The following is a 440,780-nucleotide window of genomic DNA, read 5'->3' on the forward strand; positions in this document are numbered from 1 at the left end:
CTGCGACCGGTTCGAGCAGACCCTCGACGAACTCGCGAAGTCGTTGCCCGGTCAGGAGAACCGCGGTGTGCGCATGCCGCACTGGGGCCCGTGGTCGGTGTCGCTGGAGGAGTACCTCGTCAGCAGGCTGATGGAGTTCGTCGTGCACTCCGACGACCTCGCGGTGAGCGTCGGGCTCGACACACCCGAGTTCCCGCGCCAGGTCAACGAAACGGTCATCGACCTGCTGACCCGGATGGCGCTCAACAAGCACCGTGCGATCGACGTGGTGCGCGCGCTCAGCCGCAAGGAACGCGCACCGCAGGACATCACCGCGTTCTAGCGCTTGCAGACCATCAGCAGTGCGAGCTTGCCGGGCAGCATGATCTCGTCCGCGGCCACGAACCCGCCGGCCTCGAACGACCTGATGGCCCGCGTGTTGCGCACGTCCGGCTCGAGCACGATGCGCGTGCAGTGCGGGTCAGCCTCGAACAGCGCGTCGGTGAGCCGGGGGAGCAGCGACCGCACGAGACCGAGGTCGGTCATCGCCAGCTCGCCGACGGCGAGGTTCAGCCCGAGGTCGTGCGGCCTCGCCTGGTAGCAGCGGGCGACGGCCTGCCGGGCCGCGCGGTAGATCTCGGTGTAGATCACCGGACGGCCGTGCCAGCCGATCAGCACCGGCCGGACGTCGTCCCCCGCGAGCAGCTCCGCGAGCCGGCGTTCCCACTGAGGCAACGTCCATGCCTGCCGCCGGAACGCCGCCACGTGCGGCGCCTGGTTCCAGCGGTGCACCAGGTGCAGGTCGTATCCGTCCGCGCGCGCCACGCGGGCGTCCCACGGCATCGGCAGGTCAGGGACCGGCGGGGCGTCCGCCATGAGCTGCAGCCGATAGGAGTCCAGGTGCGACACCGGCTTCACGAGGCCTCCTGAGCGGATCAACTTAGGGTTGCCTAACTTCCACTGGCAAGGCCGCCGCTGTCAAGCCCTGGGTGACCGGTATTTCACAGGCTGTGACGGCCGTGCGTCAATGAGCGGTCCCGTATGTTCTCGTCATGCTGGAGACCCAGCGCGAGCCGGTGCCCCGTGTCGACACCGGTGAACTGGACATGTTCCAGCGCCGGAGCCGAGCGCTGCTGGTTCACCCGCACCCTCGCCGGTGACGAGGACTACCGCGCCGCCATCGCGGACAGCACAGGGCGATCCGAGCCGCCGACGGCGGTCCCGGTCGACGGAGCGCCGAAGTCGCTGAGGTGGGGCCACAGGTCGTTGAAGATCAACGAATGGTGCCGCCCAGCCGGGTGTCGGACCCACCCGGTAATCTCACCCGCAACCAAGCCCGAACGCCTGTTCACCAGGAGGATCCGTGTCGCCAGGGTGGCTCGCCGCCGGTGCTTTCGTGCTGCTCGTGCTCATCGTCGGGGTCGTGGCGATCAAGGCCGCGCGCTTCTTCGACGAGGCCACGATCGCGATGCGCAAGGCGCATGAGAACACGGACCCGTTGTTCACCGAGGCCAACACGACGCTCACACACGTGAACACGCAGCTCGAACGCGTCGACGGCATCACGGCCAACGCGCGCGCCGTCACGGGCAACGTCTCGGCGCTCACCAGCCTGTTCACCGCCACTCTCGGCGGTCCGCTGGTCAAGGCCGCCGCGCTGTCCTACGGCGTGAGCAAGGCCGTCAAGGCCCGCCGCAAGGCCGCCGAACAGCCGAACAAGCACTCCAAGCGCCGTCCCAGGCGAGGTGCGAAGTGAGCCGTCTCTTCTGGTTCGGACTGGGTGCCGCGGCCGGGCTGTTCGCCGCGAAGAAGGCCTCCGAGGTCACCAAACAGGCGACTCCTGCCGGCATCGGCGCTAACGTGGGTGAAGGCCTGCGCGAACTCGCCGGCGCCATCGGTTCCTTCGGGGCCGAGGTGCGCGCGGGAATGGCCGAACGGGAACAGGAGTTGCAGGACACCGTGGAACGTCAGACGGGATTCACGCCGGGGCGCCGAGCGCCCAGGGCGAACGGGAAGCACTAGCACCGTTCGCCTCGTGACCATGCCCTGACTCTTCCCCAGCAACACACAAGGAACTTCCCGTGCAGACCCACGAGATCATCAAGCGCTTCCGCGAGCACTTCGAGAACGCCGGGCACAAGTACATCCCCAGCGCCTCGCTCCTGCTCGACGACCCGAACCTGCTGTTCGTCAACGCCGGCATGGTGCCCTTCAAGCCGTACTTCCTCGGTGAGGCCCCGCCGCCCGCCCCGCGGATGACGAGCATCCAGAAGTGCGTGCGCACGCCCGACATCGACGAGGTCGGCAAGACCACGCGCCACCTCACGTTCTTCCAGATGGCCGGCAACTTCTCGCTCGGCGACTACTTCAAGGAAGACGCCATCCGGCTGGCCTGGGAGCTGATCACCAAGTCCCAGGACGAGGGCGGCTACGGCTTCGACCCCGAGCGCATCTGGGTGACCGTCTACGAGACCGACGACGAGGCCATCGAGCTGTGGCAGAAGGTCGCCGGCATGCCGCTGGAGCGCATCCAGCGCCGCGGCGTCGAGGACAACTTCTGGTCGATGGGCGTCCCCGGCCCGTGCGGCCCGTGCTCGGAGATCTACTACGACCGCGGCCCGGAGTACGGCAAGGAGGGCGGCCCGGTAGTCGACGAGGACAGGTACCTGGAGATCTGGAACCTCGTCTTCATGCAGAACATCCGCGGCGAGGGTGGTGCCAAGAAGGACTACCCGGTGCTCGGTGAGCTGCCGTCGAAGAACATCGACACCGGCATGGGCGTCGAGCGCGTCGCCTACCTGCTGCAGGGTGTCGACAACGTCTACGAGACCGACCTGGTCCGCGCCGTCATCAACAAGGCCGAGGAGCTCTCCGGCCGCAAGTACGGCACCAGCGAGGTCGACGACGTCCGCTTCCGCGTCATCGCCGACCACGCCCGCAGCGGCGTGCTCCTGGTCGGCGACGGCGTCACGCCCGGCAACGAGGCCCGCGGCTACGTGCTGCGCCGCCTGCTGCGCCGCATCGTGCGCAGCAGCCGCCTGCTGGGCGTGAACGAGCCGGTGCTGCAGCAGTTCGCCGAAGTCGTCCGCGACTCGATGGGCGAGGCCTACCCCGAGCTGGTCAGCGGCTTCGCCCGCATCCAGCAGGTGCTCAAGGCCGAGGAGGACACGTTCCTGCGCACCCTCGACGCCGGTTCCCGGATCTTCGAGGGCGCCGCCGCCGAGGTGAAGGCCGACGGCCGCGCCACGCTGCCCGGTGACAAGGCCTTCCAGCTGCACGACACGTACGGCTTCCCGATCGACCTCACGCTGGAGATGGCCTCCGAGGCCGGCCTGTCCGTGGACGAGGACGGGTTCCGCAAGCTGATGGCCGAGCAGCGCGCCCGCGCCAAGGCCGACGCCGCCGGCAAGAAGACCGGCCACGGCGACCAGTCGGTGTACCGCGAGCTGCTGGAACAGGGCCCGACCGAGTTCACCGGTTACACCGAGCTCGCCTCCGAGGCCACGCTGCGCGGCATCGTGCTGAACGGCGCTCGGGTGAAGTCGGCTCGCGAGGGCGACATCGTCGAGGTCGTCCTCGACCGCACGCCGCTCTACGCCGAGTCCGGTGGCCAGGAGTCCGACGCCGGCACCATCGTCACGGCCAACGCCGAGCTCGAGGTGCTCGACGTGCAGAAGGTCGCCCGCAAGCTGTGGGTGCACCAGGTGCGCGTCCGGTCCGGCGAGGTCAGCGAAGGCGAGCACGTCGAGGCCCGCGTCGACCCGGAGTGGCGCGTCGGTGCCCGCCAGGGCCACTCGGGCACGCACGTCGTGCACGCCGCCCTGCGGCACGTGCTCGGCCCGTCGGCCCTGCAGAGCGGTTCGTACAACAAGCCCGGCTACCTGCGTCTCGACTTCGCCTGGACCGGTGGACTGTCGGCCGAGGCCCGCAGCGAGATCGAGGAGGTCTCGAACCTCGCCGTGCGCAAGGACCTGCCGGTCAGCGTCGTCTACACCGACATGGCCGGTGCCCAGGACATGGGTGCCGTCGCCCTGTTCGGCGAGACGTACGACGAAACTGTGCGCGTCGTCGAGATCGGTGGCGAGTGGTCGCGCGAGCTGTGCGGTGGCACCCACGTCGAGCACTCGTCGCAGATCGGCCCGATCACCCTGCTGGGTGAGTCCTCGGTCGGTTCCGGCGTGCGCCGCCTGGAGGCCTACGTCGGCATCGAGGCCATGCGGTTCCTGGCCAAGGAACGCGCCATCGTGCAGAACCTCTCCGACATGCTCAAGGTCACCTCCGAGGGCCTGCCCGAGCGGATCGAGTCGCTGGTCGAGCGCCTGAAGTCCGCCGAGAAGGAGCTGGAGAAGGTCCGCGCCGCCGAGCTGCTGGGCAACGCCGGCGCCCTCGCCGACAAGGCCCTCGACATCCGCGGACTGTCGCTCGTGGCCCTGGGCCTGGAGGGCGTGCCGGGCAACGACCTGCGCACCCTCGGTGGCGAGGTCCGCAACCGCCTGGGCAGCAAGCCCGGTGTGGTGGCCCTGTTCTCGGTCGACGGCGACAAGGTCAGCTTCGTGGTGGCCACCACGGCCGCCGCTCGCGACCTGGGGCTGGCCGCCGGCAAGCTCGTCCCGGTGTTCGGCCCGGCCATCGCCGCCCGAGGTGGCGGCAAGCCGGACCTCGCCCAGGGCGGCGGCACGAACCCGGCCGGCGTCACCGACGCCATCACGGCCCTGACCAACGAACTGGACAAGGTGCTTGAACAGCGCTGATGTTCCTGGTGTCGACGATCCGGGCCTCGGACGGAGGCTCGGCGTCGACGTCGGATCGGTTCGCGTGGGGGTCTCCCTCAGCGATCCGGCACCGTTCCTGGCGACGCCGCTGGTCACCCTGCAACGCGACCAGAAGAACGGCTCGGACCTCACGGAACTCGTACGTCTCGTGGCCGAGCATGACGTCGTAGAAGTCGTGGTCGGCCTGCCGAAGACACTGGCCGGCAGGCACGGCCCCGCGGCGGAGGCAGCGACCGCGTACGCTGCGGCCTTGGCCGGACGCATCGCCCCGGTACCGGTGCGGCTCAGCGACGAACGCCTGACGACGGTCGTGGTGAGCCGGGTGCTGGCACAGCGCGGTGTGAAGGGCAAGAAGCAGCGGGCCGTGGTCGACCAGGCTGCTGCTGTCGAGATCCTGCAATCTTGGCTGGACGCACGGGCACGGTCGGTGCCCGCCCGAAAGGACGAGGCGTGAGCGGCGACGATCTCGGGTTGTTCACAGACCCCGAAGCAGACGAGCGCAAGCCGGTCAGGAAGCGCGACCGCGAGCGTGACAACGCCCGCGCCAAGGCGAAGAAGCGCAAGAAGACGGCCTTGTGGCTCGTCGTCGCGCTGATCCTCACCGTGGGCATGGGCGGTGCCTACTACGGCTACCGCGAGCTGCGCGACATCGGCTCGTTCGAGGACTTCGCGGGCGGCGGCGAGGTCGACGCCATCGTCGAGGTCCAGGACGGCGACCCGGTCAGCAAGATCGCGTCGACCCTGTACGACAACGGTGTCGTCGCCTCCGCGCGCGCCTTCGTCGAGGCCAGCAAGACCGACACCCGCGTGACGTCGATCCAGCCCGGCTTCTACCTGATGAAGACGAAGATGTCGGGCCAGAACGCGGTGGCCCGCATGATCGACCCGAAGACCAGGGTCCCGGCCGTCCAGATCGTCGGTGGCCTGAAGCTCACCGACATCCAGGCCGACGGCAAGGCCGTCCCGGGCATCTACTCCAAGCTCGCCGCCGCGAGCTGCACGGAGAAGGACGGCGCGAAGGTCTGCCTGACCGCCGACGAGATCAAGGCCGCCGCCGAGCAGACCGACCCGGTCGCCCTCGGTGTGCCGGACTGGGCGCTGGCCGATGTGAAGCGCGCCGATCCCCAGTTCCGCCTCGAAGGCCTGATCATGCGCGGCGTCTACCAGGTCAAGCCCGGTGTCACCGCGGTCGAGCTGATCCGCAGCGTCATCGTGTCCTCGGCCCAGAAGATGCAGGGCGCGGGCATCCCGGGCGGCACCATGAACACCGGCTTCCGCCCCTACGAGGTCCTCGTCATCGCCTCGTTGATCGAGAAGGAAGCCATCGAGAAGGACTTCGGCAAGGTCTCGCAGGTCATCTACAACCGGATCGCGAAGCCGATGCCCCTGCAGTTCGACTCGACCATCAACTACAAGAACAACCAGCCCCACATCCGCACGTCCGACGCGGACCGCAACGCGCAGCAGCCGTACAACACCTACATCAACCCCGGTCTGACGCCGACCCCGATCGGCTCACCGTCGCAGCAGGCGATCGCCGCGGCGATCAAGCCGGAGGGCGGCGACATCCTGTACTTCGTGAAGTGCCAGAAGGACGGCACGTCGTGCTTCGCGAACACGTTCGAGGAGCACAACGCGAACGACCAGAAGGCTCAGAAGGACGGCGTCTACTAGTGGTGCGCAAGGCCGCTGTGATCGGTTCGCCGATCGAGCACTCGTTGTCCCCCGTGCTGCACAACGCCGGGTACGCGGAGCTGGGTCTCGACTGGGAGTACACCCGCCTGGAGTGCTCCGAGGCCCACGTGCCCGCTCTGGTCTCGTCGCTGGGGCCGGAGTGGGCGGGCCTGTCGTGCACGATGCCGACCAAACGCGCCGCGCTGGCGTTCGCGTCGGTCGTGACCCCGCGGGCGGCGGCCGTCGGAGCGGCGAACACGTTGGTGCGCCACGGTTCCGAGTGGCACGCCGACTGCACCGATGTGGACGGTGTCGTGGGAGCGTTGCGGGAGAAGGGTTTCTCCGGCGGCTCGCACGGCGTCGTGCTGGGCGCGGGCGGCACGGCCACGGCCGCGCTGGCCGGGTTCGCCGAGCTCGGGATCTCCTCGGCCTCCCTGGTGGTGCGCGATCCCGCGCGTGCGGCGGAGGCCCTGGAGACGGCGTCACGGGTCGGTGTCCCCGTCGAGGTGCTGGAACTGTCCTCTGTGGACCTCGCGGTGCTCGCCGGTGCCGCGGACGTGGTCGTGTCGACGGTGCCGGCCGAGGCCACCGTGCCGCTGGCGGACTCGCTGGCGCGGGCGCCCTACGTGCTGGACGTCATCTACCACCCGTGGCCGACGCCGGTCGCGAAGGCCGTCGAGGCCTCCGGGGGCCGCCTGGCCACCGGGCTGGACATGTTGCTGCACCAGGCTTTCGGGCAGTTCGAGCAGTTCACCGGCAAGCCCGCGCCGCAGGAGGCCATGCGTGCCGCGCTGGCCGGGGCACTCGCCGCGCGGTCGTAACTTTCGGCTTGATCTTGGTCTGTCCGGTACCGGCGTGGGTCGGTCGTGTGGTTGCCTGCACACGACTCGTTTGACTCCGGACGATGTGCCACTCGGCCGGAGTCGCCACATGCCGGTGTTCCTCGCCTTGGGAGGGCCGGCGGGCGGGACGCACGGGTGTGTCCGCCGGGGGCTCCGCTTGGGCGTGGGCCGACCGGTTCCGGCACCACGGCCGCCGGTGCGTCCTGCCCCACACTCATCGGCCTAGGGGCAGTACTCGTCGGGAACCGGGGCCACCCCGGCCACCTTCGCGCGGCTGGCCAGAGCTGTGCAGTGCACCTGCAAGGCTCCCCACTTCGTGGTCGGCGGCGCGATGTCCTCCGGCATCACGATCACGTCCAGCACGGGGATCGCCTTGGACGACGTCGCGGGCACCTCGGTCACCAGCCCGAGCTTCTTCTCCTCGTCGTTCGGGCCGGCCAGCAGCAGGTTCATCGCGGTCGTGATGTCGACGGTGCCGGTGTGGTCACGGGTGCGGCGCACCAGGCCGTCGCGTGCGGCCGTCACGAGGTAGATGGTCAGCGTGTGCGACGAGACGGTCGGCGCCTCGGCTCCGGTGAGGATCGGTGTCGGGCGGATGCCGCAGGCCGTGAGGGTCAGGAGGGCAAGCGCAAGGTGAAGACCGCGCCGCCCGAGGGCGCGTTGGCCGCTTCGATGGTGCCGCCGTGGAGGCGTGCGTTCTCCCATGCGATCGCCAATCCCAGTCCGCTGCCCTCGGAACGGGAGCGGGCCGTGTCTGCCTTGTAGAAGCGGTCGAAGATGTGGGGGAGGGCGTCCTCGGGGATGCCGGGGCCGTGGTCGGCCACCTCGACGACACCCGGTCGCACGGACACCCGCACCGGCACGCCGCCGTGCTTCAGCGCGTTGCCCACGAGGTTGGCGACGATGACGTCCAGGCGGCGGCGGTCGACCCTGGCCACCACGCCCTCGGGCAGGGACGCCTCGACGGACGTGGCCCAGCCGCGGGCGGCCAGGGTGTCGCGGACCGCGGTGCCGATGTCCCAGTCGTCCAGTTCGAGGAGGTTGCGGCCCTCGTCGAAGCGGGAGATCTCCATCAGGTCGTTGACCAGGCGGGTCAGCTTGCGGGTCTCGGCGGAGACCAGGCGGGCCGCGACGGCCGTGTCGGGCGGCAGCGCGTCCGCGTCCTCGTCCAGCACGGCGGTCACGGCGTTCATCGCCGTCAGGGGCGTGCGGAGCTCGTGCGACACGTCGGCCACGAAGCGGCGGGAGGCGGCCTGGGAGGCTTCCAGCTGTTCGGCGGCCTGGTTGAACGTGCGGGCCAGGTCCGCGAGCTCGTCGGAGCCGCGCACGTCGACGCGGGTGTCCAGCCGTCCGGACCCCAGCGCGCGGGCGGCGGCGCCGAGACGGCGGACGGGGCGCAGGAGCCCTCGCGCGGTGAACAGCGCGACGCCCAGGGCCAGGGGGAGCACGAGGCTGACGCCCACCCAGGCGGCCGTCGAGAAGCTGTCGATGGCGGTCTGCGGGCCCCTCAGGTACAGCAGCGCCCACACCTCCACGCCCGTGGGCGTGCCGTCCGCGCGGACCAGCGGGATGCCCACGACGACGTACGGGTCGGTCAGGTCCGTGCGCCGCTGCCAGAGGGTCGTCCTGCTCGTCTTGAGCCTCTCGCGCATCTCGGCGGGGACGAACGACGGATCGGGGCCGCTGGTGGAGCGCAGGCCCTCGTAGACCACGACCGCCGAGCCGCGCAGGAAGGAGCCGAAGCCGTCCAGGTCCTCCTGCGCCGGAGGCACGGTCAGGCGGGGCGCGTAGTCGCGGACGTCCTGCACGAGCGGGTTCATGAAGCCGTCCTGCGCGTCCTCCAGCAGCAACGTGCGGGCGGTCGCGTAGGAGGCACCCGCGGCTCCCACCGCGCCGAGCACCGTCAGCAGCAGGAACGCGGCCATCAGCCTGGGACGCAGGCCGCGCACCAGCGACCTCATCGGGGGCCGAAGCGGTAACCGAAGCCGCGCACCGTGTGGACGAGACCGGGGTCGGAGGGCACGTCCTCGATCTTCGCGCGCAACCGCTGCACGCAGGCGTCGACCAGCCGCGAGTCGCCGAGGTAGTCGTGCTCCCAGACGGCCTCGAGGATCTGCTGGCGGGTCAGCACGCGGCCGGGGGTGCGGGACAGTTCGAGCAGCAGCTTCAGCTCGGTCGGGGTCAGCGCGACCTTCACGTCGTTCTTGAGCACCTGCAAACCTGCCCGATCGATCACCAGCGAGCCGTGCCGTTCGACCGACGACGGCTCGGCGACGGTCCGCCGCAGCACGGCGCGGATCCGGGCCTCCAGCACGCGCGGTTCCACGGGCTTGACCACGTAGTCGTCCGCGCCCGCCTCCAGGCCCGCCACCACGTCGAAGTCGTCGCCGCGCGCGGTGAGCATGATGATCGGCACCTCGGCGTGCGCGCGCATCCGCCGGCACGTCTCGAAGCCGTCGATGCCCGGCAGCATGATGTCGAGGACCACGATGTCGGGACGGGACTCGCGCAGCTTCTCGACGCCTTCCTCACCCGTTCCCGCTGCTCGGACGTCGTGTCCCTGACGGCGCAACGCCAGCCCGAGTCCTTCACGCACCGAGGGGTCGTCCTCGACCAGCAACACCATCGCCACGAGATCCATTATCTGCGGGAGACCGCACCGGCGCCGGATCTGTAGCGGAACCATGACATGGCGTGGACGTTCCCGTGGACCGGCTCGCGGAGTGTCGAAGCCATGGCCGGAAGCTTGCTGGGATTCCTCTTCACGTACTTCGCGCTGGTGTGGACGTCGTTCGGGCAGAAGGCGGAGAACGCCGCGTTGCCCGAGCTGTCACTCCAACGCTCGTGGGCGTCCAACATGGACATAGCGATCATCGCCGCCGCCATCCTCGTGGTTCTCTTCGCACGCAAGAAGTCGCTCACGCCGTTGCTGCTGCTCGGCGGTTCGGTGCTGGGAGCGCAGGTCCTGAAGCTCCACGTGCTGGTGCGGCCGCCGCTCGACGACGACGCGGTCCTGGTGCACAACAGCTTCCCGAGTGGACACACGACGGCCGCGGTGGCGTCGGTGATCGCGGTGGCGATGGCGGTGCCCAGGCGGTTCGCGCTGGTCGTGGCGGTGCCCGGGGCGCTCGGCGCGGGGGCGGTCGCGGCGGAGACGGTGTCGCTCGGCTGGCACCGGTTCAGCGACACGCTCGGCGCGGCGCTGCTGGTCTCGACGCTCGCGTTCCTGGTGCTGCGCAGGTGGACCGCGGGGCTGGTCGTGCCGCCCGCGCTGGCCGTGGGAGGCGTCTGGCTGGTCGTGAGCTACCCGCAGGCCACGCCGCCGGCTCTCGCCGGCGTCGTGACCGCGGGTGTGGTGCTGCACTTCGGGTGGGTCGTGAGCGGTCTCGGCCGTCGGGGCGATCAAGACCGCTCACGACCGGGATCACTCGTCGTGATCGGTGGCGATCAGCTCCGCGATGGCGTCCAGAGCGGCGTCCGCTCCGTCCCCCTCGGCGCTGAGCACCACCTCGTCACCGTGCATGGCGCCCAGGGTCATCAGACCCAGAACACTCGCCGCGTCAACGGCTTCGCCGCCGTCCTTGGCGATGCTGACCGTCACCGGCTGGTCGGCGGCGGCCTTCGCCAGCAGTGCGGCAGGCCGGGCGTGCAGTCCGACCTTGCTGGCCACGGTGACCCGTCGCTCGGCCATGATGGTTCCTCCCGGTAGAGCTGGTTTCGCTTACTGCTGGTCGTTCGTGGTGCGCTTCGGCTTCTCGCGCACCGCCGTGTCACCACTGCTGCCGACGATGCTCTCGTCGGCCTCCGGGGACTCGTCGTCCTCGCGGCCCGGCGTCTTCAGGTTCCACTTGCTGATGACGAAGCGGAACAGGAAGTAGTAGATCGCACCGTAGATCAGGCCCAGGATGATCAGCATCCACGGCTTCTGGGAGATGTTCCAGTTCAGGATGAAGTCGATCGCACCGGCCGAGAACGAGAAGCCCGAGTGGACGTCGAGCGCGTTCGAGATCGCGAGCGACGTACCGGTCAGGAACGCGTGGATCAGGTACAGCGGCCACGCCACGAACATGAACGCGAACTCCAGCGGCTCCGTCACACCGGTGATGAACGCGGTGAGAGCGGCGGAGCCCATGATGCCGCCGATGAGCTTGCGCTGGCTGGGACGTGCGGTGTGCACGATCGCGAGCGCGGCTGCCGGGAGGGCGAACATGAGGATCGGGAAGAAGCCGGTCTGGAACGTGCCGGCCGTCGGGTCGCCCGCCAGGAAGCGCGGGATGTCGCCGGTCTTCTCGTTGTACTCGCCGAACTGGAACCACACGACGTTGTTGACGATGTGGTGCAGGCCCAGCGGGATCAGCAGGCGGTTCACGACACCGTAGATGAAGGCACCGATGATCGTGCTGCCCGTGACCCACTCGCCGATGGCGGTCAGGCCCGCGTCGAACCACGGGTAGACCAGGCCGAGCAGGACGCCGACGATCGTCATGACACCGGCGACGATGATCGGGACGAACCGGCGGCCACCGAAGAACGCGAGGTACGGAGGCAGCTTGATGCGGTGGTACTTCTGCCACAGCAGGGCGGTCAACAGGCCGACGACGATACCGCCGAGGACACCGTAGTTGATCACCTCGGGCTTGGCGGCCGGGTCGGTCGGCTGGTCGAGGACCAGCGGCGACATCGCCTTGAAGACGCTCGTCAGCACGACGTAGCCGACGACGCCGGCGAGCGCCGTGGAGCCGTCACCGCGCCGTGCGAAACCGACGGCGATGCCGACGGCGAACAGCAGCGCGAGGTTGCTGAACAGCGCGTCGCCCGCCGCACCGATCACGGAGGCGACGGCGTTCCAGCCCAGGCCGTCCTTGCCCAGCATGTCGGGTTGACCGAAGCGGAGCAGCAGGCCTGCCGCGGGCAGCACGGCGATCGGCAGCATGAGGCTGCGACCGAAGCGTTGCAACGTGGCGAGGCCCTTGATCTCACGACCACCGGTTGCGGCGTCCGTGCTCATCGGGTTCCTCCCTTGGCGGAGTTGGGTCCGGTACCCGGGACGGTCCGGTCCAGTTGCATGGTCACCTGGTAGAGATCGCCCCGGTACCAGGAGGTCACGTCTTCGCAGGGCCGCCCGTCGGAGCTGGCGACCCTCCTGAACACGAGAAGCGGGCTGCCCTTGCGGACGTCGAGCGCCTTCGCGGTCTCCGCGTCGGCGGTCTCGGCCCACACGGTCTGCCGCGCGTGGTCGAGCTGAATTCCGTACCGGGTCGCGATGATCTCGTAGATCGATCCGGTCAGGTCGCAGCGGTCGAGCTCGGGAAGCATGTGCGGGCTGTACCAGCCGGCTTCGAGCGCCAACGGTGCCCCGTCGGCCTTGCGCAGCCGCACGACGCGGTACGCGTACTCGTCGGACTCGAGGCCCAGCGAGGCCTTCGAGCCGGGTGCCGCCTGGCCGCAGCTGATCACCTCGGTGCTGGGTTCGACCCCGCGCGCCTTCATGTCCGAGGTGAACGAGGCGAGGAAGAGCTGCAGGTCGTAGCGCCGCTTGGCGGTGAACGTCCCACGTCCCTTGGCCCGCGTGAGCAGGCCGTCGGCGACCAGCTGGCCGACCGCGGCCCGCACGGTGATGCGGGAGACCCCGTACCGCTCGGCGAGATCGCGCTCGGACGGGATCGGCGAGCCGGGAGCGAGCTCCTGCTCTGCCAGCCGCCGCAGGATCTCGCGCAGCTGCGCGTGCTTCGGCTTGGGGCCGTCCACGATCTCGTTCACTCGCTCACCTCCTCGCTAGTGGTACTTTCCGGTCTAGACCAGTTGGTGCGGGAGAATGCTCCGCGCACCGAGCGGGTGTCAACCGCTGTTACGGGAACGAGAGGTACGAACGTGGCTGACGAGAAGGCTCAGAAGATCCTCGAGGCGCTGGGCGGGCGCGACAACATCATCGAGATCGAGCCCTGCATCACCCGCCTGCGGTGCGAGCTCGAAGACGGTTCCGTCGTGGACGAGAAGGCCCTGAAGGCGTTGGGAGCGCACGGAGTCATGCGTTCCGGCAACGTCGTCCAGGTCGTCGTCGGACCTGAGGCGGACACCATCGCGTCGGACATCGAGGACCTGCTGTGAGCCTCCGCGTGGGCAGCCCGGTGGCCGGCCGGGTGGTCGCGCTCTCCGCGGTCCCGGACCAGGTCTTCGCCGAGGCGATGGTCGGCCCCGGCGTGGCCGTCGAGCCCGTCCGGTCGAAGGCCGACGTCGTGTCGCCGCTCGACGGCACCGTCGTCACGCTGCACCCGCACGCGTTCGTGGTCGCCAACGGTGACGGGGCGGCCGTCCTCGTCCACCTCGGCATCGACACCGTGAAGCGCAAGGGCGAGGGCTTCGAGCTCCACGTCGTCAAGGGCGAGCAGGTCCAGGCCGGTCAGAAGATCGTGACGTGGGACCCGGCCGAGGTCGAGGCGGCCGGGTTCGCGCCGATCTGCCCGGTGGTCGCGCTGGACGCGTCCGCGGAGGTCCTCGCCGACCTGGCTCTCGACGCGGACGTGGTGGCGGGCGACGCCCTGTTCGACTGGTCCCGCTGAACCGCTTCCCGGGTGTTCTCCCAGCCCTGACCGGGGCAGCCTGAAGGCGCTGTCGTGAACGGACCGTTCACGACGGCCCGGAACTTGTACCCGGTCGTCCCGAGCAGGACCGTGGTGTCATGACCACGGTCCTGCTCGCGTTCGCTCTGGGTTCGTTGTGGACGGTCGCCGCCGTCCTGGACGCTCCACCCTCGTCGTACCTGCTGGCCTGGTTCGGCATCGTGCTCTCGATGATCGACCTGCGACACCACCGGTTGCCGGACGCGCTGACCCTCCCGTTGGGCGCGGCGCTGCTGCTCCTGCAGTTCCGCGGCCTGGGAGCCGCGGCGCTGTCGGCACTCGTCTTCGGTGGCGCGCATCTCGCCGTCCGGCGGCTGCGGCCCGCGCTGATGGGCGGCGGCGACGTCAAGCTCGCTTTCGGACTCGGCGCGGTTCTGCCGTTGCCAGGACTCCTGCCGGCCGCGATCCTGTCCAGCGCGGTCACCCTGGCCGTCGCCGCGCTCCGGCGCAGGCGCGCGGTGCCGCACGGACCTGGCCTGCTGGCCGCCACCTGGGCGTTGACGACGCTGTGAAAGGATTGTGACCGTGCTGCGCTGGATCACCGCTGGAGAGTCACACGGCCCCGCCCTCGTCGCCGTCCTGGAGGGCATGCCCGCCGGGGTGGAGGTGACCACCGAGGACCTAGTCGCCCAGCTCGGGCGCCGCAGGCTCGGGTTCGGTCGCTCGCCGCGCATGGGCTTCGAGCAGGACGAGGTCGAGATCCTCGGCGGCGTCCGCCACGGCAAGACCCAGGGCGGTCCGGTCGCGGTCACGATCGGCAACTCCGAGTGGCCCAAGTGGCAGACGGTCATGTCGCCGGACCCGGTCGACCCGAGCCTGCTCAAGCCGACCGGCCGCAACGAGGCCCTCACCCGGCCGCGTCCCGGCCACGCCGACCTGCCGGGCATGCAGAAGTTCGGCTTCGACGAGGCCCGTCCGGTGCTGGAGCGCGCCTCCGCCCGCGAGACCGCGGCCCGCACCGCGCTGGGCACGGTCGCCCGGCAGTTCCTGCAGCAGCTGCTCGGCGTGCGGATCCTGAGCCACGTGGTGTCCATCGGCCAGGCCGAGACGCCCGAGGACGCCGCGCTGCCCACGCCCGACGACCTGACCGCGATCGACGAGTCGCCCGTGCGGTGCTTCGACCAGCGCGGCACCGACGCGATGGTCGCCGAGGTCGAGGCCGTCAAGGAGGCCGGTGACACGGTCGGCGGCGTCATCGAGGTGCTCGCGTACGGGTTGCCGCCGGGCCTGGGTTCGCACGTGCACTGGGACCGCCGCCTCGACGCGCGCCTGGCCGCCGCCCTCATGGGTGTGCAGGCGATGAAGGGCGTGGAGGTCGGCGACGGCTTCACCTCGGCGAAGCGCTGGGGTTCGCAGGCGCACGACGAGATCGACCGCGGCAGCGGCCCGGTCGGCGTGACGCGCCGCTCGAACCGCGCCGGTGGTCTCGAAGGTGGCATCACCAACGGCGAGATCCTGCGCGTGCGCGTGGCGATGAAGCCCATCTCGACCGTGCCGCGCGCGCTGTCCACCATCGACGTCCGCACCGGTGAGCCCGCGGTCGCGATCCACCAGCGTTCGGACGTCTGCGCCGTGCCGCGCGCCGGTGTGGTGCTGGAGTCCGTGGTGGCGCTGGTGCTGGCCGAGGCCGCGCTGGAGAAGTTCGGCGGCGACTCGCTCGACGAGACGCGCCGCAACGCCCACGCGTACCTCAAGGCGCTGGAAGCCCGCTGGGAGGGCATGTGAGCCCGCGGTACGTGGTGGTCGGTCCTCCCGGTGCCGGGAAGACCACCGTCAGCGAACTGCTGGCCAGCCGGCTCGGTGTGCCGTTCCGCGACGTCGACGCGGACATCGTCGAGCTCGCCGGCAAGCCCATCTCGGACATCTTCACCGACGACGGTGAGCCCGCTTTCCGCGCCATCGAAGAAGAAGCGGTCGCCAAGGCGCTCGTCGAGCACGAGGGCGTGCTGGCACTGGGCGGGGGAGCGATCCTATCCGCGACGACCCGCGAGCGCCTGCGCGAGCACACCGTCGTCTTCCTGAACGTGGGCATGGCGGAGGGCGTGCGCCGCACCGGGCTGTCGTCCTCGCGGCCGCTGCTGTCCGGCGTGAACCCGCGCGCCACGTTCAAGGCGCTGCTCGACGCGCGCCTGCCGCTGTACCGCGAGGTCGCGACGATCGAGGTCCTGACGGATTCGCTGGACCCGGAGCAGGTCACCGACGCGGTGATCGGGGGAGCTGAAGCATGACCGAGCCCGTGCGCATCCGGGTCGCCGCGGAGAAGCCCTACGACGTGGTGGTGGGCCGCGGCCTGCTCGGCGACATCGTCGAGTTCCTCGGCGGCACCGCCAAGATCGCGATCGTGCACCAGCCGACCCTGGCCGAGACGGCCAAGGTGCTGGTCGACGAGCTCAAGGCCGTGGGCGCCGACGCGCACCGCGTCGAGGTCCCGGACGCCGAGGACGGCAAGGACCTCGCCGTCGCCGGCTTCTGCTGGGACGTGCTCGGCAAGATCGGCCTGTCGCGCTCGGACGTCGTCGTCGGCCTCGGCGGCGGCGCGGTGACGGACCTCGCGGGCTTCGTCGCGTCCACGTGGATGCGCGGCGTGCGGCTGGTCAACATCCCGACGACGCTGCTCGGCATGGTCGACGCGGCGGTCGGCGGCAAGACCGGCATCAACACCGACGCGGGCAAGAACCTCGTCGGCACGTTCTACGAGCCGGACGCGATCTTCGTCGACCTCGCGACGCTGGAAACGTTGCCGCGCAACGAACTCATCGCCGGCATGGCCGAGATCGTGAAGGGCGGCTTCATCGCCGACCCGGTCATCCTCGACCTCATCGAGGCCGACCCGGCCCTGGCCCTCGACCCGACCGGCGAGGTGCTGGCCGAGCTGGTCCGCCGCAAGATCCAGATCAAGGCCGACGTCGTGACCTCGGACCTGCGCGAGTCGTCGCTGCGCGAGATCCTCAACTACGGCCACACCCTCGGCCACGCCATCGAACGCCGCGAGCGCTACCGCTGGCGCCACGGCGCCGCGATCAGCGTGGGCCTGGTCTTCGCCGCCGAGCTGGCCCGCCTCGCCGGCCGCCTCGACGACGAGACGGCGGACCGCCACAAGCGCGTCCTGCAGCTGCTCGGCCTGCCGACGACGTACGACCCGGACGCCCTCCCGCAGCTCATGGAGGGCATGAAGGTCGACAAGAAGAACAAGGCGGGCGTGCTCCGCTTCGTCGTCCTCGACGGCCTCGCCAAGCCCGGCCGCCTCGAAGGCCCGGACCCGGCCCTGATCGCCGCCGCGTACTCGGCCGTCGCCGCCGAGCCGACCACCGGCTCGGGAAAGGTGCTGCTGTGAAGGTCCTCGTCCTGAACGGCCCGAACCTCGACCGCCTCGGCAGCCGCGAGCCGCTCATCTACGGCAGCACCACGCACGCCGACCTCGTCGAGATGTGCGTCGCCGAGGGCAAAGAACTCGGCTTCGACGTCGAGGTCCGCCAGACCGCCTACGAGGGCGAGATGGTCAAGTGGCTGCACGAGGCCGCCGACGCGTCGATCCCGGTCGTCCTCAACGGCGCCGCCTGGACGCACTACTCGATCGCGGTGCGCGACGCGTGCTCGCAGCTGACCGCGCCACTGGTCGAGGTGCACATCTCGAACATCCACCAGCGCGAGGAGTTCCGGCACCACAGCGTCATCTCGGCGGTCGCGAGCGGCGTGATCGTCGGGCTGGGCGTCGAGGGCTACCTGCTGGCCCTGCGCTGGCTGTCGCTCAAGAAGTAGCGCCAGCTCAGCAGAGCCACGGCGGCGAGTGCTGTCGCACTGATGAAGAGCGTCTCCACAGTGGTTGCGGCGAGTCGCGGGTGCACCGCGGCCGCCGGCCGCTCGGGACTCGTCGCGAACTGCAGATCGCCCACCAGGTTGTGCACCTGCACGACCGCGCTTCCTGTCCGGACATCGCCCGAGATCTTGTTGCGGGTGCGGGGGTTGTCGGTCATGGCCGCCCTTGGTCCGGGATTCGAAGTGGGATGTGCAGGACGCTAGCGGCGATTCCGGCTCCAGATGCACCCAGTTGATCGTCAATCAAGGACCAATAAACGGACATTCCGCATTCCGATGTGCCAGATGTGGGCCATAGTGGCGCATCCAGAGGATCGTCTCCTCGTAGACGCCCTGGTCGCGCTCCCGGTCCACCGCTCCCACTCGGCGACGCTCCCGGTCACCACCATCGACCGGGACGCAGGCCCGAGGATCGTGGCGCCGAGCCGCTGGTGCGTGCGGATCCACGGGTCGAGGTGCAGACCGTCCGCACGGGTCCACCGCTGGAAGTCCTCCATCGGCGTCAGCGGGTAGGTCGCCTTGAGCGTCGGCCGCACCGGCACGATCACGCGGGCGAGCCCGTCCTCCGCGGCCCGCTCACGCAGGGCGGTGAGCACCTCGCCCGCCAGCCCGCCTCCGGTGCGATCGGCCCGCACTGTCGCCGCCACGACGCACAACGTGTCGGGCACGACGCTGTTCTCGTGCTCGGTGACCGCCGCGACCAGCGCACCGTCGTACCCGCCGTCCGGCAGCGTCGCCGTCTCACCGTCCCACCTCAGCGCCACCGCCGTCGCTCGTGCCAGCACCGCGTCGTCGTCATCGAGCAGCAGCACGTCGTAGCGCGGGAAGTGCTCCGCCACGGCGTCGCGGTGGGCGGCGGGGATCTGGCCGCGCAGCACGAACGCGGGCCAGCCGTCCCGCAGCGAGGCCTGGGCAGGGCCTTGCAGATCGGGTCGCGAGGCGTTCGAAACGATCTTCACCGGGTCGGTCCTCGCTCATCGGACGTGCTTGATGGCGAGGAGCCGCGGGGTCTTGTTGACCGTGCGGATGATCGTGGCCTCGTAGGTCCCGGACTGCGTGCGCGAGGACTCGTACGTCGCGAAGAACGTGGTGGTCCACCGCGCGACGAGCGAGTAGTTGGCGGTCACCCGGAGCAGACCGAACTCCGCGTCCTTCGTGCTCGTCCAGTTGCCGGCCGGATCGCCTTCGACCGTCCACGTCGAGTCCTTCGCCCTCGGCGTGGACGCGTTGCGCGGGCACATCGGAGGCATGGCCGCGGCCGCGCAGGCCGTGAACCCGTCGCGCACCGTCCGGACGAGGTCGCCGTCGGGCAGGTCGTACCGCTCCTTGCGGATCGTCCCCGCCGGGAGTGCGGGACTCGGCCGGTGGATCGAGTCGATCCTGGTCTGGTCGCCCCGCCAGGGCACCTCGGTCTGGAAGTGGAACCCCTTCACCTCCAGGGCGCGGCCGTGTTCCGCCTCGTAGCTGACCGTCATCACCGCCGCGCCGCGGGCCAGGAACCTGTCGCCGGCCCACCTGACCTGCATGCCGTCCCGGGGATCGCCGACGAGTTCCCAGCGCACGTTGCGCGGCGAGGACGCGGAGTGGGTCTGCGGGCAGTTCACGGGTTCCAGGACGACCTCGGTCGCGCATTGCACGAGCTTGTCCGCGACCTTCTGCGCGACCGCGTCGTCACTGACCCAGGCGGGCCGGGTGCCCTGGTCGGCGGCCGGGAACACGGGGTCCTCCGGACTCCCCTCGCACGAGTTGACGATCGCGCCGACCAGGAAGAGCGCCACGACGACGGCCACGACATGGGCCGGCTTCGGCTTGTCGTCCGGAGGTGTCGGGCTGCTCTTCTTCTCGGCGGAGCCGCCGTCCACGTTGAGCGTGTGCACCTTCCCGATCTGGAAGCTGTTGCCGGTCACCCGACCCTTGAACTCGTTGGGCATGGCGGGATGCTAAGCACGCAAGCGTCCGGACGGTCGCTTCCAGCGATGGTCAATTTGTTGACACACAAGGGAAACCGATGCTCCACCACGTGGAATTGTGGGTCCCGGACCTCGCCCGGGCCGAGGCCGCGTTCGGGTGGGTCCTCACCGAACTCGGCTGGGCCGAGCACCAGCGCTGGCACGCCGGGGTCAGCTGGAAGCTCGGCGGCACCTACGTCGTGGTCGAGCAGTCCCCGGCCATGACCGGCCCGCACGACCGGACGAGAGCGGGCCTGAACCACCTCGCCCTGCACGCGGGAACCCGCGAGGACGTCGACCGCCTGACCCGCGAATCCGAGGCGAACGGCTGGAGGCTCATGTTCGCCGACCGGCATCCTCACGCGGGAGGACCGGATCACTACGCGGCGTTCCTGGAGAACGACGACGGCTTCGAAATCGAGCTGGTAGCCACCTGAACGTGTGAAGATGCCGCACGTGCCGAGACTGCTGATCGCCGCGTTCGCCCTGCTCCTGGCGGGATGTGCCACCGCGCCGGAGCCCACACCCGTCAGCAGCGAGGCGAGCACGCGGACGAGCGAACAGCTCTCCGACCAGGAACTCCAGTCGAAGTGGTGGACGTGGGCCGCGTCGAGCCCGGAGAACCGCAACCCGGTGGTCGACGACACCGGGCAGTGGTGTGGCGAGAACCAGCCGCAGGACGTGTGGTTCTTCGCGGGCACGTTCGGCGGCGCCGTGAACCGCCGGTGCGCCGTGCCCGCCGGGCGCCCGCTCGCCGGTCCCGCGCTCAACCTCGCCTCCACGGACGCGAACTGCGCGGCGTTCATGGAGGCCGCCAAGGGCTCGGTCACGCTCGACGGACAGCTCGTGGAACTGCGGCGGATCGCGCCGGTCGCGATCACCTACCAGGCCGCGAAGGACAACGTGGTGGGGCAGCGCGAGGGACGGGTGGCGGCGCAGGGGTGCGGGCTGTGGGCGTGGATCCCGCCGCTCAAGCCCGGCGAGCACGAACTGGTGGTCAAGGGGGCGTCGGGCGACTTCAGCACCTCCGCGCGCTACCTGCTGACCGTCAGTTCCGCGGACTAGCCGGGTCCTTCTTCACGAGGAACCCGCCGAGCAGCATCCCGAGTCCCGCCGGAGCCAGCACGAGCAACGCCGTGAACGCGGCCCCGCCCGTCAGCGCCACCCACAGCGCCTCCTGCCCGGTCTGGTCGACCAGCAACGCGGATCCGATCACGCCCAGCGCCCCCGCGAACGGGCCCGCGATCAGCGACGCGATGAACCACTGCATGCCACGCCCCTCCAGATCGCGCAGCGTGTCGACGGCGCCCCAGAGGACCGCGGCGACGATCAGCAGGCCGAGAGCGATCGGCCGGATCGAGGAGGCCTCGGGGCTGCGCACGCCCACGGCCGCCACGCCGGTCTGCACGGCTCCGTGCAGGAGCCCCATCCACAACGCACGGACGAACCAAGGACGCATGCGGACAGCTTAGGACTGGCCGTACGCTGCGAGACATGTCGTCGTACGCCGCACGCCGCACCGCACTGCGCCAAGCGCTCCAGGCCGCGGACCTGGACGCACTACTGGTGACGAACCTGCTGAACGTCCGGTACCTCACCGGGTTCACCGGGTCGAACGCCGCCGTGCTGGTCGACGCGAGCGGCGACGACGCCTCGGTGTTCTGCACCGACGGCCGCTACCTCACCCAGTCGGCGAAGCAGGTGCCGGACCTGGAACGGCTGATCGACCGGCCGTGCGACACCGCGCTCGCGAGCAGGGCGAAGGGCAGGCTCGGGTTCGAGAGCCACCACGTCACGGTCGACGGCCTGGACGAGCTGACGGCGGCCGCCGGCAAGGTGGAGCTGCACAAGGCCGGTGGCCTGATCGAGAAGCTGCGGCTGGTCAAGGACGAGGTCGAGATCGAGGCGCTGCGGATGGCGTGCGCGGCGGCGGACCGCGCGCTCGCGGCGTTGATCGGGCACGGTGGCCTGCGGGCGGGCCGCACCGAACGCGAGGTCGCGCGCGAGCTGGAGAGCCGCATGCTCGACCACGGCGCCGAGGGGCCGTCGTTCTCCTCGATCGTGGCGTTCGGCGCGAACTCGGCCGTACCCCACCACTCGCCGACGGACGCGACGCTGCACACAGGCGACCTCATCAAGCTCGACTTCGGCGCGCTGGTCGACGGCTACCACTCCGACATGACCCGCACGCTCGTGCTCGGCAAGCCCGCGGACTGGCAGCGCGACCTGTACGACCTGGTCGCGCGCTCGCAGGCGGCGGGCCGCGACGCGCTCGAGCCGGGCGTGAAGGTGAGCGACGTCGACCACGCGTCGCGCGAGGTGATCGAGAAGGCCGGGCACGGGGGTGACTTCCTGCACGGCCTCGGTCACGGGGTCGGGCTGGAGATCCACGAGGCACCGGCGTTGTCGAAGGCGGGTGCCGGTACACTTTCGGCCGGTATGGCGGTCACCGTCGAGCCCGGCGTCTACTTGCCGGGGCGGGGCGGGGTCCGCATCGAGGACACGCTCGTGGTCCGCGAAAGCGGCCCGGAGCTCCTCACCCTGACCACGAAGGAACTCGTGGTCGTCTGACACCCCCGTCCTACACAGGAGAAATCCCACCGTGGCCACCACGAACGACCTGAAGAACGGCCTGGTGCTGAACCTCGACGGCCAGCTCTGGACCGTCACCGCGTTCCAGCACGTCAAGCCCGGCAAGGGTGGCGCCTTCGTGCGCACGACCCTCAAGCACGTGCTGACCGGGAAGGTCGTCGACAAGACCTTCAACGCGGGCACCAAGGTCGAGACCGCCACCGTGGACAAGCGCGGCATGACCTACCTGTACAAGGAAGGCACCGACTTCATCTTCATGGACGGTGACACCTACGACCAGATCCCGGTTCCGTCCGAGACCGTCGGTGACGCCGCGAACTACATGCTGGAGAACCAGGAAGCGATGGTCGCCACGCACGAGGGCGTCCCGCTGTTCGTCGAGCTCCCGACGTCGGTCGAGCTCGTGATCGAGCACACCGACCCCGGCCTGCAGGGCGACCGCTCCACCGGTGGCACCAAGCCCGCCCGCCTCGAGACCGGCGCCGAGATCCAGGTCCCGCTGTTCGTCACGACCGGCGAGAAGATCAAGGTCGACACCCGCGACGGCCGCTACCTCGGCCGCATCAGCGACAAGTCCTGATGGGTGCTCGGAGCAAGGCCCGCAAGCGTGCGGTCGACTTCCTCTACGAAGCCGACCTGCTGGGCAGCGACGCAGTGACGCTGCTGGCTTCGCGCGTCGGGTCCCCCGACGTCCCGCCGGTGAACGACTACACCGTCGCGCTGGTCGAGGGCGTCACCGCGAACCGCTCGCGCATCGACGACCTCATCTCGGAGCACGCCGAGGGCTGGACCCTGCAGCGCATGCCCGCGGTCGACCGCGCGATCCTGCGCCTCGGCCTGTACGAGCTGCTGTGGGCGTCCGACGTGCCGGACGCGGTGGCCATCGACGAGGCCGTGGAGCTCGCCAAGGGCCTGTCCACGGACGACTCGCCGCGGTTCGTGAACGGTGTGCTCGGCCGGATCGCGGTCATCGCGGACCAGCTGCGCGCCGTTCTGTAGTTCTGCTGCCGAGGGGGCCACGTCAACGGCGACGTGGCCCCCTCGGTGTCAGTTCCGGGCCCAGCCGCGCCGCTCGCCCTCGTCGATCAGCTGCAGCGCCGCCTGCCACAACGTCGTCGAACCCTCGCCGATCACGGCCTTGCGGGCGCGCACGTCCTGAGCCGTCACGCCCGGCGTCCGCCAGGTCCCGCCCTTCGCCATCCAGTTGAGCAGCAACGGTTGCAGGCGGTCCATGGCCTTCGCGAACCGCGCCTCCGGCGTCTCACGTGCCTCGAACTCGTCCCACAGCGCCCGCAGCGCACGGCCCGCGTCGTCGGGCAGGATGCCGAACAGGCGATCGGCGGCGGCCTCCTCGCGTTCCTGCTGGCTCTCCCCGAGCGCGGTGTCGTAGATCGGCGTGTCGCCCGCGTAGATCTCGACGAGGTCGTGCACCACCACGAGCTTCACCGTGTGGCCGACGTCGATCGGTTCGTCGGCGTACTCGGCGAGCGTCATGACCATCAGCGCGAGGTGCCACGAGTGCTCCGCGTCGTTCTCGCGCCTGTCCGCCGCCGCGAGAGGGGACGCGCGCAGCACGGTCTTGAGCCGGTCGACCTCGATGAGGAACGTGAGGTGCTCGCGCAGCCGGGAGTCCACACCGGACGGCAGCGGGTTCTGATCAGCGAGAAGTCCTGTCACGTTGCCAGGACACTACCGATCGGCCAGGAACTCCTCCCACGTGCGGGTGCCGCGCTCGCCGTCGGGCGTCAGGTCCAGGTTGTCGCGCACGACGTGCCTGCCGTGCGTGCCGGTGCCCCCGGTCACGAGGATCTTCACGGTTACCCTCCCGAGTGAGTCGTCGCACCGCCGACCCGGTGGCACCGGGGAACGTGACGGGGTGTGCGCCAGGCCACAGGGGGAAGCTGTGATCGCGGAGTTCGAGCAGGAGCGCACACGCTTGCGCGCCATCGCCCACCGCATGCTCGGGTCGTTCGCCGAGGCCGACGACGCGCTGCAGGACGCCTGGCTGCGCGTCGAACGCGCCGACACCTCGCAGATCGAGAACCCGGCCGCGTGGCTCACGACCGTCGTCGGGCGGGTGTGCCTGAACATGCTGCGCGACCGGCGGGAGCACGCGTTCGAGATGCCCGACCCCGTGGTCGAGACGGGGGAGGAGCCCGAGCACCAGGCCGTCGCGAAGGACCAGGTCGGCCTCGCGATGCTGATCGTGCTCGACTCGCTCAAGCCCGACGAGCGGCTGGCGTTCGTGCTGCACGACATGTTCGCCGTGCCGTTCGACGACATCGCGCCCCTGATCGGCAAGACCCCGGCGGCGGCCCGGCAGCTGGCGTCGCGCGCCCGCAAGCGCGTGCAGGACCGGCCACGCCCGAACGTGGACCTGCCGGCACAGCGCGAAGTGGTGCGGGCGTTCCTCAAGGCGTCGCGGGAGGGCGACCTCGAAGGCCTGGTCGCGGTGCTGCACCCGGACGCCGTGCTGCGCGCGGGCGCCCTGGAGGTCATCGGCGGACGCACCGTCGCCGGCCGGGCCGCCCTGTTCAGCAGGTACGCGACCACGGCGGTCGCCGAGTTCGCGGTCATCGGCGGCGAGGCCGGCTTCATCGCGCGGGTGGACGGCGTGCCGTTCTCGCTCATGGCCTTCACCGTGCGCGACGGGCAGATCGTCGCGATCCACGTGATCCAGGACAAGGAGCAGCTCGCCGCCCTCGTTCCGTGAGGCCCGGTTCACCGACGCCTCGGTCACGGACCGGGAGAACGTCCGTCGGCTCGTGGCACCAGCGCCCACACCGCCACCGCGCTGAGCACCGCCGCGACCGCCGCCGTCGCGAACGCCGGCGTGGCTGACCCTTCGAGCAGGAAGCCCCCGACAGCCGAACCGATCGGCATGCCCAGCACGTTGAGGCTGATCGACACCGCCAGCACCCGCCCGAGCCTGTCCGGGTCCGTGCGACGCTGACGCAGCGTCAGCAGACCCACGTTGACCAGCCCGGACACGAGGCCGACCACGACCAGCCCGACGGCCAGCCCGATCGTGCCAGCACTCGCGACCAGCACCGCGACCGCCGTGGCAGCGGTACCGATGATCATCGCCGCGCGTTCGCGGCCCTCGCGCAGGACGTGCCCCGCGAGCAGCGCGCCGACGAGTCCCGCGAGCCCGGCCGCACCCCACAACGCACCTGCCCGCGCCTCACCGGCCACCGTCGGCACCGCCACCACCAGCACACCCCAGGCGACCTGGTAGAGGCCGTAGGACACGACCAGTGCCCGCAACACCGGGTGCGTCAGGACGTGGCGCACGCCGTCAAGGGTGGAACGCAGCAGCGGCGGGTGCACCGCGCGTGAGGGACGGTCGGGCGGCAGCAGGAGCATGAGCGGGCAGGCCACGAGGTAGAGCGCGGCGACGACGAGCAGGGCCGTCCGGCCACCGGTCAGCACGAACACCGTGCCCGCGAGCACCGGTCCCAGCACCTCGACCAGGTTGAACAGGCCGGAGTCCAGCGCGTTCGCTCGTTCGGCGGCGGGACGGGGCACCAGTCTCGGCAGCAGCACGCGCACCCCGGCGATGTTCAGCGGGCTGGTCAGCGAGTACAGCGCCGCCAGCACCAGGATCAGTGCGACGGAGGCCGGCACGAACGCGAGCGCGGCCACCAGCACCGCGCTCGCCACGAGGTCGGCCACGACCGACCGCACCACCCCGGCGCGGTCGAGGAGGGCGCCCGCCAGCGGGCTGATGATCAGGCCGGGCGCGATCGCGGCGAACACCACGACACCCGCGAGTGCCGCGGACCCGAACACGTCGAGGACGTGGAAGACCAGCACGAGCGTGAACATCTGCTCGGCGAGCCGGGAGCACAGCGCGGCGCCGAGCAGGGGCGCGACCCGCGGAGTCAGCAGGACCTGGCGGTACGTCGTCACGCTGGGTACCTCACCCGAAAAGCAGCAGTGGCTCCCCCGACGTCCTCAGGGCGACTTGCAGGACGTCAGGGGAGCCACTGCTCCGGAAAGCGGAGAGCTCAGTCTTCCTTGGCGGGACGGGCCTCGGGAGGCAGCACACCCCAGTCGATCAGCTGCTCGGTGAGCTCGCCCGGCGTCATGTCGTAGATGATCGCGAGCGAACGCAGGTCCTCGGTGCGGATGGAGAGGACCTTGCCGTTGTAGTCACCGCGCTGCGACTGGATCGTCGCGGCGTAGCGAGCCAGCGGACCGACCTTCTCGACCGGCAGCTGCTGCAGCCGTTCGAGGTTGATCACGATCTTGGTGGCCGGCTCGGCACCGGAGGGCACCCGGCCCTCGGGCAGCAGCTCGGCGACGGGAACCCCGTAGAAGTCGGCCAGCTCGGCCAGCTTCTGCACGGTCACCGCGCGGTCACCACGCTCGTAGGAGCCGACGACCACGGCCTTCCAGCGACCGCCGGACTTCTGCTCGACGCCGTGCAGGGACAGTCCCTGCTGCTGGCGGATAGCGCGGAGCTTGGCCCCCAGCGCCTTGGCGTAGTCGCCCATGTGGCGGTTCTCCGTTCATTCGCCCCGTCAGCAGTACGTGCGTGCTGCGGGGAGGCTTAGATCGATACGCAGAGTAATGATTACTCGCCGTGGTCGGCAGGTCAAGCTGATCTCGCGGAGAGACGCGCGCCACGCCTGCCCTACCACTCGGATGGTTGACCGCCCGTAGGTGATACGGTGCAGGTCAGCCTAGTTGTCACTAGGTGTCCGACGTCCTTTAAGGACCCGTCCAGTGAGGCGGGGAAGGAGGTCCAGCCGTGGCGTCACGTCAACGTGGCGCGACGGATCCGGCCGGGGATCGCGAGATTCTCTCGGCCGGTGACGTCGCACGCACTGTCGCCCGAATGGCCCATCAGATCATCGAGAAGACCGCTCTCGATGCACCCAGCGCACCCGACGTCGTCTTGATGGGTATTCCCAGCCGGGGAGCCCCCCTCGCACGACGTCTAGCCGCTAAGATCGCCGAATTTTCCGGCCGGACGGTGCACGAGGGCACGCTCGACATCACCCTCTACCGCGACGACCTGCGCCGAGGCCCCACCCGGCCGCTGGAGGCGACGAAGCTGCCCGAGGGCGGCGTCGACGACAAGCTGGTCGTGCTCGTGGACGACGTGTTGTTCTCCGGCCGCACCATCCGCGCCGCCCTCGACGCCCTGCGCGACCACGGCCGGCCCCGCGCCGTCCAGCTCGCCGTGCTGGTCGACCGGGGTCACCGCGAGCTGCCGATCCGCGCGGACTACGTGGGCAAGAACCTGCCGACGTCCAAGACCGAGGACGTCGTCGTGATGCTCGAGGAGTTCGACGGCCGCGACGGAGTGGTGCTGAAGTGAAGCACCTGCTCTCCACCGACGGCCTCGACCGCGACCAGGCGATCGCGATCCTCGACACCGCGGACCGGCTGAAGCAGGCGCTGCTCGGCCGCGAGGTCCGCAAGCTGCCGACGCTGCGCGGCCGCACGGTGATCACGATGTTCTACGAGAACAGCACCCGCACCCGCGTCAGCTTCGAGATCGCCGGCAAGTGGATGTCCGCCGACGTGATCAACGTCAGCAGCTCCGGTTCCAGCGTCAGCAAGGGCGAGTCGCTGCGCGACACCGCGCTGACCCTGCAGGCCGCGGGCGCCGACTGCGTGATCGTGCGGCACCCGGCGTCCGGTGCGGCCCACCGGCTCGCGGGGTGGCTCAAGCACACCAGCACGTCCGTGGTGAACGCGGGCGACGGCATGCACGAGCACCCCACGCAGGCGTTGCTCGACGCCGCCACGCTGCGCGACCGGCTCGGCAGCCTCGACGGCCGCCGCGTCGCGATCGTCGGCGACGTCCTGCACAGCCGGGTCGCCCGGTCGAACGTGCACCTGCTGACCACGCTCGGTGCCGAGGTCACGCTGGTCGCCCCGCCGACCCTGCTGCCCACCGGCGTCGAGAACTGGCCGGTCGCGGTCTCGCACGAGATCGACGCCGAGCTCGCCTCGCAGGACGCGGTGATGCTGCTGCGCGTGCAGGCCGAGCGGATGACCGGCGGGTTCTTCCCGAGCTCGCGCGAGTACTCGATCGCGTACGGCCTCAACGAGCGCCGCCTGAAGCTGCTGCCCGAGCACGCCGTCGTGCTGCACCCCGGCCCGATGCTGCGCGGCATGGAGATCGCCTCCGTCGTCGCCGACAGCCCGCAGGCCGCCATCACCGAGCAGGTCCGCAACGGTGTCCACGTGCGCATGGCCGTGCTGTACCACCTGCTTGCCCACGAGGAGGAAAACGCGTGAAACCCTTGCTTCTCAAGGGAGTCAGGCCCTACGGCGAGGGTGAACCGATCGACCTGCTGATCCGCGACGGCGTGATCGCGGAAGGTGCGGACGAGAACGCCGAGATCATCGAAGGCAACGGAGCGGTTCTGCTGCCGGGCTTCGTCGACCTGCACACCCACCTGCGCGAGCCGGGCCGCGAGGACACCGAGACCATCGAGACCGGCTCCAGGGCCGCCGCCCTCGGTGGCTACACGGCGGTCTTCGCCATGGCCAACACCGATCCGGTCGCCGACAACGCCGTCATCGTCGAGCACGTCGCCCGCCGCGGCCAGGAGGTCGGCCTCGTCGACGTCCACCCGGTCGGCGCCGTCACCGTCGGCCTCAAGGGTGAGAAGCTCGCCGAGCTCGGCACGATGGCGAAGTCCAAGGCCAACGTCCGCGTCTTCTCCGACGACGGCCACTGCGTGCACGACCCGCTGATCATGCGCCGCGCGCTGGAGTACTCGAAGTCCCTGGGCGCCGTCATCGCCCAGCACGCCGAGGAACCGCGCCTCACGGTCGGTGCCCAGGCGCACGAGGGCGAGAACGCGTCCAGGCTCGGCCTGCAGGGCTGGCCGGCCGCGGCCGAGGAGTCCATCGTCGCGCGCGACTGCATCCTCGCGAAGCAGGTCGGCGCGCGGCTGCACGTCTGCCACGTCAGCACCACCGGCACGGCGGACGTCCTGAAGTGGGCGAAGGCCCGCGGCACCGAGGTGTCCGCCGAGGTCACCCCGCACCACCTGATCCTGACCGACGACCGGCTCTCCACCTACGACCCGGTCAACAAGGTCAACCCGCCGCTGCGCACGCAGGCTGACGTCGACGCGCTGCGGCAGGCCCTGGCGGACGGCACGATCGACTGCGTCGCCACGGACCACGCCCCGCACGCGGTGCAGGACAAGGACTGCGAGTGGTCGGCGGCCCGTCCGGGCATGCTCGGCCTGCAGACCGCGCTCGGCATCGTCGTCGAGACGATGGTGAAGACCGGCCTGCTGGACTGGCGCGGCGTCGCGCGGGTGATGAGCGAGAAGCCCGCCGAGATCGCCGGCCTGACCGACCAGGGCCGTCCGATCGCCGTCGGCGAGCCCGCGAACCTCGTGCTGGTCGACCCGGACGCGTCGTGGACGGTGCAGGGGGCGCAGCTCGCGAGCATCGCGGGCAACACCCCCTTCGAGGGCATGGAGCTGCCCGCGGCCGTGACGGCCACCATCTTGCGTGGCCGGGTGACCGCGGTGGCGGGGAGGATTGCGGAATGACCCGCGTACTGCTCGTCCTGCTGTGTGTGGCGTTCTTCGCGCTCTGCGCCTACGGCATGTGGCACGGCTGGAAGCGGCGCCAGCGCAAGCAGGCCGACCTGCCGGCGTTCCCCTCGACGCCGGCCGCGCTGGGCGCGCCGAAGCTCACGACCACGGGTGTCTACATCGGAACGACGAACGCGGGCAACTGGCAGGACCGCATCCAGGTGGGCGACATCGGCCACCGCGCCGAGGCCACGCTGAACCTGGTTCCGGAGGGCGTCGCCATCGACCGCGTCGGCGCGTCACCGATCTTCATCCCGGCCGGGTCCGTCCGGGACGCCCGCACGGACCGGGGACTGGCCGGGAAGGTCATGTTCAGCGAGGAAGGCCTGTTGGTGGTCCAGTGGGAAAACGATGGCCACCTGTTCGACACTGGTTTCCGCGGTGACGACAAGGACGTTTACGACGAATGGGTCGCGGCGCTGAGCCACAACCCGATCAACACGGAGGGCAAGGCGTGACGAACGCGGCATTGGTGCTGGAAGACGGACGTGTCTTCCGCGGTGAGGCGTACGGAGCGACCGGCGTCTCGCTCGGCGAGGTCGTGTTCTCCACGGCCATGACCGGGTACCAGGAAACCCTGACCGACCCCTCCTACCACCGCCAGATCGTGGTGCAGACCGCGCCGCAGATCGGCAACACCGGCTGGAACGACGAGGACGACGAGTCCTCGAAGATCTGGGTCGCCGGCTACGTGGTCCGCGACCCCGCGCGCACGCCGTCGAACTGGCGGTCCAAGCGCGGTCTCGACGAGGAACTGGCCAACCAGGGCGTCGTCGGCATCGCGGGCCTCGACACCCGCACCCTGACCCGCCACATCCGCGAGCAGGGCGCCATGCGGGCCGGGGTGTTCTCCGGCTCCGAGCTCACCGACGACGCGTCGATGGTCGAGCAGGTCAAGGCCTCCGCGCAGATGGTCGGCGCGAACCTCGCGGTCGACGTCACCACGGACAAGCCGTACGTCGTCGAGGCCATCGGCGAGAAGAAGTTCACCGTCGCCGCGCTCGACCTGGGCATCAAGTCGAACACCCCGCGGATGATGGCGGCACGCGGCATCGAGGTGCACGTCCTGCCGCTGACCAGCACGTTCGACGACATCCTGAAGGTCAGCCCCGACGGGGTGTTCCTCAGCAACGGCCCGGGCGACCCGGCCACGCAGGACCACGCCATCGCGCTGACGAAGGAGGCCCTGGGCCGCAAGCTGCCGCTGTTCGGCATCTGCTTCGGCAACCAGATCCTCGGCCGCGCGGTCGGCCGCGGGACGTACAAGATGCGCTACGGCCACCGCGGCATCAACATCCCGGTCATCGACGTGACCACGGGCAAGGTCGCCATCACCTCGCAGAACCACGGGTTCGCGCTGGAAGGCACGCCGGGCGAGGAGTTCTCCTCCGAGTTCGGCCGCGCCGTGCTGTCGCACTACTGCCCGAACGACGGCACCGTCGAGGGCGTCCGGCTGCTCGACGCGCCGGCGTTCTCCGTGCAGTACCACCCCGAGGCCGCGGCCGGTCCCCACGACGCCGCGCCCCTGTTCGACGAGTTCGTGACGCTGATGAATGAGGCCCGCTGATGCCGAAGAGGACTGATCTCAAGCACATCCTGGTGATCGGCTCCGGTCCGATCGTCATCGGACAGGCGTGCGAGTTCGACTACTCCGGTACCCAGGCGTGCCGCGTGCTGCGCGAAGAGGGCATCCGGGTCAGCCTGGTGAACTCCAACCCGGCGACGATCATGACGGACCCGGAGTTCGCGGACGCCACCTACATCGAGCCGATCACGGCCGAGTTCGTGGAGAAGGTCATCGCGCAGGAACGCCCGGACGCGATCCTGGCGACGCTGGGCGGCCAGACGGCGCTCAACACGGCCATCGCGCTGCACGAGCGCGGTGTGCTGGAGAAGTACGACGTCGAGCTGATCGGTGCCGACATCGACGCCATCCAGCGCGGCGAGGACCGGCAGATCTTCAAGGACCTGGTGCGCAAGATCGGCTCCGACGTCCCGCGCTCCGCCGTCTGCAAGACGATGGACGAGGTCCGCGAGACGGTCGCCGAGCTCGGCCTGCCGGTCGTCATCCGGCCGTCGTTCACCATGGGCGGCCTCGGTTCCGGCATGGCGTACACCCCCGACGAGCTGGAGCGCCTCGCGGCGATCGGCCTGGAGGAGTCCCCGGTCACCGAGGTGCTGATCGAGGAGAGCGTGCTCGGGTGGAAGGAGTACGAGCTCGAGCTGATGCGCGACCGCAACGACAACGTCGTCGTCATCTGCTCGATCGAGAACATCGACCCGATGGGCGTGCACACCGGTGACTCGGTGACGGTCGCGCCCGCGATGACGCTGACCGACCGCGAGTACCAGCACATGCGCGACGTCGGCATCCAGGTCATCCGCGAGGTCGGCGTCGACACCGGTGGCTGCAACATCCAGTTCGCGATCCACCCCGAGAACGGCCGCATGGTCGTCATCGAGATGAACCCGCGGGTGTCGCGGTCCTCGGCGCTGGCGTCCAAGGCGACGGGCTTCCCGATCGCCAAGATCGCCGCCAAGCTCGCGATCGGCTACACGCTCGACGAGATCACCAACGACATCACGGGGGAGACCCCGGCGTCGTTCGAGCCGTCGCTCGACTACGTGGTCGTGAAGGCGCCGCGGTTCGCCTTCGAGAAGTTCCCCGGCGCGGACCCGACGCTGACGACCACGATGAAGTCGGTCGGCGAGGCCATGTCGATCGGCCGGAACTTCGTGGAGGCGCTGGGCAAGGCGCTGCGTTCGCTGGAAACGAAATCGGTCGGTTTCTGGACCGAGCCGGACCCGGAGGGCTCTACCCTGGAGTCCACTCTGAAGCAGCTGGAGCGCGGCCACGACGGGCGCCTCTACACGGTCGAGCGTGCTCTTCGGCTCGGTGCGTCCATTGAGGACGTGCACAACGCGTCGAAGATCGACCCGTGGTTCATCGAGCAGATCGCCTGGCTCGGCACGCTGCGGCAGGAGCTGCTCGACGCGCCGGTGCTCGACGAGCCGTTGCTGCGCAAGGCGAAGCGGGCGGGTCTCTCCGACCGCCAGATCGCCGTGCTGCGCTCGGAGCTGGCCGGTGAGGACGGTGTGCGCAGGCTGCGGCACCGCCTGGGCGTGCGCCCGGTCTACAAGACGGTCGACACGTGCGCGGCGGAGTTCAAGTCCGAGACGCCGTACCACTACTCCGCGTACGAGCTCGACCCGAACGCCGAGTCCGAGGTGGCGGAGCAGCGGGAGAAGCCCAAGGTCCTGATCCTGGGCTCCGGGCCGAACCGCATCGGCCAGGGCATCGAGTTCGACTACTCGTGCGTGCACGCGGCCATGGCGTTGCGGGCGGCCGGGTACGAGACCGTGATGGTCAACTGCAACCCGGAGACGGTGTCGACGGACTACGACACCTCCGACCGCCTGTACTTCGAGCCGCTGACGTTCGAGGACGTGCTGGAGGTCGTGCACTCCGAGCAGCGCTCCGGCACCGTCGCGGGCGTGATCGTCCAGCTCGGCGGCCAGACGCCGCTGGGCCTGGCGCAGCGCCTGGCCGACGCGGGCGTGCCCGTCGTGGGCACGACGCCCGAGGCGATCCACCTCGCCGAGGACCGCGGCCAGTTCGGCAAGGTGCTGGGCGAGGCCGGCCTGCCCGCGCCCAAGTTCGGCACCGCCACGTCGTTCGACGAGGCCAAGGAGATCGCGGACGAGATCGGCTACCCGGTCCTCGTGCGACCGTCCTACGTGCTCGGTGGGCGCGGCATGGAGATCGTGTACGACGAGGAGTCGCTGTCGGGCTACATCGCCCGCGCGACCGAGGTGACGCCCGAGCACCCGGTGCTGGTCGACCGGTTCCTCGACGACGCCATCGAGATCGACGTCGACGCGCTGTGCGACGGCGAGGAGGTGTTCATCGGCGGCGTGATGGAGCACATCGAGGAAGCCGGTGTGCACTCCGGCGACTCGTCGTGCGCGCTGCCGCCCATCACCCTGGGCGCCTCCGACATCGAGAACGTCCGCCGCTCCACCGAGGCCATCGCGAAGGGCATCGGAGTGAAGGGGCTCCTGAACGTCCAGTACGCGCTCAAGGACGACGTGCTGTACGTCCTGGAGGCGAACCCGCGTGCGTCGCGCACGGTGCCGTTCGTGTCCAAGGCGACGGCGGTGTCGATGGCGAAGGCCGCGTCCCGCGTGATGCTCGGCGCCACGATCGCGGAACTGCGCGCGGAGGGCATCCTGCCCGCCACCGGTGACGGTGCCCGGCTGCCCGAGCACGCGCCCGTCGCGGTCAAGGAGGCGGTCATGCAGTTCCACCGCTTCCGCACGCCCGAAGGCCACGGCGTCGACTCGTTGCTGGGCCCGGAGATGAAGTCCACCGGCGAGGTCATGGGCATCGACTCGTCGTTCGGCAAGGCGTTCGCGAAGTCGCAGACGGCCTCGTACGGCTCGCTTCCGACCTCCGGCAAGGTGTTCGTGTCGTTCGCGAACCGCGACAAGCGCGCGATGATCTTCCCGGTCAAGCGCCTGGCCGACCTCGGGTTCCAGATCCTCGCGACCTCGGGCACCGCGGAGGTGCTGAAGCGCAACGGGATCCCGTGCACCGAGGTGCGCAAGCACTTCGAGGGCGAGGGCAACGTCGTCGACATGATCCTGGCCGGCGAGATCGACATGATCTTCAACACGCCCTACGGCAACAGCGGCCCGCGCATCGACGGCTACGAGATCCGGACCGCCGCCGTGGCGAAGGACATCCCGTGCGTGACCACGATCCAGGGCGCCGCCGCGGCCGTGCACGGCATCGAGGCGCTCATCCGGGGTGACATCGGGGTGCAGCCGCTGCAGGCCCTCCAGGCCGCGCTGCGGGGTGACGCGTGACCTTCGGCGAGAAGCTGGCGAAAGCCGTTGCGGCGCACGGACCTCTGTGCGTCGGGATCGACCCGCACCCGAGCCTGCTGGACGCCTGGGGCCTCTCCGGGACCGCCGAGGGCCTCGAGCGGTTCGCGCTGACCGCCGTGGAGGCGTTCGGCGGCAGGGTGGCGATGGTGAAGCCGCAGGCGGCGTTCTTCGAGGCCTACGGGTCGCGGGGCGTCGCCGTGCTGGAGCGGGTGATCGCGGAGCTGCGCGACTCGGGCACGCTGGTGCTCGTGGACGCCAAGCGCGGCGACATCGGCTCCACCATGGCCGCCTACGCCCAGGCGTACCTGGGCGACGGCTCGCCGCTGGCCGGTGACGCGGTCACGCTCTCACCGTTCCTCGGGATCGGCTCGCTGCAGCCCGCCCTCGACACGGCGCGGGCGACGGGCCGGGGCGTGTTCGTGCTCGCCCTCACGTCCAACCCGGAGGGCGCCCAGGTTCAGCGGTCGGTTGCTCCGGACGGGCGAACCGTGGCGCAGACGATCATCGATTTCGCCGCGGCTCGAAATTCAGGCATTTCCCCGTGCGGCGATGTCGGTCTCGTCGTGGGTGCCACGATCGGGGAAACGGATGTAGACCTCAGCCGGTTCAACGGACCGATCCTGGCCCCCGGTTTCGGCGCTCAGGGTGGCTCCGCGGCTGATCTAAAACGGCTCTTCGGACCCGACATGCGCAACGTCTTTCCGACTTCTTCACGAGATGTTCTCAAGCATGGCCCCGACGTATCGTCGCTGGTCAGCGCGGTGCAGCGGGTCCAGCAGAGCCTCTGAGGAGGGGCGCGCCGCGTCTTTTGGGGTGTGGCGCGCTCACCTGGGCAAACATGTGTTGGTAGGGTCCACGCCACCGGCTGCCCCGCTGGTCACCGGCCTCATAGCACACCTAGAGTGGGCGACGAGTTGCCGGAGGCAGTGATCAGGCAGCCGGAGGGTGTTGGTACTACTACCACCCGCCGCATCACTCATGACCGCTGAAGATTTACCTGACTGGGTCACGTTGTACTCAGGCAATTGCGGTCGGTACGGTCGCGGCACCGATCCGAAAAGAATCCACACCACGGAGGAAATCGTGGCTCTTCCCCAGCTTACCGAGGAGCAGCGAGCCGCAGCGCTGGAGAAGGCTGCTGCCGCTCGTCGCGCTCGGGCTGAGCTCAAGGAGCGCCTCAAGCGCGGCGGCACGACCCTGACGGACGTGCTCAAGGCCGCCGAGAGCGACGAGGTCCTGGGCAAGATGAAGGTGTCCGCGCTGCTCGAGGCCCTCCCGGGCGTCGGCAAGGTTCGCGCGCAGCAGATCATGGAGCGCCTCGAGATCGCTCCCAGCCGTCGCCTGCGCGGTCTCGGTGACCGCCAGCGCAAGGCCCTGCTCTCCGAGTTCAGCGGAGAGTGATTGGCACCGAGGCGGGAACGGGCTCTGTCCGTTCCCGCCTCACCGTCTTGTCCGGGCCGTCCGGCGTTGGCAAGTCCAGCGTTCTGGCGGAGCTGCGCAGGCAGCAGCCCGATGTCTACTTTTCCGTCTCGGCGACCACCAGGAAGCCGAGGCCGGGCGAGGTTGACGGAGTGCACTACCACTTCGTGGACCACGAGAAGTTCCAGCAGATGGTCGAGGCAGGCGAGTTCCTCGAACACGCCGAGTTCGCCGGAAACCACTACGGAACCCCTCGCAGGCCCGTCGAAGAAGCTTTGGCCGCGGGCCGTCCCGCGCTCCTGGAGATCGAACTGCAGGGCGCGCGGCAGGTCCGCGTGGCCATGCCGGACGCCCGGCTGGTCATGCTGGCGCCCCCGTCCTGGGAGCACCTGGTCGACCGGCTGACGGGCAGAGGTACCGAACATCCGGACGTCGTCGAACGCCGGCTCGCCATCGCCCGTGAGGAGCTGGCGGCCGAAAAGGAGTTCGACGAGGTCGTCGTGAACGCCGACGTGCAGTCGGCCGCGGCCGACTTGCTATCCTTGATGGTCGGACCACGAAATTCAGGAGATTGACGAGTGATCACCCACACCGAGCTCGGTCACCTGACCGGTTCTCCGGAGGGCATCACCAACCCGCCGATCGACGACCTGCTTGAGCAGGTGAGCTCGAAGTACGCGTTGGTGATCTACGCCGCGAAGCGTGCCCGCCAGATCAACGACTACTACGCGCAGCTCGGCGAGGGCCTGCTCGAGTACGTCGGCCCGCTCGTCGAGCCGGGCCCGCGTGAGAAGCCCCTCTCGATCGCTCTTCGCGAGATCCACGCGGGTCTCCTCGAGCACACCGAGGGAAGCGAAGGGTAGAAGGCTCTGGGAGAGGTCTGTCTGCGGAAAGCGCAGACCAAGACCGCCTTCCGGTGTCTTGTGGGGGCCGAGCCCCCACACCCCAGCCGAGGGCTTCGCCCCCGGACCCCCGAAGCCCGGGGCTCCGCCCCGGGGCTTCAGAGCCCGGGACTTCGCCCCGGACCCAGCGGGTCTTCTTCTTGGACTCGGCGGGAGTGCTTCTCGCGAGGGTGACCTCGCGGTCTGTCCTTCACAGGAGAGCTGTTGACTTCCGCTGCATCTGACGTTGATGCCCCCGTCACACCCCGGATCGTTCTCGGGGTTGGTGGGGGCATCGCCGCGTACAAGGCCTGCGAGGTTCTGCGACGGCTGACCGAGTCCGGTCACTCGGTGCGGGTCGTTCCCACCGAGGGCGCGTTGAAGTTCGTGGGAGCCGCCACGTTCGAGGCGCTGTCCGGTCAGGTCGTGTCCGCCGACCCGTTCGACGACGTGCACGAGGTGCCGCACGTCAAGCTCGGGCAGAACGCCGACCTCGTCGTGGTCGCCCCGGCGACGGCGAACCTGATCGCGAAGGCCGCGCACGGCCTCGCGGACGACCTCCTGACGAACACCCTGCTGACCGCGCGCTGCCCGGTCCTGCTGGTGCCGGCCATGCACACCGAGATGTGGGAGCACCCCGCCACCCAGCACAACGTGCAGCTGCTGCGCAGCCGCGGCGTGACCGTCGCCGAACCGGCCTCGGGCCGGTTGACGGGCAAGGACACGGGCAAGGGCCGCCTGCCCGACCCCGCCGAGATCGTCGAGCTCGCCCGGCTGCTGCTGGTGCGGCCCGACGCCCTGCGGCGGACACTCGAAGGCGTGCACGTCGCGATCTCCGCCGGTGGCACGCGGGAGCCACTCGATCCGGTGCGGTTCATCGGCAACCGCTCGTCCGGCAAGCAGGGCTACGCACTCGCGCGAGTGGCGGCGCAACGCGGTGCCCGAGTGACTTTGGTCGCTGGCAACACCGCGGACCTGGCCACGCCGTCGGGTGTCGACCTCGTCCGCGTGGGCTCCGCGGTGGAGCTGCGCGACGTCATGCACAAGGTGTCGGCGGACGCGGACGTGGTCGTGATGGCCGCCGCGGTGGCCGACTTCCGGCCGTCTTCGCTCACCGGACACAAGATCAAGAAGACCGACGGCGACCCCGACCCGATCACGCTGACGAAGAACCCCGACATCCTCGTGGAGCTCGTTTCCGCACGTAGGACGGGTCAGCTGATCGTCGGGTTCGCCGCGGAGACCGGCGACGAGACGACGTCGGTGCTCGACTACGGCCGCGCGAAGCTGCGGCGCAAGGGCTGCGACCTCCTGGTGCTGAACGCGGTCGGCGACGGCAAGGCGTTCGAGCAGGACGACAACGCGGGCTGGCTGCTGTCGCCGGACGGCGACGAGACCCCTATACCCCACGGGCCCAAGACGCAAGTGGCGTCCGCGGTGTGGGACGCGGTTAGCTCTCGTTTGACTGACTCTCAGTAGAATTTTTCCTCAGACCAACCCCGCACCTAAGGAGTGTCCGTGAGCCAGCACAGCAGCAGGCTGTTCACCAGTGAGTCGGTGACCGAGGGACACCCGGACAAGATCTGCGACGCGATCAGCGACTCGATCCTGGACGCGTTGCTGGCCAAGGACCCGCGTTCCCGCGTCGCCGTGGAGACGCTGGTCACCACGGGGCAGGTCCACGTCGCGGGTGAGGTCACCACCGAGGCGTACGCGGACATCCCCACGATCGTCCGCGAGAAGATCCTCGAGATCGGCTACGACTCGTCCGCGAAGGGCTTCGACGGCCACTCGTGCGGCGTGAACGTCGCCATCGGCGCGCAGTCCCCGGACATCGCGCAGGGCGTCGACACCGCCTTCGAGAACCGCGTCGAGGGCGCCGACGACGAGATCGACAAGCAGGGCGCGGGCGACCAGGGCCTGATGTTCGGCTACGCGTGCACCGACACGCCCGAGCTCATGCCGCTGCCGATCGCGCTGGCCCACCGCCTGTCCCGCCGCCTCACCGCGGTCCGCAAGGACGGCACCGTCCCGTACCTGCGCCCGGACGGCAAGACCCAGGTCACCATCGAGTACGCGGGCGACCAGCCCGTGCGCCTCGACACCGTCGTCATCTCCACCCAGCACGCCGACGGCATCGACCTGGAGAAGCTCCTCGGCGTCGACCTGCGCGAGCACGTCGTCCAGCCCGAGATCGACGCGCTGTCGCTGGACACGTCGGGTGTCCGCCTGCTGACCAACCCGACCGGCCGCTTCGTCATCGGCGGCCCGATGGGCGACGCGGGCCTCACCGGCCGCAAGATCATCGTCGACACCTACGGCGGCATGGCCCGCCACGGCGGCGGCGCCTTCTCCGGCAAGGACCCGTCGAAGGTCGACCGCTCCGCCGCCTACGCCATGCGCTGGGTCGCGAAGAACACCGTCGCGGCGGGCCTCGCCAGCCGCGTCGAGGTCCAGGTCGCCTACGCCATCGGCAAGGCCGCCCCGGTCGGCCTGTTCGTCGAGACCTTCGGCACCGAGACCGTCGACCCGCAGAAGATCCAGCAGGCCATCACCGAGGTCTTCGACCTCAGGCCCGCCGCGATCATCCGCGACCTCGACCTGCTCCGCCCGATCTACGCCCCGACCGCCGCGTACGGCCACTTCGGCCGCACCGACGTCGACCTCCCCTGGGAGTCGACGGACCGCGCCGAGGCCCTGCGCAACGCCGCCGGCGCCTGATCGTCGTTCATCGAAACGGCCCGCTTCCCTTCCAGGAGGCGGGCCGTCGCGCTGTCAGAAACCGATGACGAAGCGCTGGGCGGGTGTGTTGTTGCAGTCCCAGGTCTGCACAGCCAGCCCGACGGTGGTCTGGGCACCGGGTACGTCGAGGCACAGGTTGTGGTCGCCGCCCGCCATCGACTCGATCTCGGCGATGCTCGGCGGAGCCGGAACGGTCTTCCACACGTGGTTGCTGACCCGCGGCAGGCACGCCACCTGGGCGACGGGCGACCCGCGGCGGACCGGGCCGTTCATGTAGAAGCAGCGGCCGCTGGCCTCGTTGATGATCTGGTGGTGGTTGCCGGAGATCTTGTCGAAGTGCCAGTTCTGGATGGCGCTGCCGGGAACGCAGGGCATCTGCACGATCCGCGCGTCGAACGTGCTGCCGCCCTCAGGCTGCAGGCACAGGCCGCTCCACGTGTTCTTGATGGGTTTGAAGACACCGGCGGCGTTCGCGACGCCGCCGCTCGCCGTGAGCGCCAGTCCGAGCGCTGCCAGCACGACGAGCACCTTTCTTCGAATTCTCATGGCCGAACCATGGCCGTCGGGCCTGGCATGGACCTGAAACCTGACGGAAACGGCGTTCCAGGCTGACATCACCGGGTCGCCGGACGACTACCTGGTGTGCAGGTGCGGATTCTGGGACCGGTCGACGTCACGGTGGACGGCGCGCCGAGGGAGGTGCGAGGCCGGCGCCGCAAGGCGGTGCTCGCCGTGCTGGCGCTGCGGGCGGGCGAGATCGTGAGCACCGATCGGCTGACCGAGGTGGTGTGGGGCGACCACGCGCCCCGCACGGCCGCGAACACGCTCCAGCACCACGTGTCGTATCTGCGCCGCGTGCTCGGCGACCGTGCGGCGATCTCGGTGCGTGCGCCGGGATATGTGCTCGACGCCGACACGGACCTCCTTGCGGTCCAACGCTTGCTGGACCAGAGCAAGAGCGAGGCCGATCCGGCCGGTCGGGCGGCGCACCTGCGGGCGGCGCTCGCGTGCTGGCGGGACCGGCCCCTGGTGGACGTGACCGGGCACGCGTGGCTGGACGAACAGGCCGAGCGCATCGCCGCGCTGAGGACCGAGGCCGAGGACGCACTCACCGAGGTGCGGCTGGCGCTCGGCGAGCACGCGATGCTGGTGCCGGAGCTGGAGTGGCGCTGCCGGGAGCAGCCGTTCCGCGAGCACCTGCACGGACAGCTGATGGTCGCGCTGTACCGCTGCGGACGTCAGGCGGATGCGCTCACGGCGTATCAGCGGCTTCGGCACGTGCTCGGCGAGGAACTGGGAATCGACCCGACCCCGGCCCTCCGGGAGCTGGAGGCGGCGATCCTGCGTCAGGACGCCGCACTCGATCTTCCGGGAGTCGGGCCCGCGTCGCGGGCCGGCGTGCTGCTCGAGCGCGAGCACGAGCTCTCCGAGCTGACCGTCGCCGCACGGGAGGCGGTCGCGGGGAACGGTTCGGTGGTGCTGGTGTCCGGCGAGCCCGGCGTCGGCAAGTCGGCACTGGTGGACGCGGTGCGGGGGAGGGCGCCGCGACAGGCCCGGCTGCTCGTCGGGTGCTGCGACGACCTGGCCACGCCACGCGCGCTCGGCCCGTTCCGCGACCTGTTCGGTCCACGACTGCGTGCCGCGGGGGACCGGGACGAGGTGTTCGAGGTGCTGCTCGGCGAGCTGACGCGGCCGACGGTTCTCGTCGTCGAGGACGTGCACTGGGCGGACGAGGCCACCGTGGACGCACTGTCCTTTTTGGTCAGACGGGTGGCGTCGCTGCCCGTGCTGCTGATGCTGACCTATCGCACCGCGGGGCCGTTGCTGCAGCGCCTGCTCGGGCAGGTCGCCGCGGCGCCGCGGGTGCGGAGGTTCGAGCCGGCCCCATTGTCGGCCGCGGCGGTCGGACGGCTGCTCACGGCGAGCGGGCTCGACCCGCGCGAGGTGTACGCGGTGACAGGGGGAAACCCGTTCTTCGTCACCGAGATCCTCGCGGCGGGACACCTCGACCGCGTCCCACCGACGGTCGTCGACGCGGTGCTCGCGCGGCTGGATCGGCTGGACGGCGGTGGTCAGGAGGCGCTGGCGCAGCTCGCCGTCGTTCCGTCCACTGTGGAGCCCTGGTTGCGGGACGCGCTGCTGCCGGACGGGGTCGCCGCCGTGGTGGCCGCGGAACGGCACGGGCTGCTCACCGTGACACCGGCCCGCACCGGGTTCCGGCACGAGCTCATCCGGCGCGCCGTCGCGGACGCGTTGCCGGTGGCCCGGCGGGTCGAGCTGAACCGCCACGTCCTCGCCGCACTCGTGGCACGAGGCGGGGTGGACCTGGCGCGCGTCGTGCACCACGCCGCCGAGGCCGGTGACACCGGTGCGGTCGTGCGCTACGGCCCCATGGCGGCCGAGGCGGCGAGCCGGGCCGGCTCGCACCTGGAGGCGGCGGCTCACCTGCGTCTCGTGCTGCGGCAACGAGAACTGCTCGATCAGGAGCGCCGGGCCGACCTGCTGAACCGCTACGCGGTCGAGAGCAGCGTCATCGGGGACATGGGCTCTGCCGTGCAGGCCCAGCGGGAGGTCGTCGCACTGCGGCGCGGCCTCGATGACGTCCGTGCGCTCGGTCGCGACCTGGTGTGGTTGTCGCTGATCTGCTGGCGGGCCGGCATGCCGGAGCTCGTCTGCGGCAGCAGTGCGGAGGAGGCCGTCGCACTGCTGGAAAGCGCGGGCGACGACAGGGCGCTCGCCCGCGCCCTGACCCACCGGAGCGGCCTGCTGTCGATCCTCTACCGCACCGAGGAGAGCCTGGCGCTGGGCGAGCGCGCCGTCGCACTCGCCCGCGCGGCCGGCGACCAGGAGGTCCTCGCCCACGCGTTGGCGAGCGTCGGCACCGCGCAGGCCGACCTGGGCCTGGCGGAGGCGTGGACCACGCTGGCGGAGGCCAGGCAGGTGACGCTGGCGTCCGGCTCGGTCAGCGACTTCTGCAGGTTCACCGTGAACGTCGTCGAGATCCTGCTCTGGGAGTCACGCCTGGACGAGGCGATGAGCTGTGTCGCGACGGCGCTCGAGATGGCGGACGGCGCGGGGGAGCTTCGGTACCTGAACCGCATGTACACGTGCCGGGCGACGATCGCGGTCGAGGCGGGTGACTGGGACCAGGCGACGGCGGACGCGGAACTGGTGGCCGGAGCGCGGCCGCCGGCCAACCCGCCGACGCGGTGCCACGCGCTCATCGCCCTGGGCAGGGTGCGGGCGCGCCGGGGTCTGCCCGGCGCACAGGACGCTCTCGCGCAGGCCTGGGATCTCGCGCGGGCGACCGGGGAGCTGCAGAACATCGGCCCGGCCGCCGTGGCGAGGGCCGAGGCGGCGTGGCTGCGCGGAGACGAGGTCGTGGCCGCGGAGCTCGAACCCCTGCACGGACAAGCGCGCCGGCTCGGCGTGCGGGCGCTGGTCGCGGAACTGGCCTACTGGCTGGGCATCGCGGGCCGTCCCGTGCCCGCGGAAGACTCCTGCCATCCCCACGCGCTGCTGGCGGCGGGCCGGTGGCGCGAAGCCGCCAAGCGGTGGCAGCAGGCCGGATGCGACCACTGGTACGCCGTGGCCCTCGCCGAGAGCGACGACCCCGGCGACCTGGCCGAGGCACTCGCGATCTTCGAGGGTCTCGGCGCGCACCCTCTCGTGGCCCGTGTGCGCGCTCGCGGTATCTCCTAGGTGCCGGGCGACTCCGTAGTGCGTGGGGGACAACACGATCCTGCCGTTGCACGGGGTGCCGCGGCCGCTGGACGTCGAGCTGCCGCGGTTGCGGCTGGTCGACCGCCTGCGCCGGCGCTGGACCAGCTCGGTCACGCTGGTCGTCGCGGGTCCCGGCTTCGGCAAGACCACCGCGCTGGCCCAGGCCGTCCGCGCGAACCTCCTCGAACCCCGCGGCATCGACGCCTGGGTCACCTGCGGCCCCGGCCACGAGGACGCCGGCCGTCTGGCCCGCACGATCCTGGCCGCCCTCGACGTGGTCCCCGGCCCCGAACCCGGCGCGCCGGACGTGGTCGAGGCCTTCCGGCGCCGGGCCCCGCTGGACGTCTGCCTCCTGCTGGACGACGTCCACGAGATCCCCGGCGACTCACCGGGCGCGGTCCTGCTCGCTGCCATCGTGCGCGCCCTGCCCGGCACCGCACACCTGGTGCTGTCCGGGCGCCGCACGCCGGACCTCCCGCTGGCGCGCAGGGAGGCCGCGGGCGAGCTGGCCGCGCTCCGCACCGAGGACCTGGCCTTCACCGACGCCGAGACCGCCGCCCTGGCCACGAGGTTCGGCCGCGAGCCCACCCACGACCTGCACGGCTGGCCCGCGCTCATCAGGTTGTCGCTGTGCGCCGGCCCCGCCGCGTCCTGGCGCTACGCCGCGGAGGAGGTGCTCCACCTGCTCGCCGAACCGGTGCGCAGAGCGCTGGCCGCGTTGGTGATTCTCGGGTGTGCGACCGAGGAAGAGGTCAGCACGGTCGCCGGCGCGCCCGCCGACCTCGACCGGCTCGCTCGCGAAGTTCCGCTGGTCGTCCGGCTCGACGACGGCCGGTACCGGGCACACGACCTGTGGGCCGGCATCGTGCCCGCCGATCACCTGCGCGCCAGGGCGGTCGAGGTGCTGGTCGCCCGCGGTGAGCTGGCCGGGGCCGGACGGATCGCCTGCCGGGGACACGACTGGCCGCTGCTCGCGCGTCTCGCGGTCGAGCTCGTGCGGTCCACCCTGTCGGTGTTGCCGGCCGCGACGGCCCAGCGGTGGCTGAACGCGGTGCCGGTCCACCACCGGGAAGAGCCGGCGTTCCTGTTGCTCCAGGCCGCGGTGGCGCACGCACGCGACTTCACCGACCCGTCCATCGATCAGCTGGTCGATCGCGCGTGTGCAGGAATGCTGGAGAAGGGCGACCAGGATTCGGCCGCGGTGGCGCTGGGGCAGGCCGTGATCACCGCGCACTCCAGGGGAGACCTGGTCAGGCTGGCCGGGATCGCGCAGCGAGCACAGCACCTCGACGCGTCCACACCCGTGCTCAGGTTGTTGAGGCACAGCGCGAACGCGGTGCTCGCCGAACTCGCGGGCGACCCGGAGCAGGCACTCGTCCACCTCGCGCAAGCGCCGACCAGCGAAGTGCCCAGAGCGCTTTCCGTGTCCACCACTCGGTTCCACGTGCATTGCCTGGCCATGTGCGGACGCGGACACGAGGCCGCCGAACTCGCCGGACGGATGCTGGACGACGACCTCGCCCGCCGGCACGCCGCTGTGGCGCGGTGGTTCGACGGCGAACCCGTGACGACACCGGACAGCGTGGACGGCACGGCCCGTGACGAGTTCGTGGCGCGTGCCTTTCACACGGTCATCGCCGCGTCGTTCGGGGACACCACGACCGAACTGCCGTGCGGTGATCCCGCCGAGAAGGACAACCCGCGTGATGCGGTCCTGGCGTGCGCGGCTCAGGCGGCGGTGGCCGTCGTGCGCGGAGACGAGGACCTGGCCCGTGACGCCTACAAGCGGCATCTGGCGAAGTGGCCCGCGGACATCAAGGTCGCCGAGCGGCACCTGCGCCGGTTCCTGACTTTGGGCTATGTGCTGAGTGACGAGCTGAGAGAGCGTTGGGACAACACAGACCTGGGACCGTCACACCAGAAAGCACGAGCAGCGGGGCGTGTGTTCGTGCGAGCCCGGAAAGGCGATCTCTCGTCGGATCTGCCGGCAGCGCACGCGTTGTGCTTCCTGCCGTTGCCGTGGTCGGTCGAACTGGCCGCGCGCCTGGCTGCCACGGGCAAGACGGAGCTGGGAGCCTGGCTGTCCGATCGCGCCGCGGTGCACCGCAAGATCCGCGATCTGGCCCGCGATCCGGAACTCGCCGCCGGTGCCGCCAGACTGCTCGCCACCGTGCCCGCGCCACCGGACCACCCGATCGGCATCGAGGTGATCGGGCCTATGAGGGTCACGCGGAACGGCGTGGCGACGGACGCGCCCGAATTGCGGAGGGCACGCGTCCGCCAGCTCCTCGGCCTTCTCGTGCTGCGTGCCGTGGTGTCCCGCGAGCAGGCGATGGACCTGCTGTGGCCCGGGCTCGACCCCGCGAGCGCCGCGCGGAACCTGCGCGTGACGACGACCCACCTGAGGCGGTTGCTGGAGCCGGGCCGTGCGGGCGGCGAGGCCAGCTACTTCCTGCGCAGCGACAGCGAGACGATCCGGCTCGTCCGCGGCGACCAGCTGACCGTGGACCTGTGGTCGTTCCAGGAGCTCGGCCCCGGTGAGGCCGTGGCGCTGTGGCGGGGTGAGCCGCTCACGGACCTCGCCGGCCTGTGCGAGGCCGAGATCGCCCAGATCCGGGCGCGCCACGTGCAGAACCTGCTCGAGCTGGGCGAGCTGGGGCTCGTCACGGGTGATGCGGCCGAGGCCCACCACTTGGCGGAACGGGCGCTGGCGCTGGAGCCGTTCGACCCGCGCGGACACCGGCTCGCGCTCGCCGCCGCACTGCGCGCACGCGATCCACGAAGGATGGTGAAGACGCGTGCGCGCGTGCTGGACTCGTTGCGGGAGCTCGGAATCGGACCCGACCCCGCCACGGCGATCCTGTTGAGGCAGGCGGTCACTAGCAGCTGACGGTGGTCTCCGTGGACGCGGTGCAGAAGTCGAACCCGGCCTCGCCGTCGCCCGCGTCGTCGTTCAGGTCGCCCGACAGCAGGTCCATCCCGTCGCCGCCGCGCAGCCTGTCGTTGCCGGCCTCGCCGTAGGCGGTGTCGTGGTGCGGGCCGCCCTGGACCTTGTCGTCGCCCCAGCCGGCGCAGACGAGGTCGTTGCCCTCTCCGCCGAAGATCACGTCGTCGGCGCCGAGACCGAGGATGATGTCGTTGCCCTCCAGCCCGACGATGGTGTCCGGGCCGTTGCTGCCGACGATGACGTCCGCTCCGGGGCCACCGGAGATGAAGCCCGCGCCGACGATCGTGGGCACGGCGTTGTAGCAGGCCGCCGGGGTGGGTCTGTTCTGGAACTCCGGCGGGACGTCGTCCGCCTGGGCGACACCGGCGGTGCACAGTCCGATGGCGAGCGCGGCGGCGGCGATGCGCAGTCTCATGGTCGTTTCCCCTCTTCGGTTTCTTGCCTGAGGAGAGAGTCGCTACCGGGCGTTGCCCGAACGCTAACCAGAGCGCGCCATCACCGCCGCCCGGTGTGATCTGTGAACAAGGCCCTGGTCATCCGGGGCCTTTGTTCATACGAGGGTTGGTTCCGCGCCATGTACCGAGACTACAAACTCAGTTCATGTCGCTCTCTCGTCGTGGGTTCATGGCTGCCGTCGCTGCTGCTGGTGCGGGCACGCTGCTGCCGCCGTCGGTGTACGCCGCGTTGGCACGTGAGCCCCGTGCGGGAGGCTTGCGCGCGATCAAGCACGTCGTGCTGTTGATGCAGGAGAACCGGTCGTTCGACCACTACTACGGCACGCTGCGTGGCGTGCGCGGGTTCTCCGACCGCAACGCGCTGAGGGGTGTGTTCAACCAGTCGGGCGTGCTGCCGTTCCCGCTGCGTGAGGCGGCGTCGGGACGGGACATCCAGTACATCGGCGACCTGGACCACAGCTGGAACGGCGGGCACTCGGCCCTGCGCGGCGGCTGGAACGACAACTGGGTGCCCGCGAAGACCGCGGCGACGATGGCGTTCTACACGCGCCAGGACATCCCGTTCCACTACGAGCTCGCGGACACCTTCACGCTGTGCGACGCCTACCACTGCTCGGTACCGTCCTCGACCTCGCCGAACCGGAACTACTGGGTGTCCGGGTACACCGGTTTCGAGCCCTCCGGTGGCCGTGCCACAGGCAACGCGGCCTACAGCGAGGACACGCACACGGGGTACACGTGGAAGACGTACCCGGAACGCCTGGAGGCCGCCGGGAAGTCGTGGCGGGTCTACCAGGAGTGGGACAACTTCCAGGACAACAACCTGGAGTTCTACACGCGGTTCAAGGAGATCGCGCGCAAGGTGCTGCCCGCCGGGTTCAAGTCGCTGGACAAGCTGTACGGCACCGGTGACCCCGCCCTGATCGGCTCGCTGGACCTCTCGAAGCTCTCCGCGGCGGAGAAGTCGCTGTACGACAGGGGACTGCACCGCGTGAAGCCCGGAGGGCTGGGGGAGACGTTCCGCGCGGACGTCGCCGCGAACCGGCTGCCCGCCGTGTCGTACCTGGTTCCGTCCTCTGTGGACTCCGAGCACCCCGGCGCGTCGTCGCCCGCCGCGTCCGCGTCGATCACCTACCAGGTGCTGGACGCGCTGGCGTCCAACCAGGAGGTGTGGGAGTCCACGGTCCTGTTCATCACCTACGACGAGAACGACGGCTTCTACGACCACGTGCCGCCGCCGCGCCCGCCGTTGTCCGTCACCGACGAGTACGTGGGTGATCGGCCGTTGGGCCTGGGAGCGCGTGTGCCGATGACCGTCGTCTCGCCGTGGTCCGTGGGCGGTTACGTGAACTCGCAGGTGTTCGACCACACGTCGATGACGCAGTTCCTGGAGAAGTGGACCGGAGTGCGGTCGGAGGAGATCTCCGCGTGGCGCAGGACCGTCGCCGGTGACCTGACCTCGACGTTCGACTTCGACCGGCGCCGGACGTGGCCCGAGGTCGGTGAGCCCGCGCCGGTGCCGCCCGCGACGCCGCGGTGGCGTCCCGCGCCCCCTTCCGAGCAGAAGATGCCGGAGCAGGAACCCGGACGGCGACGTGCGCGCGCTCTGCCGTACCAGCCCGACGCGTCGTTGCGCGGGGCCTCGCTGGAGATGTCGAACTCCGGAGCGGCCTCCGTGCACTTCGCCCTGTACCCGTACTCCGGGCAGTTCGCGCTGCCGCAACACTTCGACGTCGCGTCGTCGGCCTCGCTGGAGGTCGCCGGTGAGCACGACCTCGTGCTGCTGGGGCCCAACGGTTTTCGCCGTGAATTCGCCGGGTCGTCCTCCGACCGTGCACGCGTCTCGTCGTCAGTGCGCGGATACAGCCGTGTGCTGACGTTGACGTTCGAGAACAGCGGAACGACGCGGTTGACGTTCGTGCTGGGGCGGCGTCGTTACGTCGTGAGGCCGGGACATCGGCACGTCATCCCGTGGCTGACCGTCATGAACTCGGGCTGGTACGACCTGACTGTGACGGTGGAGGAGGAGCCGAAGTTCCGCCGGCGTCTGTGCGGTCACATCGAGAACGGCCAGGAGTCGATCTCCGGCTAACGTGGCCCCGTGGAGATCACGGGGGACGAGATCCGGAAGCGGATGATCGAGCACGAGGCGCTGGACCCCGGGGGCCTGAAGATCGTCGGCGCGACGATCACCGGTCAGCTCGACCTGACCGACGTCGTCGCCAAGAAGCCCCTGGTGCTGCGCGACTGCACGACGGAGCGGCCGGTGCTGCTCAGCCGGGCGCAGTTCTCCCTGCTGGACCTGCGAGGGCTGGTCGCGCCGTCCGTCGAGGCGCGCGGTCTGACCGTCGACCACCACCTGCAGCTCAGCGGTGCCCGGCTGAACGCCGAGGAGTCGGTCGACGCGATGCACATGCGCATCGGCGGCAGCGTCTACCTGGACGAGAGGTTCCGCGCGGCGGGGTCCGTGACGCTGAGCGGGTCGCGCGTGGCCGGCGTGCTGACGTTCGGCGGCGGGCACTTCGAGGCGGGGCTGAACCTGGTGGACCTCCAGATCGGCGACGCGATCTTCCTGAACGCGGGGTGTGAGGTCGTGGGCGGCGACAAGCACGCCGCCGTGCGCATGCGCGGCACCCGCGTGGACGGGCAGATCGTCTTCCGCGAGGGGCGCTTCCGCTCGTCCGGCGTCGCGCTCGACCTGCGTCACGTGCGGGTCGGCAAGGACCTGCTGATGCCGTTCGACGGGATCGAAGGCCAGGTGCAGCTCGAAGGGCTCACCTACGAAGGGCTGCCGCGGGACACCACAGTGGACGAATGGCTGTCGTTCCTGCCGGAGCGCACTCTTCGCTACTCGGCGCAGCCGTGGACCCAGCTGGCCTCGGCGCACCAGGCCGCCGGGCATGAACGCGACGTGCGGCGGATCCGCGTTGCGCAACAACGTGATCTGCGCCGGCGCGGCCTGCTCTCGCGGTGGGGCCGGATCTGGCACCTGGTCCGCGGGGCGACCGTAGGGCACGGCTACCGCCCCGGCCTCGCCCTGGTCTGGCTCGCCGGCGTCCTCGCCGTGTCGGTGGGCGTGGTGCTGGTCTCCGGTGCCGTGCGGTGCTCGACGATCGAGCAGGTCGGTTACGCCCTGAACGTGGCGACACCGCTGGTCAAGGTGGACGCGGCGCGCTGCACGGTCGACGGGGCCTCGGGCGCCGGCGGGTTCGTGCTGGCGTCGACGTGGCTGCTGCAGGTCCTGGCGTGGGCGTTCGCCACCCTGTTCGTGGCGGGCTTCACCGGATTGGTGAGGCGCAACGCGTGACTGTCGGGGGTGTCTGATACACCAGGAGGCATGAACGCGAAGACCGGAGCGAGAAAAGGGGAGCGGGTCCCCGCGGAGTCGCTGCCGGTCGCCCGGATCGTGGTGGACGTGCCGCTGGCCCACCTGGACCGGCCTTTCGACTACTCGGTTCCGTCCGAACTCGACGATGCCGCGGTGCCCGGCTGCCGGGTCAGGGTGCGGTTCGCGGGTCAGCTGGTCGACGGCTACCTGCTCGAGCGCGTGGAGACCTCGGAGTACGGCAAGAAGCTCACCTTCATCGAGAAGGTCGTGTCGCCCGAACCGGTGCTCGCGCCCGAGATCGCGGCGCTGGCGCGCGCCATCGCGGACAGGTACGCGGGCGGCATGATCGACGTGCTGCGCCTGGCCGTCCCGCCCCGGCACGCCCGTGCGGAGGCCGCGGCGCCGGGGGAACCGCCGCCGCTGCCGCAACCGCCCGCGTGGGTGGACCAGCCGCCCGCCGAAGCCGGCGCTGATCGGCCCGAGCGATCGCGGCTGCCGCCCGTTCCCGCCGACGCCTGGTCGCGGTATCCCCGCGGCCCCAAGTACCTGGAGGCCCTGCACGAGGGCCGTCCCGCCCACGCCGTCTGGCAGGCGCTGCCCGCCGAGGACTGGCCGGCCCGGCTCGCGGAGGCAGCAGCCGCGGTCGCGTCGTCCGGGCGCGGGGTGATCATCGTGGTGCCGGACCACCGCGATCTGACCCGCGTCGCCGAGGCCTGCGACGCTCTGATCGAGGGCGTGGTGACGCTGTCGGCCGATCTCGGGCCGTCGGAGCGCTACAAGCGCTGGCTGTCCGTGCGCCGCGGCCTGGCGCGGGTGGTGGTCGGCACGCGGGCGACGGCGTTCGCGCCGGTGCGGGACCCCGGTCTGCTCGTGGTCTGGGACGACGGCGACGACCTGCACGTCGAGCAGCGCTCGCCGTATCCGAACGTGCGTGACGTGCTGGTGCAGCGCGCGCACATGACGGGTGCCGCGTTGCTCATCGGCGGGTTCGCCCGCACGGCCGAAGCGCAGCTGCTGGTCGAGACGGGCTGGGCGCACGAGATCGTGGCGTCGCGCGAGACGCTGAGGTCCGTCGCCCCGAGGGTGATCTCCGTGGGCGACAACGAGTGGCAGGACGTCAAGGACCCGGCCGCCCGCACGGCCCGGCTGCCGTCCATCGCGTTCGACGCCGCCAGGTTCGCCCTGGCCGACTCGCCGGTGCTGATCCAGGTGCCGCGCCGGGGCTACGTGCCGTCGCTCGCCTGCGGCCAGTGCCGGGGTCCCGCGCGGTGCCGCCGGTGCGCCGGTCCGCTGGCGTTGCCCGGCGGCACCGAGAACGGGCTGCCGAAGCCCGCGTACTGCCGGTGGTGCGCGGCGACGGAGGCCGGTTTCCGCTGCCCCACGTGCGGGTCGCGCAAGCTGCGCGGGCAGGTCATCGGCGCCAAGCGCACCGCCGAGGAGCTCGGCCGGGCGTTCCCGGGGCATCCGGTGCGGACGAGCGGCGCCGCCGAGGTGCTGACGAAGGTGCCGGGCAAACCGGCGCTGGTGGTCGCGACACCGGGCGCCGAACCGGTGGCCGAGGGCGGCTACGGCGCGGTGCTCCTGCTCGACGGGTGGGCGTTGCTCGGCAGGGCCGACCTCAGGGCCTCGGAGGAGGCGCTGCGGAGGTGGATGACGGCCGCGGGCCTGGTGCGGCCGGGCAACGGGCGGGTGGTCGTGATCGCCGACTCGTCCCTGACCCCGGTGCAGGCGCTGGTCCGCTGGGACCCGGTGTGGCACGCCGCCACCGAACTCGCCGCGCGCACCGAGCTCGGCTTCCCGCCGGCGGTCCGGATGGCGACCGTCGACGGCACCCCGGACGCGGTGAACGCCATGCTCGACGAGCTCCGCCTGCCGCCCACCGGCGAGATCCTCGGCCCGGTACCGCTGGGCGACGACGAGACGAAGGAACGCGCGCTGGTCCGGGTCTCCCGGGCGGAGGGCCGTCAGCTGGCCGCCGTGCTGGCCGAGGCGCAGGCCGTGCGGACGGCCCGCAAGGAACAGGACCTGGTGCGCATCAAGCTCGACCCGCTGGAGGTCCTGTAGGGCGCAACTCGCTGGAGCCGGGCCGTCTCCAGGCTTCGTGCATGGGGTCCTACGCCTGGCTGGAGCTGCACGACTTCGAGTGCCGAGCGTGCGGCCGGCTGTCCTGCTTCGAGTTTCAGCACAAGTGGGGGTCCCTCGACTGCGTCACCTGGTACGCCCTGGGAGACAAGCTCAACTGGGACGGACTGACCTACGGCGAGGAGGGCCACCGCCTCGTCGTGGCGAACGGCATCGCGGCGAGCAGCTGCACGCACTGCGGTGGCCCGGAAGACGGCCAGGACCACCTCGACATCTTCGTGGAGAACGACGTCATCACCGCCGTGCAGTGGAGTGACCGGGAGTACGAGGGGCCGTTCGCCGTCATCGAGGACTACCCGCCGGGGTTGCCGCGCATCAGTCCTCGTAGTGGGAGCGCAGGCCCGCCATGTGCTCGCGGATGTCCTCGTCGGTGAGCTTCTCGTACTCGAGGTACTCGCTCAGGTACGTCATGAGGTCGCCGCGTTCGGGGTGGTCCTCGCCCGCGATCACGTGCGCCGTCGTGCCCGCGATGCCCGCCGGGAACAGCAGGAAGCCGTCGAGGCCCGCCATGGTGTCGAAGGACGCGTTCTTGGCCTCCCACAGGGCCCAGACGTCCTCCTCGCGGCCGCACTCGGCGAGCAGGAGGGCGGCGAGTCCCAGTGCCTCGCTCACGCCCCAGCCCTCCTGGTGGGCGGCGGTCTCCTGGGCGAGCAGGTGCCGCAGCAGATCGGCGTCGCCGTCGCGGCGTTCGCGCAGCAGGAGGTGCAGCGCCTCCTCGCGGTCGGCCTCGTCGAGCGGGGTGTTCGTGAAACTGGTTCGCAACTGGTCAAGATCGATCGACACGCCCGCACCTTAGGCCTTCCTCAAGGAGTGTTGCCATCCGGTCGCAACGGAGTAGAAGTTTCCGCATGTTGCGAACGGTTGCCGCACTGACGCTCTCCGTCGTACTGGTCGCTCCTGCTCCGGCAGGGGCGGCGGAGTCATCGCCACGCGTGCCCGAGCAGGTGGGCTGGGGAGGCGCTGTCTCCAGCGTCGACCCCGACGCGTCCCAGATCGGCATCGACGTGCTCCGCCGCGGTGGCAACGCCGTCGACGCCGCCGTCGCCACCGCCGCCGCGCTCGGCGTGACCGACCCGTTCAGCGCGGGCATCGGTGGCGGCGGGTTCTTCGTCCACTACGACGCCCGCACCGGCCGCGTGTCCACTTTGGACGGCCGCGAGACCGCGCCGCGGTCCGCCACCGACCAGCTCTTCGTGGAGGACGGCAAGCCCCTGCCGTTCGCCGAGGCGATGACCAGCGGCAAGTCCGTCGGCGTCCCCGGAACGCCCAAGACGTGGCAGCAGGCGCTGCGCAGGTGGGGCACGCTGAACCTGCGCGAGGCCATGGCGCCTGCGGAAGCGCTGGCACGGCGCGGTTTCACCGTCGACCAGACGTTCAACTCGCAGATCGCGAACAACGCCGCCCGCTTCGCCGACTTCACCTCGACCCGCGACCTCTACCTGCCCGGCGGGCAGCCGCCCGCGGTCGGCAGCACGTTCCGCAACCCGCAGCTCGCCGACACCTACCGCGAGCTCGCGCGCACCGAGCTCGCGTCGCTGTACGGCGGTGCGGTCGGCCGCGACCTGGTGCAGGCCGTGCGGAAGCCGCCGGTCGTGCCCGGCTCCACCCGCAACGTCCGCGCCGGCGACATGCAGCTCTCGGACCTGACCCGCTACCAGGTCGAGCGCCGCGACCCGACGCACACGCGCTACCGCAGCCTCGACGTCTACGGCATGGCCGCGCCGTCGTCCGGTGGCACCACCGTCGGCGAGGCGCTCAACATCCTCGAGTCGACCGACCTCTCGAAGGTCTCCGACGTCGAGTACCTGCACCGCTTCATCGAGTCGACCAAGCTCTCCTTCGCCGACCGCCTGCGCTGGGTCGGTGACCCGGCCTTCTCCCGCGTGCCGACCGAGGGCCTGCTGTCGCAGAGGTTCGCGGACAGCCGCGCGTGCCTGATCAAGCCCGACGCCGTGCTGCCCGCCCCGCAGCCCGCCGCCGACCCGCGCAACCCGCGGCCCTGCGAGGCCACCGCCGGTCTCGTGGCACAGCGCGAGGACGCCGAACGCACCACGCACCTCACGACGGCCGACCGCTGGGGCAACGTCGTCGCCTACACCCTGACGATCGAGGCGGAGGGCGGCAGCGGCATCGTCGTGCCGAACCGCGGCTTCCTGCTCAACAACGAGCTCACCGACTTCGAGTTCGTCGCCCCCACCCCCGGCGTCCCGCACCCGAACCTCCCCGGCCCCGGCAAGCGCCCGCGCTCGTCCATGGCCCCGACGATCGTCCTCGACCACGGCAAGCCCCTGCTCGCCGTCGGCTCGCCGGGCGGCTCCACCATCATCACCACGGTCACCCAGATCCTGACCGCCCGACTGGACCGCAAGATGTCCCTGCTCGACGCGGTGGCGGCCCCGCGCGCCTCCCAGCGCAACGCGGCCACCACCCCGGCCGAGGCGGCGTTCATCGCCGCCTCGACCGCCGCGGGGCTGCAGGCCATCGGGCACAGGTTCAGCCAGAACGCCGAGATCGGCGCCGCCACGGCCGTCGAACGAGCCGGTGACGGCCGCTGGCGTGCCGTCGCCGAGCCAACCCGGCGCGGCGGAGGTGCCGCCCACGTGGTGAAGGTGGGCTGAGCACGAACCGGCCCGGCCGGAGTGCGGAAGCCCCGCACTCCGGCCGGTCACGCTCGCTCGGCAGCGGACGACCGCTACTCGTTGGTGCGTCCGTCGATGCGTTCGCGGATGAGGTCGGCGTGACCGTTGTGCTGCGCGTACTCCTCGATGAGGTGGATGAAGAGCCAGCGCACCGAGATCTCGCCCACGCGCTCGTGCACGAAGGTGTCGTCGAGGTCCCGGCCCGCCACCGCCGCGCGGGACTCGGCCATCTCGGCGAGGAGGCCCGCGTACTCCTCCTCGGCGCGGGCGGGGTCCAGGTGCTCGAAGACGGCGTCCCGGTTGCCCGGCACGCCGTAGCGGGCCTGGACGTCCTCGCCCGCCAGGCGGCGGCGGAACCAGACGCGCTCGACGTCCGTCAGGTGGCGGATCAGGCCCAGCAGGGTCAGGTTCGACGGCGGCGTGGACGCCGTGGCGAGCTGCGCGCCGGAGAGACCCGCGCAGTTGGCCAGGAAGGTGGCGCGGTGGCGGTCCAGCCACGCTTCGAGCATCGGGCGTTCCGCGCCGAGCAGCGGTTCGTCGGCCGGGGTGACTTCGGGTGCCGTCCAGGTCATGGAGTCATGCCTAGCCGACACCGCCCGGCCTCGTCGCATCAGCCTCGTGACCTGGGTGGATCCACCTTCCGGCCGAGGGCGGCGAGCGATCTTCCTACCATGGGCTGACGCGGGTTCGATACCGCGAGCCGATGTGGGCTGACCTGCGCGAACGGCACAGTTGACAACATGACGACGACCACTGCTTCCCACGCCCCGGCAATCCACCTCGACCTCCGCGCGCTGCTGCGGCCCGTGCTGACGGCTCTGCGGTTCACCGGCCACTTCGTCGTGGCGCTGGTGGGCGTGATCTTCCTCGGCAGCGCGTCCGAGCACTGACCGCGCTCCTCGTAGACTGGCCTCCAGTCCACACGAGGAGCACTGCGTGACCGTCCAACCCATCCGCCTGTTCGGCGACCCCGTGCTGCGCACCGCGGCCACCGAGGTCACCGACTTCGACAAGGAACTGCGCACCCTGGTCAAGGACCTGTGGGACACGATGCAGAACGCGGGCGGGGCAGGCCTCGCCGCGCCTCAGCTCGGTGTTGGACTGCGTGTGTTCACGTACCACTGCGACGGTTTCGCCGGCCATCTCGTCAACCCGACGTGGGACGTGGTGGGCGAGGAGATGCAGGACGGCTCCGAGGGCTGCCTGTCGATCCCCGGCATGTCGTGGGACTGCAGGCGCCACCTGCACGTCGTGGCCAAGGGCTGGAACATGCACGGTGAGCCCGTCGAGGTCGAAGGCACCGAGACGCTGGCCCGCTGCATCCAGCACGAGACGGACCACCTCGACGGCGTGATGTTCCTCGACCGCCTCGACGCCGACACCCGCAAGCGGGCCATGCGGGAAATCCGGCAGGCCGAGTGGTTCGACGGTACGGTCCCCACCTTGAAGCAGAGCCCGCACCCACTCTTCGGCAGGTCCAGCTGACCATGCGACTCGTGTTCGCCGGTACGCCCGAGGTCGCACTGCCCTCGCTGCGCGCCCTCATCGACTCCCCCCGCCACGACGTCGTCGCCGTGGTCACCCGTCCCGACGCGCCCTCCGGCCGCGGCCGCCGGCTCGAGCGCTCCCCGGTGGGCGCGCTCGCCGACGAGCACGGCATCGAGGTCCTCACGCCCGCCAAGGCGGGAGAACCCGAGTTCCTGGACCGCCTGCGCGCGCTGGAACCCGACCTCTGCCCGGTCGTCGCCTACGGCAACCTGCTCCCGCAGCGCACGCTCGACGTGCCGAGGTTCGGCTGGGTCAACCTCCACTTCTCCGTGCTGCCCGCGTGGCGCGGCGCCGCGCCGGTGCAGGCCTCCGTGCGCAACGGCGACGACATCACGGGCGCCTCGACGTTCCGCATCGTGAAGGAGCTCGACGCGGGCCCCGTGTTCGGCGTGGTCACCGAGAAGGTGCGCGACCGCGACACCTCCGGCGACCTGCTGACCCGGCTGTCCGTCTCGGGAGCCGACCTCCTGCTGTCCACTGTGGACGGCATCGAGGACGGCAGCCTGGTCGCCGTAGACCAGCCCACCGACGGCGTCACCTACGCCGCGAAGATCACCGTCGAGGACGCGCGCCTCGACTTCACCGCACCCGCCGTGGCCGTGGACCGCCTGGCGCGCGCCGTGACGCCGGAGCCCGGCGCGTGGGCCGAGTTCCGCGGAGAGCGGCTCAAGCTCGGCCCCGTGACGCCGGTGGCCGACGTGTCGCTGCCGGCGGGCGAGGTGCTCGTCGAGCGCAAGCGCGTGCTCGTGGGCACCGCGACCACCGCCGTGGCCCTCGGTGAGGTCCAGGCACAGGGCAAGAAGCGCATGGCCGCCACCGACTGGGCACGCGGCGTGCGGATCGAAACAGGGGAGCGCATCGCATGACCAACCACTCGCGAGGCGCCTCCAAGCCTTCCCGCCCGAGCAGGCCGCACCCGCCGCGCCGGCGCACCGGACCCACCAGGCCGCCCGTGGAGGATCCGGCACGCCTCGCCGCGCTGGAGACCCTGCGCGCCGTGCGGCAGCGGGACGCGTACGCGAACCTGGTGCTGCCGCAGATGCTCCGCGACCGGCGCATCACCGGCCGCGACGCCGCGCTGGCCACCGAACTGACCTACGGCGCGGCGCGCGCACAGGGACTGCTCGACGCCGTCATCGAGGCCTGCTCGGACCGACCGCTGTCCGAAGTGGACGGCTCGGCGCTCGACGCGCTGCGGCTGGGCACGTACCAGCTGCTGCGCACCCGGATTCCGTCGCACGCCGCGGTCGCCTCGACCGTCGACCTCGTGCGGGCCGAGCTCGGGTCCGGCATCGCGGGCTTCGTCAACGCCGTCCTGCGCCGCGTGGCGGAGCAGGACGAGGCGGCGTGGGTCGACGAGCTCGCACCCGACCCGGACACCGACCCGATCGGCAACCTGGCCTTCACCCACGCCCACCCGCGCTGGATCGCGCAGGCGTTCGCGGAGGCCCTCGGCAGCCGCGAGGAACCGCTGAAGCGGGCCCTCGAGGCCGACGACGCGCGCCCGGCCGTGCACCTGGTGGCACGGCCCGGCGAGGTCAGCGCCGACGAACTCGCCGCGATCGTCGGCGGGGACGTGGCGCCGTACTCGCCGTACGGCGTGCACCTGGAGACCGGTGCGGGCGACCCGGGCGATCTCGAGCCCGTCCGGGAACGCCTCGCCAACGTCCAGGACGAGGGCAGCCAGCTCTGTGCCCTGGCCCTCACGCGCGCACCGCTCGAAGGCGGCGACGACGGGGGCACGGACGACCGCTGGCTCGACCTCTGCGCGGGCCCCGGCGGCAAGGCCGCCCTGCTGGCCGCGCTGGTCGGCCTCGAAGGCGGCGAACTGATCGCCGTCGAGAAGGCACCCCACCGCGCCGAGCTCGTGCGCAAGATCACCTCAGGCCTGCCGATCACCGTGGAGGTGGCCGACGGGCGCGAGACCGACTTCCTGGAAGGGGCGTTCGACCGCGTGCTGGTCGACGCGCCCTGCACCGGTCTCGGTGCCCTGCGCAGGCGCCCGGAAGCGCGGTGGAGGCGCCAGCCCGCCGACGTCGGCACGCTCACGAAGCTGCAACGCGAGCTGCTGACCGAGGCGCTGCGACTGGTGCGCCCTGGCGGCGTGGTGGCTTATGTCGTGTGCTCACCTCATCTCTCGGAGACCGTGGGGGTGGTGACGGACGTCGCGCGGCGGACCGGGGCCGAAGTGCTGGACACGCGGGAGTTCTTCCCGGGAGTTCCGGACCTCGGGGAAGGACCGCACGTTCAGCTCTGGCCCCATCTGCACGGCACCGACGCGATGTTCTGCGTGGTGCTGCGACGCCCTCTTCGAGCGCTCGGGAACGACGCTAGCGACGAGGTCTGACAGAGCCGGGCCTCTTCGCCCCTCCACAGACCCCGCGGCATCCGAGTTCACCGGTTCGAGTGATTGCCGGGCCGGGCGAGCAACGGCTCGCCCGGCCACTCGCGTCAGGCCTTCAGCACGTGCAGCTGTGCCGGCTGGCCGAACCGGTTGCCCACCGCGTAGACCCAGCGGCCGCCGGGACCCCACGCCAGACTCGCCTGGTACAGGTACGGAGCCTCGTACGAACGGGACTCGTCGAGCGAGCCCGCCGGGTACAGGCGCACGGACGTGTCGCTGTTGACGCCCGCTGCGAGAGCACCGGAGTCGGCGCTCACCGCCACCGCCACCGGGTAGGGCCCGGTGTTGTAGGTGCCGCGCACCGCGAGGGTGTCGCTCGTGTACGACTGGATCTGGTACGGCGCCCCGCTCGCCACGTGCACCTGGCTGCCGTCCTGCGAGAACTCGACGTCGGCCAGGTTGCTGCCCGCCTCGCGGGACGCCTGGACGGCGAGCCCGTCGCCCTGCTCGCGCAGGACGACGAGGTCCGAGGGCGAGAGGCTCGGCTGGCCCGCCGCCAGCAGACCGGGCCTCGCGGGCGACGTCGCGAGCTGCTGCGGGCTGTAGTGCCCGGTCACGAGGCCCGTGCGGGCGTCCGCGCCGTTGAACGAGACACGGCCGATGCCGCCGCCCCACGTGTCACAGCCGTAGCTGAAGTACAGGCGGTTGTTGGTGATCGCGAGGTCGGACGGGCACACCTCACCGACCGGGTAACGAGCCCGCTCGGTCAGCGTGAGCGTGTCCAGCGCGGCGATCGCGCCGTACTGCGACAGGGCGACGAAGACCGTCTCGCCGTCCGGGCTCAGCGCCAGACCCGTGGCGCCGGGCAGGTTCGACAGCTTGGTGACCGCGTTGCCCGACAGGTCCGTGACGGCGACGGCGTTGTCGGTCTTGCTGCTCACGAACACGTGGCCCAGCGTCGGGTCGACCACGATGTCCGAGAAGGACTTGAGCGCCAGCGGCACGGTGCGCTGCGGCGGTTCCGCGGTCGCGGGAAGGGCTGTGGCCGCCAGTAAGGCGGCCGTCATCGCGGTGGCGCTGAGCCACCGGTTCCTCTTGCGCATCTTGCTCCCCTCAGTGTGCGGGTGATCACCCGCGGTAGGGGACGTTATCGGCGGCCCCCGACAAAAAAGACCGCCTAACATCGCAGCGGTGACTACGCGTGGATTGCTCGGATTGGTCGCTTCCGGATGCGGCGGTGTCGAGTCGTGGTTCCGCACCGAGCTCGCCGAGCCGGCCGTGCAACTGGGGTGGCGGTTGGCCATCACGTTCACGCCCACCGTCGTCCCGTGGTTCGAGGAGGCCGGAGAGCTGGGCAAGCTGCAGGCGCTCACCGACCTCCCCGTCCGCTGGGAGCCGCGGATGCCGAGCCAGCCCAAGCCCTACCCGACGCCGGACGCGTTCGTCTTCGCCCCCGCCAGCGCGAACTCCGTGGCCAAGCTGGCCCTGGGCATCGGTGACAACCAGGCGCTGACCGCGCTGAACGAAGCCATGGGCGTCGAGAACTGCAAGGTCGTCGTCATGCCCCAGGCCAACGCGGACAAGCGCCGTCACCCCATGTGGGAGACGCACGTCACGACACTCACCAATGCGGGTGTCGTAGTGGTCTCAGACGTGGCTCCCCGCAGGCTGCTCGACCTGCTGGACACCTAGACTTCACCCTCGTGGTCCACACGCCGATGATCGCCCCCAGCATCCTGTCCGCCGACTTCGCGCGCCTCGCCGACGAGCTCGCCGCGGTACCCACGTCGGACTGGATCCACGTCGACGTCATGGACAACCACTTCGTGCCGAACCTGACGCTCGGCCTGCCCGTGGTGAAGTCGCTGCTCCAGGTCACCGACATCCCGATCGACTGCCACCTGATGATCGAGGACCCGGACCGCTGGGCCATCGGCTACGCGGAAGCGGGCGCGTACAACGTGACCGTGCACGTCGAGGCCGCGAACGACCCGATCGCGCTGGCCAAGAACCTGAAGGCCGCGGGCAGCAAGGCCGGTCTGAGCATCAAGCCCGGCACCCCGCTGGAACCGTACGTCGAGGTGCTGAAGCACTACGACACGCTGCTGGTCATGTCGGTCGAGCCCGGTTTCGGCGGCCAGAGCTTCATGGCCGACGTGCTGGACAAGGTCCGCCAGGCCCGCCACCTCGTCGACACCGGGCACCTCACGCTGCTGGTGGAGATCGACGGCGGCATCAACGCCGACACGATCGAACAGGCCGCGCAGGCCGGTGTGGACTGCTTCGTCGCCGGGTCCGCCGTGTACGACGCCGCGGACCCCGGCAAGGCCGTCGAGGCCCTGCGAGCCCAGGCAGCCGGTGCGAGGTGACGCCCGAGGACGCGATGAGGATCGCCATCGCGGAGAGCGAGCGGGTGCGGGGCACCACCAGCCCCAACCCACCGGTCGGATGCGTCATCCTCGACGAGAACGGCCACGCCGTCGGGTTCGGTGGCACGCAGCCGGTCGGCGGGCCTCACGCGGAGGTGATGGCGCTGCGGGAGGCGGGCTCGAAAGCTCGCGGCGGTACGGCGGTGGTCACCCTCGAACCGTGCTCGCACTACGGCCGCACGCCGCCGTGTGCCGAAACCCTCGTCGAAGCCGGCATCAAGCACGTCGTCCACGCCACGAGTGACCCGAACCCGAAGGCAGCAGGCGGGGTCGAGGTCCTCAAGAAGGCCGGAGTCACCGTCGAGAGCGGCCTGCTGGAGCAGGAAGTCAGCCGAGGCCCCCTCAGGGCGTGGCTGCATTACGCGCGCACGGGCCGTCCGCACGTCACGTGGAAGTACGCGGCCTCGCTCGACGGCCGGATCGCGGCCCAGGACGGCACGAGCCGGTGGATCAGCTCGGAGACCTCCCGCGAGGAGGTCCACGCCATGAGAGCCAAGCTCGACGCGATCGTCGTCGGCACGAACACGGTGAGGCTCGACGACCCCGCGCTGACGGCCAGGGACGCCGGCGGAATGCCGCTGCCCCGCCAGCCGTTGCCGGTGGTGGTGGGCACGAGCGACCTGCCGGAGGGTGCGAAGCTCCAGGCCACCGCACTGCACCTGCGCACGCACGAGCCGGACGACGTCCTGGCGGCGCTCGCCGAGCGTGGCGTGGTCGACGTGCTGCTGGAGGGCGGCCCGACGCTCGCCGGTGCGTTCTGGCGCGCCGGCAGGGTCGACCGGGTCCTCGCCTACATCGCGCCCGCGCTGCTCGGGAACGGTCCCGCGGCGGTGCTGGACGCGGGCGTGTCAACCATCACGGACGCTGTGAGGCTGACCGTGGAAGACGTCACCATGAGCGGACCGGACTTGCGGATCAGCGCGGTTCCGCGAACTTAGGAGGAGCGGTGTTCACCGGGATCGTCGAGGAACTCGGCCACGTCGAGGCGATTGAGGACCTGCCCGACGCGGCACGGATCCGCATCACCGGGCCGATCGTGACCAGCGACGCGAAGCACGGCGACTCCATCGCGGTGAGCGGCGTCTGCCTCACCGTCGTGGAAGTCGAGAACGACAGCTTCACCGCGGACGTGATGCGCGAGACCCTCACGCGCAGCAGCCTCGCCAAGGTCGCCGCGGGCGACCGGGTCAACCTGGAGCGCGCGGCCGCGGTCGGCCAGCGCCTCGGTGGCCACATCGTGCAGGGCCACGTCGACGGCACGGGCACGATTCTCGCGCGGGAGAAGGCCGAGCACTGGGAGATCGTCCACATCGGACTCCCGCCGAGCCTCGCCCGGTACGTCGTGGAGAAGGGCTCCATCACGGTCGACGGGGTCTCGCTGACGGTCGTGACCGTCTCCGAGGACGAGTTCACCGTGAGCCTGATCCCGACGACCCTCGAACTCACCACGCTCGGGCGGCGCATTCCGGGCGACCTGGTGAACCTGGAGGTCGACGTGCTGGCTAAGTACGTCGAACGACTGGCGATCCCGCACCTGCGGGCCATCGCGGGCGAGGAGGCCCAGTGAGCACCGACTTCGCTGACATCGAGCGTGCGATCGCGGACATCGCCGCCGGTCGTCCCGTGGTCGTCGTGGACGACGAGGACCGCGAGAACGAGGGCGACCTGATCTTCGCCGCCGAGAAGGCGACGCCGGAGCTGCTCGCGTTCATGGTCCGCTACACGTCCGGCTACATCTGCGTGCCGCTGACCGAGGCCGACTGCGACCGCCTCGACCTGCCGCCGATGTTCCACACGAACCAGGACGTGCGCGGCACCGCCTACACCGTCACGGTCGACGCGCGCGAGGGCGTCAGCACCGGCATCTCGGCCGCGGACCGCGCCCGCACGATCCGGCTGCTCGCCGACCCGACCGCGAAGGCGAGCGACTTCAACCGCCCGGGTCACGTCGTGCCGTTGCGGGCCAAGGCCGGTGGCGTGCTGCGCCGTCCAGGGCACACCGAGGCCGCCGTCGACCTGGCGCGGATGGCCGGGTTGTCGCCCGCGGGCGTGCTCTGCGAGATCGTGTCGCAGAAGGACGAGGGCGACATGGCCCGCCGCGACGAGCTCGAGGTCTTCGCCGCGGACCACGACCTCGCGATCATCACGATCGCCGACCTCATCGCGTACCGCCGCCGCGTCGAGACCCAGGTCGTGCGTGCCGCCGAGGCCCGCATCCCGACCGCGCACGGCGTGTTCACGGCGTACGGCTACGACAGCCTGCTCGACGGCATCGAGCACGTCGCCCTGGTGTACGGCGAGATCGGCGACGGTGAGGACGTGCTGGTGCGCGTGCACTCCGAGTGCCTCACCGGCGACGTGCTGGGCTCGCTGCGCTGCGACTGCGGCCCGCAGCTCGACGCGGCGATGGAAGCCGTTGCGGCACAAGGCCGTGGTGTCGTGCTGTACATGCGCGGCCACGAGGGCCGCGGCATCGGCTTGATGCACAAGCTGCAGGCGTACCAGCTGCAGGACGAGGGCGCCGACACCGTGGACGCGAACCTCGTGCAGGGCCTGCCCGCCGACGCGCGCGACTACGGCACCGGCGCGCAGATCCTCGTGGAGCTCGGCATCAAGTCCATGCGGCTGCTGACGAACAACCCGGCCAAGCGCGTCGGGCTGGAGGCCGGATACGGTCTCAGGGTGCTCGACCGGGTGCCGCTGCCGGTCTCCCCGAACCCGGAGAACCTGCGGTACCTGCGCACCAAGCGCGACCGGATGGGTCACGAACTGCACCAGCTCGAGCAGTACGAGACCGTTGTTTCCGCTACGGAGGACCAGGAATGAGCGGCGAGGGCCGTCCAGAGCAGACGAAGCTCGACGGCAAGGGCCTGAGCGTCGCGATCGCGGCGACGCGCTGGCACACCAAGATCACCGACCAGCTCGTCGAGCGCGCCCTGCAGGCAGCGCAGGACGCCGGCTGCGTCGACACCACGGTCGTGCGCGTGGCGGGGGCCATCGAGCTCCCCGTCGTGGTGCAGGAACTGGCGCGCCACCACGACGCGGTGGTCGCGCTGGGCGTGGTCATCCGCGGCGGCACGCCGCACTTCGAGTACGTGTGCGACTCGGTGACGGACGGGCTCACGCGCGTCGCGCTCGACGAGTCCACGCCCGTCGGGAACGGCGTGCTGACGACCAACACCGAGGAGCAGGCCCTGGCCCGCGCCGGCCTGCCGGACTCGGTGGAGGACAAGGGGTACGAGGCGACCGTCGCGGCGATCGACACGGCGCTGGTGCTGCGCGGCCTGCGCCAGCCCTGGACCGAGCGGGGCTTCGAATGATGACGGCGGAAGTGCTCGTCCTGCGCCCCAAGAAGATCCGCCGCGTCGCGTGGGCGTGTGCGGTCGGCCTGGTCGTGGTGTTCACGGTGGTGGGGCTGCTGCTGGGCAACACGCCGACCGGCGTGATCTTCCGGACCTCCGACCAGGTCGCCATGATCCTGCTGGGCTTCCTGCTCGCGGGCGGTGTGCTGCTGCTGACCCGGCCGCGCGTCACCGCCGACGCGTCGGGTGTCGACGTGCGCAACGTCGTGACGTCGCACCACTTCGACTGGAACGACGTGCTGTCGGTCAGCTTCCCGGACGGCGCCGCGTGGGCCCGGCTGGAGCTGCCGGACGACGAGTACATCTCGGTGATGGCCGTGCAGGCCGTGGACCGCGAGTACGCCGTTTCGTCCGTGCGCGCGTTGCGGGAGCTGCACAAGGCGGCGCGCGCCTAGACCCACTGACCGAGGATCGCGCCCGCGAGCGTGAGTCCGACGATGTGATAGCCCGCTCCGATGGCCGCGAAGGTGATCGGGGCGGGCTTCGTCATGTCGTAGGCGCCGGTCACGAACCTGACCGGCAGCGCGACGCCGAGGCCGACGACGAGTCCCAGCAGGACGCCTTCCATGATGTTGTCGGTCTTCGACGCGTTGCCGATCATCGCGGTGGCCAGGGTGATGACGAAGCACGTGAGCAACGGGATGGCGTAGACGGCCGCGCTGGTGTTCTCCGGCGGGCTGAGGTCCTGGCCGGACGCTCGTTGCCACGCCCTGCCGAAGGCGTAGTCCGCGTACCACACCATGCCCAGCGCGAAGTACGCGATCGTGGCGACGACGACGGCCAACCAGTTGAGGTCGCCGAGCACGGTCAAGCTCATGAGGGGTCTCCCGCGGTGATCAGGGTGACTTGGCATCGCGGGGTGCACGTCGACCGTTACGAGTGCATTGACGGCGAAAGGGCCGCCCACCGGGTGGTGAGCGGCCCTTCCGGTACTACGAGGACTAGCTGCGGACCATCTTGCGCAGCACGTACTGCATGATGCCGCCGTTGCGGTAGTAGTCGGCCTCACCGGGCGTGTCGATGCGGACGACCGCGTCGAACTCGACCTTCGAGCCGTCCGCCTTGGTGGCGACGACGTGCACCGTCGACGGCGTGGTGCCGTTGTTCAGCTCCGTGACGCCGGTGAAGTCGAACGTCTCGGTGCCGTCGAGGCCCAGCGACGACGCGTTGTCGCCCGCCGGGAACTGCAGCGGCAGCACGCCCATGCCGATCAGGTTCGAGCGGTGGATGCGCTCGTAGGACTCGGCGATGACGGCGCGGACGCCGAGCAGCGAGGTGCCCTTGGCCGCCCAGTCGCGCGACGAACCGGAGCCGTACTCCTTGCCCGCCAGCACGACCAGCGGAACGCCGGCCTCCGCGTACGCGACCGACGCGTCGTAGATCGTCGTCTGCGGGGCGTCGGCCTCCAGGAAGTTGCGGGTGAACCCGCCCTGGACGTCGTCGAGCAGCAGGTTGCGCAGGCGGATGTTCGCGAACGTGCCGCGGATCATCACCTCGTGGTTGCCGCGGCGGGAGCCGTAGGAGTTGAAGTCCTTGCGCTCCACGCCGTGCTCGGTCAGGTACTTGCCCGCGGGCGAGTCGGCCTTGATCGAACCGGCGGGGGAGATGTGGTCCGTGGTGACCGAGTCGCCCAGCAGCGCGAGGACGCGAGCGCCCGCGATGTCGGTGACCGGCTTCGGCTCCATCTCCATGCCCTCGAAGTACGGGGGCTTGCGCACGTAGGTGGACTCGCTGTCCCACTCGAACGTGTTGCCGGTCGGCGTGGGCAGCGACTGCCAGCGCTCGTCACCGGAGAACACGTTCTTGTAGCCCTTGGTGAAGCCCTCCGCGGAGATCGAGGTCGAGATGACCTCGGCGATCTCGGCCGGGGTCGGCCAGATCTCCGACAGGTACACCGGCTTGCCCTCGGGGTCGTACGCGAGCGGCTCGGTGGTGATGTCCTTGTCCATCGAACCGGCCAGCGCGTACGCCACGACCAGCGGCGGCGACGCGAGGTAGTTCATCTTGATGTCCGGGTTGATCCGGCCCTCGAAGTTGCGGTTGCCGGACAGCACCGAGACGACCGCGAGGTCGCCTTCCTGCACGCCCGCCGAGATCTCGTCCTGCAGCGGGCCCGAGTTGCCGATGCAGGTGGTGCAGCCGTAGCCGACCAGGTGGAAGCCGAGCTTCTCCAGGTACGGCATGAGGCCCGCGCGCTCGTAGTAGTCCATGACGACCTTCGAGCCCGGTGCCAGGGTCGTCTTGACCCACGGCTTGCGCTCGAGACCGCGCTCGACGGCCTTCTTCGCGAGAAGCGCCGCACCGAGCATCACGGACGGGTTCGAGGTGTTGGTGCACGACGTGATCGCGGCGATCGCGACGGCGCCGTGGTCCAGCTCGAACTCGGCACCGTCGAGGGTGACCTTGACCGGGTTCGACACGCGGCCGGTGGCGCCCTCGGCGGCGGACTGGAACACCTTCGGCGCACCGGAGCCGTTCTCACCCTCGTGGATGGCGACCGGGTCGCTGGCCGGGAACGTCTCGTCGACGGCCTCGTCCACGCCGGAGAGCTCCGGGGACTCGGTGTGCGCGACGTAGGCGCCCAGGGCCTGGCGGAACGACTCCTTGGCGTTGGTCAGCTCGATGCGGTCCTGCGGGCGCTTCGGGCCGGCGATGGACGGGACGACCGTCGCCAGGTCGAGCTCCAGCGTCTCGGAGAACACCGGCTCGCGGGACGGGTCGTGCCAGAGGCCCTGCTCCTTGGCGTAGGCCTCGACGAGCGCGATCTGCTCCTCGGTGCGGCCGGTCAGGCGCAGGTAGTCGATGGTCTCGCCGTCGATCGGGAAGATGCCGACCGTGGAGCCGAACTCCGGCGACATGTTGCCGATCGTGGCGCGGTTCGCCAGCGGCACGGCGCTGACGCCCTCACCGTAGAACTCGACGAACTTGCCGACGACGCCCTGCTTGCGCAGCATCTCGGTGATCGTGAGCACGAGGTCGGTCGCGGTGGCGCCGGGGGGCAGCTCACCGGAGAGCTTGAAGCCGACGACGCGCGGGATCAGCATGGAGACCGGCTGGCCGAGCATCGCGGCCTCGGCCTCGATGCCGCCGACGCCCCAGCCCAGCACGCCGATGCCGTTGACCATGGTGGTGTGCGAGTCGGTGCCGACGAGGGTGTCGGGGTACGCCTGGCCGTTGCGGACCATGACGACGCGGGCCAGGTGCTCGATGTTGACCTGGTGCACGATGCCGGTGCCGGGCGGGACGACCTTGAACTCGTCGAACGCGGTCTGGCCCCAGCGCAGGAACTGGTAGCGCTCGCGGTTGCGCTCGTACTCCAGGTCGACGTTCTGCTCGAACGCGTCCGGGCGGCCGAAGATGTCGGCGATGACCGAGTGGTCGATCACGAGCTCGGCGGGCGCGAGCGGGTTCACCTTCTCGGCGTCGCCGCCGAGCTGGGTGACGGCCTCGCGCATGGTGGCGAGGTCGACGACGCAGGGCACACCGGTGAAGTCCTGCATCACGACGCGGGCGGGCGTGAACTGGATCTCGGTGTTCGGCTCGGCGGCCGGGTCCCAGTTGGCGAGAGCGCGCACGTGGTCGGCGGTGATGTTCGCGCCGTCCTCGGTCCGCAGCAGGTTCTCCAGCAGGATCTTCAGGCTGAACGGCAGACGCTCGGCGCCCTCCACGGCGCTCAGCCGGAACACCTCGTACGAGGCGTCGCCGACGTTGAGCGTGCCGCGGGCGCCGAAGCTGTCCTTGCTAGCTGGTGCAGTCACGTGCAACTCCATAACTGGTGACAGCGCGGTGGTCAGTTCGGGATGGGGGAGAGTCTTCCTCACCGGGTCGACCGCTGCCCCTCGACCCCAAACAGTACGCTTGTCCTGTAAGCCGGTTCAAGCCAGGTTGCCCTAAGTCACGATCCGGGTGCGGTACTCGCCGGGAGATCGTCCGGCGAACCTCCTGAAGGCGGCGCCGAACGCGCTTTCGGTCCGGTAGCCGCTGGCCGCGGCGATCGAGGCGACGGTGCCGGTGGTGTCCCGCAGCAGACGGGCCGCGTGCCGCATGCGCATCCGGTACAGGAAGTCGAGCGGCGTCAGGCCGGTGTTCTCCCTGAACCGCACGAAGAACGTCGACCGCGACATCGCCGCGATCCCCGCCAGCTCCGCGACCGTCCACGGGTGCCGCAGGTCGGCCCGCATCGCCTCGAACGCCGGTCCCAGCCCGGGGTCGTCCGTCACGTGGTCGCGCAGGACCTGCAGCAGCAGGACCTGGCAGAGGCGGTCGAGGATCATCCCGCCTCCGCCGATCTCACTCCTGATGAGGTCGATGGTCGCCGCCGCCGCACCGGCGCGGACGTGGATCACCGGCGGCAGGACGCCGAGCAGCCGTGCGTCTTCCGGTTCGCAGGTGAAGCCCGCGCCGACCAGCGTCGTGTCGTGGCCCTCGCCGACCTGTGCCCGGTCGCGCGGCTTTCCGTGCTCGTCCTCGTAGCAGGGAGCGGCGAACACCGAAGGCGTGTCCGGGTCCGCGGCGATGCGGTAGGGCCGCCGCCCGGCGATGACGTAGCAGTCGCCCTGCTCCGCCCAGAAGCTCTCACCGGCCACCGTCACGTGCGCGCGGCCCCGCACGACGACCTCGACCCGCAGGTCCAGCCGTCCGACGAAGTGCAGCGCCCACCGCCCGCCGGCGTGCAGGGGCGTCGTGACGACCCAGTTCACGCTCAGCTCCGACAGGACCTGCTCGAGCGGGCTCACGGACTCTCCCGACAGAAGGGCGGACTCTGACGACGGTCGTCGCTGATCTTGCCCGGCTAGCGTAGGTCCACACGGACGAAGGAGATCTTGATGGACCGCGGGAACCTGCTGCTCGTGCACGGTGCCTGGCACGGGTCGTGGTGCTGGGACCTGCTGGTTCCCGAACTGCGCGCCCGAGGTTGGACGACCTCGGTGGCCGACCTGCCGAGCGCCTCGGGCGACCCGGCCGCGGGCGTGCGCGAGGACGCGGAGGTCGTGCGGGCAGCGCTCGCGGAACTGGACGGACCGGTGACCGTGCTGGCCCACTCCTACGCGGGTGTGCCCGTCGCGGAGGCCGCGGGGACGGCCGACCGGCTCGTCTACCTGGCGGCGCACGTGCTCGAACCGGGCGAGGCTGTCGTGACGCCGCTCGGAGGGCCCTGGTACGAGGCCGGGACCGAACTGGTCGAGGTGCCGCAGCCGGCGCGCGACCTGCTGTTCGCCGACGTACCGGACGATGTCGCGCGGTGGGCGGCCGAGAGGCTGCGACCGCAGAGCGTGAAGGCGTTCGAGGAGCCGCAGACGACGGCGGCGTGGCAGACGGTGCCGACCGCGTCGATCCTCTGCACCGAGGACGCGATCTTCCCGCCGCTGTTCGCGGAACGGGCGGCGAAGGCCGGAGTCGTGCGGTACCTGCCGGGATCGCACTCGCCGTTCCTGTCGAGGCCCGCGGATCTCGCCGAGGTGATCTGCGGGGTCACCGACGAGTTGCGCGCCCAGGGGTAGCCCGGCCGGGACGGGGGGAAGTGAGCCGGGCTACCCGGGCAGGGCGGCGTGGTTACGCGCCGCCGTGTTCCTTGACGACCCGGCGGGCCGAGGCGAAGAGCATGCCGATGTTGACCGACTTGGGGCACACGACGACGGCGACGACGTCCTCGTCGTGGTTGTTGCGGACGAACAGGTGGGTCAGGTTGCTGCTGTTGACGAGGACTTCCTGGAAGTAGTGCTCGGCGCTCGAGATGCCTCGCCGCTCCTTGAAGACGTCCTCGATCATGGTCACCGTGCGGCCCTGGAAGAGGTCGAGCGTCGCACCGGCGAGCAGGTCGAGCACCTCGGACGGATGGCTGTCGGTCATCTCGAACGAGAGCAGCATGCCGGTGGCCATGTCGACGACGCCGGCGGCCAGGCAGCCCGGCACCTCCTGCCGCAGTTGCCGGACCATCGCGGTCATCTGGTCGGACATGATTCTGGGGCTCGTGTTGGGTTGCGTCATTTCACATTTCTGTTCAGGCGGCGGAGGGGGCGGAGTTGATGCGGTCGATCGCGGGCTGCGACTCCTGCGCGAACGACGGTGTGCTGGAAAGAACCCGCCCGGCCCCCTCGCTGGTTCTTCGGGCGATTCCGAGACCGGTGATGAACAACTCCGGGATGACTTCCGCGTCGAGGTCCTCGGAAGCGTTCGCGAGAATGACGATGCCGTCGCTCGCGGCTATCAGGGTGTCCGTTGTCCCGGTGACCCGTTCGCGCAGACCGTGCGGTTCGGCGGCCGGCACGTCGTGTTTCACGGCTTTTTCCTCTCGGGTTGTTTGAACAGTTTCGGCAACAGCTGGCGCCGCAACGACCGGGGCAGCGGCACCTCCTCGCCGGCCATCGAGTCGTGGGGTGGGGGAGGGGGCTGCCGGGGGTGCAGCGGGGCTGTGTGGCGCGGCGGCGCGCCGACGATCGCGGTGCCGGGCACGACGGTCAGCAGTCCGTCGGCCACCATCCGGCAGGCCTCGATCGTCACCGGGTAGACGCTGCGGCCCGACGCGAACGCGATGTCGCGCGCGGTGCGCCGGCCGTTGGCGTGCATGAGGATCTCCCCGCGCACCGGGCGGTGCCGGAGCAGGCGGGCTCCCGTGGTCGGGGCGAGGCGATCGCGGTGCGGACCGAGCGGGCGCTTCAGCGCGAGCAGCGAGGAGAGCCGGCGCGAGGTCTCCTGGAGCAGGCGGACCGGTTCGATCGCCGTCCTCATCGCGACGGCGACGTCGAGCGTCTGCGGGGTGAACACGCAGTCCTCGACGTCGCCCGCCACGATGGTGAACGCCGCGTCCTGCGTGGACATCATGGCGACGACGTGCAGTTCGGTGTCGCCGACGTTGCCGCGGGTGCCGGAGGTGAGGGCGGCGGTCCACTCGGACTCGCTGATGCGCCCGGTGCGCAACAACAACGCGTCCGGCCCGGGCGATCCCGGGCTTTCCGCGCAGATGATGCCGCCATTGCGCAGGTGAATTCGTCCACCCGGGTTTCCCAGGACGTGCACCGTGCCGGTGGCTTTTGCCGCGGCTCGCCCGGTCAATGCACCCGCGAACAGGTCGAAGGGGATTTGCGTGCCGCTGGTCAGGGGAGTCACCCGCATTCCGTACTGGATGAGCCGTGCGGTTTCCGTCCGCCGCGCTTGCGTGAACTCATCTTTGTTGCTCGGGTGACGTTTTGTCGCTGCTGTTCACTCGATCGTGTGAAAAGCAACGCGGTTGCATTTATAGGACATCTATGTGCGTGACGCAGAGTTTCGTCAGGCGAACATGAGAATGATTCCGAAGGTGACCAGCATCAGCAGTTTCGCGCATTCGAGCGCGATGTAGGCGAGATGTGCGCGGGAACGGGGAGGGGTACCTCCGTCGATGATGACCGCGGCCCTGGCTTCCAGCCTGGGCCGCAGCAGCGTCACCTGAACTGCCAGTGTCACGGCCAGCGCCACCAGCAGCACGGTCGCGGCCACCGGGCGCGGGGCGAGCGCGAACGTGATCGCCGTGGCGGCCGCGAGCACGATCTCCGCCGAGTTCAGGGCGCGGAACACGAGCCGGCCGATGCCGAGTCCCAGCGGCAGCGTGATGCCGGGCGCCCGGAACTTCAGCGGCGCCTCGATCGAGATCGCCAGCACCATGCCGAGCCAGATGCACGCCAAAGCGAGCGGAAGCGGTGTCATGGGTGGTTATCTTGGCGTGGTGCTCCTGGATCAGGTTTCGAAGCGGTACGGGCGCGGGCCCTGGGTGCTGCGCGACCTCACGCTGGAGGTCTCCGGCCTGACCGTGCTGAGCGGTGCGAACGGCACCGGCAAGTCGACGTTGCTCAAGATCGCCGCGGGCGTGCTGAGGCCGACGTCCGGCCGTGTCGAGCGGCCCGCCTCGGTCGGTTACGTGCCCGAGCGGTTCCCTTCGGACGTCAAGATGTCTGCTTCGTCCTACCTCGCGCACATGGGGCGCGTCCGCGGCACCGAGGTCGGTGATGTGCTGGAACGACTGGGATTCGTCGGCTCGATGACGGCGCCGATGTCCGAGCTGTCCAAGGGCAACACGCAGAAGGTGGCGCTGGCGCAGGCTTTGGCGGCCTCCGACGTGCTGGTGCTCGACGAGCCGTGGACCGGTCTCGACCCCTCGGCGGCCGCCGAACTGGTGTCGTTGCTGGAGGGACGGACGGCGCTGGTGTCCGACCACGAGGGACACCTCGCGTCGGCGACGCGCGTGGACCTCGCCGGCGGGCACGTGACGATCGAGCTCAGCCGGGTCTCCGCGCCCGATGCGCTGGAGGTGCTGGAAGGCGTGCGGTCGGTGCAGGCGCGCGGGTCGTCGGTGCGGGTGGTCGTGGCGCCGGAACGAAGCGATCAGGTGCTGGCGGAGGCGCTGCGGCTCGGCTGCTCGGTGCGGAGCGTGCGGTGATCGCCCTCGTTCGGTACCTCGCGGTCGACGTCCTTCGCGGGCAACGGTATCTGGCGCCGCTGCTGGTGTTCCTCGGCGTGATGGGGATGCTGTTCGCCAGCGACGCCGGGCAGCCTCTTGAGGCGTATTCGGGTTCGTCGGCGCTGCTCTACCCGATCGCGGCGTGGATGGCCGTCGTGGTGGCGACGTCCGAGGACGTGGTGCGGCGCGAGATCACCGTGGTGAACGCGGGCGGCTGGCCGCGGGTGCTGACGGCGGCGGCGCTGGTCGCGGTGATGTTCGCGATGGCCATGGCGGTGCTGGCGGCGGTGTGGCCGGTGGTGACGAACCCCCACCCGTACACGGCGGGCGAATTTTTTGTCGGACTCGCCGCGCATACTGGATGTGCGTTGCTCGGCGTCGGGGTGGGCCTGCTGTTCGCCCGTCCCGTCCTCGACTCCATCGGGCGCACCGTGCTGGCGGTGTTCTCGGTGGTGGTGCTGACGTACCCGCTGGGGCGGGCCACCCCGCTCGGGTGGGTGCTGGACGCGCTGGGCCACAACAGGGTGTCGCTGTCCCTGCTGGGGACGGCGGCGGTCGGTGTCGCGCTCGTGGCGGCCGCGGTGGTGGCCGGGGTGCGGCGGGCCTGATGCGGGTCAACGTGCTCGGGCCGCTGCAGGTCCTGGCCGAGGACGGCGCACCGGTCGAGGTGCGCGGAAAACGGCTGCGGTGGCTGCTGATGCGGCTGGCGGTGGAACCTGGCACCGTCGTCGCGCCGGACCGGCTGATCGCCGACCTGTGGCCGGACGAGCCGCCGGTCGACGGTGCCGCGGCGTTGCAGTCGCTCGTCTCGCGGTTGCGGCGGGTGCTCGGCGCGGCCGCGATCTCGTCGCACGCCACGGGATACCGGCTGGAGGCGGAGACCGACGCCGAGGTCTTCGCGCGCACGCGTGACGCCGCATTGTGGCGTGGCGCGGCGTTCGAGGAGGCGCCGTTCGCGGCGGACGAGGCCGTGCGGCTGGCGTTGCTGCGCGACGACCTCGCGGGCCTGGAGGCGCTGGCGGCCGCGCATCCGCTGCGCGAGGACGTGCAGGCCCGGTTGATGCTGGCGCTGAACGCCGCCGGACGGCGGTCGGACGCGCTGGCGGTGTTCGCGCGCGTTCGCACGGCCCTGGCCGACGAACTGGGCGTGGACCCCGGTGAGGCGCTGGCGGCCGCCCACCTGACGGTGCTGCGCGAGCGCGTCGCGCGCGGCAACCTGCCGGCGCCGGTCGGGTCGTTCGTGGGGCGTGGCGCGGACCTGGCCGCGCTGGGCTCGTTGTTGCGCGACAACCGGTTGGTGACGCTGACCGGGTTCGGCGGCGTGGGCAAGACGCGCCTCGCGCTGACGCACGCCGCGTCGGAACCGCAGGCGTGGTTCGTCGAGCTGGACTCGGCGGCCGATCCGCTGGCGGCGCTGGACGCCGCCCTGGGCCCGAACCCGTTGGCGGCGCCGGTGTTCTCGCGGCTCGGGTCGTCGCTGGTGGTGCTCGACAACTGCGAGCACGTCGTGGACGCCGCCGCGGCGCTGTGCGTCCGGCTGCTCGCCGAGGCGCCGGACGCGCGCGTGCTGGCGACGTCGCGCGAGCCGCTGGGGATCCCGGGCGAGGTCGTGTGCCCCGTGGCGCCACTCGACCTCGATCACGCCGTGCGGTTGTTCTCGGCGCGGGTCGGTACCGCGCTGGATGCGGACGTCGTGCGGCGAGTTTGTGCTGCGCTGGAGGGGATTCCGCTCGCCCTGGAGCTGGCGGCGGCCCGAGCCCGGTCGTTGTCGGCGGCACAGCTGGAGTCTCGTGTGGACAGTCGGCTGCGGTTGCTCGACCGCGGCGCGCGGACCGGACCGGCGCGCCACCGGACGCTGAGGGCCGTGATCGACTGGAGCTGGGATCTGCTGGACGAGGCGGAGCGCGCGTTGCTGGCACGGCTGGCCGTGTTCGTGGGGGGCGCTACCGCCGCGGCGGTGCACGAGGTGTGCGGGGCTGACTTGGACGCGGACGCCGCTGGCGGGGTGGCTGCCGCCTCGGTGGGTGCGGCTCGTGCGGATGCGGCTCGTGTGGATGCGGCCGGCTTGGAAGCGGCCGGCTTGGGTGGAGTGGCTGCCGGGGTGGCGGACGAGGTGGGTGGTGCCAGTTCGGGCAGGGCGGTTGCTGGTTCCGGGCACGAGGTGCGCGGGACCGGCGTTGGTGAGGCCAGCGCGGGTGGAGTGGCTGCGTCGGTGGTGGGCGAAGCCGGTGGGCCCGTTTCGGGCGGTGCTGGCTTGGGTGGGGCGGCTGCTCCGGTGATGAGCGAGGCTCGCAGGGCTGACTCCGGCGGAGCGGCCAGCGCGGTGGCGGACGAGGTGTGCGGGGCTTACTCGGAGGCGGCCGCCGTGAGCGGGGTGGCCGCCGCTGTGGTGGCCGCGGCTCGTGTGGACGCCGCGAGCTTGAACGCCGGGGGCTCAAGTGGCGCGAGCTTGGATTCCGCGGGTTCAGGTGGTGCGAGCTTGGACTCCGCGGGTTCAGGTGGTGCGGGCTTGGGCGCGAGGGGTTCTGGTGGCGAGGGTTTGGACTCCGCGGGTTCAGGTGGTGCGGGCTTGGGCGCCAGGGGTTCTGGTGGCGAGGGTTTGGACTTCGCGAGTTCAGGTGCCGAGAGCTTGAACGCCGCGGGTTCAGGTGTCGCGAGCTTGGGCGCCGACGGCTCAAGTGGCCCGGGCTTGGACTCAGCGGCCCTGGGTGGCGCAGCCGCCGAGACGGCGTACGAAGCGCGCGGGGCAGGCTCTCGCAGGGGTACCCCCTCTCCGGGAACCCCTACATCTCAACGTACTCACGAGGTCCGACAAGATCGGGACCTCTGGGACACCGAGGACCTGCTGGCCGCTCTCGTCGAGAAGTCGCTCGTCGTTCGCTCAGGTGAGCGCTATCGGCTGTTGGAGACCGTGCGCGAGTACGCGTCGGAGCAAGGGCAATCGGACCACAAGAGACACGCGGCCTACTACGTGGCGCTGGCCGAGCGGTACGAGCCGTTGCTGCGCGGGCCGAGGCAGCTGGAGGCGTTGCAGGTCTTCGACGCGGAGCGGGCCAACATGGACGCGGCCATGGCGTGGGCTGTGGGCAACGACGTCGGGGTCGCGCGGCGGATGATGGCCGCTCGTACGTGGCACTGGCTGGTGATGACCAAGAGGTTCGAGGAGATCCGCCGCTGGGCTCCGCAGGTTCCCGGGGACGCGCTGTCGGAGGTGCTGGCCGCGCTCGGCACGCCTCAGGCGGTGGTCGCGGCCGAGAGGTTGTGGCAGGAGGAAGTGCCCACGGCGTTGTGCGCGCTGATGCTGACCAGCGGGCAGATCTGGGGTGTGCGGGAGCTGGGGGACCGGTTCGCGTTGCTCGCCGAGCGGCTGGAGCGGTCGCCGGACGAGTGGATGCGGGCGTTCTCGGCGCTGGTGCGCGGGGTGGTGGCCGGGGAGTTCAGCGAGGGGGCGTTGCCGGAGGCCGAGGCGCAGTACCGGCGGGCGCTGGAGCGGTTCCGGGCCGTCGGTGACCGGTGGGCCGTGGTGTTCGGGTTGTCGTGCCTGGTCATGTTGCTGATCAACCGGGGCGCGTTCGCCGAGGGGTTCGCGGCGGTGGCCGAGGCGCGGGAGGTCGCGGAGGAGCTCGGCGAGCCGGAGAGCGTGCTGGTGCCCATGTCGGTGCTGGTGCAGACGGCTCGGCTGAAGATCAGGATCGGAGATCTCGCCGGGGCCGGTGAGGATCTCGCGACGGTGCCCGCGCCGGCGTTCGCGCTGGACCGGGGGCGGATCGAGCAGGCGCACGCGGAGATCGCGTTCTTCAGCGGCGACTTCGAGGAGGCCGTCGCGCTGTACCGCAGGGCGTTGGACGCCACGGCGGGCTCGCGGGCGAGCCAGTTCCGGGCGACGGTCCACGCCGGACTCGGGCTGGCGCTGACCCGGCTCGGCCGCCTGCGTGAGGCGGGGGAGGAGCACCGCAGGGCGCTCGGCACCGTCGAGGAGAGCGCGGACGGGCCCGCTCGCGCGTCGGTGCTGGAGGCGTACGCGGACTGGCTGCTCGCCCAGGGCGATCCCGCCGGCGCGGGGAACGCCCTGGACGAGGCCGGACGGCTACGCGGCGGACCGAGCAGCGACCCTGCGGTGGTGCAGCTGCGTGACCGGGTTCGCGCCGAAGTACGCGTCGATCGCTGACCGGCCGATCGCGGCGACGTAGCCGTCCGGGCGGACAAGCACGGGGCCGTCGGGGAAGTCGAGCGTCACGAAGTCGGGGCCGCGCAGCAGGTCGAAGATCCGGCCCTGCTCGGTGATCCCGTCGGGCATGCGGTCGCCCGCGCGCAGACCGGGCCCGTCGTCGGTCCGGTACGACAGCGAGAGCTGCAGCGTCTCGTCACCGCGGCGCTCGAACGGGTTGCCGGACATCATGATCGCGGTGGTCATGCCGAGCAGCCACTCGGCGACGGGCTTGCGCTCGGTCTCGTAGGTGTCGAGCAGCGTCTCCATCCCGAGCTTCCAGCCGAGGTTGTAGGCGTCCTGGATGCCGGTGTTCATGCCCTGCGCTCCTGCGGGCGAGTGCACGTGGGCGGCGTCGCCCGCGAGGAACACCCGGCCGGTGCGGAACCTGTCCACCATGCGGATGTTGGTGCGGTGCAGGGACATCCACGTCGCGTCGTGCAGGACCACGTCGTCCAGGCCGGTGCACTCGCGGACGATCCGCTGGTACAGCGCCAACGACGGTTCGCCGTCGTCTTCGGCGGTCGCCTGGAACTGGAAGAGGTCCGTGCCGGGCAGCGGGCACAGCGCGAGCCACCGGTCGGCGCGGTTGCCCCAGCTGTGCCAGTGGTCGCGGCCGAGACCGGAGACCCGGACGTCGCCGATGTACATCCGCAGGTCCTCGCGGGTCTCGCCGACGAACGAGACGCCGAGCTCCCTGCGCACGAACGACTTGCCGCCGTCGCAACCGACGAGGTACTTCGCGCGCACGGTCTCCGGGCCGATCACCGCGGTCACGCCGGAGTCGTCCTGGGCGAACGACGTCAGCGGCATCCCGTACTCGACGGGCCGGGGGAGCGCCTCCCGCAGGATCTGCTCGACCCGGAACTGCGGGATGAGCATCGTGCGGGCGTACGGGCGTTCGACCGTGGGGTGGCGGCCCTCGTGCACGTCCCACTCGCGCAGCACCTGACGGCCCCGGTAGGCGCGCATGGTCATGTCGAACCGGCCGGACGCCAGCACGGGCTCGATCACGCCCAGGTCGTGGAAGACCTCCATGCTGCGCGGCTGAAGGCCCTTGCCCCGGGAACCGGCGAAGGGCGCGGCCGCCGCGTCGACGATGCGGAACGGCACACCGCGGCGGGCGAGGTCGAGGGCCAGGGTGAGGCCGGTCGGGCCGGCGCCGATGATCAGAACCTGAGTGTCCATGGGCCCAGGTTCGGGCCCGGAACTGCCAAGGCCCTGTCACCGCGCTGTTGCGGGTGACAGGGCCTCGGTGGACCTGCGAGGACTTACTTCTTGAGCAGCTCGATCAGCGCGTCGACGTCCTTGGGCTCGAAGCCGCGGAACAGCGACAGGGCCAGCTCGTAGTAGGAGCGGACCGGGCTGACGTACCACTTGCCGTCGACCTCGGTGGCGACGACGCCGACGCCGGTCTTCATGACCGACCCGGCCACCCGGCCGATGATCTCGACGGCCTCGGCGGGGACCTTCTTGCCGCCCTGCTGCTGCAGCAGCTGCGTGATCTCGTCCGCGCACAGCTTCTGCGAGCCCTGGCCAGGCACGTCGGCCGCGTAGCAGTCACCCTCGCGCGTGATCGTCACCGTCTCGCCCTCGGCGGTGACCGACAGCTTCTTGACCGTGACCTGCTTGCCGCCGGCGACGTCCTTGACGTCGGTCTCCAGCGCGTTCAGCTTGGCGCCGGTCGGCTTCTGCTTGCCGGCTTCGGCCAGCAGCAGCGGGCCGAGGTCCTGCAGCACACCGGCCTCGTCGGGCGGAAGCAGCGCGATGACCTTCGACAGGTCGGCGTCGAGGGCGGCGTTCACCATCTGCTTCGCGGCGTCCTCGGCCGAGCTGGCGCCCTGCGGCGCGATGCCCTGAGCCGGCCACTTCTTCTTGTCCTCCTCCAGGACCGCGTTGGCGATCGTGTAGAAGGCGCTCGGGTACCACTTGTCGCCGACCTTGATCGACGCGATGCCGATCGGCGTGCCGCGCTTCTGGACCTCGGCGGTGATGTCGAAGGTCTCGGACTTCGACGAGGTGAGGTTCAGGTCGTCACCGAGCGCGTCGACGAGCTTGTCGGTGAGCGGGATCTTCGACGCGTCCGAGGTGATCGTGATCTTGCCCTCGACCAGCTTGTTGATGGTGAGGTGGTCGTTGATCTTCTCGGCCTTGGCCTCGTCGAACTTGATGTTCTCGCTCTTGAACTCGACGCCGCTCAGCTTGTTCGGGTCGGCTTCGGGCTTGAGGATCTCGAGACGCTTCATCTCCTTCGTCATCGAGTCCATGTAGTCCTTCGACAGCGCGGCCTCGGCCGGCGCGAGCGACGCCATGATGCCGACGACGTCACCGCTGCCCAGCTGCTCGACGAGGTTCTTCGCCGCGATGGCCGGGGTGTCCTGGCCCGAACCGGGGGCGGCCTTCTGCAGCGCGAAGAACGTGACACCGCCGCCGATCAGCAGCAACACGGCGACGACGGCCGTGACGACCAGGCCGGTGCGCTTCTTCTTCGGCGGCTCGCCGCCCATCGGCGCGTAGCCGTAGGGCTGCTGGGGGAAACCCTGCTGGGGAAAGCCCTGCGGGCCCGTCTGCGGGAAGCCCTGCTGCGGGAAGCCCTGCGGTCCGGTCTGGGGGTATCCGCCCTGCTGGGGCTGCTGCGGGTAGCCCTGCTGCGGGTAGCCACCCGGCTGCTGGGGCTGCTGCGGGTAGCCGCCCTGCTGGGGCTGCTGCCCGTACGGGTTGTTCTGCGGCTGCCACTGGTCGCCGCCACCACCTGGGTAGCTCACGGGTTCCCTCCTGAGGTTCTCACTGCGCTGCGCCTGGTCGAGGTGAGCACCGTGATCGCCCCCACGATCGTCAGTACGGCACCGGCAAGGGACGTGACTGGTCCGGAGGTGCTGATTCCGACCAACGCACCCTTGCTATCCCCTTGGACTGTGGCAACCAGGGCCACGGTTCCCCCGATCGTGCCAAAGAGAATGGCGACGCACCCGGCAAACCGAGGAAATCGGACCACGTACAGCGCGATCGTGATCATCGCCAGCGGCGTCAGTCCCACCCAGACCGACGTGACGACGGTGCCCGCCACCCCGTCCAACCCGGCGAGATCACGCAGCGAGAGCACTTCGTAACTGTCTCTCGTGGTCGATCCGGATTTCAGCCACGGCAGGAAAGTCCCGACGATGGTGGTGACCAAGCCCACTGCCGCGATCGCGGCTCCCACAGCGCTGCGCACGCGACTAGTGTGAACCGATGCCTTCCCAGGCGTGCGCAGAGGCACGCGCTCTGGTCGCGTCGGCGCACCGGATCACGGTGCTGACGGGGGCGGGCGTCTCCACCGATTCGGGCATCCCGGACTTCCGCGGACCAGCCGGGCTGTGGACCCGAGACGCCGACGCCGGGCGCGGGTCGTCGCTGCAGGCCTACCTCGCCGACGCCGAGCTGCGCAGGCTCGCCTGGCGGGCGAAGCTCGACAGTCCCGTGTGGACCGCCCGGCCGAACGCCGCGCACAAGGCGCTGGTGGAACTGGAACGGTCCGGCCGGTTGCGCACCGTGGTCACCCAGAACATCGACGGCCTGCACCAGAAGGCGGGCTCCGATCCCCATCGCGTGCTGGAGCTGCACGGCACGCTGCACGCCACCGTGTGCCTGGGGTGTGGTGCCACGGGCCCGATGCGCGACGCGTTGAAGCGCGTGGCCGAGGGCGAGGAGGAGCCGGACTGCCGTCGGTGCCGGGGCATCCTCAAGTCCGCCACCATCTCGTTCGGGCAGGAGCTCGACGGCGAGGTGCTGCGCCGCGCCCGCCTCGCCGCCCTCGACTGCGACGTGCTGCTGGTGGCCGGAACGTCGCTGTCGGTGCAGCCCGCCGCGGGCCTCGTGCCGCTGGCGGCCAAGGCCGGCGCCCAGGTCATCATCTGCAACGCCGAACCGACGCCGTACGACGCCGTGGCGGCCGTTGTGCTGCACGAACCCGTCGGGGAGGTGCTGCCGGACCTGAGCTCCGTTCCTCCATCCGGGGGAGGCCGATTCTCGTCCTGGGGAGATCCGAGCACCTGGTCGTAGGGTCGGGTCCATGCGCGTACCGCTGATCACCACCGACTTCCTGGACCGGGCGTCGTTCGCGTTCGCGGCGACGACGGCGACCATCGACGAACCGGACCAGCCCGCGAAGCCGGTCGCGACGACGACGTACGCGGAGATGGCGACCCGCGTGCGCGCGTGGCAGGCCGGGTTCGACGCTCTGGGCGTCGGCGAGGGCGAACGGGTCGCCGTCGTCAGCCACAACTCCGCGCGGATGCTCGAACTGCTGCACGCGCTGCCCGGCAGCGGGCGGATCTGCGTGCCGGTCAACTTCCGCCTGCGGCCCGACGAGGTGAAGTACATCGTCGAGCACAGCGGCGCCTCGGCGTTGTTCGTCGACCCGGAACTGGAACTGGACGACGTCGTGGCGCGTCACCGGTTCACGCTCGGCGAGGAGTCGGAGTCGTTGCTTCGGTTCGATGTGGAGCCACGGCCGTGGAGCGCGCCCTCGGAGGACGCGACGGCGACCATCAACTACACGTCCGGCACGACCGCGCGCCCCAAGGGCGTGCAGCTGACGCACCGCAACATCTGGCTCAACGCGGTCACGTTCGCCATGCACACCCGTGCGTGGGAGGGCGACGTGTACATGCACGTGCTGCCGATGTTCCACTGCAACGGCTGGGGAATGCCGTTCGGGCTCGCCGGCCTCGGTGTGCCGCAAGTGGTGCTGCGCAAGGTCGACGGTGCCGAGATCCTGCGCCGTGTGCGCGACCACGGCGTCACGCTCATGTGCGGCGCACCGGCCGTGTGGAACGCAGTGCTGGACGCCGCCGCCTCGTGGGACGGCGAGATCCCCGGCCGTGACACCGTGCGGATCGTGTGCGCCGGTGCGCCGCCACCCTCGCGCACGATCCAGCGCGTGACCGAGGAGCTCGGCTGGGAGTTCCTGCAGATCTACGGCCTGACCGAGACGGCGCCGCTACTGACCTTCAACCGCGCCCAGCCGGGGCCCCAGGGCGAGGAGAAGGCGAAGAAGCAGTCGCGGGCGGGCGCGCCGGCTCTGGGAGCGCAGCTGCGGATCTCGGAGAACGGCGAGGTGATGGCGCGCTCGAACGTCGTCATGGAGGGCTACTGGGAGAACCCGGAGTCGACCGCGGACGCGATCGAGGACGGCTGGTTCCACACCGGCGACGGCGGCTTCTTCGACGAGGACGGCTACCTGACGATCTCGGACCGGAAGAAGGACGTGATCATCACCGGCGGCGAGAACGTCTCGTCCATCGAGGTCGAGGACTGCCTGTTCTCGCACCCGGCCGTCGCCGAGGTCGCGGTGATCGGCGTGCCGCATGAGAAGTGGGGTGAAACGATCAAGGCGCTGGTCGTGCTCTCCGGCGAGGTCACCGAGGCCGAGCTGATCAAGCACTGCAAGGAGCGGCTCGCCGGGTACAAGGCGCCGACGTCGATCGAGTTCCGCGACACCATCCCGCGCACGGCGACCGGCAAGATCCAGAAGTTCAAGCTCCGCGAGCCGTACTGGGCGGGCCGGGACCGGGGCGTGAACTAGTCCACACCGGCGACACGCCGGACTCCGATCGTCCCAAAAGGACCACCGACCGTGTTCCACTGTGACACGAGTGGTTGACGGTGCGTTAGTTCCAGATGCGCCGGATGCGTCTGATTGGTCTAATGCGGTTGGAGGTGATGTCCGGTGTTGACACGACTCTCCGCCGTGGTCGCGGTGTTGATGACGGCCGTCCTCACGGGGACCGCGGCCGCCGTGCCGCCCCCGCCGCCGAACCCGAGCGACGCGGAGATCTCGGCGACGCGGGCGGAAGCGGACGCGAAGGCGGCCCGCGTGGGCGAGCTGACCGGGCGGCTCACGCAGGCCGAGTCACGCCTGCAGGAGCTGTTCGACGACGTCTCGTACAAGCGCGAGCTCGCCAACAAGGCGCGTGTCGACCTGGAGACGGCGATCTCCGAGGCCGAGGCGGCCCGGCGTGAGGCCGCCGCCGCCCGCGTCGAGGCCGACGCGGCCTCCGCCGCCGTGGAGAAGAGCCGCCTCGAACTGGACGAGTTCGCCGCGGCCTCCTACGCGCAGGGCACCACCGTCGGGTCCTTCTCCGCCTACATCGGCGCCAAGTCGCCGGAGGACCTGCTGGCCCGCGCCCAGATGCTGGAGGCGGTGTCGGCGTCCAGCCTGAACCGGCTCGACCAGGTCACGCGTGACCAGGGCACCGCCGCGAACCTCGACGCCGCCGCCCGCGCCGCGCTCACCAAGGCCGAGACGAAGCAGGCCGCCGCGGACGAGGCGAAGAAGGTCGCCGAGCAGGCCCAGCAGGTGGCGGTGGACGCGCACTCGGCGCAGGCCGCGGCGACCGAGGAGCTGCAGGCGAACAAGGACGCCGTCGAACGTGAGCTGGCCGCGGCGCGAGGCGCGGTCAACGGGCTGGAAGCGCAGCGCCAGCAGTACGACCAGTGGACCGAGGCCAAGCGGCGCGAGGACGAGGAGAACGCCCGCCGCGCCGCGGCGGCGGCTGCCGCGGCGGCCGCGCCCAAACCCCAGCCCCAGGCACCCCGCCCGATCGCGGCGGCGCCCGCGCCGTCCGGCAACCGCGTGCAGACCGTGATCAACCGGGCGCTGGCCCAGCGCGGTGTCATCTACGCGTGGGGCGGCGGCAACTACAACGGCCCGACGTACGGCGTGCGCGACGGCGGTGTCGCCGACTCGTACGGCGACTTCCGCAAGATCGGCTTCGACTGCTCCGGCCTGATGATGTACGCCTTCGCGGGCGTCGGCGTGTACCTGCCGCACTACAGCGGCTACCAGTACAACTCCGGCCGCAAGGTGCCGCTGTCGCAGATGGCCCCCGGCGACATGATCTTCTGGGGACCGGGCGGTGGCACGCACGTGGCGTTGTACCTGGGCGGCGGGATGATGGTGGAGGCGCCGCATTCCGGTGCCGTGGTGCGGATCTCGCCCGTGCGGTACGGCGGCATCATGCCGTACGTGACCCGGATGCTGTGACCCGTTCGCACGGCGGCGTTCCGAATCCCCGATATCGCTGGTGCGTGGTGATCTCGTCATGCATGATGTCGCTCCGCGATCAGCGGGACCATTTGGACCTGGGGGATTCATCATGCGCGTGGCCGCGTTGTGCGCTGCCGTCATCACCGTCCTGACGGCCGCCGTGCCGGCTCAGGCACAGTCCGGTTGTGTCTGGAGACCGACCGATCTGCCGCTCCCGGCGTCCGCGCCCAGCGGCACGCTGAGCGCCGCCAGCCCGGACGGCAGGTACTTCGCCGGGCAGGTCGAGGAGGGCGTGCTGCTGCTCTGGCACGACCGGGAGCTGATCGAGCTGCCGGGCACGGAGAGCGCCTGGAGGGTGGCCGGCGTGAACGGGAGCGGGCACGTCGCGGCCATGGACGACATCGGGGCCTTCGTGTACCGCGACGGCGGCAAGCAGCACCTGCCGGTGCCCGCCGGGCGCAAGGGCTACGCCAAGGACATCAACGAGCTCGGCGACGTCGTCGGGTACCTCGACGGCGGGAACACGACGATCGTGTGGAAGGCCACGAACCCCGGCGCGTACGAGCTGATCGAGACCGCGAACGCCGTCGCGATCGACGACGAGGGCCGCATCGCGTTCCGCAGCGGGGTGATCCGGTCGGCCGACGGCACCTCGGTGCGGATCGCGGGCTATCCCGCCGTGCAGATCGAGAAGTTCCAGGGCGGCAGGGTGATCGGCCGCGTGGACCGCGCGTTCACCAAGTTGCGGGAGTGGACCCCGGCCGGCGCGGTCGTGCGCGACTACGTGATCAACCCGAGCAGCCCGATCGGCATCAACCGCGACGGCCTGCTCGCCAGCGGCTACTTCAGCTCCGGCAACAGGTACGGCGCGTGGCAGGGCAGCACGCTCGTGGGCGATGTCGGATCCAGCTCCGACCTGCACGTCGTGGGCGTGACGGACACCGGCCTGCTGGCGGGCTTCCGCCGGTGGCGCGCCGAGGACAACTTCTGGGGACCGTCCACCTGGGCCTGTTCCTAGCCGATGCCGGTCGGTGGCCTGCTCGCGCGAGCAGGCCACCGGAGTTCGTCAGGCGGCGCCGAGGCACAGCGGGTGCGCCTTCGTGGCGGCGGGACTGTTCGGTGATCATGAAATCCGCAGGTCGCGTGCCCAGAGCTGGCCTGTCACGGCGTGGCCGAAGCTGTGCTGCGGGGTCTCTTCCCGGAGCTCGAACCCGTGTGCCTCGTAGATCTTCCGCGCGGACTTCAATCCGTCGACGGTCCACAACACCATGCGCGCGTAGCCGGCCTTCTGCGCAAACTCGACGCACGTGCTGACGAGTTTGTTGCCCGCTCCGTGTCCACGCGCGTCCGGATGCACGAGCAGCACACGCAACTTCGCCGTCGTGTCGTCCTCACGGACGCAGAACACGCATCCGACGCGCTGGCCGTCGAGCTCGGCGATCCACGCACCCTCTCCCGCGGGATCGTGGTCCACCGCGTAGTCGCCGACGATCTTGGCCACCATCGCCTCGAACGACGTGTCCCAGTCGTGCTCCTGCGCGTAGAGCTCGCCGTGCGCCTGCACCACCCAGCCGAGGTCGCCGGGGTGGCCGAGCGGGCGGATCAGCATGGTTCGCCTCCACTGACACGAGTGTTTCAGTAATGCGAGAATAGCGCCATGCCGTCCGCCCGCGAGACCGAACTGCTCGAAGCCGCCTACCGGTACGTCCTGACCCACGGCCTGGCCGACGTGTCGCTGCGGCCGTTGGCGGCGGCCATCGGGTCCAGCACGCGCGTACTGCTCTACCTGTTCGGCAGCAAGGAAGGCCTGGTCAAGGCACTGCTGGCGCGAGCGCGTGCCGACGAGCTGGCGCTGCTCGGCGACATCGGCACCGGGCCCGGCGTGGTCGCGCGGTTGTGGGAGTGGCTGTCCGCGCCCGCGCATCGGCCGTTGCTGACCTTGTGGCTGGAGGCGTACGCACGCTCTCTCGTGGAGCCTGACGGGCCGTGGGCCGGCTTCGCGCGTGCGACCGTGGAGGACTGGTTGGAGGTGTTGCGGGCCGCTCAGCCTCGGGACGTGCGCGACACTGACGCGGGGCTGGCGGCGCGCACTCGTGAGCTCGCGTTGTTGCGGGGTGCGTTGCTCGACCTGCTGGCGACGGGGGAGGCGGAGCGCGTCCTCAGCGCAGTTCGAGGATGACGTTGTCCGCGGACTCGCCGCCGCCCGGTCCGTGGTGCCCGATGATCTCGACGATCCGGTCGAACAGCGTGGGGCCCTCGCCGCGGCGCGCCGCCTCGATCCTCGCCCGGAGGCGGTCGCGGTGGGTGGGGTGGCAGCCCCGCAGCGTGTCTTCGAGCCACTCGACCGTCGCGGGGTGCCCGAGCGCGACCCGTGACCGCGCCGAGTTGCGCCACTCGAAGACCCAGCCGAGATCGGGCGTGCCGAAGCCGCCGCGCAGGATGTCGTTGAAGGCGTCGAGGTTGCCTTCCCACGTGTAGTCGTCGAGCAGTTTGGTGAACTCCCGGGCGAAGCCGTCGAAGTCGGTGAACAGGGCGCCGTCCACGACCAGCACGGGCAGCTCGCCCGGTTCGGCCGTGAAACCGAGCCGGGCCAGCATCTCCGCGCTGTCGGTGTCGCCCCTGTCGACCTGGACGAGCACGCCGGAACCCGTCGCGCGCAACGAGGCCGCGACGGCCGCGGCGACGAGCGGACCGGGTGCGGCCGAGGCGTGGGAGAGCCAGGTCCTGCCCATGTGGGCGGTGACGAGTGACGCGGCCACGACGCCCTCGGCCTCCGCCACGAAGCTGGACGACGGCCAGCCGAAGAGCCGCCACCAGCCGACCTGCGACTCACCCAGCAGGCCGATGAGGGCCTCGTGGTCCTCGTCGCGGACCGGTCGCACGCCGTTCATCGGCAGATCCGGCACCGGACCCGGCGCGCGGCGGTGGATCGTTGCGTTCACCCGACTAGTTTGACGGGGTGAAGGTAGTGATTTTCGGTGCGTCCGGAATGGTGGGTCAGGGCGCGCTGCGCGAGAGCCTGCTCGACCCCGCCGTGGAATCCGTTGTGACCGTGGGACGCTCGCCGTCGAGCACGAGCGATCCCAAGCTGCGGCACGTCGTGCACGCCGACTTCGGCGACCTGACGCCGATCGCCTCGGAACTGGCCGGCGCGGACGCGTGCTTCTACTGCATGGGCGTGACGTCCGCCGGTCTGACCGAGGCCGAGTACACGCCCGTGACGCACGACTACGCGCTGGAGGCCGCACGGGTCGTTGGCGGCACCTTCGTGTACGTGTCCGGTGAGGGCGCTGACGCCGGAAGCAAGACGATGTGGGCGCGGGTGAAGGGGCGGACGGAGAACGAGCTGCTGGCGCTGGACCGGCCGGTGTTCGTGCTGCGGCCGGGCTTCATCCAGCCACTGCACGGGATCAAGTCGCGCACCCGCATCTACCGCTACATCTACTCGTGGTCCTCGTGGCTGTTCCCCGTGCTGCGCAAGGTGGCGCCGAAGTACGTCACGACCACCGAGCTCGTGGGACGCGCGATGGTGGCGCTGGCCAAGGGCGCACCCGCGGACCGCGTGCTGCGCAGCGACGGGATCAACGGGGTGGCGGCATGACGCTCGACGAGGCGATCCGCGAGTACCAGGAAGACGGTCACGAGGTCACCCACGTCGTCGAGTCCGTGTGCGGCGGATGTGGCGGCACGTCGTTCACGGTGCAGCTGACCGAGGACCAGGCGATGCGCCGGACCTGCCTCGGCTGCGGGCTCGCGGAGTTCATCGGCGACTCCGACGAGCACTGGGACCCCGACGACGCGGAGGAGTGCGAGTGCACGTGCGGCGGCGAGGAGTTCGCCGCCGCGCTCGGGTCGTCGTGCGGCCCGGACGGCGAGGTGCGCTGGCTGACCGTCGGGCTGCGGTGCCTGAAGTGCGGGCTGTGCGGCGTCTACGAGGACTGGAAGATCGACTACCTGCCGAGCGGGCACCTGGTCACGCGGGCTTGAACGCGTCCTCGGTCTTGACGACGCCCGCGCTGCGGCCGGGCGCGGTGTGGTTCTCCCAGTAGAGGTTGGTGTGGGAGATGACCTTGTCCGGGGTGGGAGCGCCGTACTCCGACAGGTCCTCGGTCGTGTGCGCGTCGCTGACCAGAAGGGCGTCGTAGCCGCGCACGAGGGCGCCGTGCAGCGTCGAGCGGATGCACTCGTCGGTCTGCGCACCGGACACCACGAGGCTGCCGATTCCCCTGCCCGCCAGCACTTCTTCCAGGTCGGTCGCCTCGAACGAGTCGGCGTAGGTCTTGTGCACCACCGGTTCGCCCTCGGCCGGCTTCAGCTCGGACACGAACTGCCAGCCGTCGGACCCCTTGGGCATGTGCTCGGCGTTGCTGTGCTGCACCCACACGACGTCGACGCCGGCCGCGCGCGCCTTGTCGACGAGGGTGGCCACGTTGGCGACGACCTCGTCGCGGTTGTGGGCGTCGTTCACCACGTCGTTCTGCACGTCGATCACGAGCAACGCGGTGCTGGGGCGGTTCGCCAGAGTCGTCACCCGGCCAGCCTAGGCCGGTTCCGAAGGCGTGCAAGGGTGTTCCGTCGACTGTGGACGGCCGCACGCGTGCGGCTCAGCGGGAACGCAGTCTGCGCAGCATCCGCGCGTCTTCGAAACCGACGTTGCGCGCTGCCGTCTCCACCGTGGCGCCTTGACCGATCAGGTGCTCGGCTCGTTCGACGCGCAACGCCTGCTGGTACTTCAACGGCGTCATGCCCGTCGCACGGCCGAACAACCGTGTCACGGTCCGTTCGCTGCACCCGGCGTGGACGGCGAGCTCCGAGAGGGAAAGGCGCTCGGCGAGCCGTGACTCGATGACGTCCTGAATGCGGTGCACCGTCTCGTTGATGTGCGACCGATGCCGCATCAGCACGCTGGCCTGCTGGTCGTCGCCGTTCCTGCGCGCGTAGATGACCATCGTCCGTGCGATCGCGGCGGCCACGGCGGGCCCATGACGAACGGCGACGAGATGCAACGCGAGGTCGATACCGCTCGCGATGCCCGCGGACGTCACGACCCTGTTGTCCTCCACGAACAAGACGTCACGCACGACCTGCGCGGCCGGATAACGCCGTGCGAGCTCTTCTTGCAGCTCGTGATGGGTGGTGCAACGCCTGCCGTCGAGCAAACCGGCGCGTCCCAACGCATCTGCACCGGCACACACACTCGCCACCGTGCCGCCGCCGTCGTGGTGCGCGCGCAGCCACGCCAACGCGCGTTCGCTCAAGTGACCGGTCCCCGCGATCTTCGGCGACCGCCACCCCGGCACGAACACGAGGTCGTCCACCGCGAGAGAGGGCAACTCACGCGACGCTCCGAGCGGCACGCCCTGATGGCTGAGCACGGTGTCCGCGTCGCCCACGTAGGACAACGCATACCCGTTCACGAGATCGGCAGCGCTGGAGAACACCTGCGCCGGCCCCGCGAGGTCGAGCAGGTGCACACCAGGTATGAGCAGGAAGACGACTCTGGTCACGATCCGGTCAGCGTAGCGACATCCGAGATCCGCGCGAACCGGCCGGCCAGCACGTACTCGGTGCGCTCGATGATCTCCCCGACCCCGAGCACCTTCCCGGTGCGCCAGTGCGGCAGCGGCATGGTCGCCGTCGCGTCCGTCACGAACGTCATGTCGAACCCGAGGTCCGACCCGACCCGCGTCGTGGTCTCACAGCACTGCTCGGTCCGGATGCCGCTGATCAGCAACTCCCGCACACCCCGCGTCGTCAGCGTCTGCTGCAGGTTCGTCGTGGTGAACGCGTTGTGCGCGGTCTTGGTGAGAACCGGCTCGTCGTCGAGCGGCTTGAGCCCGTCGATCAGCCGCACGTGCCCGAGCGCGGGGTCGAACACGTCGCCGGAACCGGGCTCGGAGTGCAGCACCCACACGACGAGGTCACCGGCGTCGCGGCTCATGTCGACCAGCTGGTTCACCTTGCCGGCGATGTCGGGCTCGGACACCTCGGCCCAGTTGGCCCGCTGGCGGAACGACTCCTGCACGTCGATGACGATCAATGCTCGCTTCATGTCCTCAGCCTCGCGGGCTCGCGGGGGTGGGGACAGGCACGACCCGGCCGGGGAGCGGACGGATCCGGTCACCGTGCCATGATCGGGTCATGGCCTTACGCGTGCTGGCGGGCGACCCCGAGGACCCCAACTACGGTGCGGAAGTCACCTTGACGGTGGAGACCGGCGGAGGGCGGTGGGACGGGCGTGGTGCGCCGTTCGTGCGGCTCGTCGGCACCGAAGGCGATCGGAAGATCCTGATCGGCCAGGCACGTGTCGAGGACACGAGGTTGAGCGTGATCATCAGCGCGGTCTGGAGCGAGGAAGGCCGCTGGCACGAGGTGCCGTGGCAGAACGACTACCTGGGGGACACCCTCAAACACCCCAGGCACCGTGTGCCGGCTGACGAGCACGCCGCCGAGGTCGTCGCGAAGGCCATCGCGGAGGGTTCCCGAAGCGTTGTCGGCCAGTTGCGCGATCTGCGCTACGCAATGGAACGCCAGGTCGCCGAGCTCCTCGCGCCACGCAGCGGTGGGCAACCGCGCAGCGCGACCGCGTTGCGGATGGTGATGGTCCAGCTCGTCGAGCTGTCGACGGCGTTCAGCCGCGCTCGCGACCGCGCCCTCGAGTGCCTGCGCGAGTACACGTGGCAGCCGAACGACCGTGCGAAGCGGCACGTCGAGGCGATGGACGTGGAGCTCTCGGACGAGGTGACGCGCCTGCAGTCGTTGCTGGGCAGCGTGTCGACGTTCGCCGTGGCACAGGAGGGCGAGGCCCAGCAACGCTTCAACATGCTCGCCGCGGTGGCGGCAGCCGGGCTCGGTCTGCCCGCCCTGATCCTTTCGCTGTACGGCGCGGACGACTACCTGCCGTTCACGTGGGACACGGCGTGGCGGGGTCTGGTGCCGATCGCGATCGCGCTGAGCGTTGCCGCGGCGGTCATCCTGCGCCGCATGCCCGTCCAGGCCACGGCGAAGCACTACAAAGCGGCGTTCGGCCTCATCGCGGGCTTGATCGGCATACTGCTCCTGGCGGGCCTCGTGGCTCCCCCTAAAGCGGACGGCGGCCGGCGAACCCCAGATCAGCCCGGTGGTACCAGCTCAACGACCGGTCGCCCTCCAGCCAGCACAACAGGACTGGAACCCCCTCCCTCTCGCTAGGGAAGTCCACGAGCAACGGCGCGAGGCCCTTCAGCTCCGCCCCGGTCTTCTGCACGGTCTCCATCAGCTCGTCCAGCCGGGCCTGCGCGGCCTTGAACTCGGGCAGGCCGCCCAGCGGGGAGCCCCCGACGGCCAGCTCGGCGGCGTCGGCGCGCAGGCGCACGATCTCGTCGAGCACGGGCAGCAGCCGTGCGAGCTCGGTCTGCGCCTCGGAGAGCGTGAACAGTCCCACGCCGCCAAGGCTGGCACAGTGGGAGGAATGACGTGGCGACTGGGTGACCTCACCGTGAACCGGGTCGGGTTCGGCGCGATGCGACTGCCGCAGCGGGGGACGGCGTTCGACCGCCGGGCCGAGCCGCGTGACCGCGGGCAGGCCGTCGAGGTGCTCCGCAGGGCCGTCGAGCTCGGGGTGAACCACATCGACACGGCCGCCTTCTACTTCTCCGCCACGCGGTCGGCGAACGAGCTGATCAACAGTGCGCTGTCGCCGTACCCGGAGGACCTGGTGATCGCCACCAAGGTCGGGCCCGGCCGCACGCCGCAGGGACAGTGGCTGCCGCTCGCGACCCCGGAGCAGCTCAAGGGCCAGGTCGAGGAGAACCTGCGGCAGCTCGGCCGCGACCACCTCGACGTGGTCAACCTGCGGATCAGCGGCCTGGACGACCTCAGCGCGCACTTCGAGCGGCTCGCGGAGCTGCAGCGGGACGGGCTGGTCCGGCACCTCGGGCTGTCCAACGTGAAGCCGCACCACCTCGACCAGGCGCAGAGGATCGCGACCGTGGTGTGCGTGCAGAACTCCTACGGGCTCGGGCACCACCCCGAGCAGGACGACTTCGTCGGCGTGTGCGGGGAGCGGGGCATCGCGTACGTGCCGTTCTTCGCGCTCGCCGGTGCCAACCAGGAGGCCGGGACGTCGGCCGAGGACGACGTCGTCACGGAGATCGCGCATGCCCGCGGTGCCTCGCCCGCGCAGGTCCGGCTGGCGTGGACGCTGGCGCGCGGGCCGCACGTGCTGGTCATCCCCGGCACGGGCGACCCGGCGCACCTGCGGGAGAACGTCGAGGCGGGTGAGCTGGACCTCGGCCCGGAGGAGCTGACCCGCCTCGACGCCGCGCACCTCAGCGGCGGTTGATCCGGCCGAACAACCAGGTCGCCCAGCCGAACGCCACGGCCAGCAGCCCGCCGGACCACGCCAGCGCGAGCCAGCCCGAGGTGACCGGCTGGTCGTTCAGCAACGTCCGGACCGTCTCGATGACCGGCGTGATCGGCTGGTGCTCGCTGACGGCGCGCAGCCAGGTCGGCATCGTCTCCACCGGCACGAACGCGCTGCTCAGGTACGGGATGAACAGCATGAAGAACCCGAGCAGGCTCGCCGACTCGACGGTCCGCGCGATCACGCCGAAGCCCGCCGCGAGCCACGACAGCGCCAGCACGTAGAGCAGCAGCACGCCCATCGCCAGCACCCATCCGGTGACCGAGGCGGCGGGCCGGAAGCCCATCAGCAGGGCGACCAGCACCACGGCGGACGTCGCGAGGGCGTTGCGGGCGACCGAGGCGACGACGTGGCCGGTCAGCACGGAGAACCCGCTGACCGGCATCGAGCGGAACCGGTCGACCACGCCCTTCTTCATGTCGTCGGCCACGGACATCGCGGTGGACGTGGCGCCGTAACCGGTGCACAGCACGAGGATGCCGGGCACCACGTAGTCCACATAGGACTGGACGGAACCGATCGCGCCGCCGAACACGTACACGAACAGCGCCATCATCAGCACCGGCAGCACGATCGACATGATCACGAGGTCGAGGTTGCGGCGGCTCAGCCGGATGCTGCGGCCGATCATCGTCAGCGACGCGGTCATGCCGCCACCGCCGTCAGCGACGTGAAGACGTCGTCCAGGGTCGGGCGGTGCGCGGACACCCGCAGCACGCCGGCCTGGGCGGTCAGCAGGTCGTCGAGCACGCGGTGCAGGTGCACCGCGCTGCCGTCGGACGGCACGCTCAAGGTCACGCCGTCGGCCACCCCGCCGGTCACCGCCTGGGCTCGCAGCGCGTCCTGCGCGCTCGGGAAGGTCAGGTCCAGGCGGGTGCCGCCGACCGAGCTCTTCAACGCGTCCGCGGTGCCGTCCGCGACGACGCCCCCGTTGTTCAGCACCACGATCCGGTCGGCGAGGCGGTCGGCCTCCTCCAGGTACTGGGTGGTGAGGAAGATCGTCACGCCGTCGCGCACCAGGTCCCCGATCGCGTCCCACATCGTCGTGCGGCTGACCGGGTCCAGGCCTGTGGTCGGCTCGTCCAGGAACAGCAGCCGCGGCCGCGCCACCAGGCTCATCGCCAGGTCCAGGCGCCGGCGCATGCCGCCCGAGTAGGTGCGCACCCGCCGGTCCGCCGCCTCGGTCAGGTCGAACCGCTCCAGCAGCCCGAGAGCCCGTGCGCGCGCCTTCGGCCTCGCGAAACCGCGCAGGCGGGCGATCATGACCAGGTTCTCGCGCCCGGTCTGCTCCTCGTCCACCGCCGCGTACTGCCCGGTCAGGCTGATCGCGCCGCGCACGGCGGCGGCCTCGCGCACCACGTCGGACCCGCACACCCGTGCCGTGCCGCCATCGGGCCTGGTCAGCGTGCTCAGGATGCGGATCGTGGTCGTCTTGCCGGCGCCGTTCGGCCCGAGCAGTGCGAGCACGGACCCCTCCGCGATCTTCAGGTCCAGGCCGCTGAGCACGGTCGTGGAGCCATATCTCTTCGTCAGACCCTCTGTCTCGACGATCATCGAACCCCCTTTATGCGTACCTCATACGCAAAACCTGAATTAGCGTATGGCATACGCATCTGTTTGACTAGTGGCATGAGATCGGGAGGGGCATGAAGAGGGGGCGCAAGCCGACCATCGACGCCGCCGACATCACGCGGGCCGCCATCGCGGTCGCCGATGCCGAAGGGCTCGCCGCCGTGTCGATGGCACGCGTCGCGCAGGAGATGGGCAACGCCACGATGGCCCTTTATCGGCACGTGAAGAGCAAGGACGAGCTGCTCACGCTGATGGCCGACGCCGCGTTCGACGAACCGCCCGCGCTGCCGGACGGCGAGTGGCGCGACAAGCTCGGGGCCTGGGCGAGGGCGATGCTCGGCGGCATCCGCAGGCGCCCGTGGTTCCTGCAGATCCCGATGAGCGGCCCGCCGACCGGCCCCAAGAGCCTCGCCTGGTTCGACAGCGCGCTCGGTGCGCTCGAAGGCACCCCGCTGGAAGCGGGGGAGAAGGTCGGCGTGGTGATGGGCCTGATGACGTTCGTGCACGGCGAGGCGTGGCTGAGCGTCGCGCTGACGAAGGGCTTCGAGAACGACCCGGCCCAGTTCAGCCGCGAGTACGGGCAGCGGCTGCGCGAGATCGTCGACCCGCGCCGGATGCCCGCGCTCGCGAAGATCGTCGCGGCCGGCGTCTTCGACGTGGACGACCTCTTCGACGCCGACGACGTCGCCGCCGACTTCGACTTCGGCCTGCACCTGTTCCTGGAGGGCGTCGCCACGCACATCGGAGGCAGGGCATGACCTACGCGGTGATCATCCTCACCGGCGGCAAGGGCGAACGGCTCGGCGGCGTGGACAAGGCGGCGCTGTCCTATCGGGACGCGACGCTGCTCGACCACGTGCTGTCCGTTGTGGACGACGCGGCGCAGAAGGTCGTCGTGGGGCCGGAGAAGGACGTCCCCGGCGTCGTCTGGGCACGGGAGGACCCGCCCGGCGGAGGACCGCTCGCCGGTCTGGCCGCCGGTCTGGCGAAGATCACCGAGGACCAGGTCGTGGTGCTCGCCGTGGACCAGCCCGGCCTCACGCCCGGCACCATCGCGAGGCTGCGCGCCGCGGGCCGCAACGCCGTGCTCAAGGACGACAGGGTGCAGTGGCTGATCGGCTGCTGGAACACGGCCGACCTGCGCGAGGCCCTACCCGGAGATCCGCGGAACCTGCCGCTGCGCAAGACTCTTCTGCGGCTCGACCCCGTCGAGGTGTCCGCTTTGCCCGGTGAGGCGAGGGACGTCGACACGCCCGCCGACCTGGACACCCTTCACAGCGGTTGAACAGGCGGCGGGTAAGACTGTTCAACGATCGGTAAACCCTGTTCCGCATGGAGGCCCGCACGTGACCGAGCCCGCCGCCGAGGCAACGCCGAACGCATCGGCGCCCGTCACCCCGGCTCGTGACGCCCAGCTGCTCGAACGCACCGTGTTCGAGGTGAAGCGGGTCATCGTCGGCCAGGACCGGCTCGTCGAGCGGATGCTCGTGGGTCTGCTGGCCAAGGGCCACCTGCTGCTCGAAGGTGTGCCGGGCGTCGCCAAGACGCTCGCCGTCGAGACGTTCGCCCGCGTGGTCGGCGGCTCGTTCTCCCGCGTGCAGTTCACGCCCGACCTGGTGCCCGCCGACATCCTCGGCACCCGCATCTACCGCCAGTCCACCGAGACGTTCGACGTCGAGCTCGGACCCGTCGTCGCGAACTTCGTGCTCGCCGACGAGATCAACCGCGCGCCCGCCAAGGTGCAGTCGGCGATGCTCGAGGTCATGGCCGAGCGGCACGTGTCCATCGGTGGCCGCACGTTCCCGATGCCGAACCCGTTCCTGGTGCTGGCGACGCAGAACCCGATCGAGAACGAGGGCGTGTACCCGCTGCCGGAGGCGCAGCGCGACAGGTTCCTGTTCAAGATCCAGGTCGAATACCCGACCGCCGAGGAAGAGCGCGAGATCGTCTACCGCATGGGTGTCGAGGCGCCCACGCCGAACCAGGTCCTCTCGCCCGAGGAGCTGGTGCGCCTGCAGGGCGTCGCCTCGCGCGTCTTCGTCCACCACGCACTCGTCGACTACGTGGTCCGCCTGGTGATCGCGACCCGCGCGCCCGCCGAGCACGGCCTCACCGACGTCGCCGGCTGGGTCGCCTACGGTGCCTCGCCGCGTGCGTCGCTCGGCATCATCGCCGCCGCGCGCGGCCTTGCGCTCGTGCGCGGCCGCGACTACGTGCTGCCGCAGGACGTCGTGGACGTCGTGCCGGACGTGCTGCGCCACCGCCTGGTGCTCTCCTACGACGCGCTGGCCGACGGCGTGCCGATCGACCACATCATCACCCGCGTGCTGCAGATCGTGCCGTTGCCGCAGGTGTCGGCCCGTCCGCAGCAGCCGGTTCCGGCTGGTAGGCCGTGAGCAGGGACAAGGCCGAGGAGGAGCGCCCGTCCTGGGCGCCGCCCGTCCTGCGCGGTGTCAAGATGGAAGCCGCGCTGCGCATGCTCGAGCTCGAGGTCCGGCGCCGTCTCGACGGCCTGCTGCAGGGCAACCACCTCGGCCTCGTGCCGGGGCCGGGCTCCGAACCGGGCGAGGCCCGCACCTACCAGCCCGGCGACGACGTGCGCCGGATGGACTGGGCGGTCACGGCCCGCACGACGGTCCCGCACATCCGCGAGACGGTCGCCGACCGCGAGCTGGAGACGTGGCTGGCGATCGACCTGTCGCCGTCGCTCGACTTCGGCACCGCCGCGTGCGAGAAGCGCGATCTCGCGATCGCCGCGACGGCCGCGGTCGCGCACCTGACGCGGGGCGGCGGCAACCGGATCGGCGCCGCGGTCTCGACGGGCGCCGAGAACGTCCGCATCCCGGCGCGCGGCGGCCTGGCCCACGCGCGCGGCATGATCCGCAAGATCGCCGAGATCGAGCGGGCGCCCGAGGGCACCCGCGGTGACCTGGCCGCGCTGCTGGAACAACTGCGCCGCCCGCCGCGCCGGCGCGGCCTGATCGTCGTGATCTCCGACTTCCTCGGCGAGATGGAGTGGCAACGTCCGTTGCGCGCCCTGTCCGCGCGCCACGACATCGTGGCCATCGAGGTCGTCGACCCGCGTGACGTCGACCTGCCCGAGGTCGGCACCGTCGTGCTGTCCGACCCGGAGAGCGGGCGGCAGCGCGAGGTGACCGCGTCCGCGTTGCTGCGCAAGGAGTTCAACGCCGCGGCCGCGGAACACCGGGGCGAGGTGGCGGCGGGCCTGCGGCGCGCGGGCGCCGGGCACCTGGTGCTGCGGACCGACTCGGACTGGATCGCGGACACGGTTCGTTTCGTGGTGGCGCGCAAGCGCCGCTGGTCTGGGGGTGTCGCATGAGCTTCTCGAACTTCGTCGCCCCGTGGTGGTTCCTGCTGCTGCTCGCCGTGGCGCTGCTCGCCGCCGGGTACGTGGTGGCGCAGCGGATGCGGCGCAAGCGGGTGCTGCGGTTCACGAACCTGGAACTGCTGGAGAAGGTCGCGCCCAAGCGGGAACGCTGGTCGCGCCACGTCCCGGCGGCGTTCCTGCTGGCCGCGCTGGCGCTGCTGACGGTCGCGCTGGCCGGCCCGACGTCCGAGCAGCGGGTCCCGCGCAACCGGGCGACCGTGATGCTCGTGGTCGACGTGTCGCTGTCGATGAAGGCCACCGACGTGAAGCCGTCGAGGCTGGAGGCCGCGCAGGTCGCCGCCAAGTCGTTCGCCGAGGGTCTCACGCCGGGCATCAACCTCGGCCTGATCTCGTTCGCCGGCTCGGCCACCGTGCTGGTCGCGCCGACCACGGACCGTCCCGCCGTCACGCAGTCCATCGACGGGCTCAAGCTCGCCCAGTCGACCGCGACCGGTGACGCGCTGGTGGCCGCGATGGCGTCGATCGACTCGTTCGGCAAGGTCGTCGGAGGCGCCGAAGGTCCTCCGCCCGCCCGCATCGTGCTGATGACGGACGGCAAGGAGACCGTGGGCACCCGCAAGGCGTTCGACGCGGCCGAGGACGCGAAGAAGGCCGGCATCCCGATCTCCACGATCTCGTTCGGCACCGAGGAGGGCGTCGTCGACATCGAGGGCCGGCAGCAGTCGGTGCCCGTCGACGACGACTCGATGAAGGAGATCGCGAAGATCTCCGGCGGCGAGTTCTTCAAGGCCGCCTCCGCCGAGGAGCTGCGGCGCGTCTACGACACGCTCGGCGAGCAGATCGGCTACGAGAAGAAGCAGGCGGACGCGTCGAAGCCGTGGCTGTTGCTCGGCACGATGACGGCGATGTTCGCGGCCGCCGCGGCCTTGCTGCTGGGTCAGCGCCTGCCGTAGACCAGCTCGACCACACCTGTTCCGAACGCCCTGGTGCTCTTGAGTGCCAGGGCGATCGGCTTTTTGAAGAACGGTGTGCCCTCGCCGATCGCAACCGGGTTGAGGTAGAGCCGGACCTCGTCGATCAGGTCGTGCTCGAAGAACGAGCCCACGAGCTGCGCGCCGCCGACCATGCTGTCGCCGGGCAGCGCCCTGATCTCGTCCGGAACGACCTCGCGCTTGACCGTGGTGTTCCAGTCGGTGGTCTCGAGCTTCCTCGAGTAGACGATCTTGGGCATCTCCCGCCAGATCCGGCCGAAGTCGTGCATCGGCCGCGGCCACTCGGGGTGGTCCTCGGTGTGCGGCCACGCTTCGAGCATGGTCTCGTGGTTGCGGCGGCCGTCGATGAACCTGTCCATCCGCGCTAGCTCGGTGTTGAAGTGCTCGTGCATCTCGTCGTCGACGACGTGCCAGCCGATGTCGTGACCGGGACCCTCCATGAACCCGTCCAGCGAGATCGACGCCATCGTGATGATCATCCGTGGAGCCTCCGGTATTCCGCCGCCGCGCCGGGGTGCAGGGGCACCTTGCCCGTGTCGATGAGACTGCGCACGTCGAGGTACTGGGTGCCGAGCGCCTGCTCCGGCACGAGTTCCGCCGCCCTGCCCACGAGCAGCCGCACGACGGCGCCCGCGAACTCGGTGCTCAGATCGGGACGGCACACCAGCAGGTTCGGGGTGCCGATCGTGGGGACGTCGACAGGGGAGCCGTAGACGCCCGTGCGGACGTCCACGCGCTCGTAGACCTTGCCGAAGTCCTGGCGCAGCCTGGGCAGGAAGCCGTCGAGCGGCAGCAGCCTGATGCCGCCGGCCCTGTCGAGCTCCGGGGTCGGGACGCCGCCGGACCACAGCAGGGCGGCGATCTCGCCCGCCTTCAGGGCGTCGACCGCGTTGCGCAACGGGTAGTGCTCCTCCCGCACGCCCAGTGCGAGCCTGGAGCCCTGCAGCGCGGCGCCGGAGCCGTCCGCACCCAGCGACACCGGCTTGCCGACCAGGTCGGCCGCTGTCGTGTACGGCGAGGACTGCAGGACCACGAGCTGCAGGTAGTTCTCGTACACGCGGCCCAGGGCGACCAGGCCGGGTTCCATGTGGGCGCTGTCGCTCAGGGAGAGGCCGATGTCGGCACCGCCCTCGCGGAGGTGCCGGAGGTTGTCGGCGCTGCCGCCGGTCTCGACCGGGGTGATGGTCAGCGGGCTGGGCGCCAGCCGGGAGATCAGCGCGGCGAAGTCGTTGTAGAAACCGCCCGGCTCGCCTCCGGCGATCCTGATCGTGCCCGTGGGTTCGCTCGTTCCGCACGCGGTCAGGGCGAGTGCTCCGAGCAGGAACGTCCGGCGCCTCACAGCAGTGGCTCTTTCGGCAGCTCCACCGTCACGACGAGCCCGTTGTCGGTGCGCAGCCGCAGCTTCCCGTCGTGCGCGGTGACGATGCGTTCCGCGATGGCCAGGCCCAGGCCCGTGCCGCGGCGGGAGTCGTCGCCGCGCCAGAACCGTTCGGTGGCGCGCTCGATGTCCTTCTTGGACAGACCGGGTCCGTTGTCGCGCACCGTCAGCGTGGCGCGGTCGCAGATCACGGCGACCTCGGTCCCGCCGTACTTGATGGCGTTGTCCAGCAACACGTCCAGCACCTGGGCGAGATCCGACACCGCGCACCGCACGAGTCCGGGCGCGTGGTCGTCCACGGTGATCGTGACGCCCTCCGCCTGGGCCGCCGCGCGCCAGGCGTCGACGCGGTCGTGCGCCACGACCTGGAGGTCGGCGAGCTCGGGTTCGACGCCTCCCGCGGCGCGTTCGGTGGCGGTGCTCTCGGCTGAGGCCAGCGCCAGGAGCCCGTCCAGCAACGACTCCAGGCGTTCGACCTCGGTCAGCAGCGAGCCGTTGGACGGCAGCATGTCGACGCGCAACCGCAGTGCGGCCATGGGGTTGCGCAGCTGGTGCGAGGCGTCGGCGATCAGTCTTCGTTGCTGGTCCGCGGCTTCGGCGACGGCGTCGGACATGCGGTTGAACGACTCCGACAGCGCCCGCAGCTCGGCCGGACCGGCGGTGTCGGCGACATGGGTGCGCCGCTGCCCTTCCGCGACCGCCCGGACGCCCCGGTCCAGCTCCTTGAGCGGCCGCAGCAGCCAGCGGGACACGACGAGCGCCAGCAGCACGCACGCGCACGCCGCCAGCAACGCCCCGGCCAGCACCAGTGCCCACCGCCGTGCCACGTCCAGGGCGGCCACGCGCGTCGAGGCCCGCAGCACCACGGCGCCCGCGACCTTCGTGCCGATGCCGACGGGCCGGGCGAACAGCACGTCGCCGCCGCTCCACGGCAGCACGGTCGGCACGGGTGCGGCGGGCTGGTTGCGCAGCGCCGCGTCGATCTGCGCGGACACGTCCCCGGCCGTCATGCCCGACTCGACGACAGGCGTGCCGGACGCGTCGACGACCACGATCTCCTCGCCGTACACCTCGGCGTAGCGCTCCGCCTCGGACACCACGACGTCGACCGGCAGCGTGGCGAAGCGGTCCAGGTCGGCGGTGCGGCTGATCACGAACTGCTGGGTGCGCTCCGAGGCCGTGCTCATCAGCAACGGGAACGCGAACGCGGTGACGGCCGAGAGCGAGAACAGCAGCAGCACCAACAGAAGCCGTTGCCGCATCTATTCACCGAGCCGGTAGCCGAAACCGCGGATCGTGTGCAGCAGCCCCGGCCGGTCGAGCTTGGCGCGCAACTGGGTGAGGTGGACGTCGAGCGTCCGCGACACCGCCACGAACGCGTTGCCCCACACCTCGTCCATCAGCTGCTGCCGGCTCACCGCCGTGCCCGGCCGGCGCGCCAGCACCGCGAGGACGTCGAACTCCTTGGTGGTCAACGAGATCTCGCGCCCGCCGACCACGACCTGACGGCTCTGCAGGTCGATCTCCACATCGGACACCCGCACGAGCTCGCCCGGTTCCTGCGACCGGGCCGCGCTGCGCCGCGCCACCGCGTCGATGCGCGCCAGCAGCTCGGCCAGCCGCACCGGCTTCACCAGGTAGTCGTCCGCGCCCAGCCGCAGCCCGCGCACCACCGTGCGCTCGTCACCGCGCGCCGTGAGCACGAGCACCGGCACCGGGTCGATCTTGCGGAGCTTGCGCAGCACCTCCAGGCCGTCCTGGTCGGGCAGTCCGAGGTCGAGCAGCACGACGTCCGCGTCGCGGTGGGCGATCAGCGCGTCGGCACCCCTGCGCACGCGGGCAGGCCGGTGGCCGTTCGCCCGCAGCGCTTCCACCAGGGCGTCGGCGACACCGTCGTCGTCTTCGACCAACAGCACCCGCATGGGAGCAGTATCGCCCCAGAAAGTCGTTTCTGTGGTGTGCCGACGCGCTTAAGTGACTGTAAAGAAGCCTTAGCCCTGGTTGTGAGTGGTGTGGCGCCGTCGGAATGGTGTCCGGCATGACAGTCGTTCAGGAGAAGAGCAGCGAGCGCCGGGTCGTGGCGAACGTGCTGCGCGGGTCGGTCGGGAACTTGATCGAGTGGTACGACTGGTACGCCTACACCGCGTTCAGCATCTACTTCGCGGCCGCGTTCTTCCCCAAGGGCGACCAGACCGCGCAGCTGCTCAACACCGCCGCCGTGTTCGCCGTCGGCTTCCTCATGCGGCCGCTGGGCGGCTGGTTGCTCGGCCGGTACGCCGACCGGCGCGGACGCCGTGCGGCGCTGACGTTGTCGGTCACGCTGATGGCCGCGGGTTCACTGATCATCGCGCTGACGCCGTCGTACGCGTCGATCGGTGTCGCCGCACCGGTGCTGCTGGTGCTCGCCCGGTTGCTGCAGGGCCTGTCGGTCGGCGGTGAGTACGCGACCTCGGCGACCTATCTGTCCGAAGTGGCCTCTCCCGCCCGGCGCGGCTTCTACTCCAGCTTCCAGTACGTGACCCTGACGGCCGGTCAGCTCGTGGCGCTGGGCGTGCAGATCGTGTTGCAGCAGTTCCTCTCCAGGACCGAGATGATGGAGTGGGGCTGGCGGATCGCGTTCGTCATCGGCGCGACCGGGGCTGTCGTCGTGATGTGGCTTCGGCGTGGCATGGACGAGTCGGCGAACTTCGAGAAGCAGAAGGAGAGCGCCGACGAGAAGGGCACCTTCAGGGCGTTGCTCAAGCACCCCAAGGAATGCCTGCTCGTCGTGGGCCTGACGCTCGGCGGCACGGTCGCGTTCTACACGTTCACGACCTACCTGCAGAAGTTCATGGTGAACACGAGCAAGATCGACGCCGCGACGGTCAGCTGGATCAACTTCGCCGCGCTGCTGGTGTTCGTGGTGCTGCAGCCGGTCGCGGGCGCGTTGTCGGACCGGATCGGGCGCCGCCCGCTGCTGCTCGGGTTCGGCGTGCTGGGCACGCTGGCGACCGTGCCGCTGCTGTCGACGCTCGCGAAGACCTCCGAGGCGTTCCCGGCGTTCCTGCTGATGCTCGGCGGCCTGGTGATCGTCACCGGGTACACGTCGATCAACGCGATCGTGAAGGCCGAGCTGTTCCCGACCAACATCCGCGCGCTCGGTGTGGGCCTGCCGTACGCGCTGACCGTGGCGATCTTCGGCGGCACGGCCGAGTACGTGGCGCTGTGGTTCAAGCAGGCCGGCATGGAGTCGGTGTTCTTCTACTACGTCGCCGGGTGCGTGCTGATCTCCTTGCTGGTCTACGGGTTCATGCGCGAGACGTCGAAGGACTCCGTGCTGGACCGCGACTAGCCGACTACACCCAGGCGGGCCGCCAGCGCGGTCGCCAGGTGGACCGGTTCGCGTTCGGTCGTGTGGCGGATCTGCGTGCGGCAGCTGAAGCCGTCCGCGATCACGAGCGCGTCCTCGTTGTCCCGCAACGCGGGCAGCAGGTCCTGCTCGGCGCACGCGATCGACACGTCGTAGTGGCCCTTCTCGAAACCGAAGTTGCCCGCGAGTCCGCAGCAGCCCTCGACCACCGTCGGCTGCAGACCTGTCCTGGCCATGGCCTCGCGGTCCGGGTCGAAGCCCAGTTCCGCGTACTGGTGGCAGTGCGTCTGCACGACGGCCTCGCGCGTGCCCTCCACCTCGGGCAGCCTCGGCGCGACGTGCTCGGCGAACGTCCGCGTGGCGCGCGCCAGCGCCTGGACGGCGGGGTCGGCGGACAGCTTCAGCGCCTCCACGCGGAGGAACGCCGTGCAGCTCGGTTCCAGGCCGATCACCGGAACGCCCCGGCTCGTCCACGGGAGCAGCGCCCGCGCGGTGCGTTCGACCACGCGGCGAGCCCTGGCGAGCTGGCCGGTCGAGTGCCAGGTCAGTCCACAGCAGACGTTCGCGGACGGCACCTCGACGTGGTTTCCCAGGTGTGCCAGCACGTTCGCGGCGTCGAGACCGATGCCCGGCTCGAAGAAGTTCGTGAACGTGTCGGGGAACAGCAGCACCGGATCACCCTCGCCGAGAGGGTGCAGCTGACGGACCAGGGGAGTGGTCCGGCGCGGCAGCTCGCGTTCCGGTGTGATGCCCGCGAACCGGCCGAGACGGGCCGTGAACCTGTTGACCAGACCGTACTTCAGCCACGTCGGCAGCCAGCCCATGGCGTAGTGCGAACGCGGCCTGATCCGGCCCTTGTAGTGCTCGTGCAGGAACTCGGCCTTGTAGCTCGCCATGTCGACGTCGACCGGGCAGTCGCGCTTGCAGCCCTTGCACCCCAGGCAGAGGTCGAGGGCCTCCGCGACCTCCGGCGACCGCCAGCCGCCCTGGACCACCTCACCGTTGAGCATCTCGAACAGCAGGTGCGCGCGGCCTCGCGTGGAATGCTTCTCCTCCTTGGTCACGCGGTAGCTCGGGCACATCACGCCGCCCTTGGTGTTCAGGCACTTGCCGACGCCGACGCACCTGCGCGTGTCGCTCGCGAACTCCGCGCGGGTCGGGATCCTCGGTGGCGCGACGAGGACCCGCAAGTCGTCGTCGAGCTTCAGCGGCTCCACGATCCGGCCGGGGTTGAGCAGGTTCCGCGGATCGAACGCGCGCTTGAACTCGCCGAACGCCCTGATCGCCGCGGGCGGGTACATCCGGCCGAGCAGCTCGGACCGCGCCTGGCCGTCGCCGTGCTCGCCCGAGAGGCTGCCGCCGTGGCTGACGACCAGGTCGGCGGCGTCCTGCAGGAACTCGCGGTACCCGCGGGCCAGGTCGAAGTCGATGCGGACGTGCAGGCACCCCTCGCCGTAGTGGCCGTAGGTGATGCCACGCCGCCCGTACCTGGTCAGCAGCTGGTCGAACTCGCGCAGGTAGGTGCCGAGCCGCTCCGGCGGGACGGCCGCGTCCTCCCAGCCCGACCACGCCTCGCTGCCGTCGGCCATGCGCGTGGCGAGCCCGGCGCCGTCCTCGCGGATCCGCCACAGGGCGCGCTGGTGGACCGGGTCGTGGATGATCATCGAGTTCCTGCTGATCCTGGCGACCCGCTCGGGGTTGTCCTCGACCTCGACGAACAGCCAGCTGCGACCTTCCGGCAGGTCGGGGCGGGTCCGCACGCTGTGCACCAGCGCCTCGTTCAGGCCCTCGATCGCGAGTGCGTCCTCGATCTGGGTGACCTGGTCGGCGGCTTCGTAGGTGTCCGCGAACCCGAGCACGACCAGGACGCGGCGTTCCGGCCTGCGCACCAGTTTCAGCTCGGCGCCCAGCAGCACGACACAGGTGCCCTCGGTGCCGACCAGCTGCTGCGTCAGCGTGGGGGCGTCCAGCGCGTACCCGCTGACGCGGCGGCTGAGCTGGGGAAACCACGCCGGGTCGTGCGCGGGCAGGGCCAGTTCCGGCGGGTTCGTGGTGTCGAACGTGCGGCCGTCGACGGTGAGGACGCTCAGGTTCGTGACGTTCTCGCTGGTCTTGCCCCACCTCACCGAGTGCGCGCCGCACGCGTTGTTGCCGATCATCCCGCCGATCGTGCAGCGCGAGTGCGTCGACGGGTCCGGGCCGAACAGGTGGTCGCCGGCCTGGGCGTTGATCTTGTCGAGCACCGCTCCCGGCTGGACCAGCGCCCGGTCGCCGGAGATCTCGAACGCGGTCAGGTACCGGCTGAAGTCGATCACCATGCCGGTGCCGCACGCGTTGCCCGCGATGGACGTCCCGGCGCCCCGGCTGGTGATCGGCACGCCCTGCCCGGCGGCGATCGCGACCGCCGTCACCACGGCCTCCGTCGTGCGCGGGCGGACGACCACCCGCGGCACGTGCCGGTAGTTCGACGCGTCCGCCGAGTACAGGGCCCGGCTCGCCGGGTCGTCCAGGACGTCACCGTCCACCTGGCGCCGGAGCTGATCGAGAAAGGCCCGCATCACCCGATCATGCCCGGCTGGATGTGACATGGCTCCGCCGATGCCGGACTACCTGCCGGTAGCCGATAGCCTCACCCGGTCAACCAGCAGCGATTCTCAGGAGAGCTAGTGAGTCGGTCCGTTCTGGTCACCGGAGGCAACCGCGGCATCGGCCTCGCGATCGCGCAGGCGTTCGCGGCGCAGGGCGACAAGGTCGCGGTGACGCACCGCGGGTCCGGCGCTCCCGAAGGTCTGCTCGGCGTGAAGTGCGACGTGACGAACTCCGAGGAGATCGACGCCGCCTTCACCGAGGTCGAGGCCGCCCACGGTCCCGTCGAGGTGCTCGTCTGCAACGCGGGCATGACGCAGGACACGCTGCTGCTGCGCATGAGCGAGGAGCAGTTCACCCAGGTCGTCGACGCGAACCTGACCGGCGCGTTCCGCTTCGCCCAGCGCGCCTCGCGCGGCATGCTGCGCAAGAAGTTCGGCCGCATCGTCTTCATCTCGTCCGTCGTGGGCCTGACCGGTGGCGCCGGCCAGGTGAACTACGCCGCCTCCAAGGCCGGCATGGTCGGCATGGCGCGCTCGATCGCGCTGGAGCTCGGCTCGCGCAACATCACCGCGAACGTCATCGCGCCCGGCTTCATCACCACGGACATGACCGCGGAGCTGCCCGAGGCCGTCCGCGAGGCGGCGCTCAAGCAGATCCCGGCCGGCCGATACGGTGCGGCCGAAGAGATCGCGCGCGCCGTCACGTTCCTCGCGGCGAACGAGGCGGGCTACATCAACGGTGCCGTGCTGCCGGTCGACGGCGGCCTCGGCATGGGCCACTGACTTTCACGAACCACGGCTGGTTTCCCGTACTGCGAAAGGGTTGGATCAAGTGACCGGACTGCTCGAAGGCAAGCGACTGCTGATCACCGGTGTGATCACCGACGCGTCGATCGCCTTCCACGTCGCACGCGTCGCCCAGGAGCAGGGCGCCGAGGTCGTGCTGACCGGGTTCGGCCGGATGAGCCTCGTGCAGCGCATCGCCCAGCGCCTGCCCAAGCCCGCCCCCGTCGTCGAGCTCGACGTGCAGAACCAGGAGCACCTCGACACGCTCGCCGACCGGGTGCGCGAACACGTCGACGGTCTCGACGGCGTCGTGCACGCCATCGGATTCGCCCCGCAGAGCTGCCTCGGCGCCCCGTTCATGGACGCGCCGTGGGAGGACGTCTCCGTGGCGATGCACGTCTCCGCGTACTCGTACAAGGCGCTCGTGCAGGCCGTCCGCCCGTTGCTGTCGCACGGTTCCTCGGTCGTCGGCCTCGACTTCGACGCCCGCCAGGCGTGGCCCGCCTACAACTGGATGGGCGCGGCGAAGGCGGCGTTCGAGTCGATCAACCGCTACATGGCGCGCGACCTCGGCCCGGACGGCATCCGCGTGAACCTGATCTCCGCCGGCCCGGTGCGCACCATGGCCGCGAAGTCCATCCCGGGCTTCGGCGAGCTGGAGAAGATGTGGGGCGAGAAGGCTCCGCTGAGCTGGGACGTCGACGACCCCACGCCGGTCGCGAAGTCGGTCTGCGGCCTGCTCTCCGACTGGTTCCCGGCCACCACGGGCTCGATGGTGTTCGTCGACGGCGGCGTGCACTTCCTCGGTCTCTGACGTCACATCTGTTCGTCATGTGAGGCGTTCGGGCGTCTGATTGGATGGAGCGGTGAGTTTCGATGCGCTGCTCTGGCTGTCGTTCGGCGGCCCAGAAGGTCCTGAGGACGTCCGTCCCTTCCTGGAGAACGTGGTACGCGGACGTGGCGTGCCGCCGGAGCGGCTGGACGAGGTCGAGGCCCACTACCAGCACTTCGGCGGCGTGTCGCCGATCAACCGCCTGAACCTCGAAGCCATCGACGCCGTGCGGGCCCGCGGCTTCGAGCTGCCGATCTACTTCGGCAACCGCAACTGGCACCCGATGGCCGAGGACGTAGTCGCGCAGATGAAGGCCGACGGCGTGAAGCGCGCATTGGTGTTCCCCACGAGCGCGTACGGCGGCTACTCCGCGTGCCGGCAGTACGACGAGGACATCGTGCGTGCGCTGCAGGCCGTGCCGGACGGCCCGGAACTCGTGAAGCTGCGCCAGTTCTTCGACCACCCGCTCTTCATCTCCTCCTTCGCCGACGGGGTGCGCGCCGCGGCCGCGTCGTTGTCCGGCCCGTACCGCCTGGTGTTCACCGCGCACTCGGTGCCGGTGTCCGCCGACAAGGCCGCCGGGCCGCCCTCGGAAGGCGGGTACCGCTACTCGCGCCAGGTCGTCGAGGCCTCCCGGCTCGTGGCCGCGGAGCTGGGCGTCACCGAGTACGACGTCGTGTGGCAGTCGCGCTCGGGCCCGCCGCAGATCCCGTGGCTGGAGCCGGACGTCGTCGACCACATCGACGCCCTGCACGCCAAGGGCGTCACCGGGGTCGTGGTGTGCCCGATCGGTTTCGTGTCCGACCACCTCGAAGTGGTGTGGGACCTCGACACCGAGGCGCGGGACCGCGCTCTGGAGCTCGGCATGGAGTTCGCCCGCGCCGCCACGCCGAACGGGGATCCCCGCTTCGCCGAGCTCGTGACCGAGCTGGTCGCGGAGCACACGTCCGGTGCGCCCGTGCGGAAGCTGTCCTCGTTCGTGGTCGCGGGGTGCACGGTGAACGGTGCGCCGTGCGCGCCGTTGTGTTGCGAACCGGCCAAGAGGCCCGCCCGCACCTAGACAGTGCTTTTTCAACGGGTGCAGAATTGGTCTCATGACCAGTTCCGCGGCCGTCGAGGTCACCGGGCTCCGGGTGAGCCGGGGCAAGCGTCTGGTCCTGCGGGACGTGAGCTGCACGATCCTGCGGGGCAGTGTCACCGGGCTGCTCGGCCCGTCCGGCTGCGGCAAGACGACGCTGATGCGCTCGGTCGTCGGTGTGCAGATCGTGGAGTCCGGCGAGGTGACGGTGCTCGGTGCGCCCGCCGGCAGTCCCGGGCTGCGGAACCGGATCGGGTACGCGACCCAGAACCCCGCTGTCTACGCCGACCTCAGCGTGGCCGAGAACATCCGCTACTTCTGCGCCGTGCTGGGAGCGCCCAGGTCCGAAGTGCCGCGCGTGATCGACGAGGTCGGGCTCGGTGGGCACGAGTCCCAGCTCGTGTCGTCGTTGTCGGGCGGTGAGCTGTCGCGGACGAGCCTCGCGGTCGCGTTGCTCGGCAAGCCCGAGTTGCTGGTGCTGGACGAACCGACCGTCGGCCTCGACCCGTTGCTGCGCGACGAGCTGTGGACGTTGTTCCGGGAGCTCGCCGATCGTGGCGTCACGCTGCTCGTCTCCAGCCACGTCATGGACGAGGCCGCGCGCTGCGAGCGGTTGCTGCTGATGCGCGACGGCGCCCTGCTGGCCGACGACACCCCGGCCGCTCTCCTGTCGCGGACCGGCGCCGGCGACCTGGAGCAGGCGTTCCTGTGGCTGGTCCGGGCGAGGGAGGCAGCGTGAACACCTCGGTCCTGCTGGCCACGACCGCGCGGATCCTCACCCAGTTCCGCCACGACCGCCGCACCGTGGCGCTGATGGTGCTCATGCCGTCGCTGCTGCTGGTCCTGCTGCGGTTCGTCTTCAACTCGGACCAGGCCTTCAGCCGCGCCGCACCGGCCCTGCTGGCGGTCTTCCCGTTCGCGATCATGTTCATCGTCACGTCGATCACGACCCTGCGCGAGCGCACCACGGGCACGCTCGAACGACTCATGACGATGCCGATGGGCAAGCTGGACCTGTTGTTCGGCTACGCGCTGGCGTTCGGGATCGTGGCTCTCGTCCAGGTGCTGGTCGCGGTCGGCATCTCGCTGACGTGGCTCGGCCTGGAGATCGGTGGCTCGGTGTGGCTGCTCGTGGCCATCGCGGGACTGGACGCGTTGCTGGGAACGGCGCTGGGCCTGTTCGCGAGCGCCTTCGCGCGCACCGAGTTCCAGGCCGTGCAGTTCATGCCGTTGTTCGTGATGCCGCAGGTGTTGCTGTGCGGGTTGTTCGCGCCCCGGGAGGCGATGACGCCCGTGCTGGAGTGGCTGTCGAACGTCATGCCGCTCTCGTACGCGGTTGACGCGCTCACGGCCGTGACGACGTCGTCCGACATCACGGGTGAACTGGTGCGCAACCTCGCGGTCGTGGCGGCGTGCGGACTCCTGGCGCTGGTGCTGGGCGCGGTGACGTTGCGCAGGCGTACGCCCTGATCACCGGCCCTGCAGGGCCGCGGTCAGCGACTCCTCGGCGTTGGCGGGCAGGGCGCCGTCGTGGTCGAGGGCGTAGCGGACGATGGCGCGGAACTCGTCGCTGAAGCGCGAGTAGTACGGCGTGACCGGGCGCAACCGGGCGTCCTCGATCGCTTTCAGCAGTGTGCGGGCGTAGGGGTACTCCCTGGCGATCCGGCTGTCCTGGTAGACGATGCCGCGGGTGGCGGCGAGGCCTCCCCGTTCGAAGAGGAGCTGCTGGCTGCGGGGGCCGGTGAGGAACTCGATGAGTGCCTGGGCGGCGCGCGGTTTCGTGGACTTCGCGGAGATGGCGAGGTTCTGGCCGCCCAGCACGCTCGGGCCGGGCAGCTGCGCTACCTCGAAGTCGATGCCGGGACGGCCTGCGGACTCGGTGCGGTTGCCCTCCAGGACGCGGTGGGCCACGGGCCAGTTGCGCATGAAGGCGATCTTGCCGTCGCGGAACGCCTGGGTGGTGAGCTCCTCGCTCTGCGAGCGGGATTCGGGCAGCACCACGGGCTTCTCGCCCTTGAGGCCGTCGGCGAGCCAGCGCAGGGCGCGGCGGGTGCGGTCGGAGTCGATCACGACCTTGCCGGTGTCGTCGACCACGTCGCCCTTCTCCGCCCAGATCAGTTCCAGGGCGTTCACGGTGAGGCCCTCGTAGTCGAGCAGCTGACCGGCGTAGCCCGCGGTGAGGCGGGCGTCCTGCGCCGCCCGCAGCGCGCGGGTGGAGGTGTCGGCGATGTCGTCGAGGCCGAGAGGTTCGTCCTGGACGAGGTCCTTGCGGTAGAAGAGCAGTCCCGCGTCCGTGTTGAACGGCAGTGCCCACAGGACACCCTGGTAGCGGCAGCTCTCCAGCGGCCGGCGCAGGAAGCCGCTGGTGTCCACAGCGGACAGCGGGCGCAGGTAGCCGGACTGGGCGAACTCCGCGGTCCAGGTGACGTCGAGGTTGTAGACGTCCGCGTTCTCCGCCTTCTCCCTCGCCCGTGCGACCATCTCGCTGCGCTGGCCGTCCGCCTCCGTCGGCAGCTCGACGATTTCCGCGGGCTGTTCGGGGTGTTCGGAGTTCCACTGGTTGATCAACGCGCGCCGCTGGCCGCCGTCGCTCTGGTCGCGGCCGCTGAGCACGACGAGCTTGCCCTTCTCCCACTCGGTCGACTCGCGGAAGAGCGGCTGGATGCCGCTGGTGAACAGGATCGTCAGCACGACGCCGACGGCCACGCCCATCGCGAGCCACGACCGGTTCGCCCACACCACGCCGGGCGGGCCCAGCCTCGGCAGAGCCGCCCACGTGCGCCGCAACCACCTCATCCGGTGCCTCCCCACACCCGGCGGAACAACGCCGCCAGGTCGTCGCCGAGCGTGTCCGTGGTCGAGTCGCGGCACTCGCCGCCGGACGCGTCCGTGATCGAGGTCAGCGCGTGCGCCGCACAGCTGGCCTCGCCGACGGCGATCACGAACACCCGGATCCCCTTCTGCCGCACCGCGTTCACCACGTCCTGCCGGGTCTGCGCGCTCGTCGTGTCCTCGCCGTCGGTCAGGGCGATCACCGCGCTCACGTGGTCGGCGTCGTCGGCGCCGACCCGGTCGAGGCTGTCGAGGATCGCCTGGTGCAGCGGCGTGCCGCCGGAGGGCCGCACCGCGGTCAGCGCGGCGGACGTGGCCTCCTTGTCCCGCCTGCCGAGCGGGATGAGCGGCCGGACCGCGGTGTCGCTGAACACCGACAGGCCGTACGTGTCCCTGGCGCCCATCTGCGTGAGCGCCTTGCGGACACCCTCGACCGCCACGGCGAACCGCTGCTCACCGGTGGCCGTCGGCTCGGCCATCGACCCGGACGCGTCGAGCGTCAGCCAGACCCGGCCGTCCCTTTTCGCCTGTTCGTACTTCTTGAGGAACGCGGCCTGGGCCTCCTCGTCCGGTGCCGCCTCGGCCCGGTCGAGCGCCAGACCCGCCCGCACCCCCAGCTCCTCGCGGAACTCGGCCCCCGCGGCCTGCCCTGCGGGACGCAAGCCGGCGGCGTTGAGCGCCGTCATGCCCTCCTGCGTGCCGAGCCACGCCTGGAACGCCGACGCGGGCCCTCGGGCGGCGAGGTTCGACACGCCCTGCGCGTCCCACTCGACGAGGTTCAGCGGGTAGTCGGCGCGGTAGGTGTCCGACGGGTACAGCGCGGTGAGGCACGGCTTCTCCGCGCAGCTGGTCTTGTTGTGCCGCAACAGGACCTGCTCGGTCGTGATCATCGCGGAGCCCGGCTGCGGCCGGTCGGCCTCCGTGACCCTGCGCTCGACGACGGCCGGTTCGAGCGAGTCGTACAGCGCCGCCGAGGCGAGCCTGCCGTCGATCGCCGTCAGCGGGTTCGGCCTGCCGATCGCGATCCCGGTCCTGCCGACCTTGGTCAGCAGGTCGCCCCAGTTCTCGGGGGAGCTGGAGACGACGTCCTGCGCGATCTGAGCGGGCACGGCGAGCACGACGGGCGAGAACGCGACCGACTCGCCCGGCTTGACGCGCACCGCCGACCCGATGCCGCCGGTGCGGCGCACCACCTCGTTCGTCTCCGCGGTCGAGTCCGGCAGCCACACGTCCGGGTGCGGCCCGATCTCCCGCAGGTCCTGCGACGACCACGAGGCCCGCAGCGCGAGCGCGCCCTTGTTGCCCGGTGCGGAGAACACGTAGAGCCGCGCCGTGCGGCACCCGTGGTTCGCCGCCGCCGTGTGCTGTTCGAACCTCCGCGCCACCTCACCGATCGCGGGCGCCGCGTCCCGCGACGTCAGGACCCGCACCTCGGTCGGTTGTGGACAGCCGAGCAGCAGCACCCGCCCGTACGCGATCACCGGCGGCGCCGCGACCGCGAGGAGCCCTGCCGCGACCACCAGCACGGCCGTGAACACCACCCAGCGCAACCGGATGCGTTTGAGCAGCTGGTTCAACCGGTCGATCGCGGACGCGGACAGCACCAGGAGAGTCGCGCCGATGCCGTAGAGCACCCACGACTGCCAGGTCGAGAGCGCACCGGTGGCCGTCTCGGAGAGCAGGTGCCCGGCGACCGCCGTCAGCATGAGGGCGCCCGCGTACCTGGGCGCTGTGCTCGACCGGCGCTGGTCGACGTCCTCCATTCCGCGTCCTCCCCGATCGGCACCCTATGCGGGGGCACCGACAGTTCTGGGGGAGTTGCCTTCTCAGGCGGGGGTCGCGGGCGGAGAACCACTCGTTTGGGCCAGTGGTCGTCCAGTGATCACGACGAGGTCTTCTCCGCGCTGGTGGGCGGCGTGGCCGCGTCAGTGCCTGCCCGCGCCGCTGTCCGCCAGGACGCGCACCGCCTCGTCGACCGCCGCGCACCGTGCGCGGCGCACGGCTTCGGAGACCGGGCGCAGTGCCTCGGTGCGGGCGGTGATGGCCGACGCCGACAGCGCGCCGCCGGGGGAGTCGGCGCTGGCCACGGACACGATCGCGGCCACCTCCGCGGCCCGTTGCAGCACCCGGAGCGCCCGCGGTGGCATCGCGTCCGGCCACGGCAGCGTGGAGTTCTCGGCCGCGAGGTCGGCGATCTCCTTGCGGACGTTCGGGCGGTGCTTGGCCACGTCCAGCGTCGCCAGCGCCGCCGTCGCCTCGCGCAGTGCCGCGCCCAGGCCGTGCTCGGCCTCGCCGATCGGGATGTGTTCGAGGCCGTTGGACGACGGCAGGTCGAACACCGTCCAGCGCATCACGCCGTCGGCCACGATCTTCGGCACGAGCCCGATGTGCACGGACGGGACGACGAGCGCCTCACCGGAGCGCAACGCGCACGTCGAGAGGGGGCCCTTGCCGCCAAGACCTCGTACGTCGCCCGGTACCGGCAGCACCAGCCGGGCGGAGGTGGCTCCCGCGCGCCGCAGGGCGGCCAGCAGCAGGGCGGGGCCCACGGGGGCCTCGTCGGGACCGGGGAGGTCGAGCGCCGTGGCGGTGCCGTCGTCGTCGGCCACCACCTCGTGCTGCTCGGCCCACGTGTGCAGGGCGTCGAGGACGTCGTCGGCGGCGGCTAGACCGTGCAGCCAGCCCGACGTCCACACGACCAGCGTGGCACTTGCACAGGACACCCGACGAGATTACGTTGCCGGACCCCGGGAGCCCCACCCGGTGTGCCCGATCCGAGACAGCTACTTCGCCGGACCGATGTGCTCCTCGAGCAGCGACCGGAACGACGTCAGGTCCTCATCGGACGCGAAGGCCCGGTGTGGCACGGACAGCGACGCCGCGCCCTCGTCCAGCGTCTCCAGGACGAAGCCCTGCCGCGTCTCGGTCCAGCCCGGCAGCTCCTCCCAGGCGATGTCCTCGCGCACCGCGTTGCCCACGGCCATCCGGAACGAACGGGCGTCGGCGCTGCCGACGACGGTGCGGCTGATCATCTCGTCGGACGTGAAGCGCCACCACACCGCGACCGGCTCCATGAAGCCGATGACCAGCGCGCACACCAAGCCGAAGAGCGCCACGAACAGCGTGTCCTCGAAGCCCAGCAGCAGCACGAGCGAGAACGCCGCGAGCACGAGCGCGAACCACGGCGCCCACCTGAACATCGGCACCATCGCGCGCAGGCTGGCCCGCCAGTCGGCGGGTGACGGGGCCCATCTGAAATCGACACAGTTGCTCATAACGCCTCGCATTGTGCTGCACGGTGCCCGCCCGCATCCGGGGGATGACGAAAGCACCCGGGCCGCCCGGCATCCAGTTCGCTCAAGGAGAACAGGCGCACGGCGCCGCGACGTGCCTGCTGTCCACGCCGAACGTTGGACCGGTGTTCGGCGGGAGTTCCCCGTGTTTCCACGGTGTCCTCGCGCACGACCCGAAGATGTTGTGGATTCTGCTCGGCGCGGTGAACGCCGCTCGGCTTCCCCAGCTGGAGTCGCTCCACGTCGACGGGTCAGGTTCGGGTGCGTAGCGTCGTCTGCGTGACCCAGAACCTGGCCCGCACGGCGGGCGAACTGCGCGCCGCCGGGCACCTGCCGCGCGGCGTCAAGACCGAGATCAGGGAGAACCTCCTCGCGGCCCTGCGCGAAGGACGCAACCCGTGGCCCGGCATCGTCGGTTTCGACCGCACGGTGCTCCCGCAGCTCGAACGCGCGCTGCTCGCCGGCCACGACGTCGTCCTGCTCGGGGAGCGCGGGCAGGGCAAGACCCGCCTGCTGCGCAGCCTGATCTCGTTGCTCGACGAGTGGACGCCCGTCATCGAGGGCTCCGAGCTGGGTGAACACCCGCTCGACCCGATCACGCCGGAGTCGAAGCGCCGTGCCGCCGAGCTCGGCGACGACCTGCCGGTGGTGTGGCGGCACCGCGACGAGCGCTACGCGGAGAAGCTCGCCACGCCCGACACGTCCGTGGGTGACCTCGTCGGCGACGTCGACCCGGTGAAGGTCGCCGAAGGGCGTTCGCTCGGCGACCCGGAGACCATCCACTACGGCATGCTCCCGCGCGCCCACCGCGGCATCATCGCCATCAACGAGCTGCCCGACCTGGCCGAACGCATCCAGGTGTCGTTGCTCAACGTCATGGAGGAGCGCGACATCCAGGTCCGCGGCTACACGCTGCGGCTGCCGCTGGACGTGCTGCTCGTGGCGACCGCGAACCCCGAGGACTACACGAACCGCGGCCGCATCATCACGCCGCTGAAGGACCGCTTCGGCGCCGAGGTGCGCACGCACTACCCGCTGGAGATCGAGGCCGAGGTCGACCTGGTGCGCCAGGAGGCCGCCCTGGTCGCCGAGGTGGGCGACCACCTGCTGGAGATCATCGCCCGGTTCGTCCGGCACCTGCGCGAGTCGTCGTCGATCGACCAGCGCTCCGGTGTCTCGGCCCGGTTCGCGGTCGCGGCGGCGGAGACCGTCGCTGCGTCGGCGTTGCGCCGGTCCGCGCTGATCGGGGAGACCCCGGCCATCGCCCGTCCGGTCGACCTGGAGTCGGTGCCGGACGTGCTGCGCGGCAAGCTCGAGTTCGAGGCGGGGGAGGAGGGGCGCGAGGAGGAGGTCCTGGTCCACCTGCTGCGCCGCTCGATCGCCGACACCGCGCGGGCGCGCCTGGCCGGGCTGAACCTGCGTGCGCTGGCCGAGGTCGTCTCGGACGGCCACCCCGTCGCCACGGGCGACCGCGTGCACGCCGGCGACCTGCTGGCCGCGTTGCCGGAGCTCCCGATCCTGCACGAGGTCGCGGCACGGCTGGGCGCGGGCCCGAAGGACCCCGTCGGCCGCATCGCCTCCGCCGTGGAACTGGCCCTGGAGTCGCTGTACCTGACGCGCAACCTGTCGAAGGACAACTCCTCCGACGACGACCGATCGGTGTACGGATGAGATATCGCTACGGGCGCTGGGGCGGCGGCGCCGATCCGCTGGCGCCCCCGGTCGACCTCCGCGCGGCCGTGGACGAGCTCGGCCGCGAGATCATGGAGGGCGCCTCACCGGCGTCCGCCCTGCGCGAGCTGCTGCGGCGCGGCGTCGACGGCACCCGCGGCCTCGACGACCTGACCTCGCGCCTGTGGCAGCGCCGTGCGTCGATCCAGCGCCGGCACCGCCTGGACGGCACGCTGACCGAGGTCAAGCGGTTGCTCGACCAGGCCGTCGAAGCCGAGCGCCGCACGCTGTTCCCGGACCCGTCCGACGACGCGCGCTTCCGCGAGGCCCAGCTCGACGCCCTGCCGCCGGGCACCGCCGCGGCCGTCCAGGAGCTCTCCTCCTACGACTGGCGTTCCGCCGAGGCGCGCGAGGCGTTCGAGCAGATCCGCGACCTGCTCGGCCGCGAGCTGCTGGACCAGCGCTTCCAGGGCATGAAGGAAGCACTGTCCAACGTGGACTCCGACGACGTGCGCCGGATCCAGCGCATGTTGCGGGACCTCAACTCGCTGCTGGAGGCGCACGCGTCGGGCTCACCGGACACGCCGCGCCTGTTCGACGAGTTCATGCGCAAGCACGGCGAGTTCTTCCCCGAGAAGCCCCGCAACGTCGACGAGCTCATCGACGCCCTGGCCGCCCGCTCGGCCGCCGCGCAACGCATGATGAACTCGATGACCGACGCCCAGCGCGCCGAGCTGTCCGCGTTGTCCCAGCAGGCTTTCGGCGGCATCGGGTCCCAGCTGTCCACCCTGGACTCCCTCTTGCAGCAGCTGCGGCCGGGGGAGGACTGGACGTCGTCCGCCCGCTTCCGCGGCCAGGACCCGCTGGGCCTGGGCGAGGGCGCGCAGGCGATGGCGGACCTCGCCGAGCTCGACGCGCTGGCCGAGCAGCTCTCCCAGTCGTATCCGGGCGCCCGCCTGGAGGACATCGACCTGGAGGCGCTGGAACGCCAGCTGGGCGAGTCGGCCTCCGTCGACGCCCGCCGCCTCGCGGAGCTGGAAAAGGCGCTGCGCTCCCAGAACATCGTGGAACGCGCCCCCGACGGCTCCCTGAAGCTGACGCCCAAGGCGTTGCGGCGCCTAGGCGAGACGGCTCTGCGCGGCGTGGTCGACCAGCTGCGCTCGTCGCAGGGCTCACGCGAGACCACCTCGGCCGGCGCGGCGGGCGAGCTGATCGGCTCGACGCGCCCGTGGCAGTTCGGCGACACCGAGCCCTGGGACGTGCCGCGAACCCTGCGCAACTCCGTGCTGCGCTCCGGCAGGATGTCCCTGGACGTCGTGGACCTCGAGGTCTCCGAGACCGAGCACCGCACCCGTGCGGCTGTCGCGTTGTGCGTGGACACCTCCTGGTCGATGGTGCAGGACGGCCGCTGGGTGCCGATGAAACGCACGGCTCTCGCCCTGCATCACCTCGTGCGCACCCGTTTCCGCACCGATGCCCTGCAACTGGTGACCTTCGGGCGTTATGCCGAGGCCGTGGACATCGGACAGCTGACGGCGCTGGAGGGCGTGTGGGAGCAGGGCACGAACCTGCACCACGCCCTGTTGCTGGCCGGGCGCCACGTCCGCCGCCACCCCGACGCGCAACCCGTGGTGCTGGTCGTGACCGACGGCGAACCCACCGCCCACCTCGAACCCGAGGGCGACGCGGAGTTCAACTACCCGCCGCTGCCGCGGACGCTCGCCAAGACGTTGAACGAGGTCGACGCGCTGGCCCGGCTCGGGGCGACGATCTCGGTGTTCAAGCTCGGCGACGATCCGCGACTGGCCGCCTTCGTCGACATCGTGGCCCGGCGGGGTGGTGGCCGGGTGGTGTCGGCCGACGAGGAAGGCCTCGGGGCCGCGGTGGTCAGCGACTACCTGAGGTCGCGGCGACGGCGGCGGTGATGCGCAAGTACCTCCTCGCGGTCGTGCTGAGCGGCGTGCCGTCCACCGTGCACGCTCTGATGGTGGGCGACGACGTGTTGCGCGCCACCAGGGCTGCAGGATCGTTGGTCGGCGGCGGGGTGCGTGAGGGCGTGGTCGTGCACCTCGCCGTGTCGGCGTTCTGGACGGTCGCGCTGACGCGGCTTCGAGTGCGGGGTGCCGTGGCGGGAGCCGTCGCAGGGCTGCTGATCGCCGCAGGCCGTGTCCCGGAAGTCCCGTCGGGCGGCAGTGGCGGCCGAGGGCCCCGGAGACGACACCGCCGCCCGGTATGAGGGCATCGCGGCGGCGCCGTCTCCGGGTCTCTCGCCCGCGCCTGCCACCGGACGAACTTCCTGGACACGACCTGGACCTGGAGGTCGTCGGGCGCTGCAACGCGCAGATCCGCGCTCTGCCACGTGGTCCGCAGTGGCTGGACCACGTGGCGTTCGGCGTCCTCGTCGCTCAGAGGTCGTAGAGCGCGGCCAGGCGGGGGAGACGGGCGGCCATCTCCGCGCTGTCGTCGAAGTCGAAGTCCCAGTCCGGGTCGAGCTCGGGGTAGCGGATCCTGAAGGCGTCCTGCGGCAGCTGCATGCCCGTGGCCTTCAGGTGGGCGTTCCACGCGATCGACAGGGCCTCCTGGCAGTCGAACTCCATGCCGGACTCGGCGGCGGCCACGACCGCGGGTAAGGCCGCCAGCGAGTCCGGGTCGGCGAGGGCGGTCGTGTAGACCTCCTCGCCCTGGGTCACCAGCCAGCCGCGGAAGTAGTCGAAGCCGTCGTCCGAGCAGCCGCCGTTGATCACGTAGGCCGCCGCCCACAGCGGGTTCTGGTACGAGACGGTCAGCAGTTCCCACAGGACCTGCTGGGTCGCGACGATCTCGGCGGGCGGCCTGTCGGCGAGCAGGGTGGTGGCCGCGGCCGCCACGGCGTCGCCGTCGGACGGGTCGGTGACGTTCGCCCTGGCATCGGCGATGAGCTTCCAGAAGGTCTTCGGATCCACGTCCTGGAGCTTGACAGAGGGGTCTGACAATTTTTGGCGCCTGACTTACGAGCCGGGACGTTCTAGGTTGGAGACATGATCAGGACTCTGTTTCGCTCGCTCGAGGCCGTGCACGGCATGATCTACTTCGCGCCCGAGGCGGACTCGCGGTACGCGAGCGCCGGGCTCGACCGGCCCGGCGGGTACTTCGCGTCGCGGGCGGCGGCGCTGGGGGCGGTCGGGGCCGAGGTCGTGATCGCGACGTTCTACAACTTCAACCCCGCGATCGTGCGGGCGCGCATCCCCCAGGCCTGGGAGAAGGTCACGCCCCAGCGCATGCTCGAACTGCGGTGGGAGGCGGCGGACGAGGCGCTGGCCAAGGTGCTGCCGGACGACCTCAAGGAGATCACCGAGCTGGCCAGGCGGGCCGCCGAGCGGTCCAAGGAGATGCCGCACGGCCGCACGTTGTTCGCCGCGCACGCCGCCCTGCCGTGGCCGGACGAGCCCCGCCTGCAGCTGTTCCACGCCCAGACGCTGCTGCGCGAGTTCCGTGGTGACGGGCACCTCGCGGCCCTGCTCAGGCACAACGTCACCGGCATCGAGGCGCTCGTGCTGCACGTCGCGACGGGGGAAATTCCGGCCGAGGTGCTGCGCAAGACGCGTGCGTGGTCCGAGGAGCAGTGGGCGGCGACGGTGGAGGACCTCCGCGAGCGCGGGCTCGTCGGCGAGGACCAGCTGCTCACGGAGAAGGGGCGCGAGCTGCGGCAGGCCATCGAGGACGACACGGACCACATGGCCGCGCCGGCCTACGACGTCCTGTCGGACCAGGAGAAGCAGCGGTTCGTCGAGCTGGCCTCGCCGCTGAGCAAGGCCGTCCTCGAAGCGGGAATGGTCCCCGGCCGCCGCTAGTCGGCGTCGGTGCCGTCCCGATCCGTCGACGCGAGCGCCTTCTCGGTGACCTCGTCCTTGCCCGCCCTGTGCTTGCCGGGATGGGTCAGCGAGAAGTGCGCCTCGTCGCGCATCCGCTCCACCATGTGCGGGTAGTGCAGCTCGAACGCCGGACGCTCCGAGCGGATCCGCGGCAGCTCCGTGAAGTTGTGCCGCGGCGGGGGCGAGGTCGTGGCCCACTCCAGCGAGTTGCCGAAGCCCCACGGGTCGTCCTGCGGGGCCGGATCGCCGTAGCGGTAGGAGCGGAAGACGTTCCACACGAACGGGAGCACGGACGCGCCGAGCAGGAACGCGCCGATGGTGGAGAGCGTGTTGAGGAACGTGAAGCCGTCGGAGGGCAGGTAGTCGGCGTAGCGGCGCGGCATGCCCTCGTTGCCCAGCCAGTGCTGCACGAGGAACGTGCCGTGGAAGCCGAAGAACGTCGTCCAGAAGTGCAGCTTGCCCAGCGGCTCGTCGAGCATCCGGCCGGTCATCTTCGGGAACCAGAAGTAGATGCCCGCGTACGTGGCGAACACGATCGTGCCGAACAGCACGTAGTGGAAGTGCGCCACCACGAAGTACGTGTCGGACACGTGGAAGTCGAGGGCCGGCGAGGCCAGCAGGATGCCCGTCAGGCCGCCGAAGAGGAACGTCACGAGGAAGCCGATCGAGAACAGCATCGGCGTCTCGAACGTCACCTGCCCCTTCCACATCGTGCCGATCCAGTTGAAGAACTTGATGCCCGTCGGCACGGCGATCAGGAACGTCATCAGCGCGAAGAACGGCAGCAGCACCGCACCCGTCGCGTACATGTGGTGCGCCCACACGGCCACGGACAGCATCGCGATCGCGAGGGTCGCGAACACCAGGCCCTTGTAGCCGAACAACGGTTTGCGGCTGAACACCGGGAAGATCTCCGTCACGATCCCGAAGAACGGCAGCGCGACGATGTACACCTCGGGATGGCCGAAGAACCAGAACAGGTGCTGCCACAGGATCACGCCGCCGTTGGCCGGGTCGAACACGTGCGCCCCGAGGTGCCGGTCCGCCGCCAGGCCCATCAGGGCCGCGGTCAGGATCGGGAACGCCAGCAGGATCAGCACGGACGTCACCAGGATGTTCCAGGTGAAGACCGGCATCCGGAACATCGTCATGCCCGGCGCGCGCAGGCACACCACCGTCGTCGTCATGTTGACCGCGCCGAGGATCGTGCCCAGACCGGACACCGCGAGACCCATGATCCACAGGTCCGCGCCGACGCCGGGGGAGTGCACGGCCGACGACAGCGGGGTGTAGGCGAACCAGCCGAAGTCCGCCGCGCCGCCCGGCGTCACGAAGCCCGCGACCACGATGATGCCGCCGAACAGGTACAGCCAGTACGAGAAGGCGTTCAGGCGCGGGAACGCGACGTCCGGCGAGCCGATCTGCAGCGGCAGGATGAAGTTCGCGAACCCGAACAGGATCGGCGTCGCGTACAGCAGCAGCATGATCGTGCCGTGCATGGTGAACAGCTGGTTGTACTGCTCGTTGGACAGGAACTGCAGCCCCGGCCGCGCCAGCTCGCCGCGCATCAGCAGCGCCATCACGCCGCCGATCATGAAAAACGCGAACGACGTGGTGAGGTACATGATCCCGATCTGCTTGGGATCCGTGGTCTTGAACAGCTGGAGGAAGTACGAGCCTTTCGGCCGTGCGCGCGCCGCCCCGGGATGGGGGACTACGGGCGTGGGCTTGATCGTGGTCATCGCGCCTCCTCCGTGCCAGACGTGAATCGTCCTCCCGCTCAGACCGAGGGGCAATCCACGACGAGCACCGCACTGGTCACCGGGACCACCGGAGCGCCCACTGAAATGCCGCTGACCTGCACGTAGTAGGCGCCGGGGGCCATTTCACCGAATCTGATCGACATCCTCTCGGAGATCGCCGGACTGCGCGATTCGACCTGTTTGCCGTTCTCGTCGAGCAACGCCACCTTCAGCGCCCGAGCCGGTGTGTCCTTCAGCTCGACGGTGACCTCCAGGTCCTCCCCGGCCAGCGCCAGGTCCGGCACGCTGACCTGCGGCTCGGTCGAGGTCACGTTGCGCGGGACGACGGGCTTCGCGGTCAGGAACGACTCCACGGCGTCCAGCACGGCGGCGTTGTCCTGCAACGACGTGTGCTGCTCCGTCACGCGGTGCAGCGTGTTCGAGTCCAACGCCAGGCCACGGCGTGCGGCACCGAGCATCGGCACGGTCGCGTCCCCGTACAACTCGTCGCCCTCGTAGGTGCGGTAGCAGGTGACCTTGCCGTCGGCGATGCGAGCAGTGGTGGCCGTCGGCTGCTTACCGCCGAGGATCGCGTACGTCCGGTCGGCGAACGAGTCGGTCAACGAGCCGTGGAACGCCATCGCGTCCGCGACCATCTTCGTGTCGAGCTCGGGCAATGACACCTCCGTGGTCTTGAGCAGGCCGCCGGCGGACTCGATGCACGCGTACTCGGGCAGCAGCTGGTGCAGCGACGGCATCGACCGCGCGAACTCCGTCAGGTCGACCGCCAGCGGCCCGAGCTCCTTGCGCACGCCGTTGACCAGCTGGTCCAGCGCGGCGGCCGCCCCGCGGTACGGGGTGCCCATCGTGATCAGCTTCGCGGTCCGCTCGGCCATCCCGCACTGCTCGATGCACCACCGCGCGACCAGCCCGCCCATCGAGTGGCACACGAAGCTGACCTTGGCGTCGGGCCCGATCCTGTCCAGCGCCTCGTCCACCCGCCTGGCCAGCAACGCGCCGTTGTAGCGGTTCGACAGCCGCCAGTCGTAGGCGAAGAGCATCAAGTTGCCCTTCTCGACGGTGTACCCGAGCGAGTTCATCCGCCTGGTCACCCGGTCGTAGCCCTTCAGCGGCGTCCAGATGCCCGGGATGACGTGCAGGTCCGCCATCAGCCCCACCGGCTCGACTCCGTCGCCGGGGTGCTCGTCACCGACGCCGGCCGGGAGCTTGAGCTTCTTCAGGCTGCCGCCGAGCGTCAGCACCGCGCGCAACGCGGCCTTGCCCGACACCTCCCAGACCATGCCGTCCTCGTTGCGCAGCGTGCTGCCGAGAATTCCGGGCAGGACCACCACCAGATCGGTCATCAGGACTCCTCGGCGAGCGTGCGGATGAGCGAGAGCAACGCGAAGTTCGCGGGCACCAGATAGGTCAGCTCGTGGATCCACGCCAGGCGCTGGCCATGCGCGGGCAACGCCAGCCGCGAGTCACCTGCCCGAGCGCGCGCGACCACCTTGTACAGCGCTGCCAGCGCGTGCGGTTCCAACGCCGTCACGGCCTGGGTGAGCGCTTGAGGCGACGCATGAGCCGCGAGGCCGCGCAGGACGTCGGTCACGCGCGCAGGGTCTTCCACGGCGTCCAGCACGAGGTCGAGCACATCGGCGTCCTCGGCCGCCAGCAGCAGCAACGCGTGCACGGGCCGGTTGTCGCGGACGTTCTTCAGCACTTCCTTGTCCAGCAGCTCCTCCCGGCGCGTGGCGAGCAGTTCGCGCCGGCGTGCGGGCGTGGCGTCCACGAACTCGTCCGCGAGACTCGCGAGCAGCCACGGCCGGTAGGCGAGCAAGACGCCCTGCTGCTGTGCGGTCACCCGGCGCGCCTGGATGACCTGCGCCTCGATCAGGCTCGTCCCGTACAACGCCTCCGTGACGGCGACGTCCGCGTCCGCGGACAGCAGCTCGGGGTGCCGCAGCAGGATGTCGCGCTCCTCCAGGTACGACCGCGCGAACACCCACGACCGGGCGGTCCGCAGCAGCGTCCGGTCGACCGACAGCCAGTCCGGCGTGGTGTCCCACGGCCACGGGCCGGAGTCGTAATGGCGGCGGGCGATGTCGTGCACGTCGTGGATCGCCTGCCGCGACTGGCCGACGTGCGCGAGCGCCTGGCACAGCCACTTCGCCGCCGCCGGGTCGCCGGCCTTCGTGGCCGCAGCCCGCAGCATCAGCAGCGTGGCGAGGTGAGGGCCGGTGAACCGCGCGGTCACCCGTTCCCAGGTCTCGTCGACGATCTCGGGCTGCTTCAGCCCCGAGCAGAGCGTGTCGAGCGTGAACAACGCCGCCGCCAGCGTCGACAGCCGGTCGGTGTTCTCCGGCAGCAGGCACACCTCGACCGTCCGCAGGCCGGTGACCAGCGCGTCGCGCGGCTTGTCCGCGTCGCGCTGGCGGCGCATCAGGTTGTGCAGCGCCTGGCCGTGCACGGGCAGTCCGTCGGCGAGGTCGGCGGCCTGGCGGGCGGCGTCCAGTGCCGCGTCCGCGCGGTCGACCATGCTGTACGCGACGCTCAGGCTCAGCGCGGCGTCGGCGAGCTGGGGGCGGAACGCGGCGTGCCGGCCGAGCGTGCCGCTGATGTCCGCGGCCTGCTGCGTCATGCTCGCGGCGTCGGACAGCCTGCCCAGCGCCAGGTGGTCGCGGCTCAGTTCCACCAGCGCGCTCACCAGGTCCGCGAGGAACACCGGGTTCGTCTGCGCGAGCGAGTAGTACAGCTCGACGGCCTGCTTCGACCGTTGCATCGCCTCGTAGCGCAGGCCTGAGTCGCTGCACCGCGCGGCGAGGCACTTGATCGCGCGCGCAAGCGGTGCGTCGGTCTCCACGGCCGCGACAGCGTCACGAGCCGTGGACAGAGCCTCCCTCCTGCGTCCCAGCATCGCGTAGACCTCGCTCAGGTCCACCAGCGCGCCGCTGAGGTGCGCCGCGTACGTCGGGTTGTCGCCGCCGTGCGTCGTCGTCTTCGCGATGCGTTGCGCAAGGCGTTTGTGCGTAAGGCTTTCCGCCGTCGTCGGAGTCGACGCCACCAGCTCGCGGTACCGCACGACGGCCTCTTCGGCGGGCGCCACGGCCTGCTGGAGACGGCCGGCCTCGCGGAACCGGCGGCCCAGCTTGTTCAGCACGAAAGCCAGGTCCGCCAGGTACATCCGCAGCGTCGGCACCAACGCGCGGAAGTGCTCGGCCGCTTCTTCGAGAGGCGGGATGGCCTCGTCGCCGCGGCCCCAGTGCATCAGCTCGTTCGCCGCCGTCGTGGCCGCGAGGGCGATGTCCGGCAACAACATCCGGTTGATCACCGCGAGCGCGCGCAACCCGTCCAAGGCCCGGGTGCCCGCGTGCCCGCAGTGCCGCCACGCGTACTTCCACAGGTAGCCGGGCACGTTCGGCGGCACCCCGGCTTCCATGCGCTGCCGGTACAGCTCGATCAGCGCGCAGGCCACCTTCTCCGCGTCCGGCGCGAACACCTCGTCCCGGCTCGGCGCGAACGGCGGCCGCAGGTGGTCGGCGAACGTCTGGTGCGTCAGCTTGAAGACCGCCGTGCCCTCCTCGCCGTCCTGCACGACGTGACGGCCCAGTTCGGTGAGCACGGCGGTGATGTCGTCACGGGTGAACTCCTCGCCGGACAACGCCTGCGCGACCGCTCGCCACTCGGCTTCGGGGAATCCCGCGCCGTAGCTCCACGTGAGCGCCGTGAGCAGCGCACGGGCCGAGGGCACCTTGGCCAGCTCGCGGTCGAAGGCCGCGTCCAGCGAGAGCTTCAGGTCGGCGCCGCCGTCGGCCAGCACCTGGTCCGTGATCATCCACGCGGTCAGGAACGGCAGCTTCGCCAGCTCGTCCACAGTGGACTGCGCCGCGCCGGGGCCCAGCCGCGCCACGACGTACTCGCGGACGTCGGCCTCGCTGTCGGTGTCGTCGAGGTCCAGCACCTCGACCGGTGACAGCTCGGTCAGCAGCGGGGCACCTCCCGCGACCCGCTGCGCCTGCCGCGTCGAGACGATCACGACCGCGCAGCTCGCGAGCTTGGTCAGCAGCGAGGTGGCGATCGAGAACGACTCGCCGCGCGCCTCGTCCAGGCCGTCCACCACCAGCACCGGCGGCGAGGTCAGCGCGCTGACCACACCCACCAGTTCGGCGGCGCCCCGGCGCGGGCCCTCGGGCGCGGGGACCAGACCGGCGGCGACGAGCTGGCGGCTGAGCAGGTCGGCCACGCGGTCGGCGTCCATCGCACGGGCGTGCACGGCCGCGTCGACCGAGCAGGGTCCGGGGTCGGCGTGCCGGAACGGCGGCCCGCCGGTCAGCAGCAGGTCGCGCTCGGCCGGGTTGGACAGGCTGACGACCCGGCCGACGACCGCGGACTTGCCGGTGCCCGGCGACCCGGTGACCACCCGCAGGCCGGCCACCCCGGACTTCACCCAGCTCACGACCTTGTCGACCTGGGCGGTACGGCCGGTGAACCACGAACGGCCGGACGCGGAGTCACCGCCACGTGCCGCGAGCAGGAGGTGCTTGACGACCGTGTTCTCGGCGTAGAGGGGGTTGGGCAGCATCGGCTGTGCGGACCCGTACTGCATGAAGCGCGGCCGTTGGACGTCGCTGTCCCACGCGTTCAGCAACGCCGTGCCGACCGCGCCACCGTCGATCAACGCGATGCGGTCGCTCCACCGCCGTGCGTCCTCATCGGCCGTGGGACCGGCACGCAGCAGCTTGCGGAGCTTCCCGCCGAACAGGCCGTCACGGGCCGTTTCGACGCTTGAACACGACACCAGCACGCCCGCCCAGTGCGCCTGCCCCGCCAGCAGCTCTTCCTGGACGGCGGCGATTGTGCGGACGGCCTCGTCGAGCTGGGCACCCGAGTAGCAGGCGTCGACGATGATGAGCACCTGGTGGGCGCCCGACGCGGCGCACCACAGCGCGAACTCGTGCAGCATGACGCCGTCGACCACGCCGTCGTTGTCCCTGGCCAGGAGCCTGAGGTTGCCCGCGACGGGGATCGCGTGCCCGCTCCACAGCGCCACCAGCGCGCCGCCGTCCTGGGGCTGCTGGCGCAGGGCCTTCATGTGCGCGCGGATCTCGGCCTCGGTCGGATCGGCCAGCGGCTCGCCCTCGTAGCCCTTGAGCAGGGCGTGCAGCTCCCGCACGTCGCTCACGGCGTGCTGCAGCGGCTGCACCAGCTCGTAGGAGCCGACGCCGATGCCGACGAACCTGCCTCTGACCCTCTCCTGCATGCGTCACTACCCCCTGCCCGGACGTCGTTCTGCGGCAGACGGCGTTACTCGGGGTAACTCACATGGACTACTCCTTGGGCAGTTCGACGTTCGTGTTCTTCTCCAGGAACCTCAGGAGCTCCACCGGGAACGGCAGCACCAGCGTCGAGTTCTTCTCCGCCGCCACCTCCACGATGGTCTGCAGCAGCCGCAGCTGGAGCGCGCCGGGCGTGGCCTCCATGGTCCCGGCGGCCTCGGAGAGCTTCTTGGACGCCTGCAGCTCGCCGTCCGCGGTGATGATGCGGGCGCGCCGCTCCCGTTCGGCCTCGGCCTGCCGCGACATCGAGCGCTTCATGCTCTCCGGCAGGGCCACGTCCTTGATCTCGACGCGGTCGATGTCGATGCCCCACTGCAGCGCGGGCGTGTCGATCATCAGCTCCAGGCCCTGGTTGAGGCGCTCGCGGTTGGACAACAGGTCGTCGAGCTCGCTCTTGCCGATGATCGACCGCAACGACGTCTGCGCCACCTGCAGCATCGCGAACCGGTAGTCCTCGACGTTGATGACGGCTTTCGCCGGGTCCTGGACCTTGAAGTACACGACGGCGTCCACGCGCACGGTGACGTTGTCGCGCGTGATGCCGTCCTGCGCCGGCACGGGCAGGGTGACGATCTGCAGGTTGACCTTCCGGAGCTGGTCCACGCCCGGGACCAGCATCGTCAGCCCCGGCCCGCGCACGCCCTGCCGGAGCTTGCCGAACCGGAACACCAGGCCCTGTTCGTACTGTTTGATCACTTTGGCGCTCATGGCGAGGCCGAGGCCGCCGAGCGCGACCAGCCCGCCGAGGACTTCGAAGAAGATCATGAGACCCCGCCCTTCACCGGCGAATGCCTTTGAGCTGCAACGGTACGCCTGGGGTCCGACAATTTTCAGGTGCTCAGACGGGCGTTGACGCCGTGGGGATCGACGGCCCGTTCGAGGGACCCCGACCGTGTGCCGCCATCGGGCGTGGTCGTCCCAACACCCGGAAATCACGCTGCACCCGGTGGCACGCGTTAGTGTCGGAACCATGCAGACCTGGTCATCGATTCCTGTGCCACGGGTTCCGGGGGACCCCCGCCCGCTCCGGCTGTTCGACACGGCTACGGGCGAAGTGCGTCCGACGGCTCCAGGAGACACCGCCAGGTTGTACGTCTGCGGGATCACGCCGTACGACGCGACTCACCTAGGCCACGCCGCCACCTATCTGGCGTTCGACCTCGTGCACCGCGTGTGGCTCGACAACGGCCACAACGTGCACTACGTCCAGAACGTCACCGACGTCGACGACCCGTTGCTGGAGCGGGCGCTGCGCGACAAGGACGACTGGGAGGTGCTCGCCATGCGCGAGACCGCCCTGTTCCGCGAGGACATGGAGGCGCTGCGCGTCCTGCCGCCGCAGGACTACGTCGGCGTCGTCGAGGCCGTCCCCGAGATCGTGGAGGTGGTCGCGAAGCTGCTCGCCGACGGCCACGCCTACCGCGCGGACGACTCCGAGTACCCGGACATCTACTTCTCGCACAACGCCACGGGCCGTTTCGGCTACGAGTCGAACTACTCCTCCGAGGAGATGCTCCGGCTCTTCGCCGAACGAGGAGGCGACCCGGACCGCCCCGGCAAGCGCCACCCGCTCGACGCCCTGCTGTGGCGCATGAAGCGCCCCGGCGAGCCCGCGTGGCCGTCCGAACTGGGCGAGGGCCGCCCCGGCTGGCACATCGAGTGCAGCGCCATCGCCCACAACCGCCTCGGCGCCGGCTTCGACGTCCAGGGCGGCGGCTCCGACCTGATCTTCCCGCACCACGAGTACTCCGCGGCGCACGCCGAGGCCCAGACCGGCCAGCACCCGTTCGCCCGCCACTACGTGCACGCGGGCATGATCGGCCTCGACGGCGAGAAGATGTCGAAGTCGCGCGGCAACCTGGTCTTCGTCTCGAAGCTGCGTTCGCAGAAGGTCGACCCGAACGCCGTCCGCCTCGCGCTGCTGGCGGGCCACTACCGCGCCGACCGCCCGTGGACCCAGTCGCTGCTGGACGAGGCACTGGCCAGGGTGGACAAGTGGCGCCGCGCCACGGACCTCGACACGGGACCGTCCGCTGTGGACACCGTCACGCGGCTGCGCGACCACCTGGGCAACGACCTCGACACGCCCCGCGCGCTGGCCGCGATCGACGCGTGGGCCGACGAGGCGCTGGCGCATGGCGGGTCGGACAGGCACGGGCCGTCGCAGATCCGTGACGCCGTGGACGCGCTTCTGGGCGTGGACCTCTAACCGAGAGGCCATCCGGTGGCGGCCCTCGGTTCGAGGGCTGCCACCAGTGCGTGCTGCACATCGCTGTACACCGTGGCGTTGGCCGTGGTCGCCGAGTCCACGTCAGGTGCAGCCCTCGCAACTGCGCGAAGGTGGTGAGCCAGTCGTCGACCTCGCCATCTATCCCCAGAAGTCACCGGCAGAGCATGCGGCACACCACAATGGACCGATGACGACGGCGTGGCGGCACCTGCGGTACGAGCGCGGCCCGGACGGCGAGGACGTGAACGAGGCGGCGCGCGGCGAGGTGCTGCTCCTCGAGTCCACACGCGAAGACCTGCCGCTGCTGCGGTTCCTGGTCGAGCAGGAGGCGTTGTGCCGCGGCAACTCCCAGGGGCTGGGGGAGCAGGCGGCGCTGGCGGGGTTCCTGCTGGCGGAGCACCGGCGGCCCGAGGACGTCTGGCGGCACTTCGCGCTCAAGCGCGCCAACTTCGACGCCGGGTGCGCCTACGACGTGGAGCACCTGCTGGCGGCCGGGGTGGAGGCCACCGTCAGTCACGTGCGGGCGAGTGACCACCCGGACCGTGACGCGGTGCTGGAGCTGCTGGACCTGAACATCGACGAGGACGACCTGCTGGAGTGGTTCGAGCACCGGCGCGCGTGGTTCGAGGTCTGAACGTGGAACCGCCCCCGGGGCGGAAGCACCGGGGGCGGTTCGTTCAGCGAGTAGAGGCTCAGACGTCGAGCGTCCAGTTGTTCAACGTGCCGCTGTCCAGGAACGCCGCGTCGCGCACGCGCAGCGTCCAGGTGCCGTTGGCCGCCTCACCGGAGAGGTTCCTGGTGTAGGTCTCGTTGATGTTGTCGGCCGAGCCGCCGGACCGGTTGTGCAGGTTGACGACGGTGCCGTCGGGCGCGACCAGGTCCACCACGAGGTCGCCCTTGTAGGTGTGCGTGATCGAGACCTTGATCGACGCGGTGGCCGACGCGTTGCCCGCGCAGCCGGAGACGACGATCGTGCTGGTCACCGTGGACTGGTCCGGAATCGCGACCGGGGTGGAGTTCGTGCGGGCGTCACAGCTGCCGCCGACCGCGCTGACGACCCAGGAGAACGTGGCCGAGCCGGTCTTGTTCGCCGCGTCGGTCACCGTCGCGGTCACCGTGTAGGTGCCCGCCGTGGTCGGGGTGCCGGAGATCGCGCCGGAGGCGTTCGCCGACAGACCGGCCGGGAGGCCGGAGACGGACCACGTGTACGGCGCGGTGCCGCCCGAGGCCGCGAGCTGCAGCGAGGCCGGCGTGCCGACGGTGGAGTTCTGCGTGCCGGGGTTCGTCACGGACGGGTCGCCCGGCTGGCCGCCACCGAAGAGCGAGTACAGCAGCTTGTTCGGCGTGTTGGCGCCGACGTTGGTGATCTTGTTGGGCGTGGAGGCGGCGTTGATGCCGTTCCACACGGCGGCGGGGGAGTCGGTGGGGTGCGTGGCGAGCCACAGGGCTGCCGCGCCGGCGACGTGCGGGGTCGCCATCGACGTGCCGGAGATGTTGTTCGTGGAGGTGTCGTTGGTGTTCCACGCCGACACGATGTTCGAGCCCGGAGCGTAGATGTCCGTGCAGGAACCGTAGTTCGAGAACGACGAACGCGCGTCGGTGTTCGTCGAGGAGTTGACCGTGATCGCCTCGGCGACGCGTGCCGGCGAGGTGCTGCAGGCGTCGGTGTTCGAGTTGCCGGACGCGATCGCGTAGGTGATGCCGGCCGCGATGGAACGGCGCACGGCCGCGTCCAGCGTGGCGTCGGCGCCGCCACCGAGCGACATGTTGGCGACAGCGGGCTTGACCGCGTTCGCCGTCACCCAGTCGATACCGCCGACGACACCGGCGGTCGTGCCGGAGCCGGAGCAGTTCAGCACCTTGACGGCGACGACCTTGGCGGCCTTCGCGAGGCCGTACTGCGAGCCCGCGATGGTGCCGGCGACGTGCGTGCCGTGGCCGTTGCAGTCGGTGTTGTTGCCGTCACCGGAGGTGTTGGTGCCCCACGTCGCACGGCCACCGAACGTGGAGTGCGTCGTGCGCACACCGGTGTCGATGACGTACGCCGTCACGTTGGACGCCGTGGTGTCGTACTGGTAGCTGTTGCTCAGCGGCAGGTCTCGCTGGTCGACGCGGTCCAGGCCCCACGACGGGGGGTTCTGCTGGACGTCGAGCGCGTGCACCTCGGCGTCCTGCTGGACGAACGCGACCTTCGGGTCCGCGGCGAGGCGGGCGGCCTGCTGGGCCGTCATCTTCACCGAGAAGCCGTTGAGCGCGTGCTGCCAGATCTGACCGACCTGGCCGCCGTACTTGCTCGCCAAGCCCGGTGCGGCGGCCCTCGACGCCGAATCGGCCTTCAGCGAGACGATGTAGCTGTCCTTCACGACATCGGCGCGGTCGGCGCCGAGAATCGTCCCCACGTTTTCTTGAGCTGACGCGGCCGGAACCACAGCGGCGGCCAAACACATGGCGGCAGCGGCTGTGAGTCCCGCACTCAAGACTCTTCGCATGGCAGGGTTCTCCCTCGTGCAGGGAACAGGGTGTCCAGCACGCTAGCCCTAAACCGCAGGTCAGAGGGATACGCCAGCGGTTGCGAACTGTTGACAGATTTGCCTTTGCGTGTCAAGGCGAATGGTTGCTCTGCGTCACGGGAATAGGCTGAGAGAACGCATTTGGATTCCCTATACCAACCCGAACGCCGCGAGGTCCACCCCTCGATCGACCCTACCGGCCGGTAGACATGCCGAAGTAGCGTCGCCCAGACGGAGGAACGAACTGATCGGGCAGTTCGCCGCCTGGGGACGCCATTCATCCGGTGTCGTGCGCGCTGTGTTGCAGCACAGCTGATCTCCTCATCGCGGTTGCCCGGTCCGGCGTTACACCGGCCCTGCACAAAACCGAAGATCAAGGAGAACTGCCTATGAAGCGCATGGCTGTCGCGGCTGTGGCCGTGCTGGCGGGTGCACTCGCGACGACGGTCTCCCCTGTCGCCGTCGCCGCAGCGCAACCGTCGGCTGACCTGCTCGCCGCGATGCAGCGCGACCTCGGGCTGGACGCCACGCAGGCGGCGGAGAGGCTGCGCCAGGAGAGCGCGGCCGCGGTCCTGCAGCGGGTCGCGGAGGGCTTCGCCGGCGAGAGCTACGGCGGCGCGTGGTTCGACGCGGCCACCGGCAAGCTCGTCGTGGGCGTGACCGACGCGGCCAAGACCGACCGGCTCCGCCAGCTCGGCGCGGAGCCCCGCACGGTCGCGCACAAGGCCAGCGACCTCGACGCGGCCAAGGCGAAGCTGGACGCGTCGAAGGCTCCGGCCGAGGTCACCGGCTGGTACGTCGACACGAGGGCGAACGCGGTCACGATCACCGTCAAGCGTGGTCAGACGCAGGCGGCGCAGGCACTGGTGGAGAAGGCGGGCGCGGTCGCGAAGGTCGTCGAGACCGACGAGGCGCCGCGGCTGTTCAAGGACGTCCGCGGTGGCGACGCCTACTACATCAACAACGCCGGACGCTGCTCCGTCGGCTTCGCGGTCGCGGGCGGCTTCGTCACCGCCGGGCACTGCGGTTCGCCCGGTGACGCGGTGACCGGTGTCGACAAGACGGCGATGGGCGAGTTCGAGAAGTCTTCCTTCCCGGGCAACGACTACGCGTTCGTCAGGACCAACTCGTCGTGGACGTCCACCGCCAAGGTGAACCACTACGGCGGCGCGGACGTGATCGTCTCCGGCAACACCGAGTCCGCGGTCGGCGCCTCGATCTGCCGTTCCGGCTCGACCACGGGCTGGCACTGCGGCGAGGTCCAGGCCAAGAGCCAGACCGTGAACTACCAGGAGGGCTCGGTCAGCGGCCTCACGCGCACGAACGTGTGCGCGGAGCCCGGTGACTCGGGTGGCTCGTGGGTCAGCGGCACGCAGGCGCAGGGCGTCACCTCGGGTGGCTCCGGCAACTGCACCAGCGGCGGCACGACCTACTACCAGCCGGTCAACGAGATCCTCCAGGCCTACGGCCTGACGCTCACCACGGGCTGATCACTCTCGGTGACAAGAAAAGAGGCGGCCTCGCCCGAAAGGGTGAGGCCGCCTCTTGTCGTCCGACCGTCAGAGCTCCGCGCGAGGCGGGAAGTCCGCACAGGCTTCGGCCATCGTGGTGGCCAGCCGGTCGTGGAACTTCGCGTTGATCGCCCCGTTGGACATGTACTGACCGTCGATCTGGCTCACGTCGGAGGGCGAGCGCACCGCCGCGTCGAAGTCGACGACGTCGTCCGCGCCGAAGTCCGCCCAGCTCGACAGGATCTTGCTGTTGAGGTCCCGGCGCTGCTGCTCACGCGGGTCGGACGGGCTGAGGTTCAGCGGCGGCACAGTCGTCAGGATCACGTGCAACGGCGTGCCGTCCGGCCGGAACGAGCGCTTCGCCCCCACCGGGCTGTTCGCCTTCAACGCGGCCGTGAGGTTCGAGGCGACGACGCTCGCGGGGACACCGGCCAGCAGGTCGGGGGCACCGGTCGCGACGATCACCGTACGCAGGCCGGGCGCGCTCATCGTCGAACGTTCCATGGCCACCCCGAGATTGCTCGCGCTCACACCGCTGACGTTGGCGTAGGCGCCGTAAGGGCGGTTGTGCGGTTCGGCGTGCACGAGTGCGGCATCCCGCTCTGACAGCGCGTGCTGGTGCAGCCGGACGTCGGACACCGCGCCGTCGAAGTAGTCGCCGACGGCACCGCCGGTGCGCTTCGCTCCACCGATGGTGATCGGGCCCGTGCCGTTCCACGGCGTGAGGTTCACCGCGGCACCGGCGTACTGGCCGTTGACGTACAGCCGCATCGCGCCCGTGGCCGAGTCGAAGGTGCCCAGAAGGTGCGTCCACGTGTTCACCGGGGACGCGCTGCCGCTCCACGCCGCGGGCACAGCCGCTGCGGGAGCTTTGTCCTCGGAGGACGTGATGAACGCGAAGCTCTTGACGTCCTCCAGGTACGCCAGCGCGAAGCTGACATTGGCGGCGCCGCTCTGCGACACGATCACCTGCGTGCGGCCGGTGTTCCTGAGCTTCACCCAGGCCGACACGCTGTAGCTGCGGCTGCTGTTGAGCACCGGACCGCTGCCGGCGAGCAGGCCGTTGGTGAACGCCGCCGCGCCGTTCTGCTCGGAGTTCCACACCACACCGCCGCTCGCGGTCAGCGGCATGCGTCCCGAGGCGTCCCGCGCCGTGGTGCCGGAGCCGTCGTTCAACCTCCAGCGCGAACGGTCCGCGATGCCCTGACGGCTGTCGTTCACCAGGCCTCCGGGCAACGCCACACCGGCGGCGGAGAGCTTGGACGGCATGAGGTCGGTCCAGGTGGAGACCCCGGGCGCGCTCGCGCTGAGCTGGTCGCCCACCACGGCCACGGTGCCCTTCGTGGTGTCAACGGTCTGCACGTCCACTCGGGACAGGTAGTACGTGCCGGGCAACGTCGTGGTGAACGGCGTTCCCGACGAGTCGGCCGTCTGGTTGCCGGACGCCACGTACGACTTGATGCCCTCGTGCGCCGGCACGTGCTCTGGTGCGACCGGCAGGTGCAGGCTCACGACGTACGTACCACCGGCCGGTGACGGCACCGGGTCGGAGAGCACCTCACCGTCGGCGGGCAGCGTGACGGACGTGCTGCCGCCGAACTTCAGCGCGGTCGGCGCACCGGTCGAGGCGTCGGTGCCGAAACCGGCGGCGATGCTCACCGCACCGATTGTCACCGGCTTGGTGACGCCGGCGTTGGAGAGCTTCACCCGAATGGAGGTGCCCGTCACCGACGGGGTCACGATTGTGCGCAACGTCTTGTCCTGCAACGAGACCGTGCCGATCGGGGCGTCGGCGGGCGCCGACCACGCGCCCACCCAGCCCGGCTCGGTCACCCGCGGCGCCATCGACAGCACGTGCAACGCCTGCTGGCAGGCACGAGGCAGTGGGTTCGTGCCGTAGTTGGGCAGGGTGATGCTCTTCAGCGTCTTGTTCGGGTCGACCGGGAGGAAGACCGGGTAGAGCGTCGGGCGCCACACGTGGTCCTTGGTCGCCCCGAGCAGTCGGTACGGCAGCGTGATGCCCGAACGCTCCGGGTGCGGGACCGCCCAGTCGATCACCTTGGGCACCGTCGGCGTCGAGACCGTGCCGTCGGCGTAGGTGACCGTGCCGGGGATCGCCGGGATCTCACCGCACGTCGACGCCACGAGCAGGCCGACGGCGTTCGCCTTCACCCGCTGTTCCGGCGCGAACGGGATGGTCTGGCCGATCGCGATCACGTTGTCGTAGCCCGCGGCGTTGCGCGCGGGCATGGTGAACTTCGCGCCACCGATGACCGCGCTCTGGCCGGGCGCGAGGCCGGCTGCGGCCAGCGTCTGCGCGGACAGGCCGCCGTTGGAGAGGTCGAACTCCGCACCCGCGACGCCGTCGTCTGCGATGCCCCGGTTGTTCATCGCGTCGCCGAAGCTCGCCGTGGTGACGTTGTTGATCGGTTGCACGGTCAAGTAGTCGACGCCGAGCCGGTAGCGCAGGTCGGTCGACGCGTCGTTCGTGCCGACAGCCCTGAACGTGATCTTGTGGGTGCCCTTGGAGAGGTGCACGCCGCCGAGCGGCTGGCGCACCTGCAGGACGTTGGGGTCGTAGGCGTCGATCGGCCTGGTGTCGGTCTGGCCGAGCGGCGCGCCGTCCACACTGACCGTGTATTTGCCGTAGTGGAACGCCTTGGTCAGCCCGGCGGAGATCGCGTAGTCGGCCTCGATCGGCGTGGTGATCTGCAGGCTGAAGTACTGGCCGCTGGAGTCGCCCTCGAACCGGAGCTGGCCGCCGCCGTGCCACTTCGCGGAGCAGCAGTCGGGCATGACGCCGAGCGCGCGCGTTGCCTCCAGCTGGGGCATCAGCTCGGCGTCGAGCTTCACCGTCGGTGTGAGCTCCAGGTAGTCGAACCCGGTCTTCGCCCGCGAGTCCGTCGACGCGGGGTTCTTCTCCGCCTTCAGCGTCAGCGTGTGGTCACCGGCGGTGAGGTGGACGCCACCGAGCGCCTGCCGGGTCACGGTGGTGGTGGCGGACGCAGGCGTCCAGCTCTCGGACACCCGGCCGGCCTGCCTGCCATCGACCAGGTACGTGATCCTGCCGTGCTGGGCCGTCCCGCCGAGCAGGCCGAGCGTCAGCTCGTAGTCGCCTTCGGCCCGCACCCGGAACGTGGTGGTGACGGTCAGTTTCGTGCCGTCGCGCGGCTGCATGTGCAGAGCCGTCCCGCCGCTGTACTCGGCACCGCTGACCCGCTGGAAGTCGACGATGTCGGCGGTCTCGGTGAAGAGCAGGTCGTCCTCGATGCGTTCCTTCTGCGCGGCCGGCACGTAGGTTGGCGCCACGTAGAAGGTGTAGGCCTGCGACTCCGGCGAGAGCTTGTGCGCGTCGTCGAAGCTGCGCACGTGCACCGTGTGGAAGCCGGGGGACAGGGTGTTCGGCACGGTGATGGTCGCGCTGCCGTTGTCGTTCGCGACCCAGCCGCCGTCGTTGCCGAAGACCTTGTTGTAGTCGCACTCGTTCGTGGTGGGTGTGCGCTCGGTGCCCGAACCGTTGAACGTGTACGAGAAGCCGACGATGTTCTGTGCGTTGCCCGCGTTGAAGGTGAAGGTGCCCGGCATGTCCTGCGGACGGCCCCAGTCGTCCTTCGGGTAGTCCTCACTGGAGATCACGGGCACTGTCGTGATCGGCACGCCCCTGGTGGTGAACCAGGTCCAGTCCGACCAGCCGCCGTTCCAGATGTTGCGGCCGGGATCGCCGGGATAGCGGTTCTCCGTGGAGACCCGGTAGGCCCAGTCGCCGTTCGCGAGGTTCGTGTCGACGGGCCAGGCACCGGTGCTGCCGGACGCGATCACCGTGCCGGTCGTGGACTTCGCGTGCAGCTTGGTGCCGGTGGAGTTCCAGACCTCGTACCACAGGGCGACGTTCAGCGGTGGGTTGTTGTTGTCGTACGACGTGGCGTACAGGGTCGGGTGCGCGTCCGGCGTGACGAGCTTTCCGTTGCACGTCACGGCGTTCGAGACGCCGGTGTTGGTGGCGCGGCCGGGTGGGAACGAGAACGTCACGTCCAGGTGCGGGTTGTTCGCGAACTTCTTCCACTGGTAGGCGTTGTTCTCGTCCGGCGAGATCAGTCCGAAGTGGAACGTGTCGCTGTTCCACTCGACCATGTTCCGCGCGCTTTCAATGATGTTGAACCGCACGTCGCGCGCGCCGCCGCACTGGTCGCCGGCGTCGGAGGACTCCCTGGCGCGTTCGAAGCCCCACGGACCCGGCCAGCGGGTGCCCGAGTCGAACGAGTTGACCTGGTACAGCGCGACCGGGTGCGCCGTGCCGCACTGCGTGCCGTGCACCTGGTTGGCGTAGAAGTAGGCGTCGAACAACGCGGCTGAGCGACCGCCACGTGACTTCAACGCGTCGACGTTGAACTTGAAGAACGACCGTGCCCGCCACGAGCCTCCGCACCCGGTCCAGCCACTGCAGTAGCCGACCTGCGCGAACATGTTGGCGTTCCAGTAGTACCAGCCGTTGTCGGTCACCTCGGCCCACGCCTCGGAGTAGCGCGACATCACCGGGTCGATGTAGACGGGGTACTTCACGCCCGGTGCGACCAGGTCCTCGACGTCGGTCTTGATCTCGACGTCCACTGTGGTCGAGGCGGCCGCCGACCTCGCCCCGAGACCTGCGCCCTTCTTCTTGGTCGCGACCTCGAGCTTCGTCAGCTTGCCGCTGCCGGGGTCGACGGCGTTCGGCTTGGAGCCCACCTTCGGGTCCACGGTGGAGTCCCACATCACTGGTGTCGAGCCGTGGAACACCGTCTTGCCGTCCGCGCTCTTGGCGCTCAGAACGCCGTCGGCGTTGGTCTCCAGGGTCACGCCGGTCGCGGTCGCCTGCAACGTCACCGCGGCGAGCGCCGGGTTCTTCGCGGCCTCGGCGGTTTTCACGACCAGCACCTCGGAATACCCGACCACACCGGCGGTGACCTGCAGGTCCACCTCCGGGAAGACGTTCGGGTAGGTCGCCGTCGCACCCTCGACGACGGGGGAGGGCAACGGGGTGGGCCAGCTCAGCGACACCTGTTTGCCGCCTTCGGCCAGCGTCACCAGCGGTGTGGTGCCGCCGCCGGAGAACTTCATCCCGGTGGCCGCGGCGATCGGCACGAGACTGCCGTCGGGAGTGCGCTTCAGCTTGGGGTCGACGCCCTTCCAGGCGCCGTCCTGCTTCACCCGTACCGGCTGGGCATGGGTGCGCAACGTGGTGGTGCCGTTGGGGTTCACCAGCGTCGTGGTGTTCTCCGTGAGCTGTTCGGGCACCTCGGTCGCCTGTCCGGTCCGCTGGGCCTCGGCCAGCGCCTTGGACTCCGCAGGAGTCTGCACCGGCTTCTCGGCGGGTGACGTGACGGACGTGGTGGGAGCAGCCACCGCGACTGATGGCACAGCCAGGCTGAGGCCCGTCAGCAACGCCGTCGCGGCGGCCACACGAATTCCAGTTCTTTTATGCCGAACCGCCCTGAAAAAGGCAGCACAAAATGATCCACCACGCACAACTTCCCCCAGGCAACCCCGTACGGCCCACCAGATTGAGCCCGGCGCACCCTAACTCGGCGCTCTCGCCTGCACAAAGCGAAGTTCGATGTGATGCACGCCATGTTCGGGAATGTAACGCGGGCCGCTGCCCGGAACTGGATTTTCCGACTACCCCGAAGTGATCCCACTGGCTATTGTCAGCGCGTCGAGGCCAAGGAGGCCTCGTTGCCTGGGGGTAGTTCGAACATGCATGGTGGGGCTTCTTCGCGTGCGCCTTTCTCCAGACGTGGCACGTCGGTGGGTGTCGCGCTTCTGGTGGTCGCCGGTCTGCTGACGGGCGTCGTCGCCGACGGTGCGAACTCCGGTCCCGGACCGGTCCTGGGGCACGACGAGCGCGTGCCGTTCACCGACCTGGTGGTCGGCGCGCAGCAGAAACAGCCGGAGCCTCCCGGCCCGCTCGACCTGACCAACACCACCTGGCCGAGCGCCGGCAGGGCGGGCGCCCGCACCAGCGGCGACGCCTCCGCCGTGAAGGCCGGTGACCTGCCGATCACAGTGTCCGGCAAGGAGAAGCGCACCTTCGAGGTCGCGGTCGCCGGGCAGGACCTGTCCCAGCGCGCCGGCATCACCGGCGTGATCGTGGCGGTGGAGCCCGAGGACGAGCATCAGGGCGAGGTCGAGATCGGCCTCGACTACACCGGCTTTCGCAACGCGGTCGGCGGTGACTTCGGCTCCCGCCTCCAGCTCACCGAGCTGCCCGCGTGCGTGCTGAGCACGCCGGAGAAGCCGGAGTGCCGGGTCACCAAGCCGGTCAGGTCCAAGAACGACCCCCAGACCAGAACCGTGAGCACCTTTACGGCCGCGGCGCAGCCGATGGTGTTCGCCGCCACTGCCGAGACCTCGGGGTCCACCGGCACGTTCGAGGCGAGCTCGCTGACACCGTCCGGCGCATGGGCGGTCTCCGGCAGCTCCGGCGCTTTCACCTGGGCCTACCCGGTCGTGATCCCTCCCGCCTCGGCGGGTGCGTCCGTCGCCCCTCAGGTGACGCTGGCCTACAACTCCGCCTCGGTCGACGGCCGGACGCTCGCGACGAGCAGCCAGTCGTCCTGGCTCGGCCAGGGCTGGGACTACTCACCCGGTGCCATCGAACGCAGCTACCGCACCTGCGCGCAGGACAAGCAGCTGCCGGAGGAGAAGCGCACTGGTGACCTGTGCTGGGCCGGCCAGATCGTCACGATGAACCTCAACGGCCAGGCCACCGAGCTCGTGCTCGACGACGCCACCAAGACGTGGAAGGCCGCGACCGACGGCGGTGCGCGCATCGAGCTCCTCACCGGTGCGGTCAACGGCGTGCGCGACGGCGAGCACTGGAAGGTCACCAGCACCGACGGTGTGAGCTACTACTTCGGCCGCAACCGGGGTCCTGGGTACACCGACCAGCAGGAGACGAAGTCGGCGTGGACCGTGCCGGTGTACGGCCCGCGCGCCGGCGATCCCTGCTACAGCACCGCGGGTTTCGCTCAGTCCAAGTGCGACCAGGCGTGGCGCTGGAACCTCGACTTCGTGGAGGACCCGCACGGCAACGTCACGGCGTACTACTACAACCAGGAGAAGAACTTCTACGGCGCCAACAACAAAACGGTCGGCGTCGAGTACGTCCGGGGCGGCACGCTCGACCGGATCGAGTACGGCCTGCGCAAGATCGGCGGATCGATCTACGGCCGCACCACGCCGAACAAGGTCACCTTCGACGTCGCCGAACGCTGCCTGCCGGAGGCCGGTTTCGACTGCGACCCGGCGAAGTTCACCTCGGCCAACGCCAAGTACTGGCCGGACACCCCGCAGGACCAGGAGTGCAAGCAGGGCGCGACCTGCAACAACCGCGGCCCGTCGTTCTGGTCCCGCAAGCGCCTGACCGCGATCAACACCTTCTACGACCAGGGCTCCGGCCCGGTCAAGGCCGACCGGTACCAGTTCGGCCAGGAGTTCAAGTCCGTGGCGGACAAGGAACTCTGGCTGCAGACGATCACCCGCACCGGGTACGCGAAGGACGGCACGTCACTGCCGGTCAACCCGATCACGTTCACCGGACAGCCGCTGGAGAACCGCGTACCGCACCAGCAGGCGTCGACGCTGCCGCACTGGCGGGTGACCAACATCGCCACCGAGACCGGCACGTCGATCAACGTCACCTACAGCAAGCCGGACTGCACCGCGGAGTCTGTGCCGACCGACCACGCCAACAACAAGCGGCGTTGTTACCCGGTGTACTGGACGTTGCCCTACAACGAGAACCCGAAGCTGGAGTACTTCCACAAGTACGTCGTCGACCGGGTCGACGTGCAGGACACCACCGCGTCGTCACCGACGCAGACCACCGAGTACGCCTACCTGGGCGACCCTGCGTGGCACTTCGACGACTTCGAGCTGGTGAAGCCGGAACACCGCACGTACGGCCAGTTCCGCGGCTACGGCAAGGTGGAACAGCGCACCGGCGACAAGCAGTTCAGCTTCGACGGGGTCAACGACAAGCAGACGCTGCGGCGCACCACCTACTTCCGCGGCATGGACGGTGACACCATGCCCGGCGGCGCCAAGCGCTCCGCCTCGGTGACGAACTCTCTCGGCGAGTCGACGGTGGACAACCGGCTGTTCGCTGACGTTCCGTACGAGGAAGAGGTCTTCAACGGTGACGGAGGTGAGCGGATCTCATCCGCGATCACCGATCCCGCCGTGATCGTCTCCGCCTCCGCGACGCGGGCCCGCACCGGCCTGTCCGCGCTGACCGCGAACAAGGTCGCGCCCACCAAGATCCGCCAGATCGAGACCGTCACGGGCGGCACGCGCACGACGTCGACGGTCACGCGCTTCGACTCCGCCGGACGGCCGGAGGCGAAGACGGAGTCCGCCGACGGGCAGCCGGACCAGTGCACCACCACGAAGTACGCGGACAACACCGACCTGTGGATCCGCAACCGCGTGTCGGAGACGATCACGTCGGCGCAGGTGTGCCCGGCGAAGGACGTGGCGCAGACCTCGATCCTCGCAGGCTTGCGCACGTTCTACGACGGTCAGTCCGAGCTCGGCAAGATCACCTCCGCCGGCGACGCGACGCGGGTGGACACCGCGACCGTGAACGTCAATGACGCTCTGACGTTCACGACGACCGGCACGTCCACCTACGACCCGTCCGGCCGCATCGCCTCGAAGACCGACGCGCTGAACCGCACGGCCAAGACCGAGTACACGCCCGCGGACGGCGGTGTGCTGACCAAGACCGTCAGCACCAACGCGAAGAACCAGACGTCGTCGATCGAGATCGACCCGGCGACCGGCAAGACCACCGGGCAGGTCGACGTCGGCGGGCGCCGCACGGACGCCGCCTACGACGCGCTCGGCAGGCTCGCCTCGGTGTGGCAGCCCGGCCGGACCAAGGGCATCGACGAGGCGTCGGCCACCTACGAGTACCTGGTGCGCACCAACGGCCCGCTGGCCGTGACGAGCAAGCAGCTGGTCGACTACGGCGACGGCAAGAACTACCTGACCACGGTCGAGCTGTACGACTCCTTCGGCCACATCAGACAGTCCCAGGTGGACTCGCTGGACGGCGGGCGTGCGGTCAAGGACACGTTCTACGACTCGCACGGCCAGGTCATCAGCGCCAACAACGGTTACGTGGTGAGCGGCGCGCCGGCCACCACGATGATCTCCGTCGACCCGAAGTCGGTCAACGACCGCACGGTCAACACCTACGACGGTGCGGGCCGCCAGACGCTCACGATCGCCTACAGGGGCGTGACGGAGACATGGCGCACGCGGACCGTCCACGGTGGCGACCGGGTCACCGTCGTGCCGCCGCAGGGCGCCCCGGTGACGACCAAGATCGTGGACGCCCGCGGCCGTGACGCCGAGGTGCGTCGCTACAGCACGCCACCGCAGATCGACGGGAACACGGTGACCGGCGGTGTGTTCGAAGCGCTGACCTACACCTACACCGCGCTCGGCCAGCAAAAGACGATCAAGGACCACGTCGCCAACGTGTGGTCGTTCGACTACGACTTCCTGGGCAACCAGGTTCGCCAGTCCGACCCCGACTCCGGCGTTTCGACCTCGACGTACGACCTGGCCGGACAGGCGCTGACCACCACCGACGCCCGCGGCAGGACGATCGCCTACGAGTACGACGTGCTCGGCCGCAAGATCACCGAGCGGGACGGCTCGCAGACCGGCGTGAAGCTCGCGTCGTGGACCTTCGACACCGCGCAGAACGGTGTCGGCCTGCCGGGCCACTCGATCCGGCACACCGCGAACGGCAACTACGTCACCGGTGTCGGCGCGTACAACGGCCAGGGCCTGCCCGCGAAGTCGCTGACGCAGATCCCGGCGTCGGAGACCGGGCTCGCCGGCCTGTACACGACCACGTACGGCTACACGACGACAGGCCTGCTGAACTCCGTGCAGCAGCCGACCGTCGGCGGACTGCCCGGTGAGGCGATCGGCATCACCTACAACAAGTACGGCAAGCCGAACAGCACGAGCAGTTCCAGCTTCACCTACGTGCTGCAGTCGCAGTACACCCAGTTCGGCGACTCGCGGCAGTTCACCCTCGGCCCGTCCAACAACAGTGCGTGGCTGACGTACGACTACGACCCGCAGACCCGCCGGCTGACCCGCACTAACTTCTCGGCGCAGCAGGCGGACGCTCAAATCGACGACACGAAGTACTCGTACGACCCGGCCGGCAACCTGACGAAGATGGTGAACACGCAGGGCCGTGAAGGCCAGGCGCCGGTGCGCACCCAGTGCTTCACCTACGACACCCTGCGCCGTCTCAACCAGGCGTGGACGGCGAACGACGACTGCGCCGCGCCCGCGTCGGCGGAGACCGTCGGCGGCCGGGCGGCGTACTGGACCTCGTGGACGTTCAAGCCGAACGGCACGCGGGCGAGCCAGACGCAGCACGCGTTCACCGGCGCGGCGAAGCCGGAGACCACGACCACGTACGACTACCCGGCGGACGGTGGCACCCAGCCGCACGCCCTGACGGGTACCACGACGACGTCGTCGCACGGCACCATCTCGGCGAGCTACGGCTACGACGCCACCGGCAACACCGTGCGCCGCACCCTGCCGAACGGTCAGCAGACCCTCACGTGGGACGAGCACAGCAGGCTGGAGACCGTCACGTCACCGCGGGGCACGACCCGCTACACCTACAGCGCCGACGGCGGACAGCTCGTGCGCCGCGACCCAGGGCGCACGACCGTGTACCTGCCGGGCCAGGAACTGAGCCGGGACAACAGCACCGGCCAGCTCACCGGTACGCGGTACTACTCGCACAACGGTGTGACCGTGGCGGTGCGCGTCGGCGGCGCCAACCCGAAGTACCTCGTCTCCGACCACCACGGCACCGCGATGGTCGCCGTCGACTCAGTGGACTTCTCCGTTGTCCGCAGGGCGATGGACCCGTACGGCAACGAGATCGGTGACGTCCTCGGCGGCTACTGGCCGGACGACAAGGGTTTCCTCGGCAAACCGGTGGACAGCTCGACCGGCCTGGCCGACGTGGGCGCCCGCAAGTACGACGCGTCCACCGGCCGGTTCATCAGCGTCGACCCGATCCTGGAGACCGACAACGCCCAGCAGATGACCGGGTACGTCTACGCGGACAACAACCCGACGACGCTGAGCGACCCGACCGGCCTGCTGTCCGCCGGCACCTACACGATCGTGGGCTACGGCCTCCAGGGCATCCTCCGCGCGATCACCGCCCTGAGCGACCTCGCCATCGCGAACCGCAACAGCATGCAGATGAGCGTCAGCCGCTACGTCGGCTGGATGGCCATCAACGACGGCTTCATCGGCCCGCGCCTGTACCAGCCCGGTATCTACTTCATCGTCATCTCGGTGACGCTGACGCCCTGGGTCGCGTACTGCCCACCACCAGCCAAACAGGGCACCAAGGAGAAGCCCGCGTTCAACCTGCCGTCGATGAAGAGCGCCGAGCGGGCCGAGTGGAACCGGAAACACCCGGTGAAGCCGCAGCAGATGACGACCGACGAGTTCATGATGATGATGCTCGGCATCGACGCGGTCATCGACTGCGTGCGTGACCCGTCCGTCAAGGGGTGCGGTGAGGCACTCGCCCCGTACGCGCTGGGCGGTCTGGGGCGGATCGGCGCGGCGGCGTTGAAGGCGGAACGCGCGGCACCGCTCATCAACCTGACGCGCAAGGAAGAACGCAACGCCGTCGACTGCCTGAACAGCTTCGTCGCCGAGACGAAGGTCGTCATGGCCGACGGCACGCGCAAGCCGATCTCCGAGGTGGCCATCGGGGACACGGTCAAGGCCACCGACCCCGAGACCGGCGAGACCACCGACCGCGTCGTGGAGAACCGCTTCGTCCACACGAACGAGGGCGACATGACCGAACTGGTCGTGCGCGCGGCCGACGGTTCCACCGGCTCGGTCGACGGCACCTCGTGGCACGAGGTGTGGGCGGACTCCGCCGGCGTCTTCACCAAGATGGGCGAGCTCGAGCCGGGGCAGGCACTGTTGTCGCCGGACGGGTCCCGGCCGGTGGTGTCCGAGGTTCGGCGCTATGTTCACTTCGAGCCGGTGTACGACCTGACGGTGCAGGGCGTGCACACGTTCTACGTGGCGGCCGGTGACACGCCTGTCCTGGTGCACAACTGCGCCAAGAAGAAGGGCAAGAACAACGGCGGCGGCGAGCGGAAAGGCGGCGTCAACAACGAGAACGAGACGCCGCAGTGGGTGGCGGACGAGGTCGCGAAGCGCCTCGGCTACGTGAAGGTGCCTGGTGGCAACCGGTCCAAGAACGGTACCGCGGCCTGGCGGCACCCCAAGCCGAAGAGCTACCGGCCGGAGTACATCAGCTATGACCGCAACGGACACTCGGGCGCCTACTACAAGGCCGCAGACAGGCTCGAGGACCTCCACAGCAAGGAGACGAGGCTGGGCGGCTACGGCCCGGTCAACGGGACGAATGACTTGGAAGGTCTCGAATGGTTGTACCCGTGACGCTGGAGATCGTCCTGGTTCCTCGCGACGAGGTCGTCGGCTCGAAGCTCGACGGTGCTCCAGGTTGGCTCGAGTACGCCGCGGAACTCCGCGGCGTACTCGCCGCCGCCGTAGCTGCGAGTGGCGTCAGCTTCCTGGAGATCGACGTGTTGAACGTGTGGGAGCCGCTGCCCGAGGAACTCGCGTGGTTGCGCAACGGCGTCGGCGTTTCGCCGGAGCAGGCCGTTGATCTGTTCGTGGAGATGCTGGGCCGTGGCGACAGCCCGTCGTTCCGCCTGCGCGGTGGAAACGTCCTGAGGATCGAGCAGAGCTGGGACGGTTGGGTTTTTCTGCCCGCGACGCGGGAGATCTACGACGCGCTGGAGGGTTTGCCGGAGGAACACCTGGAGATCGGGTGGCGGTCGAGTCAGCCGGACGTGATGAAGGCGGACATCCCGGTCAGGGCGGTGGCGGATGACGCGTTCTGGGCCACCGTGCGTGTGGCGGCCCAGGAGAAGACGACGCTGCTGAGCGAACGGTGGGCTTTCGGCAAATGCGGCAGCAGGTGGTTCCTGCTGACGAAGGACAACGTCGACCAGGTGATCGCGGAGATCCGCCCGCGCTCGCTCGTCAGCGTCGTGGTGAATCCTGATCTGCGGACTCGCTCGCTGAACGAGGACTTCACGGCGTTCAGCGCGCCGTTGGAGCCGGGAGAACTGGCACACCGTCAGCTTCCGGTCGGTGTGAACGGCGAGGACGAGCTGGCTGAGGTGACCGGTGCCGGGTTCGACCTCTTCCTCGCAGGCGCCGCGCTGGCCGAGCTGTACGCGGTGGTGCCGGACACCGACGGTGTCGTGCGGATGGAGTGGGACGACCCGAAGCAGTTCCTGTGAGCGCTGCGGCTGACGCGAAGACAGCCGCAGCAACCCCGGCTGCCGAGCGCGACGTACCGCTCCGGCGCCAGGTGCAGGCGTTCCTCGTTCTCGGGATCGACGGCGACCGAGGCCAGCGGCTCGGCCGGGTGCCACCGCACCGGCCGCGCCACGACCAGGCGGTCGCCGGGCGAAGCACCTGGTGGAACTCGGCGGGGTTGCGCGGTGCGAACAGTGTGTGGAAGCGGCACGGGCGTTCCCCAGGCCGGGCGGGAGGGGGAACGCCGGATCGGCATCGCCCTCAGGCCCTGTCAACACGCGGAACGGCCGTGCGGAACCCCAGAGAACGTCATCGGGGCGAGATGGTGGTGACTAGCCCTGGTGCTCTTTCAGCCACTTCTCGCGGTGCGCGCGCCAGCGGTCCAGCATCGAGCCGAGTTCGCCGTGCACGAAGCGGAAGAACTCGCGCGTCTCGTCCAGCCGCGCCCCCGCGTCGGAGCCGGCACCGAGCGCCTCGACGCCCTCGGCGAGCACCTCGTCGATCATGCCCAGCATCTGGTCCTTGCGGAACGTCGCCTCGTACCAGACGTTGTCGCGCATCCGGTAGACGTCGCGGCGTGATCCCGGCTCGCGCTCGCGGCTGACGATCTGGACGGTGGTCAGGTAGCGCACCGCGCCCGAGACCGCCGCCGGGGAGATCTGCAGCAGTTCGGCGATCTCGGCCGCGGTGAGCCGACCGGAGTCCGTCGTCAGCAGGGCCGCGAGGATGCGAGCCGGCATGCGGGGCACGCCGGTGTCCGCCAGGATGCCGCCGAACCGTTCGACGAACTGGCTCACCGCCTGCGTGTCACGCTCCGTAGTACTCGTCACGGCGGCATCATCCTTTTCGTCAGCCGATCGGGCAAAATTTACATGCTTCACGAAGTTGTGAAAGAAGTGTAGCTTACCCGCCATGACATCTGCGATATCCGTGTCGGGCCTGGTGAAGACCTTCGGCCCGACGCGCGCGCTGGACGATCTGAACCTGGACGTCCGCACTGGTGAGGTGCACGGTTTCCTGGGCCCGAACGGCGCCGGCAAGTCGACGGCGATCCGGGTCCTGCTCGGCCTGCTGCGTGCCGACTCCGGCACCGCGCGGCTGCTCGGCGGCGACCCGTGGAAGGACACCGCGGCCCTGCACCGCCGTCTCGCCTACGTCCCCGGCGACGTCAACCTCTGGCCCAACCTGACCGGTGGCGAGGTCATCGACCTGCTCGGACGGCTCCGCGGAGGCCTGAACAAGGCCCGTCGCGCCGAGCTCCTGGAGCGCTTCGAACTGGACCCGCGCAAGAAGGGCCGCACCTACTCCAAGGGCAACCGGCAGAAGGTCGCGCTGGTCGCCGCCCTGTCGAGCGACGTCGAACTGCTGATCCTCGACGAGCCGACCTCGGGCCTCGACCCGTTGATGGAGGCCGTCTTCCAGGACTGCATCAACGACGAGCGCCGGCGTGGCCGCACCGTGCTGCTGTCCAGCCACATCCTCGCCGAGGTCGAGGCCCTGTGCGACCGGGTGAGCATCATCCGCAACGGCCACATCGTCGAGACCGGCACGCTCGCCGAGCTGCGGCACCTCACCCGCACGTCGATCTCCGCCGAGCTTGCGGGCCCGCCGGACGGCCTCGTGGACCTCGCCGGTGTGCACGACCTGGTCGCCGAGGGCAACCGGGTCAGGTTCGAGGTCGACTCCGACGAGCTCGACCCCGTCCTCAGGCACCTGGTGTCGACGGGCGTGCGCACGCTGACCTCCCAGCCGCCGACGCTGGAGGAGCTGTTCCTGCGGCACTACGAGGACGCGAAATGATCGGCACCGGGCACCTCGTCCGCCTGGCGTTGCGCCGCGACCGGATCCTGCTGCCGGTCTGGGTGCTCTTCCTCGTCGGCGTCACCTACTCGACGACGACCGCGCTCGAGGAGCTGTACGCCACGCAGCAGTCCCGCGACCTGCTCGGCGTCACCGCGAACGCGAACTCCGCCTTCCTGGCGATGCTCGGGCCGCTGCACGACTGGTCGTCGCTGGGCGGCCTGGTGGTGTGGCGCTGGGGCGTCTTCTCCGGACTGTTCATCGCGATCATGGCCATGCTGGTCGTCACCCGGCACACGCGCGCGGAGGAAGAGGCGGGCCGCACCGAGCTCATCGCCGCCACGGTCGTCGGGCGGCATGCTCCGCTGGCCGCCGCGGTGGTCGTCGCGGGCGGCACGAGCCTGCTGATCGGGCTGCTGCAGGCGCTCGCGCTGGTCGGCAAGGACCTGGACCCGGCGGGCGCGTTCGCGTTCGGCCTCTCCACGGCGAGCGTGGGGCTGGTGTTCACGGCCGTCAGCGCGTTCACCGCGCAGCTCTCGGAGAACTCGCGCGTGTCCAACGCCATCGCGGGAGGGTTCCTCGGCGTCGTCTACCTGCTGCGCGCGGCGGGCGACGCGGCGGGGGAGTCGGGGCCGCAGTGGCTGACCTGGCTCTCGCCGATCGGCTGGACCGAGCACGTGCGGTCCTTCGGGGACAACAGGTTCTGGGTGCTGCTGCTCCCGCTGGCGGCGTTCGTGCTGCTGACGGGCGTGTCCGCGTACGTCGTGACCCGCCGCGACGTGGGACTCGGCCTGCTGCCCGCCCGGCTGGGCCCGCCGCAGGGCACGATCGGCGGCCCGTTCGGGCTGGCGTGGCGGCTGCAGAAGGGCTCGCTGATCGGCTGGTCCCTCGCGTTGTTCGCGGTGGGCGTGATCTACGGCAGCGTCGCGCAGGCCGTCGGGCAGATGGTGGACGACAACCCGGCGCTCGGGCAGATCGTCAGCAAGATCGGCGGGGCCGACGCGATGGTCGACGCGTTCTTCGCGACCATCACCCAGCTGCTCGGGCTGATCTCGTCGATCTACCTGGTGCAGGCGGTCCTGCGGCTGCGATCGGAGGAGACGTCGTTCCGCGCGGAGCCGATCCTCGCCACGCCGGTCTCGCGCTGGGGCTGGGTGGCCTCGCACGCGGTGTTCGCCCTGGTGGGCGGCGCGGTCGTGCTGGCGGCGTCCGGTCTGGGCCTGGGCCTCGTCTACGGGGCGCAGACGAACGACGTGGGCACCGTCCTGCCGCAGATGCTCGGCGCGGCTCTGGCCCAGCTCCCGGCCGCCTGGGTGATCGCGGGCGTGGCGCTCGTCCTGTTCGGGTTGTTCCCGCAGTTCACGGGCGTGAGCTGGGCGGCGGTGTCGGCGGCGCTGGTGCTCACGCTGCTCGGCCCCGCGCTGCAGCTCGACCAGTGGATGATCAACATCTCGCCGTTCACGCACGTCCCCAAGTACCCGGACATCACCTTCGGGCCGCTCGCGTGGCTCACAGCGGTGGCGGTGGCGCTGGTGGCGGCGGGGTTCGCCGGGTTCCGCCGGCGCGACCTGACCACGTGACGACCGCGGGCACGGTCACGAGCAGCGCCGCCGGGACGAGGAAGCCCAGCAGCGGATGCGACTGGTAGAGCGGGACGAACGCCAGCGGGGCCGCGGCGGCACCCATGAAGCGCAGTGACTGCACGACGCTGACGCTGCCGCCCCTGTTGGCGCTGCCGTTCTGCAGCACCAGCGCGTTGAGGCTCACCAGCACGCCCTGCGCGGCGGCCCCGGTCAGCGCCCACGCGATGACCGCGACCGCCGCGAACGGCGTCGTGCCCACCGCGGCGACGAGCCCCGCGCCCAGCGTCGCGCCGACGACGACCGTGGTGGCGGCGCCGAACCTGTCGATGGCCTTGCCGATCTGCCGCGCGGTCAGGAACCCGACGACGCCGAAGCCGGTGAGCAGCAGGCCGCGCTCACCCGCGCCGAGCCCGAACACGTCGTCCAGCCGGAACGCCACGAGGAACGACAGCCCGCCCAGGCACCCCCAGCAGACGAAGGCGATGAGCGCGGGCCGCAGTGTGCTCGGCACGAACGCGCTGCGCAGACTCGCGTCGCGCTCCGGCTCGGCCTCCGTCTGCGGCACGCCCAGGACCGCGAGCGCGACGGCGACCACCGCGATGACCACGAACGCGAGCCGCCAGTCGACCTCGGCGGTGAGCCCGCCGACGAGCGGGGCGGACGTCTGCCCGGCCGCCTGCATCGACCCGAAGAGCCCCAGCGCCCGGCCGAGCTTCTCCCTCGGCGTCGAGGCGGCGATCACCGCCAGCAGCACCGGTGTCGTGAACGAGTTCGCCGCGCCCTGCAACGCGCGGGAGGCGAGCAGCACCTCGAAGGTCCACGAGCAGGCGGCCAGCACGGACGTCAGGGCGTAGGCGACGTAGGCGATCCGGATGGTCCGTTGTGGACCCCAGCGCTGCGCGAGCGTGCCGGAGGCCAGCATCAGCACCGCGAACGGCACGAGGTAGTAGGTGAGAGTCGAGGCGGCGCTGCCCGCCGACCGCCCGAAGCCGGCGCCGATCTCGGGCAGGATCGAGGTCGTCACGGCGCCGCCGAACGGCCCGATCAAGGCGCCCGCGTACAGCCCGGCGCGTGCCAACCGTCCCACGGACACCTCCGCCGCTCACCCTGTTGCGGGCAGCGGCGGGAAGCACCGAAAAGTGGTTGTTGTCGCTAAGTTTCTGGCCGCGCGGCCCGGTGGTGGAGTTCCGCGACGGCCCGACCACTCGGAAGTGTGAAAAGAAGCCGCCCCGGTCCACCTGACCCGGGACGGCCCTGACCTGCGTGAAGCAGTTCTAGCGCGGACCGGGCGACGGCCAGCCGGGACCACGGCCCCGGCGGCGGAGATAGCGCTCGAACTCCGCGGCGATGTCGTCACCCGACGCCTCGGTGATCTGCAGCTCCGCGTCGCCGCGCTCCTCCAGGGCACGCACGTAGTTGCGCACGTCCTCGTCCTCGTCGGCCATCTCGGAGACCGTGCGCTCCCACTCCTCGGCCTGCTCCGGCAGCGCGCCGAGCGGGACCTCGATGTCGAGCACCTCCTCGACCCGGTGCAGCAGGGCCAGGGTGGCCTTGGGGGAGGGCGGCTGCGAGACGTAGTGCGGCACGGCGGCCCAGAAGGAGATCGCCGGGATGCCCGCCTGCACGCACGCGTCCTGGAACACGCCGACGATGCCGGTCGGGCCCTCGTACTTCGAGTGCTCCAGGCCGAACTTCTCGGCGGCGTCCGCGTCGTAGGCCGTTCCGGTGACCGGGACCGGACGCGTGTGGGGCGTGTCCATGAGCAGCGCGCCCAGCGTCACCACGGTCGTCACCCCGAGGGCGTCGATGTGGCCCAGCAGCTCGGCGGCGAACTTGCGCCACCGCATGTTCGGCTCGATGCCGTGCACGAGGATCACGTCCACGTCCGAGCCGGGGGGCCTGCACACCGACAGCCGCGTCGTCGGCCAGTCGACCCTGCGGGTGACGCCGTCCACCATGCGGACGCTGGGGCGCGTCACCTGGAAGTCGTAGTAGTCGTCCGGGTCGATCTCGGCGAGCGGGGTGGCGTCCCAGGTGAGTTGGAGGTGTTCGATCGCGGTGCTCGCGGCGTCGCCGGCGTCGTTCCACCCTTCGAACGCACAGACCATGATCGGAGCCGTGAGCGGGATGCGCGGGTTCGAGGGGGTCGGGGATTCCTGGGACGGATCGTTCACGGCGCCAGACTACGGGTTCGGTCAGTCAACTCATCGTAGGCTTGGCCCATGCGTGATCGCGGAGAGTCGCCGTTGCTGGAAGCGCTGGTGAACCGTGTTGTCGTCGCTGACGGGGCCATGGGCACGATGCTTCAGTCCGTTGACCTCTCCCTCGACGACTTCAACGGTCTCGAGGGCTGCAACGAGATCCTGAACGTCACCCGCCCGGACGTCGTGAAGGCGGTGCACCGCGGTTATCTCGAAGTCGGCTGCGACGCCGTGGAGACGAACACCTTCGGTGCGAATCTCGCGAACCTGGCCGAGTACGACATTCCGGACCAGATCTTCCACCTGTCCGAGCGCGGTGCCGCTCTGGCGAGAGAGGTGGCGGACGAGTTCGGCACGTCCGCAAACCCCCGGTTCGTGCTCGGCTCCGTCGGTCCCGGCACGAAGCTGCCGACGCTCGGCCACGCTCCTTATGCGACGTTGCGCGACGCCTACCAGGAGCAGTGCAAGGGCCTGCTCGTCGGCGGCGTGGACGCGATCATCGTCGAGACCTCGCAGGACCTGCTGCAGACCAAGGCGTCCATCGTCGGTGCCAAGCGCGCGATGACGGCCGAGGGCCGGTTCGTCCCCATCATCGCCCAGGTGACCGTCGAGACGACCGGCACGATGCTGCTCGGCTCGGAGATCGGCGCCGCGCTGACCGCGCTGGAGCCGCTGGGCATCGACCTGATCGGGCTGAACTGCGCCACCGGTCCCGCCGAGATGAGCGAGCACCTGCGGACGCTCTCGAAGCACGCGCGCGTCCCGTTGTCGGTGATGCCGAACGCCGGACTTCCCGAACTGGGCCCGCACGGCGCGGTCTACCCGTTGTCGCCGGAGGAACTGGCCCAGGCGCTGGCGGGGTTCGTCACCGAGTTCGGCGCGCGGCTCGTGGGCGGCTGCTGCGGCACGACGTCCGAGCACCTGCGCCAGGTGGCCGACGCGGTGCGCGACCTCGGTCCGTCGTCGCGCCGGCCGCGACCGGAGCCGGGTGTGTCCTCTCTGTACCAGGCCGTGCCGTTCACACAGGACGCCTCGGTGCTGATGATCGGCGAGCGCACGAACGCCAACGGTTCCAAGGCGTTCCGCGAGGCGATGCTCGCCGGGAAGTGGGAGGACTGCATCGAGATCGCGCGCGACCAGACGCGCGAGGGCGCCCACCTGATCGACCTCTGCGTCGACTACGTGGGCCGCGACGGCGAGGCGGACATGCGCGCGCTGGCCTCGCGGCTGGCCACCGCGTCGACGTTGCCGGTGATGCTCGACTCCACCGAACCGGCGGTGCTGCAGGCCGGTCTGGAGTGCCTCGGCGGACGCAGCGCCGTCAACTCGGTGAACTACGAGGACGGCGACGGCCCGGACTCCCGCTTCCAGAAGATCATGCGGCTCGTCTCCGAGCACGGCGCGGCGGTCGTGGCGCTGTGCATCGACGAGGAGGGCCAGGCCCGCACGGCCGAGTGGAAGGTCCGCGTCGCTACCCGGCTGATCGAGGACCTGACGACGAACTGGGGCATGCGGGTCGACGACATCATCGTCGACTGCCTGACGTTCCCGATCTCCACCGGCCAGGAGGAGGTGCGCCGCGACGCCGTCGAGACGATCGAGGCGATCCGCGAGCTCAAGCGCCGTTATCCGGACGTGCAGACGACTCTGGGCCTGTCGAACGTCTCCTTCGGACTCAACCCGGCCGCGCGTCAGGTGCTGAACTCCGTGTTCCTGCACGAATGCGTGCAGGCGGGCCTCGACACCGCGATCGTGCACGCCTCCAAGATCGTGCCGATGGCGCGCATCCCCGACGAGCAGCGCGCGGTGGCGCTGGACCTGGTCTACGACCGCCGCCGCGAGGGCTACGACCCGCTGCAGAAGCTCATGGAGCTGTTCGAGGGCGTCACCACGAAGTCGAACTCCGCTTCGCGCGCCGAGGAACTGGCCGCGCTGCCGCTGTTCGAACGGCTGCAGCGCCGGATCGTCGACGGCGAGCGCAACGGCCTGGAAGCCGACCTGGACGCCGCGCTGGACGAGCGGCCCGCGTTGCAGATCATCAACGACACGTTGCTCGCCGGCATGAAGACCGTGGGCGAACTGTTCGGCTCCGGCCAGATGCAGCTGCCGTTCGTGCTGCAGTCCGCCGAGGTCATGAAGGCCGCCGTCGCCCACCTCGAACCGCACATGGAGCGGTCCGAGGACGACGCTGCCGGGGGCAAGGGCCGGATCGTGCTCGCCACCGTGAAGGGCGACGTCCACGACATCGGCAAGAACCTCGTCGACATCATCCTGTCCAACAACGGCTACGAGGTCGTGAACATCGGCATCAAACAGCCGATCAACACGATCCTGGAGGCCGCGGAGGAGCACCGCGCGGACGCGATCGGCATGTCCGGCCTGCTGGTCAAGTCGACCGTGATCATGAAGGAGAACCTCGAGGAGATGAACTCCCGGGGTGTCGCCGCGCGGTGGCCGGTGTTGCTGGGCGGCGCGGCGCTGACGCGCGCGTACGTCGAGAACGACCTGACGGAGATGTACTTCGGCGACGTCCGCTACGCCCGCGACGCGTTCGAGGGGCTCCGGCTGATGGACGCGATCATGGCGGCCAAGCGCGGCGAGGCTCCTCTCGTGGACGAGGAGGCGCGAGCCAAGGCGGCGGAGCGCAAGGCCCGTCGCGAACGGTCGCTGCGCATCGCGGCGGCCCGCAAAGCCGTTGCGGCGGAAGAGGAAGTGGTGTCCGGCCGCTCCGACGTGGCGGCGGACAACCCGATCCCGGTGCCGCCGTTCTGGGGCAGCCGCGTCGTGAAGGGCATCCCGGTCGCGGACTACTCGGCGTTGCTGGACGAGCGTGCGACGTTCATGGGCCAGTGGGGCCTGAAGGGCGCGCGCGGCGGCGGCCCGACCTACGAGGAGCTGGTCGAGACCGAGGGCCGCCCGCGCCTGCGGTACTGGATGGAACGCCTTGCCACGGAAGGTGTTCTTGCCCACGCCGCCGTCGTCTACGGCTACTTCCCGTGCGTGTCGGAGGGCGAGGACCTGGTGATCCTGGAAGAGCCGTCGGCGGACTCCGCCGAGCGCTTCAGGTTCACCTTTCCGCGCCAGAAGAGGAATCGCCGTCTCTGCCTGTCCGACTTCTGGCGGGCGCGGGAGGCGGGCGAGGTCGACGTGATCGCGTTCCACCTCGTGACGATGGGGCAGCCGATCGCCGACTACGCGGCCGAGCTGTTCGCCAAGAACGCGTATCGTGAGTACCTGGAAGTCCACGGACTGGGGGTCCAGCTCACCGAGGCGCTGGCCGAGTACTGGCACAAGCGGGTCCGCGAGGAGCTCGTGTGGCCCGCGGGCGGCACCGTCGCCGCCGAGGACCCGGCCGACGTCGAGCAGTACTTCAAACTCGGCTACCGGGGTGCGCGTTACTCGTTCGGCTACGGCGCCTGCCCCGACATGGAGGACCGCAGGCGCGTCGTCGAGCTGCTCGAGCCGTCGCGCATCGGGGTCTCGCTGTCCGAGGAACTCCAGCTCCACCCGGAACAGTCCACCGACGCCTTCGTGGCGCACCATCCGGAGGCGAAGTACTTCAATGTCTGACCTGGCTGTGCCTGAACTTCACGGGGTCCTGTGGGACATGGACGGCACGCTGCTGGACTCCGAGAAGCTGTGGGACATCCCGCTCTACGAGTACGCGGAGAAGCTCGGCGGTGTGTTGTCGCTGGAGACCCGCGAGCGCATGGTCGGCAGCAACGTGCCCACCACGATGCAGCTGCTGTTCGCCGACGTCGGCATCGAGCCCACCGAGGCGGACATGGCCGACGGCGCCGCGTGGATCTCGCGCCGCACCGAGGAGGTGTTCCGCGCCGGTCTGCCGTGGCGTCCGGGCGCGCAGGAGGCGTTGAAGGCGGTCCGTGCGTCGGGCGTGCCGATGGCTCTCGTGACTTCGACCGAGCGCTCGCTGACCGAAGTGGCACTGGACACGATCGGGCGTGACCTGTTCGACGTGACCGTGTGCGGCGACGAGGTGGACGGCCTGAACAAGCCGCTGCCCGAGCCCTATCTGAAGGCGGCGCGACTGCTGGGCGTGGACGCGGCGCGTTGCGTGGCGATCGAGGACTCTCCGACCGGTGTCGCGGCCGCTGTGGCCGCCGGGTGCACTGTGCTGGTCGTGCCGTGTGACGTGGAAGTGCCGACGGGGGAGCGGCGGGTGTTCCGCGACTCCCTCGTCGGCGTCGACCTGGACGTGCTGAAGGCGCTCTAGACAGAGGCCTCGGTCACGCGTGCTTTCGCCTTGCGCGTGGCCGGGTCGATCAGCAGGCCGAACACCACGCCGATGCCGACGTAGAGCGTGGCGAGCTGGGCGAGCGAGCTGAGGCGGAACTGCCACAGCACGTTCACCGGCATGTCCGCGGGGATCGTGTCCGGCGGCGCGGGGAACGCCAGCAGCACCACCGCGGTGGCCGCGGCCACCGCGAGGAGCACGGCTGTCGTGCGCACCGGCTGCGACTGTGCGCGCAGCTGCTCGGCGAGCCAGCTCGCGGCCCACACGATCACGAGACCGGCCACCACCACGCCGAGGTAGAGCGCGGTCCGGTAGTTCACCGTCTCCGGGTCGCCCACGGCGGGCGGGTTGGCGGGGTACTTGAGCCACGGCAGCAGCGCCACGGCGCCGAACACCGCGGCACCGAACGCGAAGCTGCGGCTGAACGGCGTGCTGCCGGTGAACCAGCGCTTCGACAGCGCGTAGGCCGTGGCGAACACCAGGCCGACCGCGATGCCGACGATCACCACGCCGAGCATGCCGCCCACGACCTGGGCGCCACGGCCGACCAGCTCTTCCCCGCCACCGTGCGAGTGGCCGGCTTCCTCACCGGCGGGTGCCCGTGCCTCCTCGACCGCGAGCGCGGCACGAATCGGGATCTCGGTCACCAGGAGCTGCACCAGCGCGGAGGCGACACCGGCGACACCGCCGGCCGCGACTCCGCGCAGCGCCAGAGACTTGTACGTCGTCATGTGCCTGATCCGGGGAATCGGATCAGTGGCACGGAACGCCGAGCGCGTGGCGCCCGTCGTGGAAGAACTCGTGCAGCAACTCGGAACCCGCGCCGAGCGCGAGGCCGTTCTCCTGCAGGACCAGGTAGGTGACGATCAGGCCGAGCACTGAGACGGCGAAGGCCCATTTGGGCACGCGGACGGCGGACAGGCTTGCTGCGGGGCTCGTCATGACGGGCTCCTCCATACCTCGTGGAAGGTCAACTCTCCTTGCGGCGCCGCAGCCGGTCTCCTGACTCCCGGATCAACGCTGCCCCCGCGTCTTCCCAGTCCCGGCGGGGACCAGTGACGTGCTCGGCGGGGATCGCTTCCCGGTCACAGTGGCGAGGACCGCGCCGGATTCTCACCGGCTTCCCGTCACTGCGGCGCGTGCACCGTAAGTTGATCCGCCCGTTAAGCACAACCGGCCATAAGAGTTGTTGCGTTCCTCACTTCACGAGTGGACAGTCACCGCACTTCCCACCTGCGGCGACGCGGTAGTAGAGACAACAGCTCCTGCGCCGGAACGCGACCTCGCCGGGAAACGTGATGAATTCTCCGGCGTGTTCGAACGGCGGCGCGCTCATGAGCCGTTCGCCGCGTTCTTCCGCTTCCTCCTCCGTGAGCATGCGTGCGCGCACAACCATTTTCAGCGCGCCCGCGATGTTCGACATCGCATTGCCCCACAGCAGCCCGCGCGCCACCGGGGTGACCTGCTGGATCGCTTCCACCACCGGTTCGAGCGCCTCGGCGGCGCCCGGACCCAGCCGGGGCTGGTCGATCCGGACGCTCAGGCCGTTCACCGGGTGGTGGTGCCACCAGAGGTTCTCCGGGCGCACGTCGATCGGGACGTTCGCGGCCGTGAGCGGGCTGAGCAGCCGTGCGGTGTAGCTGAGGAAGAACAGGCTGGCCGCGACGCGTGGTTCGCCGGCTTCGTACCGGGTCGCGACGGCGTCGATCGTGGTCTTGAGCGCCGGGCCCTCCAGCAGCGCCGTTCCCGGCAGCCACGACTCGTCCGGACGGCCCACGTCGAGGGCGAAGAACGGGTTGATCCCGCGCACCCGGCGCAGCGCTTCGAGAACCTCGGCGAACTCAGACACGAAGTTCACGCTACCGAGTGTCCGTGCAGGACAGATCACGTCCATGGCCTGGGACAGATGCGACCGCGGTGTGGACGGGGGTCGCCGGGATGGGAGGATGTCGTGCCGTGAAGACCTTCGACTCCCTGTTCGCAGAACTGACCGAACGAGCCGCCACCAAGCCGGAGGGTTCCGGCACCGTCGCCGCGCTCGAGGCCGGGGTCCATGCGCAGGGGAAGAAGGTCCTGGAGGAGGCGGGCGAGGTCTGGATCGCCGCCGAGTACGAGTCCGACGAGAAGCTCTCCGAAGAGATCTCGCAGCTGCTCTACCGCCTCCAGGTGCTCATGCTCGGCCGTGGCCTCACCCTCGAAGACGTCTACAAGTACCTCTGACGGAAGACTTCCACATGCTGCGCGTTGCAGTCCCGAACAAGGGCGCGCTCGCTGAACGCGCCTCCGCCATGCTCACCGAGGCCGGGTACCGGCAGCGGCACGAGCCGCGCGACCTGACCGTGCTCGACAACAACAACGAGGTCGAGTTCTTCTTCCTGCGTCCCAAGGACATCGCGATCTACGTGGCGTCCGGCGACCTCGACCTCGGCATCACCGGCCGCGACCTGGCCGCCGACTCGGGCGCCGACGACAACGGCTCGTCCGTCGAGGAGCTGCTCGCGCTGGGCTTCGGCTCGTCGACCTTCCGCTACGCCGGGCCTCGCGGCACGGACTGGAAGGTCTCCGACCTCGAAGGCAAGCGCCTCGCCACGGCGTACCCGAAGCTCGTGGGCCGCGACCTCAAGGCCCGCGGCATCACCGCCAAGGTGATCCGTCTCGACGGCGCCGTGGAGATCTCGATCCAGCTGGGCGTGGCCGACCTGATCGCCGACGTGGTGGGCTCCGGCCGCACCCTGCGCCAGCACGACCTGGTGGCGTTCGGCGAGCCGATCTGCGAGTCGGAGGCGGTCCTCATCCACCGCAACGGCTCGGAGCTCACGGCAGCCAAGAAGCAGCTGACGGCCCGTCTGCAGGGCGTCGTGTTCGCGCAGCAGTACCTGATGCTCGACTACGACTGCCCGCGTTCGCTCCTCGACGCCGCGATCGCGCTGACCCCGGGCCTGGAGTCGCCGACGGTCGCGCCGCTGGCCAACCCGGACTGGGCGGCCGTGCGGGCGATGGTGTCGCGCAAGGAGGCGAACAAGGTGATGGACGAGCTGGCCGCGATCGGCGCCAAGGCCGTGCTGGCCTCGGACATCAGGTTCTGCCGGCTGTGATCACCGAGCACGCCCTGCTGGACGTGCTGCCGGGGTGTGCCGAGGAGTTCGAGTGGGCGTTCGGCGAGGCGCGGGAGCTGATCTCCGCCTCGCCGGGCTTCCGCGGCCTCGAACTGCTGCGCTGCCTGGAGACGCCGTCGCGCTACCTGCTGCTCGTGCGCTGGGACACGGTCGAGTCGCACACGGTGGGCTTCCGGCAGGGGCCCTCGTACGAGCGGTGGTCGGCCCTGCTGCACCGCTTCTACTCGCCGTTCCCGGTCGTGTCCCACTTCGAGAGCGCACTGAGCACCTCTTCGTCCGTGGTCTGATCGAAGCTCTCGTACCAGCGGCTCACGGCCTGGAAGCGCTTCGGCGTGAGGACCGCGACCACCCTGGTCCTGAAGGTGTCGAGGGACTCCCTCGCGGCCACCGGGACGGCCAGCGTGACACTCCTCGGTGCGCGCTGGGCGATCCAGTGGAGCGCCGCTCTGGCGGTGACGCCGGTGGCCAGGCCGTCGTCCACGAGGATCACGTCGCGGTCCCTGACGACGAGCGGTCTGTCGCCGCGGTAGAGGGTCGTGCGCCTCCGGGCTTCGGCGCGTTCCTCGTCGCAGGTGCGGCCCAGCTGCTCCTCGGTGAGGTTCAGGGCCCTGAGCACCCTCGGGTCGTAGATGGGCTCGCTGTCCGCGGTGACGGCGCCGACGCCGTACTCCGGGTGGCCCGGGGCGCCGATCTTGCGCGCCACGACGACGTCCAGTTCGGCGTTGAGGTGTTCCGCGATCTCCTTGGCCACCGGGACGCCGCCACGCGGGAGGCCGAGGACCAGCGGGTCGTGCCACGGGAGGTCCGCGAGTCGCGCTGCGAGGGCGCGGCCCGCTTCCTGCCGGTTCGTGAACCTCTTCACAGTCCCGCTGACGCTACGCGCCTGCGGGCTCACCCGGCCAGGCCGATGACGTCGGTGATCGCGACGCGTTCGTGCCGGCCGAAGTGCGCGCGGAACTCGATCCACGTGTGGCCGGCCTGGCTGCAACCGAACAGGACGCCGTTCGCCGCGTTCCGGCAGGGCAGGCCCTGCCTCGTTGCCACCGAGCACCTGACAGGGAAGAGCAGGGCGCCCACCAGGCACGCCGTCACCACGGCTGCCCGCACGGGTGCGGCGGTAGAGCCCGGCAGAGGGACGAGGGATCGCGGGGCGTTGCGATCACCGGAGTTGCTGGTGCGGCTGCGACTCCTGTCGTGCCCTGTGGGACATCAGCGTTCGCGGACGAACAGCGCCTGCGCCGTCGCGCCCACCGGCCCGGCCACGTCGTGCACCACGCTGGTCGCGAGCCCGACGCCGTCCGGCCCGATGGTCGTCCGCGCGTCCATCCCGACCCACTCGCCGACGGGGCGGCGGTGCAGGTGCACGGTCAGGTCGGTGTTGATGGCGTACCACTTGCGAATGTCCACACGGGACGAGACGCCGCTCGCCGAGTCGACCACGGAGAACAGCAGCTCCTCCGGTGACGGCTCGGATCCCTCGACCACGGCCACGCGCGGGCGGGCCCACACCTGTGCGTCGCCCGGTGTGAAGATGCCGCCCGACACGGAAAGCCACTCGACGGCGGCCAGGTAACCGCCACCCCAGTGCTCGGGGACCTCCATCGGCACGGCGGACTCCGGCGGTGCCAGCGCGGGGACCTCGCCGCCCGCCACCGAAGTCGTGTCCGAGCCGACGATGCGCCACGCGCGCGCCGTGAGCACGGTGCGGCCTTCGTGGGACAGCGACGCCGCCAGCAGCTCGACCGAGCGGCCGGGGCGTTCGACGGAGGTGGACACCGTCAGGTCGGCCACCGGGACGGGCCCGAGCACCTCGAACGTGACGCGCGCCAGCGCCGACGACGAGTTGCCCAGCGCCAGCAACGACCGCACCAGCAACGCCGAGGGCGGGCCGAGGTGCTGGCTGTCCGGGCCCCACGGGCCGACGGTGTGCTCGGTGGAGCGGAACGTGGCCTCGTCCAGCGGCAGGTAGAAGGCCGGCATCAGTCGCGGTCCTGCAGCGGCTCGGTGTCGTCCGGCTCCGGCCAGCCCGGGTAGGGCGGCGGAGTGCCGTCGAACGCCGGGCAGAAGGCCTTGTGGTCGCAGTAGTCGCACAGGCGGCTGGGGTTGGGGCGGAAGTCGCCCGTCGGCGCGGCCCGCATGATCGCCTGCCAGATCGCGTCGAGGGTGCGCTCGAAGCGGGCCAGTTCGGACTCGTCCGGCGTGTAGGCGAGGGCCTGGCGGTCGGCGAGGTACATCAGGCGCAGCTGGCGGGGGACGACGCCGCGCAGCTTCCACAGCACCAGGGCGTAGAACTTCATCTGGAACAACGCCTTCGCCTCGCCCACCTGACGGGGCGCCGCGCCGGTCTTGTAGTCCACGACGCGGATCTCCCCCGTCGGGGCCACGTCCACCCGGTCGATGTAGCCGCGCAGCAGCACACCGGACGGCAGCTCGGACTCCACCAGCAGCTCGCGCGACTCCGGCTCCAGGCGACGCGGGTCCTCCAGGCCGAAGTAGCCGTCGAGCAGCTTCGTGGCGGACTCCAGCCACTCCGCCTCCTCCTCGCTGCCCTCGACCTCGAACAACGTCGCGAACTCGGGGCGCTCGGCCTTCACGCGCTCCCAGGCCGGCGCGATCATCGACCGCGCGCGGTCGGGCACCCGCTCGGCCGCGGGCAGTGCGAACAGGTCTTCCAGCACCGCGTGCACCACCGTGCCGCGCACCTGCGCCTTCGTCGGCCTCTCCGGCAGCCGGTCGACCGCGCGGAACCGGTAGAGCAGCGGGCACTGCTTGAAGTCCCCTGCCCGGGAAGGCGAGAGCGCGGGCCTGCGCAACGTGGTGCTCATGGTTCGCACCCTAGGACAGGGGTCTGACAATCCCGGGAGCGCCACCTGGGTACCGCCGCCCTGCGCCGCGTCGGTGCCGGTCTCGGTCCGGATGAGACGCACGTGACAGGACGGACCGCCTCACCGGCCGCGATCTCCGAAGGCGGGCGCGCGAAACAGCGCCCGCCTCGGGCGATTCGCACCGAACCGCGAGATCACACCACCCCCTCTAGAGTGCTTCCGTGGCCGCGCGGATCAGTGATCGAGTGGGCGGCCTGCTGCTGTTCCGGGTGGCGGGCATCCCGGTGTTGCTCGCGCCGTCGTGGTGGATCGGCTCGGCGATCGTGGTGGCGTTCTACGCCCCGTTCGTCGACGACCTCGCTCCCGGCACGGCGCCGGGCGTCGGCCTGCTGATGGCCGTGCTGCTCGCGCTCTTCCTGGGGCTGTCGGTGCTCGCGCACGAGCTCGGTCACTGCGTCGTGGCGCTGCGGCTCGGCCTGCCGGTCAGGAGACTGCACCTGTTCCTGCTGGGCGGGTCCACCGAGATCATGCGCACACCCGGCAAACCCGGCCACGAGGGTGCTGTCGCGGGCGCCGGTCCTGCCGTGTCCGTGGTGCTGGCGATCCTGTTCGGCCTCGGCGCGATGGTCATGAACCAGGACGGCGTCGTGTGGGTGCTGGTCTTCCAGCTCGCCGCCGCGAACGCCGCCGTCGCCGTCTTCAACCTCCTGCCCGGCCTGCCGCTGGACGGCGGGCGCATCGTCAGGGCCGGCGTGTGGGCCATGACCGGGCAACGGGCGACGGGGACGCGTGTCGCCGTGGTCGGTGGTATCGCCGTGGCCATCGCACTGGTGGCGTGGGCGCTGTACGGCGTCGCGGAGGGTGCACAGGACCGTTGGTTGCGCTTCGGCGTGTGCGTGCTGACGGCGTGGGGCGTCGTCGTCGGCGCTAGGAGCGAGCTCGCCAGCGAACGTCGCCGCACCTGGCCGCCCGGCCTGTCCCTCGCCGACCTGATCCGCCCGGTGCTGCAGCTGCCGGCGGAGAGTCCCGTCGCGGACGCCCTGAGCACCTCCGCCGGACGGGGTGTGGTCCTGGTGCGGGCGGACGGCGTCGCGGCCGGCCTGCTCGACGCCGCGGCGGCCGAGAAGCTCGCCGCGGCAAGCCCTTTCGCGCCCGCGGAGCAGGCGGCGGAGCCGATCCTGCCCGAGACCGTGCTGCTCGCCGACGAGCCCGGCGAGGAGATCGTCGAACGGGTCCAGGGCACCGCCGCGTGGCAGTTCCTCGTCGTCGACCTGGAGGGCCGTCCGGCGGGTGTGCTGCACAGGGAGGACCTGCGTGCGGCCATTGAGAAGGGCGTTTGACACCATTGCGCGGTGATTAGCGCAAGTGGACCGTTCCGACCGGGCGACCGGGTTCAGCTGACCGACCCCAAGGGGCGGCACTACACCGTTGTCCTCGAACCCGGCAAGGAGTACCACACCCACCGCGGCGCCATCCCGCACGACCTGCTCCTCGGGCAGCCGGAGGGCTCCGTGGTGCAGTCGGTGGGCGGCACGAACTTCCTGGCGCTGCGCCCGCTGCTGCCGGACTACGTGCTGTCGATGCCGCGCGGCGCGCAGGTGATCTACCCGAAGGACGCCGCGCAGATCTGCATGTACGGCGACATCTTCCCGGGCGCGCGCGTGCTGGAGGCGGGGGCGGGCTCCGGCGCGTTGTCGTGCTCGCTGCTGCGCGCGGTGGGGGAGAAGGGCAGCGTCCAGTCCTACGAGGTGCGCGAGGACCACGCGGTCCACGCCGTCCGCAACGTCGAGACGTTCTTCGGCGAGCGCCCCGGCAACTGGTCGATCACCGTCGACGACGTGAAGAACCACGAGGGCGAGGTCGACCGGGTCATCCTCGACATGCTCTCGCCGTGGGAGGTGCTGCCCACGATCGCGAAGAACCTCATCCCCGGCGGCGTCCTGGTCGTCTACGTGGCCACGACCACGCAGCTCTCGGTCGTCACCGAGGCGCTGCGGGAGATGACGTGCTTCACCGAGCCCCACGCCTGGGAGACGCTCGTCCGCCCGTGGCACGTCGTCGGCCTCGCCGTGCGGCCGGAGCACCGGATGATCGGGCACACCGCGTTCCTGCTGACCACGCGCAGGCTCGCGGAGGGCGTCACGGCGCCCAGGCCGCAGCGCCGCCCCAGCAAGGGCTGACCCGGGAACACCGAGGGCCCCGCACTTCACCGAAGTGCGGGGCCCTCGCGCGTCAGGTCAGTTGCCCTCGAGCTTGTCGATGCCGCAGACCTTCCAGTCGCCGCCCTCTTTGGTCAGCTTGTAGATGATGGCGCCCGACTGCACCTTGCCCGGGTTGCTCGGGTCTTGGAGCCCGGTGATGCTCTGCCTGAACGTGCCGGTGCTGCCCGACGTCCTGACCTCCGACACGGTGGCCTTGACGCTCGGATTCGGTGCGGCCGTCTGGGGCTTCAGCTTGGGGAACTCCGCCGTGCACACGAGGTCCTTGACGTCGTTCGGGGTGCTGTTGCCCGCGTGCACGCCCTTGATGATCCTGGCGGTGAACTCCTTCGCGACGTCCTCGGCGTCGCTGTCACCGCCGCTCGACGAGCTCTTCGACGACGAGGTGGCCGGCTTCGTGGAGCTGCCGGCCGTCGGCTCCGCGTTCGTGTTCGTGTTCGTCGACGCGGTGTTGTCGCCGCCGCCCGAGTCGCCGGAGAGCAGAAGCACGGCCGTGACACCGCCACCGACGAGCACCAGCACGCCGACGACCACACCGATGATCAGGCCGGTCTTGCTCTTCTTGGGCGGGGGACCGCCGAACCCGCCGGGCTGGCCGTACTGCTGCTGACCGTAGGGCTGCTGGCCGTACTGGCCCTGCTGCGGACCGTACTGGCCCTGCTGCGGGAAGCCACCGCTCTGCGGTCCCTGCTGGCCGAACGGGTTCTGCTGCGGCTGGCCGTAGCCGGGCTGCGGTGGCTGGCCGGGCTGCTGCCCGTACCCAGGTTGCTGGCCGTACCCGGGCTGCTGAGGCGGCTGCTGCCCGTACGGCCCAGGCGGCGGTGGCGGGTAGGTCATGGGAGTTCCCCCGAAGATGAGTCGCGGATCTGGCGAAAGGTCACTTGGGCGGCTGGATCTGCGCGTCCTTGGTGAGCGTGCAGTACTTCCAGTCGCCCGAGATCTTCTTGAACTTGACCTCGGTGTCCGTGACCGTGCTCTTGCCCTGGAAGGTCATCTCGACCTTGACCTTCACGGTCGCCTGGTCGCCGGACACGGCCACGTCGCCCACCGTCACCTTGGGCTTGAGCGTCTTGGCCAGCTCCTCGGCGGCCTTCTGCTGCTCAGGAGGGAGATCCTTGAACTTCTCCTGCAGCTCCTTGGCCTCGTCGACGACCTCCTTGCAGGCGAGCTTCGAGGCCTTCTCGATGTCGTTGTTGATCGCGAAGTACTCCTTCGCGACGTTCTTGATCTCGGCGGCGTCACCACCGCCGGCACTGGAGTCCGGCGACGAGGTGCTGGAGTCGCTGGAGCCGTTGCCGGTGAGCATGACGGCCGCGGTGATGCCACCTCCGAGGAGCACCAGCACGCCGACCAGGACGCCGACGATCAGGCCGGTGTTGCTCTTCTTGGGAGGCGGACCGCCGAACCCGCCGGGCTGGCCGTACGGCTGCTGGCCGTAGGGCTGCTGGCCGTACGGGCCCGGCTGACCGGGCTGCTGGCCGTACTGGCCCTGCTGCGGACCGTACTGGCCCTGCTGCGGACCGTGCTGGCCCTGCTGCGGGAAGCCGCCGGACTGCGGTCCCTGCTGGCCGAACGGGTCCTGCTGCGGCTGGCCGTACTGGCCGGGCGGCTGGCCGTACCCCGGTGGCGGCTGCTGGCCGTATCCGGGCTGCTGCGGCTGGCCGTGACCCGGCTGCTGCGGCGGCTGCTGCCCGTACGGCCCACCGGGCTGCGGCTGCTGCCCGTAGGGACCGGGCTGCTGCGGCGGGTAGGTCATCGAAACTCCCCCGATGTGGATGAGGCGATCTATCTCTGGACATTGTGGTGCTTCGCCCGGTAACTCGCGGGCGAATGGGGCCTATCGGCATCCGCGAGTGGCCGTGCACACGCTCTCGAGCCGCGATCTGGTCACGCGAAGGCCGTGTCTGATAACGATTGTGGCAACTCCACCGGGAATCGAGTGCGATGCACTGCGCTGTCGGGGTGGTGCGCCGGTCGCGCCGGTGGAACCACCCGGTTGGCGGCACGCCCTCCGGTCGCAACGGAGCCCCGCTCGCGCGGGTCCTCCGACGGACACGAACGGGGTGGGTTGCGGTGCGTGACCACCGAACGGACCAGTCGCTGGTCCACCTGGTGGGACGGCGGCGGATTGCCGCCCGTCACCGGGCCGCGAGCCGCACCAGGCGTGTCGATGATCGTCCGAGGGTGGTCGCGGACCGTGGGGACCGGGCCGCCGCCCTGGTGCTCCCATGACCCTCTCCTCGGACTTCTCGCAGGTCGTCTGGCGTGTCGAGACGCGAAACGCCGGTCGTGGTTTCTGGAACGCACCGTAGCGGGTGGGCGGTCGAACCGGACACCGAGATGGAGCAGTTGACCTCTGTTGGAGGCCTCCCCGTTGCACCACACGAGCGAAGATGATGTTGTGAGTACCCCATTTTGTCGGTGATCGCCGGTACCGTAATCGGTACGAACACGGGAGGAGGGTGCCGACATGCAGCACGGTCATCCCGGCAGCCAACCCGATGAGGGTGGCGAGCTGAACCAAGGCAACAATTCTGCTGAGCTGACTGCGCAGATCAGGTTCCTAGAGGACGAGATCGCGTCGTTGCGTCGCAAGCTGACCGAGTCCCCGCGCCACACGCGGTTGCTCGAGCAGCGCTTGGCTGAGGCGACAGAGCGCGTCAGCCAGCTGACCGAGCGAAACACGAAGCTCATAGACACCCTCCGCGAAGCACGAAGCCAGCTGCTCGCGCTGCGTGAGGAAGTCGACCGGCTGGCGCAACCGCCCAGCGGGTACGGCGTCTTCATGGCGCGTTTCGACGACGGGACCGTGGACGTCTTCACGTCCGGCCGCAGGATGCGGGTAGCCGTGTCCCCCGCGGTCGAGCCGGAGAAGATCGCCTACGGCCAGTCCGTGCGTCTCAACGAGGCGCTGACGGTCGTCGAGGCCGGCGGGTTCGAGCGTTCAGGCGAGGTCTGCTCTCTGCGGGAGGTGCTGACCGACGACGACGGTCTGGACACCATCTCCCGCGCGCTGGTCGTCGGCCACGCGGACGAGGAGAGGGTGGTCTGGCTCGCCCAGCCGCTGCTCGACTCGCCGCTGAAGCCCGGCGACTCGCTGCTGGTCGACTCGAAGGCGGGTTTCGCCTACGAACGGGTCCCCAAGGCCGAGGTCGAGGACCTCGTGCTCGAGGAGGTCCCGGACATCGACTACAGCGACATCGGTGGCCTCTCCAGGCAGATCGAGCAGATCCGCGACGCCGTGGAGCTGCCGTTCCTGCACGCCGACCTGTTCCGCGAGTACGAGCTGCGCCCGCCCAAGGGCGTGCTGCTCTACGGCCCTCCCGGTTGCGGCAAGACGCTCATCGCCAAGGCGGTGGCGAACTCCCTGGCCAAGAAGGTGCGGGAGATCCGCGGCGAGACCGACAAGCAGGCCAAGTCGTACTTCCTCAACATCAAGGGCCCCGAGCTCCTCAACAAGTTCGTCGGTGAGACCGAGCGGCACATCCGCCTGATCTTCCAGCGGGCTCGTGAGAAGGCGTCCGACGGCACCCCCGTGATCGTGTTCTTCGACGAGATGGACTCGATCTTCCGCACCCGTGGTTCGGGTGTGTCGTCCGACGTCGAGACGACGATCGTGCCCCAGCTCCTCGCCGAGATCGACGGCGTCGAGGGCCTGGAGAACGTCATCGTCATCGGCGCCTCCAACCGCGAGGACATGATCGACCCGGCGATCCTCCGCCCCGGCCGACTCGACGTGAAGATCAAGATCGAGCGACCGGACGCCGAGGGCGCGAAGGACATCTTCAACAAGTACCTGACGCCCAACCTCCCGCTGCACGCCGACGACCTCGCCGAGTTCGGCGGGGACCCGAAGGCCTGCATCGAGGGCATGGTGCAGCACACCGTGGAGCGCATGTACGAGGAGTCCGAGGACAACCGGTTCCTGGAGGTCACCTACGCCAACGGTGACAAGGAGGTCCTGTACTTCCGGGACTTCAACTCCGGCGCCATGATCCAGAACATCGTCGACAGGGCGAAGAAGGCAGCGATCAAGTCGCTGCTGGACACCAAGCAGCCCGGACTCTCCGTCCGGCACCTGCAGGCCGCCATCCTCGACGAGTTCGCCGAGAACGAGGACCTGCCGAACACGACGAACCCGGACGACTGGGCTCGCATCTCGGGCAAGAAGGGCGAGCGGATCGTCTACATCCGCACGCTCGTCACCGGGAAGAACCAGGACGCCGGCCGCGCGATCGACACGGCCACGAACACCGGCACCTACCTGTAACCAGCTCGGTCCGGAAACACGGAACCGCCCCGGTCGCTGCACACGGCCGGGGCGGTTCCGCGTTCGCGGGAGCAACTTCGGCGCGGGGATCGCGGCGGCCCTGCGCCACTGGGCGTCGGTGCGCTCGCCGGTGGGAGCGCGTTGCCTGTGGTCGCGCCGGACGAGCCGGCGGCGCGCGACCCGTGTCGTTGTTCAGACCAGGCCCGACTCGTAGGCCGCGATCACGAGCTGGGCGCGGTCGCGGGCGTGCAGCTTCGCCAGCAGGTTCCCGACGTGCGTCTTCACGGTGCCGGTGCTGACGTGCAGCTCGGCCATGATCTCCGCGTTGGACCGCCCGCGGGCGATCAGCAGCAGCACCTCCCTCTCCCGCTCGGTCAGGCGCTCCAGCCCGCGCACGGCGGGCGCGGCGGGGTGCCGGACGAACTCCGCGATCAGCCGGCGCGTCACCGTCGGCGACAGCAGCGACTCGCCGGAGGCGACCACGCGAATCGCGGCCAGCAGCTCGGCCGGTGGGGTGTCCTTGAGCAGGAAACCTGAGGCGCCGGCCCTCAAGGCCCCGAAGACGTACTCGTCGAGGTCGAACGTCGTCAGCACGAGCACGCGGGGCCCGTCCAGCAGCCGGGTGGCTTCGATGCCGTCCATCTCGGGCATGCGGATGTCCATCAGCACGACGTCCGGCCGCAGTGCGGACGCCAGTGCGACGGCCTCGGCGCCGGTACCGGCCTCGCCCACCACGGCGAGGTCCGGTTCGTGGTCGACCAGCATCCGGAAGCTGGCGCGCAGCAACGCCTGGTCGTCGGCCACCAGCACGCGGATCATCGCTGGGGCAGTTCCGCGACGACCCGGAAACCGCCCTCGGCACCGGGGCCCGCGCTGAACGTGCCGCCGTAGACGGCCACGCGTTCGCGCATGCCGATCAGTCCGTGTCCCACTCCGAGCTCCTTCACACCGGGACCGTCGTCGGTCACCTCGACGCGGACGGCTTCCGGTGTCACGTCTACCAGCACCGTGCACGCCGCGGGCGCCGCGTGCTTCACGACGTTCGTCAGCGCCTCCTGCACGATCCGGTACGCCGAGAGCCCGATGCCCTCCGGCACGGCGGTGTCGCCGCGCACGTCCAGCGTGACGCGCACACCCGCGAGTGACGCGCGGTCGGCGAGGTCCGCGAGCCCGCCGAGGCCGGGGGAGGGCGCCAGGTCGGCGTCGGATCGCAGCACGCCCAGCAGCCCCCGCATCTCGGTCAGCGCGGCCCGGCTCGTCTCCGAGATCACCCGCAGCGCCTCGTACGCGTGCTCGGGTGACCGCACGTGTGCGGCGTTCGCGGCCTGGACGGTGATGAGGGAAAGGTTGTGCGCCACCACGTCGTGCAGTTCGCGGGCGATGCGCATGCGTTCGTCGGAGAGGGCCTGCTCGGCCTGCTGAGCGGTTGCACGGGCGAAGTACGACCGCCGCATCCGGGTCGTGTAGCCGATGACCCAGACGGCGCTCGTCGCCGCGAGGACGACCAGCACGTTCTCCGGTTCGCCGCCGGAGACGCCGGCGATCGCCACCACGGCGCCCGCGAGTCCCGCGAGCGACCAGGTCAGGGGACGGTCGACGGCCACGGTGTAGAGCGCGAAGCACACGGCTCCGACCGGGGCGCCGAGCGCCTCCGTAGGCAGCACCTGGCCGATCACCACCGCCGCCGTGGCGGCCGTGGTGACCACCAGGGCGGTCACGGGCCAGATCCGGCGGACCGCGACGGGCAGCGCGACGAGCAGGGTGCCGGGGACGACGAGCCACCACGGCTTCTCCTGGTGCTCCAGCATCGCGTAGCCGACGAGAACGCCGATCACCAGCGCCGCGGTCGCGTCGACCAGGTAGAGGTGCAGTCTCGCGATCACGACGACGACGGTAACGAGCGTGCGCCCGGACCGCCTCGGACCACGGTCCGATTCCCGGGATCGGAGCGCGGGCCGATCCCTTCCCGCGGGATCCGGCCGACTCTGGTCCGCATGATCGAGGTGCGAAACCTGACGAAGAGATACGGGGACACGACAGCGGTCGAGGGTCTGTCGTTCACCGTCCACCCCGGACTGGTGACGGGCTTCCTCGGCCCGAACGGCTCCGGCAAGTCCACGACGATGAGGATGATCCTCGGCCTGGACCGGCCCACGGGTGGAGAGGCCCTCATCGGCGGCCGGCGCTACCAGGACCTGGACCGGCCGTTGCGGCACGTCGGCGCGTTGCTCGACCCCGCCGCCGTGCACCACGGCCGCAGGGCGCTCGACCACCTGCGGTGGCTCGCCGCGAGCAACGGCATCGGCGGCGAGCGCGCGGCCGAACTGCTGGAACAGGTCGGCCTGGGAGGTGTGCGGCACAAGCGGATCAGGGCGTTGTCGCTCGGCATGAAGCAACGGCTGGGGGTCGCGGCGGCCCTGCTCGGCGATCCGCAGGTGCTGATGTTCGACGAGCCGGTGAACGGACTCGACCCCGAGGGTGTGCGGTGGATCCGCGACCTGATGCGCGGACTCGCGGAGGAGGGCCGCACGGTCTTCGTCTCCAGCCACCTGATGAGCGAGATGGCGCTGACCGCGGACCACGTCGTGATCGTCGCAAGAGGACGGCTGGTCAAGGAGACGCCGATGGAGGCGTTGACCCGCAACGGTTCGCTGGAGGACGCCTACCTCGAACTCACCTCCGGGAGGGGACTGTGAAGAACGCGCTCGCCGCGGAGTGGCTGAAGCTCCGGACCGTCCGCGCGCCGTACGGGCTGGTCGGCGCCGTCGCCCTGATGGTGGTCGCGGGCGCGCTGCTGTCGTGGCTGATCGTGCAGGACTACGACACGTCCCCGGCCGCCGAACAGGCGCGGTTCGCGTCCGCCGACAACAGCGTGGTGATCACACCGGTCGTCCAGTTCCTCGTCGCCGCGCTCGGTGCCCTGGTCGCCACCTCCGACCCGGGGCTGACCGCGCTGACCGCTGTGCCGGACCGGAAACGCCTGCTGGCCGCCAAGGCCGCGCTCGTCGCCGACGCGGCCGCGGTGATCGGCGTCGTCACGCTCGCCCTGAGCACCGGCGGCAGCTGGCTGATCATGGGGGACCGGCCGCCGCCGATCGCTCCCTGGGACGACCTGGGCGACGTGCTGCCGTGGGCCGGGGCCGCCGCGCTGTCGATCCTGGTGACGGGCCTGGCCGGACTCGGGATCGGCCTCGCGGTGAGGTCGACGGCCGTCACGGTCGTCGTGGTGGGCGTGCTGCTGTGGGGCCTGCCCGCGATCACGCCGATGCTGCCGGAACCGTGGAACGTGGACGCGTCCGCGGTGATGGTGCCGTACCTGGTGTGGGAGGTCGCGGGTGTCGTCGACGACGCGCCGCTGGGGCAGCTCGCCGCCGTCGCAGTTTTGATCTTTTACGCACTGGTGACTCTGGGTGCCGGAACTGTGACTCTTCTGCGACGAGATGCTTGACTCGCCCAGGGGCCGGCCCTATGGTCATCTATACCTTTAACGGTAAGGAAACTTACCTAACTAATCCGCCGCCAGCAGTTCCGAGAGGAGACTCTGTATGTCCTGGCAGAAGTCTGTGGTGGCGCTCGCCGCGGCGGTCGTGCTCCCGCTGACCGGTGCGATGGCGGGCAGCTCCGTGGCCGCCGCTCCCGAGGGGGACTTCGCCGCCGCCGCGCTGCCGCCGGGGTCGCCCGCGGCGGTCAACGGCCAGCTCAAGGTCTGCGGCGTCAAGCTGTGCAACAAGAACGGCAAGCAGATCCAGTTGCGCGGCATGAGCACGCACGGCATCCAGTGGTACTCCCAGTGCGTGAAGACCGCGTCCCTGGACGCGCTCGCCAACGACTGGAAGGCGGACGTCCTCCGCATCTCGATGTACATCCAGGAAGGTGGCTACGAGAGCAACCCTCGCAAGTTCACCGACATGGTGCACGGCTACATCGAGGAGGCCACGAAGCGCGGCATGTACGCGCTCGTCGACTGGCACCAGCTCTCGCCGGGCGACCCGAACCACAACACCACGCGCGCCAAGACCTTCTTCAAGGAGATCGCGCAGCGGCACAAGGACAAGACGAACATCATCTACGACATCGCCAACGAGCCGAACGGCGTGACGTGGGCGCGGGTCAAGAGCTACGCGGAGGCCGTCATCCCGACGATCCGCGCGGAGGACCCGGACAGCCTCGTGCTCGTCGGCACGCACGGCTGGTCGACGTTCGGCCTGTCCGACGGCAAGAACATCAACGAGGTCAGCCAGAACAAGGTCAACGCCTCGAACCTGATGTACACGTTCCACTTCTACGCGAAGGACCACCGCGACTCGTACCTCAACGCGTTGCGCACGGTCTCGAGCCAGGTGCCGGTCTTCGTCACCGAGTTCGGTTCGCAGGAGGCCTCCGGTGACGGTCCCAACGACTTCACCATGGCGAACAAGTTCATCACGTTCATGAAGGAGGCGAAGATCTCCTGGACCAACTGGAACTTCTCCGACGACCACCGCACGGGTGCGGTGTTCAAGAGCGGCACGTGCTCCGGGAGCAGCTTCTCCGGTGAGGGTCCCCTGAAGGACGCCGGCAAGTGGGTGCGCAACCACATCCGCACGGCCGACGACTTCTGATCCTCTCCTGCGACGACCGGCCCCGGCGGGTCACGTGAGCGGCGGTCCTCCGGGGCCGCCGTTTACCGTTGTCGGCATGGCTCAACTCGCACTCGGTCTCGCCTCGCTCGGTCGTCCCGCCTACATCAACCTCGGGCGTGAGGACGCGCTGCCCGCCGTGCGCGACGTCGAGTCCATGCGGGCGCAATGCCATCTCGTCCTCGACACGGCCTACGAGCTGGGCATCCGCTGGGTCGACGCGGCTCGGTCCTACGGGCTGTCCGAGGAGTTCCTGTCGTCGTGGCTGCCCGGCCACGACGACGTGACGGTGTCCAGCAAGTGGGGCTACGCCTACACCGCGGACTGGCGGCCGGACGCCGAGGTGCACGAGGTCAAGGAGCACTCGCTCGCGCGGTTCGCCCAGCAGTGGCGGGAGACGTCGGCTCTCCTGCCGCGGGTCGCGCTTTACCAGGTGCACTCGCTGACGGCCGACAGCCCGCTGTTCGCCGATCGCGCGCTGCGGGACGCGATGGTGTCGACCGGTGTGCCGCTGGGCTTCTCGACGTCGGGGCCGCGGCAGGCCGACACGATCCGCAAGGCCCTGGAGCTCGGCATCTTCGGGTCCGTGCAGTCCACTTGGAACCTGCTGGAGACCTCGGCGGGGGAGGCGTTGCGGGAGGCGCACGACGCCGGGCTGCGGGTGATCGTCAAGGAGGGCGTGGCCAACGGACGGCTCGTCGTGGAACCTCCGCAAGCGGTTGCGGCACAGGCGAAGGAGCTGGGAGTCGGTCCGGACGCCGTTGCCCTGGCGGCGATCGTGCGGCAGCCGTGGGCGGACGTGGTGCTGTCCGGCGCGGCGAGCCCGGCGCAGCTGCGGTCCAATGTGGATGCCTTGAGCGTCGACGTGGACCTGCCCGACCTGGCCGAGCCCGCCGAGCAGTACTGGAAAACCCGTTCCGGGCTCACCTGGAACTAGTTACGGTGACGCCGTGAGCGATGCGCCCGTCGAGGCTTTCGAACCCCCGTACTACGCGGTTGTCTTCACCACCGTGCGGACCGACGACCAGACCGGCTACCGCGAGACCAACGCGCGCATGGAGGAACTGGTGCGGGAGGTCCCCGGCTACCTGGGGATGGACCACGCCCAGAACCCCGGCGGGCTCGGCATCACCGTCGCCTACTTCCGCGACGAGGACGCCCTCACGCGGTGGCGGACCGACCTTGAGCACCGGGCGGCGCAGCAGCGCGGCCGCGACAGCTGGTACCAGAGCTACACGCTGCACGTGGCGAAGGTCGAGCGCAGCCACACGTTCAAGCGCCCTTAGAGAGTTCCAGCCACTCGCGGCCGATCGCGCGGCCGTCCGGCACGAGCGGCCAGCCCGGGTCCTCGATCTTGCCGCGCAGTTCCGCCACGTCCATCCACCCGCCCCAGGCCACCTCCTCGGGCTGGTGGGTGAACGGGCCGTCGCTGCGCGTCTCGTAGACCCACGCGTGGTAGCGCGTCAGCTCGTCGACGTAGGTGGTCCGGAAGAGCGGCGTCAGCGGGGTCTCGACGCCGAGCTCCTCGCGCAGCTCGCGGACCGCCGCCTCGTCCGGGGTCTCGCCCGCGTCGATCACGCCGCCCGCCGAGAAGTCGTACAGGCCGGGGAAGATGTCCTTGGTGTCCGTGCGGCGGTGCACGTAGACCCGTTGGCCGTCACCGGAGAACACCACGGTCAGGACGCAGCCGTGCCAGAGGTTCTCCGCGCGCATCCGCTCGCGGGTCACCTCGCCGACCACGTTCGCGGCCTCGTCGTAGAGGTTGATCATCCCCGTGTCCTCCTGTGGTCGTACGCGAGCCTGCTACCCCAGTCCGACGCCCGCTGATCGCCTTCCTTCCTACCTTCGTGAACGTCAGACGTCACCGAGGAGGATCCGTGTCCACTTCCCTGCGGCTCGGCATCGCCGAGTTCCGCGCCCGGCCGGGCCGCGCGCTGCTGCCCGGCGTCGCGCTCGTCGTCGGCGTGGCCTGCCTGCTGGCCGCACTGGTGCTGAGCGACGCGCTCACCCGGTCGGTCGACGAGGGCGCGCCCCTCACCCCGTCGTCGGTGAGTCACGTGGTGGACACCAAACCCGCCGAGTACGGCACCGCCGAGGAGAACCGGCCGAAGCTGGACGACGCGGTGCTGGCCAAGCTGTCCGCCGTCGGCCGGGCGGTGCCGGTGCAGGTGGCGCAGGCCGACCTGCTGGACGCGGCCGGCCGCGCGGGACAGCACCGCGCCGAGGTGCACGTCCAGCAGCCCGACCTGGTGCGCTGGCCGCTGTCCGAGGGCAAGGCCCCCGCGGCGAACGGCGAGGTCGCCGTCGACAAGATCACCGCCTACGAGCGGGGCCTGAAGCCCGGCGACCGGATCAAGCTCGCCGCCGCGGACGGCAAGGCGGTCGAGGTGACCGTCAGCGGGATCATGAAGAAGGGCGGGATCGACGCACGGCCGATCCTGGTCGCCGGCCCGGACCTGGCGCGGTCTCTCGACCCGGCGCCGTTCGTCAAGGAGATCTGGGTGCTCGGCGGTGCGCGGGACGCCGTCAAGGCCGCGGCGGGCGCCTCGTACGTCGTGTGGGACCCGGTGCCCGACGCCGACAGCGTCGGCAACGACCTGATGTTCATCCTGCTGCCGTTCAGCGTGCTCGCACTGGCCACGGCGGTCTTCGTCGCGGCGGCCACGTTCCGCGCGGTCTACGCGCAACGGCAGCGGCAGACGGCGTTGCTGCGCTGCATCGGTGCCCAGCGCGGGCCGTTGGTGCGCAGGAGCCTGTTCGAGGCGTTCGTGACGGGTGCGGCGGCGGGCGTCGGTGGTGCGCTGCTCGGCGGGCCGATGGCGTGGCTGCTGGCGCGGACGTTCGACGCCACCGGCATCTCGGTGCTGTTCGGCGCGGTGGAGCTCAGCCCCGAGCTGCTGCCGTCGCTCGGTTACGTGATCCTCGGGGTCGTCGTCGCCGCCCTGCTGAGCGTGACGGCGGCGGTTCGTCCCGCGATCAACGCCGCGCGTGTGTCGCCGTTGGCCGCTCTGCGTGACGCGGACAACGAGGTGCCGCCTCGCTCCGTTCGCCGCCTTCGGCTCGTGTTCGGTGTTCTGTTCACCGGTGGTGCCGCGCTGCTCGCGATGCTGGCCATCGCAGCCAAGGGCACGGTCGCCGCGCCTCTTTCCGTGACGTTCTCCGCGATCGCCGCGGTGACCGGCCTGTTCTGGATCCTCGGCCCCGTCACCGTGCCGTTCATCGCGCGGCTGTTCGGCAGGATCGGCGGCACGCAGTGGAAGCTCGCCGGCGCCGAGGTGCGCCGGATGCCGCAGCGGTCGGCGTCGGTCGCGCTGCCGTTGCTGCTGGCCAGCTCGATGGTGACGTTCTTCCTGGTCGTGCTGGGTGGTGCGCAGGAGATGACCTACCAGTACGCCAACGAGGAACGCCCGGACGCGACCGTGGTGGACGCGGGCGAGAGGCCGTTGCCGGAGATCCCCGCGCAGCCGGACGTGGCCGCGAGCGTCGTCCTGCACAAGACCCCGGACAGCGCCGCGAGCGTCGACCCCGAGGAGTTCAAGGCCTGGCTCAAGGCGCAGAACGTGTCCGGTGCCGAGCAGCTCACCGCCGGGACCGCGATCGTGCCGCCGCACTGGGAGGACCGGCCGTTCGTCGAGGCCGGCGGCACGCGGTACGAGGTCGTGGGCACGATCCCCGGCAGCATCACCGGGTACGTGCCGATCGTCGCCGGCCCCACCTCGGGACCCGCCGAGAAGGTGCTCGTCGCGCTGAAGCCCGGTGCCGACCCGGCCCGGTTCCGGGCGGGACTGCAGGCCGCGCTGCCGAACAACCCGACCGTGATCGTCCAGACCGACGCGGACGAGCGCGCCGAGGCGGACCGGTACATGCACCTGGGCACCGTGCTGATGATGGTCCTGCTCGGACTGTCCGTGGCGGTCGCCGTGACCGGCATCGGCACCGCGCTGACCATCTCCGTGCAGGAACGCCGCAAGGAGCTCGCACTAAGGCGCGCCTTGGGCGTCACTAGGGGCGGACTGCAGGGCGGAGTCATCGCCGAAGCGGTCATGCTGGCCCTGGTCGGCGTGATCGGCGGCGGCGTGCTCGGGTTCGCCTACGCGGAAATCGCGATCCTCTCGACCGGCATCGAGATGACGCTGCCGGGCCCGCAGGTCGTGTTGCCGCTGGTCATCGGCGCGATCGCGGTCGTGGTGCTCGCGGTGCTGGCGGCGTTCGGGCCCTCCCGCGGCGCGTCGCGGATCCGCCCGGCGGCCGGACTCGCCTCCGGCTGACCCTCCGGATCGGGCATCCGGGTGAATAGGGTGGGGGGAGCTTCAACGCGAAGCTCCCCACACGCTTGCGTCGGGGTCAGGTCATAAGGTGTTGCGTATGCGGCGGATCATGGGAACCGAGGTCGAGTACGGCATCTCAGTGCCGGGTGACGCGACCGCGAACCCGGTGCTCACTTCGACACAGGTGGTGCTCGCGTACGCGGCGGCGGCGGACATACCGCGCGCCAGGCGGGCGCGCTGGGACTACGAGGTGGAGTCGCCGTTGCGCGACGCGCGCGGGTTCGACCTGGGATCACCCGGCGGGCACCCCGCCGACTCCGACGTCGAGGACCTGGGCGCGGCGAACGTCATCCTCACCAACGGCGCGCGGCTCTACGTCGACCACGCGCACCCCGAGTACTCGGCACCCGAGGTCACCAACGCGCGTGACGCGGTGATCTGGGACAAGGCGGGGGAGCGGGTGATGGAGGAGGCCGCGATCAAGGCCGCCTCCGTGCCGGGCCAGCCCCGCCTGCAGCTGTACAAGAACAACGTCGACGGCAAGGGCGCGTCGTACGGCACCCACGAGAACTACCTGATGCAGCGCTCGACGCCGTTCACGGCCGTCATCGCGGGCCTCACGCCGTTCTTCGTGTCGCGCCAGGTCATCACGGGTTCCGGCCGCGTGGGCATCGGCCAGTCCGGCGAGGAGGCCGGCTTCCAGCTCTCGCAGCGCTCCGACTACATCGAGGTCGAGGTCGGCCTGGAGACGACGCTCAAGCGCGGCATCATCAACACGCGCGACGAGCCGCACGCGGACGCGGACAAGTACCGCCGCCTGCACGTCATCATCGGCGACGCGAACCTGGCCGAGTACTCCACGTTCCTCAAGGTCGGCACCACGTCGCTGGTGCTCGACATGATCGAGGCCGGGCAGCGGTTCGACGACCTGCGCATGGTCGACCCGGTGCGCGCGGTCCACCAGATCAGCCACGACCCGACCCTGAAGACCAAGGTCGAGATGACCGGCGGGCGCAAGTTCACCGGCCTCGACGTCCAGTTCGCCTACCACGAGCGGGCGCTGGCGTTCGTCGAGAAGGAAGGCGTCGGCGACCGCGAGGTCCTGCGGATCTGGGGCGAGGTGCTCGACGCGCTGGCCCGCGACCCCGCGGAGTGCGCCGACCGGCTCGACTGGGTCGCGAAGCTGCGGCTGCTCGAGGGCTACCGGCAGCGCGACGGCCTGGAGTGGGGCGCGGCCCGGCTCAACCTGGTCGACCTGCAGTACTCCGACGTGCGCCTCGACAAGGGCCTCTACAACCGCCTGGTCGCGCGCGGCTCGATGAAGCGGCTCGTGAGCGAGGAAGAGGTCCGCGCGGCCATCACCACGCCGCCCGAGGACACGCGTGCGTACTTCCGCGGCCGGTGCCTGGAGCGCTACCCGAGCTCGGTCGCGGCCGCTTCGTGGGACTCGGTGATCTTTGATCTCGGTCGAGAATCCCTCGTGCGAATTCCGACGCTGGAACCGCTCCGCGGGACGAAAGCGCACGTCGGAGCCCTTCTCGAGGCATCAGACACCGCTGAGCAGCTGGTGGACGCGCTCACTCGCGGGTGATCGTCTACCCGAGTGGCTCAGGGTTTTTGTCGGTGCCGCTGGGTAGTGTTCTTGTCAGGCGAGCAAGTGGGAGGCCGAGATGTCCCAGGAACAGAAGCAGCGCCAGGGCGGTGGCGACGGCGACGACGGCGCGGACGACGCCGCCGGCGCGGGCCAGGAACGCCGCGAGAAGCTCGGCGAGGACGTGGACGCGATCCTCGACGAGATCGACGACGTGCTCGAGGAGAACGCGGAGGACTTCGTCCGCGCATACGTGCAGAAGGGTGGTCAGTAGGCCTTCGGGGGCCTGTTGACCACCTCGGGGACGGGAGAACAACCAACACATGAACAACAGCTCGACCGGGCGTTACCCGGCCGCGGCGCTGCCCTCGGCGTACCTCACGCCGGGCTCGTCGTCGTTCACGGACTTCCTGCGGGCACAGGCACCCGACATGCTGCCTGGCGCCCGGAAGCTCCCGGAGGGGACCGTCCAGGCCCCGCACGGGACGACGATCGTCGCGGCCACCTACAAGGGTGGGGTCGTGATCGCCGGTGACAGGCGCGCGACGATGGGCAACGTGATCGCCCAGCGCGACATGAAGAAGGTCTTCGTGACCGACGACCACTCGGCCGTCGGCATCGCGGGCACGGCCGGCATCGCGATCGAGATCGTGCGCCTGTACACGGTGGAGCTGCGCCACTACGAGAAGATCGAGGGCGTGCCGCTGTCGCTGGACGGCAAGGCGAACCGCCTCTCGGCGATGATCAGGGGCAACCTCGACGCGGCCATGGCCGGTCTCGCCGTGGTGCCCCTGTTCGCCGGGTACGACACCTCGGCGACCGACTCGGACCGCGCCGGCCGCATCGTGTCCTACGACGTCACCGGTGGCCGTTACGAGGAGTCGCAGGGCTACCAGGCCGTCGGCTCGGGCTCGCTGTTCGCGAAGTCGGCGCTCAAGAAGCTGTACGACCCGGACGCGGACGTCAACGCCGCGATCCGCTCCGTCGTCGAAGCGCTCTACGACGCGGCGGACGACGACTCGGCGACAGGTGGCCCGGACCCGGTCCGCCGTCTCTACCCGATCGTCGTCACCATCAACGGCGCCGACGGTGCCGTCGAGGTCCCGGAACCCCAGGTCGCCACGATCGCCGACGCGGTCGTCGAAGGCCGCAGGTCCCGCCCCGCAGGCTGAGTCCCCCACAGGTTCGACGTCAGGAGCACCACCCATGACGATGCCGCTGTACGCATCGGCAGAGCAGGTGATGCGCGACCGCTCGGAGTACGCCCGCAAGGGCATCGCCAGGGGTCGCAGCGTCATCGTGCTCAAGTACGCCGACGGCATTCTCTTCGTCGCGGAGAACCCCTCCAGCACGCTGCACAAGGTCTCGGAGATCTACGACCGCATCGGCTTCGCCGCGGTGGGCCGCTACAGCGAGTTCGAGAACCTCCGCCAGGCCGGGATCCGGTTCGCCGACGTCCGCGGCTACCAGAACGACCCGCGCGACGTGACCTCCCGTTCGCTCGCGAACGTCTACGCCACCACGCTGGGCACCTACTTCACCGAGCAGATCAAGCCCTTCGAGGTGGAGATCGCGGTGGCCGAGGTGGGCGACACCGCCGCTTCGGACACGTTGTACCGGCTGACGTACGACGGGTCCATCGTGGACGAGCCCCAGTACATCGTGATGGGCGGCACCGTCGACGCCGCCAACACGGCGTTGAAGAACTCCTTCTCCGACGGGCTGTCCCTGGCCGAGGCCGTTCCGGTCGCCGTCCGGGCCCTGTCCGCCGGGTCCTCGTCCACCGGCAACGGTGCCGCGGAGATCCTCGCCGCCGCCAAGCTGGAGGTCGCGGTGCTGGAGCGGTCGCGGCCGCGCCGGGCGTTCCGGCGGATCGCCGGTGCCGCGCTGGACGGTCTGATGCCCGCGCCCACCAAGGACGGCAAGGCCGTCGAGGACGTCGAGCTGCCGTCGGACGACGAGTCCAAGTAGTAGTTCTACTGCTGTGCGAAGGCCCCTGGGGATGTTCTCCCCAGGGGCCTTCGCCGTTCTCGGGTGTGCCGGGCTCAGCCGCGGCGAGGTTCCTGCTCCGCGCAGGCCACCAGCAGATCCGCCAGTTCGTTCGGCCGGCTGAGTGACGCGCAATGGCCCGCGGCCAGTTCCAGCGGCTCGACGCCCAGCCGGTCGGCCACCACGGCGCGCATGAAGTCCGCGGTGAAGAACCGGTCCTCTGTGCACAGGATGAAGTGCGTGGGGACGTCCGGCATCGCGTCCAGCGGCCACGGCTTGGCCATCGAGCTCTCGGACATGCCGCGTTCGCGCTTCTGCGCCTCCGCCACCAGGTCTGGCGGGACGTCGTGGAAGAACTTGTCCTCCAGGCCCGAGTCGGTGTAGCCGGTGTTCTGCCACCAGTCGCCCGGGGACTCGCCGGGCGCGGGGAGCATCGCCGTCACGTAGACCAGGGCCCTGGCGTTGATGGCGGCCGCGGCCAGCGGGGCCACGAAGCCGCCGAACGAGTGGCCCACCACCACGACGTCCTCTGTGGACGGAAGGGCGTCGGTCAGCGCCCGCGCCCAGTCCGTCAGGTCCTTCGACTCGTCCTCGACGGGGAGGTCAGGGGCGACCGCGGTGTGGCCCTTGGCGTGCAGGGCGGTCGCGACCAGGTGCCACGACCAGCCGACGTCGCCCCCTCCGTGCGCGATGGCGAAAGTGGTCATCCAGCGAGCCTAGGCCCGGCGCTCGACCAGCAGGCGGGAACGGGTGAAGAGGGCCGCGCCCGGCATCGCCACGGCCGGTCAGCCGCCGTCTCGCCGGTGCCGGGGACGCGGTGCACGTCGCGCAGTTCGAGGACGGTCACACCAGACTCGCTTCGCAGTGGTCGAGCCAGCGCAGTTCTGCCTCGGCCTGGAAGATCATCGCGTCGAGCACGAGCAGCCACGGCAGGTCGCCCGGCTGGGTCTTGAGCCTCGTGCACTCCTGCAGCGTGCGCATGGTGGCCATGCGCTGGATCGTCACGACCTCGGCGACGTCGACACCCGGCGTGGTGATGGCGAGGGCGAGCTTGATCGTCACCTCGTCGCGCGGGCGGTCACCGCGCTGGACGGCAGTGGCGAACCACTTCCCCAGCTCGTCCCGGCCGTGCGGGGTGATCTCGTAGGGCCGCTGGCCCTCGTTCTCGGGGAGAGCGGCCACCAGGTCGTCGCGCTCCAGGCGCGACAACGTCGTGTAGACCTGCCCGATGTTCAACGGCCACGTGCCGCCGGTGGCCGAGTCGAACGCCGCCCGCAGCTGGTAGCCGTACATGGGCCCGCGTTCCAGGAGTGCGAGCAGACCGTGCTTGACCGACATGCCTGCTGAGCATGCATACCGAGTATGTTCCTGGCAAACGGTGACGGCGGAACAGGAGTGCGTGCGGTCCCGGCATCAGGAACCCTGGACCGTGCCGGAGACGTCCGGCGAGGGAAGTGGACTGGGGGATGACGTGGTGGACGCCGCACGCGGGCGAGCCGGGGAGGTGCGCCTGCTGGGAGCGCCGGGCAGGCCCAGGGGAGCGCCGGACCGGCCAGCGGAGATCAGGAACTACGAACCGGCCGACGAGGCGTCCTGGCTGAGGTGCCGGGTGCTCGGGTTCCTCGCGACGAACTCCTACGATGACGTGTGGCAGGTCAAGCGCCGCACGGACCTGGAGCTCGTCGCGCTCGACGGCGACGAAGTGGCCGGCATCCTCGACGTGTCGGTGCCCGGCGCGGAGGCGACCATCGACACGGTGGTGGTGCATCCCGGCCGTCAGGGCGAGGGGATCGCGACCGCGCTGCTCGCGGAGGCGGTGCCACGGCTGGAGAGGTGCGGGGTGCGGACGCTCGGTGCCTGGACCCGCGAGGACGTGCCCGCGCTGAACTGGTTCGCGCGCAACGGTTTCACGGAGTTGGAGAGCTGCCTGCACGTGCACGCGTCCGCCGACGAGGTCGGCACGGTGCTCACCGCGAGGCACGGGCTGGTGTCGGCCGGGGCGTTCCTGCACGCCCGGATCGAGCGGGAAGCCGAGATGCGCCAACGGTTCGAGCGCGTCCACGTGTGCCGCAGGATGGCGCGCGAGCTCAGACCGTGATGCCGGTCAGCCGGGGGATCGTCGCGGTGCGCCCGGCGAGCAGCATCACGAGCGCCTCGATCGGCCCGCTGATCTCCGCTCCCTCGCCGACGGCCCAGTCGGTGTCCGTGGCGACGAGCCGGTGGCCGGCGAACTTGCGGCGTGCGTGGAACGGGAACCCGATCCGCCACAGGTCGTCGGCCGCGACCACGGCGGCGTCGAGGGGCATGTGGCGTTCGACGCCGAGCGGCAGCGCGATGTCCTGGGTGTGGACCATGGTGTCCATCAGCGCGTTCTTGAGCGTCTGGCCGGGCGCGAGCCGGTGGTGCCCGACGGCGCCGCGCAGTTCCGCCACGAGCTCGGAGGCCGGTCTGCGCGCCTCGTCCCGCGCGGTCTGGTCGACCATGCGGTTGAAGCTGCCGCGAGCCCGGACGAACGCCTTGAACGCCCTGCCGGCGCTGACCCGGTGCGCGAGCGACAGGTGGGCGGCGACCTCGCGCACCGTCCAGCCCGCGCACAGCGACGGGTAGGTCCACTCGACGTCGGTCAGGCCCGCCAGCAGGTCCGCGGTCGCCGCGCGCTCGGAGTCGATCGTCTGCCACATCTGGGTGTCGTCCATGACCTCTCCTCTTGATTTAGTTCGAGAGGCTGACTACTTTAATCAGAGCATCTGACTAAGACAAGGGGGCCTGACGGGTGAACATCGGTCTGCTGCTCTTCATCCCGAGCCGTGCGGTGGAGAACCGGATCCTGGCCGCGGTCGTCGCGGCGGGGTTCGAGATCACGCAGGCGCAGGCACGGGTGCTGATGCGCGTCGGCCCGGACGGAACGCGGCTGACGGAGCTCGCCGAGGCCGCGCAGGTGACCAAGCAGACCGCCGGGTTCCTGGTGGACCAGCTGGAGAAGGTGGGCTACGTCGAACGCGTGCCCGACCCCACCGACGGCCGGGCACGCCTGGTGCGGCTGACGGACAAGGCGAGGGAGGCCGTCCCCGTCGCGAACGAGGAGATGGCCAGGATCGAGGCGGAATGGGAACAGCACATCGGCAAGCGCCGCATGGCCCAGCTGCGCGAGGCGCTCGACATGCTCGGCGAGATCACCGATCCGTACCGCTGACCCGCGTCGTGCCGGTGGCGTTCAACCCGGTCGCGCCGACGACGGCGGCGGTCTACCGGGTGGTGTCGGCGGGGGAGCCGGCGTTCGTGAAAGTCCTGCGGCGGCCGTACGTCCCCGACCGGTTCAAGGACGTGGTGGGCGAGCTGCCCTGGCGTGACGAGGCGGAGTTCCTGCTGTCGGACTTCGTGCTGCCGCCGGGGATACGCCGGCCGCGCGTGCTGAGGGTGGACGACTTCGGTGACCGGATCGCGTTGTGGCTGGAGGACGTGCGCTGCGCGGACGTCGAGTGGGACCTGCCCCGCTTCCGGCGGGCCGCGCTGGGACTCGGGCGCTGGGCCGGACGCCGCTGGGGTGGCGCGCCGGGCAGGGCGTTGCGGGTGCTGTACGAGGGAAGGCTCGTGCGGGACGCGTTCCTGCGGCCGCACTGCGCGGCCCTCGCGGAACGGATGCCGGGGCTCCTGGCACGGCTCGAAGCGCTGCCGCAGGCGAACGGGCACAACGACGCGTGCCCGCAGAACCTGCTGGTACCGCTCGACGACCCGGAGTCGTTCGTGGTGATCGACGTGACCTGGCAGTGCCCGAACCCGGTCGGCGCGGACCTCGGCCAGCTGCTCGTGGGGCTCGCCCAGGCCGGACGGATGGCCGTTTCCGACCTGCCTGCCGTGCGCGAGGCGGTCATCGACGCCTACCTGGAAGGGCTGCGCCTGGAAGACCGCGCCGTGCCACGGGAGGAGGTCGTGCTCGGCTGCGACGGGACGCTGGCGGTGCGCAGCGCGTTCCACTCGGAACCCGAACTGGCCGAGTACCTCGTGGAACGCGCCATGGCCCTTTAGGAAGCCAGCAGCTCCGACACCCGCGAACGCACCTCGGGGGAGTCGAGCCCGCGCACCATCACGGTGGTGCGGCGGCGCAGCACGTCGTCCACTTCGGACGCCCACTCGGTGCGGCGGGCGTGCTCGACCTGGGCCCAGATGTCCGGACCGTCCGGGTGGACGCGCTCCAGCAGCGCCGGGTTCTCCAGGCCGAGGGCGACGACCTCGTGCGACGTCGTGCCGTAGTGCGTGGCGAGGTGGCGGACCACGTCGTCGGGCAGCGCGTCGAAAGCGTGGCCCAGCACCGAACCCACGGTGTCGGGCGACGCGGAACCGGGCAGCGCGACGCCGTCCAGCGGGCCGTCGAACGTGCGGCCGAGCTCGGAGTTCACCCGGGCCAGCACGGTGGCGCCGATCTTGCGGAACGTCGTCCACTTGCCGCCGGCCACGCTGATCATGCCGCCGGAGCCCGCCGTGATCACCGTCTCGCGCTTGGCGTGCGAGGTGTCGCCGGGACCACCGGGCAGGACCCTCAGACCCGCGAACGTGTACGCGATCCGCGAACGGTCCAGACCGGACACGGCGACGCCCGCCTCGCTGAGGATCTGGTCGACGTCGGCGTCGGTGCACGCGACCGCGGCCGGGTCGCCCTCGTAGGCCTCGTCGGTCGTGCCGAGCAGGAGGTGGCCCTCCCACGGGATCGCGAACGACACGCGCACGTCGTCGACCGGGATCGTCAGCGCGGCCTTCCACTCCGAGGTCTGCTTCAGCACCAGGTGCGAGCCCTTGGACAGGCGGATCGACGGGTCCGCGGCCGGATCCTCCATGCGCCGCAGCACGTCGAGCCACGGGCCCGTCGCGTTCACGACGACCTTCGCGTCCACGCCGAACTCGCCGAGCGAGTCCCGCAGGTCGACACCGGTGACCTTCGAACCGGTCTTGCGCAGGCCCACGACCGAGATGTGGTTGAGCAGCACGGCGCCCGCTTCCGCGGCGGCGCGGGCGGCGGTGATCGCCACGCGGCTGTCGTTCATCTGGTGGTCGTAGTACATCGCGGCACCGCGCAGACCGTCGGCGCGCAGGTCAGGCACCCACTCAGCAGCCCTGCGCGCCGACAGCACCTTCCCCATGCCGTCGCCGAAGCCCGACAGCGCGGAGTACAACGTGACGCCCGCACCCAGCACGAAACGGCTGTGCGGGCCGCCCTTGTAGACGGGGACGAGGAACGGCAGCGGGCGCACCAGGTGGGGAGCCAGGTGGTCGCCCAGCGCGCGGCGTTCCTTGTGGTTCTCGTGCACCATCGGCACCGCCGACGGGCCCATCGCGAGGTAGCGCAGGCCTCCGTGCACGAGCTTGGACGACGCGGACGACGTGGCGCCCGCGAAGTCGCCGCTCTCGATCAGCGCCACCCGCAGGCCGGACCGGGCCGCGGCCCACGTGGTCGCGATGCCCAGGATGCCGCCGCCGACCACGACGACGTCGAACCTGCCGTGTTGCAGTTCCTCGCGAGCCCTGTCCCGCTGCGAAAGGCCAGAAGAAAGATCAGTCATCGTCCTCGTCCATCCACCCGACGGTCCGCTCGACCGCCTTCTTCCACTTCCGGTAGCCGCGAGCTCGCGCCGCCGGTTCCATCGACGGCTCCCACTCGGCCGCCTTGTGCCAGTTGGCTTTCAGTTCGTCCGTGCCGCCCCAGTAGCCCACCGCGAGACCGGCCGCGTACGCCGCGCCCAGGCACGTCGTCTCGGCCACGATCGGGCGCACCACCGGCACGTCCAGCACGTCCGACAGGAACTGCATGAGCAGGTTGTTCGCCGTCATGCCGCCGTCGACCCGCAACGTCGTGAGGTCCACACCGGAATCGGCGTTCATCGCGTCCACGACCTCACGGGTCTGCCACGCCGATGCCTCCAGCACGGCCCGTGCGAGGTGCCCGCGCGAGATGTAGCCCGTCAGGCCGGCGATCACGCCACGCGCGTCGCTGCGCCAGTGCGGTGCGAAGAGGCCGGAGAACGCGGGCACGAAGTACGCGCCGCCGTTGTCGTCCACCGTGCGCGCGAGGGTCTCGATCTCGGCCGCCGACGAGATCAGCCCGATCTTGTCGCGGAACCACTGCACCAGGGCGCCCGTCACCGCGACGGCGCCTTCGAGCGCGTAGGCGGCGGGCTGGTCGCCGATCTGGTAGCCCACGGTGGTGAGCAGGCCGTTCTGCGAGCGCACCGGCTTGTCACCGGTGTTGATCAGCAGGAACGCGCCCGTGCCGTAGGTGCACTTGCCCTCGCCGGGTTCGAAGCAGGTCTGGCCGAACAGCGCGGCCTGCTGGTCGCCGAGCGCCGACGCGACGGGCACGCCCTCGTAGGTGCCGTAGACCTCGGAGGAGGACCGGATCTCGGGGAGGATCCCGCGCGGGACGTCCATCGCATCCACCAGCTCCTGGTCCCAGTCGAGGGTCTCCAGGTTCATCAGCATGGTGCGCGACGCGTTGGTGACGTCGGTGACGTGACGGCCGGTCAGGTTCCAGATCAGCCAGGTGTCCATGGTGCCGAACAGGACCTCGCCGCGTTCGGCCCGTGCGCGCAGGCCCTCGACGTTGTCGAGCAGCCACCGCAGCTTCGGGCCGGAGAAGTAGGTCGCGAGCGGCAGGCCGGAGCGCTCGCGGAACCTGTCCTGGTCGCCGAGCTGCCTGATCAACGCGTCCGTGCGCGTGTCCTGCCAGACGATCGCGTTGTGCACGGGCTCACCGGTCGCCTTGTCCCACACGACCGTCGTCTCGCGCTGGTTCGTGATGCCGAACGCGGCGATGTCGCCGAACGAGAGAGAGGCGTGGGAGAGGGCGTCGCGCACGACGGCCTGCACGTTCGTCCAGATCTCGGACGCGTCGTGCTCCACCCGGCCCGGCTTCGGGAAGATCTGGCGGTGCTCGCGCTGAGCGACCGACACGATCCCGCCGGCTTGGTCGAACACGATGCACCGGGACGACGTCGTGCCCTGGTCGATCGCCGCGATGTAGGCCACCGTGCACACTCCTCTGTGTGAACCATTCGACATTGTCGAACGATTCCACATTACTACCAGGAGAGCCCGCCGAGCTCCCTCGAAACGCTGCGAGCTGCCTCACGTACGTAGGACACGAGTTCGAGGCGCGGCGGCTGATCGGGGGAGTCGCACAGCCGCTCGACCGGCCCGGAGATGCCGATCGCCCCGACGACCACGCCGCGCCTGTCCCGGATCGGAGCGGCCACGGACGCCTCTCCCTCGACGAGTTCGTGCAGGTCGTAGGCCCAGTCGCGGTCGCGGACCACGTTCATTTCGGCGTGCAGCTGCTCGGGGTCGAGCGTGTGCCGGGTGAAGGCCTGCAGATCACCGTCGGGCCAGTTGTCGCCGAACGCGACGAGCGCCTTGCCCAGCGCCGTCGCGTTCCACGGCAGCAGCGCGCCGGTGTCGAGCGTCTGCCGGCTGTTGTCCGGGCGGAACACGTGGTGCACGACGAGCACGTGCTTGCCGTGCAGCACGCCGATGCGCACCGCCTCGCGTGCCCGCATCGCCAGCGTGTCCGACCAGTTCAGCGCCTTGGCGCGCAGCTCGTTGCCGTCGAGGTACGACGTGCCGATCTGGAACAGCGCGGCGCCCAGGCGGTACTTGCCGCCCTCGACCTCCTGCTCGACGAACCCGACCTCGTGCAACGTGCGCAGGATGCCGTGGACGGTCGGTTTCGCCAGGTCGAGGGCGCGCGCGATCTCGCCGACGCTCAGCTGGTGGGCGCCGCCGTGCGCGAGCAGCTTCAGGACCTCGGCCGCGCGCTGGATGGACTGAATGGGTCCGGGCACGCACCCCACTCTAGCTGCGCACGTTCGACAATGTCGAACACTTACGGCCGATAGATGCCCAATGCCGCCGCACGCGACCGGAACCTGAAGTGGTTGCCCCGCTCGCGCACCTCGCCGTCCGTCGCGATCGAGATCGGCGCGCCGTGCACCTCGACGTTCAGCGAGGCCAGTTCGAGGTGCGTGTACATGCGCGAGTGCTCCAGCGCCCCGAGCAGCGCGCCGATGAAGAACCTGGTCCGCGAGTACTTCCGGTCCGCCCGCACGTAGCGCACGTCGAGCAGCCCGTCGTCGAGCCGCGGCCGCATGGTCGGCGCGAAGCCCTTCGGCCGGTACGGCCCGTTGCCCACGAACAGCATCCACACGAGGTGCTTGTCACCGTCGATGGTCATGTGCAGCGGCTTCGCGCTCTGCAGGACCCGGAACAACGCGATTCCGGCGGCGGGCCACTTGCCCCAGCGCTTCTCCAGCTTCTCGCGGATGCGCACCATGTCCGGGTAGCCGCCCAGCGACGCCGTGTTGACGAACCACTGGTCGTTGACCTGCGCCAGGTCCACCCGCACGCCCACGCCGTCCGCGACGGCCTGCGCCGTGTCGTGCAGGCCGGTGATGCCCACGTCGCGCGCGAAGTGGTTCAACGTGCCCGAGGGGATGAGCACCATCGGCAGGTCGCGCTCGGCGGCCACGGACGCCACCGCGGCCACGGTCCCGTCGCCCCCGGCCACCCCGAGCGCCTTCGCGTCCGGCAGGTCGGCGAGCTCCTCGACCGAGACGATCTGCGCCTTCGGCCACTCCTCGGCGATCTGCGGCGTCGGGTCCGGCCCGATGCCCGAGTGCGGGTTCACCACCACGACCAGCCCGTCGCCGTCCTGCAACGACGTCAGGTCGGCGTGCTCGTAGGCCGACGCGGGCTCGGTGCGCCCGAGCGGCCACCAGCGGCGGGTCAGCAGTGCGGCACCGACACCGACCGCCGCGCCGGCCGCGACGTCCGTCGGCCAATGAACGCCGGTGTGCACGCGTGAATAAGCCACCGCGGCCGCGATCGGAGCGACCACCACGCCCGCTTTGGGTGATTCCATCGCCACCGCCGTGGCGAAAGCGGCCGCTGACGCGGAGTGACCGGACGGGAATGACGACGACGTCGGCCGCTTGGACAGCCTGCGGTCCACCGGGATCAGATCGGCGGCGGGCCGGCGGCGCGGGAAAAGTGACTTCCCGACGAGGTTCGCGCTGGCAGAGGCCCCGGCGATGGCCGCGAGCCCCCGCAACGCACCACGCCGGAACGGCCCTTTGCCCGTTGCCAGAATCGCCGCGACCAAGAACCACAGCAGACTGTGGTTGGCGGCTTTCGAAAGCCTCTTCAAACCGGTGTCGAGCCTGCTCGGACGTAGTCCGGCCGAGGAGCTCATGAGCTTCTTGTCGAGAGCGCTGACCCGTTTCCACACGCCACCGACACTAAACCGCAACCGGCGTGCCGCCCGAACGGATCACCCTGCTCCGCCTGAGAGTCGCCTACTGTTGAGGCATGCAGCGGCGGATCTTCGGCATTGAGACAGAATTCGGGGTGACCTGCACCTTCCACGGGCAGCGTCGTCTGTCCCCGGACGAGGTCGCGCGGTACTTGTTCCGCCGCGTCGTCTCGTGGGGGCGTTCTTCCAACGTCTTCTTGCGCAACGGCTCCCGGCTCTACCTCGACGTCGGCTCCCACCCGGAGTACGCGACGGCCGAGTGCGACGACCTGGCCCAGCTCGTCACGCACGACAAGGCGGGTGAGCGGATCCTCGAGGACCTGCTCGTCGACGCCGAGCGCAGGCTCGCCGACGAGGGCATCGGCGGCGACATCTTCCTGTTCAAGAACAACACCGACTCGGCGGGCAACTCCTACGGCTGCCACGAGAACTACCTGGTCGCACGGGCCGGCGAGTTCTCCCGCATCGCGGACGTGCTGCTGCCGTTCCTGGTCACCCGCCAGCTCATCTGCGGCGCCGGCAAGGTGCTGCAGACCCCGCGCGGCGCCGTGTACTGCCTCTCGCAGCGCGCCGAGCACATCTGGGAGGGCGTGTCGTCCGCGACCACGCGGTCCCGCCCGATCATCAACACCCGCGACGAGCCGCACGCCGACGCCGAGCGCTACCGGCGCCTGCACGTCATCGTCGGCGACTCGAACATGTCCGAGGTCACGACGCTGCTGAAGGTCGGCAGCGCGAACCTGGTGCTCGAGATGATCGAGCAGGGCGTCCAGTTCCGCGACTTCTCGCTGGACAACCCGATCCGCGCCATCCGCGAGATCTCCCACGACCTCACCGGCCGCCGCACCGTCCGCCTCGCGGGTGGCAAGGAGGCCTCCGCGCTCGACATCCAGCGCGAGTACTTCGAGAAGGCCGTCGAGCACACGGCCAAGCGCTCGCCGGACCCCATGGCCGAGCGCGTGCTCGAACTGTGGGGCCGCACGCTCGACGCCGTCGAGTCCCAGGACCTCACGAAGATCGACCGCGAGATCGACTGGGCCATCAAGAACCGCCTGATGAACCGGTACATGGAAAAGCACAACATGGACCTGTCCAACCCGCGCATCGCCCAGCTCGACCTCGCCTACCACGACATCCGCCGCGGCCGTGGCGTGTTCGACCTGCTGCAGCGCAAGGGCCAGGTCGAGCGCGTGACCGACGACGGCGAGATCGAGGCCGCCAAGGACACCCCGCCGCAGACCACGCGGGCCAAGCTGCGCGGTGACTTCATCGCCGCCGCGCAGGCCGCCGGTCGTGACTTCACCGTCGACTGGGTGCACCTGAAGCTGAACGACCAGGCGCAGCGCACCGTGCTGTGCAAGGACCCGTTCCGGGCCGTGGACGAGCGCGTGGAGCGCCTGATCTCCTCGCTCTGACCAAACGGACACGAGGGGCGCGCTCCGGCCCGGAGCGCGCCCCTCGTGTCGTCGCTGGCGTGGCGCAGAAGTCATTCCACCGCTAACAGTCCACCCGCGACCACGCCGTGTTCAACCGCACGCGGGGCGGCAGGACGGCTCGTCCGGCTTCACGAGCCTTCCCCGGTCGTCACGGCCCCGCGCACCGTGTCGGCGAGGGCGCCCGGGTCGTCGGGCAGCTCGTCGCCCCGCCACGCCACATGGCCGTCCGGCCGGACCAGGACGTACGCCCGCTCGTACAGCTTGGCCAGCTCGTCGTCGTCGCTGCGGTGGACGCTCAGCGGCACACCGCGACCGGCGAACGCCGCCTCGAACCGCGGAAGTCCTTCGTCACCGCCGAACCGGAGCAGGACGAAGCCGCGCCCGAAGAGGTCGAGAGTGGACGTCGTGGCGTCCCACCAGGCGTGCGCGGCGCGCCTGCCCGGATCACCACCGGGCCGCCAGGCCGCGTCCGGCACGGCGACGTCCACCGGCTGGCCGGCGTCGTCGACGACGACCGCGGACCGGTAGCGGAGTCCGAAGTGGATCTCCGGGGCGTCGAACTCGCGGTGCGCGCCGCTCGACGCGAGCCGCTCGGCCATGGCCCTGCGGGCCTGCTCGCCCTCCGGGCCGTCCAGGTCGATCTCCCGCGGCACCTGCCTGTCCATCGTGCGCCGCAGGTTCGCGTTGGCCTCGCGCAGGCTCTCCTCGGCGATCGGCCGGCGCTCCGCCTCGTAGCTGTCGAGCAGGCCGGGACCGGCCCAGCCCTCGAGCGTGGCGGCGATCTTCCAGCCCAGGTCGGCCGCGTCGGCGATGCCGGTGTTGAGGCCGAATCCGCCGGACGGCGACAGAGTGTGCGCGGCGTCGCCGGCGAGGAACACCCGGCCATCCCGGTACCGGTCGGCGACGCGGTGGGTGAGGTGCCAGTCGCCGTCGCTCAGCACCTCGACGGGCGTCTCGAACGCGATCGCGTCGCGGATCAGGGACAGCGCGTCGGCGCGGGGTGCCGTCTCGTCCTCGACGCCGACGACCATGTTGAAGAGCGCGTCGCCGTCGAGGGAGCGCAACGGGAAGCGCAGCGTGGCCGAGCGGACGAGGAAGTGCACGAGCGCGGTGTTGTCACCCAACCGCGCCCTGAGCTCGGGGGCGCGGAACAGCACGTTGCGGAAGATCTGCGGCTGGAACCGGGCCGGGGCGTCGATCCCGCAGGCCTGGCGGATGGGTGACGAGGCGCCGTCGCACGCCACGAGGTACCGGGCGCGCACCTGTGAGGTCGTGCCGGTCTCCAGGTCGGTGAGGACGGCGTGGACGTGGTCGTCGGCCTGCGTCACGTCGCTGATCGACGTCCGCAGCCGCAACGGCCCCGCCGGGTGCACGCCGACCGCCTGTGCCAGCACGGGGTTGAGCCAGTGCGCCGGGCAGATCTGGTCGGGTTCGGGGGTGTGCTGGAAGACCGGGCGGTCCGCGGCCGTGCCCCGCCGGTAGCGGTGCAACTCGTGCCCGCCGATCTTGGTGACCCAGGCGATGTCCAGCGGGTGGTCGGCCGGCCAGCCGGCGCCGCGGATCGCGTCCGCGAGTCCCCAGCGCCGGAACAGCTCCATCGAGCGCGGCCCGATCGTGCTCACCTTGGGGTGGCGGACGGTGCCGTCACCGGCCTCGGCCACCAGGCAGCCGATGCCGCGGTACGCCAGGTCGATCGCCAGTGCCATCCCGACCGGGCCGCCACCCGCGATCAGCACGTCGGTCTGCTCGAGCTCGCCGGTCATGGTGTCCGCGCCTTTCGTCGGAGAGGGGGCAGGGCGGTCGCACCGCCCTGCCGCGCCGGTGCTTTCAGGGTCGGACCGCGACGGCCAGCAGGCAGCCGAAGTCGTCCGCGCCGGTCAGGTCGGACGGCTTGAAGGCGTCGTCGGAGAACGCGAAGTTGCCCTCGTCCATCGCCACGGGCCGTTCCTCGGAGCCGCCCAGCTTCTCGATCTCGTCGGCCAGGCGCAGCGTGCTGTGCTCGGTGATGTCGGTGATGCTGTGCAGCCGCAGGCCGGCCCGGTGCAGCATCGGGACGTAGTCGTCGATGTCGGCCGTGGTGCACATGAGGTCGCGGCAGAACTTGTCGATGCCGGGGCTGCGGACCTCCTTGCGCGGGTAGCGGTCGAAGACGTCGGTCAGCACCACCCGCCCTCCCGGCTTGAGCACCCGGAAGATCTCGCGGAAGACCTGGTCGCGATCGGGCATGTGGCAGATCGACTCCAGCGCCATCACCGCGTCGAACGACCTGTCCTGGAACGGCAGCCCCATCGCGTCGGCGTGCTCGAAGACCGCCCTGGCGGCGAGGCCCGTCTCGGCCGCGAGCTTGTTGGCGGTCTTGACCTGTTCCGCGCTGATGCTGACGCCCGTCACCCGCGCGCCGGTCTTCCCCGCGAGCCGCAGGCCGGGACCGCCGACACCGCAGCCGAGGTCGAGCACGTGCGACGACTCGCCCACCTGGAGCTGCTCGATGAACACGTCCGTCAGCCGGTCCATCGCCTCGTCGATCGAGGCCGTGGACTCCGGCGAGTCCCAGTAACCGATGTGCACGTTGGTGTTGAAGCTGCCGTCGCGCATCGCGCTCAGGGTCAGCTTGTCGTAGAGCGCGCCGACTTCGTGCGGCTGGGGCAAGGTCTGGGTCATGGCGTGCTTCTCCTGGTGGGGGTGGACGTGGTCGGTCTGGGATCAGTGGAACGAGCCGGCCTTCGGCCGCGTCAGGTCCTGTTCGAGCTGCCGGCAGAGCTCGTAGTCGGGGAGCAGCCCTTGTTCCAGGGCCTGGGCGAGGGTGATCGCCACAGCGTCCCTTTCGGACAGGACGGGCTGGACGTCCTGCGGCACGGGAAGCCCGAGGGCGGGGTCGAGGACGTCGAGGGCGAGCTCGTTGGCCGCCACGTAGCTGCTCGACACCATGTAGGACATGACGGTGTTGTCCTCGAGCGCGACGAACGCGTGTCCCACGCCGACCGGGAAGTACATGGTGCGGTGGTGGTTCTGGTCCATCAGCACGGCGTCCCACCGGCCGAACGTCGGCGAGCCGACCCGGATGTCGACCACGATGTCGATCGCCGACCCGGCCGCGCAGTAGACGTACTTGGCGCAGCCCGGTGGCGTGGCGGTGTAGTGGATCCCCCGCACCACACCGCGGCTCGACACGCTGTGGTTGGTCTGCCTGACCGGGAACAGGGGCTCGCCGTGCGCGTCGGCGAACGCCGTCTCCTGGAACGGGGAGAGGAAGCGCCCCCGGTCGTCGGCGAACACCTGCGGGCTGAACTCCAGCGCTCCTTCGACTGCGAGCGTGCGGACTTCCATGGGGGCTCCTGCGGTCGGTGCGAACGGGGGATCAGAGCGTGGACAGCACTTGGCGCAGCGCGTGGACGACCTTGTCCTGCTGGTCGGGCGACAGCGAGGGGTACATGGGCAGCGAGAAGATCTCTCCCGCGAGCGCCTCCGTGACGGGCAACGAGCCGGTGCGCTCGGCGAGGTGCGCGAAACCGCTCATGGTGTGCACAGGCCACGGGTAGCTGATGTTGAGGTGGATGTCGTAGGACTTGAGGCGCTCGATGATGTCGTCACGCCGGGGGTGCCGGACCACGTAGACGTAGTAGACGTGGTCGTTGCCCGGGTTCGTGGCGGGCAGCCTGAGCCCGGTGTCCCGCAGGCCTTCCTCGTACCGGCGTGCCACCGCCTGCCGTCCGGCGACGTAGGTGTCGAGCCGGGTCAGCTTGCGCCGCAGGATCTCCGCCTGGACCTCGTCGAGGCGGCTGTTGTGCGCCGGGGTCTGGACCGTGTAGTAGATCTCGTCCATGCCGTAGTAGCGCAGCCGGCGCAACTGGGCGGCGACGTTGTCGTGCGAGGTGATCACCGCGCCGCCGTCGCCGTACGCGCCGAGGACCTTGGTGGGGTAGAAGGAGAACGCGGCCACGTCACCGGTCGAGCCGGCCACCTCGCCGTGCTGGCGGGCGCCGTGCGCCTGGGCGCAGTCCTCCAGCACGCTCAGGCCGTGCTTGTCCGCGATGGCCCGGATCGCCGTCATGTCGGCGCACTGCCCGTAGAGGTGGACGGGCACGAGGCACCGCGTGCGGCCGGTGATCTTCGCTTCGACCTGCGCGGTGTCCATGAGGAAGTCCTCCTCGCGGACGTCGACGAACACCGGCGTGGCACCCGCGTTGTCGATCGCGATGACGGTCGGCGCCGCGGTGTTCGACACCGTGATCACCTCGTCGCCCGGCTGGACGCCCAGGGCCTGCAGCCCGAGCGTGATCGCGTTCGTGCCGTTGTCGACGCCGACGCAGTGCGCGACGCCGTGGTAGGCGGCGAACTCCTCCTCGAACCCGCGCACGCTCTCCCCGAGCACGAGCTGCCCGGAGTTGAACACCTTCTCGACGGCGTCGAGGACGTCGAGCCGTTCGTTCTGGTACTCGAGGAGGTAGTCCCAAACACGCGTGGTCATGGGCGAGCCTTTCGGGCGAGTGCGGCGACGGTTCGGTGGATCCCTTCCCCCAACGGGATCTCCGGGCGCCAGCCGGTGACGGCCCGGAACGCGGAGGAGTCGATGGTCACGCTGCGGAAGTCGGTCACGGGGGCGTGCGAGGGGGCCTGGACCGAGGTGACCTCGACCGGCGGTGCCCCGGTGTGTTCGGACGTGATGGCGGAGATGAGCCGGAACACGTCGCCGAGCGCGTCACCGCGGCCCGCGCCGAGCAGCCAGTGCGCGCCGGACAACGGATCGGGGTGCGCCAGTGCCGCGGCGAACGCGGCGGCGATGTCGTCGACGTGCACCAGATCGCGGCGCACGGTGCCGTCGTGCCACATCGTGAGCGGCTGCCCGTCGAGCGCCCTGGCCGCCATCGCGGACACGACACCGCGGTCGTGACCGCCGCCCGGCGTGCTCTCGCCGAACACGGTGGGCAGCCGCAGGCTGATGCCCCGCACCCGGCCGGCGTCCGTCGCCCGCCGCAGCAGCAGTTCGGCGCGCAGCTTCTGCCGGTCGTACGCGGTCTCCGGCCTGTCCGGTTCGCTGCCGTCGAGCGGTTCCCGTTGCGGCACACCGACCTGGGACGCCGCGCCGCCGTAGACGACCACCGGGCGGACGCCCTCGTCACGGCCCAGCACGTCGAGCAGGTCCTGCATGACACCGACGTTCACGCGCTCGGCGGAACCCTCCTCGGCGGCACGCCAGCCGCCGTCGCCGAGGAGCAGGTAGACGACCGCGTCCGAGCCTTCGACCGCGTTGGCCAGCTCGGCGCGGCCGGTGAGGTCGGCGGTCACCACCTCGACCTCGGCGGGGCCGGGCGGCACCTCGGCGGGTTTGCGGGCCACGGCGCGCAGGCGGATCTCCTGACGTGCCAGTGTCTTCAGCACCGCCGAGCCGATGAACCCGGTCGCGCCGAGAACAGTGATCCTCTTCATGTCACACCAGTCCCCGTGGCCAGGCGGAGGCGGCGTTCATGCACGCCAGCAGCGTGCGCGCCTCCACGTTGAGGTAGTGGCCGTGCCGCGCCAGCGTGGTCAGCTGCGCGGGCGTGGCCCAGACGAAGCCGCGTGGCGGCTCGGACGGCACCAGCGAGGGGTCGGCCTCGACGGTGAGGTAGCGGCACCGGGTGTTCAGGAACCGGCCGCCCTCCTCGGAATGCACGGCCTCGTACCGGATGCGGGAGCGCTCGGCCCCCAGCACCACGTCGAGGAACGGCGGGCGGTCCTCGGCGGGGAGGTGGTCGTAGTTGCGCGGCGTGCACTGCACGGTGGGCGCGAGTTCGACGGTGTCGAGGAAACCGCCGTCGGCGCGGGCGTGCACCAGCACGTGCCGGACACCACCGAAGTCGCGCACCAGGAACGCCGAGACGCCCATGTCGACGGACTCCAGCAGCGGCTGGGTCCAGCTGATCCGCTCCCGGTTGCTGCCGTGCACGGCGACCGCCACGACCTTGAAGTACCGGCCGTCCTCGTGCTCGACGGCGTCGGGACCGCGCTTCCAGCCCCGCACGGACGCCAGCGGGATGCGCGTGGTCCGCACGTCGTGGCGCGCCCGTTCGCCGGTGAACCACGACAGCAGCTGGACGTCGGAGTGCAGCGCGCCCGGATTCGGGTCGTGGTAGGGAAGACAGGACAGCACGCTGCGCGCGTTCATGTTCACCGTCTCGTCCTCGTGCAGCAGCTCCGCGATCTGCCCGAGGGTGAGCCAGCGGAAGTCCTCGTCCTCCGCGATCTCCGCGGAGGTCTCGACGATCATGTTCCGGTTGGACTTGCGGAAGAACCACGACCCCTGCTCGGCCTGCAGGACGTCGACGACGACCTGGTCGCGGTCGAGGTCGGCGAAGTGCTCCAGCAGCTTCACGCCCGACCCGCCGTGCGCCCCGGTGTAGTTGCTGCGCGTCGCCTGGACGGTCGGGGACAGCTGCACCAGGTTGGGGTTTCCCGGTTCCATCTTGGCCTGCATCAGGAAGTGCAGGACCCCGTCGATCTCCTTGCACAGGATGCCCAGGATCCCGACCTCGGGCTGCTTGATGACCGGCTGCTGCCATTCGCGGTAGGGGCCGTCGCCGTGCGGGCCGTCGTGCTCCACCACGTGCAGGCCCTCGATCGCGAAGAACCGGCCGCTCGTGTGCACGAGATCGCCGGTGGACCGCACGAAGTGCCATTGGTCGAGATCGGCGAACGGCACGCGTTCGACCCGCAGGACGTTGGCCTGGCGGCGTTGCGCGAGCCACGTGCGCACGTCCTCGGTGCGCATGTGCGCGCCCTGGCGGGTCGCGGCGGACAACGCGACGCGGTGCAGGTGGCCGGCGCTCCCGCGAGCGCGCAGGGTGGCGGGTTTGCTCAGCTGGGCGGTCATGGGGACCCCCTCCTACGGCCGCTGGGCGGTGATCAGGACGTAGCCGCTGCTCGGGTTCTCCCCGAACGCCGCCATGAGCTCCGCGGCGGTGATGACGTCCGCGGCCGCGAAGGGCGGTGCCGAGTCGGCGATCCGGCGGAACGCGGCGGCCGCCTGCTCGTAGCTCGGCCGCACGTTCTCGCCGATGTCGAGCAGTTCCAGCAGGTTCCAGCCCGCCTGCTCCAGGTTCGCCCGGTGCTGCCGCTCGCTGTTGACGCCGGCGATCTCCAGGGTGCGGACCATGCCCGCCAGCACCGCCTCGTCCGCGCCGGTGAACGGTGCGCGCCGGCACAGGTCCGCCACGACGAGCCTGCCGCCGGGGCGCACGAACCGGCGCAGCCGCGTCAGCGCCGCGGCCTGGTCGGACAGGTGCAGCAACGACTCGATCGCGAAGACGGCGTCGAACGTGCCGAGGTCGTCCGGCAGGTCGGCGGCGTCGGCGAGCCGGAAGCTCAGGCGGTCCTCGGCCTCCGACTCCGCCGCGAGTCCGGCCGCCCTCGCCACCTCCTGCCGCGACACGGTGATGCCGGTGACGTGCACCTCGCGGGTCTCGGCGATGCGCACGGCCGGGAAACCGTTGCCACAGCCCACGTCGAGAACCCGGTCACCGGGTCGCAGCGCCAGGCGCTCGGCGACCAGGTCGGTCAGGCGGTCGGTCGCGGCGGCCATCGGCACGTGCTCGGCACCGGCGTCCCAGTAGCCCGCGTGGATGTTGCCGCCCAGGGCTTCCGTGGTGCCGGCCTGGGCGAACTGGTCGTACTTGCCGCCGACTGCGTCGGTCTGCGATGTCACGGGTGCGTTCCTTCCGGGCGGGTGGGCAGGTCGAGGACGAGGCGGGCGGGGCCGTGGAAGACCATGTCGGCGGCGTACTCAACCCGGCAGGGCGCCTGTTCCCAGCCCGGCGGGCCGTCCAGCAGCGCGCGCAGGCCGATCTCCAGCTCGGCGCGGGCCAGCGTCGCGCCGAGGCAGTAGTGGACGCCGAGGCCGAACCCGAGGTGCCGGTCCGCAGGCCGGTGCACGTCCACGGTGTCGGGGCGCGGGAAGCGGGCCGGGTCCCTGTTCGCCGACCCGAGCAGGGCGACCACGCGGCTGCCGGCCGGGATCGTCGTGCCGCCGACGACGGCGTCCTGACGGGCCCAGCGCGTCACCGCCTGCACCGGCGGGTCGTAGCGCAGCAGCTCCTCCACGGCGGTGGGCACCAGGTCCGGGTGGTCGCGCAGGTCGGCGACCAGATCCGGGTGGCCGCGCAGCACCAGCGCGGCCTTGGCCAGCGAGTTGGTGGTCGTCTCGTGTCCCGCGGTCAGGAGGTGCACGCACGTGCCGACGAGGCGTTCCGTGCTCAGCGGGATGCCGAGCATCAACGCGATCAGGTCGTGCCGGCCCGGCCGCCGCCGCTGCGCCTGGTCGCGGAAGTAGACCGTGAGCTCCCGCGCGGCGTCCTCCGCGTCGAGGTGCCTCGTCGCGCCGGTGCGGGTGGTGCTGGCGCCCTGCAACGCCACCGCCAGTGCGCGCAGCCGTTCGTGGTCGCGCGCCGGAACCCCGAGGAGCTCGCAGATCACCATGATCGGGAACGGTGCCGCGAAGCCCTCGACCAGGTCGGCCCGGCCCGCGAGCCGCGACAGCAGCCCCTCGGCGATGCGGGCGATGCGCGGCCGCAACGCGGTGACCACCCCGGCCGAGAGCTCCTTCTGCAGCGACGACCGCAGCCGGGTGTGCTCGGGCGGGTCGAGGAAGACGAGCCAGTTCTCCACGACCGAGCGCAGAGCGGTGAACTCCGGCGGCACCGGCAGGGACAGCGGCACTCCGTCCTCAGTGGAACGCGACACGCGGCCGAAGTCGCGGTCGGACAACACCTTCACCACGTCCTCGTAGCCGAAGACGTAGAACGTGGGCGGGCCGTCGTCCGCTCCTTCGTGCACGGACCGGACTTCGCGGTACCGCCGGTACACCGGGTAGGGGTCGGAGATGTCCTCAGTGGACCAGCCCTGGAGGCTGAACCGGGGCAGCGTCGCGGATCGCATGTCACAGCCCTCCGGCCTGGGCGCGGAAGTGGTCCGCCCAGAACGTGCTCAGCTCGCCCACGCGCGCGGGCACGAGGGCGCACTTGGCGCACTGGGCCGCGATGTCGTCCAGCCGCATCGCGATCGAGCGCCGGGCCACGTCCGGACGGGAGATCGCGGCGGGCACCTCGGGGAGTTCGAACGAGGGCCCGGCCGTCGTGCCGCGCCGCCCGGACGGGAGCGTCACCAGCAGCTCGGCCAGCGGGCGCATCAGTCCGGCCATGATGTCGATGGCGGCGTTCATCAGGTCGGACCGGCGCAGGCTCGCGTCCGGGCGTTCGCCGAAGTGCTGGGCCATCAGCTGCAGAGCCGTGAAGTACGACTCGTTGAAGATCTGCATGACCGTGCGGGCGTCCGGGTCCGTCACCGCCTCGGCGGCGGGGCTCGCGGGGTTCAGGGACGGGTTGCGGGCCACCGGGTACGCGGGGTTCCACAGCTCGCCGTGCGGGCCCGTCACCGGTGCCTTGCGCAGCAGCTCACCGATGAGCAGGAACGACGTGTAGTGCGAGTCCTCGACGGCGTCCTCGTCGAGGACCCCGCCCTCGCCCTGTTCGGTGATCACGTCGATCGCGTGCAGGGCGCTCGGGAGGTCGTCGACCTCCAGCTGGTAGTCGGGGTGCTCGTGGTTGATCGACTCGCGCAGGAACAGGTGGTGCTCGCCGCCACCCCTGCCCTTCTCGACCAGGAAGAGGTCCGGGATCTGCCGCAACGCCTCGCGGATGTCCGCGTACAGCTCGCTCAGCGAGGCGTAGCCGTGTTCCTGGCGCTGCGCTTGGTGTTCACCGTCGCGTGGCCGCAGATCACCGACCTGGTGCTCGGGCTTCTCGATCTGCGTGAAGCGCTCCACGCTGCCCAGGCAGAGCCGTTCCAGCGCGAAGTCCAGCGGTACCGGCAGTTCGTGGTTGATCGTGGCGAAGTCGACCCGCGGCACGTGGAACGGTTCGCCCAGCGCCATGATGATGTTGTTGACCAGCAGGAAGTGGATCATCTCCTCGCGGGCCACGCCGAGCAGCAAGCTGCGGACGCCCTCGTCGAGCGTCTCCCCGCCGTCGCCGCAGGCGAGCTGGAGCTGTTCTGGGGTCCACAGGCCGAGCCGCACGTACTCCGCGCCGGCTCCGTAGGTCGGCACGGAGTAGGCCGCGTAGAGGTACTGCAGCATGACGGCCAGCTCGATCAGGGCCGCCTCCCGCAGGACCTCGACCAACCGGCCGCGCGTGGCGATGCGGTTGCGCACGGGCGTGGTCGCCTCGGCCGGCAGCAGCAGGTGGCCGGGAGCCTGCTGGGTGCGCAGGAACTTCAGCAGCAGCCGCGACTTCGCCTCGGAGAGGTCGCGCGTCGGCGGCATGTAGTAGGTCTTCGTCTTGTTCTGCGGGTCGCACATCTGCCAGATCAACTTGGCGTAGGTCTCGGTGCGGCTGCGGTTCGCGAGGCTGAAGACCTCCTCGCCCATGAAGGAGAAGAGGTGTTCGTAGTAGGCGAACACCTCGCGGTACACGAGGTCGAAGTCCGCCTGCTGCACGTCTTCGAGGTGCCAGTCGTCCGGCAGCACGCGGACGCTCAGGTACCCGGCGCCGGACCAGAAGCCGAGCTTGTCGTCGTTGTCGTAGTCGAGCCCGGCGGGCTCCGGCACGGTCGTCAGCAGCACCCGTGCGGTGCCGGCCGCCTTGCCGCGCAGGGTGAACCGGCCGTGACCGCGGTCATCGGTGTCGACCACGCCGGTGTCCAGCGAGACGACCGCGTCGACCGGGCCACGAGGACGGGCCGCCGGGTTGGTGAACTGCCGCAGCGCGATGCCGCGCACCGGGGCGGGACGGCCGCGGACGAACGACCGCACCGCCACCTCGACGTCGTGCTCGGTGTCATCGGCACTGCGGGGGTGCTCGGCGAACACGCTCGCGTCGTCCACCTGGACGTTGATCTCCTTTTCCCGCAGGAGGAGCACGCCGTCCGAGGCGACGACCCGCAGCGCGTCAGCCGCGATGTCCTCTTCGGACAGCAGAGCGGGAACCGTGACCACACCGGCGGTCAGGGCCGCGTCCTCGGTGTACGCCGCGGCCGGGACGCGGGCCACCAGCCGGTCGTCGCGGACCGTGCGCAGCTCGAGGTCCCGGGCCGCGGCCGCCGGTGCGGGCGCCGTGATCATGTTCAGCGTGACCTGGCCGGGCGAGGTCCCGACGGTCAGGTTGCCCATGCGGTTGCGGGTGCCTCGATCCGGTGTGAGCAGCCGTCCGGCGGGGTAGGTGCGCAGCTCCTCGGGCCGCCACGGCGCGATCGTGCCGTGCAGACGCCACTGGGAGGGCTGATCCGGTGCCCGGGGAGCGGACTGGCCGTCGAGGGCGAACTGCACGACGAGACCGCCCGTCCCCGCCTCCCGCAGAAGCCGCGCGACCGGCGACACCTCCGCCTCGTCCAGCCAGCGCAGGTCGTCGTCGGTGACGACGAACTGGTGCACCACCGAGCGGCCCAGCTGCCAGTGCCCGCAGCCACGCCCGGTCGCGTGCCAGCGCGGCGGCGAGAAGCCCCTGACCGCACCGGTCGCCATGTAGCCGACGTCGTGCGAGCGCCCGTCGCGGCCGAAGCCGAGCTGGCCGACCATGAGGGTCGTCGTCCAGTCGGAGGCGGGGTCCACGTCGAAGATCCGCGCCCGGTTGACCGTGGTCGCCAGGTACTCGTTGTAGTGGCCCCAGAAGTCGACGGCCCGTCCCACGGCCGGGTCCGCGGTGTCGGGCAGCCCGGCCACGCGTTCGGTGCTGACGACCCGCGCATCGATCGAGAAGTGCCCGTTGCCCGCGAAGTCACGGCCCTTGGCGCCGCTGAAAGGCCCGCCGGGCGTCTCGCTGCCCGCGCTGTCGTACCTCGGCCCCGTCTCGTCGAGGTGGGCGTGGTACTCGGCGGGCGGCCGGTGCACCGGGAACGGCTCGCCGTCCGCGGTCAGGGCGGTGTTCGTCGCCAGGTCGGCGAGGCCGTTGCGCGGTCCCGTCGGCAGGCGCGTGGAGGCGGCACCGCGGAAGTGCAGCCTGGGCAGGTCGAAGACGCTCATGCGGATTTCTCCGTGCGGGTGAGGCGGCGTGCGGGGAACGCCACGCCCGTCCGCCGTTCGCACCACTCGATCTCGTGCGCCGCGTCGATCGCCGACTCGATCGCGCCCTCGATCCACGCGGGCTTCGAGGAGCAGTGCTCGCCGGCGAAGAAGAGGCCCTTCTGCGGCCTCGTCGCCTCGCGGCGCTGCGCCTCCCGCAGCGCGGAGTCCTGTTCCCATCGGATCGTCGCCGCGCCGAGGGACCAGCGGTGCTCGCCCCAGGCCTTCGCCGCGACGCCGAGGACCATGCCGGGGCGGCGCAGTTCGGGGTGCATGACGCCGAGCTCCCGGGTGATCAGCGCGATCCGTTCCTGCTCGGTGAGCTCGCTCAGCGCGTCGGCGTCGGGACCGATGCTGTAGCTGGCGAGCATCACCGCGCCGTGCGCCGGATCGCCGTCGACGGGCGGGTAGTAGGTCTGCCGCACGTGCCCGCCGGTGAAGGAACCGCCGCCGCGGATGCCGTCCTCGTGCCAGAAGGCCTCGCGGCAGTGGAAGGCGACTTTCGTGGCGGGCCAGTACTTCGTCTCGTGGATGATGTCGAGCTTCTCGTCGTCGAACCCGCTGAGACGCATCCCGCGCAGCACCGTGAACGGCACCGTGCACACCACGTAGTCGCACGTCCTGGTGAAGGACCTGGTGCCCTGCCTCAGATTCAGGACCACGTCCCTGTCGCGGACCTCGATCCCGGTGACCTCCTGGCCGAGCGTGATCCTGCCGAGCAGGCGGGCGGCGAGGCCGCGCGGGATCAGGTCCATGCCGTCGCGCAGCCGCACGATGTCGGAGCTGGTCTCGTCGAGCACGTCGTCGAGGAAGCGCTCCAGGTGCGCCGGCACCAGCGAGCGGATGCGCGGGTTGCCCGCGTAGAAGGCGTGCAGGTCGATCATCGTGCCGTTGTGGCCGCGGCGGTACGGCGTCAGGTCGACCTCGTCGACCAGGTCGAGCAGGCCGGTGCCGATCTCGCCGTGCATGCCGTTGTAGAACTGGCGCGGCGCGATGGCCCTGATCGTCGCGTCCAGCCAGGCGCCGAACAGCAGGGTGCCCTCGCGGTAGCGCCCGGCGGGCACCCCGGAGGCGAAGTCGTTGACGAGCACGTCGTGGGCGTCGCGCACGCGCAGGTAGCCGGACGAGCTCGGCAGGTACGCCGCGTCGTCGGAGAAGATCGTGTGGAACGGCAGCACCTGGTCGCGCAGGCCGAGTTCCGCGATGTAGTGCAGGGTCAGGCGGTGCGCGGAAGGAATGCGCATCGCACCGAGCTCGGCGAACGGCCCGGCCTCGCCCGTGAAGCGGTGGGTGTGGACGCGTCCGCCGATCCTGTCGCCGGCTTCGACGATCTCCACCCGGTGGCCGAGGCGCTCCAGCTCGTACGCCGTCACCAGCCCGGCGACACCGGCGCCGATGACGGTGACGTTCTTCCTCTCACCGATGGCGTCGAGCCCGTTGACCTCTTGCAGCGTTGTCACCGCGGACTTCCTTCCGGTGCGCTAGCGGCGGGCGGGGAATTGATCTGGCGCCATTGTTGGGTGGCCGGAGGTGCGCCCGTATCCCCCGACAGAGCCGGTCGTGCACGGCCTCGCAGGTCCGGAAGCGGTACCGGGAGGAGCCGATGCCGACCGGCCCCTGCGCAAGTGCGCGGGGTTTGTCTTGACACGCCGGACAGCGCCCTGAACAGGGCGATGCTGACGCGAGCCGCTCAGCGGCCACCCCGGAGCAGCCGCTGGAGGCGACGTTGACCCGAGTGCTGATCGCGACGACACCGGCCCCAGGACACGTGGTGGGCCTGTTCGAGACGGCCGCCGAACTGACGCGCCGCGGTCACGAGGTGCGCTGGTACACCGGTGAGGTCTTCCGGGACCAGGTCGAACGGACCGGGGCGCGCTTCGAGCCGATGACCGAGGGGCTCGACTTCGGTGGCAGGAGCCGGGAGGAGGCGTTTCCCGGGCACGCCGGACTGACCGGGCTGAAGAGCTTCAAGGTCGGTGTCCGCGACATCTTCTACCGCACCGCCCCCGGCCAGCTCGCGGACATCCTGGCGTTGCTGGAACGGTTTCCCGCCGAGCGCATCCTCGCCGACGACATGTGTTACGGCGCCTGCTTCGCCAGCGAGAAGACGGGGATTCCCCTGGTGTGGCTGGCGAACTCCATCTACGTCCTGGGCAGCCGCGACACCGGGCCGCTCGGGATGGGCCTGGGGCCGAGCACCACCCCGTGGAACCGCCTGCGCAACGCCGCGCTGAGGTTCGTCGGCGACCAGGTGTCCATGAGGGACCTGCGCACGGAGGCCGACCGCGTGCGCGCGCAGGTCGGGCTGCCCCGGTTGAGGACGAGGGCGATGGAGAACATCTCCCGGTACCCCGACCTGTACCTGGTCGGGTCCGTGGCGTCGTTCGAGTTCCCGCGCCGCGACCTGGCGCCGGGCACGCACTTCATCGGCGGCCTGTTCGGCGTGCCACCGAAGCACTTCGACCCGCCGTCGTGGTGGGACGAGCTCTCCGGGGACCGGCCGGTCGTCCTGGTCACGCAGGGCACCACCGCCAACGACGTCGAACGCATGTTGGTCCCCGCCGTGCGCGCTCTCGCCGAAGAGGACGTCCTCGTCGTGCTCACGACCGGCGGCAAACTGGACGTGGAGCGGCTGCTTCCGTTGCCGCGCAACGTCCGCATGGAACGGTTCGTGCCGTACCACCACCTGCTGCCGCACGTGGACGTGATGATGACCAATGGCGGCTACAACGGCGTCAACGCCGCTCTCGCGCACGGGGTGCCGTTGGTCGTCGTTCCCGCCACGGAGGAAAACCCCGACGTGGCGGCAAGAGTCGAGTACGCCGGCGTCGGCGTGGTCGTGAAACCCCGTGCCGTCACCGAGTCCAGCCTGCGCGCCGCCGTCACCACCGTGCGGACCGACGAGCGCTACCGGCGTCGCGCCGCCGAGATCGCGGTGGACCTCAACAACAGCGACGCGCCCAAGCGGGCCGCCGACCTGATCGAGTCCGCCGCCGTTTTCCAGGACCAGATTCCCACCGGAGGTATCGCACGTTGAACGGGACGAACACGGGGATGCAGGCCCCCGAGACGACCATGCCCATCGACCCCGGTCCTTTCGACTGCATGCCGGAGCTGCTCGCCGCCGCGCGGGTGGCCCCGGTCGTGCGGATTCCCTACCTCGGGCGGCACGCGTGGGTGGTGTGCGACCGCGAGCTCGTCAAGGTCGCGCTCGCGCACCCGAAGATGGGCAAGGACATCACCCTGGTGCCCGAGTTCATGAAGCAGCCGGGCCTGATGGTCGGCTCCCAGCCGCCGCCCGAGTACGCGCGGGCCATGATCATGAGTGACGGGGAGGACCACGCGCGGATCAGGCGGCTGCACGCGCCCGTGCTGAGCCCGCGCAACACCGAGAAGTGGGGCGAGCGCGTCAGCGTGAAGGTCGAGGGCTTCCTCGACGAGCTAGACCGGCGCGGTGCCCTCGGTGACGACGAGGTCAACGTCGTCACCGACTACACCCACAAGATCCCGCTGGCGTTCATCTCCGAGATGCTGGGCCTGCCCGACGAGGCGGAACGGCAGCTGCGCAGCATCACCGACGTGATGCTCTACTCGTCGGACTACGAGGCCAGGACCCTTGCGGTGCGGGCGTTGTACGGCGCCGTCGAGGGCTGGGTGGCCGATCCCGCACCGCTGCGCGACGGCGTCATCACCGGACTTCTGGCCTCCTCCAACGGCATCGACGCCGCCGTGACGGAGGGCGAGGTGATCGTGTGGACCCTGGGCATGATCATCACGGGCTACGAGACGACGGGCAGCCTGATCTCGGCCTCCCTCTTCGAGGCGTTGCGGCGCCCGGTGGACGAGCGGCCGAAGACCGACGACGAGATCAGGTCGTGGATCGAGGAGGCGCTGCGCGTGCACCCGCCGTTCCCGCACCCGACCTGGCGCTTCCCGCTGGAGGACATCGAGCTCGGCGGCTATCTGATCCCCAAAGGCGCCCCCGTGCAGGTCAGCATCGCCGCGGCCAACCGGGAACCGGGGGAGGGGGCGGACAGCTTCGACTCCGCGCGGGGCGGGCACGGGCACCTCTCGTTCGGCCTGGGCATGCACTACTGCATCGGCGCGTCGCTGGTGCGCCTGGAAGCCCAGATCGCGGTGAGCGGGTTCCTGCGCCGTTTCCCGCGGGCCCGGCTGAGCACGACCACGCCGCACGAGTGGGAGTCCGAGTGGATGATCCGCCGGATGAGCGTGCTTCCGGCGATCCTGCGCTGACGGAGATCGGCGGGCCGGCCGGGAGACCGGCCCGCCGGGGGAGACTCCGTCACCGTGTGGCGGTGCTCCGGCCGCACCGGCCGCTGGTGGCCGCGCTGTCCGTGCACGGCAGGACTGACTCGTTCCGGCCGGAGCACGCCGCCACCGAGCTGCGGCGCTGGAGCTGTCGCGCCGGCCGGCACCGCGATCCCGAGTCGCGCCGGACCGCTGCGAGGGTCCTCGCCGTCCTCGCCGCCAGCGGGGGCGAGGCCTCGTGCGCCGACCTCGTGCGCGACCGGCCGGATGTCCGTGCTGGGTGACCACTACCCCCGCACGCGACCGGGAAGGTGTTGATCGCCGGCGGTTCCGCGCGCTCGACCCTGCGGGCCGGAGTGGCCGTCGGCGGGGGCGAGCCTGATCGCTCGGCTGCAAACGTTTGTCGCCCTTGAGCGCCTACCGAGTTCGCCGCCAACCCGGCCGGACGTTTCACAAACCCGCGCCGCGCGGAGACTCGAATTTTCGCTGACATGAGCCGCGTCCGGCGTCTCGAATGGGCGTGCCTCGGGCACTGTCCCGGTGGGAGCGCTCTACGCGGATTCCGATCGCGGCGGCCCGGTGATCAGGCCGTGATTGTGCTGGTCACGATTGTCGGTCCCGCCTGACGGGGAGCGGAATTCCACGCCGTGATTGCCGCGGGCCGTGGAGCGGCACTTCGAGAACGCACGTGTCCGCGATCTCTCACGGTGTTGACATGGTGGGTGACGTCGCGCGAGTCTCCAACCGGACGAGGTGGGAGGTTCTCGGGTGAAGTCGGTGAGTTGCACGCGCGGAGGACATCGGCGTCTTGATTGGCTGCGTGAGCCAGAATTGTTCGAGCCGTAGAAGTTCGCTTTTCATCTTTCCCGCTGCGCTCATAGGACAGGGAAAATAAGTGTCGTGCACACCTCTCGGTGAGAATCTCGTGGCGTGGGAGCAGTCGGCCGATCTCCCCGTATCGCTCCCGTTGCGCGGACGTGACGAGGAAACTCGGAGGACAAAGCGATTCGTCCAGGCGGTGGCGGAGTCCCGGCAGGCCCGAATGCTGGTGGTGGCGTCCCCTGCGGGCACGGGCAACACCAGGCTGGTGGCCGAGGGAACGTCCCTGGCCGCGCTGCGCGGCTTCTCCTCGCTGGACCTGTCGCCGGGCGCCTTCCCGGCGGAGGGCTCCCGGGCGGACCACCCGCACGTGGTCAGCATGAGCGCGCTCGCCGCCCAGATCGAGCCGCGGCTGGCCCGGCGGCTCCGGCACGGACCGGTGCTGGTCACGCTCGACGACGCTCATCGGACGCCGCCGTCGGTGCTCGGCGCCGTGAGCGCGGTGATGGCCAAGTTCAAAGATCAGCCTGTGGGCTGGCTTCTCACCGTGCACGCCGAACAGTTCGGCACGGCCGCGAGCGCGATGTTGCAGGACATGGCGCGCGTACTTCCGTGCGACTGGCTTGAGCCGCTCACGCCACTGTCGGACGACGCGGCGCTGGCCATCGCCGCCGACGTGCTGGGCGCGGTGCCGGACCAGGACGTCGCCGCGCTGGTCAACAGCGCCGGCACCACGCCGCTGCAGGTCGTCGAGGTCGTCATGGACCTGGTGCGCGACGACCAGATCCAGGTCGTGAGCGAGGTCGCCCGGCTGATGGGCGGCCCGATGGAGCGCGGCATCGCCTGCGCCGTGTCACCGGACCCCGCCGGGCGACTGCCGTGGTCGTTCCGGCGGATGATGGGCGAGCGGCTGCACGCGCTGTCGCCCCAGGCGCAGGACGTGCTCCAGGTCGCGGCGGTGCTCGGCTGCGGCTTCTCGCCCGAGGACCTGGCGGAGATGCTGGGCGAACCCGTGGCCGTGCTGCTGCGGCCGTTGCGCGAAGCGCTCGCGGCCGGGTTCCTGCGCGGTGGCGGTGCCGAGTTCGTCTTCCACCGGGAACCGGTGTGGCGGGCCGTGCTCGGCTCCGTGCCCGAGCCGATGCGGTCGGCGCTGCACCGGCAGGCGGTGACGATGCTGCTCGGCCGTGAGCACCAGGACGCGGTGTCCGTCGCGACGCATCTCGTGCACTGCGCGCGCCCAGGGGACGCGGAGGCCGTCAGCGCCGTCGACGCGGCGGCGCAGAGCCTGCTGCCGGAGTCCCCGGAGGCGGCCGCGGCACTCGCGATCAACGGCCTGAGGATCACCGGACCGGGCGAGCCGAACCGGATCGCGCTCGGCGTCACGGCGGCCGCGGCCCTCGTCCGGATGGGCAGGCTCAGCCAGGCGGTGGAGCTCGCGCGGGACCTGCTGCACCCCGACGACCCCGCCCACGTGCAGCCGGCGTCGGCGCTGCGCACCTGGCAAACGATCGCCCAGATGCTGCGCGGTGACGACACCACGGTCTGCACCGTTGGCCTGGAGGCCGGCGCGGCCGCCGGCGGGCACGACCTGTCGCCGGAGTTGTTGCTGCTCAACATCCTGTCGCTGCACAACCTCACCGCGGCGATCGGCATGGCGGACCAGGTGCTGGCGCAGGCCGGCCGGTTCAGCCCGGACGTGCTGGCCGCCGCGCTGACCGTGCGGGCGATGGCGAGCTGGCGCGAGGGCGACCTCGACGTGGCGATCGAGGCCGCCGAGGCGGCCGTGGCCGAGCGCGACGAGCTGACCAGGATCTGGCAGAGCGATCCACTGTGGACGAAGGTGTGGATCCTCACCAGGCTCGGCCGGCTCGACGAGGCGCTCGCCGCGGTGGACGAGGCCTGCGGCACGGCGGAAGCGCACGGGAACGGTGTGATGACCTCGGTCCCGCTCACGCTGCGCGCGGCGGTGTTGCTGGCCCAGGGCGACGTCACCGCCGCCGAAGCGGCCGCGACCACCGGTCTCGCGGCCTCCGAGACCGCCGAGATGCCGTTGTTCCAGCCGCAGCTCGGCGCGGTGCTGGTGCTCTGCGCACTCCGGCGCGGCGATCTGGTCACCGCCACCGACGGGCTGCGCAGGCTGGAGGAGTCGATCCCCGCCGGGCACCCCCACCCGTGCGCGGTGACACTGCGGCTGATCGCGGGTCAGGTGGCCGCGGCCGGTGACGGTGCGGCGGCGGCGATCGGCGAGATCCGCCCGTACGCCGAAGATCCCCGGCTGTGCGCGCAGCTGCTGATGGAGGCACCCACCGCGACGGCGTGGTGCGTGCGCACCGCCCTGGCCGCCGACGACCACGCGCTCGCCGAACTGTTCGCGCGCACGGCCGAGGACCTGGCCCGCGCCAACCCGAAGCACGAGTCGGTGGTCATCGCCGCCGCACACGGCCGTGCACTGGTGGAACAGGACACCGCCGTGCTGGCGGAACTGCGTGAGAGGTGCACCGACCCGTGGACGAAAGCCTCTCTCGCGGAAGACATCGCGGCCGTCCACCTCGACACCGACCGGGAGCGTGCGGTCCTCGAACTCAACCACGCGCTGGGCGGCTACGACGAGATCGAGGCCGAGCTCGACTCCGCCCGAGTCCGCCGCACGCTGCGCAGGCTCGGCGTCCGGCGGCGCCGCACCGCGGTGCGGCGCCAGGACGACCAGGAGCAGGAACCCAGGCCCCGCACCGGCTGGGACAGCCTCACCGGCACCGAGCAGAAGGTCGCCCGGCTCGTCGCGGACGGCCTCACCAACCGCCAGGTGGCGAAGGAGCTCTTCATCTCACCGCACACGGTCGGGTTCCACCTGCGGCAGATCTACCGCAAGCTCGCCATCGGGTCCAGGGTGGACCTGGCCCGGATCGCGCCCTGACCGCCGATCGGGGGTAGGAAGCGATCATCGGCTCGACCAGAGTGGCCGCATGAGGATCATCGCGGTGGCACTCGCCGCACTTCTGGCCGTGCCCGGGGTGGCGTCGGCGACGGACACCTACTGGGAACTCAAGCCGACCGGCAGCGACGCCCGCCTGCGCGGCCTGTCCGCCGTCTCGGGTCAGGTCGCGTGGGCGAGCGGCTCCAAGGGAACCGTCCTGCGCACCGTGAACGCGGGCCGGACCTGGGAGTCGGTCGGCCCGCCCGGCACCGAGGCGCTCGAGTTCCGCGACATCGAGGCCTTCGACGCGCGCAACGCCGTGGCGCTGTCGATCGGGCAGGGTGAGTCGTCGCGCATCTACCGCACGTCCGACGGCGGCAGGACCTGGCAGGAGGAGTTCCGCAACAGCGACCCGAACGCGTTCTACGACTGCATGGCGTTCTTCGACCGGTTCCGCGGACTGGCGCTGAGCGACCCGGTCGACGGGAAGTTCCGGGTGTTGCGGACGTGGGACGGCGGGCGGTCGTGGCAGGTCGACGACCCCAAGGGCATGCCGGACGCGCTGCCGGGCGAGTTCGCCTTCGCGGCGTCCGGGCAGTGCGTGACGACCAGCGGCAACCACGCGTGGATCGCGACCGGCGGCGGCGCGAAGGCACGGGTGCTGGAGTCGCGCGACGGCGGCCGGTCGTGGAAGGCGAGCGAGGTGCCGCTGCCGTCCGGTGAGGCGGCCGGGGTGTTCGCGGTGGCGTTCAAGACGCCCTGGCGCGGAGTGGCCATCGGTGGTGACTACCTGAAGCCGACCGATCCCACGCCGGCGTTCGCGACCAACGACGGGCGCGGCTGGACGGCGGGGAAGCAGGCTCCGGTCGGCTACCGGTCCGGCATCGCCTACCGCGGCGACGGCCTGGTGGCGGTCGGTCCGTCCGGGACGGACACCAGCAAGGACGGCAAGTCCTGGAAGGTCGCGGACACGGGAAGTTTCGACACCGTGGACTGCGTCGGACACATTTGCTGGGCGGCCGGCGAGAAGGGCCGCGTCGGGCGTACGTGAGGGGAGTGCCGGCGTGCGTCTGCACCCGGGAGAGGTCGAGGCCACGGGGTGGCGGGTCCTCAAGCTGACCGATGTGGTGCGGCGGCTGCTTGAGGAGGCGCCCGGTGTCACCGGGCGTCCGCTCGTCGTCGCCGTGGACGGGCGGGGCGGTGCCGGGAAGTCCACCCTGGTCGCGCGGCTGCGGAAGGTCGTTCCCGGCTCGGATGTCGTGCACACCGACGACATCGCCTGGAACCAGGCGTACTTCGACTGGGGCGGGCTGATCGCGGAGAACGTCCTAGCGCCGCTGCACCGGGGCGAGGCGGTGGAGTTCCGCCCGCCGGCGTGGGTCGAGCACGACCGGCCCGGCGCGATCCGCGTCACCGCGGGGGCCGGGATCGTCTGGGTCGAGGGCACCGGGATCATCCGCGAGGAGCTCGCCGGGTGGATCGACGCCTCGATCTGGGTGCAGGGCGACCTGGACGAACAGGAACGCCGGTTGTCCGCGCGCGACGGTGACTCCGCCGAGCAACGACGCCACGTCGCCGCGTGGCTGGCCGAGGAGCTGCCGTTCCTGCGGCGCGAACAGCCGTGGCGCAGGGCGACCGTCGTCGTCGCGGGTACGGGCGTGCTCCGCCACGATTCCGAGTCCGAGATCGTCGTCGCGGTGTAACACCCGCCGGGCCTGTGGCGAAAAAGGACGTGTCGGCCGCTCCCGCGCGGGGTAGCCGAAGCAGGTGTTCGACGGATTCTCGTTGCGTTGCAGGGACGTTGGCGAGGCCAATCTGCGAGTGAGGACCGGTGGTGCAGGGCCACCGGTCCTCCTCTTGCACGGCCACCCCCGAACCCACACCACCTGGCACCGCGTCGCGCCGCTGCTCGCTGACGACCACACGGTCGTGTGCCCGGACCTGCGCGGCTACGGCGAATCCAGCAAACCCGGTGACTACTCGAAACGGGCGATGGCCCGCGACTTCGTGAACCTGATGCAGGGGCTCGGCCACGAGGAGTTCGCCGTCGTCGGCCACGACCGCGGGGCCGCCGCGGCGATCAGGCTGGCGCTCGACCACCCGGACCGGGTCACGCACCTGGCCGTGCTGGACGGACTGCCCATCGGCGCCCACCTGAGCCGCTGCGACGACCGGTTCGCCCAGGCCTGGTACCACTGGTTCTTCCTGGCGCGGCAGGAACTCGCCGCCGCGATGATCAACGAGAACCCCGACCTCTGGTACGGCGGCCGCTACCACGACACGCCCCTCGCGATGGGTGTGGAGAACTGGGCCGACTTCCAGCGGGCCATCCACGACCCCGAGACCGTGGTCGCGATGTGCGGTGACTACCGCGCCGGCCTGGAGGTCGACCGCCACCACGACGACGAGGACCGGGCCGCGGGACGCAGGATCACCTGTCCCGTGCTCGCGCTCTGGTCCGCCAAGGACGACCTCGGCGACCTCTACGGCGACCTGCCGGCGATCTGGGCCGAATGGGCCGACGACGTGCGCGTTCGTTCCCTCGACTGCGGGCACCACATGGCCGAGGAGGCACCCGTCGAACTGGTCCGCGAGTTACGTGCGTTGTTCTGAACGGACCGTTGACGACAGGTGGTGATGAGGTTTCGGCGCGCGCACGCGTTAGGGTCTCTCCGTGGCCATCGCACGCGCCGAACGCCTTGTCAACCTGGTGCTGTGCCTGCTGTCGACCCGTCAGTACCTGACAGCGGAGCGCATCCGCGCCATCGTCCCCGGCTATCACGAAGCGCCGACGGACGAGGCGTTCTTCCGCATGTTCGAACGGGACAAGTCCGAGCTGCGTGATCTCGGCGTGCCGCTCGAGACCGGGCGGCAGTCCAACGCCGAGGGAGCGGAGGACGGCTACCGGATTGCGCGGCGCGACTACGAGCTCGGCGACATCGACCTCGAACCCGACGAGGCCGCCGCCGTGGCGCTGGCCGCCCGGCTGTGGGACTCGCCGCAGCTCACGGGCGCCGTGCACGGCGCGTTGATCAAGCTGCGGGCCGCCGGGGTCGACGTCGACCAGGACACGCCCGCCGCCGTCGAGCCCAAGGTGCGCGCCAACGAGCCCGCGTTCCCGCCGCTGCTGCAGGCCGTGCAGGCGGGGCAGGTCGTCTCGTTCGACTACCGCAAGCCGCCGCCGGGCGGGCAGAAGGAACGCACGGTCGAACCGTGGGGCGTGGTCGCGTGGCGCGGCAAGTGGTACCTCGTCGGCTGGGACCGTGAACGCAACGACACGCGGTGCTTCCGGCTCTCCCGCGTCGTGGGTGCGGTCCGGACCGTCGGCAAGCCCGGTGCCTTCACCGTGCCCGAGGGCACGGACCTGATGAGCCTCATCGCGCGCACGCAGGCCGATCCGCACCACACGGCGCCCGCCAAGATCTGGGTGGCCAAGGACCGGGCGCAGGGCCTGCGGCGGCACGCGAAGGTCGTCGGGGAACGCGACGGCGGCGACGTCGTCGAGATCGACCTGAAGTTCCCCGACTCGGCGGCCAAGTGGCTCGCCGGGTTCGGGCCCGACGTCGTGGTGCTGGAGCCCGAGGTCCTGGCCAAGTCGGTCCGCGACCGCCTGCAGGGCGCACTGGAAGGAGCGCGGTGACCGCGTCGAACGAAAGGCTGCCGCGGCTGCTCGCACTCGTGCCGTACCTGCTCAACCGGCCCGCGATCACGGTCAAGGAGGCCGCGGCCGACTTCGGCATCACGCCCAAGCAGCTGCGCAAGGACCTCGAGCTGCTGTGGATGTGCGGCCTTCCCGGCTACGGGCCGGGCGACCTGATCGACCTCTCGTTCGAGGGCGAGACGATCACCGTCTCGTTCGACGCGGGCCTCGACCGGCCGCTGCGCCTCACCGCGGCCGAGGCGGCGTCGCTGCTGGTCGCGCTGCGCGCGCTGGCGGACACGCCGGGCGTCGTCGACACGGACGCGGTGCAGCGGGCGCTGGCCAAGATCGAGGCCGCGGTCGGCAAGGCGCAGCCGGCGGGCATGGTGGTCGGGCTCGGCGCGTTCGAACGCGGGGAGACCGCAGAGGTCCGAGCCGCCGTGCAGGACGCCGTGAAGCGCGAACGGGCAGTGAGCATCCGTTACTACTCGCAGTCGCACGATGCGATGAGCGACCGAGTGGTCGATCCGATGCGTCTGCTGCTCGTCGAAGGCCGCGGCTACCTCGAAGGATGGTGCCGCTCGGCGCTCGGCGTGCGGTTGTTCCGCCTCGACCGCATCGACGACGTGCGGGTGCTCGACGAGCCTTCGTCGCCTCCGCCGCACGCCCAGCTGACCGATACATCGGAGGGGTTGTTCCACCCGAGAGACGATCAGAAAATCGCGGTCCTTCTGCTCGAACCGGACGCGCACTGGGTCGCCGAGTACTACCCGGTCGACCACTCGGCCGAGCTCTCCGACGGCCGCACGCGTGTCCTCATGCGCTACGACGACCCTTCCTGGATGGTTCGCCTGCTCCTCGGGCTGGGCGGCGACGTGCACGTCGAACAGCCGTCGGAGCTCGCGGAGGAAGTTGTTCGCCAGGCGGCAGAAGCATTGCGCCGGGCAGATCACCTGCTGTCCACCCAAGACGTATAACGTGTGCTTGTGCCGTCCACACCGACCCTGGCGCTGATCGCGCTCGGCCTGATCGTGCTCCTCGCGATCGCGATCCGAGTCATCCGATCCTTGCGTCGATTCGCCCGCGCCCGCACTCTGGTGGGGGACGGGGTCGGCAACGGCGTCGGTCTGCTCAAGGCGCGATCCGCGGCGCTGAAGGTGGCCATCGCCGAACGGCGGCCCAAGGAACAGGCCCGCACCAGGGCAAACCCCGCGTACGATCGTCGTAGCGGGGCAGACAGGAGGATCACCAATGGGTAACCTCGGACCCACCGAGCTGATCATCATCGCAGTGGTGATCATTCTGCTGTTCGGTGCGAAGAAGCTTCCCGACATGGCCCGTTCGCTCGGCAAGTCGGCGAAGATCTTCAAGGCTGAGACCAAGGGCCTGCGCGACCAGGACGCGGACGACGCGCCGGTGCAGCAGCAGCCCGTGCAGCAGCCGGTCCAGCAGCTCCCGCCCGCCCAGCCGCAGCCGGTCCAGCAGCCCCAGGTCGCGCCTCCCATCGAGCAGACCACGCAGAACAAGGCCGCGAACAACTGACTTTCCTCCTCTCCTGACTTGTAAGGACGGTCAACGCGGTGGCAAGTCCGTTCCGGTGGGTCGCTGAACGCCGGGAACGCGGCAGGCGCCGTCGGGGCAACGCCGACGGCACGATGTCGCTCAAAGAGCACCTCTACGAGCTGAGGTACCGGCTCGGCCTCGCGATGCTGGTCATCAGCGTGGGTGCCATCTTCGGTTTCATCTGGTTCCAGGTGCGGCTCGGCCCGATCCCGTCACTCGGGGACATCCTGACGGGGCCGTACTGCCAGCCGGACCTGGAGAAGTACCGCGCGAAGATCACCAACAACGGTGAGTGCGCGTTGTTGCAGACCGAGCCGTTCGAGATCTTCCTCGTGCAGCTGCAGGTCGGTGCGGCGGCGGGCGCGGTGCTGCTCAGCCCGCTGTGGCTGTACCAGATCTGGGCGTTCATCACGCCCGGCCTCTACCAGAAGGAACGCAAGTTCGCGCGCGTCTTCGTCGGCGCCGGCGCGCTGCTGTTCGTCGCGGGCGCGGTGCTCGCCTACCTGGTGGTGCCGGAGGGCTTGAAGGTCCTGCTGGGCTTCGGTGGCGACAACTGGGTCACGGCGCTCACCGGTAGCAAGTACATCAACTTCGTCATCACCATGCTGTTCATCTTCGGCGTGAGCTTCCTGCTGCCGCTGGTGGTGGTGATGCTCAACCGCGCGGGCGTGCTGTCCTACGAGCGGCTGGCGAAGTGGCGGCGCGGCCTGATGATGGGCCTGTTCGTGTTCGCCGCGATCGCGACCCCGGGCACCGACCCGATCTCGATGGTCGTGCTCGCCCTCGCGCTGTCGGTGCTGTTCGAGATGGCGATCCAGATCTCCCGCGTGCACGACAAGCGCAAGGCGAAGCTCCGCGCCGCCGAGGGCTGGGACTCGCTCGACGACGACGAGGCGGCGCCGTTCCACTACGTCGCGTCCGACGCGGAGGGCAACGACCCCGGCGAGAAGGCCATCGCCGCGGATCCCCCGAAGCGCGTGAACTACGACGACGCCACGTGACGCGCGCCGCGTTGCTGGTCTGCCCCGCGTCGGGCAAGGGGCGGGCGGCCCGGATGGCCGGGTCGACCGCCTCAGCGCTGCGGCCGCACGTGTCGTCGTTGACGCAGCTGGTCGCGCACGACGCCGAGGGCACGCTGGCGATGGCGCACCAGGCCGTCGCGGACGGCGTCGACCTGCTCGTCGTCCTGGGCGGTGACGGAGCCGCGCACCTGGGCGTCCAGGCGGTCGCGGGCACGTCCACGGCGCTGGGCATCGTCCCGGCGGGCACCGGCAACGACCTGGCCGCGGCCGTGGGCTCGCAGTCGGTCGAGGACGTCGTGCACGGCACCCGCAGGCGGCTCGACCTCGGGCGGCTGTCGACGGGGCAGTGGTTCGCCACCGTGCTGTGCGCCGGGTTCGACTCCGCGGTGAACGAGCGGGCGAACGCGATGCGCTGGCCGGCCGGTCCGCGCCGCTACGACCTGGCGATCGTCGCGGAGCTCGCGTCGCTGAAGCCCGCGCCGCTGGTCGTGACCACCGAGTCCGGGACGGTCGAGCTGGACGCGACGCTGGTCGCGATCGGCAACACCCCGAACTACGGCGGCGGCATCCCCGTGTGCCCGGCGGCCGACGCCGGCGACGGGCTGTTCGACGTCACGGTCGTCGAGGGCGCCAGCCGCACGATGCTGATGCGGATGCTGCCCACGTTGCGCACGGGCAAGCACACCGAGCACCCGGCCGTGCGGACGTTCCGCGCGCGCGAGGTCTCGCTGTCGGGCGGCAACGGGTGGGTCGCTTACGCCGACGGCGAACGCCAGGAAGCCTTGCCCATCTCGGTTCACACGGTTCCCGGCGCCCTCACGGTCGTGGGTCGCTAAATTATGGGCTGTTCGGTTCGTTTCACGGTTTTCGGTAGGGATTCATGGAGACGCTGGAGTTTCAGTCCGAGGCGCGTCAGCTGCTGCAGCTGATGATCCACTCGATCTACTCGAACAAGGACACGTTCCTGCGGGAGCTGGTCTCGAACGCCTCCGACGCGCTCGACAAGCTGAGGCTGGAGTCGTTCCGCGACAAGGACATGCAGGTCGACGTCGACGACCTGCACATCGTGATCGAGTCCGATCCGGCCGAGCGCACGCTCACCGTGCGGGACAACGGCATCGGCATGACGCGCGAGGACGTCGTCCGGCTCATCGGCACGATCGCGAAGTCGGGCACCGCGGAGTTCCTGAAGCAGCTCAAGGAGCAGCAGTCCGGCAGCGCGTCCGACCTGATCGGCCAGTTCGGCATCGGCTTCTACTCGTCGTTCATGGTGGCGGACAAGGTCACCCTCGTGACGAAGTACCCGCACGCCGAGAAGGGCGTGCGCTGGGAGTCGACCGGCGAGGCCACGTACACGATCGACGACGTGGACGACGCGCCGCAGGGCACCTCGGTCACGTTGCACCTCAAGCCGACCGACGACGAGGACCGCCTGCCGGACTACACCGAGCCGGCGAAGATCCGCGAGATCGTCAAGCGCTACTCGGACTTCATCACCTGGCCGGTGCGCCTGGGCGGCGAGGAGATCAACTCGCGCAAGGCGCTGTGGGCGCGCCCGGCCTCCGAGGTGACGGAGGAGGAGTACGCCGAGTTCTACCGGCACATCAGCCACGACTGGAACGCGCCGCTCGAGACCATCCGCATGCAGGCGGAGGGCACGTTCGAGTACCAGGCCCTGCTGTTCCTGCCCTCGCAGGCGCCGATGGACCTGTTCATGCGCGACGGCAAGCGCGGCGTCCAGCTCTACGTGAAGCGCGTCTTCATCATGGAGGACTGCGCCGAGCTGATGCCCGAGTACCTGCGCTTCGTGAAGGGCGTCGTCGACGCGGCGGACCTCTCGCTGAACGTCTCGCGCGAGATCCTGCAGCAGGACCGCCAGATCCAGCTGATGCGCCGCCGCCTGGTCAAGAAGGTGCTGTCGTCGATCAAGTCGCTGATGGGCTCGCGCCCGGACGACTACGCGAAGCTGTGGCGCGAGGTCGGCGCGGCGCTGAAGGAGGGCCTGCTCTCCGACGCGGACAACCGCGACGCGATCCTGGAGGTGTGCTCCTTCGCGTCCACCCACTCCGAGGAGTCGTCGGAGTCGCTGACCACGCTCGCCGAGTACGTCTCGCGGATGAAGGACGGCCAGGAGCACATCTACTACATGACCGGCGACTCGCGGGTGGCCGTCGAGAAGTCGCCGCACCTGGAAGCGTTGCGCGCCAAGGGCTTCGAGGTGCTGATCCTCACCGACACGATCGACGAGATGTGGGTCGACTCGGTCCCGTCCTTCGACGGCAAGACGCTGCAGTCCGTCGCCAAGGGTCAGGTCGACCTGGAGACCGACGAGGAGAAGTCGGCCAACGAGGCCAAGGCCGCGGAGTTCGCCGACCTGCTCACGTGGATGAAGGAGCAGCTGGAGGACAGCGTCAAGGAGGTCCGCCTCTCGTCCCGGCTGACGACCTCGCCGGCGTGCGTCGTCGGTGACTCGTACGACATCACCCCGACGCTGGAGAAGATGTACAAGGCGATGGGGCAGGAGCTGCCGAAGATCAAGCGGATCCTGGAGCTCAACCCGTCGCACCCGCTGGTGGAGGGCTTGCACAAGGCGTTCGCGACCGGCGAACGCGACGGGCTGGCCGACACCGCGGAGCTGATCCACGGGCTGGCGCTGCTGGCCGAGGGCGGCGAGCTCGCCGACCCGTCCCGTTTCGTGAAGCTGGTGGCGGACCGGGTGCAGCGCACCTTCTGACAAAACCGCAGGTGGAGGGCGGTGTCCTGGGGACATCGCCCTCTGTCGTTTCAGTGCGGGTTGAAGTTAATCTATCTCGACGGCAATTGTCGGTGCGATGTGAAAGCCTGGAGGGGTGTCAAGTGCTTCGCGGTCCCCGGCCGAGGCCTACGCCCACTCCCGGCGCAACGCCCAGCGGCCCAAGCTGACCGATTTCCTGTCCGTGATCTCGTTCGAGCTGGACCCGTTCCAGCGCCAGGCCTGCGAGGCCCTGGAGGACGGTCACGGAGTGCTCGTCTGCGCCCCCACCGGTGCCGGCAAGACGGTGGTGGGCGAGTTCGCCGTGCACCTCGCGCTGACCGAGGGCCGCAAGTGCTTCTACACGACGCCGATCAAGGCGCTGAGCAACCAGAAGTTCGCCGATCTCACCGCGCGGTACGGGCCGGAGAACATCGGCCTGCTCACCGGCGACACGAGCGTGAACGGCGGCGCGCCGGTCGTGGTCATGACGACCGAGGTGCTGCGGAACATGCTCTACTCGGGTTCGTCCACTCTGGACGGACTCGCGTACGTCGTGATGGACGAGGTGCACTACCTGGCGGACCGCTTCCGCGGCCCGGTGTGGGAAGAGGTCATCCTGCACCTGCCGGAGCACGTGCAGGTGGTCGGCCTGTCCGCGACGGTCAGCAACGCCGAGGAGTTCGGCGAGTGGCTGGTCGAGGTCCGCGGCGACACCTCCGTCGTGGTCGACGAGCACCGGCCCGTGCCGCTGTGGCAGCACATGCTGGTGGGCAACCAGATGCTCGACCTGTTCGAGGGCGACCAGACGCACGCGCGGATCAACTCCCAGGTGCTGCGCAAGACCGAGGAGCTCGTGCGGTACCACGTGCCGTTCAGCCGCGGGCGCAACCGCGGCGGCGGCCCGGGGCGGCCGGCGCGCAACAGCGGGTTCAAGCCGCCGTCGCGCATCGACATGATCCAGCGGCTCGACGCGGCGTCGCTGCTGCCCGCGATCGTGTTCGTGTTCAGCCGCGCGGGCTGCGACGCGGCGGTCGCGCAGACGGCGCGGGCCGGGCTGCGGCTCAACTCCCCGGAGGAGACCGAGCAGGTCCGCCGGATCGTCGACGAGAAGACGCGGGACCTGCCCGAGGCCGACCTGATGGTGCTCGGGTACTGGGAGTGGCGCGAGGCGCTGGAGCGTGGCATCGCGTCGCACCACGCCGGGCTGCTGCCCGCGTTCAAGGAGACGGTCGAGGAGCTGTTCGTCCGCGGGCTGGTCAAGGTCGTGTTCGCGACCGAGACGCTCGCGCTGGGCATCAACATGCCCGCGCGGACGGTCGTGCTCGAAAAGCTCGTGAAGTACAACGGCGAGGCGCACGTCGACCTCACCCCGGGCGAGTACACGCAGCTCACGGGCCGTGCGGGGCGTCGAGGCATCGACATCGAGGGGCACGCGGTCGTCGTCTGGCAGCCGGGGATCGACCCCAAGGCTGTCGGCGGGCTCGCGTCCACCCGCACGTACCCGCTGCGCTCGTCGTTCCGGCCGGGCTACAACATGGCCGTCAACCTCGTGCACCAGCTCGGCGCCGCGTCCGCGCGCGAGATCCTGGAGCAGTCGTTCGCGCAGTTCCAGGCGGACAGGTCGGTCGTCGGGCTCGCGCGCCGCATCGAGCGCAACAAGGAGGCGCTCGCGGGCTACACCGAGTCGATGACGTGCCACCTGGGTGACTTCACCGAGTACGCGTCCCTGCGCCGCCGCATCGGCGACCGGGAGAAGCAGCTGGCGAAGCAGAACACGAACGCGCGCCGCATCGAGACGGCCAAGTCGCTCGAACGGCTGCGCAAGGGCGACGTGATCGCGGTGCCGTCCGGGCGCCGCAGCGGCCTCGCCGTCGTCGTCGACCCCGGCCTGGAGCCGATGGGCGAGGCGAAGCCGCTGGTCGTCACCGAGGACCGCTGGTCCGGGCGCCTCACGTCGGCCGACTTCCCGTCGCCGGTCGAGGTCCTGGGCCACATCCGGCTGCCCAAGCAGGTCGACGTGCGCTCGCCCAAGTCGCGGCGCGACCTCGCGTCCACGATCCGCAACACGGGCATCACCGTGCCGTCGCGGGGCCGCAGGCAGACCACGGCGGACGACGACCCCGAGCTCGCGACGCTGCGCCGCGCCCTGCGCGCCCACCCGTGCCACGGCTGCGACCAGCGCGAGGACCACGCCCGGTGGGGAGAGCGGTACCACCGGCTGCTGGCCGAGAACCAGCAGCTGGAGCGCAAGGTCGCGGCGACGACGCACTCGCTGGCACGCCAGTTCGACCGCATCCGCGCGCTGCTGCGCGAGCGCGGCTACCTGAGCGAGTCGGAGGAGGTCACCGCCGACGGCAAGCGGCTGACCAGGCTCTACAGCGAGTCGGACCTGCTCGCCGCCGAGTGCATCCGCCAAGGCGTGTGGAAGGGCCTCAAGCCGGAGGAGCTCGCCGCCGTCGTGTCGTCGCTGGTCTACGAGGCGCGCCGGGACGGTCCCGTCGAGGCACGCCTGCCGCAGGGCCCGGTGGCCGACGCGATGCTCAAGACCGTGCGGCTGTGGGCGGAGATCGAGGACGACGAGCGCCGCCACAAGCTCGAACGCATCACCCGCCAGCCCGACCCCGGCTTCGCCTGGCCGGTGTACCGCTGGGCGCGGGGCGAGTCGCTGGAGAAGGTCCTGATCGCCGCCGAGGCCGGTGGCAACGAGCTCGGCGCGGGCGACTTCGTGCGCTGGTGCCGCCAGGTGATCGACCTCCTGGACCAGATCCGCGACGTGGTCGGCCGCCAGGACCCGGTCGGCGCGGCCGCGGCCAAGGCCGTCGACGCGCTGCGCCGCGGAGTGGTGGCGATGATGTGACCCCGAGTTGTGACCCAGCCCTGACGAAGGTTTTGCGAGTCGGAGTAAAGACTGACGTCAACGGTGTGATTGGATTTCGCCGCAACGTCGTACACACGGAGGTCGACAGATGAGCAGCCCGTACGGACCGTCCGGAGGGAACGATCCGCAGCAGCCCTGGGGCCAGCCGCAACAGCCGCAGCAGCCCTATGGAGGCGGTTTCCCTCCCGGCACGCCGTCTGGCGGCTTCCCGGCGCAGAACCCGGGACAGAACCCGTACGGCCCGCCGCAGCCCCAGCCGGGCCAGCAGCAGCCGTACCCCGGTTTCGACCCGTCGCAGCAGCAGACGCAGCAGTACGGCGTCCCTGGCCAGCAGCCGCAGTCGAGCCCGTACGGCACTCCCGCCCAGGACCCGTACGGCCAGCAGACGCAGCAGTACGGCATGCCGGGCCAGCAGCAGCCCAACCCGTACGGCCAGCAGCCGGGTTACGGCCCGCCGATGCCGCCGAAGAAGAAGTCCAGCGCCGCGATCTGGGTCGCCGCGGTCGTCGTCGTCCTGCTCGTGGGCGGCGTGCTGTTCACCGGCTTCGTGTCGCCGGCCTTCTTCAAGAAGAAGATCTTCAACAACACCGAGGTCCAGAAGGGCGTCGTCCAGATCCTGAAGGACGAGTACAAGATCTCGGACGTCGGCGCGGCGACGTGCACCGGTGAGAACGAGGTCAAGCCCAACACCTCGTTCGAGTGCAAGGTGCAGGTCGGCGGCAAGGACAAGAAGGTCAAGATCGTCGTCAAGACCGAGGACGGCGAGTACGAGGTCGGCCAGCCCACCGGCTGATCCCCGCTCTTCCGGAAGGCGTCCCCAGGGTCTCCCTCGGGACGCCTTTCGCGTCTGGTGGAAACTGAGGTGCGTTCGCCGTCGGCCTGAGCGACGATCGCGGGCGTGACGGAGATCCGCGTACTCACCGACGAATCGCAGTACCGCGCCCACAACACGCTCTTCCGCCGGGCGATGCACTGGGGCCCGCCCACGGACGAACAGTGGCCGGCGGTGCTGCCGTCCTACGGCGACGGCCGGGTGCTCGCCGCGTTCGAGGGCGACGAGATGGTCGGCACGACCCAGTCGTTCGACAGCACCCTGGTGGTACCTGGTGGCGCCGTCGTGCCGCACGCGGCCGTGTCGCGCGTAGGTGTGCGTGCGGACTACACGCGCCGAGGCGTGCTGAGCGCCCTGATGCGCGAGCAACTCTCGACGCTCCAGCAACCCGTCGCGACGCTGCGGGCATCGGAGGGCCGCATCTACGGCCGTTTCGGCTACGGCCTGGCCGGACGCGTGCGGTTCCTGCGGATCGACGCGCGCAAGGCCGTGATCCCGGGCTCGCCGGCCGGGCGCGTGCGGATGCTGGACCCCGACACCGCGGACAAGCTGCTGCCGGAACTGCATTCCGAATTCGGGCTGAACCGGCCGGGACAGATCTCCCGCTGGCCGGGCTGGTGGGCCAGGGAGCTCGACCGCAAGGGCAACGGCGAGAACCGGGTCACCGTCGTCCACAGTGGACCGGACGGCGACGACGGCTACGTCCGCTACAAGGTGACCGAGGACAAGGACTTCAAGCACCACATGGAGGTCGAGGACTTCGCGTGGGCAGGCGCCGACGCGTGGCGCGACCTCTGGATCTACCTGACGAGGCTGGACCTGGTCGACACGATCGAGGTGGACGCGGCGCTCGACGACCCGTTGAACTGGCTCTTCGAGGACCCGCGGGTCGTGTGCACGAAGGACGTCTTCGACCAGATCTGGCTGCGGCTCGTGGACGTCCCGCGCATGCTCGCCGCCCGCACCTACAGCGGTACCGAGTCCGTCGTCATCGAGGTGCACGACGGGCTTCTGCCCGCGAACAGCGGCCGGTACCGGATCTCGCCCGACGGCGCCGAACGCGTCGAGGCGCAGGCCGACATCACCGTTCCGGTCGACCTGCTCGGGGCCGTCTACCTCGGTGACACGAGGTTCTCCGACCTGGCGGCGGCCAAGCGGATCGAGGGGACGAGGTTCGCGGAGGCCGACGCGTTGTTCGCCGGCCCCGTCGCCCCGCTCTGCTCGACGTTCTTCTAGACCGGGGTGGACGGGTCCGAGACGATCGGCGCCTCGGACCCGCCGGTGCTCAGATGCCGTACCTGAGGCTGGCCGCGGCGACTGGGGCTACGAAGACCGCGCCTGGCTCACCAACTCGGACGGCACGGTGTCGTACTGCGCAAGGGTCGGCGACGGTGGCCGCGTCCGGTGCGATCGGTTCGACGGCACCGGTTGGTCCACGGCGATCTCGCCACAGGTGGACGTGGGCTACCCGGACGCGTTCGCCTGATCGTCAGGGACGGCGCTCCATCGCGTTCACCAGACGCGGCACCGAACTGCCGAGGCCCCAGCGCTGCGTGAGCTCGCGCAGCCGCTCGGGGTCGGCGGGCACGCGCGGCACGTCGTCGGCGCGGTCCAGCACGACCGGGGCGTCCAGCGCGGTGCGGACGACCACGGGCGCCACCGCCAGGTAGTCCTCGGCCGCGATGAGCGCGTTGCGGGCCTTGGTGGTGAGCTTGCGGTCCATCGGGTCGGTCACGGCCTTGAGGACCGCGTCGAGCGAGCCGAACTCGGTGATGAGCTTCGCCGCGGTCTTCTCGCCGATGCCCGCGACGCCCGGCAGGCCGTCGGACGGGTCGCCGCGCAGCACGGACATGTCGGCGTACGCCGAGCCCGCGTTCTCGACGGGCAGCGAGTACTTGGCGGCCAGCTCCTCGGGGCCGAGGACCTCCGCCTTGTTCCAGCCGCGGCCTACGTAGACGACGTGCACCGGCGTCGGTTCGTGGCGCACGACCTGGAACATGTCGCGGTCGCCGGTGACGACCTCGACGGGCGACTTCGTCTCGCGGTGGGCGAGCGCGCCGATCACGTCGTCGGCCTCGTGGCCCGCAGCCTCGGCCGTGCAGATGCCGGCGGCGTCGAGGACGTCGAGGATGATCGGGATCTGCGGCGTCAGCGTGTCCGGCACCTCCTCCGAGCCGTCGGTGGCGTCCTCGGCGACCCGGTGCGCCTTGTACGACGGCAGCGCCTTCACCCGGAACTCGGGACGCCAGTCGGCGTCGAGGCAGGCGACGAGGCGGGCGGCGCCGCGTTCGGTGATGACGCGGGCGATCGTGTCGACGAACCCGCGCACGGCGTTGACGGGCGTGCCGTCGGGCGCGGTCATCGAGTCCGGCAGCGCGTAGTACGACCGGAAGTAGAGGCTCGCGGAGTCGAGCAGCACCAGGGGAGAGCTCACGAACGGACAAGCTACTAGTGCGGGGGCCTTTCACGCCTGCCGGGCGCGCTCCGTGCGCGAAAGGCGTCCCGCCGGGAGCCGAACGCGCCCGGCAGGCGGTGCGGTCCACGCACTAGGCTTTCCGTCATGGCAACGATCACCGGGCCCATCGACGTGTCCGCGCTGCGCGCGCGGCTCGACCGCGCTTCCGCCGCCGCCGAGCAGGCGGGCGTCGACGCCCTCCTCATCTCGCCCGGCTCGGACCTGCGGTACCTGATCGGTGCCGGTGGCGACTCCTTCGAGCGGCTCACCTGCCTCGCGCTGCCCGTGGGCGGCACGCCGACGCTGGTCGTGCCGAAGCTGGAGCAGCCGGGCTACGCGGCGATCCCCACCGACGAGCTCGGCGTCGAGGTCGTCACGTGGGTCGACGGCGAGGACCCGTACGCGCTGGTCAAGGCCGCGCTCAAGGGCTCGCGGACGGCCGTGGCGGACATGATGCCCGCCCTGCACACCATCAAGCTCGGCCAGGCGATCGGCGGCACGCAGTCGCTGGCCGGCCCGATCATCCGCGAACTGCGCATGCGCAAGGACGCCGCCGAGATCGACGCCCTGCGCAAGGCGGGCGCCGCGATCGACCGCGTGCACGCGCGCATGGGCGAGTTCCTGCGCGTGGGCCGCACCGAACGCGAGGTCGCGCACGACATCGCGCTGGCGATCGTCGAGGAGGGCCACACCGTCGCCGACTTCGTGATCGTCGGCTCCGGCCCGAACGGCGCGTCCCCGCACCACCGCGACTCCGACCGCGTGGTCGAGGCGGGCGACGTCGTCGTCATCGACATCGGCGGCCCGGTCGCCGAGGGCTACAACTCCGACTCGACCCGCACGTACGTGATGGGCGAGCCCGCCCACGACGACGTCCGGGACACCTACGCCGTCCTGCAGGCCGCGCAGCAGGCCGCCGTGGACGCGGTGAAGCCGGGCGTGACCTGTGAAGAGGTGGACGCGGCCGCCCGCACCGTCATCGCGGACGCCGGGTTCGGCGAGTTCTTCGTCCACCGCACCGGCCACGGCATCGGCCTGGACGTGCACGAGGAGCCCTACATCGTGAGCGGCAACTCGCTGCCGCTCGAAGCAGGCATGGCGTTCAGCGTGGAGCCCGGCATCTACCTGCCCGGCCGCTGGGGCGCCCGCATCGAGGACATCGTGGTCGCCACCCCGGACGGCGTCGAGTCCTTCAACAACCGACCTCACGACCTGGTGGTGCTTTGACCCTCGAGCAGATCGACAGAGCGATACTGAAGGAACTCGCCTCGGACGGCCGGTGCAGCTTCACCGACCTGGCCGAACGCGTGGGCCTGTCCGTCTCGGCCGTGCACCAGCGGGTGAAGCGCCTCGAGCAGCGCGGCATCGTGAAGGGCTACGCGGCCCGCCTGGACGGCGCCGAGATCGGCCTGCCGATGTCGGCGTTCATCTCGCTGTTCCCGATCAACCCGGCCGAGCCGGACGACTACCCGAAGCGCCTGGAGCACCTGCCGGAGATCGAGGCCTGCTACTCGGTGGCGGGCGACGCCTCCTACGTGCTGCGTGTCCGGGTCGGCTCGCCGGTCGCGCTGGAGGAGCTCCTGCAGAAGATCCGGGAGTCGGCGAACGTGTCGACGAGGACGACGGTCGTGCTCTCGACGCCGTACGAGGACAGGCCGCCCGCGGTCTGACGGTGGACCGCCCGCTGCGGTGGGGGAGAACCCGCCGCGGCACCGGCCGTCAGCGCACCTGTCCGTCGGCGAGCACCAGCACCCGGTCGGCGACGGCGTGCACGGCGTCGTGGTGGGTCGCGATCAGCACCGCGGCCCCCTCGTCCGCGACCCGCCGCAGCAGCCCGACCGCGGCCTCGGCGCTGGCGGCGTCCAGGTGTGCGGTGGGCTCGTCGGCGAGCAACGCCGCGGGCCGCGCCACCACGGCCCGGGCCAGCGCCGCCCGCTGCTGCTGGCCGAACGACACCTGCCCCGGATACCGGGACCCCAGCTCGGAGATCCCCAGCTCGGCCAGCAACTCCGCGACGCCGGTCACCTCCCGCCCCGCCAGCCGCAGCGGCAGAGCGACGTTCTCCTCCAGCGTCAGCTCGGAGGCGAGCCCCAGCGACTGCGGCAGAACCGCGCACGCGGACCACGAGGCGGGTCCGGGCGACACCGACCCGCTGTCGGGGAGGTCGAACCCGCACAACAGGGACAGCAGCGCGGTCTTCCCGGACCCGGACGGCCCGCTCAGGGTCACCAGCTCGCCGGCGGAGACCGTGAGGTCCACCCCGCGCAGCACGGACACCCCGCCGAAGGCCCGGTGCACCCCGGCCGCGCGGATCACGACGCGGCCAGCGGGACGCACAGGTCCGCCAGCGCCACCAGCCGCGGGTCGTGCGACGCCACCACGGCCGGCACCGGCAGCGACTCGAGCGTCTCCAGCACGAGATCGGCCGACCGCGCGTCGAGCTGCGAGGTCGGTTCGTCGGCCACCACGACCGAGGCGCCGCGGGCGAGCGCGCACCCGAACGCCAGACGTTGTTGCTGGCCACCGGACAGCGCGCCGATCCGCCAGGTCGCGGACGCGCCCAGCCCGAGCCGGTCGAGCAGGGAGAGGTCCGCGGCACCGGCCGCGCGCAGGTTCTCGCCCACGGTCAGGTGCGAGATCAGGTTGTCGCCCGGGTTCTGGAAGACGACCGCGATCTCCTTGCTCCGCAACACCCGCAGCTCCGACCACGACAACGACGAGGTCGGCACGTCGTGCACGTACACCTCGCCGCGAGAAGGGCGTTCGACCAGCGACAGGACGCGCAGCAGGGTCGACTTGCCGGAGCCGGACGGTCCGGACAGGACGGTGAGGCCGGGCGCGATCGACAGCGACACGTCCGTGACGGCGTGCACGGAACCGTAGGACACTCCTACGCCACAAGCACGGATCACCTGAGCAGTTCTCCCATCCGCGCGGTTCGCACACCGCGCAACGCGAGCCAGGCCGCCACGACGACGACCAGGGCACCGCACGTCACCATCGCACCCAGCAACGGCAGCAGGTCCGGCAGCACCGGCGCCGGGTTCAGCCAGGGCGCGGGGTCCAGGCGCGGCACGGCCGCCCCCGCGCTCGCGAACGAAGCCACCACACCGATCAGCACGGCCAGCGACGCCAGCGCGCCCACCTCCAGCAGATGGCTCGACCACAGCACGGACGGGCGCATGCCCATGCGGGTCGACAGGGCGCCGGACACGGCGTTCTGCCGGCGGCGGACCTCGACGGCCAGCAGCAGCGCCACGGCGGCGACCACGGCCAGGACGACGCCGATCGCCGCCACGAAGCCGAAGGTCCACTCGACGGTCAGGAACGGCAGGCCGTCGAGGACGCGGGCGCGGTCGGCGGCGTTCGTGTAGTGGATGCCGTCGGCCTGCAACGCGGAGGTCAAGGCGGACAACGGAAGCGTCGACCACAGGTGCCACGAGCCCACCTGCTCGGCGGCGGGCACCGAGTCGCGGGCGACGACGTACCCGCGGGTGCCGAGCTTCGGGAACGACGGCAGCGCCGCCACGGGTTTGAGCAGCGGCAGGCCGGCGATCTGGATCTCCTGGTTCGCCGAGCGGCCGATGCGCAGAGCGGGCGCGACCTCACCGGTGCGTTTCAGGCCCGAGAGCAGCGACCGCACCTCGGCGGCGTCGTCCAGCACCGCGGCGTCGGTGAACGTCGCGGGGTCCACGACCAGTGCGCCCGTGCTCACCCCGACGAGAGTCGTGTTGCCCCGCAACGACGAGGGCAGCGCGACCCGGCCGAGCGCGATGTCCTGCGACACCTGGACCGTGCTGTTCGCGCCGACGAACACGCCCGACTTGGAGTCCAGCGCCGACTGCTGCGCCCCCGCGACCGCGCTGCCGACAGCGATGGTGCCGACCGCCAGCACGCCCACGAGCAGCACGCCGGTCACCGGTCCGACGGCGGCGGCCAGCCGGCGCAACGCGAACTGGGCGGCCGGGACCCGCCACCACCGCACGTGGTGCGACCACCCGAGCGACCAGCGCAGCAGCCGGGTCGCGAGCAACGCCGCCGCCAGCACCACGAGCAGGGGGAACGCGAGCGCGGCCACGTCGACGCGGGGCAGCGAGCCGGGCTTGAGCGACGTGCCCAGTCCATTGTGGGACAGGCGGACCCACGCGAGCACGGCCAGTCCGGCGACGACCAGCTCCCACGGCACCAGCCCGAGCCGCCGGGAACGGGCTCGCCCCTGGAACGTCCGGTGCGCGCGCCAGGACGCCACCAGCACCGTCACGGCGAGGCTCAGCGCCACCACGGCCAGCACGAACCCCAGCGCCACCCAGAGCGTTCCGGGGGCCAGCACGACACCGGGCGCGTACAGCGGCAGCAGCAGCCGGGCGGTCACCAGCCCGAGCACGCCGCCCACGACCAGCGGCAAGCCCAGCTCCAGCACGCCGCGCAGGCCCAGCGCCAGGGGACTCGCGCCGCGCACCCACAGCAACCTCAGCTCGGAATGCCGCCGCTGCGCCCACTGCACGGTCACGGTGCCCACGCCCGCGAGCCCGACCAGCACGCTGATGATCACCAGCGGCAGCAGCGAGGAGGAGACGTTGCGCTCCGCGGTCCGTGCCGCGGCGACGGCGCCGGACAGCAGATCGGTCCTCGTCAGCGGCAGCCCGAGCGCCGCCAGCCGCGCGTTGCCGTTGTCCCGCAACGCCTCCGCCTCGGCGAGCGTCGCCGGTGCCTCGGCCGTGAAGCGCAGCGACACCGTGGCGTCCGACGCGAACTCCGGTGGCAGCGCGGCGAGGTCCGCGGCGGAGGTCACCCAGATGACCGACGTGCTGGCGCCGTCGCCGGCCAGCGGGTTCGGCACCACGGTCTTCGCCTCGGAACACCACCAGCCGTCCACGGGCTGCGCGAGGTCGGCGTAGATCGCGGTCACCACCAGCGAGGAGCCGGTCAGCCGGTCGCCGACCTCCACCTCGGCGGCCGTCGCGATCGTCTGGGGCACCCACAACCCGGCGCCACCGCCCTGTACGGCGGTCAGGTGCGACACCGCGTCCGGCCGGTACCCGAACCGGCCGTAGGTCGCGATGCCGTTGAAGTCGGGCCGGCCGATCCGCGAGTAGGCCCCGCCGAGGTCGCCGCGCGCCGCCAGCGACACGGCCGTGGACAGCGGGAGCCGGTCCCCGTCCAGCGACGGGTGCACGGAATGCGGGCACATCCTGCTCTGCTGGTAGGCGAGAGCGGCGCTGCCCGCGGCGGAGGAGTGCAGGGCGGCCGCGGCCACCACGAAGCCCAGCAGCAACGTCGTCGCGATGCTCACGAGCAGGGTGAGCGGACTCGACAGCGCGGCCCTGGGCGCGGCTCTCCACGGCAACTGCACCTGCGCACGCTAACCGCCGCTCCCCGATTTGGGGAGCCTTCAGGAGGTAACGGAACGCATGACGCCGAACCGGCCGCCGAACGGGTCGACGAGCACCGCGATCCGGCCGACTCCGTCGAGGTCGTGGGGCGCGAGGAGCACCGGCGCGGCGGCCGCCACCTGGTCCACGTCGGCCACCTCGAAGTACGGCAGCCAGAAGGCCTGCGAGTCCGCGACGATCGCACCGAACATCCGGCCCGCGCCGGTGCCCGCAGGCTGCAGGAACTGGCCGGGCGCGCCGGGGATCACCTGGATCTCCCACGAGAAGAGCGAGCGGTAGAAGGCCGCGGACGCGCTGGGCGCGGGGGAGTGGAGCTCCAGCCACGTCAGCGATCCCGGGATCGACACCGCGCCGAGCCCGGCGGGACCCTGCCACACGCCGAACTCCTCGCCGTGCGGGTCGGTCAGCCGGATCTCCGCGGCGGGCGAGGTCCCGGCGAAGTGGACGGTCCACGAGCCGGGCCGCGAGGTCACGTGCCCGGCGACCGCCCGGCCCTCGCGGGTGAAGACGCCGGTGCCCGGCGTGTCGAGCGGCTGGTACTCCCAGCCGAGCACGCCGCTGTAGAACTCGGCCGCCTTCGCCTCGTCCGAGGTGCCCAGATCGATCCAGGCCGGCGCTCCGGGGACGTACTCGGTGGTGATCATCCAGGTCCTGTCCTGTGCGTTCGGTGGGCGAGCGACCTGGAGGCGGTGCAGGACGGGGCCTAGGCCCACCTCCAGCGGATACCTACCCAGTTCACCGACACGTCAGTCTCGAAGTGGTGCACGGAGTTCGTGTGGTCCGGCACCAGGTCGATGGTCCGGTGCGGTTCCCGCTCCTCCCAGTCCTGCAGGTACACGTGCGGGTCGACCGGCAGCGCCGCGGGGTCGAAGTGCACCTCGATCAGGCTCTGCGCGAGGAAACAACGCACGCCGTGCGCGTACTCGACGCTGTCGAGCCGCGTGGGGTCGTGCGCGACGAACTCGAAGACCCACGTCTCGCCCTCCCGCAACGGCTTGTCGAAGAGCAGTTCGTGGACGACCACGCGCTCGGCCTCGTGACGGGTGGACCGGCCGAGACGGCAGTTGCGGACGGGCTCCTGCCGCAGTTCCGCGGTCTCGGCCGAGTCGTCGCAGAAGTAGTGCGCGTAGAACCTGTCGACGCCGTCGTGGCGGGCGCGGACGACCATCTGCGCGTGGACGCGCGAGGCGTGCCGTTCCGCGTCCACGAACACCCTGTCGTGCCGGGAGAGGATCTCCAGGTCGTTGGCGTTGAAGCCGGGCAGCATGCCGGGCACGACGTCCGGCCATCCGCTCGGGCCGGTGTGCTCCAGCAGGGCGAGCAGCGAGCGCGGCGGTACTTCCAGCAGCTCTTCGAGCACCGCCACGGCCCGCAGCGACTTCGGGGAGACCGGCCGCACCCGCCCCTGCTGCCAGTCGCTCAGCGTCGACAGCGCGACCGCCACGTCCTGCTGCCGCAGTCGCAGCCGGAGCCGTTCCAGCGTCAGGCCACGCCGGCGGATGGCCGCGCGCAGCGCCGAGTGGAACGGTCCGATGCGCAGCAGCGCTTCCAGACTGGGCGTCGTTGTCACGCACTTGACTCTAGTGACAAGGGGTGGCGGCCTGGCTAGAGCGCGAACCCCTCGGGGAACGGATCGGTCTCGTCCAGGAGGTACTGGCCCATGCCGGTGATCCACGCCCGTCCGGCCACGGTGGGCACGACGGCCGTGCGGTCGCCGAGCGGGACCTCCTCCAGCAGCCGGCCGACGAACCTCGTGCCGATGAACGACTCGTTCACGAAGTCCTCGCCGATGCCGAGGTCCCCGCGCGCGTGGAGCTGTGCCATCCGGGCGCAAGTGCCTGTGCCGCAGGGTGATCGGTCGAACCAGCCGGGGTGGATCGCCATCGCGTTGCGCGAGTGGGCGCCGTCGTTCCCCGGCGCGACGAACTGGACGTGCTTGCACCCGCCGATCGCCGCGTCCACGGGGTGCACCGGCCGGTTCACCGCGTTGATCTCGTCCATGATGGACAGACCAGCGGCCAGAATCCGTTCTTTTTCCACACGGTCGAACGGGATGCCCAAGTCCGCCAGCGGCACGATCGCGTAGAAATTGCCGCCGTACGCCATGTCGTAGCGGACCTCGCCGAGTCCGGGCACGGTCACCACGGCGTCCAGCTCGTGCGCGTACGACGGGACGTTGCGGATCGTCACGAGCTTCGTGCGGGTGTCGTAGTCGGCGAGCACCAGACCTGCGGGGGTGTCCAGGCGCACGGTCGTGACAGGTTCTGTCATCTCGACCATGCCGGTCTCGACCAGCACCGTGGCGACGCCGATCGTGCCGTGCCCGCACATCGGCAGCAGGCCGGAGACCTCGATGAACAGCACGCCCCAGTCCGCGTCCTGGCGGGTCGGCGGCTGCAGGATCGCGCCGCTCATCGCCGCGTGGCCACGCGGCTCGTTGACCAGCAACCTGCGGATGTGGTCGTGGTTCTTGATGAAGTTGAGCCGCTTCTCGGCCATGGTCTCGCCGGGGATCACGCCTACCCCGCCGGTGATGACCCGCGTCGGCATGCCCTCGGTGTGGGAGTCGACGGCGCTGAAGTACTTCGAGAACCTCATGACGTCGCCAGCTTCATGTCGGCGTCGACCTGCGCGAGCTGTTCGGGGCTCAGCGGGCCGCGCGGGGGACGGCACGGACCGCCGTAGCGGCCGACGTAGTCCATCGAACGCTTGATGGCCTGCACGAACTCGGTGCGCGAGTCCCAGCGGAACGCCGGCACGAGCTTCTCGTACAACGCCCGCGCCTCGTCGAGCCTGCCCTCCAGTGCCAGGTCGAACAGCTGCTTGCTCTCGGCCGGGAACACGTTGGGGTAACCCGCGAACCAGCCCTTCGCGCCCATCAGCAGGCTCTCCAGCACGACGTCGTCCGCCCCCGCCACGACGGTGAGGTGCGGGGCGGCGGCGCGGATCTCCAGCACGCGCCGGACGTCACCGGAGAACTCCTTGACCGCCACGACGTTCTCGATCTGGCCGAGCTCGGCCAGCAGGTCCGGGGTGAGGTCGACCTTGGTGTCGATCGGGTTGTTGTAGACCATGATCGGCAGCCCGGCCTTCGCGACCTCGCGGAAGTGGTGCACGACCTCGCCGCGGTTGGCCCGGTACATCGTCGGCGGCAGGCACAGCACGCCGTCCGCGCCGTCCTCGGCCGCGAGCTCGGCCCAGTGCCGGGCCTGGTGCGCGCCCACGCCGTGCACGCCGATGACCGCGATGCCGCGGCCCTTGACCGCCGCGATGGCGGTCTGCGCGACCTCACGGCGTTCCGCGTCGGTCAGCGACGAGTACTCGCCGAGCGAGCCGTTCGGGCCGACGCCGCGGCAGCCGCTGTCGACGACCCACCGGCAGTGCTCGGCGAACCTGTCCAGGTCGGGACGCAGCCCGGCGGGGGCCTTCGGGTCTTCCGCGTAGGGGAGCGCGGTGGCGACGATGACGCCGTCGAGGCGTTCGGTCATGACTGTTCCTCCGGGAGGTCGGCGAGTTCGCCAAGGGGGATCGGGACCGCGATGACGCGGCGCTGGCCGTCGAACGGGACGCCGGTCAGCTCGGCGGCGTTGCGGGCGCAGATGCGGCCCTGGCAGCGGCCCATCGCGACACGGCTGGTGAGCTTGAGCTCGCGCATGCTCGTGGCGTCGGTCAGGTCCTCGAGACGGACCTTCTCGCAGCGGCACACGGTGGTGTCCGGGTTCAGCCACGTCCGCCAGCCGGGCTGGACCTCGTGCGCCCTGGCCAGGGCACCGGCGAACAGTCGTCCCCTGCGGACCGCCTCCACGGCCTTCGCGGGCGGTTCGTGGCCGGCCGCGGCGGCTCCGGCGACGACGCCTTCGGCCTCGGCCAAGTCGGCGCCGCCGATGCCGGTGACCTCACCGGCCGCGTAGACGTTCCCGATCGACGTCCGCTGGCGTTCGTCGACGTCGAGGAAGTCGCCGGTGCGGCGGGCGTGCGGCACCAGGTCCGTGCGGGGCAGGAAGCCGTAGCCGACGCAGACGAGGTCGGCGTGCTCGGTGCGGTGGCCGACGGGCCGCCACCGGCTGTCGAGCTTCGCGACCGTCACGCGGTCGCCGTGCTTGGCGATGACGGCGGTGCGGGTCTCCAGGCGGGGCAGCACCTTCCGGTAGCCCGCGAGCTCGCCGATCTTGTGCCGGTTGGCGAGCACCGCCCGGGACTCGCGCAGCCACCGGGTGGGCGAGGAGGCCTCGTAGACGCCGACGAGGGTGGCGCCGAGGTCCTGCAACGCGGTCGCGACCGGCAGCAGGAACGGCCCGGTGCCCGTGACGATCACGCGTTCGGCCAGCGTGACGCCCTGCTTGGCGAGGGCCTGGGCGGCGCCCGCGGTGATCACGCCCGGACCGTCCCAGCCGGGGAACGGCAGGGGGCGGTCGTAGGCGCCGGTGGCGACGACCAGCGCGTCGAACCGCAGGAGCCCCGGTCCGCGCAGGTGCAGCGCGTCACCCTCCACCAGCCAGGCCTCGGTGTTCTTGAGGTGCGTCACCCCGGCGTGGCCGAACCTGGCCCGGCCGCGCAGGTACTGGCCGCCGGCCTCCGGCTCCGAGTCGACCATCGTGACCTCGGCGCCCGCGTCGGCGGCCGTCCGGGCGGCCGCCATTCCGGCGGGACCCGCGCCCACGACGACGACCCTCACGACGTCGTCCTGATCACGTCGCCGTCGCGCAGCGGGTGGCGGCACGCGCGCACCTCGGGCACGCCGTTGATCTCCGCGACGCAGCCGAAGCACACGCCGATGCCGCAGAAGTACCTTCCCGGCAACAACTCCGCGACGTGCGCGACCTCGCGCGGCAGGCCGTTGAACGTCACCTTCACACCATCACCTCCGGCCGGTCGACGCGGAACGGGCGGGGATCCACCAGGGGGTCCTCGCCGGTGAGCAGCTGGGCGAGCAGGCGCCCGGTCGCCGGGGCCAGCCCGACGCCCGCGCCCTCGTGACCCGTGGCGTGCCACAGGCCGGGCGTGCGGGGGTCCTCGCCGATGATCGGCAGGTGGTCCGGCGCGTACGGGCGGAAGCCGCCGTACGCGCGCATGACCGGGACGTCCGCCAGCATCGCGAACATCGCGATCGCTCTGCGCGCCAGTGCTTTCAGCACCTTGCTCTCGATGGTGTCGTCGAAGCCCTTGCGCTGGCGGCTCGACCCGATCAGCACCGTGCCCGCCTGGGTCGACTCGACCACGCCGGACGTCTGGAGGTCCGCGTCGCCGCTCGCGACCGCGCCGACGTAGTCCGCGTCGTAGACCTTGTGCCGGATCCTGCCGGGGATCGGCGTGGTCACGAGCACCACACCGCGCCGGGGCAGCACGTTGACGCCGAAGTGCCGCGCCCAGGGGCCGGTGGCGTTGACGACCGCGCCGCAGCTGATCACGCCGTCGGACGTGGTCACGCTCCGGCCGTCCGCGGAGGACACCTCGGTGCGCCTGACCTCGATGCCGCGCAGCAGGGTCCGGGTGGCCTTGACCGGGTTGAGCTGCGCGTCCTGCAGGTAGTGGACGGCGGCGGTGATCCCGGGGTTCAGGTGCGGCTCGCAGGCCAGCGCGTCCGCCGCGCTGATCTCGCAGGCGTCGACGCCTGCCGTGCGCTGGGCCGCGGCGAAGGCTTGCAGCCCGACGACCGCCTCGGGGGTCGTGGCGACGACCAGGCCGCCCTTCTCCTCCCACTCGGCGTCGTCCGCGAGCTCCGGCCACAGGGCGCGGCTCGCCAGGGCGAGGCCGAGCTCCGGGCCCGGCTCCTTGTCGCTGACCAGCACGTTGCCCTCGCCGGCCGCGCTGGTGCCCGACGCGGGTCCGTGGCGGTCGACGACGAGGACGGCGAGGCCGCGCGCCCGCAGGGCCTGGGCGCACGCGGCCCCGATGATGCCCGCGCCCATCACCACCACGTCCGGCTGCATGGCCACCTCCGTTCAATAGAATGAACGTTAGTGCTTCGGATACTCCAGCACCAGTACCGAGCTCACCTCACCGCCGATGGTCTCGTACGAGTGCGGCGCCGAGCCGGGGAAGCACACGTAGTCGCCCGGCCCCAGCTCGTACGGCGCGTCCACCGGCCCCACGAGCAGGCGGCCGCCCGTGACCAGCACGTGCTCCTTGCCGGGATGACCTTCGCTGGTCTGGACGGCGCCGGGCCGCACCCGCTGGTCGTAGATCTCCAGCACGGTGTCCCCGATGTCCATCCGCCGCATCAGCCGCAGGTCGACGGCGTTGCTGCTGAGCACCTCGACGTCGCGGGCGCGCACCAGCACGACGTCCGGTGTCGTCCGCTCGGTCACGAGCTCGGACACCGGCACGTCCAGAGCGTTCGACAAACTGAACACCGTTTCGATCGTCGGGTTGCCCGCGCCGCTCTCCAGCTGGGACAGCGTGCCCTTGGCGATGGACGACCGCCGCGCGAGCTCCGACAGCGACAGCCCGCGTTGCTCGCGGAACGCCCTGATGTTGGCGCCAAGCACCTGACCCGCACTCATGGTCGCTGATCGTTGCATAGGCTTGCACCCATGACTGCGTACACGGAGGCGGAGGGGCAGACCCTCCGCACGGCCGTTTTCGGTGCCATGGTGCTGGTGTCCACTGCGGACCCCGGCTCGGTCGACGAGGAGAGCCAGGCCGGCGTCAGGGCCATCACCCTGCTGCCGGACGACATGCGCGCCGTCATCGCCGCCGCGCCGCCCTCGCTGCCGAAGGGCTCCACGTCCGAAGTGGAGTCCGGGGTCCTGGCCGCGCTGCGCGACTCCGTGGCGATCATCAACGCCCACGAGCCGCGTGACGTGCCGATCTTCCGCGCGGCCGTGTCGGAGATGTGCCGCTCGGTGGCCGGTGCGGACGGCGAGGTGGCGGCGGCGGAACGCGCGATGGTGACCAAGGTCGTCGAGGCGCTGGGCTGACGGGACGCACCCGCCTGGCCGGTCAGGTCGTGCTGGGCCGAGTCGCGAGCCAGGCGGAGTGCTCCTTGCCGATCACGGCCTCGGCCTCGGCGACCACCGAGGCCCAGTCGCTCTCCGCCGCGTAGGGGAGTCGCCGGTCGACGTCCGCGAGCTCCCCGGCCGCCGTCGCGTAGCGGACGCTGAGGTTCTCGTACTGCCGCAGCCCGATCCACGCCGCGCCGCCCGCGACGGCCGCCGCCATCACACCGGACAGGTCGACGTCCCAGACGCCGTTGATGCGCAGGATGGCGAAGACGATCGCGACGAGCTCGCCGACGATCATCAGGACGCGGAACACCGTCGCGCGGGTCTCGTTCATCGCGGACCTGTCGCGGTACCACTGCAGCTGCGGGCGCACGCGGGCCTCGCGGTAGGTGGTCCTGCGCTCGTCGAACGGCCTGGCCCGCAGCTCGGTCATGACCCGCTCGCCCGCGTCGTTCGTGCTGGTGAGCATGACCTCCCCGCGGTGGTCCCTGACCGCGTCGGCGATGGCGAGCTCCAGGGCGTGGCGGGGGTCCTGGGCGCCGCCGGGGAAGGGGGCGCCCGCCACGGCGTAGCGCCACGCCAGCGACTTGACCCGTTCGGCGACGGTCCTGCCCGCGTTCCACTTCAGCTCCGGGTGCATGACCCACAGCAGCAGCTCGCCGAACAGGGCGACGAGGAACCCGCCCAGCGCCACCCACGCCCAGACGTCGACACCGGTGCCGCCGAGCTGCCACTTGAACGCACCACCCACCGCCGCGACCACCGCGCCGATCAGCCGCACCCTGCTGAACAGCAGCGTGAGCCGCTGACCGAGCCGGGAGACCGCCTCCGCGTCGTGGTAGAAGCCGGGCAGGTGCTCGTCGTTCATCATGTCCTGTTCTCGTGCGCCGAAGTTGATCGTGGTCAGCCCACGGCTTGATTATCACGGCGCCGCCGGACCGCGAGGGTGATCTTGAATTGATCCGATGAGTTCGGGTGTTTGCGCCAACAAGAGGACTTGACCGCCCTCGTTCCGGTTGCAATCATCGGATCTTCTCGCCGCCGCCCCGGACGAGAAGAGCGTGGCGCATGGGAGTACGTCGTGTGTGTGCGGCCGTGGTGGCCGTGTTGCTCGCAAGCTTGCTCACCGCGGTGGCCCAGGGGCCCGCGCAGGCCGAGGTGCGCCATCCGCGGCAGGAGTGGCTGCGCCAGTCCACCGCGGGCCTGTTCCTGCACTGGGGCATGTTCACCGCCCCGAAGCACCTGAACTGCGCCGAGTGGGAGCGGGACGTCACCGGTGGCGGCTGGACCGCCGACTACTGGATCGACGAGGCGCGCAAGCTCGGCGCCTCCTACGTCGTGCTGGCGACGTTCCACAGCAGGCTCGGCTACGCACGGCCGTGGCCGTCGAAGATCCCCGGGAGCTGCGCCACCGGACGCGACCTGCTCGGTGAGCTCGTCCGGGCGGGCAAGGCCAAGGGCGTCAAGGTCGTCCTCTACATGACCGACGACCCGCAGTGGCACAGCGAGCAGGGCGTGCAGATGCTCGACTCGGCCGCCTACTCCGCGCACAAGGGCGAGCAGGTCGACCTCACCACGCGGGAAGGCTTCGGCCGGTACAGCTACGACCTCTTCTTCGAGGTGATGAAGAACTACGACGACCTCGCCGGGTTCTGGATCGACAACGACAACGAGTACTGGGAGCGCAACAGGCTCTACGAGCAGGTGCGGGCACTGCGGCCGACCTGGTTGCTGAGCAACAACAACGAGGACACGCCGATCATGGACACGGTCTCGAACGAGCAGAAGACCGGCATGGTCCCGTCCTACGACTACCCGGCGGCGACCTTCACGCCGATGCCGCGCCTGTCCGAGGCCTGCTACAAGCTGCCCACCACCGGCGACTGGTGGTACGACGGTGGCGACCACGCCGTCGACACCCGCCTGAACACCGGCCGCTACATCACCAACGCGGGCTCGTCGATCAAGTCGCTGATGGCCGAGACGCCGATGGTGAACGGCAGGATGCCCGCGCGGCAGGAGGCCTACAACGACTTCATGGCGCGGTGGGTGCCGCCGATCCGCGAGTCGGTCCAGGGCGTCGAGGGCGGCGGGTACATGTACGGCGGCATGCAGCCGGGGTTCTGGAACGACGGCGCGCACGGCGTGATCACCATCAACCCCAGGACCGGCAGGCAGTACGTCCACGTCGTGACCCGGCCACGTGCCGACTTCGTCCGCCTGCGGGACAACGGGTACCGGGTCACCGGCGTCCGTGACCTGCGGACCGGCGAGCGGCTGCGGTTCACGCAGTCGGCAGGGCACCTGACGATCCAGGGCATCACGCAGTGGGACGAGTACGACACGGTGTTCGCCGTGGACACCCTTGGCCGGCAGGGCTTCCACACGGACGTGAAGGCCTCGGCGACCTCGTCCGCGAACGGGTTCCCCGCCTCGAACCTCACCGACGGCAGCCACGAGACGTACTGGGACGCGGCCGGTGCCCAGCCCGTGTCGATCTCGCTCGACCTGGGGCGCCGCAGGAAGGCCTCGTTCCTCGCGATCAACCAGCGCGAGTCGTCGCCGACGCACGCCCGCGTGTCGTTCGGCAGGCCGGAGGACTCGAGCCGCGTCAAGGACTACCAGCTCACGGCGTCCGACGACGGCCGCACCTGGTGGCACGTCCGCAGCGGCGCGCTGCCCTCGGCCCGTGGCACCCAGTTCATCGACATCGGCGCGCAGGAGGCCCGGTTCCTGAAGCTGACCGTGCTCGGCACCTGGGGCGGACCGCAGGCGCCGGCTTACTCCAGGCAGCTGAAGATCGACGAGATCCGCGTCGGCCACAGCTATCCGCGCGGGCCGGGGGACGGCGCGCTGGAGGCCGAGGACGCGTCGCGGTCGGGTTCGGTTCGCACCGAGTCCTGCGCGGCCTGCTCCGGCACGAGGCAGGTGGCCGGCCTCGGCGGCGGTGAGCGCGACGCCGTGACCTACTACGACGTTTCCGTTGCCACGACTGGAAGTTACGCCTTGCGGCTGGACGTGACGGCGGCTGAGGCGTCCACCGTGTCCGTCTCCGTGAACGGCGCGGAACCGGTGTCCGTCGCGGTGCCGAAGGACCGCGCCGACGTGCCGGACCCGGCGTCGATCGCGGTCCCGTTGAACGCGGGCCGCAACACCGTGAAGGTCTTCGGCGCCGGCCGGTTCGGCCTGGACCGCGTCTCGGTCGGCGGGCTGCCACCGTCGGACTACACGCCGAAGACGACCCTGACCGTGCAGCCCCATGGCGTGCAGTGGACCGGGCCGGGCCAGCAGTCCGTGAAGATCACCGCGCGCCTCCGGCTCGACGCCGACGACCAGATCGACGACGTCTCGCTGGCACCGTCGCTGCCCGCCGGCTGGACGCTGACCGGCGCACCCGCTGTGTGGACGTCGATGCGCCTCGCCGGTCTGCTCGAAGGCACCTGGACCGCGACCTCGCCCGCCGGGCAGGACGTGGGCTCGGTGAGCATCCCCGTCACCGCCTCGTTCCGGTTGCTGGGCGGTGACCGGAAGGTCTCGGGCGCGGTGCCGATGCGCACCAGGCCCGCCGGCCGCGTGTTCGTGCGCGAGGCCGAGGACTCGGCGAACCAGTTCGGCAGCACAGGCCTGGCGAACTGCGGTGCGTGCTCCGGCGCGGAGAAGGTGCGCAACATCGGTGGCAGCCCGGACGCCGCGGTGACCTTCCCTCAGGTGACGGTGCCGGAGACGCGGTCCTACCGGCTGTTCGTCCAGTTCACGGTGAACGGGCCGCGTTCGTACTTCGTGGCGGTCAACGGGGAAGCGCCGGTCGAGGTCAGGCTCGACGGGGTCGGCAACAACACCCCTTACGTGGCCGAGATCCCGGTGGCGTTGAATGCCGGTGCCAACACCATCAGGTTCGGCAACGACACCGCCGGTGCTCCCGATCTGGACCAGATCGCACTTGCCTAGGTGAGAGGACGTGCTCGACCGGTCGGCCGCTGAAAGGCACCCTGCCCCGGCGGGGTGCCTTTCTCAGGAACCGGCGCGCATCATGGGGTGATGCTGGAGGCATTGCGGCGGCAGGTGAGTCAGGGTCTCTTCGAGAAGGTCGTGGGTCCAGAGCGGGAGGAGCACGCGCGCAGGATCCACGGCGCGCCCGGCCCGCGGCTGTTCGCGGACGACCGGCCGATCCGGCACGTGCACGCCGATCACGCCATGTTCATCGGCGGGCTGCGGGCGTTGCTGCTGCAGTCGTTGCACCCGCTGGCGATGGCGGCGGTGGCGCAGCACTCCGACTACCTGACCGATCCGTGGGGCCGGTTGCAGCGCACGAGCCTGTTCGTGGGCGTCACCACCTACGGCACCGCCGAGGACGCGCTCAAGGCCGTCGAACGGCTCGGGCGTGTGCATCGGCACATCCACGGCACCGCGCCCGACGGCCGCTCGTACCGCGCCGACGACCCGCACCTGCTGGGGTGGGTGCACGTGGCCGAGGTCGACAGCTTCCTGCGCTGCCACCAGCGTTACGGCGAGAAGCCGCTCGACGACTACGACGGCTACGTCGCCGACATGGCGGTCATCGCCGACGCCATGGGCATCCCCGACCCGCCGCGCACGACCGCCGCGCTCGAAGCGAAGCTCGACTCGTACCGGGCCGAGCTGAAGGGAACGCCCGAGGCGCGCGAAGCGGCCAGGTTCCTGCTGTTCAAGGCACCGTTGCCGCTGCTGGCACGGGGGCCGTACGCGATCCTGAGCGCCACGGCGGTCGCCACGCTGCCGGTGTGGGCGCGGATGCCGCTCCGGCTGCCCTACCTGCCGATCTCGGAGGCCACCGGCGTGCGGGTCGCGGGCCACGCGCTGATGCGCGGCCTGCGGTGGGTCACGAGCTGAGGGTCAGCGGAAGTCGCTGACCCGGAAGGTCGACAGCATGTCCTGAAAGCGCGGGTTGTTGCTGTGCGGGTAGAAGGACGCCTCGACGCCCACCCAACCGCGGAAGGCGCCGTCGTCGTCGATGATCTGCATCATCGGCTTCACGTGGGAGTTGCCCGTGTAGCAGGATTCGATGTCGGTGCCGTTCGAGTTCCTCGTGAGGCACGTGCACCAGTGCCAGTGGGTGTCCCTGCGGTCGCTGCTGGAGATGCGCTGGATGTAGTTCTGCAGCGAACTGTCGTTGATCGCACTGCCGCCGCCCGTGCCGGGACAGCTGGGCTGTTCCTGACAGGCCTTCTCCGAGGAAGGCTGCAGGTAGGTCAGGCACCAGGTCGTGGTGGCGCAGGTGCGGAACGACCCGATCTTGAACGCGCCGCCCACGCCGTGGTTGAGCGCGTCGTGCGTCCAGCCCTGGTAGTCCTGCAGGAGCGTGCCGGGGAAGGCCCGCACGGTCGACGCGGAACGGCTGGTGCTCAGGGAGGCGTTGCTGCCGTAGGCGTAGCCGACCGTGGCCAGGGTGTTGAACGCCTGGTCGAGGCGGACGAGCTTGCCGTCCGGACTGGTCGCGATGATCCACTGCTCCGACCAGGCCTGGCCGGCATCGGTCCAGGTGATCTGCAGCTTGTCGCCGTCCAGCGAGTACCTGCCCGTCCTCGTCTCGGGAGGGGAGTCCATGAAGCCCCCGGCGGTCAGCACTTCGCACGCGCGCACCAGGGTCTGACCGACCGCGTTCGACCTGGTCGTACAGGTCGGGTCGGGTGTCGTTCCGGTGCGCTGACGAGCGACCGGGTGGCGTTGCCACCAGAGGTAGGTCCGCGCCCGCACGCCGCCGTCGGACGTGAACTGGTAGTTCCCGAGCCGTACCCAGTTGTCCCTCGCGGTCCCGGCCTTGAACGAGCCGAGCGCGACGACGAAGTTGGCCTTGCCGCCGGGCAGGTCGGCGGCCGACGCCGGGGCGGGCAGAAACGCGAACAGGGACAGGAGGAGCAGGACGACAGGTGCCTTGCGCATGCATCCCCCAGAGATGAGCTAGCCCTCCAGGTAGTTCACCACGAGCGGCGTCGCTTCGCTCGCGAACTCCTCGAAGTAGCCGTGTCGCGCGCCCTCGATCAGGTGCATCCGGGCGCCCGGGATGCGTGACGTGATCAGGGGAGCGTTGGCCGTCGGGTTGAAGACGTCCTCGGTGCCGTGCACCACCAGGGTCGGTGCGGTGATCGACGGCAGCACGTCCCACGCGTCGTGTTCCGCGCTCGCGAAGAGGTGCCGCTTGCGCGCGTACGGCGGCATCTGCGGGTCACCGAGCGTGTTGTACGGGCCGCGGTAGGCCGGTGTGTACATCAGCTCCTCCAACGCCCTGCGCGCCTTCATCGGCTCGACCTGCGCCAGCGACCTGCGCACCTCGGCGCTGCGCTCGACGCCGTGCGCGCCGCCGGGGGAGGTGCAGCCCAGCACCAGCCGGTCGACGTGCTCGCCGTGCTCCGCCGCGATCCACTGCGCGATCCGCCCGCCCATCGAGGTGCCGTAGACGTGCGCCCTGCCGATCCCCGCGTCGGCCAGGATCGCGACGCAGTCGGACGCGAACATCCGCGTGCTGTACGGGACGTCGGGCTTGTCGCTGGAACCGGTGCCGCGGTGGTCGGTGACGATCGTCGTGAACCGCGCGGAGAAGTCCTCCCGGACCTGTGACCACCAGCGCGACGAGTTCGACTGGCCCGCGATCAGCAGCAGGGGAGGCCCGGAGCCCTCGACCGAGTAGAAGAGCCTGGTTCCGTCGGCGGCACGAGCATGAGGCACGACCGCCAAGTCTAGTGCCGCGACCAGAACCTTGACTTCCCGATAGATGGTCTAGTCCAATTCGGGGTGACCCCCTGCCGGCCGCCAACGCGTGAGGGATGGAACCCATGCTGTTGTTCGCTCGAATATCCGCGGTGGCCGCACTGGTGCTCGGCACCGTGATCGTGAGCCTCGCCCCCGCCAGTGCCGCCGGAGTCACGGCGACGTTCGCCAAGAACGGCTGGGCGAGCGGCTACACCGCGACGGTGACGATCAAGAACGAGACCAGCGCTGCCATCAGCTCCTGGAAGGTCGAGTTCGACTACCCGGCCTCGACCACCGTCGGCGCCTACTGGGACTCGCTGCTCACCAAGAGCGGCAACCACCACACGTTCGTCAACCGGGAGTACAACGGCTCCGTCGCGCCCGGCGCCAGCGTGACGTTCGGCTTCAACGCCGCCGGCACCGCCGACCCGTCGAACTGCACGGTCAATGGCGCCGTCTGCACCGGTGGTACCGGCCCGACGACCAGTTCGACCACGAGCACGACGGCCACCACCACGACCACGACTACTACGACGACGACCACGACCGGTCAGCCGCCCACGGGGCAGTTGCCGCGCAAGGTGCTCGTCGGCTACCTGCACGCGAGCTTCGCCAACGGCTCCGGCTACATCCGGATGAAGGACGTGCCGGACGAGTGGGACGTCATCAACCTGTCGTTCGCCGAACCCACCAGCGCGACGAGTGGTGACCTGCGGTTCAGCCAGTGCCCGGTCGCGGAGTGCCCGAACGTCGAGTCCGAGGCCGAGTTCATCGCCGGCATCCGCGCCCAGCAGCAGAAGGGCAAGAAGGTCAACATCTCCATCGGCGGCCAGAACGGCCAGGTCCGGCTGGAGACCACGGCGGCGCGCGACGCGTTCGTGCGCTCGGTCAGCGCCATCATCGACAAGTACGGGCTGAACGGGCTCGACGTCGACTTCGAGGGCCACTCGCTGTCGCTGAACCCCGGCGACCTCGACTTCAGGAACCCGACCACGCCCGTGGTCGTGAACCTGATCTCGGCACTGCGGACGCTGAAGGCCCGCTACGGAGCCGACTTCGTGCTCACGATGGCGCCGGAGACGTTCTTCGTGCAGGTCGGCTACCAGTTCTACGGCGGCACGGGCACCGGTGACGCGCGCACGGGCGCGTACCTGCCGGTGATCGAGGCCATGCGCAACGACCTGACGTTGCTGCACGTCCAGGACTACAACTCCGGACCCGTGATGGGGCTGGACAACCAGTACCACAACATGGGTGGCGCGGACTTCCACGTGGCGATGACCGACATGCTGCTCGCCGGGTTCCCGGTGCGCGGTGACACGTCGAAGGTCTTCGCGCCGCTGCGCCAGGAACAGGTCGCGATCGGCCTGCCCGCCGCAATGTACGCGGGCAACGGGTTCACGTCCGTCGCGGACGTCCAGACCGCGCTGGACTGCCTCACCAAGGGCACCCGGTGCGGCACCTACAAGCCGAAGGGCGTGTACCCGAACCTGCGCGGCCTCATGACGTGGTCGATCAACTGGGACAAGTACAACAACTACGAGTTCTCCAAGGCCCACCGGGCTTACCTGCCCCGATGACGGTGTGGGGGCGGCATCGCCGCCCCCATCCCTTACGCCAGGGTGGACCAGAACTGCAGTTCGTAGGCCTGCAGCAGGCGGCCATAGCGCCACGCGTGCTTCGGCTGCCAGCCCGCGTCGAGGGCGGCCTGGATCGCGGCGATCGCACGCTCCTCGAGCTGCGGCGCGGGCGTCGCGAAGAAGTCGACGAACGCGCACGCCTCGTCGCTGAACCCGTAGTGCTCGCGCAGCCCCTTCGCCATCCGCGCGCAGTACCCGCCCCACGCGGTGAAGTTCGCCAGGATCGCGAGGATCACGTCCGCCGGCTCGCCGTTGAGCGCCATCCACGCCTGGTACGCGGGGTAGGCCTGGCAGCCGGGGAACGGTTCGTAGGCGTGGAAGTCCTTGGCGGACATGCCCGCCGCCTTCGCGAGCGGCTCCAGCATCGGCAGCACCAGCTCCTCGCCGCCCGCGAGCAACGTGAAGAACCCCCGCGCGTTCGGTTCGCCCGCCTTGCTCGCGAGCGCCAGGAATGTTCGCCAGTCCGACGACACGATGTGGTTCTCCTCGGCGGCGAACGTGGCGATCACAGCGCGCGGCGCCTGTCCGGTCTCGATCAGCTTGACCACGAGGTTGTCGTGCTCACCGGGGTGCAGCTCGGTCCGGATGCGCGTGACCAGCTCTTTTGCGTTCATGGTCCGGATTCTTCCGCAGACGGGAAATCGTTCGCCAGACCGGCACGGGATCGGGGAGCATCTTCGCTCGTGGCTGAACACACCTACCGAGTTCTCGTCCGCGGACGTTTCGCCGACCTCACCGACGACCAGCGCGTGACGCTGCGGGAGCGTCTGAAGGGCTTCGACTTCCTGCGCGACGCCGGGTTCAGCGAAGAGGGCGCGCTGACCTACGACGAGAAGCTCGACTTCTTCAGCTACCGCGTGATCCTCACCGCGGCCGAGAAGCCGGACGACGCGGGACTGCGGCGCGCCTCGACCGCGCTCGACGCGCTCGGCGTCGACTTCAAGGGCCTGAAGGCCAAGGTCACCGACATGGACGAGATGAAGGTCAACCGGCCGAAGCGGCTGGGCTGACCGAAGGGACGGCCCCGCGCTCCAGGGAGAGTGCGGGGCCGTCGGTTCACCGCGTGATCACGGGTAGTTCGCCAGGTAGGCCTCGGTGGAACCGGCGGTCGCCGTGCCACCCGAGTTGTTGATGATCCGCTGGATGGTTCCCTTGCCGCCCAGCGACACGGTCACCATGCTGTGGAACTTCACGCCGGGGGTGTTCGGCACCTCGAACGCCCGATCGGCGACCACCGACGGGTTCGCGTTCATGAAGGCGTAGCTGCCCAGGCCCCACGCCTCGTGCGTCGTGACGTTGTTGGAGACCTTGTACGCCGCGTAGCCGCGGGTCGAGCCGTTCATCCACGCCGCCTGGTTGGGCACCTCGTACGGCATTTCGTTCTGGTAGAAGTACGTCCGGCCGCCCTGGCCGTTCCAGATGGTCTGGTACTTCTGGTAGTGCTCGACGAACAGGCCGTACATCGTCACGTTGTTGCCGTTGACGATCAGGCCGGTGTCGGCCGTGTTGAGGTCCCAGCCGACGCCGATGGAGTGGTCGCCGCGCCACAGCCACAGGTGGTCACCGATCACGTTGTGGCTGTTGACCACCAACGAGGTCGTGGCCCGCCCGACGGCCGAGCCGCCGATGCGCGCGTACACGTCGTGCAGCGACGTCGGGTTGGCGGAGTGGTTGGCGTTGCTGCCCGGAGCGCCGACCTGCATCAGCAGCGGCGAGTTGGTCGGGGCCGCGTCGATGAGGATCCCGGCGATCTTCACACCGTCCACATCGGCCACGTCCAGTGCCATGTTCCCGTTGGTGGGCATGACGGTCGCGAGACCGAGGCCCAGCACGACGGTGTCGGGACGGGTGACGCGGATCGGCTCGCTCACCTGGTGGACGCCCGGCGTGAGCAGCAGGTGCTTGCCGGCCGCGAGCTGCGCGTTGATCGTCGCCGCCGAGGTGCCCGGCTTCGCGATGTAGAACTGCGACAGCGGGATGTTCGTGCCCTGCTGGGTGCCCGAGGCCCAGGTGGTGCCGCTGGTGTTCGAGCGCAGCGCCGGGACGAACACGTTGTAGTTGCCGCCGCCGTCGACGTTCAGGAACGGCTTCTCGCGCACGACGGGGGTCTGCGCCACGTTCGTGTACGGCGGTTCGGGGAACGAGGTCTGCGGCGCGTTGCGCGCGCCGACGAACACCATGTTCCAGTTCTCGCCGGTCCACGAGCCCCACTCGGTGTTGCGCGACAGCCACTGCTGCTGCGAACCGGAGCGGACCTGGCCGGTGACCACGGAGTCGGCGAGGAAACCGCCACTGGACCAGCCGTTGTCGTCGAGCTGCATGTTGCCGTAGGTCTTGGTGCGGCGCATCGCGGACGCCTGCGACACGGCCCAGGTGTTGGTGCCCGAGGGCGGCCGGATCGCGAGGTTCTCCGCGCCGCGCCAGAAGTTGTGCGTCGCGTTGCCCTGGAACCAGTCGGCCTCGACGTGCACCTGACCGTTGATCGTCACGCCGTCCGGCAGCATGCCCAGGCCGAGGACCTGGGTGAAGAAGCCGATGTTGACGTCGACGTTGTAGTTGCCGGGCTTGAACATGATCGCGTACCGGCGCGCGTCGTACTGACCCTCTTCCTGCTGGCGGAAGATGTCGTCGAGCCGCGCCTGGATGGTGGCCGCGGGCATCGACGGGTCGAAGACGAGCACGTTCGGGCCGAAGTCGGGCTGGCCCGGCTGCTGCGTGCCGCCGGCGAGGCGGAAGAGCTGTGCGTTGGTCCCGTTGCAGGTGTACTGGACCAGCTGGACGTCGGCGGTGGACGCACCGGGCACGTCGAGGCACTTGGCGCTGTGGCGGTTCACGAACCGGTAGGTGTCCGTGCCGACCTGTTCGGGGCGCCACTGCTGGTTGTTCGCGTTGAACGACTGCCACATGTGGACAGCGGCGTTGTCCGCGACCGAGACGTTCGAGACGTCCCAGACCTGACCCTGGCCGACGGTGAAGTAGCCGTCGCTCGTGGGCGTGAAGGTCCAGGTCTGCCCTGAGCATCCTTGTTGGCGGAGCTGTGCGCCGTTGGCCGTTCCCAGCGACTCCACGCACTTTCCGCTGCCGACGTTCGTCACTTGATAAGCGGTTCCGGGCACCACGTCGGCCTGCGCCGCGACCGTCCACACGGGAACGATCGCCGCTGCTGCCAACGCTGCCACCAGCAGGGGGGTTCTCACCGGTCACAGGGTGGGGTGGTTCGATGCAACCGTCAACGAACCTTACTGTTTCCGGTCGCGTTCCGGTATTGCCAAATCGATTTGTCAAATGGCACCGTGCGGGTGTGGAGCTGTCGCCGTTGCGCCTGTCGCTGCTGGAACTGCTGAAGTCGCCCGCCTCGGCGACGCAGCTCGCGGCGGCTCTCGACCTGCCGAGGCAGCGGGTCAACTACCACGTGCGAGCCCTGGAGCAGGCGGGACTCGTCGAACTGGTGGAACAACGGCAGCGGCGCGGCTGCGTCGAGCGCGTCCTGCGCGCGAAGCCCGGTCGCGAGATCGCCGCCGGTGTCCAGGACCAGTTCGCCGCGACGCACCTGGTGTCGGTCGCCGGGGACGCGGCGCGCGAGGTCGAGCGGATGTCCGGCGCCGCGGCCTCGGCGGGAAAACGCTTGCTCACGTTCACCGTGGAGACGACCGTCCGCTTCGGCGCGCCCGGCGACGTCCACGAGTTCACCAGCGACCTCGCCGAAGCGGTGCGGCAGATCGCGCTGAAGTACGACACCGACGCAGGCCGCCCGTACCGGGTGGTCGCCATGGGCCATCCCGGAGCGGCAGATGAGTGACGAAGGCGTCCAGATCGAGATCACCGTGGCCGCACCGGTGGCGGAAGTGTGGCAGTCGTTCCGCGACAAGGAGAAACTGCGCCACTGGCACGGCTGGGACATCCCGGAGCTCGACGCCGAGATCGAGGAGATCTACTTCGCGAACGCCGAGGAGGACGGCACCACGCTGGTCGTCCAGGGCCACGACACGTTCGTGCTGAGCACCGTTCCGGAAGGCACCCGCGTCGTGCTGACCCGTGCGCCCAAGGGCACCTCACCCGAGTGGGACGACTACTACGACGACATCACCGAGGGCTGGATCACGTTCCTGCACCAGCTGAAGTTCGCGCACGAGTACCACCCCGGACAGAAGCGCCGGACGCTGTTCTGGCCCTCCGAGGTCGACCTCGGGGTGAGCGGCAGTCCGTTCTTCGAGTCGGCGAACCAGCGCGGCGTCGTGGTCGGGGCGTTCGGTCCGGGACTGGTGGTCACCAGCGCGAAGATGACCGTCGTGACGACCTACGGGTTCTCCGACGACGAGCTGGAGGCGCTGCGTCAGAAGGGGCCCGCGGACGTGGCGGACCCGAAGTAGCGGGTCAGGAACTCGTTGCGGAAGACGCCTTTCGGGTCGTGCTCGCGCAGCAAGGCCCGGAAGGCGTCCCACTGCGGGTAGCGGGCCGCCAGCAGGGCCGGTGGCACCGTGAAGAGCTTGCCCCAGTGCGGCCGCGGCGCGATCGCCTCCTCCAAGCGGGGCAGCAGCCTCAGCACGGCCGGGGTGTCGGGCACCCAGGTGAAGTGGATCGCGAGGCTGTCGCGGTCGAAGGCGGGGCTGAGCCACTGCGGCTCGGCATCGATCGTGCGGATCTCGCAGGCCTGCACCAGCGGTGAGATCACCGTCGACATCTCGGCCAGCGCCCGCAGCGCCGTCACCGCGCGGGTCCGCGGCACGAAGTACTCGGTCTGCAGCTCCTCGCCGACCGACGGGGTGAACTCGGCGCGGAAGTGGGGCAGCCGCTCGTGCCACGGGCCGGGCACGCCGCCCTGCAGCGTGCAGCGGGAGGCGGGCTGACCGGGCACCGGGTGCGCTGGTTCGGCCGCCGGCCGCCCCGGGAAGGCGAACTCCTCGTCGCCCACCCGGTGCTTCGCCCACAGCGTCGCACCGCCCTGCCAGTCGACGAACGCGCTCACGCTGTACGCGCCGTCGAAGATCTGCTCCAGCCGGACGAGCAGCGTCGTCCAGGCGACGTCCTCGTACACCGTCTGCGCGACCTGGAACGACGGCACCACGTCCAGGGTCACGGTCGTGACGACACCGAGGCCGCCCATCGACACCGGCGCGCCCGCGGAGGTGAGCTCGACGACCGAGCCGTCACCGCGCATGACCTCGACGGACCGCACGGCACCGGCCAGCGACCGGGACCCGGAGCCGTGCGTGGCGGTGGCGATCGCACCGGCCACGGTGATGTGCGGCAACGACGGCAGCGTGTGCAGGGCGAGGCCCGCCGCCTCCAGCCGGACGGCCAGCGAGGCGAGCGTCATGCCCGCGCTCACCCGCACCGCGTGGCCGGACACCTCGAAGATCTCCGGCATGGCCGCCAGCGACACCAGCGTGCCGGTCGTGTCGGCGATCGTGCTGAACGAGTGTCCCGAGCCGACGACGTGCACGGCCGATGAGCCGCGCACGAGCGCACGCAGGTCTTCGGTTGAGGCTGGGGCCACGGTCTCGGCCGAGGTGAAGGTGACGTTGCCGGCCCAGTTGGTGCTCATATGCACACGTTAGGCGTCATAGCGCTGTGAGTGAACTGCACTATTGCTTCAGTGTTGACCAAAATTGAGTTGTCCTTGGTGGCAAGGTGGATCCACGTGGACCACGACGTAGAACGGCTTCGACAGATGTCCGGGCTGATCACGCCGATGGCGCTCCGGGTCGCCGTGACCCTGGGACTGCCCGATCGCCTGCGTGACAACCCCGCCACCGCCCACGAACTCGCACCGGAACTGGACCTCGACCCGCTCGCGCTCGACCTGCTGCTCGCCCACCTGACGACCCTCGGGGTGGTCGAACGAACAGCGTCGGGCTACCGCACGACGTACTTCGGCGCGCTGCTCTGCGTGAACGTGGGCAACGGCCTGAACAACCTGCTGCACCACGACTCCGCCGCCGGCCGCGCCGATCTGGCGTTCGTCGACCTGATCCACAGCGTCCGCACCGGCGGACCGGCCTACCCGGTGCGCTACGGCCAGGACTTCTGGACCGACCTGGCCGAGCACCGGCACCTGCGTGACGCGTTCGACCGGCAGATGACCGACCGCATGCGGAACTGGGTGCCCCAGGTCGTCAGGAACTACGACTGGTCGCGGTTCGGCACGCTCGTCGACGTCGGTGGCGGGCACGGCAGCCTGCTCGCCGCGATCCTCACCGCGAACCCGGCGATGCGCGGCCACCTCGTCGAACTCGGGGAGACCGCCGCAGGCGCCCGTGCGGTGCTCGGCCTGTACGGCCTCGCAGACCGCACCGAGGTGACCGGGAGCAGCTTCTTCGACCCGCTGCCGGCCGGAGCCGACGCCTACCTGCTGTTCGACATCTTGCACGACTGGGACGACGAGCGGGCGCACCGGATCCTGGCCCGGTGTGCGGAGGCCGCCGGGGAGCGCGGGCGGATCCTCGTCGTGGAGTCCCTCGGCGAGAGCACCGAGTTCGACCTCGTCATGCTCGTGCACTTCGGCGGGCGTGACCGAGGGCTCCACGACTTCGAACGGCTGGCGTCGGCGCACGGACTCCGGCTGGAGTCCGTGACTCAGGTGACCGACGGGCGCAGCCTGCTGGAGTTCACTCGCTGAGCGCGGCGAGCCGTTCCCGGGCCTCGGCGAGGTCGTCCGCGGTGGGGGCGTCGTCCTGGGTGAGCGCGCGCCGCCAGTAGCCGGAGAACTCGATGTCCCGCTTGGACACGCCCAGGCCGACGAAGTGCCTGCGCAGCGCCCGTACCGCGGAGGCCTCGCCGCCGAGCCACACCCATGCCGACGACGGCACCCCGGCCGCCGTCACCACCGAGACCAGGTCTTCCCCGGCGCTGCGGTGCACCCACCGCACGCCGGGGACGTCCTGCTCCTCCACCGGGTCCGCGACCTCGACGAACGCCAGTCGTCGCTGGGAGCCGGGCAGCAGTTCCAGCAGCGAGGCGATCGCGGGCAGCGCCGTCTCGTCGCCCGCGAACACCAGCAGGTCCGCGGTGCCGAGCGGGCGGGCGTAGTCGCGGGAGGGCCCGAACCGCCCGATGACGTCACCGGCCTGAGCGGTGGCGGCCCAGCGCGACGCCGGGCCGGTGTCCCCGTGCAGCACGAAGTCGACGGTCAGCACGCCGTCGGCCAGCGACCGGACGGTGAAGCTGCGCATCCACGGCCGTTCGGGTTCCGGGATCGCCAGGTACGCCTGGTACCAGGTGCCGGCGTCCGAGGAGTCCGACACGTGCGCGGACCCGCCTGGCCGGGGGAAGAGGAGCTTGAGCTGCTGGTCCGGCCAGGTCTCGAGCTCGTCGAGGCCGGGGCCGTCGAACGTCACGCGGGTCATGCGCGGGGTCAGCGGTGCGACGGAGGCCACCGTCAGCAGGCTCATGCCAGGTACTCCTTCAGGTGCCGGGCGGTGAGGGTGTCCGAAGTGGACACGAGCTCGCCCGGGGTGCCGGAGAAGACGACCTGGCCACCGTCGTGGCCCGCGCCGGGGCCCATGTCGACGATCCAGTCGGCGTGCGCCATCACGGCCAGGTGGTGCTCGATGACGATCACCGTGTTGCCGGCGTCGATCAGCTGGTCGAGCAGGCCGAGCAGCTGGTCCACGTCCGCGAGGTGCAGGCCGGACGTCGGCTCGTCCAGCACGTAGGTCGAGACCTTCTCCGCCATGTGGATGGCGAGCTTCAGCCGTTGCCGCTCACCGCCGGACAACGTCGTGAGCGGCTGGCCGAGCGAGAGGTACGACAGGCCGACGTCGTGCAGGCGGCTGAGCACGGCGTGGGCCTGCCCGGAGGGGAAGAAGTCACGCGCCTCGGCGACGGACATGCCGAGCACCTCGCTGATGTTCCTGCCCCGCAACGTGTAGCGCAGCACCTCGGGCGTGAACCGCTTGCCCTCGCACTTCTCGCAGACCGAGGCGACACCGGCCATCATCGCGAGGTCGGTGTAGACGAGTCCGATGCCCTTGCAGTTCTCGCAGGCGCCTTCGGAGTTCGCGCTGAACAACGCGGCCTTCACCCCGTTGGCCTTGGCGAACGCGGTCCTGACCGAGTCGAGCAGCCCGGTGTAGGTGGCGGGGTTGGACCGGCGCGAGCCGCGGATCGGCGACTGGTCGACCGTCACGACGCCCGGCCGCCCGCGCAGCGAGCCGTGGATCAGCGACGACTTGCCGGAGCCCGCGACGCCGGTGACCACGGTCAGCACGCCGAGCGGCAGGTCGACCGAGACGTCCTTGAGGTTGTTGGTGCTGGCACCGCTGATCGTCAGGAAACCCCTAGGGGAGCGGAACTCCGAGCGCAGCTTGGCCCGGTGGTCGAGGTGGCGGCCGGTCAGCGTGCCGGACGCGCGCAACCCGGCCACGTCGCCGGTGTAGCAGACGTGGCCGCCGCCCGCGCCCGCGCCGGGGCCGAGGTCGACGACGTGGTCGGCGATCTGGATGGTCTCCGGCTTGTGCTCGACGACGAGCACGGTGTTCCCCTTGTCCCGCAACAGGAGCAGGAGATTGTTCATCCGCTGGATGTCGTGCGGGTGCAGGCCGACGGTGGGCTCGTCGAACACGTAGGTGATGTCGGTGAGCGAGGAACCCAGGTGCCGCACCATCTTCACGCGCTGCGACTCGCCGCCGGACAGCGTGCCGGACTCGCGGTCGAGTGAGAGGTAGCCGAGGCCGATCTCGACCAGCGAGTCGAGCGTGCCCCGCAGGGTGGCGAGCAGCGGGGCGACGGACGGGTCGTCGATGGCGTGCACGAACTGCGCGAGGTCGCTGATCTGCATCGCGCAGCAGTCCGCGATGTTCACGCCGCGGATCTTCGAGTTCAGCGCGGCCTGGTTGAGCCGGGCGCCGCCGCAGCTCTGGCAGGGGGCGAACGTGACGGCCTTGTCGACGAACGCGCGGATGTGCGGCTGCATGGACTCGCGGTCCTTGCTCAGGATCGTGCGTTGCAGCTTGGAGATCAGGCCGTCGTAGGTGACGTTGGTGCCGCCGATGTTCAGTTTCGTCGTCGGCTTGTAGAGGAAGTCGTCGAGCTGCTGCTCGGTGAACGTCGAGATCGGCTGGTCGGCGGGGTAGAGGCCGGAGTTCGCGAGGACCTGCCAGTACCAGGTGCCCACGCCGTAGTTCGGGGCGTCGATCGCGCCGTCGTTGAGCGACTTGCTCCGATCGACGATGGCGTCCACGTCGATGGTGGTGACCTTGCCCAGGCCCTCGCAGGCCGGGCACATGCCCTCGGGCAGGTTGAAGCTGAACGCGCCGGACGTGCCGACGTGCGGCTCGCCCAGGCGGCTGAACACGATCCGGAGCATCGTGTGCGCGTCGGTGGCGGTGCCGACGGTCGAGCGGGAGTTCGCGCCCATGCGCTCCTGGTCGACGATGATCGCCGCGCTCAGGTTGTGCAGCGCGTCCACGTCGGGGCGGCCGATCGACGGCATGAAGGACTGCAGGAACGCGGTGTAGGTCTCGTTGATCATGCGCTGGGACTCGGCCGCGATCGTGCCGAAGACCAGCGAGGACTTGCCGGAGCCGGACACGCCGGTGAAGACGGTCAGCCGGCGTTTGGGGACGTCGAGCGACACGTCCGCGAGGTTGTTCTCCCTGGCTCCGCGGACCTGGATCACGTCATGGCTGTCGGCGACAGCGTTCAAGGCTGCTTCCCCCATTGATTCTTTATGGCGTAAAGTATCGACCAACGAGGGTACTTTACGGCATAAGGAGTTGCAACCGTGGTCGTCTACGCAGGTCAGGGCGACCCGCGCCGGTCCATCGAACTGCTCTGGCGGGCGTCGGTCGCGGAGAATCGTCCCGGCCCCAAGCCCGGACTGAGCGTGGACGCGATCGTCGACGCGGCCGTCGAGGTCGCCGACGAGCAGGGCATCGCGTTCTCGATGCGCGCGGTGGGGGAGCGGCTCGGGCGGACCGCGATGGCGCTCTACACCTACGTGCCGGGCAAGAACGAGCTGGTCGACCTCATGTACGACCGCGCGATGGCCGAGCTGCCGGCGTCCTACCCGCTCGACGACGGCTGGCGGGCCGCGGTCACGCGCTGGGCGCACGACATGTGGGAGTTCTACAGCCGTCACCCGTGGATGCTGCAGGTGTCGCAGGCGCGTCCGGTGCTCGGTCCGCACGAGTTCGCGGTGATCGAGGCGCTGGCCGCGATCCTGGTGTCCACCGGCCTGCCCGGTCGTGAGCTGCGCGGCATCGCAGGCGCCGTCAACTACTTCGTGCGCGGCGCGGCGCAGACCGTCGCCGAGGCCCGTGCCGCGGGGGGCGCGACCGGCGAGGGCGACGAGGAGTGGTGGTACGCGCGGTCGGCCGTGCTGCTGGAGATCGAGCCCGACCTGGAGAAGAAGTTCCCGATGCTGCACGTGCTGGAGTCCGATCGGGAACCCGTCGACCCGGATCTGCCGTATCTGGAGAACGACGCCGTGGAGAACTTCCGCAGCGGGTTGAAGGTCCTGCTCGACGGAATCGAGGCCGCTGTAGCGAAACCGTGACGAAGTCCGGACGTGCAGAGCACACGGGCTCGGTGGGATCGGCGCCATGGCAATCGTCAGAGTCCTTGTGGCCGTCGCGTGCGCCCTGGTGCTGACGGCGCCGAGCACGGCGGCCACTCCGCCTCCGGACGACGACCGCTCCGCGACCACGACGATGACGTACCGAGCCGGAGATCTCGTCGCGGTGGTGCACGCGCCCCGCACCCTCGTCGGTGTGCGGCCGCTGGTGCTCACCCACGACGTCTCCGCCCGGGTGCTGGTGCGACGAGGCGCCGTCGTCGTGCTGGTGCACGACCCGTCGTCGCTGGCCCGGCATCGTGAGCTGTGGCGTGAGCTGAGTGCGGGCACCGGGCCGCTGGAGGAGCGGTTCGGCGGGTTCGCCGGCCACTTCTCTGTGGCAGAACCGTGACGCCGTCCTCACAGGACGCCCACAATTTCCCGATGGGATCACCCCATGGGAATCGGAAGAACCGCGGCCGCCGTCGTGATGGCGGTGGTGCTGGCCGCCCCGGCGGCCACCGCAGCCCCCGGCGGGTACGGCTCGGGCGTCAGGAAGGTCGAGTACTCGCTCGGTGATCGGGCGTTCCAGGTGCCCGGCTTTCACACCGGACCGGGCGGTCCCGTCGCGGACCTCGAACTCACCGCGGTCGTGCACGCGCCGCGCACGCTGGTCGGCGTACGGCCGCTGGTGCTGCTCGCACACGGCTACTGGAAACCGTGCGCCGGCGACCAGTGGGTCTGGCCGTGTCCGTCAGGGGACGCGTTCCCGAGCTACCGCGGGTACGACTACCTCGCCGAGGAACTGGCGCGGCAGGGTTTCGTGGTCGTGTCGGTGAGCGTGAACGGTGTCAACGCGGGCGAGATGGGCCAGATCGCGGACGTCGCCAGGGCCGCGGTGATGAACAGGCACCTGGAGTTGTGGCGTGATCTCAACCAGGGCAAGGGGCCGCTGAGACTGCCGGGGTTCCGCGGGCACGTCGACCTCACCAACGTCGGCACGCTCGGGCACTCGCGCGGTGGCCGTGGCGCGGTCTACCAGGCCTCGGACGAGCACGCCGCCGAACTACCGGCCGGCGTGCGGATCAAGGCCGTGCTCCCGCTCGCGCCGGCGGACTACTACGCGCCCGACCCGGAGGCGCCCGAGAACCTCGACTACCGCATCACGAGGACACCGTTCGCGGTCATGACGGGCAGCTGCGACGGCGCCGTCAGCGGCACCTCTTACATCGAGAACGCCAAGGGCCGCAACGTCGTGCCGATCCACGCCGTCACGCCGGAGAACGCCAACCACAACTACTTCAACACCGAATGGTCCTACGACAACGACAGCACCTGCCCGGCGACCGCGCTGACCCCTGAGCAGCAGCGCCGGGCCGCCACCACCTACATCCCGGCGTTCTTCCGGCAGTACCTCGGCGGCCGGAAGAACCCGATCGTCGGCAAGGGCTTTCCGGGTGTCGGCGTCGTGACGCATCAACCGATCGGTTAAGCCTCGAAGAGACTTTGGGGGGACGTGGTGCGCTTCCGCCACTGCCAGGCTGGGTGGCGGAAGGGGGAAAATTCCATGCTCAGAACAACTGCGCTGCTCACCGCGGCACTGGTGGTGCTGACCGCGGCACCCGCCACCGCGCACCCCGGTGGCGACTGGACCGGGTGGGCGAAGGACCTCGACGGCACGCGGCACCAGGCCGCGGAATGGCGTCTCAACGCGGGCAACGCCGGCAAGCTCAAGCTGGAGTGGGCGTTCGCCTACCCCAAGGGCGCCTACAACGGCGTCCGCAGCCAGCCCGCCGTCGTGGGGGACACGATCTACTTCGGTGGTCCCGACGGGAAGTTCTACGCCCGTGACGCGCGCTCCGGCCGGTCCCGCTGGGAGTTCACGCTCCCGCAGGCCGAGCGGTACGCGTTCAACTCCGACGGCCCGACGGTGGCCGACGGCAAGGTGTTCTTCGGCGACAGCGCGAGCAGGTTCTTCGCGCTCGACCAGCGCACCGGCCGCCTGAGGTGGCAGGTGCAGCTCGACACCGGCATCGCGTCGATGACCACCAGCTCGCCGATCGTCCACAACGGACTGGTGTACGTCGGTACCTCCAGCGGCGAGAACGTCCTGCCGAACACGCACGCGTGCTGCACGTTCCGGGGTCACATCGACGCCTTCGACATCGACACCGGCGCGCTGGTCTGGCGCCACTACACGGTGCCGGAGCCGGTCGAGGTCGGCACCTGGCCCAACGGCGCCAAGCGGTTCGAGCCGTCCGGCGTCGGCGTGTGGAGCTCGCCGGTGATCGACCGCCGGACCGGCACGCTCTACGTCGGCACGGGCCAGAACTACACGGGCAAGGGCGGTGAGTTCGACTCGCTGCTGGCGCTCGACGCCCGCACCGGCGCGGTGAGGTGGACCAACCAGGTCACCGACGCCGACACGTGGCGCGACGCGTGCAACCAGCCCGACGCCGAGGGCTACTGCCCCGGGCTCAAGGACGGCACCAACCTCGACCACGACATCGGGGCCACGCCGAACCTCTTCACCGTCAACGGCCGCCGGCTCGTCGGCGTCGGCCAGAAGTCCGGTGTGTACCACGTGTTCGACGCCGCGACGGGGCAGGTCGTGTGGCGTCGTCAGCTCGGCGTGCCGCTGCCCAGCGGTGGCATCTCGGGCATCCAGTGGGGGTCGAGCTACGACGGCAAGCGGCTCTACATCGCGACCTACTACGCCGATCCCGGCAAGCTGTTCGCGGTGGATCCCGCCACCGGCACCGTGCTGTGGGAGACGGCGGCACCCGCCGACGGCTGCTCCACGGGCGGCGCGGCGGGCCAGCCCGGCTGCTACCAGGCGCATGGCGTACCGGTGTCCAGCTCACCCGGCGTGGTGTGGCTGGGCGCGCTCGACGGCAAGTTCCGCGCGTACGACTCCAGGACCGGCCAGATCATCTTCTCCCACGACACCATCCAGGACGTCCGCGGTGTCAACGGGCTGACCGGTCGCGGCGGCACGCTGGCCGGGCCCGGTGCGGGCGCGGTGGTGTCGGACGGCATGGTCTACGTGCAGTCCGGTTACTCGTCGGGCTACGTGAACCCGCACGGCCACGTGCTACTGGCCTTCGGCCTGTAGCTTCGCGCGCACCCCGTCGGTGGGCAGGCCCGCCTGAGTGCGCAGCTCGACGGCTTTCTGCCAGGCCTGCCGGGCCAGTTCGGCGGCACCCGCCGCAGCGTGGGTGTCGCCGAGCTGTTCGTACGCGCCGGCTCCGAGCGGGAGGTCGCCGCCGAGCCGGAACATCTCCGACGAGCGGGTGAACGCCTCGGCGGCCTTCGCGTGATCACCCAGCCCCAGGTGGGCGGTGCCGAGGTTGTCCCACGCCTCGGCCTGGCCGATCAGGTGGTCCATCTCCCGCCACCTCCGCATCGCGCGTTCGGCGTGCTCGACGGCCCGCGTGTACTCGCCGAGCTTGTTGTGGCCCCACGCGAGGCCGGTCAGCGCGTTGGCCTGGCCGTAGGAGTCGCCGCACTCCTCGAACAACGCGAGCCCGCGCCGCGTGTGCTCCATCGCCTCGCCGATCCGGTCGTCCGGGCACAGCATCGCGATGTTCAGCAGCACCCCTGCCTGGCCCGCCGGATTGCCCTCGTAGACGTCGAACGCCCGGTGCAGCGCGGCGGTGGCCTCGTCGGGACGGCGCATGCGGCTCAGGCTGCGGCCGAGGTTGATCAGCGTGCGGCCCAGGCCGTCGGGGTCGTCGAGCTGTTCGACGGCGGCGACCGCGAGTTGCTGCGACGTCAGGAGATCGCGGTAACGCGCCTGGCGGTCGAGGGCGTCGGCGAGGGACCAGCCCATGAGCCACGTCTGCGCGGGCGTGCCGTGGCGCATCGCCGCCATCAACGTCGGGTGCTCGGCCATCAGCCACGCCAGCGCTTCCTCGTGCGTGCCGAAGCGCAGGACCACGACACCGGGAGCCGGTGGGTGGGTGGCCGGTCGGTGGCGGCTGGGCGTGTACACGACACCGGCCTCGACGCCCGTCAGCGCGAGGTGGTCGAGCAGCCGGTTCAGGGCCTCGTCGCGTTCGTCCTCGAGCGCCAGCTCGGCCGCGTAGTCGCGCAGCAGGTCGTGGCAGGTGAAGCGGCCCGGCTCCGGCTGGTCGATCAGGTTCGCCGTCGCGAGTTCGGCGAGCAGCGCCCCGGTCTCCCGCACGTCCAGCGCCGCCAGTGACGCGGCCCCGGCGAGGCTGATGTCCGAGCCCGGCATCAACCCCAGCAACCGGAACAGCCGCAGCGCCGCGGGACTCAACGCCTTGCAGGAGTGGGAGAACACCGAGCGCAGGTCGGCCGTGACGTCATCGTCGTCGGCGAACGCGTCGAGATCCGCCAGTTCGTCCGCGAGCGCCGCCAGCGGGAACTCCGGCTGCGTCGCCGCCCGTGCACCGGCCACCGCGAGCGCGAGCGGCAGGCGGGCGCAGCGGCGGACCACGGTGTCGACCGCGTCCGGCTCGGCCCGCGCGCGGTCGTGCCCGATCCGGGCGGCCAGCAGCTCGCGGGCGTCCTCCGGCGGCAGCAGCCCCAGCGGCAACGCCTTGGCGTGGGGCGGTTTGAGCGACGTGCGGCTCGTGATCACCACGTGCGCGTTCGGCGTGCGCGGCAGCAAGGGCTCGACCTGCTCGGCGTCCGTCGCGTTGTCCAGCAGCACGAGCACCCGCTTGTCCGCGAGCGCGTCCCGCAGCAGGGCCGACTGCCCCGCGAGGTCGTGCGGCACCTGCGCGCGCGGCACGTCGAGCGCGGAGAGGAACCGCAGCAGCGCGTCACCGGGGCTGACCGCCGCGCCGCTCGGGCCGAAGCCGTGCAGGTTCACGTAGAGCTGGCCGTCGGGGAACCGGTCGATGGCCCGGTGCGCCCAGTGCACGGCGAGCGAGGTCTTGCCGACCCCGCCGGTGCCGGTGATCACCACGACGCCGTTCGGCGCGTCGTCGAGCTCGGCGAGCTCCAGCGCCCGGCCGGTGAACGGCTTGGGCGCGGCCGGCAGCTGGCGCGGTGCCGAGGCGGCCCGCAGCCGACGGTGCACGGTCGCGAGGTGGCGTGACGGTTCGGCACCCAGCTCATCGGCGAGCCGGGCGCGCACGACCTCGAAGTGCCGCAACGCTTCCGCGGCGCGTCCGCTGCCGTGCAACGCCTCGATCAGCTGGGCGGCGATCCGCTCGTCCAGCGGCCGGCCGGCGGCCAAGGCGTGCAGTTCGGGCACCAGCTCCGCGTGCTCACCCCGGGCCAGCCGATCGTCGACGTGGTCGAGCCGGGCCGCGAGCAGCTCGTCCGCGAAGCCCGCGCGCAGCTGCCTGGCCCACGGTGTGTCCAGTGTGGACAACGGCTCGGCCGTGGCGAGCGCCAGCGCGTCGGCCGTCCTCCCCGCGCGCACCAGGTGCCGGAACAGGTGCAGGTCGATCTCCAGCGGGTCCACGCGCAGCACGTAGCCGCCGCGGTCGCGTTCGATCAGACCCGGCAACGTCTGCCGCAGCCTCGTCAGCCAGGTCTGCACCATCGCACGGGCTCGCGGCGGGGGAGCGTCGCCCAGGACCCGTTCGACCAGCTCTTCGGCGGTCACGACCTGACCCGCGTCGGCGAGCAGCACGCCGAGCAGGGCGCCGAGGCGCGTCGGACCGAACTCGGTCGCGCCGAAGACCGTGTACCGCACGGTGATCACCGTAGTGGCTCCGGCTCCGCGTGCACCTCGGCCGAGCGTCACGTCGTCCTCACACGAGGAACGACTCCCGCAGCTCCCGGACCATCAGCTCCGGCACCTCCAGCGCCGCGAAGTGGCCTCCCCGCGCCATCTCCGTCCAGCGCACGATGGTGTGGTTGCGTTCGGCCATCCGCCGGATCGGCACCCCGACGTCGTGCGGGAACACCACGACCGAGGTCGGTGTCGCGGACATCGGCTCCAGCTCGCCCCACGTCTCGTCCCCCTCCTGGTAGTACCGCGCCGACGAGCCCGCGGTCCGGGTGAACCAGAAGATCGACGCGGTCGTCAGCACCGCGTCGAGGGGTACCCCGATCTCCGGGTCGCTCCACGTGTGGAACGCCCACTCGATCCACTCGAGCTGGGCCACCGGAGAGTCGGTGAGCGCGTGGGCGACCGACTGCGGCCGCGTGCTCTGCATCGACACGTACCCGAACTGCTCGAACTCGTACCGGAAGGCCTTCTCCGCGGACCGGCGCTCGGCGTCGACGCTCATGTCCGCGGTCTCCTGGGTGACACCGGCGGAGAAGATCTGGTTGACGTGGACGGCCTTCACCTCGTCGCACATCCCGAGCTGACGGGTGAGCATGGCGCCGAAGTCGTAGCCGTGCGCGAGGTAGCGGTCGTAGCCCAGGCGTCGCATCAGCTCGGCGAACACGCCGGCCACGCGGGGGATGGTCCAGCCGAGCTCCGTCGTGGGGCCCGGGAAACCGAAGCCCGGCACGGACGGGATCACCAGGTGGAAGTCGCGGCTCAGCGGTTCGATCATCTGCTCGAACGCGAAGCACGTGGTCGGCCAGCCGTGGGTGAGCAGCAGCGGTTCGGCGTTCGCTTTGGTGCTCTGCACGTGCAGGAAGTGCAGCGGGGTGCCGTCGATCTCGGTGAGGAACTGCGGGATCTTGTTGAGCCGCCGTTCCCGCTCGCGCCAGTCGAAGTCGCGCCAGTGGGCCACGAGCTCCTTGAGGCGGTCCTGGGGTGTGCCCTGCGCCCAGCTCGCGCCCGCCGGTTCGCTGGGCCAGCGGGTCTGGTCGAGGCGGCGGTGCAGGTCGTCGATCTCGGACTGGGGGATGGCGATCTCGAACGGCTTCATGCAGGCGACGCTATGGCCACTGTAGGACAGTTATGGTCCTACAATGGCCTCTGCTCGGTTGTTGAAGTTGCTCGGTCTGCTGCAGTCGCGCCGCGAGTGGTCCGGTGCGGAGCTCGCGGACAGGCTGGGCGTCACCACGCGCACGGTCCGGCGTGACGTCGACCGGCTTCGTTCGCTGGACTACCCGGTGCACGCGTCGATGGGCACGTCCGGCGGTGGCTACCGGCTCGGGCCGGGTGCGCGGCTGCCGCCGTTGCTGCTGGACGACGACGAGGCCGTGGCCGTGGCGGTGGGGCTGCGGACCGCGAGCGGCATCGAGAACATCGGTGAGACGGCCGTGCGCGCGTTGCTGAAGGTCGAGCAGGTGCTGCCCTCCTCGCTGCGCCACCGCGTCGCGGCGCTGGAGATCGCGACGGTGCCGCACACCTCGGCGCCTCCCGCGGTCGACGCCGGGCTGCTGACGCTGGTCGGGACGGCCTGCCGCGACCGGCAGCGGATCCGGTTCTCCTACGTCGGGCACTCCGGGGAGGAGTCCCGGCGCGAGGCCGAGCCGCACCGGCTCGTGACGTGGGGCCGTCGCTGGTACCTGGTGGCCTGGGACGTGCTGCGGGAGGACTGGCGGACATTTCGACTCGATCGGATGAGCGTGAGCACCCCGTTCGGGGCCCGCTTCACGCCCCGTGAGATCCCAGGCGGTGACGCGGGAGCGTTCGTGGCGGCGCGCGTGGCCGATCGGTGGCCGGTGCAGGGCGTCGTGCGACTGAGCGTGCCCGCGTCCCAGGCCGTGGACTGGCAGAGCTACGGCGAGGTTTCGGCTGTGGACGAAACCTCGTGCCACGTGCGGGTCGGAGGCGAGACGATGGACGACGTGGTGTTCATGCTCGCGAGCATCACCGTCGAGTTCGAGGTCGTCTCCCCGCCGGAGCTCTCCGCCGCGTTGCTCCGAGCAGCGGACCGGTTCCGCCGGGCGGCGAAGTTCTAGAGGATTTCTCAGGGTCCTGACAGCAGACTCCCAGGCCGGCAGGGCTTAGTGGAGGTCAGGGAGGTCCGCCATGCTGATCGATCACACGAGGCCGCTGCACGCGGCTCCGCCGGCCACGGTTCCGCTGGGCAATGCGCTGACGGTGACCCACGCGTCGGACCGCGGACCGCGCAGGTACAACGCCGACGCGTTCGCCGCGGGCCGCCGCACGTTCGTGGTCACCGACGGGGTGGGGGACTCCGCGGCCGCCGCCGAGGCCGCGTGGGCCGCCGCCCGTGCCGCGACCCTGCTGACCGATCCGGTCGCGGCGATCCTCGCCGCACGCGACGCCCTCCAGGTGCACTCGGGCGACGCCGTGATCGTCGTCGCCACCGCCCGTCCGGACGGCGGCTTCGACGTGGCGTGGGCAGGCGACGCCCGCGCGTACGCCGCCGACGGCTCGGACCTGGTCCAGCTCACCACCGACCACACGGTCGCCGAGTACTTCCGCGAGCGCGGCATCAAGGCCGAACCGCGGATGGACCACGTCGTCACCAACACCGTTCGCCACGCGACGGCCGAGAACATCGGCCGTGCCGCGACACGGTCTCCGCGGCTCGCTCTCGTGTCCGATGGCGTCTACGGGCCGTTGGGGTACAACGGGATCGAGGCGATCATGTCCGGGCACGGCTCGGCGGAGCGCTTGGTGCGTGCGGCTCTGTACGCGCGCGGCACCGACAACGCGACGGCGCTCGTGGTCAGCTGACCTTCTTGCCGCGCTTCTTCTTGCTCGCCTCGACGCTGCGCTGCAACGCCTCCATGAGGTCCACGACCCCGGTGGCCTCCGCCGGCTCGTCCTCGACCTTGACCTTGCTGCCCTTCTGCTTGGCCTTGATCAGCTTGTTCACGCGCTCGGTGTAGGTGTCGCGGTAGTCCTTCGGCCGCCACTCGCCGGCCATCGACTCGACCAGCGACACCGCCATGTCGAGCTCCTTGCCGCGCGGTGCCCTGCCCTCCGGCACCACGTCGAGAACGTCCTTCGGTTTGCGGATCTCGTCTGCGAAGAAGAGCGTGTGCACGGCGAGGATGCCCTTGTCCTCGGTCAGCGCGGTCAGGTACTGCTTGCCGCGCATGACGAACATCGCGATGCCCGCCCGGTTCGTCTTCTTCATCGCCTGCGCCAGCAGCAGGTACGGGCGGGAGAACTCGGGCTTGGCCGGCCCCAGCCAGTACGTCTTCTGGAAGTGCACCGGGTCGATCTCGTCGATGTCCACGAACGCCTCGATGTCGAGCGTGCGGCTGCGGCCCGGCGCGATCTCGTCCAGCTCCTCCGGCTCGACGACCACGTACTCGCCGTTCTCGACCTCGTGCCCCTTCACGATCTTGTCGTAGGGCACCTCACGGCCGGTGCGCTCGTTGACGCGCTTGTACCGGATCCGGTCGGACGTGCCGCGCTGGAACTGGTTGAAGTGCACGGTGTGGTCCTCGGTGGCGCTGTACAGCTCCACCGGGATGCTCACGAGTCCAAAACTGACAGAACCGCTCCAGATCGCCCTCGCCATGCAGGTCAGGTACCCACGACTCGGCGTGGTTAGTCGTCGATCGGCCGCGGAGGTCCGGCCTTGCTACCGTCACGGGCGTGAGAGTCGTGGTGCTGTCCGACACCCACGCACCGCGCTTCTGGAAGCGGTGCCCACCGGCCGTGGCTGAGCATCTGCGGTCAGCCGACCTGATCCTGCACGGCGGGGACGTCTGCGTCGCTCCCGTGCTGGACGAGCTGGCGCAGTACGCACCCGTCATCGCCGTGTGCGGCAACAACGACGGCCCGGACGTGGTGGCGTGGGGCGCTCCGGAGACGGTCGAGTCCGACATCGGCGGCCTGCCGTTCGCGATGATCCACGACAGCGGCCAGAAGACCGGCAGGATGGCGAGGATGCGCAGCCGGTTCCCCGCCGCCCGGCTCGTCGTGTTCGGACATTCGCACATCCCGTGGGACGAGGAGCAGGACGGGGTCCGCGTGTTCAACCCCGGCTCGCCCACGGACAAACGGCGTCAGCCGCACGGCACGGTCGGGCTGCTGGAGATCGAGGACGGTGTCCTGCTCGACGCCCGGATCGTGCCGGTCACGCGGTGACTTCGGCCTCGCGCCCCGCCCAGGCCGCGAGTCGCGGGCCGAGCGCCTCGTAGACCTGCGGGTCGAACCCCATGCCGGTGTGCGTGCTGCGCACCTCGACGCATTCCGCGCACGGGTCCTGGCACAGCTCCCACGGCACAACCCCGTCCTGCCGCGAGAAGACGGAGACCGCGGGAACGCGCAGCGGTTCGGCGAGCGCTTTGATGTGCTCGTCGAAGCACGGTCCGCGCATGCAGTCGTCGTCGAGCAGTCCGGGCACACCCGCGGCGGCGAGCCGGGCCAGGAACCGCGCGACGCGCATGACGCTGGGATGCGCGCCCATCGGGTCGAGCACGGGGCTGCCCAGCATCACCAGGCCGTGCACGAGATCGGGACGCCGGGCGGCGACGAGCCGCGCGAGCCAGCCGCCGCGGCTCTGGCCGAACAGCACCACCGGCCGGCCGGTGACCTCGGCATGCCTTTCGGTGCTGTGCATGAGCTTCGTCAGCAGTTCCGCGGTGCAGCCCACGGTGAACCCGACCCCGGAGGGGGCCGGGCGGTAACCGCGGGCGCGCAGCCACGACGCGGCGGGGGCCAGGCTGGCCTCGCCGGCTCCGAAACCCGGCACGAGCACGACGCCGAGTCCGTTGCCCTGGTGCGGATCCGCGTTCCGCCACACCGGGTGGCGCAGCAGCCTCGGCACGTCCCACACCGCCCTCACCACGCTTTCGCGTGAGGCGGATCGCAATCCGTCGAACATGACTGTGGGTTGCCGACCGATCGGCACCTAAACCGTCATGTTCGCACCACGATCGTGCGCAATGAGGCGTGCCCGGGCCGCCAGCCGGTCGACACGGCGACGTACCTCGCGGTGGTGGCCGAGCCGTAGGTCTTGCCGTCCACGCTGTACGTCACGGTGTGCGGCGGTCGCCCGCCGTGTGTCCACTCCAGATCGACGTCACCGATGGCGTGCACCGCGCCGAGGTCGACGACCATGCGGCCGTCGCGGCCCGGCGTCCACGCGGTGTGCCGATCACCGTCGACCGCGGCGGCCGGGTCGCTCATGCCGGGCGGCAGCACGGAGTTCGGGAACGTGACGCACCCCAGCGCGAGGTCGTCGATCGGGAACGCCCGCACACCCGGCATGCTGACCGTGCGCTCGGCACGGCCCAGAGCGACCTTGAGGCTTCGGCCGTCGCGGTGGACCAGCACGAACATCGCCGGGCCACCGCGGAAGGTGACCCGCTGCGCGTCGTGCACGACGGCCGTGATGCCCGGCGGGATGTCGCGGGCGGTGAACCACGGCACCTCGACCCGCGCGGTGGCCGCGGGCAGGGTGAGCGCGTACTCGGTGCCGTCGCGGGTCGTGACCTGCGTGCCGCGGTAGAGCCTGGAGCCGTGCAGCCGGACGGTTCCGGCCACGTCGGCGCCGGACAGGTTGAAGGCGCTGAGGAACCCGTCCGCCGTGCTCGCGAGCACTCCCGGAGGGCACCGGGGCACCGGTTCCGCCGCGATCTTCCGCAGGTCCGCGCGGACGTAGCCCTCCACGATCCCGGCCGGCACGGTGATCGTGTCGCCCTGCACGGTGATCGGCTCGGCCGAGCGCGCGACGAACCCGGCCCGACCGTCCACGTCGAGCCAGCCCGTCGTGCTCGCGTCCGGGCGGGGGTACGAGGCCACCGTCGTCCACGTGCTGCCGTCCGTCGACGTCTCGACGCGGTAGGCGACCGCGGCCGCGGTCTCCCAGCGCAGGCGCACGCGGTCCACCGCGGTGGCGGTGCCGAGGTCGACGGCGATCCAGCTGTCCGCGCGGCCGCGTTCGGCACGGGCGACCGCCCAGCGCGTGGCGGGATCGCCGTCGACCGCCTTCGCCGGCTCGTAGCCGGGGTCGAACGACGACGCCGTCACCGTTCCCCGGCCCGCCTCGAACTCGAACAGCGAGTAGCCGTAGGTGGGGTGCGGGGTGACGCCGACCATGCGGACGTGCCGCGCGGTCGTCGCCGGGAACGTCAGGTCGTCGACGCGGAACCCCGTGCGCGCCGGGACCGTGACGCTGCCCGCCGAGCCCGTGTAGGTGCGGGACCCGGTGAGGCCGGGCATCCCGGCCATCGCGAGGTTGTGCACGTCGACCCGGCCAGGGCGGGGGAGCGCGCACACGATCGTGCCGGTCGGCAGGGTGGCGGTGCCGGCGAACCCGTCCGCGAACCGCAGGAGGCTCGCCGTGGCGTCGACGCCGTCGCGCACCTGGTGGTGGACAACGGTGTTGCGCCCGAGGACGGCCGCCGGGGGCAACAGCATCGGCGTCGAGCCGCTGATCTTGAACAGCCAGTCGTCGTGCGAGGGCTGCCACGCGAGCTTCGTGAACCCCGGCTTGGTCACCGTGCCCGCCCACGCGGCCGCCGACTGGTGGGTCACCAGACCGGGGCCGGCGCCGTGGTCGATCGTGGTGGCGGCGTCGCGGAAGAACTCCTGCTCGGACACGGGGTTCGCGGGCGGGCGCAGTTCGTGCAGCAGGTAGCTGATCGCGAGCTCGGCGCGTGCCTCCGGCTCGTACTTGGCCTCACCGGAGAACTTCGCGAGCCGGTGGACCGGCGGATGGGCCTGGTAGGCGAGCAGCCGGGACGCGAGCGCGGCCTCGGCGCGAGCGGCCATCGGGTCGCGCAGGACGGTGGAGCGGAAGGCGAGCGGGATGACGTCCCGGCCGTAGAGGTGCTCGCGGTCGTTGACCATGGGCATCAACGGCTCACCGGCGTCGCTCATCGTCGCCAGGATGGTGCGCCACAACAGTTCTCCGTTGGGCTGCTTGGTCAGCACCTCGGGCAGCGGCCGTCCGGCGAGCAGGAAGTGCACGGCGTTGCGGCCCGAGGTGCGCCAGAGCTCCTCCTGGTAGTGCGGGCCGAACGAGCCGTGGTTCTCGACGATGAACGTGTCGTGCAGGTTCGTGGCCGTGTTGGCGGAGATCGCCGTTCCGTCCACGACGGACGGGTTGGCGAGGTCGGCCGCGGGCAGCCCGGCCTCGTTGCGGCTCCAGCGCCCGAACGCCTCGCGCCAGCCCGGTCCGTCGCCGTGCCAGGCCAGGCCGGGCGCGAGCGCCTGGGCGTAGACGCCCATCTCCTCCAGCTTCGTGTCGCCGCGGTGGCCGCCGACGAGCCCGTTCGGCGTCCAGGAACCGGAACGCGGGTCGTTCCCGGTGCCGAGCGACGTCGTGTACTCGGCCTGGCCACGTGCGATCGCCTCGACGTGCGCGCGGGTGGCGGCGTCGAGGTGCGGCCAGAGCAGCCGGGCGGCCAGCACGAAGTAGGACTGGAAGGTGGTGTCCCAGAACAGGGTCTTGCCCCACTCGGTGCCACCCGCGAGCACGTTGCTCGCCGCGAAGTGCTTGATCGTGGCGAGCGTGTGGTCGCGCAGGACGTCCTTCTCGACGCCCGCCAGTGCCGCGTCGTAGCCGCCCCTGGTGAGCAGGACGGCGTTGCCGAGCACGACCGCGAACCCGAAGTCGGTGCGACGGTAGCGTCCGGCCGCGGCGTCGTACTGCGTCTCGGCCCACCTCGTGTGCCTGAGCAGCACCTCGTAGTAGGTGTCCTTCAGCTGCGCCACCGAGACTTTCGGCGCGACCGCCAGCACACCCGTGGCGTAGAGGAACGTCCTGCGGTTGATCAGCATGTCAGGGCCGCCTCCGCCCAGTCGGCGTGGTCGAAGTTGCGGCCGTCGCCGCCGTCGGTGACGCGGAGGCTGAGCATCCGGACGGTGCTGACGTCGACGTCGATCGGCACCGCCGCGCCCTTGCCGCTGACGACTCCGCTGTCGTGCAGGAGCTCGTTGTCGCCGAACACCTGGAACACGACCGATCCGGGCTGTTCGGTCTCGTCGTCGAGGCCGATCTTGGCCGTGAACCGCTCGCAGCCGCGGCCCAGGTAGACCGAGACCTCGGACGGTGCGTGCGTGCCGAGCCCCTTGGCGTAGGTGACACCGCCGATCGACAGCACCGCGCCGTCACCGCCGGTGTTCTCGCCGTTGGACCTGTCGCGTTCCACCGGGCCCCAGCCGTTGGTCTCGCTCATGAACGGCAGATCGCTGACCTGCGTCCCGTTCACCGGCACCGGGGGCGGCACGAACGCCTTGACCACCTGCTCGACGTGCACGCCGGGACTGAAGGTGGCGACGATCGGCACGTCGACCGGGCCGATGCCCGTTCCGGCGGTGAGCCGCCAGCGTCCGCTGACCGACTCGCCGGGCGCGAGCGTGCGCCGCCCGACCGCGGCACCCGTGACGGACCAGCCCTCGGGGGCGACCGCGGTCAGCTTGACGTCGCGGATCGCCTTGTCCCCGTTGGTGAACGTGCCGGCGACCTCGAGCGTCGAGCCCGGCGGGGTGTCGATCGTGCCGGTGGGCTCGACCGTGAGCGTGGTCTTCGGCACCTGGCGGATCGGCTGGTCGCACGTCTGCAGGCCGGGGCGGTAGCGGCAGACGACCGCGGCGAAACCGCCGTTGCGCCTGGCCGGCACCGCGAGGGTGTCGGTGTGGCGCAGGACCTGCGTGTCGCGCACGACGTCGGCCCTGGTGGCGGGGTCGCGCACGGTCTCGACCAGCCACTGCCCGCCGCCGAGGAACTCCAGCGGCGCCCGCAGCGTGCGCTCCTGGGTGGCGATGCCGCCGACGAACCACCTGTCGCCGTTGCGGCGTGCGACGACGGCGTGCGAGTCCGGATCGCCGTCGAGCAGCCGGGTCTCGTCCCAGACCGTCGGGACCTGGTCGAGGTAGCGCAACGCCTGCGGATGCCGTTCGTAGGCCTCGGGCTTGTCCGCGAAGTGCGTCCAGCCCGACTCGTAGACGACCGGCAGCGCCACCTCGTGCGCGATCGACGCCTCCTTCGTGCCGACTTCGAGCGACACGGGCGTGTAGTCCATCGAGCCGGCGACGTTGCGGGTGAAGAACTGCACGGGGTTGTTGGCGGCGGGCGGGTAGTTCTCGGCGCCGCGGACGGCCTCCATCGTGAGCACGTGCGGCCAGGTGCGCGCGAGGCCGTGCGGGATGGTGGAACCGTGGAAGTTGACCATCAGCTTCAGGTCGGCCGTCTTCTGCAGCACCGCGTCGTACCAGCGGTAGCGGTCCTGCGAGTCGGACTCCATGAAGTCGAGCTTCACGCCCTTCGCGCCCCACTGCTTGATCCTGGGCAGCACGGTGTCGCGTTCCTGCTGGGTGTCGAGGTCGCTCCAGCGCAGCCACAGCAGGATCTCCACGCCCTGCGCGCGGGCGTACCGGATGAGCTCCGGCACCCACGCGGCGCTCCAGCCCTCGTCGACCAGCGCGTACTCCCAGCCGTGGCGGGCGGCGAAGTCCACGTACTGCTTCTGCCGTGCGAAGTCGCCCGGACTGGAGTGCTCGCTCAGCCACGACCACGCGACCTTGCCCGGCTTGATCCAGCTCACGTCCGTGAACGTCGCGGGGCTGGCCAGGTCGTCCACGAGGGTGGAGGTGCTCACGGTGTGCAGGTCGCCGACGATGGCGGTACGCCACGGGGTCGTGCCGGTCGACGCCACCTGCGCGTCCGCCAGCACGACCTGGAAGCCGTCGCCGCTCCTGCGCAGCCTGCTGCCCGCGTACCTGCCATCCACATCGGACTCGGTGAGCAGCGCGAAGTCCTGTCCCGTCTGGAAGAGCGACGGATAGCCGAAGTCGCCGGTGGCCTCACCCGCGGTCGTGCGCACGCGGTTGGCCTCGTACCAGGCGTTGTAGGGCAGCAGCCACGCCTTCGAGTCGGCGGGGACGCGGAAGCTCGACGCCTCGGACGTGACCGCGGCCGGTCCCGGCAGCACGTACCGGTAGGCGACGCCGTCCGCCGAGGCGCGCACGAGCAGGTCGAAGCGGCCGGAGGCGTTGCGGAAGCCGAACCGCGCCTCGGTCATGCGGGCCGAACGCTGCACGCGCTTGCCGTGGGGCATGGTGTAGCGATCGATGACAACGCGGTCACTGCGCCCCGTGAACGTCAGGTCCTTGGTGAGATCCGCGGTGGTCGTGGTGAGACCGACGGCAGCCGGCTGGAGCACGGTTCTGCCCTGCCTGGTCACGTCCAGAGTCAGGTTTCCGCTGTTCAGGGATAGTCTCGCGGTGATCTGGCCCGGTCCGGCCACGGTCCAGCCGGTCGGCGCGGCCACGGCGGGGGCGGAGGGCAACAGCAGGGCGAGCACGAGTACGAGCAGTCGTGACATCGTTGTCAGCTCCTGGGTGTGGGACCGCTCTCATCGTGTGGGTCCGCACGTTCCCGGTCAAGGGGCTGATGATTATCAGTCGATTTGCGGACAGATGAAGAGATCTTCATCTTGGTCTCATGCGGCACTTCGCGAGGGACGGCAGGCTCGGTCGCATGCTGCCGTCCGCCCGCACCGGCACGGTCCTCGTGGCCGTGCTCAGCGTGGCGTGCGCGCTCGCGGCCGTGCTGCTCGTGCTGACCGTGGTGCGGCCGGTGCCCCCGGACGTGCGCACGCCGGAAGTGCGGATAGGACGTTCCGCTCCGCCGACGACGTCCTCGGTGGCGCCCACGCCCGAGTCGGTGGTGCCCACGCCGGGACCGGCGGTGCCCGCACCGGGGTCGGTGCTGCCGCCGCCACCGCCGGTCGATGACGACGACGAGGACGACTGACGTGCCCGCACGCGTGAAGATCATGTGCTGGCTCCTCGGCCTGATGACGCTCGTCCTCGCGACCGTCGTGGTCGTGGTGTGGCGCCTGCTGCTCGTCGACGTCGACGACCGCGTCAACCGCGCCCTGGAGCAGGAGACCACCGAGTTCGGCGCCTACGCGGAGAACCACGCCGGTGACGCCGGCACCGTCGCCGACGCCCACCTGCGCCTGCAGTACCCCGACGAGCACGAGGTCCACCTGGCCGTGCTGCCCGGCCACGTGCTGGTGCAGCGCTCCGAGGTGACCTACGCGCTGGAGAAGGACCGCGCCGTGCTGGACGCGATCACGTCCGCCGGCACGCCGTGGGGCGTCGCGTCCACCCCGGCCGGGCCGTTCCGGTGGGCGAAGGTGCACACGGCCGCGCCGGCGGAGATGTGGTTCGTCACCGGCTACTTCGAGGACGGTGTCCGAGCGCCGGTGCACTCGACGGTGCGCGTCCTGGTGCTGGTGTCGCTGGCCGGCCTGCTGATCGCCGCCCTCATCGCGTGGCTCGTGGCGGGCGTGGTCCTCGCTCCGATCCGCGTGGTCCGCCAGGCCGCCGCCGAGATCACCGAGGCCGACCTCACCCGCCGGATCCCGGTGTCGGGCAACGACGACGTGGCGGCGCTGGCGAAGCAGTTCAACTCGATGCTCGACCGCCTCGACCGCTCGTTCCGCCTGCAGCGCCAGTTCCTCGACGACGCCTCCCACGAACTGCGCACACCGATCACCATCGTCCGCGGCCACCTGGAACTGCTGGGCGACTCGCCGCAGGAGCGCGCCGACGTGGTGCGGCTGTGCACCGACGAGCTCGACCGCATGGCCCGCCTGGTCGAGGACCTGCTGCTGCTGGTCAAGTCCGAACGCCCGGACTTCCTGCGCCCCGTCACCGTCAGCCTGCCGGAGCTCACCAGCGACATCGACGCCCACCTCCGCGCCCTCGGCGACCGCCGCTGGGTGCTCGACTCGATCGCGGAAGGCGAGGCCGTGCTGGACCCGCAACGCGTGACCCAGGCCGTTCTGCAGCTCGCCTCGAACGCCGTCCGCCACACCACCCCGGGCGCGACCATCCGCTTCGGATCCTCTGTGGACTCCGTCGTCTCCTTCTGGATCGCCGACTCCGGTCCCGGCGTGAGCGACGAGTCGCTGCTGTTCTCCCGCTCCACCGGCCTCGGCCTGCCGATCGTGAAGGCCATCGCCGAAGCCCACGGAGGCGCCGTGCGGGTGAGCTCGGTGGCGGGCGAGGGCGCGACGTTCGTGGTGGAGGTGCCCCGATGACCGGCCGGATCCTCATCGTCGAGGACGAGGCGCGCATCGCCTCGTTCGTGGAGAAAGGCCTGCGGGCCAACGGCTTCACCACGTCCGTCGTGGCCTCGGGAGCCGACGCGCTGTCGTGGGCCGCCTCGTTCGACCTGGTGGTGCTGGACCTCGGACTGCCCGACCTCGACGGCTTCTCCGTCCTGCGGTCCCTGCGCGACCAGGGCGTCACCACACCGGTGATCATCCTGACCGCCCGCGACTCGGTGCACGACACCGTGGCGGGCCTGTCCGGCGGCGCCGACGACTACATGACCAAACCGTTCCGCTTCGAGGAACTGCTGGCGCGCGTCCGCCTCCGCCTGCGCCCGCCCGGCGTGCCCGAGGCGACGGTGCTCACCGCCGGCTCGCTGTCGCTCGACCTGCGCACCCGCCAGGCCGTGCTGCCGTCCGGCCCGGTGGACCTCACCGCGCGCGAGTTCGCCCTGCTGGAGCTGTTCCTGCGGCATCCCGGGCAGGTGCTGGTGCGCGAACAGATCCTCTCCCACGTCTGGGGCTACGACTTCGACCCCGGGTCCAACGTGGTCGACGTGTACGTGCGCTCGTTGCGGCGCAAGATCGGCGCGGAGCGGCTGGAGACCGTGCGCGGCATGGGGTACCGCCTCAGCTAGATGAAGAGTCCTTCATCCGGGCCTCACCTGTGGATCAGGGTGGCCGCGCACGATCGTTCTCGTGATGCTGACGCTGGTGGTCTTCGCGGTGGCGGTGGTGCTGTGGACGTGCACACCGCTGGACGACACGTTCGTCGCCCTCGCCGCCGTCGTGACCCTGCTGCTGTTCGGAGTCCTGCCCGCCTCGGCCCTGGCGGTGCTGGGAGGCTCGACGACGTGGCTGCTCATCGCCGCGTTCGTGCTGGCCGCGGGCGTCTCGGCGTCCGGGCTGCCCACGCGCCTGGCGACCTCGCTGGTGGGACGTGCCCGCTCGGTGCGCGGTCTGATGCACCTGACGGCGTTCGCCTTGCTGCTCACGGCGTTCTTCGTGCCGTCCACCTCGGGCCGTGCCGCCCTGACCCTGCCGGTGTACCGGGCTCTGCGGGTCAACGCGCGGGTGTCGCGGGCGCTCGGGGTGCTGTTCCCGTCGGTGATCCTGCTGACCGCGGTGGCGACGCTGGTGGGGGCGGGGGCGCACCTGATCACCAGCGCTTTGCTGGAGCAGGCGACGGGGCAGGGGATCGGGTTCGGGCAGTGGATGCTGCTCGGGCTCCCGCTCGCGGTGGTCAGCGCGCACGTGACGGCCGAAGTGGTGTTGTGGCTGTTCACGAGCCGTGCGGACCGCGCGGAGCCGCTGGTTGGCGCTGCGGAGCCGTTGACCGGCCATGGGGAGCCGTTGACCGGTCATGCGGAGCCGCTGGCTGACGGTGTGGATTCGTTGGTTGGCGGTGTGGGGTCGGCTGGCCGTGCGGAATCGTTGGCCGGCCGTGCGGGGGCGTCGACTGGCCACCCGCAGCCGCTGGCTGGCCGTGCCGGGCCGCTCGCTGGCCACACGCAGCCGCTGGCTGGCCGGATGGAGCCGCTCGCGAGCCACACTCAGCCGTTGAATCGCCACACGCAGCCGTCGGCCAGCCACGCGCAACTGTTGACTGGCCATGCGGAACCGTTGGCTGGCCGCACCCAGCCGCTGGCTGACCGAGTGGAACCGTTGGCTGACCGCACCCCGCCGCTGGCTGACCGAGTGGAACCGTTGGCTGGCCGCACCCCGCCGCTGACTGGCCGAGTGGAGCCGCTGGCCGACCACACTCAGCCGTTGAACCGCCGCACCCAGCCGCTGACTGGCCGCGCGAAGCCGCTGACCGGCCACACGCAGCCCCTGAACGTGAGCCACGAGCCCACAGCCGCCCTCGCAGCGCGGAGCGAGGGTCCCCTCCCAGGGGACCCCTGTTCTGATTCTCCCAGACAGCACCGACAGTTTTCGGCGCTCACCAGGCCCGAGATCACCTCCCTGGTCATCGTCGGCGTCGTCTCGGCGGGGTGGCTGACCGAGTCCTGGCACCACGTCCCGCCCGAGGTCACCGCCCTCGCCGGCGCCGTCGCCATCACCGCGCCGCGCCTCGGCACCACGACGCTCAAAGCCGCGTTCGCCGAGATCCCGTGGTCGCTCCTGCTCTTCATGGCCGCCACCACGATGCTCGGCTCGGCCCTGGTCAGCTCCGGCGCGGCGCACACCGTCGCCACCCTCATCAACCCGGCCCACCTGCTGCCGACCGTGATCGTGGTGAGCCTCCTCGCGCACCTCGTCATCCAGTCCCGCTCGGCCCGCTCCTCGGTCCTGGTCCCGATCGTCATCCCGCTCGCCGCGGCCGCGGGCATGAACCCCGCCGCGCTGGCATTCATCTCCACCGCGGCCGCCGGCTTCTGCCACACCACCACGGCGTCCGCGAAACCGGTCGCCCTCTTCGCCGACGCCTACAGCCAGCGGGACCTGCTCAAGCTCTCGGCGGTCCTGGCGCCGATCACCGGCGCGCTCGTCCTCGCGTGCGCCGTTCTCCTCTGGCCGCATCTCGGCCTGCCACTGAAATGAGGTCACCGATGCGTTTCCTGGTCGCTCCCAGCGGTTTCAAGGAGTCTTTGGACGCGTGCGACGTCGCCGATGCGATCGCACGGGGCATCTACCGCGTGGTGCCCGGCGCCATCGTGGACAAGGCACCGCTCGTCGACGGCGGCGAGGGCTCGGCCCGGGCGCTCGCCGAAGCCACGAACGGCGCGCTCGTCCCCGCGCTCGTCACCGGACCGGTCGGCGAGCAGATCCCGTCCCACTTCGCGCTGCTCGGCGGCCCCGGCCCGCGCACGGCGGTGGTCGAGATGGCCGCGGCGGCAGGACTGAGGCTCGTCCCGAAGGACCACCGCGACCCGGCGACCACCACCACGTACGGCGTCGGTGAGCTGATCCGCGCAGCCCTGGACCTCGGCGTCGACCGCATTCTGGTCGGGTGCGGCGACTCCGGCACGTCGGACGGCGGCGCGGGCGCGCTGCAGGCGCTGGGGGCCCGCATCACCGACGCGCACGGCCGCGAGATCGGACGCGGGGGAGCGGCCCTGGCCGGCGCCGCCGCACTCGATCTGTCCGAAGTGGACCCCAGGCTCGACAAGGCCGAGATCACCGTGGCCTGCAACCAGCACAACGTCCTGTGCGGCGACCGGGGCGTGGCGAGGGTGTTCGGCCCGCAGAAGGGCGCGGCCCCGGCACAGGTCGAACTGCTCAGCGACGCCTTGGACAACTGGGCCGACCTGCTCGGTCCCGGCGTCCGCACCATGCCGGGCGGGGGCGCGTCCGGCGGGCTCGGCGCCGGCCTGCACGCGCTGGGCGCCACCCTGCTGCCGCGCTTCGACGTCGTCCTCGAGCACTCCGACCTCGACGCCCGCCTGCCGGAGGCCGACCTGGTGATCACCGCGGAAGGCGCCATCGACGGCCAGACCCCGCACGGCAAGGTGCCCGCGGAGGTGGCGCGCCGGGCCAAGAAGCACGGCAAGCCCGTCATCGCGCTCGCCGGCACCATCGGGGAGGACGCCCGCGCCAACCACGACGCCGGCATCGACGCCTACGCCAGCATCATCGCCGCACCCGTCACGCTGGACACCGCGATGGCCAGAACGGCGGAACTCCTCACCGATGCCACGGAACGCACCCTGCGACTGCTCCTGGTCGGCGCGGCACTCACACGATGATCTCGACCTCCTTGCGGAGCTTGGCACCGTTCAGCAGCTCGAGGTCGTCACCGCTCCAGAAGCGGCCGGGGTCGTACCAGTTGGGCCTGCGCTTGGGCAGCAGGCCCATCTCCTCGTACGTCACGGCCACGATCTCCGCGCAGAACGCGCTCTCGATCGTCGCGTCACCCTTGGGCCCCAACGGAACCCGCCCGCGCAACCACCGCGAGGCGAGCTTCGCGGTGGAGGGGAACGGCGTGCCGTCGAGCCGCGCCACCGTCCGCAGCGCGGCGTCCTCCATCTCGCGCGTCACCTCGTGGTCGAGCTGCCGCAGCCAGGCCCGCTGCTTGTACTTGTCGTGCCACGTCACGACCGCGTCGCGCAGGTCGTGCAACTGGGCGCCGCGCTGGTGCGTGCCGCTCCACATGTCCTTCAGGGACTTGCCGAGCTCGGCGTGCCACATCAACGGCGGCATGTCGTCGATCACGATCGCCATGCCGACGTGGTTGACGGGGCTGTTCGTCATGGCCTGGATCGCCCGGTCCGCCGCACTGCGCCCCCGGAACACCCACACGTCGCCGGTGCGGGTCATCTCGACGGCTTTGTCCAGTGTTGTCGCCATGGCCCAGTAGCCTAGGCACATGAAGCTGTGGAAGGTGATCGGTATGGCCGCTTTCGCGGGTGTCGCGGCGAGCGGCGTGGTCGTCGCCCGCAACCAGCGCCGCCGCGCCGCCTACACCCCCGACCAAATCAGGGAACGCCTGCACCAGCGGCTGGCCGAGGCGTCCGCGCCCCGTCCGGAATGAGCCGGTAGACCACAAAGGACGCCGCGGCGGTGCACCCGGCCGAGCCGGATCGGCGTGGCTACGGCGCAGTTCCCCCGGCGGGGAGGATCTCGGCGAGCAGGCCCTCGATCAAGGTCTTGATCTCGTCGCGAATCGGGCGGACCGCCTCCACGCCCTGCCCGGCGGGGTCGGTGAGCTTCCAGTCCAGGTAGCGCTTGCCCGGGAAGACCGGGCAGGCGTCGCCGCAGCCCATGGTCACGCACACGTCGGACTCGCGGACCGCGTCGTAGGTGAGGACCTTCGGGGTCTGGGCGGAGATGTCGATGCCCACCTCGCGCATGGCCTCGACCACGGCGGGGTTGACCTGGTCGGCGGGGGCGGACCCGGCGGAGCGGACCTCCACCCGGTCGCCGGCCAGGTGCGACAGCCACGCGGCGGCCATCTGCGAGCGGCCCGCGTTGTGCACGCACACGAACAGCACCGACGGCTTGCGTGACGAAGACACCCCGGTCTCGGCGGCGGTCTCGGTCGTTCCGGTTCGGGACATGTCGATCACACGGTTCCTTCGCTGGCGGTGACGGCGGGCTCGGTCGGGTGTGGCAGGACGACGTCCTCGGCGTGCGCCGAGGCGTTCGGGTACAGGGCGCGCAGCAGCGGCAGCGCGATCACGGCCGCGACGACTTGGGCGAGGACGAACGTGAGCACCGAGGCGGGGGCGATTCCGGCGAAGCTGTCGCTGAAGACGCGGCCGACGGTGATGGCGGGGTTGGCGAAGCTGGTGGAACTGGTGAAGAAGTACGCCGCGCCGATGTAGGCGCCGACCGCGGCCGGTGCGCGTTCCGCCCGGCCGGAGCGGGCCAGGGAGAAGATCACCAGCAGCAGCCCGAGCGTGGCCACGACCTCGGAGACGGCGTGCGGCCAGGTGGCACGCGCGGTGGTGGAGATGCTGATCGGCGCGGCGTCGAACAACACGTTCGCCAGAACTGCCCCGGAGACGCATCCGAGCACCTGGGCGGGCACGTAGGCCAGGAAGTGGCGCCAGGGCAGGCCGCCGAACGCGGCGTCCACGAAGGACACCACGGGGTTGAAGTGCCCGCCGCTGACCGGCCCGAAGATCAGGATGATGGCGTAGAGCCCGACGGCGGTCGCGGCGGCGTTCTCCAGCAGCTGCAGGCCCACGTCACCGGGGGACAGGCGTTGGGCGGCGATACCGGAGCCGATCACCAGCGCGGCGAGCAGCAGGCTGCCGAGGTACTCGGCCAGCAGCGTGCGGGACAACGGCCGCGTCATCGCGACTCCTTCGTGGACTGTGCTGTCGGGGTTGGGGCGTCAGGGGACGTGCACGGCGGGGGCCAGGCGCTCGACCCGGTCCGCCAGGTCCTGGAAGGCGGAGTCGAAGGCTTCCTCGGTGCCCGTCCGCGCGGGGTCGGGCACCGACCAGTGCAGCCGGTCGGCGGGGTCGAGCTCCTCGTGAGCGTTGTCGCACACGGCCACGACGAGATCGTCCGGACCCACGACCTGCTCGACGTGCTGGGGACGGGAACGGGCCAGCGACAGACCATGGGCGCTGGCCGTGGCCACGGCCAGCGGGTGCACCTGCTCGGCGGGCCGGGTGCCGGCCGAGGTGGTGGGCACGGTGCTGCGCGCGGCCCACAACGCCGCTGCGAGCTGCGAGCGGGCGGAGTTGCGGCTGCACACGAACACGACTCGCCGCGCCTGCCGCACGCCGGAGGGCACCAGCCCGGTCAGTGCCGCTGTGCGCAGCCGCAGGTAGGTGCGGCGGGCATCGCCCTCCGACCGCGACCGCTCCACCAGTCCGGCCTGCTCCAGCAGCTTCACGTGGTGCGCCAGCAAGTTGCTGGGCAACCCCAGCTCCGCACCCACTTCGCTCGGTGAGGCGTCTCCCAGCACCAACCGGTCGACGATCGCCAGCCGCGCGGGCTCGCCCAGCGCGGCGTGAACGCGGGCCCGCGCCACCAGCTCCGAAGACCAGTCAGTGCTCATTGACTCAATAGTGGTTGAGTGTCCCGTCCTGGTCAAGGTTGGAGGTGGGGCGGTGGCAGGTCACACGCTCGTGGGCACGCCGAGCGCCGGGAAAGCGCCACCGCCGCTGCTGCACGGTGTCGTGCGACGGGCGATCTCGACTTGCCCGCCGAGGTGAGGGAGGCCACCCGCCGCTGGGACCGGCTGCTGGAGGCGGAGCTGGGCGACCTCGCCCGTGCGCACGTGGTCCGCCTGGTGGGGGACGGGCTGTTGCTCAACGCCCTCACCACGCAGCCGCCCGCCGCCGTGGTGTTGCCCAGATGGGTCTCGGTGCAGACCGCGGTGCCGCTGGGAGTCGTGGTCACGGGCGCTGACCTGCCCAACGCCTTGTTTCCCGGCGGTGGAACGACTGGTCACAGCTGATGTCCACACCGGACAGGTGTGGCTCGTGCCGGCCTGCTGCGTGGCGCTGGCGGCTTTCCTCTGGTGAGCTGACGACACGCGGAGGCAGGACCCCCGTGGCTGAGCCGGATCGTCAGGGGCGGACCGGCCCGCCGAGATCCAGTCCTTCCAGCCAGCGCTGGTGCCAGTGCAGCAGGCAGGGGCGCAGCCATCTGCCCGCGATGGCGGGCAGGAGTCCTCGCTGGGTCTCCTCCGTGGCCACGTGCGTCGTCCCGTCGGGCCTCGGGGTGAGGAGCCAGCGGTGATGGCCGTGAGTGCCGAACGCGGTTCCCGTCCAGCCGAGTTCGCGGTGCGGGTCGAAGAAGGTGACGATGCAGTCGACGCGGACGTGGAAGGTGGTCCAGCGGAACCGGGTGCCCGGGCCGAGCTCCGCCACGTCGTCGAGTTCGACCCTGCGTGCGTTCCGGTACCAGTCCGGCCAGGAGCGCGCGTCGACCAGCATCTTCCAGATGACGTCGGCGTCGGTCGCGACCACCAGTTCGTTGCGGGTGTGGACCGAGGTTTCCTCGGGTGACAGACCTTGTGGCCAGTGGATGGTCATGACGCTCTCCTGGCGAGATCACGCAGACTGGTGCCGGGCACGGCGAGTGCGAGGTCGGGTCCGTGGACCTGGGCGGGTGTCCGGAATCCCGGCACCGCCGCTCCGGTGGCTGTCCTGGCGAGGAGTTCGGCCGCGGCGTGGGCGGTGAACAGGTAGGCCTCCGGCCCGATGAGGATCGCTTCGGCCGCCGACCCGTCCGGTGCCGTCGCCTTTCCGTGCACGACAGTGCGTCCGGCGGACAGCTGCTGGTCAGAAGGGCCTGGCGGAAGCCTGCGGAGGAGGGCGCCCAGCACGCCTCGGGCCGAGCGGCTGGTGAGCAACCACGGCGCCTTGGGTGCGATCCTGGCCAGGGCCGTCACCGGGCCCGGCATGGCCGTGAACGTGGAGATGTCCGAGATCCCCGTCGACTCGGCGGCGCTCACGACGTCCGCACGCCACGGGTTCGTCACCACGGTGACATGCCCACCCAGGCCGTCGGGAATCGTCCTGCGCTGCTCAGCGGCTCTTGACGGGACCAGCGCTCCACCACGCCGCTGCCACCCCGCGGCCGGGAGCCCGGCCACCAGTGTGCCGGCTGTGCCGCGTGACACCCCTCCCACCGTCTGGAAGGAGAGCTCCAGACTCGTCGCGCCTGGTAGCACCCCGGCGAGGTGCACCGCGACGGCGTCGGTGGGAACGACACCGAATCCTCCTCCTGGCATGGCCATGACGTCGGCCTCGACCAGTTCGGTGTGGCGCCGGCGCACGGCTTCGAAGTCGACGGCTTCACCCGAGAGATCCAGGTAGTGGGTTCTCGTGCGGATGCAGGCGTCCAGCAGCGGACCAGCGGTCGTGCCGAAAGGGCCTGCGGCGTTGAGCACGACCGAGATCCCGCGCAGCGCTTCGTCCACCGCGTGAGGGTCGTCGAGCGCGGCGACTCGCCAAGGCAGGTCATGTCTTCGCGCGATTTCTTCGACCTGGGGTTTCCCCCGCCCGATCAGGACGGGCTCCAAGCCCTTTCCAACGGCGATCCGTGTGGTCAGTTCGCCGATGTAGCCGGTGGCGCCGTAGATCGCCATCGTGTTGCCGTGCATCGTCATCACCGAGTCCGTGGATGGTTCTGCTGCGAGGTGGACGGGTTCACATGCCGAAGACGCCGCTCACGAGCCGGTCCCAGGTGCGGCCGGGAGTCAGGGCGCGAATCGTGATCAGGCTCCGCGCCGCGGGCGTGATCACGTAGCGGGTGCGGGGGCGTCGTGCGCTGACGGCGTGCTCGATCGCCTTGGCCACCGCGTCGGGACCGGCCGTCATGAGCCGGTTCTCGTAGGACCTGGCCATGGACTTGTCGAGCGCGGCCGTGGCGGCGCGGTAGGGGGATGCGTCCGGTGTGGACGCCGAGAGCGTGGTGGCGGCGGTGTCGCCGAAACGGGTGGTGATCAGACCAGGCTCCACAATGGACACGTTGACGCCGAAGGGTTTCACCTCGAACCGCAGCGCGTCGGACATCGCTTCCACGGCGTGCTTGGAAGCGTGGTAGTAGCCGCCGAAGGGAAAGGTGAGGCGGCCGCCCATCGAGGAGATGTTGACGATCCGGCCCCGTCCCGCACTCCGCATCGAGGGGAGTGCGAGCTGGATCAGCCTGGCCATGCCGAAGACGTTGGTGTCGAACTGCTTGCGCACCGCGTCCAAGGGGGTGTCCTCGACCGCGCCGTAAGCCCCGTAGCCCGCGTTGTTCACCAGCGCGCCGATCCGGCCGTGGTCGGCGACGATCTCGTCCACCACGGCGCGCATGGACTCCTCATCGGTCACGTCGAGGTCCCTCGTGATCGCGCTCGCGTTCGCCAGCGCGGTGAGCGTCGAGGACTTCCTCGCGGTGGCGTAGACGGTGTGGCCCGCCCGGACCAGGCGCAGCGCGGTCGCCTCGCCGATGCCGGACGAGCAACCGGTGATCAGGATCGGGTCGTTGTGCTTCATGGCTTCTTCTCTCCGGTTCTTCAGGATCGGGTGAGGCCGGCCACGGTGGTGTCCACCAGTGCTGTGAGCAGCTTTCGCGCCCGCTGTGCGTCGTCGAGCTCGGTTTCCAGGCCCTGCACGGTGCGCACCAGCGCGGTGGCGATGACGGCGCAGCGATCCGCGCCGGCGTCGGTGGCCGCGAGCACCCGTGCCGTGAGCCGTTCGACCTCGGCGGTGTACTGCGCTGCTTCGGAGGTGGCGACCCGCCCGTACTCGGCGAGCAGCTCCAGGGCGTGCTCGGAGCGCTCGGCCAGACCCAATGTCAGGCCGAGCTTCGCCTCCAGGACTGCCACGACGCGCGTGGCGATGTCGCCGGTCTCGTCGTCCGCCGCGGCCCGTGCCCGGGTGATCGAGTCGGCGAGCAGGGCGGCACCGACCGCCCGCATCACGTCCTCCTTGTTCTTCACCCTCAGGTACAGGGCGGGCCTGGACATGCCCGCGGCGGCCGCGATGTCCGCCATCGTCGCCCGTTTGAAGCCGTGCCGGGCGAAAGCGTCGAAGCCCGCGACGAGCAGCGGATCACCGGAGACCACATCTCTGACTGACATGCTGACATATTATGCATACTTTGTCAGAACGTCATAGCGGGACGGGCCACTCTTCGTCACCCGGTCTGGTGGCGGCGTCGCTGTTCTCCGCCACCGGACCGGCTTCTTCGACCACTCGCCGCAGGTCAGCTGTGGGCGCGCTTGCGCCTCGCCAGCCAGAAGGTCACGCCGCCCGCCGCCAGTACGACAGCGCCTCCGACGGCCAGCGCGACCACGCTGGCCCCGGTTCTGGCGAGGCCACCGGAGCCGGTGATGGCGCCGGCCTCGGTCGTCTTCGTCGTCCCCGTCGCGGGAGGGGTGTTGCCGGGCGTGCCGACGGCTTCGGCAGCGGCCGCTACGGCGTTGTCCACGGCCGGAGCCGTCGCCGGGGCCGCGGGCTCACCGCCCACCGGGAACTCGAAGGCCCCGCGGTCCAGTGCGCGTCCTGCTGTCCGCTGCTTGCCCGCGACGTCGTGCGCGGGCAGGTCGAACGCCGTGCCGGAGTCGATCGCGGGTGACCCTTCGAGAGGGCGGAAGTTCGCGGTGGCGAGATCGGTGCCCGGCTTGGCGAGCTTCGGGTCGGCGACGATGTCGTTCGGTCCCATGGCCTCCGGCTTCTTGCCTCCGAAGTAGATGTTGTGGTCGTAGGTGACGTTGGTGTTGCGGTGGGTCGAGTTGACCGGCTTGCCCTCGCGCACGACGGAGATGTTGTTCAGGATCCGCACGTCGTCGCTCATCGCGGCGAAGATGTTCGCGTAGGGCTCCATGTTCGTGCTGCGCGAGTTCAGGTACGCGGTGTTGTTGACGATGTCGACGTGCTGCGACTTGAACGAGTGGATGCCCGATCCGCCGTTGTCGAACGAGATGTTGTTCGCGACCAGGACGCGACCCTTGTACGCGGGATCGGAGTTGTCCTTGTCCTTCAGCGTGTCGATGATGATGCCGTTGCCGTCCGAGTGCCGGCCGATGTGCGTCCAGATGACCTTGGTCTCGTTGTCGTGGACCACGTTGCCGGTGATGCGGATCTTGTACTGCGACGGGTCGCCGGGGCCTTCGTCCAGGGCACGCAGGATGGAGATCCCGCTGGTGGCGTACTCGGTGTACCAGGACGTGGAGTGCACCCAGTTGCGGTCGATCGTCACGTGGTCGGCGTCGATGGCCGAGATCCCGATGCCGGGGCAGTGGTGCACGTGGTTGCCGGTGATCTCCAGGTGGTGTGAGGCCTTGCCGGTCTTCTCGTCCTTGTAGGCGCCGATGCAGTTGGTGTTGAAGACCGGCTTCTTCTGCCCGGCCTGCTTCCTGGCCTCGTCGAGGTTGATGGACGCGGCGTCGCCCGCCACCTCGAGGCCGCGGATCCTGATGTGCGACGCGCCGGTGATCCTGATGCCGTGCCACCCGGTGACCGGGTTGAGCACCGGCTTCTGACCGGGGAACGCCTCGAAGGTGATGGGCGCTCCCGGGCTGCCGGAGCGGGTGATGTTGACGACGTCACGGCCCGTCGCGGTCTCCCGGTAGGTGCCGCCCATCACCTGCACCACGTCGCCCGGGTTGGTCGAGTCGGCGGCCTTCTGAATCGTTTTGAACGGCTGGTCCGCCGACTTTCCCGAGTTGCCGTCCGAACCGGACGGACTGACGAAGTACGTGGTGGGGGCGGCGATCGCGGTGCCGACCAGGGCGAGCAGGCCCAGTGGTGCGGAGCCGATGCTCACCGCGGCGGCGAGTCGTAAGAGGCGAAGAGAGTTCACGTGTTTCCTTCCTGGGTTCGACACGGCTCGCGTCCTCGCCAGTCCGGCTGCACGGCGCGAGTGTGTCGAATGGGCGGTGCTCCCGCAACCCTCCACTCGGAGGGATCCACACGGGGGCATCGGCAGGGGCAAGTTCGTTGTGGTGTGGGAAGAACGCTGGTCGGGGAAGGTCTTGTGCTCCGCGATCCCTGGTTGTGGCCACCGTCGGGAAAAGCTTTTCCCGAGTGACGCCGGGGATCGTAACCGATGCTGTCCGCGTCGTTCGGGGGGTGGTCCCTTGTGCTGGTGTGCAAGTCTTCCGAACGGGCTGATGTGGACTCTTGCGTCCGGAAGTCAAGCCCTGTCTTGAAATCGCCGTTCCGGCGTGGTTAGGGTGACGCGACGGAAAACATTTTCCCAAGATTCACCCCCGACACCGTGCCCCGTGGTGCGGCGCCTCCTGCTGCCGCCGATCCGGGGTTGCTCAGGCCGGTGTGTGGCGCGGTCCGTAGGATCGACGGCCGTGGAGGGAAACGCGACACTGTTCGACGTGGCACGGGTGGCGGGGGTGTCCCTGGCGACCGCGTCGCGGGCGATCAACGGCAGCGCTCGAACGGTCGGTGCCGAACTGCGCGAGAAGGTGCTGCGAGCGGCCCAGGAGCTGGACTACTCCCCGAACGCCGCCGCGCGGACGATGAAGCGCGGCCACGCCGACGTGGTCGGGATGATCGTCCCGGACATCGCGGACCCGTACTTCTCGGGCATCGCCTCCGGCGTCATGAAGGCCGCCGACGAGCAGGGCCTCATGGTGTCCATCGCGAGCACGCGCCGGCAGAGCAGCCGGGAGGCCGAGTACGTGGCGGGTTTCCGCCGCCAGCGCAACCGCGCGGTCATCCTCGCGGGCAGCCGCACCAGCAGCCGGGCCGAGACCGAGACCCTCAAGGCCGAGGTCGACCGCTTCGAGGCGCAGGGCGGCAGGGTCGCGGTGGTGAGTCAGCGCAAGCTCCCGGTGGACACCGTGGTCGTGGAGAACCGGCAGGGCGCCCGTGCGCTGGCGACGGACCTCACCGACCTGGGGTACCGCGACTTCGCCGTGCTCGCCGGCCCCCGCGACCTGCTCAGCGCCAAGGACCGCCTCGACGGCTTCCGCACGGGACTGGCCGAGGCCGGCGTCGAGCTCTCCAGGGAACAGGTCGTCAACGGTGAGTTCAGCAGGGACGGCGGCTTCCAGGCGATGGAACAGGTCCTGGAGGAGCTCGGCGGGATCGACTGCGTGTTCGCCGTCAACGACGTCATGGCGCTCGGGGCGATCGCGGCCATCCGCTCGCGCGGCCTCGACGTGCCCCGCCACCTGTCGGTCGCCGGGTTCGGCGACATCTCCACGCTGCGGGACATGGCGCCCCGGTTGACGACCGTGCGGGTGGACCTCGAGAGGCTGGGACGGCTCGCGCTGGAGATGATCTTGTCGAGCGAGGGCGGCGCCCCGCGGACCCGGCGGGAGAAGTGCCAGGTCGTGCTGGGGGCCAGTACCCCTGGTCGCAAGCCCGTCGGCCGGAGGTCCTCGGCGAGAGGGTGATCGCGGCAGGACCGTCGGCGGGGTTCGGCGCGTCACGCCGGCCGCTGGCGTGCGGGGGCCTCATGCGAGGAGCTTGGCGACACCGAACTCGAAGCGTTCGTCGAACGACTCTTCCCTGAGGAAGGGGAGAACGCGCCGCAACGCGCTGCGTTCTCCCACGTCGAGTCCTTGCGGCCCGCGGGGCAGCGCCTGCTCCTCCTGAGCCAGCCCCAGGACGAAGTAGATCAGGCTCCAGCACGTCCACGCGGCCTCCCGCTCGGACAGCCCGCCGTCCAGCAGCGCCGCGACAAGCGCCTCCGCGGTGTCCAACGTGGCCGGTTCGGCGGCGTAGGTCCCCGCCACGACCGCGGCGCCGTCGCGGTGTGCCAGCAGGGCGTGCCGGTAGCGGCGGGCGATCTCGGCGGCGCGTTCGCGCCAGTGCCGGGGCAGGTCGTCGAGCGAGACGCCGGCGACGATCGCGTCCGCCATCAGCTCTTCCAGTCGCGCCTTGCTCTTGACGTGCCACAGCACGGTGTTCATCCGCACGTCGAGCCGTTGCGCGATGGCCCGCATCGACACGGCCTCGGCGCCGAGCTCGTCGAGGATCTCCAGCGCGGTGCGCACCACGTCCGCTTGACTCTTGGTCACTGACCTAGTCTACTCGGTGTCAAGTGTTGGTCAGTGACCAAGGGAGTGGGACGTGGACGTCGTCGTCGTGGGTGCCGGGCCGACCGGTCTGTGGCTGGCGGGGGAACTGCGGCTGGGCGGGGCCTCCGTCACGGTCGTGGAGGAGCGGGAGGTGCGGGACCCGAACTCGAAGGCACTCACCATCCACCCGCGCACGATCGAGATCTTCGACTGCCGAGGTGTCGTCGAGCCGTTCCTGGCGGAGGGCGTCCGCATCCCGAACGGGCACTTCGGCGGGCTGCCCGACCGCATGGACTTCGCGGCCCTCGACACGCCGTACCCGTTCACGCTGGCCCTGCCGCAGGCCCGCACGGAGGAGCTGCTGGAGGAACGCGCCCTCGGGCTCGGGGCGGTGATCCTCCGCGGCCGCGCGGTGGCCGGACTGGTCGACGGCGGTGTGGAGCTGTCCGACGGGACTGTCCTGTCCGGGCGGTACGTCGTCGGGTGTGACGGGACTCGGAGCACGGTGCGGCGGGCGGCGGGCATCGAGTTCCCCGGTACCGACGCCACCACGTGGGGCTGGCTCGGCGACGTGGTGCTCGACTCGCCGCCGGACCGCGGGTTCGCGAGCGCCACGGGTCCGTCAGGCGGGTTGATGGTCGTGCCGCTGCCCGGCGGTCTGCACCGGATCGTCGGCGGCGATCCCGGTACGAACACCGCCGAATGGCCGGGCGAGCTCACCCTCGACGAGCTGCGCAGGACCGTGAAGGCCATCGCGGGCACCGACTTCGGCCTGCGCGATCCCCGGTGGCTGTCCCGTTTCGGCAACGCCACCCGCCAGGCCGCCACCTATCGCAGTGGCACCGTGCTGCTGGCCGGCGACGCCGCCCACATGCACTTCCCGACCGGCGGTGTCGGCATGAACGTCGGCATCCAGGACGCGCACAACCTGGGTTGGAAGCTCGCCGCCGTGGCGACCGGGCGGGCCGGAGACTCGCTGCTCGACACCTACCACGCCGAGCGTCATCCCGTCGGTGCCGCGCTGCTCGAGCACACCAGGGCGCAGACCGCGTTGATGACCGGCTACTCGCCGGAGGGGCAGGCGTTGCGTGCGGTGGTGAGCGGGCTCATCGCGGCGGCGCCGGACATGTCGCTGATCCTCGCCGAGCGGCTGTCCGGGTTGGACGTCGACTACGGCACCGGGCGGCGGGTGGCGGACCACGACTCGTTGTTCACGCGGCTGAGGCCGGGCAGGCACGTGAAGACCGAGGCCGGGCTGGTGCGGCCGGACGGTCACCTCGCCTGACGACAGGCCGGCTCGGCGAGGCGGTCAACTCGGCGCGGGGAGTTCATCGAGCTGGCGTTGCGGGATTCCACTCGGGCGGTGCGGTGTTACGAGGACAGCCGCGGCACCTGGCGGCGGGCAGTCGATGCCCGCCGCCAGGTGCCGCGGTCAACGGGGCCCGGTCAGCAGGACACCCGGATCTTGTTCGAGTGGTTGAAGTAGTCGCTGATGAAGCGGCCGTTGATCTGCGGTACCCGCTGATACGCCTCGGTCCGGTAGGTGAACGTGCCCGATCCGCTGCAGTTGAAGATGGCGCTCACCGGTGCGCCCGACTCGCTGGTGCCGGGGGTGCCCACGGACTCCCATCTTCCCAGCGCACGCAGCCGTTGCACCGTGACGACGAGATAGCCGCTTCCGCACAGAGTCGCGCTTCCCGAACCCTTGATGAGGTTGCCGTCGCGGATGGTCAGACCGACGTTGGTGACTCGGGAGCACTCGGCCCGCAGCGGTTTCGCGTGTGCCGGCGAGGCGACCACCACGCTCGCCACCGCCACTGCCGCCGTCATCACCGCGGCCAGTCGCGTCCGCTTGGTGATCGGTTGTCGGATGGGCATGGCAGAAGTCCTTTCTCGGGAGGTTCGGATGATCGAGCTGCCGGCCGCGAACGGAGTTGTGACCGGCATCGGGTTCAGGACCGCCAGCCGGCCGCGATGCCGACCCGTGTGGCGAGGCCCGGGTTGCCCGCGTAGGCCCGCACGTCGCCCCAGGCCGACCATCCACCGTTCGCGTAGCGCGCGGCGTGCCAGATCGAGCCGCCGGCCGCCAGCGCCACGACGTGGAGCTCGCCGCTGGTGAACCCGGTGGTGGCGACGTCGAGGACGAAGCCCGTCTTGTTGCCCGTGTAGTCGTCGATCTTCAGCAGCGGCGTCCAGTTGCCGTTGGGCAGGCGAGTGGAGTGACGCACGCCGGCGAAGCCGTAGTTGGCCACCAGGTGGAAGACGCCGTTGACCTCGGTCGCGCTCACCGACTGCGCCGCCCCCGGATTGCCGGCGAACGCTTCCACGTCACCCCAGGGACTCCAGTTGCCGTCGGTGCGGCGCAACGTGTGCAGCAGGCCTCCGGTCGACATCGACACGGCCACCTGCAGCTCACCGTTGAGGAAACCGGCCGCCGCCACGTCCACGTACCCGGACAGGTCGCCGGCGAACGGTTCCACGCTGTGCAGAGCGGTCCAGGAGCCGTTGGGTGAGCGGATGGAGTGGTGGATGGTGTTCTCGCCGCTGAGAACGACGACGTGCAGCGCACCGCCGACCTCCGTGGCGGCGACCCTGGTGATCGCACCGATCTCGCCGGCGAAGTCCTCCACGTTGCCGAACGGCGTCCACGGCCCGTCGACCCGCCTGATGGCGTGCCACAGCTCGCCGTCGTTGCCGGCCACCAACGCGTGCTGTTCGCCGGCGACCATCGCCGACGCCGTGTCTACTGGTGTGAGGACGGCGCCGGTCGCCGACTTCACGTCCGCGAAACCGGTCCACGAGCCGTCACGTCCGCGCATGGTGTGCACGAGACCGCCGGTGCTGGTCGTCGTGAACAGCTGCGTGCTGCGCCACTGGTTGACCGTCTCGCCCTTGAGGACGCTGAGCAGCGCGACCTTGTTGTCGTAGCTGGTGACCTTGTCGCGGTCCTCGCTGAGGTGGATGTGCCAGAGGTGGGTCTTGTCGGAGCTCGCCGCCCTGTCGTAGCGGAAGTCCCAGCCCTCGACCTCTCGGTCGTTGTCCGTCTGACCGAAGAACTCGCGCCAGCCGTCCAGGCGCGGATCGTTCGGGTCCTTGCCCGAAGCCAGCAACCGGTTGGAATACCTGGCGATGGTGCCGAAGCTGCCGTTCTGCGCGTCCTCGAAGGTCCAGTCGTAGGCCGCGGCCAGGTTGGAGGGACCGCCCTTGTCCTCGGCGTCCACGACCGAGTAGTCGTTGGGAGCGTTGGCCGCCCGCGTGTTGTGATAGCCCTCCTTGTTCGTGTAGATGCCACCGTTCAGCGTTCCCGGCTGCATCGCGCGCATCTGCTGCATGAGCCACACCGAGGCGTCGCTCTCGAACGCGCCGGCGTTGGCCTGCGGCTGCACACCCCCTGCCAGAAATCCTGCTGTCAGTGCCATGGCGGCGAGTGCGGTCATCACACGCGCGGCGGTAGTTCTCCTTGAGCGTTCCTGGTTCAAGTTGATCCCCCTGTCCGGCAAGGAAACGGATGAGGCGGTGGCTGCCGCCCACGTCCTCGACGTGGGTGCCTCGCCTGCTCGCTCATCCGGCGGCGTCGTCCGCCGTGCCGCCCAGGGTGTTCCGCCGGCACATCACAACCGCACCGGAAATGAGCAATCCCCTGGTCAGAGGGTGATCGAGTGCTGCTGAAGCTCGCCGAGCAGTCCGGCCCGCTTGTTCAGCTTTGTCCACCGAACGTTGTCAAGTGGAGCGACGCTGACACCGGACAACGAAGTCTGCGTACCTTCGGAAGTGGTTGCACTCCGGGGGGAAGCACATGCCGATCGTCATGTCCGAATCCGTGCCGAGAGGGCGCGGTCTGACCGTTCTCTTCGAGCTGGAAGATCTCGCGCGCACGCGGTTCGCCCCGGCTCCGCTACCGATGTACGAGCTGGTGTTCACGGTGCACAGCGGTGACTGGGACCGCCTGCTCCTGCCGCACATCCGACCGCTGGCCGAACTGGTCAGGCCAGGCCGGTTCATCCCCGACTTCTTCAACTCGGCGAAGCCCGACTTCGACGAGGCCGTGGGCCAGGTGCTGGACGTGCCCTCCACGCGGGTGCGCGACCAGATCGCGAGCATGCTGGGCACCACGTCGCCGTGGCTGCGGTCGTTCGCGGCCGGCACCCCGGCCGCGCGCCAGGACCTGAGGTCGGCGTTCCGGTCGGGCTTCCGCGACCTGCTCGGGCCGAACTGGTCGCAGACGCGCCAAGCCTTCGAGGCCGAGGTGCGGCTGCGGTCGTCGCAGGCGGTGACGCGCGGACTGGGCGACCTGCTCGGCAACCTGCACCCGTCGATCTCGTGGACCTCACCGGCCCTGCACGTCGAACTGGGCTGGGACACCGAGATCTCGTTGCGCGGCACGGGGATGTTGATCGTGCCGGTGCTCAACGGACTGTCCCGCCCGGCGGTGGCGATGTTCGCCGAACCGCAGCCGCTGCTCTTCTACCCGGTCACCGCACCGCAGCCGAGCGGCGCCAGCCTCGAACTGGCGCTGGGACGCACCCGCACCCTCGTGCTGAGGGCGCTCACCTCCGAACGCACCACCACCGAGCTCGCCAAGCACGTGGGCATCAGCCTGCCGACGGCGTCGCAGCACGCGACGGCCCTGCGCACCGCGGGTTTCGTGTCCACCCACCGCAACGGCCGGTCGGTCCGCCACCGCCTGACCCGCCGCGGCTGGGAACTGCTGAACTGACACCAGGGAGGCCAGCATGACCGCGATGCCGCGGTACCGCACCGACCCGAGTCCTCGCGCGCTGGCGACCCGGCTGCGCGCGCTCTGCACCGCACGCGTCCCCGTCGTCTGCCCCGTCTACGCCGGACTTTCCGCCCCTGTGCACGCTTCCGCGTTGCACGCGCGCATCACCCACGCCGTGGCTTCGGCGTTCGTGACCGGCGCGTCGGCGAGCGTGCCCCGCTTCGAACCGCCGCCCTCCGCTCAGCTGCGCCTGCTGACCGCCGCCAGCTGGGGCCGCCTCGACGGCGCCGGACCGGACATGACGACCTTCCCGGTCGACCTGGCCTCCGAACTGTGGTGGCGCGTGCACGAACGAGCACTCGGCTCGCTGCGCCCGGCCGAACGCCGCGTCGCGGGCGACCTGCTGCTGCGCCTGGGATATCCGCAACACGCGGCCGCGGTGATCGGCCTGAGCGTCATCGACCCGCGCAAACAGGTCCTCTCGCCCGACCTCGCCCTCGAGCAGCTCGCCGTCCTGCGCTGCCACCTCCCGGCCTCCGCCGTGGAGGCGATGGCACTGCGCGGAGCCAGATCCGGCCTCCCGCCCGAGACGAGACGGGACCTGGCCCTGTTCGTGGTGTTCCGCAACGCCGCCCGCGGCGCCGACTCCACCTCGATGCGGGCCGCCGCCGCACTGGCGACCAAAGCCTCGTCCGAACTGCCCCAGCAGGGCTTCTCGGGCCGGCTGCACCGGGCACGCCTGCACCGGGCGATCGCCGCGGTGCCGTTCGTGCGCCGCGACATCGCCGAGACGCACCGCCTCCTGGGTCGCGCGCTGGAATCGCTGACGTCGATCACCCCGGCCACCGAGATGGAGCGCCTGGCCTGGGCGGACGAGGCCTACGCCCTGTACGCGTTCCTCGTGCGGACGCATCTCACCGTGGGCCTGAGCCAGCGTGCCGCCGGCTACGCCGCCGAACTGGCCGAGCTCAGTCCGGGCGACGACAGGACGTGGGCGTTGCAGGGTGACGCGCTGGCCGCGTGTGGTCAGCTGGAGGCCGCGCTCGACGCCTACGGCCGGGGGATCGCGCTCGGCGGCTGGGGCGCGGCGCGTGCTGCCCATCTCCGGGCCTTCGTGCTGGAACGGCTCGGGCGGGTGGCGGAGGCCGCCGAGGACTACGTGCTGTCCCAGCGGATCGATCCGACCTCGTCGGTGGTGGTGGGGCGGGTCGAGCGGCCCGTGCCCGGTGCCGAGTGTGCTGTGGGCTGACCTGGGCAGGTTGGACGAGGCTGCGTGGGCTGGCCTGTGTGGTGGGCTGGCCTGTGTGGTGGGCTGGCCTGTGTGGTGGGCTGGCCTGTGTGGTGGGCTGACGCGATGCCCACCGCTCCTCCGCGCGATTCCTCCTGACGCAACGCGCGAACCCCGGATTTGGTTCCCGCTCTGTCCACAGGCTTCGTCAGTTGTCCACAGGCTCTGCCGACGAGAGCCGCTGCCTGCTTGTCAGCGGGCGTCTGCCGTCACGAGTAATCGCAGGTGTGCCGCTAGCCAGGTGGGTGCGGCCGGGGTGTCGGCGAACGTCGTGACGTGGGCTGCCGCTGTGCGCAGGCCCGCGTTGTGCAGGTGGGCGGCGACCTCGCGCACGCGGGCCAGCAGGCTGTCCGTCAGGTGGTCCAGGCCTCGGTGGGCGGCCTCGGCCAGCACCGTCAGGGCGCTGTCGACCGTCGCGCTCAGCGGGTCGGAGGCCGTGGTGCCCGGTGACAGGGGTTGCGGTGTCGTGTCCGTCGCCAGGTCGAGGACGGTCACGCCTGTGGGAGTGAGGACGGCGAGCGGGTCGACCACCAGCGTGCCGCGGTGTCTGCGGACCGTGCCGGTGATCGTTGTCGGGTTGGCGCGCAGCGCCGTTGTCAGTGCGTCCAACGCTCGCGGTGCCACCGCGCGGTGGTTCGCCTCCAGCAGGCACGTCGTGCCGGTGGGGCCGTGCAGGGTCGCTGTCAGGCGTTGCGCGGCCGGGTCGTAGGCGAGGTCGGACACCTCGGCCACCCGGATCGCGCGGACCAGTTCTGCCTCTACCCTCGCGCGGACCTGGCGGGGTGGCAGTGCGGCGAGGTGGGCGGCTGCCGCGTCGTAGTCGTCGATCACCAGGGCCTGGGGGAGGTGGTCCCAGGCCGTGCCGACCGGGGTGAGCGAGGTCTTGGCCACTCGGCTCGTCTTGAGCGTCACCGCGCGGCTCGCGCTGCGGGTCGCCGACTCGGACACCACGTTCGACGCCGCCAGCCGCTGAGCGGTGCGCAGGGGAGTGTCGCGCTGCACCAGCACCACGTCGCCCGACGCCAAGTAGACGTCGACCGCGTTCTCGGCTCGCACCCTGGCGCCGAGTGCGGTCAGGCGGACGCGCTTGAGCGGGGTCTCCGCGGGTTCGTCCGGGCCGAGGATCTCGGCTCGGGGGCCGGAGGCCGTCGTGCGCGCGTGCAGTTCCGTCAGCAGGGCGGCGAACCGCTCCGCCTCGTAGTCCGCGCTGCGGCCGCGGTACGCGGCCAGTTGCGCGAGCAGGTCGGTGATCACGGCGGCGGGCCAGTGCAGGCGTTGCGCTGTCAGGTCGCGGTGCAGGCGCTGCCACGCGACGTCGAGCACCTCGCTCGCGTTCGTGGCGCCGTCGAGCAGCACCTGGTCGAGCAGGTCGGTGACAGCGGTCAGATCCGTTGCCGTGGTGGGAGATCCGCCCACGTCGACCGTGTCGGCGCCCTGCTCGTCCGCTTCCCGGAACGCCCACACGGCCAGCGCCGTCGCCTCGTCCTTGTTGACCGCGTCCGTGTGGACGTAGGACAGGTCGCCGGGCACCAGGAAAGTGACCGTGCAGGTGGGGAGTTCCGCCTGCGCCGTCTGGTCCTGGGCGGTCGGGCGGCGGAGCTTCGCGCGGTAGCCGGCCTGGTGCGCCCTGCGGGCGCGACGCAGCGTGCGTTCGCCCATCAACGCCACCAGATCGGCGTCCGTCACCGAGCCCGGCGACCACAGCTCGGCGGGCGCGCTCGCCTCCTGGGTGCGCTGGTAGGCGAGGACGACGGCGATGCGGTGCCGGCAGACGCCCGCGGCTCCGCAGCTGCACCCGGCCGCGTCGAGCGCGACGCCCGGCGGCAGCGTGGTCGTGGTGCCGTCCGGGAACTTGCCCTGGACGGCACCGGCGGGATCGGTGTCGAGCGCCGGGACGACGCCCGCGTCGAGCTCCTTGACGGCACGTTTCACCAGACCGCGGTTGGCCAGCGCCGCGAGCGCGTCCGGGGTCAGTGCCAGCAGGTCGGGTCGGGTCACCTGAGTTTCTCCGCAACGAATTCCGCGAGCTGGCCGGGGGTCATGGCGCCGACGTGGGCACCGACGTTCGCGAGGCGCTGGGCCAGTGCCCTGTCGTAGTCCGGGTTCGCCTCGTCGTCCAGCGCGGCCAGGCACAGCACGTGCGTGCCCTGCTCGCACAGGCCCTTGACCGTGCGCACCAGGCGCTCCTCGCTGCCGCCCTCGTAGAAGTCGCTGATGAGCGCGACGATCGACCGGCGCGGGCTGTCCACCAGCTCGGCCCCGTACGCGACGGCCTTGGCGATGTCCGTGCCGCCGCCGAGCTGCACCTTCATCAGCAGCTCCACCGGGTCCGTCACGTCCGAGGTCAGGTCGACCACGTTGGTGTCGAACGCGACGAGGTGCGTCCTGAGCCCCGGCAGCCCCCACAGGCACGCCGCCGTGACGGCCGAGTGGATCACCGAGCTGGTCATCGACCCCGACTGGTCCACCAGCAGGATCACCTGCCACTGCTCCAGGTGCCGCTTGGTGCGCGAGACGAACTTCGGGTGCTCGATCGCGAGCTTGCGCTCATCGGGCTGGTAGCGCTGGAGGTTCGCCCTGATCGTCGAGCGGAAGTCGAAGTTGCGCGAGTTCTTGTGGATGCTCGGCCTGCGCGACTTCGTGCCGCTGAACGCCGTGCGCACCTCCGTCTTCAGCTTCTCCATCAGCTGCTTGACGACCGCCTCGACGATCTTGCGGGCCATCGCGAGCACGGCCGGGTTCATCAGGTGCTTGGTCCGCAGCACGGCGCGCAGCAACGCCGGGTTCGGCTCGATCCGTTGCAGCACTTCGGGATCGGTGACGACGTCGGTGATCTCGTACCGCTCGACCGCGTCGCGCTCCAGCCTTTCGATCGTCTCCCTCGGGAACAGGGTGTGCACCTCGTCCAGCCAGTCGACGGTCTGCAGCACCGAGTCCTCGCTGCCGCCCTTGCGCACACCGCGTTCGGCCAGCTCGGGATCACGCCCGTAGAGCCACTCCAGCGCCGTGTCGCGGCGGGCCGCGTCGCCCTGCAGGCCCCCGGTGCAGCGGGACGCGGGTTCGCCCAGGATCAGCCGCCAGCGTTCCAGGTCCGTCATGCCAGGCCGCCCTTCACCAGCAGCGCGTCCACGCGCTTCTCGATCGCCATCGCCTCCGCCACGGTGACCGGGTCGACCGTGAGGCGGGTGACGCCCTTCGCGCTGCCCTCGACGCCGCGGTGCGCGAGGACGGTGGCCGCGATCGTCTCCCTCTCCCTGGGCGGGAAGTAGCTGAAGGCGAGCCGCAACGCGGGCAACGCCACCAGGAACTCCTCCTCGTCCATGGCGCTCACCAGTTCGTCGAGCACCCCGACCAGCTCCGGGCTCGCCAGCACCTCCTCGCGTGCGACCGCGAACAGCCCGGTGAGCCAGTCGCCGAGCGCTTCGATGCTTCGGATCTTGCGCACGTCCGGCTGGGAGCCCAGCGTCCAGGCGAGCCCCAGTGCCGCACCGCGCAGGTCCGGCGGCGCCTGCACGTCGTTGCTCACCCTGGTCGCGACGCCCGTGACGTCCACGACGTCCAGCGACAGCGCGGACCTGGCGTGCAGCACCGCGTCCCTGGTCGCCGCCATGGCCCTGAGGCGGTGCGGATCGGCCGGCGCCGGGCCGCCGTGCAGGCCCTCGACCAGCCACAGCACCCGCGCGGTGCCGATGTCGATCACCGAGCCCAGCAACGGGTCCTTCCTTGTGCCGAACAACCTGTCGTGCCGCCACAGCCCGAGCACACCGCTCAGCACGCTGCCCAGCGCGGCCAGGTCACCCGTCTCCCGGACGCCCTCGTTGAGCGTCTGCTTGACCCTGCCGGACAACGCCGAGATCCCGCACAGCACCGCGTCGAACAGGATCGCGGCCAGTTCTTCGAGCTGCGCGTTGCGGGAACGGCGTTCCAGCGCCACCCCGGCCGCCTCCTCCAGCGTGGCACCGTTCTCGGCGGCCTCGATCAACGCGGCCAGCCGCTCCTCGACGGGCCGCAGCGTCCACTGCTCCTCCAACTGGGGCTGTGCGCCCCCGGACGGTCCGCTCGTGCGCTCGAAGCCGGGAATCCGCAGCACCCGCAGGCGGTGCAGGATCCTGCTGCGCTCCAGCGCCCGCGGGTCCGTGAGGTCGAGCGCGACCTTGCCCTCCTGGTCGAGCCCGTGCGTCCGCAGCAGCTCCTGCACGGCGTTGACCAGCGGCGGCGCGGGCGTGCTCGGGTGCAACCGGCCGACCTTGCCTCCCCGCAGCGCCCCGATCATCTCGACCAACGCCGGGTGCGCGCCGGGCTGCAGCGTGCCGCGCCTCGTCCACGGAGGCGGCTGCGTCAGGTCCTCGGAGATCAACGCGCTCGTCAGCCCGTCGAGCACGTCCGTGCGCGCCAGGTTCTCGTGCCCGCGCAACCTCGCGAGCGCGCCGGCCTGGGTGCGCGCCGCGATGAGGTCGGCCGTGGACACGGGCTGCTGCCTGCCGCGCAGCCTCGTCGCCACCGACTCGACCAGCCAGTCCGCCGCGCGCTGCGCCCCGGTCTCCCAGACCTGCTGGTAGTAGCCGGGTGACGGCATGCCCGACTGGTAGCCGGTGAAGGCGTCCAGCCGTGCGTGCGAGTACGGCACGAGATAGCTCGCGCCCCGCTCGCGTTCGGGCACCTCGGGCCAGTCGGTGCCACCGTCGAGCTGTGCCTTGAGAGCGGCCGTGTGGAAGCCACCGGTGACCACGACGACGGGTCGGTCTCCCGCGGCGTGCACGGCCGCCCGCACCCAGCGCGCCATGTATTCCTCGCGCGCCGAATCGCCCTCGTCCGCCGTCGCCGTGCCGCGCAGCAGGTCGAAGTACTCGGCCATGCCCTTCGGCTCGGTCTCGCACTCGAACAGGTGGTCCCACAGCGCGTCGACGTTGTCGACCGAGAACTCCCGGCACAACCGCTCGACGACCTCGGTGTAGCGCAGCTCCGCGTCCGCGTACCTGTTGCTGACCTCGCGGAACGCCTCGTGCCACGCGGGCAGGTCGATGAACCTGACCTCGGCGCCGTACCGGCGTGCCTCGGTGATCGCCACCCACTCCGGCGAGTAGTCGCAGAACGGTGACCACGACGCGTGCTCGTCGGAGTAGCTGAACAACGCGACGGGCAGCTCGTGCCCCAGCAGCAGCTCGTCGATGCGCTCGTTGAAGTCGGCGGGACCCTCGATGAGCACGTACGCGGGCTGCTGTTCGGAGATGGTGGCGGCGACGATCCGGGCACAGGCGGGACTGTGGTGCCGGACGCCGACGAACACGGCCCCCATCAGCCGGGCAGCAGGTGGCGTGCGCGGTGCAGCTCCTGCCACTGCTTGCCCTTGCGCCGCGACGCGTGCTGCTCCAGGTACCGCCGCAGCCGCGCCAGGTCCTCCGCGTTGTCCTTCGCGGCGGTGCCCGCCAGGCACTCCACGACGTCCGCGGCCGAACCGACCTCACCGCGCAGGAACCAGCCCCGCAGCCCCACCGCGTGTGCCACCGAGACCGCCTCGGCCGTGCTCATCACGGTCGTGAGCCTGTCGCTGCCCTCCCGCAGGTCGCGGAACGTGCGGACCAGGACCTCCAGCACGTCACGCCTCGGCGCGAGCTCCACACCGGAGCGATCGAGCAGCTTCGCGGCCTCCTGCTCGACCAGCGCGAGCTCGGTGTCGAAGTCCGCGATCGGGAACACCGTCTCGAAGTTGAACCGCCGCTTGAGCGCGGCGCTCATCTCGTTGACGCCCCTGTCCCGCGTGTTCGCCGTGGCGATCACGTTGAACCCGTCCTGCGCGAACACCATGCCGTCCGGGCCGTTCAGCTCACCGATCGCCATCACGCGGTCGGACAGCATCGACAGCATGCAGTCCTGGACCTCGAGCGGGCAGCGGGTGATCTCCTCGAACCGGACGATCTTGCCCTCGGCCATGCCCCGCAGCATCGGCGCCGGCACGAGCGAACGCGGCGACGGCCCCTCCGCGACCAGCAGCGCGTAGTTCCACGAGTACTTGATCTGGTCCTCGGTCGTGGCGGCGCCGCCCTGGATCGTGAGCGTCGACTCGCCGCACACCGCCGCCGCGATCAGCTCGGACAGCAACGACTTCGCCGTGCCCGGCTCACCGACGAGCATCAGGCCGCGGCTCGTCGCGAGCGTGACCAGTGCTCGGTCCACAAGGGACGGATCGCCCACGAACTTCTTGACGATGCCCCGGTTCTCGTCGCCCACCACGAACTTGCGCGCGGCGTCGAGGCTCAGCGCCCAGCCAGGCGGCTTGGGTGCGGTGTCGGCGTCCCGCAGGCGCGCGAGCTCGTCGGCGTAGCGGACCTCGGCGGGAGGACGCTGCATCGTCTGGGTGCTGGTCATGACTGCAGGGACTCCAGTTCGGAGAGGAGCTCGGAGAGGGTGATCGGGTCGATGTCGTAGGTGGCGGGCGCGTCCGAGGGTGCGGACCAGGTGCCGTGGCCGTGGGGAGAGAACCACATGTCGCTGAAACCGACCTCGGGGAACACGTCCATGGCGCCCACGGCGATACCGGGCTCCAGCGAGGCGACGAGCGCGCCACCGGCCGGGAACGGCCGGGTGATCCAGCACTCGACGCCCGCGTCCTGGGGCTCGCCGCGCACCCAGCCCTTCTTGGTGAGGCCGAGGATCTTGCCGATCGGGTACGGGGTGGCGCAGAACTTCTTCAGCCGCGGCAGGACGTCCTCGGCGGACGCCACCAGGTGGACCGGGCGGCCCAGCTGCGGGAACGGCTGGAGGATCTCGTAGTCGGCGAAGACCTCGCCCCACGCCGCGACCTCGTCGCGCAGGTCGACCGCGTGCGCCACGCGCACGGTCGCGGTCTCGGGCAGCGTGAACTCGTCGTCGTTCGCGTCGGCCAGCGTGCGGTCCTCGGCGAGGCGGAAGGAGGTGCCCTCGCCGGTGATCCACACCAGGCGGCGGACCAGGTGCCACAGCAGCGGATGGGCGGCGAGGACCGTCAGGAACTCCTCGGCGGACCACGTGCGCTGGTCCACCATGGCCCGTTCGAGCCGCTGGATCTGGTCGGACGCGATCGTGCGGACGTCCTTCTTCAACGCCGTGAACCGCTTGTGCTCCAAGGGAGCCAGGTCCTGGTCGTCCTTCGCGCCGGGCTTCGGGAGGTCCTTGCGGCGCTTGCCGTCCGGGTCCAGCACGAACGGCTTGAGCTGCTCGTCGAAGCCCACCGTGAACCGCCGCGGGCCGTAGTCGATCACCAGGGTCGCGGCGTCGTCCAGGCCCAGGCGCGGGACCAGCCGGTCCGACAGCTGGTCGCGGGACAGGCCGAGCTCGGCCGCGATCTGGGAGACCTTCTCCTGGGCCTTGGTCTTGAGGCCCTTGAACGACACCTTCTCGGCGATGCTGTTCAGGTGGGACAGGGCGACCTCGGTGCCGATGTCGGCGAGCACGTCGAGCCCGGTGACGGCCCTGGCGTGCTGGCTCTCGCCCGGCCAGCTGCGGATCAGCGGTGACAGCGAGCGGACCGTCGAGTCGTCGCCGAACCAGCCGAGCGCGGTCAGCGCCCAGTTCTCCTTCGACGGCGCGCCTGCCTGCTCCCACGCCTTGAACGCGGCCCACGCGAACGCCGCCAGCGACGCCCTGTCGAGTGCCTCGCGGACGATGGGCAGGCCCGCGTAGAGGTCGCCGGGCTTGGAGAGCGCGGCCGTCATCAGCAGATGACCGGCGGCCTCGGCGGACAGGGCGTGCTTGCGGTCCGCCAGCAGGACCTGCGGCAGCAGGCGCGCGTCCGCCCACTCACCGATCGCCGGCAGCTTCGCGGGCAGCACGTCGATCGGGTCGACCGACAGCACGACGTCGATCGCGGCCTCGGCACCGCACTCCTTCGCGACGGCCGCCACGTCGACGCCGACGTTGTTGTGCAGGTGGCGCAGCGCGGCCTCGGCGTTGCGGCGGGCGACACCGGCCTTCCCGGCTGCCGCCGGGATGAGCAGACGGGCGGCCTGCTCGCGGTGCCGGGCCAGCCACTCGAGACCCCAGCGCCGGGCCGACTTGGTGCGGGCGAACCAGTCTGCCATCTGCGTGGCCACCTCGACCGTGGCGAACGGCAGCAGCACCATCCCGGTGCCCGCGGGGGCGGACTGGACGTGCCGGATCAGCGCGGGCGCCGCGTCGACGCCGAACCGGGCGGCCAGGTTCTTGCCCCACTCCTCGACGCCGTAGCAGTAGGACGGCTTCCAGTCCGCGAGCAGGTGCCGCACCTCGTCGTCGGGTGCGAGGAGGAACAGGTCGTTGTCGTAGTAGCCGACCTTGCCGGCGAGGTAGTCCTTGAGGAGCTTGCGCCAGTCGTGGCGGTCCTGCCGGTAGGCCGCGCCGGACGCGAGCCACTCCTCGTGCTCGCCGGGCAGCCAGCTCACCGCCGGCTCCGGCAGGGGGAGATCGGCCAGCACGACGGGCTTCACCGGCTTGCCGCGGCGCAGCCACGGCGGCGAGGCCAGCAACGGTGGCAGCTGCTCCGGGCTCGCCTCCGGCACGATCGCCTCGGCGGACTCGGCGAGCAGCGCGGCGACCTCGTCGGGCACCGTCAGGTGAGGATTGCTCCGCAGGTGGACGTTCAGCAGCCGGCGCGCGCCCTCGCTCGACGACGCGCGCTCGGCCAGCAGCCGCGCCGCCCTCACGGGGAACGCCCTCATCGCGGACACCACGGCGGGCCACACGTACTTCTCGTCCAGCCGGTCGAGCAGGATCGCGAACGCCTCGTCGGTCGGCAACGCCGCGAGCACGGCCAACGCCTGCTTCCGGCCGCCCGTGCGCTGGTGGTAGCTGTCGGAGTCGAGCTCTTCCGCGAGCAACGGCGCGACGGCCGGACCGAGCACGTACACGGCCGTGTAGAGCAGGAACGCCGACGCCGTGATCGACTCGTCGGCCTTCCTGAAGTCTTCGAGGCTGCGGGCGCTGCTCGGCAGCATCCACCACTGGCTCGGCGTGTACGGCTGCTTGCGCACCTCGGTGAACCAGTCCGCCCGCTCGGGCATCAGGTAGCACCGGACTTCCTTCTCGGTCATCGACGTGCCGAGCTTCTCCAGCACGCTCTCGGCGGCCGCGCGTTCCTCGGGACTCGCGGCGGCGATCGCGTACCGGACGGCCGTGAGCATCAGGCCTGCCGGTTCGCCGATCGTCGTGTGGAAGTGGCCGGCGGCGTGCTGCAGCTGGATCCCGGTCCACCTGCCGCGCTTCTGGTCGTACTGGTCGGAGAACGTGAGGCCCGTGAACTCGACGACCGCGGCGGTGGCGAAGGCGAGGCCGTGGTCGGCGATCCAGGCGTGCACGGCGGGCGCACCCGCCCTCGTGATGGCCGCGATCGCCGCCGCTCCGACGGGGTTCGGCTGCCCGGCCAGGTACTCGCGGCCCGCGCCGACCAGCTCGGCCTTCGTCCCCTTGCGAGAGAGGGCCTCCTCGATCGTCGCCGCCTGCTCGGTGATCAGCTGCCGCGCCTGCCCTGCCTTCGCCGCGTCGACCGCGAACTCGGGCTCCGGGTGGAACCCGCGCTGCCGCACCGCGTCGCGCAGCCACGCCTTGGGGATCACCCAGGCGTCCTCGTCCGCGGGGGTCGCGGGCTCGGTGGTGCCGGGTGCGCCGGCGGCGGGCAGCGCGGCGGCAGGTGCACCGGAGGCGGCGGGCTGTCCGGTGGCGGGCTGCTGCGCCTCGGCCGCGCCTTCCGGTCTGTAGCCCTTCTTCTCCTTCTCCGCCACCAGTTTCGCGACGTGCGCGGCGGCGGCCTCGGCGGAGGCCAGCTCCTTGGTCTGCGTCTGGCCCGTGGTGCCCAGCCGTCCGAACCGGACGGTCACCGTCGCGCCGTCCTGCTCGATCTCCCAGAACTTCGCGGAGCCGTCCGCGACGAGTTCCCACCTGCGCACTGCGTTACCTCCTGGGCCACACAAGGGAGTTGATGCACCGGACGTTACCCAGGGGGTCTGACAATTCTTCCGCACCGGCTGGAAGAGCTGGTCAGACCCCCTGGTTCGAGGCCTACGGCCGCAGTGACTCCAGTTCGGACAACACTTCCGAGGCCGAGACGGCGTCGGTGGTGAAGGTGCTCGCCGCGTTGCGCTGGGAGGACCAGTAGCCCTGCCCGTCGGCGGAGAACCACAGCTCGGTGAACTTGAGCTCGGGGAAGACGTCGATCGCGCCCACCGCGATGCCGGGGTCCAGCGACGCGACCAGCGCGCCTCCGGACGGCAGCGGCCGGGTGATCCAGCACTCCACGCCGCCGTCCTGGGGCTCGCCGCGGATCCAGCCCTTCTTGGTGAGGCTGAGGACCTTGCCGACCGGGACGTCCACGTCGCAGTACTTCTTCAGGTGGGGCAGGAGGTCCTCGCCCTCGGGCACCAGGTGCAGCGGGCGGGCCAGCTGCGGGAACGGCTGGAGGATCTCGTAGTCGGCGAAGACCTCGCCCCAGGTGTCCAGTTCCGACCGGAGGTCGACCGGGTGGGCAACGCGGACGGTGGCGTCCTCGGGGAGGGTGAACTCGTCGTCGGCGGAGTCGGCGAGCGTGCGGTCTTCGGCCAGGCGGAAGGACCGGCCGTCAGCGGTGATCCACACCAGGCGGCGGACGATGTGCCACAGCAGCGGGTGATCGGCCAGGACGGTGTGGAACTCCTCGGCGGTCCAGGTGCGCTGGTCGACCATGGCGCGTTCGAGGCGGTGGATCTGGTCGGACGCGACGGCGCGGACGTCCTTCTTCAGGGCCGCGAACCGCTTGTGCTCCAGCGGTGCCTGGTCCTGGTCGTCCTTCGCGCCGGGCTTCGGGAGGTCCTTGCGGCGCTTGCCGTCCGGGTCGAGGACGTAGGGCTTGAGCTGCTCGTCGAAGCCCACGGTGAACTGGCGCGGGCCGTAGTCGATCACCAGGCTCGCCGCGTCGTCGAGACCCAGGCGCGGCACGAGGCGGTCTGCCAGCTGGTCGCGGGACAGGCCCAGCTCGTCGGCGATCTGGGAGACCTTCTCCTGGGCCTTGGTCTTGAGGCCCTTGAACTTCACCTTCTCGGCGATGCTGTTGAGGTGCGACAGGGCGACCTCGGTGCCGATGTCGGAGAGCACGTCGAGGCCCGCCACCGCCCTGGTGTGCTGGCTCTCGCCCGGCCAGACCCGGATCAACGGCGACAGCGCTCGCACCGTCGAGTCGTTGCCGAACCAGCCGAGGGCGGTCAGCGCCCAGCTCTCCTTCGACGGCGCGCCGACCTCCTGCCAGCGCTGGAAGACCGCCCACGCGAACTCCGCCAGCGAGTCCTCGTCGAGCGCCTCGCGGGCGATCGGCAGCCCGGCGTAGATGTCACCCGGCTTGGACAGCGCGGCCGTCATCAGCAGGTGGCGCGCCGTCTCGGCGGACAGGGCCTGCTTGCGGTCGCGCAGCAGGACCTGGGGCAGCAGGCGGGTGTCGGCCCACTCGCCGACCACGGGCAGCTTGGCGGGGAGCACGTCGACCGGGTCGACGGCGAGGAAGGACTCCAGTGCGGCGGCCGCGGCCGGGCTCGGTGCGAGCGCCACCACGTCCACGCCGAGTCCGTGCAGGTGGCGGATCGCGGTCTCGGCGTTGCGCCGCTCGGCGCCGGGCTTGCCCAGCGCGGCGGGAACGAGGAGGCGCGCGGCCTGCTCGCGGTGCCGGGCGAGCCAGCTCAGCGCTGTCTTGCGCACCTGCTTGAGCCGCACCAGCCAGTCCGCCATCAGCGCGGCCACCTCGGGTGTCGCGAACGGCAGCAGGATGACGGCCGACGCCGAGTTCTTCTCCGCGATGCGCAGCAGCGGGGGCAACGCGTCGAAGCCGAACTTCGCGGCCAGCCGCTTGCCGGCCGACTCCGCGCTCCAGCCCAGGTTCGGCTGCCAGTCCGCGAGGAGGTGCCGCACCTTCTCCTCGGGCGCCCCGATGAGCAGGTCGGCCATGTAGTACCCGATCCGGCCCGCCTCGTACTCCGCGAGCCAGTGCTGCCAGGTCTTGTAGCGGTGGGTGTCCCAGTGGCCGTCCCTCAGCCACTCCTCCCGCTCACCCGGCTGCCACGTGATCGAGGAACTCGGCACCGGCAGGTCCGGTACCACCACCGGCTTCACCGGAGGCTTGCGGTTCAGCCACGGAGGCGAGGCCAGGACGGGCGGCAACGCCTCCGCGGGAGCCTCCGGTACCGCCGTCGTCTCCACCTCGACGAAGCCCGCGGGCGTTTCCAGGTGCGGGTACGTCTTCAGGTGCACGCTGAGCAGCTGGCGGAACTCGTCGTTGTGGGCGGAGCGCTCTCCGAGCAGCCGGGCCGCCCGCGCCGGGAAGGCCGCCATCATGGACAGCACCACCGGGCGCACGTACTTGGTGTCGATCCGGTCGAGCAGCAGGGCGAACGCCTCGTCGGTGGGCAGCACGGAGAGGGTCTTCAGCACCTGCTTGCGGGTGTCCGCACGCTGGTACTGGTGGTCGAGCGACTTCGCGAGCAACGGCGCGATCGCCGGGCCCAGCACGTACAGCGCCGTGTGCAGGACGGCCGAATGGCTGGACACCGAGGACGGCGCCATCTCGAACTCCTCGAACGTGCTGGCACTGCAGTGGAGCAGCCACCAGCGGGTGCCCGTGTGCGGCGTCTGGCAGGCCTCCGCGAACCAGCCGGGCCTGCCCGGCATCAGAAATGCCCGAATCAGCTTCGTGCGGGCCGCGTCGGCCTCGCCCTGCCTGCTCAGCGCGGCCTCCGCGGCGCCGCGTTCCGCGTCCTCCGCGACCGCGAGCGCGTACCGGACCGCTGTGAGCATCTTGCTGTCGACGCTGCCGATGGTGATGTGGACGGGCCCGCCGCGCGGCGTCAGGTATTCGTTGCCGTAGGTGTGCTGCTGCGCCAGCCACTGGCGGACGCAGACCAGGCGCATGAACTCGACGGTGGCCTCCGTCGCGAACACCAGGCCGTGGTCGGCGATCCAGGCGTGCACGGACTGCTCGCCGGTGCCGAGGACGGCGGCGATCGCCGCCGCACCGACCGGATTGGGCCGGCCGGCCAGGTGGTCGCGCGCCGCCTCGACGAGGTCGGAGTCGGAGACGGGCTCGGACAGGACCCGTTCGACCGCGGTGTCCTTCTGCTCGGCGAGCCGCTGCCTGGCCTCCTCGGCCAGTCCGGTGTCGACGGCGAACTGCGGGGCGGGGTGGAAGCCGCGCTGCCGCACCACGTCGCGCAGCCACACCTTGGGCATCACCCAGGTGTCCTCGTCGACGGGTTCCGCGGTGCGCGAGGTGGCCGCCGCCGGAGCCGCCGCGGGTCGGGCAGCGGCCGGCGCCTCGGCCGACTCGACGGGCGTGGCGGTGGCCGGCTGGGACTCCGCCGCGCCGGTGGCGACCGGGCGGTAGCCCTTCTTCTCCTTCTCCGTCACCAGCTTCGCGACGTGTGCCTTGGCCGCCTCGGGGGACGCCAGCTCCTTGGTCTGGGTCTGGCCCTGCGTGTCCAGACGTCCGAACCGGACGGTGACCGCGGCACCGTCCTGATCGATCTCCCAGAACTTCGCCGCGCTGCCCGAGACGAGCTCCCACCTGCGCACTGACTGCTCCCTGCTTTCGAAACGAGGTGTCCGGCGCCGATCGTGCCGAGCCGGTCTGACGCTGGAGGTCGATCAACCGTTCCCGCGATCACGCGTGCAGCGGGTTCAGTTCCGGGAGGAGCTCGGAGGCGGTGACGAGGTCCAGCCGTCCGAACCGGACGGTCGTCCCGGCAGCTGCCCCAGCGACCTTCCAGAACGTCGCCGTACCGCCGGGAACGAGCTCCCACCTGCCCACAGCAAGACCCCCTGAGTTCGACCTGGAACTGATGTCCACGGACCGTACTCAGGGGGTCTGACAGTTTTCGTCGATCAGGTGGAACAGCTGGTCAGAGCTTCCACCACAGCGCTGTGTCCGGCGGGAGGAGCAGCAGCCCGTCGCGCACCCCGTAGTACGACGAGGCCAGCAGGACCGACCCCGGATCCGGCAGCTCCACGACGGCACCGGACAGGTTCACCGCGCACGCGACCCCGTCCCGTTCGAACCACAGCACACCGGCCGGGCCGTCGACCCAGGTGAGGCCGGCGCCCAGCGCGGGGTTCTCGCGGCGCACGCGCAAAGCGTTGCGGTAGAAGGACAGCATCGAGTCCTGGTCGCCCGTCTGGGCCTCCACGCTGAGCTTCGCCCAGTCCGCGGGCTGCGGCAGCCACGCCCCGCCGGTGCCGAACCCGAGCGACGGCCCGGAAGCCGCCCACGGCAACGGGACGCGACACCCGTCGCGACCGCGTTCGGTGTGACCCGACCGCTCCCACATCGGGTCCTGCAGCACCTCGTCCGGCAGGTCCAGCACTTCGGGCAGCCCGAGTTCCTCGCCCTGGTACAGGTACACCGATCCCGGCAACGCCAGCATCAACGCCAGCGCGGCGCGCGCACGGCGCAGTCCGGCCTCGCCGCCGCCGTACCGCGTCACGTGCCGTTGCACGTCGTGGTTCGACAGCACCCAGGTGGTAGGCGCCCCCACGGGTTCGACGGCCGCCAGCGACGAGTCGATGACCGACCGCACGGCCTCGAAGGTCCACTCGGCGGAGAGGTAGTGGAAGTTGAACGCCTGGTGCATCTCGTCGGGACGCAGGTACATGGCCGTCCGCTCGGCCGAAGGCGTCCACGCCTCCGCGACGAGCACCCGCTCGCCGGGGTAGGAGTCCACGACCGCACGCCACTCGCGGTGGATCTCGTGCACACCGTCCTGGTCGAAGAACGGCAACGGCTCCGTGCCCAGCAGCTTGAGCTGGTCGGCGTGGCCGATGTCGGGCAGCCCCGGCGCCTTGATCATCCCGTGCGCCACGTCCACCCGGAACCCGTCGACGCCCAGGTCGAGCCAGAACCGCAGCACGTCGAGGAACTCCGCGCGCACCTCGGGCAGCTCCCAGTTCAGGTCCGGCTGCTCGGGGGCGAACAGGTGCAGGTACCACGACCCGTCGGCCACGCGCGTCCACGCCGGGCCGCCGAAGACCGACTCCCAGTCGTTGGGCGGCTGGTCTCCGACGCCCTCGCGGAAGATGTAGCGCTCACGGCCACGTCCGGCCAGCGCCTCCTGGAACCACGCGTGCTGGTCGGAGGTGTGGTTCGGCACGATGTCGACGATCACCCGGATGCCGAGCGAGTGCGCGTCGTCCACCAACGCGCGCACGTCGTCGAGTCCGCCGAACTGCGGGTCGACCGCGCGGTAGTCCGCGACGTCGTAACCGCCGTCCGCCATCGGCGACGAGTAGAACGGCGTGATCCAGACCGCGTCGACACCGAGGTCGCGCAGGTAGGGCAGGCGCGAGCGGATACCGGGCAGGTCGCCGACACCGTCGCCGTCCGAGTCGGCGAAGCTGCGCACGTAGACCTGGTAGATGACGGCGTGGCGCCACCAGTCGTGGGACATGTCCCTGCCTTCCGATGGGGTGTGTCAGCGAACCAGGAAAGACGTTGCAAAAGTTTTCCGCAAGTCGGCTTGAGGATTCCTAGAGAAGAGACTCCAGGTCTGCAAACTTTTGCAGCCCCGAATAATGCGTTGCAAGCGCGCCACGCCATCCGTCAGAGTGGATCTCGACGAACCGGGGAGAGGGAGCCAGCCGTGATGCACCACATGCGCCATCAGCAGATCTGGCGCTCCCCGGCATGAGCTGACTCGTGTCTCCGGGGAGCCGTCCCGTCGCACTCAGCGACGAGGCGGCTTTTTTGATGCCCGTTGGTCCAATTGGCACGGACACCGCGCTCTGAACGCGGAGATCGAGGTTCGAGTCCTCGACGGGCAGCCGTGACCGAAGCCGAAGCAGTCGAGGCGCCAGGTTGTGGTCCTGGTCGAAGCCGGTGCGAGTCCGGTCGGTCACTCCAGCGCGCGGGATCCGGCGATCACCCAGGCCTCATAAGCCTGGGGTGCCTGGTTCGACACCAGGACGCGCGACCAGGAGAACGAGGAAGGCCCACGTGTCCCACTGCGTGGAACAGGGAAGCGACGCCGTGCGCCCGTCGTTGGCAAGAACATGAGCTTCGCGGAGGACTGGCAGACCTGGAAGACGGAGCGGGAGACCACGCTGGCAGACCCGTACGGGTGGTTGGCGCTGGTCTCACTCGACTGGCTGGAGACGAGCCCACGCGCCTATGACGGCCTACCGGGTGAGTGGTGGCAAGACGACGACGCCGCGTTCTGGCGCAACGAGGGAGAAACGCGGCGGTTCGACCTCGTCCAGAGCGGCGCCGGCACACGGGTCGCCGCGGGTGACGTCGAGATCGAGATCGCCCGGCGCGGTGGATACCTGATCCGCGTGCACGACCCGAAAGCCCCGGTGCTGCAGGACTTCAGGGGCGTGCCGTCGTACGAGCCGCAGGAGAAGTGGGTGCTGGAAGGCGTGTACGAACCATTCGACGCGCCCGTGCCCACGACCGTCGGTGCGGTGGTGGAAGGCCTTAGCCACGTGTACGAGGCACCGGGCCGTGTGCGGTTCACGTATAACGGCACCGAGCACACGCTGACGGCGTTCAACGGCCGCAACGGCGGGCTGAGCATCCTGTTCACCGACGAGACCAGCGGCGTCACCACTTACGCGGCCAACCGGCAGCTCGCCGCCACCCCGGACGACGGCGAGGTCGTGCTCGACTTCAACCGTGCGACGAACCTGCCGTGCGCGTTCACCGACTTCGCCACCTGCCCGCTGCCGCCCGCGGGCAACCACCTGCCGTTCGGCGTCGAGGCGGGGGAGAAGACGCCGTACGAGCGCGGTTAGAAGAACTCGTCGAGCAACCGGTACCAGGCGAGCATCTCCGGGCGGGGGGTGAGGCCGTAGGCGCGGTCGAACGCGGCTGCGGCCTCTTCGCCCAGTTCCCGGTGTGCCAGCGCGATGTCGCGGTGCCGGTCGGACACGCCCAGGCGCGCCACGTCGATCAGCACGGTCGAGCCGTCGGGGCGCAGCAACACGTTCGCCGGACAGAAGTCCCCGTGCGCCACCACGAGGTCCTCGGCGGCAGGGGCGGTGGCGACCAGCTGTTCCAGCAACTCCTCAGGTGTGACACCGAGGTTGTCGTCGTCGAAGTCCTCCGGGTCCACCAGGCCCGCCTCGACGTTGCGGCGAGCCCTTTCCAGCACAACGGGAATCGTCGCGTCGTAAGGACACGACGCCACCGGCAACGAGTGCAACGACCGCAGCGCAGCGCCCATCGCGGTAGCGGCGAGCACCGGGTCGGCGGACGCCAGCGAGGGTGCGCCGACATCGGCCAGCACCAGCCAGCCCTCGGCGAACGCCTGGATCTCGGGAACCTCGAAGTGCTTGCCCAGCCACAGCAACCGGTCGCGCTCCTCCACGCCCGAACGCTTCACGTAACTGGACCCGGCCCTCCACACGTCACCGGACAGACCTTCGTGGTCGTCGGACCACGCGGTGGCCGGACCGGAGGCGCGCAGGACCTCGTCGGGGATGTTCACCCGATCATCCTCCCCGCGCGGGCGGCGTCCGACCAACCGAGTTCCGGTGCCGAAAATCCTCGACGTGGCAACGCGAAGAGCGGAATGGTCGAGACGAAGGGGAAGACTGGGGAGGATTCTGCGCCTGGGACCAGGCCAGCTACGAGGGTGCCAGGTTCACCGTCTCGCCGATCGGCTCCTCGGCGTGCGTCGACCTGGTCGAACACGACTGCACCGGCCGGCCCTGCCGATCGACGGCGAGACCGGCCAGCCCGACATCACGTTCCAGGCGGGCAGTGTCTTCGTCCAGCGCTGACGCTCACTCGCAGGCGATGCCGTCCTTGTCGCTGTCCAGCCCGTAGACGTCGGTGCCGATGACGCGGATCGGGCCTGCTACGTAGGCGGGTCCGTTCCCGCTGCCGCCGGCGCAGTCCACATCGGACGCGATCGGGACGCAGCCGCTGTAGTTCTGGTTGCACGCGGGCTGCGGCGCCGGCTGGGGCTGGGGTTGCGGCTGCGGAACGGGCTGAGGCTGGGGTTGCGGCTTGGGCTGTGGCTGTGGCTGGGGTTGCGGCTTCGGCTGAGCGACCGCGGCAGGAGTGGTGGTGGTGGTGGTCGTCGTAGTGGTGGTCGTTGTCGTGGTGGTGGACGTCGTGGTGCTGGTCGGCGCCACGGTCGTCGTGGTCGTGGTGGGCGAGGCCGTCGTGGTCAGGCTGGCCGCACTGCCCTTGTCCGGCGCACCGCCGACGGCGGCCCCGATGACGCCCATCACGAAGACGAACGCGAGCAGGCTGGCCGCGCCGATGGCCACGGGCACCACCCACGACTTGCGCGCCGTCGTGACCGGCACGACCGCGCCGCGGGGGATCTCGCGGGGCATGCGCAGCGAGATCTGCAGCAGCCCGTTGCCGCCGAGCTGGACGAACGCGGCGCAGCCGGTCGACCCTCCGCCGGACTCCACGTGCATCAGCACGGGCGCATACCGTTGCGACATCAGGAAAGTCAGCTCGCCCACGCGGTGGCCGTCGAGCCGCACCTCGATCCCGCGCTGACCGCGGTGCTTGCCCGCGGCGATCACGCACCACGTCAGGCTCACGGCGACGTGCCGCGTCACGCCGTCCGGAACCGAGTACCGCGACAGCACGTCCTGGTGGTGCTGCTCGCCGGTGACGGTCACCGTCACCTCGCCGGGAACCATCACCAGACCGGCGGCCGAGTTCTCGATCACTGTCGCAACTCCCTCGAGGGTGGGCTTGTACGCCTCACCATCGAGAACTCACTGCGAGTGTTACCGAAAGTGCCCTGATGTTGTGCTGAACGGGTGAAAATCGGCCAGAATCGTCACGGACGGTCGACGATCGCCGATGTAAGTCCTTTCGGCTGACCCGATCAGGCGCTGGAGCGCAGCACCAACGACGTGGGCAGCAGCAGCGACGGGGGGAGCCCGTGCTCGCCCGCCAGCTCCGCGAGCAACCGCCACGTCATCGTGCGCCCGAGCTCCTCGACGTCCTGCCGGATCGTCGTCAGCGGCGGTGTGGCGGTCGCGGCGAACACCGAGTCGTCGAACCCGACCACGGCGACGTCCTCGGGCACGCGCTTGCTCTGCGCGTGCAGCACCTGCAACGCGCCCAGCGCCATGATGTCCGCCGCGACGAACACCGCGTCGAGGTCGGGAGCCTTGCGCAGCAACAGTTCCATGGCGCGTGCGCCGCTCTCCGGCGTGAAGTCGCCGTGCGCCACCAGGTCGGCGGAGAGCCTGGCCTCGCTCAGGCCGCGCTTGAACCCGCTCAGGCGGTCGGCGCCGACGGCCATGTCCTTCGGCCCGGCGACGGTGGCGATGCGCTTGCGGCCCAGCGACGCCAGGTGGCGTGCGGCCTCCAGGGCGCCGGTGAAGTTGTCGGCGTCCACGAACGGGACGGTGGTGCCCAGCGGCCGCCCGCCGGACACCACGGGCAGGCCGATCTCGGCGAGCATCGGCACCAGCGGGTCGTCGCCGTGCAGGCTGACCAGCAACGCGCCGTCGACGTGCCCGCTGCTCAGGTAGGTGACGAGATCGCCGGTGTCGGAGGGCTGGCTCATCATCAGCAGCAGCTGCATGTGGCGGCCGGCGAGCTCGGAGTGGATGCCCCGCAGCACGCCCGCGAAGAACGGGTCGGACAGCACGCGGCCGGTCGGCTCCGAGACGACCAGGGCGATGGCGTTCGCCCGGTTGCCGGCGAGGGAGCGCGCGGCCTGGTTGGGGGAGTAGCCCAGCTGCGCGATGGCGGCGTGGACGGCCTCACGGGCCTTGGCGCTGACGTACTGCTCGTCGTTGATCACGCGCGAGACGGTCGACTTGGACACTCCGGCGACCCGCGCGACCTCTTCGATCCGGGGGCCGGGACGTCGCTTCGCCGTCTCGGTCATGCGGCCATCCTAGGCTGCCTGGCCGGACCATGATCTGTTCAGGTCCATCTTCGTTCCCCCTCTTCACGGCGGCGTGCGCCAAGTTTCCAAGATCGTCCGCACAAATTCCGCACAGCACCCCCGAGTTCTGGCACCATGCCCCCCGAGGAGGGCTAGTGCGGTATCGGCTTCTTGGGCCGCTGCAGATTTGGCGTGGGGGCGTGGAACTGCGGCTGGGCGGGCCCCGGCAAAGGGCACTGCTCGCGGCGTTGGCGCTGCACGCCAACGAGACGGTCAGTTTTGAACATCTGAGCGAAGCGGTGTGGGAATCCCCACCCGCGGCTCCCGAATCGAACATCCGGACCTATGTCGCGGCCTTGCGCAAGCTCGTGCTGGACGACCTCGTCACCGTTCCGGGCGGCTACCGGCTCAAGGTGCCGGACGGAGAGGTCGACGTCGGCGTCTTCGACGGGCTGTGCGCGGCCGGCGACGAGGCGCTGAAGCAGGGCGACCACAGGGCGGCGGTCGCGAAGTACGAGGAAGCGCTCGCGTTGTGGCGTGGCCCGGCGCTGGACGGTCTCGTCGTGGGGCCGCGGCTCGAGGCCGAGCTCACGCTGCTGCAGGAACGGCGGCTCACCGTCGCCGAGCAGCACGCGCGCCTGTCGATCGAGCTCGGCCAGGGCGAGCGGCTGATCCCCGAGCTGCGGCGGCTGACCAAGCAGTTCCCGTTGCGGGAACAGCTGTGGCTGCAGCTCATGCACGCGCTGCAGCGGGCCAACCGGCCGGCCGAGGCGCTGCAGGCGTTCGAGGACGTGCGGGTGCTGCTCGCCGACGAGCTCGGCACCGATCCGGGCGGCGAACTGCGTGAACTGCACGCGCGGCTGTTGCGCGGCGACCAGCCGCGGCCGGCCCTGAACACGCTGCCCCGCGACGTCGCGGACTTCACCGGCCGCATCGCCGAGATGGACCGGCTGACCAGGGCGGTCACCGGCAAGGCGGCCGTGGTGATCTCGGCGATCGACGGCATGCCGGGCGTGGGCAAGACGACGCTGGCCGTGCACTTGGCGCACCGCCTGGAGTATCCGGACGGTCAGCTGTTCATCGACCTGCACGCGCACACCGCGGGCCGTGCGCCCGTGGAACCGACGGACGCGCTCGACGTGCTGTTGCGCGCGCTCGGCCTGGAGGAGATCCCGGTCAGCCTGGACGAACGGGCCGCCCTGTGGCGGGCCGAGCTGTCCCGGCGCCGGTTGCTGGTCGTGCTCGACAACGCGGTGAGCGCCGACCAGGTGCGCCCGCTGCTGCCGGGCGTGCCGGGTTCGCTGGTGCTGGTCACGTCCCGTGCCCGGCTGGTCGAGCTGGAGGGCACCTCGACGCTCACGCTGGACGTGCTGTCCGAGGCGGAGGCGTTGGAGCTGTTCGCCACGATCGTCGGCGACGAGCGCGGCAACGACGCTGCCGCTCGCGAGGTGGTCGAGCTGTGCGGACGCCTGCCGCTGGCCGTGCGCCTGGCCGCCGGACGGCTCCGCAGCCGTCCTACCTGGACCACCGCCCACCTCGCGACGCGGCTGCGAGAGGGACGATTATCCGAACTGGACGCCGTCTTCGCGTTGTCGTTCAGCCAGCTCCCCGCCGCTCACCAGCGGCTCTTCGGCCTGCTGGGCCTGCACCACGGCACCGACTTCGACGTCCACCAGGCCGCGGCGCTGGGCGAGCTCGACCTGCTGGAGACCGACGGGATGCTCGAGGACCTCGTCGACGTGCACCTGCTGGAGTCGACGACGCTTGGCCGGTACCGGATGCACGACCTGCTCCGGCAGTACGCGCAGTCCCAGGTGGACAGCTCCCGTGCACCGCTGACCAGGTTGCTCGACCACTTCCTCGACACGGCGAACCAGGCGACCCGGCTCATGTCGCCCGCCGCGCGCAGGTACGAGGTCGACATCACCTACCGGCCTGAGTCGAGGCTGGTCCTGCGCGACTACGACCACGCGGTCGAGTGGCTGGAGACCGAACGCCAGACCCTCGTGGCCGCCGTGGCTCTGTCGCTCGACGGTGACTGGCGCACGCACACGTGGCAGCTCGCGCGCGCGTTGACGTTCTTCTGCATGGTGCGCGGCCACACGCGTGACTGGGCCACGATCAACGAACTGGCGCTGGAGGCCGCGAAGGACGAGCCGGTCGCGCTGGCGATCACCACGAAGAACTACGCGATGGTGTTCTGGCAGACCGCGCAGTACCCGAAGGCCATCCACTACAACGAGCGCGCGATCGAGATGCTCCGGGAGCTCGGCGACCTGCAGGGGGTTGCGGGCACGCTGAACAACCTCTCGCTGGTCTACCGGACCCTCGGACGGCACGCCGAGGCCGCTGACCTGCTCGAACAGGCCATCACCGTGGCCCGCCAGCTCGGCGACCGGCACCTCGAGTCGCAGGCGATGAGCAACGTCAGCAACATCTACAGCGCGCTCGGCCGTTACGACGAGGCGCTGCAGGCGTGCACGTCGGCGCTCGCGCTGATGCGCGAGATGGGCAGCCGTCGCGACGAGGCCGACACCCAGAGCGCGCTGGGCATGATCCTGCACGCCATGGGCCGGCACTCCGAAGCGTTGGAGGCGCTGGAATCGGCGTTGGCCGCCGTGCGCGCGATCGGTGACGTCACGACGGAGACCGTGGTGCTCAACTACCTCGGTGAGGTGCTGACCGCGGCCGGACGCCCCGCCGAGGCAGTCGTGCGGTTGCGTGAGGCGTTGGAACTGGCCGAACGCATCGACGACCCGCGTGAGGCCGCGAACGCGCACAAGCACCTGGCCCGCGCGGTCGTGGATCCGGCCGAGGCCGCCCGGCACCGCAAGGAGGCGGACGAGAGGTTCGCGGCGCTAGGCGTCGAGTGAGCGGGGGCCCGGCCTGCCGCCGGGCAGCACCGCACCCCGTGGCAGTCCGTCCCGCAGCAACGGCAACAGCCTGGGGTGCTTGCTCATGAGCACCGCGGCTGTGCCGTTGCGCTGCTGGATCCGGCGGCAGAAGTGCGGGGACAACGCCACCCCGAGGTAGGCCTCGGCGCGGGGCCCGTAGACCACCGCGCCGCCGAGTCCGCACCACGCGGCCGCGACCGCCTGCCCTCCGGCCCAGACGTACCCCTCGACGTACGTCCCGCCGTTGTTGCGGCTCGCCTCGCTGAAGGCGTCGCTGAACGTCACCTGCGGCTGCAGCCTGGTCAGGGCGTCGGCGGACCACCAGGTGCCCAGGTCGAGCACGAGGCCCTCCACGCTCGCGTGCGCCCACTCCGAGTCGTCGACGAGCGTGCGGAACGGTGCCTCCAGCTCCGTCAGCGCGGCCGTGAGCTCCTCCACCCGCCCATGGTGCGGTGCCCGTGCCGATCCCGCAGTCCGAAGTGGACTCAGGCCTGCGCCTGGGCGATCGTGATCGGGATGCTCACCTGCACCGGCCCCGCCACGCCGGTGATGACCCCGTCACCGGCCTTGGGACCGGCCTGCAGCCGGGCGCGGAACGTGATCGTCTGGCCGGGCGCCAGCGTCTGACCGCCCTCGCACGTCACGGTGCCCTTGCCGGCCGGGCACCCGATCACGCCCGCCGCCGTCTTGCCCGGCCCGACAGTCTTGATCTTGTCGGGCATGGTCAGCGTCAACGTCGGCACCGTGGTCGGCGCCGTGCCGTTGTTGGTGACGCTGATGTTCATCTCGTTGGGCGGGCCGTCGGTCGTCATGGCGACGCCCTCGGGCGCCGATCCGGACAGGTTGGCCGCAGCCGGGGCGACCGTGTTGTTGTTCGTCGTGGTCGGCGGTCCGGCGACACCGCTCGTCCCCGCGCCGGGTGCCGCCGAACCGGCGGAGGTGCCCGTCGGCGCGCCGGCGGCGGTCTGGGGCGAGCCGGGCTGACCGGGCTGGCCGGTCTGCGTCGCGCCCTCCGAGCTGCTCGTGCTCGTCGCCGGCGCGGCGCCGGGGATCGTCGAGGACGGCCCGCCGTCCGAGCTGACCACTCCGGACGCGGCGACCACCACGACGGCCGCGGCGGAGGCGGCGACGCCCAGCCACGACGTCAGGCTGACGGTCACCGCGGCGCCCTTGGACGCGGTCGCGGCGGCGGCGAGGTACCCGGCGGTGCCCGTGCCGAGCACGATGGGGGCGACGAGTCCGCGCAGCGCGCCGTTGACGTCGGACAGTTCGCTGGCGAGCTTGCGGCATTCGGCGCAGTCGTCCATGTGCGCGTCGAGCTGGACGGCGTCACGACCCTTGAGCCCGCCGCGGGTCCAGGCGCCGAGCTTCGTCACCGTGGCGCGGCACTTCTCCGTCGGCTCCTGGTTGATGTGCGCCTGCAGGAACGCCTTGCGCAGGCCCTCCCTCGCGCGGAACGCCATCGCGGAGACGCCGTTCGCGGTCAGCCCCAGCAACGGCGCGATCTCACCGGGGGACTGGCCCTCGATCGCGGTGTGCCACAGGACCGTCTGCCACCGTTCGGGCAGCGTCGCGAACGCCGTCGCGGCCAGCGCCTGGTCGAGGTCCTCGATCGCCTTGTCGCGGAACGGCACGCTGGTCGCCTTGGTGGCGCCGGGGACCTCTTCGATGTCACCGGCGAGCTCGAGCCGCTTCTCCTTGCGGGTGCGGTCGTACGCCGCGTGCCGCACCGCCGTCAGCAGGTACGGCCGGAACGCGGTTCCCGGACCGCCGCCACCGCGCAACGCGGCGAGGACCTTGGCGAACGCCTCCGCCACCAGGTCGTCGGCGTCCGAGGACGAGGTGGACAGCTGCATCGCCAGGATGGTCGCCGAGCGCACGTGCCGTTCGTAGAGCTTGCCGTACTCCTCGACCTTGCCGTCTCTCACGGCATCGATCAGGTCGGCATCCGACGACGGTCGTCCACGCTGCCCGATCAAAGAAAGCCCTCTTAACGTGATGCCCTGTGGTGATACGCGGACCCTATCGACATGACTCAACGCGAACAATCCACGCATCCGAATCCGATGTAATAAAAGAGGTTTAGGACTCGTCCAAGTCTCACCCAACACAGGACCGATGGCCCTAGCGCCTACTTGCCTTACCTGCGTGGACTTCCTGACCTGGCTGGCTCCGGAGCCGCGACACCGATCTCGCCGACCACGCCTTTGCCCTGGTCACGCCGGACACGGACGTGCCGTCGGGCCCACCGAACCCGCCCGCTTTGTTCGCGAAACTAATCGGTGAGGCCGGATATTTTTCGGTGTGGCCCCAAAGGAACCAGGCCGCGCTGGGCCAACGGCACGCATCCGGCGTCATGTCCGCGCGAACCCGCTGGACGGGTCCTCAGGTTACCGACAGGTTCACCGTCGGGACTGGTGCTTTCGGGCGAAGGCGGGTGCCGCGGTGGTGAAGTGCGCGCCCCGTGCGGATTTTGACCAGAAAGTTGTCCAGTCGGAATCCGCCGCCGGTGCCCGTCATCCACAGAGGACTGGACCGGGCGGTCCCGACCCCGCGAACCCAGGTAGGCGCTTTCCGGAGCTGCTGGACGGAACGTGATCTGGACATGAGTAGCCGTACTCATGACAGCCGGGGTGTGACCCAGGACTCTCGGATGATGACCTCTGCCACTCCCTCGCACACGCCGACGACCGCCGCCTTCTACGTGCAGGCGGTCCTCTCGTTCGGGCTCTCGCTGACCGCGGTCGGCATCGGAGTCGTGTTCCTGCCCGTCGACGGATGGGTGCGCGCGTTCCTGGGCATCGCGATGCTCTACACCGTCACCTCGGCGTTCACGCTGGCGAAGGTGCTCAGGGACCGCCAGGAGGACACCTACATCACCAGCCGGGTGGACAGAGCCCGGCTGGACAAGCTGCTCACCGACCACGACCCGTTCAAGATCGACGTTCCCTGACCGAGGGGGTCAGGGGTGGCCGTGCCACAGCCGCCACGCGCGAGGGCTCGCCGGTTCGTGGTGGCTGTCGGCCTCCCCGAACCGCAGGCGCACGCGAGCACCGCCCAGCCGCCCGCGCTCCAGGTGGATGGTTCCGCCGGTCGCCTCCGCGGCGGCACGGGCGATGTCCAGGCCCAGCCCGGTCGACCCGCCGCCGCTGCTGCCGCGGTGCAACGCCGAGGACGGATCGGCCAGCCCGGTGCCGCCGTCCTCGACGACCAGCGTCACCCACCCGCCGTGCCGCACCACCGACACCCCGACCGGGGCGGCGGGAGGCGTGTGCCGGAAGACGTTCTCCAGCAACGTGTCCACCACGGCGCCCAGCGCGTCGGGCGCCAGCGGCACCCAGCAGGGCTCGCCCGCGTCGATCTCGCACATCCGGCCCTGGTCGGCGGCGTGCGCGGACCAGAACGCCATCCGCGTCCGCACGACCGACGCCACGTCGCACGTGCCGGCCTGCTCGCCCTCGGCGGGCTGCAGCGACTGGATGATCCGGTCGACGTCGTGCCCCAGCGTGCTGACGGCGCTGCGGATCCGGTCGGCGACGGGCCCCGATCCCACCGCGTCGGCGTCCAGCCGCAGGGCCGCCAGCGGGGTCCGCAGCCGGTGCGACACGTCCGCGATCATCTCGCGTTCCTTCGCGAGCAGCTGCGACGTCCGCGACGAGGCCTCGTCGATCGACGCCGCCAGCGCCTCCAGTTCGCGCGGCCCGCGCAGCCGCACCCGCCTCCCGACCGACGTGGTCAGCTCGCGCAGTGCCGCCAGCACGGGCGTGAAAGGCCTGTGCCCCAGCCACACCGCCGCGCCCAGGGCCATGAGTGCGACTCCGAAGACCAGGAACACCGGCAAGAACGGGAACGGCACGGTGGCGGGCACCACCGACACCACCGCCCCGCCGACGGAAGCGACCGGCGCGCCACCGCCTGCCCCGAGCCGCGTGCCGTCCTTCAGCACCACGGACAACCGCCCCTCGGCACCGGCGGTGGTGCGCGCGATCGTTCCCCGGACGGCGTCGGGATCCGAGGACACCGCCAGCACCCCGGCGACGACGGCCGCGTCCCGCCGATCGGCCTCGGCGGCGGCGGCCGCGGCGTGCGAGCAGACCAGAAATCCAGCTGTGGCCACGAAGACCAGGGCGACCAGACCGGCGGAGAGCAGCAGGGCGCGGGTGATGACAGCCCTCATTCGGGCGCCGCCAGCTTGAACCCGACGCCCCGGACCGTGTGCAGGTATCGGGGATGCGCCGCGGTCTCGCCGAGCTTGCGCCGCAACCAGGACGCGTGCACGTCGATCGTCTTGTCGTCGCCCACGTACGGATTGCCCCACACGGCCTGGATGAGCTCTCGCCGGGAGATCACCCGGCCCGGCCGCTGCGCCAGGTAGGCCAGCATGTCGAACTCCCGCCTGCTCAGCGCGAGAGCGCAGTCGCCGAGCGTCGCCGCCCGCTGGGCGAGGTCGATGCGCAACCCGCCGAGCTCCACGACCTCGGACGGCGCCGAGGAACCACCCGTGCGGCGCAGCAGGGCGTTGATCCGCGCGGCCAGGTGCTCGGCCGAGAACGGCTTCACGATGTAGTCGTCCGCACCCGCGTTCAACGTGCTCACGACCGAGGCCTCCGCACCCCGCGCGGTCGCCACGATCACCGGCACGTTGCTCACCCCGCGCAGCATCCGCAGCGCCGCGACGCCGTCCAGGTCCGGCAGGCCGAGGTCGAGTATCACCAGGTCCAGCTCGGACGTCCCCGCCTCGCGCAGAGCGGCCACGGCGGTGCCGACGGCCTGCACGACGTGCCCGAGGTCGGTCAGCGCGTGCACGAGCGCCGCCTGGACCACCGGGTCGTCCTCGACCACCAGCACCTTCGACATACACGCAGCGTAAGCAGCGAACCGGTCGATGGGGAGAGGTGTCACGAGCTTATCGAGATCGTGTTTCGTCCTTAAATCTCCCTTAGGGGTGGCGGGCCTACGGTCTGCACCACACCGAACCGGGGAGTGGGCGTGGCAGAAGTCGTTCTGACGGGGCTGGGCAAGGCCTACGGTGACGGCACCCGTGCGGTCACCGACCTCAACCTGCAGATCCGCGACGGCGAGTTCCTGGTGCTCGTGGGCCCGTCGGGCTGCGGCAAGACGACGGCGCTGCGGATGATCGCCGGGCTCGAGCAGATCACTGAAGGCACGATCCACATCGGTGAGAACGTCGTCAACAACGTGCCGTCACGTGACCGCGACGTGGCCATGGTGTTCCAGTCGTACGCGCTCTACCCGCACCTGAACGTCTACGACAACATCGCGTTCGGACTCACGCTCCGCAAGCTCCCCAAGAAGGAGATCGACCACCGCGTGCGCGAGGTCGCCGAGGTCCTCGAACTGACCGAGCACCTCGACCGCAAGCCCCGCAACCTCTCCGGCGGGCAACGCCAGCGCGTCGCGATGGGCCGGGCGATCGTGCGGGCGCCGCAGGCGTTCCTGATGGACGAGCCGCTGTCCAATCTGGACGCCAAGCTGCGCGTGCAGATGCGGGCGCAGATCGCGCGGATCCAGCGCGAGATCGGCGTGACGACGGTGTACGTCACGCACGACCAGACCGAGGCCATGACGCTCGGCGACCGCGTGGCCGTGATGCGCCGCGGCGTGTTGCAGCAGGTCGGGCCGCCGCAGGAGCTCTACGACCGGCCGGTCAACCTGTTCGTCGCCGGGTTCATCGGCTCGCCGGGCATGAACCTCGTGTCCGCGAAGCTCGACGAGGACTCCGACGGCCGGTTCTGGGTCTCGCTGGGCTCCGACGCGCTGCTGCTGCCGGAGTCCGTCCCGCAGCAACGACCCGCGCTCAAGCGGTACGTCGGCCGCGACGTCGTGGTCGGCATCCGCCCGGAGGACATGGAGGACACCGCTCTCGCCGACGCCCGCGAGGGCGAGATCCTCCACTCCGTCGCCGACCTCGTCGAGGCCATGGGCTCGGACGTCCTCGTGCACTTCCCGGTCGACGTCCCTCCGGTCGTCACCGACGACACGCGGGAGCTCGCGAAGGACACCGGCACCGACGACCTGCCCAGGGCGAGCAAGGGGACCGTCCTCGTCGGACGGTTCAGCCCGCGCACCCGCATCTACGAAGGACAACCCGTCGCCGCCTGGGTGGACACCTCCCGGCTGCACTTCTTCGACCCGGCCACCGGGTCCTCGATCTGGAAGTAGAGGAGAGCTTCAATGGGGAAGCAATGGATCGCGCTGCTCGCGCTCACCGCCGCCGCGTGCTCCGGCGGTGCGGCGGGAACCGGGACCACCGAGGACCTCGAGGGCCAGACCGTCGAGGTCGTCGGCCCGTGGACCGGCGACGAGCAGAAGAGCTTCGAGCAGGTGCTGAAGGTGTTCACCGACAAGACGGGCGCCGAGGTCAAGTACACACCCGCCGGTGACGAGCTGCCGACGGTGGTGCAGACCAGAATCTCGGGCGGCACACCACCGAACGTCGCCCTCATCGCCCAGCCCGGTCTCGTCGCGCAGTTCGCCGGGGCGGGTGCGCTCAAGCCGGTGAACGCCGACGTCGAGAAGGCCGTCACCGACCACAACGCGGCGGTGTGGAAGCAGCTCGGCAGCGTCGGCGGCAAGCTCTACGGCTTCACCTTCAAGACCGCCAACAAGTCCGCGTTCTGGTACAGCGAGAAGGCCTTCCAGCAGGTCGGTGCCACGCCGCCGGCGACGTGGGACGACCTGATCTCCACCAGCAGGGCGATCTCCGAGACCGGGCTCGCCGCGGTGTCGGTCGGCGGCGCGGACGGCTGGACGCTCACCGACTGGTTCGAGAACGTCTACCTGCGCACCGCGGGCCCGGACAACTACGACAAGCTCGCGAAGCACGAGATCCCGTGGACCGACCCGACCGTGCGCAAGGCGCTGGAGGAACTGGCGAAGCTCTGGGGCGACCCGACGCTGATCGCGGGCGGCGCGCTGCAGACCGAGTTCCCGAAGTCCGTGACCAACGTCTTCGGCGAGCCCTCCACGGCCGCGATGGTGTTCGAGGCGGACTTCGTCGCCAGCATCATCACCACGAACACCAAGGCGAAGGTCGGCGAGGACGCCAAGTTCTTCCCGTTCCCGTCGGTCGCGGGCAGCAAGGACGCCGTGGTCGCCGGTGGTGACATGGCCGTGCAGTTCAAGGACGACAAGGCGACCACCGAGCTGATGAAGTTCCTCGCCTCGCCCGAGTCGGGCAAGGTCTGGGCCGGGCTGGGCGGGTTCCTGTCGCCCAACAAGGACATCCCGGAGACCGCCTACCCCGACGCCGTGACCCGCGAGCTCGCCAAGCGGATCGTCGACGCGGGGGACAACGTCCGGTTCGACATGTCCGACCTCGCGCCGGCCGCGTTCGGCGGCACGAAGGGCGCGGGGGAGTGGAAGGACCTGCAGGACTTCCTGGCCGACCCGAAGAACGTCGACGGGATCATGCAGCGGCTCGAAGCCAACGCGGCGAAGGCCTACGGAAAATGAGGCTTCGCGTGAACGTGGACGCCGCGCCGGGGCGCTCGCCCCGGCAGGCGATCCCGTTCCTGCTCCCCGCGCTGGTCCTGCTCGCGGCGCTGGTGCTCTACCCGCTGGTGTTCTCGCTGATCCGCAGCTTCTTCGACGCGCGCGGGGACGAGTTCGTCGGCCTGCGCAACTACGTCGACACCTTCACCGACCCGCGGACGCTGACCGCGTTCCGCAACAACGTCATCTGGGTGGTGGTCGCCCCGGCGGCCGTCACCGGCATCGGTCTGATCCTCGCGGTGCTGACCGAGCGCATCAGGTGGGCCACCGCGTTCCGGCTGGTGCTGTTCATGCCGATGGCGATCTCGCTGTTCGCCTCCGGCATCATCTTCCGGCTCGTGTACGACGAGGCGCCGAACCAGGGCGTCGTGAACGCGGTCGTCGTCGGCGTGCACGACATGTTCAGCCCCGCGTCGCGGTACCCCGGCGCGCGTCCCCGTGACGGGTACGCCGCCACGGAAGCGGGCTTCGCCTCGATCAGGCCGTCGCGGGCGGGCGACACGATCTCGTTGCCGCTCATCGGGTACCCGCCGCAGGACGTGCCCCCGCAGGCGCTGGGGGCCTCACCGCCGACCGCGGGCACCGGCGAACTGCGCGGCGTGCTGTGGCTCGACGTGTCGGTCGGCGGCAAGGCCGGCGCGGTCGACCCGACCGAGCGCGGCCTGCCCGGCGTCGCGGTGGAGGCGGTGCGGGACGGCCAGGTCGTCGCCCGCACGACGACCGGTGACGACGGCAGGTTCACGTTCCCCGACCTCGGCGCGGGCGACGTGACGGTGCGGCTGCCCGCGGAGAACTTCACGCTGCCGTTCCGCGGCCTCACCTGGCTCGGGGCGTCGCTGATCACCCCGGTGATCATCTCGTCCTGGATCTGGATCATGACCGGGTTCGCGATCACGTTCATCGCGGCGGGCCTCTCGGCGATCCCGCGGGACGCGCTGGAGGCCGCGAGGGTCGACGGCGCGACCGAGTGGCAGGTGTTCCGGCGCGTCACCATCCCGCTGCTGTCCCCGGTGCTGCTGGTGGTGTTCGTGACACTCGTGATCAACGTGCTGAAGATCTTCGAGCTGGTGTTCGTCATCGCGCCGGGCTCGGTGCAGTCCGAGGCCAACGTGCTGGCCCTGCAGATGTGGCAGGTGTCCTTCGGCACGGGCGGCGACCAGGGGGCGGGCAGCGCGCTCGCGGTGATCCTGTTCCTGCTGGTGGCCCCGGCCATGCTGTTCAACATCCGCCGATTCCGACGGGAGCGGTCATGACCCTGGTGGCCGAAGAGGTCCGCATCGACGTGCCGGTGTCCGGTGCGCCGAGGCGGGGCGTGCTGACGCGGCTCGTCGCCCGGCTCGGCAACGGTGCCGTGCAGGTGGTGCTCGCCCTGGTGGCGGTGTTCTGGATGGTGCCGGTGTTCGGCCTGCTGATCGCGTCGCTGCGCGACGAGTCGGCCAACACCGCGGACGGCTGGTGGACGGTGTTCACCAAGCCCGCCGAGCTGACGCTGGCCAACTACGCCGAGCTCGTCGCGAACCAGGCGGTGTGGCAGTCGTTCCTGAACACCTTCTACATCGCCGTCCCCGCCACGGTCCTGGTCGTCGTGATGGCGTCGCTCGCCTCGTACGCGCTGGCGTGGATCGAGTTCCCCGGCCGAGAGACGCTGACCGTGGTCGTGGTCGGGTTGCTGGTCATGCCGATCCAGGTCGCGCTGATCCCGGTGGCGAAGCTGTTCGGCGCGCTGGGGCTGTTCGGCACGATCACCGGCGTCGTGCTGTTCCACGTCGCGTTCGGGCTGCCGTTCGCCATCTTCCTGCTGCGCAACTTCTTCACCGGCATCCCGCGCGACCTCATCGAGGCCGCGCGGATGGACGGCGCCACGGAGTGGGTGATCTTCAAGCGGGTGGTCCTGCCGGTGGCCAAGCCGGCGATCGCCTCGCTGACGATCTTCCAGTTCCTCTGGGTGTGGAACGACCTCCTGGTGGCTCTGGTGTTCGCGGACCAGGACTCGGCGCCGATCACCGTGGCGCTGCGGGCCCAGCTGCGCCAGTTCGGCACGAACATCGACATGCTCTCGACGGGAGCGTTCCTGTCGATGGTCGTGCCGCTCGGCGTGTTCCTGGTGTTCCAGAAGTACTTCGTGCAGGGCGTGCTGGCCGGATCGACGAAGTAGCCGCTAGCGCGACCAGAAGCGGGTGCCTCCGGGGCCGTGCAGCGCGAGGCCGGAGTCGTTCTGCACGAGCAGCCGGTCGGCCGCGGTGCCCCAGGTGTGGGTGGCCCACTTCGGCACGTTGTTCGGGGCGTACAGGACGAGGTTGCCGTCGTGCTGCAGGGTCACGCGGGTGGCGCCGGAGCCGTGGGTGTGGGTGGCCCACAGCGCCTGGTTGGTCGCCGCGACGTAGAGCACCAGGTTGCCGTCGGCCTGCATGAGCAGCCGGTACTTGCCGTCCGGCGAGGTCCTGGACTGGTACGCGGTGAGGCTCTCGCCGCGCACCAGCCGGTCGGGACCGGGCTCGTTCACGCCGGAGATGTCGGCGACCGAGACGTAGTGGGCCTGGAGCGCGTAGGCCTCGAAGCCGTTCGGCGTGATGGCCACGGACCGCGGGTACCAGCCGCCAGACCTGGTCTGGATGATCGTGTTGGTGTTCACGCTCAACGTCATGAGGGTGTGCGCCTGGTGCCCGGTGAGGTAGATCTGGCCGCCGTTCGGCGCGGCCGCCACGCCCAGAGGGCCTCCTGGCACGTCCACGGTGGCGCTGACCTGGTTGTCCGCGGTGGTGATCAGGTAGACCTTGTCGCTCGAGTAGCTGGTGACGTACGCGCGGGTGCCGTTCGGCGTGATGGCGATGTTGTTGGGCGCGGTGGGCAGCGGCACGGTGGCGATCACGCTCTCGGTCGCCGTGCTCACCACCACTACGCGCTTGTTGTAGAAGTCCGCGACGTAGAGGCGGGAACCGTCCGGGGTGATCTGCACGTCGGTCGCGTTGCCGCCGACGTGAACCGGGTGGGCGACTCCGGTCGCCGTGTCGATCACCGCCAGGTGGTCGGACCCGACGGCGTACGCCTTGCCGCCGTCCGGCGCCACGACGACGGCCCTCGGCGACTTCAGCGGATGGACCGACACGGTCCTGGCCACCGTGCTGGTCGTGGTGTCGATCACCGAGACCGAGCCCCAGTCGGTGTTGTGGTCACCGGCGTTCGCGACGTAGGCGGTGCGGCTGTCCGGGCTGAAGGCGATGCCCTCCGGCTGCGTGCCGACGGTGACGGTGGCGGTGACCGTCCGGGTCGCGGTGCTGATGACCGACACCGTGCGGTCGGCGGCGTTGGTGACGTACGCGCGGGTTCCGTCGGGGCTGATCTCGACCGCGATCGGGTTGTCCCCGACGCCGATGCTGGTCGGCAGGTCGGCGGCGGCCGCCGGCGCGTACGCCGGTGCGATCAGGCCCGCGGTCAGCAGGAGACCGAGCGCGGCTCTTCGTGTTCGCACGTGCATGGTGGAAGTCCCCCTGGTCGTCCGGCGCTGCTCGCCGCGGCGCTGAGTCGCGGATTGTGCCAGACGAGGGTGCTGGTCAGGGCCTGATCCGCCGACCTCGCGGACCGGCCGTTCACCGCCTTCGACGGCGCCGGCCGACACTGGAGTCCTCAATGGACGGTGCTGGAAGTCGTCGGTGAGGGGGTGGCTCTCTTGGTGAGCGATATGCCTTGCCGCGCAAGCTTTGCCCGATTCGGAGCCGATTGAGACGCGATCTGGCGGGAGAGCGCTTTCATGCTAGGTTCGAGTGAGAGTGAATCACTCGAAACGGAGCAGCCTATGCCGGCTCTTTGGGGTGTCTCGTTCGATGCCACGGCCATGTCCGGCGTGGTGGTCGAGTTTCTCAAGACCGCCAGAACCTTCGCTGACCAGGGCTATCGCGTTCATCTCGACCTCGGCTACGACATCAAGGCCGACAAGGGCAGATTCTTCCAGGATTACCGGTACGAACGCGTGCCGGACTGGGTGGAACTCGACCGCGTCGACGGCATCGCGCGCATTGCCGGGTATGACCGCGAATTCGTGGCGGCGACATTGGAATCTGTGCGCCGCGACGAGGTGCCGGACACGGATCGCGTTACCGAGGCCCTTGCCGATGCGATCGTGCGCACCTGGGAAGACCGCGGTGTCGAGCTGGTGATGGTCGAGAACGGCACGTTGCCGGAGAACGTCGCCTACACGAAGGCGCTCTACCTCGCGATCGCCCGGTACGGCGCCGCGCACGACCTCGGCCGCTACGTGCTGTGGCGCGACCACGACCTGATGTGGCAGAGCGAGCCGGCCAAGTACGGCACCTTTCCCTATCCCGCAACGCCTCCGATGGTCAACTCGCCGCACATCCACTACTTCGCGCTGCACGAGGAGGCGAGACGGCGCACGCTGGAGTGGATGCCGCAGCTGCGCAACCTCGACCTGCTGCCGAACACCTTCACGGCGCCGGACCGCCCCGGCAGGCCCGACTTCCTCCGGCACCACGGCATCACGCCGGGCACGAGGATCATCGCCAGGTCCACGAGGATCATCCCGCAGAAGCGCATCGACCGCGACCTGCACCTGGCGGCCCAGCTGCCGGGCACCTGCCTGTTCGTCGCCGGCGACACCGAGGAGGACCCGGCCGAGACCAGGAAGCTCCGTGCGCTCGCGGCAGAGCTCGGGGTGCCGGTCGTCTTCGGTGGCGTCCTGGAACCGTGCGAGTCGGCGGGGCCGGGGTTCTCGGTGCGCGACCTGCTCGCGCACGCCGATGTCGTGTCGTTCCTGACGTCCTACGACTACGAGAGTTTCGGCAACCCCGTCGGCGAGGCGATCGCGGCCGGTGTGCCGTACATCGCGAGCCGCTACGCCCTGTACGACACGGTGTACGCGGGCTACCGGGCGCCGGTGCTCGACATCCTGGAGCACGACCTGCCGACGCCGGAGTTCGCCCGGCAGGTCCACGAGCTCATGACGAACGCGGAGAGGCGGGCGGAAGTGGTGGCGCACAACAGCAAACTCGGCACGCACACCCGCGAGGCCGCGACCGGCCTGGTGACCACGTTGTTCCCGCCCGCGATGGGGCCGCGCGCCCGGGCGAGCGTGGTGCTGCCGGTGTTCGACGAGGCGGCGAACATCGAGACCGTGCTGCGGTCCCTGCGCGACCAGGAGGACGTCGACCCCGCCACCTACGAGATCGTGCTGGTGGACAACAACTCCACGGACGACACGGTCGAGATCGCCCGCCGGTTCGCCGAGGACTCGCCGGTCGCCATCCACGTGATCAGCGAACGCGAGCAGGGCGTGGCGTGCGCGCGCAGAGCCGGCATGGAGTTCGCGGTGCGCCGCAGCCGCAACCGCAAGGACCCCGGCGAGCGCTTCTACCTCGTGTCGGCCGACGCGGACTGCCGGGTCGACCGCCGCTGGCTCGTCGAGCTCCTCGCGGTGATGGACAAGGACAAGGCCGCGATCGGGGTGTGCGACTACTACTACAACGCCGAGCACTTCGCCGGCAGGCCGAGACTCTGGGACGCCATCCAGCGCACGCTGCGGTGCCGCGCGGTGACGTTCGCGTTGTTCGGCGGGTTTCCCGACGGCAAGGGCTTCGCGGTCGAGCGCGAGGCCTACGAGGACGTCGGCGGCATCGAGATCTTCTACCAGTTGCAGGACGGCAGGTTCGTCAACCACCTGTCCGACGACTGGGACTTCGGCATCAAGGTCGCGGGTTCCGGTCACGACATCGCCTACGCCCCGAAGTCGCGGGTCGAGATCAACCCGCGGCGCGTCAACCACGCGATCGACGAGGTCATCTCCGGCCGCGCCTACGGCAACGACGGCATCATCGTCATGCGGGACATCCGGCCGGAGGCGCCGGCGAAGACCGCCGACCTCACAGAGGCCGAGGCCGCGCAGGCCTGGGAGTTCTCGATCAAGGACTTCACCCCGAAGAACACCGTCCTCCCGGTCCTGCTGACACCGTCCTTCCTGGACGAGGACGCCGTGGTCGCGTTCTTCGGCGAGGACCTGGCGGCCAGGCTCGCCACGCGCATCGCGGAGATCAAGGCCGAGATGAGCGTCGTCGACTTCCTCCCCATCCACTCCTACAAGACGCCGTCCTACCGGCTCTACCTCGAGTTCCGGGACGAGATCTTCGCCCGGCTGCGCGCTGCGGTCGGCGAGGACATCGGCTACCCGCCGCCGCTGCCGGAGTGCTTCGACGCGGTGCCGGAGGACCGGTTCGCGGAGTTCGTGAAGTACTACTGCGAGGACCGCGAGTCGGGGGAGGCGCACAACTACTTCGGCAATGGAGGCGTGTTCTGATGGACAGCGTTCTGACCGAGCCGAGGGTGTGGGCGGCGCTGCAGGACCCCGCCAACGCGCACCTGCTCGACTACGTCACCGAGGACCCGTTCGGAGCGCACGTGTTCCCCGGCAACGTCGAGGGGTACGGCGTCGACGACTTCCTCGCCGACCTGAGCGGCCAGCTCACCGGCACGGCGCCGATCCACCTCTGGTCCTACATCCCCACGTGCGCCTACAAGTGCCGCTTCTGCCAGTACCCGGTCGTGCTCGTCAAAGGCGGGCGCAACGAGGAGAAGCTGTCGCAGTGGGTGGACTGGAACATCAGGGAGGCCGAGCTCTGGCTGCGACGGGTGCCGGAGCTCGCGCACGCCCCGGTCGGCGAGTTCAACGTCTTCGGCGGCACGCCGTCGTTGCTGCCGGAGAAGGACATCCGCCGGCTCCTCGGCTTCTACCGCGAGAACTTCGGGTTCACCGAGGAGACGACGATCCGGTTCGAGGGCGACCCGAGCACGTTCACCCCGGCGAAGCTCGAGACCCTGCGGGAACTGGGCTGCACCAAGCTCTCCAGCGGCGTGCAGTCGTTCGACGACGACGTGCTGCGCGAGTGCGGCCGTGAGCACAGCGCGCAGATGTGCGTCGACTTCGTGCGCAACGCCCAGGCCGCGGGCTTCGAGTGGATCAGCATCGACCTGATGTACGGCCTGCTGGACCAGACCGTCGACAGCGTCAGGCGCGACCTCGACGTGGTGCTGGAGAACGAGGTCACCGCCGTGGTGTGCACCAAGCTGCACCTGAAGTCCTACGCCGAGACCAGGACCGGGGTGGCGGGGGAGCAGCCCGCGCCGTGGCAGCTGCCGCAGTACCGCGAGAAGCTGGTGCGCGACGGGCACTTCTGGCCGGCGTTGCAGGAGCAGTACCGGATGCGCGAGGTGCTGACCGACGGCCTGCGCGCCGCCGGCTACACCGAGCACCCCACGATGTACTTCGCCCGCGACGGCCTCGGCCCGGAGAAGTGGAAGTCCATCATGGTGGACCAGGACAAGCAGGAGGCCGAGGTCGCGATCGGTCTCGGCGGCAGTTCCAGCTGCCGCGCCTCCGAGGCGATCACCGACGTGAACTGGAAGAGCTACGCCCAGGCCGTCGAGGCGGGCCGGGTGCCGCTCGGCTCCGCCACCGGGTTCGACGCGGCCGCGCAGGAGGCCCGTGCCATCAAGATGGCGCTGTCGACGTTGCAGCCGGTCCGCGAGGACCTGCACCGCGCCCGGTACGGCACCTCGCTGCACAACAGCCCGTGGCGGGAGAAGTTCGCTTCTCTCGCCGAACGCGGCCTCGTCTCCGTCGACGCCGGGGGAGTCTCGCTGACCGAGGACGGAGAGGTGCTCGTGGAGGCCATCATCAACACCGAGCTCTGACCACCGGGACCTCCGAGGGTCACATCAGGCAGGGATCAGGGGAAACCCTGATGGCAGGACCTCCGGCCGCGGGCAGGCTGGAGTCGTCAAGGAGATCCGCGTTTCTAGGAGAGTCATGAGCGAATCCACGTCCGAGTCCGCCCGCAACGCCGTCGACTCGATGGTCGACGCCGTGCGCGGGCTGGTCAGCGAGGGCATCAACCGTCGCGTTGTCGTGCGTGACAGCAAGGACGACGTGGTGCTCGAGGTGCCGGTCGCTCTCGGGCTGGTCGCGGCGTTCGCCGCTCCGGTGGCCACGACCATCGGAGCCGGTCTCGCGCTGGTGGGCAAGTGCGGGATCAAGCTGGAGAACCGCCAGGAGCCCGCCGCTCAGCCCACGACGACGGCCGAGGGCGAGCAGGTCTAGCGAGCGGGTTCGGTGCCGTCACCCGAGTGGTGACGGCACCGCGCTCACGAAGCGTCTTCCAGCAGCGTGAGGAACTCCGCGCGCGTGCTGTCGATGCGTGCGCTCAGCTCCACGACCGGTTTGCTCGTGCCCGACGACAACTCCGCGCGGGCGACGGTGCGGGCCTCCTCGAACTGGGTGCGCAGCAACGCCGTCAGCTGCCGGTCGAACGCGGCGCCCTCGGCGTACCCGACGGCGGCGAGTTCGGCGGCCGTGATCATGCCGGGCATGTCGTGCCCGTCGTGCTGGTCGCTCTCCTGCCTGCCGGTCTGCGCGAGCAGCTCGCGCACCTGCGCCAGTTCGGCGCGGTAGAGGTCCTGCAGCCGGGCGGCCACGGGGCGCAGCGCGGAACCGGGCCGGCTCGCCGTGAGATCGAGCGCGGCGAGCGTGGACTCGTTCTGGGGGATCACCAGATCCACGAACGCGAGGTCCGTGGCGCTGAGGCCGGCCGGCGGAGCGCTGGCCGGCGGGGAGTCGCCGGCCGGTGCTCCGCATCCCGTCGCCACCAGGACGGCCGCGATGAGGAGGAGGGCTCGCACTACGGGCGGCCGTCCGGTCCGCACTTGACGATCCGGTTGATGCAGTCGCGCACGCGCTGCGCCATCTCGGCCTCGGGCCAGACGTTGAAGAAGTCACCGTGCATGGTGAACCCGGGACCGGACGACAGCTTGAAGCGCGCCGGGTCACCGCTCGCGGGGTACCGCAGCACCTGGCGCAGCTTCGGCACGGGCACGGGGTGCGTCGCCGGGCAGTCGCCCGCGACCGGGTAGGACATGTGGCTCTTGTGGTCCGCGGAGTCGAGGTCCTTGCCGTTCCAGCACTGCGGGAAGTCCAGGTAGGACTCGATCATCGTGCCCGCCGGGCAGTTCACGAAGTCCTTGGACGCGCCGACGTGACCGGCGTGCAGGCACGACCAGCGCGACATCGTGGTGTTGTCCGGAGCGGTCGCCTTGGCGTTGCCCGCCACGATGCGCAGCCCGTACGGCAGAGGCTGGATCCGCGCGGTCACGTCGTCGCGCACGCCCTCGCCGAGGTAGTAGAACGTCGTGCCGGTCGGCTCGACCGGCTGACCGTCGACCAGCAGCGTCGGCACCCAGTACGACGACAGGTCGACCTTCGGGCTGCACGTGCTGGTCGCCTTGCTCAGGCTCGTGACGTCCGAGCGGGCGTTCGTGGAGGCGTTGCCGAAGAAGCTGTGCATGTGCGAGGCGCCGGGGAGGTTCGGCATGACGATCGGGTCGTCCGGAAGCCTGTGCGTGAACGGGCACTCGGCGACGAACTCCGCGACGCGCACCGCGTTCGGCGGGATCGGCTCCTGGGGCTTCGGTGGAGCGACCACGGCGGCCTTCGTCGTCTCGGCCGCCTGCGTGGTCGTGCTCGTGCCGGCCGGCGGTGGCGTCGTGGTGTCCGCGATCACCGGGGCCGCGGCCGCGGGCGAGGACGTCTGGCTCGCCCTGGGAGGTGCGGGCGGGGTGAAGAACATCGCGTTCGCGGTCACCGCGGACGCCGCGACGCCCGCCACGGCGAGGGCGGCGATCCACACGCGCCGCCGCAACCGTGAACTGGGGACGTGAGGCATGGAGATCCTTTCGGGCAGCTGGCACAGGGAGACGAGGACTCCGGCCCGGTGTTCAGCTCACCAGCCGGTCCAGGGATCCTCTGACCAGGAGATGTCCGGCCCGTCCGGCGATAACGAAAACTTCGCCGATTTTCTCGGCGTGCGCGGAGCACGCTCTGCGACCGACGGGAGGACCAGCGAGAACACCGCCGGTAGGCTGCGCCGCCATGAGCAGAAAACTGGTGGTCGGAATCGGCGTCGTGCTGCTCGTGCTCGGCGGGGTGTGGACGGCGCAGGGGCTCGGCTACCTCAAGGGCAGCTTCATGACGGGGCAGCAGCTCTGGACGACCATCGGGCTGCTGTGCGCCGCGGCCGGCGTCATGCTGCTGATCCCCTGGCCGAAGAGGCGATGACCCGGCCCGGGCGGCGTCATCCCAGCGCGGCCACCAGCTTCGCCGCCGTGACGCGCACCGCCGGTGTGTCGTAGCGGTCGCACTCCGCCAGCGCCCGCACCCGGTGTTCGCGGGCCTGCGCCGCGTCCCCCGCGGCGTCGGCGAGCTCGGCGAGCCGGGCCATGATCTCGACCCGGTGGTCGGACAGCCGCGCCTCGCCGAGGGCTGCCAGCAGCTGCTCCTGCGCCTCGCCGAACCGGCCCGCGTCCATCAGCACCAGCCCGCGGTTGTGCTGCACGCGGGCGATCCCGGCGGTGCTGGAGTGCTTGCGGAACAACGACTCCGCCTCGTCGAGCAGGTCCATCGCGGCGATCACCTGGCCCGCGGCCGCGAGGGTCGTCGCCAGCCGGATCAGCAGCATCGACAGCAGTTCGTCGTCGCCACCGGCCTCGCGGTGCCGGTCCACGCTGCGCTGCTGCACCTCGACGGCTTCGGCGAGGTCACCGGTGGTGTGCAGCATGACGCCGAGCAGGGAGAGCGCGAGGTTCTCGCCGATCCGGTAGCCCGCCTGCTCGAACAGGCCGACGGCGCGGCGGCCCAGCCGCACCGCCGCGTCCGGTTCGCCGACCCGCCGCCGGATCGCCGAGCCGTAGTAGGAGGTCCACGCCTCGGTGAGGGTGTCGTCGACCTGTACCGCCGCGGCCTCCTCGTGCACGGACAGTGCCTCGTGCGGCTGGCCGCACAACGCGTAGAGCGCCCACGACAGGTAGTTCAGCTGCTCCGCGGTGTCCTTGGCGCTGCCCAGCATCCGGGCCGCGTGAGCTCCGGCGGCGAAGACCTCCCGCCACAGCTCGCCGACACCGTGCAGGTCCGAGTACCAGTGCATCGCGCGGGCGAGTGCCAGAACGCGGTCGTGCTCGCCGGCGTCCACCCCCGCTTTCACCGCGGTGCGCCAGCTGTCGAGCTCGAGTTCGAGCCACCGGGACGCGGACTCCCTGTCGCGCACCGGACCCGACCGCTCGGCCGGCACGTCGTGGTCGAAGAACAGCGCGGCCCTGGTCGCGGTGTCGAGGAGCCAGTGGCGCAAACGCGTGCGCGCTTCGAGTGCGGCGGCCGGGTCGTCGTCCAGCTCCAGGCGTTCGGCGGCGAAGACGTGCAGCAGGTCGTGGCGGGTGTAGCGGCCGGGTGTGTCGCTGATGCCGAGCAGGCCCGCTTCGGCCAGTTCGTCCAGCGCCTCCTCGGCGTCGTCGACGAGGACGCCGGCCAGGGCCGCGCTCGTGTCCGGACTCGGCAGGAGGGCGAGCCTGCGGAACAGCGTGGCGGCGCCCTCGCTGAGCTGGTCGTAGGAGATCTCGAACGCCGCCCGCACCTGCAGGTCGCCCGCCCGCAGCACGGACAGGCGGCGGCCCTCGTCCTCGAGCTGCCCGGCGAAGTGGCTGATCGTCCACTGCGGTCTGCTCGTGAGGCGGTTGCCCGCGATCAGCAACGCCAGCGGCGTGCCACCGCACAGCTGCGCGACCCGCTCGGCCGCCTCGGGTTCGGCGTCGAGCCGTTCCGGGCCCGTCACGGCCCGCAGCAGCTCGACGGAACGGTCCAGCGGCAGCAACGCCAGGGCGAGGCGGTGCCGGACGTCGAGGCCGGTCAGGGTGCGGCGGCTGGTCAGCAGCACGAGGGTGCCGGGACTGGACGCCAGCAACGGACGCACCTGCGCCTCGTTCGCCGCGTTGTCGAGCACCAGCAGCACCGTCCTGTCGCGCAGCTGCGACCGGTACAGCGACAGCCTGTCCTCGGGGTCGGAGGGGATCTGCCGTTCGTCCACACCGAACGAACGCAGCAGCCGGTGCGCGGCCTTCGCCGGTGTCAGCGGTTCTGCGTCGGTGCCGCGCAGGTCGAGGAACACGCAGCCGTCCGGGAACCGCGCGCCCAGCCGATGGCCCGCGTCCACGGCCAGCGCGGTCTTGCCCGCGCCGGGTGAGCCGTGGACCACCGCGATCTGCAGCCGGGACGACGACGCGGCGTCCGCGGCGAACCCGTCCAGGACCTCCTTCTCGGCCTCCCTGCCGGTGAGCTCGACGAGCAGCGGAGGCAGCGAGGAGGACGCCACGGCGAAGGGCGCGTCCGGCCGTTCCCGCACCGCGGCGACCCGGCTGGCGCGGGCGAGCGCCGTGAACTCCGCCGCCTCCTCGTCGCTCAGCCCGAGCCCGCCGACGAGCAGCTGCACGGTGCGGAACTGCGGGCTGAGCGTGCGGCCGCGTTCCATGTCGCTGATCGCCCGCGTGCTCAGGCCCGTCCGTTCCGCGAGTTCTTCCTGCGTCAGCGGAACACGCGATCGGTAAAAGCGGAGAAAGTCCCCGAACGCTGATGTGCTCACTGCGCACCCCCTCTTCGTCACTGCGCATTGTCCCTCCGCACAGACGTCCGGGCACGTTCGTCGTTGCTGGCGAGAGCACTTCTGCTGGTGGAACTGCCGGTTGTTCAACAAGGTGAACGACATCGGCCGTCGCTAATTTCGAATAGGTGTCAACCGCTTCCCCGACGCGGAAATCCGTTCTGGTTCCGCGGAGATTTGTTTCCCGGCTGGCCGCCGCGCTCTGGCTCGCCGCCCTGGCGTGGCTGCTGGTGACGTGGTCCGGTCACTACCCGATCGATCTGGACGTGTACCGGCTCGGCGGCCTCGCCTGGCTGGAGGGCCGGTCCCTGTACGTCGGGTTCACCGGTCCGCCGCTCGACCCCCAGCTGCCCTTCACCTATCCGCCGATCGCGGCGGTGCTGTTCAGCGGCCTGAGCTTCGTGCCGGGCGCGCTGCTGACCCCGCTGGTGGTCGCGTCCGGCTTCGTCGCGCTCACCGCGGTCTGCGTCGCCGTCGCGGGCGAGGTCCGTCCCGATCTCAGGTGGACGGCCGGGCTGCTCGCGGCGATCGGCGCGCTGGCGCTGGACCCGGTGTGGACGACCTACGGCTACGGCCAGATCAACCTGTACCTGCTGGTGCTGGTCGTGGTCGACGTGGTGCTGGTGAAGGACGTGCGCTGGCGGGGCGTGCTGATCGGCGTCGCCGCGGCGATCAAGCTGACGCCCGCGATCTTCGTGCTCTACTTCGTCGTCAGGCGCGACTGGCGGGCGGCGATCACGACGACGGCCACGTCCGCGGGCCTGGCGGTCGCGGGATTCCTCGTCGCGCCAAGGGATTCGCTGCAGTACTGGCTGCACTCGCTGCTGAACCCGGACCGCATCGGCGACATGTCGCTGTCGACCAACCAGTCGATCCGGGGCGTTCTGCGCGGCTTCGGCTTCGCCCCCGGCGTCGAGACGCTGCTGTGGGCGGTGCTCGCCGCAGCAGTCGTCGCGATCGCGGTGCTCGTGGCCCGGCGGACCCGCGACGATCTCGTCGCCCTGTTCGTCATCGCGGGTGCCGGGCTGCTGGCGTCACCGGTCTCCTGGCTGCACCACTGGGTGTGGTGCGTGCCGGTGCTGGTGTTCCTCGCCCTGCGCGGCAACGCCTGGCCCGCGTTCGCCGCCGTGTTCCTGGTGTTCGTGACCCGGCTGCACGGATTCGACACCTACGTGTGGCTGACGGTCATCGCGTTGGTAGTGCTGGCTTTCAGGCCGGTGGAACGCCGGCACGGGCAGGGAGTGCGCGTCAGAGCTCCATCTCCTCGTGCCAGTCCGTGAACGGGTCCGCGAAGTCGAGTTCGCTGACGAGCGCGAGCTCCTCGTCGGTGACCAGGGCCGACCGCAGCGCCGCGGTGATCTCGGCGGTGTCGGCGAACCTGGTGATCACGACGAGCTCCTGGTCGCGCTCGCCCTCCCACGGCCCCAGGTTGCCCACGCGCAACCCGCCGCCCGCGGACTCCAGCCACAGCGCCGCGTCGGGCTGGCTCGCCACCCACACCCGGCCGCGCACGCGCACCACGCCGTCGAGCAGCACGTCGATGCAGTCGTGCAACCGCATGGGGTGGAACGGGCGGTGGTCGGTGAAGTGGACGACGGACACGCCGTGCGCGGGCTCCAGCGACGGCCGTCCGAACAGCAGCGAGCCGAACCCGTCGTCGATCTCGCCCCGGCGCGCGCCGGCGGGGATCGCCGCCAGCAGGTCGACGACGTCGAGCCCGTCCAGCTGACGGCGTGGCGCGCCGGGCGTGAGCCGGTCCAGCACGGCGGTGAGCACCGGGTCGCCCGGCCCGGTCAGCACCAGTGCGTCCGCGAACTCCGCCTGCCCCACCACGACCTGCGCGACGGTCCGCTCGTCGCCCTCGGCCGCGCGCATGCCGCGGTCGGCGAGCGAGTCGGTGCCGGTCGCGTCGTCGAGCCAGGTGGTGGTGTCGATCACTGTCACCACGGCCTCGACCTCCACCTCGGTCCCGCTCAGCGCGAAGCAGACGGCCTCCGGTTCGAGCATCGGGTCGAGCTGCACGATCACCCGGCCGTCCAGGCCTTCGAGCAGGGGGACGAGATCCAGTCGCAACGTGCACGAGACGCACCCGTGCGCGAGCTCCAGCACCGTGAGCCGGCCGTCGGCCCAGCGCCGCACCACCCCGTCGGCCAGGCTGCTCAGGTCGTGCCTGACCAGCGACGATTCCGGTGATGCGCGCCAGAGCTCGTCGGCCACGTCGTGGTGGGTGAACCCGGCTACCAATACGACCCGTGCTGCCATGCCCCGCACTCTACATGACAACGATTATCGTTTCTGAACGGACGGGGTGGCGCGGGCGTGACATGATCGAACGATGCAGGTCGAGTTCTGGGCTGACGTCATCTGTCCGTGGTGCTACATAGGCAAGGCGCGCTTCGAGAAGGCGCTGGCCGGGTTCGAGCACCGCGCCGAGGTCACCGTGGTGCACCGCGCGTTCGAGCTGGACCCGCACAAGGAGGGCGTCGAGTCCGTGCAGGCCATGCTCGCCGCCAAGTTCGGGCCGCGCGCCGCCGAGATGGAGGACTCCGTCGCCCAGCTCGCGCGCGACGAGGGGCTCGAGTACCGGCTGGACCGCGAGGTCGGCAACACGTTCGACGTGCACCGGCTGCTGCACCTGGCGGGGGAGCGCGGTGTCCAGCCGCAGGTCCTCGACGCCGTGCTGCACGCCAACTTCGGGCAGGCGCGGTCGCTGTTCACGCCCGAGTCGCTGACCGAGATCGCGACCGAGGCCGGGCTCGACGCCGCCGATGTGAAGACCGTTCTGGAAGACCCCGCGATGTACGCCGACGAGGTGCGCGCCGACGAGCAGCGCGCTCGTGAGATCGGTGTCTCCGGCGTCCCGTTCGTGGTCGTCGCCGGACGTCTCGCGGTGGCCGGTGCCCAGCCGGCCGAACTGTTCGGGCGGGCGTTGACGCAGGCTTGGGAGGCGTGAGGTGGAAGAGACGCCGTTGAAGGTCGAGTCCGAGAACCTCCCCGGCGCGGTGGTGCTGCGCGCCGAGGGCGAGGTCGACTCCTACTCCGCGGAACTGTTGCGGGACAAGCTCTCCGAGGCGTTCGGCGCGGGAGTGCCCGTCGTGCTGGACCTCAGCGCGGTCGAGTTCTTCGCGTCCGCAGGCCTCTCGGTGCTCGTGGAGTACCACCTGCGCGGCGAGGACCGAGGCGTCCCGTTGCGCCTGGTGTCGCCGCGGGGCAGCGTGCTGCGCGCATTGCGGGCCACCACGCTGAACGAGACCCTCGACCTGTACCTCGACGTGGACGCGGCGCTGCGTGCCGGCTGACCTGCCGGCCCGTCCGGTACCGGACGGCTTCGTGCTGGACCGCACCAAGGTCGTGGTGGCGATCGCGGCGGGCCTCGTCTGCGGCGTCGCCGTCACCCTGGCCGGCCAGGGCGAGTTCGGCCTGCTGGTCGGCTGGGACGTCGCGACCCTGGTGTACCTCGTGCGGGCGTGGCTGGTGATCTGGCCGATGGACGCCGAGAAGACCGCCCAGCACGCCGTCCGCAACGACCCCACCCGGCGCGTGGCCGAGGTCGTGCTGATCGTGGCGGCGTTGGCGAGCCTGGTGTCCGTGGGTTTCGTACTGGCCCGTGCGGCACACACGACCGGCGCGTCCGAACTGCTGCGCGTTGGGCTGGGCGTGGTGTCCGTGCTGCTGTCGTGGACTGTGGTGCACACGATCTTCACGCTGCGCTACGCCCGTCTCTACTACTACGGCGCCGACGGCGGCATCGACTTCAACCAGCCCGAGCCGCCGGACTACGGCGACTTCGCCTACGTCGCGTTCAGCATCGGCATGACGTTCCAGGTGTCCGACACGAGCCTGTCCGGCCGCGAAATGCGCCGCACGGCGCTGAAGCACGCCCTGCTGTCGTACCTGTTCGGTACCGGTGTGCTGGCCACGACGATCAACCTGGTCGCGAGCATCAGCAGCCAGTGATCACGCCGGGTGCTCCGCGATGAGCACCAGCGCGTCGAGCACCCGCCACCAGTCGTGCTCGCTCGCCTCGTGCCCGAGCGCCTCCGTGAGCAGGACGCACGCGCTGATCAGCCGCGCCGCCACGTCCTGCGAATCCTGCCCCGACCTCTCGGCGAGAGCGGCGGCGGTCGCCCGGAAACGCTTGCTCCTGCTCAACTTCACCACGCTCTGGGGCGTCGGCCCGGTCGTCACCGGCGGGCCTGACGAGAACTCGATCGACAGCTCGGTGCCGAGCGCGGAGGCGAGCCTGCCCAACGCGTTCGTGGTCGGGTTCCCCCTGCCGTTCTCCAGGTTCGCGATGTAGGGCACGGACAGCCCGGCGTCGGCGGCGACCGAGGCGACGGTGCGGCCCGACGCCTGCCGCAGCGCGCGCAGTCTCGCCCCGATGGGCTCGTTCGGCACGGCCACTCCTATCTTGACAGAACACTTCTAGGGCAGTTCTATTCTGTCAAGAATACTACCTGGGGGTGGGCGGTGCTCGAAGCGCTGAAGGTGCGCGATTTCCGGCTGCTGTGGACCGGACGAACGGTGAGCCTGCTCGGCTCGTGGCTGCTGGTGATCGCGATCCCGGCCCACGTCCACGCACTGACCGGATCCCTGCTCGCGACCGGGCTCACGCTGGTCGCCGAGTACCTGCCACCGCTGCTGCTCGGCCCGTTCGCGGGCGTGGTGGCCGACCGATGGGACCGCAGGCGGGTGATGATCACCGCGGACCTGTTCCGCGCCGCCGCGGTCGCGCTGATGTTGTGCGCGACAGCCGGACACTCGCTCTGGCTGCTCTACGCCGCGCTGATCGCCGAGAGCACCGGCGCCGTGCTGTTCCGCCCGGCCGCACAGGCGCACATCCCCGCCGTCGTCGGCACCGGCAGCGGCCTGAGCAGCGCGAACTCTCTGAACGCCGCCGTCGACGGCACGGTCCGCCTGGTCGCGCCACCACTGGGCGCGGTGGTCCTGACCTTCGCCGGCTTCCCCGCGCTCATCTGGATCGACGTCGCGAGCTACCTCGTCTCGGCGGCCGTGATCGCGATGACCGGGCGCACCGCGGCGCAGGCGGTGGGGAAGCGGGCGCCGGCCGACCTCGCCGGTGGCTGGCAGGCGGTGCGCCGCTTGCCGATCGCGATGGCGCTGTTGCCGCTGACAGCGGTGTTCCTCGCGGCGAACGCCTCGCTCAGCGCGTTGCTCGTGCCGTTCGGCATCCGGCAACTCGGTGGCAGCGAACAGATCGGGCTCGTGGTGTCCGCGCTCGGCATCGGGTTCCTGCTCGGCGCGGTGGCGATCCGCGGGCTGGTCGACCGGGTGCGGCCGAGTTTTCTGCTCGCGGCGACCCAGCTGGCGACCGCCGCGGCGTTCTTCGTGCTCTTCAGCTCGACCTCGCTGGTCGTCGCGGTGCCCGCCGGTGTGGCGATCGGCATGTTCGGCTCGATGACGCTGGTGACACCGCAAACGGCGTTGCAGAGGGCTGTCCCGAACGAGGTTCTCGGCCGGATCAGCGCGGTGTTCCTGACGGCGGAGGCGCTGGCGACGTTGATCGGCGCGCTGGCGGGACCGCTGCTCGCGCAGGCGGTGTCGCTGTCGGCCGCCGTGGTGGTCGCCTGCGTGGTCACCGCGGGCGGCGCGCTGGCGGGACTCGCGCTGATGCCCCGCGCGGCTCAGGCAGAATGCGTGGGGTGAGCCTGGAGAAGCTGACCGTCGACCTGCACCCGATCTTCCGCAGCGACCAGGACATCGCCCAGGCCGTCCGCACCGCGCTGTTCCGCGCGGCCGGGCTGAAGGTGCCGCTGGTGGAGATCATCACGGGCAAGGGGTCCGGCAAGCTCAAGGGCCGGGTGCTCGCGATGCTGAAGCAGCCGCACGTGAAGAAGCTATACCGGCGGGTGGAGGTCGCGCCCGGCAACGACGGGATGGTGCTGGTGCACCTCAGGTGAGGCTCAGCCCTGGCTGGTGCGCCGCATGACGCGGTCGAGCAGCTCGGCCTCCTCGCGGCTCTCCTCGTCGGACGAGGTGAGGGCGAGCAGGAAGATGATGATCACGCTGACGCCGGCCCCGCCGATGATCAGCGACGTGATCAGCTCCTGCGAGTTGCCGACGACGATCGACGCGCTGTGGTCGTGCGCCATGCTCATCGCGTACATGCCGGTGTAGTGCATGCCCGTGACGGCGACGCCCATCACCAGGGCGGCGCCGACGACGGCGACCAGGCCGCTGACCTTCCGCGTGAACCACAGCGCGACGGTCGAGGCGACGACGGCGATCACGATCGACAGCGCCACGAGGACGGGGTTGTAGCTGACGTCGGCGTTGATCACGATCGCGGACATGCCGGTGTAGTGCATCGCGGCGACGCCGAGACCGGTGACGAGCCCGCCCGCCGCGAGCGGCCAGAAGCGCGTGTCGCCGTTGATGCCGTAGCGGCGCACCAGGAACAGGCCGGCGGCGACCACCACGATGGCGACGATCATGCTCAGCAACGTGATGGGGATGTCGTAGGCGACGTTCGCGCCCATCCAGGTGCCGAGCATCGCGGTGAAGTGCATGCCCCAGATGCCGAGCCCGCCGATCGAGACCGCGGCGACGCCGATCCACCAGTTGCGCGTCGTCCTACTCGCGTGTCGTGCTCGTTCCGCGGACAGGAGACCCAGTACGGAGCCGAGGAACGCCACGGCGTAGGCGGCGAGCGGCGTGAAGGTCCCCATGTCCATGCGCGAGATGAAAACATTTCAAATCTATGGACACAAGGCTGTTGTGGACAATGAAATCCACTAACACGAAGGGCGATCAGCCGAGTACGCGCCGTGCACCAAATCCGTCCACAAAGGACTACTGTGCGTCTACGCGGACAGCGATGTGGCTTGCTGGGTGAGCATTCGCCGTGCGCGCGGGAAGTCGCGCAGCTGTGCGGCGAACAGTTCCAGCGCGGGTTCCAGCACCTGCGCCGGCACCCCGCGGGCGTTGAGCACGGCGCCGGTCCACGAGAGGAAGTCGTGGAACAACGCGTCGTCGTCGACGTAGAGCGCGGTCGCGAGGTAGTCGACGATGTGCGCCAGGTCCTCGGCCGTGTGCTGCCGCTGTTCGTCGCTGTAGGACCGCATGGCGGGCACGCGTTCCTCGAGCCCGCGGTACACCGACCGCACCAGGTCGCGGGCGCTGCGGGACACCAGCGTGTACTCCTGGTCCGCCAGGTGCGGCAGGTCGTCGACGGGCTGGTGGGGCGTGCCCGGCGCCGTCAGCGTCCGGGACAGCAGCATGTCCGCCGCGGACCGGGCGTCGGCGGCCCAGGCGTTCGCGCCGAACTTCCGGGCGTACGCACCGTCCGCGCCGAACGCCGCGCCGCCCACCATCACCGGTACGCCGGTCGCCTGGCACGCCGTCATCGTGGAGTGCGCCACCGGCAGCCGGGTGGCGATCGAGCTCGACAGCGCGACCACGTCCGGGCCCGTGCGGTGCAGGTAGGTGATGAGGTGCGGCGTGGGCACCTGCGCACCCAGGTAGTCGATGGCGAAACCGCGCAACGACAGGACCTCCGCGAGCAACCGCGCGGGCAGCGCGTGCCACTCGCCGTCCACGCACGCCACCAGCACGCGCCCGTGTTCCGGCTGCCGCCGGGGGCGGGTGATCGACAGCGCGGTGACCGCGCGGTCGTTGATGGCGGTGATCGCGTGCTCCTGCGCCACGCTGATCCGGTTCGCGGCCCACTCCCGGCCGACCCGGTGCTGCACCGCGCCGATCACGTCGAGCAGCACCGTCTCGGCGCCGAGCTCGCCGGCGGCGTCGAGCACCACGTCGGTGGCGCGGTGCTCGTCGCCGGCGAACGCGGCCTCCCAGAGGGAGTCGACCGTGGTCGTCACCGTGCTCACGAAGACCTCCTGCGCGGCGCGGTGATCGAAAGAACCGCCATGTCGTCGTGCTCGCCCTGGCCGACCCACTGCGCGGCGAGCATGTGCACGTGCTCGACCAGCGCCTCGGCCGGCATGCCACCGCAGGCCGCCAGGGCGCGGCGCAGGCGGTCCTCGCCGAACTCCTCGTCACCCAGGGGGCCGCCGTGCGCCTCGGTGATGCCGTCGGTGTAGAGCAGGCACGAGTCACCGGGTGCCAGCACCACCTCGTCGGTCGACGTCATGATCCGCGGCAGGATGCCGACGAGCGTGCCCTTCGTCCTGGCAGCCTCGACCACTCCGTTCGCCCGCACGACCAGCGGCGGCAGATGCCCGCCCGAGGTCAGCGTCACGCGCAGACCCTCGCCAGCCGGACGCACGGTGCCGACGACGGTGGTGATGAAGCGGGACCTGTCCGTCGTGAGAAGCGCCTGGTTGAGGGCGTGCAGCATCTTGTCGTGGTCGGTGACGACCTGCAGCAGCGCGTGCACGGCCGTGCGGACCTTGCCGGTCTGGGCCGCCGCGTCGAGGCCCTTGCCGCAGACGTCGCCGAGCACGACGAACAGCTCGTCGTCCGGCAGTTCGTGCACGTCGTAGAAGTCGCCTCCGACACGTTCGGTGTCGGCCGCCGCGCGGTAGCGGCCGGCCAGTTCGACGTGCTCGTACCGGCGCAGCGTGGGCGGCAGCAGGTCGCGGGTCAGCCGGTCGGTGATCACGGCCTGCTGGGTGAACAGGCTCGCCGCCGAGATCGCCACCCCCGCCCGCGAGGCGAACAGCCGGGCGAACGCCTCCTCGTCCTCGCTGAACTGCCCGCCGCGGCGCATGAGGATCAACGCGCCCGCGGGCACACCGTGCCCGGGCAGGGGCGTCACGACGATGGACGCCACGTCGCCGGCCAGCCACTCCGGCGCGGCGGCCGGGTCGATCCACCGCGACGGCACCGGCGGGAACCCGCGCAGCGCCTCGCTGAGCCCGATCACGGCATCCACGTCGACGTGCCGCAGTTCGTACGTCGGCGACTCACCGCGGCGGCAACGCGTGACGGGGTGCCCGTCGCCCGACCGCGGCGCGATCACCAGGACCTCGTCCGCGAGGTGATCGGCGGCCATCTCGGCCACGACGGTCATGCAGCGCTCGGGGTTGAGCGAGGTCATCAGGGCGCTGGACACCCGTGTGAGCAGCGCGGCCCGCTCGCGTTCCAGCAGCAGGTCCGTCTCGTCGAGCAGCCACCAGGTGACCGAATCGTCCTCGTTGTCGACCCGGTGGGTGGTGTAGGTGCGTTCCGCGATGTGCACGGACTCGCCATGCCGCCATTGCGACGGCAGGACCTTTTCGGGGAGAAGTGATTTGGCGGCGTCGTTCATGCCGTGCACCGCACCGACGGCGTCGACGACTAGCGCGGGGCACGGCGCACGCAACCAGCTGGAAACCGTGACCACGTTCCAATTGTCTCATCGAAAGCCGATCAAGAACAACGTTTGAAACGCTCAGGAGGGGGTATTGGTCCTCAAAGGACGATCACAAGATCACCCTGCCGGTGATGCCGGTCACGGAGTTCCCGCCCACCCAGATCTGCTCGCCGTCCTGGGAGAGGTGCACCCGGCCACGGCGGCCGAGCGCGGTTCCCTGGGCCGCGACGTAGCGCTGCTGGGCGATCCCCGCCGGGATGAGCCACTGCGCGATCGAGGCGTTGAGGCTGCCCGTCACCGGGTCCTCCTCGAACCGGCCCCCCTCGTTGATGAACGCCCGGACCTCGAACGCCGCCTCGCCCCCGTCGGGGTGCGGCCCGACCACCCCGATGCCCGTGAACTCGCCGAACCGCTGGTAGTCGGGCTGCAGTGCCAGCACGGCCGCGGCGGAGTGCAGCAGCACGGCGACCCAGCCCGGCCCGTTGTCGGCCCACCGCGCGCCGGCGATCTCCTCCGGCGTGATCGCCAGCGCCGCGGCGAGGGCCGCGTGGTCCTCGACCGGGCCGCCGCGCAGCAGCGGCGGGGCGGCGAACGCCAGCCGCGGGCCGTCGCGGCGCACCTCCACCAGCCCGGCACCGCACTCCTGCACCAGCCGGTCCGGGTCACGCGGGGTGTTCCCGGCGGACAGCCACGCATGGGCCGATCCGAGCGTCGGATGGCCCGCGAAAGGCAGCTCGCGGCTCACCGTGAAAATGCGCAGCCGGTAGTCGGCGGCCGGGTTCTCCGCAGGGAGCAGGAACGTCGTCTCCGCGAGGTTCGTCCAGTTCGCGAACGCCGCCATCTGCTCGGTGGTCAGGCCTTCCGCGTCGTGCACGACCGCGAGCGCGTTGCCCTTGGTGAACTCGTCGGTGAACACGTCGACCTGGCTGAACGTCCGCATGAGGCAAAGCTAGTCAATGGGGACGGACGACGTCTGGTGAGCGCGCGAGGTGGTGACCTCACACGTGGTGCCGTCCAGTTACCGGCTCTTAACCTCGATCACATGTCCTGCCTGCAATGACGGAGGCGAACACATGCGATTGAGGAACGCGCTCGTGGCACTGGCGGCGGCCACCGGCCTGGCCGCGGCATCCCTGTCGATCTCGCTCGCGGCGGTCCCGCCACCGCAGCCCGGCACGCTCACCAAGTACGACATCACCGGCACGTACGTCAGCGGCGTGTCGTCCGGCGGTTACCTCGCCAACCAGCTCCACGTCGCGTATTCGAGCGTCTTCCAGGGCGCGGGCATCTTCTCCGCCGGGGCCTACGACTGCGCGCAGAACAACGTGAACACCGCGCTGCTCGCGTGCATGGACACCTTCCAAGCCCGCAGGACGCCCGCCGAGCTGGAGCAGCTGACCAGGAACCGGGCGGCGGCGGGCAGCGTCGATCCGCCGCAGAACCTCTCGGGCGACCCGGTCTGGCTGTTCCACGGCAGCGCGGACGACACCGTCGCCCGCGTGGTGAACGACGACCTCGCCACCTACTACCGCGACTTCGGCGCTCGGGTCGCCTACAACAACACCACCGCGGCCGGGCACGCCTGGATCAGCCCGATCGGCCCCAACGCCTGCGGTGCCACGGCTTCGCCGTACGTCAACAAGTGCGGGACCGACGTGGTCGGGGAGATGCTGGCGCACCTGACCGGTCCCGTGAACGCAGCCGCCTCGGCGTTGTCCGGCAGGCTCGTCCAGTTCGACCAGAACGCCTACGCACCCGGCGGCAACGCGGCGTCGATCAGCATGGGCCGCGAGGGGTTCGCCTACGTGCCGCGGTCGTGCGAGACGGGGCCGTGCAAGCTGATGGTGACGCTCCACGGCTGCTACCAGTACTTCGGGCTGATCGGCAACGCGTTGATGGACAAGGCGTACCTCAACGAGTACGCCGACACCAACAACATGATCGTGCTCTACCCGCAGGCCACCACGATGACCGGGAACCCGCGCGGCTGCTGGGACTGGTGGGGTTACCAGTCGCCCCAGTACGCGCTGAAGACCGGCCCGCAGATGACCGCCGTGGTGAACATGGTCAAGGCGTTGAGCGCCGGAGCACCACCGACCACGACGACGACCACCACGCCGCCGACTTCCGAGTGCGTCACCGCCAGCAACTACGCCCACACCGTCGCCGGCCGCGCCTACGCCAACCTGGGTCAGACCTACGCGCTGGGCTCCCACCAGCCGCTCGGGCTGTGGAACACCTTCACCACCAGCACTGTCCGCCAGACCGCACCGCACCACTGGGTGAAGTGCTGACCTGCTGAGCTCCGGGGTGGCGGCGCGCACCGCCACCCCGGTCCCGTCAGCAGTGGTCGAACGCGTACCCGGACTGGCCGGGCCCGACGAGGTAGCGGTCGCGCAACGTCGTCGTGGCCGGGGTGTCCGGGTCGTCGCACACGTCCTCGAACGTTCCGCGCAGGTCATCGGTGTACTCGATGTCCATCACGTGCGAGTCGTACACGTCCGAGTAGGACGAGCACTCCTCCCAGCGGTGGCACTCCTCGGAGACCGCGAAGTCGAACCCGACCTCGGCGCGTCCGCGGGCGGCCTGCTCGGCGGAGTTCTTCTGGCCGATCGCGAGACCCCTGGCGTGCGTCCGGTCGGCGAGCAGCTTCGCGTAGGCGAGGTTGTTGTTCACGCTCAGCCTGCCGCGGGAACGCAGGTAGGAGTCGAGGTTGTCCACCTCGACGGCCTTGAAGCCCTTGGCCGCGCACTGGTCGATGGTGCGGCCGATGATCGAGGCGAGCTCGGTGCGCTTCGCGGCGGTCGACGTGTCGAGCAGGAACTCGTCGGGCCAGTTCGGGTCGATGATCGGCTTGCCGGACGAGTCCTTGAGCACCAGGTGGCCGCGCTGGTTGAGCCAGACGTCGCGGTCCGCGGGCTGGGACTGGAACCCGTTGACGTAGCAGATGTTGTAGAGCCCGGCCGCCGGTGAGGCGGTGCTGTCGCGGGTCACCAGCGTCACGCCCTGGGGCGGCGTGTACGCGGCACCGAGCTGGTAGTCGAGCGCCGCGCCGACAGGGGGCAGTTCGAAGGCCGTGGCCGACACGTCGCCGGCCTGACTGGACGGGGCCAGCGGCCCGGCGGCACAGGCCACGAGGGCGAGTGCGGCGAGGGCGGTCCCGGTGAGGGCGCGCGCAGGGGAGGTCATCAGCGCCTGACTCCTTGATCGCTCACGAAAGTTGATTGGGTCTGATCGACTGTAGCGAGAAGGTGCCCTCAGGGCCAGAAAGCAATCTCAATCGGTCACAAGCCTTGCTTGTTTGAGCGATTTCGGCTTAGGGTCCCCGACCACAGAGCCGCCCCCACCCCTGAGGAGTCGACATGGCACACGGCAGAGGGCTGAGTCGCCGGACGGTGCTGACGATGGGCGCCGCGCTCGTCATGACGGCGGCCTGCGGAACGGGCTCCGGCGGCGACGGCAAGGTCAAGGTGTGGCACGGCTACACCGACAAGGAGGCCGCGGCGTTCGACAAGCTCGCCGCGCGCTGGAACACCACGCACCCCGACCAGCAGGTCGAGCTGGTGTTCAACGGCGGCAACGACAACGCGCTGCAGAAGACGCTGGCCTCGTTCGCCTCGGGCAACCCGCCGGAGGTCGCCTACCAGTACGGCTCCTCGATCACCGGCCTCACCGGCCGCCCTCAGACGCAGGACCTCACCGACCTGCTGCGCGGCGACGCGGCGTTCGACTGGGACGACCTCTTCCCGGCGGGCCGCGAGGCCGCGACGGTGAACGGGAAGATCTACGGCGTTCCCGCGCTCGTCGACAACCTCTCGCTCGTCTACAACAAGAAGCTGTTCGACGAGGCGAAGATCGCCCATCCGACCGAGTCGTGGACCTGGGAGGACTTCCGGTCGGCCGCGCAGAGGCTCAGCGGTGACGGCCGGTTCGGCTGGGCGTACGTCAACGACGGCACCGAGGACACGGTGTGGCGGTTCCTCGCGCTGCTCTGGCAGGCGGGCGGCGACCTGCTGTCTGCGGACGGGAAGAAGGCCGCGTTCGCCTCGGACGCCGGTCTGCAGGCCATGCAGCTGTTGCGCGACATGGCCGTCACGGACAAGTCGGTGTACCTCGACGCGGGCGACCAGCAGTACCTCAACCTCTTCAACTCCGGCCGCGTCGCGATGCTGTGGACCGGGCCGTGGGACCTCGGCTCGATCAACGAGGACGTGTCGTACGGCGTGCAGGTCCTGCCGGGCAAGGTCACCCATGCGACGATCGCGGGCCCGGACACGTTCGTCGTGTTCGGTGAGAACGGCCGCGCGAACGCCCTGCCGTTCCTGAAGTGGCTGCTCTCCGCGGAGATCCACCTGGAGTTCGCGATGGAGACCGGCCACCTGCCGATCCGGCAGTCCGAAGTGGACCTCTCCGGCTACGCCGAGTTCGAGGCCAGGTACCCCGGCACGAAGGTGTTCGTCGACAACCTCGCGAAGAACGTGACGAAGTCCCGGCCGAACATCCCGCAGTACCCGAAGATCTCGCAGGTGCTGGGCACCGCCGTGCAGTCGGTCCTGCTCGGCCAGGCCGAGCCGGCGGCCGCGCTCGACCAGGCGCGCGGCGAGGTCGACCAGGCGCTGGCGGGCTCATGACGCTCGACCGGCGCAGGCTCGCCGACCACGCGGCCGGATGGGGGTTCGCCGCCCCAGCCGTGGTGCTCATCGGGGTGTTCGGGCTCGTCCCCGTGGTGTGGTCGTTCGTGCTCTCCTTCCAGCACACCGATCTCACCTCGCCCGGGACGTTCGCGGGCGGCGCCAACTACGCGAAGCTCGTCGCCGACCCGCTGTTCTGGGACGCCGCCCGCCGCACCCTCGTCTACGTGGCGCTGTTCGTGCCGGTCACGCTCGCGCTCGCGTTGCCGATCGCCGTGATGCTCAACCAGAGGATCCGCGGCGTCGTGCTGTACCGGCTCGCCGTGTCCGTGCCGCTGGTGACCTCGACGGTCGCGACCGGCATCATGTTCAGCTGGCTGGCGAACCCGCAGTTCGGGCTGGTCAACGCGGCGCTGGACGCCGTCGGCCTGCCGAAGCAGGGCTTCTTCGCCGATCCCGGCCAGGCCCTGTTCGCCGTCGTGGCGATGACGGTGTGGGGCTGGCTCGGGTTCGCCGTCATCATCTACCTCGCGGCGCTGCAGAACGTGCCGAAGGACCTGATCGAGGCGTCCTCCCTGGACGGCTGCGGCCGCGCCCGGTCGTTCTGGCACGTCGAGCTTCCGCTGGTGTCACCCGCCACCGGCTTCCTGCTGGTGTGGCTCACGATCAACGGCCTGCAGCTCTTCGACGCCGTGTACGTGACGACCAAGGGCGGCCCGCTGCGCGCGACCACCGTGCTCGTCTACCACCTCTACAACGAGGCCTTCGTGAGCTTCGACGGCGGGTACGCGGCGGCGATCGGCTGCGCGGTCTTCGTGCTGATCGCCGCCTTCACCCTCCTGCAGCTGCGGTTCAACCGCCGGTCCCACTACGAGGTGCGATGAGAAGGCCCAGCGCTCTGCACCTGGTCCTGCTGCCGCTTTCCGCCGTGATGGTCACGCCGCTGGTCTGGATGATCCTGGTGTCGGTGTCCACCCAGCAGGAGTCGCGGCGGTTCCCTCCCGGTCTGCCGAGCGGCATCGAGTGGGAGAACTACCTCGCGGCGATGCGGGACGCGCCGCTCGGATCGTGGCTGGTCAACAGCTTCGTCGTCTCCGCGGTCTGCGTGGCCGGCAACCTGCTGCTCTGCTCGCTGGCGGGGTACGCCTTCGCGCGCATCCGGTTCCTCGGCGGCAGGGTCGCCTTCTTCCTGATGCTGGCGACGCTGATGGTGCCGTTCCAGATCGTCATGCTGCCGTTGCTGATCATGATGCGGTCGCTGGGGCTGGTCGACACGCTCGGTGCGCTGATCGCTCCCAACCTGGCCACGGCGTTCGGCGTGTTCCTGATGCGGCAGTTCTTCACCACGCTGCCCCGCGAGCTGGAGGAGGCCGCGCGGATCGACGGGGCGAGCAGGCTGCGGACGTTGCTGCAGGTGCTGCTGCCGTTGATGCGCCCGACGCTCGCCACCCTCGCGGTGCTCACTTTCCTGCAGACCTGGAACGACTTCCTGTGGCCGCTCATCGTCGTGCAGAGCCCGGACACCATGACCGTCCAACTGGGACTGCAGAGCTTCCAGGGCGCGCACACGACGAACTGGCCGAAGCTCATGGCCGCCACGGTCCTCAGCCAGCTGCCCGTCCTGCTCGTGTTCTTCTTCGCCCAGCGGTTCTTCGTGCGGTCGGTGGCCGCAGCGGGCATCAAGTGACTGAACAACCAAAGGAATCCGCCATGCACAGCACCTCCGCCGCGCAGCTGCACACCACGGCCGAGATCGCGTCCCAGCCGGCCTGCTGGCGCCGGGCGGTCGCGCTCGCCGCCGAACCCGGGGTCGTGGCCGCTCTTCCCGCGCACGGCGAACGCGTCGCGGTCGTCGGCTGCGGCACGTCGTGGTTCATGGCCCAGGCCTACGCCCGGCTGCGCGAGGACGCGGGACTGGGGGAGACCGACGCGTTCGCCGCGTCCGAGTTCCCGTTCGGCCGCCGCTACGACCGGGTCGTGGCACTGACCCGGTCGGGCACCACCACCGAGGTGATCGACGTGCTGCGGCGGCTGGAGGTGCCGACGACGGCCCTGGTCGGCACCCCCGGCACACCGGTCACCGAGCTGGCCGACCACGTGGTCGCGCTGGAGTTCGCCGACGAGCGCTCGGTCGTGCAGACGCGGTTCGCCACCACCGCGCTCGTGCTGCTGCGCGCTCACCTGGGCGAACGGCTCGACCGCGCGATCCGCGACGCGGAGCAGGCCCTGGCCGAACCGCTGGGCGCGGACCTGGTGGAACGCAACCAGTTCACGTTCCTCGGCGGTGCGCCGTGGACGACCGGCCTCGCCGCCGAAGCGGCGCTCAAGATGCGCGAGGCGTCGCTGAGCTGGGCCGAGTCGTACCCGGCCGCCGAGTACCGGCACGGGCCGATCGCCATCACCGACGAGGGCTCGCTGGTGTGGGTGTTCGGCACCCCTCCCGAGGGCCTCGGTCTCGACGTCGCCGGGGCGGGCGGCCGGTGGATCGCCCGGGACCGCGACCCGCTCGCCGAGCTCGTCGCGGTGCACCGGCTCGCCGTGGAGGTGGCACTGCTGCGCGGGCTCACCCCCGACACCCCGCGCAACCTCACCCGGTCGGTGATCCTGAACGGCACGCCGTGAGGGCGTTGACCGTCACGCTCAACGCGGCGCTCGACGTCACCTACCGCGTCGGTGCTCTCGTGCCGGGCGACACGCACCGCGTCTCCGGCGTGGCCGTGCGCGCGGGCGGCAAGGGCGTCAACGTGGCGCGGATGCTGCTGGCGCTCGGCGTGCCGGTGCTCGCGACCGGGCTCGCGGGCGGGCCGGCGGGTGCGGTGCTGCGCGAGGACCTGAGCCGCTCCGGTGTGCCGCAGGCGATGTTCCCGATCGCGGGGGAGACCCGGCGCACGGTCGCCGTCGTGACCGGCTCCGGTCAGGCGACGCTCTTCGCCGAACCGGGACCGGTCGTCACGCCTGGGGAGTGGGCCGGATTTCTCGGCCATTACTCGGAACTCGCCGCGAACGCCGATGTCGTGGTGCTGTCCGGCTCGCTGCCGCAGGGGCTTGCGGACGACGCCTACGCGACGCTCGTGCGCGCCGCCGCCGTGCCGGTGGTGCTGGACGCGGACGGACCGGCGCTGGCCTTCGGCGCCGCCGCCGGGCCCGCCGTCATCACCCCGAACCGGAGCGAGCTCGCGGCGGCGTCCGAAGTGGACGATCCGCTCGCTCTCGGTGCCGCCGCGGCACTCGTGTCCGACGGCGCAAGGGGAATGACCGCCCACACCGCCGGTGGCGTGTGGTCGGCGGCTCCGCCCGAGGTGATCACCGGGAACCCGACCGGTGCCGGTGACGCCGCCGTCGCCGCGCTGGTCGCCGCGTGGCACCTGCCGTGGCCGGAACGCCTGGCCGAGGCGGTGGCGTTGTCGGCGGCGGCGGTGCGCGCCCCGCTCGCCGGCGACTTCGACCGCGCCTTCTACGACCAGCACCGGGCGGACGTCACGCCCAGACCAGTTCCCGAGGACTAGAACATGCCGTTGGAAAAGCTGCGCGAGATGATCGGCGGGCCCGCGCCGGTGCCCGCGTTCAACGTGATCCAGGTCGAGCACGCCGAGGCGATCGCCGCCGCGGCCGAGGAGACCGGGGCACCCGTGGTCCTGCAGATCAGCCAGAACGCCGTGCGCTACCACGGTTCCCTGCGCCCGATCGGTGCCGCCGCGCTCTCCGTCGCCGCCGCGGCGGCCACGCCGATCGCGGTGCACCTCGACCACGCCACCTCGGAGGAACTCGTGCGGGAGGCCGTCGAGCTCGGGTTCGGGTCGGTGATGTTCGACGCCTCCGCGTTGCCGCACGACGAGAACGTGGCCCGCACGGCGCAGGTCGTGCGCTGGTGCCACGAGGCCGGCGTCGGTGTCGAGGCGGAGCTCGGTGAGATCGGCGGGAAGGACGGCGTGCACGCGCCGGGCGCGCGCACCGACCCGGACGACGCCGCCGCGTACGTGGAGGCGACAGCGGTGGACTTCCTCGCCGTGGCCGTGGGCTCCTCGCACGCGATGCTGAGCCGCGACGCCCAGCTGGACTTCGAGCTGATCGCGTCGCTGCACGAGGCGGTGCCCGTACCGCTGGTGCTGCACGGGTCGTCCGGTGTCGCCGACGAGAACCTCGCGGCGGCCGTGCGCGCGGGCATGTGGAAGATCAACATTGCCACGCAGCTCAACAAGCACTTCACCGCCAGCGTGCGCACCGCGCTCGACGACGACCCCGCCTTGGTGGATCCCCGGCGCTACCTGGGTGCCGGACGTGAGGCCGTGTCCGCCGAGGTAGCTCGGCTCATCCGTGTACTGAAAGGCTGATCCATGGTCACCATCGCCTTCGTGGGCGCGGGTTCCGTCGAGTTCACCCGCCAGCTCCTGCGCGACGTGCTGTCGTTCCCGGAACTGGCGGACGCCACCATCTCGCTGCACGACGTCGACGCCGGACGGCTGGAGGTCGCGGCGGCACTGGCCCGCCTGGCCGGGGGAGCGCACGTCCGCGTCTCGCTGTCACGCCGCGAAGCACTGGAAGGCGCGGACGTCGTGGTCAACATGGTCGCGATCGGCGGCCACGCGGCGACGCTGACCGACTTCGACGTGCCGGAGGCGTTCGGCCTGCGCCAGACCATCGGCGACACCCTGGGGATCGGCGGGATCTTCCGCGGCCTGCGCACGTTCCCGTTCCTGGACGGGCTCGCGGCGGACGTGCTCGCCGTCTGCCCGGACGCCTGGCTGCTGAACTACACCAACCCCATGGCCATGAACATCCAGTACCTCGCCACCGTCGCGCCGCGGCTCAAGGTGGCAGGGCTGTGCCACTCCGTGCATTGGACGATCCACGATTTGAGCGCGCTGGTCGGGGTCCCGCACGACGAGGTGGACTTCCTCTCCGCCGGCGTGAACCACCAGGCGTGGATCCTGCGGTGGCAGCACGAGGGGCGCGACCTGTACCCGGCACTCGACGCCGCCATCGCGGCCGATCCGGGGCTGGCGCGGCGGGTCCGCGTCGACCTGTACCGCCGGTTCGGCTTCTACCCGACGGAGACGAGCGAGCACTCGTCCGAGTACGTGCCGTGGTACCTGCGGCATCAGTCCGAAGTGGAGCGTCTGCGTCTCCCGGTCCGCGACTACGCGGCGATCAGCGCGGAGAACGTGGCCACCTACGAGAAGACCCGGGCCGCACTGGCCGCCGGCGACCCACCGCCACCGCTGTCCGACGACGCCGTCGAGTACGCACCGCAGGTGGTCCACAGCCTGGTCACCGGTCAGCGGCGGACGATCCAGGTCAACGTCGCGAACCACGGCCTCATCGCCAACCTGCCCGAGGGAGCCGCCGTGGAGGTGCCCGCGACGCTGGACCGGCTCGGCGTGCACCCGCACCGCGTCGGCGCCCTGCCCCGCCAGCTCGCGGCTCTGAACCGGAGCTTCCTCAACGTGGTCGACCTGACCGTGGCGGCGGCGGTCGAGGGCGATCCCCGGCACGTCCGGCACGCGGCCCTGTGCGACCCGGCGACGGCCGCCGCGCTGACCGTCACCCAGATCGACGACCTCGTCACCGCGATGACCGCCGCACACGGCGACCTGCTGCCCGCCGCGCTGCGAGGCGCCTGATGGACCTCCTCGTGATCGGTGACGCGAACCCGGACGTGCTCGTCTTCGGCGCCCCCGGCGTTCCTCCGTACGGACAGGCGGAAACGCTGGTGGACAGCGGGGTTCTCGCCCTCGGCGGGTCGGCCGCGATCGTCGCGCACGGCGCAGCGCGGCTGGGATTGGAGGTCGGCTTCGCCGCGATGGTGGGCAGGGACGCGGCGGGCGACTTCGTGCTGGACGCCTTGAAGTCCGCGGGCGTGGACATCAGCGCGTGCGTCCGGCACGAGTCGTTGCCGACGGCGTTGACCGTGTGCCTCAACCAGGCCGGGGGAGACCGCGCGATCCTGACCGCACCGGGATGTCTGGCCGCCTTCGGTCCCGAGCACGTTCCCCGGATCGCGGCACGACACGTGCACGCGGCGTCGTACTTCCTGCAGCCTCGCCTCGCCGCCGGCCTGTCCGGGGTGTTCCGGACGGCGCGCGGTGGTGGCGCCACGACCTCGCTCGACACGAACGACGACCCGTCCGGGGAGTGGAAGCTGCCCGCGGATCTGGTGGAGCTGTGCACCGTCTTGCTGCCGAACCAGGCCGAGGCTGCGGCGCTCACCGGTGCCGGGGACCCGCTGCCCGTGCTCGCCGCCAGCGGCGCGATCCCGGTCGTCAAGATGGGCGGGGACGGGTGCGTCGCGTTGTCGGGCGGCGACCGGATCACCGCGCGCCCGCCCGTCGTGGAGCCGGTGGACACGGTCGGCGCGGGAGACTCGTTCGACGCGGGTTTCCTGGCCGGGTGGCTGCGGGACGGGGACCTGCGCGCGGCGCTGGCGCTCGGCGCGGCGGCGGGGGCGCTGTCGACGCGCGGCGCCGGGGGAGTCGCCACGCAGCCGGACTGGGCCGAGGCGACGGCGTGGGCACGGAACGTCGAGATAACGAGCACGCGTGATGCGTGATTTAGGCTCAAGTAGTGCCAAATCGAGCATGATTCGTGCGTTATGCTGATCGGATGCGTCAAGAGCAGCGCCTGGCGGCGATCCTGGGGAAGCTCGCGGACGCGGGCTCGGTGACGGTGACCGGGCTCGCGGAGGACCTGGGCACGTCGGTCGCGTCCATCCGCCGGGACCTCCAGTCGCTCGAGGAGCAGAAGCTGCTCAAGCGGACCCACGGCGGGGCGGTGGCGGCGGAGGTCATCTACGAGCTGCCGCTGCGCTACCGGGTGGGCCGCCGCGAGGAGAAGCGCCAGATCGCCGAGGCCGCCGCGAAGTTCGTCACCGAGTCCGTCCACTCGGTGGGGCTCAACGGCGGCACGACGACGACCGAGCTCGCCCGTCTCCTCGCCGGGACCAGGCAGCTGAAGGTCGTGACCAACGCGCTCAACATCGCCTCGGACCTGTGTCCCCGCCCCACGATCGACCTGGTCGTCACCGGCGGTGGCGTGCGGCCGGAGAGCTACGAGCTGGTCGGCCCGATCGCCGACCGGGCCCTCGCCGGCATCAGTCTGGACCTGGTCTTCCTCGGCGTCGACGGCATCGACGCGCGCGGCGGCATCACGACGCACGACGAGGTCGAGGCGCACACCGACCACTGCCTGCTGCGCACGGCGGACCGCGTGGTCGTGCTCGCGGACGGTTCCAAGGTGGGCAAACGCGCGTTCTCGCGCATCGCCGGGATCACGGACGTCCACGTGGTGATCACCGACTCCTCGGCGCCCCCTGAGGAACTGGACCGGCTGCGCGCGGCGGGCGTCGAGGTGGTCGTCGCCTAGATGGGCGTCCGGCCGGGGTTCGCGCGCGACTGGTGGCTTCTGCTGGTGGCACAGGCGATCAGCACGACCGGCACGCAGATCACCGTGGTGCTGCTGCCCGCGGTCGCCGTCCTGGCCTTCGGTTCCGGCATCGGCCCGGCGACCCTGCTGCTGGTGGCGGAGTTCCTCCCGGCGGCGGTGCTGGGCCCGTTCGGCGGCGTGCTGATCGACCGCGCCCGTCTGCGTTCCGTGCTGGTGTCGATGGACTTCGTCCGGGCCTGCGCGCTGCTCGGCGCGGCCGCCGCCATCGCGTCGGGCGTGAGGTCGGTCTGGATCCTGTACGTCCTCGCGGCCGTGCTCGGCATCGCGTCGGCGGTGTTCGACTCCGCCGCGGAAACCGCTACACCTCAACTGGTCGAGGACCTCGACCGCGCGAACGCCACCCGCTCCGGCCTGCTGAACCTGGTTCGCATCGCCGGACCGGGTCTGGGCGGCCTGATCATCGCGGCGGCGCCGGCACACCTGGCACTGATGCTCACCGCCGTCACGTTCCTCGCCTCGGCCGTCGTCATCGCCGCCGCGACCGCGCCCGCGTTGCGCGCCAAGGCCGAGACGACCGGTGCGCAGCCTGTGCACCGGCAGTTGAGCGACGCGATCTCCTACCTGCGCAAGGACCTGGTGCTCCGCCGCAGCCTGCTGGGCACCGCGACCCTGAACTTCGCGGGCAGCGGGATCGGCGCGCTCTTCTTCGTCTACGCCTACCAGCGACTCCTGCTGGGGCCCGGCCAGGTCGGCCTGACGATGTCCGCGTTCAGCCTCGGCGCCGTGCTCGGTGCGGCGGCCTCGGCCTGGGCGGCCCGGCGGCTCGGCGCCGGACTCGCGTGCGCGGTGTGCGCCTCCGCGGCGGCGGCCGCCCTGTTCCTCATCCCCGCGGCGTCACTGGGCAGGCCCTTCGAAGTCCTGCTGGTGTACCAGTTCCTCTTCGGCGCCGCCGCCACCGCGTGGGCGACGATCCTGCTCTCCCTGCGGCAGCGCCGGACGGAGCCCGCGATGCTCGGCCGGGTGAGCGCGCTGATCAACGCCGTCACCGTCGCCACCGTGCCGTTCGGTGCCGTCGCCGGCACAGTGCTCGCCCAGATCTCGGGACTGACGCCGGCGATGCTGGTGCTCGCCGTCGTCGCCGCTGCCACGCCGGGGTTCTACTGGACGAAGGGCTTCCGCACCGCCGAGCACATAAGGTGATCGCATGACGGGCGCGGACTGGCTTGCCTCACTGACCGCCGACGGCGTCGAGCTCGGCCGGGTCAGCACGGCGGAGCGCGTCGCCGAGTTCGTCCGGACCCGTGTCATGGAAGGCGATCTCCCGCCGGGGACCCGCCTGTCCGAGGAAGCGCTGCGCACCGCGCTGGGCGTCGCGCGCAACACGCTGCGGGAAGCGTTCAGGCTCCTCACGCGCGAACGTTTGCTGGTGCACGAGCACAGCCGCGGCGTCTTCGTGCGCACGCCGGACGTGGCGGACATCGTGGACCTCTACGCCGCCCGGCGAGTGATCGAGGGCGGTGCGCTCAACGCGTGGTCCACGGCGCCGGAGGAAAAGCGTCAGGCCGTGCGCGACGCCGTGCGGTTCCAGCAGGAATCCGCGCGGGCGGAACGCTGGAGCGACGTCGCCACCGGCAACATGCGGTTCCACCTCGCGATCACCGGCCTGGCCGGCAGTGCCCGCCTCGACGAGGAGGTGCGCCGCCTGCTCGCCGAGATGCGCCTGGTGTTCCACCACATGGGCGACCAGCGCGAGTTCTACGAGAACTACGTGCAGCTCAACCGCGACATCCTCGAGCTCGCCGACAGGGGTGCCGCCGGCGAGGCTGAAGAGGCGCTGCGGAAGTACTTCGACATCGCCGAACAGCACCTGCTCAGGCGGATGCGGGCCCACGGCTAGCGATCTGCCTCCTCTCCCGGACGCTCCCACCACCCCGCGCTGACCAGCGATCTTCGTCAGCTGCCGACGCAACCTGAACGGTTTCGGCGCGCGTTGGCAAAGACGGGGTGTAAGGCGAAGCGAACCCGAGGAGCTTCATGTCGTCAGACGCGGAACTGATCGGCAGATCGCTGAGCGGAGACACCGATGCCTTCGTCGAAGTGGTCAGCCGGCACGAGACCGCGATCGGGAACTACCTCGCGCGCCGAGTGGGACGTCAGACCGCCGAGGACGTGCTCGGCGAGGTGTGGGTGGCGGCCTTCGAGTCCCGGGCGAGTTACGACCGCTCGTACCCCGAGGCCCGGCCGTGGCTGTACGGCGTCGCGCTGAACAGGCTGCGGCGGCATTGGCGGTCCGAACCGGCGGAAGAGCCGGCCTCGGACATCACCCGCTTGGCGACCGACTGGGATCCCTGGCCCGAAGTGGACGCCCGCGTGGACACGCAGGCGTTGCTGCGGCGGGCACTGGCACGGCTCCGGCCGGACGAGCGCGAGGTGCTGGGCCTGGTCGCCTGGGAGGACCTGACGGTCGCCGAAGCAGGACGGGTGCTCGACATCCCGGCGGGCACGGCCCGTCGTCTGCTGCACCAGGCGCGCAAGGCACTGCGTGACGCCCCCGAGGTGGTCGCGCTGCTGCGAGTCCCGACAACGTGAAAAGACACCCCATGGATGAGATGGATCTGATGAAGAAGATGCGTGACGTGCCGTCTCCACGCCCCGAGGCGTACGACCGTGCTCGCACGGCGCTGAGCACCGCGATGGCCGAGCCCACCGCCACGGTCGTGCGGCCGAAGCGCTGGTTCTCGTGGCCCAGGGCCGGGATCGCCGCGGTCGGCGCGGCAGCCGTGGCGACGGCGGTGGTGATGGGCACGACGGGCGGTGCCGTTCCGCCCACCGCCCCGGTCGCGGCCCCGCAGGTGGTCGACTCCCCGCTGGTGAAGCTGGCCTCCGACGTCAAGGCGGCGGGCGCGCTGTCCGGTGACGCGTCGCTGATCATCCGGTCGACAACGGCGCCGGACAACTCGCCGTACGTCTTCTACACCGTCTACACCGACAGGGGGCAGACCTTCCACGGCGACTCGACGAAGACCCTGTCGGCCTCGGCCGCCAAGGGGGAGAACCAGGCCACCCAGTTCGACTCGACCGTGATGGAGGCGGCCCGCCTCGCCGCGAACGGCGACGTCGAGCAGGCCAGGAACGCGATGGTCAACACCTCACCCGCCGGCTGGGCGCTCGGCAAGAGCCCCGCCGAGCAGGAGAAGGCGTGGGCGCTGCGCCAGGAGGCGACGGCCGAGGTCTACCGCAAGAAGGGCCTGCCGGTGCCCCCGCCCAAGCCGCGCCCGACCGGCAAGGAGCTGGAGGACGGCGTCAACAACACCTTGTGGAGCAACGCGACGTACGCGCTGTTCATCGGCGCGGCCAACGCCGAGGTCCGCGCGGGCGTGCTGAAGCTGCTCGCGACGATCGAGGACGTCACCATCGGCAAGATCGACGCCGAGGGCCAGCCCGCGCTGACCCTCACCGCGGGCCCCGCCCTGCAGGGCGGATCCGGTTCGCACGTGCTGACCGTCAACGCCGACAACGGTCTGCCGATGCGCTCCGAGGTCGTCCCGGCGCCGGGATCGGACGGCAAGCCCTCGGTGACGAACTACAAGTCGTCGCGCGTGAACTTCGCCGACGTGGTGGTGGGCAAGATCTGATCCTGTTCCACCGTCCTGAGAGGACCGGGCGACGCCTTGGTCCTCTCAGGACTGTCCGTGCTCCGCGGAATCCCCCAGGGGCGCGAACTTCTCCGCTCCCAGCACGTCCAGCAGCGCCAACGCCTCCGCGTCACGTGATCCCGGCGGCGCGCTGTAGAGCACGAGGTGCTGGTCGTGGTCCGTGAGCGCGAGCGAGTCGCAGTCGACGGTGATCTCCCCGACCACGGGGTGCCGGAAGGTCTTCGTGAGCACCACCGCCGACTGCACGTCGTGCCGCTCCCAGAGCCGGGCGAACTCGGGACTGCCCTCGCGCAGCTCGTCGACGAGCTCGGACACCGCGGGATCGGCCGGGTACCGCGCGAGCGTGCTGCGCAGCTGCATGACGACGTGGTGGCGGAACTCGGTGGCGTCCGAGACCCCGTACAGCGTCCGCTCTTCCAGGAACGCCCGGCGCGCGAGGTTGCGGTCCCGCGGCGCGAGCTCGCGGAAGTCCTCCATCAACGCGGCCGCGAGGTCGTTGCACGCCAGCACCTCGAAGATCGCCGAGGTGACGAACCCCGCCGTCCGCGGCAGCCGTTCGAGCAGCGCGAGGATGCTCGGCCGGACGTCGCGCCGGTGCCTGCCGTCGCGGCTGGGCGCCGTTCCCGCGAGCACGTGGAGGTGGTCGGACTCGGCGTCGGTGAGCCGCAACGCCCCGGAGATCCCGGCGAGCACCTCGGTGGACGGCCGCGGCGCCCGGCCCTGTTCGAGCCGGACGTAGTACTCGGTCGAGATGTGCGCGAGCACGGCCACCTCCTCGCGCCGCAACCCGGACGTCCGCCGCCGCGGTCCCGCGGTCAGCCCGACGTCCTCCGGCCGGAGCCGCTCACGGCGGCTGCGCAGGAACGCTCCGAGCTGCTGCTTGTCCATACCCCGAGTATGGCCCGCGGGTGGCGGCCCAGCCTGGTACAGCCTGTGCCTGTCTCCGCCGCCCGGCACGACCGACGCTGGTGCCATGACGAACACCAGTGGACTTCTCACCGGCAAGATCGTGCTGATCACCGGCGCCAGCAGGGGAATCGGCGAGGCCGCCGCACGGCTCTTCGCCCACGAGGGCGCCTCCGTGGTGCTGGCCGCCCGCAGCACCGGCAGCCTGACCAGGATCGTCTCCGAGATCCGGGCCGAAGGCGGCACCGCCGACGCCATCACCCTGGACCTGGCCGACCGCGCCGGCATCCGCGCCGCGATCGACCAGGCCGGGGAACTGCACGGCCGCCTCGACGGCGCGTTCAACAACGCCGCGGTCGTCCAGCAGCCCGGCCCGCTCGACACGACCAGCGACGACGAGATCGACGAGCAGTTCGAAGTGAACTTCCGCGCCCACTGGACCGCCATGACCGCCGAGGCCGCTCTCATGCGGCGGCACGGGGGAGGCGCGATCGTGAACACGTCGAGCATCGGCAGCCGCCGGGCCAACCCCGTCCTGCCCGCGTACGGCGCCATGAAGCGCGCACTCAACAGCCTCACCGAGACCGCGGCCGTGACGTGGGCCAAGGACGGCATCAGGGTCAACGGCATCACCCCCGGCGGCACCGCGACGGCGATGATCGACCAGTGGGAGGCCGCGACCCCCGGCGTCACGGCGCACATCACCGCCACGAGCCCGGTGGGGCGCATGGCGGAGCCGCGCGAGGTCGCCGAGGTGGCGGCGTGGCTGCTGAGCGACCGGGCGTCGATGGTGAACGGAGCGCTCGTGCCGGTGGACGGCGGAGCGGGCGCCTGACGGCACTCTGCCGGTGCGAGGACCGGATCAGGGCCGTGGCGCGCTCGGCTTCGGCGGCGCTCGCTGAACAGCAGCTCGCAGAACGAGGACGCTGGCGTGCGCGTGGCGTCGCCGACGCAGCCCGGGGCGGGAGTCGGTTCCGGCTGTCCGGCTCGGGTCAGGTCCGCATGCCGACGTCGTGGCGCCCTTGGCGACCGGGAGCCGGTCCTCTGGTGATCGCACGGTCGGCCCCGGCGTGCGCGGCGTCGGTGGCGCTCGCTGAACGGCAGCTCGTTGAACGAGGTCGCGAGCGTGTGCGTGGCGTAGCCCGGTCGCGGGAGCTGACTCCCGCTGTCCGGCTCGGGTCAGGTCCGCACGCCGGCGTCGTGGCGTCCTTGGCGACCGGGAGCCGGTCCTCCGGTGACCGCGCGGTCGGCCACGGCGTGCGCGGCGTCGGTGGCGCTCGCTGAACAGCTGCTCGTGGAACGAGGTCGCGAGCGTGTGCGTGGCGTTGCCGACGTAGCCCGGTCGCGGGAGTCGGTTCCGGCTGTCCGGCTCGGCTCAGGTCCGCACGCCGGCGTCGTGGCGCCCTTGGCGACCCGGAGCCGCTCCTCTGGTGATCGCACGGTCGGCCACGGCGTGCGCGGCGTCGGCGGCGCCCGCTGAACGGCAGCTCGTGGAACGAGGTCGCGAGCGTGTGCGTGGCGTTGCCGACGTAGCCCGGTCGCGAGAGCTGACTCCCGCCGTCCGGCTCGGGTCAGGTCCGCACGCCGGCGTCGTGGCACCTTTGGCGATCCGGAGCTGCTCCTCCGGTGACCGCGCGACCGGCCCCGGCGCGCTCGTACACGGTCATCGCCTCCCTCGCGAGCCTCCGCCGCGAGTAGCGGCCGAGAACGCGGTCGCGAGCGGCGATGCCGAACTGCTCCCGCCGCGTCTCGTCGGCCAGCAACGCCTTCAGCGACTGCGCGAGCCGCCGGCCGTCCCGCGGCCCGATCAGCAGGCCGGTCACGTCCGGCAGCACGACGTCGCTCAGCGCCCCGACCGCCGTGGCCACCACGGGGACACCGCAGGCCATCGCCTCCAGGGCCGCGCTGCCGTACCTCTCGTCGGACGGCGCGCACACCGCGACATCGGCCGATCTCAGCAACGCCGGCCGATCAGCGCGCGGAACCGCGTTCGCGTCCACCAGCTCGACATGGTCCATTGCGGACACGACGGCGCCGATCGCCGAAGAAGTGGTGCCGTGAGCCAGTTCTCCGGTCACCACGACGCGCATTCGTCCATCGTGGACCGCGACCGGACCTTCCGGATCGAAGAAATCGGAGTTCACGCCGCTGGGAACCACGGACATCTGCGAGCGCCGCACGCCCAGTTGCGACAAGTGCGCCGCTTCCGCCGAACTCGTCGCCGAGATCCACGCCGCCCGGCGCGCGAGGAGGGCTTCGGCGTTGGAACGCTGTTCCAGCGCCGTCTCGCCGAAGCCGTGAAAGGAGTGCACCACCGGAACCCGAATGCGATGCGCGGCTATCATCGACACCAATCCGGACGTCCAGTGGTGCGAGTGCACCACGTCCGGAGGCCGCTCCCGCCACTGTTCCGCGAGGAACTCGGTGAAATCGCCGAGATGCTCGACGAGTTCGTTCTCCGTTAGTGCACAGGGCGGTCCGGCCGGAACGCGCACGACGTCGTAACCGCCGTCGGCGCCGGAAGTCGCCGGCGACGTGGGATCGCCGCGCCGGGTGTAGACGACCGGGTCGTGCCCGGAAATGCTCAACCCCGCGCACAGCTCCGCCACATGTGCGCCCTGTCCGGCGTTTTCGGGGAGTGGATCTGCCTGTACGGACACCATCGCGATTCGCATCAGCCCGGCCGCATCCTCGACGTCTAGCGCGACTCCGAGCTGCCGGCTCAACTCGACGGGTTCCGGTGTGGATCAGGCGACCGTATTGCCTGCCGCCGCCGGCGACAAGGGCGCACAACCGGCGTGGTCGATCCCGGCGGCCGGGACGCCACCGCGTGCCGTCAAGGCGGAGATTCGGCCTGTTTCAAGCAAAAGCCCTGGTCAGCGTGCTGATAAGAACGGGCCGAGCCTCGCGGGCCGAGCCTCGGGCGCTGACGGCCTGAAGTATTCACCCCATAGCGGGATGCGGACGTGGAATTCGCGTGTTCTGCCCTGATCATCCGCTGATGAGGCGCTAAACATCAACATTCGAGCACCACTCGATCGTGTGATGCGGGGCTGTCGTGTTCACACCATCGCGTGATCGTCAATTTGGTCTCCGATCGATTGTTTGGATACGGTCCTGTCGGACTTGCGGCTGGCACGTTGCCGACGCAAACCTTTCTTGACAGCTTTCGAACAAGGAGATTTCTGTGCTGAAGAAGGCAGGGGCGGCCGTCGCTATCGCGGGCGCTTTCCTCGGTATTGGTTCCACGGCGCTGGCCGATGCCCCTGAGCTCGACATCACGGACCAGGTCGGCGTCGCCGACCTGAACGACTCCGAGGTGGTCAGCGACATCAACGCCTGCTTCATCGACGTCAACGTCATCGCGGTGCCGGTGCTGTCCGACAACGACAGCGGCCTGTGCGCCAACCCTGACGACAAGTGACGTGAGACGGCGCCCGCTGCGGCGGTGCGCCGTTCTTTCACAAAGGGGAGCGGAGTCGGCGGGGTGCCGGTTCCGTTCCTCTCCTTGTTGCTCGTGCAGATAACGACTGGCCCGTAGGAGAATAACGTCATGCTGAAGAAGGCTATTGCCGCGGCTGCTGTGGGCGCGGGTTTCCTGATGATGGGCACGCCCGCTTTCGCGACGCAGGGCGGCGCGATGGACGACATGATGGACCTCGCTTCGAAGTACGACCACGACCACCAGGTCGGCCTGGTCAACATGGAAGACTCCGAGCTGCTCAGCGACATCAACGTCTGCCACGTCGACGTGAACGTCATCGCGGTGCCGATCCTCTCCAACAACGACGGCGGCCCGTGCATGAACCCCGACCTCGAGATCGAGGACGTGCACCACCACCACCACGAGGACGACGACTCGGACCGCTGACCAGCGGCACATCCCGCGAAGTAGTCGACGCACTGGCTCCTACCGGTTGATCACTTCGGGGGCCGGTACGCCTGACGCGACGCGCGCGGTGGCGATGTGTTCTTCCGTGAAGCGCCCGGCTGCGACAAGCAGCCGGGCGCTTCACGGCATGTCCGGTCCTTGTTGCGCCGCAACGGTTTGCAAGCAGCGCTCACATCACCTCTTCTAGCGGTTTAGGTGCGTTGTCACGTGATCTGTCATCTCTGCTGTTCACCATGGTCCGCATGAGCCGGACACCGATCTTCGACGAGCTTTACGCCAAGTACGTGGGCACGCCCGCGAGAGACGCGACGGCGCCCCAGTGGCCGGGTGAGACCGACGAGGTGCGACCCGTCGCCGGTTCACTCGAACCTGCCGGGGCACCGAGCCATCGACGTCCGATGTAGAGGACCGAGATGAAGCTCAAGCGGATCAGTCTGGTGTGCGCGGCGCTCGCGGTGGTGGCGGCCTCCACGACGCCGGTCGCCACTGCGGACGGTCAACCGTTGGCCGAGCGCCTGCGTGAGGCGGTGGCGGCACAGAACTTCAAGGACGTCGTCGACCTGACTCCGCCCGGTGCGCAACCGTCGGCGCAGCACGAGGAGTACGACCCGTCCCCTGCCGAGCTGATGAGGCGGGCCCGCACGCGCTCCGAGGGCAGGCCTCTGCACCAGACGCCGAACCTGGACGTGGCGGTCATCAAGCTCGACCCGGCCGGGCGGCCGCAGGCCGTCGCGAACGTGCTGCTCAGCCCGCAGCACCCGAACGGCGTGGTCGTGCCCGTCCAGCCCCGGTCGCTGTCCACCGACCAGGTCCGTTACCGCTGGTGGAATGACGCCGAGTGGGACACCAACGGTGGCAGGGGCACCCGGGACGTGCTGCCGGGGAGGGAAAACGCGCCGATCGACTTCTCCTCGCCGTACCCGGCGTCCGTGCTCAAGCTGCTCGTGGGCTTCGGCGTGCTGCGACTGGTGGACCTCGGCAGGATCGACCTCGACGCCGACTACGCCTTCGACCCCAACCCGGCGCGCCAGGTGTGCGGCGGTCCGACGGTGAAGAAGGTCCGGCAGCACTTCGACGAGATGATCACGAAGTCGCAGAACGAGTCCACCTGCGCGCTGGTGAAGCTGCTGCACGACCTGAACGCGTGGGACGAGGTCAACCGGACGTTCGCGGACCTGGGCATGCCGACGCTGATGGTCACCGGGACGAATCCCGGCAACGGGGGCGCCTGGGGCGGCTCCAACATGAGCGGCCTCGACACCGCCAAGCTCCTGCTGCTGATCAACGGCGGCGCGGACGTGCTGTGGACGACGAACGACGGCAAACCGGTCACGGCCCACGAACTCTCGCCGTCGTCGCGGACGTTCTTCCTGGACACCCTGGCGGCCCAGGGTCACAACGAGATGCTGTCCACGCCGAACTGGTGCGGCCGCGACTACCCGGTGCAGGGCATCCCGCAGCAGGTGCCGTCGCGCTGGATCAAGCCGGACGGCACCGTGACCGTCGGCGACGCGGTCTACGACCGCGACGTGCGTCCGTGCAACGACGCCGCCGAGGTGACGTTCGCGCACAAGACCGGCTGGACCGCCACCGCGGGTTCCGACGCGGGCATCGTGAAGTCGTTGCCCGGGAAGAACAAGCGCGACTACGTCGTCGTCGTGTTCGGCAACCTGGGCATGGACTACACCGACCCGGTCCGGCCGGCCGACCCGCCCGGCGTCTTCCCCGTCCTGTACACGCAGAAGTTCGCACAGCTCGGCAAGCAGATCGACGTCGTCCTGCGGAGTTCGTGACCTGGGCACAAATCGGCACGGTGAGGGTTGAGGTTCGTCTGCGTGGGCACCCAGAGACAGATGTCGCACCTGAGAGTCAGGTGTCGGGGAAGGACGACATGGGCACCGACGACAAGTTCGACGCCAAGGCCGACCAGCTCAAGGGCAAGGTCAAGGAAGGCGTCGGCAACGCGACCGACGACCCCGGCCTGCAGGCCGAGGGCCAGACCGACCAGTCCAAGGGCCACCTCAAGGAGGCGGCCGAGAAGGTCAAGGACGTCTTCAAGAGCTGATCTGAGAACTCGGAAGGGTGCGTGCATCACTTGATGCACGCACCCTTCTTCGTTTCGCATCCTCCGATCGGAGGATGCGCAGGCTCTACCGCGTCCGCGGTGATCCCCGCCCGCGTGGTCGATCCGGCGCGGCGCCATGGGCGGCAGGCTTCCTCGCATGGCCCTCATCGAGGTGCAGCGCCCGGCGCGCATCTCCTACATCGACAACCTCCGCGTCTTCCTGACACTCCTGGTGGTCGCGCACCACTCCGCGGCTCCCTACAGCAACCTCGACGCCTGGCCGAAGTGGCACGAACCCGCTTCGTCGTCCGCGGCGGAGCCGCTGGACCTGCTGCTCCTGGTCAACCAGACGTTCTTCATGGGCTTCTTCTTCCTGTTGTCCGGGTACTTCGCACCCGGTGCGGTAGACAGGAGAGGGCCGCGCAGGTTCGCGGTGGAACGTCTGAAGCGGCTCGGGATCCCGTTCCTCGGGTTCATCGTGCTGCTGCGCCCGTTGTTCGTGCTGCCGGACTACGTCAACCTCCCGGCCGCGACCCGGCCGTCCTTCGCGGTCCACTACCTCACCACCTGGGAAGTAGGGCCCGCCTGGTTCCTCGAAGTGCTGCTGATCTTCTCGCTCGCGTACGCGCTGTTGCGGCACTTGCGCGCGACCGCGGAGCCTGGGCGGCCACGACCGTTGCGGAGGCGAGACCTGCTGGCCTTCGTGCTCGTTCTCAGCGTGGTCACCTACGCCTGGCGGTTCCTGGTCCCGCACGGCACCAAAGAGCCGCTGCTCGGACTGCCCAGCCCCGCCTACATGCCGCAGTACGTGCTGCTGTTCGCGGTAGGTGTCGCGGCGTACCGCCACCGCTGGCTCGCGACGCTTCCGCGGAAATCGGGCTGGTTCGGCGTGCTCCTGGTGGTGGTGTCGCTCGTGCCGCTGGCACTGGGCGGCTACCGGGGCTTCGGGGTGTCCGGTGAGCTGGCCGGTCACGACCTCGCCCACCTGGCTCTGGCCCTGTCGGAGTCGCTGTTCGCGGTCGGGGTCGTCCTGGTGCTGCTCCGCGTGTTCGAACGCTTCGCCGCCGGTACGTCGCGCTTCAGCCGCTTCCTGGCCGACAACGCCTTCCTCGTCTACCTCGTGCACGCGCCGGTGATTGTGGGCGCCGAGGCGGCGCTGCGGCCACTCGATGCGGCACCTGTGCCGAAGTTCCTGCTGACGTTGGTGATCGCCGCGGTCGCGAGCTGGGCGATCTCGGGCGCGCTGCGGCGTGTGCCCGTCGTCCGGGCAACGGTGTAGCCGGGCGCGGGCGTGCGATCATGCGGGTCGTGGGCGTCGAGGCCGAGTTGCGCGAGGAGTTCGACCGCTGGGAGCGCAAGGAGACCGCGGTCCTGAAGGTGCTCCCGTACCCGTTGCTGGCGGTCAGCGTCGTCTTCGCCCTGTTGCAGCCGCTCTGGGACGCGCCGGTGCACCTCCCGGGTCTGCTCGGGCTCTCGGCCCTGCTCACCGCGTGGGTTCTGTGGTTCCACACGTTCCGCGCGGACTTGCACGGCAACGGCCCGTTGATGGGCGTGTACTACGTGGGGCTCGTGGTGTTGACCGCCGGCCTGGTGCTGCTCACGCCCTGGTTCGGCTTCTTCGCCTTCATCGGCTACGTGCACGCCTTCCAGTACCTGAAGGGCCGGTGGCGCTACGCCGGCGTGGCCGTCACCTCCGCGGTCTCGGCGGTCTCCTACGTCGGGGGAGCGGACAACATCACGGCCGACGAGTGGTGGAAGTGGCCCGCCGTCAGCGTTCTCACCACGGTGATGGCCACGGCGGGCTTCTACGCCGACGTGATGTCCGACCGGCGCAACCACCGGCAGAAGCGGGCGCTGGCCGAGCTGCACAGGGCCAACACCGAGCTGGAGGCCGCCCTGGCGGAGAACGCGGGCCTGCACGCCCAGCTGCTGGTGCGGGCCCGCGAGGCGGGCGTGCTCGACGAACGGCAGCGGATGGCGCGGGAGATCCACGACACCCTCGCCCAGGGCCTGGCCGGCATCCTCACCCAGCTCCAGGCCGCCGAGCAGGCGTCCGACGTCCCGGCGGTGCGGCACCGGCACGTGGCGAACGCGATGGACCTGGCCCGCGAAAGCCTCGTCGAGGCGCGCCGGACGGTGCACGCGGTGGGACCGTCCGCACTGGCGGAGGCCCGCCTTCCGGACGCGATCGGCGACGTGGCCAAGCGCTGGTCGGAGGTGAACCGAGTCGAGGCGGTGCTGACCACGACCGGCGACGCCCGTCCCATGCACACCGAGGTCGAGGTGGCACTGCTGCGCACCGCGCAGGAGGCTCTCGCCAACGTCGCCAAGCACGCACGAGCCGGTCGGGTCGCCCTGACCCTGTCGTACATGGAGGACCTGGTGACGCTCGACGTGCTGGACGACGGAGTGGGTTTCCAGCCCGACACCAAGCGCACAGGAGGCTCCGCCGACGGCGGCTTCGGCCTGGCCGGCATGCGACAGCGCGTGCAGCGCCTGGCAGGACGCCTGGACGTCGAGTCCGAACCGGGCGGAGGTACCGCGATCACGGTGACGGTGCCCGCGATCCCCGTCGGGAGCACGAGTTGATCTCACTGCTGATCGTCGACGACCACCCGGTCGTGCGGGACGGGCTGCGGGGCATGTTCGGCGCCGACCCGCGCTTCGAGGTGGTCGGCGAAGCCGGTGACGGCGCGGAAGCCGTCGCGGCAGCGGAGCGCCTCCGCCCCGACGTGATCCTCATGGACCTGCGCATGCCGGGGACGGACGGCGTCGCCGCCATCAGGGAGCTGGCGAAGCGCGGCGTGCCGTCACGGGTCCTGGTGCTCACCACGTACGACACGGACAGCCACGTGCTGCCGGCCGTCGAAGCCGGCGCCACCGGCTACCTCCTCAAGGAGGCGCCGAGAGAGGAACTCGTCCGCGCGGTGGAGGCCGCCGCACGCGGCCAGGCGGTGCTCTCACCCACCGTCGCGACCCGGCTCCTGGGCCAGGTGCGCAAACCAGCCCAGGCACCGCTGTCCCAGCGCGAACTGGAAGTGCTGGAGCTGATCGCCCAGGGCTCGACGAACCGCGAGGCGGCGAAACGGCTCCACATCAGCGAAACGACGGTCAAGACCCACCTGCTGCACGTGTACGCGAAGCTGGGCGTCAACGACCGGGCGGCCGCTGTGGCGGCCGCGTTCACCCGCGGCTACCTGGTGCCGCGGGAGTGACGGCGGTCAGAGGAGTGCTCGTCATTCAGCGTCCTGTGCCTCGATCAGGTCGAGGTCGCGGACGCAGAAGCCGTGGTGCTCGAAGGTCTCGTTGAGCACCGTGCCGAGGCACTTCCGCACCGAGCGGCCGCGGGCGTAGGGCGGCCAGACGTCGTCGTCGGGCACCGGCGCTCGCGCTGCGAGCTGCTCAGCGGTGACGTCGCCGAGCCAGGCCTCGAGCTCGGCGGCCTGTGCTTCACGCACGCGCACGATCTCGTCGAGGGCCGCATCGAGCGAGGGGTCAAGCCCGTGCGCTTCACGGTAGGGCTCGACGGACGGCCCGATGCCCATCGGCGTGAACAGCTCCGTCGAGCCCAGGCAGCAGCGGCGGAACCACGAGTCGTGGACGAAGACCAGGTGGCGCATCGTCTGCGCCGCAGACCACTCGTCGTTCACGCTGCGGTGCTCGATGCCGGGCGTGCGGCGGATCCGCTCGACCGTGGCGACCCAACCGGCGTGGAGCCGACGTGCCGCCTCGCGCAGATCGGCAGGGTCCTCGGAGCGGATCAGCACCCGCACCGGATGACGCCGGTCGAGCTCCGCCTCGACGTACTCGGTGACCTCGACACCGTTCACCACGAGGTTGGTGACGAGCCCGTCGACCACGGCGTCCTGCATGACGACGCCGATCAGACGTGCCCCGGTCAGATCACATTCGCGGAACTCCGCATCGCGCAAGTTCTCGTCCACATACCGCGTCATGCTCCGGATACTAGGTCCGAGCACTGACAATCCGGCCTTCATCTGCGATTCCCGAGGCTCGCACTCATTCGTCCGCCGGCACCAGGGCTGCCGCGAAGCGCGTCGCGACGGCCGCGACCGCGGCACGCAGTTCGTCTCCACCCCGGACCCGGAAGCCGAACGGCACGGCCGCCAACCACTCCTGCGCGTACATCGCGGGATTGCTGGTGCTGCCGAGCAGCACGCATCCTTCCGCTGACGGGTGGAGCCGTCCCATGGGAGGCCGGATCCAGGGCTGCACCTCGGTCAGCGGCGCGTCGAAGACGACGTGGGTGGGGAACTCCCAGCCCGTGCCCAGGTTCTCCTCCAACGCCGCGACCGGGTCGAGGTCGTGGGGTGGCTCGAACTCGTGCTCGGTCTGCCCGACCGTGCGGACCCGGTCGATCCGGTAGGTGCGGATGGCATCCGCCCTGTGGGAATGGCACAACAGGTACCAGCGCCCGTGGCGGACCACCACAGACCACGGGTCCACTTCGGACTTCCACGCGTTGCCGGCTTCGCTCCGGTATTCGATCAGCACCCGGCGGCTGGCCGCGACGGCGGCGACCAGTGCGCCGGTGATGGCGGGATCCGGGCTGGCCGAATGCCTGTCCGGCGCGGCTTTGGCGTGCTCGCGCAGTGCGGCTGCCTGCCGGCCGACGTTCTCAGGCAGCGCCTCGACGACCTTGCCGAGCGCCGCACCGACCGGGTCGTCGGCCTCGGTGGCGGCCGGCTGGCCGTCGAGCACCGCCATGACCAGTCCCAGCGCCTCGGCCTGGGTGAACACGATCGGGGGCAGCTTCGTGCCGCGCCGGAGCCTGTATCCGCCGTGGGGGCCTCGGCTCGACTCGACCTGGATGCCCGCCTCGCGCAGGATGCCGACGTAGCGGCGGGCGGCGCGTTCTGTGACGCCCAGTCGCTCCGCGAGCTGGCCGGCCGTCATGCCGGGGCGCGTCCGGAGGATCTCCAGGGCTCGCAGAGCCCTGGAGGTGGGGCTGAGGTCACTCGGCACTTGCGCAGAGTAGGAGATCGCCTCGATGAACCGGAAGCAGATCGTCCGGAACTGGCTCTAGCGTGACGACGCGTCGCGGTGACCCGGCCGCGCAGAAGAGGGGAACAGATCGTGGACATCCTGCTCATCGCAGGCCTGTGGCTCGACGGATCCGCCTGGGACGACGTCGCGTCCGAACTCCGGTCGCTCGGTCATCGCCCGGTGCCGCTGACCCTGCCCGGGCAGGGGGACGGATCTGCCTCCGCCACACTCGCCGACCAGGTGGCGACCGTGCTCGACGCCGTCGACTCCGCCTCCGGCAAGCCGGTGGTGGTCGGACACTCGGCCGCCTGCACCCTGGCCTGGACGGCCGCGGACGCGCGACCGGACAAGGTCTCCGCGGTCGTCCTCATCGGTGGCTTCCCGGCCTCCGACGGGAAGCCCTACGCCGACTTCTTCGCACTGCGGGACGGCGTCATGCCGTTCCCCGGCTGGGCGCCGTTCGAGGGACCGGACTCGGCCGACCTCGACGAGGACGCCAGGCGCGCGTTCGCCGCCACCGCGATCCCCGTGCCCGAGGGTGTGGCCACGGGCGTCGTGCGGCTGACCGACGAGCGGCGCTTCAAGATTCCGGTCGTGGTCGTCTGCCCCGAGTTCACCCCGGCCCAGGCCGAGGAGTGGATCAACGCGGGCGACGTGCCGGAGCTCGCCCGGGTCGAGCACCTCGAGTTCGTCGACGTGGACTCCGGCCACTGGCCCATGCTCACCAAGCCCGCTGAGCTCGCCCGGCTCCTCGCGGCGGCCGGCACGGCCTGACTTCTCCAGCGGGCAACGAGGAAGGACTGCTGTGAAGCCCTTGGTCGATCAGTCCTCTTGCGACAGAGGAAGATCGGGCCAAGGACTTCACTCTTGATCAGTGTGTGCGTCCCGCTAGCAGCTGCCGTCCGACTCCCTCAGACCCGTGTTGGCGCCCGCCGTGCGGCTCACGACGTTCGGCACGCAGTTGGCCTGGTCGAGGGTGAAGCTGTAGGGGACGGAGACGGTGGTGGTGGACTTGACGTCGGGACCGGCGGGCTTGTGGTCGCTGCTCGGGGCGGACCACGTCACGTTGTCGAAGACGTTGCCGCTGACCTGCCAGTAGCCGGCCTCGGTGGTGTAGAAGGTGCCGAGGACGTCACGGGAGTTCTTGAAGTAGTTGTTGTCCACCTTGGCCTTGGCGCCGGCGCGGGAGTTGATGCCGGACTCGTTCAGGCTCACGTAGTGGTTGTTGTACATGTGGGCGATGCCGCCTCGAAGCAACGGCGCGCGGGAGTCGATGTTCTCGTACAGGTTGTGGTGGTAGGTGATGAACCCGTTCGAGCGGTCACTTTCACTGGAGCCGACCAGCCCGCCGCGGCCGGAGTTGCGCAGGGTGCTGTAGGACAGGGTCACGTACTGGGTGTTGTTCTTCATGTCGAACAGGCCGTCGTAGCCTTCCGACTCACCACCCGACGCCAGGAGGTTGACGTGGTCGACCCAGACGTTGCGGACGTTGTTCTCCATCCCGATGGCGTCACCGCCGTTGGACGTGGGGGAGCCCGACTTCTTGACGTTGCGGACTGTCACGTTCCTGATGATGATGTTGCGGGACTCGCGGATGTGGATGCCGAGCTGGTCGAAGACGGCTCCGCCGCCGACGCCGATGATGGTGACGTTGCTGATCCGCTTGAGCTCGATCACGCCGGCGGCGGTCTCGCAGCTGTTGCCCGAGACCTTGGCGGTGTTGCCGTGGTTGATCGTGCCCGAGACCTCGATGATGATCGGCGTGCTGCTGCTCGCCCGGCCGCACAGGGCCTGGTGGATCTGGGTTCCCGTGGTGGCCCGGACCGTCGCCCCGCCCTGGCCGCCGGTGGTCCCGCCGTTCTGGGACGCGTAGCCGGTCGCGGTGCCGGCCGCCGCCGACGCCGGTGACGTCGCCAGCACCGCGCTGGTCGAGGCCGCGACGGCCAGCGCGGCCACGACTGCGGGGATCCGCCATGCGACTGATCGTGTCATTTCGTCTCCTGCGTCTTCGAAGGTGGGACGGGTGTGGTCGCACTCGCTGGCGGCGTGAGGCGGAAACACCGGTGTTCCGCTTTTGTCGCGCGTTTTCCGTGCGCGGACTCTTACGTCGCCTATGCGCGAGCAGGACCGTCTGACGGCATTCCCGGCGACTCTGATCGCGTTGGCGGCCGGAATCAACGTCGCTGGGAACGCTTCCAGTGAGTATTGCGCACCATTGTGCGACGGGCAATAAAATTCACGTTCATGAACAACGGGCACCGCGTTTACGCGCGTGCGGTGTGGCTTTCCGGCGACAATCCGGCTGATTCACGGATATGAATGAGTAGGTTGTGGAGCGTTGGCCTGCTGATTTGCTCGCCGAAAAGTTCGAGGATTCGTGCGGTTTCGCCGTTCGAATCGAATCGAATGGGTCGCGCCGTTCGACTTCGAGTGGTCGAAGGTCTTGCCGAAAATGTTTTCGGCGACCAGCCTCCTCGCAGGAGCGTTTCCGCGCCGCATCGATCACCGCCGACGCCCCGGTTCAGGTCGCCGGTGGCCACCTCGGCGACCACGTTCACTCCGAGGGCGCGGCTCCGCACTCGCACGGGCCGTCGGCCGCGGACCGTTGTCGCCGTGCCGACGAGTTCACGTCCGAACGCGGCCTGGGCGACCGTGTCTGCGCGCTGGGCAACGGCCAGTTCAAGGTGCGCACCGCGCACGGCGACATTGTGACCCACATCGACGCCCCGCTCGCCGAGGACAAGGGCGTGCGGGACTCGGTGGAGTCGCCGGCGATCACGACCGTGGCCGCGCGGTCGCACCACTGCGCCGCGGACTCGTACCGGATCCAGCTGGTCTACCTGATCCCGGCCGGTGCGCCCGGCGCGTCGGCGACGATGGTCCCGCTGATCAGGCAGCACTTCGTCCAGTCCAACGCGATGGTGTCGAACCGCGCCGCGGAGTACGGCGGCGACCTGTCGCTGCGCGTCGCCTGTGACGCTTCGGGTCAGCCCGCTGTCCGCGTCCTGCGCAGCGGCCACGACAACAGCGACATCGCCGCCATCGACCAGGAAGTCGCGCGGCAGGGCCAGCGGATCACCGGTCAGGACAACGTCGTGTACTGGCGCGACGGCGGCTGCGGAGGCGGCGTCGCCTACGGCAGCGGCGACACCCGGCCCGGCGTGGAGAACGCCGTCAACAACGCGCCCGGCATTGCGGTGGTCTACGGCCGGTGCCCCTTCACCATTACTGGGACTGCAACGTCAACGACTACTTCCACCCCAACCCACCGGCGGGGTCGTTCCTCGCGACGAACTGGAACCTCGCGCGCTGCGCGAACCGAGTGGTGTACCGCCCCAACTGCGGTGTGGCGCCACGGACGACCGCCTGATCTGGCGAGGCGGAACATGCCGACGGGGCCGTCTCCCGGAAGTTGTCCTGGAAACGGCCCCGTCGTGAACTGTCAGGTCTGGTCGGCCCACCACTTCCGGCCGGTCTCGCCCAACGTCGAGATCGGGTCGTAGTAGGGGTAGCGGCGGTCCAGCGCCTCGGGGTCCTCGAGTTCGATCCCGGTGCGGTAGTTCTTGGTCCAGTAGGAGATCCCGAGCTCGCGGTCGTACTCCGCGAGCTGGTGCACCCACCGCTTTCCGACGTACGGCACGTCGCACACGATGCGCGGCGTCGCGTAGCCGGGCAGGTAGCCCATGATCGCGTGCTGCAGCTCCTGCGCCTCCCACACCGACACCCGCCAGTGCTCGGCGTTGGGGATCATGTCGCACATGTAGAAGTAGTACGGCAGGATGTTCGCTTCCCCTTGCAGCGCAAAGCAAAGGTCCAGCAGGTCGTCCGACGTCGCGTTGACGCCCTTCATCAGGACGCCCTGGTTGCGCACGTCCCGCACGCCGACTTCCAGTGCGGTGCGCGCGGCCTCGGCGACGAGGGGGGTCACGGACTGGGCGTGGTTCACGTGGGTGTGGATCGCGAGGTTCACGCCACGCCGGGACGCCGTGCGGGCCACGCGCTCCAGGCCCTCGACGACACGCGGCTGGAGCCAGTGCTGGGGGAGGCCGGCGAGGGCCTTCGTGGCCAGGCGGACGTCGCGGACGGTCTCGATGTCGAGCAGGCGCATGAGGAACGACTCGAGCTGCGGCCACGGCACGTTCGCCACGTCACCGCCGGAGACCACGACGTCGCGGACGCCCGGGGTCTTCTTCAGGTACTCGATCATCTGGTCCTGGCGGTCGACCGGCTTCAGCGAGAGCTTGTGCTTGTCGATCAGCGGCGTGGAGTTGCCGACCAGGTCCATGCGGGTGCAGTGGCCGCAGTACTGCGGGCAGGTCGACACCATCTCGGCCAGGACCTTGGTGGGGTAGCGGTGGGTGAGGCCCTCCACCACCCACATCTCCGCCTCGTGCAGCGAGTCGCGCTGGGAGTGCGGGTGCGACGGCCAGTCGGGGTCGCGGTCCGAGGAGACCGGCAGCATGTAGCGGCGGACCGGGTCGTTCAGGAACGCCTCGGTGAAGGCGTCGGGAGACAGTTCCGCGTCGACCGCCATCGTGTTGAACATCTGCGGCGGGATCAGCATCGACATCGTCGCGAAGGCGTCCATGTCCTTCGCGAGGTCGTCGTAGAACCTGTCGGTCAGCAGGTCGCCCGCGACCTTGCGGAGCTGCTTCACGTTCTTCACGCAGTTCACGCGCTGCCACTGGGCGTCGCGCCACTGCGTCTCGGTCACGTGCGACCAGCCGGGGAAGCGTCGCCAGTCTGGTTCGACCAGCTCACGGCGGACGTACGTGTACGGCTGGCGGTCCAGCCGCTCCAGCGCCGTGGGGGCGTCGTGCACCGCGGTCATCCGTACTCCTCAGCGTCGAGGTCGCGTAAAGATATCCTGTCATATCGCTAGGCTGCCGTAAATATTTCAGATCAAGCCCTGGTGGAGGGCCGGTCGGGAGCAAAGACGCGCCGTTGTGCGTTGAACGGGCATGCCCCTCTTCGCGCTGCTGCTGCTCGGGATGTTCGCCGAGATCGCGGTCATGGTCGCCGTCGGCAACGCCATCGGCGGGCTCTGGATGATCGCGTTGCTCCTGCTCGGCACCCTCGTCGGGCTGTCGCTGGTGCGCCGTCAGGGCGCGCAGACGATGGCCGCGTTCTCCGAGTCGGTGTTCAAGCGCCAGCAGCCGCACCAGGAGATGGCGGACGGCGTGCTGATCGCGGCCGCCGGCGCGTTGATCATGGTTCCCGGCTTCATCAGCGACGTCGCCGCGTTGTTCCTGCTCTTCCCGCCCACGCGCAAGCTCGTGAGCCGGCGGATCGCGCGCAAGGCGGAGGCGGCGTCGCTCAAGTTCGAGCACGAACGCCGCTTCGGCGCCGGTCAGGTCATCGAGGGCGAGGTGATCGACGTCGACACCGACCCGGTCGTCATCACGGAGCGGCGCGAGATCCGGTGATCCGCGCGTACCGGCCCGCCGACCTGGACGCGCTGTACGACATCTGCCTCGACACCGGCAACGGTGGCCTCGGCGCGCGTCACCTGTTCGACGATCCACGCCTGATGGGCCACGCCTACGTCGGCCCGTACGCGGCGTTCGAACCCGACCTGGTGGTCGTGGCGGAGGACGACGAGGGGATCTGCGGCTACGCGCTCGCGGCGTCGGACACGGAGGCCTTCGAGGACCGCTGCGACCGGGACTGGTGGCCTGACCTGCGCGTCCGCTACCCGCTGACCCCCAACGCGAACCGGATCGTGCAGCAGATCCACCACCCTGCCCGCGCCGATCTGCTGGTCGCGAGCGACTACCCGGCGCACATGCACGCGAACCTGCTGCCCCGCGCGCAGGGCAAGGGATTCGGTGGCGCGCTCGTCCGCAGCGTGCTCGAACGCCTGGAGAAGGGCGTTCATGTGCACGTGCGGCACCACAACACACACGCGGTCGGCTTCTGGGAGCACCTGGGCTTTCGCGTGATCGACTCCGCGGAGAAGCTCGTCCTGGGACTGAGGCTCTAGCCCAGGAGGTCCTTCACCAGCAGGTCGAAGTCGACGACCTCGCGCCCGGCCGGGACCGCCGCGTAGGTCGAGTCGAGGAACCGCTGCAGCTCGGCCGCGGACAGGTGGAACACCGCGTGCGAGTCCTCGGTCAGCAGCTCGAGCACGAGCACGTCGCCGTCGCCCGGCCGCAGCCGCACGTCCCCGAGCCCGGCCGGCGACAGCAGCCCGTCCGCGAGCAGCTCGCGGCCGACGAGCCAGGTCGACTCCTGGTCCCGAGCCTGAAAACGCAAGGTCACGGCGTGCGGATCGTCCGATCGGTACTGGAAGTCGACGTTCATCGGCTCCACCGAGCCGTCCGGCCGAATGAACTCAACGACGGTGGCTGTGCCGACCCGGGTCTCGTTGAACATCGCCGTTCCTCCTCCGCGGTGAGGGTGCTGCACTCAACACGGGCGCCGTCCGGAGTCGGTTCAAAGCTTCCTGAACTTCTTCATTGGGTACCTGAAGTCCCATGACGGTCTATGGCATCCATGCGTCACACGAGCAGATACACCCCGCAGACCTGCTGACCGCCGTGCGCAGGGCTGAGGAGGCAGGGTTCGGCGCGGCGATGAGCTCAGACCACTTCTCACCCTGGAGCGCACGTCAGGGGCAGTCCGGGTTCGCCTGGTCCTGGCTCGGCGCGGCCCTGCAGGCCACCGAACTGCCGTTCGGCGTGGTCACGGCTCCGGGGCAGCGCTACCACCCGGCGATCACCGCCCAGGCGATCGGCACGCTGGCCGCGATGAACCCCGGCCGGTTCTGGGCCGCGCTCGGCACCGGTGAGGCGAGCAACGAGCACATCACCGGTGACGGCTGGCCCCGCAAGGACGTGCGCACCGCGCGGCTGCGCGAGTGCGTCGACGTGATCCGCGCGCTGCTGTCCGGCGAGGAGGTCAGCCACGACGGCCTGGTCACGGTCGACCGCGCCCGGCTGTGGACGTTGCCCGACGAGGTGCCGCTGCTGATCGGTGCCGCCGTGAGCCCGCAGACGGCCCGCTGGTGCGCCGAGTGGGCCGACGGGCTGATCACGGTCAACGCTCCGCCGGAGCGGCTCCGCGAGCTCGCGGACGCCTACCGGGACGCGGGCGGCAAGGGCAAGCTCCACCTGCAGGTGCACCTGAGCTGGGCCGAGGACGACGACACGGCTCTCGCGATCGCGCACGACCAGTGGCGCACCAACATCTTCCGTCCGCCGGTGTGCTGGGACCTGGAACTGGCCGAGCACTTCGACGTGGTCGCCGAACGCGTCACGCCGGCCGAGGTGGCCGAGGTCGTGAACGTGTCCTCGGACCTGAAGTGGCACGCCGGGCGGCTGGACGAGTACGCGTCGCTGGGGTTCGAGGAGATCTACCTGCACCACGTGGGCCAGGACCTGATCCCGTTCGTCGACGCGTTCGGCGAGCACGTGTTGCCGGAGGTGACCGCGTGATCCGCACGTCCGACGTCTGGTGGAAGAACGCCGTTCTGTACTGCCTGGACGTGGAGACGTTCTCCAGTGAAGGCTTCCGCGGCGCTACCGAACGCATCGACCACCTCCACGCCTTGGGCGTCACGTGTGTGTGGTTGATGCCGTTCTACCCGACCGCCGAACGCGATGACGGCTACGACATCACCGACTTCTACTCCGTTGACCCACGCCTGGGCTCCCTGGGTGACTTCGTGGAGTTCGTGCGCGCCGCAAGAGACCGGGGCATGCGCGTGATCGCCGACCTCGTGGTCAACCACACCTCCGACCAGCACCCGTGGTTCCACGACCCGGAGAAGCGCGACTGGTACGTGTGGGCGGACGAGCCCCAGAGCGACGGACCGCAGGGGATCACGTTCCCCGACAAGGAGAACTCGCTTTGGGAGTACTCCGAGGAGGTGGGCAAGTACTACCTGCACCGCTTCTACAAGCACCAGCCCGACCTCAACGTGTCCAACCCGCAGGTGCGGGACGAGATCGCCCGCATCATGGGCTTCTGGATGGAACTGGGGCTGAGCGGGTTCCGCGTGGACGCGGTTCCGTTCCTGTTGGAGCACAACGACCCCGCGGACGCCGTTTCGCTGCCCGACCCGCACGACTACCTGACGGACCTGAGGGCGTTCCTCAACCGCCGCAACGGTGAGGGCGTGCTGCTGGGCGAGGTGAACCTGCCGTACAAGGACACGATGGCCTTCTACGGTCAGGGCGTCGGCGACGAGCTGACCATGTGCTTCGACTTCGTCGGGATGCAGGCGATGTACCTGTCGCTGGCGCGCCGATCGAGCGGGCCGCTGGTCAAGGCGCTGCAGGAACGCCCGGAGCCGCCGCGGGACGGGCACTGGGCGACGTTCGTGCGCAACCACGACGAGCTGACCCTGGACAAGCTGCCCACCGACGAACGCCAGGAGGTCTTCGACGCGTTCGGCCCGGAGAAGTCCATGCAGCTCTACGGACGAGGTCTGCGCCGGAGGCTGCCCGGAATGCTCGACGGCGACCAGCGCCGCATCCGGATGGTCTACAGCCTGCTCTTCACGCTGCCGGGCACGCCGGTGCTGTTCTACGGCGAGGAGATCGGGCTGGAGGAGGACCTGTCGCTGGAGGGCAGGATGGCGGTGCGCGTCCCGATGGACTGGGACGCCGCCGGCGAGCAGCGCCACGACCCGGAGTCGTTGCTGGTCTGGATGCGGCTCATGATCGCGCGGTACCGGGAGTGCCCGGAGCTCGCGTGGGGCACGTTCCAGGTGCTCGACACCGGAGAGCCGCGCGTGTTCGCTCACCGCGCCGACTGCGACGGCGGCTCCGTGATCGCCGTGCACAACCTCTCGGATCAGGAGATCACCGTGCGGGTCCCGGCCGAAGGCGTGCTCGCGGACCTGCTGACGGGCGGCCGGGTGAAGCCGGCGAAGATCGGCGCCAAGGTCGACCTCGCGCCGTACGACTGCCGGTGGTATCGCCTGATGCGTGAGTGATACTTGCGCAATCTTGACGCCTCACGTGAAGATATCTTCGAGACAGCGTCGTCGACCGAAGGATTTTCGCGTGAGCGCGTACGGACTGCACCGCGTCATCGAGCCCGCCGGTGTTCTGCCGCAGCAGGCCTGGCGGCTCGACGCGGAACCCGTGCCCGCTGCCGACGAGGTGATCGTCGCGGTCGAGCGGCTCAACCTGGACGCGGCCTCGTTCCGGCAGCTCAGGGAGCAGCACGGCAGCGGTGCGGCGGTCCGGCAGGCCGTGCTCGACATCGTCGGCGAGCGCGGCAAGATGCAGAACCCGGTCACCGGCTCGGGCGGCATGCTGCTCGGCACCGTGCTCGAGGTGGGGCCGGAGTCGCCGCTCGGGCTCAAGGCCGGCGACCGGATCGCGACGCTCGTCAGCCTCACGCTGACGCCGCTGCGCATCAACGACGGCCTGCAGGACTGGGACGGCGAGGACGAGCAGGTGCCGTGCCGGGGGACCGCGGTGCTGTTCGGGCGCTCGATCGCCGCCGTGCTCCCGGACGACATGCCGAACGAGCTCGCGCTGTCCGTGCTGGACGTGTGCGGTGCACCGGCGCTGACCGACCGTGTGGTGCGCAAGCATCCCGGTGGGTCGGTGCTGGTGCTCGGCGGTGGGGGCAAGTCGGGGTCACTCTCTCTCGCGGCCGCGCGTCAGGCCGGTGCGTCGCGCCTTGTCGCGTTGGTCCCCACGGAACGTGAGGCCGCGCAGGTGCTCCAGTCCGGCCTCGCGGACGAGGTCGTGATCGCGGACGCGCGCAACCCGGTGGCCGTGGCCGAGGCCGTGGGCAAGCAGGTCGACGTCACGGTCGTGTGCGTGGACGTGCCGGGGTGCGAACACGGCGCCATCCTCGCGACCGCGGACGGCGGCACCGTGATCTTCTTCTCGATGGCGACCTCGTTCAGCGCCGCCGCCCTGGGAGCGGAGGGCCTCGCGGCCGACGTCGAGATGCTCGTCGGCAACGGGTACGTGCCCGGTCACGCCCAGTTCGCTCTCGACCTGGTCCGGAGCCAGGCGGGTGTGCGGGCGTTGTTCGAGCAACGGCAGACTGCGTGACGTGAGTACGCAACTTTTGGTCGGCGGCCGCATCTACGCACCGGATGCGACGGCGATGGCCGTCACGGACGGTGTCGTCGTGTGGATCGGACAGGACTCGGTCGGGCACGCGCTGCACCCGGACGCCGAGGTCGTCGAGCTCGGCGGCGCCTTCGTCGCGCCCGCGTTCGTCGACGCGCACGTGCACGCCACGTCCGCAGGCCTGCTCCTGACCGGCCTCGACCTGACGAAGACGTCCTCTGTGGACGAACTGCTCGACCGGGTGCGCTCCGCCGAGGGCCCCCTGGTGTGGGGTCACGGGTGGGACGAGACGCGCTGGCCGGAGAACCGCCCGCCGACGCGCGCCGAGATCGACGACGCGGCCCAGGGCAAGACGGTGTACCTGTCGCGCATCGACGTGCACTCGGCTCTGGTCTCCTCGGACCTGATCAGCGACGAGGCCCGCGCGGCCGACGGCTTCTCCGCCGACGGTCCTCTCTCGCGTGCCGCACACCACCACGTGCGCGGCACGGCGAAAGCCGCCATCACGCCCGAGCAACGCCGAGCCGCACAACTCGCGTTCCTGAACCACGCCGCTTCTCGCGGCATCGCGTCCGTGCACGAGTGCGCCGGCCCGGACATCTCCGGCGAGGACGACCTGCGCGAGCTCCTCGCGCTCACCGAAGGCCCCGAGGTGGTGGCCTACTGGGGCGCGCACGACCTGCCGGGCGTCCCGGTGCGCGGACTCGCCGGCGACCACTTCGTCGACGGCGCCCTCGGCTCCCGCACGGCCGCGCTGACCGAGCCCTACGCCGACGCCGACACGTCCGGAGCGCTCTACCTCGACGGCCGTCAGATCGCCGACCACCTGGTCAAGTGCACCGAGCTGGGACTGCAGGCGGGGTTCCACGTCATCGGCGACGCCGCGATGGCCGCCGTGATCGAGGGCTTCTCCCTCGCGGAGAAGGCTCTCGGCACCCCCGAGCTCGCCTCGGCCCGCCACCGCCTCGAACACGTCGAGATGGTGTCGGAGGAGCAGGCGGAGAAACTGGCCGGGTGGGGCGTCGTCGCCTCCGTCCAGCCGCTGTTCGACGCCGAGTGGGGCGGCCCGGCCGGCATGTACGCGCAGCGGCTCGGTGCTGAGCGCGGTGTGGGGCTGAACCCCTTTTCGCGGCTCGCCGCCGCGGGCGTGGTGCTCGCGTTCGGTTCGGACACCCCGGTGACCGCCATCGACCCGTGGGCCGCCGTGCGCGCGGCGGTGCACCACAAGACCGACGGTCACGGCGTCTCGCCGCGTGCCGCTTTCACCGCGCACACGCGTGGTGGCTGGCGCGCGGCGGGCGTGAACGACGGCCTGACCGGCACCCTGCAGCCCGGCGCGCCCGCGACTTACGCGGTGTGGGAGACCGGTGACCTGGTCGTCGCGGGCAGCGACGCGCGGGTGCAGCGCTGGTCGACCGACCCGCGTTCGGGCGTGCCCGGACTGCCCGACCTCACCGGCCCGGCGCCGGTCTGCCTGCGAACCGTCCTGAACGGCCGGACGATTTACGAGAGGAAGTGACTCATGGCGTTGCTCGACCTCGACCCCTCGGTGGTCGCCACCGCGCGCGCACTCGCGGCGCGGGCGGCCGAACCGGTGGTGTCCCTCGCGAAGGCGCACACCACCGTCGCCGTCGAGCGCGCCACACTCCGCCTGGCGGGCATCACCGGCGCGGACTCCACGCACCGCGCCGGTGACGTCCCGTGGGTCAACCGCGTGATCGACACGGTCCGCGAGCAGTGCGGGCTGGAGCACGGTGTGGTGCTGCCGGCGTTCCACGCGCTGCGCGAGCACGACCTCGGCAGTCTCACCGAACTGGCCGAGGCCACCGCGGCGGGCCAGATCCAGTTCAGGATGCCCGCGGGCAAGGACCTGACGGCGGCGCGCAAGGCCTCGACGTCCGCCGTCGCCAAGGGCCTCAAGTCGGTCGACCGCAACCGCGCCCAGCGCGACAAGCTGGTCGCCAAGCTCGGCGACCCCGCGCAACGCCCGTGGATCTACCTGATCGTCGCGACCGGCGACATCGACGAGGACGTGGTCCAGGCACAGAACGCGGCCCGCGCGGGTGCCGACATCATCGCGGTGATCCGCTCGACCGGGCAGTCCCTGCTCGACTACGTCCCCGAAGGCGCCACGCACCACGGGTTCGCGGGCACCTACGCCACGCAGGAGAACTTCCGGATCATGCGCGCGGCGCTCGACGACGTGTCGAAGGAGGTCGGCCGGTACGTGCGGCTGACCAACTACGCGTCCGGCCTGTGCATGCCCGAGATCGCCGTGCTGGCAGGGCTCCAGCGCCTGGACATGATGCTGAACGACTCGATGTACGGCATCCTGTTCCGCGACATCAACCCGATCCGCACGTTCGTCGACCAGCGGTTCTCCCGTCAGGTGCACGCGCGCGCCGGCATCATCATCAACACCGGCGAGGACAACTACCTCACCACCGCGGACGCCGTCGACGCCGCGCACACCGTCACCGTCTCCCAGCTCCTCAACGAGCACTTCGCCCACGAGGCGGGACTGCCCGACCACCTGCTGGGCCTCGGTCACGCCTTCGAGATCAACCCGAAGGTGCCCGACTCGTTCCGGCTCGAGCTCGCGCACGCGTTGCTGGCCCGCGAGCTCTTCCCGGACGCGCCGCTGAAGTGGATGCCGCCGACCAAGCACATGACCGGCGACGTCTTCGACGGCTACCTGCTGGACGGGTTCTTCAACCTCGCGGGTGTCCTCACAGGACAGTCCATCCTGCTCGTCGGCATGATGACCGAGGCCGTCGTGACGCCGTTCCTGTCGGACCGCGACCTGGCCCTGAAGAACGTCCGGTACGTGCTGAACGCGGCGGGCAGCCTCGCCGAGGACTTCCGCCCCGCGCCGGACGGTCTCATCGTCAAGCGCGCGCACCAGGTGCTCGGCGAGGCCGTCGACCTGCTGGAGCGCATCGTCGACGACGGTCTGCTCAACGCCATCGCGGACGGCACGTTCGGCCTCATGAAGCGCCCGGCGGACAAGGGCAAGGGCGCGGACGGCGTCGTCGAGAAGGCGCCCGGCTACTTCAACCCCGCGAGCGAGATGCTGGAGGCCCAGGGTGTCTGACGCGAAGAGGTACGTGCGGCCCTACGGCGACACCACGGGCGACGGCATGATCCAGACGTCGTTCACGCTGCCGATCCCCTTCGGCCCCAAGGCGGACGGCGCGGCGCTGCAGCTCGCGAACAAGATGGGCATGGACCCCGCGATGGTGGTCCACTCGAACCCGATCGGTGACGACTTCACGTTCTTCGTCGTCTACGGGTCGGTGAAGCACCTCGTGGACCTCGACGAGGTCAAGGTCGTCGAGCGCGAGTACCCGCTGCTGACGCCGGCCGAGGTGAACTCGGTGCTCAAGAAGGTGTTGCGGCGCAAGCTGGTCGTGGTCGGCGGGTGCATCGGCACGGACGCGCACACGGTCGGCATCGACGCGATCCTCAACATCAAGGGCTTCGCGGGCGAGAAGGGCCTGGAGTACTACCGGGAGCTGAAGGTCGTGAACCTCGGCGCCCAGGTCTCGGTACCGGAACTGGTCCGTTCCGCGCGCGCCGAGAAGGCCGACGCGGTGCTGATCTCCCAGGTCGTGACCCAGCGCGACGCGCACATCCTGAACACGCAGGAGATGTCGGCGGCGTTCCGCGAGGCGATGGGGGACCGCCGGCCGCTGCTGGTGGCGGGCGGTCCGCGGTTCGACCCGTTGATGGCGGGCGAACTGGGGGTCGATCGAGTGTTCTCCCGGGGTACCACTCCGGGTGAGGTCGCGAGCTACCTGGTGCACGCGATGCAGGCGAAGAAGGGGGTTGCCGCGTGAGCGGGGCTTTGGTCGAAGGTTTCTCGGTGACGCACCGCCGTTACGTCCCGCACTCCCACGCGCACTACGGAGGCAGTCTGGTCGACGGGGCCTACGGGCTCGGCATGTTCGGCGACGTCGCAACCGAGCTGCTCATCCACACGGACTCCGACGAGGGGCTGTTCGCGGGGTACAGCTCCGTGGAGTTCGTGGCGCCGATCCAGGCCGGTGACGTCATCGAGGCGTCCGCGACGCTGGTGCGCATCGGGAAGCGGTCGCGTGAGATCGAGTTCGAGGCGCGCGTGGTGTGCCGTTCGGCGCCCGAACGCGGTCCGTCGGCGGCCGACCTGCTCGCTGAGCCGATCGTCGTAACGCGGGCCCGCGGCACGGTCGTCGCCCCGAAAGCCGCCGAATAGCCCGGAGAACCGATCCGGCGACCAGGCCTGGCGCAGCCTCTGCGTGCGGATCGGAACGGATCAGACCAATTCGCGCTGAATCGACCGCAACCTTCCCCGCTTTCTTCCGTTGGTCAATACAGAAGTAGCTACATGCGGGGAGGATGCGGCGTGGTGAAGATCGACCACCAGGGGGAGACACCTCCCTACGAGCAGGTGCGCGTGCACTACGCGCACGCGATCTCGAACCGAGAACTGCCGGTGGGCGCGAAACTGCCCACGGTGCGTGCTCTGGCGAAGGACCTGGGCCTGGCGGTGAACACGGTCGCCCGCGCCTACCGCGAGCTGGAAGAAGCCGGCCTCGTGGAGACCAGGGGCCGCGCCGGCACCGTGGTCAGCGCCAACGGCGACAGCAACCGCGAGCGCGTCCGCGCGGCGGCGGCCCAGTACGCGGCGATGTCCGCGGAGCTGGGCCTGTCGTCGCAGGAGGCGATGGAGATCGTTCGCGCGGCCCTGCGGACGTAGTCGCTCTCCTGGGTGTGTCGCGGTTCGTGAACCGCTGCCCGATCGTCGCGCGGAGGTAGTCGAAGCCGGCTCCTCCGCGCAGGCCGGCGCATCGCACTCGTGCCACGTCCGGTCCTGCTGGACCTCGGGCTGCTCCATGCAGGTGATCAGTACTCCTTCGGGGCTCGCGCCGGGTCGGCCGCACCGACTCACCGTTGTGCATTTGCCCTGGTAGTCACCCGTTCGCGACCCTCCCCACGCGCCTCGGCGCAGCTAGGCTGCCCCGTGGATCCTGAATAACTGATTCGTCAGTCAAACTAGGAGAGCGCGATGGGGCGGACCGTCCGCGACGGGCTGCGGCTCACGGCCGAACAGTGCCAGTTCGTCGAACTGGCCAGGGAGTTCGCCGCCAGGGAGATCCGGCCGCGGGGGCGCGCCGTCGACGAGGCGGACACCGAGTCTCCGCTCGACGTGTGGGAGAAGGCGTCCGAGCTCGGGCTGACCTCGTTCATGCTCCCCGAGAAGGTCGGCGGCGGCGGTGTCACCGACCTGCTGACCCAGGTGCTGGTCCAGCAGGAGCTGTGCCACGGCGACATCGGCATCGGCAACCTGGTCACCTCCAACGGCTTCTTCAGCGCGCCGGTCGAGCACCTCGGCACGCCCGAGCAGCAGGACCGGTTCCTCAGCCCGCTGGGGGCAGCGTGCCCGCCGCTCACCGCCGTCGCCGTGACCGAGCCCGGCAGCGGGTCGGACGCGGCGGGCATCCAGACGTCCGCGCGGCGCGAGGGTGACGAGTACGTCCTCAACGGACAGAAGACCTGGATCTCCAACGCTCCGTACGCCGAGCTGTTCGTGATCTTCGCGACGGTGGACCCGTCGCTGCGGTCCCGCGGTGTCACGGCGTTCGTCGTGCCGCGGTCCGCGGCGGGGCTGACGGTCGGGCCTCCGTTGCGGAAGATGGGGCAGCGCGCGATCGTCAACGCCGAGGTGTTCCTGGACGACGTGCGCGTGCCCGTGGAGGACCGGCTCGGCGACGAGGGGCAGGGGTTCGCCGGGCTGATGCGGACGTTCGACGCGTCGCGCATCCTCATCGGTGCCGCCACGACGGGGCTCGCCCGTGCCGCGCTGGACTTCGCCACCGCCTACGCGGCGGAGCGCGTGCAGTTCGGGGTGCCGATCATCCGGCACCAGGCGGTGGCGTTCCGGCTCGCGGACATGGCCACGCGCGTCGACACCTCGCACCTGCTGACCGTGCGCGCGGCGACGTTGTACGACGCGGGACACGCGGTGGCGCAGGAGTCGGCGATGGCCAAGCTCGTCGGCTCGGAGAACGCCATGTGGTGCACCCACGCGGCCGTGCAGACGCTGGGGGGCAACGGGTACTCCCGCGACTACCCCGTCGAGCGCTGGATGCGCGACGCGAAGCTCGAGGAGATCGAAGAGGGCACCTCGGACATCCAGCGCCTGATCATCTCCCGCGGCCTCGGTGCGAGATGATCTTCTCCGATCCCGCGTCCGTCGCCGTCGTCGGCGCCAGCGACGACCCCGCCAAGTGGGGCCACTGGCTCGCGCGCGGCGCCCTCGTCGGTCATGACCGTCGCGCCGTGCACCTGGTGAACCGCGGCGGTGGCGCCGTTCTGGGGCAGCCCACCGTGCGCTCGCTCTCCGAACTCGCCGAGGCGCCCGAGCTGGTCGTGCTCGCCGTGCCCGCGGCGCACGTCCCCGCCGTGGTGGACGAGGCGCTGGCGGCCGGCGTGCGCGGCTTCGTCGGCATCACCTCGGGGATCGACGACCGCGTCATCCGCCGGATCCGGGACGCGGGCGCACGGCTGCTCGGGCCGAACTGCCTGGGCGTGTTCGACGCGGCGACGTCGCTGCACCTCGCCTGGGGCCGGTTCCAGGCGGGGTCGCTGGGCGTCGTGTCGCAGAGCGGGCAGGTCGGGCTGGAGATCGCCGGGCTCGCGGCGGCGTCGGGCACGGGCGTCTCGCGGTTCGTCTCGGTGGGCAACCAGGCGGACGTGACGGCGGCGGAAGCGTTGCAGGACCTCGTGTCCCACGACCTGACCACGGTGGTGGGGGTCTACCTGGAGAGCTTCGGCCCCGGGATCGTGGCGGCCATGTCGGACCTGCGCGCGGCGGGCAAACCCGTGGTGCTGCTGACCGTCGGGTCCTCGGTCGCGGCCCGCGAGGCCGCCCGCACGCACACCGGTGCCCTGACGTCGTCGTCGGACGTGGTGGACGCGGCCTGCCGCCGGGCGGGCGCGGTCCGCGTGACGACACCCGCGGCTCTGGTGGACCTGGCGGCGGTGCTGACGTCCGGGGCGCCTCGCGGAGGCCGGGTGGGGATCGTCTCCGACTCGGGCGGGCAGGGCGCGATCGCGGCGGACCTCGCGGTGGCGGCCGGCCTGACGTTGCCCGTGCTGTCCGTTGTGGACGGTTTGCCGGAGGGTGCGTCGAAGCGGAACCCGATCGACCTCGCCGGAGCGGGGGAGCAGGACCTGGCGAACTACGCCAGGGCGATCGAGGTGCTGGCACGCGGCGGCGAGGTCGACGCGGTCGTGCTGTCGGGCTACTTCGGCAGCTACGGCCCGGACGCGCCGTCGCTGGAGCCGGCGGAAGTGGCGGTGGCCTCCCGGATCTGTTCCCTGACAAGGGAAACCGGCGTCACGGTCGTCGTGCACAGCATGCGCGAGGACTCCGCCGCGGTCCGCGTGCTGCGGACGGGTGGCGTCCCCGTGCAGCACACCGTCGAACGTGCCGTCGCCGCGCTGGGCCACGCGACCCGGCTGGGCAGGACCTCGCTGGAGGTCGTGCCGCGCGCCGCGCCCACCACGCCGTTCCGACCCGGATACCTCGCCGCCCGCGAACTGCTGGACTTCGTGCGGTTCCCCAGAGCCCACGCCGTCACGACCGCCGCCGAGGTCACCGCGACGCCCTTGCGGGGCCCGTTCGCGCTCAAGGCCGACTGGCTGCCCCACAAGAGCGAGCACGGGGGAGTGCGGATCGGCCTCACCGACCCCGAGTCGGCGTTCGAGGAGATGCGGGCAAAACTCGGCCCCGGCACGTACGTCCTGGAGGAGATGGACACCCGCGAGCACACCGTCGAACTGATCATCGGCGCGAAGCGCGACCACTCGTTCGGCCCGGTCGTCCTCGTCGGCGCGGGCGGCGTCCACGCGGAGCTGTTCGGCGACACCGCGATCGAGCTCGCCCCGGTCACTCCCGCCACGGCGCGGGACATGCTGGCCCGCCTGGTCTCCGCCCCGCTGCTGTCGGGCTGGCGCGGTTCCCCCGCATCCGACGTGGCGGCGCTGGCCGAGGTGATCGCCCAGGTCTCCGAGACGCTCGCGGCCAGACCGGACCTCGCCGAGATCGAGCTGAACCCCGTGCGCGTGGGCCCCGACGGCGTGGTGGCCGTCGACGCACTGGTCGTCCCTTCGGAGGAAGCGGTGGACGGCACGGGCGGACAGCGCGTGGCATGACGGCCCGGCTGCTCCGATTGCGGGATTGCGGGCCCCGATAGGTTCTCCTGCAGTGACGTGAGGAGGCCTCGATGCTGGTCGTGGTGGCACTGCTGGCGTTCCTCATGCCGCCGCCCGGCCCGGTGACGATCGACGTCGTCAGCGTCGGCGGCTCGGGATGCCCGGCGGGCACGGCGAACGTCGCCATGTCGCTCGACAACGAGGCGTTCACGGTCACCTACAGCGACTTCCTGGTGCAGGGCAACGGGAGCGAGGCCAAGCGGAGCTGCACGATCGCCCTGCGCATCAACCACGCGGCCGGGTACACGTTCGGCATCGCGGCCACCGACTACCGCGGGTTCGCGCACCTGACCGACAAGGCGCGCGGTGTGGTGCGCAACGACTACTGGTTCCCGGGGTTCCCCACGCGGCACAGCAGTCGCACGTACCAGGCGCCGATGAGTGACAACTGGCAGGTGACCGACACGCCCAGTGGGGTGGCGCACGGGCCGTGCAAGGACCGCAAGCCGCTGACCGTGGAGACCGAGCTGAAGGTCACCGGCAAGGGGCCGGGCAGCTTCATGACCATGGACTCGACCGACTCGAGCGTGAGCACGACGTTCCGGCTCTCGTGGAAGAAGTGCGCGGAATAACGAGCGCGCCGTCGACGTTCTCTGCTACAGTCCGTTCGTACCCGGCAGTGCGCAGGTGAGCGCACATAAGTTCCGACCAGCTGCTGGACGATCACAACGCCGCAGCCGACACCCCCGGCTTCTCACGCCGGCGGACCCACATCAGATGCAGTCGGATCAACGGCATCTGCAGCGCTCTCCTCCCGTCGCACACCTCGTGCGCGGAGTCGACGAAGCGCGCTTCGAACAACCCTCCTGAAAGGACAGACCCGATGCACATCGGTGTACTCGACGTACGCAACAACAAGGCGTTCCTAGTGGACGGACCGCAGGTTCCGCAGAGTCTCGTGAGGCAGTACGACCTGCGCCGCGGCGACCAGATCAGCGGCGAAGCGGAGAACGACAAGCTCGTCGGCGTCGACACGGTCAACGGACGTGCGCCGCACAAGCGGCGGCGGTTCGAGGACCTGACGCCCCTCTACCCCAACGAGCGGCTGCGGCTGGAGCACGATCCGAACGAGCTCACCAGCCGGGCGATCGACCTGGTCATGCCGGTCGGCAAGGGGCAGCGGGCGCTGATCGTCGCGCCGCCCAAGGCCGGTAAGACCATTGTGCTGCAACAGATCGCGGCCGCGATCGCCAAGAACCACCCCGAGACCCACCTCATCGTCGCGCTCGTCGGCGAACGGCCGGAGGAGGTGACGGACATGCGCACCACGATTCCGGGCGAGATGTTCACGTCGACCTTCGACGAGCACCCGAACGAGCACATCCGGGTCGCCGAGCTCGCCGTCGAGCGGGCGAAGCGGCTCGTCGAGGAAGGGCAGGACGTGGTGATCCTGCTCGACTCGCTGACGCGGCTCGGGCGTGCCTACAACCTCGCGCAGCCCAACGGCGGGCGCATCCTCAGCGGCGGGATCGACGCCCGGGCGCTGACGCCGCCGAAGCAGTTCCTCGGCGCCGCGCGCAACATCGAGGACGGCGGCAGCCTCACGATCTTCGCCACCGCGCTCGTCGAGACCGGGTCGCTCGCCGACACGGCGATCTTCGAGGAGCTCAAGAGCACCGGCAACGCCGAGCTGAAGCTCGACCGCAGGGCGGCGCAGCGGCGGGTCTACCCCGCGATCGACCTCCAGCAGTCGAGCACGCGCAAGGCGGAACTGCTGGTGTCGAAGCAGGAGCTCACCATCACGGACGCACTGCGCCGGGCCATGGCGGACCGGGACATCGACGTGATCGTCGACGGGCTGCGCAAGACGCAGAGCAACGCGGAGTTCCTCATGCAGATGTCGAGGTGACGCTCCAGGTGGTTGACTGGCGGCGATGAGTCTCCTCCAGGTCACGTGGACCGACCCGGCCACACAAGCACGCGGTTATCTCGTCATCGACCGGCTGGTGCGCGGGGTCAGCAGCGGGGGGCTGCGCATGCGTGCGGGCTGCACGCTCGACGAGGTGCGCGGGCTGGCCGAGGGGATGACGGCCAAGGAAGCCCTCAACTACGACCCGGACGCACGGTACGTGCCGCTCGGCGGCGCCAAGGGCGGCATCGACTTCGACCCCTACGACCCGCGGGCGAAGGACGTCCTCACGGCTTATCTGCACGCCATGTCCCCCTACATCGAACGCTTCTGGACGATGGGCGAAGACCTGGGGCTGCGGCAGTCCACCATCGACGAGGCCATCGCGAAGATCGGCCTCCAGTCGTCCATCCAGGCCGTCTACCCGCTGCTCGACGACGAGCGGAAGGCCAGGCGACGCCTCGCGGACGCCTTCGAGGTCACCGTCGACGGCGTCGGACTCGACGAACTGGTCGGCGGCTACGGGGTGGCCGAGGCCGCGCTGACCGGCATCGAACACCTCCACCTGCGGGACCCCACCGCGTTCGTGCAGGGTTTCGGCTCGATGGGCGGCGCCACCGCCCGCTACCTCGCCAAGGCGGACGTCAGGGTCGTCGGCCTCGCGGACGTCCACGGCGTCGTGGCCAACCCGGCCGGGCTCGACGTGGAGACCCTGCTGCTGTCCCGTGACGCGCACGGGGCCATCGACAGGACGAAACTCCGCCCGCAGGACCGGCAACTCGCCGGCGACAGCTGGCTCGACGTCGAGGCGGACGTCCTCGTCCCCGCCGCGACCAGCTACGCGATCCACAGCGGCAACGCGGGACGGGTCAGGGCCGAGCTCGTCGTCGAAGCGGCGAACATGCCCGTGACACCCGAGGCGGAGGCGATGGTCGACGCGCTGGTCATCCCGGACGTCGTCGCGAACTCCGCCACGAACTCCTGGTGGTGGTGGACCCTGTTCGGCGACATCGAGCCCACGGCCGAGTCCGCGTTCGAGAAGATCGGCACGAACATGCGCCGCCTCGTCACCGCGATCATCGGCGAGCCGTCACCGCGAGCAGCAGCGCGGCACCTCGCGGCCGCCGCGCTGGAGGAGATCGAGCAGCGCCACCGGTCGTAGACTCGGCACATGCCAGGCCTGGAACACACCACCACGATCGCGGCCCCTCCGGAACGCGTCTGGGCGGTGCTCGTCGACGTCGAGCGCTGGCCGGAGCACATCCCGACGGTCGACTCCGTGGAACGCCTCGACGAAGGCCCGTTCACCGTCGGTTCCAGCGCCCGCCTCCGGCAACCGAAGCTGCCCGAGGCCGTGTGGACGGTGACCGAGCTGACCGACGGCACCTCGTACACCTGGGAGTCGAGGTCCCCCGGTGTCCTCGGCGTCGCCTCGCACGTCGTCGAGCCGCATCCCGGCGGCACCCGGCTCACCCTCGCGGTGAGCGTGTCCGGTCCGCTCGCGGGGATCGGCTGGCTGATGACGAAGGCACGGGCCAAGCGGTACGTCGAGACCGAGGCCGCCTCCATCAAGAAGGTCGCCGAGCAGAGCCAGACCTAGCGTTGGGCCGGACCCAGCGCTACAGCGGGCCGAGCAGCCAGGCTCCCGGCCCGTCCTCGTCCTCCGAGAAGTAGAACGCCCGCCAGGCGGCGAGCAGGTCCTCGGTCCCGATCAGCCCGTCACCGTCGTGGTCGAGCCGTGCGTGCACGGCCCGTGCGTCGGCCTCGGACACGTGCATCAACGCCGTGGACCACCGCACGTGCTCGTCCAAGCCGAGCTGGCCGTCACCGTCGTGATCGGCGACGGCCAGCAGCGCGTCGAGGTACGGCACGTAGACGTCGTCGAAGGCCTCCGGGCGTCCCAGCAGGCCGAGCACGAACGCCGTCCGGTACTCGGCCAGGCTGATCCTGTCGTCGTCGTTCGTGTCCGTCACGGCGACGAGGTGGTCCCACACGCCCAGCAACTGCTCGTGCAACCGCTTCGCGCGCACGTCGTCGTCGGTCAGGCCGAACGCCGAGGTCAGCCGGGCGCTCGCCAGCTCGAAGTCCGAGCGCTCGACGTACCCGTCCCCGTCGCTGTCGTAGGTCTCGAACCTGCGGGTGAGCCTGCGGTCCAGGAACGGCGTGATCTTCATGCCTCCCTGTGTACCCCGTCAGCGCTTCTTCTTGCGTGCCGGGGCGCCGACGTAGTCCGCGAGGTGCTCGCCGGTCAGCGTCGAGCGGCCCGCGACCAGGTCGGCCGGGTTGCCCTCGAACACCACCTTGCCGCCGTCGTGGCCGGCGCCGGGGCCCAGGTCGATGATCCAGTCGGCGTGCGCCATCACGGCCTGGTGGTGCTCGATCACGATCACCGACTTGCCCGAGTCGACGAGGCGGTCCAGGAGCGCCAGGAGCTGCTGCACGTCGGCCAGGTGCAGGCCGGTCGTCGGCTCGTCCAGGACGTAGACGCCGCCCTTGTCCGCCATGTGCGTGGCGAGCTTCAGGCGCTGCCGCTCGCCGCCGGACAGGGTCGTGAGCGGCTGGCCCAGCGACAGGTAGCCGAGACCGACGTCGTTGAGCCGATCCAGGATCGCGTGTGCGGCCGGGGTGCGGGCCTCACCGGCGCCGAAGAACTCGACGGCCTCGGCGACGGGCATCGCGAGCACCTCGGAGATGTCGCGGCCGCCGAACTTGAACTCCAGCACCGCCTGGTCGAACCGCTTGCCCTCGCAGACGTCACAGGGGGACTCGATCGTCGCCATGATGCCGAGGTCGGTGAACACCACACCGGCGCCGTTGCAGTTCGGGCACGCGCCCTCGGAGTTCGCGCTGAACAACGCGGGCTTCACGCCGTTGGCCTTGGCGAACGCCTTGCGGATCGGCTCCAGCAGGCCGGTGTAGGTCGCGGGGTTGGACCGGCGCGACCCCTTGATGGGCGTCTGGTCGACCACGATCGCCCCGGCGTCGCGCGGCAGCGACCGGTGGATCAGCGACGACTTGCCCGAGCCCGCCACACCCGTGACCACGGTCAGCACCCCGAGGGGGATGTCGACGTCGACGTCGCGCAGGTTGTTCGCGGACGCCCCGCGGATCTCAAGGACACCGGTCCTCTCCCGCACCGACGGCTTGAGCGACGCGCGGTCGTCGAGGTGGCGGCCGGTCACGGTGTCGCTCTTGCGCAGCCCCTCCAGCGTCCCCTCGAAGCAGATCGTGCCGCCGCCCCGCCCGGCGCCGGGGCCGAGGTCGACGACGTGGTCCGCGATCGCGATCGTCTCGGGCTTGTGCTCCACGACGAGGACGGTGTTGCCCTTGTCCCGCAGGCGCAGCAGCAGGTTGTTCATCCGCTCGATGTCGTGCGGGTGCAGCCCGATCGTCGGCTCGTCGAACACGTACGTCACGTCGGTCAGCGCGGACCCGAGGTGCCGGATCATCTTGACGCGCTGGGCCTCACCACCGGACAGCGTGCCCGCCGGCCGGTTCAGCGACAGGTACCCGAGACCGATCTCCACGAACGAGTCCAGGGTGTGCGCGAGCTTGTCGACCAGCGGCGCGACGGACTTGTCCTTCACCCCGCGGATCCAGTCGGCCAGGTCCGTGATCTGCATGTCGCACAGGTCCGCGATCGACACGCCCTTGATCTTGGACGACCGCGCCGCCTCGGTCAGGCGGGTGCCGGAGCACTCGGGGCAGGTGCCGAACGTCGCCGCGCGGTCCACGAACGCTCGGATGTGCGGCTGCAGCGCCTCGCGGTCCTTGGACAGCATGGACTTCTGCAGCTTCGGGATCAGGCCCTCGTAGGTCAGGTTGATGCCGTTGACCTTGATCTTCACCGGGTCCCGGTACAGGAAGTCGTGCAGTTCCTTCTTGGTGTACTTGCGGATCGGCTTCGCCGGGTCGATGAAACCCGACTGCGTGAACGTCTGCACGGTCCACTGGTTGTCGACGTTGTAGCCGGGCACCTTGATCGCGCCCTCGAGGATCGACTTCGACTCGTCGTAGACCTCGGTCAGGTCGATGTCGGAGACCTGGCCGCGGCCCTCGCACCGCGGGCACATGCCGCCGGTGATGGAGAACTCGCGGCGCTCCTTGACCTTCTGGCCGGCCTTCTCGATCGTCACGGCGCCCGCGCCGGAGATCGAGGCGACGTTGAACGAGAACGCCTGCGGGCCGCCGATGTGCGGCGTGCCGAGGCGGCTGAACAGGATGCGCAGCATCGCGTTCACGTCGGTCGCGGTGCCGACGGTCGAGCGCGGATCGGCGCCCATCCGCTGCTGGTCGACCAGGATCGCCGTGGTGATCCCCTCCAGGAGGTACACCTCCGGACGCGGCAGCGTCGGCATGAACCCCTGGATGAACGCGCTGTAGGTCTCGTTGATCAGCCGCTGCGACTCCGCGGCGATGGTGCCGAACACCAGCGAGCTCTTGCCGGACCCGGAGACACCGGTGAAGACCGTCAGCCGGCGCTTCGGGATCTCCACGTCGACGTCGCGCAGGTTGTTGACCCGTGCGCCCTGCACGCGGATCAGGTCGTGGGTGTCGGCATCGTGCGCCGCCGGTGCTGTCCTGGTCATGGCGCAAAGCTAACTCGCGCCACTCGGCTCTGCCTTCTTGATTCCTGATCGGTTATGAACGAATCCGGTAGTGGTAGGTGCACACCTCGCGGAACCCCGTCCGCTCGTACAGCCGGAACGCCGTGGTGTTCGCCTTCTCCATCTGCAGGTACATGTGGTTCGCCTCGTGCGTGGCCGCCCATGAGGCCAGTGCGGCGAGCACGGACCGTGCGGCGCCCTGACCTCGTGCGTGGGGAAGTGTCGCCATGCCGAACACCCCGGCCCAGCCCTCCTCGGTCACCGCACGCCCCACGGCCACCACCTCGCCGTCCACCTCGGCGTGCGCGTAGGCGGAGGGGTGCTCCACGCGGCTGAGCAGGTCGCGTTCGGCGCTGACGTCCCGCGTGGTCACCGCCTGCCACGCCGCGAGCCACTCGTCGGTCGGCCGCGCCGTCACCTCGCCCGCGTCCGAGTGCGCCTGGCGCAGTACCTCGGAGGTCGACGCGATCTGCAGGGACATGTCGTGACCCCGCTCGTACCCCCTGGCGTCCAGCACCTGGTCGAGATCGTCCGCGCACACGCCCGGCGTGATCTGGAACCGCGCCCCGGCCCCGCGTTCGGCGCAGAACTCCTCCGCCCGCTCCACCCGGTCCTCGCGGTCGTGCGGCAGCACCGCGCTCACCCACCAGGCGTCGCCGGGGGAGTGCCGCAGCCACCAGCCGCCCGCCTCCTCGACGTGCGCGGCGGGCTGGGCGCGCGCCGCGCACTCCTGCAGCGTCTTCAGCAGCACGTCAGTCCAACGACCCCAGCAGCCAGTTGCCCGCCTCGGCGGGGTCCTCCGAGAAGTAGAACTCGCGGATCGCCGCCAGCAAGGCCTCAGTGGACAGCAGTCCGTCCTCGTCGGACAGCAGGTCGTGGATGCTGCGCGCGTCGCGCTCCGAGAGGTGCAGCAACGCGCCGGTCCACCTCACGTGCTCCTCGAGCGTCAGCCTGCCGTCGTGGTCCTCGTCCGCGATCGACATCAGCGCGTCCAGGAACGGCACGTACCCCTCGTCGAACGACTCCGGCGTCTCCAGCAGCCCGTTCGCGAACGCGGTCTTGTACTCGTCGACGCTGATGCGCCCGTCGCGGTCCTGGTCGGCGACCGACGACAGGTGCTCCCACAGCCCGATCAGCGCGTCGTGGAACCGCACCGCCCTCGGATCGTCCACGGCCAGCCCGAACGCCTTCGTGGTGCGCTCGGCCGCCTGTGTGAAGTCCTCCCGCTCGACGTACCCGTCACCGTCCGTGTCGTAGGTCCGGAACCGGCGGGCGAGCTTGCGGTCGAGGAAGGCGGTGATTTCCACAGGAACCCTTCTACCGCATCCGGCCCCGAAGCAACACGCCCGCGAACGGGAAGCGGTCCCGAACTCAGCGACGTCCCAGCCCGGACAGCGAGCTCGCGACGACCACCATGCCGATCATCCCGATCACCGCCGCCACACCGCCGACCGCGGGTTTCGACACCTGCTGGACGTGCGCGACCGGGCGCGGCGGCGCTGGTTCGCCCGGTGCCGGCACGGGAGGTGCCGGATCGCGCGGCACCGGCGCGCTCGCCGACTCGATCCGGACGACCGCGCTCGCGCCGACCGCGCCGCCGGCACCCGCGCCGGACACCGTCAGCCGGGCGTTCATCGGGGCGGTGACCTGGCAGGTGTAGGTGACGCGGGCGCGCGGTGCCAGCACCGGGAACGTCCGGCGGCACGCGGCGGGCTCGCCGTTCACCTGGACGTCGGCGATCGGCAGGGAGGACGCGTTGCCGACCGTGACCGTGACGGTGACGACCTCGCCGTCGCGCGCCCGGTCCTTCGACCAGGCCGCGCTGATGGTCAGCCGCGGGTAGATCACCTCGACCCGCACGGAGGCCGACGCCTCGACCTCGCCGCCGATCCTGTCGGCCGCCGAGACGGTCGCAGTCAGCGCGCCGCTCTCGTCGCCCGCGGGGGCCGTGCAGTCCACCGCGGAGGTGGCTCCGGGGTCGAGCTGGCCCTGCATGGGGTCACACCCGGCGGCCGCACGTGCGGTGAGGCCGTAGAGCGGGGTGTCGCCGGTGTTCGTGACCGTCGTCGTGAACTTCACGGCCTGGCCCGCGAGTGCCGTCACCGGTTCGGTCGTGGTGGTCGCGCGCAAGGCCGGGTGCAGCACGTCCACGGTCGAGGAGTGCCGTGCCGCGAGCGGATCGCCGGCGAGACTGGCGCCGCTCACCGCGATCGTCGCGGGGTAGTCGTCGTCGGCCGCCGTGGACGAGCACGTGCGCGTGGCCGTGGCGTGCGGGGCGATCGTGCCGACCTGCTGGCCGCACACGGTCACGCCGATGGCGGGCGCGTCACCGGCGTTGGTGACCGTCGCGGTCTGCGTGACGGTGTCCTTCGGGTGCGCGGCGGGCCTGGCGGGGTCGACGGTGAGGGTGAGCTCGGGGAGCGGGAACGACCACGCGATGCTCTGGACGAGGAACGCGTCCTCCGCCCTCCTGAACGCCAGCTCGGCGCTCTTCGTGCCGGGTTCGAGGACGTTCGCGTCGACGGTGACCGTGCGCGCGTCGACGCTCATGTTGTTGGGGTGCGCGGCACCCTGCGCGGACGACACGAACGCGTTGCGCCCGCCGACCGCCGAGCCGTTGATCAGCATCTGGTCGCCGTCCGTGGCCCAGTCGCCCTCGTACGCGGTGATGCCGACGCGGATGGCGCCGCCGGTGGGGTGCGTCGGTGCGATCGGGGTGTGCAGCACCGGTTTCCCCGTGGGGAGCCGCACGTGACCGCCGTGCACCGCGACGTGCCGCTTGGCGGGTGCCGCCGCGGTGGCGTGCGGGAACTTCCACACGACCGTCAGCGACCAGCCGCCGAAGCAGTCGAACCCCTGCGGCGCCCAGACGTTGCCGACCGTCACGGTGCCGCTCGTCAGCGCCCGCGTGACGTCGGCCTCGGCGCTGTAGAAGGCGTTGTCGGTGTGGGAGAGCTCGTCCGGGCCGTCGAGGACGAACCGGCCGGGGCTGACGCGGGTGCCGTTGAAGATGACCGGGTCACGCGGCGTGCCGGGCGGGGCCACACCGTCACGGCAGGTCGCGCTGCCCGCCCAGCCGAGCTTGGCGTAGGCGACGGTCGCCCCGGCCGGGATGCTGAGCCGTGCGCTGGACGAGGTGAACGTCGCCGGGTCGCCGTCGACGTCGGTCCACGACATGCGGTGGCCGTTGTTCAGCGCGGACGGCCCGTGCCCCTTGCGGTTCATCGCGTCCACACAGGACCGGGGGGAGTACTTGGGGTCCGGTCCCGCCTGCTCGGGCGTCGGGCAGGTCAGGACGGAGTTGCCGATGACCGCGACGTCCCCGTGGACCGCCTCGGTGAACTGGGTGCGCCACACCTCGGACGCGGCGACCGGCGGTCCCGGGGCGAGCAGCGGAACCAGCAGCACGACGGCGATGAGGATCGGTACACGCATGCCACGCCTTCCGGTCGGGTCGGCGCACAGGTTGGCACGGCCGGACGGTGTTGTCACCGCCCGTTGATCATCACGTCCTCACTCTCCGTTGAGGACTGTCGTCGTCGGTTCTCCTGTTCGTGTCACGGGCTTGTGAGCCGGAGGTTCGAAGTGGACCTGCTGTGTTCCCGATCCGCCGCCGTTGCTCTTGATGGGCGGGGAAGAGTGCCGGGAAGCGTGGTGTTGGTGGCCAAACGGTGTCCCGCTGTGGCGAGATGGAGGCCATGTGGACCGGGCTTGTCATCGTTCTCGCGTCGGTGGTCGTCACGGCGGTCGCCCTCCTGCTCTTCGGGCGTTCCCGTGCCCACGACCAGGCCGACGACAGGGACGCGGACTCGCGCGGCTTCCTCGGCGCGGTGATCAGCGGCCTGTTCATCGTCGCGCTGGCCTTCTACATGGTGATCGTCTGGGAGGAGGGCGGCGCCGCCGAGGACAACGCCGCGCGCGAGGCCGCCTCGGTGGCCGACCTCTACTGGCAGACCGCCGTCATGCCGCAGCCGCAGCGCGACCACGTCCGCTCGCTGCTCACCGAGTACCCGAAGCTGGTGGCGAACAGGGAATGGCCCAAGCTGGCGGTGGGGGAGCCCGACGACACGACGACCGAGGCGCTGAACTCGCTGCACACCGAGATCCTGTCGCTGCCCGCGTCGCCGGACGAGGTGAAGAGCGCGCGCGAGCGGTCGCTGGAGCGGATGCGGGAGATCACCGACCTGAGGCGCGACCGGCTGGACTCGGCCGCGGGGCTCGACAACACCGGCCGGATCATGCTGATCGGGACGATCGCGGGTGCCGTCGCGATGATCGTGTTCCCGATGCTGATCGGGTTCACGGCGCGCAGGCGGCACATCCTGCAGATGTGCCTGACCTCGGCCGTGCTGGCTTTCGTCTGCGTGCTGTGCGCCGGGATGACCCAGCCGTTCGACGGGTGGTTCCGGGTGCGGCCGGAGCCGTTCACGAGCCTCACGGAGGAGCTGGCCGGCATACCGGTGGAGGAGAACCGGTGACATCGGCCGACCGCGGCCTCTGAGATGATTCCCGGGCAGCCGGACCTGGGGGGAAGCACATGTGGGGACGCTGGACCGCGCCGCGGCGGCTGGCCGAGTCGGCGGGCTTCAAGTGGAGGCACGTGCGCGAGATGAGCGAGCTCACCATCGCGACGCTGGCGGCGTGCTCGGCCGCGCACCGGGTGGCGCCCGCCGACGTGCCGCAGTCGGTCGCCATGGCCGCGGAGGAGCTCCTGCACGAGGAAGCCGCCTACGAGCTCGTGGTGGCGTTGATCGAGAACCTGCAGAACCTCAGCTCGCACGGCCTGGAGCAGCTGCGCACGCCGGACGAGATCACCGCTGTGCTCGGACCGCGCTCCCTGGTCGTGTGGAACGCGGTCGACGAGTTCTGGACGGCGGTCGCACGGTGGCGACGTGCCACCGGCGAGCCGCTGCCGTCCAACGAGGACGTCCTGTCCGTCGAGGACGAGGGACTGCGCGCGAACCTGTGGACCTCGATCAGGAGCCTGGACGACGGCACGCGCGTCGGCCTCAGCGAGGCGGTCCTGTTCGAGAAGGCGGGCGGCGCCCCGATCCCCGGCTACCGCGAGCTGATGGCCGCCGGTCAGTAGCCGCGGTCGGGCAGCATCACCCAGAGCACGAGGTAGACGACAAACTGCGGTCCGGGCAGAAGGCAGGACAGCAGGAACAGAAGGCGCACGGTGCCCGCCTTCATCCCCCAGCGCTGGGCGAGCCCCGCGCAGACACCCGCGATCATCCGGTTGGTCCTGGGCCTGCTCAAAGCAACTGTCGTGGTCATGTACCCAGGATGCCCGCTGTGAGCCGTCTCCTGCATCGGGACGAACCCTGGTTCGACCCGGATGAGGCACGTCACGCGAAACCAGGGGTCACCACTGCAACAGCGGCGGGCTATCCGACGTTGGCGGTCGAGAGCTGGTCGACGAACCTGAGGCACGTGGTGCGCATCGTGTCCACCGTCATGGCGCGCGAGCCCGCGAGCACCTGGAGCGCGAGGCCGTCGAGCATGCTGACCATCATGTTCGCCAGTTCGACCGGGTCGCCGGACGGGTGGATGTCGCCGGCGGCCTGCCCGTCGCGGAAGATGCTCGCCACGATGTCGCGCCACTCGCCGTAGAAGCGCTCGTTGAGCTCCTGCAGCTCGGGGTTGCGGATGGCCTCGACCCAGAGCTCGACCCAGACCTTCCACGCCTCGACGGTCTCGGCACCCTCGGGCAGGTACGACTCGACCACCATGCGCAGGCGCGAGAGCGGCGGCTCGTCGGACTCGAGGATCCAGCGGCGGCGCGCCACCGAGACCTCGAAGCAGTGTTCGAAGGCCGCGTCGGTGAGCTCGCGCTTGGTCTCGAAGTAGTAGTGGACCGTGCCGCCGGACACGCCGGCGTCCTTGGCCACGTCGGACACCCGGAGGTGGCGGAAACCCTCAGCCGCGATCACCTTGCAGGTGGACGCGAGGATCTGCGCCTTGCGTTCGGCTTCCACGCTTGGACGGGGCATCCGTCACCTCCTGATTTATCTCGAACCTTACCGAAACGGGAAGCGCAGCCTGCGCCAGTCGGCCTTTTCCACTTTCGCCAGGACCGAGCCCGGCAGGACCGCCACCCCCTCTGCGCTGGTGAAGCGCACCCAGTTCGATCACTGCCGAATCACCAATTCTGTCGACATCGACATCCGGTCCTCCCGTTCCCGGACGGTCGCCGAAATAGCCCGCACCGCCGTGCAGAACCCGCCATCGGCCGTTTCGCTCAACGGGATGTCCGCCTTTCGGCTGCGAGCCGGCGCGCTTTTCGCACGTTTCGGCCCGGTGATCGTGAGGGTGAGGACTCTCCGGCGGTGACGGCGCCGCGGCACGAGGTCGACGCAGGTCGTACGTCCCGCGTACTCCCGGGGCTCGTACGCTGATCGGGTGGTCGCACCCCCCATCGCGCCGGAGCCGGCGGAACTGCCCGCGCGCAGGCGAAGAGTGAGCCGTCCGGTGTTGTCGCGCGTGGCGCTCGCCGTCGCCGGTGGCGTGCTGATCTACCTGAGCTTCCCGCCGCGTCCGCTGTGGTTCCTGGCGCCGGTCGGGTTCGCGCTCCTCGCGCACGTGGTCCACGGCAGGCGTGCGCGCGCCGGGTTCGGGTACGGGCTGCTGTTCGGGCTCGGGTTCATGGTGCCGCTGCTGAGGTGGACCGGTGAGTTCGTCGGGCTGATCGCGTGGCTGCCGCTCGCCCTGGTGTGCGCCCTGATGATCTCGATCGGCACCGCCGCGATGGCGTTCGCGTCGCGCGTGCCGGGGTGGCCGCTGTGGGCGGCGTGCCTGTGGGTGGCGGACGAGGCGCTGCGCGGCGTGGTCCCGTTCGGCGGCTTCACCTGGGGCAAGATCGCGTTCGGACAGCCGGAGGGCTGGTTCCTGCCGCTCGCGTCGCTGGGCGGGGCGCCGCTGGTGACGTTCGCGGTGGTGCTGACCGGCTTCGGGCTGTTCTGGCTGACGAAGAACTGGCGGCTCGGCCTGCCGCTGTTCGCGGTGCCGCTGGTGGTGGGCCTGGTGGTGCCCGTGGGGGTGGACGCCTCCGCCGGGACCGTCACCGTCGCCGCGATCCAGGGCAACGTGCCGCGCGCCGGGCTCGACTTCAACGCGCAGCGCCGGGCCGTGCTCGACAACCACGCCAAGCGCACCCTGCAGCTCGCCGCCGACGTCGCCGCGGGCAGGGAGAAGCAGCCCGACGTGGTGATCTGGCCGGAGAACTCGTCGGACATCGACCCGTTCCGCAACCCCGACGCCGCCGCGGTGCTCGACGCCGCCGCCGACGCGATCAAGGCGCCGATCGCGGTGGGCGCCGTGGTGATCGACAAGAACGACGGGCTGCCGCGCAACACCGTGGTGCTGTGGGAGCCCGGCAAGGGGCCCACGGACACCTACACGAAGCGCAAGCTGCAGCCGTTCGGCGAGACGATGCCGATGCGGTCGTTCTTCCGGCTGTTCGCCTCGGAGGTGGATCGGGCGGGGGTCTTCCAGCCCGGCACGGACCCCGAGGGTTTCGTCATGGGGCCCGCGAAGGTCGCACTTGACACATGTTACGAAGTGGCGTTCGACTCAGTGGTCCGCGACTCCGTGACGGCCGGCGCGACGATCATCGCGATCCCGACGAACAACGCCACGTTCGGGTACACGGAGATGACCTACCAGCAGCTTTCCATGTCCAGACTGCGTGCGGTGGAGCACGGCAGGGCCGTGGTCGTGGCGGCGACCTCGGGGGTCAGCGCGATCGTCGAACCCGACGGTTCCGTCACTCGGAAGACTGGGCTCTTCGAGCCTGGTGCCCTGGTCGCGACACTGCCGCTGCGGTCGCAGACTACGCTGGCGACTTGGCTAGGAGCCTGGCCCGAGTGGGTGATGACCGCTGCGGGCCTCGCGGCGTTGGCGCTGGGCTTCACCCGACGACGGAAGGACTCGAATGGCGCAGCAGCCTGACCAGGAACTCGGGCAGGTGCTGGTGGTGATCCCGACCTACAACGAGCGGGACAACATCGGAAAGATCGTCAAGAGGCTGCACACGGCACTGCCCGACGTGCACGTGCTGGTGGTCGACGACGGCAGCCCCGATGGCACCGGCCAGCTCGCCGACGAGATGGCGGCCGCCGACGACCGCGTCCACGTGATGCACCGCACCGAGAAGGCCGGGCTGGGCGCCGCGTACGTCGCGGGCTTCCAGTGGGCGCTCGACCGCAACTACGGCGTCATCTGCGAGATGGACGCCGACGGCTCGCACGCCCCGGAGCAGCTGCACCGGCTGCTCGACGCCCTGCCGCAGGCCGACCTGGTGCTGGGCTCGCGCTGGGTGCCGGGCGGCGAGGTCGTGAACTGGCCGACGCAGCGCAAGCTGCTGTCGCTGGGCGGCTCGCTGTACTCGCGCCTCGCGCTGGGCGCGAACATCCGCGACATGACGGGTGGCTACCGGGCGTTCCGCGCGGACACCCTGCGCAAGCTGAACCTCGCCTCGGTCGCGTCGGCCGGGTACTGCTTCCAGATCGACCTGCTGTGGCGCACGCTGGAGCTGGGCTTCCGGGTGCGCGAGGTGCCGATCACGTTCCTCGAGCGCGAGTTCGGCGAGTCGAAGATGAGCGGCAACATCGTCCGCGAGGCGCTGATCCGCGTGACGAAGTGGGGCCTGCGCCGCCGCGGCAACCAGGTCAAGGACCTGTTCACGGGCAAGCGGAAGTAGTCGCACGGTCACTTCGGACCGTTCGTCGTGGACGGTCCGAAGTGGCGGCCGTCATTTCCGGTACTTCCCGTCGATCGGTTCCAGGCCGTTGCCGCCGCTCGAAGGTGATCAACCGGCAGCGGAGGTCGGCGTCGTCCGTGCTTCGCCCGCCCTGTGAACGGGTATCACCTGGGGCATGACGCTGGTTTCCGAACGCCATCCGCTCCGCGCGCTCGGCCTGTTCGCCGCGGCCGTGCTGGTGACCGCCGTGGTCGGGTCGCTGTTCTCCGTGTCCGCGGGATCGACGTACATGGCACTGGAGCAGCCTTCCTGGGCGCCGCCCCCGTGGCTGTTCGGTCCGGTGTGGACGCTGCTCTACGTGATGATCGCGTTCGCCGGGTGGCTGGCGTGGCGGGCCGGGGCGACGCGGCGCGAGCTGACCCTGTTCGGCGTGCAGCTCGTGCTGAACGCGGCCTGGACGCCGTTGTTCTTCGGCCTCGGGTGGTTCTGGGTGGCGTTCGCCGAGATCCTGGTGCTGTGGCTCGCGATCGTCGCGGTGATCGTGGCGTTCACCAGGCGCAGCAAGGCCGCCGGCCTGCTCCTCGTGCCCTACCTGGGCTGGGTGAGCTTCGCGGCGGCCCTGAACCTGTCGATCGCCGTCCTCAACTGACCGGGCTCAGTTGACGGGCGAGTTGCTGCGGGCCCGTTCGACCGCGGTCGTCGCGATGCCGAGCACGATCATGCCCGCGCCGAGGCCGAGGTGCAGCCAGTTGTCGGCCGTGTTGATCGGCAGGAAGTTCGCGGCGGTGTGCTCACCGATGGCCGAGCCGTAGACCCACAGGAACACGTAGACGCCGCCGCCCGCCACCAGGAACGCGCGGGCGAACTGGGACCGCTTCGCGGCGAGCAGGCCGAGCACCCCGAACAGCAGGTGCACGAGGTTGTGCAGCACGGAGACGGCGAAGAGGCCGAACAGGAGGGCGCCCGAGTGGCCGGCGAAGCTGAGCTCGTCGTAGTGCGTGGTGACGCCCGGGATGAAGCCGAGCACGCCGACGAGCAGGAACGCCGCTCCCACCACTGAGGCTGCCGTTTGAACTGGTCGCATGCTGGGTGGCTACCCGGTGACGGCCGGGATGAACTCCCGGAGCACCTCCATGCCGGTCATCGTGGGTGCTCCGGCCGGTTCGGGGCCGAGCACGCGGGCCAGGACCGGGCCGAGCACCTCGCGGAAGAAGCGGTCGGCGTGGTCCTTGCTGTCCCACACGGCGATGACCCGGAACTCCCCGTCCGCCCGGCAGGCGTAGCGGGCGCGCAGGCCGTCGGGGGTGGTCGAGCCCATCACCTGGTCGAGCTGGTCGAGGGACTGGGTGGGCGGGGTCGCGATGGTGAGCCACATGGGGTCCTCCTCGGTCGATATTGCTCCCAAGGTAGGAAGTTCTGGCTGGTCAGCCATCCGCCGGAGTACTCGGTGAGGTACTCATCCACGCCGCGATCTGGCTGCGGCTGCGGAAGCCGAGCTTGGTGAGGACGTGCTGGACGTGGTTCTGGGCGGTCCGTTCGGAGATCACCAGCCGGCGCGCGATCTGCCGGTTCGTCAGGCCCTCGGTGACGAGCGTCGCGACCTCGTGCTCGCGGCTGCTCAGCTCGGTCGTGGTGAACGCCGTCATGCCCAGCGACCGGATCGCCCGGTCGGCGGCGCGGTGCACGGCGTCGGCGTCGCGGCCCAGCGCGCGCAACGCCGCCGCGAGGTGCCAGCGGGCCTCGGCGGCGAACGCGGGGGCGCCCGCCCGGGAGGCCTCGTCGACGGCGGTGGTGAGGTCGGCGACGGCCTTCTCGTGCTCGCCGAGAGCCAGGTGACCGCGGCCCAGCGCGAGGGTCACCGGGCCCATGTACGCGACGCCGTTGCCGGCCGCGTGCTCGCCGCGGAACTCCGCGAGCCGGGGCAGGATCAGGCGCAGGTCGTCGGTGAGGCCGAGCCCCGCCGTCACCAGGACGGCGTCGACCAGTCCCGGCAGCACGAAGAACGCGGGCAGGTCCCACTCGGCGATCGGGCCGCAGCGGCGGTAGAAGTCCAGGGCCTCGTCGCGCAGGCCCGCGCGCAGCAGCAGGAACGCCCGCGTGAGCTTCGACATCAGCCGGAACCGCGGCGGCGGGTCGTGGAAGTGGCGGGCGAGCGCCAGGCCGTCCTCGGTGGGGGAGAGATGGCAGGAGAGCCCGCACTGCAAAGCGAAGTAGGCGCCCGACGCCGGTTCGCGCTCGATCACCCGCATCCGGTCGTAGCCCCGCCGCCCGATCTCCTGGGCCTCCGCGAAACGGCCCTGCGCCTGGGCGATGCACGCCGTCACGACGTCGAGGTGCCACAACGGGACCTGACCGCCGACGCGGTCGCAGGCGAGCTTGAGCGCCGGCAGTTCCTCCTGCGCGGCAGCGAGCTCGCCGCTCTCGACCAACGCGTGGACGCGCCACAGCGATCCCCACATCGCACCGCGCGGGCTGTGCGTGCGGTGCGCGAGGGCGATCATCTCCGCGGCGAGGCCGAGGCGTTCGGCGCGACCGGCCGGACCGGGGCACGCCTCCTGCCTGGCGTGCAGCGCCTCCGCGAGCGCGCGGTCGTCCCCCCGTGCCAGGCGCAGCGCCTCCCGGCTGAGCTCGTCGAGCCGGTGCTGTTCGCCTCGGTAGAACGCGAGATGGCTGCGCTGGGCCAGCAGCCGGGCGCGCGTGGCCGGGCTGACGTCGTGGCGGAGAGCGTTGTCGCACAACGGGGTCGCGATCGCGTTGACGCCCGCGCCGGGTGCCGCTTCCAGGACCAGGGCGGCTTCCGCGATCTCCTCGGGCGTGCCGGCCAGTTCGGCGGCGCGCTGGGCGGCCTGGACACACCCCGCTAGGTCCCCGGCGAAGTAGGCGGCCCGGCCCAGTGCCACCTGGAGGTCGTGGCTGTCGGCGAGAGCCGCCGCGGCTCGGTAGAGGCGTGCGCCCTCCTCGTAGGCGAGCCGCTTGACCGCGTCCCGCGCTGCGCGGATCGTCCAGGTGCGGGCTTTCTCCTTCGCGCCGCAGGCGTCCCAGTGCCGGGCGACGTCCGCGTAGTGCGTGCTGCCCGCCATCGCCTCGGCGATCCGGCGGTGCAGCGCGCGGCGTTCGGCGGGGGTGAGCGCGGCCTCGACCGCGTCCCTGGTCAGCGCGTGCGTGAACCGGTGCCCCGTCGCGTCGATCAGCGTCGCCGCCTCGTCCAGCGCGCCGAGCGGCTGTCCCGAGGCCGTGGCGGCGAGATCGGGGTCGAAGTCGCGGCCGATCAGCGCCGCCGTCTTGATCAGCTCACGGGCGCCGGGGGACAGCCGGGTGAGCCGGGCGGTGACGATGTCGCGGACGCTGCGCGGCGGCTGGTCCGCACGCCACGTGCCGTCCTCGAGCGCACGGGCGATCTCCGTGACGAACAACGGGTTGCCGCTGGTCAGCTCCATGATCGTGGCCGCGTGCGCGGCACCGGCCAGTTCGGCCACCTCGTCGGCGGTCAGACCGTGCAGGTCGATGCGGTCGGCCGAGCGCATGAGGTCCGCGACCGCCGGGCAGGGGTCGCGGAAGGTCGCGAACAGCAGCACGTTCCGCAGCTGTGCGGCGAGGTGGCCGAGGACGAGCAGTGACGCCTCGTCGGCCCAGTGGACGTCCTCGACGATGATCACCAGGCCGTCGCGGTCCAGCGCGGACGCGATCGCGTCGAACACCCGGAACCTGTCCTGCGGTACCTCGGCGTCGTGCGCGAGCACCCCGTCGGGATCGGCACCGGCCGCCTTCAGCACCTGCCGCCACGGCCAGAACGCCGGTGCGCCCGCGGTCTCGGCGCAGTGCCCCCACACGACCTCCCGGCCGAGCGCGAGCGCGAGCCCGGCCAGCTCCTGGGCCAGCCTCGTCTTGCCGATGCCCGGCTCGCCGCCGCAGAGCACCAGCCGTCCGGTCTCCGCCGCCAGCCACGACCGTGCCGCAGCGAGTTCGCGAGCGCGCCCCACGACCTCCACGACTGGACATCGCTCCACCGCGCGACCGCGTTTCTCGCGAATGCCGCGATAAATGGTTGACCGCCGGTCACGCGCTCCGGCAAGGTGATCCGCATGCGCCGCTATCGCAGCTGTCCGCCCAGCTCAGGCTCTCCGTCGTGATGCCGTAAGGCCTCGCCGACGTCGAGAGCCGCCCTCACCGTGAGAACGGGTGAGGGCGGCTTTTTCGTGTGCCCGGAAGTGTTCTGACAATGGTGGAGAAGGGGCTGTGGAGCCCCGCCCGTCTGTAAAACGGGAGCCTCGCGCAGAGTCGGTTCGACTCCGACCTCCACCACCAGCCGTTGCGCCACCGGGGTGAACCCGGCAACGACGCCCCTCCTTCCCGCGACCTACTGGTGGAGGAAGGGGAAACATGTCCATCGACATCCAGCAGCCCCGGCCGCAGGGCCTGGTCGGAAGCCACGTCCACATCGCCGGCACCGCGGGCGGAGCGTTCGAGGCTCAGTTCAACTACCGGATCCACGAAGGTCACGACGAGGTCGTGGGCGGGTTCATGGCCGGGGACGGGGCCGGCGGTCACGGCCAGTTCCAGGTGCAGGTCGACGTGTCGGGTGCGTCCTTCGCGCTCGACCGGCTCTACGTCGAGGTGTTCTGGGTGTCGCCCAAGGACGGCGCCGAGCTCGACAAGGTCATCGTGCCGGTCGTGTACGGGCCGCGGATCGTGCCCGGCTACCGGGTCTACCAGGAGTACGAGGTCAAGCCCGGTGACACGCTGTGGGGGATCGCGACGCAGTTCTACGGCGCCGGCAACCTCTACCCCCGCCTGGTGAGGGCCAACCCGCACGTCATCACGGACCCCAACGTGATCGCCCCCGGCACCGTGATCCGGGTTCCGCAGGCCTGAACCCCGCGGGTCCTCCTCCGACGCGGACAAGGGGGAGGACCCGCGTTCTTTCGGTCAGACCACCTCTGTGACCGCGCCGACACACCTCGTCGTGACGTCGGACACGGGCTCAAGTGAAGCTGTGCCGAGGACCTGGTGCCTTGTTGGTTTCATACAAAGCACGCTGCTCAACTCGTTCCGCTCCAGCGGTTTTGTTACCGGGTAGTAGACGAGAGTGTGTACATCGATTGGGCGGCGACTGCCGCTGAGGTTGTCTGTCCGCGAGGAGAGAAGTCGTTGTTCAGTCGTGTAGCGATCGTCAACCGCGGGGAAGCCGCAATGCGGCTGATCCACGCCGTCCGTGAACTCGCCGCCGAGTCAGGGGAACGGATCGAGACCGTCGCCCTGTACACCGATGTCGACAAGTCGGCACCCTTCGTCAGAGAAGCCGACCTCGCCTACAACCTCGGCCTGGCGGCGGACCGTCCGTACCTCGACCTGAAGGTGCTGGAGAGGGCTCTCGTCGAGACGAAGGCCGACGCGGCCTGGGTCGGCTGGGGCTTCGTCGCCGAGATCCCCGAGTTCGCCGAGCTGTGCGAGAAGGTCGGCGTCGCGTTCGTCGGCCCGTCCGCCGAGGCCATGCGCAAGCTCGGTGACAAGATCGGCTCGAAGCTGATCGCCGAGGAGGTCGGCGTCCCGGTCGCGCCGTGGTCGCGCGGTGCCGTCGAGAACCTCGAGCACGCCTTGAAGGTGGCCGAGGAGGTCACCTACCCGCTGATGCTCAAGGCGACCGCCGGTGGTGGCGGCCGGGGCATCCGCAAGATCACCTCTCCTGCCGAGATGGAGGAGAACTTCGACCGCACGAGCATGGAGGCCGAGCGCGCGTTCGGCTCCGGCGTGATGTTCCTCGAGCGCCTGGTCACCGGCGCCCGGCACGTCGAGGTGCAGGTCATCGCCGACGGCCAGGGCACGGCGTGGGCGCTCGGCGTCCGCGACTGCTCGGTGCAGCGGCGCAACCAGAAGATCATCGAGGAGTCGGCCTCCTGCGTGCTGGAGCCGCACCAGGTCGACGAGCTGAAGGCGTCGGCGGAACGGCTCGCGAACGCGGTGGGCTACCGCGGCGCGTGCACTGTCGAGTTCCTCTACCACCCCGGCGAGAAGCTCTTCGCGTTCCTCGAGGTCAACACCCGCCTGCAGGTCGAGCACCCGATCACCGAGATCACCACGGGCTTCGACCTGGTCAAGGCCCAGCTGCACGTCGCGGGCGGCGGCAGGCTCGAAGGCGAGAAGCCGGTCGAGCTCGGCCACGCCGTCGAGGCCCGCCTGAACGCCGAGGACCCGGACCGCGACTTCGCGCCGTGCCCCGGCACGATCGTTCGGCTGGAACTGCCCGCGGGTCCCGGCATCCGCGTCGACACGGGCGTGGCCGAGGGCTCGCAGATCCCCGCCGACTTCGACTCGATGATCGCGAAGATCATCGCGTACGGCCGCAACCGCGACGAGGCGCTGGGCAAGCTGCGCCGCGCCATGGCCGAGACGACCGTCATCATCGAGGGCGGTACGACCAACAAGAGCTTCGTCCTCGACCTGCTCGACGAGCCCGCCGTGATCGACGGCTCCGCCGACACCTCGTGGATCGACCGCGTCCGCGCCGACGGCGGCCTCATCTCGCACCGCCACTCCGCGATCGCCCTGGCGGCCGCCGGCATCGAGGTGTACGAGGACGAGGAGCAGATCAACCGCACCGAACTGCTGGCCTCCGCCCGCGGCGGCCAGCCGCGCACGAACCACGAGGGCGCGGTCAAGCTGGAGTTCGTGCTCCGCGGCCAGCCGTACGTGGTGACCGTCGCCCGCGTCGGCGCCGCGAGCTACCGCGTCGGTGTGTCCGCCGCCGACTCCGAGACCGTGCTGACCGGTGATGTCGACGTCGAGCGGTTCGACCACCACGTCGGCCAGATCACCGTCAACGGCGAGCGGTTCCGCGTCGTCACCGGCACGCACGGCCCGGTCCACCAGGTCGAGGTCGACGGGGTCACCCACCGGGTCACGCGTGACGAGGGCGGTGTCCTGCGCTCGCCGATGCCCGCGCTCGTCGTCGCCACGCCGCTCGCGGTCGGTGCCGAGGTCGAGGCCGGGGCGCCGGTCCTGGTGCTCGAGGCGATGAAGATGGAGACGGTGCTGCGCGCGCCGTTCCGCGCCCGCCTGAGGGAGCTGAACGTCGTCGTCGGCACCCAGGTGCCCGCCGGTGGCGCGTTGCTGAAGCTCGAGGAGATCGAGGACGCCTCCGGCGCCGTCGAGGTGCAGAAGTCCGAGTCGGCCGTCGAGCTGGAACTGCCCGCGCCGCGCACGGACGTCCGGCCGGAGGAGCTCGTCGCCAGCGGCATCGACGACCTGCGCAACCTGCTGCTGGGCTTCGACACCACGGCCGCCGACACCGAGCGGGTGCTCGCGAACTACATGAGCGCGCGGCACGACCTGCCGGAGCGGCCGCTGGTCCAGGAGGCCGAGCTGCTCAGCATCTTCGCCGACCTGTGCGACCTCTCGCGCAACCGTCCCGCCGGTGAGGAGTCCAAGCCGGAGAACCACATCCACTCTCCGCGCGAGCACTTCCACACGTACCTGAAGACGCTCGACGCCGACCGCGCGGCGCTGCCGGAGGGCTTCCGCGCCCGCCTGCAGAACGTGATCGGCCACTACGGCATCACCGAGCTCGACCGCACGCCGGAGCTGGAGCAGGCCGTCTTCCGCATCTTCGTGGCGCTGCGCCGCGGCGTGTTCGACGCGGCCGTCGCGACGACCCTGCTGCGCCAGTGGGTGCAGGAGGCGCCGCCGGTCGAGTCGGAGCGCGTCCGGATCGGCCTGGTGCTGGAGCACATCGTCGCCGCGACGCAGGTCCGCTATCCGGCGGTGGCCGACCTCGCCCGCAGCGTCGTGTTCACCTGGTTCGCCCAGCCGCTGGTGCGCCGCAACCGCGCCCGCGTGCACAGCGAGGTCCGCAAGCACCTGATCCACCTCGACGCGCACCCGCGGGCGGCGGACCGCGAGGAGCGGATCGTCGCGATGGTGGCGTCGGCCGAACCGCTGGTGCGTCTGCTCGGCCAGCGCATCGGCAAGCCCGGCGCGGACAACACGCCGCTGCTCGAGGTGCTGGCCCGCCGTTACTACACCAAGAAGGCGCTGGAGAACCCGCGCGTGCACGGCGCGTTCTTCATCGCGGAGAACGAGCCGGAGCAGACGCGCCTCGTCTCGACCGCGGTGGAGTTCCCGTCGCTGGTCGACGCCATCGGTGACGTCGTCAAGCACGGCACCGGAAGCGCGGTCGTCGCGGACCTCTACGTCAACTGGCCCGGCGGTCCGTCCGACCAGGACGAGATGGCCGCGGGCCTCGGTGCCGCGCTCGCCGCGCACCAGCTGCCGCCGACGATCACCCGCATCACCACCACGGTGGCGGGCCGCCGCGGCGAGTCGATGCACCACCACTTCACGTTCCGCCCGTCGTCCAACGGGTTCGCGGAGGAGAGGCTGGTGCGCGGGCTGCACCCGCGCATCGCCGAACGCATGCAGCTGGAGCGGCTGCGGGAGTTCGACCTCACCCGGTTGTCCTCTGTGGACGAGGACGTCTACCTGTTCCGCGCCGTGGCCAAGGCGAACAAGTCCGACGAGCGCCTCGTCGCGCTGGGCCAGGTCCGCGACCTGACGCCGTTGCGCGACGACGAGGGCCGGATCGTGGCCCTGCCCGCCGCCGAGGACGTCCTGGCGACCTGCCTGGACGGCATCCGCCGGGCCCGCGCGCAGGCCGGTGGCCGCACCCGTCTCGCCACCAACCGCGTGGTGCTCTACGCGTGGCCGCCCACCGAGCTCGGGTCCAAGGACCTGGACGCGGTCGCCCAGCGCGTCCTCCCGACGACCGCGGGCCTGGACCTCGAAGAGGTCCTGTTCCTGGCGCGCCGCCGGGACCCGGTGTCCGGTGACGTCTCCGACATCGCGGTGAGGATCGCGAACGACGCCGGTTCCGGTGTGCGGTTCTCGTTCGTGCAGCCGCCGACCAATCCGATCCAGCCGCTCGACGACTACCGCCAGAACGTCCTGCGCGCCCAGTCGCGCGGCACGATCTACCCGTACGAGCTGGTCGACATGCTCGTCGGCGACGGCGGGTCCTTCGTGGAGCACGACCTCGTCGACGGCGCGCTGGTGCCGGTCGACCGCCCGCGCGGTGGCAACAAGGCCGGCATCGTCGTCGGTGTCGTGACGACGCCGACTCCCGCGTACCCCGAGGGCATGAAGCGCGTGGTGCTGCTCGGCGACCCGACGAAGTCCCTGGGCGCGCTGGCCGAGCCCGAGTGCTCGCGGGTGATCCACGCCATCGACCTCGCCGAGGAGCTCTCCGTTCCGCTGGAGTGGTTCTCGCTGTCCTCCGGCGCGAAGATCTCGATGAGCTCCGGTGTCGAGAACATGGACTGGGTGGCCGCGGCGCTGAAGCGGATCGTCGAGTTCACGCAGGCCGGCGGCGAGATCAACGTCGTCGTCAACGGCATCAACGTCGGCGCCCAGCCGTACTGGAACGCCGAGGCCACGATGCTCATGCACACCAAGGGCATCCTGGTCATGACGCCGGACTCGGCGATGGTGCTGACCGGCAAGCAGGCGCTCGACTTCTCCGGTGGCGTCTCGGCCGAGGACAACTACGGCATCGGCGGCTACGACCGCGTCATGGGCCCGAACGGCCAGGCGCAGTACTGGGCCCCGAACCTGCGGTCGGCGTTCGACGTGCTCCTCGCGCACTACGAGCACAGCTACATCGCGCCGGGTGAGGCCGGTCCGCGCCGGGTGTCCACTTCGGACCCGTCGGACCGCGACGTCTCGTCCTACCCGCACGTCGTCGGCGACAGCCCGTTCACCACGGTCGGCGAGATCTTCTCGGTCGAGTCGAACCCGGACCGCAAGAAGCCGTTCGACATCCGCACGGTCATGCGCGCCCTGTCCGACCAGGACCACGAGGTGCTGGAGCGCTGGGCCGGCATGGCCGACGCCGACACCGCCGTCGTCCAGGACGTGCACCTCGGCGGCATCCCGGTGACGCTGCTCGGCGTCGAGTCGCGCGGTGTCGCCCGCACCGGCTTCCCGCCCACCGACGGCCCGGACACCTACACCGCCGGCACGTTGTTCCCGAAGTCGTCGAAGAAGGCGGCCCGCGCGATCAACGCGGCCTCGGGCAACCGGCCGCTCGTCGTGCTGGCGAACCTGTCCGGTTTCGACGGTTCACCGGAGTCGATGCGGGAACTGCAGCTGGAGTACGGCGCCGAGATCGGCCGCGCGATCGTCAACTTCCGCGGCCCGATCGTGTTCACCGTGATCTCGCGGTACCACGGCGGCGCGTTCGTGGTCTTCTCGAAGGCCCTGAACCCGTCCATGACGGTGCTCGCGGTCGAGGGCTCGTTCGCCTCGGTCATCGGTGGCGCGCCCGCCGCGGCCGTGGTGTTCGCCCGCGAGGTGGACGGCCGCACGGCCAACGACCCGCGCGTGAAGAAGCTGGAGTCCGCGGTGGCCGAGGCCTCCGGTGCCGAACGGTCGGCCCTGACCGCCGAGCTGACGTCGACGCGGCAGTCGGTGCGGACCGAGAAGCTGAACGAGATGGCCGCCGAGTTCGACCGGGTGCACAGCGTGCAGCGCGCGGTCGAGGTCGGAGCGGTCGACGCGATCATCTCGGCCGCGCAGCTGCGGCCGGCGATCATCAAGGCGATCGAGGACGGTCTCGCGAAGTAGTCCCCTAGGATCAGGCCCGGTCATCCCGTTCTCGGGTGGCCGGGCTTTTTCCTTGGGGGAGGAAATGATCGTGAACTCCGCGCTCGCCGCTGTGCTCGACGCCCAGTCCGACGACAACGAGCGGCTGCTGGCCGCGCTGGCCGACCACGGGGTGTTCGTGCCAGTGCAGGCGAGCGGCTCCGTGCTCTTCGCCAAGGGCGCCGACGGTGGTCCCGCCATTCCCGGCTTCGTCAGCGAGGCGTGCTGCTCCGACCAGTTGCCGCAGGCAGCCGGTTCCGTGCACTGCGACGCGGGGCGGTTGCTGGACATCGCGCGCCAGACCGGTGTCGAGACGCTGTCGCTGCACTCGTTCGGCGGCTGGGCCCGTGTACCGGTGCCGTTGCTGCGCCACACGATGCGGGAGCGCGGCCGGAACGCGGCGGGGGAGCGGATGCAGCTTCGTCCCTCCAGCCACGCGCTGGCCATCGCGCTGCGGCAGGCGCTGGTGCGGCGGATCGCGGAGTTCCCCGCCGTCAGGACGGTCTGGGTGTCGAACGCCCGCTGGATCGACACCGGCGTGGAACACCTGATGCTGCACATCGCGGTCGACGAGCCGATCCCGTCGCCGTCGGCGAAGCGGCTGATGGACGTTCTGCTGGCCGAGGAAGTGTCGCTCGGCGAGGAGGATCCGCAGCTGGGCTCGATCGCGCTGAACACCAAGACCCACGCCGCCCACCTGGCGGAGCTGGAGGGGATGGGCCTGGACCCGGTGCGGGCGCCTCGGGCCAAGCGCTGGTGGCGGCGGGCCTGATCACTCGTTCGTCACGCCGAACGGGACGTGCACGCACGGCACCGTCTGGACCAGGTGGCCGCGCTGGTCGTCGAAGAAGATGTGCGGCTTGAGCACGTCCAGGATCGGCGCCTTCCTCAACCCTCCCAGGAAGAACGCGTCGTTGACCGTGAGGCCCCACGCCTTGAGGCTGTTGATCGCGCGCTCGTGGGCGGGGGCGGACCGGGCGGTCACCACCGAGACCCGGACGCGGTCCTCGGCCTGGCGCTGGATCCGGTTCACGCCCGCGAGGAAGTTCCTCAGTGGACCGGGGTCCAGTGGCGTGACGACGTTCGTGGCCTCGTGCTGCTGGAACTGGTCGAGGCCGCCGCTCTGGTAGATCCGCTCGGACGCGTCGTCGGCGAGCACGCCGTCGAAGTCGAACGCGATCCGCAGCGCCGGATCGTCGTCGTCGCGGAACGACGACTGGAGCACCTGGCCGGCCGGGAGACCGGCGAGGGTCGCCTTGCGGACGTCGTTCTCGTTGGCGGACAGGAACAACGACATGTTCAGGGCCGGCATGTACTCGTGCGGCGCCCGGCCCTCGGTGAAGATCGCGCGGGTGATCCCGAGGCCGTGGTGCGCCGCCGACCTCAGGATGCGCAGGCCGGTGTCGGGGGAGTTGCGCGACAGCACGATCACCTCGACCAGCGGTGCCAGCGCGTTGAGGCCCAGCAGGCGGCGTAGGAACGGGAACGCGACGCCTGCGGCGAACGGTTCGTCCAGGTGCGTCTCCTGGTAGGCGCGGTAGGCCTGTTCGCCCTCGGCGTGGAAGACGGCGTCGGACTCGGTCAGGTCGAACAGAGCGCTCGACGCGACGCCTACGACCAGCAGGTTCTCCAGGCTGGGGGCCACATCACGTGATCGTAGCCGCCCGGTTCCGGCTTTTCTGGTACGGTCGTACCAATGTATTGGGTGGTGCTGATCGCGTCCGGGGTGCTGGAGGCCGTGTGGGCCACGGCGCTCTCGGCCTCCAGGGGTTTTCGCCGGTTCTGGCCGGTCGTGGTGTTCGCCGTGTCGATGACGCTGAGCGTCCTCGGACTGGCTTGGGCGATGCGAGGAATCCCGGTCGGCACGGCGTACGCGGTGTGGGTCGGCGTGGGGGCCGTGCTCACCGTGCTCGTCGCGGTGGCGCGCGGTGAGGAGAGGCTCGGGGTGGCCAAGGCGCTGCTGCTGGTCGCGTTGATCGGCTGCGTCGCGGGCCTGAAGGTGGTGAGCTGATGCACTGGGCCGTGTTGCTGGGGAGCGCCGTGCTCGAAGCGGTGTGGGCGACGGCGTTGTCGCAAGGGGCCTACGTGCTCTTCGTGATCGCCGCGACGCTGAGCATGGTCGGGCTTTCCGTTGGCATGAGGCGGATTCCGGTCGGAACCGCCTACGCCGTGTGGGTCGGCGTCGGAGCGGCGTTGACGGTGACGTGGGCGATGATCACCGGCGAGGAAGCGGTCTCCGCGTGGAAGATCGTGTTCCTCACCGGGATCATCGCCTGCGTCATCGGGCTGAAGTTCCTGAGATCAGGCGTTCAGCGTCCACCGCTGGTTCGCGGTGCCGGCGCAGTCCCAGAGCTGGAGCCTGGTCCCGTCGGCGGAGCTGTTGCCGGTGGCGTCGAGACACCGTCCTGACGCCGCGTTGCGCAGCTGGCCGTTGGCCTCGGCCGTCCACTGCTGGTTGCCCGCACCCGTGCAGTCCCACAACTGGGTCACCGCGCCGTTGGCGGTGCCGGACGCGTCCAGGCACTTGCCCAGGGCGCGCAACGTGGCCCCGTTGCGGGTCCACTGCTGGGCGTTGGTGCCGTTGCAGGTGTAGAGCTGGATCGCGGTGCCGTTGGCGGAGTTCGCCGCGGCCACGTCCACGCACTTGCCGCCGATCCCGGTGAGGGTGCCACCGGTGGGCGGGTTCGGGGTGCCGCCGCCGGCGGTCTCCCAGATGGCGTTGAGCAGGCTGGTGCTGCCGGTCGTGTCCTGGGAGAGCTCCCAGTTCATGATGCCGCCCGCGTTCGCCAGCGCCCACTGGGTCTTGCGACGGATCGTCGGGAGACCGTTGTAGTGGTTGCCGTTGTAGCTGTCGCGGTTGGCGTTGGCCGGGTCCTGCGCGACGAGGTCGCGGTAGGAGATGTAGGTCGGCCTGCTGTAGAACGGCACACCCAGAACCGCCTTGCCGGCCGGAAGGCCGCGGTTCTTCCAGAAGTTGACCGACGCGATCGACCAGTCGTAGTTCGCGTGCGGGCTTCCGCCGTCGTAGGCCATGATGTTCAGCCAGTCGACGATGCCGAACACCGCGGGCTGCACGCCGTTCGCCGTGCCGCCCTCGCTCACGACCGCAGCCGTGAGCAGCTTGCCGCGGCTGTGCAGCTGGTCGCCAAGCTGGCGCATCAGCAGCGTGTAGTTGTCGCCCTCGACGCCCGGATCCGGGTACTCCCAGTCCATGTCGACGCCGTCGAGGTTGTACTGGCTGACCAGGTTGATCAGCGCGTTGACGAACGTCGTGCGGCCGTTGGCACTGGCCGCGAAGATCTCGAAGTTGTCGTCGTTGCCGTTGTTCCAGCCGCCGACGGCGATCGAGACCTTGACGCCGTTCTGGTGGCCGAGGCTCACCAGCTGCTGCAGCTTGCCGGGGTCGGGGACGCCCTGGAGCGTGCCGTTGGAGTTCGGCAGGACGAACGAGTAGTTGATGTGCGTCAGCTTGTTGTACGGGAGCGTGCTGACGTTGCCGGACCACGACGGCATGTAGCCGACGCTCTTGAACCCGGCGGGGTAGGCGGCCTGCGCGGCAGGCGCCATGACTGTCAAGGTCGCCGCGGCGGCGGCCAGCGCGAGGCCGGCGGCACCGAGGCGTGAGCGGAATGAACGCATTGCAGGGGAGGCCTTCCACTTCGTCGAGCGCCCACCGCGACGTTAGTGGTCTAGACCGGTTGCGGGAAGATCAACTGGGGACCGGAACTGGTTCCGGTCTGCCGGCGGGGAATCACCGCAGGTAGGAGGCGCCGTTCACGTCGATGATCGTGCCGCTGGCCCACAGCGCGCCCTCCGTGGTCAGCCACGCGACGGCCGCGGCGACCTCTTCCGGCTCGGCGACGCGGCCGAACGGGCTCTGCGCCCGGATCCGCTCGCCCTCCGGGCTCGCGAGGAGGTCGGTGACCATGTCGGTCCTGACGAAACCCGGCGCGACGCCGGCGACCGCGATGCCCTGCGGGGCCAGCGACTGGGCGAGCGACTGGGTCATCGCGTGCAGGCCGGCCTTCGCCGCGCCGTACGCGGGGGCGTCGGGCTCACCCCGGTAGGCGCCCCGCGAGCCGACGTTGACGATGCGACCGCCGCGGGTCATGTGCCGGACCGCGTGCCAGGCGAGGTCGGCCGGTCCGTAGAGGTTCAGCTCGACGGTGCGGCGCCAGGCCTGCTGCCACTCCTCGAAGCTCGTCGTGGCGATGGGGTGGTGGAAGTAGATCCCCGCGTTGTTGACCAGGACGTCGAGGCCGCCGAGCTTCTCGGCGGCCTCCTCGACGATCTGCCCGGCCTGGTCCGCGCCGAGGTCGCCCTGCACGGTGACGTGGCCGTCGCCGGGCAGACTCCCGGCCACGGCCTGGGCTTCGTCCGCGCCGGAGCGGTAGTGGACGGCGACCTGGTGGCCTTGCCGGGCCAGCGCGTGGGCGACGGCGGCGCCGATGCCGCGCGAGGCCCCGGTGACGAGAGCGAGTCGAGTCATGTGGCGATCATGCCTGATTGTCGATCATCCACTTGCCGTTCTGCTGCACCAGCGTGTACGTGTGCGTTTCGGTCGTGTAGACGCTGTCACCCTGCATGTACTGCAGTGTCACGGTCACCACGTTGTCGCCCACCGCCGCGGCGTTCGACACCCTCACCGCGGTGAACTGGCTCCAGAACTGCTGATACGTCTGGAAGGTCTGGTTGCGGCTCGCCTTGAACTTGTCGGTGAGCGTCGCCCAGCCCGCTTCGAGGTTGCCCGGCCTCTGCGCGTAGTAGTTCTCGATCGTCTGCTGGGCGGTCTGCGGCGCGACCGGTGGCGGAGGCTGGACCTGGCTCGGAGTGCCGGCCGGCGGGGTCGTCTGGGAGCTCGCGGGCGGCTGCGACTGGCCGGTGCCCGGCTGCTGCGACTCCGTCTGACCCGTCGTCTGCCCGCTCGTGGGCTGGTTCGGCGTGCTCGAGGACGACTGGCCGTCACCGGGCGGCTGGGCGTTCTGCTTGTCGCCCTTGGGCCACAGCAGGAACGAGCCGACGCCCACGGCCAGCACGAGCAGGACGATCGCGATGGGGACCAGCGGGAACTTGCGACGGTTCTCGTCCGGTTCCGCTGGAGGCACCGGTGCCGGTGGGCTCGAGGCAGCGGTCGCCGCGCCTTCCGCCACGAGGGTCTGGCGGGCCGGGGTGGTGGGCTGCGCGGCAGCGGGCTCCGGGGTGACCGGCGGGGCTGCCTGGGGCTCCGGGGTGGTGGGCCGGGGTTCCGCTGCGGCGGGCTGTGGTTCGGGGGTGACGGGCGGTGCGGCCGCCGGCGTCTCCTGCGCCTCGGCCGGATCGGCGTCCGTCGCGGGCGTGGGCTCGGGGTCCGGTTCGGGCTTGGCGGGCGGGGCCGTCAGCCCGGCCGCCTCCACGGCCGCGGCGCCCGCGACCAGCCCCGCCGCGGCGGCCGCGGCCTCCTGCTTCGCCTTCTCCTCCGGCTGGGCCTCGATCGGGAGCTTGACCGTCGCCGGGATGACGACCGTCGCCTCGGAGGCCTGCGGCGTCTCGTTCACGACGGCGGCCAGCAGGTGGACGGCCTCCTGCATGGTCGGGCGGCGCGCGGGGTCGGTCGCGAGCAGCCGGAACAGCACGGGGGACAGCAGGGGACCGGCGTTGGCCGGCGGCATGATCGAGCCGCTGGCGACGCGGTGCAGCATCACGAGGTTGTTGTCCGCGGTGCCGAACGGCGGGCCGCCCTCGACGGCGTTGTAGAGCGTGGCGCCGAGCGAGAAGACGTCGGAGGGAAGGCCGGCGTCCTCGCCGCGGGCGACCTCGGGGGAGAAGAAGGCCGGGGTGCCGACGGTGCCCGTCGCGGTGGCGGTGCCGTCGTCGCCGGTGGCACGGGAGATGCCGAAGTCCGTGATCTTGACTTCCTGGTCGCCGATCAGGACGTTGCCGGGCTTCACGTCGCGGTGCTGGATGCCGTGGCGGTGCGCGGCGGCCAGGGCCGCGGCGGTGTAGCACCCGATGCGGGCCACCTCGCGCGGCGGCAGCGAGCCCTGCTCGGCGATCACGGCCGCGAGGCTGCGGGAGGGGAGGTACTCCATGATCAGCCAGGGGCGGCCGTCCTCCTCCACGACGTCGTAGACGCGGATGGCGTTCGGGTGCTCCAGCCGGGCGGCGAGGCGGGCCTCGCGCATGGCCCTGGCCTTCATCCTGTCCACCCTGGCGTCGTCGAGACCGTCCAGCGCGAGCAGTTCCTTGGCCGCGACCACGCGCTCTAGCTGCTCGTCATAGGCCTCCCAGACGACTCCCATCGCCCCTTGGCCGACCTTCTTCTTCAACTGGTAGCGGCTTCCGATCAGCCTGCTGCTCTCCTCCACGCGGGTGCTCCCGTCCCCTCTGATCACTCACAAGTGTGACGGTTGCCGCGTGGACCGTTGACCATAACCCCTAATGGGGGTATATATGGGGTTATGCCAAAAATTAACGTGTACCTCCCCGACGAGCTCGCCGATTCCGTGAAGGACATGAACATTCCCGTCTCGGCGATCTGCCAGAGAGCCCTCGAAGGCTCGGTCAAGCGGATCACGGCGATCCGCGCGCTCACCGTCGCCGACCTCGAACGCGACGACTTCCCCCACTTCACCGACCGCGCGTGGAAGGCGCTCAGGCTCGCCGGGGAGTGCTCCCAGGGCACCGGGATCGGCACGTCGCACCTCCTGCGCGGCATCGTCGACGAGGGTGGGAACCTGGCGCTGGACGTGCTCCGCGCGCTCGACATCACGCCGGACGGCCTCGCCTCTTCCATTCCCTCCGGCGCGGGCGGGAAAACCGGGTTCGCCGACGACGGCGCCGCAGCGCTGGAGCTCGCCGTCACTGAGTCCATCGCACTCGGGCACAACTACGTGGGCTGCGAACACCTGCTGCTCGGCATCGTCGCCGAACCGAACGGCAAGGGCGGCGAGGAGCTGCGCGCGCTGGGCGCGGACATCAAGGGCACGCGCCGCGCCGTGCAGACGGCGCTCGCGGGCATCGTCCACCTGCAGAAGCAGCAGAAGGCCGCCCCGGACGCGGCGAAGGTCCTGGAGATGATCATGTCGCGGCTGGCCCGGCTGGAGCAGCACGCGGGTATCGGCTGACGAGCTCGGCGCCGATGCGCGCCAGGTGCTCCTCGACCTCGGGCGACTCGACGGTGATCAGGCCGCCCCACCCGGCGACGTTGCGGGCGATGTCGAGCGGCCGCGGCGCCGTCAGCTCCACCCTCGTGTGCTCGCCCCGCTCCTCGACGACCGTGCAGTGGCGTCCGTGCTGGTGCTGGAAGACGCCCAGGAACCTCGTGGGCACGAGCACGGTCGCCGACGTCTGCGACCGCCTGGCCTCCATCGACGTGACCACCTCGTCCCAGGCGCCGGCGAGCTCGAAGCCGGCGGGGCGGGAGGACGGCGTGCCGGTGAGGGAGACGTCTACGACGCGATCGAGCCGGAACGTGCGCCGCCCGTCGCCGGTGCCGGCGATGAGGTACCAGGTGCCGTCCTTGTCGACGAGTCCCCACGGGTCGACCTCGCGCACCTTCGGTGCCTCGCCGCGCTTCTGGTAGGTCAGCCGCACCCGCACCTGTTTGACGACGGCCTGCTGCAGCGTGCCCGCCAGGGCGGGCCTGTCCCTGGTGTCCTCGCCCCACGCCGCCGTGTCGACGATCGTCGCGTCCGCGGCGGCCTCGGCCTCGGCCCGGAACGTCTGCGGCAGCGCGCGGACCAGCTTGCGCAGCGCCGACTTGATCTCCGGTGCGACGGACGCGGCCGGTCCGGCGACCAGGAACAACGCCTGCGCCTCCGCCGAGGTCAGGCCGCTCAGGTCGGTGCGGGCGCCGCCGACGAGCGACCAGCCCCCGCCCCTGCCCGGCTGGGGGTACACGGGTACGCCCGCCGCGGACAGCGCTTCAAGGTCGCGCCTCGCGGTGGCGTTGGAGACTTCGAGCTCTTCGGCCAGCTCGGCGGCGGTCACCCGGCCGCGGGCCTGCATCAGCAGCAAGGTGGCGACTAGACGGTCTGCGCGCATGTCTCCAGAGTTCCGCTAAAAGTGCTCATTGGATGAGCACTTTACGGCGGAAGCTGAGAACACAACCGAACGAGAACCTTCCTGGAGGCAGTTGTGTTGCGAGGCATGTCGACCGTGTCCTACTTCGCCGACGACCTGACCGAGGCCCGTGACTGGTACGCGTCGTTCCTCGGCGCCGACGCGTACTTCGAGCGGAGCACGCAGGACGGCCTGCTCGCCTACGTCGAGTTCCGCATCGGCGACTACCAGGCCGAACTGGGCATCGTGCACCGCAGCTTCGAGGTCACGCCGTCCGGCGGACCGGCGGGCCAGATCCTCTACTGGGCGGTCGACGACCTCGACGCGACGCTGGCCAGGTTGCTGGAGCTGGGCGCCAAAGTCCACGACGAACCCCGCGTGCGCGGCGAGGGCTTCGTGACGGCGTCGGTGGTCGACCCGTTCGGCAACATCCTCGGGGTCATGACCAACACCCACTACCTGGCGATCGCCGAGCGGAACCAGGCCGGCCGCCACGACGGATGACACGGGCAGCCGGAATCGCGGGCGGCGTGGTCCGCCGTCCGCATATCCTCCGCTGATGACGACGCGGCTCGCCATCACCGGACATCGTGGGCTCACCGCGGAGCTGGAGGCCGAGATCGACCGGATGATCCGCGCCGCGGTGGCGGAGAACGGCTCCGTGGTCGGGGTGTCGTGCCTCGCGGACGGAGCGGACGCGGTGTTCGCGCAGGCCGTGCTGGACGCGGGCGGCGCACTGGTCGCGGTGCTGCCGGCGTCGCGGTACCGCGAGACGCTGCCCGAGGCCTACCGGCCCGTCTACGACGGGCTGCTCGCGCGGGCGGGCAAGGTCGTCCAACTCGAGCACGTCACGCCGGACCCGCACGCCTACATGGAGGCGGGCAAGCGGATGGTCGACGAGTCCGACTCCCTGCTCGCGGTGTGGGACGGGCTGCCGGGACGCGGCCCCGGTGGGACGGCCGACGTGGTGGCCTACGCGCGGTCGAGGGGTGTGCCGGTCACGGTGCTGTGGCCCGAGGGCGCCGTCCGCTGAGCGTCCTCCCCAGCAGCACGCGGACCAGCACCGCCGGACTGAACAGTGCCGCGGGACGGGCGGCCAGCTGCGAGACGCGGACGTACGCGCGGTAGACCCGCCGGTCGCCGGGGATCGCCCCGAGCACGAGGCCGGAGTACCACCGCAGCAGGCGACCCGGCAGCGGGAGCTTTCTCGTGCCCCGCCCGAGATCGGCGGTCGTCGCGAACGTCCAGGGGAACCTGGCGGCCTTGGCGACCGCGCGCTGGAACACCAGCGGCTCGCCGGCAAGGTCGTGTTCCCGCAGCAGTTCGCGCAGGTCCGCGCAGTTCACGGCGGTGACCGTCAGGCCGTGTCCGTGCACGGGATCGAGCGAGACCACCGAGTCGCCGAGCGCGAGCAGGCCGCGCGGCCAGTCGGCGACCTCGTGAAAGCGGTTCCAGCGGTTGCGCGCCGTGCCGGCGTGGTGGATCGCCGACGCCGGGGTGGCCGTCTTGACTACCTCCGCGATGTCCTGGCACCGCAGGCTCCTGGCGTGGTCGAGGAAACCGTCGTCGTCCGCCGGCGCGGCGTCGCCGAACAGCGTCACGAGCCAGCGCGAACCGTCCACAGAGGACATCGAGCCGCCGCGCGTCTTCCCTGGCGCGTGGGTGGGCTCGCAGGCGTTCTTCCAGTCGAGCTCCAGGTCCCGGTTCACCTCGTAGAGACGGGAGGAGCAGGTGAGGTGTCCGCGGACGATCCTCGGTGCGGGGCAGTGCACGCCGAGTTCCGCGAGCCACGACACGAGCTTGCTGTCGCGGCCCGACGCGTCCACCACCAGGTCCGCGTAGTCGGTGAACGGGCGGTCGCCGCGCCTGCCGTGCACACCGGTGACCGTGCCGCGGTCGTGCAGCAGTCCGTTCACCGTCACACCGTCCACAAGGGACACGTTCGCGAGCCGCAGCACCCTGCGCCGGATGATCCGGTCGAGCGTCACGCGCGTCACCGAGAGCACGTCCAGACCCAGGTGGTCGCGCGGTGCCGGGCCGGCCGGGAAGTGGGTCAGGCAGTCGCTGCCCAGGTCCGCGCGGACGGCCCCCGCGTTCTCCAGCTCCCTGACGATCCTCGGGAAGAGCGACTCCAGCGCCTGCGCTCCGCGCGCCGGCAGCGGGTGCCGGTGGTGGGCGCTCGGAACGCCCGCGCGGTGGCCGGTGTCGGTGGTGATCGTGTCCCGTTCGACCAGCACGACGTCGCCGTACGACTCGGACAACACCCTCGCCGCCAGCAGCCCCGCGAAGCCGGCGCCGATGACCAGGGCGCGGTCGGAGTACATGGCGGCCATGCTGGCAGAGCGCCCCTCCCGGGGGACCCGCCAGGAGTCCTGTGTTCGCGCCACCTGTCAGGACAGCTTCGCGACCAGTTCCGCCCGGCTGCGCACCCCGAACTTGGCGAAGAGCGACTTGAGGTGGTCCTGCACGGTGTAGGGCGAGATGGCCAGCCGTGCCGCTATCGCCGACGTCGGCTGCCCGGCCAGCACCTCGTGGCAGACGTCCTCCTCGCGGCTGGTCACGCCGTGCGCCTTGAGCAGCAGTCCGAGCAGGTCCGCGCCCGACGCGCGGCTGATCGTGACGGCCGTCCCGCCGTCGCCGGGATCGTCGCCCACGAGTTCGCTCGCTTCGAGCAGGATCCAGCCGCCGTGCGCGTCGCGGAGCCTCGCCCTGAACGTCCCCGAACGCGCCCCGGCCGCCGCGGCCCGCAGCACCACCGCGAACCGGCCGGGCGCGACGTCCTCCAGTTCGTCGCGCCACCGCGCGGTGGACGCGGTCGACGACCGGATCGTGCCGTCACCGGCGACCACGACGATCGCAGGAGCGCCGGTCCGGCGGGCGGAGGTGCGCGCCGCGACCTGGGTGGCGGCTCCCAGAGCGGGTGCCACCCAGGTCATGAACTCCAGTTCGCGCTCGCTGAAGTCCTTGGTGCGCACCATTCCCGCCCCGCCCCAGCAGGTGTCGTCGGCGCGGAACAGCGACCGCAGCTCGTGGCTGAGACCGAGCGGCCGCCAGACCTCGTTCAGCCGCGCCGACCGCTTGTCCTCGAGCCTCGCCACCGTGTCGCCGCGCTGGGCCAGCGCGGCGAAGGTGTGCGGCTCACCGGGCGAGTACTCGCACGTCGCGAGCACCGGTTCGTACTGCTGCGGGATGCGGTTGACGCCGCTGGTCATGGTGCTGAACACGCCCGATTCCGGGTCCATCGACGCCCAGCAGGTGAGGTCGCACGGGACCACCCGGTCGACCAGGGCGATGGCCGCCTCGTGCAGTCGCGCGACGTCGAGCCCCGCGCGCGCCAGTGCCGTGACGTCGCGTCGCACGCCGAGCGCCCGACCCTCCCACATGGTTGGCAGTATGCGCCCGCTTCCGGCGGTCCGGGATCCCAGTTTTCCGGGATACCCCCGCTCGTCCGGCGTGCGGAGGCTTCAGCGCATGCTGACCACCGCAGGCGAGGGCGACGTGTTCACCGTGCCCGACGCGACGATCACGGTCCGGGTCCCGGCGAAGTCCACGGGCGGCGCCTACGAGTTGTTCGAGGTGGACGCGCCACGGGGAGAGGCCGCGCCACCGCACCGAACGCCGTGGCCGAAGGCCTACTACGTCCTGCACGGACGCATGGCGGTGTTCCTGGACGGCGAGCTGTTCGACCTGTCGCCCGGCGATGCCGTCACGATCCCGCCCAACGCGTCCCACACGTTCACCGTGCACACGCCGTCCGTGCAGTTCCTGGCGTTCGCCGTGGGAGAGGCCATGGGTGCGTTCCTCCGCGACCTGTCCGGGAACGGAATGGAGGCGCTGGGCCGCCACGGGGTGACGCTGTGAGCGTCGTGGCCCAGATCGCCGCCGCGGTCGCCGCCCTGGTGCACGTCGTGGTGTGGGTGTGCGAGGCGTTCCTGATCGGGCGCGTCCACCAGTCGATGTTCGGGCAGCCCGCGCGGGACGTGCCGGCGATCCGGCTGTGGGCGTTCGGGGTGGGGTTCTACAACCTGTTCCTGGCGTGCGGCCTGGTCGCCGGGCTGATCGCGGTGCGCGGCGGGCACGAACTGGTCGGCCGCACGCTGGTGTTCTACGTGTCGTGGTTCATGCTGGCGGGCAGCGTCGTGCTGGCGGTGGCCGATCAGCTGGCGCTGAGCCGCCCGCGCAACCAGGCGTGGGGAGGCGTTGCGGCGGAAGGGGTTCCACCGTTGGTAGTGTTGCTGTTCGCTTAGGAGCCGGGGGGCGCGTTTCTTGAAGACGATCGAGCTACCTGACGGTGCGGTGATCACCGGGCGCGGCCTGCGCGACGGGAAGATCGTGGAGCCGCACCCGCAGTACGGGGTGTACCTGCAGCCCAAGCCGGTCGACGTGCCGTGGCCGCACGACTGGATCGACTGGCCGGACTTCCGCCTCCCGCGCGATCACGACGCCGCGATCAGGCTGATCCGCTCCCTGCACGCCAGGGCGCTCTCCGGTGAGCAGGTCGAGGTGGCGTGCAGCGGTGGCATCGGCAGGACCGGCACGGTGATCTCGTGCCTGGCCGTGCTCGCCGGGGTCCCGGCGGCCGAGGCCGTGGCGTGGACGCGCGCGAACTACCACCGGCGTGCCGTCGAGACGCCGTGGCAGAAGCGGTGGGTCAGGAACTTCCCCGCCTAGGAGTCGAGTTCGACCGCGGAGCGCTTCTGCACCAGCTCGACGACCTGCGGTGGCACGGAGTCGCCGGCCGCGAGCAGCCGGGGCAGCAGCACGGCCTCCGTGGTCAGGGCCCGGAAGAACAGCTCGACCGTGACGTCGTGGCCGGGCCGGTGCACGACGGTGATCTCGTCGCCCGGCCCGATCAGGCCCTCCTCGAGCACGCGGAAGTAGGCGCCGGGCCGGGCGTGCCGGGTGAAGCGCTTCATCCAGCCGCGCTGCCCGAGGAACTCGGCGAACGTGCGGCACGGGATGCGCGCTCCGGTGATCTCCAGCAGCGCCGAGCCGATCCGCCAGCGCTCGCCGATGAGCGCGGTCGTGTGGTCGATGCCCTGCGTGGTCAGGTTCTCGCCGAACTGGCCGTTGTGCAGCGGGACGTCCAGCTCGGACTGCCACCAGTCGAGGTCCTCGCGCGCGTAGCCGTAGACGGCCTGGTACTCGCCGCCGTGCACGGTCAGGTCGGCGATCGAGTCACCGGCGACGCCGCTGCCCGCCGATCCCTTGGGACCCTGCGGGCTGACCAGCAGCGGCCCGTCGACCGGGCGTTTGTCGATGCCGGTGGCGCCCACGCGGGCGTAGTCGACCGGGACCGCCCTGCGGGCGATGTTCAGCGAGAGCACGACGGGCATGGGCACGAGACTATTGGCCGACCGCCTTGGCGGCGATCGAATTGACGTAGTCCTGGTACTTGCCGACCTTGTAGGTGATCAGGTCCATGCACTCCTGCAGCTGCACCATCTGCTGCTGGACGCGTTCCTGGTGTTCCTTCAGGATGTCCAGGCGCTGCAGTTCGTTGCCGTCGCCCTGGCGGACCAGCTCGGTGTAGCGGCGGATCTCCGGCACCGGCATCCCGGACATGCGCAGCATGATGCACATGCGCAGCCAGTCGATGTCCTGCTGCGTGTAGACGCGGCGGCCTCCCGGTCCTCTTTGGACCTGGCGCGCGAGGATGCCCTCCTTCTCGTAGAACCGCAGCGCGTGCACGCTCAGCCCGGTGCGTTCGGCCACCTGCCCGATGCTCAACCCCATGTCGTCGAGCATAGGCTTGACCTAGAGTCGGCTCTACTTCGTAGGTTCTCGCCATGAACATGCGCTATCGCGTACTTGGGGGAACCGGCATCGAGGTCAGCCATCACTGCCTCGGTGCCATGATGTTCGGCTCCGTCGCCAACAACGACCACGAAGAGGGCGTGCGGATCATCCACCGCGCCCTGGACGCGGGGATCAACTTCGTCGACACCGCCGACATGTACTCGGCGGGGGAGTCCGAGGAGATCGTCGGGAAGGCCCTGAAGGACCGGCGCGACGACGTCGTGCTGGCCACGAAGGTGCACTTCCCGCTGGGGGAGGGGCGCAACCGCAGCGGCAACTCGCGGCGCCACGTCGTGCGGGCCGTCGAGGACAGCCTGCGGCGGCTCGGCACCGACTGGATCGACCTCTACCAGGTGCACCGGCCGGACTACCGGACCGACGTCGAGGAGACGCTGTCCGTGCTGACGGACCTCGTGCGGGAGGGCAAGATCCGGGCGTTCGGGTGCTCGACCTTCCCGGCGGAGGAGATCGTCGAGGCGCACCACGTGGCGCTGAACCGGGGGCTGATGCGGTTCAGGACCGAGCAGCCGCCGTACTCGATGCTGGCGCGCGGGATCGAGCGGTCGGTGCTGCCGACGGCCCGGCGCCTCGGGATGGGCGTGCTGGTGTGGAGCCCGCTCGCCAGCGGGTTCCTGTCGGGCAGGCACCGGCGGGGCGCGTCGGCCGAGGCGTTCCGGGCGACGCTCACGCCGGAGCGGTTCGACGAGTCGCTGCCGGGCAACGCGGCGAAGTTCGAGGCCGTGGAGCAGTTCGCGAAGCTCGCCGACGAGATGGGGGTGACGCTGCCCGCGCTGGCGATCGCGTTCACGACGTCGCATCCGGCGGTGACCTCGGCGATCATCGGGCCGCGCACGATGGAGCAGCTGGAGTCGTTGCTGGAGGGCGCGTCGCTGGTGCTCTCCGACGACGTGCTGGACCGGATCGACGAGATCGTGCCGCCCGGCGTGGACACCTACGACGTGCACGGGTTCTGGAAGCCGGCGTCGCTGCTGGAGGTCCACCAGCGACGCCGGCCGCTCGATCAGCGCTGAGTCACCACCGCTGGGTGCTCAGGCCGGTGCCGAGGTAGACCTGGTCGTGCCCGTTGCCGTCGTTGTCGTCGGTGTAGACGACGGTGACGCGGCCCCACGGGTCGACCCCCACGGCGGGTTCGTCCTGCCTGCCCGTGGCGTTCGAGACCGTGAGCTGCCGTTCGGGGCGGCCCGTGGTGGTCCCGTCGGGGTTGTAGACGCTGGTGTGCACGTCCTGGGCCTCCGTCGTGGTCACCGCGACGCCGAGCTGGTCGTCGATGCCGACCTGCGGATCGGTGCCGGTCGTCTGCGCCACGGCACCGCGGGAGGTCCCGGCCGCCGTGAACGACTGAGTGCGGACGCCGGACTGCTCCCAGGCGACGGCGAAGTCGCCGTTGAAGTTCGCCGCCACGGCGGGGCGTTTGCCCTGCCCCGTCGTGGTCTGCGCCTGCTTCACGCCCCCGGCCGGGGTGACGATCTTGCGGGCGACGTTCGCGTCGGCCTCCCACACCACGACCGCGTTCCCGGCCGCGCCCATCGCGACCTGGGGTTTGGCGTGGGTGCCGCCGGCGTTGTTGATCTGCGCCTCGTAGGACTTGGAGCTGATCGACGCGAACACGCTCACCCGCACGGTCGGGGCGGCGGTGCCCTGCTTGTCCTCCCACGTGACCGCGAAGCCGGCGCTGTCGGGGTCCGCCGCGACGCTGGGGAAGTACTGCTGGCCGTCGGCGCTGGCGTTGGCCGTGCCGGAACCCGACACGGTTCCGCCGGCGCTGACGGAGCGGACGGCGATGTTGTAGTAGCCGTTGCCGTCGGGGTCCTCCGACCAGACGACGACGGCGCTGCCGTCCTCGCGCACCGACACGTCCGGCTGCCAGTGGCGCCAGGTGCCGGTGCCGCCGGTGGAGAGCTTCTTCTCGTAGACCGACGTCCCCTCCTTGTAGAGGCGGATCCAGACGTCGGAGTGGACCGGGTCCTCGGGGGCGGTGGTGTCGCGGTCGTCCTCCCAGACGACGGCGGTGTAGCCGTTGCGGGAGGACGAGACGGACGCGTTGTCCTGGTCGCCGGTCGCCTCGCTGTTGACCGTGGACCACGTCATCGGGACCGGGGCGAGCAGCAGGCTCGCGAGCAGCAGTGTCTTCACGGCGCCTGCAATCCGGGGTTGGTGGACTCGACGACGAAGCTGCCGACGGTCTTGACCGGGTAGTCGCGGACGGTGACCTTGTCGACGGCGCGGTAGTCGACGCGCATCTCGGCCGAGGTGGTGCGGGTCTTGACGTAACCGCGCAGGTTCTTGAAGTACTTCACGTGCGGGTTCAGCGTCGGGTTGAGGCTGTTGTCGGCCGCGTTGCCGTCACCGCCGGACGTGATGGAGGTGGTGACGAGCTCGGTGCCGATGATCCGGTTCTGGGTCCCGTAGTTCTGCATGAGGTTCGCGCCCCAGCTGCGGTGCACGTCGCCGGTGAGCACGACCGTGCCCTTGTTGCCGTTGGTGTCCCAGGCGTTCTGGATCCGCGTGCGGTTGGCGGTGTAGCCGTCCCACGCGTCCATGCTCTTGGACCCGTCCGCGGCGGCGAGCCGTTGCGCGAAGAACACCTGCTGGCCCAGGAAGTCCCACGTGCCGAGCTTCTGGCGCAGGCCGTCGATCAGCCACGTCTCCTGCGACGTGCCGGTGAGCGAGCGGGCCGGGTCGTCGGCGGCCGGGCAGACCTTCGTGCCGTCGCCGCACGCCTGGTCGTTGCGGTACTGGCGGGTGTCGAGCATGTGGAACGTGGCGAGGCTGCCCCAGCGGACCCTGCGGTGCAGCAGCATGTTCTCCGCGGACGGCGCCTGGGCGCTGCGCAGCGGCATGTGCTCGTAGTAGGCCTTGTAGGCGGCCGCGCGGCGTGCCGTGAAGTCACCGGCGGGGCTGCTGTCGTTGCGGACGAGGTCGGCGTAGTTGTTCTCGACCTCGTGGTCGTCCCAGACGACGAGCCAGGGCGCGGTGGCGTGCGCGGCCTGCAGGTCCGGGTCGGTCTTGTACTGGGCGTGGCGGACGCGGTAGTTCGCGAGCGTGCTGATCTCGGTGGCGGGCGCGAACTGGCGGACCTTCGTGGTGGTGGCGCCGCCCTCGTAGATGTAGTCGCCGAGGTGCAGGATCAGGTCGGGGTGTTCCTCGGCCATCCGGCGGTAGGCCGTGAAGTAGCCCTCCTCGTAGTGCGAGCACGACGCGAAGAGCATGGTCAGTTCGGGTTGCGTGCCGACCGCCGGTGCGGTGAGGGCGCGGCCGACGGGGGAGATGTGGCCGCCGGTGCGGAAGCGGTACCAGTACTCACGTCCCGGCTCCAGGCCGGTGAGGGTGACGTGCACGGAGTGGGCGCTTGCCTGGGTCGTGGTGAACGTGCCGGTGCGGACGATGGCGGTGAAGCGCTCGTCGGTGGCGACCTGCCAGTCGACGGCGGTGTTGGTGTTGGGCATTCCGCCGAGACCGTCGGCGTTCAGCGGGTTCGGTGCGAGGCGGGTCCAGATCACGAACCCGTCGGCCGCCGGCTCGCCGGATGCGACGCCGAGGGTGAACGGGTAGCTGATGGCGTTCGCCAGTGCGGGGAGCAGAACCCCGGCGCTCGCTCCCGCGAGGCCGCCCACGATGAAGGTGCGTCTCCGTAACGTGGTCATGACGCACAGGCTTACCGAACGCGGGTAAAGGCCCGCCTAATTGCGTGCGGCTTCGGAGTGGTCTCCCACCGAGCAAGAGCGGATGGGGGCGCGGGCACCGGGAGCGTTCCTGCTCAACGAGGCTCCGATGCTGGTGGAGCACTTCGAGCGGCAGCGCCGTGGAGAACACCGTTCATGATCAGGTCGAGCATCCGCTTCGCCTGGTCCGGGTCGCCGTTCTGCGCGACGCCGATCAGCAGCGCCATCAGGTCCATGGGCTCGGTGCGCGCGTTCAGCGGCTCCAGCAGGGTCTGGACGGCCTCGGTCATCTTCGCGCGGCTGTGCTCGAACGGGTTCAGGCCCAGCGCGATCACGGCCTGCAGCGCGTCCTTGAGGTCGCGTTTCGTCGCGGCGTAGGCGATGAAGCGGTCCATCCACTCCCTCAGCGCCGCCGCTGGCTCGTGCGTCTTGAGCAGTTCGGGCGCGGCGTCGCAGAGCTTCTCCAGCTCGGTGCGGTAGACGGCCTCGATCAGCGCCTCGCGGGTGGGGAAGTGGCGGTAGAGCGTGCCGATCCCGACGCCCGCCTTCTTGGCGATGGCCCCGAGCGTCACGTCCTTCTCGTGGGTGAACGCGTCGAGCGCCACCTCGATCAGCAGCCCTCGGTTGCGGACCGCGTCTGCACGCACTTCATCACTCCTATGGGGCACGCCACTTGCTAAACGGAGGATCCTCCGCTTACTGTGGAACTCGAACCGGAGGCACCTCCGTTTCAGTGTACGACACAGGTTGGGGAAGTCAGATGAGTGAGCGCATCACCACCCCGTTCGGGTTCGGGAGCACGGCTCTCGAGGTCGTCGAGGGCGTCGACCTCTCGGGCCGTCGCGCCGTGGTCACCGGTGGGGCGTCGGGCATCGGCGTGGAGACCGTGCGGGCGCTGGCCGCCGCGGGAGCCGAGGTCACCATCGCGGCGCGCGACGTCGAGGCGGGCCGCAGGGTCGCCGCCGACGTGTCCGCCACCACGGGCAACAGCGCCGTCCTGGTCGCTCCGCTGGAGCTGACCTCGCAGGAGTCGGTCAGGGCCTTCGCCGCGGCGTGGGACGGGCCGTTGCACCTGCTGATCAACAACGCGGGCGTGATGGCCACCCCGCTGACGCGCACGCCGGAGGGCTGGGAGCTCCAGTTCGCCACGAACCACTTCGGCCACTTCACGCTGACGCTCGGCCTGTTCGACGCGCTGCGCGCCGAGGGCGCCCGCGTCGTCAACGTCAGCTCGGCCGGCCACCTGAGCAGCCCGGTGGTGTTCGAGGACATCCACTTCGAGCGCCGCGAGTACGACCGCTGGCAGGCCTACGGCCAGTCCAAGACCGCCAACGTGCTGTTCGGCGTGGAGGCGGGCCGCCGCTGGTCCGGCGACGGCATCACGATGAACGCGCTGATGCCCGGCGGCATCCTGACGGCGCTGCAGCGCCACATCTCGCAGGAGGAGCTGCAGGAGCGCATCAGGCTGCGCGGCGGCGACAACCCGCTGCGGCTCAAGACGCCGGAGCAGGGCGCGGCCACCACGCTGGTGCTCGCCGTGTCCCCCTTGGTGGAGGGCCGTTCGGGCCTCTACTTCGAAGACTGCAACGAGGCACTCCCGCACGCCGAGGGCATGAGCAACGGGCTGGCCGCCTACGCGACCGACCCCGAGGCCGCAGCCCAGCTGTGGAAGGTCTCCGAGGAAACGCTGAAGGTGCAGGCATGATCACGACAGGATTCGGCTTCGACACGACGGCTCTGGACGTGGCGGCGACCGCCGACCTCACCGGCCGCCGGGCCATCGTCACCGGCGGTGCCTCGGGCATCGGCGTGGAGACCGTCCGGGCCCTGGCCACGGCCGGCGCCGAGGTGACGATCGCGGCCCGCGACATCGACGCGGCGCAGCGCGTGGCGGCCTCGCTGTCCAGGTCCACCGGCAACAAGCACCTTTCGGTGGCCCAGCTCGACCTCGCCTCGCAGGCGTCCGTGAAGGCCTTCGCCCGCACCTGGGACGGCCCGCTGCACCTGCTGATCAACAACGCGGGCGTCATGGCCACCCCGCTGACGCGCACGCCGGAGGGCTGGGAGCTCCAGTTCGCCACGAACCACTTCGGCCACTTCGCCCTGACCCTGGGCCTCTTCAACTCCCTGCGAGCAGAAGGCGCCCGAGTCGTGAACGTCAGCTCCTCCGCCCACCTGATGGGCGAGGTCGTGTTCGACGACGTCCACTACGCCCACCGCGAGTACGACCGCTGGCAGGCCTACGGCCAGTCGAAGACCGCGAACATCCTCTTCGGCGTGGAGGCCGGCCCCCGCTGGGCGGGCGAGGGCATCACCATGAACGCCTTGATGCCCGGCAGCATCGCCACCAACCTCCAACGCCACCTCACGAAGGAGGAACTGCAGGAACGCATCCGCCAAAGCGGCGCAGCCGCCACCCGCCGCGTCAAGACCCCGGAACAGGGCGCCGCGACCACCCTCGTGGTGGCCACGACCCCGCTGCTGGACGGCATCTCGGGCAGGTACTTCGAGGACTGCAACGAGGCCGAGCCGGTGTCGGGCGGCTCGCACATGCGCGGCGTGGCCCCGTACGCCCAGGACCCGGAGGCCGCGGCCCAGCTGTGGAAACTCTCCGAGGAGACGCTCTGGTCCCTGAAGGCGGCCTGAGCCTCCGCTTCGGCGCAGAAGCCAGGCCAGCCCGAACCCGGCGGGGGAGCCGAGGGCCGGGCTGGCCTGGAGCGGCCGAAGGGCAGTCGGCCGGCGACTTCGCGGGGACCGGAGGCCTCGTGGTGACTGGCGGCTTGGCGGAGGCTGCTGCTCCGGGAAGGCAGGCGGCTTGACGGTGACCGGCGGCTAGGTGCGACAGGTGCACCGGGACGACCGGCGGCTAGGTGAGATAGGGGCCCAGGGAGGCCGGGGGCAGGTGACGGATGGCCTGCGGTGAGAGGCCAGCCAGGATGACTGGCAGAGCGGAGAGGTGGAGAGGCGGACTAGCGGGTGGCCGGATGACGTTGATGGCTACTCGGCTCCGCCACCGGAGGCGGGG

Annotated in this window: 408 protein-coding genes, 3 tRNA genes, 3 pseudogenes and 1 riboswitch (1 of these 415 cut by a window edge); of the genes and pseudogenes, 235 read left to right on the top strand and 179 right to left on the bottom strand. The window is 70.5% G+C overall.

The features are described from left to right. Positions 1-322 carry the 3' portion of a maleylpyruvate isomerase N-terminal domain-containing protein gene (locus tag ORI60_RS04690; protein ID WP_266034639.1) on the top strand. Its footprint begins 314 nt before the window's first position, so only the last 322 of its 636 coding nucleotides appear in the window; its start codon lies off the left edge, out of view; the stop codon is at positions 320-322. Here the strand turns inward: ORI60_RS04690 and ORI60_RS04695 are convergent. Beyond that, positions 319-897: a GNAT family N-acetyltransferase gene (locus tag ORI60_RS04695; RefSeq protein WP_266034641.1), complete on the bottom strand. Its 579-nt coding sequence runs from the start codon at positions 895-897 to the stop codon at positions 319-321. The genes ORI60_RS04690 and ORI60_RS04695 overlap by 4 nt on opposite strands. Before the next feature lie 445 nt (positions 898-1,342). On the opposite strand from ORI60_RS04695, the gene ORI60_RS04700 reads away from it, so the two are divergent. Genes ORI60_RS04700 through ORI60_RS04725 form a run of 6 tightly spaced genes read left to right on the top strand, consistent with a single transcriptional unit; the run spans position 1,343 to position 7,246 of the window. Next, a complete protein-coding gene (locus tag ORI60_RS04700; RefSeq protein WP_030481781.1) occupies positions 1,343-1,735 on the top strand; it encodes a DUF948 domain-containing protein in 393 nt (130 codons plus the stop codon). Then, complete coding sequence (locus tag ORI60_RS04705) at positions 1,732-2,001, top strand: hypothetical protein (protein ID WP_266034646.1); 270 nt, start codon at positions 1,732-1,734, stop codon at positions 1,999-2,001. The genes ORI60_RS04700 and ORI60_RS04705 overlap by 4 nt, the downstream gene beginning before the upstream one ends. 59 nt (positions 2,002-2,060) lie before the next feature. Then, the gene (gene alaS / locus ORI60_RS04710; protein ID WP_266034647.1) at positions 2,061-4,730 is read left to right on the top strand and encodes an alanine--tRNA ligase; all 2,670 of its coding nucleotides are present in this window, start codon (positions 2,061-2,063) and stop codon (positions 4,728-4,730) included. Then, positions 4,717-5,205, top strand: coding sequence for a Holliday junction resolvase RuvX (ruvX, locus tag ORI60_RS04715; protein WP_266034651.1), 489 nt, complete (start codon positions 4,717-4,719; stop codon positions 5,203-5,205). The genes alaS and ruvX overlap by 14 nt, the downstream gene beginning before the upstream one ends. Further along, positions 5,202-6,425 (top strand): endolytic transglycosylase MltG, encoded by a 1,224-nt coding sequence (gene mltG, locus ORI60_RS04720; RefSeq protein ID WP_266034653.1) that lies wholly within the window; start codon positions 5,202-5,204, stop codon positions 6,423-6,425. The genes ruvX and mltG overlap by 4 nt, the downstream gene beginning before the upstream one ends. 2 nt (positions 6,426-6,427) lie before the next feature. Further along, positions 6,428-7,246, top strand: a complete 819-nt coding sequence (locus tag ORI60_RS04725; RefSeq protein WP_266034655.1) for a shikimate dehydrogenase — start codon at positions 6,428-6,430, stop codon at positions 7,244-7,246. A 243-nt stretch (positions 7,247-7,489) separates the two neighbouring features. On the opposite strand, the gene ORI60_RS04730 is transcribed toward ORI60_RS04725, so the two are convergent. From ORI60_RS04730 to ORI60_RS04740, 3 genes are all read right to left on the bottom strand, one after another. Further along, on the bottom strand, positions 7,490-7,792 hold the full coding sequence (locus ORI60_RS04730; protein WP_266034657.1) for a hypothetical protein: 303 nt from the start codon (positions 7,790-7,792) through the stop codon (positions 7,490-7,492). A gap of 89 nt (positions 7,793-7,881) precedes the next feature. Continuing rightward, on the bottom strand, positions 7,882-9,228 hold the full coding sequence (locus tag ORI60_RS04735; RefSeq protein WP_266034659.1) for an ATP-binding protein: 1,347 nt from the start codon (positions 9,226-9,228) through the stop codon (positions 7,882-7,884). After that, the gene (locus ORI60_RS04740) at positions 9,225-9,899 is read right to left on the bottom strand and encodes a response regulator transcription factor (RefSeq protein WP_266034662.1); all 675 of its coding nucleotides are present in this window, start codon (positions 9,897-9,899) and stop codon (positions 9,225-9,227) included. Before ORI60_RS04740 ends, ORI60_RS04735 begins: the two co-directional genes overlap by 4 nt. A gap of 225 nt (positions 9,900-10,124) precedes the next feature. Here ORI60_RS04740 and ORI60_RS04745 point away from each other — a divergent pair. After that, positions 10,125-10,493 (top strand): annotated as a pseudogene (locus ORI60_RS04745) (phosphatase PAP2 family protein); the annotation flags it as partial. A gap of 198 nt (positions 10,494-10,691) precedes the next feature. On the opposite strand, the gene ORI60_RS04750 reads toward ORI60_RS04745, so the two are convergent. Genes ORI60_RS04750 through ORI60_RS04760 form a run of 3 tightly spaced genes read right to left on the bottom strand, consistent with a single transcriptional unit; the run spans position 10,692 to position 13,027 of the window. Further along, positions 10,692-10,958 (bottom strand): HPr family phosphocarrier protein, encoded by a 267-nt coding sequence (locus tag ORI60_RS04750; RefSeq protein ID WP_170176508.1) that lies wholly within the window; start codon positions 10,956-10,958, stop codon positions 10,692-10,694. A 30-nt stretch (positions 10,959-10,988) separates the two neighbouring features. Beyond that, the gene (locus ORI60_RS04755; RefSeq protein WP_266034665.1) at positions 10,989-12,275 is read right to left on the bottom strand and encodes a PTS transporter subunit EIIC; all 1,287 of its coding nucleotides are present in this window, start codon (positions 12,273-12,275) and stop codon (positions 10,989-10,991) included. Next, positions 12,272-13,027: a GntR family transcriptional regulator gene (locus tag ORI60_RS04760; protein WP_266034668.1), complete on the bottom strand. Its 756-nt coding sequence runs from the start codon at positions 13,025-13,027 to the stop codon at positions 12,272-12,274. Before ORI60_RS04760 ends, ORI60_RS04755 begins: the two co-directional genes overlap by 4 nt. A 111-nt stretch (positions 13,028-13,138) precedes the next feature. Here ORI60_RS04760 and ORI60_RS04765 point away from each other — a divergent pair, with 111 nt between their 5' ends. The 7 genes from ORI60_RS04765 to aroQ all read left to right on the top strand — a co-directional run bounded on the left by ORI60_RS04765 (position 13,139) and on the right by aroQ (position 17,646). Next, the gene (locus ORI60_RS04765) at positions 13,139-13,375 is read left to right on the top strand and encodes a glucose PTS transporter subunit EIIB (protein WP_090005969.1); all 237 of its coding nucleotides are present in this window, start codon (positions 13,139-13,141) and stop codon (positions 13,373-13,375) included. Next, positions 13,372-13,827, top strand: coding sequence for a PTS sugar transporter subunit IIA (locus ORI60_RS04770; protein ID WP_266034672.1), 456 nt, complete (start codon positions 13,372-13,374; stop codon positions 13,825-13,827). The genes ORI60_RS04765 and ORI60_RS04770 overlap by 4 nt, the downstream gene beginning before the upstream one ends. A 119-nt stretch (positions 13,828-13,946) precedes the next feature. Further along, complete coding sequence (locus ORI60_RS04775) at positions 13,947-14,399, top strand: A24 family peptidase (protein WP_266034674.1); 453 nt, start codon at positions 13,947-13,949, stop codon at positions 14,397-14,399. A gap of 13 nt (positions 14,400-14,412) precedes the next feature. Then, the gene (aroC, locus tag ORI60_RS04780; protein WP_266034677.1) at positions 14,413-15,612 is read left to right on the top strand and encodes a chorismate synthase; all 1,200 of its coding nucleotides are present in this window, start codon (positions 14,413-14,415) and stop codon (positions 15,610-15,612) included. Beyond that, positions 15,609-16,115, top strand: a complete 507-nt coding sequence (locus ORI60_RS04785) for a shikimate kinase (RefSeq protein WP_266034679.1) — start codon at positions 15,609-15,611, stop codon at positions 16,113-16,115. The genes aroC and ORI60_RS04785 overlap by 4 nt, the downstream gene beginning before the upstream one ends. Beyond that, positions 16,112-17,221 (top strand): 3-dehydroquinate synthase, encoded by a 1,110-nt coding sequence (gene aroB, locus ORI60_RS04790; RefSeq protein ID WP_266034681.1) that lies wholly within the window; start codon positions 16,112-16,114, stop codon positions 17,219-17,221. Before ORI60_RS04785 ends, aroB begins: the two co-directional genes overlap by 4 nt. After that, positions 17,218-17,646 (top strand): type II 3-dehydroquinate dehydratase, encoded by a 429-nt coding sequence (aroQ, locus tag ORI60_RS04795; RefSeq protein ID WP_266034683.1) that lies wholly within the window; start codon positions 17,218-17,220, stop codon positions 17,644-17,646. The genes aroB and aroQ overlap by 4 nt, the downstream gene beginning before the upstream one ends. Here the strand turns inward: aroQ and ORI60_RS04800 are convergent. From ORI60_RS04800 to ORI60_RS04810, 3 genes are all read right to left on the bottom strand, one after another. Then, a complete protein-coding gene (locus ORI60_RS04800) occupies positions 17,607-17,861 on the bottom strand; it encodes a hypothetical protein (protein ID WP_266034686.1) in 255 nt (84 codons plus the stop codon). The genes aroQ and ORI60_RS04800 overlap by 40 nt on opposite strands. Positions 17,862-17,942: 81 nt before the next feature. Further along, positions 17,943-18,662 carry a Long-chain-fatty-acid--CoA ligase gene (locus ORI60_RS04805; RefSeq protein WP_266034687.1) on the bottom strand — a complete coding sequence of 240 codons (720 nt, stop codon included), beginning with the start codon at positions 18,660-18,662 and terminating at the stop codon, positions 17,943-17,945. A gap of 15 nt (positions 18,663-18,677) precedes the next feature. Next, on the bottom strand, positions 18,678-19,634 hold the full coding sequence (locus ORI60_RS04810) for a hypothetical protein (protein ID WP_266034689.1): 957 nt from the start codon (positions 19,632-19,634) through the stop codon (positions 18,678-18,680). An 89-nt stretch (positions 19,635-19,723) separates the two neighbouring features. On the opposite strand from ORI60_RS04810, the gene ORI60_RS04815 reads away from it, so the two are divergent. Both ORI60_RS04815 and ORI60_RS04820 read left to right on the top strand, forming a co-directional pair. Continuing rightward, a complete protein-coding gene (locus ORI60_RS04815; RefSeq protein ID WP_266034690.1) occupies positions 19,724-20,089 on the top strand; it encodes a VOC family protein in 366 nt (121 codons plus the stop codon). Positions 20,090-20,108: 19 nt separating this feature from the next. Further along, positions 20,109-20,717 (top strand): hypothetical protein, encoded by a 609-nt coding sequence (locus ORI60_RS04820; RefSeq protein WP_266034693.1) that lies wholly within the window; start codon positions 20,109-20,111, stop codon positions 20,715-20,717. On the opposite strand, the gene ORI60_RS04825 is transcribed toward ORI60_RS04820, so the two are convergent. Further along, entirely contained in the window at positions 20,701-21,111 is a 411-nt protein-coding gene (locus ORI60_RS04825; protein ID WP_266034694.1) for a B-4DMT family transporter, read from the bottom strand. The two genes, ORI60_RS04820 and ORI60_RS04825, sit on opposite strands and share 17 nt — an antisense overlap. A 35-nt stretch (positions 21,112-21,146) precedes the next feature. Here ORI60_RS04825 and ORI60_RS04830 point away from each other — a divergent pair, with 35 nt between their 5' ends. Genes ORI60_RS04830 through nusB form a run of 3 tightly spaced genes read left to right on the top strand, consistent with a single transcriptional unit; the run spans position 21,147 to position 23,243 of the window. Next, positions 21,147-22,223 (top strand): M24 family metallopeptidase, encoded by a 1,077-nt coding sequence (locus ORI60_RS04830; protein ID WP_266034695.1) that lies wholly within the window; start codon positions 21,147-21,149, stop codon positions 22,221-22,223. A gap of 31 nt (positions 22,224-22,254) precedes the next feature. Continuing rightward, complete coding sequence (gene efp / locus ORI60_RS04835; RefSeq protein ID WP_266034697.1) at positions 22,255-22,824, top strand: elongation factor P; 570 nt, start codon at positions 22,255-22,257, stop codon at positions 22,822-22,824. Further along, complete coding sequence (gene nusB, locus ORI60_RS04840; RefSeq protein WP_266034699.1) at positions 22,824-23,243, top strand: transcription antitermination factor NusB; 420 nt, start codon at positions 22,824-22,826, stop codon at positions 23,241-23,243. The genes efp and nusB overlap by 1 nt, the downstream gene beginning before the upstream one ends. A gap of 48 nt (positions 23,244-23,291) precedes the next feature. Here the strand turns inward: nusB and ORI60_RS04845 are convergent, their stop codons facing one another. Together ORI60_RS04845 and ORI60_RS04850 are read right to left on the bottom strand one after the other, a co-directional pair. Further along, positions 23,292-23,921, bottom strand: a complete 630-nt coding sequence (locus tag ORI60_RS04845) for an HD domain-containing protein (RefSeq protein WP_266034702.1) — start codon at positions 23,919-23,921, stop codon at positions 23,292-23,294. A gap of 12 nt (positions 23,922-23,933) precedes the next feature. Beyond that, positions 23,934-24,059, bottom strand: coding sequence for a hypothetical protein (locus ORI60_RS04850; protein WP_266034704.1), 126 nt, complete (start codon positions 24,057-24,059; stop codon positions 23,934-23,936). A gap of 88 nt (positions 24,060-24,147) precedes the next feature. Between ORI60_RS04850 and ORI60_RS04855 the strand changes: the two genes are divergently transcribed. After that, the gene (locus ORI60_RS04855; RefSeq protein WP_266034706.1) at positions 24,148-24,957 is read left to right on the top strand and encodes a sigma-70 family RNA polymerase sigma factor; all 810 of its coding nucleotides are present in this window, start codon (positions 24,148-24,150) and stop codon (positions 24,955-24,957) included. Positions 24,958-24,980: 23 nt separating this feature from the next. On the opposite strand, the gene ORI60_RS04860 is transcribed toward ORI60_RS04855, so the two are convergent. Together ORI60_RS04860 and ORI60_RS04865 are read right to left on the bottom strand one after the other, a co-directional pair. After that, complete coding sequence (locus ORI60_RS04860) at positions 24,981-26,156, bottom strand: MFS transporter (protein ID WP_266034708.1); 1,176 nt, start codon at positions 26,154-26,156, stop codon at positions 24,981-24,983. Between the two features lie 98 nt (positions 26,157-26,254). After that, positions 26,255-26,743 carry a transcriptional regulator gene (locus ORI60_RS04865; RefSeq protein WP_030471611.1) on the bottom strand — a complete coding sequence of 163 codons (489 nt, stop codon included), beginning with the start codon at positions 26,741-26,743 and terminating at the stop codon, positions 26,255-26,257. A 257-nt stretch (positions 26,744-27,000) separates the two neighbouring features. Here ORI60_RS04865 and pyrR point away from each other — a divergent pair, with 257 nt between their 5' ends. The 12 genes from pyrR to metK all read left to right on the top strand — a co-directional run bounded on the left by pyrR (position 27,001) and on the right by metK (position 39,735). Beyond that, a complete protein-coding gene (gene pyrR / locus ORI60_RS04870; RefSeq protein ID WP_266034724.1) occupies positions 27,001-27,573 on the top strand; it encodes a bifunctional pyr operon transcriptional regulator/uracil phosphoribosyltransferase PyrR in 573 nt (190 codons plus the stop codon). Continuing rightward, the gene (locus tag ORI60_RS04875) at positions 27,570-28,502 is read left to right on the top strand and encodes an aspartate carbamoyltransferase catalytic subunit (RefSeq protein WP_266034726.1); all 933 of its coding nucleotides are present in this window, start codon (positions 27,570-27,572) and stop codon (positions 28,500-28,502) included. Before pyrR ends, ORI60_RS04875 begins: the two co-directional genes overlap by 4 nt. Beyond that, on the top strand, positions 28,499-29,779 hold the full coding sequence (locus tag ORI60_RS04880; protein ID WP_266034728.1) for a dihydroorotase: 1,281 nt from the start codon (positions 28,499-28,501) through the stop codon (positions 29,777-29,779). The genes ORI60_RS04875 and ORI60_RS04880 overlap by 4 nt, the downstream gene beginning before the upstream one ends. Further along, the gene (locus ORI60_RS04885) at positions 29,776-30,282 is read left to right on the top strand and encodes a transporter (protein ID WP_266034731.1); all 507 of its coding nucleotides are present in this window, start codon (positions 29,776-29,778) and stop codon (positions 30,280-30,282) included. The genes ORI60_RS04880 and ORI60_RS04885 overlap by 4 nt, the downstream gene beginning before the upstream one ends. Continuing rightward, positions 30,231-31,391 (top strand): glutamine-hydrolyzing carbamoyl-phosphate synthase small subunit, encoded by a 1,161-nt coding sequence (gene carA / locus ORI60_RS04890; RefSeq protein WP_266034733.1) that lies wholly within the window; start codon positions 30,231-30,233, stop codon positions 31,389-31,391. The genes ORI60_RS04885 and carA overlap by 52 nt, the downstream gene beginning before the upstream one ends. Then, positions 31,391-34,693 carry a carbamoyl-phosphate synthase large subunit gene (gene carB, locus ORI60_RS04895; RefSeq protein WP_266034735.1) on the top strand — a complete coding sequence of 1,101 codons (3,303 nt, stop codon included), beginning with the start codon at positions 31,391-31,393 and terminating at the stop codon, positions 34,691-34,693. Before carA ends, carB begins: the two co-directional genes overlap by 1 nt. Further along, positions 34,690-35,502, top strand: a complete 813-nt coding sequence (pyrF, locus tag ORI60_RS04900) for an orotidine-5'-phosphate decarboxylase (protein ID WP_266034737.1) — start codon at positions 34,690-34,692, stop codon at positions 35,500-35,502. The genes carB and pyrF overlap by 4 nt, the downstream gene beginning before the upstream one ends. A gap of 295 nt (positions 35,503-35,797) precedes the next feature. Next, positions 35,798-36,115, top strand: coding sequence for an integration host factor, actinobacterial type (gene mihF, locus ORI60_RS04905; RefSeq protein ID WP_030471603.1), 318 nt, complete (start codon positions 35,798-35,800; stop codon positions 36,113-36,115). Beyond that, positions 36,112-36,708, top strand: coding sequence for a guanylate kinase (gene gmk / locus ORI60_RS04910; RefSeq protein ID WP_266034740.1), 597 nt, complete (start codon positions 36,112-36,114; stop codon positions 36,706-36,708). The genes mihF and gmk overlap by 4 nt, the downstream gene beginning before the upstream one ends. A 3-nt stretch (positions 36,709-36,711) precedes the next feature. Next, entirely contained in the window at positions 36,712-36,996 is a 285-nt protein-coding gene (gene rpoZ / locus ORI60_RS04915; RefSeq protein WP_090069070.1) for a DNA-directed RNA polymerase subunit omega, read from the top strand. Between the two features lie 243 nt (positions 36,997-37,239). Then, positions 37,240-38,493 carry a bifunctional phosphopantothenoylcysteine decarboxylase/phosphopantothenate--cysteine ligase CoaBC gene (coaBC, locus tag ORI60_RS04920; protein ID WP_266034746.1) on the top strand — a complete coding sequence of 418 codons (1,254 nt, stop codon included), beginning with the start codon at positions 37,240-37,242 and terminating at the stop codon, positions 38,491-38,493. A 39-nt stretch (positions 38,494-38,532) separates the two neighbouring features. Continuing rightward, positions 38,533-39,735, top strand: a complete 1,203-nt coding sequence (gene metK, locus ORI60_RS04925) for a methionine adenosyltransferase (protein ID WP_266034749.1) — start codon at positions 38,533-38,535, stop codon at positions 39,733-39,735. Between the two features lie 54 nt (positions 39,736-39,789). On the opposite strand, the gene ORI60_RS04930 is transcribed toward metK, so the two are convergent. Continuing rightward, positions 39,790-40,302 carry an RICIN domain-containing protein gene (locus ORI60_RS04930; RefSeq protein WP_266034752.1) on the bottom strand — a complete coding sequence of 171 codons (513 nt, stop codon included), beginning with the start codon at positions 40,300-40,302 and terminating at the stop codon, positions 39,790-39,792. Between the two features lie 102 nt (positions 40,303-40,404). On the opposite strand from ORI60_RS04930, the gene ORI60_RS04935 reads away from it, so the two are divergent. Together ORI60_RS04935 and ORI60_RS04940 are read left to right on the top strand one after the other, a co-directional pair. After that, positions 40,405-43,458 carry a BTAD domain-containing putative transcriptional regulator gene (locus ORI60_RS04935; protein WP_266034755.1) on the top strand — a complete coding sequence of 1,018 codons (3,054 nt, stop codon included), beginning with the start codon at positions 40,405-40,407 and terminating at the stop codon, positions 43,456-43,458. 22 nt (positions 43,459-43,480) lie between these two features. Next, the gene (locus ORI60_RS04940) at positions 43,481-46,369 is read left to right on the top strand and encodes a hypothetical protein (protein WP_266034759.1); all 2,889 of its coding nucleotides are present in this window, start codon (positions 43,481-43,483) and stop codon (positions 46,367-46,369) included. On the opposite strand, the gene ORI60_RS04945 is transcribed toward ORI60_RS04940, so the two are convergent. Then, complete coding sequence (locus ORI60_RS04945) at positions 46,359-46,841, bottom strand: calcium-binding protein (protein WP_266034761.1); 483 nt, start codon at positions 46,839-46,841, stop codon at positions 46,359-46,361. The two genes, ORI60_RS04940 and ORI60_RS04945, sit on opposite strands and share 11 nt — an antisense overlap. A 185-nt stretch (positions 46,842-47,026) precedes the next feature. Between ORI60_RS04945 and ORI60_RS04950 the strand changes: the two genes are divergently transcribed. Genes ORI60_RS04950 through ORI60_RS04965 form a run of 4 tightly spaced genes read left to right on the top strand, consistent with a single transcriptional unit; the run spans position 47,027 to position 52,725 of the window. Continuing rightward, positions 47,027-48,973 (top strand): phosphocholine-specific phospholipase C, encoded by a 1,947-nt coding sequence (locus ORI60_RS04950; protein ID WP_266034764.1) that lies wholly within the window; start codon positions 47,027-47,029, stop codon positions 48,971-48,973. 9 nt (positions 48,974-48,982) lie between these two features. After that, positions 48,983-50,188 carry a hypothetical protein gene (locus tag ORI60_RS04955; RefSeq protein WP_266034767.1) on the top strand — a complete coding sequence of 402 codons (1,206 nt, stop codon included), beginning with the start codon at positions 48,983-48,985 and terminating at the stop codon, positions 50,186-50,188. A 30-nt stretch (positions 50,189-50,218) separates the two neighbouring features. Then, on the top strand, positions 50,219-52,273 hold the full coding sequence (locus ORI60_RS04960) for a primosomal protein N' (protein ID WP_266034770.1): 2,055 nt from the start codon (positions 50,219-50,221) through the stop codon (positions 52,271-52,273). A 41-nt stretch (positions 52,274-52,314) separates the two neighbouring features. Next, a complete protein-coding gene (locus ORI60_RS04965; protein ID WP_266034773.1) occupies positions 52,315-52,725 on the top strand; it encodes a hypothetical protein in 411 nt (136 codons plus the stop codon). On the opposite strand, the gene ORI60_RS04970 is transcribed toward ORI60_RS04965, so the two are convergent. Beyond that, positions 52,667-53,134, bottom strand: coding sequence for a hypothetical protein (locus ORI60_RS04970; protein WP_266034776.1), 468 nt, complete (start codon positions 53,132-53,134; stop codon positions 52,667-52,669). The genes ORI60_RS04965 and ORI60_RS04970 overlap by 59 nt on opposite strands. Before the next feature lie 65 nt (positions 53,135-53,199). On the opposite strand from ORI60_RS04970, the gene ggt reads away from it, so the two are divergent. Further along, a complete protein-coding gene (gene ggt, locus ORI60_RS04975; protein ID WP_266034779.1) occupies positions 53,200-54,969 on the top strand; it encodes a gamma-glutamyltransferase in 1,770 nt (589 codons plus the stop codon). 74 nt (positions 54,970-55,043) lie between these two features. On the opposite strand, the gene ORI60_RS04980 is transcribed toward ggt, so the two are convergent. Beyond that, positions 55,044-55,562: a DinB family protein gene (locus ORI60_RS04980; RefSeq protein WP_266034781.1), complete on the bottom strand. Its 519-nt coding sequence runs from the start codon at positions 55,560-55,562 to the stop codon at positions 55,044-55,046. Between the two features lie 168 nt (positions 55,563-55,730). On the opposite strand from ORI60_RS04980, the gene ORI60_RS04985 reads away from it, so the two are divergent. The 4 genes from ORI60_RS04985 to ORI60_RS05000 are packed head-to-tail and all read left to right on the top strand — an operon-like array spanning position 55,731 to position 58,885. Beyond that, complete coding sequence (locus ORI60_RS04985) at positions 55,731-55,880, top strand: hypothetical protein (protein WP_266034782.1); 150 nt, start codon at positions 55,731-55,733, stop codon at positions 55,878-55,880. A gap of 46 nt (positions 55,881-55,926) precedes the next feature. Next, positions 55,927-56,475, top strand: coding sequence for a peptide deformylase (def, locus tag ORI60_RS04990; RefSeq protein WP_266034786.1), 549 nt, complete (start codon positions 55,927-55,929; stop codon positions 56,473-56,475). Between the two features lie 2 nt (positions 56,476-56,477). After that, on the top strand, positions 56,478-57,404 hold the full coding sequence (fmt, locus tag ORI60_RS04995) for a methionyl-tRNA formyltransferase (RefSeq protein WP_266034790.1): 927 nt from the start codon (positions 56,478-56,480) through the stop codon (positions 57,402-57,404). Beyond that, positions 57,401-58,885, top strand: a complete 1,485-nt coding sequence (locus ORI60_RS05000) for an RsmB/NOP family class I SAM-dependent RNA methyltransferase (RefSeq protein WP_266034792.1) — start codon at positions 57,401-57,403, stop codon at positions 58,883-58,885. Before fmt ends, ORI60_RS05000 begins: the two co-directional genes overlap by 4 nt. 104 nt (positions 58,886-58,989) lie before the next feature. Here the strand turns inward: ORI60_RS05000 and ORI60_RS05005 are convergent, their stop codons facing one another. Beyond that, complete coding sequence (locus tag ORI60_RS05005; protein ID WP_266034795.1) at positions 58,990-59,985, bottom strand: hypothetical protein; 996 nt, start codon at positions 59,983-59,985, stop codon at positions 58,990-58,992. 88 nt (positions 59,986-60,073) lie between these two features. Here ORI60_RS05005 and ORI60_RS05010 point away from each other — a divergent pair, with 88 nt between their 5' ends. From ORI60_RS05010 to ORI60_RS05040, 7 genes are read left to right on the top strand one after another with little or no spacing between them, the layout of a single operon-like run. Then, positions 60,074-60,574: a flavoprotein gene (locus ORI60_RS05010; RefSeq protein WP_266034798.1), complete on the top strand. Its 501-nt coding sequence runs from the start codon at positions 60,074-60,076 to the stop codon at positions 60,572-60,574. A gap of 26 nt (positions 60,575-60,600) precedes the next feature. Beyond that, positions 60,601-61,251, top strand: coding sequence for a ribulose-phosphate 3-epimerase (rpe, locus tag ORI60_RS05015; protein ID WP_266035448.1), 651 nt, complete (start codon positions 60,601-60,603; stop codon positions 61,249-61,251). 14 nt (positions 61,252-61,265) lie between these two features. Continuing rightward, on the top strand, positions 61,266-62,249 hold the full coding sequence (ribD, locus tag ORI60_RS05020; RefSeq protein WP_266034801.1) for a bifunctional diaminohydroxyphosphoribosylaminopyrimidine deaminase/5-amino-6-(5-phosphoribosylamino)uracil reductase RibD: 984 nt from the start codon (positions 61,266-61,268) through the stop codon (positions 62,247-62,249). 8 nt (positions 62,250-62,257) lie between these two features. Further along, on the top strand, positions 62,258-62,878 hold the full coding sequence (locus ORI60_RS05025; protein WP_266034803.1) for a riboflavin synthase: 621 nt from the start codon (positions 62,258-62,260) through the stop codon (positions 62,876-62,878). Further along, positions 62,875-64,137, top strand: a complete 1,263-nt coding sequence (locus tag ORI60_RS05030; protein WP_266034806.1) for a bifunctional 3,4-dihydroxy-2-butanone-4-phosphate synthase/GTP cyclohydrolase II — start codon at positions 62,875-62,877, stop codon at positions 64,135-64,137. The genes ORI60_RS05025 and ORI60_RS05030 overlap by 4 nt, the downstream gene beginning before the upstream one ends. Further along, positions 64,134-64,631: a 6,7-dimethyl-8-ribityllumazine synthase gene (gene ribH, locus ORI60_RS05035; RefSeq protein ID WP_266034809.1), complete on the top strand. Its 498-nt coding sequence runs from the start codon at positions 64,134-64,136 to the stop codon at positions 64,629-64,631. Before ORI60_RS05030 ends, ribH begins: the two co-directional genes overlap by 4 nt. After that, the gene (locus ORI60_RS05040) at positions 64,628-65,068 is read left to right on the top strand and encodes a PH domain-containing protein (RefSeq protein ID WP_266034812.1); all 441 of its coding nucleotides are present in this window, start codon (positions 64,628-64,630) and stop codon (positions 65,066-65,068) included. The genes ribH and ORI60_RS05040 overlap by 4 nt, the downstream gene beginning before the upstream one ends. Here ORI60_RS05040 and ORI60_RS05045 read toward each other — a convergent pair. The 3 genes from ORI60_RS05045 to ORI60_RS05055 all read right to left on the bottom strand — a co-directional run bounded on the left by ORI60_RS05045 (position 65,065) and on the right by ORI60_RS05055 (position 69,409). Further along, positions 65,065-65,490, bottom strand: coding sequence for a DUF1761 domain-containing protein (locus ORI60_RS05045; RefSeq protein ID WP_266034815.1), 426 nt, complete (start codon positions 65,488-65,490; stop codon positions 65,065-65,067). The two genes, ORI60_RS05040 and ORI60_RS05045, sit on opposite strands and share 4 nt — an antisense overlap. A gap of 124 nt (positions 65,491-65,614) precedes the next feature. Beyond that, the gene (locus ORI60_RS05050; protein ID WP_266034818.1) at positions 65,615-68,431 is read right to left on the bottom strand and encodes an aconitate hydratase; all 2,817 of its coding nucleotides are present in this window, start codon (positions 68,429-68,431) and stop codon (positions 65,615-65,617) included. A 132-nt stretch (positions 68,432-68,563) separates the two neighbouring features. After that, positions 68,564-69,409 carry an AraC family transcriptional regulator gene (locus ORI60_RS05055; RefSeq protein ID WP_266034822.1) on the bottom strand — a complete coding sequence of 282 codons (846 nt, stop codon included), beginning with the start codon at positions 69,407-69,409 and terminating at the stop codon, positions 68,564-68,566. Between the two features lie 90 nt (positions 69,410-69,499). On the opposite strand from ORI60_RS05055, the gene ORI60_RS05060 reads away from it, so the two are divergent. Next, positions 69,500-70,174 carry an alpha/beta fold hydrolase gene (locus ORI60_RS05060; protein ID WP_266034824.1) on the top strand — a complete coding sequence of 225 codons (675 nt, stop codon included), beginning with the start codon at positions 69,500-69,502 and terminating at the stop codon, positions 70,172-70,174. A 52-nt stretch (positions 70,175-70,226) separates the two neighbouring features. Here ORI60_RS05060 and ORI60_RS05065 read toward each other — a convergent pair whose 3' ends face one another. The 4 genes from ORI60_RS05065 to ORI60_RS05080 form a co-directional block, all read right to left on the bottom strand. Beyond that, positions 70,227-70,631: a hypothetical protein gene (locus ORI60_RS05065; RefSeq protein WP_266034826.1), complete on the bottom strand. Its 405-nt coding sequence runs from the start codon at positions 70,629-70,631 to the stop codon at positions 70,227-70,229. A gap of 43 nt (positions 70,632-70,674) precedes the next feature. Beyond that, positions 70,675-70,953 (bottom strand): dynein regulation protein LC7, encoded by a 279-nt coding sequence (locus tag ORI60_RS05070; RefSeq protein ID WP_266034828.1) that lies wholly within the window; start codon positions 70,951-70,953, stop codon positions 70,675-70,677. Then, the gene (locus ORI60_RS05075) at positions 70,950-71,780 is read right to left on the bottom strand and encodes a hypothetical protein (RefSeq protein WP_266034832.1); all 831 of its coding nucleotides are present in this window, start codon (positions 71,778-71,780) and stop codon (positions 70,950-70,952) included. Before ORI60_RS05075 ends, ORI60_RS05070 begins: the two co-directional genes overlap by 4 nt. A 162-nt stretch (positions 71,781-71,942) precedes the next feature. Next, positions 71,943-72,356, bottom strand: coding sequence for a hypothetical protein (locus ORI60_RS05080; protein ID WP_266034834.1), 414 nt, complete (start codon positions 72,354-72,356; stop codon positions 71,943-71,945). A 19-nt stretch (positions 72,357-72,375) separates the two neighbouring features. Here ORI60_RS05080 and ORI60_RS05085 point away from each other — a divergent pair, with 19 nt between their 5' ends. The 3 genes from ORI60_RS05085 to ORI60_RS05095 are packed head-to-tail and all read left to right on the top strand — an operon-like array spanning position 72,376 to position 77,275. Further along, a complete protein-coding gene (locus ORI60_RS05085) occupies positions 72,376-73,086 on the top strand; it encodes an ABC transporter ATP-binding protein (RefSeq protein WP_266034836.1) in 711 nt (236 codons plus the stop codon). Continuing rightward, on the top strand, positions 73,083-73,715 hold the full coding sequence (locus ORI60_RS05090; RefSeq protein WP_266034839.1) for a hypothetical protein: 633 nt from the start codon (positions 73,083-73,085) through the stop codon (positions 73,713-73,715). The genes ORI60_RS05085 and ORI60_RS05090 overlap by 4 nt, the downstream gene beginning before the upstream one ends. Continuing rightward, positions 73,715-77,275, top strand: coding sequence for a BTAD domain-containing putative transcriptional regulator (locus ORI60_RS05095; protein WP_266034842.1), 3,561 nt, complete (start codon positions 73,715-73,717; stop codon positions 77,273-77,275). Before ORI60_RS05090 ends, ORI60_RS05095 begins: the two co-directional genes overlap by 1 nt. On the opposite strand, the gene ORI60_RS05100 is transcribed toward ORI60_RS05095, so the two are convergent. The 3 genes from ORI60_RS05100 to ORI60_RS05110 form a co-directional block, all read right to left on the bottom strand. Beyond that, the gene (locus tag ORI60_RS05100) at positions 77,195-78,502 is read right to left on the bottom strand and encodes an FAD-dependent monooxygenase (RefSeq protein ID WP_266034845.1); all 1,308 of its coding nucleotides are present in this window, start codon (positions 78,500-78,502) and stop codon (positions 77,195-77,197) included. The genes ORI60_RS05095 and ORI60_RS05100 overlap by 81 nt on opposite strands. A gap of 83 nt (positions 78,503-78,585) precedes the next feature. Then, positions 78,586-80,079: a flagellar basal body protein FliL gene (locus tag ORI60_RS05105; RefSeq protein ID WP_266034848.1), complete on the bottom strand. Its 1,494-nt coding sequence runs from the start codon at positions 80,077-80,079 to the stop codon at positions 78,586-78,588. Beyond that, the gene (locus ORI60_RS05110; RefSeq protein WP_266034851.1) at positions 80,076-80,528 is read right to left on the bottom strand and encodes a hypothetical protein; all 453 of its coding nucleotides are present in this window, start codon (positions 80,526-80,528) and stop codon (positions 80,076-80,078) included. The genes ORI60_RS05105 and ORI60_RS05110 overlap by 4 nt, the downstream gene beginning before the upstream one ends. 17 nt (positions 80,529-80,545) lie before the next feature. Between ORI60_RS05110 and ORI60_RS05115 the strand changes: the two genes are divergently transcribed. The 4 genes from ORI60_RS05115 (at position 80,546) to ORI60_RS05130 (ending at position 85,362) form a co-directional block, all read left to right on the top strand. Next, positions 80,546-81,355: an SIR2 family NAD-dependent protein deacylase gene (locus ORI60_RS05115; RefSeq protein ID WP_266034853.1), complete on the top strand. Its 810-nt coding sequence runs from the start codon at positions 80,546-80,548 to the stop codon at positions 81,353-81,355. A gap of 10 nt (positions 81,356-81,365) precedes the next feature. Next, the gene (locus ORI60_RS05120) at positions 81,366-82,880 is read left to right on the top strand and encodes an AMP-binding protein (RefSeq protein WP_266034856.1); all 1,515 of its coding nucleotides are present in this window, start codon (positions 81,366-81,368) and stop codon (positions 82,878-82,880) included. A gap of 144 nt (positions 82,881-83,024) precedes the next feature. Further along, positions 83,025-84,341, top strand: coding sequence for an NlpC/P60 family protein (locus ORI60_RS05125; RefSeq protein ID WP_266034859.1), 1,317 nt, complete (start codon positions 83,025-83,027; stop codon positions 84,339-84,341). 112 nt (positions 84,342-84,453) lie between these two features. Next, on the top strand, positions 84,454-85,362 hold the full coding sequence (locus ORI60_RS05130) for a hypothetical protein (RefSeq protein WP_266034861.1): 909 nt from the start codon (positions 84,454-84,456) through the stop codon (positions 85,360-85,362). 105 nt (positions 85,363-85,467) lie between these two features. Here the strand turns inward: ORI60_RS05130 and ORI60_RS05135 are convergent, their stop codons facing one another. After that, a complete protein-coding gene (locus ORI60_RS05135) occupies positions 85,468-85,953 on the bottom strand; it encodes a GNAT family N-acetyltransferase (protein ID WP_266034862.1) in 486 nt (161 codons plus the stop codon). 48 nt (positions 85,954-86,001) lie between these two features. On the opposite strand from ORI60_RS05135, the gene ORI60_RS05140 reads away from it, so the two are divergent. Then, positions 86,002-86,523 (top strand): TetR/AcrR family transcriptional regulator, encoded by a 522-nt coding sequence (locus tag ORI60_RS05140; protein ID WP_266034864.1) that lies wholly within the window; start codon positions 86,002-86,004, stop codon positions 86,521-86,523. Here ORI60_RS05140 and ORI60_RS05145 read toward each other — a convergent pair. Then, complete coding sequence (locus ORI60_RS05145; RefSeq protein ID WP_266034867.1) at positions 86,504-87,286, bottom strand: hypothetical protein; 783 nt, start codon at positions 87,284-87,286, stop codon at positions 86,504-86,506. The two genes, ORI60_RS05140 and ORI60_RS05145, sit on opposite strands and share 20 nt — an antisense overlap. A 17-nt stretch (positions 87,287-87,303) precedes the next feature. Between ORI60_RS05145 and ORI60_RS05150 the strand changes: the two genes are divergently transcribed. Beyond that, on the top strand, positions 87,304-87,945 hold the full coding sequence (locus ORI60_RS05150; protein WP_266034869.1) for an epimerase: 642 nt from the start codon (positions 87,304-87,306) through the stop codon (positions 87,943-87,945). Then, on the top strand, positions 87,942-88,331 hold the full coding sequence (locus ORI60_RS05155; RefSeq protein WP_266034871.1) for a hypothetical protein: 390 nt from the start codon (positions 87,942-87,944) through the stop codon (positions 88,329-88,331). The genes ORI60_RS05150 and ORI60_RS05155 overlap by 4 nt, the downstream gene beginning before the upstream one ends. Here ORI60_RS05155 and ORI60_RS05160 read toward each other — a convergent pair. The 3 genes from ORI60_RS05160 to ORI60_RS05170 all read right to left on the bottom strand — a co-directional run bounded on the left by ORI60_RS05160 (position 88,318) and on the right by ORI60_RS05170 (position 90,396). Continuing rightward, positions 88,318-88,875 carry a cysteine hydrolase family protein gene (locus ORI60_RS05160; RefSeq protein WP_266034874.1) on the bottom strand — a complete coding sequence of 186 codons (558 nt, stop codon included), beginning with the start codon at positions 88,873-88,875 and terminating at the stop codon, positions 88,318-88,320. The two genes, ORI60_RS05155 and ORI60_RS05160, sit on opposite strands and share 14 nt — an antisense overlap. 73 nt (positions 88,876-88,948) lie before the next feature. Further along, complete coding sequence (locus ORI60_RS05165) at positions 88,949-89,851, bottom strand: GlxA family transcriptional regulator (protein ID WP_266034876.1); 903 nt, start codon at positions 89,849-89,851, stop codon at positions 88,949-88,951. Next, positions 89,848-90,396 carry a cysteine hydrolase family protein gene (locus ORI60_RS05170; RefSeq protein ID WP_266034878.1) on the bottom strand — a complete coding sequence of 183 codons (549 nt, stop codon included), beginning with the start codon at positions 90,394-90,396 and terminating at the stop codon, positions 89,848-89,850. Before ORI60_RS05170 ends, ORI60_RS05165 begins: the two co-directional genes overlap by 4 nt. Before the next feature lie 89 nt (positions 90,397-90,485). On the opposite strand from ORI60_RS05170, the gene ORI60_RS05175 reads away from it, so the two are divergent. After that, on the top strand, positions 90,486-91,535 hold the full coding sequence (locus ORI60_RS05175) for a hypothetical protein (protein ID WP_266034879.1): 1,050 nt from the start codon (positions 90,486-90,488) through the stop codon (positions 91,533-91,535). On the opposite strand, the gene ORI60_RS05180 is transcribed toward ORI60_RS05175, so the two are convergent. After that, the gene (locus tag ORI60_RS05180; protein WP_266034882.1) at positions 91,426-91,767 is read right to left on the bottom strand and encodes a DUF2203 domain-containing protein; all 342 of its coding nucleotides are present in this window, start codon (positions 91,765-91,767) and stop codon (positions 91,426-91,428) included. The genes ORI60_RS05175 and ORI60_RS05180 overlap by 110 nt on opposite strands. Before the next feature lie 27 nt (positions 91,768-91,794). Here ORI60_RS05180 and ORI60_RS05185 point away from each other — a divergent pair, with 27 nt between their 5' ends. Further along, positions 91,795-92,667, top strand: a complete 873-nt coding sequence (locus tag ORI60_RS05185; RefSeq protein WP_266034885.1) for an oxidoreductase — start codon at positions 91,795-91,797, stop codon at positions 92,665-92,667. Here the strand turns inward: ORI60_RS05185 and ORI60_RS05190 are convergent. Both ORI60_RS05190 and ORI60_RS05195 read right to left on the bottom strand, forming a co-directional pair. Next, positions 92,654-93,397 (bottom strand): ABC transporter permease, encoded by a 744-nt coding sequence (locus tag ORI60_RS05190; protein ID WP_266034888.1) that lies wholly within the window; start codon positions 93,395-93,397, stop codon positions 92,654-92,656. The two genes, ORI60_RS05185 and ORI60_RS05190, sit on opposite strands and share 14 nt — an antisense overlap. Further along, positions 93,394-94,302, bottom strand: a complete 909-nt coding sequence (locus ORI60_RS05195) for an ATP-binding cassette domain-containing protein (protein ID WP_266034891.1) — start codon at positions 94,300-94,302, stop codon at positions 93,394-93,396. The genes ORI60_RS05190 and ORI60_RS05195 overlap by 4 nt, the downstream gene beginning before the upstream one ends. Positions 94,303-94,394: 92 nt before the next feature. Here ORI60_RS05195 and ORI60_RS05200 point away from each other — a divergent pair, with 92 nt between their 5' ends. The 5 genes from ORI60_RS05200 to ORI60_RS05220 all read left to right on the top strand — a co-directional run bounded on the left by ORI60_RS05200 (position 94,395) and on the right by ORI60_RS05220 (position 98,622). Continuing rightward, entirely contained in the window at positions 94,395-95,078 is a 684-nt protein-coding gene (locus ORI60_RS05200) for a TetR/AcrR family transcriptional regulator (RefSeq protein WP_266034894.1), read from the top strand. Further along, positions 95,075-95,605: a molybdenum cofactor guanylyltransferase gene (mobA, locus tag ORI60_RS05205; RefSeq protein WP_266034896.1), complete on the top strand. Its 531-nt coding sequence runs from the start codon at positions 95,075-95,077 to the stop codon at positions 95,603-95,605. The genes ORI60_RS05200 and mobA overlap by 4 nt, the downstream gene beginning before the upstream one ends. Before the next feature lie 61 nt (positions 95,606-95,666). Next, positions 95,667-96,716, top strand: coding sequence for an AAA family ATPase (locus ORI60_RS05210; RefSeq protein ID WP_266034898.1), 1,050 nt, complete (start codon positions 95,667-95,669; stop codon positions 96,714-96,716). A 62-nt stretch (positions 96,717-96,778) separates the two neighbouring features. After that, positions 96,779-97,660, top strand: a complete 882-nt coding sequence (locus ORI60_RS05215; RefSeq protein ID WP_266035449.1) for a DUF58 domain-containing protein — start codon at positions 96,779-96,781, stop codon at positions 97,658-97,660. After that, a complete protein-coding gene (locus ORI60_RS05220; protein WP_266034900.1) occupies positions 97,657-98,622 on the top strand; it encodes a VWA domain-containing protein in 966 nt (321 codons plus the stop codon). The genes ORI60_RS05215 and ORI60_RS05220 overlap by 4 nt, the downstream gene beginning before the upstream one ends. Here ORI60_RS05220 and ORI60_RS05225 read toward each other — a convergent pair. From ORI60_RS05225 to ORI60_RS05240, 4 genes are read right to left on the bottom strand one after another with little or no spacing between them, the layout of a single operon-like run. Beyond that, positions 98,607-99,140, bottom strand: a complete 534-nt coding sequence (locus tag ORI60_RS05225; protein ID WP_266034903.1) for a dihydrofolate reductase family protein — start codon at positions 99,138-99,140, stop codon at positions 98,607-98,609. The genes ORI60_RS05220 and ORI60_RS05225 overlap by 16 nt on opposite strands. Then, positions 99,137-100,000 (bottom strand): TAXI family TRAP transporter solute-binding subunit, encoded by an 864-nt coding sequence (locus ORI60_RS05230; RefSeq protein WP_266034906.1) that lies wholly within the window; start codon positions 99,998-100,000, stop codon positions 99,137-99,139. Before ORI60_RS05230 ends, ORI60_RS05225 begins: the two co-directional genes overlap by 4 nt. Continuing rightward, a complete protein-coding gene (locus tag ORI60_RS05235) occupies positions 99,997-101,301 on the bottom strand; it encodes a sensor histidine kinase (protein WP_266034908.1) in 1,305 nt (434 codons plus the stop codon). The genes ORI60_RS05230 and ORI60_RS05235 overlap by 4 nt, the downstream gene beginning before the upstream one ends. Continuing rightward, a complete protein-coding gene (locus ORI60_RS05240) occupies positions 101,302-101,961 on the bottom strand; it encodes a response regulator transcription factor (RefSeq protein ID WP_266034911.1) in 660 nt (219 codons plus the stop codon). It abuts the gene before it with no gap. Positions 101,962-102,077: 116 nt separating this feature from the next. Between ORI60_RS05240 and ORI60_RS05245 the strand changes: the two genes are divergently transcribed. Beyond that, entirely contained in the window at positions 102,078-103,370 is a 1,293-nt protein-coding gene (locus tag ORI60_RS05245) for an MFS transporter (protein WP_266034914.1), read from the top strand. On the opposite strand, the gene ORI60_RS05250 is transcribed toward ORI60_RS05245, so the two are convergent. After that, positions 103,367-105,946, bottom strand: a complete 2,580-nt coding sequence (locus ORI60_RS05250) for an FAD-binding and (Fe-S)-binding domain-containing protein (RefSeq protein WP_266034916.1) — start codon at positions 105,944-105,946, stop codon at positions 103,367-103,369. The two genes, ORI60_RS05245 and ORI60_RS05250, sit on opposite strands and share 4 nt — an antisense overlap. A gap of 108 nt (positions 105,947-106,054) precedes the next feature. On the opposite strand from ORI60_RS05250, the gene fabG reads away from it, so the two are divergent. The 5 genes from fabG to ORI60_RS05275 are packed head-to-tail and all read left to right on the top strand — an operon-like array spanning position 106,055 to position 110,142. After that, positions 106,055-106,759 carry a beta-ketoacyl-ACP reductase gene (gene fabG, locus ORI60_RS05255; RefSeq protein WP_266034919.1) on the top strand — a complete coding sequence of 235 codons (705 nt, stop codon included), beginning with the start codon at positions 106,055-106,057 and terminating at the stop codon, positions 106,757-106,759. 49 nt (positions 106,760-106,808) lie between these two features. After that, positions 106,809-107,576: an enoyl-ACP reductase FabI gene (gene fabI / locus ORI60_RS05260; RefSeq protein WP_089912176.1), complete on the top strand. Its 768-nt coding sequence runs from the start codon at positions 106,809-106,811 to the stop codon at positions 107,574-107,576. Positions 107,577-107,628: 52 nt separating this feature from the next. After that, a complete protein-coding gene (locus ORI60_RS05265; RefSeq protein WP_266034924.1) occupies positions 107,629-108,654 on the top strand; it encodes a ferrochelatase in 1,026 nt (341 codons plus the stop codon). Between the two features lie 34 nt (positions 108,655-108,688). After that, positions 108,689-109,411, top strand: a complete 723-nt coding sequence (locus ORI60_RS05270; protein WP_266034927.1) for an ABC transporter ATP-binding protein — start codon at positions 108,689-108,691, stop codon at positions 109,409-109,411. Then, the gene (locus tag ORI60_RS05275) at positions 109,408-110,142 is read left to right on the top strand and encodes an ABC transporter permease (RefSeq protein WP_266034930.1); all 735 of its coding nucleotides are present in this window, start codon (positions 109,408-109,410) and stop codon (positions 110,140-110,142) included. Before ORI60_RS05270 ends, ORI60_RS05275 begins: the two co-directional genes overlap by 4 nt. Here ORI60_RS05275 and ORI60_RS05280 read toward each other — a convergent pair whose 3' ends face one another. The 4 genes from ORI60_RS05280 to ORI60_RS05295 form a co-directional block, all read right to left on the bottom strand. Continuing rightward, complete coding sequence (locus ORI60_RS05280; RefSeq protein ID WP_266034933.1) at positions 110,143-111,468, bottom strand: extracellular solute-binding protein; 1,326 nt, start codon at positions 111,466-111,468, stop codon at positions 110,143-110,145. It lies immediately after the preceding gene. After that, complete coding sequence (locus ORI60_RS05285) at positions 111,465-113,267, bottom strand: vWA domain-containing protein (RefSeq protein WP_266034935.1); 1,803 nt, start codon at positions 113,265-113,267, stop codon at positions 111,465-111,467. Before ORI60_RS05285 ends, ORI60_RS05280 begins: the two co-directional genes overlap by 4 nt. Before the next feature lie 162 nt (positions 113,268-113,429). Beyond that, positions 113,430-114,227 (bottom strand): hypothetical protein, encoded by a 798-nt coding sequence (locus ORI60_RS05290; protein ID WP_266034937.1) that lies wholly within the window; start codon positions 114,225-114,227, stop codon positions 113,430-113,432. A 60-nt stretch (positions 114,228-114,287) separates the two neighbouring features. Continuing rightward, positions 114,288-114,713, bottom strand: coding sequence for a YcxB family protein (locus ORI60_RS05295; protein ID WP_266034939.1), 426 nt, complete (start codon positions 114,711-114,713; stop codon positions 114,288-114,290). Between the two features lie 110 nt (positions 114,714-114,823). On the opposite strand from ORI60_RS05295, the gene ORI60_RS05300 reads away from it, so the two are divergent. From ORI60_RS05300 to ORI60_RS05315, 4 genes are read left to right on the top strand one after another with little or no spacing between them, the layout of a single operon-like run. After that, the gene (locus ORI60_RS05300) at positions 114,824-115,066 is read left to right on the top strand and encodes a hypothetical protein (RefSeq protein WP_266034942.1); all 243 of its coding nucleotides are present in this window, start codon (positions 114,824-114,826) and stop codon (positions 115,064-115,066) included. 10 nt (positions 115,067-115,076) lie between these two features. Then, positions 115,077-116,468, top strand: a complete 1,392-nt coding sequence (locus ORI60_RS05305; protein WP_266034945.1) for a sigma 54-interacting transcriptional regulator — start codon at positions 115,077-115,079, stop codon at positions 116,466-116,468. Next, positions 116,465-118,393 carry a vWA domain-containing protein gene (locus ORI60_RS05310; protein ID WP_266034947.1) on the top strand — a complete coding sequence of 643 codons (1,929 nt, stop codon included), beginning with the start codon at positions 116,465-116,467 and terminating at the stop codon, positions 118,391-118,393. Before ORI60_RS05305 ends, ORI60_RS05310 begins: the two co-directional genes overlap by 4 nt. Next, positions 118,393-118,704, top strand: coding sequence for a hypothetical protein (locus ORI60_RS05315; protein WP_266034949.1), 312 nt, complete (start codon positions 118,393-118,395; stop codon positions 118,702-118,704). The genes ORI60_RS05310 and ORI60_RS05315 overlap by 1 nt, the downstream gene beginning before the upstream one ends. 169 nt (positions 118,705-118,873) lie before the next feature. Here the strand turns inward: ORI60_RS05315 and ORI60_RS05320 are convergent, their stop codons facing one another. Continuing rightward, entirely contained in the window at positions 118,874-119,410 is a 537-nt protein-coding gene (locus ORI60_RS05320; RefSeq protein ID WP_266034951.1) for a DUF4240 domain-containing protein, read from the bottom strand. A gap of 75 nt (positions 119,411-119,485) precedes the next feature. Between ORI60_RS05320 and ORI60_RS05325 the strand changes: the two genes are divergently transcribed. Continuing rightward, positions 119,486-120,298, top strand: coding sequence for an SCO6745 family protein (locus ORI60_RS05325; RefSeq protein WP_266034953.1), 813 nt, complete (start codon positions 119,486-119,488; stop codon positions 120,296-120,298). Here ORI60_RS05325 and ctaD read toward each other — a convergent pair. The 4 genes from ctaD to ORI60_RS05345 all read right to left on the bottom strand — a co-directional run bounded on the left by ctaD (position 120,295) and on the right by ORI60_RS05345 (position 128,162). Next, positions 120,295-122,061: a cytochrome c oxidase subunit I gene (ctaD, locus tag ORI60_RS05330; RefSeq protein WP_266034956.1), complete on the bottom strand. Its 1,767-nt coding sequence runs from the start codon at positions 122,059-122,061 to the stop codon at positions 120,295-120,297. The genes ORI60_RS05325 and ctaD overlap by 4 nt on opposite strands. Positions 122,062-122,099: 38 nt before the next feature. After that, on the bottom strand, positions 122,100-123,425 hold the full coding sequence (locus tag ORI60_RS05335; protein WP_266034958.1) for an esterase/lipase family protein: 1,326 nt from the start codon (positions 123,423-123,425) through the stop codon (positions 122,100-122,102). Continuing rightward, on the bottom strand, positions 123,425-127,321 hold the full coding sequence (locus ORI60_RS05340; protein WP_266034961.1) for a caspase family protein: 3,897 nt from the start codon (positions 127,319-127,321) through the stop codon (positions 123,425-123,427). Before ORI60_RS05340 ends, ORI60_RS05335 begins: the two co-directional genes overlap by 1 nt. A gap of 67 nt (positions 127,322-127,388) precedes the next feature. Further along, the gene (locus ORI60_RS05345; protein ID WP_266034964.1) at positions 127,389-128,162 is read right to left on the bottom strand and encodes a slipin family protein; all 774 of its coding nucleotides are present in this window, start codon (positions 128,160-128,162) and stop codon (positions 127,389-127,391) included. A 205-nt stretch (positions 128,163-128,367) separates the two neighbouring features. Here ORI60_RS05345 and mshC point away from each other — a divergent pair, with 205 nt between their 5' ends. Both mshC and ORI60_RS05355 read left to right on the top strand, forming a co-directional pair. Beyond that, positions 128,368-129,606 (top strand): cysteine--1-D-myo-inosityl 2-amino-2-deoxy-alpha-D-glucopyranoside ligase, encoded by a 1,239-nt coding sequence (mshC, locus tag ORI60_RS05350; protein WP_266034966.1) that lies wholly within the window; start codon positions 128,368-128,370, stop codon positions 129,604-129,606. 208 nt (positions 129,607-129,814) lie between these two features. Further along, on the top strand, positions 129,815-130,261 hold the full coding sequence (locus ORI60_RS05355) for a hypothetical protein (RefSeq protein ID WP_266034968.1): 447 nt from the start codon (positions 129,815-129,817) through the stop codon (positions 130,259-130,261). A gap of 58 nt (positions 130,262-130,319) precedes the next feature. On the opposite strand, the gene ORI60_RS05360 is transcribed toward ORI60_RS05355, so the two are convergent. Beyond that, complete coding sequence (locus ORI60_RS05360; protein ID WP_266034969.1) at positions 130,320-132,026, bottom strand: S8 family peptidase; 1,707 nt, start codon at positions 132,024-132,026, stop codon at positions 130,320-130,322. Positions 132,027-132,526: 500 nt separating this feature from the next. Between ORI60_RS05360 and ORI60_RS05365 the strand changes: the two genes are divergently transcribed. Beyond that, positions 132,527-133,627, top strand: coding sequence for a S1 family peptidase (locus tag ORI60_RS05365; protein WP_266034972.1), 1,101 nt, complete (start codon positions 132,527-132,529; stop codon positions 133,625-133,627). Positions 133,628-133,696: 69 nt separating this feature from the next. Here the strand turns inward: ORI60_RS05365 and ORI60_RS05370 are convergent, their stop codons facing one another. Then, entirely contained in the window at positions 133,697-139,030 is a 5,334-nt protein-coding gene (locus ORI60_RS05370; RefSeq protein WP_266034973.1) for a LamG-like jellyroll fold domain-containing protein, read from the bottom strand. A gap of 402 nt (positions 139,031-139,432) precedes the next feature. On the opposite strand from ORI60_RS05370, the gene ORI60_RS05375 reads away from it, so the two are divergent. Both ORI60_RS05375 and ORI60_RS05380 read left to right on the top strand, forming a co-directional pair. Beyond that, a complete protein-coding gene (locus ORI60_RS05375) occupies positions 139,433-146,176 on the top strand; it encodes an RHS repeat-associated core domain-containing protein (protein ID WP_266034976.1) in 6,744 nt (2,247 codons plus the stop codon). Next, the gene (locus ORI60_RS05380) at positions 146,161-147,048 is read left to right on the top strand and encodes a hypothetical protein (RefSeq protein ID WP_266034979.1); all 888 of its coding nucleotides are present in this window, start codon (positions 146,161-146,163) and stop codon (positions 147,046-147,048) included. The genes ORI60_RS05375 and ORI60_RS05380 overlap by 16 nt, the downstream gene beginning before the upstream one ends. A gap of 351 nt (positions 147,049-147,399) precedes the next feature. Here ORI60_RS05380 and ORI60_RS05385 read toward each other — a convergent pair whose 3' ends face one another. After that, positions 147,400-147,897: a GbsR/MarR family transcriptional regulator gene (locus ORI60_RS05385; RefSeq protein WP_266034981.1), complete on the bottom strand. Its 498-nt coding sequence runs from the start codon at positions 147,895-147,897 to the stop codon at positions 147,400-147,402. A gap of 82 nt (positions 147,898-147,979) precedes the next feature. On the opposite strand from ORI60_RS05385, the gene ORI60_RS05390 reads away from it, so the two are divergent. After that, entirely contained in the window at positions 147,980-148,867 is an 888-nt protein-coding gene (locus ORI60_RS05390) for an ABC transporter ATP-binding protein (protein ID WP_266034983.1), read from the top strand. Continuing rightward, positions 148,864-150,447, top strand: a complete 1,584-nt coding sequence (locus ORI60_RS05395; protein ID WP_266034984.1) for an ABC transporter permease — start codon at positions 148,864-148,866, stop codon at positions 150,445-150,447. Before ORI60_RS05390 ends, ORI60_RS05395 begins: the two co-directional genes overlap by 4 nt. Here the strand turns inward: ORI60_RS05395 and ORI60_RS05400 are convergent. Then, complete coding sequence (locus tag ORI60_RS05400; RefSeq protein ID WP_266034986.1) at positions 150,377-151,537, bottom strand: MFS transporter; 1,161 nt, start codon at positions 151,535-151,537, stop codon at positions 150,377-150,379. The genes ORI60_RS05395 and ORI60_RS05400 overlap by 71 nt on opposite strands. 187 nt (positions 151,538-151,724) lie before the next feature. After that, on the bottom strand, positions 151,725-152,624 hold the full coding sequence (locus ORI60_RS05405) for a PAC2 family protein (protein ID WP_319983123.1): 900 nt from the start codon (positions 152,622-152,624) through the stop codon (positions 151,725-151,727). A 48-nt stretch (positions 152,625-152,672) separates the two neighbouring features. Between ORI60_RS05405 and metH the strand changes: the two genes are divergently transcribed. Together metH and ORI60_RS05415 are read left to right on the top strand one after the other, a co-directional pair. Next, on the top strand, positions 152,673-156,221 hold the full coding sequence (metH, locus tag ORI60_RS05410; protein ID WP_266034988.1) for a methionine synthase: 3,549 nt from the start codon (positions 152,673-152,675) through the stop codon (positions 156,219-156,221). Continuing rightward, a complete protein-coding gene (locus ORI60_RS05415; protein WP_266034990.1) occupies positions 156,214-156,885 on the top strand; it encodes an HAD family hydrolase in 672 nt (223 codons plus the stop codon). Before metH ends, ORI60_RS05415 begins: the two co-directional genes overlap by 8 nt. On the opposite strand, the gene ORI60_RS05420 is transcribed toward ORI60_RS05415, so the two are convergent. The 3 genes from ORI60_RS05420 to ORI60_RS05430 form a co-directional block, all read right to left on the bottom strand. Continuing rightward, positions 156,882-157,637: a CbtA family protein gene (locus ORI60_RS05420; RefSeq protein ID WP_266034991.1), complete on the bottom strand. Its 756-nt coding sequence runs from the start codon at positions 157,635-157,637 to the stop codon at positions 156,882-156,884. The genes ORI60_RS05415 and ORI60_RS05420 overlap by 4 nt on opposite strands. A gap of 22 nt (positions 157,638-157,659) precedes the next feature. Further along, positions 157,660-157,848, bottom strand: coding sequence for a CbtB domain-containing protein (locus tag ORI60_RS05425; RefSeq protein ID WP_093588538.1), 189 nt, complete (start codon positions 157,846-157,848; stop codon positions 157,660-157,662). A 53-nt stretch (positions 157,849-157,901) separates the two neighbouring features. Further along, positions 157,902-158,034, bottom strand: a riboswitch (cobalamin riboswitch). Positions 158,035-158,104: 70 nt separating this feature from the next. Next, positions 158,105-158,764: a (2Fe-2S)-binding protein gene (locus ORI60_RS05430; RefSeq protein ID WP_266034997.1), complete on the bottom strand. Its 660-nt coding sequence runs from the start codon at positions 158,762-158,764 to the stop codon at positions 158,105-158,107. Positions 158,765-158,862: 98 nt separating this feature from the next. Here ORI60_RS05430 and ORI60_RS05435 point away from each other — a divergent pair, with 98 nt between their 5' ends. Genes ORI60_RS05435 through ORI60_RS05445 form a run of 3 tightly spaced genes read left to right on the top strand, consistent with a single transcriptional unit; the run spans position 158,863 to position 160,309 of the window. After that, complete coding sequence (locus tag ORI60_RS05435; RefSeq protein ID WP_089912086.1) at positions 158,863-159,126, top strand: phosphoribosyl-ATP diphosphatase; 264 nt, start codon at positions 158,863-158,865, stop codon at positions 159,124-159,126. 14 nt (positions 159,127-159,140) lie between these two features. Further along, positions 159,141-160,001, top strand: coding sequence for an ATP phosphoribosyltransferase (gene hisG, locus ORI60_RS05440; protein ID WP_266035005.1), 861 nt, complete (start codon positions 159,141-159,143; stop codon positions 159,999-160,001). Next, the gene (locus ORI60_RS05445) at positions 159,998-160,309 is read left to right on the top strand and encodes an antibiotic biosynthesis monooxygenase family protein (protein ID WP_266035008.1); all 312 of its coding nucleotides are present in this window, start codon (positions 159,998-160,000) and stop codon (positions 160,307-160,309) included. The genes hisG and ORI60_RS05445 overlap by 4 nt, the downstream gene beginning before the upstream one ends. Here the strand turns inward: ORI60_RS05445 and ORI60_RS05450 are convergent. The 4 genes from ORI60_RS05450 to ORI60_RS05465 all read right to left on the bottom strand — a co-directional run bounded on the left by ORI60_RS05450 (position 160,243) and on the right by ORI60_RS05465 (position 162,847). Further along, positions 160,243-160,884, bottom strand: coding sequence for a phosphoribosyltransferase (locus ORI60_RS05450; RefSeq protein WP_266035010.1), 642 nt, complete (start codon positions 160,882-160,884; stop codon positions 160,243-160,245). The genes ORI60_RS05445 and ORI60_RS05450 overlap by 67 nt on opposite strands. A gap of 29 nt (positions 160,885-160,913) precedes the next feature. Beyond that, positions 160,914-161,066: a hypothetical protein gene (locus tag ORI60_RS05455; protein WP_266035012.1), complete on the bottom strand. Its 153-nt coding sequence runs from the start codon at positions 161,064-161,066 to the stop codon at positions 160,914-160,916. A 165-nt stretch (positions 161,067-161,231) separates the two neighbouring features. Beyond that, positions 161,232-162,002 (bottom strand): thioesterase family protein, encoded by a 771-nt coding sequence (locus ORI60_RS05460; protein WP_416234362.1) that lies wholly within the window; start codon positions 162,000-162,002, stop codon positions 161,232-161,234. Beyond that, positions 162,002-162,847 (bottom strand): PD-(D/E)XK nuclease family protein, encoded by an 846-nt coding sequence (locus ORI60_RS05465; RefSeq protein WP_266035014.1) that lies wholly within the window; start codon positions 162,845-162,847, stop codon positions 162,002-162,004. Before ORI60_RS05465 ends, ORI60_RS05460 begins: the two co-directional genes overlap by 1 nt. A gap of 221 nt (positions 162,848-163,068) precedes the next feature. Here ORI60_RS05465 and ORI60_RS05470 point away from each other — a divergent pair, with 221 nt between their 5' ends. Together ORI60_RS05470 and ORI60_RS05475 are read left to right on the top strand one after the other, a co-directional pair. After that, a complete protein-coding gene (locus ORI60_RS05470; RefSeq protein ID WP_266035015.1) occupies positions 163,069-164,187 on the top strand; it encodes a site-2 protease family protein in 1,119 nt (372 codons plus the stop codon). A gap of 12 nt (positions 164,188-164,199) precedes the next feature. Then, a complete protein-coding gene (locus ORI60_RS05475) occupies positions 164,200-165,027 on the top strand; it encodes a tRNA (adenine-N1)-methyltransferase (protein ID WP_323055875.1) in 828 nt (275 codons plus the stop codon). A gap of 57 nt (positions 165,028-165,084) precedes the next feature. Here the strand turns inward: ORI60_RS05475 and ORI60_RS05480 are convergent, their stop codons facing one another. Both ORI60_RS05480 and ORI60_RS05485 read right to left on the bottom strand, forming a co-directional pair. Further along, on the bottom strand, positions 165,085-165,903 hold the full coding sequence (locus ORI60_RS05480) for a hypothetical protein (RefSeq protein ID WP_266035017.1): 819 nt from the start codon (positions 165,901-165,903) through the stop codon (positions 165,085-165,087). Between the two features lie 40 nt (positions 165,904-165,943). Beyond that, positions 165,944-166,822, bottom strand: coding sequence for a hypothetical protein (locus ORI60_RS05485; protein WP_266035019.1), 879 nt, complete (start codon positions 166,820-166,822; stop codon positions 165,944-165,946). A gap of 714 nt (positions 166,823-167,536) precedes the next feature. Between ORI60_RS05485 and arc the strand changes: the two genes are divergently transcribed. After that, entirely contained in the window at positions 167,537-169,336 is a 1,800-nt protein-coding gene (arc, locus tag ORI60_RS05490) for a proteasome ATPase (protein ID WP_093587965.1), read from the top strand. A 192-nt stretch (positions 169,337-169,528) separates the two neighbouring features. On the opposite strand, the gene ORI60_RS05495 is transcribed toward arc, so the two are convergent. Both ORI60_RS05495 and ORI60_RS05500 read right to left on the bottom strand, forming a co-directional pair. Further along, positions 169,529-170,155, bottom strand: a complete 627-nt coding sequence (locus tag ORI60_RS05495; RefSeq protein ID WP_266035023.1) for a response regulator — start codon at positions 170,153-170,155, stop codon at positions 169,529-169,531. After that, positions 170,152-171,219, bottom strand: a complete 1,068-nt coding sequence (locus ORI60_RS05500) for a sensor histidine kinase (RefSeq protein ID WP_266035025.1) — start codon at positions 171,217-171,219, stop codon at positions 170,152-170,154. The genes ORI60_RS05495 and ORI60_RS05500 overlap by 4 nt, the downstream gene beginning before the upstream one ends. Before the next feature lie 111 nt (positions 171,220-171,330). Here ORI60_RS05500 and ORI60_RS05505 point away from each other — a divergent pair. From ORI60_RS05505 to ORI60_RS05525, 5 genes and pseudogenes are all read left to right on the top strand, one after another. Next, a pseudogene (locus tag ORI60_RS05505) lies at positions 171,331-171,978 on the top strand (ABC transporter ATP-binding protein); the annotation flags it as partial. A 50-nt stretch (positions 171,979-172,028) separates the two neighbouring features. Beyond that, entirely contained in the window at positions 172,029-172,784 is a 756-nt protein-coding gene (locus ORI60_RS05510; RefSeq protein WP_266035027.1) for an ABC transporter permease, read from the top strand. Positions 172,785-172,881: 97 nt separating this feature from the next. Then, positions 172,882-173,937, top strand: coding sequence for a glycoside hydrolase family 5 protein (locus ORI60_RS05515; RefSeq protein WP_266035030.1), 1,056 nt, complete (start codon positions 172,882-172,884; stop codon positions 173,935-173,937). 76 nt (positions 173,938-174,013) lie between these two features. Next, positions 174,014-174,892, top strand: a complete 879-nt coding sequence (locus tag ORI60_RS05520; protein ID WP_266035033.1) for an aldo/keto reductase — start codon at positions 174,014-174,016, stop codon at positions 174,890-174,892. 13 nt (positions 174,893-174,905) lie between these two features. Continuing rightward, positions 174,906-175,241: an antibiotic biosynthesis monooxygenase family protein gene (locus tag ORI60_RS05525; protein ID WP_266035036.1), complete on the top strand. Its 336-nt coding sequence runs from the start codon at positions 174,906-174,908 to the stop codon at positions 175,239-175,241. Here the strand turns inward: ORI60_RS05525 and ORI60_RS05530 are convergent. After that, the gene (locus ORI60_RS05530) at positions 175,228-175,725 is read right to left on the bottom strand and encodes an NUDIX hydrolase (protein WP_266035039.1); all 498 of its coding nucleotides are present in this window, start codon (positions 175,723-175,725) and stop codon (positions 175,228-175,230) included. The two genes, ORI60_RS05525 and ORI60_RS05530, sit on opposite strands and share 14 nt — an antisense overlap. Positions 175,726-175,832: 107 nt before the next feature. On the opposite strand from ORI60_RS05530, the gene ORI60_RS05535 reads away from it, so the two are divergent. The 5 genes from ORI60_RS05535 to prcA all read left to right on the top strand — a co-directional run bounded on the left by ORI60_RS05535 (position 175,833) and on the right by prcA (position 181,785). Then, positions 175,833-178,223, top strand: a complete 2,391-nt coding sequence (locus ORI60_RS05535; RefSeq protein ID WP_266035042.1) for an ABC transporter permease — start codon at positions 175,833-175,835, stop codon at positions 178,221-178,223. Positions 178,224-178,320: 97 nt separating this feature from the next. Then, the gene (gene dop, locus ORI60_RS05540; RefSeq protein ID WP_266035044.1) at positions 178,321-179,814 is read left to right on the top strand and encodes a depupylase/deamidase Dop; all 1,494 of its coding nucleotides are present in this window, start codon (positions 178,321-178,323) and stop codon (positions 179,812-179,814) included. 79 nt (positions 179,815-179,893) lie between these two features. Then, on the top strand, positions 179,894-180,088 hold the full coding sequence (locus ORI60_RS05545) for a ubiquitin-like protein Pup (protein ID WP_030471529.1): 195 nt from the start codon (positions 179,894-179,896) through the stop codon (positions 180,086-180,088). Between the two features lie 49 nt (positions 180,089-180,137). Then, positions 180,138-180,986 carry a proteasome subunit beta gene (gene prcB / locus ORI60_RS05550; protein ID WP_266035049.1) on the top strand — a complete coding sequence of 283 codons (849 nt, stop codon included), beginning with the start codon at positions 180,138-180,140 and terminating at the stop codon, positions 180,984-180,986. Between the two features lie 34 nt (positions 180,987-181,020). Further along, positions 181,021-181,785, top strand: coding sequence for a proteasome subunit alpha (gene prcA, locus ORI60_RS05555; protein WP_266035052.1), 765 nt, complete (start codon positions 181,021-181,023; stop codon positions 181,783-181,785). 74 nt (positions 181,786-181,859) lie between these two features. On the opposite strand, the gene ORI60_RS05560 is transcribed toward prcA, so the two are convergent. Together ORI60_RS05560 and ORI60_RS05565 are read right to left on the bottom strand one after the other, a co-directional pair. Next, complete coding sequence (locus tag ORI60_RS05560; protein ID WP_266035055.1) at positions 181,860-182,510, bottom strand: alpha/beta hydrolase; 651 nt, start codon at positions 182,508-182,510, stop codon at positions 181,860-181,862. 136 nt (positions 182,511-182,646) lie between these two features. Beyond that, the gene (locus ORI60_RS05565) at positions 182,647-183,141 is read right to left on the bottom strand and encodes a PadR family transcriptional regulator (RefSeq protein ID WP_266035058.1); all 495 of its coding nucleotides are present in this window, start codon (positions 183,139-183,141) and stop codon (positions 182,647-182,649) included. Positions 183,142-183,181: 40 nt separating this feature from the next. Between ORI60_RS05565 and ORI60_RS05570 the strand changes: the two genes are divergently transcribed. Beyond that, positions 183,182-183,901, top strand: a complete 720-nt coding sequence (locus ORI60_RS05570) for a GNAT family N-acetyltransferase (RefSeq protein ID WP_266035061.1) — start codon at positions 183,182-183,184, stop codon at positions 183,899-183,901. Here the strand turns inward: ORI60_RS05570 and ORI60_RS05575 are convergent. Next, a complete protein-coding gene (locus ORI60_RS05575) occupies positions 183,891-184,499 on the bottom strand; it encodes a maleylpyruvate isomerase family mycothiol-dependent enzyme (protein ID WP_266035064.1) in 609 nt (202 codons plus the stop codon). The genes ORI60_RS05570 and ORI60_RS05575 overlap by 11 nt on opposite strands. 77 nt (positions 184,500-184,576) lie before the next feature. On the opposite strand from ORI60_RS05575, the gene ORI60_RS05580 reads away from it, so the two are divergent. Then, positions 184,577-184,996, top strand: a complete 420-nt coding sequence (locus ORI60_RS05580) for a MarR family winged helix-turn-helix transcriptional regulator (RefSeq protein WP_266035066.1) — start codon at positions 184,577-184,579, stop codon at positions 184,994-184,996. Between the two features lie 14 nt (positions 184,997-185,010). Continuing rightward, positions 185,011-185,829, top strand: coding sequence for a hypothetical protein (locus ORI60_RS05585; RefSeq protein ID WP_266035069.1), 819 nt, complete (start codon positions 185,011-185,013; stop codon positions 185,827-185,829). Here the strand turns inward: ORI60_RS05585 and ORI60_RS05590 are convergent. Genes ORI60_RS05590 through ORI60_RS05605 form a run of 4 tightly spaced genes read right to left on the bottom strand, consistent with a single transcriptional unit; the run spans position 185,826 to position 191,038 of the window. Beyond that, positions 185,826-187,358, bottom strand: a complete 1,533-nt coding sequence (locus ORI60_RS05590; RefSeq protein WP_266035072.1) for a glycerol-3-phosphate dehydrogenase/oxidase — start codon at positions 187,356-187,358, stop codon at positions 185,826-185,828. The genes ORI60_RS05585 and ORI60_RS05590 overlap by 4 nt on opposite strands. After that, positions 187,351-188,820 carry a glycerol kinase GlpK gene (gene glpK, locus ORI60_RS05595; RefSeq protein ID WP_266035075.1) on the bottom strand — a complete coding sequence of 490 codons (1,470 nt, stop codon included), beginning with the start codon at positions 188,818-188,820 and terminating at the stop codon, positions 187,351-187,353. Before glpK ends, ORI60_RS05590 begins: the two co-directional genes overlap by 8 nt. A 53-nt stretch (positions 188,821-188,873) precedes the next feature. Continuing rightward, positions 188,874-189,632 carry an IclR family transcriptional regulator gene (locus ORI60_RS05600; RefSeq protein WP_266035078.1) on the bottom strand — a complete coding sequence of 253 codons (759 nt, stop codon included), beginning with the start codon at positions 189,630-189,632 and terminating at the stop codon, positions 188,874-188,876. Positions 189,633-189,673: 41 nt separating this feature from the next. Further along, a complete protein-coding gene (locus ORI60_RS05605; protein WP_266035455.1) occupies positions 189,674-191,038 on the bottom strand; it encodes a bifunctional phosphatase PAP2/diacylglycerol kinase family protein in 1,365 nt (454 codons plus the stop codon). A 116-nt stretch (positions 191,039-191,154) separates the two neighbouring features. Between ORI60_RS05605 and pafA the strand changes: the two genes are divergently transcribed. After that, positions 191,155-192,513, top strand: coding sequence for a Pup--protein ligase (pafA, locus tag ORI60_RS05610; RefSeq protein ID WP_266035082.1), 1,359 nt, complete (start codon positions 191,155-191,157; stop codon positions 192,511-192,513). 149 nt (positions 192,514-192,662) lie between these two features. Here pafA and ORI60_RS05615 read toward each other — a convergent pair whose 3' ends face one another. The 10 genes from ORI60_RS05615 to ORI60_RS05660 all read right to left on the bottom strand — a co-directional run bounded on the left by ORI60_RS05615 (position 192,663) and on the right by ORI60_RS05660 (position 206,022). Further along, the gene (locus ORI60_RS05615) at positions 192,663-194,297 is read right to left on the bottom strand and encodes an FAD-dependent monooxygenase (protein WP_266035084.1); all 1,635 of its coding nucleotides are present in this window, start codon (positions 194,295-194,297) and stop codon (positions 192,663-192,665) included. A 64-nt stretch (positions 194,298-194,361) separates the two neighbouring features. Beyond that, positions 194,362-195,195 (bottom strand): SAM-dependent methyltransferase, encoded by an 834-nt coding sequence (locus tag ORI60_RS05620; protein ID WP_266035086.1) that lies wholly within the window; start codon positions 195,193-195,195, stop codon positions 194,362-194,364. Between the two features lie 42 nt (positions 195,196-195,237). Further along, positions 195,238-195,861, bottom strand: a complete 624-nt coding sequence (locus ORI60_RS05625) for a dTDP-4-dehydrorhamnose 3,5-epimerase family protein (protein ID WP_266035087.1) — start codon at positions 195,859-195,861, stop codon at positions 195,238-195,240. Between the two features lie 31 nt (positions 195,862-195,892). Continuing rightward, positions 195,893-197,002, bottom strand: a complete 1,110-nt coding sequence (locus ORI60_RS05630) for a DegT/DnrJ/EryC1/StrS family aminotransferase (protein ID WP_266035089.1) — start codon at positions 197,000-197,002, stop codon at positions 195,893-195,895. Then, a complete protein-coding gene (locus ORI60_RS05635; protein ID WP_266035091.1) occupies positions 196,999-197,961 on the bottom strand; it encodes an NAD-dependent epimerase/dehydratase family protein in 963 nt (320 codons plus the stop codon). Before ORI60_RS05635 ends, ORI60_RS05630 begins: the two co-directional genes overlap by 4 nt. A 1-nt stretch (position 197,962) precedes the next feature. Continuing rightward, positions 197,963-199,384, bottom strand: a complete 1,422-nt coding sequence (locus tag ORI60_RS05640; protein ID WP_266035093.1) for an NDP-hexose 2,3-dehydratase family protein — start codon at positions 199,382-199,384, stop codon at positions 197,963-197,965. Between the two features lie 12 nt (positions 199,385-199,396). Then, positions 199,397-200,215, bottom strand: a complete 819-nt coding sequence (locus ORI60_RS05645) for an SAM-dependent methyltransferase (protein WP_266035095.1) — start codon at positions 200,213-200,215, stop codon at positions 199,397-199,399. Further along, positions 200,212-201,444, bottom strand: coding sequence for a cytochrome P450 (locus ORI60_RS05650; protein WP_266035097.1), 1,233 nt, complete (start codon positions 201,442-201,444; stop codon positions 200,212-200,214). The genes ORI60_RS05645 and ORI60_RS05650 overlap by 4 nt, the downstream gene beginning before the upstream one ends. A gap of 1 nt (position 201,445) precedes the next feature. Then, a complete protein-coding gene (locus ORI60_RS05655) occupies positions 201,446-204,523 on the bottom strand; it encodes a ferritin-like domain-containing protein (RefSeq protein ID WP_266035099.1) in 3,078 nt (1,025 codons plus the stop codon). After that, positions 204,520-206,022, bottom strand: coding sequence for a flavin monoamine oxidase family protein (locus ORI60_RS05660; protein WP_266035100.1), 1,503 nt, complete (start codon positions 206,020-206,022; stop codon positions 204,520-204,522). The genes ORI60_RS05655 and ORI60_RS05660 overlap by 4 nt, the downstream gene beginning before the upstream one ends. Before the next feature lie 275 nt (positions 206,023-206,297). On the opposite strand from ORI60_RS05660, the gene ORI60_RS05665 reads away from it, so the two are divergent. The 17 genes from ORI60_RS05665 to ORI60_RS05745 all read left to right on the top strand — a co-directional run bounded on the left by ORI60_RS05665 (position 206,298) and on the right by ORI60_RS05745 (position 226,469). Next, a complete protein-coding gene (locus tag ORI60_RS05665; RefSeq protein ID WP_266035457.1) occupies positions 206,298-207,599 on the top strand; it encodes a glycosyltransferase in 1,302 nt (433 codons plus the stop codon). Further along, complete coding sequence (locus tag ORI60_RS05670; RefSeq protein WP_266035102.1) at positions 207,596-208,816, top strand: cytochrome P450; 1,221 nt, start codon at positions 207,596-207,598, stop codon at positions 208,814-208,816. Before ORI60_RS05665 ends, ORI60_RS05670 begins: the two co-directional genes overlap by 4 nt. Before the next feature lie 62 nt (positions 208,817-208,878). Continuing rightward, positions 208,879-209,115, top strand: coding sequence for a hypothetical protein (locus tag ORI60_RS05675; protein WP_266035104.1), 237 nt, complete (start codon positions 208,879-208,881; stop codon positions 209,113-209,115). Positions 209,116-209,849: 734 nt separating this feature from the next. After that, entirely contained in the window at positions 209,850-212,564 is a 2,715-nt protein-coding gene (locus ORI60_RS05680) for a helix-turn-helix transcriptional regulator (RefSeq protein ID WP_266035105.1), read from the top strand. Positions 212,565-212,613: 49 nt separating this feature from the next. After that, on the top strand, positions 212,614-213,615 hold the full coding sequence (locus tag ORI60_RS05685) for an oxidoreductase (RefSeq protein WP_266035107.1): 1,002 nt from the start codon (positions 212,614-212,616) through the stop codon (positions 213,613-213,615). Positions 213,616-213,628: 13 nt separating this feature from the next. After that, positions 213,629-214,267 (top strand): uridine kinase family protein, encoded by a 639-nt coding sequence (locus tag ORI60_RS05690; RefSeq protein ID WP_266035108.1) that lies wholly within the window; start codon positions 213,629-213,631, stop codon positions 214,265-214,267. Positions 214,268-214,385: 118 nt separating this feature from the next. Further along, complete coding sequence (locus ORI60_RS05695; RefSeq protein ID WP_323055876.1) at positions 214,386-215,177, top strand: alpha/beta hydrolase; 792 nt, start codon at positions 214,386-214,388, stop codon at positions 215,175-215,177. A gap of 61 nt (positions 215,178-215,238) precedes the next feature. Beyond that, positions 215,239-216,204 (top strand): helix-turn-helix transcriptional regulator, encoded by a 966-nt coding sequence (locus ORI60_RS05700; RefSeq protein WP_266035112.1) that lies wholly within the window; start codon positions 215,239-215,241, stop codon positions 216,202-216,204. Further along, positions 216,201-217,181 (top strand): helix-turn-helix transcriptional regulator, encoded by a 981-nt coding sequence (locus ORI60_RS05705; RefSeq protein ID WP_266035114.1) that lies wholly within the window; start codon positions 216,201-216,203, stop codon positions 217,179-217,181. The genes ORI60_RS05700 and ORI60_RS05705 overlap by 4 nt, the downstream gene beginning before the upstream one ends. A 9-nt stretch (positions 217,182-217,190) precedes the next feature. After that, complete coding sequence (locus tag ORI60_RS05710; RefSeq protein ID WP_266035115.1) at positions 217,191-217,463, top strand: bacteriophage holin; 273 nt, start codon at positions 217,191-217,193, stop codon at positions 217,461-217,463. Next, entirely contained in the window at positions 217,456-217,746 is a 291-nt protein-coding gene (gene tatA, locus ORI60_RS05715) for a Sec-independent protein translocase subunit TatA (protein ID WP_266035117.1), read from the top strand. Before ORI60_RS05710 ends, tatA begins: the two co-directional genes overlap by 8 nt. A gap of 113 nt (positions 217,747-217,859) precedes the next feature. Next, positions 217,860-218,768, top strand: a complete 909-nt coding sequence (gene tatC, locus ORI60_RS05720) for a twin-arginine translocase subunit TatC (RefSeq protein ID WP_266035458.1) — start codon at positions 217,860-217,862, stop codon at positions 218,766-218,768. Further along, entirely contained in the window at positions 218,765-219,625 is an 861-nt protein-coding gene (locus ORI60_RS05725) for a diacylglycerol/lipid kinase family protein (RefSeq protein WP_266035119.1), read from the top strand. Before tatC ends, ORI60_RS05725 begins: the two co-directional genes overlap by 4 nt. Before the next feature lie 44 nt (positions 219,626-219,669). Beyond that, positions 219,670-221,523: a molecular chaperone HtpG gene (htpG, locus tag ORI60_RS05730; protein ID WP_266035121.1), complete on the top strand. Its 1,854-nt coding sequence runs from the start codon at positions 219,670-219,672 to the stop codon at positions 221,521-221,523. 115 nt (positions 221,524-221,638) lie between these two features. Continuing rightward, entirely contained in the window at positions 221,639-224,380 is a 2,742-nt protein-coding gene (locus tag ORI60_RS05735; protein ID WP_266035123.1) for a DEAD/DEAH box helicase, read from the top strand. A gap of 109 nt (positions 224,381-224,489) precedes the next feature. Further along, positions 224,490-225,194, top strand: coding sequence for a DUF4333 domain-containing protein (locus ORI60_RS05740; RefSeq protein WP_266035125.1), 705 nt, complete (start codon positions 224,490-224,492; stop codon positions 225,192-225,194). 105 nt (positions 225,195-225,299) lie between these two features. Then, positions 225,300-226,469: a GNAT family N-acetyltransferase gene (locus tag ORI60_RS05745; protein ID WP_266035126.1), complete on the top strand. Its 1,170-nt coding sequence runs from the start codon at positions 225,300-225,302 to the stop codon at positions 226,467-226,469. A 253-nt stretch (positions 226,470-226,722) separates the two neighbouring features. Here the strand turns inward: ORI60_RS05745 and ORI60_RS05750 are convergent, their stop codons facing one another. Beyond that, on the bottom strand, positions 226,723-227,667 hold the full coding sequence (locus ORI60_RS05750) for a 5'-3' exonuclease (protein WP_266035128.1): 945 nt from the start codon (positions 227,665-227,667) through the stop codon (positions 226,723-226,725). A 126-nt stretch (positions 227,668-227,793) separates the two neighbouring features. Between ORI60_RS05750 and ORI60_RS05755 the strand changes: the two genes are divergently transcribed. Both ORI60_RS05755 and ORI60_RS05760 read left to right on the top strand, forming a co-directional pair. Continuing rightward, positions 227,794-228,915, top strand: a complete 1,122-nt coding sequence (locus tag ORI60_RS05755) for a M24 family metallopeptidase (protein WP_266035130.1) — start codon at positions 227,794-227,796, stop codon at positions 228,913-228,915. Beyond that, entirely contained in the window at positions 228,912-229,358 is a 447-nt protein-coding gene (locus ORI60_RS05760; protein WP_090070266.1) for an Lrp/AsnC family transcriptional regulator, read from the top strand. Before ORI60_RS05755 ends, ORI60_RS05760 begins: the two co-directional genes overlap by 4 nt. A gap of 49 nt (positions 229,359-229,407) precedes the next feature. On the opposite strand, the gene ORI60_RS05765 is transcribed toward ORI60_RS05760, so the two are convergent. From ORI60_RS05765 to ORI60_RS05815, 11 genes are read right to left on the bottom strand one after another with little or no spacing between them, the layout of a single operon-like run. Beyond that, positions 229,408-230,025, bottom strand: a complete 618-nt coding sequence (locus tag ORI60_RS05765; protein WP_266035136.1) for an ATP-binding cassette domain-containing protein — start codon at positions 230,023-230,025, stop codon at positions 229,408-229,410. After that, a complete protein-coding gene (locus ORI60_RS05770; protein ID WP_266035137.1) occupies positions 230,001-230,561 on the bottom strand; it encodes an ATP-binding cassette domain-containing protein in 561 nt (186 codons plus the stop codon). Before ORI60_RS05770 ends, ORI60_RS05765 begins: the two co-directional genes overlap by 25 nt. 35 nt (positions 230,562-230,596) lie before the next feature. Beyond that, positions 230,597-233,041, bottom strand: coding sequence for an ABC transporter permease (locus ORI60_RS05775; RefSeq protein WP_266035139.1), 2,445 nt, complete (start codon positions 233,039-233,041; stop codon positions 230,597-230,599). 39 nt (positions 233,042-233,080) lie between these two features. After that, complete coding sequence (locus ORI60_RS05780; RefSeq protein ID WP_266035141.1) at positions 233,081-233,725, bottom strand: hypothetical protein; 645 nt, start codon at positions 233,723-233,725, stop codon at positions 233,081-233,083. A 59-nt stretch (positions 233,726-233,784) separates the two neighbouring features. Continuing rightward, the gene (locus tag ORI60_RS05785; RefSeq protein WP_266035143.1) at positions 233,785-234,651 is read right to left on the bottom strand and encodes a hypothetical protein; all 867 of its coding nucleotides are present in this window, start codon (positions 234,649-234,651) and stop codon (positions 233,785-233,787) included. Positions 234,652-234,686: 35 nt separating this feature from the next. After that, positions 234,687-235,679 (bottom strand): proline racemase family protein, encoded by a 993-nt coding sequence (locus ORI60_RS05790; RefSeq protein ID WP_266035145.1) that lies wholly within the window; start codon positions 235,677-235,679, stop codon positions 234,687-234,689. Next, a complete protein-coding gene (locus ORI60_RS05795) occupies positions 235,676-236,569 on the bottom strand; it encodes a dihydrodipicolinate synthase family protein (protein ID WP_266035146.1) in 894 nt (297 codons plus the stop codon). Before ORI60_RS05795 ends, ORI60_RS05790 begins: the two co-directional genes overlap by 4 nt. Continuing rightward, entirely contained in the window at positions 236,566-237,756 is a 1,191-nt protein-coding gene (locus ORI60_RS05800) for an NAD(P)/FAD-dependent oxidoreductase (protein ID WP_266035148.1), read from the bottom strand. Before ORI60_RS05800 ends, ORI60_RS05795 begins: the two co-directional genes overlap by 4 nt. Beyond that, the gene (locus ORI60_RS44580; RefSeq protein ID WP_308203457.1) at positions 237,753-237,935 is read right to left on the bottom strand and encodes a 2Fe-2S iron-sulfur cluster-binding protein; all 183 of its coding nucleotides are present in this window, start codon (positions 237,933-237,935) and stop codon (positions 237,753-237,755) included. Before ORI60_RS44580 ends, ORI60_RS05800 begins: the two co-directional genes overlap by 4 nt. Further along, entirely contained in the window at positions 237,932-239,011 is a 1,080-nt protein-coding gene (locus ORI60_RS05810) for an NAD(P)/FAD-dependent oxidoreductase (protein ID WP_266035149.1), read from the bottom strand. Before ORI60_RS05810 ends, ORI60_RS44580 begins: the two co-directional genes overlap by 4 nt. A gap of 27 nt (positions 239,012-239,038) precedes the next feature. Beyond that, positions 239,039-239,584 carry a helix-turn-helix domain-containing protein gene (locus tag ORI60_RS05815; RefSeq protein ID WP_266035150.1) on the bottom strand — a complete coding sequence of 182 codons (546 nt, stop codon included), beginning with the start codon at positions 239,582-239,584 and terminating at the stop codon, positions 239,039-239,041. 30 nt (positions 239,585-239,614) lie between these two features. On the opposite strand from ORI60_RS05815, the gene ORI60_RS05820 reads away from it, so the two are divergent. Beyond that, on the top strand, positions 239,615-240,001 hold the full coding sequence (locus tag ORI60_RS05820; protein WP_266035151.1) for a TerB family tellurite resistance protein: 387 nt from the start codon (positions 239,615-239,617) through the stop codon (positions 239,999-240,001). 22 nt (positions 240,002-240,023) lie between these two features. Here the strand turns inward: ORI60_RS05820 and ORI60_RS05825 are convergent, their stop codons facing one another. Beyond that, the gene (locus tag ORI60_RS05825) at positions 240,024-240,896 is read right to left on the bottom strand and encodes a DUF4231 domain-containing protein (RefSeq protein ID WP_266035153.1); all 873 of its coding nucleotides are present in this window, start codon (positions 240,894-240,896) and stop codon (positions 240,024-240,026) included. Positions 240,897-241,093: 197 nt separating this feature from the next. Between ORI60_RS05825 and ORI60_RS05830 the strand changes: the two genes are divergently transcribed. After that, complete coding sequence (locus ORI60_RS05830) at positions 241,094-243,973, top strand: alpha-L-fucosidase (RefSeq protein WP_266035155.1); 2,880 nt, start codon at positions 241,094-241,096, stop codon at positions 243,971-243,973. Between the two features lie 90 nt (positions 243,974-244,063). Further along, positions 244,064-244,894 (top strand): oxygenase MpaB family protein, encoded by an 831-nt coding sequence (locus ORI60_RS05835; RefSeq protein WP_266035157.1) that lies wholly within the window; start codon positions 244,064-244,066, stop codon positions 244,892-244,894. 3 nt (positions 244,895-244,897) lie between these two features. Here ORI60_RS05835 and ORI60_RS05840 read toward each other — a convergent pair whose 3' ends face one another. Continuing rightward, positions 244,898-245,944, bottom strand: coding sequence for a hypothetical protein (locus tag ORI60_RS05840; RefSeq protein ID WP_266035158.1), 1,047 nt, complete (start codon positions 245,942-245,944; stop codon positions 244,898-244,900). A gap of 18 nt (positions 245,945-245,962) precedes the next feature. Next, on the bottom strand, positions 245,963-246,727 hold the full coding sequence (locus tag ORI60_RS05845) for an alpha/beta fold hydrolase (RefSeq protein WP_266035160.1): 765 nt from the start codon (positions 246,725-246,727) through the stop codon (positions 245,963-245,965). A gap of 107 nt (positions 246,728-246,834) precedes the next feature. Between ORI60_RS05845 and ORI60_RS05850 the strand changes: the two genes are divergently transcribed. Next, positions 246,835-248,331 carry a chitinase gene (locus ORI60_RS05850; RefSeq protein ID WP_323055877.1) on the top strand — a complete coding sequence of 499 codons (1,497 nt, stop codon included), beginning with the start codon at positions 246,835-246,837 and terminating at the stop codon, positions 248,329-248,331. A 32-nt stretch (positions 248,332-248,363) separates the two neighbouring features. Here ORI60_RS05850 and ORI60_RS05855 read toward each other — a convergent pair whose 3' ends face one another. Beyond that, positions 248,364-249,005: a transcriptional regulator gene (locus ORI60_RS05855; RefSeq protein ID WP_266035164.1), complete on the bottom strand. Its 642-nt coding sequence runs from the start codon at positions 249,003-249,005 to the stop codon at positions 248,364-248,366. A gap of 69 nt (positions 249,006-249,074) precedes the next feature. Between ORI60_RS05855 and ORI60_RS05860 the strand changes: the two genes are divergently transcribed. Next, positions 249,075-249,401 carry a DUF6204 family protein gene (locus tag ORI60_RS05860; RefSeq protein WP_266035166.1) on the top strand — a complete coding sequence of 109 codons (327 nt, stop codon included), beginning with the start codon at positions 249,075-249,077 and terminating at the stop codon, positions 249,399-249,401. A 57-nt stretch (positions 249,402-249,458) separates the two neighbouring features. Here the strand turns inward: ORI60_RS05860 and ORI60_RS05865 are convergent, their stop codons facing one another. Then, positions 249,459-251,588, bottom strand: a complete 2,130-nt coding sequence (locus tag ORI60_RS05865) for an RICIN domain-containing protein (protein WP_266035168.1) — start codon at positions 251,586-251,588, stop codon at positions 249,459-249,461. 104 nt (positions 251,589-251,692) lie between these two features. Between ORI60_RS05865 and ORI60_RS05870 the strand changes: the two genes are divergently transcribed. Then, on the top strand, positions 251,693-252,190 hold the full coding sequence (locus tag ORI60_RS05870; RefSeq protein WP_266035170.1) for a winged helix-turn-helix domain-containing protein: 498 nt from the start codon (positions 251,693-251,695) through the stop codon (positions 252,188-252,190). Further along, the gene (locus tag ORI60_RS05875) at positions 252,183-252,761 is read left to right on the top strand and encodes an SRPBCC family protein (protein WP_266035172.1); all 579 of its coding nucleotides are present in this window, start codon (positions 252,183-252,185) and stop codon (positions 252,759-252,761) included. Before ORI60_RS05870 ends, ORI60_RS05875 begins: the two co-directional genes overlap by 8 nt. Here the strand turns inward: ORI60_RS05875 and ORI60_RS05880 are convergent. Next, a complete protein-coding gene (locus ORI60_RS05880; protein WP_266035174.1) occupies positions 252,725-253,936 on the bottom strand; it encodes an FAD-binding protein in 1,212 nt (403 codons plus the stop codon). The genes ORI60_RS05875 and ORI60_RS05880 overlap by 37 nt on opposite strands. Positions 253,937-254,032: 96 nt before the next feature. Here ORI60_RS05880 and ORI60_RS05885 point away from each other — a divergent pair, with 96 nt between their 5' ends. Then, positions 254,033-255,010, top strand: a complete 978-nt coding sequence (locus tag ORI60_RS05885; protein WP_266035176.1) for a methyltransferase — start codon at positions 254,033-254,035, stop codon at positions 255,008-255,010. On the opposite strand, the gene ORI60_RS05890 is transcribed toward ORI60_RS05885, so the two are convergent. Together ORI60_RS05890 and ORI60_RS05895 are read right to left on the bottom strand one after the other, a co-directional pair. Continuing rightward, complete coding sequence (locus ORI60_RS05890) at positions 255,000-255,782, bottom strand: siderophore-interacting protein (protein WP_266035178.1); 783 nt, start codon at positions 255,780-255,782, stop codon at positions 255,000-255,002. The two genes, ORI60_RS05885 and ORI60_RS05890, sit on opposite strands and share 11 nt — an antisense overlap. Then, entirely contained in the window at positions 255,779-258,037 is a 2,259-nt protein-coding gene (locus ORI60_RS05895) for an excinuclease ABC subunit UvrA (protein ID WP_266035180.1), read from the bottom strand. Before ORI60_RS05895 ends, ORI60_RS05890 begins: the two co-directional genes overlap by 4 nt. Before the next feature lie 78 nt (positions 258,038-258,115). On the opposite strand from ORI60_RS05895, the gene ORI60_RS05900 reads away from it, so the two are divergent. The 4 genes from ORI60_RS05900 to ORI60_RS05915 all read left to right on the top strand — a co-directional run bounded on the left by ORI60_RS05900 (position 258,116) and on the right by ORI60_RS05915 (position 262,001). Further along, entirely contained in the window at positions 258,116-258,889 is a 774-nt protein-coding gene (locus ORI60_RS05900) for a TetR/AcrR family transcriptional regulator (RefSeq protein ID WP_266035181.1), read from the top strand. A gap of 46 nt (positions 258,890-258,935) precedes the next feature. Further along, the gene (locus tag ORI60_RS05905) at positions 258,936-259,298 is read left to right on the top strand and encodes a hypothetical protein (RefSeq protein ID WP_266035182.1); all 363 of its coding nucleotides are present in this window, start codon (positions 258,936-258,938) and stop codon (positions 259,296-259,298) included. A 45-nt stretch (positions 259,299-259,343) separates the two neighbouring features. After that, entirely contained in the window at positions 259,344-260,378 is a 1,035-nt protein-coding gene (locus tag ORI60_RS05910) for a hypothetical protein (protein WP_266035184.1), read from the top strand. A 75-nt stretch (positions 260,379-260,453) separates the two neighbouring features. After that, positions 260,454-262,001, top strand: a complete 1,548-nt coding sequence (locus ORI60_RS05915) for a PQQ-binding-like beta-propeller repeat protein (RefSeq protein WP_266035185.1) — start codon at positions 260,454-260,456, stop codon at positions 261,999-262,001. On the opposite strand, the gene ORI60_RS05920 is transcribed toward ORI60_RS05915, so the two are convergent. Both ORI60_RS05920 and ORI60_RS05925 read right to left on the bottom strand, forming a co-directional pair. Beyond that, positions 261,981-264,560 carry an AfsR/SARP family transcriptional regulator gene (locus tag ORI60_RS05920; RefSeq protein ID WP_266035186.1) on the bottom strand — a complete coding sequence of 860 codons (2,580 nt, stop codon included), beginning with the start codon at positions 264,558-264,560 and terminating at the stop codon, positions 261,981-261,983. The two genes, ORI60_RS05915 and ORI60_RS05920, sit on opposite strands and share 21 nt — an antisense overlap. Positions 264,561-264,618: 58 nt before the next feature. After that, positions 264,619-265,695 carry an epoxide hydrolase family protein gene (locus ORI60_RS05925; protein ID WP_266035188.1) on the bottom strand — a complete coding sequence of 359 codons (1,077 nt, stop codon included), beginning with the start codon at positions 265,693-265,695 and terminating at the stop codon, positions 264,619-264,621. 43 nt (positions 265,696-265,738) lie between these two features. Between ORI60_RS05925 and ORI60_RS05930 the strand changes: the two genes are divergently transcribed. Further along, entirely contained in the window at positions 265,739-266,677 is a 939-nt protein-coding gene (locus ORI60_RS05930; RefSeq protein WP_266035190.1) for a helix-turn-helix transcriptional regulator, read from the top strand. Positions 266,678-266,747: 70 nt separating this feature from the next. Next, on the top strand, positions 266,748-267,422 hold the full coding sequence (locus ORI60_RS05935; protein ID WP_266035192.1) for a PP2C family protein-serine/threonine phosphatase: 675 nt from the start codon (positions 266,748-266,750) through the stop codon (positions 267,420-267,422). On the opposite strand, the gene ORI60_RS05940 is transcribed toward ORI60_RS05935, so the two are convergent. Then, the gene (locus ORI60_RS05940) at positions 267,415-268,218 is read right to left on the bottom strand and encodes a Ku protein (protein ID WP_323055878.1); all 804 of its coding nucleotides are present in this window, start codon (positions 268,216-268,218) and stop codon (positions 267,415-267,417) included. The genes ORI60_RS05935 and ORI60_RS05940 overlap by 8 nt on opposite strands. A gap of 77 nt (positions 268,219-268,295) precedes the next feature. Here ORI60_RS05940 and ORI60_RS05945 point away from each other — a divergent pair, with 77 nt between their 5' ends. Next, positions 268,296-268,790 (top strand): metallophosphoesterase family protein, encoded by a 495-nt coding sequence (locus ORI60_RS05945; RefSeq protein ID WP_266035194.1) that lies wholly within the window; start codon positions 268,296-268,298, stop codon positions 268,788-268,790. Here ORI60_RS05945 and ORI60_RS05950 read toward each other — a convergent pair. The 3 genes from ORI60_RS05950 to ORI60_RS05960 form a co-directional block, all read right to left on the bottom strand. Further along, positions 268,780-269,472 carry an alpha/beta hydrolase gene (locus ORI60_RS05950; RefSeq protein ID WP_416234364.1) on the bottom strand — a complete coding sequence of 231 codons (693 nt, stop codon included), beginning with the start codon at positions 269,470-269,472 and terminating at the stop codon, positions 268,780-268,782. The genes ORI60_RS05945 and ORI60_RS05950 overlap by 11 nt on opposite strands. A gap of 92 nt (positions 269,473-269,564) precedes the next feature. After that, positions 269,565-272,432, bottom strand: coding sequence for a discoidin domain-containing protein (locus ORI60_RS05955; protein WP_266035197.1), 2,868 nt, complete (start codon positions 272,430-272,432; stop codon positions 269,565-269,567). After that, positions 272,426-274,978 carry a glycoside hydrolase family 97 catalytic domain-containing protein gene (locus tag ORI60_RS05960; RefSeq protein ID WP_266035199.1) on the bottom strand — a complete coding sequence of 851 codons (2,553 nt, stop codon included), beginning with the start codon at positions 274,976-274,978 and terminating at the stop codon, positions 272,426-272,428. The genes ORI60_RS05955 and ORI60_RS05960 overlap by 7 nt, the downstream gene beginning before the upstream one ends. A 119-nt stretch (positions 274,979-275,097) precedes the next feature. Here ORI60_RS05960 and ORI60_RS05965 point away from each other — a divergent pair, with 119 nt between their 5' ends. From ORI60_RS05965 to ORI60_RS05985, 5 genes are all read left to right on the top strand, one after another. After that, positions 275,098-275,409, top strand: a complete 312-nt coding sequence (locus ORI60_RS05965; RefSeq protein ID WP_266035200.1) for a hypothetical protein — start codon at positions 275,098-275,100, stop codon at positions 275,407-275,409. Position 275,410: 1 nt separating this feature from the next. Beyond that, positions 275,411-276,706: a sensor histidine kinase gene (locus tag ORI60_RS05970; RefSeq protein ID WP_266035202.1), complete on the top strand. Its 1,296-nt coding sequence runs from the start codon at positions 275,411-275,413 to the stop codon at positions 276,704-276,706. Further along, complete coding sequence (locus tag ORI60_RS05975; RefSeq protein ID WP_266035204.1) at positions 276,703-277,356, top strand: response regulator transcription factor; 654 nt, start codon at positions 276,703-276,705, stop codon at positions 277,354-277,356. The genes ORI60_RS05970 and ORI60_RS05975 overlap by 4 nt, the downstream gene beginning before the upstream one ends. 64 nt (positions 277,357-277,420) lie before the next feature. Then, entirely contained in the window at positions 277,421-279,262 is a 1,842-nt protein-coding gene (locus tag ORI60_RS05980) for an SLC13 family permease (RefSeq protein ID WP_266035206.1), read from the top strand. 8 nt (positions 279,263-279,270) lie between these two features. Beyond that, positions 279,271-280,407 (top strand): glycerate kinase, encoded by a 1,137-nt coding sequence (locus ORI60_RS05985; RefSeq protein ID WP_266035208.1) that lies wholly within the window; start codon positions 279,271-279,273, stop codon positions 280,405-280,407. Here ORI60_RS05985 and ORI60_RS05990 read toward each other — a convergent pair. Further along, the gene (locus ORI60_RS05990) at positions 280,397-281,008 is read right to left on the bottom strand and encodes a hypothetical protein (RefSeq protein ID WP_266035209.1); all 612 of its coding nucleotides are present in this window, start codon (positions 281,006-281,008) and stop codon (positions 280,397-280,399) included. The genes ORI60_RS05985 and ORI60_RS05990 overlap by 11 nt on opposite strands. A 19-nt stretch (positions 281,009-281,027) precedes the next feature. Between ORI60_RS05990 and ORI60_RS05995 the strand changes: the two genes are divergently transcribed. Then, positions 281,028-281,192, top strand: a complete 165-nt coding sequence (locus ORI60_RS05995; RefSeq protein WP_266035211.1) for a hypothetical protein — start codon at positions 281,028-281,030, stop codon at positions 281,190-281,192. A 58-nt stretch (positions 281,193-281,250) separates the two neighbouring features. Here ORI60_RS05995 and ORI60_RS06000 read toward each other — a convergent pair whose 3' ends face one another. The 3 genes from ORI60_RS06000 to ORI60_RS06010 are packed head-to-tail and all read right to left on the bottom strand — an operon-like array spanning position 281,251 to position 283,175. Further along, a complete protein-coding gene (locus ORI60_RS06000) occupies positions 281,251-281,718 on the bottom strand; it encodes an arsenate reductase ArsC (protein WP_266035213.1) in 468 nt (155 codons plus the stop codon). 5 nt (positions 281,719-281,723) lie between these two features. Next, complete coding sequence (locus ORI60_RS06005) at positions 281,724-282,461, bottom strand: aquaporin (protein ID WP_266035216.1); 738 nt, start codon at positions 282,459-282,461, stop codon at positions 281,724-281,726. A gap of 39 nt (positions 282,462-282,500) precedes the next feature. After that, the gene (locus tag ORI60_RS06010; protein ID WP_266035217.1) at positions 282,501-283,175 is read right to left on the bottom strand and encodes a helix-turn-helix domain-containing protein; all 675 of its coding nucleotides are present in this window, start codon (positions 283,173-283,175) and stop codon (positions 282,501-282,503) included. Positions 283,176-283,193: 18 nt separating this feature from the next. Here ORI60_RS06010 and ORI60_RS06015 point away from each other — a divergent pair, with 18 nt between their 5' ends. Next, positions 283,194-283,577 carry a hypothetical protein gene (locus tag ORI60_RS06015; protein ID WP_266035219.1) on the top strand — a complete coding sequence of 128 codons (384 nt, stop codon included), beginning with the start codon at positions 283,194-283,196 and terminating at the stop codon, positions 283,575-283,577. 112 nt (positions 283,578-283,689) lie between these two features. Here ORI60_RS06015 and ORI60_RS06020 read toward each other — a convergent pair whose 3' ends face one another. From ORI60_RS06020 to ORI60_RS06040, 5 genes are all read right to left on the bottom strand, one after another. Then, positions 283,690-284,157, bottom strand: coding sequence for an SRPBCC domain-containing protein (locus ORI60_RS06020; protein ID WP_266035221.1), 468 nt, complete (start codon positions 284,155-284,157; stop codon positions 283,690-283,692). Then, complete coding sequence (locus ORI60_RS06025; RefSeq protein ID WP_266035222.1) at positions 284,154-285,236, bottom strand: saccharopine dehydrogenase family protein; 1,083 nt, start codon at positions 285,234-285,236, stop codon at positions 284,154-284,156. The genes ORI60_RS06020 and ORI60_RS06025 overlap by 4 nt, the downstream gene beginning before the upstream one ends. Positions 285,237-285,276: 40 nt before the next feature. Continuing rightward, the gene (locus tag ORI60_RS06030; protein WP_266035224.1) at positions 285,277-286,110 is read right to left on the bottom strand and encodes an oxidoreductase; all 834 of its coding nucleotides are present in this window, start codon (positions 286,108-286,110) and stop codon (positions 285,277-285,279) included. Positions 286,111-286,130: 20 nt separating this feature from the next. Continuing rightward, entirely contained in the window at positions 286,131-286,697 is a 567-nt protein-coding gene (locus tag ORI60_RS06035; protein WP_266035225.1) for a TetR/AcrR family transcriptional regulator, read from the bottom strand. A 125-nt stretch (positions 286,698-286,822) separates the two neighbouring features. Then, on the bottom strand, positions 286,823-288,421 hold the full coding sequence (locus ORI60_RS06040; protein ID WP_266035227.1) for a choice-of-anchor Q domain-containing protein: 1,599 nt from the start codon (positions 288,419-288,421) through the stop codon (positions 286,823-286,825). A gap of 502 nt (positions 288,422-288,923) precedes the next feature. Here ORI60_RS06040 and ORI60_RS06045 point away from each other — a divergent pair. Continuing rightward, positions 288,924-289,976, top strand: a complete 1,053-nt coding sequence (locus ORI60_RS06045) for a LacI family DNA-binding transcriptional regulator (protein ID WP_266035229.1) — start codon at positions 288,924-288,926, stop codon at positions 289,974-289,976. A 60-nt stretch (positions 289,977-290,036) separates the two neighbouring features. Here the strand turns inward: ORI60_RS06045 and ORI60_RS06050 are convergent, their stop codons facing one another. After that, positions 290,037-290,603 carry a TetR/AcrR family transcriptional regulator C-terminal domain-containing protein gene (locus tag ORI60_RS06050; RefSeq protein ID WP_266035230.1) on the bottom strand — a complete coding sequence of 189 codons (567 nt, stop codon included), beginning with the start codon at positions 290,601-290,603 and terminating at the stop codon, positions 290,037-290,039. Positions 290,604-290,655: 52 nt separating this feature from the next. Between ORI60_RS06050 and ORI60_RS06055 the strand changes: the two genes are divergently transcribed. Continuing rightward, a complete protein-coding gene (locus ORI60_RS06055) occupies positions 290,656-291,888 on the top strand; it encodes an FAD-dependent monooxygenase (protein WP_266035232.1) in 1,233 nt (410 codons plus the stop codon). Between the two features lie 161 nt (positions 291,889-292,049). Here the strand turns inward: ORI60_RS06055 and ORI60_RS06060 are convergent, their stop codons facing one another. Both ORI60_RS06060 and ORI60_RS06065 read right to left on the bottom strand, forming a co-directional pair. Further along, a complete protein-coding gene (locus ORI60_RS06060; protein WP_266035234.1) occupies positions 292,050-292,481 on the bottom strand; it encodes a hypothetical protein in 432 nt (143 codons plus the stop codon). A gap of 74 nt (positions 292,482-292,555) precedes the next feature. After that, positions 292,556-294,022, bottom strand: a complete 1,467-nt coding sequence (locus ORI60_RS06065) for a hypothetical protein (protein ID WP_266035236.1) — start codon at positions 294,020-294,022, stop codon at positions 292,556-292,558. A 377-nt stretch (positions 294,023-294,399) separates the two neighbouring features. On the opposite strand from ORI60_RS06065, the gene ORI60_RS06070 reads away from it, so the two are divergent. Together ORI60_RS06070 and ORI60_RS06075 are read left to right on the top strand one after the other, a co-directional pair. Beyond that, positions 294,400-295,320: an ArsR/SmtB family transcription factor gene (locus ORI60_RS06070; protein WP_266035237.1), complete on the top strand. Its 921-nt coding sequence runs from the start codon at positions 294,400-294,402 to the stop codon at positions 295,318-295,320. Positions 295,321-295,336: 16 nt separating this feature from the next. Then, entirely contained in the window at positions 295,337-296,572 is a 1,236-nt protein-coding gene (locus ORI60_RS06075; RefSeq protein WP_266035238.1) for a tetratricopeptide repeat protein, read from the top strand. A 231-nt stretch (positions 296,573-296,803) separates the two neighbouring features. On the opposite strand, the gene ORI60_RS06080 is transcribed toward ORI60_RS06075, so the two are convergent. The 8 genes from ORI60_RS06080 to ORI60_RS06115 all read right to left on the bottom strand — a co-directional run bounded on the left by ORI60_RS06080 (position 296,804) and on the right by ORI60_RS06115 (position 312,015). Further along, positions 296,804-298,609, bottom strand: a complete 1,806-nt coding sequence (locus ORI60_RS06080) for a hypothetical protein (protein WP_266035240.1) — start codon at positions 298,607-298,609, stop codon at positions 296,804-296,806. Then, positions 298,606-299,709 carry a VWA domain-containing protein gene (locus ORI60_RS06085; protein WP_266035242.1) on the bottom strand — a complete coding sequence of 368 codons (1,104 nt, stop codon included), beginning with the start codon at positions 299,707-299,709 and terminating at the stop codon, positions 298,606-298,608. The genes ORI60_RS06080 and ORI60_RS06085 overlap by 4 nt, the downstream gene beginning before the upstream one ends. Further along, positions 299,706-301,949 (bottom strand): DUF5682 family protein, encoded by a 2,244-nt coding sequence (locus ORI60_RS06090; RefSeq protein ID WP_266035244.1) that lies wholly within the window; start codon positions 301,947-301,949, stop codon positions 299,706-299,708. The genes ORI60_RS06085 and ORI60_RS06090 overlap by 4 nt, the downstream gene beginning before the upstream one ends. Continuing rightward, a complete protein-coding gene (locus ORI60_RS06095) occupies positions 301,907-302,977 on the bottom strand; it encodes an ATP-binding protein (protein ID WP_266035246.1) in 1,071 nt (356 codons plus the stop codon). The genes ORI60_RS06090 and ORI60_RS06095 overlap by 43 nt, the downstream gene beginning before the upstream one ends. Further along, entirely contained in the window at positions 302,974-306,507 is a 3,534-nt protein-coding gene (locus tag ORI60_RS06100; protein WP_266035247.1) for a WGR and DUF4132 domain-containing protein, read from the bottom strand. The genes ORI60_RS06095 and ORI60_RS06100 overlap by 4 nt, the downstream gene beginning before the upstream one ends. 112 nt (positions 306,508-306,619) lie before the next feature. Beyond that, positions 306,620-310,147, bottom strand: coding sequence for a DUF4132 domain-containing protein (locus ORI60_RS06105; RefSeq protein WP_266035249.1), 3,528 nt, complete (start codon positions 310,145-310,147; stop codon positions 306,620-306,622). Between the two features lie 88 nt (positions 310,148-310,235). Continuing rightward, positions 310,236-310,382 (bottom strand): hypothetical protein, encoded by a 147-nt coding sequence (locus ORI60_RS06110; protein ID WP_266035250.1) that lies wholly within the window; start codon positions 310,380-310,382, stop codon positions 310,236-310,238. 91 nt (positions 310,383-310,473) lie between these two features. Further along, positions 310,474-312,015, bottom strand: a complete 1,542-nt coding sequence (locus ORI60_RS06115; RefSeq protein WP_266035252.1) for a glycoside hydrolase family 13 protein — start codon at positions 312,013-312,015, stop codon at positions 310,474-310,476. 300 nt (positions 312,016-312,315) lie between these two features. On the opposite strand from ORI60_RS06115, the gene ORI60_RS06120 reads away from it, so the two are divergent. The 3 genes from ORI60_RS06120 (at position 312,316) to ORI60_RS06130 (ending at position 313,357) form a co-directional block, all read left to right on the top strand. Beyond that, positions 312,316-312,388, top strand: a tRNA-Gln gene (locus ORI60_RS06120). An 80-nt stretch (positions 312,389-312,468) separates the two neighbouring features. Beyond that, positions 312,469-312,540: transfer RNA gene (locus tag ORI60_RS06125), tRNA-Ile, on the top strand. A gap of 76 nt (positions 312,541-312,616) precedes the next feature. Beyond that, positions 312,617-313,357, top strand: coding sequence for a DUF1684 domain-containing protein (locus tag ORI60_RS06130; RefSeq protein ID WP_266035253.1), 741 nt, complete (start codon positions 312,617-312,619; stop codon positions 313,355-313,357). Here the strand turns inward: ORI60_RS06130 and ORI60_RS06135 are convergent. From ORI60_RS06135 to ORI60_RS06145, 3 genes are all read right to left on the bottom strand, one after another. Then, positions 313,354-314,052, bottom strand: a complete 699-nt coding sequence (locus ORI60_RS06135; protein WP_266035254.1) for an aminoglycoside 3'-phosphotransferase — start codon at positions 314,050-314,052, stop codon at positions 313,354-313,356. The two genes, ORI60_RS06130 and ORI60_RS06135, sit on opposite strands and share 4 nt — an antisense overlap. 298 nt (positions 314,053-314,350) lie before the next feature. Next, entirely contained in the window at positions 314,351-315,259 is a 909-nt protein-coding gene (locus ORI60_RS06140; protein WP_266035255.1) for a hypothetical protein, read from the bottom strand. A 161-nt stretch (positions 315,260-315,420) separates the two neighbouring features. Further along, positions 315,421-316,437 (bottom strand): LacI family DNA-binding transcriptional regulator, encoded by a 1,017-nt coding sequence (locus ORI60_RS06145; protein ID WP_266035256.1) that lies wholly within the window; start codon positions 316,435-316,437, stop codon positions 315,421-315,423. Positions 316,438-316,637: 200 nt separating this feature from the next. On the opposite strand from ORI60_RS06145, the gene ORI60_RS06150 reads away from it, so the two are divergent. Continuing rightward, positions 316,638-319,310, top strand: coding sequence for an AfsR/SARP family transcriptional regulator (locus ORI60_RS06150; RefSeq protein WP_266035257.1), 2,673 nt, complete (start codon positions 316,638-316,640; stop codon positions 319,308-319,310). Here the strand turns inward: ORI60_RS06150 and ORI60_RS06155 are convergent. Both ORI60_RS06155 and ORI60_RS06160 read right to left on the bottom strand, forming a co-directional pair. Beyond that, positions 319,296-319,769, bottom strand: coding sequence for a hypothetical protein (locus ORI60_RS06155; protein WP_266035259.1), 474 nt, complete (start codon positions 319,767-319,769; stop codon positions 319,296-319,298). The two genes, ORI60_RS06150 and ORI60_RS06155, sit on opposite strands and share 15 nt — an antisense overlap. Positions 319,770-319,816: 47 nt before the next feature. Continuing rightward, positions 319,817-321,259: a sigma-70 family RNA polymerase sigma factor gene (locus ORI60_RS06160; RefSeq protein WP_266035260.1), complete on the bottom strand. Its 1,443-nt coding sequence runs from the start codon at positions 321,257-321,259 to the stop codon at positions 319,817-319,819. 281 nt (positions 321,260-321,540) lie between these two features. On the opposite strand from ORI60_RS06160, the pseudogene ORI60_RS44715 reads away from it, so the two are divergent. Together ORI60_RS44715 and ORI60_RS06165 are read left to right on the top strand one after the other, a co-directional pair. After that, a pseudogene (locus ORI60_RS44715) lies at positions 321,541-321,783 on the top strand (trehalase-like domain-containing protein); the annotation flags it as partial. A gap of 204 nt (positions 321,784-321,987) precedes the next feature. Further along, positions 321,988-322,284 carry a YiaA/YiaB family inner membrane protein gene (locus ORI60_RS06165; protein WP_030477227.1) on the top strand — a complete coding sequence of 99 codons (297 nt, stop codon included), beginning with the start codon at positions 321,988-321,990 and terminating at the stop codon, positions 322,282-322,284. A gap of 9 nt (positions 322,285-322,293) precedes the next feature. Here the strand turns inward: ORI60_RS06165 and ORI60_RS06170 are convergent, their stop codons facing one another. Further along, complete coding sequence (locus ORI60_RS06170) at positions 322,294-323,508, bottom strand: sensor histidine kinase (RefSeq protein WP_266035264.1); 1,215 nt, start codon at positions 323,506-323,508, stop codon at positions 322,294-322,296. Beyond that, positions 323,505-324,188, bottom strand: a complete 684-nt coding sequence (locus tag ORI60_RS06175; protein ID WP_266035265.1) for a response regulator transcription factor — start codon at positions 324,186-324,188, stop codon at positions 323,505-323,507. The genes ORI60_RS06170 and ORI60_RS06175 overlap by 4 nt, the downstream gene beginning before the upstream one ends. 132 nt (positions 324,189-324,320) lie before the next feature. On the opposite strand from ORI60_RS06175, the gene ORI60_RS06180 reads away from it, so the two are divergent. The 4 genes from ORI60_RS06180 to ORI60_RS06195 are packed head-to-tail and all read left to right on the top strand — an operon-like array spanning position 324,321 to position 329,001. Then, on the top strand, positions 324,321-325,514 hold the full coding sequence (locus ORI60_RS06180; RefSeq protein WP_266035267.1) for an ABC transporter ATP-binding protein: 1,194 nt from the start codon (positions 324,321-324,323) through the stop codon (positions 325,512-325,514). A 12-nt stretch (positions 325,515-325,526) separates the two neighbouring features. Beyond that, the gene (locus ORI60_RS06185; RefSeq protein WP_266035269.1) at positions 325,527-326,807 is read left to right on the top strand and encodes an ABC transporter substrate-binding protein; all 1,281 of its coding nucleotides are present in this window, start codon (positions 325,527-325,529) and stop codon (positions 326,805-326,807) included. An 8-nt stretch (positions 326,808-326,815) separates the two neighbouring features. After that, positions 326,816-328,099 (top strand): ABC transporter permease subunit, encoded by a 1,284-nt coding sequence (locus tag ORI60_RS06190; RefSeq protein ID WP_266035271.1) that lies wholly within the window; start codon positions 326,816-326,818, stop codon positions 328,097-328,099. Further along, complete coding sequence (locus tag ORI60_RS06195; protein ID WP_266035272.1) at positions 328,096-329,001, top strand: carbohydrate ABC transporter permease; 906 nt, start codon at positions 328,096-328,098, stop codon at positions 328,999-329,001. Before ORI60_RS06190 ends, ORI60_RS06195 begins: the two co-directional genes overlap by 4 nt. A 3-nt stretch (positions 329,002-329,004) precedes the next feature. On the opposite strand, the gene ORI60_RS06200 is transcribed toward ORI60_RS06195, so the two are convergent. After that, positions 329,005-330,315, bottom strand: a complete 1,311-nt coding sequence (locus ORI60_RS06200) for a hypothetical protein (protein ID WP_266035274.1) — start codon at positions 330,313-330,315, stop codon at positions 329,005-329,007. 324 nt (positions 330,316-330,639) lie between these two features. On the opposite strand from ORI60_RS06200, the gene ORI60_RS06205 reads away from it, so the two are divergent. The 3 genes from ORI60_RS06205 to ORI60_RS06215 all read left to right on the top strand — a co-directional run bounded on the left by ORI60_RS06205 (position 330,640) and on the right by ORI60_RS06215 (position 334,950). Beyond that, positions 330,640-333,150 carry a glycosyltransferase gene (locus tag ORI60_RS06205; protein ID WP_266035276.1) on the top strand — a complete coding sequence of 837 codons (2,511 nt, stop codon included), beginning with the start codon at positions 330,640-330,642 and terminating at the stop codon, positions 333,148-333,150. After that, the gene (locus tag ORI60_RS06210; protein WP_266035278.1) at positions 333,150-334,544 is read left to right on the top strand and encodes a radical SAM protein; all 1,395 of its coding nucleotides are present in this window, start codon (positions 333,150-333,152) and stop codon (positions 334,542-334,544) included. Before ORI60_RS06205 ends, ORI60_RS06210 begins: the two co-directional genes overlap by 1 nt. 115 nt (positions 334,545-334,659) lie before the next feature. After that, on the top strand, positions 334,660-334,950 hold the full coding sequence (locus tag ORI60_RS06215) for a DUF4342 domain-containing protein (protein ID WP_266035280.1): 291 nt from the start codon (positions 334,660-334,662) through the stop codon (positions 334,948-334,950). Between the two features lie 44 nt (positions 334,951-334,994). Here the strand turns inward: ORI60_RS06215 and ORI60_RS06220 are convergent, their stop codons facing one another. Together ORI60_RS06220 and ORI60_RS06225 are read right to left on the bottom strand one after the other, a co-directional pair. Continuing rightward, the gene (locus tag ORI60_RS06220; RefSeq protein ID WP_266035282.1) at positions 334,995-335,528 is read right to left on the bottom strand and encodes a DUF305 domain-containing protein; all 534 of its coding nucleotides are present in this window, start codon (positions 335,526-335,528) and stop codon (positions 334,995-334,997) included. Next, positions 335,528-336,568, bottom strand: a complete 1,041-nt coding sequence (locus ORI60_RS06225; protein ID WP_266035284.1) for a DUF1996 domain-containing protein — start codon at positions 336,566-336,568, stop codon at positions 335,528-335,530. Before ORI60_RS06225 ends, ORI60_RS06220 begins: the two co-directional genes overlap by 1 nt. 206 nt (positions 336,569-336,774) lie before the next feature. On the opposite strand from ORI60_RS06225, the gene ORI60_RS06230 reads away from it, so the two are divergent. Then, positions 336,775-336,960 (top strand): hypothetical protein, encoded by a 186-nt coding sequence (locus tag ORI60_RS06230; protein ID WP_266035285.1) that lies wholly within the window; start codon positions 336,775-336,777, stop codon positions 336,958-336,960. Between the two features lie 16 nt (positions 336,961-336,976). Here the strand turns inward: ORI60_RS06230 and ORI60_RS06235 are convergent, their stop codons facing one another. Next, positions 336,977-339,310, bottom strand: coding sequence for an ATP-binding protein (locus tag ORI60_RS06235; protein WP_266035287.1), 2,334 nt, complete (start codon positions 339,308-339,310; stop codon positions 336,977-336,979). A gap of 146 nt (positions 339,311-339,456) precedes the next feature. Here ORI60_RS06235 and ORI60_RS06240 point away from each other — a divergent pair, with 146 nt between their 5' ends. Then, the gene (locus ORI60_RS06240; protein ID WP_266035289.1) at positions 339,457-340,608 is read left to right on the top strand and encodes a glycosyltransferase 87 family protein; all 1,152 of its coding nucleotides are present in this window, start codon (positions 339,457-339,459) and stop codon (positions 340,606-340,608) included. On the opposite strand, the gene ORI60_RS06245 is transcribed toward ORI60_RS06240, so the two are convergent. Next, complete coding sequence (locus tag ORI60_RS06245; protein ID WP_266035290.1) at positions 340,577-341,590, bottom strand: GTP-binding protein; 1,014 nt, start codon at positions 341,588-341,590, stop codon at positions 340,577-340,579. The genes ORI60_RS06240 and ORI60_RS06245 overlap by 32 nt on opposite strands. 73 nt (positions 341,591-341,663) lie before the next feature. Here ORI60_RS06245 and ORI60_RS06250 point away from each other — a divergent pair, with 73 nt between their 5' ends. The 3 genes from ORI60_RS06250 to ORI60_RS06260 are packed head-to-tail and all read left to right on the top strand — an operon-like array spanning position 341,664 to position 343,285. Then, positions 341,664-342,281: a DsbA family oxidoreductase gene (locus ORI60_RS06250; protein WP_266035292.1), complete on the top strand. Its 618-nt coding sequence runs from the start codon at positions 341,664-341,666 to the stop codon at positions 342,279-342,281. Between the two features lies 1 nt (position 342,282). Next, positions 342,283-342,627, top strand: coding sequence for an STAS domain-containing protein (locus ORI60_RS06255; protein ID WP_266035294.1), 345 nt, complete (start codon positions 342,283-342,285; stop codon positions 342,625-342,627). Further along, the gene (locus ORI60_RS06260; protein ID WP_266035296.1) at positions 342,617-343,285 is read left to right on the top strand and encodes a DUF1345 domain-containing protein; all 669 of its coding nucleotides are present in this window, start codon (positions 342,617-342,619) and stop codon (positions 343,283-343,285) included. The genes ORI60_RS06255 and ORI60_RS06260 overlap by 11 nt, the downstream gene beginning before the upstream one ends. On the opposite strand, the gene ORI60_RS06265 is transcribed toward ORI60_RS06260, so the two are convergent. Further along, the gene (locus ORI60_RS06265) at positions 343,286-343,726 is read right to left on the bottom strand and encodes a helix-turn-helix domain-containing protein (protein ID WP_266035297.1); all 441 of its coding nucleotides are present in this window, start codon (positions 343,724-343,726) and stop codon (positions 343,286-343,288) included. Positions 343,727-343,798: 72 nt separating this feature from the next. On the opposite strand from ORI60_RS06265, the gene ORI60_RS06270 reads away from it, so the two are divergent. Together ORI60_RS06270 and ORI60_RS06275 are read left to right on the top strand one after the other, a co-directional pair. Further along, the gene (locus tag ORI60_RS06270) at positions 343,799-344,995 is read left to right on the top strand and encodes an MFS transporter (RefSeq protein ID WP_266035298.1); all 1,197 of its coding nucleotides are present in this window, start codon (positions 343,799-343,801) and stop codon (positions 344,993-344,995) included. After that, positions 344,992-345,249: a Smr/MutS family protein gene (locus ORI60_RS06275; RefSeq protein ID WP_266035299.1), complete on the top strand. Its 258-nt coding sequence runs from the start codon at positions 344,992-344,994 to the stop codon at positions 345,247-345,249. Before ORI60_RS06270 ends, ORI60_RS06275 begins: the two co-directional genes overlap by 4 nt. Positions 345,250-345,252: 3 nt before the next feature. On the opposite strand, the gene ORI60_RS06280 is transcribed toward ORI60_RS06275, so the two are convergent. The 4 genes from ORI60_RS06280 to ORI60_RS06295 all read right to left on the bottom strand — a co-directional run bounded on the left by ORI60_RS06280 (position 345,253) and on the right by ORI60_RS06295 (position 349,545). Beyond that, positions 345,253-346,023: an MHYT domain-containing protein gene (locus ORI60_RS06280; RefSeq protein WP_266035301.1), complete on the bottom strand. Its 771-nt coding sequence runs from the start codon at positions 346,021-346,023 to the stop codon at positions 345,253-345,255. Between the two features lie 129 nt (positions 346,024-346,152). Next, positions 346,153-347,178 (bottom strand): cobalamin B12-binding domain-containing protein, encoded by a 1,026-nt coding sequence (locus ORI60_RS06285; protein ID WP_266035303.1) that lies wholly within the window; start codon positions 347,176-347,178, stop codon positions 346,153-346,155. After that, positions 347,175-348,635, bottom strand: coding sequence for a PP2C family protein-serine/threonine phosphatase (locus ORI60_RS06290; RefSeq protein WP_266035304.1), 1,461 nt, complete (start codon positions 348,633-348,635; stop codon positions 347,175-347,177). The genes ORI60_RS06285 and ORI60_RS06290 overlap by 4 nt, the downstream gene beginning before the upstream one ends. A 79-nt stretch (positions 348,636-348,714) precedes the next feature. Then, the gene (locus tag ORI60_RS06295) at positions 348,715-349,545 is read right to left on the bottom strand and encodes a PhzF family phenazine biosynthesis protein (protein WP_266035305.1); all 831 of its coding nucleotides are present in this window, start codon (positions 349,543-349,545) and stop codon (positions 348,715-348,717) included. A 133-nt stretch (positions 349,546-349,678) separates the two neighbouring features. On the opposite strand from ORI60_RS06295, the gene ORI60_RS06300 reads away from it, so the two are divergent. Beyond that, positions 349,679-350,899, top strand: coding sequence for a PHB depolymerase family esterase (locus ORI60_RS06300; RefSeq protein ID WP_266035307.1), 1,221 nt, complete (start codon positions 349,679-349,681; stop codon positions 350,897-350,899). A 46-nt stretch (positions 350,900-350,945) separates the two neighbouring features. Here ORI60_RS06300 and ORI60_RS06305 read toward each other — a convergent pair whose 3' ends face one another. Further along, positions 350,946-351,794 carry an endo alpha-1,4 polygalactosaminidase gene (locus ORI60_RS06305; protein WP_266035309.1) on the bottom strand — a complete coding sequence of 283 codons (849 nt, stop codon included), beginning with the start codon at positions 351,792-351,794 and terminating at the stop codon, positions 350,946-350,948. A gap of 173 nt (positions 351,795-351,967) precedes the next feature. Here ORI60_RS06305 and ORI60_RS06310 point away from each other — a divergent pair, with 173 nt between their 5' ends. The 13 genes from ORI60_RS06310 (at position 351,968) to ORI60_RS06370 (ending at position 364,251) form a co-directional block, all read left to right on the top strand. Continuing rightward, positions 351,968-353,236: an ABC transporter substrate-binding protein gene (locus ORI60_RS06310; protein WP_266035311.1), complete on the top strand. Its 1,269-nt coding sequence runs from the start codon at positions 351,968-351,970 to the stop codon at positions 353,234-353,236. Beyond that, the gene (locus ORI60_RS06315) at positions 353,233-354,120 is read left to right on the top strand and encodes a carbohydrate ABC transporter permease (RefSeq protein ID WP_266035313.1); all 888 of its coding nucleotides are present in this window, start codon (positions 353,233-353,235) and stop codon (positions 354,118-354,120) included. The genes ORI60_RS06310 and ORI60_RS06315 overlap by 4 nt, the downstream gene beginning before the upstream one ends. Continuing rightward, positions 354,117-354,923, top strand: a complete 807-nt coding sequence (locus tag ORI60_RS06320) for a carbohydrate ABC transporter permease (RefSeq protein WP_266035315.1) — start codon at positions 354,117-354,119, stop codon at positions 354,921-354,923. The genes ORI60_RS06315 and ORI60_RS06320 overlap by 4 nt, the downstream gene beginning before the upstream one ends. 23 nt (positions 354,924-354,946) lie before the next feature. After that, on the top strand, positions 354,947-355,858 hold the full coding sequence (locus ORI60_RS06325; protein ID WP_266035316.1) for an SIS domain-containing protein: 912 nt from the start codon (positions 354,947-354,949) through the stop codon (positions 355,856-355,858). Then, entirely contained in the window at positions 355,855-356,742 is an 888-nt protein-coding gene (locus ORI60_RS06330; protein ID WP_266035317.1) for a 1-phosphofructokinase family hexose kinase, read from the top strand. Before ORI60_RS06325 ends, ORI60_RS06330 begins: the two co-directional genes overlap by 4 nt. A gap of 3 nt (positions 356,743-356,745) precedes the next feature. Further along, the gene (locus ORI60_RS06335) at positions 356,746-357,567 is read left to right on the top strand and encodes a class II fructose-bisphosphate aldolase (protein WP_266035319.1); all 822 of its coding nucleotides are present in this window, start codon (positions 356,746-356,748) and stop codon (positions 357,565-357,567) included. 3 nt (positions 357,568-357,570) lie between these two features. Beyond that, positions 357,571-358,857 (top strand): alpha-galactosidase, encoded by a 1,287-nt coding sequence (melA, locus tag ORI60_RS06340; RefSeq protein WP_266035320.1) that lies wholly within the window; start codon positions 357,571-357,573, stop codon positions 358,855-358,857. Continuing rightward, positions 358,857-359,783 (top strand): carbohydrate kinase family protein, encoded by a 927-nt coding sequence (locus ORI60_RS06345; protein WP_266035321.1) that lies wholly within the window; start codon positions 358,857-358,859, stop codon positions 359,781-359,783. Before melA ends, ORI60_RS06345 begins: the two co-directional genes overlap by 1 nt. A gap of 53 nt (positions 359,784-359,836) precedes the next feature. After that, the gene (locus ORI60_RS06350; RefSeq protein WP_266035322.1) at positions 359,837-360,595 is read left to right on the top strand and encodes a DeoR/GlpR family DNA-binding transcription regulator; all 759 of its coding nucleotides are present in this window, start codon (positions 359,837-359,839) and stop codon (positions 360,593-360,595) included. Beyond that, positions 360,596-361,816: an MFS transporter gene (locus tag ORI60_RS06355; protein WP_266035323.1), complete on the top strand. Its 1,221-nt coding sequence runs from the start codon at positions 360,596-360,598 to the stop codon at positions 361,814-361,816. A gap of 4 nt (positions 361,817-361,820) precedes the next feature. Then, the gene (locus ORI60_RS06360) at positions 361,821-362,513 is read left to right on the top strand and encodes a GntR family transcriptional regulator (protein WP_266035324.1); all 693 of its coding nucleotides are present in this window, start codon (positions 361,821-361,823) and stop codon (positions 362,511-362,513) included. Between the two features lie 137 nt (positions 362,514-362,650). Further along, positions 362,651-363,205 carry an RNA polymerase sigma factor gene (locus ORI60_RS06365; protein ID WP_266035325.1) on the top strand — a complete coding sequence of 185 codons (555 nt, stop codon included), beginning with the start codon at positions 362,651-362,653 and terminating at the stop codon, positions 363,203-363,205. 29 nt (positions 363,206-363,234) lie between these two features. Then, positions 363,235-364,251 (top strand): hypothetical protein, encoded by a 1,017-nt coding sequence (locus tag ORI60_RS06370; protein ID WP_266035327.1) that lies wholly within the window; start codon positions 363,235-363,237, stop codon positions 364,249-364,251. A gap of 45 nt (positions 364,252-364,296) precedes the next feature. On the opposite strand, the gene ORI60_RS06375 is transcribed toward ORI60_RS06370, so the two are convergent. Further along, on the bottom strand, positions 364,297-365,160 hold the full coding sequence (locus ORI60_RS06375; RefSeq protein ID WP_266035328.1) for a helix-turn-helix transcriptional regulator: 864 nt from the start codon (positions 365,158-365,160) through the stop codon (positions 364,297-364,299). Positions 365,161-365,245: 85 nt separating this feature from the next. Here ORI60_RS06375 and ORI60_RS06380 point away from each other — a divergent pair, with 85 nt between their 5' ends. After that, positions 365,246-366,013 (top strand): SDR family NAD(P)-dependent oxidoreductase, encoded by a 768-nt coding sequence (locus ORI60_RS06380; protein ID WP_266035329.1) that lies wholly within the window; start codon positions 365,246-365,248, stop codon positions 366,011-366,013. Positions 366,014-366,749: 736 nt separating this feature from the next. On the opposite strand, the gene ORI60_RS06385 is transcribed toward ORI60_RS06380, so the two are convergent. Then, complete coding sequence (locus tag ORI60_RS06385) at positions 366,750-367,853, bottom strand: glycosyltransferase (RefSeq protein ID WP_323055879.1); 1,104 nt, start codon at positions 367,851-367,853, stop codon at positions 366,750-366,752. Positions 367,854-368,365: 512 nt separating this feature from the next. Here ORI60_RS06385 and ORI60_RS06390 point away from each other — a divergent pair. From ORI60_RS06390 to ORI60_RS06425, 8 genes are all read left to right on the top strand, one after another. Further along, a complete protein-coding gene (locus ORI60_RS06390) occupies positions 368,366-368,602 on the top strand; it encodes a hypothetical protein (protein WP_266035330.1) in 237 nt (78 codons plus the stop codon). A 129-nt stretch (positions 368,603-368,731) separates the two neighbouring features. Beyond that, positions 368,732-369,049: a hypothetical protein gene (locus tag ORI60_RS06395; RefSeq protein WP_266035331.1), complete on the top strand. Its 318-nt coding sequence runs from the start codon at positions 368,732-368,734 to the stop codon at positions 369,047-369,049. A gap of 263 nt (positions 369,050-369,312) precedes the next feature. Next, positions 369,313-369,474 (top strand): hypothetical protein, encoded by a 162-nt coding sequence (locus ORI60_RS06400; RefSeq protein ID WP_266035332.1) that lies wholly within the window; start codon positions 369,313-369,315, stop codon positions 369,472-369,474. Positions 369,475-369,483: 9 nt separating this feature from the next. Further along, entirely contained in the window at positions 369,484-370,863 is a 1,380-nt protein-coding gene (locus ORI60_RS06405; RefSeq protein WP_266035333.1) for a serine hydrolase, read from the top strand. A 98-nt stretch (positions 370,864-370,961) separates the two neighbouring features. Beyond that, positions 370,962-371,135 (top strand): CsbD family protein, encoded by a 174-nt coding sequence (locus ORI60_RS06410; RefSeq protein WP_266035334.1) that lies wholly within the window; start codon positions 370,962-370,964, stop codon positions 371,133-371,135. A gap of 157 nt (positions 371,136-371,292) precedes the next feature. Beyond that, complete coding sequence (locus ORI60_RS06415; RefSeq protein ID WP_266035336.1) at positions 371,293-372,414, top strand: acyltransferase family protein; 1,122 nt, start codon at positions 371,293-371,295, stop codon at positions 372,412-372,414. Between the two features lie 20 nt (positions 372,415-372,434). Then, the gene (locus ORI60_RS06420; RefSeq protein WP_323055880.1) at positions 372,435-373,724 is read left to right on the top strand and encodes a sensor histidine kinase; all 1,290 of its coding nucleotides are present in this window, start codon (positions 372,435-372,437) and stop codon (positions 373,722-373,724) included. After that, on the top strand, positions 373,721-374,350 hold the full coding sequence (locus tag ORI60_RS06425) for a response regulator (RefSeq protein ID WP_266035337.1): 630 nt from the start codon (positions 373,721-373,723) through the stop codon (positions 374,348-374,350). Before ORI60_RS06420 ends, ORI60_RS06425 begins: the two co-directional genes overlap by 4 nt. A gap of 21 nt (positions 374,351-374,371) precedes the next feature. On the opposite strand, the gene ORI60_RS06430 is transcribed toward ORI60_RS06425, so the two are convergent. Then, positions 374,372-375,133, bottom strand: coding sequence for a DinB family protein (locus ORI60_RS06430; RefSeq protein WP_266035339.1), 762 nt, complete (start codon positions 375,131-375,133; stop codon positions 374,372-374,374). Between the two features lie 22 nt (positions 375,134-375,155). After that, complete coding sequence (locus ORI60_RS06435; RefSeq protein WP_266035340.1) at positions 375,156-376,121, bottom strand: helix-turn-helix transcriptional regulator; 966 nt, start codon at positions 376,119-376,121, stop codon at positions 375,156-375,158. Between the two features lie 111 nt (positions 376,122-376,232). Between ORI60_RS06435 and ORI60_RS06440 the strand changes: the two genes are divergently transcribed. Next, complete coding sequence (locus tag ORI60_RS06440; RefSeq protein WP_266035342.1) at positions 376,233-376,916, top strand: alpha/beta fold hydrolase; 684 nt, start codon at positions 376,233-376,235, stop codon at positions 376,914-376,916. Positions 376,917-377,030: 114 nt separating this feature from the next. On the opposite strand, the gene ORI60_RS06445 is transcribed toward ORI60_RS06440, so the two are convergent. Beyond that, a complete protein-coding gene (locus ORI60_RS06445; protein WP_266035344.1) occupies positions 377,031-378,134 on the bottom strand; it encodes a pectate lyase family protein in 1,104 nt (367 codons plus the stop codon). Positions 378,135-378,472: 338 nt separating this feature from the next. Between ORI60_RS06445 and ORI60_RS06450 the strand changes: the two genes are divergently transcribed. Beyond that, complete coding sequence (locus ORI60_RS06450) at positions 378,473-379,645, top strand: hypothetical protein (RefSeq protein ID WP_266035346.1); 1,173 nt, start codon at positions 378,473-378,475, stop codon at positions 379,643-379,645. Here the strand turns inward: ORI60_RS06450 and ORI60_RS06455 are convergent. Then, complete coding sequence (locus ORI60_RS06455) at positions 379,585-380,973, bottom strand: KamA family radical SAM protein (RefSeq protein WP_266035348.1); 1,389 nt, start codon at positions 380,971-380,973, stop codon at positions 379,585-379,587. The two genes, ORI60_RS06450 and ORI60_RS06455, sit on opposite strands and share 61 nt — an antisense overlap. A gap of 130 nt (positions 380,974-381,103) precedes the next feature. Here ORI60_RS06455 and ORI60_RS06460 point away from each other — a divergent pair, with 130 nt between their 5' ends. Together ORI60_RS06460 and ORI60_RS06465 are read left to right on the top strand one after the other, a co-directional pair. After that, positions 381,104-381,568, top strand: coding sequence for an FxsA family protein (locus ORI60_RS06460; RefSeq protein WP_266035350.1), 465 nt, complete (start codon positions 381,104-381,106; stop codon positions 381,566-381,568). Then, complete coding sequence (locus ORI60_RS06465) at positions 381,565-382,125, top strand: GNAT family N-acetyltransferase (RefSeq protein ID WP_266035352.1); 561 nt, start codon at positions 381,565-381,567, stop codon at positions 382,123-382,125. The genes ORI60_RS06460 and ORI60_RS06465 overlap by 4 nt, the downstream gene beginning before the upstream one ends. On the opposite strand, the gene ORI60_RS06470 is transcribed toward ORI60_RS06465, so the two are convergent. After that, the gene (locus ORI60_RS06470) at positions 382,122-382,517 is read right to left on the bottom strand and encodes an SsgA family sporulation/cell division regulator (protein WP_266035354.1); all 396 of its coding nucleotides are present in this window, start codon (positions 382,515-382,517) and stop codon (positions 382,122-382,124) included. The genes ORI60_RS06465 and ORI60_RS06470 overlap by 4 nt on opposite strands. Before the next feature lie 101 nt (positions 382,518-382,618). Between ORI60_RS06470 and ORI60_RS06475 the strand changes: the two genes are divergently transcribed. The 14 genes from ORI60_RS06475 to ORI60_RS06540 all read left to right on the top strand — a co-directional run bounded on the left by ORI60_RS06475 (position 382,619) and on the right by ORI60_RS06540 (position 397,893). After that, positions 382,619-383,578, top strand: a complete 960-nt coding sequence (locus ORI60_RS06475; protein WP_266035356.1) for a TIGR03885 family FMN-dependent LLM class oxidoreductase — start codon at positions 382,619-382,621, stop codon at positions 383,576-383,578. Beyond that, a complete protein-coding gene (locus ORI60_RS06480) occupies positions 383,575-385,083 on the top strand; it encodes an alpha-amylase family protein (RefSeq protein ID WP_266035358.1) in 1,509 nt (502 codons plus the stop codon). The genes ORI60_RS06475 and ORI60_RS06480 overlap by 4 nt, the downstream gene beginning before the upstream one ends. Before the next feature lie 70 nt (positions 385,084-385,153). Beyond that, positions 385,154-386,164 (top strand): L-erythro-3,5-diaminohexanoate dehydrogenase, encoded by a 1,011-nt coding sequence (locus ORI60_RS06485; protein WP_266035359.1) that lies wholly within the window; start codon positions 385,154-385,156, stop codon positions 386,162-386,164. Further along, positions 386,157-387,704, top strand: coding sequence for an amidohydrolase (locus tag ORI60_RS06490; protein WP_266035461.1), 1,548 nt, complete (start codon positions 386,157-386,159; stop codon positions 387,702-387,704). Before ORI60_RS06485 ends, ORI60_RS06490 begins: the two co-directional genes overlap by 8 nt. A 3-nt stretch (positions 387,705-387,707) precedes the next feature. After that, positions 387,708-389,279 carry a lysine 5,6-aminomutase subunit alpha gene (locus ORI60_RS06495; protein WP_266035361.1) on the top strand — a complete coding sequence of 524 codons (1,572 nt, stop codon included), beginning with the start codon at positions 387,708-387,710 and terminating at the stop codon, positions 389,277-389,279. Continuing rightward, on the top strand, positions 389,272-390,024 hold the full coding sequence (locus ORI60_RS06500) for an OAM dimerization domain-containing protein (protein ID WP_266035363.1): 753 nt from the start codon (positions 389,272-389,274) through the stop codon (positions 390,022-390,024). The genes ORI60_RS06495 and ORI60_RS06500 overlap by 8 nt, the downstream gene beginning before the upstream one ends. Before the next feature lie 26 nt (positions 390,025-390,050). Then, on the top strand, positions 390,051-390,419 hold the full coding sequence (locus ORI60_RS06505; RefSeq protein ID WP_416234365.1) for a hotdog domain-containing protein: 369 nt from the start codon (positions 390,051-390,053) through the stop codon (positions 390,417-390,419). A gap of 150 nt (positions 390,420-390,569) precedes the next feature. Beyond that, positions 390,570-390,923, top strand: coding sequence for a GntR family transcriptional regulator (locus ORI60_RS06510; RefSeq protein WP_266035365.1), 354 nt, complete (start codon positions 390,570-390,572; stop codon positions 390,921-390,923). Between the two features lie 309 nt (positions 390,924-391,232). Continuing rightward, entirely contained in the window at positions 391,233-392,399 is a 1,167-nt protein-coding gene (locus ORI60_RS06515) for an acyl-CoA dehydrogenase family protein (RefSeq protein WP_266035366.1), read from the top strand. Beyond that, the gene (locus tag ORI60_RS06520; RefSeq protein WP_266035367.1) at positions 392,396-394,384 is read left to right on the top strand and encodes an acetate--CoA ligase family protein; all 1,989 of its coding nucleotides are present in this window, start codon (positions 392,396-392,398) and stop codon (positions 394,382-394,384) included. Before ORI60_RS06515 ends, ORI60_RS06520 begins: the two co-directional genes overlap by 4 nt. Before the next feature lie 71 nt (positions 394,385-394,455). Next, positions 394,456-395,016 (top strand): DUF4360 domain-containing protein, encoded by a 561-nt coding sequence (locus ORI60_RS06525; RefSeq protein ID WP_266035369.1) that lies wholly within the window; start codon positions 394,456-394,458, stop codon positions 395,014-395,016. Between the two features lie 251 nt (positions 395,017-395,267). Beyond that, the gene (gene rho / locus ORI60_RS06530; RefSeq protein WP_323055881.1) at positions 395,268-396,293 is read left to right on the top strand and encodes a transcription termination factor Rho; all 1,026 of its coding nucleotides are present in this window, start codon (positions 395,268-395,270) and stop codon (positions 396,291-396,293) included. A gap of 25 nt (positions 396,294-396,318) precedes the next feature. Beyond that, positions 396,319-397,455 carry a Glu/Leu/Phe/Val dehydrogenase dimerization domain-containing protein gene (locus ORI60_RS06535; protein ID WP_266035371.1) on the top strand — a complete coding sequence of 379 codons (1,137 nt, stop codon included), beginning with the start codon at positions 396,319-396,321 and terminating at the stop codon, positions 397,453-397,455. Positions 397,456-397,464: 9 nt separating this feature from the next. Beyond that, on the top strand, positions 397,465-397,893 hold the full coding sequence (locus ORI60_RS06540) for an SRPBCC family protein (protein WP_266035372.1): 429 nt from the start codon (positions 397,465-397,467) through the stop codon (positions 397,891-397,893). Positions 397,894-397,912: 19 nt separating this feature from the next. Here ORI60_RS06540 and ORI60_RS06545 read toward each other — a convergent pair whose 3' ends face one another. The 5 genes from ORI60_RS06545 to ORI60_RS06565 all read right to left on the bottom strand — a co-directional run bounded on the left by ORI60_RS06545 (position 397,913) and on the right by ORI60_RS06565 (position 404,335). Beyond that, the gene (locus ORI60_RS06545; RefSeq protein ID WP_266035373.1) at positions 397,913-398,467 is read right to left on the bottom strand and encodes an EF-hand domain-containing protein; all 555 of its coding nucleotides are present in this window, start codon (positions 398,465-398,467) and stop codon (positions 397,913-397,915) included. Positions 398,468-398,485: 18 nt separating this feature from the next. After that, a complete protein-coding gene (locus ORI60_RS06550) occupies positions 398,486-400,882 on the bottom strand; it encodes an excinuclease ABC subunit UvrA (protein ID WP_266035375.1) in 2,397 nt (798 codons plus the stop codon). A 52-nt stretch (positions 400,883-400,934) separates the two neighbouring features. After that, complete coding sequence (locus ORI60_RS06555) at positions 400,935-401,651, bottom strand: GNAT family N-acetyltransferase (protein WP_266035376.1); 717 nt, start codon at positions 401,649-401,651, stop codon at positions 400,935-400,937. Between the two features lies 1 nt (position 401,652). Beyond that, positions 401,653-402,207 carry an EF-hand domain-containing protein gene (locus ORI60_RS06560; protein ID WP_266035377.1) on the bottom strand — a complete coding sequence of 185 codons (555 nt, stop codon included), beginning with the start codon at positions 402,205-402,207 and terminating at the stop codon, positions 401,653-401,655. A gap of 64 nt (positions 402,208-402,271) precedes the next feature. Further along, positions 402,272-404,335, bottom strand: coding sequence for a hypothetical protein (locus ORI60_RS06565; protein WP_266035378.1), 2,064 nt, complete (start codon positions 404,333-404,335; stop codon positions 402,272-402,274). 263 nt (positions 404,336-404,598) lie between these two features. Here ORI60_RS06565 and ORI60_RS06570 point away from each other — a divergent pair, with 263 nt between their 5' ends. Together ORI60_RS06570 and ORI60_RS06575 are read left to right on the top strand one after the other, a co-directional pair. Further along, positions 404,599-405,378: a DUF4239 domain-containing protein gene (locus ORI60_RS06570; RefSeq protein ID WP_266035379.1), complete on the top strand. Its 780-nt coding sequence runs from the start codon at positions 404,599-404,601 to the stop codon at positions 405,376-405,378. 59 nt (positions 405,379-405,437) lie between these two features. Beyond that, positions 405,438-405,989: a hypothetical protein gene (locus tag ORI60_RS06575; protein WP_266035380.1), complete on the top strand. Its 552-nt coding sequence runs from the start codon at positions 405,438-405,440 to the stop codon at positions 405,987-405,989. Here the strand turns inward: ORI60_RS06575 and ORI60_RS06580 are convergent. Together ORI60_RS06580 and ORI60_RS06585 are read right to left on the bottom strand one after the other, a co-directional pair. Continuing rightward, positions 405,983-406,177: a PspC domain-containing protein gene (locus ORI60_RS06580; RefSeq protein ID WP_090064506.1), complete on the bottom strand. Its 195-nt coding sequence runs from the start codon at positions 406,175-406,177 to the stop codon at positions 405,983-405,985. The two genes, ORI60_RS06575 and ORI60_RS06580, sit on opposite strands and share 7 nt — an antisense overlap. A 110-nt stretch (positions 406,178-406,287) precedes the next feature. Then, positions 406,288-406,893, bottom strand: coding sequence for a TetR/AcrR family transcriptional regulator (locus tag ORI60_RS06585; RefSeq protein ID WP_266035382.1), 606 nt, complete (start codon positions 406,891-406,893; stop codon positions 406,288-406,290). A gap of 409 nt (positions 406,894-407,302) precedes the next feature. On the opposite strand from ORI60_RS06585, the gene lnt reads away from it, so the two are divergent. The 3 genes from lnt (at position 407,303) to ORI60_RS06600 (ending at position 410,250) form a co-directional block, all read left to right on the top strand. Further along, positions 407,303-408,850 (top strand): apolipoprotein N-acyltransferase, encoded by a 1,548-nt coding sequence (gene lnt / locus ORI60_RS06590; protein WP_266035383.1) that lies wholly within the window; start codon positions 407,303-407,305, stop codon positions 408,848-408,850. Next, on the top strand, positions 408,834-409,601 hold the full coding sequence (locus ORI60_RS06595; RefSeq protein ID WP_266035384.1) for a polyprenol monophosphomannose synthase: 768 nt from the start codon (positions 408,834-408,836) through the stop codon (positions 409,599-409,601). The genes lnt and ORI60_RS06595 overlap by 17 nt, the downstream gene beginning before the upstream one ends. Before the next feature lie 175 nt (positions 409,602-409,776). Further along, positions 409,777-410,250, top strand: a complete 474-nt coding sequence (locus ORI60_RS06600; protein WP_266035386.1) for a TspO/MBR family protein — start codon at positions 409,777-409,779, stop codon at positions 410,248-410,250. A 6-nt stretch (positions 410,251-410,256) separates the two neighbouring features. On the opposite strand, the gene ORI60_RS06605 is transcribed toward ORI60_RS06600, so the two are convergent. Genes ORI60_RS06605 through ORI60_RS06615 form a run of 3 tightly spaced genes read right to left on the bottom strand, consistent with a single transcriptional unit; the run spans position 410,257 to position 413,608 of the window. Further along, a complete protein-coding gene (locus ORI60_RS06605) occupies positions 410,257-410,685 on the bottom strand; it encodes a DUF4383 domain-containing protein (protein WP_266035388.1) in 429 nt (142 codons plus the stop codon). Positions 410,686-410,694: 9 nt separating this feature from the next. Then, entirely contained in the window at positions 410,695-410,976 is a 282-nt protein-coding gene (locus ORI60_RS06610) for a hypothetical protein (RefSeq protein WP_266035389.1), read from the bottom strand. Positions 410,977-411,025: 49 nt separating this feature from the next. Continuing rightward, the gene (locus ORI60_RS06615; protein ID WP_266035390.1) at positions 411,026-413,608 is read right to left on the bottom strand and encodes an ATP-binding protein; all 2,583 of its coding nucleotides are present in this window, start codon (positions 413,606-413,608) and stop codon (positions 411,026-411,028) included. A 214-nt stretch (positions 413,609-413,822) separates the two neighbouring features. On the opposite strand from ORI60_RS06615, the gene ORI60_RS06620 reads away from it, so the two are divergent. The 4 genes from ORI60_RS06620 (at position 413,823) to ORI60_RS06635 (ending at position 421,005) form a co-directional block, all read left to right on the top strand. Then, a tRNA-Tyr gene (locus tag ORI60_RS06620) sits at positions 413,823-413,906 on the top strand. A gap of 75 nt (positions 413,907-413,981) precedes the next feature. Continuing rightward, a complete protein-coding gene (locus ORI60_RS06625; RefSeq protein ID WP_266035392.1) occupies positions 413,982-414,473 on the top strand; it encodes a Gmad2 immunoglobulin-like domain-containing protein in 492 nt (163 codons plus the stop codon). 276 nt (positions 414,474-414,749) lie between these two features. Next, positions 414,750-420,215 carry a carboxyl transferase domain-containing protein gene (locus ORI60_RS06630; RefSeq protein ID WP_266035393.1) on the top strand — a complete coding sequence of 1,822 codons (5,466 nt, stop codon included), beginning with the start codon at positions 414,750-414,752 and terminating at the stop codon, positions 420,213-420,215. A 70-nt stretch (positions 420,216-420,285) separates the two neighbouring features. Further along, a complete protein-coding gene (locus ORI60_RS06635; RefSeq protein WP_266035395.1) occupies positions 420,286-421,005 on the top strand; it encodes a hypothetical protein in 720 nt (239 codons plus the stop codon). Here ORI60_RS06635 and ORI60_RS06640 read toward each other — a convergent pair whose 3' ends face one another. After that, positions 421,006-421,878, bottom strand: coding sequence for a 5'-nucleotidase (locus ORI60_RS06640; protein WP_266035397.1), 873 nt, complete (start codon positions 421,876-421,878; stop codon positions 421,006-421,008). 51 nt (positions 421,879-421,929) lie between these two features. Here ORI60_RS06640 and ORI60_RS06645 point away from each other — a divergent pair, with 51 nt between their 5' ends. Further along, positions 421,930-422,244 carry a DMT family transporter gene (locus tag ORI60_RS06645; RefSeq protein WP_266035399.1) on the top strand — a complete coding sequence of 105 codons (315 nt, stop codon included), beginning with the start codon at positions 421,930-421,932 and terminating at the stop codon, positions 422,242-422,244. Beyond that, on the top strand, positions 422,244-422,642 hold the full coding sequence (locus ORI60_RS06650) for a DMT family transporter (RefSeq protein ID WP_323055882.1): 399 nt from the start codon (positions 422,244-422,246) through the stop codon (positions 422,640-422,642). Before ORI60_RS06645 ends, ORI60_RS06650 begins: the two co-directional genes overlap by 1 nt. Here ORI60_RS06650 and ORI60_RS06655 read toward each other — a convergent pair. The 3 genes from ORI60_RS06655 to ORI60_RS06665 all read right to left on the bottom strand — a co-directional run bounded on the left by ORI60_RS06655 (position 422,535) and on the right by ORI60_RS06665 (position 426,577). Then, on the bottom strand, positions 422,535-423,872 hold the full coding sequence (locus ORI60_RS06655) for a glycosyl hydrolase family 18 protein (protein WP_266035401.1): 1,338 nt from the start codon (positions 423,870-423,872) through the stop codon (positions 422,535-422,537). The two genes, ORI60_RS06650 and ORI60_RS06655, sit on opposite strands and share 108 nt — an antisense overlap. A 112-nt stretch (positions 423,873-423,984) precedes the next feature. Then, on the bottom strand, positions 423,985-424,722 hold the full coding sequence (locus ORI60_RS06660; RefSeq protein ID WP_266035403.1) for an SDR family NAD(P)-dependent oxidoreductase: 738 nt from the start codon (positions 424,720-424,722) through the stop codon (positions 423,985-423,987). A 7-nt stretch (positions 424,723-424,729) separates the two neighbouring features. Further along, positions 424,730-426,577 carry a serine/threonine protein kinase gene (locus ORI60_RS06665; protein ID WP_266035404.1) on the bottom strand — a complete coding sequence of 616 codons (1,848 nt, stop codon included), beginning with the start codon at positions 426,575-426,577 and terminating at the stop codon, positions 424,730-424,732. Positions 426,578-426,724: 147 nt separating this feature from the next. Here ORI60_RS06665 and ORI60_RS06670 point away from each other — a divergent pair, with 147 nt between their 5' ends. Further along, positions 426,725-427,336: a Clp protease N-terminal domain-containing protein gene (locus tag ORI60_RS06670; protein WP_266035406.1), complete on the top strand. Its 612-nt coding sequence runs from the start codon at positions 426,725-426,727 to the stop codon at positions 427,334-427,336. Here ORI60_RS06670 and ORI60_RS06675 read toward each other — a convergent pair. Then, on the bottom strand, positions 427,290-428,255 hold the full coding sequence (locus ORI60_RS06675; RefSeq protein ID WP_266035407.1) for a helix-turn-helix transcriptional regulator: 966 nt from the start codon (positions 428,253-428,255) through the stop codon (positions 427,290-427,292). The two genes, ORI60_RS06670 and ORI60_RS06675, sit on opposite strands and share 47 nt — an antisense overlap. Positions 428,256-428,360: 105 nt before the next feature. Between ORI60_RS06675 and ORI60_RS06680 the strand changes: the two genes are divergently transcribed. Together ORI60_RS06680 and ORI60_RS06685 are read left to right on the top strand one after the other, a co-directional pair. Then, positions 428,361-428,777 (top strand): VOC family protein, encoded by a 417-nt coding sequence (locus ORI60_RS06680; RefSeq protein ID WP_266035408.1) that lies wholly within the window; start codon positions 428,361-428,363, stop codon positions 428,775-428,777. A 55-nt stretch (positions 428,778-428,832) separates the two neighbouring features. Then, positions 428,833-429,306, top strand: a complete 474-nt coding sequence (locus ORI60_RS06685; RefSeq protein WP_266035410.1) for a hypothetical protein — start codon at positions 428,833-428,835, stop codon at positions 429,304-429,306. On the opposite strand, the gene ORI60_RS06690 is transcribed toward ORI60_RS06685, so the two are convergent. Then, a complete protein-coding gene (locus ORI60_RS06690) occupies positions 429,272-430,597 on the bottom strand; it encodes an NAD(P)/FAD-dependent oxidoreductase (protein WP_266035411.1) in 1,326 nt (441 codons plus the stop codon). The genes ORI60_RS06685 and ORI60_RS06690 overlap by 35 nt on opposite strands. 66 nt (positions 430,598-430,663) lie before the next feature. Next, a complete protein-coding gene (locus ORI60_RS06695; RefSeq protein WP_266035412.1) occupies positions 430,664-431,656 on the bottom strand; it encodes a helix-turn-helix transcriptional regulator in 993 nt (330 codons plus the stop codon). A gap of 88 nt (positions 431,657-431,744) precedes the next feature. Between ORI60_RS06695 and ORI60_RS06700 the strand changes: the two genes are divergently transcribed. From ORI60_RS06700 to ORI60_RS06710, 3 genes are read left to right on the top strand one after another with little or no spacing between them, the layout of a single operon-like run. Continuing rightward, positions 431,745-432,134, top strand: coding sequence for a cupin domain-containing protein (locus tag ORI60_RS06700; protein WP_266035413.1), 390 nt, complete (start codon positions 431,745-431,747; stop codon positions 432,132-432,134). Continuing rightward, positions 432,131-432,520: a DUF1304 family protein gene (locus ORI60_RS06705; RefSeq protein WP_266035414.1), complete on the top strand. Its 390-nt coding sequence runs from the start codon at positions 432,131-432,133 to the stop codon at positions 432,518-432,520. The genes ORI60_RS06700 and ORI60_RS06705 overlap by 4 nt, the downstream gene beginning before the upstream one ends. A gap of 19 nt (positions 432,521-432,539) precedes the next feature. Beyond that, complete coding sequence (locus ORI60_RS06710; RefSeq protein ID WP_266035415.1) at positions 432,540-432,944, top strand: protein-tyrosine phosphatase family protein; 405 nt, start codon at positions 432,540-432,542, stop codon at positions 432,942-432,944. On the opposite strand, the gene ORI60_RS06715 is transcribed toward ORI60_RS06710, so the two are convergent. After that, on the bottom strand, positions 432,941-433,609 hold the full coding sequence (locus ORI60_RS06715) for an MOSC domain-containing protein (RefSeq protein ID WP_266035416.1): 669 nt from the start codon (positions 433,607-433,609) through the stop codon (positions 432,941-432,943). The genes ORI60_RS06710 and ORI60_RS06715 overlap by 4 nt on opposite strands. Positions 433,610-433,619: 10 nt before the next feature. Beyond that, on the bottom strand, positions 433,620-434,009 hold the full coding sequence (locus ORI60_RS06720) for a MerR family transcriptional regulator (RefSeq protein ID WP_266035418.1): 390 nt from the start codon (positions 434,007-434,009) through the stop codon (positions 433,620-433,622). Between the two features lie 59 nt (positions 434,010-434,068). Here ORI60_RS06720 and ORI60_RS06725 point away from each other — a divergent pair, with 59 nt between their 5' ends. Continuing rightward, complete coding sequence (locus ORI60_RS06725) at positions 434,069-435,103, top strand: aldo/keto reductase (RefSeq protein ID WP_266035462.1); 1,035 nt, start codon at positions 434,069-434,071, stop codon at positions 435,101-435,103. 1 nt (position 435,104) lies between these two features. Here the strand turns inward: ORI60_RS06725 and ORI60_RS06730 are convergent, their stop codons facing one another. The 3 genes from ORI60_RS06730 to ORI60_RS06740 all read right to left on the bottom strand — a co-directional run bounded on the left by ORI60_RS06730 (position 435,105) and on the right by ORI60_RS06740 (position 438,402). Continuing rightward, positions 435,105-436,226 carry a hypothetical protein gene (locus tag ORI60_RS06730; RefSeq protein ID WP_266035419.1) on the bottom strand — a complete coding sequence of 374 codons (1,122 nt, stop codon included), beginning with the start codon at positions 436,224-436,226 and terminating at the stop codon, positions 435,105-435,107. After that, positions 436,223-437,737: an alkaline phosphatase D family protein gene (locus tag ORI60_RS06735; RefSeq protein WP_266035420.1), complete on the bottom strand. Its 1,515-nt coding sequence runs from the start codon at positions 437,735-437,737 to the stop codon at positions 436,223-436,225. The genes ORI60_RS06730 and ORI60_RS06735 overlap by 4 nt, the downstream gene beginning before the upstream one ends. Before the next feature lie 113 nt (positions 437,738-437,850). Continuing rightward, positions 437,851-438,402: a TetR/AcrR family transcriptional regulator gene (locus ORI60_RS06740; protein WP_266035421.1), complete on the bottom strand. Its 552-nt coding sequence runs from the start codon at positions 438,400-438,402 to the stop codon at positions 437,851-437,853. Positions 438,403-438,515: 113 nt separating this feature from the next. Here ORI60_RS06740 and ORI60_RS06745 point away from each other — a divergent pair, with 113 nt between their 5' ends. Together ORI60_RS06745 and ORI60_RS06750 are read left to right on the top strand one after the other, a co-directional pair. Further along, positions 438,516-439,460, top strand: coding sequence for an SDR family NAD(P)-dependent oxidoreductase (locus ORI60_RS06745; RefSeq protein ID WP_266035422.1), 945 nt, complete (start codon positions 438,516-438,518; stop codon positions 439,458-439,460). After that, positions 439,457-440,401 (top strand): SDR family NAD(P)-dependent oxidoreductase, encoded by a 945-nt coding sequence (locus tag ORI60_RS06750; protein ID WP_266035423.1) that lies wholly within the window; start codon positions 439,457-439,459, stop codon positions 440,399-440,401. Before ORI60_RS06745 ends, ORI60_RS06750 begins: the two co-directional genes overlap by 4 nt. The last annotated feature ends 379 nt before the right edge of the window (positions 440,402-440,780 follow it).

Origin of the sequence: Lentzea sp. NEAU-D7 (assembly GCF_026242055.1) — a bacterium.
Lineage (GTDB): Bacteria > Actinomycetota > Actinomycetes > Mycobacteriales > Pseudonocardiaceae > Lentzea.

Excerpts from the sequence above, each read along its gene's own strand:
- ORI60_RS04735 (WP_266034659.1), bottom strand. The coding sequence starts at position 9,228 with ATGAGGTCGCTGGTGCGCGGCCTGCGTCCCAGGCTGATGGCCGCGTTC.
- ORI60_RS04750 (WP_170176508.1), bottom strand. The coding sequence starts at position 10,958 with ATGGCCGAGCGACGGGTCACCGTGGCCAGCAAGGTCGGACTGCACGCC.
- ORI60_RS04755 (WP_266034665.1), bottom strand. The coding sequence starts at position 12,275 with ATGAGCACGGACGCCGCAACCGGTGGTCGTGAGATCAAGGGCCTCGCC.
- ORI60_RS04775 (WP_266034674.1), top strand. The coding sequence starts at position 13,947 with ATGACCACGGTCCTGCTCGCGTTCGCTCTGGGTTCGTTGTGGACGGTC.
- aroB (WP_266034681.1), top strand. The coding sequence starts at position 16,112 with ATGACCGAGCCCGTGCGCATCCGGGTCGCCGCGGAGAAGCCCTACGAC.
- ORI60_RS04800 (WP_266034686.1), bottom strand. The coding sequence starts at position 17,861 with ATGACCGACAACCCCCGCACCCGCAACAAGATCTCGGGCGATGTCCGG.
- ORI60_RS04810 (WP_266034689.1), bottom strand. The coding sequence starts at position 19,634 with ATGCCCAACGAGTTCAAGGGTCGGGTGACCGGCAACAGCTTCCAGATC.
- ORI60_RS04825 (WP_266034694.1), bottom strand. The coding sequence starts at position 21,111 with ATGCGTCCTTGGTTCGTCCGTGCGTTGTGGATGGGGCTCCTGCACGGA.
- ORI60_RS04830 (WP_266034695.1), top strand. The coding sequence starts at position 21,147 with ATGTCGTCGTACGCCGCACGCCGCACCGCACTGCGCCAAGCGCTCCAG.
- nusB (WP_266034699.1), top strand. The coding sequence starts at position 22,824 with ATGGGTGCTCGGAGCAAGGCCCGCAAGCGTGCGGTCGACTTCCTCTAC.
- ORI60_RS04865 (WP_030471611.1), bottom strand. The coding sequence starts at position 26,743 with ATGGGCGACTACGCCAAGGCGCTGGGGGCCAAGCTCCGCGCTATCCGC.
- ORI60_RS04885 (WP_266034731.1), top strand. The coding sequence starts at position 29,776 with ATGACCCGCGTACTGCTCGTCCTGCTGTGTGTGGCGTTCTTCGCGCTC.
- carA (WP_266034733.1), top strand. The coding sequence starts at position 30,231 with ATGGGTCGCGGCGCTGAGCCACAACCCGATCAACACGGAGGGCAAGGC.
- carB (WP_266034735.1), top strand. The coding sequence starts at position 31,391 with ATGCCGAAGAGGACTGATCTCAAGCACATCCTGGTGATCGGCTCCGGT.
- ORI60_RS04930 (WP_266034752.1), bottom strand. The coding sequence starts at position 40,302 with ATGAGAATTCGAAGAAAGGTGCTCGTCGTGCTGGCAGCGCTCGGACTG.
- ORI60_RS04945 (WP_266034761.1), bottom strand. The coding sequence starts at position 46,841 with ATGAGACTGCGCATCGCCGCCGCCGCGCTCGCCATCGGACTGTGCACC.
- ORI60_RS04950 (WP_266034764.1), top strand. The coding sequence starts at position 47,027 with ATGTCGCTCTCTCGTCGTGGGTTCATGGCTGCCGTCGCTGCTGCTGGT.
- ORI60_RS04960 (WP_266034770.1), top strand. The coding sequence starts at position 50,219 with ATGAACGCGAAGACCGGAGCGAGAAAAGGGGAGCGGGTCCCCGCGGAG.
- ORI60_RS04965 (WP_266034773.1), top strand. The coding sequence starts at position 52,315 with ATGGGGTCCTACGCCTGGCTGGAGCTGCACGACTTCGAGTGCCGAGCG.
- ggt (WP_266034779.1), top strand. The coding sequence starts at position 53,200 with ATGTTGCGAACGGTTGCCGCACTGACGCTCTCCGTCGTACTGGTCGCT.
- ORI60_RS04980 (WP_266034781.1), bottom strand. The coding sequence starts at position 55,562 with ATGACCTGGACGGCACCCGAAGTCACCCCGGCCGACGAACCGCTGCTC.
- ORI60_RS04985 (WP_266034782.1), top strand. The coding sequence starts at position 55,731 with ATGACGACGACCACTGCTTCCCACGCCCCGGCAATCCACCTCGACCTC.
- fmt (WP_266034790.1), top strand. The coding sequence starts at position 56,478 with ATGCGACTCGTGTTCGCCGGTACGCCCGAGGTCGCACTGCCCTCGCTG.
- ORI60_RS05000 (WP_266034792.1), top strand. The coding sequence starts at position 57,401 with ATGACCAACCACTCGCGAGGCGCCTCCAAGCCTTCCCGCCCGAGCAGG.
- ORI60_RS05005 (WP_266034795.1), bottom strand. The coding sequence starts at position 59,985 with ATGCGCAAGAGGAACCGGTGGCTCAGCGCCACCGCGATGACGGCCGCC.
- rpe (WP_266035448.1), top strand. The coding sequence starts at position 60,601 with ATGATCGCCCCCAGCATCCTGTCCGCCGACTTCGCGCGCCTCGCCGAC.
- ribD (WP_266034801.1), top strand. The coding sequence starts at position 61,266 with ATGAGGATCGCCATCGCGGAGAGCGAGCGGGTGCGGGGCACCACCAGC.
- ribH (WP_266034809.1), top strand. The coding sequence starts at position 64,134 with ATGAGCGGCGAGGGCCGTCCAGAGCAGACGAAGCTCGACGGCAAGGGC.
- ORI60_RS05040 (WP_266034812.1), top strand. The coding sequence starts at position 64,628 with ATGATGACGGCGGAAGTGCTCGTCCTGCGCCCCAAGAAGATCCGCCGC.
- ORI60_RS05045 (WP_266034815.1), bottom strand. The coding sequence starts at position 65,490 with ATGAGCTTGACCGTGCTCGGCGACCTCAACTGGTTGGCCGTCGTCGTC.
- ORI60_RS05060 (WP_266034824.1), top strand. The coding sequence starts at position 69,500 with ATGGACCGCGGGAACCTGCTGCTCGTGCACGGTGCCTGGCACGGGTCG.
- ORI60_RS05065 (WP_266034826.1), bottom strand. The coding sequence starts at position 70,631 with ATGTCCGACCAGATGACCGCGATGGTCCGGCAACTGCGGCAGGAGGTG.
- ORI60_RS05080 (WP_266034834.1), bottom strand. The coding sequence starts at position 72,356 with ATGACACCGCTTCCGCTCGCTTTGGCGTGCATCTGGCTCGGCATGGTG.
- ORI60_RS05095 (WP_266034842.1), top strand. The coding sequence starts at position 73,715 with ATGCGGGTCAACGTGCTCGGGCCGCTGCAGGTCCTGGCCGAGGACGGC.
- ORI60_RS05100 (WP_266034845.1), bottom strand. The coding sequence starts at position 78,502 with ATGGACACTCAGGTTCTGATCATCGGCGCCGGCCCGACCGGCCTCACC.
- ORI60_RS05115 (WP_266034853.1), top strand. The coding sequence starts at position 80,546 with ATGCCTTCCCAGGCGTGCGCAGAGGCACGCGCTCTGGTCGCGTCGGCG.
- ORI60_RS05120 (WP_266034856.1), top strand. The coding sequence starts at position 81,366 with ATGCGCGTACCGCTGATCACCACCGACTTCCTGGACCGGGCGTCGTTC.
- ORI60_RS05130 (WP_266034861.1), top strand. The coding sequence starts at position 84,454 with ATGCGCGTGGCCGCGTTGTGCGCTGCCGTCATCACCGTCCTGACGGCC.
- ORI60_RS05135 (WP_266034862.1), bottom strand. The coding sequence starts at position 85,953 with ATGCTGATCCGCCCGCTCGGCCACCCCGGCGACCTCGGCTGGGTGGTG.
- ORI60_RS05140 (WP_266034864.1), top strand. The coding sequence starts at position 86,002 with ATGCCGTCCGCCCGCGAGACCGAACTGCTCGAAGCCGCCTACCGGTAC.
- ORI60_RS05155 (WP_266034871.1), top strand. The coding sequence starts at position 87,942 with ATGACGCTCGACGAGGCGATCCGCGAGTACCAGGAAGACGGTCACGAG.
- ORI60_RS05170 (WP_266034878.1), bottom strand. The coding sequence starts at position 90,396 with ATGAAGCGAGCATTGATCGTCATCGACGTGCAGGAGTCGTTCCGCCAG.
- ORI60_RS05175 (WP_266034879.1), top strand. The coding sequence starts at position 90,486 with ATGGCCTTACGCGTGCTGGCGGGCGACCCCGAGGACCCCAACTACGGT.
- ORI60_RS05185 (WP_266034885.1), top strand. The coding sequence starts at position 91,795 with ATGACGTGGCGACTGGGTGACCTCACCGTGAACCGGGTCGGGTTCGGC.
- ORI60_RS05190 (WP_266034888.1), bottom strand. The coding sequence starts at position 93,397 with ATGACCGCGTCGCTGACGATGATCGGCCGCAGCATCCGGCTGAGCCGC.
- ORI60_RS05195 (WP_266034891.1), bottom strand. The coding sequence starts at position 94,302 with ATGATCGTCGAGACAGAGGGTCTGACGAAGAGATATGGCTCCACGACC.
- ORI60_RS05200 (WP_266034894.1), top strand. The coding sequence starts at position 94,395 with ATGAAGAGGGGGCGCAAGCCGACCATCGACGCCGCCGACATCACGCGG.
- mobA (WP_266034896.1), top strand. The coding sequence starts at position 95,075 with ATGACCTACGCGGTGATCATCCTCACCGGCGGCAAGGGCGAACGGCTC.
- ORI60_RS05215 (WP_266035449.1), top strand. The coding sequence starts at position 96,779 with ATGGAAGCCGCGCTGCGCATGCTCGAGCTCGAGGTCCGGCGCCGTCTC.
- ORI60_RS05220 (WP_266034900.1), top strand. The coding sequence starts at position 97,657 with ATGAGCTTCTCGAACTTCGTCGCCCCGTGGTGGTTCCTGCTGCTGCTC.
- ORI60_RS05225 (WP_266034903.1), bottom strand. The coding sequence starts at position 99,140 with ATGATCATCACGATGGCGTCGATCTCGCTGGACGGGTTCATGGAGGGT.
- ORI60_RS05235 (WP_266034908.1), bottom strand. The coding sequence starts at position 101,301 with ATGCGGCAACGGCTTCTGTTGGTGCTGCTGCTGTTCTCGCTCTCGGCC.
- ORI60_RS05240 (WP_266034911.1), bottom strand. The coding sequence starts at position 101,961 with ATGCGGGTGCTGTTGGTCGAAGACGACGACGGTGTCGCCGACGCCCTG.
- ORI60_RS05245 (WP_266034914.1), top strand. The coding sequence starts at position 102,078 with ATGACAGTCGTTCAGGAGAAGAGCAGCGAGCGCCGGGTCGTGGCGAAC.
- ORI60_RS05250 (WP_266034916.1), bottom strand. The coding sequence starts at position 105,946 with ATGCGGGCCTTTCTCGATCAGCTCCGGCGCCAGGTGGACGGTGACGTC.
- ORI60_RS05270 (WP_266034927.1), top strand. The coding sequence starts at position 108,689 with ATGACCAGTTCCGCGGCCGTCGAGGTCACCGGGCTCCGGGTGAGCCGG.
- ORI60_RS05280 (WP_266034933.1), bottom strand. The coding sequence starts at position 111,468 with ATGAGGTGGTTGCGGCGCACGTGGGCGGCTCTGCCGAGGCTGGGCCCG.
- ORI60_RS05285 (WP_266034935.1), bottom strand. The coding sequence starts at position 113,267 with ATGGAGGACGTCGACCAGCGCCGGTCGAGCACAGCGCCCAGGTACGCG.
- ORI60_RS05295 (WP_266034939.1), bottom strand. The coding sequence starts at position 114,713 with ATGGTGCCGATGTTCAGGTGGGCGCCGTGGTTCGCGCTCGTGCTCGCG.
- ORI60_RS05300 (WP_266034942.1), top strand. The coding sequence starts at position 114,824 with ATGACGAAAGCACCCGGGCCGCCCGGCATCCAGTTCGCTCAAGGAGAA.
- ORI60_RS05310 (WP_266034947.1), top strand. The coding sequence starts at position 116,465 with ATGAGATATCGCTACGGGCGCTGGGGCGGCGGCGCCGATCCGCTGGCG.
- ORI60_RS05315 (WP_266034949.1), top strand. The coding sequence starts at position 118,393 with ATGCGCAAGTACCTCCTCGCGGTCGTGCTGAGCGGCGTGCCGTCCACC.
- ORI60_RS05325 (WP_266034953.1), top strand. The coding sequence starts at position 119,486 with ATGATCAGGACTCTGTTTCGCTCGCTCGAGGCCGTGCACGGCATGATC.
- ctaD (WP_266034956.1), bottom strand. The coding sequence starts at position 122,061 with ATGACCACGATCAAGCCCACGCCCGTAGTCCCCCATCCCGGGGCGGCG.
- ORI60_RS05335 (WP_266034958.1), bottom strand. The coding sequence starts at position 123,425 with ATGACCGATCTGGTGGTGGTCCTGCCCGGAATTCTCGGCAGCACGCTG.
- ORI60_RS05340 (WP_266034961.1), bottom strand. The coding sequence starts at position 127,321 with ATGCAGGAGAGGGTCAGAGGCAGGTTCGTCGGCATCGGCGTCGGCTCC.
- ORI60_RS05345 (WP_266034964.1), bottom strand. The coding sequence starts at position 128,162 with ATGATCTTCTTCGAAGTCCTCGGCGGGCTGGTCGCGCTCGGCGGCCTC.
- mshC (WP_266034966.1), top strand. The coding sequence starts at position 128,368 with ATGCAGACCTGGTCATCGATTCCTGTGCCACGGGTTCCGGGGGACCCC.
- ORI60_RS05355 (WP_266034968.1), top strand. The coding sequence starts at position 129,815 with ATGACGACGGCGTGGCGGCACCTGCGGTACGAGCGCGGCCCGGACGGC.
- ORI60_RS05365 (WP_266034972.1), top strand. The coding sequence starts at position 132,527 with ATGAAGCGCATGGCTGTCGCGGCTGTGGCCGTGCTGGCGGGTGCACTC.
- ORI60_RS05380 (WP_266034979.1), top strand. The coding sequence starts at position 146,161 with ATGGTTGTACCCGTGACGCTGGAGATCGTCCTGGTTCCTCGCGACGAG.
- ORI60_RS05390 (WP_266034983.1), top strand. The coding sequence starts at position 147,980 with ATGACATCTGCGATATCCGTGTCGGGCCTGGTGAAGACCTTCGGCCCG.
- ORI60_RS05395 (WP_266034984.1), top strand. The coding sequence starts at position 148,864 with ATGATCGGCACCGGGCACCTCGTCCGCCTGGCGTTGCGCCGCGACCGG.
- metH (WP_266034988.1), top strand. The coding sequence starts at position 152,673 with ATGCGTGATCGCGGAGAGTCGCCGTTGCTGGAAGCGCTGGTGAACCGT.
- ORI60_RS05415 (WP_266034990.1), top strand. The coding sequence starts at position 156,214 with ATGTCTGACCTGGCTGTGCCTGAACTTCACGGGGTCCTGTGGGACATG.
- ORI60_RS05420 (WP_266034991.1), bottom strand. The coding sequence starts at position 157,637 with ATGACGACGTACAAGTCTCTGGCGCTGCGCGGAGTCGCGGCCGGCGGT.
- ORI60_RS05425 (WP_093588538.1), bottom strand. The coding sequence starts at position 157,848 with ATGACGAGCCCCGCAGCAAGCCTGTCCGCCGTCCGCGTGCCCAAATGG.
- hisG (WP_266035005.1), top strand. The coding sequence starts at position 159,141 with ATGCTGCGCGTTGCAGTCCCGAACAAGGGCGCGCTCGCTGAACGCGCC.
- ORI60_RS05460 (WP_416234362.1), bottom strand. The coding sequence starts at position 162,002 with ATGCCGGCCTTCTACCTGCCGCTGGACGAGGCCACGTTCCGCTCCACC.
- ORI60_RS05465 (WP_266035014.1), bottom strand. The coding sequence starts at position 162,847 with ATGAGCACCACGTTGCGCAGGCCCGCGCTCTCGCCTTCCCGGGCAGGG.
- ORI60_RS05480 (WP_266035017.1), bottom strand. The coding sequence starts at position 165,903 with ATGACCTACCCGCCACCGCCGCCTGGGCCGTACGGGCAGCAGCCGCCT.
- ORI60_RS05485 (WP_266035019.1), bottom strand. The coding sequence starts at position 166,822 with ATGACCTACCCGCCGCAGCAGCCCGGTCCCTACGGGCAGCAGCCGCAG.
- arc (WP_093587965.1), top strand. The coding sequence starts at position 167,537 with ATGCAGCACGGTCATCCCGGCAGCCAACCCGATGAGGGTGGCGAGCTG.
- ORI60_RS05495 (WP_266035023.1), bottom strand. The coding sequence starts at position 170,155 with ATGATCCGCGTGCTGGTGGCCGACGACCAGGCGTTGCTGCGCGCCAGC.
- ORI60_RS05515 (WP_266035030.1), top strand. The coding sequence starts at position 172,882 with ATGTCCTGGCAGAAGTCTGTGGTGGCGCTCGCCGCGGCGGTCGTGCTC.
- ORI60_RS05520 (WP_266035033.1), top strand. The coding sequence starts at position 174,014 with ATGGCTCAACTCGCACTCGGTCTCGCCTCGCTCGGTCGTCCCGCCTAC.
- ORI60_RS05530 (WP_266035039.1), bottom strand. The coding sequence starts at position 175,725 with ATGATCAACCTCTACGACGAGGCCGCGAACGTGGTCGGCGAGGTGACC.
- dop (WP_266035044.1), top strand. The coding sequence starts at position 178,321 with ATGCGGCGGATCATGGGAACCGAGGTCGAGTACGGCATCTCAGTGCCG.
- ORI60_RS05545 (WP_030471529.1), top strand. The coding sequence starts at position 179,894 with ATGTCCCAGGAACAGAAGCAGCGCCAGGGCGGTGGCGACGGCGACGAC.
- prcB (WP_266035049.1), top strand. The coding sequence starts at position 180,138 with ATGAACAACAGCTCGACCGGGCGTTACCCGGCCGCGGCGCTGCCCTCG.
- prcA (WP_266035052.1), top strand. The coding sequence starts at position 181,021 with ATGACGATGCCGCTGTACGCATCGGCAGAGCAGGTGATGCGCGACCGC.
- ORI60_RS05560 (WP_266035055.1), bottom strand. The coding sequence starts at position 182,510 with ATGACCACTTTCGCCATCGCGCACGGAGGGGGCGACGTCGGCTGGTCG.
- ORI60_RS05565 (WP_266035058.1), bottom strand. The coding sequence starts at position 183,141 with ATGTCGGTCAAGCACGGTCTGCTCGCACTCCTGGAACGCGGGCCCATG.
- ORI60_RS05575 (WP_266035064.1), bottom strand. The coding sequence starts at position 184,499 with ATGGACGACACCCAGATGTGGCAGACGATCGACTCCGAGCGCGCGGCG.
- ORI60_RS05590 (WP_266035072.1), bottom strand. The coding sequence starts at position 187,358 with ATGACTGATCTTTCTTCTGGCCTTTCGCAGCGGGACAGGGCTCGCGAG.
- ORI60_RS05605 (WP_266035455.1), bottom strand. The coding sequence starts at position 191,038 with ATGAGCTCCTCGGCCGGACTACGTCCGAGCAGGCTCGACACCGGTTTG.
- pafA (WP_266035082.1), top strand. The coding sequence starts at position 191,155 with ATGCAGCGGCGGATCTTCGGCATTGAGACAGAATTCGGGGTGACCTGC.
- ORI60_RS05615 (WP_266035084.1), bottom strand. The coding sequence starts at position 194,297 with ATGACCGGCGAGCTCGAGCAGACCGACGTGCTGATCGCGGGTGGCGGC.
- ORI60_RS05620 (WP_266035086.1), bottom strand. The coding sequence starts at position 195,195 with ATGACCCAGACCTTGCCCCAGCCGCACGAAGTCGGCGCGCTCTACGAC.
- ORI60_RS05625 (WP_266035087.1), bottom strand. The coding sequence starts at position 195,861 with ATGGAAGTCCGCACGCTCGCAGTCGAAGGAGCGCTGGAGTTCAGCCCG.
- ORI60_RS05630 (WP_266035089.1), bottom strand. The coding sequence starts at position 197,002 with ATGACCACGCGTGTTTGGGACTACCTCCTCGAGTACCAGAACGAACGG.
- ORI60_RS05635 (WP_266035091.1), bottom strand. The coding sequence starts at position 197,961 with ATGAAGAGGATCACTGTTCTCGGCGCGACCGGGTTCATCGGCTCGGCG.
- ORI60_RS05640 (WP_266035093.1), bottom strand. The coding sequence starts at position 199,384 with ATGACCGCCCAGCTGAGCAAACCCGCCACCCTGCGCGCTCGCGGGAGC.
- ORI60_RS05650 (WP_266035097.1), bottom strand. The coding sequence starts at position 201,444 with ATGCGATCCGCGACGCTGCCCCGGTTCAGCCTCCAGGGCTGGTCCACT.
- ORI60_RS05655 (WP_266035099.1), bottom strand. The coding sequence starts at position 204,523 with ATGAGCGTCTTCGACCTGCCCAGGCTGCACTTCCGCGGTGCCGCCTCC.
- ORI60_RS05685 (WP_266035107.1), top strand. The coding sequence starts at position 212,614 with ATGAGGATCATCGCGGTGGCACTCGCCGCACTTCTGGCCGTGCCCGGG.
- tatA (WP_266035117.1), top strand. The coding sequence starts at position 217,456 with ATGGGTAACCTCGGACCCACCGAGCTGATCATCATCGCAGTGGTGATC.
- tatC (WP_266035458.1), top strand. The coding sequence starts at position 217,860 with ATGTCGCTCAAAGAGCACCTCTACGAGCTGAGGTACCGGCTCGGCCTC.
- htpG (WP_266035121.1), top strand. The coding sequence starts at position 219,670 with ATGGAGACGCTGGAGTTTCAGTCCGAGGCGCGTCAGCTGCTGCAGCTG.
- ORI60_RS05740 (WP_266035125.1), top strand. The coding sequence starts at position 224,490 with ATGAGCAGCCCGTACGGACCGTCCGGAGGGAACGATCCGCAGCAGCCC.
- ORI60_RS05755 (WP_266035130.1), top strand. The coding sequence starts at position 227,794 with ATGGCAACGATCACCGGGCCCATCGACGTGTCCGCGCTGCGCGCGCGG.
- ORI60_RS05780 (WP_266035141.1), bottom strand. The coding sequence starts at position 233,725 with ATGATCACCACCGAGTACGTCCCCGGAGCGCCGGCCTGGATCGATCTG.
- ORI60_RS05790 (WP_266035145.1), bottom strand. The coding sequence starts at position 235,679 with ATGAGGTTCTCGAAGTACTTCAGCGCCGTCGACTCCCACACCGAGGGC.
- ORI60_RS05795 (WP_266035146.1), bottom strand. The coding sequence starts at position 236,569 with ATGACCGAACGCCTCGACGGCGTCATCGTCGCCACCGCGCTCCCCTAC.
- ORI60_RS05810 (WP_266035149.1), bottom strand. The coding sequence starts at position 239,011 with ATGCAGCCGGACGTGGTGGTGATGGGCGCGGGCATCATCGGGGCCGCG.
- ORI60_RS05815 (WP_266035150.1), bottom strand. The coding sequence starts at position 239,584 with ATGAGTGCGGGTCAGGTGCTTGGCGCCAACATCAGGGCGTTCCGCGAG.
- ORI60_RS05820 (WP_266035151.1), top strand. The coding sequence starts at position 239,615 with ATGACTGCGTACACGGAGGCGGAGGGGCAGACCCTCCGCACGGCCGTT.
- ORI60_RS05825 (WP_266035153.1), bottom strand. The coding sequence starts at position 240,896 with ATGATGAACGACGAGCACCTGCCCGGCTTCTACCACGACGCGGAGGCG.
- ORI60_RS05830 (WP_266035155.1), top strand. The coding sequence starts at position 241,094 with ATGGGAGTACGTCGTGTGTGTGCGGCCGTGGTGGCCGTGTTGCTCGCA.
- ORI60_RS05835 (WP_266035157.1), top strand. The coding sequence starts at position 244,064 with ATGCTGGAGGCATTGCGGCGGCAGGTGAGTCAGGGTCTCTTCGAGAAG.
- ORI60_RS05840 (WP_266035158.1), bottom strand. The coding sequence starts at position 245,944 with ATGCGCAAGGCACCTGTCGTCCTGCTCCTCCTGTCCCTGTTCGCGTTT.
- ORI60_RS05850 (WP_323055877.1), top strand. The coding sequence starts at position 246,835 with ATGCTGTTGTTCGCTCGAATATCCGCGGTGGCCGCACTGGTGCTCGGC.
- ORI60_RS05855 (WP_266035164.1), bottom strand. The coding sequence starts at position 249,005 with ATGAACGCAAAAGAGCTGGTCACGCGCATCCGGACCGAGCTGCACCCC.
- ORI60_RS05875 (WP_266035172.1), top strand. The coding sequence starts at position 252,183 with ATGAGTGACGAAGGCGTCCAGATCGAGATCACCGTGGCCGCACCGGTG.
- ORI60_RS05880 (WP_266035174.1), bottom strand. The coding sequence starts at position 253,936 with ATGAGCACCAACTGGGCCGGCAACGTCACCTTCACCTCGGCCGAGACC.
- ORI60_RS05890 (WP_266035178.1), bottom strand. The coding sequence starts at position 255,782 with ATGAGCCTGCTGACGGTGGCCTCCGTCGCACCGCTGACCCCGCGCATG.
- ORI60_RS05905 (WP_266035182.1), top strand. The coding sequence starts at position 258,936 with ATGGCAATCGTCAGAGTCCTTGTGGCCGTCGCGTGCGCCCTGGTGCTG.
- ORI60_RS05910 (WP_266035184.1), top strand. The coding sequence starts at position 259,344 with ATGGGAATCGGAAGAACCGCGGCCGCCGTCGTGATGGCGGTGGTGCTG.
- ORI60_RS05915 (WP_266035185.1), top strand. The coding sequence starts at position 260,454 with ATGCTCAGAACAACTGCGCTGCTCACCGCGGCACTGGTGGTGCTGACC.
- ORI60_RS05925 (WP_266035188.1), bottom strand. The coding sequence starts at position 265,695 with ATGAAGCCGTTCGAGATCGCCATCCCCCAGTCCGAGATCGACGACCTG.
- ORI60_RS05930 (WP_266035190.1), top strand. The coding sequence starts at position 265,739 with ATGGCCTCTGCTCGGTTGTTGAAGTTGCTCGGTCTGCTGCAGTCGCGC.
- ORI60_RS05935 (WP_266035192.1), top strand. The coding sequence starts at position 266,748 with ATGCTGATCGATCACACGAGGCCGCTGCACGCGGCTCCGCCGGCCACG.
- ORI60_RS05940 (WP_323055878.1), bottom strand. The coding sequence starts at position 268,218 with ATGGCGAGGGCGATCTGGAGCGGTTCTGTCAGTTTTGGACTCGTGAGC.
- ORI60_RS05955 (WP_266035197.1), bottom strand. The coding sequence starts at position 272,432 with ATGCTGATCAACCGCAGGACGTTCCTCTACGCCACGGGTGTGCTGGCG.
- ORI60_RS05960 (WP_266035199.1), bottom strand. The coding sequence starts at position 274,978 with ATGTCACGACTGCTCGTACTCGTGCTCGCCCTGCTGTTGCCCTCCGCC.
- ORI60_RS05965 (WP_266035200.1), top strand. The coding sequence starts at position 275,098 with ATGCGGCACTTCGCGAGGGACGGCAGGCTCGGTCGCATGCTGCCGTCC.
- ORI60_RS05975 (WP_266035204.1), top strand. The coding sequence starts at position 276,703 with ATGACCGGCCGGATCCTCATCGTCGAGGACGAGGCGCGCATCGCCTCG.
- ORI60_RS05980 (WP_266035206.1), top strand. The coding sequence starts at position 277,421 with ATGCTGACGCTGGTGGTCTTCGCGGTGGCGGTGGTGCTGTGGACGTGC.
- ORI60_RS05985 (WP_266035208.1), top strand. The coding sequence starts at position 279,271 with ATGCGTTTCCTGGTCGCTCCCAGCGGTTTCAAGGAGTCTTTGGACGCG.
- ORI60_RS05990 (WP_266035209.1), bottom strand. The coding sequence starts at position 281,008 with ATGGCGACAACACTGGACAAAGCCGTCGAGATGACCCGCACCGGCGAC.
- ORI60_RS05995 (WP_266035211.1), top strand. The coding sequence starts at position 281,028 with ATGAAGCTGTGGAAGGTGATCGGTATGGCCGCTTTCGCGGGTGTCGCG.
- ORI60_RS06000 (WP_266035213.1), bottom strand. The coding sequence starts at position 281,718 with ATGTCCCGAACCGGAACGACCGAGACCGCCGCCGAGACCGGGGTGTCT.
- ORI60_RS06005 (WP_266035216.1), bottom strand. The coding sequence starts at position 282,461 with ATGACGCGGCCGTTGTCCCGCACGCTGCTGGCCGAGTACCTCGGCAGC.
- ORI60_RS06010 (WP_266035217.1), bottom strand. The coding sequence starts at position 283,175 with ATGAGCACTGACTGGTCTTCGGAGCTGGTGGCGCGGGCCCGCGTTCAC.
- ORI60_RS06020 (WP_266035221.1), bottom strand. The coding sequence starts at position 284,157 with ATGACCATCCACTGGCCACAAGGTCTGTCACCCGAGGAAACCTCGGTC.
- ORI60_RS06025 (WP_266035222.1), bottom strand. The coding sequence starts at position 285,236 with ATGACGATGCACGGCAACACGATGGCGATCTACGGCGCCACCGGCTAC.
- ORI60_RS06030 (WP_266035224.1), bottom strand. The coding sequence starts at position 286,110 with ATGAAGCACAACGACCCGATCCTGATCACCGGTTGCTCGTCCGGCATC.
- ORI60_RS06035 (WP_266035225.1), bottom strand. The coding sequence starts at position 286,697 with ATGTCAGTCAGAGATGTGGTCTCCGGTGATCCGCTGCTCGTCGCGGGC.
- ORI60_RS06060 (WP_266035234.1), bottom strand. The coding sequence starts at position 292,481 with ATGCCCATCCGACAACCGATCACCAAGCGGACGCGACTGGCCGCGGTG.
- ORI60_RS06065 (WP_266035236.1), bottom strand. The coding sequence starts at position 294,022 with ATGGCACTGACAGCAGGATTTCTGGCAGGGGGTGTGCAGCCGCAGGCC.
- ORI60_RS06070 (WP_266035237.1), top strand. The coding sequence starts at position 294,400 with ATGCCGATCGTCATGTCCGAATCCGTGCCGAGAGGGCGCGGTCTGACC.
- ORI60_RS06075 (WP_266035238.1), top strand. The coding sequence starts at position 295,337 with ATGACCGCGATGCCGCGGTACCGCACCGACCCGAGTCCTCGCGCGCTG.
- ORI60_RS06085 (WP_266035242.1), bottom strand. The coding sequence starts at position 299,709 with ATGACGGACCTGGAACGCTGGCGGCTGATCCTGGGCGAACCCGCGTCC.
- ORI60_RS06095 (WP_266035246.1), bottom strand. The coding sequence starts at position 302,977 with ATGACCAGCACCCAGACGATGCAGCGTCCTCCCGCCGAGGTCCGCTAC.
- ORI60_RS06115 (WP_266035252.1), bottom strand. The coding sequence starts at position 312,015 with ATGTCCCACGACTGGTGGCGCCACGCCGTCATCTACCAGGTCTACGTG.
- ORI60_RS06130 (WP_266035253.1), top strand. The coding sequence starts at position 312,617 with ATGAGCTTCGCGGAGGACTGGCAGACCTGGAAGACGGAGCGGGAGACC.
- ORI60_RS06145 (WP_266035256.1), bottom strand. The coding sequence starts at position 316,437 with ATGACCGAGACGGCGAAGCGACGTCCCGGCCCCCGGATCGAAGAGGTC.
- ORI60_RS06165 (WP_030477227.1), top strand. The coding sequence starts at position 321,988 with ATGACCTCTGCCACTCCCTCGCACACGCCGACGACCGCCGCCTTCTAC.
- ORI60_RS06170 (WP_266035264.1), bottom strand. The coding sequence starts at position 323,508 with ATGAGGGCTGTCATCACCCGCGCCCTGCTGCTCTCCGCCGGTCTGGTC.
- ORI60_RS06175 (WP_266035265.1), bottom strand. The coding sequence starts at position 324,188 with ATGTCGAAGGTGCTGGTGGTCGAGGACGACCCGGTGGTCCAGGCGGCG.
- ORI60_RS06185 (WP_266035269.1), top strand. The coding sequence starts at position 325,527 with ATGGGGAAGCAATGGATCGCGCTGCTCGCGCTCACCGCCGCCGCGTGC.
- ORI60_RS06195 (WP_266035272.1), top strand. The coding sequence starts at position 328,096 with ATGACCCTGGTGGCCGAAGAGGTCCGCATCGACGTGCCGGTGTCCGGT.
- ORI60_RS06205 (WP_266035276.1), top strand. The coding sequence starts at position 330,640 with ATGCCGGCTCTTTGGGGTGTCTCGTTCGATGCCACGGCCATGTCCGGC.
- ORI60_RS06210 (WP_266035278.1), top strand. The coding sequence starts at position 333,150 with ATGGACAGCGTTCTGACCGAGCCGAGGGTGTGGGCGGCGCTGCAGGAC.
- ORI60_RS06215 (WP_266035280.1), top strand. The coding sequence starts at position 334,660 with ATGAGCGAATCCACGTCCGAGTCCGCCCGCAACGCCGTCGACTCGATG.
- ORI60_RS06225 (WP_266035284.1), bottom strand. The coding sequence starts at position 336,568 with ATGCCTCACGTCCCCAGTTCACGGTTGCGGCGGCGCGTGTGGATCGCC.
- ORI60_RS06230 (WP_266035285.1), top strand. The coding sequence starts at position 336,775 with ATGAGCAGAAAACTGGTGGTCGGAATCGGCGTCGTGCTGCTCGTGCTC.
- ORI60_RS06245 (WP_266035290.1), bottom strand. The coding sequence starts at position 341,590 with ATGGCAGCACGGGTCGTATTGGTAGCCGGGTTCACCCACCACGACGTG.
- ORI60_RS06250 (WP_266035292.1), top strand. The coding sequence starts at position 341,664 with ATGCAGGTCGAGTTCTGGGCTGACGTCATCTGTCCGTGGTGCTACATA.
- ORI60_RS06280 (WP_266035301.1), bottom strand. The coding sequence starts at position 346,023 with ATGGACATGGGGACCTTCACGCCGCTCGCCGCCTACGCCGTGGCGTTC.
- ORI60_RS06295 (WP_266035305.1), bottom strand. The coding sequence starts at position 349,545 with ATGCGGACGTTCAGCCAGGTCGACGTGTTCACCGACGAGTTCACCAAG.
- ORI60_RS06300 (WP_266035307.1), top strand. The coding sequence starts at position 349,679 with ATGCGATTGAGGAACGCGCTCGTGGCACTGGCGGCGGCCACCGGCCTG.
- ORI60_RS06305 (WP_266035309.1), bottom strand. The coding sequence starts at position 351,794 with ATGACCTCCCCTGCGCGCGCCCTCACCGGGACCGCCCTCGCCGCACTC.
- ORI60_RS06310 (WP_266035311.1), top strand. The coding sequence starts at position 351,968 with ATGGCACACGGCAGAGGGCTGAGTCGCCGGACGGTGCTGACGATGGGC.
- ORI60_RS06315 (WP_266035313.1), top strand. The coding sequence starts at position 353,233 with ATGACGCTCGACCGGCGCAGGCTCGCCGACCACGCGGCCGGATGGGGG.
- ORI60_RS06320 (WP_266035315.1), top strand. The coding sequence starts at position 354,117 with ATGAGAAGGCCCAGCGCTCTGCACCTGGTCCTGCTGCCGCTTTCCGCC.
- ORI60_RS06325 (WP_266035316.1), top strand. The coding sequence starts at position 354,947 with ATGCACAGCACCTCCGCCGCGCAGCTGCACACCACGGCCGAGATCGCG.
- ORI60_RS06335 (WP_266035319.1), top strand. The coding sequence starts at position 356,746 with ATGCCGTTGGAAAAGCTGCGCGAGATGATCGGCGGGCCCGCGCCGGTG.
- melA (WP_266035320.1), top strand. The coding sequence starts at position 357,571 with ATGGTCACCATCGCCTTCGTGGGCGCGGGTTCCGTCGAGTTCACCCGC.
- ORI60_RS06345 (WP_266035321.1), top strand. The coding sequence starts at position 358,857 with ATGGACCTCCTCGTGATCGGTGACGCGAACCCGGACGTGCTCGTCTTC.
- ORI60_RS06350 (WP_266035322.1), top strand. The coding sequence starts at position 359,837 with ATGCGTCAAGAGCAGCGCCTGGCGGCGATCCTGGGGAAGCTCGCGGAC.
- ORI60_RS06355 (WP_266035323.1), top strand. The coding sequence starts at position 360,596 with ATGGGCGTCCGGCCGGGGTTCGCGCGCGACTGGTGGCTTCTGCTGGTG.
- ORI60_RS06360 (WP_266035324.1), top strand. The coding sequence starts at position 361,821 with ATGACGGGCGCGGACTGGCTTGCCTCACTGACCGCCGACGGCGTCGAG.
- ORI60_RS06365 (WP_266035325.1), top strand. The coding sequence starts at position 362,651 with ATGTCGTCAGACGCGGAACTGATCGGCAGATCGCTGAGCGGAGACACC.
- ORI60_RS06370 (WP_266035327.1), top strand. The coding sequence starts at position 363,235 with ATGAAGAAGATGCGTGACGTGCCGTCTCCACGCCCCGAGGCGTACGAC.
- ORI60_RS06375 (WP_266035328.1), bottom strand. The coding sequence starts at position 365,160 with ATGGACAAGCAGCAGCTCGGAGCGTTCCTGCGCAGCCGCCGTGAGCGG.
- ORI60_RS06380 (WP_266035329.1), top strand. The coding sequence starts at position 365,246 with ATGACGAACACCAGTGGACTTCTCACCGGCAAGATCGTGCTGATCACC.
- ORI60_RS06385 (WP_323055879.1), bottom strand. The coding sequence starts at position 367,853 with ATGCGAATCGCGATGGTGTCCGTACAGGCAGATCCACTCCCCGAAAAC.
- ORI60_RS06395 (WP_266035331.1), top strand. The coding sequence starts at position 368,732 with ATGCTGAAGAAGGCTATTGCCGCGGCTGCTGTGGGCGCGGGTTTCCTG.
- ORI60_RS06400 (WP_266035332.1), top strand. The coding sequence starts at position 369,313 with ATGAGCCGGACACCGATCTTCGACGAGCTTTACGCCAAGTACGTGGGC.
- ORI60_RS06405 (WP_266035333.1), top strand. The coding sequence starts at position 369,484 with ATGAAGCTCAAGCGGATCAGTCTGGTGTGCGCGGCGCTCGCGGTGGTG.
- ORI60_RS06410 (WP_266035334.1), top strand. The coding sequence starts at position 370,962 with ATGGGCACCGACGACAAGTTCGACGCCAAGGCCGACCAGCTCAAGGGC.
- ORI60_RS06415 (WP_266035336.1), top strand. The coding sequence starts at position 371,293 with ATGGCCCTCATCGAGGTGCAGCGCCCGGCGCGCATCTCCTACATCGAC.
- ORI60_RS06420 (WP_323055880.1), top strand. The coding sequence starts at position 372,435 with ATGCGGGTCGTGGGCGTCGAGGCCGAGTTGCGCGAGGAGTTCGACCGC.
- ORI60_RS06430 (WP_266035339.1), bottom strand. The coding sequence starts at position 375,133 with ATGAAGGCCGGATTGTCAGTGCTCGGACCTAGTATCCGGAGCATGACG.
- ORI60_RS06445 (WP_266035344.1), bottom strand. The coding sequence starts at position 378,134 with ATGACACGATCAGTCGCATGGCGGATCCCCGCAGTCGTGGCCGCGCTG.
- ORI60_RS06455 (WP_266035348.1), bottom strand. The coding sequence starts at position 380,973 with ATGACCGCGGTGCACGACGCCCCCACGGCGCTGGAGCGGCTGGACCGC.
- ORI60_RS06460 (WP_266035350.1), top strand. The coding sequence starts at position 381,104 with ATGCCCCTCTTCGCGCTGCTGCTGCTCGGGATGTTCGCCGAGATCGCG.
- ORI60_RS06470 (WP_266035354.1), bottom strand. The coding sequence starts at position 382,517 with ATGTTCAACGAGACCCGGGTCGGCACAGCCACCGTCGTTGAGTTCATT.
- ORI60_RS06475 (WP_266035356.1), top strand. The coding sequence starts at position 382,619 with ATGACGGTCTATGGCATCCATGCGTCACACGAGCAGATACACCCCGCA.
- ORI60_RS06495 (WP_266035361.1), top strand. The coding sequence starts at position 387,708 with ATGGCGTTGCTCGACCTCGACCCCTCGGTGGTCGCCACCGCGCGCGCA.
- ORI60_RS06515 (WP_266035366.1), top strand. The coding sequence starts at position 391,233 with ATGGGGCGGACCGTCCGCGACGGGCTGCGGCTCACGGCCGAACAGTGC.
- ORI60_RS06520 (WP_266035367.1), top strand. The coding sequence starts at position 392,396 with ATGATCTTCTCCGATCCCGCGTCCGTCGCCGTCGTCGGCGCCAGCGAC.
- ORI60_RS06525 (WP_266035369.1), top strand. The coding sequence starts at position 394,456 with ATGCTGGTCGTGGTGGCACTGCTGGCGTTCCTCATGCCGCCGCCCGGC.
- rho (WP_323055881.1), top strand. The coding sequence starts at position 395,268 with ATGCACATCGGTGTACTCGACGTACGCAACAACAAGGCGTTCCTAGTG.
- ORI60_RS06535 (WP_266035371.1), top strand. The coding sequence starts at position 396,319 with ATGAGTCTCCTCCAGGTCACGTGGACCGACCCGGCCACACAAGCACGC.
- ORI60_RS06540 (WP_266035372.1), top strand. The coding sequence starts at position 397,465 with ATGCCAGGCCTGGAACACACCACCACGATCGCGGCCCCTCCGGAACGC.
- ORI60_RS06545 (WP_266035373.1), bottom strand. The coding sequence starts at position 398,467 with ATGAAGATCACGCCGTTCCTGGACCGCAGGCTCACCCGCAGGTTCGAG.
- ORI60_RS06550 (WP_266035375.1), bottom strand. The coding sequence starts at position 400,882 with ATGACCAGGACAGCACCGGCGGCGCACGATGCCGACACCCACGACCTG.
- ORI60_RS06565 (WP_266035378.1), bottom strand. The coding sequence starts at position 404,335 with ATGCGTGTACCGATCCTCATCGCCGTCGTGCTGCTGGTTCCGCTGCTC.
- ORI60_RS06570 (WP_266035379.1), top strand. The coding sequence starts at position 404,599 with ATGTGGACCGGGCTTGTCATCGTTCTCGCGTCGGTGGTCGTCACGGCG.
- ORI60_RS06575 (WP_266035380.1), top strand. The coding sequence starts at position 405,438 with ATGTGGGGACGCTGGACCGCGCCGCGGCGGCTGGCCGAGTCGGCGGGC.
- ORI60_RS06580 (WP_090064506.1), bottom strand. The coding sequence starts at position 406,177 with ATGACCACGACAGTTGCTTTGAGCAGGCCCAGGACCAACCGGATGATC.
- ORI60_RS06585 (WP_266035382.1), bottom strand. The coding sequence starts at position 406,893 with ATGCCCCGTCCAAGCGTGGAAGCCGAACGCAAGGCGCAGATCCTCGCG.
- ORI60_RS06595 (WP_266035384.1), top strand. The coding sequence starts at position 408,834 with ATGGCGCAGCAGCCTGACCAGGAACTCGGGCAGGTGCTGGTGGTGATC.
- ORI60_RS06600 (WP_266035386.1), top strand. The coding sequence starts at position 409,777 with ATGACGCTGGTTTCCGAACGCCATCCGCTCCGCGCGCTCGGCCTGTTC.
- ORI60_RS06605 (WP_266035388.1), bottom strand. The coding sequence starts at position 410,685 with ATGCGACCAGTTCAAACGGCAGCCTCAGTGGTGGGAGCGGCGTTCCTG.
- ORI60_RS06610 (WP_266035389.1), bottom strand. The coding sequence starts at position 410,976 with ATGTGGCTCACCATCGCGACCCCGCCCACCCAGTCCCTCGACCAGCTC.
- ORI60_RS06625 (WP_266035392.1), top strand. The coding sequence starts at position 413,982 with ATGTCCATCGACATCCAGCAGCCCCGGCCGCAGGGCCTGGTCGGAAGC.
- ORI60_RS06645 (WP_266035399.1), top strand. The coding sequence starts at position 421,930 with ATGTATTGGGTGGTGCTGATCGCGTCCGGGGTGCTGGAGGCCGTGTGG.
- ORI60_RS06650 (WP_323055882.1), top strand. The coding sequence starts at position 422,244 with ATGCACTGGGCCGTGTTGCTGGGGAGCGCCGTGCTCGAAGCGGTGTGG.
- ORI60_RS06655 (WP_266035401.1), bottom strand. The coding sequence starts at position 423,872 with ATGCGTTCATTCCGCTCACGCCTCGGTGCCGCCGGCCTCGCGCTGGCC.
- ORI60_RS06660 (WP_266035403.1), bottom strand. The coding sequence starts at position 424,722 with ATGACTCGACTCGCTCTCGTCACCGGGGCCTCGCGCGGCATCGGCGCC.
- ORI60_RS06670 (WP_266035406.1), top strand. The coding sequence starts at position 426,725 with ATGAACATTCCCGTCTCGGCGATCTGCCAGAGAGCCCTCGAAGGCTCG.
- ORI60_RS06675 (WP_266035407.1), bottom strand. The coding sequence starts at position 428,255 with ATGCGCGCAGACCGTCTAGTCGCCACCTTGCTGCTGATGCAGGCCCGC.
- ORI60_RS06680 (WP_266035408.1), top strand. The coding sequence starts at position 428,361 with ATGTCGACCGTGTCCTACTTCGCCGACGACCTGACCGAGGCCCGTGAC.
- ORI60_RS06685 (WP_266035410.1), top strand. The coding sequence starts at position 428,833 with ATGACGACGCGGCTCGCCATCACCGGACATCGTGGGCTCACCGCGGAG.
- ORI60_RS06690 (WP_266035411.1), bottom strand. The coding sequence starts at position 430,597 with ATGTACTCCGACCGCGCCCTGGTCATCGGCGCCGGCTTCGCGGGGCTG.
- ORI60_RS06695 (WP_266035412.1), bottom strand. The coding sequence starts at position 431,656 with ATGTGGGAGGGTCGGGCGCTCGGCGTGCGACGCGACGTCACGGCACTG.
- ORI60_RS06700 (WP_266035413.1), top strand. The coding sequence starts at position 431,745 with ATGCTGACCACCGCAGGCGAGGGCGACGTGTTCACCGTGCCCGACGCG.
- ORI60_RS06715 (WP_266035416.1), bottom strand. The coding sequence starts at position 433,609 with ATGCCCGTCGTGCTCTCGCTGAACATCGCCCGCAGGGCGGTCCCGGTC.
- ORI60_RS06720 (WP_266035418.1), bottom strand. The coding sequence starts at position 434,009 with ATGGGGTTGAGCATCGGGCAGGTGGCCGAACGCACCGGGCTGAGCGTG.
- ORI60_RS06725 (WP_266035462.1), top strand. The coding sequence starts at position 434,069 with ATGCGCTATCGCGTACTTGGGGGAACCGGCATCGAGGTCAGCCATCAC.
- ORI60_RS06735 (WP_266035420.1), bottom strand. The coding sequence starts at position 437,737 with ATGACCACGTTACGGAGACGCACCTTCATCGTGGGCGGCCTCGCGGGA.
- ORI60_RS06745 (WP_266035422.1), top strand. The coding sequence starts at position 438,516 with ATGAGTGAGCGCATCACCACCCCGTTCGGGTTCGGGAGCACGGCTCTC.
- ORI60_RS06750 (WP_266035423.1), top strand. The coding sequence starts at position 439,457 with ATGATCACGACAGGATTCGGCTTCGACACGACGGCTCTGGACGTGGCG.